The 461,373-nt window shown below is 40.9% G+C and carries 407 protein-coding genes, 10 tRNA genes and 1 other RNA gene (1 of these 418 only partly in view); 265 read left to right on the forward strand and 153 right to left on the reverse strand.

The genetic code is table 11. The features are described from left to right. Nucleotides 1-14 precede the first annotated feature (14 nt). From NY014_RS13535 to era, 3 genes are all read right to left on the reverse strand, one after another. A complete protein-coding gene (locus tag NY014_RS13535) occupies nucleotides 15-230 on the reverse strand; it encodes a hypothetical protein (RefSeq protein WP_135075736.1) in 216 nt (71 codons plus the stop codon). 76 nt (nucleotides 231-306) lie between these two features. Further along, nucleotides 307-1,620 carry a ribosome biogenesis GTPase Der gene (gene der, locus NY014_RS13540; protein WP_259415118.1) on the reverse strand — a complete coding sequence of 438 codons (1,314 nt, stop codon included), beginning with the start codon at nucleotides 1,618-1,620 and terminating at the stop codon, nucleotides 307-309. A 1-nt stretch (nucleotide 1,621) separates the two neighbouring features. After that, a complete protein-coding gene (gene era / locus NY014_RS13545; RefSeq protein ID WP_259415119.1) occupies nucleotides 1,622-2,515 on the reverse strand; it encodes a GTPase Era in 894 nt (297 codons plus the stop codon). A 120-nt stretch (nucleotides 2,516-2,635) separates the two neighbouring features. Here era and NY014_RS13550 point away from each other — a divergent pair. After that, a tRNA-Met gene (locus NY014_RS13550) sits at nucleotides 2,636-2,708 on the forward strand. A 136-nt stretch (nucleotides 2,709-2,844) separates the two neighbouring features. Further along, nucleotides 2,845-3,096, forward strand: a complete 252-nt coding sequence (locus NY014_RS13555; RefSeq protein WP_259415120.1) for a hypothetical protein — start codon at nucleotides 2,845-2,847, stop codon at nucleotides 3,094-3,096. A gap of 20 nt (nucleotides 3,097-3,116) precedes the next feature. On the opposite strand, the gene NY014_RS13560 is transcribed toward NY014_RS13555, so the two are convergent. Then, entirely contained in the window at nucleotides 3,117-3,752 is a 636-nt protein-coding gene (locus NY014_RS13560; RefSeq protein ID WP_259415121.1) for a GDSL-type esterase/lipase family protein, read from the reverse strand. Between the two features lie 91 nt (nucleotides 3,753-3,843). On the opposite strand from NY014_RS13560, the gene NY014_RS13565 reads away from it, so the two are divergent. Beyond that, nucleotides 3,844-4,677, forward strand: a complete 834-nt coding sequence (locus tag NY014_RS13565) for a hypothetical protein (protein ID WP_259415122.1) — start codon at nucleotides 3,844-3,846, stop codon at nucleotides 4,675-4,677. A gap of 8 nt (nucleotides 4,678-4,685) precedes the next feature. Continuing rightward, nucleotides 4,686-5,297 carry a class I SAM-dependent methyltransferase gene (locus NY014_RS13570; protein WP_259415123.1) on the forward strand — a complete coding sequence of 204 codons (612 nt, stop codon included), beginning with the start codon at nucleotides 4,686-4,688 and terminating at the stop codon, nucleotides 5,295-5,297. Here NY014_RS13570 and NY014_RS13575 read toward each other — a convergent pair. The 4 genes from NY014_RS13575 to NY014_RS13590 form a co-directional block, all read right to left on the reverse strand. Next, nucleotides 5,275-6,624 carry a neutral/alkaline non-lysosomal ceramidase N-terminal domain-containing protein gene (locus tag NY014_RS13575; protein ID WP_259415124.1) on the reverse strand — a complete coding sequence of 450 codons (1,350 nt, stop codon included), beginning with the start codon at nucleotides 6,622-6,624 and terminating at the stop codon, nucleotides 5,275-5,277. The two genes, NY014_RS13570 and NY014_RS13575, sit on opposite strands and share 23 nt — an antisense overlap. A gap of 3 nt (nucleotides 6,625-6,627) precedes the next feature. After that, entirely contained in the window at nucleotides 6,628-7,791 is a 1,164-nt protein-coding gene (locus NY014_RS13580) for an AIR synthase related protein (protein ID WP_259415125.1), read from the reverse strand. A 369-nt stretch (nucleotides 7,792-8,160) separates the two neighbouring features. Beyond that, nucleotides 8,161-9,150, reverse strand: a complete 990-nt coding sequence (locus NY014_RS13585) for a D-alanine--D-alanine ligase (RefSeq protein WP_259415126.1) — start codon at nucleotides 9,148-9,150, stop codon at nucleotides 8,161-8,163. A 100-nt stretch (nucleotides 9,151-9,250) separates the two neighbouring features. After that, nucleotides 9,251-9,814: a hypothetical protein gene (locus NY014_RS13590; RefSeq protein ID WP_259415127.1), complete on the reverse strand. Its 564-nt coding sequence runs from the start codon at nucleotides 9,812-9,814 to the stop codon at nucleotides 9,251-9,253. A gap of 147 nt (nucleotides 9,815-9,961) precedes the next feature. On the opposite strand from NY014_RS13590, the gene NY014_RS13595 reads away from it, so the two are divergent. Further along, nucleotides 9,962-12,148: a S9 family peptidase gene (locus NY014_RS13595; protein ID WP_259415128.1), complete on the forward strand. Its 2,187-nt coding sequence runs from the start codon at nucleotides 9,962-9,964 to the stop codon at nucleotides 12,146-12,148. An 85-nt stretch (nucleotides 12,149-12,233) separates the two neighbouring features. Here NY014_RS13595 and NY014_RS13600 read toward each other — a convergent pair whose 3' ends face one another. Together NY014_RS13600 and NY014_RS13605 are read right to left on the reverse strand one after the other, a co-directional pair. After that, nucleotides 12,234-12,473: a hypothetical protein gene (locus NY014_RS13600; protein WP_259415129.1), complete on the reverse strand. Its 240-nt coding sequence runs from the start codon at nucleotides 12,471-12,473 to the stop codon at nucleotides 12,234-12,236. A gap of 136 nt (nucleotides 12,474-12,609) precedes the next feature. Beyond that, nucleotides 12,610-13,956, reverse strand: coding sequence for an MBL fold metallo-hydrolase (locus NY014_RS13605; RefSeq protein ID WP_259415130.1), 1,347 nt, complete (start codon nucleotides 13,954-13,956; stop codon nucleotides 12,610-12,612). Nucleotides 13,957-14,125: 169 nt separating this feature from the next. Between NY014_RS13605 and NY014_RS13610 the strand changes: the two genes are divergently transcribed. The 7 genes from NY014_RS13610 (at nucleotide 14,126) to NY014_RS13640 (ending at nucleotide 20,028) form a co-directional block, all read left to right on the forward strand. Continuing rightward, nucleotides 14,126-14,629 carry a C40 family peptidase gene (locus tag NY014_RS13610; RefSeq protein WP_259415131.1) on the forward strand — a complete coding sequence of 168 codons (504 nt, stop codon included), beginning with the start codon at nucleotides 14,126-14,128 and terminating at the stop codon, nucleotides 14,627-14,629. Between the two features lie 221 nt (nucleotides 14,630-14,850). Next, nucleotides 14,851-16,353: a F0F1 ATP synthase subunit beta gene (gene atpD, locus NY014_RS13615; protein WP_135075692.1), complete on the forward strand. Its 1,503-nt coding sequence runs from the start codon at nucleotides 14,851-14,853 to the stop codon at nucleotides 16,351-16,353. A 77-nt stretch (nucleotides 16,354-16,430) separates the two neighbouring features. Further along, a complete protein-coding gene (atpC, locus tag NY014_RS13620; protein WP_259415132.1) occupies nucleotides 16,431-16,676 on the forward strand; it encodes an ATP synthase F1 subunit epsilon in 246 nt (81 codons plus the stop codon). Between the two features lie 208 nt (nucleotides 16,677-16,884). Continuing rightward, a complete protein-coding gene (rpsU, locus tag NY014_RS13625; protein WP_259415133.1) occupies nucleotides 16,885-17,079 on the forward strand; it encodes a 30S ribosomal protein S21 in 195 nt (64 codons plus the stop codon). Nucleotides 17,080-17,232: 153 nt separating this feature from the next. Next, nucleotides 17,233-18,117: a tyrosine-type recombinase/integrase gene (locus NY014_RS13630; RefSeq protein ID WP_259415134.1), complete on the forward strand. Its 885-nt coding sequence runs from the start codon at nucleotides 17,233-17,235 to the stop codon at nucleotides 18,115-18,117. A 36-nt stretch (nucleotides 18,118-18,153) separates the two neighbouring features. Then, nucleotides 18,154-18,459, forward strand: coding sequence for a ribosome hibernation-promoting factor, HPF/YfiA family (hpf, locus tag NY014_RS13635; protein ID WP_135075680.1), 306 nt, complete (start codon nucleotides 18,154-18,156; stop codon nucleotides 18,457-18,459). Between the two features lie 63 nt (nucleotides 18,460-18,522). Beyond that, nucleotides 18,523-20,028, forward strand: a complete 1,506-nt coding sequence (locus tag NY014_RS13640; RefSeq protein ID WP_259415135.1) for an ArnT family glycosyltransferase — start codon at nucleotides 18,523-18,525, stop codon at nucleotides 20,026-20,028. On the opposite strand, the gene NY014_RS13645 is transcribed toward NY014_RS13640, so the two are convergent. Then, nucleotides 20,025-21,683 (reverse strand): ArnT family glycosyltransferase, encoded by a 1,659-nt coding sequence (locus NY014_RS13645; protein ID WP_259415136.1) that lies wholly within the window; start codon nucleotides 21,681-21,683, stop codon nucleotides 20,025-20,027. The two genes, NY014_RS13640 and NY014_RS13645, sit on opposite strands and share 4 nt — an antisense overlap. Before the next feature lie 119 nt (nucleotides 21,684-21,802). On the opposite strand from NY014_RS13645, the gene NY014_RS13650 reads away from it, so the two are divergent. The 8 genes from NY014_RS13650 (at nucleotide 21,803) to NY014_RS13685 (ending at nucleotide 29,422) form a co-directional block, all read left to right on the forward strand. Further along, nucleotides 21,803-22,747 (forward strand): glycosyltransferase family 2 protein, encoded by a 945-nt coding sequence (locus NY014_RS13650; RefSeq protein WP_259415137.1) that lies wholly within the window; start codon nucleotides 21,803-21,805, stop codon nucleotides 22,745-22,747. Nucleotides 22,748-22,893: 146 nt separating this feature from the next. After that, nucleotides 22,894-23,727, forward strand: a complete 834-nt coding sequence (locus NY014_RS13655) for a lysylphosphatidylglycerol synthase transmembrane domain-containing protein (RefSeq protein WP_259415138.1) — start codon at nucleotides 22,894-22,896, stop codon at nucleotides 23,725-23,727. A 52-nt stretch (nucleotides 23,728-23,779) separates the two neighbouring features. Next, entirely contained in the window at nucleotides 23,780-24,595 is an 816-nt protein-coding gene (pyrF, locus tag NY014_RS13660) for an orotidine-5'-phosphate decarboxylase (RefSeq protein ID WP_259415139.1), read from the forward strand. A 74-nt stretch (nucleotides 24,596-24,669) separates the two neighbouring features. Further along, on the forward strand, nucleotides 24,670-25,965 hold the full coding sequence (locus tag NY014_RS13665) for a DUF2851 family protein (protein ID WP_259415140.1): 1,296 nt from the start codon (nucleotides 24,670-24,672) through the stop codon (nucleotides 25,963-25,965). Between the two features lie 56 nt (nucleotides 25,966-26,021). Beyond that, complete coding sequence (locus tag NY014_RS13670; RefSeq protein WP_259415141.1) at nucleotides 26,022-26,654, forward strand: acetyltransferase; 633 nt, start codon at nucleotides 26,022-26,024, stop codon at nucleotides 26,652-26,654. 90 nt (nucleotides 26,655-26,744) lie between these two features. Continuing rightward, the gene (gene trhO, locus NY014_RS13675) at nucleotides 26,745-27,749 is read left to right on the forward strand and encodes an oxygen-dependent tRNA uridine(34) hydroxylase TrhO (RefSeq protein WP_259415142.1); all 1,005 of its coding nucleotides are present in this window, start codon (nucleotides 26,745-26,747) and stop codon (nucleotides 27,747-27,749) included. Further along, the gene (locus NY014_RS13680; protein WP_259415143.1) at nucleotides 27,721-28,587 is read left to right on the forward strand and encodes a nucleoside phosphorylase; all 867 of its coding nucleotides are present in this window, start codon (nucleotides 27,721-27,723) and stop codon (nucleotides 28,585-28,587) included. Before trhO ends, NY014_RS13680 begins: the two co-directional genes overlap by 29 nt. Before the next feature lie 118 nt (nucleotides 28,588-28,705). After that, complete coding sequence (locus NY014_RS13685; RefSeq protein WP_259415144.1) at nucleotides 28,706-29,422, forward strand: DNA alkylation repair protein; 717 nt, start codon at nucleotides 28,706-28,708, stop codon at nucleotides 29,420-29,422. 173 nt (nucleotides 29,423-29,595) lie between these two features. Here the strand turns inward: NY014_RS13685 and NY014_RS13690 are convergent, their stop codons facing one another. Further along, nucleotides 29,596-31,506, reverse strand: coding sequence for an ABC-F family ATP-binding cassette domain-containing protein (locus NY014_RS13690; RefSeq protein ID WP_259415145.1), 1,911 nt, complete (start codon nucleotides 31,504-31,506; stop codon nucleotides 29,596-29,598). Between the two features lie 248 nt (nucleotides 31,507-31,754). Between NY014_RS13690 and NY014_RS13695 the strand changes: the two genes are divergently transcribed. Both NY014_RS13695 and xerD read left to right on the forward strand, forming a co-directional pair. After that, the gene (locus NY014_RS13695; protein WP_259415146.1) at nucleotides 31,755-32,240 is read left to right on the forward strand and encodes a peptide deformylase; all 486 of its coding nucleotides are present in this window, start codon (nucleotides 31,755-31,757) and stop codon (nucleotides 32,238-32,240) included. A 170-nt stretch (nucleotides 32,241-32,410) separates the two neighbouring features. Then, a complete protein-coding gene (xerD, locus tag NY014_RS13700; RefSeq protein WP_259415147.1) occupies nucleotides 32,411-33,328 on the forward strand; it encodes a site-specific tyrosine recombinase XerD in 918 nt (305 codons plus the stop codon). Between the two features lie 85 nt (nucleotides 33,329-33,413). On the opposite strand, the gene NY014_RS13705 is transcribed toward xerD, so the two are convergent. Further along, a complete protein-coding gene (locus NY014_RS13705; protein WP_290427053.1) occupies nucleotides 33,414-34,559 on the reverse strand; it encodes an acyl-CoA dehydrogenase family protein in 1,146 nt (381 codons plus the stop codon). 335 nt (nucleotides 34,560-34,894) lie between these two features. On the opposite strand from NY014_RS13705, the gene NY014_RS13710 reads away from it, so the two are divergent. Next, nucleotides 34,895-35,182: a hypothetical protein gene (locus NY014_RS13710; RefSeq protein ID WP_259415148.1), complete on the forward strand. Its 288-nt coding sequence runs from the start codon at nucleotides 34,895-34,897 to the stop codon at nucleotides 35,180-35,182. On the opposite strand, the gene NY014_RS13715 is transcribed toward NY014_RS13710, so the two are convergent. The 4 genes from NY014_RS13715 to bshA all read right to left on the reverse strand — a co-directional run bounded on the left by NY014_RS13715 (nucleotide 35,172) and on the right by bshA (nucleotide 40,077). Then, nucleotides 35,172-37,298, reverse strand: coding sequence for an outer membrane protein assembly factor BamB family protein (locus NY014_RS13715; protein ID WP_259415149.1), 2,127 nt, complete (start codon nucleotides 37,296-37,298; stop codon nucleotides 35,172-35,174). The two genes, NY014_RS13710 and NY014_RS13715, sit on opposite strands and share 11 nt — an antisense overlap. Before the next feature lie 39 nt (nucleotides 37,299-37,337). Then, complete coding sequence (locus tag NY014_RS13720) at nucleotides 37,338-38,159, reverse strand: NAD(P)-binding domain-containing protein (RefSeq protein ID WP_259415150.1); 822 nt, start codon at nucleotides 38,157-38,159, stop codon at nucleotides 37,338-37,340. Nucleotides 38,160-38,200: 41 nt separating this feature from the next. Further along, entirely contained in the window at nucleotides 38,201-38,827 is a 627-nt protein-coding gene (locus NY014_RS13725; RefSeq protein WP_259415151.1) for a sterol desaturase family protein, read from the reverse strand. A 110-nt stretch (nucleotides 38,828-38,937) separates the two neighbouring features. Continuing rightward, nucleotides 38,938-40,077 (reverse strand): N-acetyl-alpha-D-glucosaminyl L-malate synthase BshA, encoded by a 1,140-nt coding sequence (gene bshA, locus NY014_RS13730; protein ID WP_259415152.1) that lies wholly within the window; start codon nucleotides 40,075-40,077, stop codon nucleotides 38,938-38,940. A 219-nt stretch (nucleotides 40,078-40,296) separates the two neighbouring features. On the opposite strand from bshA, the gene NY014_RS13735 reads away from it, so the two are divergent. From NY014_RS13735 to NY014_RS13745, 3 genes are all read left to right on the forward strand, one after another. Then, nucleotides 40,297-41,619 carry a M24 family metallopeptidase gene (locus NY014_RS13735; RefSeq protein ID WP_259415153.1) on the forward strand — a complete coding sequence of 441 codons (1,323 nt, stop codon included), beginning with the start codon at nucleotides 40,297-40,299 and terminating at the stop codon, nucleotides 41,617-41,619. Nucleotides 41,620-41,866: 247 nt separating this feature from the next. Continuing rightward, nucleotides 41,867-42,523, forward strand: a complete 657-nt coding sequence (locus tag NY014_RS13740) for a hypothetical protein (RefSeq protein WP_259415154.1) — start codon at nucleotides 41,867-41,869, stop codon at nucleotides 42,521-42,523. A 130-nt stretch (nucleotides 42,524-42,653) separates the two neighbouring features. After that, nucleotides 42,654-43,385, forward strand: a complete 732-nt coding sequence (locus NY014_RS13745) for a CPBP family glutamic-type intramembrane protease (RefSeq protein ID WP_259415155.1) — start codon at nucleotides 42,654-42,656, stop codon at nucleotides 43,383-43,385. 181 nt (nucleotides 43,386-43,566) lie between these two features. Here NY014_RS13745 and NY014_RS13750 read toward each other — a convergent pair whose 3' ends face one another. Further along, entirely contained in the window at nucleotides 43,567-46,521 is a 2,955-nt protein-coding gene (locus NY014_RS13750) for a serine hydrolase domain-containing protein (protein WP_259415156.1), read from the reverse strand. A 246-nt stretch (nucleotides 46,522-46,767) separates the two neighbouring features. On the opposite strand from NY014_RS13750, the gene NY014_RS13755 reads away from it, so the two are divergent. Genes NY014_RS13755 through NY014_RS13770 form a run of 4 tightly spaced genes read left to right on the forward strand, consistent with a single transcriptional unit; the run spans nucleotide 46,768 to nucleotide 50,757 of the window. Then, nucleotides 46,768-47,175, forward strand: coding sequence for a hypothetical protein (locus NY014_RS13755; protein ID WP_135075591.1), 408 nt, complete (start codon nucleotides 46,768-46,770; stop codon nucleotides 47,173-47,175). Next, nucleotides 47,172-49,019, forward strand: coding sequence for a DNA mismatch repair endonuclease MutL (gene mutL, locus NY014_RS13760; protein ID WP_259415157.1), 1,848 nt, complete (start codon nucleotides 47,172-47,174; stop codon nucleotides 49,017-49,019). The genes NY014_RS13755 and mutL overlap by 4 nt, the downstream gene beginning before the upstream one ends. A 6-nt stretch (nucleotides 49,020-49,025) precedes the next feature. Beyond that, nucleotides 49,026-49,817, forward strand: coding sequence for a rhomboid family intramembrane serine protease (locus NY014_RS13765; protein ID WP_135075585.1), 792 nt, complete (start codon nucleotides 49,026-49,028; stop codon nucleotides 49,815-49,817). Between the two features lies 1 nt (nucleotide 49,818). Then, nucleotides 49,819-50,757: a rhomboid family intramembrane serine protease gene (locus NY014_RS13770; RefSeq protein WP_259415158.1), complete on the forward strand. Its 939-nt coding sequence runs from the start codon at nucleotides 49,819-49,821 to the stop codon at nucleotides 50,755-50,757. Here the strand turns inward: NY014_RS13770 and NY014_RS13775 are convergent, their stop codons facing one another. The 3 genes from NY014_RS13775 to rlmN form a co-directional block, all read right to left on the reverse strand. Beyond that, nucleotides 50,758-51,237 (reverse strand): hypothetical protein, encoded by a 480-nt coding sequence (locus tag NY014_RS13775; RefSeq protein WP_259415159.1) that lies wholly within the window; start codon nucleotides 51,235-51,237, stop codon nucleotides 50,758-50,760. It abuts the gene before it with no gap. Nucleotides 51,238-51,288: 51 nt separating this feature from the next. Beyond that, complete coding sequence (locus NY014_RS13780; RefSeq protein ID WP_259415160.1) at nucleotides 51,289-53,961, reverse strand: TonB-dependent receptor plug domain-containing protein; 2,673 nt, start codon at nucleotides 53,959-53,961, stop codon at nucleotides 51,289-51,291. Between the two features lie 72 nt (nucleotides 53,962-54,033). After that, entirely contained in the window at nucleotides 54,034-55,101 is a 1,068-nt protein-coding gene (gene rlmN, locus NY014_RS13785; protein ID WP_259415161.1) for a dual-specificity RNA methyltransferase RlmN, read from the reverse strand. A 143-nt stretch (nucleotides 55,102-55,244) separates the two neighbouring features. On the opposite strand from rlmN, the gene aroQ reads away from it, so the two are divergent. The 4 genes from aroQ to rnhA all read left to right on the forward strand — a co-directional run bounded on the left by aroQ (nucleotide 55,245) and on the right by rnhA (nucleotide 57,902). After that, complete coding sequence (aroQ, locus tag NY014_RS13790; protein WP_259415162.1) at nucleotides 55,245-55,658, forward strand: type II 3-dehydroquinate dehydratase; 414 nt, start codon at nucleotides 55,245-55,247, stop codon at nucleotides 55,656-55,658. Between the two features lie 12 nt (nucleotides 55,659-55,670). Then, nucleotides 55,671-56,726: an aminotransferase class V-fold PLP-dependent enzyme gene (locus NY014_RS13795; protein WP_259415163.1), complete on the forward strand. Its 1,056-nt coding sequence runs from the start codon at nucleotides 55,671-55,673 to the stop codon at nucleotides 56,724-56,726. Nucleotides 56,727-56,835: 109 nt separating this feature from the next. Further along, on the forward strand, nucleotides 56,836-57,417 hold the full coding sequence (locus tag NY014_RS13800; RefSeq protein ID WP_259415164.1) for a MarC family protein: 582 nt from the start codon (nucleotides 56,836-56,838) through the stop codon (nucleotides 57,415-57,417). A gap of 26 nt (nucleotides 57,418-57,443) precedes the next feature. Next, complete coding sequence (gene rnhA / locus NY014_RS13805) at nucleotides 57,444-57,902, forward strand: ribonuclease HI (protein WP_259415165.1); 459 nt, start codon at nucleotides 57,444-57,446, stop codon at nucleotides 57,900-57,902. Here rnhA and NY014_RS13810 read toward each other — a convergent pair. The 8 genes from NY014_RS13810 to NY014_RS13845 form a co-directional block, all read right to left on the reverse strand. Further along, nucleotides 57,899-59,023: a sugar phosphate isomerase/epimerase family protein gene (locus NY014_RS13810; RefSeq protein ID WP_259415166.1), complete on the reverse strand. Its 1,125-nt coding sequence runs from the start codon at nucleotides 59,021-59,023 to the stop codon at nucleotides 57,899-57,901. The genes rnhA and NY014_RS13810 overlap by 4 nt on opposite strands. A 54-nt stretch (nucleotides 59,024-59,077) precedes the next feature. After that, nucleotides 59,078-60,418, reverse strand: a complete 1,341-nt coding sequence (locus tag NY014_RS13815) for a vanadium-dependent haloperoxidase (protein WP_259415167.1) — start codon at nucleotides 60,416-60,418, stop codon at nucleotides 59,078-59,080. Between the two features lie 118 nt (nucleotides 60,419-60,536). Next, on the reverse strand, nucleotides 60,537-63,803 hold the full coding sequence (locus NY014_RS13820; RefSeq protein ID WP_259415168.1) for a VCBS repeat-containing protein: 3,267 nt from the start codon (nucleotides 63,801-63,803) through the stop codon (nucleotides 60,537-60,539). After that, nucleotides 63,790-67,089: a VCBS repeat-containing protein gene (locus NY014_RS13825; RefSeq protein ID WP_259415169.1), complete on the reverse strand. Its 3,300-nt coding sequence runs from the start codon at nucleotides 67,087-67,089 to the stop codon at nucleotides 63,790-63,792. Before NY014_RS13825 ends, NY014_RS13820 begins: the two co-directional genes overlap by 14 nt. Continuing rightward, nucleotides 67,086-67,670 (reverse strand): hypothetical protein, encoded by a 585-nt coding sequence (locus NY014_RS13830; protein WP_259415170.1) that lies wholly within the window; start codon nucleotides 67,668-67,670, stop codon nucleotides 67,086-67,088. The genes NY014_RS13825 and NY014_RS13830 overlap by 4 nt, the downstream gene beginning before the upstream one ends. Beyond that, entirely contained in the window at nucleotides 67,633-70,923 is a 3,291-nt protein-coding gene (locus NY014_RS13835) for a VCBS repeat-containing protein (RefSeq protein ID WP_259415171.1), read from the reverse strand. Before NY014_RS13835 ends, NY014_RS13830 begins: the two co-directional genes overlap by 38 nt. A gap of 61 nt (nucleotides 70,924-70,984) precedes the next feature. Then, on the reverse strand, nucleotides 70,985-72,472 hold the full coding sequence (locus tag NY014_RS13840) for a RagB/SusD family nutrient uptake outer membrane protein (protein WP_259415172.1): 1,488 nt from the start codon (nucleotides 72,470-72,472) through the stop codon (nucleotides 70,985-70,987). Nucleotides 72,473-72,491: 19 nt separating this feature from the next. After that, complete coding sequence (locus NY014_RS13845; protein ID WP_259415173.1) at nucleotides 72,492-75,485, reverse strand: SusC/RagA family TonB-linked outer membrane protein; 2,994 nt, start codon at nucleotides 75,483-75,485, stop codon at nucleotides 72,492-72,494. 479 nt (nucleotides 75,486-75,964) lie between these two features. On the opposite strand from NY014_RS13845, the gene NY014_RS13850 reads away from it, so the two are divergent. Continuing rightward, complete coding sequence (locus NY014_RS13850; protein ID WP_259415174.1) at nucleotides 75,965-78,607, forward strand: DUF5686 family protein; 2,643 nt, start codon at nucleotides 75,965-75,967, stop codon at nucleotides 78,605-78,607. A 45-nt stretch (nucleotides 78,608-78,652) separates the two neighbouring features. Here the strand turns inward: NY014_RS13850 and frr are convergent, their stop codons facing one another. From frr to NY014_RS13865, 3 genes are all read right to left on the reverse strand, one after another. After that, nucleotides 78,653-79,213, reverse strand: a complete 561-nt coding sequence (gene frr / locus NY014_RS13855) for a ribosome recycling factor (RefSeq protein ID WP_259415175.1) — start codon at nucleotides 79,211-79,213, stop codon at nucleotides 78,653-78,655. A gap of 8 nt (nucleotides 79,214-79,221) precedes the next feature. After that, on the reverse strand, nucleotides 79,222-79,932 hold the full coding sequence (gene pyrH / locus NY014_RS13860; RefSeq protein ID WP_259415176.1) for a UMP kinase: 711 nt from the start codon (nucleotides 79,930-79,932) through the stop codon (nucleotides 79,222-79,224). Nucleotides 79,933-80,044: 112 nt separating this feature from the next. Further along, on the reverse strand, nucleotides 80,045-80,539 hold the full coding sequence (locus tag NY014_RS13865) for an acyl-CoA carboxylase biotin carboxyl carrier protein subunit (protein WP_259415177.1): 495 nt from the start codon (nucleotides 80,537-80,539) through the stop codon (nucleotides 80,045-80,047). 78 nt (nucleotides 80,540-80,617) lie between these two features. On the opposite strand from NY014_RS13865, the gene NY014_RS13870 reads away from it, so the two are divergent. From NY014_RS13870 to cysM, 54 genes are all read left to right on the forward strand, one after another. Then, nucleotides 80,618-83,242 carry a M1 family metallopeptidase gene (locus tag NY014_RS13870; protein ID WP_259415178.1) on the forward strand — a complete coding sequence of 875 codons (2,625 nt, stop codon included), beginning with the start codon at nucleotides 80,618-80,620 and terminating at the stop codon, nucleotides 83,240-83,242. Nucleotides 83,243-83,386: 144 nt separating this feature from the next. Next, nucleotides 83,387-83,469, forward strand: a tRNA-Tyr gene (locus tag NY014_RS13875). A 78-nt stretch (nucleotides 83,470-83,547) separates the two neighbouring features. Further along, nucleotides 83,548-83,620 (forward strand) — tRNA-Gly (locus NY014_RS13880). 27 nt (nucleotides 83,621-83,647) lie between these two features. After that, nucleotides 83,648-83,719, forward strand: a tRNA-Thr gene (locus NY014_RS13885). A gap of 59 nt (nucleotides 83,720-83,778) precedes the next feature. Then, nucleotides 83,779-84,966 carry an elongation factor Tu gene (gene tuf, locus NY014_RS13890; RefSeq protein ID WP_259415179.1) on the forward strand — a complete coding sequence of 396 codons (1,188 nt, stop codon included), beginning with the start codon at nucleotides 83,779-83,781 and terminating at the stop codon, nucleotides 84,964-84,966. A 111-nt stretch (nucleotides 84,967-85,077) separates the two neighbouring features. Next, nucleotides 85,078-85,148: transfer RNA gene (locus tag NY014_RS13895), tRNA-Trp, on the forward strand. Between the two features lie 17 nt (nucleotides 85,149-85,165). Next, nucleotides 85,166-85,354: a preprotein translocase subunit SecE gene (secE, locus tag NY014_RS13900; RefSeq protein ID WP_087938047.1), complete on the forward strand. Its 189-nt coding sequence runs from the start codon at nucleotides 85,166-85,168 to the stop codon at nucleotides 85,352-85,354. Between the two features lie 18 nt (nucleotides 85,355-85,372). Further along, nucleotides 85,373-85,930: a transcription termination/antitermination protein NusG gene (gene nusG / locus NY014_RS13905; protein WP_135075518.1), complete on the forward strand. Its 558-nt coding sequence runs from the start codon at nucleotides 85,373-85,375 to the stop codon at nucleotides 85,928-85,930. A gap of 3 nt (nucleotides 85,931-85,933) precedes the next feature. Further along, on the forward strand, nucleotides 85,934-86,377 hold the full coding sequence (gene rplK / locus NY014_RS13910) for a 50S ribosomal protein L11 (RefSeq protein ID WP_024284757.1): 444 nt from the start codon (nucleotides 85,934-85,936) through the stop codon (nucleotides 86,375-86,377). Between the two features lie 10 nt (nucleotides 86,378-86,387). Further along, nucleotides 86,388-87,086: a 50S ribosomal protein L1 gene (rplA, locus tag NY014_RS13915; protein ID WP_259415180.1), complete on the forward strand. Its 699-nt coding sequence runs from the start codon at nucleotides 86,388-86,390 to the stop codon at nucleotides 87,084-87,086. A 2-nt stretch (nucleotides 87,087-87,088) separates the two neighbouring features. Then, entirely contained in the window at nucleotides 87,089-87,628 is a 540-nt protein-coding gene (rplJ, locus tag NY014_RS13920; RefSeq protein WP_259415181.1) for a 50S ribosomal protein L10, read from the forward strand. Nucleotides 87,629-87,676: 48 nt separating this feature from the next. Next, nucleotides 87,677-88,060 (forward strand): 50S ribosomal protein L7/L12, encoded by a 384-nt coding sequence (gene rplL, locus NY014_RS13925; protein ID WP_259415182.1) that lies wholly within the window; start codon nucleotides 87,677-87,679, stop codon nucleotides 88,058-88,060. 154 nt (nucleotides 88,061-88,214) lie between these two features. Then, nucleotides 88,215-92,090, forward strand: coding sequence for a DNA-directed RNA polymerase subunit beta (rpoB, locus tag NY014_RS13930; RefSeq protein WP_259415183.1), 3,876 nt, complete (start codon nucleotides 88,215-88,217; stop codon nucleotides 92,088-92,090). Nucleotides 92,091-92,139: 49 nt separating this feature from the next. Further along, nucleotides 92,140-96,450 (forward strand): DNA-directed RNA polymerase subunit beta', encoded by a 4,311-nt coding sequence (gene rpoC, locus NY014_RS13935; RefSeq protein ID WP_259415184.1) that lies wholly within the window; start codon nucleotides 92,140-92,142, stop codon nucleotides 96,448-96,450. Between the two features lie 65 nt (nucleotides 96,451-96,515). Next, nucleotides 96,516-96,839 carry a DUF3467 domain-containing protein gene (locus tag NY014_RS13940; protein ID WP_259415185.1) on the forward strand — a complete coding sequence of 108 codons (324 nt, stop codon included), beginning with the start codon at nucleotides 96,516-96,518 and terminating at the stop codon, nucleotides 96,837-96,839. A gap of 97 nt (nucleotides 96,840-96,936) precedes the next feature. Beyond that, nucleotides 96,937-97,326, forward strand: a complete 390-nt coding sequence (gene rpsL, locus NY014_RS13945; RefSeq protein ID WP_106134406.1) for a 30S ribosomal protein S12 — start codon at nucleotides 96,937-96,939, stop codon at nucleotides 97,324-97,326. A gap of 19 nt (nucleotides 97,327-97,345) precedes the next feature. After that, entirely contained in the window at nucleotides 97,346-97,813 is a 468-nt protein-coding gene (gene rpsG / locus NY014_RS13950; RefSeq protein WP_135075499.1) for a 30S ribosomal protein S7, read from the forward strand. Nucleotides 97,814-97,819: 6 nt separating this feature from the next. Beyond that, the gene (gene fusA / locus NY014_RS13955; RefSeq protein ID WP_259415186.1) at nucleotides 97,820-99,940 is read left to right on the forward strand and encodes an elongation factor G; all 2,121 of its coding nucleotides are present in this window, start codon (nucleotides 97,820-97,822) and stop codon (nucleotides 99,938-99,940) included. A 12-nt stretch (nucleotides 99,941-99,952) separates the two neighbouring features. Continuing rightward, nucleotides 99,953-100,258: a 30S ribosomal protein S10 gene (gene rpsJ, locus NY014_RS13960; RefSeq protein WP_135075493.1), complete on the forward strand. Its 306-nt coding sequence runs from the start codon at nucleotides 99,953-99,955 to the stop codon at nucleotides 100,256-100,258. 247 nt (nucleotides 100,259-100,505) lie between these two features. Beyond that, nucleotides 100,506-101,138 carry a 50S ribosomal protein L3 gene (gene rplC / locus NY014_RS13965; RefSeq protein ID WP_259415187.1) on the forward strand — a complete coding sequence of 211 codons (633 nt, stop codon included), beginning with the start codon at nucleotides 100,506-100,508 and terminating at the stop codon, nucleotides 101,136-101,138. Between the two features lie 3 nt (nucleotides 101,139-101,141). Next, nucleotides 101,142-101,771, forward strand: coding sequence for a 50S ribosomal protein L4 (gene rplD / locus NY014_RS13970; protein ID WP_259415188.1), 630 nt, complete (start codon nucleotides 101,142-101,144; stop codon nucleotides 101,769-101,771). 4 nt (nucleotides 101,772-101,775) lie between these two features. Further along, nucleotides 101,776-102,063 carry a 50S ribosomal protein L23 gene (gene rplW / locus NY014_RS13975; RefSeq protein ID WP_135075485.1) on the forward strand — a complete coding sequence of 96 codons (288 nt, stop codon included), beginning with the start codon at nucleotides 101,776-101,778 and terminating at the stop codon, nucleotides 102,061-102,063. A 13-nt stretch (nucleotides 102,064-102,076) separates the two neighbouring features. Next, nucleotides 102,077-102,901 (forward strand): 50S ribosomal protein L2, encoded by an 825-nt coding sequence (rplB, locus tag NY014_RS13980; protein WP_135075482.1) that lies wholly within the window; start codon nucleotides 102,077-102,079, stop codon nucleotides 102,899-102,901. 2 nt (nucleotides 102,902-102,903) lie between these two features. Next, the gene (gene rpsS, locus NY014_RS13985; protein ID WP_024284771.1) at nucleotides 102,904-103,182 is read left to right on the forward strand and encodes a 30S ribosomal protein S19; all 279 of its coding nucleotides are present in this window, start codon (nucleotides 102,904-102,906) and stop codon (nucleotides 103,180-103,182) included. A 2-nt stretch (nucleotides 103,183-103,184) separates the two neighbouring features. Next, a complete protein-coding gene (gene rplV, locus NY014_RS13990; protein ID WP_135075479.1) occupies nucleotides 103,185-103,577 on the forward strand; it encodes a 50S ribosomal protein L22 in 393 nt (130 codons plus the stop codon). Nucleotides 103,578-103,586: 9 nt separating this feature from the next. Further along, entirely contained in the window at nucleotides 103,587-104,312 is a 726-nt protein-coding gene (gene rpsC, locus NY014_RS13995; protein ID WP_135075476.1) for a 30S ribosomal protein S3, read from the forward strand. Between the two features lie 23 nt (nucleotides 104,313-104,335). Then, nucleotides 104,336-104,755: a 50S ribosomal protein L16 gene (rplP, locus tag NY014_RS14000; protein WP_135075473.1), complete on the forward strand. Its 420-nt coding sequence runs from the start codon at nucleotides 104,336-104,338 to the stop codon at nucleotides 104,753-104,755. An 8-nt stretch (nucleotides 104,756-104,763) separates the two neighbouring features. Next, nucleotides 104,764-104,946, forward strand: a complete 183-nt coding sequence (gene rpmC / locus NY014_RS14005) for a 50S ribosomal protein L29 (protein ID WP_135075470.1) — start codon at nucleotides 104,764-104,766, stop codon at nucleotides 104,944-104,946. An 18-nt stretch (nucleotides 104,947-104,964) separates the two neighbouring features. Next, nucleotides 104,965-105,228 carry a 30S ribosomal protein S17 gene (gene rpsQ, locus NY014_RS14010; protein WP_259415189.1) on the forward strand — a complete coding sequence of 88 codons (264 nt, stop codon included), beginning with the start codon at nucleotides 104,965-104,967 and terminating at the stop codon, nucleotides 105,226-105,228. A gap of 2 nt (nucleotides 105,229-105,230) precedes the next feature. Beyond that, the gene (rplN, locus tag NY014_RS14015; protein WP_135075464.1) at nucleotides 105,231-105,599 is read left to right on the forward strand and encodes a 50S ribosomal protein L14; all 369 of its coding nucleotides are present in this window, start codon (nucleotides 105,231-105,233) and stop codon (nucleotides 105,597-105,599) included. 2 nt (nucleotides 105,600-105,601) lie between these two features. Then, nucleotides 105,602-105,946, forward strand: coding sequence for a 50S ribosomal protein L24 (gene rplX, locus NY014_RS14020; RefSeq protein ID WP_135075461.1), 345 nt, complete (start codon nucleotides 105,602-105,604; stop codon nucleotides 105,944-105,946). Further along, nucleotides 105,939-106,499: a 50S ribosomal protein L5 gene (rplE, locus tag NY014_RS14025; protein WP_259415190.1), complete on the forward strand. Its 561-nt coding sequence runs from the start codon at nucleotides 105,939-105,941 to the stop codon at nucleotides 106,497-106,499. The genes rplX and rplE overlap by 8 nt, the downstream gene beginning before the upstream one ends. 1 nt (nucleotide 106,500) lies before the next feature. Beyond that, the gene (gene rpsN, locus NY014_RS14030; RefSeq protein WP_135075456.1) at nucleotides 106,501-106,770 is read left to right on the forward strand and encodes a 30S ribosomal protein S14; all 270 of its coding nucleotides are present in this window, start codon (nucleotides 106,501-106,503) and stop codon (nucleotides 106,768-106,770) included. A gap of 81 nt (nucleotides 106,771-106,851) precedes the next feature. Beyond that, nucleotides 106,852-107,247 carry a 30S ribosomal protein S8 gene (gene rpsH, locus NY014_RS14035; RefSeq protein WP_259415191.1) on the forward strand — a complete coding sequence of 132 codons (396 nt, stop codon included), beginning with the start codon at nucleotides 106,852-106,854 and terminating at the stop codon, nucleotides 107,245-107,247. Between the two features lie 9 nt (nucleotides 107,248-107,256). Then, nucleotides 107,257-107,814: a 50S ribosomal protein L6 gene (gene rplF / locus NY014_RS14040; protein ID WP_259415192.1), complete on the forward strand. Its 558-nt coding sequence runs from the start codon at nucleotides 107,257-107,259 to the stop codon at nucleotides 107,812-107,814. Nucleotides 107,815-107,820: 6 nt separating this feature from the next. After that, nucleotides 107,821-108,171 (forward strand): 50S ribosomal protein L18, encoded by a 351-nt coding sequence (rplR, locus tag NY014_RS14045; RefSeq protein WP_259415193.1) that lies wholly within the window; start codon nucleotides 107,821-107,823, stop codon nucleotides 108,169-108,171. 6 nt (nucleotides 108,172-108,177) lie between these two features. After that, complete coding sequence (rpsE, locus tag NY014_RS14050) at nucleotides 108,178-108,696, forward strand: 30S ribosomal protein S5 (protein ID WP_259415194.1); 519 nt, start codon at nucleotides 108,178-108,180, stop codon at nucleotides 108,694-108,696. A 5-nt stretch (nucleotides 108,697-108,701) separates the two neighbouring features. Next, nucleotides 108,702-108,881, forward strand: coding sequence for a 50S ribosomal protein L30 (rpmD, locus tag NY014_RS14055; protein ID WP_135075442.1), 180 nt, complete (start codon nucleotides 108,702-108,704; stop codon nucleotides 108,879-108,881). 2 nt (nucleotides 108,882-108,883) lie between these two features. Continuing rightward, complete coding sequence (rplO, locus tag NY014_RS14060; protein WP_259415195.1) at nucleotides 108,884-109,330, forward strand: 50S ribosomal protein L15; 447 nt, start codon at nucleotides 108,884-108,886, stop codon at nucleotides 109,328-109,330. A gap of 4 nt (nucleotides 109,331-109,334) precedes the next feature. Next, nucleotides 109,335-110,654: a preprotein translocase subunit SecY gene (gene secY / locus NY014_RS14065; RefSeq protein WP_259415196.1), complete on the forward strand. Its 1,320-nt coding sequence runs from the start codon at nucleotides 109,335-109,337 to the stop codon at nucleotides 110,652-110,654. Between the two features lies 1 nt (nucleotide 110,655). Further along, on the forward strand, nucleotides 110,656-111,429 hold the full coding sequence (map, locus tag NY014_RS14070) for a type I methionyl aminopeptidase (RefSeq protein ID WP_259415197.1): 774 nt from the start codon (nucleotides 110,656-110,658) through the stop codon (nucleotides 111,427-111,429). A 1-nt stretch (nucleotide 111,430) separates the two neighbouring features. Then, on the forward strand, nucleotides 111,431-111,649 hold the full coding sequence (gene infA, locus NY014_RS14075; protein ID WP_008202999.1) for a translation initiation factor IF-1: 219 nt from the start codon (nucleotides 111,431-111,433) through the stop codon (nucleotides 111,647-111,649). A 6-nt stretch (nucleotides 111,650-111,655) separates the two neighbouring features. After that, nucleotides 111,656-111,772 (forward strand): type B 50S ribosomal protein L36, encoded by a 117-nt coding sequence (ykgO, locus tag NY014_RS14080; RefSeq protein WP_081701372.1) that lies wholly within the window; start codon nucleotides 111,656-111,658, stop codon nucleotides 111,770-111,772. A 4-nt stretch (nucleotides 111,773-111,776) separates the two neighbouring features. After that, nucleotides 111,777-112,154, forward strand: a complete 378-nt coding sequence (rpsM, locus tag NY014_RS14085; RefSeq protein ID WP_135075430.1) for a 30S ribosomal protein S13 — start codon at nucleotides 111,777-111,779, stop codon at nucleotides 112,152-112,154. Nucleotides 112,155-112,169: 15 nt separating this feature from the next. Beyond that, entirely contained in the window at nucleotides 112,170-112,568 is a 399-nt protein-coding gene (rpsK, locus tag NY014_RS14090; protein ID WP_067544612.1) for a 30S ribosomal protein S11, read from the forward strand. Nucleotides 112,569-112,586: 18 nt separating this feature from the next. Then, a complete protein-coding gene (gene rpsD, locus NY014_RS14095) occupies nucleotides 112,587-113,195 on the forward strand; it encodes a 30S ribosomal protein S4 (protein ID WP_259415199.1) in 609 nt (202 codons plus the stop codon). A gap of 36 nt (nucleotides 113,196-113,231) precedes the next feature. After that, nucleotides 113,232-114,221 carry a DNA-directed RNA polymerase subunit alpha gene (locus tag NY014_RS14100; RefSeq protein ID WP_259415200.1) on the forward strand — a complete coding sequence of 330 codons (990 nt, stop codon included), beginning with the start codon at nucleotides 113,232-113,234 and terminating at the stop codon, nucleotides 114,219-114,221. A gap of 5 nt (nucleotides 114,222-114,226) precedes the next feature. Next, the gene (gene rplQ / locus NY014_RS14105; protein WP_259415201.1) at nucleotides 114,227-114,784 is read left to right on the forward strand and encodes a 50S ribosomal protein L17; all 558 of its coding nucleotides are present in this window, start codon (nucleotides 114,227-114,229) and stop codon (nucleotides 114,782-114,784) included. A 141-nt stretch (nucleotides 114,785-114,925) separates the two neighbouring features. Beyond that, the gene (carA, locus tag NY014_RS14110) at nucleotides 114,926-116,023 is read left to right on the forward strand and encodes a glutamine-hydrolyzing carbamoyl-phosphate synthase small subunit (RefSeq protein ID WP_259415202.1); all 1,098 of its coding nucleotides are present in this window, start codon (nucleotides 114,926-114,928) and stop codon (nucleotides 116,021-116,023) included. A 19-nt stretch (nucleotides 116,024-116,042) separates the two neighbouring features. Further along, the gene (gene eno / locus NY014_RS14115) at nucleotides 116,043-117,326 is read left to right on the forward strand and encodes a phosphopyruvate hydratase (protein WP_135075416.1); all 1,284 of its coding nucleotides are present in this window, start codon (nucleotides 116,043-116,045) and stop codon (nucleotides 117,324-117,326) included. A gap of 170 nt (nucleotides 117,327-117,496) precedes the next feature. Next, the gene (locus tag NY014_RS14120) at nucleotides 117,497-117,784 is read left to right on the forward strand and encodes an FtsB family cell division protein (protein ID WP_135075413.1); all 288 of its coding nucleotides are present in this window, start codon (nucleotides 117,497-117,499) and stop codon (nucleotides 117,782-117,784) included. Continuing rightward, nucleotides 117,765-118,313 (forward strand): hypothetical protein, encoded by a 549-nt coding sequence (locus tag NY014_RS14125; protein ID WP_259415203.1) that lies wholly within the window; start codon nucleotides 117,765-117,767, stop codon nucleotides 118,311-118,313. Before NY014_RS14120 ends, NY014_RS14125 begins: the two co-directional genes overlap by 20 nt. A 20-nt stretch (nucleotides 118,314-118,333) precedes the next feature. Next, on the forward strand, nucleotides 118,334-119,179 hold the full coding sequence (locus NY014_RS14130) for a serine O-acetyltransferase (protein WP_259415204.1): 846 nt from the start codon (nucleotides 118,334-118,336) through the stop codon (nucleotides 119,177-119,179). Continuing rightward, entirely contained in the window at nucleotides 119,166-120,044 is an 879-nt protein-coding gene (gene cysM / locus NY014_RS14135; RefSeq protein ID WP_259415205.1) for a cysteine synthase CysM, read from the forward strand. The genes NY014_RS14130 and cysM overlap by 14 nt, the downstream gene beginning before the upstream one ends. 691 nt (nucleotides 120,045-120,735) lie before the next feature. On the opposite strand, the gene NY014_RS14140 is transcribed toward cysM, so the two are convergent. Continuing rightward, nucleotides 120,736-121,647, reverse strand: coding sequence for a sugar phosphate isomerase/epimerase family protein (locus tag NY014_RS14140; RefSeq protein ID WP_259415206.1), 912 nt, complete (start codon nucleotides 121,645-121,647; stop codon nucleotides 120,736-120,738). A gap of 112 nt (nucleotides 121,648-121,759) precedes the next feature. Between NY014_RS14140 and NY014_RS14145 the strand changes: the two genes are divergently transcribed. The 4 genes from NY014_RS14145 to NY014_RS14160 are packed head-to-tail and all read left to right on the forward strand — an operon-like array spanning nucleotide 121,760 to nucleotide 128,008. Then, nucleotides 121,760-122,476 carry a hypothetical protein gene (locus NY014_RS14145; RefSeq protein ID WP_259415207.1) on the forward strand — a complete coding sequence of 239 codons (717 nt, stop codon included), beginning with the start codon at nucleotides 121,760-121,762 and terminating at the stop codon, nucleotides 122,474-122,476. After that, nucleotides 122,473-125,223, forward strand: a complete 2,751-nt coding sequence (locus tag NY014_RS14150) for a TonB-dependent receptor (protein ID WP_259415208.1) — start codon at nucleotides 122,473-122,475, stop codon at nucleotides 125,221-125,223. Before NY014_RS14145 ends, NY014_RS14150 begins: the two co-directional genes overlap by 4 nt. Next, entirely contained in the window at nucleotides 125,223-126,377 is a 1,155-nt protein-coding gene (locus tag NY014_RS14155; protein ID WP_259415209.1) for a DUF4249 domain-containing protein, read from the forward strand. The genes NY014_RS14150 and NY014_RS14155 overlap by 1 nt, the downstream gene beginning before the upstream one ends. Before the next feature lie 2 nt (nucleotides 126,378-126,379). Further along, a complete protein-coding gene (locus NY014_RS14160) occupies nucleotides 126,380-128,008 on the forward strand; it encodes a hypothetical protein (protein ID WP_259415210.1) in 1,629 nt (542 codons plus the stop codon). Nucleotides 128,009-128,022: 14 nt separating this feature from the next. On the opposite strand, the gene NY014_RS14165 is transcribed toward NY014_RS14160, so the two are convergent. From NY014_RS14165 to tilS, 5 genes are all read right to left on the reverse strand, one after another. After that, on the reverse strand, nucleotides 128,023-129,687 hold the full coding sequence (locus tag NY014_RS14165; protein ID WP_259415211.1) for a mechanosensitive ion channel family protein: 1,665 nt from the start codon (nucleotides 129,685-129,687) through the stop codon (nucleotides 128,023-128,025). 41 nt (nucleotides 129,688-129,728) lie between these two features. Further along, nucleotides 129,729-132,431, reverse strand: a complete 2,703-nt coding sequence (locus NY014_RS14170) for a hypothetical protein (RefSeq protein ID WP_259415212.1) — start codon at nucleotides 132,429-132,431, stop codon at nucleotides 129,729-129,731. A 92-nt stretch (nucleotides 132,432-132,523) separates the two neighbouring features. Then, entirely contained in the window at nucleotides 132,524-133,459 is a 936-nt protein-coding gene (gene mdh / locus NY014_RS14175; RefSeq protein WP_135075378.1) for a malate dehydrogenase, read from the reverse strand. A gap of 133 nt (nucleotides 133,460-133,592) precedes the next feature. After that, entirely contained in the window at nucleotides 133,593-134,108 is a 516-nt protein-coding gene (locus tag NY014_RS14180) for a Crp/Fnr family transcriptional regulator (RefSeq protein ID WP_135075375.1), read from the reverse strand. After that, on the reverse strand, nucleotides 134,108-135,430 hold the full coding sequence (gene tilS, locus NY014_RS14185) for a tRNA lysidine(34) synthetase TilS (RefSeq protein WP_259415213.1): 1,323 nt from the start codon (nucleotides 135,428-135,430) through the stop codon (nucleotides 134,108-134,110). Before tilS ends, NY014_RS14180 begins: the two co-directional genes overlap by 1 nt. 48 nt (nucleotides 135,431-135,478) lie before the next feature. On the opposite strand from tilS, the gene NY014_RS14190 reads away from it, so the two are divergent. From NY014_RS14190 to NY014_RS14235, 10 genes are all read left to right on the forward strand, one after another. Continuing rightward, complete coding sequence (locus NY014_RS14190) at nucleotides 135,479-137,170, forward strand: OstA-like protein (protein ID WP_259415214.1); 1,692 nt, start codon at nucleotides 135,479-135,481, stop codon at nucleotides 137,168-137,170. Nucleotides 137,171-137,305: 135 nt separating this feature from the next. After that, the gene (locus NY014_RS14195; protein WP_259415215.1) at nucleotides 137,306-138,025 is read left to right on the forward strand and encodes a T9SS type A sorting domain-containing protein; all 720 of its coding nucleotides are present in this window, start codon (nucleotides 137,306-137,308) and stop codon (nucleotides 138,023-138,025) included. A 67-nt stretch (nucleotides 138,026-138,092) separates the two neighbouring features. Continuing rightward, nucleotides 138,093-138,998 carry an outer membrane protein assembly factor BamD gene (locus NY014_RS14200; RefSeq protein ID WP_259415216.1) on the forward strand — a complete coding sequence of 302 codons (906 nt, stop codon included), beginning with the start codon at nucleotides 138,093-138,095 and terminating at the stop codon, nucleotides 138,996-138,998. Between the two features lie 5 nt (nucleotides 138,999-139,003). Then, the gene (locus NY014_RS14205; protein ID WP_259415217.1) at nucleotides 139,004-139,315 is read left to right on the forward strand and encodes a DNA-directed RNA polymerase subunit omega; all 312 of its coding nucleotides are present in this window, start codon (nucleotides 139,004-139,006) and stop codon (nucleotides 139,313-139,315) included. Beyond that, complete coding sequence (coaBC, locus tag NY014_RS14210; RefSeq protein ID WP_259415218.1) at nucleotides 139,315-140,529, forward strand: bifunctional phosphopantothenoylcysteine decarboxylase/phosphopantothenate--cysteine ligase CoaBC; 1,215 nt, start codon at nucleotides 139,315-139,317, stop codon at nucleotides 140,527-140,529. Before NY014_RS14205 ends, coaBC begins: the two co-directional genes overlap by 1 nt. A gap of 21 nt (nucleotides 140,530-140,550) precedes the next feature. Next, nucleotides 140,551-141,456 (forward strand): type IX secretion system protein PorD, encoded by a 906-nt coding sequence (gene porD / locus NY014_RS14215; protein WP_259415219.1) that lies wholly within the window; start codon nucleotides 140,551-140,553, stop codon nucleotides 141,454-141,456. A 35-nt stretch (nucleotides 141,457-141,491) separates the two neighbouring features. Next, on the forward strand, nucleotides 141,492-143,144 hold the full coding sequence (gene recN, locus NY014_RS14220; protein WP_259415220.1) for a DNA repair protein RecN: 1,653 nt from the start codon (nucleotides 141,492-141,494) through the stop codon (nucleotides 143,142-143,144). A gap of 62 nt (nucleotides 143,145-143,206) precedes the next feature. Then, nucleotides 143,207-144,022, forward strand: a complete 816-nt coding sequence (locus tag NY014_RS14225) for an enoyl-ACP reductase FabI (RefSeq protein WP_259415221.1) — start codon at nucleotides 143,207-143,209, stop codon at nucleotides 144,020-144,022. 127 nt (nucleotides 144,023-144,149) lie between these two features. Next, nucleotides 144,150-145,739, forward strand: coding sequence for an amidohydrolase family protein (locus NY014_RS14230; RefSeq protein WP_435520640.1), 1,590 nt, complete (start codon nucleotides 144,150-144,152; stop codon nucleotides 145,737-145,739). Nucleotides 145,740-145,762: 23 nt separating this feature from the next. Continuing rightward, nucleotides 145,763-146,560 (forward strand): alpha/beta fold hydrolase, encoded by a 798-nt coding sequence (locus NY014_RS14235; RefSeq protein ID WP_259415222.1) that lies wholly within the window; start codon nucleotides 145,763-145,765, stop codon nucleotides 146,558-146,560. Between the two features lie 30 nt (nucleotides 146,561-146,590). Here the strand turns inward: NY014_RS14235 and NY014_RS14240 are convergent, their stop codons facing one another. Then, nucleotides 146,591-147,475 (reverse strand): glycoside hydrolase family 16 protein, encoded by an 885-nt coding sequence (locus tag NY014_RS14240; protein WP_259415223.1) that lies wholly within the window; start codon nucleotides 147,473-147,475, stop codon nucleotides 146,591-146,593. A gap of 59 nt (nucleotides 147,476-147,534) precedes the next feature. Next, nucleotides 147,535-148,944, reverse strand: a complete 1,410-nt coding sequence (locus NY014_RS14245; RefSeq protein ID WP_259415224.1) for a hypothetical protein — start codon at nucleotides 148,942-148,944, stop codon at nucleotides 147,535-147,537. 395 nt (nucleotides 148,945-149,339) lie between these two features. Between NY014_RS14245 and NY014_RS14250 the strand changes: the two genes are divergently transcribed. The 10 genes from NY014_RS14250 (at nucleotide 149,340) to NY014_RS14295 (ending at nucleotide 159,014) form a co-directional block, all read left to right on the forward strand. Beyond that, on the forward strand, nucleotides 149,340-149,792 hold the full coding sequence (locus tag NY014_RS14250) for a MarR family winged helix-turn-helix transcriptional regulator (protein ID WP_259415225.1): 453 nt from the start codon (nucleotides 149,340-149,342) through the stop codon (nucleotides 149,790-149,792). A gap of 77 nt (nucleotides 149,793-149,869) precedes the next feature. Continuing rightward, nucleotides 149,870-150,397, forward strand: a complete 528-nt coding sequence (locus NY014_RS14255; protein ID WP_259415226.1) for a YceI family protein — start codon at nucleotides 149,870-149,872, stop codon at nucleotides 150,395-150,397. Between the two features lie 64 nt (nucleotides 150,398-150,461). Next, complete coding sequence (locus tag NY014_RS14260; RefSeq protein WP_259415227.1) at nucleotides 150,462-151,412, forward strand: VOC family protein; 951 nt, start codon at nucleotides 150,462-150,464, stop codon at nucleotides 151,410-151,412. Further along, nucleotides 151,405-152,016, forward strand: a complete 612-nt coding sequence (locus NY014_RS14265; RefSeq protein ID WP_259415228.1) for an alpha/beta hydrolase — start codon at nucleotides 151,405-151,407, stop codon at nucleotides 152,014-152,016. The genes NY014_RS14260 and NY014_RS14265 overlap by 8 nt, the downstream gene beginning before the upstream one ends. A 49-nt stretch (nucleotides 152,017-152,065) precedes the next feature. Next, nucleotides 152,066-152,872, forward strand: coding sequence for a pseudouridine synthase family protein (locus NY014_RS16415; protein ID WP_259415229.1), 807 nt, complete (start codon nucleotides 152,066-152,068; stop codon nucleotides 152,870-152,872). 115 nt (nucleotides 152,873-152,987) lie between these two features. Next, complete coding sequence (gene rimO, locus NY014_RS14275; RefSeq protein ID WP_259415230.1) at nucleotides 152,988-154,301, forward strand: 30S ribosomal protein S12 methylthiotransferase RimO; 1,314 nt, start codon at nucleotides 152,988-152,990, stop codon at nucleotides 154,299-154,301. A gap of 76 nt (nucleotides 154,302-154,377) precedes the next feature. Then, nucleotides 154,378-155,748 (forward strand): toxin-antitoxin system YwqK family antitoxin, encoded by a 1,371-nt coding sequence (locus NY014_RS14280; RefSeq protein WP_259415231.1) that lies wholly within the window; start codon nucleotides 154,378-154,380, stop codon nucleotides 155,746-155,748. Between the two features lie 6 nt (nucleotides 155,749-155,754). Further along, a complete protein-coding gene (locus NY014_RS14285) occupies nucleotides 155,755-156,645 on the forward strand; it encodes a glycerophosphodiester phosphodiesterase (protein ID WP_259415232.1) in 891 nt (296 codons plus the stop codon). 53 nt (nucleotides 156,646-156,698) lie between these two features. Beyond that, nucleotides 156,699-157,862 (forward strand): hypothetical protein, encoded by a 1,164-nt coding sequence (locus NY014_RS14290; protein ID WP_259415233.1) that lies wholly within the window; start codon nucleotides 156,699-156,701, stop codon nucleotides 157,860-157,862. Nucleotides 157,863-158,018: 156 nt separating this feature from the next. Continuing rightward, complete coding sequence (locus tag NY014_RS14295; RefSeq protein WP_259415234.1) at nucleotides 158,019-159,014, forward strand: adenosine kinase; 996 nt, start codon at nucleotides 158,019-158,021, stop codon at nucleotides 159,012-159,014. Nucleotides 159,015-159,105: 91 nt separating this feature from the next. Here NY014_RS14295 and NY014_RS14300 read toward each other — a convergent pair whose 3' ends face one another. After that, a complete protein-coding gene (locus NY014_RS14300) occupies nucleotides 159,106-159,837 on the reverse strand; it encodes a nitroreductase family protein (protein ID WP_259415235.1) in 732 nt (243 codons plus the stop codon). A gap of 91 nt (nucleotides 159,838-159,928) precedes the next feature. Between NY014_RS14300 and NY014_RS14305 the strand changes: the two genes are divergently transcribed. Further along, complete coding sequence (locus NY014_RS14305) at nucleotides 159,929-161,416, forward strand: DUF5687 family protein (RefSeq protein ID WP_259415236.1); 1,488 nt, start codon at nucleotides 159,929-159,931, stop codon at nucleotides 161,414-161,416. Then, nucleotides 161,413-162,108: an ABC transporter ATP-binding protein gene (locus NY014_RS14310; protein ID WP_259415237.1), complete on the forward strand. Its 696-nt coding sequence runs from the start codon at nucleotides 161,413-161,415 to the stop codon at nucleotides 162,106-162,108. Before NY014_RS14305 ends, NY014_RS14310 begins: the two co-directional genes overlap by 4 nt. A 288-nt stretch (nucleotides 162,109-162,396) precedes the next feature. On the opposite strand, the gene NY014_RS14315 is transcribed toward NY014_RS14310, so the two are convergent. The 4 genes from NY014_RS14315 to NY014_RS14330 form a co-directional block, all read right to left on the reverse strand. Beyond that, the gene (locus NY014_RS14315) at nucleotides 162,397-162,651 is read right to left on the reverse strand and encodes a GIY-YIG nuclease family protein (RefSeq protein ID WP_259415238.1); all 255 of its coding nucleotides are present in this window, start codon (nucleotides 162,649-162,651) and stop codon (nucleotides 162,397-162,399) included. 53 nt (nucleotides 162,652-162,704) lie between these two features. Then, a tRNA-Leu gene (locus NY014_RS14320) sits at nucleotides 162,705-162,788 on the reverse strand. Between the two features lie 169 nt (nucleotides 162,789-162,957). Further along, nucleotides 162,958-163,257 (reverse strand): putative quinol monooxygenase, encoded by a 300-nt coding sequence (locus tag NY014_RS14325; protein ID WP_259415239.1) that lies wholly within the window; start codon nucleotides 163,255-163,257, stop codon nucleotides 162,958-162,960. 3 nt (nucleotides 163,258-163,260) lie between these two features. Then, the gene (locus NY014_RS14330) at nucleotides 163,261-164,031 is read right to left on the reverse strand and encodes an SAM hydrolase/SAM-dependent halogenase family protein (protein WP_259415240.1); all 771 of its coding nucleotides are present in this window, start codon (nucleotides 164,029-164,031) and stop codon (nucleotides 163,261-163,263) included. A 103-nt stretch (nucleotides 164,032-164,134) separates the two neighbouring features. Here NY014_RS14330 and NY014_RS14335 point away from each other — a divergent pair, with 103 nt between their 5' ends. From NY014_RS14335 to NY014_RS14390, 12 genes are all read left to right on the forward strand, one after another. Then, on the forward strand, nucleotides 164,135-165,124 hold the full coding sequence (locus NY014_RS14335) for a PhoH family protein (RefSeq protein ID WP_259415241.1): 990 nt from the start codon (nucleotides 164,135-164,137) through the stop codon (nucleotides 165,122-165,124). Further along, complete coding sequence (locus NY014_RS14340; RefSeq protein ID WP_259415242.1) at nucleotides 165,093-165,530, forward strand: GNAT family N-acetyltransferase; 438 nt, start codon at nucleotides 165,093-165,095, stop codon at nucleotides 165,528-165,530. Before NY014_RS14335 ends, NY014_RS14340 begins: the two co-directional genes overlap by 32 nt. A gap of 26 nt (nucleotides 165,531-165,556) precedes the next feature. After that, nucleotides 165,557-166,120 (forward strand): DUF3575 domain-containing protein, encoded by a 564-nt coding sequence (locus NY014_RS14345; protein WP_259415243.1) that lies wholly within the window; start codon nucleotides 165,557-165,559, stop codon nucleotides 166,118-166,120. 83 nt (nucleotides 166,121-166,203) lie between these two features. After that, nucleotides 166,204-168,117, forward strand: coding sequence for a ComEC/Rec2 family competence protein (locus NY014_RS14350; protein WP_259415244.1), 1,914 nt, complete (start codon nucleotides 166,204-166,206; stop codon nucleotides 168,115-168,117). A gap of 43 nt (nucleotides 168,118-168,160) precedes the next feature. Next, nucleotides 168,161-168,937, forward strand: coding sequence for an enoyl-CoA hydratase/isomerase family protein (locus tag NY014_RS14355; protein WP_259415245.1), 777 nt, complete (start codon nucleotides 168,161-168,163; stop codon nucleotides 168,935-168,937). Continuing rightward, a complete protein-coding gene (locus NY014_RS14360; RefSeq protein WP_259415246.1) occupies nucleotides 168,938-170,854 on the forward strand; it encodes a RecQ family ATP-dependent DNA helicase in 1,917 nt (638 codons plus the stop codon). It abuts the gene before it with no gap. Beyond that, the gene (locus NY014_RS14365) at nucleotides 170,847-171,446 is read left to right on the forward strand and encodes a hypothetical protein (RefSeq protein ID WP_259415247.1); all 600 of its coding nucleotides are present in this window, start codon (nucleotides 170,847-170,849) and stop codon (nucleotides 171,444-171,446) included. Before NY014_RS14360 ends, NY014_RS14365 begins: the two co-directional genes overlap by 8 nt. After that, nucleotides 171,439-171,990, forward strand: a complete 552-nt coding sequence (locus NY014_RS14370; protein WP_259415248.1) for an NUDIX hydrolase — start codon at nucleotides 171,439-171,441, stop codon at nucleotides 171,988-171,990. The genes NY014_RS14365 and NY014_RS14370 overlap by 8 nt, the downstream gene beginning before the upstream one ends. Before the next feature lie 15 nt (nucleotides 171,991-172,005). Beyond that, nucleotides 172,006-172,428 carry an acyl-CoA thioesterase gene (locus NY014_RS14375; protein ID WP_259415249.1) on the forward strand — a complete coding sequence of 141 codons (423 nt, stop codon included), beginning with the start codon at nucleotides 172,006-172,008 and terminating at the stop codon, nucleotides 172,426-172,428. A 31-nt stretch (nucleotides 172,429-172,459) separates the two neighbouring features. Further along, nucleotides 172,460-173,167 (forward strand): tetratricopeptide repeat protein, encoded by a 708-nt coding sequence (locus NY014_RS14380; RefSeq protein WP_259415250.1) that lies wholly within the window; start codon nucleotides 172,460-172,462, stop codon nucleotides 173,165-173,167. 1 nt (nucleotide 173,168) lies between these two features. Further along, complete coding sequence (locus NY014_RS14385) at nucleotides 173,169-174,134, forward strand: L-threonylcarbamoyladenylate synthase (RefSeq protein WP_259415251.1); 966 nt, start codon at nucleotides 173,169-173,171, stop codon at nucleotides 174,132-174,134. Between the two features lie 106 nt (nucleotides 174,135-174,240). Then, complete coding sequence (locus NY014_RS14390) at nucleotides 174,241-175,440, forward strand: phosphoglycerate kinase (RefSeq protein WP_259415252.1); 1,200 nt, start codon at nucleotides 174,241-174,243, stop codon at nucleotides 175,438-175,440. A 74-nt stretch (nucleotides 175,441-175,514) separates the two neighbouring features. On the opposite strand, the gene tsf is transcribed toward NY014_RS14390, so the two are convergent. From tsf to NY014_RS14430, 8 genes are all read right to left on the reverse strand, one after another. Further along, entirely contained in the window at nucleotides 175,515-176,345 is an 831-nt protein-coding gene (gene tsf / locus NY014_RS14395; protein ID WP_259415253.1) for a translation elongation factor Ts, read from the reverse strand. A gap of 172 nt (nucleotides 176,346-176,517) precedes the next feature. Then, the gene (gene rpsB, locus NY014_RS14400) at nucleotides 176,518-177,279 is read right to left on the reverse strand and encodes a 30S ribosomal protein S2 (protein WP_259415254.1); all 762 of its coding nucleotides are present in this window, start codon (nucleotides 177,277-177,279) and stop codon (nucleotides 176,518-176,520) included. Between the two features lie 39 nt (nucleotides 177,280-177,318). Further along, nucleotides 177,319-177,705 carry a 30S ribosomal protein S9 gene (gene rpsI, locus NY014_RS14405; RefSeq protein ID WP_135075245.1) on the reverse strand — a complete coding sequence of 129 codons (387 nt, stop codon included), beginning with the start codon at nucleotides 177,703-177,705 and terminating at the stop codon, nucleotides 177,319-177,321. Nucleotides 177,706-177,717: 12 nt separating this feature from the next. Beyond that, a complete protein-coding gene (gene rplM / locus NY014_RS14410) occupies nucleotides 177,718-178,161 on the reverse strand; it encodes a 50S ribosomal protein L13 (protein ID WP_135075242.1) in 444 nt (147 codons plus the stop codon). 257 nt (nucleotides 178,162-178,418) lie between these two features. Further along, on the reverse strand, nucleotides 178,419-179,129 hold the full coding sequence (locus tag NY014_RS14415; RefSeq protein ID WP_259415255.1) for an RluA family pseudouridine synthase: 711 nt from the start codon (nucleotides 179,127-179,129) through the stop codon (nucleotides 178,419-178,421). Nucleotides 179,130-179,198: 69 nt separating this feature from the next. After that, a complete protein-coding gene (locus tag NY014_RS14420; RefSeq protein WP_259415256.1) occupies nucleotides 179,199-180,284 on the reverse strand; it encodes a sensor histidine kinase in 1,086 nt (361 codons plus the stop codon). 3 nt (nucleotides 180,285-180,287) lie between these two features. Beyond that, nucleotides 180,288-180,977, reverse strand: a complete 690-nt coding sequence (locus NY014_RS14425; RefSeq protein ID WP_135075234.1) for a response regulator transcription factor — start codon at nucleotides 180,975-180,977, stop codon at nucleotides 180,288-180,290. Nucleotides 180,978-181,130: 153 nt separating this feature from the next. Further along, nucleotides 181,131-181,913, reverse strand: a complete 783-nt coding sequence (locus NY014_RS14430) for a DUF3108 domain-containing protein (RefSeq protein ID WP_259415257.1) — start codon at nucleotides 181,911-181,913, stop codon at nucleotides 181,131-181,133. Between the two features lie 173 nt (nucleotides 181,914-182,086). On the opposite strand from NY014_RS14430, the gene recA reads away from it, so the two are divergent. Further along, complete coding sequence (recA, locus tag NY014_RS14435) at nucleotides 182,087-183,112, forward strand: recombinase RecA (protein ID WP_259415258.1); 1,026 nt, start codon at nucleotides 182,087-182,089, stop codon at nucleotides 183,110-183,112. Nucleotides 183,113-183,192: 80 nt separating this feature from the next. Here the strand turns inward: recA and NY014_RS14440 are convergent, their stop codons facing one another. Next, complete coding sequence (locus NY014_RS14440) at nucleotides 183,193-184,443, reverse strand: ABC transporter permease (RefSeq protein ID WP_259415259.1); 1,251 nt, start codon at nucleotides 184,441-184,443, stop codon at nucleotides 183,193-183,195. Between the two features lie 124 nt (nucleotides 184,444-184,567). On the opposite strand from NY014_RS14440, the gene queA reads away from it, so the two are divergent. The 5 genes from queA to NY014_RS14465 all read left to right on the forward strand — a co-directional run bounded on the left by queA (nucleotide 184,568) and on the right by NY014_RS14465 (nucleotide 189,149). Beyond that, nucleotides 184,568-185,617 carry a tRNA preQ1(34) S-adenosylmethionine ribosyltransferase-isomerase QueA gene (queA, locus tag NY014_RS14445; protein WP_259415260.1) on the forward strand — a complete coding sequence of 350 codons (1,050 nt, stop codon included), beginning with the start codon at nucleotides 184,568-184,570 and terminating at the stop codon, nucleotides 185,615-185,617. Between the two features lie 91 nt (nucleotides 185,618-185,708). Beyond that, entirely contained in the window at nucleotides 185,709-186,392 is a 684-nt protein-coding gene (locus NY014_RS14450) for a 2-C-methyl-D-erythritol 4-phosphate cytidylyltransferase (protein ID WP_259415261.1), read from the forward strand. 127 nt (nucleotides 186,393-186,519) lie between these two features. After that, nucleotides 186,520-187,353 carry a cell wall-active antibiotics response protein gene (locus tag NY014_RS14455; RefSeq protein ID WP_259415262.1) on the forward strand — a complete coding sequence of 278 codons (834 nt, stop codon included), beginning with the start codon at nucleotides 186,520-186,522 and terminating at the stop codon, nucleotides 187,351-187,353. A gap of 30 nt (nucleotides 187,354-187,383) precedes the next feature. Next, the gene (locus tag NY014_RS14460; RefSeq protein ID WP_259415263.1) at nucleotides 187,384-188,424 is read left to right on the forward strand and encodes a sensor histidine kinase; all 1,041 of its coding nucleotides are present in this window, start codon (nucleotides 187,384-187,386) and stop codon (nucleotides 188,422-188,424) included. Next, nucleotides 188,421-189,149 (forward strand): LytR/AlgR family response regulator transcription factor, encoded by a 729-nt coding sequence (locus NY014_RS14465; protein ID WP_259415264.1) that lies wholly within the window; start codon nucleotides 188,421-188,423, stop codon nucleotides 189,147-189,149. The genes NY014_RS14460 and NY014_RS14465 overlap by 4 nt, the downstream gene beginning before the upstream one ends. A gap of 36 nt (nucleotides 189,150-189,185) precedes the next feature. On the opposite strand, the gene NY014_RS14470 is transcribed toward NY014_RS14465, so the two are convergent. After that, on the reverse strand, nucleotides 189,186-189,407 hold the full coding sequence (locus NY014_RS14470) for a DUF2795 domain-containing protein (protein ID WP_026952747.1): 222 nt from the start codon (nucleotides 189,405-189,407) through the stop codon (nucleotides 189,186-189,188). A gap of 77 nt (nucleotides 189,408-189,484) precedes the next feature. Then, nucleotides 189,485-190,732: a DUF349 domain-containing protein gene (locus NY014_RS14475; RefSeq protein ID WP_259415265.1), complete on the reverse strand. Its 1,248-nt coding sequence runs from the start codon at nucleotides 190,730-190,732 to the stop codon at nucleotides 189,485-189,487. Between the two features lie 132 nt (nucleotides 190,733-190,864). Here NY014_RS14475 and ettA point away from each other — a divergent pair, with 132 nt between their 5' ends. Then, on the forward strand, nucleotides 190,865-192,544 hold the full coding sequence (gene ettA / locus NY014_RS14480; protein ID WP_259415266.1) for an energy-dependent translational throttle protein EttA: 1,680 nt from the start codon (nucleotides 190,865-190,867) through the stop codon (nucleotides 192,542-192,544). Nucleotides 192,545-192,705: 161 nt separating this feature from the next. On the opposite strand, the gene NY014_RS14485 is transcribed toward ettA, so the two are convergent. The 3 genes from NY014_RS14485 to NY014_RS14495 all read right to left on the reverse strand — a co-directional run bounded on the left by NY014_RS14485 (nucleotide 192,706) and on the right by NY014_RS14495 (nucleotide 197,679). Further along, nucleotides 192,706-193,164, reverse strand: coding sequence for a Cif family virulence factor (locus NY014_RS14485; protein WP_259415267.1), 459 nt, complete (start codon nucleotides 193,162-193,164; stop codon nucleotides 192,706-192,708). Between the two features lie 94 nt (nucleotides 193,165-193,258). Next, on the reverse strand, nucleotides 193,259-194,479 hold the full coding sequence (locus tag NY014_RS14490; protein ID WP_259415268.1) for a metallophosphoesterase: 1,221 nt from the start codon (nucleotides 194,477-194,479) through the stop codon (nucleotides 193,259-193,261). Between the two features lie 56 nt (nucleotides 194,480-194,535). Then, a complete protein-coding gene (locus NY014_RS14495; RefSeq protein ID WP_435520644.1) occupies nucleotides 194,536-197,679 on the reverse strand; it encodes a PVC-type heme-binding CxxCH protein in 3,144 nt (1,047 codons plus the stop codon). A 192-nt stretch (nucleotides 197,680-197,871) separates the two neighbouring features. On the opposite strand from NY014_RS14495, the gene NY014_RS14500 reads away from it, so the two are divergent. Together NY014_RS14500 and NY014_RS14505 are read left to right on the forward strand one after the other, a co-directional pair. Then, nucleotides 197,872-200,553 carry a c-type cytochrome gene (locus NY014_RS14500; RefSeq protein ID WP_259415270.1) on the forward strand — a complete coding sequence of 894 codons (2,682 nt, stop codon included), beginning with the start codon at nucleotides 197,872-197,874 and terminating at the stop codon, nucleotides 200,551-200,553. 104 nt (nucleotides 200,554-200,657) lie between these two features. Continuing rightward, nucleotides 200,658-201,113 carry a GreA/GreB family elongation factor gene (locus tag NY014_RS14505; RefSeq protein WP_259415271.1) on the forward strand — a complete coding sequence of 152 codons (456 nt, stop codon included), beginning with the start codon at nucleotides 200,658-200,660 and terminating at the stop codon, nucleotides 201,111-201,113. Nucleotides 201,114-201,120: 7 nt separating this feature from the next. On the opposite strand, the gene NY014_RS14510 is transcribed toward NY014_RS14505, so the two are convergent. Together NY014_RS14510 and NY014_RS14515 are read right to left on the reverse strand one after the other, a co-directional pair. Then, nucleotides 201,121-201,534 (reverse strand): rhodanese-like domain-containing protein, encoded by a 414-nt coding sequence (locus NY014_RS14510; RefSeq protein WP_259415272.1) that lies wholly within the window; start codon nucleotides 201,532-201,534, stop codon nucleotides 201,121-201,123. 74 nt (nucleotides 201,535-201,608) lie between these two features. After that, on the reverse strand, nucleotides 201,609-201,980 hold the full coding sequence (locus NY014_RS14515; RefSeq protein WP_259415273.1) for a VOC family protein: 372 nt from the start codon (nucleotides 201,978-201,980) through the stop codon (nucleotides 201,609-201,611). 152 nt (nucleotides 201,981-202,132) lie between these two features. Between NY014_RS14515 and NY014_RS14520 the strand changes: the two genes are divergently transcribed. Then, nucleotides 202,133-203,494 carry a M20/M25/M40 family metallo-hydrolase gene (locus NY014_RS14520; protein WP_259415274.1) on the forward strand — a complete coding sequence of 454 codons (1,362 nt, stop codon included), beginning with the start codon at nucleotides 202,133-202,135 and terminating at the stop codon, nucleotides 203,492-203,494. Beyond that, nucleotides 203,494-204,471, forward strand: a complete 978-nt coding sequence (locus NY014_RS14525) for a glycosyltransferase family 2 protein (protein ID WP_259415275.1) — start codon at nucleotides 203,494-203,496, stop codon at nucleotides 204,469-204,471. The genes NY014_RS14520 and NY014_RS14525 overlap by 1 nt, the downstream gene beginning before the upstream one ends. Here the strand turns inward: NY014_RS14525 and NY014_RS14530 are convergent. From NY014_RS14530 to NY014_RS14540, 3 genes are all read right to left on the reverse strand, one after another. Next, the gene (locus tag NY014_RS14530) at nucleotides 204,468-206,885 is read right to left on the reverse strand and encodes a penicillin acylase family protein (protein ID WP_259415276.1); all 2,418 of its coding nucleotides are present in this window, start codon (nucleotides 206,883-206,885) and stop codon (nucleotides 204,468-204,470) included. The genes NY014_RS14525 and NY014_RS14530 overlap by 4 nt on opposite strands. Nucleotides 206,886-207,036: 151 nt before the next feature. After that, nucleotides 207,037-207,483: an Hsp20/alpha crystallin family protein gene (locus tag NY014_RS14535; RefSeq protein WP_259415277.1), complete on the reverse strand. Its 447-nt coding sequence runs from the start codon at nucleotides 207,481-207,483 to the stop codon at nucleotides 207,037-207,039. Nucleotides 207,484-207,592: 109 nt separating this feature from the next. Continuing rightward, nucleotides 207,593-208,666, reverse strand: a complete 1,074-nt coding sequence (locus NY014_RS14540) for a DUF6544 family protein (protein ID WP_259415278.1) — start codon at nucleotides 208,664-208,666, stop codon at nucleotides 207,593-207,595. A gap of 99 nt (nucleotides 208,667-208,765) precedes the next feature. Here NY014_RS14540 and NY014_RS14545 point away from each other — a divergent pair, with 99 nt between their 5' ends. Further along, nucleotides 208,766-210,400, forward strand: a complete 1,635-nt coding sequence (locus NY014_RS14545) for a M28 family metallopeptidase (protein WP_259415279.1) — start codon at nucleotides 208,766-208,768, stop codon at nucleotides 210,398-210,400. 58 nt (nucleotides 210,401-210,458) lie between these two features. Here the strand turns inward: NY014_RS14545 and NY014_RS14550 are convergent, their stop codons facing one another. Then, nucleotides 210,459-210,686: a hypothetical protein gene (locus tag NY014_RS14550; protein ID WP_259415280.1), complete on the reverse strand. Its 228-nt coding sequence runs from the start codon at nucleotides 210,684-210,686 to the stop codon at nucleotides 210,459-210,461. A gap of 246 nt (nucleotides 210,687-210,932) precedes the next feature. Between NY014_RS14550 and NY014_RS14555 the strand changes: the two genes are divergently transcribed. From NY014_RS14555 to hisIE, 13 genes are all read left to right on the forward strand, one after another. Continuing rightward, nucleotides 210,933-212,345, forward strand: a complete 1,413-nt coding sequence (locus NY014_RS14555; RefSeq protein ID WP_259415281.1) for an anthranilate synthase component I family protein — start codon at nucleotides 210,933-210,935, stop codon at nucleotides 212,343-212,345. Beyond that, complete coding sequence (locus NY014_RS14560; protein ID WP_259415282.1) at nucleotides 212,342-212,908, forward strand: anthranilate synthase component II; 567 nt, start codon at nucleotides 212,342-212,344, stop codon at nucleotides 212,906-212,908. Before NY014_RS14555 ends, NY014_RS14560 begins: the two co-directional genes overlap by 4 nt. Before the next feature lie 21 nt (nucleotides 212,909-212,929). After that, complete coding sequence (gene trpD, locus NY014_RS14565) at nucleotides 212,930-213,940, forward strand: anthranilate phosphoribosyltransferase (RefSeq protein ID WP_259415283.1); 1,011 nt, start codon at nucleotides 212,930-212,932, stop codon at nucleotides 213,938-213,940. A gap of 9 nt (nucleotides 213,941-213,949) precedes the next feature. Next, nucleotides 213,950-214,768 carry an indole-3-glycerol phosphate synthase TrpC gene (gene trpC, locus NY014_RS14570; protein WP_259415284.1) on the forward strand — a complete coding sequence of 273 codons (819 nt, stop codon included), beginning with the start codon at nucleotides 213,950-213,952 and terminating at the stop codon, nucleotides 214,766-214,768. After that, a complete protein-coding gene (locus NY014_RS14575) occupies nucleotides 214,768-215,400 on the forward strand; it encodes a phosphoribosylanthranilate isomerase (protein WP_259415285.1) in 633 nt (210 codons plus the stop codon). Before trpC ends, NY014_RS14575 begins: the two co-directional genes overlap by 1 nt. A gap of 41 nt (nucleotides 215,401-215,441) precedes the next feature. After that, on the forward strand, nucleotides 215,442-216,620 hold the full coding sequence (gene trpB, locus NY014_RS14580) for a tryptophan synthase subunit beta (RefSeq protein ID WP_259415286.1): 1,179 nt from the start codon (nucleotides 215,442-215,444) through the stop codon (nucleotides 216,618-216,620). 91 nt (nucleotides 216,621-216,711) lie between these two features. Then, on the forward strand, nucleotides 216,712-217,485 hold the full coding sequence (gene trpA / locus NY014_RS14585; RefSeq protein WP_259415287.1) for a tryptophan synthase subunit alpha: 774 nt from the start codon (nucleotides 216,712-216,714) through the stop codon (nucleotides 217,483-217,485). Nucleotides 217,486-217,536: 51 nt separating this feature from the next. Further along, on the forward strand, nucleotides 217,537-218,556 hold the full coding sequence (locus NY014_RS14590) for a bifunctional 3-deoxy-7-phosphoheptulonate synthase/chorismate mutase (RefSeq protein ID WP_259415288.1): 1,020 nt from the start codon (nucleotides 217,537-217,539) through the stop codon (nucleotides 218,554-218,556). Nucleotides 218,557-218,829: 273 nt separating this feature from the next. After that, the gene (locus NY014_RS14595; RefSeq protein ID WP_259415524.1) at nucleotides 218,830-219,612 is read left to right on the forward strand and encodes a phenylalanine 4-monooxygenase; all 783 of its coding nucleotides are present in this window, start codon (nucleotides 218,830-218,832) and stop codon (nucleotides 219,610-219,612) included. A gap of 135 nt (nucleotides 219,613-219,747) precedes the next feature. After that, the gene (gene hisH, locus NY014_RS14600; protein ID WP_259415289.1) at nucleotides 219,748-220,344 is read left to right on the forward strand and encodes an imidazole glycerol phosphate synthase subunit HisH; all 597 of its coding nucleotides are present in this window, start codon (nucleotides 219,748-219,750) and stop codon (nucleotides 220,342-220,344) included. A gap of 99 nt (nucleotides 220,345-220,443) precedes the next feature. Then, complete coding sequence (gene hisA / locus NY014_RS14605) at nucleotides 220,444-221,157, forward strand: 1-(5-phosphoribosyl)-5-[(5-phosphoribosylamino)methylideneamino]imidazole-4-carboxamide isomerase (RefSeq protein ID WP_259415290.1); 714 nt, start codon at nucleotides 220,444-220,446, stop codon at nucleotides 221,155-221,157. 179 nt (nucleotides 221,158-221,336) lie between these two features. After that, nucleotides 221,337-222,092: an imidazole glycerol phosphate synthase subunit HisF gene (gene hisF / locus NY014_RS14610; protein ID WP_259415291.1), complete on the forward strand. Its 756-nt coding sequence runs from the start codon at nucleotides 221,337-221,339 to the stop codon at nucleotides 222,090-222,092. A 160-nt stretch (nucleotides 222,093-222,252) separates the two neighbouring features. Beyond that, complete coding sequence (gene hisIE / locus NY014_RS14615) at nucleotides 222,253-222,855, forward strand: bifunctional phosphoribosyl-AMP cyclohydrolase/phosphoribosyl-ATP diphosphatase HisIE (protein ID WP_290427055.1); 603 nt, start codon at nucleotides 222,253-222,255, stop codon at nucleotides 222,853-222,855. Here hisIE and NY014_RS14620 read toward each other — a convergent pair. The 3 genes from NY014_RS14620 to NY014_RS14630 all read right to left on the reverse strand — a co-directional run bounded on the left by NY014_RS14620 (nucleotide 222,852) and on the right by NY014_RS14630 (nucleotide 226,127). Beyond that, complete coding sequence (locus NY014_RS14620; RefSeq protein WP_259415292.1) at nucleotides 222,852-224,093, reverse strand: glutamate-5-semialdehyde dehydrogenase; 1,242 nt, start codon at nucleotides 224,091-224,093, stop codon at nucleotides 222,852-222,854. The genes hisIE and NY014_RS14620 overlap by 4 nt on opposite strands. Beyond that, a complete protein-coding gene (proB, locus tag NY014_RS14625) occupies nucleotides 224,086-225,171 on the reverse strand; it encodes a glutamate 5-kinase (protein ID WP_259415293.1) in 1,086 nt (361 codons plus the stop codon). Before proB ends, NY014_RS14620 begins: the two co-directional genes overlap by 8 nt. An 80-nt stretch (nucleotides 225,172-225,251) precedes the next feature. Then, the gene (locus tag NY014_RS14630; RefSeq protein WP_259415294.1) at nucleotides 225,252-226,127 is read right to left on the reverse strand and encodes a geranylgeranylglycerol-phosphate geranylgeranyltransferase; all 876 of its coding nucleotides are present in this window, start codon (nucleotides 226,125-226,127) and stop codon (nucleotides 225,252-225,254) included. A gap of 135 nt (nucleotides 226,128-226,262) precedes the next feature. Here NY014_RS14630 and NY014_RS14635 point away from each other — a divergent pair, with 135 nt between their 5' ends. The 5 genes from NY014_RS14635 (at nucleotide 226,263) to NY014_RS14655 (ending at nucleotide 231,814) form a co-directional block, all read left to right on the forward strand. After that, nucleotides 226,263-227,633, forward strand: a complete 1,371-nt coding sequence (locus NY014_RS14635; RefSeq protein WP_259415295.1) for a Gfo/Idh/MocA family protein — start codon at nucleotides 226,263-226,265, stop codon at nucleotides 227,631-227,633. A 127-nt stretch (nucleotides 227,634-227,760) separates the two neighbouring features. After that, nucleotides 227,761-228,438 carry an N-acetylmuramoyl-L-alanine amidase gene (locus tag NY014_RS14640; RefSeq protein WP_259415296.1) on the forward strand — a complete coding sequence of 226 codons (678 nt, stop codon included), beginning with the start codon at nucleotides 227,761-227,763 and terminating at the stop codon, nucleotides 228,436-228,438. Between the two features lie 3 nt (nucleotides 228,439-228,441). Next, nucleotides 228,442-230,073, forward strand: a complete 1,632-nt coding sequence (locus tag NY014_RS14645) for a glycoside hydrolase family 10-like protein (RefSeq protein ID WP_259415297.1) — start codon at nucleotides 228,442-228,444, stop codon at nucleotides 230,071-230,073. After that, on the forward strand, nucleotides 230,070-230,549 hold the full coding sequence (locus NY014_RS14650) for a GNAT family N-acetyltransferase (RefSeq protein WP_259415298.1): 480 nt from the start codon (nucleotides 230,070-230,072) through the stop codon (nucleotides 230,547-230,549). The genes NY014_RS14645 and NY014_RS14650 overlap by 4 nt, the downstream gene beginning before the upstream one ends. Beyond that, entirely contained in the window at nucleotides 230,546-231,814 is a 1,269-nt protein-coding gene (locus NY014_RS14655; protein ID WP_259415299.1) for an MFS transporter, read from the forward strand. The genes NY014_RS14650 and NY014_RS14655 overlap by 4 nt, the downstream gene beginning before the upstream one ends. Nucleotides 231,815-231,900: 86 nt before the next feature. Here the strand turns inward: NY014_RS14655 and ssrA are convergent. After that, nucleotides 231,901-232,303: a transfer-messenger RNA gene (ssrA, locus tag NY014_RS14660) on the reverse strand. A gap of 256 nt (nucleotides 232,304-232,559) precedes the next feature. Here ssrA and NY014_RS14665 point away from each other — a divergent pair. Together NY014_RS14665 and NY014_RS14670 are read left to right on the forward strand one after the other, a co-directional pair. After that, nucleotides 232,560-233,705, forward strand: coding sequence for a DNA polymerase III subunit gamma/tau (locus NY014_RS14665; RefSeq protein ID WP_259415300.1), 1,146 nt, complete (start codon nucleotides 232,560-232,562; stop codon nucleotides 233,703-233,705). 185 nt (nucleotides 233,706-233,890) lie between these two features. Beyond that, nucleotides 233,891-234,280 (forward strand): hypothetical protein, encoded by a 390-nt coding sequence (locus NY014_RS14670; protein ID WP_259415301.1) that lies wholly within the window; start codon nucleotides 233,891-233,893, stop codon nucleotides 234,278-234,280. Here the strand turns inward: NY014_RS14670 and NY014_RS14675 are convergent. Genes NY014_RS14675 through NY014_RS14690 form a run of 4 tightly spaced genes read right to left on the reverse strand, consistent with a single transcriptional unit; the run spans nucleotide 234,277 to nucleotide 238,793 of the window. Further along, nucleotides 234,277-235,269, reverse strand: coding sequence for a DUF3078 domain-containing protein (locus NY014_RS14675; RefSeq protein WP_259415302.1), 993 nt, complete (start codon nucleotides 235,267-235,269; stop codon nucleotides 234,277-234,279). The two genes, NY014_RS14670 and NY014_RS14675, sit on opposite strands and share 4 nt — an antisense overlap. Before the next feature lie 20 nt (nucleotides 235,270-235,289). Next, nucleotides 235,290-236,861 (reverse strand): LysM peptidoglycan-binding domain-containing protein, encoded by a 1,572-nt coding sequence (locus NY014_RS14680; protein ID WP_259415303.1) that lies wholly within the window; start codon nucleotides 236,859-236,861, stop codon nucleotides 235,290-235,292. A gap of 58 nt (nucleotides 236,862-236,919) precedes the next feature. Continuing rightward, nucleotides 236,920-237,564 (reverse strand): O-methyltransferase, encoded by a 645-nt coding sequence (locus NY014_RS14685; RefSeq protein ID WP_259415304.1) that lies wholly within the window; start codon nucleotides 237,562-237,564, stop codon nucleotides 236,920-236,922. Nucleotides 237,565-237,566: 2 nt separating this feature from the next. After that, the gene (locus NY014_RS14690) at nucleotides 237,567-238,793 is read right to left on the reverse strand and encodes a M16 family metallopeptidase (protein ID WP_259415305.1); all 1,227 of its coding nucleotides are present in this window, start codon (nucleotides 238,791-238,793) and stop codon (nucleotides 237,567-237,569) included. 139 nt (nucleotides 238,794-238,932) lie between these two features. Here NY014_RS14690 and NY014_RS14695 point away from each other — a divergent pair, with 139 nt between their 5' ends. Further along, complete coding sequence (locus NY014_RS14695) at nucleotides 238,933-240,222, forward strand: aminopeptidase P family protein (protein WP_259415306.1); 1,290 nt, start codon at nucleotides 238,933-238,935, stop codon at nucleotides 240,220-240,222. Nucleotides 240,223-240,261: 39 nt separating this feature from the next. Here the strand turns inward: NY014_RS14695 and NY014_RS14700 are convergent, their stop codons facing one another. Beyond that, nucleotides 240,262-241,113, reverse strand: a complete 852-nt coding sequence (locus NY014_RS14700) for an endonuclease/exonuclease/phosphatase family protein (RefSeq protein WP_259415307.1) — start codon at nucleotides 241,111-241,113, stop codon at nucleotides 240,262-240,264. A gap of 67 nt (nucleotides 241,114-241,180) precedes the next feature. On the opposite strand from NY014_RS14700, the gene NY014_RS14705 reads away from it, so the two are divergent. After that, nucleotides 241,181-242,074 (forward strand): flavin reductase family protein, encoded by an 894-nt coding sequence (locus NY014_RS14705; RefSeq protein WP_259415308.1) that lies wholly within the window; start codon nucleotides 241,181-241,183, stop codon nucleotides 242,072-242,074. A gap of 116 nt (nucleotides 242,075-242,190) precedes the next feature. On the opposite strand, the gene sppA is transcribed toward NY014_RS14705, so the two are convergent. Next, nucleotides 242,191-243,957 carry a signal peptide peptidase SppA gene (sppA, locus tag NY014_RS14710; RefSeq protein WP_259415309.1) on the reverse strand — a complete coding sequence of 589 codons (1,767 nt, stop codon included), beginning with the start codon at nucleotides 243,955-243,957 and terminating at the stop codon, nucleotides 242,191-242,193. Nucleotides 243,958-244,002: 45 nt separating this feature from the next. Here sppA and folK point away from each other — a divergent pair, with 45 nt between their 5' ends. Next, entirely contained in the window at nucleotides 244,003-244,518 is a 516-nt protein-coding gene (gene folK / locus NY014_RS14715; protein WP_259415310.1) for a 2-amino-4-hydroxy-6-hydroxymethyldihydropteridine diphosphokinase, read from the forward strand. A 33-nt stretch (nucleotides 244,519-244,551) separates the two neighbouring features. Here folK and asnS read toward each other — a convergent pair whose 3' ends face one another. After that, nucleotides 244,552-246,003 carry an asparagine--tRNA ligase gene (asnS, locus tag NY014_RS14720; protein WP_259415311.1) on the reverse strand — a complete coding sequence of 484 codons (1,452 nt, stop codon included), beginning with the start codon at nucleotides 246,001-246,003 and terminating at the stop codon, nucleotides 244,552-244,554. Nucleotides 246,004-246,178: 175 nt separating this feature from the next. On the opposite strand from asnS, the gene rpoN reads away from it, so the two are divergent. Both rpoN and NY014_RS14730 read left to right on the forward strand, forming a co-directional pair. Next, complete coding sequence (gene rpoN / locus NY014_RS14725) at nucleotides 246,179-247,636, forward strand: RNA polymerase factor sigma-54 (RefSeq protein ID WP_259415312.1); 1,458 nt, start codon at nucleotides 246,179-246,181, stop codon at nucleotides 247,634-247,636. Between the two features lie 146 nt (nucleotides 247,637-247,782). Next, entirely contained in the window at nucleotides 247,783-248,256 is a 474-nt protein-coding gene (locus NY014_RS14730; protein ID WP_259415313.1) for a phosphatase PAP2 family protein, read from the forward strand. Nucleotides 248,257-248,285: 29 nt separating this feature from the next. Here the strand turns inward: NY014_RS14730 and NY014_RS14735 are convergent, their stop codons facing one another. Further along, the gene (locus tag NY014_RS14735; RefSeq protein WP_135075045.1) at nucleotides 248,286-249,029 is read right to left on the reverse strand and encodes a porin family protein; all 744 of its coding nucleotides are present in this window, start codon (nucleotides 249,027-249,029) and stop codon (nucleotides 248,286-248,288) included. A 255-nt stretch (nucleotides 249,030-249,284) separates the two neighbouring features. Between NY014_RS14735 and NY014_RS14740 the strand changes: the two genes are divergently transcribed. Both NY014_RS14740 and NY014_RS14745 read left to right on the forward strand, forming a co-directional pair. Next, a tRNA-Arg gene (locus NY014_RS14740) sits at nucleotides 249,285-249,358 on the forward strand. Nucleotides 249,359-249,523: 165 nt separating this feature from the next. Next, nucleotides 249,524-249,784 (forward strand): YgdI/YgdR family lipoprotein, encoded by a 261-nt coding sequence (locus NY014_RS14745; protein WP_259415314.1) that lies wholly within the window; start codon nucleotides 249,524-249,526, stop codon nucleotides 249,782-249,784. 37 nt (nucleotides 249,785-249,821) lie between these two features. Here the strand turns inward: NY014_RS14745 and NY014_RS14750 are convergent, their stop codons facing one another. The 5 genes from NY014_RS14750 to NY014_RS14770 all read right to left on the reverse strand — a co-directional run bounded on the left by NY014_RS14750 (nucleotide 249,822) and on the right by NY014_RS14770 (nucleotide 263,837). Then, nucleotides 249,822-251,051 (reverse strand): MFS transporter, encoded by a 1,230-nt coding sequence (locus NY014_RS14750; protein WP_259415315.1) that lies wholly within the window; start codon nucleotides 251,049-251,051, stop codon nucleotides 249,822-249,824. A 106-nt stretch (nucleotides 251,052-251,157) separates the two neighbouring features. Continuing rightward, on the reverse strand, nucleotides 251,158-253,899 hold the full coding sequence (locus NY014_RS14755) for a hypothetical protein (protein WP_259415316.1): 2,742 nt from the start codon (nucleotides 253,897-253,899) through the stop codon (nucleotides 251,158-251,160). Nucleotides 253,900-253,998: 99 nt separating this feature from the next. Then, nucleotides 253,999-257,466, reverse strand: a complete 3,468-nt coding sequence (locus NY014_RS14760; protein ID WP_259415317.1) for a gliding motility-associated C-terminal domain-containing protein — start codon at nucleotides 257,464-257,466, stop codon at nucleotides 253,999-254,001. Nucleotides 257,467-257,569: 103 nt separating this feature from the next. Next, nucleotides 257,570-258,322, reverse strand: a complete 753-nt coding sequence (gene yaaA / locus NY014_RS14765) for a peroxide stress protein YaaA (RefSeq protein ID WP_259415318.1) — start codon at nucleotides 258,320-258,322, stop codon at nucleotides 257,570-257,572. Between the two features lies 1 nt (nucleotide 258,323). Continuing rightward, nucleotides 258,324-263,837 (reverse strand): gliding motility-associated C-terminal domain-containing protein, encoded by a 5,514-nt coding sequence (locus tag NY014_RS14770; protein WP_259415319.1) that lies wholly within the window; start codon nucleotides 263,835-263,837, stop codon nucleotides 258,324-258,326. Nucleotides 263,838-263,920: 83 nt separating this feature from the next. Here NY014_RS14770 and NY014_RS14775 point away from each other — a divergent pair, with 83 nt between their 5' ends. The 6 genes from NY014_RS14775 to ppsA all read left to right on the forward strand — a co-directional run bounded on the left by NY014_RS14775 (nucleotide 263,921) and on the right by ppsA (nucleotide 271,743). Further along, the gene (locus NY014_RS14775) at nucleotides 263,921-264,967 is read left to right on the forward strand and encodes a PorP/SprF family type IX secretion system membrane protein (RefSeq protein ID WP_259415320.1); all 1,047 of its coding nucleotides are present in this window, start codon (nucleotides 263,921-263,923) and stop codon (nucleotides 264,965-264,967) included. A gap of 9 nt (nucleotides 264,968-264,976) precedes the next feature. After that, a complete protein-coding gene (locus NY014_RS14780) occupies nucleotides 264,977-266,209 on the forward strand; it encodes a M48 family metallopeptidase (protein WP_259415321.1) in 1,233 nt (410 codons plus the stop codon). Between the two features lie 73 nt (nucleotides 266,210-266,282). After that, a complete protein-coding gene (locus tag NY014_RS14785) occupies nucleotides 266,283-267,161 on the forward strand; it encodes a phytanoyl-CoA dioxygenase family protein (protein ID WP_259415322.1) in 879 nt (292 codons plus the stop codon). Nucleotides 267,162-267,343: 182 nt separating this feature from the next. Then, entirely contained in the window at nucleotides 267,344-268,213 is an 870-nt protein-coding gene (locus NY014_RS14790; protein WP_259415323.1) for a DUF808 domain-containing protein, read from the forward strand. Nucleotides 268,214-268,219: 6 nt separating this feature from the next. After that, nucleotides 268,220-269,224, forward strand: coding sequence for a ThuA domain-containing protein (locus NY014_RS14795; RefSeq protein WP_354003188.1), 1,005 nt, complete (start codon nucleotides 268,220-268,222; stop codon nucleotides 269,222-269,224). A gap of 152 nt (nucleotides 269,225-269,376) precedes the next feature. Continuing rightward, a complete protein-coding gene (ppsA, locus tag NY014_RS14800) occupies nucleotides 269,377-271,743 on the forward strand; it encodes a phosphoenolpyruvate synthase (RefSeq protein WP_259415324.1) in 2,367 nt (788 codons plus the stop codon). A 25-nt stretch (nucleotides 271,744-271,768) separates the two neighbouring features. On the opposite strand, the gene NY014_RS14805 is transcribed toward ppsA, so the two are convergent. After that, nucleotides 271,769-272,398: a YdeI/OmpD-associated family protein gene (locus tag NY014_RS14805; RefSeq protein WP_259415325.1), complete on the reverse strand. Its 630-nt coding sequence runs from the start codon at nucleotides 272,396-272,398 to the stop codon at nucleotides 271,769-271,771. A gap of 128 nt (nucleotides 272,399-272,526) precedes the next feature. Between NY014_RS14805 and NY014_RS14810 the strand changes: the two genes are divergently transcribed. Further along, nucleotides 272,527-273,831, forward strand: a complete 1,305-nt coding sequence (locus NY014_RS14810) for a pyridoxal phosphate-dependent aminotransferase (RefSeq protein ID WP_259415326.1) — start codon at nucleotides 272,527-272,529, stop codon at nucleotides 273,829-273,831. A gap of 16 nt (nucleotides 273,832-273,847) precedes the next feature. On the opposite strand, the gene NY014_RS14815 is transcribed toward NY014_RS14810, so the two are convergent. Next, complete coding sequence (locus NY014_RS14815) at nucleotides 273,848-274,792, reverse strand: zinc dependent phospholipase C family protein (RefSeq protein WP_259415327.1); 945 nt, start codon at nucleotides 274,790-274,792, stop codon at nucleotides 273,848-273,850. A 210-nt stretch (nucleotides 274,793-275,002) separates the two neighbouring features. Between NY014_RS14815 and rpsT the strand changes: the two genes are divergently transcribed. The 8 genes from rpsT (at nucleotide 275,003) to NY014_RS14855 (ending at nucleotide 282,216) form a co-directional block, all read left to right on the forward strand. After that, complete coding sequence (rpsT, locus tag NY014_RS14820; protein ID WP_259415328.1) at nucleotides 275,003-275,257, forward strand: 30S ribosomal protein S20; 255 nt, start codon at nucleotides 275,003-275,005, stop codon at nucleotides 275,255-275,257. A gap of 91 nt (nucleotides 275,258-275,348) precedes the next feature. Beyond that, a complete protein-coding gene (gene radC / locus NY014_RS14825; protein WP_259415329.1) occupies nucleotides 275,349-276,044 on the forward strand; it encodes a RadC family protein in 696 nt (231 codons plus the stop codon). A gap of 3 nt (nucleotides 276,045-276,047) precedes the next feature. Then, nucleotides 276,048-276,662: a DUF1684 domain-containing protein gene (locus tag NY014_RS14830; RefSeq protein WP_259415330.1), complete on the forward strand. Its 615-nt coding sequence runs from the start codon at nucleotides 276,048-276,050 to the stop codon at nucleotides 276,660-276,662. Between the two features lie 118 nt (nucleotides 276,663-276,780). Next, nucleotides 276,781-279,195 carry a phenylalanine--tRNA ligase subunit beta gene (gene pheT, locus NY014_RS14835; RefSeq protein ID WP_259415331.1) on the forward strand — a complete coding sequence of 805 codons (2,415 nt, stop codon included), beginning with the start codon at nucleotides 276,781-276,783 and terminating at the stop codon, nucleotides 279,193-279,195. A 3-nt stretch (nucleotides 279,196-279,198) separates the two neighbouring features. Then, nucleotides 279,199-279,483, forward strand: a complete 285-nt coding sequence (locus NY014_RS14840; RefSeq protein ID WP_259415332.1) for a hypothetical protein — start codon at nucleotides 279,199-279,201, stop codon at nucleotides 279,481-279,483. Beyond that, the gene (locus NY014_RS14845) at nucleotides 279,484-279,768 is read left to right on the forward strand and encodes a cell division protein ZapA (RefSeq protein ID WP_135074989.1); all 285 of its coding nucleotides are present in this window, start codon (nucleotides 279,484-279,486) and stop codon (nucleotides 279,766-279,768) included. A 69-nt stretch (nucleotides 279,769-279,837) separates the two neighbouring features. Continuing rightward, a complete protein-coding gene (rny, locus tag NY014_RS14850; protein WP_135074986.1) occupies nucleotides 279,838-281,403 on the forward strand; it encodes a ribonuclease Y in 1,566 nt (521 codons plus the stop codon). Nucleotides 281,404-281,454: 51 nt separating this feature from the next. Then, a complete protein-coding gene (locus tag NY014_RS14855; RefSeq protein ID WP_259415333.1) occupies nucleotides 281,455-282,216 on the forward strand; it encodes a zinc-dependent peptidase in 762 nt (253 codons plus the stop codon). Here the strand turns inward: NY014_RS14855 and NY014_RS14860 are convergent. After that, on the reverse strand, nucleotides 282,202-283,590 hold the full coding sequence (locus NY014_RS14860) for a tagaturonate reductase (protein WP_259415334.1): 1,389 nt from the start codon (nucleotides 283,588-283,590) through the stop codon (nucleotides 282,202-282,204). The two genes, NY014_RS14855 and NY014_RS14860, sit on opposite strands and share 15 nt — an antisense overlap. Nucleotides 283,591-283,594: 4 nt before the next feature. Further along, entirely contained in the window at nucleotides 283,595-285,235 is a 1,641-nt protein-coding gene (locus NY014_RS14865) for a UxaA family hydrolase (RefSeq protein ID WP_259415335.1), read from the reverse strand. 188 nt (nucleotides 285,236-285,423) lie between these two features. Here NY014_RS14865 and NY014_RS14870 point away from each other — a divergent pair, with 188 nt between their 5' ends. The 3 genes from NY014_RS14870 to NY014_RS14880 are packed head-to-tail and all read left to right on the forward strand — an operon-like array spanning nucleotide 285,424 to nucleotide 288,198. Further along, nucleotides 285,424-286,407 (forward strand): TRAP transporter substrate-binding protein, encoded by a 984-nt coding sequence (locus tag NY014_RS14870; protein WP_435520645.1) that lies wholly within the window; start codon nucleotides 285,424-285,426, stop codon nucleotides 286,405-286,407. Then, nucleotides 286,404-286,901, forward strand: a complete 498-nt coding sequence (locus tag NY014_RS14875) for a TRAP transporter small permease (protein WP_259415337.1) — start codon at nucleotides 286,404-286,406, stop codon at nucleotides 286,899-286,901. The genes NY014_RS14870 and NY014_RS14875 overlap by 4 nt, the downstream gene beginning before the upstream one ends. A 1-nt stretch (nucleotide 286,902) precedes the next feature. Beyond that, on the forward strand, nucleotides 286,903-288,198 hold the full coding sequence (locus NY014_RS14880) for a TRAP transporter large permease (protein WP_135074971.1): 1,296 nt from the start codon (nucleotides 286,903-286,905) through the stop codon (nucleotides 288,196-288,198). Nucleotides 288,199-288,240: 42 nt separating this feature from the next. Here NY014_RS14880 and NY014_RS14885 read toward each other — a convergent pair whose 3' ends face one another. Together NY014_RS14885 and NY014_RS14890 are read right to left on the reverse strand one after the other, a co-directional pair. Then, entirely contained in the window at nucleotides 288,241-288,393 is a 153-nt protein-coding gene (locus tag NY014_RS14885) for a hypothetical protein (protein WP_259415338.1), read from the reverse strand. Between the two features lie 21 nt (nucleotides 288,394-288,414). Next, nucleotides 288,415-289,074: a sugar phosphate isomerase/epimerase family protein gene (locus tag NY014_RS14890; protein WP_259415339.1), complete on the reverse strand. Its 660-nt coding sequence runs from the start codon at nucleotides 289,072-289,074 to the stop codon at nucleotides 288,415-288,417. A 187-nt stretch (nucleotides 289,075-289,261) separates the two neighbouring features. Between NY014_RS14890 and NY014_RS14895 the strand changes: the two genes are divergently transcribed. After that, nucleotides 289,262-290,302 carry an NHL repeat-containing protein gene (locus tag NY014_RS14895; RefSeq protein ID WP_259415340.1) on the forward strand — a complete coding sequence of 347 codons (1,041 nt, stop codon included), beginning with the start codon at nucleotides 289,262-289,264 and terminating at the stop codon, nucleotides 290,300-290,302. 30 nt (nucleotides 290,303-290,332) lie between these two features. Next, nucleotides 290,333-290,713 carry a VOC family protein gene (locus tag NY014_RS14900; protein ID WP_259415341.1) on the forward strand — a complete coding sequence of 127 codons (381 nt, stop codon included), beginning with the start codon at nucleotides 290,333-290,335 and terminating at the stop codon, nucleotides 290,711-290,713. Nucleotides 290,714-291,349: 636 nt separating this feature from the next. Here NY014_RS14900 and NY014_RS14905 read toward each other — a convergent pair. Next, entirely contained in the window at nucleotides 291,350-291,652 is a 303-nt protein-coding gene (locus NY014_RS14905) for a hypothetical protein (protein ID WP_259415342.1), read from the reverse strand. A 102-nt stretch (nucleotides 291,653-291,754) separates the two neighbouring features. Here NY014_RS14905 and NY014_RS14910 point away from each other — a divergent pair, with 102 nt between their 5' ends. From NY014_RS14910 to NY014_RS14955, 10 genes are all read left to right on the forward strand, one after another. Further along, the gene (locus tag NY014_RS14910; protein WP_259415343.1) at nucleotides 291,755-293,458 is read left to right on the forward strand and encodes a GMC oxidoreductase; all 1,704 of its coding nucleotides are present in this window, start codon (nucleotides 291,755-291,757) and stop codon (nucleotides 293,456-293,458) included. 30 nt (nucleotides 293,459-293,488) lie between these two features. Continuing rightward, complete coding sequence (locus NY014_RS14915; protein WP_259415344.1) at nucleotides 293,489-294,355, forward strand: sugar phosphate isomerase/epimerase family protein; 867 nt, start codon at nucleotides 293,489-293,491, stop codon at nucleotides 294,353-294,355. 340 nt (nucleotides 294,356-294,695) lie between these two features. Beyond that, entirely contained in the window at nucleotides 294,696-295,505 is an 810-nt protein-coding gene (locus tag NY014_RS14920; protein ID WP_259415345.1) for a MotA/TolQ/ExbB proton channel family protein, read from the forward strand. A 60-nt stretch (nucleotides 295,506-295,565) separates the two neighbouring features. Next, nucleotides 295,566-295,895, forward strand: a complete 330-nt coding sequence (locus tag NY014_RS14925; RefSeq protein WP_259415346.1) for a hypothetical protein — start codon at nucleotides 295,566-295,568, stop codon at nucleotides 295,893-295,895. Nucleotides 295,896-295,897: 2 nt separating this feature from the next. Next, nucleotides 295,898-296,530: an ExbD/TolR family protein gene (locus NY014_RS14930; protein ID WP_259415347.1), complete on the forward strand. Its 633-nt coding sequence runs from the start codon at nucleotides 295,898-295,900 to the stop codon at nucleotides 296,528-296,530. Nucleotide 296,531: 1 nt separating this feature from the next. Continuing rightward, the gene (locus tag NY014_RS14935; RefSeq protein ID WP_135074944.1) at nucleotides 296,532-296,996 is read left to right on the forward strand and encodes an ExbD/TolR family protein; all 465 of its coding nucleotides are present in this window, start codon (nucleotides 296,532-296,534) and stop codon (nucleotides 296,994-296,996) included. Nucleotides 296,997-297,055: 59 nt separating this feature from the next. Then, on the forward strand, nucleotides 297,056-298,369 hold the full coding sequence (locus tag NY014_RS14940) for an MFS transporter (RefSeq protein ID WP_259415348.1): 1,314 nt from the start codon (nucleotides 297,056-297,058) through the stop codon (nucleotides 298,367-298,369). Nucleotides 298,370-298,373: 4 nt separating this feature from the next. After that, nucleotides 298,374-299,843 carry an NAD(P)H-hydrate dehydratase gene (locus NY014_RS14945; RefSeq protein ID WP_259415349.1) on the forward strand — a complete coding sequence of 490 codons (1,470 nt, stop codon included), beginning with the start codon at nucleotides 298,374-298,376 and terminating at the stop codon, nucleotides 299,841-299,843. Between the two features lie 81 nt (nucleotides 299,844-299,924). After that, nucleotides 299,925-301,112: an MFS transporter gene (locus NY014_RS14950; protein ID WP_259415350.1), complete on the forward strand. Its 1,188-nt coding sequence runs from the start codon at nucleotides 299,925-299,927 to the stop codon at nucleotides 301,110-301,112. A gap of 63 nt (nucleotides 301,113-301,175) precedes the next feature. Next, on the forward strand, nucleotides 301,176-302,015 hold the full coding sequence (locus tag NY014_RS14955) for a DUF3667 domain-containing protein (protein WP_259415351.1): 840 nt from the start codon (nucleotides 301,176-301,178) through the stop codon (nucleotides 302,013-302,015). A 32-nt stretch (nucleotides 302,016-302,047) separates the two neighbouring features. Here NY014_RS14955 and fabD read toward each other — a convergent pair whose 3' ends face one another. Together fabD and NY014_RS14965 are read right to left on the reverse strand one after the other, a co-directional pair. Further along, nucleotides 302,048-302,923 (reverse strand): ACP S-malonyltransferase, encoded by an 876-nt coding sequence (gene fabD, locus NY014_RS14960; protein ID WP_259415352.1) that lies wholly within the window; start codon nucleotides 302,921-302,923, stop codon nucleotides 302,048-302,050. Nucleotides 302,924-302,980: 57 nt separating this feature from the next. Beyond that, nucleotides 302,981-303,892, reverse strand: coding sequence for a LysR family transcriptional regulator (locus tag NY014_RS14965; protein ID WP_259415353.1), 912 nt, complete (start codon nucleotides 303,890-303,892; stop codon nucleotides 302,981-302,983). Between the two features lie 85 nt (nucleotides 303,893-303,977). Between NY014_RS14965 and NY014_RS14970 the strand changes: the two genes are divergently transcribed. Continuing rightward, nucleotides 303,978-304,937: a sodium-dependent bicarbonate transport family permease gene (locus tag NY014_RS14970; RefSeq protein WP_259415354.1), complete on the forward strand. Its 960-nt coding sequence runs from the start codon at nucleotides 303,978-303,980 to the stop codon at nucleotides 304,935-304,937. On the opposite strand, the gene NY014_RS14975 is transcribed toward NY014_RS14970, so the two are convergent. Beyond that, on the reverse strand, nucleotides 304,921-305,352 hold the full coding sequence (locus NY014_RS14975) for a thiol-disulfide oxidoreductase DCC family protein (RefSeq protein ID WP_259415355.1): 432 nt from the start codon (nucleotides 305,350-305,352) through the stop codon (nucleotides 304,921-304,923). The genes NY014_RS14970 and NY014_RS14975 overlap by 17 nt on opposite strands. Continuing rightward, a complete protein-coding gene (locus NY014_RS14980) occupies nucleotides 305,349-308,123 on the reverse strand; it encodes a T9SS type B sorting domain-containing protein (RefSeq protein WP_259415356.1) in 2,775 nt (924 codons plus the stop codon). The genes NY014_RS14975 and NY014_RS14980 overlap by 4 nt, the downstream gene beginning before the upstream one ends. A 315-nt stretch (nucleotides 308,124-308,438) precedes the next feature. Between NY014_RS14980 and NY014_RS14985 the strand changes: the two genes are divergently transcribed. From NY014_RS14985 to NY014_RS15010, 6 genes are all read left to right on the forward strand, one after another. Next, a complete protein-coding gene (locus NY014_RS14985; protein WP_259415357.1) occupies nucleotides 308,439-309,119 on the forward strand; it encodes a succinate dehydrogenase cytochrome b subunit in 681 nt (226 codons plus the stop codon). Between the two features lie 13 nt (nucleotides 309,120-309,132). Next, complete coding sequence (locus NY014_RS14990) at nucleotides 309,133-311,067, forward strand: fumarate reductase/succinate dehydrogenase flavoprotein subunit (RefSeq protein ID WP_259415358.1); 1,935 nt, start codon at nucleotides 309,133-309,135, stop codon at nucleotides 311,065-311,067. 115 nt (nucleotides 311,068-311,182) lie between these two features. After that, nucleotides 311,183-311,932, forward strand: a complete 750-nt coding sequence (locus tag NY014_RS14995; RefSeq protein ID WP_259415359.1) for a succinate dehydrogenase/fumarate reductase iron-sulfur subunit — start codon at nucleotides 311,183-311,185, stop codon at nucleotides 311,930-311,932. 188 nt (nucleotides 311,933-312,120) lie between these two features. Beyond that, complete coding sequence (locus NY014_RS15000) at nucleotides 312,121-313,566, forward strand: sodium:solute symporter family protein (RefSeq protein ID WP_259415360.1); 1,446 nt, start codon at nucleotides 312,121-312,123, stop codon at nucleotides 313,564-313,566. Beyond that, nucleotides 313,553-313,993 carry a GNAT family N-acetyltransferase gene (locus NY014_RS15005; RefSeq protein ID WP_259415361.1) on the forward strand — a complete coding sequence of 147 codons (441 nt, stop codon included), beginning with the start codon at nucleotides 313,553-313,555 and terminating at the stop codon, nucleotides 313,991-313,993. The genes NY014_RS15000 and NY014_RS15005 overlap by 14 nt, the downstream gene beginning before the upstream one ends. A 1-nt stretch (nucleotide 313,994) precedes the next feature. Continuing rightward, complete coding sequence (locus tag NY014_RS15010) at nucleotides 313,995-315,068, forward strand: alanine/ornithine racemase family PLP-dependent enzyme (RefSeq protein ID WP_259415362.1); 1,074 nt, start codon at nucleotides 313,995-313,997, stop codon at nucleotides 315,066-315,068. On the opposite strand, the gene NY014_RS15015 is transcribed toward NY014_RS15010, so the two are convergent. The 3 genes from NY014_RS15015 to NY014_RS15025 form a co-directional block, all read right to left on the reverse strand. Then, complete coding sequence (locus tag NY014_RS15015; RefSeq protein WP_259415363.1) at nucleotides 315,061-316,170, reverse strand: SO2930 family diheme c-type cytochrome; 1,110 nt, start codon at nucleotides 316,168-316,170, stop codon at nucleotides 315,061-315,063. The genes NY014_RS15010 and NY014_RS15015 overlap by 8 nt on opposite strands. Next, entirely contained in the window at nucleotides 316,167-317,462 is a 1,296-nt protein-coding gene (locus NY014_RS15020) for a parallel beta-helix domain-containing protein (RefSeq protein WP_259415364.1), read from the reverse strand. The genes NY014_RS15015 and NY014_RS15020 overlap by 4 nt, the downstream gene beginning before the upstream one ends. A 78-nt stretch (nucleotides 317,463-317,540) precedes the next feature. Beyond that, the gene (locus NY014_RS15025) at nucleotides 317,541-318,101 is read right to left on the reverse strand and encodes a Crp/Fnr family transcriptional regulator (protein WP_259415365.1); all 561 of its coding nucleotides are present in this window, start codon (nucleotides 318,099-318,101) and stop codon (nucleotides 317,541-317,543) included. An 86-nt stretch (nucleotides 318,102-318,187) separates the two neighbouring features. On the opposite strand from NY014_RS15025, the gene NY014_RS15030 reads away from it, so the two are divergent. Beyond that, nucleotides 318,188-318,748 (forward strand): porin family protein, encoded by a 561-nt coding sequence (locus NY014_RS15030; RefSeq protein ID WP_259415366.1) that lies wholly within the window; start codon nucleotides 318,188-318,190, stop codon nucleotides 318,746-318,748. Nucleotides 318,749-318,789: 41 nt separating this feature from the next. On the opposite strand, the gene ruvC is transcribed toward NY014_RS15030, so the two are convergent. Beyond that, the gene (gene ruvC, locus NY014_RS15035; protein WP_135074886.1) at nucleotides 318,790-319,365 is read right to left on the reverse strand and encodes a crossover junction endodeoxyribonuclease RuvC; all 576 of its coding nucleotides are present in this window, start codon (nucleotides 319,363-319,365) and stop codon (nucleotides 318,790-318,792) included. 81 nt (nucleotides 319,366-319,446) lie between these two features. On the opposite strand from ruvC, the gene NY014_RS15040 reads away from it, so the two are divergent. The 8 genes from NY014_RS15040 to NY014_RS15075 all read left to right on the forward strand — a co-directional run bounded on the left by NY014_RS15040 (nucleotide 319,447) and on the right by NY014_RS15075 (nucleotide 325,730). Next, nucleotides 319,447-320,532, forward strand: coding sequence for a glycosyltransferase (locus NY014_RS15040; RefSeq protein WP_259415367.1), 1,086 nt, complete (start codon nucleotides 319,447-319,449; stop codon nucleotides 320,530-320,532). After that, a complete protein-coding gene (locus NY014_RS15045; protein WP_354003190.1) occupies nucleotides 320,513-320,770 on the forward strand; it encodes a hypothetical protein in 258 nt (85 codons plus the stop codon). Before NY014_RS15040 ends, NY014_RS15045 begins: the two co-directional genes overlap by 20 nt. A 2-nt stretch (nucleotides 320,771-320,772) precedes the next feature. Further along, nucleotides 320,773-321,999, forward strand: coding sequence for a PP2C family protein-serine/threonine phosphatase (locus tag NY014_RS15050; RefSeq protein WP_259415368.1), 1,227 nt, complete (start codon nucleotides 320,773-320,775; stop codon nucleotides 321,997-321,999). Next, the gene (locus NY014_RS15055; protein WP_259415369.1) at nucleotides 321,983-322,612 is read left to right on the forward strand and encodes a polysaccharide deacetylase family protein; all 630 of its coding nucleotides are present in this window, start codon (nucleotides 321,983-321,985) and stop codon (nucleotides 322,610-322,612) included. The genes NY014_RS15050 and NY014_RS15055 overlap by 17 nt, the downstream gene beginning before the upstream one ends. After that, entirely contained in the window at nucleotides 322,613-323,713 is a 1,101-nt protein-coding gene (locus NY014_RS15060; protein WP_259415370.1) for a glycosyltransferase, read from the forward strand. It abuts the gene before it with no gap. After that, the gene (locus NY014_RS15065; RefSeq protein WP_259415371.1) at nucleotides 323,710-324,492 is read left to right on the forward strand and encodes a TatD family hydrolase; all 783 of its coding nucleotides are present in this window, start codon (nucleotides 323,710-323,712) and stop codon (nucleotides 324,490-324,492) included. The genes NY014_RS15060 and NY014_RS15065 overlap by 4 nt, the downstream gene beginning before the upstream one ends. Next, nucleotides 324,482-325,549 carry an asparaginase gene (locus NY014_RS15070; protein WP_259415372.1) on the forward strand — a complete coding sequence of 356 codons (1,068 nt, stop codon included), beginning with the start codon at nucleotides 324,482-324,484 and terminating at the stop codon, nucleotides 325,547-325,549. Before NY014_RS15065 ends, NY014_RS15070 begins: the two co-directional genes overlap by 11 nt. 93 nt (nucleotides 325,550-325,642) lie before the next feature. Next, nucleotides 325,643-325,730, forward strand: a tRNA-Ser gene (locus tag NY014_RS15075). Between the two features lie 164 nt (nucleotides 325,731-325,894). Here the strand turns inward: NY014_RS15075 and NY014_RS15080 are convergent. From NY014_RS15080 to NY014_RS15120, 9 genes are all read right to left on the reverse strand, one after another. Next, entirely contained in the window at nucleotides 325,895-326,287 is a 393-nt protein-coding gene (locus NY014_RS15080; RefSeq protein WP_259415373.1) for a hypothetical protein, read from the reverse strand. Nucleotides 326,288-326,611: 324 nt separating this feature from the next. Next, nucleotides 326,612-327,334: a hypothetical protein gene (locus NY014_RS15085; RefSeq protein WP_259415374.1), complete on the reverse strand. Its 723-nt coding sequence runs from the start codon at nucleotides 327,332-327,334 to the stop codon at nucleotides 326,612-326,614. 677 nt (nucleotides 327,335-328,011) lie between these two features. After that, nucleotides 328,012-328,287: a helix-turn-helix domain-containing protein gene (locus tag NY014_RS15090; protein WP_259415375.1), complete on the reverse strand. Its 276-nt coding sequence runs from the start codon at nucleotides 328,285-328,287 to the stop codon at nucleotides 328,012-328,014. A gap of 76 nt (nucleotides 328,288-328,363) precedes the next feature. After that, the gene (locus tag NY014_RS15095) at nucleotides 328,364-328,837 is read right to left on the reverse strand and encodes a hypothetical protein (RefSeq protein WP_259415376.1); all 474 of its coding nucleotides are present in this window, start codon (nucleotides 328,835-328,837) and stop codon (nucleotides 328,364-328,366) included. A 760-nt stretch (nucleotides 328,838-329,597) separates the two neighbouring features. Next, nucleotides 329,598-330,557, reverse strand: coding sequence for a PorP/SprF family type IX secretion system membrane protein (locus tag NY014_RS15100; protein ID WP_259415377.1), 960 nt, complete (start codon nucleotides 330,555-330,557; stop codon nucleotides 329,598-329,600). 72 nt (nucleotides 330,558-330,629) lie between these two features. Continuing rightward, nucleotides 330,630-337,922, reverse strand: coding sequence for an MBG domain-containing protein (locus NY014_RS15105; protein WP_259415378.1), 7,293 nt, complete (start codon nucleotides 337,920-337,922; stop codon nucleotides 330,630-330,632). Between the two features lie 347 nt (nucleotides 337,923-338,269). Continuing rightward, entirely contained in the window at nucleotides 338,270-339,601 is a 1,332-nt protein-coding gene (locus NY014_RS15110; protein ID WP_259415379.1) for a site-specific integrase, read from the reverse strand. A 404-nt stretch (nucleotides 339,602-340,005) separates the two neighbouring features. Continuing rightward, the gene (locus NY014_RS15115) at nucleotides 340,006-342,186 is read right to left on the reverse strand and encodes a carbohydrate binding family 9 domain-containing protein (RefSeq protein WP_259415380.1); all 2,181 of its coding nucleotides are present in this window, start codon (nucleotides 342,184-342,186) and stop codon (nucleotides 340,006-340,008) included. A 202-nt stretch (nucleotides 342,187-342,388) separates the two neighbouring features. After that, nucleotides 342,389-343,306, reverse strand: coding sequence for a DMT family transporter (locus NY014_RS15120; protein ID WP_259415381.1), 918 nt, complete (start codon nucleotides 343,304-343,306; stop codon nucleotides 342,389-342,391). A 123-nt stretch (nucleotides 343,307-343,429) separates the two neighbouring features. On the opposite strand from NY014_RS15120, the gene NY014_RS15125 reads away from it, so the two are divergent. Beyond that, nucleotides 343,430-344,461, forward strand: a complete 1,032-nt coding sequence (locus NY014_RS15125) for a proline iminopeptidase-family hydrolase (protein ID WP_259415382.1) — start codon at nucleotides 343,430-343,432, stop codon at nucleotides 344,459-344,461. Nucleotides 344,462-344,490: 29 nt separating this feature from the next. On the opposite strand, the gene NY014_RS15130 is transcribed toward NY014_RS15125, so the two are convergent. The 6 genes from NY014_RS15130 to NY014_RS15155 form a co-directional block, all read right to left on the reverse strand. Beyond that, a complete protein-coding gene (locus NY014_RS15130) occupies nucleotides 344,491-345,150 on the reverse strand; it encodes a hypothetical protein (protein WP_259415383.1) in 660 nt (219 codons plus the stop codon). Nucleotides 345,151-345,314: 164 nt separating this feature from the next. Then, a complete protein-coding gene (locus NY014_RS15135; RefSeq protein ID WP_259415384.1) occupies nucleotides 345,315-346,421 on the reverse strand; it encodes an acyltransferase family protein in 1,107 nt (368 codons plus the stop codon). 91 nt (nucleotides 346,422-346,512) lie between these two features. Beyond that, nucleotides 346,513-347,145, reverse strand: a complete 633-nt coding sequence (gene trhA, locus NY014_RS15140; RefSeq protein WP_259415385.1) for a PAQR family membrane homeostasis protein TrhA — start codon at nucleotides 347,143-347,145, stop codon at nucleotides 346,513-346,515. Between the two features lie 23 nt (nucleotides 347,146-347,168). Continuing rightward, nucleotides 347,169-348,005 (reverse strand): sulfurtransferase, encoded by an 837-nt coding sequence (locus NY014_RS15145; protein ID WP_259415386.1) that lies wholly within the window; start codon nucleotides 348,003-348,005, stop codon nucleotides 347,169-347,171. 103 nt (nucleotides 348,006-348,108) lie between these two features. Then, a complete protein-coding gene (locus tag NY014_RS15150) occupies nucleotides 348,109-348,708 on the reverse strand; it encodes a DUF2911 domain-containing protein (RefSeq protein ID WP_259415387.1) in 600 nt (199 codons plus the stop codon). 291 nt (nucleotides 348,709-348,999) lie between these two features. Further along, nucleotides 349,000-352,446, reverse strand: coding sequence for a ThuA domain-containing protein (locus tag NY014_RS15155; RefSeq protein WP_259415388.1), 3,447 nt, complete (start codon nucleotides 352,444-352,446; stop codon nucleotides 349,000-349,002). Nucleotides 352,447-352,606: 160 nt separating this feature from the next. On the opposite strand from NY014_RS15155, the gene NY014_RS15160 reads away from it, so the two are divergent. Next, complete coding sequence (locus tag NY014_RS15160; protein ID WP_259415389.1) at nucleotides 352,607-354,928, forward strand: glycoside hydrolase family 3 protein; 2,322 nt, start codon at nucleotides 352,607-352,609, stop codon at nucleotides 354,926-354,928. Nucleotides 354,929-354,977: 49 nt separating this feature from the next. Here the strand turns inward: NY014_RS15160 and galK are convergent, their stop codons facing one another. From galK to NY014_RS15220, 12 genes are all read right to left on the reverse strand, one after another. Then, nucleotides 354,978-356,243 (reverse strand): galactokinase, encoded by a 1,266-nt coding sequence (galK, locus tag NY014_RS15165; RefSeq protein ID WP_259415390.1) that lies wholly within the window; start codon nucleotides 356,241-356,243, stop codon nucleotides 354,978-354,980. Beyond that, nucleotides 356,161-357,186, reverse strand: a complete 1,026-nt coding sequence (locus tag NY014_RS15170) for a LacI family DNA-binding transcriptional regulator (RefSeq protein WP_259415391.1) — start codon at nucleotides 357,184-357,186, stop codon at nucleotides 356,161-356,163. Before NY014_RS15170 ends, galK begins: the two co-directional genes overlap by 83 nt. Nucleotides 357,187-357,321: 135 nt before the next feature. Further along, nucleotides 357,322-358,299, reverse strand: a complete 978-nt coding sequence (locus tag NY014_RS15175; RefSeq protein ID WP_259415392.1) for a M28 family peptidase — start codon at nucleotides 358,297-358,299, stop codon at nucleotides 357,322-357,324. Beyond that, the gene (gene cysS / locus NY014_RS15180; RefSeq protein ID WP_259415393.1) at nucleotides 358,289-359,782 is read right to left on the reverse strand and encodes a cysteine--tRNA ligase; all 1,494 of its coding nucleotides are present in this window, start codon (nucleotides 359,780-359,782) and stop codon (nucleotides 358,289-358,291) included. The genes NY014_RS15175 and cysS overlap by 11 nt, the downstream gene beginning before the upstream one ends. A gap of 238 nt (nucleotides 359,783-360,020) precedes the next feature. After that, nucleotides 360,021-360,239: a type II toxin-antitoxin system HicB family antitoxin gene (locus NY014_RS15185; protein ID WP_259415394.1), complete on the reverse strand. Its 219-nt coding sequence runs from the start codon at nucleotides 360,237-360,239 to the stop codon at nucleotides 360,021-360,023. Then, on the reverse strand, nucleotides 360,229-360,492 hold the full coding sequence (locus tag NY014_RS15190) for a type II toxin-antitoxin system HicA family toxin (RefSeq protein WP_259415395.1): 264 nt from the start codon (nucleotides 360,490-360,492) through the stop codon (nucleotides 360,229-360,231). The genes NY014_RS15185 and NY014_RS15190 overlap by 11 nt, the downstream gene beginning before the upstream one ends. Before the next feature lie 148 nt (nucleotides 360,493-360,640). Then, a complete protein-coding gene (gene purH / locus NY014_RS15195; protein WP_259415396.1) occupies nucleotides 360,641-362,167 on the reverse strand; it encodes a bifunctional phosphoribosylaminoimidazolecarboxamide formyltransferase/IMP cyclohydrolase in 1,527 nt (508 codons plus the stop codon). A 94-nt stretch (nucleotides 362,168-362,261) separates the two neighbouring features. Next, entirely contained in the window at nucleotides 362,262-363,467 is a 1,206-nt protein-coding gene (locus tag NY014_RS15200) for a succinylglutamate desuccinylase/aspartoacylase family protein (protein WP_259415397.1), read from the reverse strand. Then, nucleotides 363,460-365,331 (reverse strand): CBS domain-containing protein, encoded by a 1,872-nt coding sequence (locus tag NY014_RS15205; protein ID WP_259415398.1) that lies wholly within the window; start codon nucleotides 365,329-365,331, stop codon nucleotides 363,460-363,462. Before NY014_RS15205 ends, NY014_RS15200 begins: the two co-directional genes overlap by 8 nt. Nucleotides 365,332-365,512: 181 nt before the next feature. After that, complete coding sequence (gene purN / locus NY014_RS15210; protein ID WP_259415399.1) at nucleotides 365,513-366,070, reverse strand: phosphoribosylglycinamide formyltransferase; 558 nt, start codon at nucleotides 366,068-366,070, stop codon at nucleotides 365,513-365,515. Between the two features lie 79 nt (nucleotides 366,071-366,149). Then, a complete protein-coding gene (locus tag NY014_RS15215) occupies nucleotides 366,150-367,466 on the reverse strand; it encodes a S41 family peptidase (RefSeq protein WP_259415400.1) in 1,317 nt (438 codons plus the stop codon). 43 nt (nucleotides 367,467-367,509) lie between these two features. Continuing rightward, complete coding sequence (locus tag NY014_RS15220; protein ID WP_259415401.1) at nucleotides 367,510-367,902, reverse strand: Dabb family protein; 393 nt, start codon at nucleotides 367,900-367,902, stop codon at nucleotides 367,510-367,512. A gap of 143 nt (nucleotides 367,903-368,045) precedes the next feature. On the opposite strand from NY014_RS15220, the gene NY014_RS15225 reads away from it, so the two are divergent. Then, nucleotides 368,046-369,026, forward strand: a complete 981-nt coding sequence (locus NY014_RS15225) for an aldo/keto reductase (protein ID WP_259415528.1) — start codon at nucleotides 368,046-368,048, stop codon at nucleotides 369,024-369,026. A gap of 146 nt (nucleotides 369,027-369,172) precedes the next feature. Continuing rightward, nucleotides 369,173-369,706: a hypothetical protein gene (locus tag NY014_RS15230; RefSeq protein WP_259415402.1), complete on the forward strand. Its 534-nt coding sequence runs from the start codon at nucleotides 369,173-369,175 to the stop codon at nucleotides 369,704-369,706. A gap of 225 nt (nucleotides 369,707-369,931) precedes the next feature. Here NY014_RS15230 and NY014_RS15235 read toward each other — a convergent pair whose 3' ends face one another. The 12 genes from NY014_RS15235 to NY014_RS15290 all read right to left on the reverse strand — a co-directional run bounded on the left by NY014_RS15235 (nucleotide 369,932) and on the right by NY014_RS15290 (nucleotide 385,503). After that, the gene (locus NY014_RS15235) at nucleotides 369,932-370,552 is read right to left on the reverse strand and encodes a hypothetical protein (RefSeq protein WP_259415403.1); all 621 of its coding nucleotides are present in this window, start codon (nucleotides 370,550-370,552) and stop codon (nucleotides 369,932-369,934) included. Between the two features lie 2 nt (nucleotides 370,553-370,554). Then, entirely contained in the window at nucleotides 370,555-371,613 is a 1,059-nt protein-coding gene (locus NY014_RS15240) for a DUF262 domain-containing protein (protein ID WP_259415404.1), read from the reverse strand. Between the two features lie 626 nt (nucleotides 371,614-372,239). Then, nucleotides 372,240-373,151 (reverse strand): hypothetical protein, encoded by a 912-nt coding sequence (locus tag NY014_RS15245; protein ID WP_259415405.1) that lies wholly within the window; start codon nucleotides 373,149-373,151, stop codon nucleotides 372,240-372,242. A 39-nt stretch (nucleotides 373,152-373,190) separates the two neighbouring features. After that, complete coding sequence (locus NY014_RS15250; RefSeq protein WP_259415406.1) at nucleotides 373,191-374,183, reverse strand: hypothetical protein; 993 nt, start codon at nucleotides 374,181-374,183, stop codon at nucleotides 373,191-373,193. A gap of 20 nt (nucleotides 374,184-374,203) precedes the next feature. Next, nucleotides 374,204-375,922, reverse strand: coding sequence for an alpha/beta hydrolase-fold protein (locus NY014_RS15255; protein ID WP_259415407.1), 1,719 nt, complete (start codon nucleotides 375,920-375,922; stop codon nucleotides 374,204-374,206). A 72-nt stretch (nucleotides 375,923-375,994) separates the two neighbouring features. Beyond that, entirely contained in the window at nucleotides 375,995-377,050 is a 1,056-nt protein-coding gene (locus NY014_RS15260; protein ID WP_290427056.1) for a LuxR C-terminal-related transcriptional regulator, read from the reverse strand. Nucleotides 377,051-377,612: 562 nt separating this feature from the next. Beyond that, nucleotides 377,613-379,265 carry an SH3 domain-containing protein gene (locus NY014_RS15265; protein ID WP_259415408.1) on the reverse strand — a complete coding sequence of 551 codons (1,653 nt, stop codon included), beginning with the start codon at nucleotides 379,263-379,265 and terminating at the stop codon, nucleotides 377,613-377,615. Between the two features lie 1,251 nt (nucleotides 379,266-380,516). Further along, complete coding sequence (gene typA, locus NY014_RS15270; protein ID WP_259415409.1) at nucleotides 380,517-382,322, reverse strand: translational GTPase TypA; 1,806 nt, start codon at nucleotides 382,320-382,322, stop codon at nucleotides 380,517-380,519. Nucleotides 382,323-382,532: 210 nt separating this feature from the next. Next, on the reverse strand, nucleotides 382,533-383,219 hold the full coding sequence (locus tag NY014_RS15275; RefSeq protein ID WP_259415410.1) for a hypothetical protein: 687 nt from the start codon (nucleotides 383,217-383,219) through the stop codon (nucleotides 382,533-382,535). A 13-nt stretch (nucleotides 383,220-383,232) separates the two neighbouring features. After that, nucleotides 383,233-383,580: a PadR family transcriptional regulator gene (locus NY014_RS15280; RefSeq protein WP_135074739.1), complete on the reverse strand. Its 348-nt coding sequence runs from the start codon at nucleotides 383,578-383,580 to the stop codon at nucleotides 383,233-383,235. Nucleotides 383,581-383,660: 80 nt separating this feature from the next. Beyond that, a complete protein-coding gene (locus tag NY014_RS15285; RefSeq protein ID WP_259415411.1) occupies nucleotides 383,661-384,116 on the reverse strand; it encodes a YciI family protein in 456 nt (151 codons plus the stop codon). Nucleotides 384,117-384,123: 7 nt separating this feature from the next. Next, a complete protein-coding gene (locus tag NY014_RS15290; protein WP_354003192.1) occupies nucleotides 384,124-385,503 on the reverse strand; it encodes a TIGR00341 family protein in 1,380 nt (459 codons plus the stop codon). Nucleotides 385,504-385,869: 366 nt separating this feature from the next. On the opposite strand from NY014_RS15290, the gene NY014_RS15295 reads away from it, so the two are divergent. From NY014_RS15295 to pgi, 5 genes are all read left to right on the forward strand, one after another. Further along, nucleotides 385,870-386,232 carry a response regulator gene (locus NY014_RS15295; RefSeq protein ID WP_259415412.1) on the forward strand — a complete coding sequence of 121 codons (363 nt, stop codon included), beginning with the start codon at nucleotides 385,870-385,872 and terminating at the stop codon, nucleotides 386,230-386,232. Between the two features lie 617 nt (nucleotides 386,233-386,849). Further along, on the forward strand, nucleotides 386,850-387,647 hold the full coding sequence (locus NY014_RS15300; protein ID WP_135074728.1) for an MlaE family ABC transporter permease: 798 nt from the start codon (nucleotides 386,850-386,852) through the stop codon (nucleotides 387,645-387,647). 2 nt (nucleotides 387,648-387,649) lie between these two features. Beyond that, nucleotides 387,650-388,402 carry an ABC transporter ATP-binding protein gene (locus NY014_RS15305; protein ID WP_259415413.1) on the forward strand — a complete coding sequence of 251 codons (753 nt, stop codon included), beginning with the start codon at nucleotides 387,650-387,652 and terminating at the stop codon, nucleotides 388,400-388,402. Next, nucleotides 388,399-389,379, forward strand: coding sequence for an MlaD family protein (locus NY014_RS15310; RefSeq protein WP_259415414.1), 981 nt, complete (start codon nucleotides 388,399-388,401; stop codon nucleotides 389,377-389,379). Before NY014_RS15305 ends, NY014_RS15310 begins: the two co-directional genes overlap by 4 nt. Nucleotides 389,380-389,540: 161 nt before the next feature. Next, nucleotides 389,541-391,193, forward strand: coding sequence for a glucose-6-phosphate isomerase (pgi, locus tag NY014_RS15315; protein ID WP_259415415.1), 1,653 nt, complete (start codon nucleotides 389,541-389,543; stop codon nucleotides 391,191-391,193). Nucleotides 391,194-391,437: 244 nt separating this feature from the next. Here the strand turns inward: pgi and NY014_RS15320 are convergent, their stop codons facing one another. From NY014_RS15320 to recQ, 4 genes are all read right to left on the reverse strand, one after another. Continuing rightward, nucleotides 391,438-391,890 (reverse strand): gliding motility lipoprotein GldH, encoded by a 453-nt coding sequence (locus NY014_RS15320; RefSeq protein ID WP_259415416.1) that lies wholly within the window; start codon nucleotides 391,888-391,890, stop codon nucleotides 391,438-391,440. Further along, complete coding sequence (locus NY014_RS15325; RefSeq protein WP_259415417.1) at nucleotides 391,883-393,196, reverse strand: PSP1 domain-containing protein; 1,314 nt, start codon at nucleotides 393,194-393,196, stop codon at nucleotides 391,883-391,885. The genes NY014_RS15320 and NY014_RS15325 overlap by 8 nt, the downstream gene beginning before the upstream one ends. Before the next feature lie 127 nt (nucleotides 393,197-393,323). Beyond that, nucleotides 393,324-394,613: a phosphoribosylamine--glycine ligase gene (gene purD, locus NY014_RS15330; RefSeq protein ID WP_259415418.1), complete on the reverse strand. Its 1,290-nt coding sequence runs from the start codon at nucleotides 394,611-394,613 to the stop codon at nucleotides 393,324-393,326. 14 nt (nucleotides 394,614-394,627) lie between these two features. Next, nucleotides 394,628-396,808: a DNA helicase RecQ gene (gene recQ, locus NY014_RS15335; RefSeq protein WP_259415419.1), complete on the reverse strand. Its 2,181-nt coding sequence runs from the start codon at nucleotides 396,806-396,808 to the stop codon at nucleotides 394,628-394,630. 88 nt (nucleotides 396,809-396,896) lie between these two features. Here recQ and NY014_RS15340 point away from each other — a divergent pair, with 88 nt between their 5' ends. Together NY014_RS15340 and NY014_RS15345 are read left to right on the forward strand one after the other, a co-directional pair. Beyond that, the gene (locus NY014_RS15340; RefSeq protein ID WP_259415420.1) at nucleotides 396,897-397,865 is read left to right on the forward strand and encodes a KpsF/GutQ family sugar-phosphate isomerase; all 969 of its coding nucleotides are present in this window, start codon (nucleotides 396,897-396,899) and stop codon (nucleotides 397,863-397,865) included. Between the two features lie 9 nt (nucleotides 397,866-397,874). Continuing rightward, nucleotides 397,875-398,948, forward strand: a complete 1,074-nt coding sequence (locus tag NY014_RS15345) for a mannose-1-phosphate guanylyltransferase (RefSeq protein WP_259415421.1) — start codon at nucleotides 397,875-397,877, stop codon at nucleotides 398,946-398,948. Here the strand turns inward: NY014_RS15345 and rlmB are convergent, their stop codons facing one another. Together rlmB and NY014_RS15355 are read right to left on the reverse strand one after the other, a co-directional pair. Then, on the reverse strand, nucleotides 398,949-399,725 hold the full coding sequence (gene rlmB / locus NY014_RS15350) for a 23S rRNA (guanosine(2251)-2'-O)-methyltransferase RlmB (RefSeq protein WP_259415422.1): 777 nt from the start codon (nucleotides 399,723-399,725) through the stop codon (nucleotides 398,949-398,951). Further along, entirely contained in the window at nucleotides 399,698-400,933 is a 1,236-nt protein-coding gene (locus NY014_RS15355) for a GWxTD domain-containing protein (protein WP_259415423.1), read from the reverse strand. Before NY014_RS15355 ends, rlmB begins: the two co-directional genes overlap by 28 nt. Nucleotides 400,934-400,994: 61 nt before the next feature. Between NY014_RS15355 and NY014_RS15360 the strand changes: the two genes are divergently transcribed. Beyond that, nucleotides 400,995-401,771: a class I SAM-dependent methyltransferase gene (locus tag NY014_RS15360; protein ID WP_259415424.1), complete on the forward strand. Its 777-nt coding sequence runs from the start codon at nucleotides 400,995-400,997 to the stop codon at nucleotides 401,769-401,771. Nucleotides 401,772-401,820: 49 nt separating this feature from the next. Here the strand turns inward: NY014_RS15360 and NY014_RS15365 are convergent, their stop codons facing one another. Continuing rightward, the gene (locus tag NY014_RS15365) at nucleotides 401,821-404,802 is read right to left on the reverse strand and encodes a glycosyltransferase family 117 protein (RefSeq protein ID WP_259415425.1); all 2,982 of its coding nucleotides are present in this window, start codon (nucleotides 404,800-404,802) and stop codon (nucleotides 401,821-401,823) included. Nucleotides 404,803-404,963: 161 nt separating this feature from the next. On the opposite strand from NY014_RS15365, the gene trxA reads away from it, so the two are divergent. From trxA to NY014_RS15395, 6 genes are all read left to right on the forward strand, one after another. Then, nucleotides 404,964-405,284, forward strand: coding sequence for a thioredoxin (gene trxA / locus NY014_RS15370; RefSeq protein ID WP_259415426.1), 321 nt, complete (start codon nucleotides 404,964-404,966; stop codon nucleotides 405,282-405,284). An 87-nt stretch (nucleotides 405,285-405,371) separates the two neighbouring features. Next, nucleotides 405,372-406,793, forward strand: coding sequence for an MBL fold metallo-hydrolase (locus NY014_RS15375; RefSeq protein ID WP_259415427.1), 1,422 nt, complete (start codon nucleotides 405,372-405,374; stop codon nucleotides 406,791-406,793). A 105-nt stretch (nucleotides 406,794-406,898) separates the two neighbouring features. Then, on the forward strand, nucleotides 406,899-408,302 hold the full coding sequence (locus NY014_RS15380; protein WP_259415428.1) for a hypothetical protein: 1,404 nt from the start codon (nucleotides 406,899-406,901) through the stop codon (nucleotides 408,300-408,302). A 28-nt stretch (nucleotides 408,303-408,330) separates the two neighbouring features. Next, nucleotides 408,331-408,912 (forward strand): YeeE/YedE family protein, encoded by a 582-nt coding sequence (locus NY014_RS15385; protein WP_259415429.1) that lies wholly within the window; start codon nucleotides 408,331-408,333, stop codon nucleotides 408,910-408,912. 12 nt (nucleotides 408,913-408,924) lie between these two features. Further along, the gene (locus NY014_RS15390) at nucleotides 408,925-409,416 is read left to right on the forward strand and encodes a DUF6691 family protein (protein WP_259415430.1); all 492 of its coding nucleotides are present in this window, start codon (nucleotides 408,925-408,927) and stop codon (nucleotides 409,414-409,416) included. 205 nt (nucleotides 409,417-409,621) lie between these two features. Then, nucleotides 409,622-409,706, forward strand: a tRNA-Ser gene (locus NY014_RS15395). A gap of 74 nt (nucleotides 409,707-409,780) precedes the next feature. Here the strand turns inward: NY014_RS15395 and NY014_RS15400 are convergent. From NY014_RS15400 to mltG, 3 genes are read right to left on the reverse strand one after another with little or no spacing between them, the layout of a single operon-like run. Continuing rightward, complete coding sequence (locus NY014_RS15400) at nucleotides 409,781-410,752, reverse strand: YihY/virulence factor BrkB family protein (protein WP_259415431.1); 972 nt, start codon at nucleotides 410,750-410,752, stop codon at nucleotides 409,781-409,783. Between the two features lie 9 nt (nucleotides 410,753-410,761). Further along, nucleotides 410,762-411,169 (reverse strand): acyl-CoA thioesterase, encoded by a 408-nt coding sequence (locus NY014_RS15405; RefSeq protein WP_259415432.1) that lies wholly within the window; start codon nucleotides 411,167-411,169, stop codon nucleotides 410,762-410,764. Beyond that, nucleotides 411,169-412,221, reverse strand: a complete 1,053-nt coding sequence (gene mltG, locus NY014_RS15410) for an endolytic transglycosylase MltG (RefSeq protein WP_259415433.1) — start codon at nucleotides 412,219-412,221, stop codon at nucleotides 411,169-411,171. The genes NY014_RS15405 and mltG overlap by 1 nt, the downstream gene beginning before the upstream one ends. Nucleotides 412,222-412,286: 65 nt before the next feature. Here mltG and NY014_RS15415 point away from each other — a divergent pair, with 65 nt between their 5' ends. From NY014_RS15415 to NY014_RS15430, 4 genes are all read left to right on the forward strand, one after another. Continuing rightward, the gene (locus tag NY014_RS15415) at nucleotides 412,287-412,793 is read left to right on the forward strand and encodes a (deoxy)nucleoside triphosphate pyrophosphohydrolase (protein ID WP_259415434.1); all 507 of its coding nucleotides are present in this window, start codon (nucleotides 412,287-412,289) and stop codon (nucleotides 412,791-412,793) included. 8 nt (nucleotides 412,794-412,801) lie between these two features. After that, a complete protein-coding gene (locus tag NY014_RS15420; protein ID WP_259415435.1) occupies nucleotides 412,802-413,431 on the forward strand; it encodes an L-threonylcarbamoyladenylate synthase in 630 nt (209 codons plus the stop codon). Between the two features lie 12 nt (nucleotides 413,432-413,443). Next, nucleotides 413,444-414,067 (forward strand): WbqC family protein, encoded by a 624-nt coding sequence (locus NY014_RS15425; RefSeq protein ID WP_259415436.1) that lies wholly within the window; start codon nucleotides 413,444-413,446, stop codon nucleotides 414,065-414,067. Nucleotides 414,068-414,148: 81 nt separating this feature from the next. Beyond that, nucleotides 414,149-416,686 carry an ATP-dependent Clp protease ATP-binding subunit gene (locus tag NY014_RS15430; RefSeq protein WP_259415437.1) on the forward strand — a complete coding sequence of 846 codons (2,538 nt, stop codon included), beginning with the start codon at nucleotides 414,149-414,151 and terminating at the stop codon, nucleotides 416,684-416,686. Nucleotides 416,687-416,754: 68 nt separating this feature from the next. On the opposite strand, the gene NY014_RS15435 is transcribed toward NY014_RS15430, so the two are convergent. Then, entirely contained in the window at nucleotides 416,755-417,042 is a 288-nt protein-coding gene (locus tag NY014_RS15435) for a hypothetical protein (protein WP_259415438.1), read from the reverse strand. A 54-nt stretch (nucleotides 417,043-417,096) separates the two neighbouring features. Next, on the reverse strand, nucleotides 417,097-418,806 hold the full coding sequence (locus NY014_RS15440; protein ID WP_259415439.1) for a DNA polymerase/3'-5' exonuclease PolX: 1,710 nt from the start codon (nucleotides 418,804-418,806) through the stop codon (nucleotides 417,097-417,099). 202 nt (nucleotides 418,807-419,008) lie between these two features. Here NY014_RS15440 and NY014_RS15445 point away from each other — a divergent pair, with 202 nt between their 5' ends. From NY014_RS15445 to NY014_RS15460, 4 genes are read left to right on the forward strand one after another with little or no spacing between them, the layout of a single operon-like run. After that, nucleotides 419,009-419,407, forward strand: a complete 399-nt coding sequence (locus tag NY014_RS15445) for an EVE domain-containing protein (protein ID WP_259415440.1) — start codon at nucleotides 419,009-419,011, stop codon at nucleotides 419,405-419,407. Beyond that, a complete protein-coding gene (locus NY014_RS15450) occupies nucleotides 419,404-421,026 on the forward strand; it encodes a hypothetical protein (protein ID WP_259415441.1) in 1,623 nt (540 codons plus the stop codon). Before NY014_RS15445 ends, NY014_RS15450 begins: the two co-directional genes overlap by 4 nt. A 34-nt stretch (nucleotides 421,027-421,060) precedes the next feature. After that, entirely contained in the window at nucleotides 421,061-421,609 is a 549-nt protein-coding gene (pyrR, locus tag NY014_RS15455) for a bifunctional pyr operon transcriptional regulator/uracil phosphoribosyltransferase PyrR (protein ID WP_259415442.1), read from the forward strand. 2 nt (nucleotides 421,610-421,611) lie between these two features. Then, nucleotides 421,612-422,538 (forward strand): aspartate carbamoyltransferase catalytic subunit, encoded by a 927-nt coding sequence (locus NY014_RS15460; RefSeq protein WP_259415443.1) that lies wholly within the window; start codon nucleotides 421,612-421,614, stop codon nucleotides 422,536-422,538. A 3-nt stretch (nucleotides 422,539-422,541) separates the two neighbouring features. On the opposite strand, the gene NY014_RS15465 is transcribed toward NY014_RS15460, so the two are convergent. Beyond that, nucleotides 422,542-423,150, reverse strand: coding sequence for an outer membrane beta-barrel protein (locus NY014_RS15465; RefSeq protein ID WP_259415444.1), 609 nt, complete (start codon nucleotides 423,148-423,150; stop codon nucleotides 422,542-422,544). Nucleotides 423,151-423,246: 96 nt separating this feature from the next. On the opposite strand from NY014_RS15465, the gene NY014_RS15470 reads away from it, so the two are divergent. The 4 genes from NY014_RS15470 (at nucleotide 423,247) to NY014_RS15485 (ending at nucleotide 427,734) form a co-directional block, all read left to right on the forward strand. After that, entirely contained in the window at nucleotides 423,247-423,963 is a 717-nt protein-coding gene (locus NY014_RS15470; RefSeq protein WP_259415445.1) for an ABC transporter ATP-binding protein, read from the forward strand. Beyond that, entirely contained in the window at nucleotides 423,956-425,596 is a 1,641-nt protein-coding gene (locus tag NY014_RS15475; RefSeq protein ID WP_259415446.1) for a putative ABC exporter domain-containing protein, read from the forward strand. Before NY014_RS15470 ends, NY014_RS15475 begins: the two co-directional genes overlap by 8 nt. Before the next feature lie 93 nt (nucleotides 425,597-425,689). Further along, nucleotides 425,690-427,057, forward strand: a complete 1,368-nt coding sequence (locus tag NY014_RS15480) for a cystathionine beta-synthase (RefSeq protein WP_259415447.1) — start codon at nucleotides 425,690-425,692, stop codon at nucleotides 427,055-427,057. Nucleotides 427,058-427,062: 5 nt separating this feature from the next. Beyond that, the gene (locus NY014_RS15485) at nucleotides 427,063-427,734 is read left to right on the forward strand and encodes a DUF2189 domain-containing protein (protein ID WP_259415448.1); all 672 of its coding nucleotides are present in this window, start codon (nucleotides 427,063-427,065) and stop codon (nucleotides 427,732-427,734) included. On the opposite strand, the gene NY014_RS15490 is transcribed toward NY014_RS15485, so the two are convergent. After that, entirely contained in the window at nucleotides 427,706-428,440 is a 735-nt protein-coding gene (locus NY014_RS15490; protein WP_290427057.1) for a lysophospholipid acyltransferase family protein, read from the reverse strand. The genes NY014_RS15485 and NY014_RS15490 overlap by 29 nt on opposite strands. A 314-nt stretch (nucleotides 428,441-428,754) precedes the next feature. Between NY014_RS15490 and rpsA the strand changes: the two genes are divergently transcribed. Then, nucleotides 428,755-430,509 carry a 30S ribosomal protein S1 gene (gene rpsA, locus NY014_RS15495; RefSeq protein WP_259415449.1) on the forward strand — a complete coding sequence of 585 codons (1,755 nt, stop codon included), beginning with the start codon at nucleotides 428,755-428,757 and terminating at the stop codon, nucleotides 430,507-430,509. A gap of 122 nt (nucleotides 430,510-430,631) precedes the next feature. Here rpsA and NY014_RS15500 read toward each other — a convergent pair. Continuing rightward, a tRNA-Cys gene (locus tag NY014_RS15500) sits at nucleotides 430,632-430,702 on the reverse strand. 412 nt (nucleotides 430,703-431,114) lie between these two features. On the opposite strand from NY014_RS15500, the gene NY014_RS15505 reads away from it, so the two are divergent. From NY014_RS15505 to NY014_RS15610, 22 genes are all read left to right on the forward strand, one after another. Continuing rightward, complete coding sequence (locus NY014_RS15505; protein WP_259415450.1) at nucleotides 431,115-432,377, forward strand: c-type cytochrome; 1,263 nt, start codon at nucleotides 431,115-431,117, stop codon at nucleotides 432,375-432,377. A gap of 33 nt (nucleotides 432,378-432,410) precedes the next feature. Beyond that, nucleotides 432,411-435,491, forward strand: a complete 3,081-nt coding sequence (locus NY014_RS15510) for a TAT-variant-translocated molybdopterin oxidoreductase (protein WP_259415451.1) — start codon at nucleotides 432,411-432,413, stop codon at nucleotides 435,489-435,491. A 17-nt stretch (nucleotides 435,492-435,508) separates the two neighbouring features. Beyond that, on the forward strand, nucleotides 435,509-436,873 hold the full coding sequence (nrfD, locus tag NY014_RS15515; RefSeq protein ID WP_259415452.1) for an NrfD/PsrC family molybdoenzyme membrane anchor subunit: 1,365 nt from the start codon (nucleotides 435,509-435,511) through the stop codon (nucleotides 436,871-436,873). A 1-nt stretch (nucleotide 436,874) separates the two neighbouring features. Next, nucleotides 436,875-437,408 (forward strand): DUF3341 domain-containing protein, encoded by a 534-nt coding sequence (locus NY014_RS15520; protein ID WP_259415453.1) that lies wholly within the window; start codon nucleotides 436,875-436,877, stop codon nucleotides 437,406-437,408. 17 nt (nucleotides 437,409-437,425) lie between these two features. Next, nucleotides 437,426-438,046, forward strand: a complete 621-nt coding sequence (locus NY014_RS15525) for a c-type cytochrome (protein ID WP_435520643.1) — start codon at nucleotides 437,426-437,428, stop codon at nucleotides 438,044-438,046. Between the two features lie 2 nt (nucleotides 438,047-438,048). Next, the gene (locus tag NY014_RS15530) at nucleotides 438,049-439,344 is read left to right on the forward strand and encodes a quinol:cytochrome C oxidoreductase (RefSeq protein WP_259415455.1); all 1,296 of its coding nucleotides are present in this window, start codon (nucleotides 438,049-438,051) and stop codon (nucleotides 439,342-439,344) included. 23 nt (nucleotides 439,345-439,367) lie between these two features. Continuing rightward, complete coding sequence (locus tag NY014_RS15535) at nucleotides 439,368-440,405, forward strand: cytochrome c oxidase subunit II (protein WP_259415456.1); 1,038 nt, start codon at nucleotides 439,368-439,370, stop codon at nucleotides 440,403-440,405. A 6-nt stretch (nucleotides 440,406-440,411) separates the two neighbouring features. Beyond that, nucleotides 440,412-442,298, forward strand: coding sequence for a cytochrome c oxidase subunit I (locus NY014_RS15540; protein ID WP_259415457.1), 1,887 nt, complete (start codon nucleotides 440,412-440,414; stop codon nucleotides 442,296-442,298). Beyond that, nucleotides 442,279-443,361 carry a COX15/CtaA family protein gene (locus NY014_RS15545; protein ID WP_259415458.1) on the forward strand — a complete coding sequence of 361 codons (1,083 nt, stop codon included), beginning with the start codon at nucleotides 442,279-442,281 and terminating at the stop codon, nucleotides 443,359-443,361. Before NY014_RS15540 ends, NY014_RS15545 begins: the two co-directional genes overlap by 20 nt. Continuing rightward, on the forward strand, nucleotides 443,358-444,263 hold the full coding sequence (gene cyoE / locus NY014_RS15550) for a heme o synthase (protein WP_259415459.1): 906 nt from the start codon (nucleotides 443,358-443,360) through the stop codon (nucleotides 444,261-444,263). The genes NY014_RS15545 and cyoE overlap by 4 nt, the downstream gene beginning before the upstream one ends. A 1-nt stretch (nucleotide 444,264) precedes the next feature. Further along, the gene (locus tag NY014_RS15555; RefSeq protein ID WP_259415460.1) at nucleotides 444,265-444,846 is read left to right on the forward strand and encodes a cytochrome c oxidase subunit 3; all 582 of its coding nucleotides are present in this window, start codon (nucleotides 444,265-444,267) and stop codon (nucleotides 444,844-444,846) included. A 25-nt stretch (nucleotides 444,847-444,871) separates the two neighbouring features. Beyond that, entirely contained in the window at nucleotides 444,872-445,648 is a 777-nt protein-coding gene (locus NY014_RS15560) for a cytochrome c oxidase subunit 3 (protein ID WP_259415461.1), read from the forward strand. 20 nt (nucleotides 445,649-445,668) lie between these two features. Beyond that, entirely contained in the window at nucleotides 445,669-445,998 is a 330-nt protein-coding gene (locus NY014_RS15565; protein ID WP_259415462.1) for a cytochrome C oxidase subunit IV family protein, read from the forward strand. A 76-nt stretch (nucleotides 445,999-446,074) separates the two neighbouring features. Next, nucleotides 446,075-446,743 (forward strand): SCO family protein, encoded by a 669-nt coding sequence (locus tag NY014_RS15570; protein WP_259415463.1) that lies wholly within the window; start codon nucleotides 446,075-446,077, stop codon nucleotides 446,741-446,743. Next, nucleotides 446,730-447,281 (forward strand): DUF420 domain-containing protein, encoded by a 552-nt coding sequence (locus NY014_RS15575; RefSeq protein WP_259415464.1) that lies wholly within the window; start codon nucleotides 446,730-446,732, stop codon nucleotides 447,279-447,281. The genes NY014_RS15570 and NY014_RS15575 overlap by 14 nt, the downstream gene beginning before the upstream one ends. Before the next feature lie 28 nt (nucleotides 447,282-447,309). After that, on the forward strand, nucleotides 447,310-447,555 hold the full coding sequence (locus tag NY014_RS15580) for a hypothetical protein (protein ID WP_259415465.1): 246 nt from the start codon (nucleotides 447,310-447,312) through the stop codon (nucleotides 447,553-447,555). Between the two features lie 55 nt (nucleotides 447,556-447,610). Further along, complete coding sequence (locus NY014_RS15585; RefSeq protein ID WP_259415466.1) at nucleotides 447,611-451,315, forward strand: ATP-binding protein; 3,705 nt, start codon at nucleotides 447,611-447,613, stop codon at nucleotides 451,313-451,315. A gap of 37 nt (nucleotides 451,316-451,352) precedes the next feature. Further along, entirely contained in the window at nucleotides 451,353-454,811 is a 3,459-nt protein-coding gene (locus NY014_RS15590) for a DUF8818 domain-containing protein (protein WP_259415467.1), read from the forward strand. Between the two features lie 66 nt (nucleotides 454,812-454,877). Further along, nucleotides 454,878-455,582 (forward strand): SDR family oxidoreductase, encoded by a 705-nt coding sequence (locus NY014_RS15595; RefSeq protein WP_259415468.1) that lies wholly within the window; start codon nucleotides 454,878-454,880, stop codon nucleotides 455,580-455,582. Nucleotides 455,583-455,586: 4 nt separating this feature from the next. Continuing rightward, nucleotides 455,587-457,569 carry a (E)-4-hydroxy-3-methylbut-2-enyl-diphosphate synthase gene (gene ispG, locus NY014_RS15600; RefSeq protein ID WP_259415469.1) on the forward strand — a complete coding sequence of 661 codons (1,983 nt, stop codon included), beginning with the start codon at nucleotides 455,587-455,589 and terminating at the stop codon, nucleotides 457,567-457,569. Between the two features lie 66 nt (nucleotides 457,570-457,635). Then, a complete protein-coding gene (locus NY014_RS15605) occupies nucleotides 457,636-457,830 on the forward strand; it encodes a DUF6728 family protein (protein WP_259415470.1) in 195 nt (64 codons plus the stop codon). Between the two features lie 99 nt (nucleotides 457,831-457,929). Beyond that, a complete protein-coding gene (locus NY014_RS15610) occupies nucleotides 457,930-458,679 on the forward strand; it encodes an NIPSNAP family protein (protein WP_259415471.1) in 750 nt (249 codons plus the stop codon). Nucleotides 458,680-458,753: 74 nt separating this feature from the next. Here the strand turns inward: NY014_RS15610 and NY014_RS15615 are convergent, their stop codons facing one another. Both NY014_RS15615 and sucD read right to left on the reverse strand, forming a co-directional pair. Then, the gene (locus tag NY014_RS15615; RefSeq protein ID WP_259415472.1) at nucleotides 458,754-460,385 is read right to left on the reverse strand and encodes an ABC-F family ATP-binding cassette domain-containing protein; all 1,632 of its coding nucleotides are present in this window, start codon (nucleotides 460,383-460,385) and stop codon (nucleotides 458,754-458,756) included. 123 nt (nucleotides 460,386-460,508) lie between these two features. Further along, nucleotides 460,509-461,373: the 3' portion of a succinate--CoA ligase subunit alpha gene (gene sucD / locus NY014_RS15620; protein WP_259415532.1), read on the reverse strand. Its footprint extends 17 nt past the window's final position; only the last 865 of its 882 coding nucleotides appear in the window; its start codon lies off the right edge, out of view — the gene reads right to left on this strand; its stop codon occupies nucleotides 460,509-460,511.

Here is a 461,373-nt window from a genome sequence, read left to right on the forward strand (position 1 = left end):
TTGTTTGGAAGAAATTACTTTACTTCTTCAGTAGCAGTTTCAACAGTTTCTTCAACTGTCTCTTCAACCTGCTCCATAGTCTCTTCAGTAGCTTCAACAGTCTCTTCAGTAGTTTCCTCAACAGTTTCTACTACTTCAGTTTCAACAGTTTCTTCTTTAACTTCTTTGTTGCCGCAAGATGCAGTAGCCATCAAGCCAGCGATTGCGAAAATTGCAAATACCTTTTTCATTTTTTGTGTTTTTCTTAATTCGGCGCAAAGGTATCAGAACTTTTCGCAATAATGCAATAGTCCGCTTAAATAAATTTTATTTGTTTTTATAGACGATTTTTACCGGTACTCCTTCAAAATCAAAGTTCTCCCGAAGCCTGTTTTCAAGGAATCTAGTGTAAGGGTTTTTGATGTATTGGGGAAGATTGCAAAAGAACGCAAAAACCGGGTTTTTGGTCGGTAATTGAGTCACGTATTTGATCTTGATGTACTTTCCTTTCCAAGCAGGAGGAGGATAGTTTTCAATTTCCGGCAACATGACATCATTCAATTTTGATGTTGGAATTCGACGGTTTTTATTTTCATAAACTTTCACCGCCAATTCAATTGCCTGGAAGATTCGTTGTTTTTCTGTTACGGAAGTAAAAATGATTGGGATCCACTTATGTTCTCCCAACTTTTCCAGCATCTGATCCTTGAATTTATTCATGGTCTTGTGGTCCTTTTCAATCAAGTCCCACTTATTCACCATGATCATAACGCCTTTATTGTTTTTGATTGCTAAGCCGATCAAATTGATGTCCTGAGATTCCAAACCTCTGGAGGCATCAACCATGATGATGACTACATCAGACTCTTCCAATGTTCGAAGAGAGCGCATTACCGAATAAAACTCGATGTCTTCTTTGACCTTGGCTTTCTTTCGAATGCCAGCTGTATCTGTGATGATAAAATCCTGTCCAAAAAGTTTATAACGCGTGTGGATTGCATCTCGGGTAGTTCCGGCCTCATCTGTTACGATGGATCGCTCTCTTCCTAAAAGCGCATTTAGGAAAGAGGATTTTCCAACATTGGGTCTTCCGAGGATGGAGATTTTAGGGATGCCTGCATCCGGGTCCTCTTCTCCTGATTCTTCAAAATGGGTAACAACCTGATCCAATAATTCGCCTGTACCGCTTCCACTCGTAGCAGCAATAGGATAAATTTCAAAATCGCTAATTCCCAAAGCATAAAATTCGCTTGCCATCAAAGCTTTGTCAGCACTGTCAGCCTTGTTGGCCACGATGTAAATAGGCTTTTGGGTTGATCGAAGCTCATTGGCAAATTCCTTGTCCAAATCCGTCAATCCATCGTGGCAATCGGTGACAAATAAAATGACATCAGCTTCTTCCACTGCCAGTTTCACTTGCTTTCGGATTTCGGCTTCGAATACATCATCAGAACCGGTCACATATCCCCCTGTATCGATCACAGAGAAAAATTTACCATTCCACTGTGCGTGTCCATAGTGACGATCACGGGTAACGCCACTCAAGTTATCCTCGATGGCTTTCCGTTCTTCAACCAGCCGGTTGAAAAGAGTGGATTTTCCTACGTTAGGTCTTCCTACAATTGCTACAATATTTGCCATATCAAGAGGGGTCGTATCCGAATTTTCTAAGTTTGTTTTTGTTTTTACGCCAGTCCGGTTCCACCTTCACGAAGGTTTCCAGATGGACTTTTTTGCCGAAAAAGGTTTCCAAATCCTGTCGGGCTTCTATCCCGACTTTCTTGAGCATTTTTCCTTTTTCGCCGATAATGATGCCTTTTTGACTGTTTCTCTCTACGAAAATATTGGCTCGCATGCGAATGATGTCAGGGCTTTCATGGAAATCCTCAATGACCACTTCGGTGCTGTAAGGAATTTCTTTTTTATAGTTTTTGAAGATCTTCTCCCGGATAATCTCGGACGCAAAGAACCGTTCAGGTCGGTCTGTAAGTTCCTCCTTATCGTAAAAAGGGGGATGCTCAGGGAGTCGATCCAAAATCTCCTGAAGGATGCGTTCCGTATTGAAATTCTCCAAAGCGGAAATTGGAATCACTGCATCAGCTTTCAGTCGTGAAGTCCAATAATCAGTAACCTTGTCCAAATGCCCTTCTTTCGCCAAATCGATTTTGTTGATCACCAGCAGAACCGGTACCCCGGAATTATTGATCCGCTCGATGATCGCTTCGATTTCAGCATCTGTTTCAAATAAGTCCGTCACAAAAAGGATGATATCTGCATCTTCCAAAGAAAGATTCACAAAAGACATCATGCTTTTATGTAGTTCATACTGAGGCTTGAGCATCCCCGGCGTATCAGAGAAGACAATCTGATAATTGTCTGCATTTGTCAAACCTAGAATCCGATGACGGGTGGTTTGGGACTTAGGAGAAATGATAGATATAGGTTCTCCCACCAAAATATTCATCAGAGTGGACTTGCCCACGTTGGGTTTCCCAATGATGTTCACAAATCCAGCCTGATGAGATTTTGGAGTCATTTTTCTTAAATTTTTGACAAAGGTACTTGATTTTTGAGAGTTTGTCTTTACCTTTGTACCACAATTCACCGGAAGGGCGTTTGGAACTAAAAATAAGACGATAAAGTTTTAAAAATATATCGCGGGATGGAGCAGTTGGTAGCTCGTCGGGCTCATAACCCGAAGGTCACAGGTTCGAGTCCTGTTCCCGCTACTACGAAGCCGATCAGAAATGATCGGCTTTTTTGTTTTAACATTCTTTCAAAGTTTCAAATTCATAGAACTTTAAAGTCTTTCAAACTTTTTAATTTCTTCCCGACCATCTAATTTCCCAATATAAATAGATACACATGTTCGACAGTCCCGAATACCCTCAATCCCTTTCTGAAGACCTTTTTGAAGAATGGCTGGAAAAAGGCCGTGAAAGCCGGATCCCCTATGCTTATTTGCTGGTGATTTGGGATGAGATAGAAGGAAAATATAGACCTGTTTATGTCGAACAAAGGAATCAAATCCAAAGCTATCCCCGATTCGGCCAATCTCCGGAAAACCAAATGCTAGTAGCAGCCTATGACTTGTATTCAGAGTCTAGAGTTGTTTAGTCTGATTTTTTTAAACCGATTTACAATCTGATAGCCCGGGCCACGGCAGCAGCCATAATACCAAGACCTTCTTTATTGGGATGCACTCCATCTGGGAGTAAATCGGCACGATCCATCAGTGGCGTATATAGATCAATCATTTCTGAACCGCTGGAATGTACGATGTCCATAATCATCATTCGCTGTTCGTTGTTCATGACATTGGCTGTAATTCCAAAATTATCCTGTGTCACTGGAACAGGCATTACCACATAGACCTTTCCATCGGCGGGCATGTGAGCCTTTAATTCAGCGATCATATCCAAGTAATCTTGGCGAAAATCTGCTTTATGAGCCCAGTTTTGAGGTTTGGAATCATTTGTTCCCAGCATAATCACCAAGATATCAGGAGCAAAATCCTTCACTTCCTGAAATTGCGGTTCATTCCAATACGGAAAGTCACCTTTTCGAAGAAGCGTTCGGCCACCCACTCCGAAGTTTTTGACCAAATAGGTTTCGCCGAGTATGGCTTGCAATTGAAGGGGATAACTATCTGGGTTTTCCCTGCCTGGACCTTGAGTAATGCTATTTCCTACACAGGCTATTTTGATAGGTTCCTGTGAAAAAGCAAAAAAGCAAAGGAAAAAGGCAAATAGGCTGAGAGAAAAGGTTTTCATGGCGTTTTTGGGTTTGTTGTTTTCCGAAATTAGGAATTTTTGTTCAGGAAAAAACCCTTGTTTCTCGCTCTGAGGCATCTAATTTTACCAGATGCAATTTTTGGGGAAAATCGTTCGCTTGATTTCCTGGCTTTCAATCGATGTGGTTTTGGGGGCTGTTGCCGGCATGCTTTTTTTCTCCAAATTATTTCATGTAGCCTTACCCTGGCAACCTTATGTACTTCTTGGTATGGCAGTGTGGTGCATTTACAATTTGGATCATCTTTTAGATGCACAGAAGGTAAGTGAAAAACTTTCGGGAAGAAGGCAATTTCATCATCTAGCTCGGGTTCCGGTTTTGGTCGGAATTGGACTTTTAAGTCTTTTGGGTTTGATAGGAGGGTTTTGGTGGTTTGGTTGGGGGCTCGAACTGCAATTGACCTTTCTGTTGGGTGGATTGATAGGAGGGATTCGCTTTTTGGTGCTAAAGTTTGGTAAAGGTTGGATGAAGGAATTTTCCATTGCCCTTTTTTATGTGATCGGGATTTCATGGCTCCCCTTTTTAAGATCAAATTCTCTTGATTGGTCTGTTTGGCATGGATTGTTTTTCTTGTTGTATTTGCTTCTAGCTAATCTGAACTTGTTAATTCTCTCATTTTTAGATCAAGAAGAAGATCAATTGGCTGGTTTTTTTTCGGTTTCGCAGGAGCTGAATAAAGCAAGTCTAATTCTATGGATTAAGTATTTGATGTATGGGTTATTGATCCTGTTAATTTTGGTTTTAGTTATAATTCCTTCCTTTTATAAACTTTTCGTAGCGATTCTTTTTTTGATGACTTTATGCCATTGGTATGTATTTAATAAGGATGGGGTAGATTCAGAAAAGAAACGAATTGGGATGGAATGGGCCTTTTTCCTACCGGTATTGTTGATCTTTTTGAAATAGAGAAGGTAATGAAAGACCAATTTCGATGGGTAGCATCATGGTATAGACCGCTTTCACGATTGATTTTTGGAAATCAACTTTTTAATGCAAATCGACAGTTCCTCTCAGCGGACTTGAAGGGAAATATTCTCATAATAGGAGGAGGAGATGGATTGGATTATGTGGATTTTGCCAAGACCTGGAGGGGAGAATATTGGGAGCTTTCCAATGCAATGTTAGAAAAAGCAAAGATGAACCTTCAGGATAGTCCTTTGAGTTTTCATCTGGGTTCATTTTCCTCCACGACTACTTTCGATTGGGTATTGCTGCCTTTTGTCTTGGATACCATGAGCGATTCTGACATAAATGAGCTGCTTGGGAAAATAAAGAAGCAACTTAAACCCGAGGGGAAATTGATTTTATCAGAATTTTTTCAAACCAAAAATTTCTGTCAAAAAATCATTACTAAGCTCATGATATGGTTTTTCAAGTTCACAGCAAGCCATCCTCGTAGTAACCTGCCTAATTATGAGCAATGGTTCAGAGATTTTGGCTTTGAACTAGTTGAAGAAAAAAAATGGAGAAATGGCTGGATTCGAAGTCAGATTTGGGAAGTCTCTAAAGAGCGGCCTTCTCAATAATTCGACTGATCAAATCATCAAAATATTGTCCATTTCCGGGTCCATACCAATTCATTTCCCGCACTTCGTGAAAATGCTCGTCATATAAACTGTCGGGCGTAATGTAACCGATATAGCCTCCATTGAAGGTGGTGATGATAAGATTGAGCCCGGCAGCATTGGCCTGCTTTTCCCACTTTTCATAAAAAACTCCTGAGATTTCCCCGCTGGAAGCAATGAAAAGAGTGTTGCCTAATTGCAAAATATCCAAATGGGGATTTGTGTCTCCAACTAGTTCATCAAACAGCCAAGGCCGGATTCGCCAATTATCTGCAATTCGTAAGTGGGGCTCTCTCAATTTTAAATCCAAACGCCACCATTCCAAACCTGCATTTTTGATCGTCGCATAGCGACTCATTTTTAGCTGATTGATGGAATCCAATTCCTGTGCGTATCGCAAAATATCTTCTGGTTGATTCCCGTTAGGAATCGGTTTGTGGGAACCGACCGTGCCGGAAGCAAAAAGAGCAAAATCAAAACCTTTGTTTTCCATAGTCTGCATCAGGTAAAAAGGGTAATCACCCGAAAGCCCCATAAATTTTGAACTTAGACAGGTAGCATGGGCTGAGTAGGTAAGTAGTGTGGCTTTTTGGCCAGACTTTTTAGTAAAAATCAATTGGCGGACAAAGGGATCGGTGGGTCCGTCTTTTACAAAGCGATTGGCAATCAATTCTCCGGCATCGGCTTTTCGGAAATTGATAGCCACCGTATCCATACTTGATCTCGCCAATTCCAAAGCTTGGATACTTTGATCGGCAATGAGTTGGACGATTTCATCCTGAAACCCTCCAAAAGCCAAATTCCCTAATGGACCTGGCATGTAACCTCCCATGGCGGAATGGGTGTGAGTGGCCGTGAAAATAACTTTGTTGATTTCTGGAAAAGTGGAATTAATGGCTTCTTCTACTTTTTCTGCTAAAAATGGATGGACAATCAGCAACTCATAGCTTAGCCATGCGATTTGGTTTTTACCATTGCTCAGGAGTATCGTTTTGACGAAACTGCTGTCTTGCACAAATTCATAAGGACCCCGAGGAGCATAGCCTACCAAATCTACTGGTTGGGAAGGAGTCATATTTGCTTTTCCCCAGCCTGCCAACCAATGTTCTCCTTGGCTTTTTTGGGAAGGTAAGTTTTCTAGATTTTGGAATGTTTCCTGATAAAAATCCTGCTCTTCTATTGGGCTTCGGTCTACCCGAGTGATGGTCACAACTGCCAAAAACACAAAAAAAAGAAAGATCCCTAGTAGGACCTTTCCAAATTTTTTCAATGCAGTTTTTCCAGCCATGAATTAATACTCGAATGTTCCGTAAGGACTTTGAATAGTCACCTTTTTTCCTTCCATAGGTTCTACCCGACCAACGATTTTTCCCTCAACGCCATAGGATTCGGCAATATCGATGATTTCCTCAGCATAGCGCTCATCGAGGTAAATTTCCATTCGGTGACCCATATTGAATACCTTGTACATTTCTTTCCAATCCGTACCACTTTCTTCCTGAATGATTCGGAAAAGTGGCGGCGTTTCAAACAAATCATCCTTGATGATATGGAGATTGTCTACGAAATGCAAAACCTTGGTTTGTGCACCTCCTGAGCAGTGAACCAACCCATGAATATGAGGACGAAGGTAATTTAATACATCTACCATGATAGGGGCGTAGGTCCGAGTAGGAGACAGTACCAATTTACCCATATCCACCGGAGCTCCTGGAGCAGGATCAGTCAAGTTGTATTTTCCGGTATAAACCAAGTCATCAGGTACTGCCGGATCAAAGGATTCCGGATATTTTGTCTTTAGGATTTTGTGGAAAACATCATGTCTGGCTGAAGTTAGTCCATTGCTTCCCATTCCTCCATTATATTCGGTTTCATAATTTGCCTTTCCGAAAGAGGATAAGCCTACAATTACATCACCTGCTTGGATTTTGTCATTGGAGATTACTTCCGCTCGAGGCATTCGGCAAGTTACCGTGCTATCTACAATCACCGTGCGCACCAAATCTCCCACATCGGCAGTTTCTCCTCCGGTAAGGATAGCATTCACTCCATTATCCCGAAGCATTTGCAACACTTCTTCTGTGCCTTGAATAATGGCTGAAATTACTTCGCCTGGTATGAGGTTTTTATTTCTTCCGATAGTGGAGGAAACCAATATATTATTGATGGCTCCAACGCAAAGAAGATCATCAATATTCATGATGATGGCGTCTTGAGCAATCCCTTTCCAAACGCTTAAATCCCCAGTCTCTTTCCAATAAAGATAAGCGAGTGAGGATTTGGTACCCGCTCCATCCGCATGCATGATGTTGCAGAAGTCAGGGTCATTTCCGAGTGTGTCTTCAACGATTTTACAAAATGCTTTTGGGAAAAGGCCTTTGTCAAGATTTGCGATGGCCTGATGCACGTCTTCTTTGGAGGCGGAGACACCGCGCTTCATATAGCGCTCGTTCATGTGGTTTTTGGGATTGGTTACCAAAGGACAAAGTTACAGATTCCAATTCATTGGGGAAGGAAATATTAGGGAAATATGCTCTCCTTCGTCGAGCGAATATGCCTTCGGCGAAATGCGATTGAAATAGCATTCGCAATGCTCGTGAAATATCCAGTAACTTATGTTCGGTCGTGCCTCACAAGATAGCACTCGCTTTGCTCGTGGAGATATGCCTCCGGCAAGATAGCTCCGGCTTAACTTCACAAAATGGGCTTTCATTTTTTTGGAGATAAATGGCTAGATGGCCAAATAAAACTTACTTCTAGGAATTCTATTTTTAGAATTCTTTGCGCCGCTGCGTCTTTGCGAGAAGATATTCTAAGAGAATACTTATCCTTCAAACATCTCCTCAATCAATTGGGTATAGAAGTCTTTTACATCCATTCCTATTGCCCGAACTTGCTGGGAAATAAGGCTGGTTTCGGTTTGACCTGGAACGGTATTGATTTCGATAAAGAAAAACTTGCCTGTTTCATGCTCTAAGAAATAATCAATCCGAACGGCACCCTTACAGTTTAACTTTTCATATACCTTTTCGACAATTCTTGCTACACGAGCCACTTCTTCCTCATTCATTCGACCCGGAGTGATTTCTTCAGTCACTCCTGCCGTGTATTTTGCCTCGAAGTCAAAAAAATCCTTACTGCTTACGATTTCAGTGGCGGGTAGAACCGTGATTTCACCCTTCCCTCGGAAAACACCGATGGAAAATTCCCTTCCTGAAACAAATTCCTCTACCAAAACCTGTTTGTCCTCAGCAAATGCCTTATCTAGCGCTTCTGGTAATTCCTCCCAAGTTTTGACTTTGCTCATCCCGATGGAGCTTCCACCATTGTTGGGTTTGATGAAGATTGGGAGTTTTAATTCGGATTCAATCCGCTTTCTATTTTGCCCAGAGTTTTCAAAAAGCTGGATGGATTTCGCGATATTCAATTCAGGGACATCAGCCACGATTGCCTTGGTGTAGCCTTTGTTCATGGTGATAGCTGAAGTCAATTGATCGCAAGTGGTGTAAGGGATGCCAAGCATGTCGAAGTATCCAGCAAGTTTTCCGTCTTCCCCCGGTGAACCATGAAGAATATTAAAAACTCCATCAAAAGTGATTTTTTTCTCAGCGATTTGGATACTGAAATCATTTAGGTCAACCGGGATTTTTTCCCCTGAAACTGATTCAAAATACCAATTGCCTGGATAAATCAGGATTTTATAGACGTCATAAAGATCTCGGTCTATGGTTTTTTCTACGACTGCGGCACTTTTCAGGGAAATGACAGATTCACCTGTGAATCCTCCAGTAACCAAGGCAATTTTTTTCTTCATTGTGGGGAAAAATTTCTTCAACAAAGTATGTTAAAATCTATCGATGCTCCAAGCTTTTATTACTCTCCGAGGGTTTCAAAATCCCTCGGAGAGTTGAAGTTTATATTCCGAATAATAATTCCTCCTCAGAACCAAAGAATTTCTGATGGTCCTTTTGAAATCCAGTTAGACCTCCAAACCATTCCAAGACTGCATTTTTTTCAATTTTTGTCGGTTTTGAAGACATAAATGCATTCCAAGAGCTGAATTCCCATTTTTCAAAATCTTTGATAAATCCATGATGAGTAGGGTTTTGATGGATATAGGTAATGCACCTACTGAAATAGGCGTCTTCTTTGATTTCTCTCCGTTTTATGTTTGAGTTGAATAAATTACCCTTTCTGTTATACATTTTATTAAATGCTTGGGCATATGAGTTTAATAAGTTTGAAAATGACTTGCTAGGTTCTCTCAAAAAGTTCTCGCGAATTTGAATCATAAAATGAAAATGATTCGGCATTAAGCAGTAAGCAAAAGTCTTAGCAATTGGAGAAATATGTATTTCGTATTTTTTTAAGAAGAAATAATAATTCTCCTTTTCTCTAAATAGATTCTCTTTATCAATTGCATGAGTCCAAACATGGTAATACTTACCGGACTCAAACTTTGTCAATGGACGAGGCATTCTCTCAGATTTTATTCATTAAAATAATCAACTTCACTCAACTAAAAAACCCTCCAAGGGGCTCAGAGCCCTTGGAGGGTGATACAGTCTGAATTTATTATATTCGCCGACTACTACCGATCTATACACCCAAAAAATACTTTGAATATGATTGAAAGCTTGAAAAAAGGCAGTTTGCTTCTTTTGATCTTTGTCTTGGCTACAGCAGGACTTCAGGCTCAAGCCTTAAAAAAAGTGACGCTTGAAGATGTCTTCAAAAAAGGTACATTTTCCCAAAAGTCTGTCTATGGAATCAATTGGATGAAAGACGGACAATACTACAGTTCCCTCGTGAATCGAGCTGGTTTTCCCGCCGTAGTTAAAATTAATTTGGCGACAGGAGAAGAAGAGGAAGTGTTGCTTGACGGAAGAACCTTGGGTGTCAATTTCACTTCTTATTCCTTCAATGCAGATGAATCCAAGGCACTGATTGCAACCGATGTGGAGTCCATTTATCGCCGATCTAGTAAGGGTGTTTTTTATGTGGTTGATTTAGCTACTGGAGAAAAACAACAGCTGATGAATGGTGAGAAAATCTCCTATGCTACCCTTTCTCCAGATAATGATAAGGTCGCATTCGTAAAGGATAACAACCTTTATATGATCGAATTGGCTACGAATAAGCTGACTCAAATCACTACTGATGGAGAATGGAATAAAATCATCAATGGATCGGCTGATTGGGTGTACGAGGAGGAATTTTCCATGGCTCAAGCATTTAAATGGTCTCCTGACGGAAAGAAAATCGCCTTTATTCGATTCGATGAAACCGAAGTCCCTGAATTCAATATGCAGCTTTGGGGTAAACTATATCCCGAAGATTACCGCTTTAAATACCCAAAAGCGGGAGAGAAAAATTCTGAAGTAAGTATTCATGTATACGATTTGACATCTGGCCAAACCGCAAAAATGGATTCGGGCTCAGAAACAGATATTTACTTGCCAAGAATTTACTGGACTCAAGACCCTAATCAATTAGCATTCATTCGTCTCAATCGGCTTCAAAATCAGTTGGACCTGTTTCATGCTAATGCTACAACCGGTGAAAGCAAGTTGATTTTATCTGAAAAGTCAGATACCTATGTGGACCTCAACTTCAATGATAATCTTCAGTATTTAAGTGATGGAAAGAGCTTTATCCGAACTTCTGAGCAGGATGGGTTCAAGCATATTTATCATCATGCGATGGATGGAAGCTTGATTCGACAGGTGACTTCCGGTCCTTGGGAAGTATCTGAATTGGTGGGAGTAGATGAAAAGGCAAAGAAGGTTTACTTCGTGTCTGCAGAAGCATCTCCTCTGGAGCGGAATTTTTATGTGATTGACCTTTCAGGCAAAAACAAAAAGGCATTGACTCCGATGAAAGGTTCTCATACTATTAATATGAGTCCTGATCATCGCTTTTTCATCGATTATTATTCGACAGCTGATTCTCCCGTTGTAGTGACTTTGAAGGATGCTTCGGGCAAGGATATCAAAGTGTTGGAAGATAATGCAGAATTGCAGGAGCGTTTGAAAAGTTTTGCTTTAGGGAAAAAGGAGTTTTTCTCTTTCCCAACAGTTGATGGAACAGAATTGAACGGCTATGTGATCAAGCCTGCTGATTTTGATCCAAACAAGAAATATCCGGTTTTGATGTATGTCTACGGAGGACCAGGTTCTCAAAATGTACGGAATTCCTGGGGAGGAACCCGAGATTTCTGGCATCAAGCTTTGGTAGCAGAAGGGTATATCGTTGCCTGTGTGGACAATAGAGGGACAGGAGCACGTGGACGTGATTTCAAGCATGCTACTTATGCCAATCTTGGAAAACTGGAAACCATTGACCAAATCGAAGGCGCTAAATACTTTGCGAAGCAACCTTATGTAGATGCCAACCGAATCGGAATCTGGGGTTGGTCCTATGGAGGATATATGTCTTCTCTGGCGCTGATGATTGGTAATGATGTATTCAAAACAGCCATTGCTGTGGCACCGGTGACTACCTGGAGATATTATGATACGATCTATACAGAGCGATATCTACAAACTCCTCAGTTGAATCCTGCGGGTTATGACAATAACAGTCCAATTACACATGTCAATAAACTGAAAGGAAATTTCTTGTTGATTCATGGAACAGGAGACGATAATGTGCACTTTCAAAATACAGTCGACCTGGTAAATGCATTAATTGCGGCGGATAAACAGTTTGAGACCTTCTATTATCCTAATCGAAATCATGGGATATATGGAGGAAATACCACTTGGCATTTATACACGCAAATGACTGATTTCTTAAAGCGAAAGCTGTAAAGAATAAATTTTAAAAAAACCGCAGGACGTAGATTCTGCGGTTTTTTTTGGAAAACACTTTGCGGCGTTGCGACTTTGCGAGCAATTATGCCAATTTGATTTGATCCAAGTAGAACTTCATCCGGCTATGATCTCGAGGCAAAAAATCTATTTTATCAATTTTGTCTTCCTTATGATTGTAGAAGACTTCCACGTATTCATTTTCCAATAAGTAAAGATTGATCTTATGCCGATAGTAGCGAATAGCCACCACAAAAGTCCCCTCTAGGTAAAGGGTTTTAATCTTTTGGTGTAAAGGCATGTTCCTAAATTCCTCCCTACTCATTTTTTTCGATTCCGTCTAAGACTCCAAATTACTGAAAATGCTTCGGCCTATTCCAATTTTTTTAACTAATGAGCAATAAAAAAGTCCCTGAAATTCTTCAGGGACTTTAGGTGATTAATCAACTTTCGCCATTCGCTTAGTGAACAACTTCTTGGAAATCTTTAATTGCTTCGCTGAAATCAAGCACCTCGGCTCCTTTCAAAGCACCAGAAACGATGCTGGAACCTGCAGCTGATCTGTACCCTCCTGCACAATGAACTACCACTGGCTTGTCAGCAGGAATTTCTCCAGCTCTTTCGCGCAATTCATGCAAAGGAATATTGATGCTTTCTTCGAAGATCGGAGTGTTTTTGTGCTCATCTGCGCTTCGGATATCCACGATTGTGAAGGCATCTGGATTAGCTTTGAATGCTTCAACATCAAAAGTGCTTTCTGTTTCAGTCATTCCAGCTGGATTCACCACAGCACCTTTAATCAATTGCTCGTATCCAATTTTCGCAGCTTTGAAGATTAGGATTTCAAGTTCGGCAGCAGAATCTGCAACTAGGAAGAAATGCTCTTCAGGACCTACGATAGATCCCAACCAAGTTTCAAATTTTCCGCCATTCATAATGTTGATGGCGCCCGGGATATGACCTGCGCGGAATTTGTCCTGCTCACGGGTATCGATTACCAAAGCACCAGCAGGAATGTTAGATCCTTCCGGCCAAATGCTCACTCGAGAAATGGAACGCTGATAAGCCGGAGCACCTTTTTTGTTCATATCCACATCATATCCGAAGTATTTTGGAATGTATGGCTGTCCTTCCAATAGGGAACTTACAAATGTTTGTTCATCTAAATCTCCAAAAGCCCAGTTAGTAGCACGCTGCTCACCGATAGTAGATTGACGGGCATCGCTTAGGTTTTTGCCACAAAGTGAACCTGCGCCGTGAGCCGGGTAAACGATCACATCGTCTGCCAACGGCTTCAATTTATCCTGTACAGTGTGATACATCATTTTCGCCAATTCTTCACGTTGAGCCTTCATGTTTCCAGCTTTTTCACGCAAATCAGGACGACCCACATCACCAATAAATAAGGTGTCACCGGAGAATAGCGCATAGTCTTTTCCATTTTCATCTTTCAACAAAATGCTGATAGAATCAGGGGAGTGACCTGGTGTATGCAATGAATGGAAAGATACTTTTCCCATTTGAAAAGAATCTCCCTCGTCAAACCCAGTGTGTGGATATTCTGCACCTACTAGTTTGGAAACATAAATACTTGCTCCTTCATTTTGATGGAATTCCAAGTGAGAACTCACGAAATCCGCGTGTGGGTGAGTTTCAATGACTGCAACGATTTGTGCATTGTTTGCTTCTGCAAAATCATAATACTGTCGAGGATTTCTCCCTGGGTCAACCAAGGCTACTTTTCCTTCACTTAAGATTGCATAGCTGGCATGTGCCAAGCCTTCGTCATAAAATTGTTGGATATTCATTTTCTATATGGTTTTTCGAATTTGATAGCACAAAGTTAAAACCTGACAAAAGTCAGTTTCGGTGACGCATGTCACGTAACCAAAAGACAGTCAGACGACTGATGGATTATAAATGTTTTTTGGAGCAATTTAGTTGCATCAGAAACGGTTAGTTATTAAAATTGATTGTATGAGCAAGCAAAATACCTACTTATCTCAAAAGTATTCTAAAAAGCTTTTTGCTTGGTTTTTGCTCATTTCAGGATTAGTTTTTTTCTCCTGCAAGTCATCTAAACTATCAAAGGAGGATCCCGTTTTTACGGTCATTCAAACTGCCAAGTCCTATTATGGGACACCGTATAAGTATGGAGGTACTGGTCGGGCAGGAATTGATTGCTCTGCTTTAATCTTTCATTCTTATTATGCGGTTGGGATAAATCTTCCTCGTATGTCAGCCGATCAGGCAAAGGAGGGGAAGAAAGTTTCAGTTCGGGATTTGAAACCTGGCGACATGCTATTTTTTGCTACAAGTAAACGGCGGAATCGGGTGACCCATGCGGGAATAGTCACTGAGGTAAAGAAAGGTGATATTCGTTTTATCCATGCATCAACATCCCTGGGCGTGACAGAAGATTACCTGAGTAATCGCTATTGGGACAAGGCCTTTTTGTTTGCAAGAAGGGTTTTGGAGTGACGAATTTTTGAATACATGATATAAAAACCTCCCCAAAATCTTTTCTGGAAAAGGAATTTGAAAAGAAAGGAAATTTTAAAGCGAGGAACAAAGTGCGAAAGCCAACAGGTCTTTGAAATTGAATGGATTAATTTTCCAAATATCCTTTGGTATTAGGCTTTATTGATTAATTTTGCGCACAAATTCAAAAAGCACATCCTTTTTACATTTCATTCAATCAAATGGCAAATATTGGAAAGATAACGCAGGTAATCGGACCCGTAGTGGACGTTTCCTTCGAAGGCGGTAAGCTGCCAAACATCCTTGACGCATTGGAAGTGACCAAAGAAAACGGCCAAACAGTCGTTTTGGAGGTTCAGCAACACCTTGGTGAAGACCGGGTAAGAACAATTGCGATGGACTCATCTGAAGGGATGGTTCGTGGCATGGACGTAAAAGATATGGGTCAACCTATCTCTGTTCCTACCGGTGATGCGATCAAAGGTCGTCTTTTCAATGTGGTAGGTGAAGCAATTGACGGTCTTCCTCAGGTTCCTGCAGGAAAGCGTCTTCCAATCCACAGATCTGCTCCTAAGTTTGAAGATCTTTCAACCTCTACTGAGGTATTATATACAGGTATCAAAGTAATTGACTTGATCGAGCCTTATGCAAAAGGTGGTAAGATTGGTCTTTTCGGTGGTGCCGGTGTAGGTAAAACCGTATTGATCCAGGAATTGATCAACAACATCGCGAAGGCTTACTCTGGTTTGTCAGTATTTGCCGGTGTAGGCGAAAGAACCCGTGAAGGAAATGACTTGCTTCGTGAAATGATCGAGTCTGGTATCGTGACTTACGGTGAAGACTTCGTTCATACCTTGGAAGAGCAAGGTGGATGGGATCTTTCCAAAGTTGATATGAAGAAATTGGAGGATTCTAAAGCAACCTTCGTATTTGGTCAGATGAACGAACCTCCAGGTGCTCGTGCGCGAGTGGCTTTGACTGGTTTGACTTTGGCAGAATATTACCGAGATGGTGATGGAGAAGGTGCTGGTAAGGATATCCTATTCTTTATCGATAACATCTTCCGATTCACGCAGGCAGGTTCTGAGGTGTCCGCACTTTTGGGACGTATGCCATCAGCGGTAGGTTATCAGCCTACTTTGGCAACTGAAATGGGTGCCATGCAAGAGCGAATCACTTCTACCAAGAACGGATCCATCACTTCCGTACAGGCGGTTTACGTACCTGCGGACGACTTGACTGACCCGGCTCCAGCGACTACTTTCGCCCACTTGGATGCTACTACCGTATTGTCTCGAAAGATTGCCGAATTGGGTATTTATCCAGCGGTGGATCCTTTGGATTCTACTTCTCGAATTCTTTCTCCAGATATTTTGGGAGAAGAGCATTACGGATGTGCACAGCGTGTGAAGGAGATTCTTCAGCGATACAAAGAATTGCAGGATATCATCGCGATCTTGGGTATGGAAGAACTTTCTGAAGAAGATAAGCAAGTCGTTCACAGAGCTCGTCGTGTTCAGCGATTCTTGTCTCAGCCATTCCACGTAGCAGAGCAATTTACAGGTCTTAAAGGAGTGTTGGTAGACATTAAAGATACTATCAAAGGCTTCAACATGATCATGGATGGTGAATTGGATCACCTACCTGAAGCAGCTTTCAACCTGGTAGGTAGCATCGAAGATGCGATCGCTAAGGGTGAGAAGATGCTTGCTGAAGTGAAGTAAGAAAATTAGTTACTGGGTATTAAGTGTGGCAATCTCACTTTTAACTCAATAACTATTTACTCAATAACTAGAAAAACATGAAATTAGAAATCGTTACACCGGATAAAAAAGTATTTCAGGGGGAAGTGTCAGAAGCTTCTTTTCCAGGTGCTTCTGGTGCATTTCAGGTGTTGAATAATCACGCTCCGATTGTTTCTGCTTTGGCAAAAGGGACGGTTTCCTTTACCACAAAAGAAGGAAAGCAATCTATGATAGTAGATGGCGGAGTGGTAGAAGTAAAGAACAACATGATTGTTGTGTTGGCTGAAAAAGTAGTAGGCTAATTCAATTACCAATATTTAATAAATGAAAGTCCAACTCGAACGAGTTGGACTTTTTTTGTGTGATTTTCGCTTGAAATAGGGCTAAAAAATCAGCTTATATGAATCCGGTCATTTTTAGTTTTGCTTGATTCAAATTTTATAATCTTCCAATCTTTCAGATTTCCAATTATTTATTCTACCTTTGCCCCACGAAAGGGGGTGTACACATATGATCATAGTAAACGTAAAAGAAAACGAATCCATCGAGAAAGCGCTAAAGCGTTTTAAAAAGAAGTTTGACAAAACCGGTGCGGTTCGCGAGCTTAGAGCCCGTCAGGCTTTCACCAAACCTTCCGTTAAGAGAAGAGATCAAGTTATCAAAGCGGCTTACAAGCAACGCCTTCAGTCTGATGCTGAAAAGTAATCAAGTCGTTTTCGAATAGAATCAAAACAGCGGGTCCCAAGCTCGCTGTTTTTTTATTGCCCTTTTTCAAATAGGATCTTAGATTTTTTTTGTGACTTATGTTATGTAGGGATTTCTGATTTTTCGTCTAACTTAAGGTAAGAATTAAGTCCCATGATTGAGTCCTTTATCAATTACCTCCAATTTGAAAAACGTAGCAGTCCCCATACGGTAGAAGCCTATGAACGGGATTTGAGACAGTTTGAGGAGTTTTTGGACTTGTCATTTGAGCAGAATGAGCTTTCATTCGCAGGGCATGCTGAAATCCGTGCATGGATTATTGACTTGGTGGAGCAGGGACTTAGCACCACCTCAGTCAACCGAAAATTGGCTACGCTGAGGTCTTATTATAAATTCCTTTTACGGCAGGGAACTATCCAAAAAGACCCTACCTATAAGTTAAAATCTCTAAAAAATCCGAAAAGACTCCCTGAGTTTGTACAGGAAAAGAGCATTCAGGACGTTTTAGAAGAAGATGTCTATGAAAAGGGATTTGAAGGACAAAGGGACCGGATGTTAATGGAGTTTTTGTACTTGACAGGAGTTCGTCTTTCGGAGCTAACTGGGCTTAGATGGTCCGATGTGGATTTTCATTCTGAGCAGGTCAGAGTGCTCGGAAAACGAAAGAAAGAACGGGTAATTCCCCTTTCAAAAGGACTGATTCAAAATATAATTTCATACAAAAAAGTATTTGAGGAAAGGTTTCCGAATTCAGGTCAAAATCCGTACTTTATCGTAACGAATTCAGGGAAGCAAAGCTATCCAATGATGGTATATCGTACAGTCAGGAAATATTTGGATCTTTTTGCTCAGACTAGCAAGCGTAGTCCCCATGTGCTTAGACATACCTTTGCTACCCATCTGCTCAATAAGGGTGCTGACCTAAATGCCGTGAAAGACTTGTTGGGGCACGCCAATCTGGCAGCAACACAAATTTACACTCACAATTCTATGGAAAAACTGAAGGCTGTGTTTGAACAGGCACATCCTAAAGCGTAAATAAATAAATTGTTCAACCACTAAACGCTAAAAGCTATGAAACTGCAAATGCACTCTATCCACTTCGACGCAGATCAGAAGTTGATTGATTTTATCCAGAAAAAAGCCGACAAATTAGACACCTATTTTGACCGAATTATTGACGGCGAAGTTTTTATGAGATTGGACAAGCATGAGAAGAATGAAAATAAAATTGTTGAAATCAAGTTGAATGTTCCTGGAAAGCAGTTTTTTGCAAAAAATCAAAGTGACTCTTTTGAAGCTGCTGCCGATGAGGCGGTAGAAGGACTTCGTAGACAAATCAAGAAGTACAAGGAGAAAGTCCTCTTGGCTAAGCAATAAAACCTAAATACATTTTTAAGCCTTTGGATTACCAAGGGCTTATTTTTTGCTTAAGATCCAATTATGAGAATTTTTAAAAATTATATTTTCCTTTTTTGGCTGGTTCAGGGACTTCTAATAGCCCTTAAAATAGCGTTCACTCTTCGACCCGAAATCAATTTATTTACTGAGGAAGCACAATATTGGCTTTGGTCCCAAAATCTAGCCTGGCATTATTATTCCAAACCTCCATTAATCGCGGTTTTTAATTTTCTGAGTACTTCCGTTTTTGGAATAAACGAACTGGCAATACGAATCAACGCGGTATTGCTTGGACTTGGGACAGCTTGGTTGGTTTTTTACCTCACCGATTTTCTTTTTCAATCCAAAAGGATGGCATTTTGGGCAAGTTTGATTCTCAGTTCCATGCCCTTTTTTATCCTTTTTTCCACATTTCACATGACGGACTCTGAAGTCATGTTTTTCTGGATGCTGACCTGGGTTTTATTGGCAAAAGCTTTAAAAGAAGCTAAATGGAAATGGTGGGTTTTTGCGGGTGTTTCAGCTCTATTAGGAATGGCATCCAAGCCAATTATGGTGTTAGTACTCCCATCTTTGGGGTTGTTTCTTTTTTTGGCAGGAAGAATAAAAAGCTATGGTAATAAATTCCTCCTATTCGTAGTTATTTCACTTATCGGTTTAATCCCAAGTGTGGTTTGGAATTCAGGAAATGGCTTTCAAACATTCAGGCATTTGGCCACTTTGGGAGGCATTCATGGGGGTGGATCAGGTAGAAGTTTGGTAGAAATGCTTTTAGGTTTTTTGGAATTTTTAGGTGGTCAATTGTTAATAACTTCCGTTTTTTTGTTCCCCTTATGGATTCTATATACTCGTAAGGTTCGGATATTTGATTCAAAACAGTTATTTCTAATTCTTCCTGCTTTTATTTCATTTTTGACCTTCGCCTTTATCAGTCTTTTTTCTGTCGTTCAGGTGAATTGGCCGGCCTTTGGCTATTCAACTTTGGCAATTGCATCGGCTTACGCTATAGAAAAGCAGGAAGGAATTTGGTACAAAATCGGATATTGGGGGATAGGTATAGGAGTTTTACTGCCTGTTCTTTTGCTTTTTCCTGAAGTAAATGGATTGAAAAGACAAATTGGGTTAGAGAAACTTGAAATCGCTGTTTTTAATCGATTAGCTGGCTATGACCAACTAGCAAGTAGAATTTCCTTTTTGGAAGATAGTTTGGGAATTCAAGATGTGTTTTATTTCTCCGAGAGTTACCATGTTTCCTCTGAGCTTGCATTTTATCTTCCTTCTCATCCGCAAACTTTTCAAATAGCTAAGGGAGGAAGAAGAAATCAATTTGACCTTTGGGAAAGTATCGATTCCCATTTAGAATTTGAAGAAACGGGTGTTTTTGTAAGTTTTCATGAGGATTCTCCAAATCCGGTCACTACTTTTCAGCAACTGATTTATGAGGAAGAATTCCCAATTTATTTTCGAGATGAGTACCTACGTTCTGCTAAAATCCAATTCTGGAAGAATCTCCAAAAATACGAGCCCATACAATCGGATTCTTATTAATCCTTATTAGGACGAAGTAAGTAGAATTTTTTACCACTTGCATTCAAGATGCTGTCGTATTGAGGCTTGCCAAAAGCTTTAATAAGATCTGGGATAGCTTTCGAACTCCAGTTGACAGTTTGCTTCTGAACAATAAAATTTTCCCTATCAAGAGAATCATAAAACTCATCCTCCAAAATCAAGTAGTCATATTCGGATAATTGATTTCGCCAGTTGATTTTATCCAAATTGGTCAATCGAGTTTTAGGATAGATGGATATTCGAATTTTGGAGGCTACATGATTGTTTCCCCGAAAACCGATTTCTGAAGGAGCTAGATCATACATTTCTTGAAGTTCCAATTGGATTTGCTTTCCGGGATGTGGAAAAGAAATCAAGGAAGTGAAGAGCGTATAGCTCAGGAATATCAATATATAGGAATAGGTAATCGCTTTGGGAAGCTTTTGGTTACTCCAAATCAATTTTCCCACATAAACCAAAACAGCTACAATCAATGCCATTCGGATCCAAATGAAATGCCCTTTTAGTGCCAAATAAAAACCAGCTGCTAAGAGAATGATATTTAAAAGGTAGAAGAAAATAGCAGCTGCTTTCAGTCCTAATTTTCGAATTTCAAATTCTCCCTTGACTAAAATCCATCCCAAATAAACCGCCAAAACAGGTGCTACTGGCAACAAATAGCGTTCATAGAATTTGATCGTTAAGGAACCCATCCCCAGAATAGCCAAAGCCCAAAGCAGGGCAAATCCCGAAAATTGAGTATTCTCTTTCCAAGCCTTGAGGATGTTTGTTTTCAATTTGGGGAATGTAAAGAAAACCCATGGGACAAACATGGCAAGCATGAGTCCAAGTGCCTGTAGGCCATGTTTCACTATCAAAATCCCTCGAGAGGCTACCCGTTCGCCTACCTGATCTTCCAAAAAGCTTTCTAGGTAAGTAGGTCCATGAATAATCCACATGGCTACAAACCAAAACAGCGCTACAACCAAGCTCACCAAAATCGAAGGAAGATGAAAAAGGGATTTTAGAGGGATTTTTTTCCAAGGATTAACTATCAGGTAAATGATTCCGATTCCTCCCAAAGCAGCCGCAGGCAGCCCTTTTACTTCAAAAGCTAAAGCCAAACCACCAAATAAAGCCCAAGGCGTCCATCTCGGAACACCGTCCTCATTTTTCAAATAAGAAGCAAAACCCAGTGCACTGAGGGTCATACTGCAAACAAGCAAAATGTCAGGGATAGACCTTCCGGAAGAGAGGATCAAAACTGGATTCGCAGCCATGATCAAAGCCGAAATGAAGGCTATTTTTTCTTCCTTGAATAGGATTTTGGCAAGCTTAAAGGTAAGACCAATTGTGGCTGCTCCGGCTAATAGGAAAAAAATACGGGAGGCAAAAGCGTTCACGCCAAAGAGTTTGAATCCAGCCAAAACTGCCCAATAGGTTACAATTGGTTTTTTAAATCGAAGTTCTCCGCTACCAAGATAAGTGGTCAGATAGTCTCCATTTCGGAGCATTTCTACCGCGGCATCCCTGTAGTACATTTCATCGGGATAATTCATGTGGAAATTCAGCGCAAAGGGACCAACTAATACGCAGAATACCCCCATGAGAATCCAAGGGTTGATTTTAAGCTCGGTGGACTTGGAAAAAATCATGCACAAAGATAATCTGATTTGGGAACTGCCTGCCAAATTTTATGTTGTAGGACTTGTGTATAAGGACGGTTTTTTGTCCTTAGAATTTATTTGGAGTAATTTTGACCAAATTTTATCCTATGAGCCAGCCACTTTTATCGGTAGTCATTACCGTTTACAATGAAGAAAAAAACATCCTGCCCCTTCTTGACCAAACCTATGAAGCTTTGGCTGATTTGGATTATGAGGTGATTTTAGTAGAGGATGGATCGACAGATGGGACGGTTGCAGAGGTGAAGAAGTACGCCAATGAGCGAACCAAGCTGATTATTTTCAATCGGAATTATGGGCAAACCACGGCCTTGGCAGCGGGAATTGATTTGGCGAAGGGGAAATACATCGTGACCATGGATGGAGATCTGCAAAATGATCCTTCAGATATACCCGGAATGCTTCAGAAAGCCATCGATGAAGATTGGGATGTGGTAGCAGGTGTGCGCGCCAAGCGAAAGGATGGCTTTGTTCTTCGGAAAATCCCTTCCAAAATTGCCAATTGGATTATTCGAAATTCCACGAAAGTATACCTAAGTGATTACGGTTGTACGCTTCGGGTGTATCGAGCTGAAATCGCTCAAAATATGGGTTTATATGGAGAATTGCATCGATTTATTCCTGTATTAGCAAAGGAGCAAGGAGCTCGAATGACCGAGGTGGATGTGAAGCATCATCCAAGGATTCACGGAACTTCGAAGTATGGCTTGAGTCGAACGTTCAAGGTTATGTCAGATTTAATTCTGATGCTATTTTTCCAAAAGTACCTTCAACGCCCGATTCACCTTTTTGGGGGGATAGGTCTTTTGTCATTTTTGGCCGGATCCGTGATCAGTTTTTATCTCTTGGTGTTGAAACTATTGGGAGAAGATATCTGGGGAAGACCCATTATGATTCTGGGTTTTATTCTGATTTTGGGTGGAATTCAGCTTATTACTACTGGTATTATTGCCGAGATGATTGTAAGAACCTATTTCGAATCCCAGCATAAAAAGACCTACACCGTGAGGTCCGTTTTTGAAGGAAATAAATAGGGATTATTTTTAATTCATCATTCATCATTCAATTTCTTTGTCTGGATAATTCAAATTACTGTTTACAATTCAGTAACCAATAACTTCAAAATCCTCATAAACCATTGACCCGATACAAGAATCAGTTAAAAACTTTTTTCAAGCTTGTGTTAACAGGCCTGGCCTTGTATCTGGTTTTTCGAAAAATTGATACCACGCAGCTTTTAGATTTGGTAAAAACCATCCATTGGTTTTGGCTCATTCCTGCTGTTCTACTTTTTATCTTAAGCAAAGTGGCTACGGCAGTTCGTCTCAATCAATATTTCAAAAATATCGGCCTAATCCTTTCCGAAAAACTCAACTTCCGTCTATATCTGGTAGGCATGTTTTACAATCTTTTCCTTCCCGGAGGAATAGGAGGGGATGGTTATAAGGTCTATTTGCTCAATAAAGAATTCAAGACTCCGGTTAAAAAATTGCTTCAGGCCGCGCTCTTGGATCGCTTGGGGGGATTGGTAGCGATAGTTTTTTTATTGTTTGGTTTGTTTTTGCTGGTGGATCTTGATTTGGAATTTTTTGAAAGCAGCCTTTGGAATGGCTTGATGATCGCAGGATTGATTTTGACGATTCCAGGATTTTGGTTGGTACAAAAGCTAGTATTTAAGGATTTTCTTCCCTCTTTTTGGTCAGCAAATCTATGGTCTTTTGCTGGACAAATCGCGCAGTTGATTTGTGCTTGGTTTATTTTAATGGCTTTGGGGATCGATGAAAAGATTCTTGCTTATCAATTGGTCTTTTTGCTTTCATCCATTGTGGCAGTGCTTCCGCTGACAATCGGAGGAGTAGGAGCCCGTGAATTGGTCTTTGTCTATGCCCATCAGTATGCTGGGATAGAGGAAACGGCTGCAGTGGCGTTCAGTTTGATCTTTTTTCTGATTACAGCTGGGGTTTCTTTGGTGGGGGCTTTTGTGAAGGTTAGATTCAATACTTCTATTGGTTGATTTTCGAACTCGCTCGGATTCCTTACTTTTGTCAAAATCCTAAAAAATCCCCATGACCCGATCCGAATTGTTCGCCCAAATCCAGCAAAAATCCTCTTTCCTCTGCGTAGGACTTGACCCGGATTTGGAAAAGATTCCTCGTCATTTACTTGCTGAGCCGGATCCGATTTTTAGTTTTTGCAAAGCAATTATCGAGGAGACAGCTGATTTTGCAGTGGCTTATAAACCGAACATAGCTTTCTTTGAAGCTATGGGATCAAAGGGTTGGGATACGCTAGCTAAGGTAGAAGAGCTTATTCCAGCTGATATATTTACAATCGCCGATGCTAAGCGGGGAGATATTGGAAATACCTCAAAACTTTATGCAAAAGCGTTTTTCGAATCGATGGATTTTGATTCCATAACCGTGGCGCCTTACATGGGGGAAGATTCGGTAACTCCCTTTCTGGAATTTGAAAATAAATGGGTAATTCTTTTGGCTCTCACTTCCAATAAGGGCTCTTTGGATTTTCAACTAATCCAAGATCAAAATGGCAAAGCGCTCTATCAGTCTGTTTTGGAAAAAAGTCAGGCTTGGGGAACACCCGATAATCTAATGTATGTGGTAGGCGCTACCCGTGGTGAGCTGATTGGAGAGGTGCGAAAGGCGGCTCCTGAGCATTTTTTCTTGGTTCCCGGGGTGGGAGCCCAAGGTGGAAGCCTATCTGAAGTTGCCAAATACGGAATGAATTCTTCCTGTGGACTTTTGGTGAATTCCAGCCGGGGAATTATCTATGCTTCTAATGAAAAGGACTTTGGGAAAGCTGCCCGCAAAGAAGCCGAAAAGCTCCAACTGGAAATGAAGGAATTGTTGGATAAGTACCTTTAATTTTCAAATCCAGTAAGATTAGTTGAAAATCAGAAATTAATCTCTTAAATTCCATAAGCTTTTAGTAATTGCTTATGAATTTTAGGGAAGACTTTTTACAGCTTGTCTGGAAGTACCAATATTTTGATCGAAAGGGTTTACAAACTTCCAATGGACAATCACTCCAAATCCTAAATGCTGGGATTCACAATCATAGGGAAGGTCCGGATTTTAGAGAGGCTTCGATTATTCTGGATGGAGTCAATTTCCATGGCCATGTGGAGGTTCATCGGTTTGCTTCTGAATGGAAACAGCATGCACATGAAGGAGATCCTGCTTATAATTCCGTGATTCTTCATGTGGTTTGGAAAGAGGATAAGGAGGTATTTAGAAAAGACGGAACTCCCATCCCAACTTTGGAGCTAGAGGGGAAAATTTTTCTTGATATCTGGCGAAATTATGAGCGTTTGTTAGATTACAATCAGGATTTACCCTGTGCTCATGCATTGGCTAAGGTTCCGGAAATCATTCGGTTTTCAGCTTTGGAAAAAGCACTTGTCGAGCGCCTTCAGGAAAAGTCAGGTCAGCTTCTTCAAATTCTCGAAGAAACAAAAGGAGATTGGGAAGAAACCGCTTATCGATGGTTATTTCATTGTTTTGGATTTAAAACCAACAGCCAGCCTATGCAGGATTTGTCAAGTTTGATTCCATACAAAATTCTCCAAAAGCACCGAAGCCAAATTTCCGCATTGGAGGCTATGCTTTTTGGTCAGTCCGGCTTATTACCTCCCGAGACTGATGAGCCCTATATTCGACACTTGATTCGAGAGCATGATTTTTATCAGAAAAAATTCGCATGGGATCAGGGTTTGAAGCGTCAACATTGGAATTTCAAGGGAGTTCGTCCCAGTAATTTTCCTACGCTTCGCATCGCCCAACTGGCAGCAATTTTAGCTCAGGCTCCAAACCTTTTTCAGGCAGTGATGCAGGATTCAAGAGACTTTTCTTCCTTTAAAAAATTACTACAAGTAAAGCCTTCAGATTATTGGCAATTCCATTATTCCTTTGGTAAGCCTTCAGAAAAATCGGCTTCCAGAGGAATTTCGGGCACAGTTTTACAATTATTGACCATCAATTTTGTGATGCCGCTGTGGTTTGCTTACGGGCGATATTTTGAAAATCCCGAGTGGAAAGAACGTTGTTTTGATCTCTTACAAGGAATCCCCTCAGAGAGTAATTTCATCATTCGAAAATTCGGTGAGGCCGGTTGGAAGGCCGAAAATGCCTTCGATTCTCAGGGAATGATTGGCTTGTATCGGAGCTATTGTACTCCTAAAAAATGCCTTCAATGTAAGGTCGCCCAAAGCCTGCTTAAGTCCGAAGGCAAATGATTTTTGGGGATGCTCTTGATTTGCTGTACTTTTGCAATCCGAATTTGAAATAACCTATGGACAATCCAGTCATAATTTTCGGAGCGAAAGGAATTGCTCATCCAGCTTTGGAAATATTCAATAGTAATGGGATCGTGGTGTACGGATTCCTTGATGAAGATGAGAGTCTTCACGGAACTGAAATCAACACGGTGCCAATACTGGGGCATCCGGAGGATGATGGATTCCTAAAGCTGATCGGAAAAAAAGCGGAAGCTTTTGTTGCTGTTGATGACAATAAGTACCGCAAGTTTCTGGTGGAATTGCTTAATGAGCGAAGAAAAGTCCAGCCTATTAATGCCATTCATAGCACCGCTTTTATTTCCAGTGATGCGGTTTTGGGTCATGGAAATTTCATTAATGCAAAAGTGGTTTTAGGAAGTGGAGCTACTATCGGTCAGCACTGTATTCTTCATACAGGTGCCATTGTGGATCACAAAGCCAAGATTGGAGATTTTGTGCAGATCGGTGCCGGATCAATAATTAATTCCGAAGTGACCATCGAAGAGGGAGCATTTATCGGTTCTGGGGTAACCATCGTTTCGGGAGTGACCATTGGGAAAAATGCCCGTGTAGGAGCCGGATCGGTCGTTATTTCATCCGTTGGAGCGAATGAAACGGTTTTTGGGAATCCAGCGGCAAAAGTTTAAAAATGAAACAACTAGGCATACAAGTTTCGTATTCCTTTAAATCGTAAATCAAAAAATCCTTTAACACCCTGCTGAAACAGGGCTAGCGTTATGGAACAAAAGAAAGATTACCAAATCCTCCTGTACTATTGCTATGCAAAAATCGAAAACCCTGAAGAGTACAGAGAGCAGCACCACTTGTTTTGCGTGGAAAACAACATCCGGGGTAGAATCATCATTTCTGATGAAGGTCTGAATGGTACCGTTTCAGGTCTCAAAGAAGATTGTGAAAAGTACATGGCATATATTCATGCCGATCCACGTTTCGCTAAAACAGAATTTAAAATTGATGAGCATGACGGACATGCCTTCACCAAAATCCATGTGCGATACAAGCCGGAGATTGTCCATTCTTCATTGAGACATTTAGATCCAAATGTGCGTACAGGTAAGCATCTGGAGCCTGAAGAATTCAAAAAAATGAAGGATCAGGAAGATGTGGTGATTTTGGATGTTCGCTCCAACTATGAGCACGAGTTGGGCCGCTTTAAAAATGCCATCACCTTAGATATTGATAATTTCCGTGACTTCCCTGAAAAAGTGAAGGAATTGGAGCACCTCAAAGGCAAAAAGGTTTTGACCTATTGTACCGGGGGAATCAAGTGTGAAAAAGCTTCCGCCTATTTGTTGGAGCAAGGATTCCAAGATGTATATCAGCTTCACGGAGGTATCATCAAATATGGAATGGAAGCTGGAGGAGAGGATTTCGAAGGCAAATGCTACGTATTCGATAATCGAATTGCCGTTGATGTGAACAAGGTTAATCCAACCATTATTTCCAAGTGCCACGTTTGCGGAACTCCCTCTGATCGCATGGTCAACTGTGCCAATCCATCTTGCAATATACACGTACCGATTTGTGAAAACTGCGGTTGGGAAATGGAAGGAGCCTGCTCTACAGAATGTAAGGAGCATCCGGAGAAAAGACCTTATGATGGGACAGGGTATTATCAAAAAAACACGAATGGATATAATCCTTACAAGGGGCTTTTTCGGAAACCGAATAAAGATCAAATACTAAAATTGCATGGAGAAGCACAGGATTCCTGCATCTGAACTGATCATCAATTCTGATGGAAGTATTTACCATTTGCATTTGAAGCCAGAGGACTTGGCTTCACTTGTTTTTACGGTTGGGGATCCTGATCGGGTAGAGCAAGTTTCCCGCTATTTTGACAAGATTGATGTCAAAATCCACAAGCGGGAATTTATCACACATACAGGCTGGCTCAATGGTAGGAGGTTGACCGTGATGAGTACCGGTATGGGTACAGATAATATCGAAATACTCATGACCGAGTTGGATGCTTTGGTGAATGTGGACTTGCAAACTCGTGAGGAAAAAGATGAAAAAACGTCCCTCCAAATCATCCGATTGGGTACCTCTGGAAGTATGCAGGCAGATATTCCTGTAGGGATTTTGCTTGCTTCAGAGATTGGAGTTGGCCTGGATACCTTGATGCAGTATTATCCAGAACTCCCAGAAAGTCAGTATATCGGAGCTGCGATCCAAAAGGAGTTGGGTTTAGGTTTTCAACCGTATCAAGCTTCCGCTTCCTCCAAGTTGTTGGATAAAGTAGATCAGCGATTTATGAAAGGAATTACCCTAACCTGTCCCGGGTTCTATGCCCCGCAGGGAAGAGAGGTGAGACTTCGTCCTAGGTTTAATCAAATGGTGGAGCGAATCGCTGCCATCAATCTTGAAGGGAGGAAGCGAATCACCAATTTTGAGATGGAAACAGCCGGATATTATGGCCTCGGGAAACTTCTTGGCCATGAGATGCTGAGCTTGAATGCCATCATTGCCAATAGGCCCAAGAAAGAATTTGACGACAATGCTGCTAAAACTGTGGATCAACTTATTCAAACAGCTTTGGAGCTTTTTGTTTCCTGATTAGTTAAAATTTCAATTATAATCCTTTGAAATGCGCTTGAGAAATTAGGCGCATTTTTCTTTGTTTTTCATTTAGGCAAAAGGCTGGTTGATTGGCCAGCCTTTTTTACTTTTAGTCATGAGTGAACTGACCGAGCAAATCATTGAGGCGCTAAAGGATAAATCCATCCCCGAAAAGGCGGCCTTCTTCCCTAAGTTTTTTAAAGCGTTTCCCGGAGGATATGGGGAAGGAGATCAGTTTTTGGGTGTAAAAGTTCCCGATCAGCGGAAGATTGCCAAGCAGTTTTTTAAGGAAATCAGTTTGGAAGAATTAGCTGAATTGGTTCAAAATCCCTTCCATGAAGTTCGGCTGACGGGTCTTTTGGCTTTGGTGTATCGCTATGAAAAGACTAAAACAGAAGCTGGGAAAAAGGAGCTGGTTGACTTTTATTTGGAGCATCTGGACTTCATCAATAATTGGGATTTAACAGATACTTCCTGTCATCAGATTTTGGGTGAATTTTATTTCAAAAAAGAGAAAAATTTGTTTTATGAATTAGCCGATTCGGGACATTTATGGAGACAGCGGATTGCAATGATCAGTAGTTACCATTGGATAAAAAAGGGTGAATTTTCGGATGCTTTGGCTTTGGCTGAAAAACTCAAAGGTCATCCCCATGATCTGATGCATAAAGCAGTAGGATGGATGCTACGGGAGATTGGGAATCAGGATTTTGAAACAGAACAGGAGTTTCTGAAAAAGCATTATCAAACCCTGCCACGAACAGCTTTACGCTATGCGATTGAGAAGTTCCCGGAAAATTTGAGGCAGGATTTTTTGAAAGGGAATTTATGAAATACAATGGAAATACAGTTGAAATACACCTCCCGCTGGTCGGTGAAATATAGTTGATTCAAGCCGAGCCTTTTGTTGAAGTGATTGCCTATTTCGACTCCTGAAGGGAGTCATATTTCATGAAATGTATTTCGCCCGATTTTTCGGGCATATTTCTAACGTCTTTCAAGGCTTTAGCCTTCTATTCCTTCTAATTCACTCAACTCCAACCAAGCCATTTCAAGCTCTTCCAATTCTCCATCGATTTCTGCGATTCGGTTGGACAATTCCAGTAATTCCTGATGATCATCTATCCCCGATGAAATCTTTTCGGTTAGTTGAGCTTTTTCTTCTTCCAGATTCCCGATAGTTTCTGTGATTTTTTTGAACTCCTGCTTTTGCTTGTAACTCGCTTTATTCTTTGCTACAGCACCAGGATTTTCTACGCTTTCTTTGTTCGCCGTTTTTTCCTCTACTTTCTTGATACTAGGGACTTGATTCTTAGTACTGTTTTCTTTTTCCCATTCACGAAGATCCGTATAGTTTCCAGGGAAATCTCGGATTTCTCCTTCTCCTTCAAATACAAACAAATGATCAACCAATCGATCCATAAAGTATCTATCGTGGGATACGATGACCAAGCAGCCAGGGAAATCATCCAAAAACTCCTCCAATACATTCAAAGTCATCAAATCCAAATCATTGGTTGGCTCGTCCAAAATCAGAAAGTTGGGATTCTTGATCAAGACCATGAGGAGTTGGAGTCTGCGTCGCTCCCCACCACTCAATTTCCCGATAGGGGTAAATTGCTGCTTGGGTGGAAATCCAAATCGGTTCAAAAATTGACTTACGGTGATCGTTTGTCCTTTGTCCAGCACAACCACTTCTGCCACCTCCTTGACTACGTCAATAAGTCGCTTTTCCTCATCAAATCGATCTTCCTCCTGCCTATAATAGCCAAAAGCCGTGGTCTGACCCACTGTGATTTTTCCTGAATCTGGATTGATCAAACCAGTAATCATTTGAAGAAAGGTGGTTTTTCCAGCCCCATTTGGCCCAACAATCCCGATTCTGTCTTTCTTTTTAAACACATAGGAAAAATCCTTGATTAAAGTCTTCTCTCCATAGGACTTATGAAGATGTTCCAATTCAAGAATTTTGTTCCCTAGTCGCTGAGTGGATAAGGAAAGTTCGATGTCCCGTTCTTCCCGCTGCGTGAAGGCTTTTTCCTTGGTTTCTTCAAAAGCATCGATCCGATACTTGGCTTTGGTTCCTCGGGCCTTGGGTTGGCGTCGAATCCATTCCAATTCCTTTTTGTAAAGGCTTTTGGCTTTTTCAATTTCTAAATCCTCGATTTCACGTCGCTCCGCCTTTTTTTCGAGGAAATAGCTGTAATTACCTTGGTATCGATAGATTTTACCATTGTCGAGTTCCAAAATTTCATTGGTGACCTTATCCAAAAAATACCGATCATGTGTGACCATGAATAAGGAGAGATTGGCCTTTGAGAGGTAATCTTCCAGCCATTCGATCGTTTCCAGATCAAGGTGGTTGGTAGGTTCGTCAAGTAAAAGCAAATCCGGTTTTTCCAAAATCGCCTTGGCTAACGCCACTCTTTTTCGTTGGCCTCCGGAAAGGTTCCCAACCGGCAAATCGGTATCGTGGAGACCTAGTTTCCCTAGTACTTCTTTGACCTGATATTCAAAATCCCAAGCCTGAAGAGCGTCCATTTTTTCGTAGAGCTTACTAAGTTTTTCCGGGGAGGCATTCCCTCTTTCGGATTCTAAAAGTGCCCGATGATAAGCTTCGATCACCTGAAGGATTTCCGAATTGCTTTGGTCGAAAATTGCTTGGTAAATGGTGAGTTGAGCTTCGAAAACAGGATTTTGATGCACATATGCAATTTTTACTGACTGGTTGATAGCGACTTCTCCTGAATCCGGGATTTCCAAACCCATGATGATTTTCATCAAGGTGGACTTGCCGGCACCATTGATACCAACCAAGGCGATTTTTTGGCCTTGAGAGATGCCAAAGGAAATATTTGAAAAAAGCTTACGCTCCCCGAAAGCCTTGCTGAGATTCTCAACAGATAGGTAATTCATGGGGCAAAAGTAAGGGAAAATAGGATAGAAATACGGTTGAAATATCTCCTAATCAATGAGGGTAAAATATAGTTGAGGTTCAAAAGAAATTCGCCGGGGAATTGTTAAGTGAAATGAATAAAAAACCTGAATTTTGAAACTTGATTCATTAATAATTCATTGAGCGAAGCGAGACGTATTTCTACGATATTTCTATCGTATTTCTTTTTAACCTTTTACATTTTTTTGGCAAAGCCTATCTTTCTTCCATGAAAACCATTCATGACATTCTCAAACTCGGCGATCCCAAATTGTATCAGGTATGCGAGCCGGTATTTCAGTCTGAATTGTCGCAAGTCCCCAAATGGACTCAGCAGCTTCATGAGGCCATGGAGGATATTCGTCGAGTGTATGGCTTTGGAAGGGGAATTGCCGCCCCTCAATTGGGGATTATGAAGCGGATGTTCTACCTCAATCTGGACCGACCTTACATCATTATCAATCCCGAACTGAAAAATTTGAGTGAGGAGAAGTTTGAATTGTGGGACGATTGTATGTCTTTTCCCAACCTATTCGTAAAAGTGGAGCGACACCAAAGCTTGACCCTGGAATATGTAGATGAAAACTGGGAAAAGCAGAGTTGGAATGTGGAGGGAGCCAATTCTGAATTAATCCAACACGAATATGATCATCTTGATGGAGTGCTCTGCACGATGCGGGCGATCGATAAGAAGAGTTTTCGTTGGAGAGTTTAGGTTAGAAATACAGTTGAAATACACCTCGCTTCGCTCGGTGAAATAGTATGATCAGCCGCTTAACCAGATATTTCGCTCCGATTTATCGGAGCCTATTTCCACCGTATTTCAATGTTTTTCATTCATTAATTCATGGCTCCATTTTTGATCTTCTCTCATAAATTTTAATCATGTCCAAATCCTGGGAAAATTTCATCAAACAGTTTCGCCATTACCTGAAAATTGAGCGTTCGCTAAGTGAAAATTCCATTCAGGCTTATTGTTCGGATGTCGAAAAACTCTCCCATTTTTTAGAGAATGAATATCCCTCATTGGGACCTACTGAGGTAGAGACTAAGCAACTTCGGGAATTTGTAGGGATGCTGGGAAAATTGGAAATATCTGAATTTACACAAGCACGCATAATCTCCGGAATCAAAGCCTTTTATAAGTTTTTGGTTTATGAAGAGCTAATATCCAATGACCCGGCCCAGCTTTTGGAAGCACCTCGTCTTGGGCGAAAACTCCCCGATACTTTGAGTTTTCATGAAATCAATCAAATCTTGGAAGGTATTCCTTTAGGTGATGCACAGGGACATCGCAATCGGGCCATGCTTGAACTGCTTTACAGCAGTGGTTTGCGGGTTTCGGAACTGATCAATTTGAAGAAGAGCCAGATTTTTGAAGATGTTGGATTCCTTCGCATTGTAGGGAAAGGAAATAAGGAACGATTGGTTCCTGTCGGAAAAGATGCCCTGAAGTATTTGAATATCTACCTAAAGGAAGTTCGGAATCATCAAGACATCGCCCGGGGTCATGAGGAGTATGTTTTCTTAAATCGCCGTGGGAAAAAATTGAGCCGGGTGATGGTTTTTATGATCATCAAAGATTCGGTAGCAAGGGTTGGAATTGAAAAAAATGTAAGCCCTCACACTTTTCGGCATTCCTTTGCCACCCATCTAATTGAAGGAGGTGCTGATCTTCGTGCAGTACAGGAAATGCTGGGACACGAAAGCATCACTACTACCGAGATTTACACCCATTTGGATCGGGATTACCTTCGTCAGGTATTGACGGATTTTCATCCTAGGAACCGGAAAGAAATTTAGCAATTGCGATTGTCAGTCCGAGTGGAGTCGAGAACCCTTCGACTCCACTCGGACTGTCATAAATTTAAAGGTGGTTTTTGAAGTTTCACTTCCTCAAAACCTCTCTCGAAATCACCAGTTTTTGGATCTCAGAAGTGCCCTCACCGATAGTGCAGAGTTTGGCGTCTCGGTAATATTTTTCAACGGGATAGTCCTTGGTAAAGCCGTACCCTCCAAAAATCTGTACGGCTTCATTCGAAACAGAAACAGCTACTTCGGAAGCATAATATTTTGCCTGAGCTCCTTCCAGGGTTACTTTTTCTCCTCGGTTTTTGAGGTCAGCTGCTTTAAAAGTCAATAAGCTTGCTGCTTCAACTTGAGTAGCCATATCGGCGAGTTTGAATGAAATCCCCTGAAACTTGCTGATGGGCTGATTGAATTGCTGTCGCTCCTTAGAGTATTGAATAGAGGCTTCCAATGCCCCCTCGGCAATTCCCAAAGAAAGTGCTGCAATGGAAATTCTACCTCCATCCAAAACTTTCATGGATTGGATAAATCCTTCGCCTACTTCTCCCAAAACCTGGCTTTCATGGACTTTGCAGTCCTCAAAAATCATCTCAGCTGTCTCTGATGCGCGCATTCCCAATTTGTCTTCTTTTCTACCTCCTCGGAAACCGGGAGTTCCCTTTTCTATCACAAAAGCAGTCATACCATGTGAATCCCCGATTTCTCCTGTACGGGCAATGACGACAGCCACATCTCCCGAGTAACCATGGGTAATGAAGTTCTTGGCTCCGTTGATGATGTAATAATCGCCTTCTTTTTTTGCTACAGTACGCATATTGCCAGCATCCGAACCGGTATTGGGCTCTGTCAATCCCCAAGCCCCGAGCCATTCGCAGGTAGCGAGTTTAGGAAGGTATTTTTGTTTTTGTTCTGTAGAGCCAAACATCATAATATGGTTGGTGCAAAGGGAATTGTGAGCTGCCATGGACAATCCGATTGCAGGATCCAATTTGGCTAATTCGGCGATGGCGGTAACATACTCAAAGTATCCAAATCCAGCTCCTCCGTATTCATGGGGAACCAATACTCCCATTAGTCCCAGTTGCCCCAGTTTTTTAAAAAGTTCTATTGGGAAATGCTGTCTATCATCCCAATCTTTTCGAAAAGGGGTGATTTCCTTCGCTCCAAAATCGCGGATCATATCAGCGATCATGCGCTGATTTTCATTCATGGTAAAATTCAACATGGATTATTTGGGTTTATTTTCTCTATATCAAACCCCAAGATTAAAATTTGGTTTGGGATCAGCAAACGCTTCATTTCCATAGAAGATTGGGGGAATCACGCAAAAAAGTTAATCATTTTTTACACGCTTTCCATTTCCCAAATTTTTCAATTTTGGTCTGAGTAGATGAGTTAATAATATTCGTTTTAAAAGGTTTTCAATATTTAGTTACAAACAGAATGAAATTCAGAATTTTGCCCTGTTTGCTAAACCTGATCAAATAGGTACTTTGTCGTATTTCAGGGATGGATATTCAGGCTTAGATTTGAGAAGCCTGAAATAGCCATTAACAAACCATGTACTTTTCCAGTGTTCAAGATGTAATTTTATTTTCCCTGACTTTCTTAGTGTTGGTGGGTTTTGGCTTTTTGCATTTCTTCCTTTTTCGGGAATATGCGCAACAGAAGAAAAGGCAGGAGAGGCGATTAAAAGAATTGGAGCAGTTGGTTCAGGTAGAAATCATCCGTTCCGATAAAATAAATACTACCAGTCATCTCTTGGACCATGTCAAGTCCAGAGCAAATGAACAATTGGAGTTAATCCGCCTTCAAATAAAATCTATGGGAAAAAATTCTAGTTTTTGATCAGCTGATCGGGAAGGGCAAAAGCCACATAGTTATCCCCACTTTTGGTTCCTTTTCCGCCACCACAAGCAATTACCAAAAACTGTTTCCCATTTCGCTCATAGACAGCCGGGGTGGCATGTCCTGCAGCAGGAAGTTTTGCTTCCCAAAGAATTTCTCCAGTTTCCTTATCGAAAGCTCTGATTTTTTCATCCTTGGTAGCCGCAATAAACAACAAACCACCTGCCGTGACAGCTGGGCCACCGTAGTTTTCGGTACCTGTTTTAGGGAAGCCCATCTGTGTCAATGAATCGATTTCTCCTAAAGGAACCTGCCATTTTTTGAGACCTGTTCGCAAATCGAGGGCAGTCAAGACTCCCCAAGGTGGATTGGAACCATAAAGTCCTTCCTTAGTCAGGAGTTTCTGATAGCCGGTCATGTAATATCGAGGGGCTAAAGGAGCGTTCTGGGATTCAGGCTCTTTTTTATCTCCTTTTTCGGTCTTTCCGAGTAAAAATTCCACCAAAACTTCCCGTTGTTCATCACTCAAATAATCAAAAGCAGGCATGGCTCCACGTCCTTTTTTCAAAAGAAAATGCAAAGAGTCAGGGCTGTATTTTTCTTCGAGTCCAATCAATGCAGGGATGGCTGGCGGGTTTCCCTTTTGCTCCAAACCATGGCAGTTTCCACAGTAATTCGTGTAAACTGTTTGCCCTAAATTTTCAAATTCTGCATTGGCAGTCATCTCAATTAGCCAAGGAATTTGATTGGCATTTACAAAGAGGGTTTGGCTTTCGGGATCAAAGGCTGAACCTCCCCATTCGGCACCACCGTCCATTCCTGGAAACAAAACGATGGGATAATCAGGATGTGGAGGGAGCCACATATCGCCATATTGGGCATTTTGTAATTGAGTTCGAATATCAGCTTCCCATTCGGGTTTGAGATTCAAAATATCCTTTTCTTCAAAAACCATCCTCATGAACGGTTCAGGTAGGGAAGGGATAGGTTGGGTAGGGCTTGTATTTTCACCTGGCATGATGCTTTGTGGTACTTGTTGCTCCACGATTGGCCAAAGCGGCTCCCCTGTCTCTCGGTTGAAAACATAGGTGTAGCCTTGCTTGGAGGTTTGAGCCACCGCATCAATCCATTCTCCATCTTTTTCTACACGGATAAGGCTTGGCGGAGATGGAAAATCCCGATCCCAAATATCATGGTGAACACCCTGAAAGTGCCATATTTTTTTGCCTGTTTTTGCATCTAGCGCAAGAAGAGAATTTGCATAAAGATTGTCCCCCTGTCTGTAGCCTCCCCAAAAGTCATAAGTAGCCGAGCCAGTCGGGACAAATACAATCCCTCTTTCATAGTCAACGGCCATTCCAGCCCAGTTATTTGCTCCTCCAATTTGCTGAATGTACAGTGGGTCCCAAGTGTCATACCCTTCCTCACCCTCATGAGGGATGGTATGGAAAATCCATTCAAGCTTTCCAGTTGGAATATGGTAAGCACGAATATGTCCGGGGGCTGCATCCAATCCTTCAGAAAGGCGCATTCCCATGATAATCAAATCTTCGAATACCATTCCTGGTGCATTAGCTACGATTAAAAAATCTTCCCGATCGGTATCCAAACCTTTGCGGAGATCTATTTTTCCATTGTCACCAAAATCGCGAATAGGTTCACCTGTTAATGCATTTACTGCCATGAGCCAATTTCCAGCTCCAAAAAGGATGCGTTTATCTTCCCCTTTTTCCCAATAGCTTACGCCTCGATTTGTCCCTGCCCAGGAATTTTCACCTCCCAAAATCTCAAATGGATCCAAACGCCAGATTTCTTCTCCTGTCTCTGCATCCAATGCAAAAACATGAAGTCGCGGAGTGGTTCCATATAAAATCCCATTTTTAACTATGGGCTGACATTGAATTTGTGAGCGCTCAGTGGCATCGCCAGTTCGATAAGTCCAAGCTACTTCCAGGTTGGCAACATTGTCCCGATTGATTTGTTGGAGGGAGGAATAGCGAGTTCCATCAGCCGGTCCTCCGTAGTAGGACCAGTCGGTGTAGTCTGTTCTTTGGTTTTTGGATTTACAACTCCAGAAGAAGAGAATGAAGATAAATAGCCATTGGAATTTTCTCATAGTTAGTAATTATACAAAAAAATGACCTCATCTTTTTACTCAATTGTAGGGGAAGTCCAAGGGGTCAGGGAAAGAAAATTCAAATCCTGTTTGGAGAATTTTCTTTGAAGAGATGATTCGCTGACCTTCGTCTTCAGGTTGGGCAAAGCTCGCCGGCAGGCCAATACCTAATTCAGCAGCATTTTTTTCATAAACCGCTTTTCTTGTGGGATGAAGGGGGGCTACTCCATTGAAGGTTTCACCCCAAAGTTCATGCTCCAGTATATGAGTCATCATGCCAACGGCATCTTCTCGATGAATGTAATTAACTCGTGTATGGCCTACGACCTGATTTTTTCCTGCAAAATATTTCCCTGGAATCCGATCATCACCCAAGAGTCCACCAAAGCGTAAAATGGTCAATTCTTCAGGAAGATTCTCTTTAAGATATTGTTCTGCTTTCCATAAGGCTACATTCCCCGCAGATTCTGCGGTAAGGATCTCATCTTCTTGATATTCCTCCGCCCGGTTTTGGTTTGGATATACGCCAGTCGAACTCACATAAAGGACTTTTTGAATGGAAGAATTGGAAATAAGGTCTTTTAAAAACTTCAATTGCTCCAAATAATTTTCTCCACCATCAGTCCGACTTTTTGGTGGAATATTTAGAACCAAAATATCTGCTTGAAAAAGCTTTTGAAATGCAGTTCCAGTAGGATAAGGGTTGAGGGAAAAATGAACTGCCAGAACTCCTTCTTTTTGCAGTTTCTCAGCTTTTTCTGAAGAAGTGGTGCTTCCCAAGACAGAATAGCCCTTTTCGATTAGTTTTTTTGCCAAGGGTAATCCTATCCAGCCCAGACCTATTATGGAGATTTTTTTCATTGAGTCAAAAATAAAAAACCTCCCATTTGGGAGGTCTAATTTTAGTCTTTTTTAGGCATGGTACCGAGTATGTAATCCCAAAGCGGAGTACTTACTCCAAAGGCTACATCGGGATCCTTGTAGTGGTGGATCGCATGATTTACCCATAAAATCTTCAGGAAGTTTTTAGGAGGGTTAAATGCATGTACGATGTAATGCACTCCCAAATAACTTGCATAGCCAACCAAGAAGCCAGGTAGGAAATAGAATGCGAAATTTCCCATGATCAACTTGAATACCAAGTAGAAAATCGCGGCATAGGCAGCGCTCACAAATGGAGGCATTGCCAAGCGATCCTTATCTTTTGGATAATCGTGATGAACTCCGTGAACAGTATATTGAAGCTTATCTTTGATCGGAGTGTCAGGTTCCATATGGAAAAAATGCTTGTGCATCATGTACTCCACGAAAGTAAACGAGATGTATCCAATCAAAAACAAAGCAATAGCCATTGGCCAGGAGATCATAGTAGTGGTGATGCCGTAGTAGAGCGATACGCCGGCAAACACAAAAAACATCGTGATCGGCACCAGAATATGAGTTCTGGAAATACGCTCCAAAATCGGGTTTTCAAACATTTTGGCAGAACCAAAATTATCCGGGCGGTCCAATCTTCCTATTTTTTTCATTTTTCCTTTCAGATTGTGAACTACAAGTAGATTTTAAAATCGAACGCGAAATTACAGATTCCAAGTTCTTATTGCCATTGATTTTTGTCACATTTTAAGTGAAAATCAATTTATTGAACTTTTTCTAAGGATTTTTCTATCGTTTCCTGATAATATTTCTCATAAAGAGGCAAAATATTGGAGATATCAAATTCCTTGGCTCTCGCCAAAGCATTGGCTTTGAAAGTCGGAAGGTTTTCATCAGCCAAGATGGTTAAAGCCTTTTCTTTCATATCCTCAATATCTCCTACTTCACAGACAAAACCGGTTTTTCCATTGACATTCAATTCAGGAATACCTCCCGCATTGGAAGTCAAAATTGGAACTTCACAAGCCATTGCTTCCAAAGCGGCTAGTCCGAAACTTTCCTTTTCAGATGGCATAATAAACAAATCTGATACCGAAAGTACCTCTTCAACAGCGTCTAACTTTCCTAAGAACCGAACATCATCACAGGTGCCCAATTCACGGCAAAGTCGCTCCATTCTGTCCCTTTCAGGTCCATCACCTACTAAAAGAAGTTTGGCAGGCATTTGTTTTCGAACTTCATAAAAAACACGAACCACATCTTCCACTCGTTTCACTTTTCGGAAGTTGGAAGTGTGGACCAAAAGCTTTTCTCCATGAGGACAAATTGCCAATTTGAAGTGCTCCTTCTTTTGTTTTTTGAAGCGATCTAAGTCGATAAAGTTTGGAATGACCTCAATGTCCCGCTTCACTCCAAAATACTTGTAAGTCTCATTTTTCAAATCTTGAGAAACTGCAGTCACTCCATCAGAATGATTGATACTGAAGGTGACCACAGGCTCGTAGCTTGGATCCTTTCCCACCAAAGTAATATCCGTTCCGTGAAGTGTAGTCACGATTGGAATATGGATGTTTTCCTCGGCAAGGATTTTTTTGGCCATGTAAGCCGCAGAAGCATGAGGAATTGCATAATGGACATGAAGCAGGTCCAAATGCTCGTATTTCACTACCGAAACCATCTTACTCGCCAAAGCCAGTTCATAAGGAGCATGCTCAAAAAGCGGATAGCTCTTGATGTCTACTTCGTGGTAGTAGAGATTTTCACTGAAAAAATCCAAACGGGTAGGTTGCCGATAGGTGATAAAGTGGATTTCATGTCCCACTTTGGCCAAGCCCTTACCTAATTCGGTGGCAACTACCCCGCTACCTCCAAAGGTGGGGTAACAAACGATTCCAATTCTCATAGTTTTTTGAGTACCTGTAGACTTTCCGCGAATTAAACACGCATAAGGTCAAGTTTTGTTCAAAATAAGAGGAATTAATCGATTTTTCGAGGATTATTAGAAATTCTAGTTCTTTCTATTTGCTTGAATTACAGCTTGAAAAAGAAGAAGGCTGTCTTTCAAGAAAGTTTTTTGCAGTTGAAAGTAGTTTGGTATTTTAAGCGTCTAAATCGAAAATTTATGAAAATCAGCTTCAAATTATTTCAACTTCTAAGCATCCTTATTTTAGCGGCCTGTACCGGGACTCCTACTCAAGAAGTCGTTTCGGAAAAGCCGGATTGGTCCGAAAATTCCTGGCCGGAAATTCGAAAACAACGTATTTCCCAACTTCTTCCAAAAGCAATGGAAGCTGCTCAAGTGGATTGTTGGATTACAATTTGTAGGGAAAATAATAATGACCCGATCGCAGTGCATGTAGGAGGAGAAAATGCCGGCGGTACGGCAGCATTTTTATTTTACACTGATGAGTCTGGATTTCATTCCCTGGTTTTTTCACCCGAAGGCGAAGCGACAGCCTTAGACGAATTGGACATTCATGATGAAGTAGTGAAAGTTCCTCGCGGAAATTCAGCTTTGGCTGAAGCGGCTGATTTTATCAAAAGCAAAAACTTCAAGCAAATCGCTGCCAATTCATCCAATTCAAACTCTATGGCGGATGGACTTTCCTTTTCTCAGAGAGAGGAATTGGAGAGCCTGTTAGGAGAGGATGCAACAAAGTTGGTTTCTTCTACCGAATTGGTCTATGAATGGCTTTCGATCAAGTTGCCTGCCGAAGTGGAAATCATGCGTCAGGCAGCTAAAATGGCCTCTGATTTTCAATATGAGGCCTATGCCATGATAGAGCCCGGGAAAACCACAGATGCTGATGTGGCTAAATTTTTAAAGGCGAAAATGGCAGAATACGGAGTAACTGATGCTTGGCATCCTGACCAAAATCCCAATGTGAATTCAGGTCCTGATCGAGGTCATTCCCATGCGACAGACAAAGTCATTATGCCAGGGGATGTTATTCAGATTGATTTTGGAGTCAAGCTATATGATATCTGGGTAAGCGATATTCAGCGCTTTGCCTATGTCTTAAAAGAAGGAGAAACTAAAGCTCCGGATGATATTCAGCAATATTGGGAGCATGGAAAAGCAGGTTCTAGAGCAGCTTTAGCAGCGATGAAACCTGGAGTGAAAGGAGTGGATGTGGACCGAGCTCAGCGAGTATTGATGGAAGCTGCTGGTTCGGAATATGTCATGTGGAGCACGGGACATCCTGTGGGTTACGTGGCGCATGATGTGGGACCCAACCTCGGTGGTTCACAGGCTCCAAGCATCCGGCCTGCAGCTCAAAAGGAACTGAAACAGGGGATGGTTTTTGCCTTCGATGGATTTCATGCTTGGAAGCGTCCGGATGGAACGACGAAGACTATTTCAGTTGAAGAGATGGCGGTAGTTATCGAAAATGGCGCTGAATATCTTATTGAACCTCAGGAAGAATTGATTTTGGTGAAGTAGAGTTTGGCTGGTTCCATTAACATTAAGGATTGAATTTCAGTGGGATTGAAATGAAAAATCCGAATTGAATTATATTCTTAGATCGCTTTTGAAGATGATTTTAACTAGTGATTATAGTTATTTAGAATTAAATGATAAAAAAATATAGTTAACACTTGGTTTTGTCTTTTTAAGACAATATCTTTAGTTAAGATTTTCAGCGCTGAAGACTTTTTAATCAAATTGTTTTACTAAAAATTTTATCAAAATGAAAAAGGCGTTCCTTTATTTCTGCGGGCTACTTATGCTTGCCTGCGTTCCTGAAAATCAACCAAGTGTCTTAGAAGATACATTGGAAGAAGCTTTAAAAATTCCGAATAACGGAGTGGTAACTGTTGGAGAGAAAACTTACATATTTAATCAAGATCCAAATCAAGGTATAAGTAAGTTTGTGCAGTCTTCCAAAGTTTATGATTTCTCCTTTTCGCCGGAATCTATGCCAATTGATGTAAAATCAACCTTGGAAAACTATAGAACCTCTGGAGATTCTTTTATCATCGAAAACGAAGAAACGGGAGAATTTATTCGATTAGTTAATGTCCAAGAAATTTCAGCTGATAAGATTTCTTTTGATGTAGAGACGAGTAATGGGCTAAGTTTGGAAGGATTCAATTTGAAATTGAATGATATTCCATCAGAAAATTCTAACTCACGAATTACTACTTGCTGGTGGTGTTTTGCGCTTCCAGTGCTTAAACTCGCAGAAGCTATCATTGATTCTCTAGGACCTAATATTGATAGTAACTGTGAACTTGCTATTACTACCTGTGCCAATGCTGGTGGTTTTCCAGACGTTGATTTAAAAGAGGAGGATGGTTGGTTTGGAAAATCATCATGTTCAGTAGAATGTAAGATGCCTTCCTAAAATGAAGAAAAAATGGTTAATTGTCAGTGGAAGTATACTCCTTTCACTGACAATACTTTATCTGATTTCATTTAATGTAATGCCACCGCCGGATCGAAGACAACCGGGCAGTTTTACAAATTTTTATTTTGTGACTTTTACTCTTCCTGTTTTAATTGCTCCAATTTTGGAAGAGATCCGGTTTAGGGGTTTTTTGACAAATAATAAGGTGCTTCAATCGCTCTTCCTTTTGCTCACACCCCTAGGTTTGATTATAACTGGTTGGAATACACTCGTTTTTTTTCTTATGGTGATGCTCTATTGTCTTTTTTTTATTTATAAACGCTATGGCCAAGATTGGATTTTGGACTTACTTCTGATTGTTTCTTCTCTTTATTTTAGCATTCATCATTTACCTTCACAAGCAAACTTAACTAGATATTGGCTTCCCTTTTTAGCAATTTCTTTTTCTTTAGGCCTCATACTCAGTTGGATAATCATCAATAAATCCATTTGGTGGGCCATGTTATTTCATGGGGCATGGAACCTACTAGGAGGTATTATTTTTCTGCTGGGTCTTCAATTTGTTTCTGAGGAATTACATATCGTGGATGGTGATGGTTACAAGATTGAATGGAAGAGGGTTCCTTTCTTAAAATCGAATGAAGGCTCCTTCAGTCCAGAAGGGAATGAGTTGCAGATCACCAATATGAACATTCAGGATATTCTTGGTATCGTGAACCCAAGTTTATTGGATTCTTTTGCTATTTCAGAGCCATTTATGAAGTATGAAATAAAACTGGAATCAGAAGGTGGGTACGATGTATTGAAAGCGAATTTAATTGAGGCACTTGAATCTGATTCCCTTTTATTGAGGAAATAGGAGTTGAAATTTCAATCAAAAGGCTTGTTTTGAGAATGAGCTTCCTTCTTTTCTCAAATACTCTGACTGGTACTACTATGGCTCTAATCAATTTCAAACAAAATGGTTGGTTTGAGCTGAATTTTATAATGGGTAGGGATCTTAAAAAAATTAAACTCCAAAAAGGCTTTTGGGGACTTATTTATTTTTTAGCCAATGCTTCGTAAATAATATCGTGAACTTGCGTTCGAATTTCTTCACTAAGCAACTTTCGGTTTTCAGCTTCGGGATAGACCCGGTTGGAAAGGAAGATATAGATCAAATTGTTCTCTGGATCAGCCCACACACAAGTTCCTGTGAAGCCAGTATGGCCAAAGGTAGATTTCGGTGCTAATTTTCCAGCCGAGCCACCTTTATCGGGTTCGGGTTCAGGTTTGTCCCATCCCCAGCCTCTTCGGCTTTGAGTGGATTGACGCTTGGTAAATTCTCGGACTGTTCCGGGTTTCAGAAGGCTTACATCTCCATAATAACCCATGTTGAGCATCATTTGCATCATAACTGCCAAGTCATTTGCCTTGCCAAAAAGTCCGGCATGTCCTGCCACTCCTCCATACATGGCTGCACCCGGATCGTGGACATAGCCTCTTACCTGTCTTTTACGAAAAGCCACATCATTTTCAGTTGGAGCAATGTTGTCCAAAGGCATCTTTTCAAAAGGCTTGAAGGTCATCGTGTAAAGCCCAAGAGGTTGATAGAAATTTTGATCCAAGAACTCATCCAAGGGTTGATTTACAATTCGCTCCACCACAGCCTGCATAAAATACATGGTCAAATCGGAGTAAACATACCGGTTCCTGCCCCCTCGCTTAGGTAAAAGTTCAGATTCCACAGTCCATTGCCAAATGCTGTCGCGGAGGGCATTATTAGCATACATGTCATTGGAAACAGGTCTGCTGAATCCCAGGGCAGAAGAAGGTTGATAAAATTCCGATTTCCATTGGCCTCCTTCCACCGTTTTTGCATAGTGAGGAATAAAGGCCTTAAGTCCAGCTTCATGAGCCATCACATCCTTCAAAACCAAATTGGCTTTATTGGTGCCGCGCAACTCAGGTAGGTAATCCACCAATGTCTTATTCATATCCAGTTCCCCTCGGCTATGTAAAAACATTACGGCTTGTGTCGTGGCCAAAACTTTGGTAATGGAGGCTAAATCATAGACCGTTTCGGAATTTACCTTTGGGCTATTTCTATATTCCAATTGTCCATAGGATCGCTCAAAAACTACTTTTCCGTCTTTTACCACCAACACATTGGCACCTGGAGTCGCTTGGATTTTGATAGCCTTGTCGACCACCTCATCTATTTTATCCAGTGTTTTACTGTCAAGTCCTACGCTCTCGGGTGTTCCATAGGAAAGTCTATTCAATCCACTCAAAAAACCACCCACTCCAAAGGTGAATTGGGTTCCTGTGGAAACAGGCAAAATTCCCATAGCAGGACGACCTCCAAAAAGAATTTGGGGAGTAAGGTTTTGGGTCAAATCATTGTCTTCATAGGCTATTACAACATGATCTAAACCTTCGAAAAATCGAGTGGCATAGGCATTTCCAAAAAGAACTGTGACGAAGTCCTGTCGTTCTTGAAGTTTACGAAGCAGGGCGACATCCCCGGGAGCTACACCAAATGCCCGCTTGGGATTATTGGTGATTCCCATCATTCCCACTACCACCACATCAAAGTCCTCCAGTTTTTTCATCAGATTGTAATGCTCTGACTCACTGGCAGCTTTGGAGATAGTGAAATGTTCAAAAGGAGCGTATTTTGAAAGGGTTTTTTGAAATTCATCTCCTTTGCCTCCTATACTTACACTCGCAAAACGCTTAGTATCTAATTGTCTGAAAGGCAGAAGCTCATTTCTATTGGAAGCCACTGTCAAAGCCGCTGCAAAAAGTTTTTCTCGAACTTCTTCTGTTTTTGGAGTGACTATTCGCTCATAAAGCCCTTCCAATTCGATTGGCCGGTAATTGTTGAGTCCAACTTCATATTTGGCCTTAAGGATTTTTTTGACACGTCTATCGATTTCCCCCTGCTCGATTTTTCCATTCGCTACAGCATCTTTAATGAGTGCTTTTGCTTTTGATACATTTTGAGAGTAGAGCAGTACATCGTTTCCTGCAAGCAATGCCTGAAGATCCACTTCTCCCGGTCCATAAAATTTGGTAACGCCCTGCATATTCAAAGCATCTGTGAAAATCAGCCCTTTGAAATTCATCTGCTTCTGGAGCAAATCTGTTACTACTTTTTTGCTGAGGCTGGTTGGCTTATTTCCGGTTTCTTCTAAACTCGGAATATTCAAATGAGCTACCATGACTGACTTCAGGTTTTCCTTAAAAAGCTCCTGGTAGGGATAGAGATCGACCTCCCAAATCCGCTGCTCCGGATGCCGAATCAATGGTAGAGAATAATGACTATCGGACTCGGTGTCTCCATGCCCCGGGAAATGCTTGGCATTTGCAATGACTCCATGGTCCTGAAGACCTTTCATATAAGCGACCGATCGGGCAGCTACTGCTTGTGGATTTTCTCCGAAGGAACGATAGCCGATGACCGGATTATCAGGGTTGGAGTTGACGTCCACCACAGGAGCAAAATTGATATGCATTCCCAGTTCTTTGAACTGTCGGGCCATTTCTTTACCCATTTCATAGATCAAATCGGTATCGGGAATGGCTCCCAGAGTCATGGCTTTTGGGAAATCCGGGATGGAGTCAAAGCGCATCCCTATTCCCCATTCTGCATCCATTGCGAGAAGTAATGGGGTTTTGGCTTTGGATTGATAAAAATTCGTAAGCTTAGCCTGTCGAACAGGCCCTCCCTGGAAAAATATCAAGCCTCCCAGATTTTCCTCTTCGATCAGATTGGTGATTTCATTGACATGATTTTGGTCTTTGTTAGAATAGGCAGCGACCATAAAAAGCTGCCCCAAGCGCTCGTCTTCATTTAAGTTATTGAAAACTGAGTCGACCCAATTGAGCATGTCCATGTTCTCTGGTTCTGTCTCCACATCCATAGGATAGGAGTTGAGTCCATCCGATGGAGTGGTGAAACATAAGGCTAAGACACTTAGACTAGCTATTTTCCAGAGCCAATTCCGCATGCTGAATTGATTTTTTAAACTTGATTTTAACTTTAAATTTGTATGGCCTACCCTTGCATGTAGCAGTTGAAGTGTTAAACTTCTTCAAAAAAGACCCAATTGGAACTCCTTCAGGGAATCTTGACATTGAAGATAGTAAAGACCCTCCAACATTCGCCAACTTTGGAAGTTTAAAATCTTATAAATTTGATTTTCGGTTAAAACCAATTTTCAAATTCTAAATTCAGGCCAATTAGTCTTAAAATAATGAAGTTTCCCTCCATATTTCGTACAGCTAGCCCCAGCCGATTTGATATCAAGCCCCGCTATTATGACCCTGTCAAAGAGGAACTAGAGCAGCGGACTGCCCGAATCAAAAAGGAATTGGAAGCAGAAGGGAAATTGGGTGGCGAAATCAGTGAAGAGGATCGATTGAAGCGATATGAAACCGGTATCCGCGGATCTTTTTCTCAACATCAGGGAATTCGCCCAAGGGGAACAAGTGTTTTGGCTTCTACGGCCATGCTGCGTACCATAATTTTTTTGGTTTTGGTGGGTGGATTGGCTGGATATATTTATATCGGTCCGGTAATTTTCGAATACCTTCTGTACATCATGGTTTTGATTGCAGGTGGGTATTTTTTCACCAGACTCAAATCCAAAGCTAGCCGATGAGTGATTTGATTCAGCTTTTGCCTGACTCCATCGCAAATCAAATTGCGGCTGGGGAAGTGGTTCAGCGTCCTGCCTCTGCATTGAAGGAATTATTGGAAAATGCAGTGGATGCTGGAGCTACTCGTATTCAGGTAGTGGTGAAAGAAGCCGGAAAGCAACTCATCCAAGTCATTGACAATGGAAAGGGAATGACTCCGACCGATGCCCGAATGGCATTTGAGAGGCATGCTACTAGCAAAATCCGTAGTAGTGAAGATCTCTTTTCTATTAGAACTTTTGGCTTTAGAGGAGAGGCATTGGCATCCATTGCGGCTGTTGCTCAAGTCGAATTAAAGACTCGTCGCACGGATGATGAGTTGGGTACTTTGATCCAAATTGAAGGTTCTGAGGTGAGAAATCAGGAGCCTGTAGCCACCGGACCAGGGACTTCTGTTTCCATGAAAAATCTTTTTTACAATGTGCCTGCCCGCAGGAATTTTCTGAAATCCAATCCTGTGGAAATGCGACACATTGTGGAGGAATTCCAGCGGGTGGCTTTGGCTTACTCGGAGATTTCCTTTACGCTCATGCAGAACGATATGGAGATTTTTCAGCTCCATGGAGGGAAATTGAGTCAGCGAATTGTGGGGCTTTTTGGTAAAAATTATCAATCCCAACTAGTGCCCTGTGAGGAACTTACCCCTCATGTTAATGTCAAGGGCTATATCGGAAAACCTGAATCAGCTAAGAAAACCCGTGGAGAACAGTTTTTCTTTGTAAACAATCGCTTTATCAAAAGCAGTTATTTGAATCATGCTGTTTCCAATGCCTTTGAAGGACTTATTCAGCCAGATCAGCATCCCTTTTATGTGTTATTTCTGGAAATAGATCCCTCTCATATCGATATCAATGTCCATCCCACCAAAACCGAGATCAAGTTTGATGATGAGCGAACGGTCTATGCGGTCGTACGGGCGGCAGTGAAGCAAGCTTTGGGAGCCCATCATGTAGTTCCTGCTCTGGATTTTAGTATTGATGTCAATTTCAAAGATAAATGGGATCAAGATCCCAATACCAAAATTGCGGTAGATCGGGAATACAGCTATAAAACATTCAATACTCCTGAACTGAAAAAGGCCAACCCAAGTGGTTGGGAAAAACTCTTTGAAGGAGTACAACGAACGGTGGAAATTGACAAGAGTTCGAATGATGAGGAGGAAACTGAAATTCTTACTTTTCCATCCCGGGCAAATACTGAGAGTGAGAGCAAGCTTTTGGGCTCTTCAGAAAGTCTTGAAAATACAGGGACGACCTTTCAGGTTGAAAACAATTACATCGTCGCTCAAATGTCTACCGGTTTGTTGATCGTAGACCAGCAAGCAGCCCATGAACGAATTCTATATGAACGCTATCTACGGCAGTTGAAATTGGCACAGGGCCCTTCTCAGCAAAGCCTTTTTCCTCCTGTGGTGGAATTGAGTCCCGGAGATTTTGAATTGGTTTCTGGATTGATGCCTGAATTGCACAGTTTGGGATTTATGATTTCTGTATTTGGGAATCAAGCCGTGGTGATTCAGGGTGTGCCGGCAGATATTCAAGTTAGAAATGAAAAGGAGCTTTTTGAAGGTTTGATAGAGCAATTTAAAAACTTCAAAAATGAGCTTTCTTTGGAAACCCGGGAAAATCTTGCCCGATCTTTGGCACGAAGGTCCTCTCTCAAAAGAGGTCAAAAACTGAAAGATCAAGAGATGGAAACCCTCGTAGGCCAGCTTTTTGCCTGTCAAAACCCTAATTATGGGCTTTCCGGGAACAAAACCTTTGTAAAATTGGATTTAAGCAGCATCCACTCCTTCTTTGGGAAATAGAAAATTATGTTTAGAAATCTTACTCCCGTCGTACAAAATTTATTGTTGATCAACGTCATCTTGTTTTTGGTGAGTGGATTTATTTTGCCTCAACTCGATCAGTGGTTTGCGCTCTACTATATCGGTAGCCCTTATTTCAAGCCATTTCAATTCCTAACATACATGTTTATGCATGCTGATTTCTGGCATTTGTTCAGCAACATGTTTGGTCTTTTGATATTTGGCCCTTTGTTAGAACAGTTTCTGGGGCCTAAGAAATTATTGACTCTTTGGATGGTTTGTGGAGTTGGTTCGGGGGTGTTGTATTCAGGGTATAATATTTATCGAGTCAATCAACTGGAAAGTCGGGTGGAGGCCTTTGATGCGAATCCTGATCCGGAGGTGTTTAACAGAATTGTGTTGGATAATCGGGGTTTCTTCGAGCGAAGTGTATTTGATTTCGTGGATGATTTCAGCCGAAATCCTGAGGATGCCGGAAAGGTGAGTCAAGCAAAACAGACCCTTCATGCCATTTTAGAAATTCAATCTAATATTCCAATGGTTGGGGCTTCAGGAGCATTGTTTGGAGTTTTGATAGCATTTGCCATGCTTTTCCCAAACACTCAACTTTTCCTGCTTTTCCCGCCTATGCCGGTCAAGGCAAAATATTTAGTTTTATTTTACGGCCTTTATACGCTGTACAACGTATTGGTGAATAACCCACTGGATAATGTGGCTCATTTTGCCCATTTGAGCGGTTTGGTGATCGGAGCGGCTTTGGTTTATAAATGGAAAAAAGATAGAAATAGCTTCTACTAGGATGTACAATAGCTTTTGGGATAATCTTAAAAACGCATTCAGGCAGCAAGGAAATAGCCTTTACAAGCTGATAGCCATCAATTTAATCGTATGGCTAAGCTTTATGGTGATTCGGGTTTTGATGACTATCGGAGGTTTTGGAGATGTCTATGCTAGCCTGATTTCCTGGTTTATGATGCCTGCCTCCTTGGATCGTTTGTTGATTCAACCCTGGAGTATTTTTACCTACATGTTCTTGCATGAGGGATTTTTTCATATCCTTTTCAATATGCTCTTTCTGTATTGGTTTGGGCTATTGATCCACCAATATTTGGGAAGCCGAAAACTGGTAAATCTCTACATTCTAGGGGGACTAGCAGGGGCTTTGTTCTATGTATTGATCTATAATTTGGCTCCTTATTTCAGCAATTCCGTCAATTCATCTCTGATGCTGGGAGCTAGTGCAGGTGTATTTGCCATCGTAGTCGGAGCGGCAACCTTGACTCCCAATACCACCTTTTTTCTTTTATTGATTGGACCGGTTCGGATAAAGTATATCGCCATTTTTTATGTGATTTTATCCTTTGCTAATTCTGCTGGAGCGAATGCAGGAGGGGAACTTGCACACTTGGGAGGAGCTTTGATGGGATTCCTTTATATCACGCAATTGCGTCGAGGCATTGACTGGGGAGTTCCTATACAAAAAGTCGGTATCTTCTTTGAAAATCTTTTCAAACCTTCCCGATCCAAAGTAAAGGTGAGTTACCGAAAAGCAAAAAGCAAAAGTGGAGGCTTTGGTTCTTTTGGTCGATCTGAAAGTGTTTCTTCTTCACCTTCTAAAGCTTCGAATGAAACGACTCAAGAGGAAATCGACCGTATCTTAGACAAAATTGCAGATAAGGGTTATGATGCCCTGAGCAAGGAAGAGAAGCGAAAACTTTTTGAATTCAGCAAAAAATAATCAAAGCGGAAAAGCCAATCCTACCCGAAATCCGGCTTCTTGGGGAGAAGTGCTTTGGAATCGGAATTCGGTACTGAGTCCCACCCATTCTACAACGCGGATATAGGCGCCCACGCCGACGTTTGCCCCCTTATTGGTGCGCCTGATCCCAGGATTTCCAGGCTGAGTATTTTCCCAGTTTTGACTATATCCTATTAGGAAATAGAGTTGTGATGGACCTTCGGAAATGTAATACCGGAAGTCTGCACTGAAATTCGTTCGATTACCCACATTGGGGAAATAGCTGGTCACGCTTGGCATGATGGCGAAATGGTCGACAAAGAAAAATTCAATTCCACCTCCTACTCCAAACTCCTTCCACCTCAGGCCATAAGTGCCGAAACCATGAAATCGTGCATCTCCTTGTTCCTGTGTCTGTGCGAAGGAAGGAAGGGAAAGGGAGACCAAGAAAAAAGAAATCACCAAAGCCTTTTTCATCATCTGTCAATTGTTTGCAGAAATTAGAAGGCTTTGGTGAGTAAAGCAAATGACTTATTCGAAAATCCGTGAAAAACGAAGGAAATGCCCTTCCTGATCCATCCCTTCCACGATAATTAAATGCCGCTTTGACTGGTCTGTATTAAAGTATTCAAATTGAATTTTTCCTGATTCATCAATCTCCACCAAAGGATTCCAGTAAATGGTTGCCCGTTTGTCGGTGATGGCATTTTCAGTAGTTTTCTCTGAGTAATCGGGTTGGTAAAATTCCCTTGCGATAGAGTAACCTCCATAAGTGGTTACCAAGGTTCCTCCCACACTTTGATAGCTTCCTCCTCCGGTTTTGGTGTACACTGCAATAACTCCATTGGCCCCCTGAGAACCAAAAATAGCGGCTCTGGCAGGGTCTTTAAAGACATCTACACTAGCCACATCCCGAGGATTGACTTGTAAAAGGGTAGCGGCATCTACTGGAAAATTATCCAGCAAATAAAGCGGTTCCGTTCCGGATGAAAGGGACCCCACACCGCGAATCTGTACGCTTACATCCAGGCCATTTACAAAAACCTGAACCCCGGAGACTCTTCCTTGAATTAATTGGAAAACATTGGTGTAACCTACAGATGCAGGGATCTTTTCAGGATCGATAGTGACATCTCCGCTTCCAAATATTCTACGAACGTCTTCTTCTCCTTCTACAATTGTTTGACCTTCTACCGTTACTCCCTCGAGGTCAACTAAGTCTGGATCCTCATTCAGTTGCTTCATCAGGATTCGAGCTTCATAACTCTCGATCAAAGATTTTGGCCAGTCCAATTGATTAGGGTATTTACCTTTGATTTCAGTAAATACCGGTTCTGGTCGAATCACTTCCACATCGATGAAATTCTTCAAGCGATTGTCTTCAGCGGTAATGGTGACTTTAGCCGAGTCCTGATATTCCAAATCTCTGAAGATAAAACGGCCATTGGGGCCAAATTCAGAAGTTACGATTTCGATTCCTTCACCAACCAAAGCAGTGATTTTTCCACCGGACAATCCTCTTCGGGTATCTTCTTGATCAGTCACCTGTCCTTCGATATTGATTCCGCGTTCGATGAAAAAGTTTACTTCAGGAATCTTATTTTCCAAGACTTCATTCCAGGTAATCCTTCTCCAACCGTGGGTTAGCATAACTATATCCAGCGCAGCGAGCGTTTCAGGCTCTTGATTTCTAAAGTAATAACCTGGATTATGGATTCTTCCGGGAAGGTCTGAGCTTAATAGAAGATTGGATGCGATGGTGCCATAAAATTCACTTTCATCTTGAACCTGTCCAGCATCTAATACAGCCAAAGAGAAAGTGCCAGAAGTTGGATTCTCTTGGATTTTGCTTTCTAGTTCCAGGCGAAGTTTTTCGCGTGCTTGTAAATTCCCTACAAGATTTGCATTCAGGCTTAAATTAGCCGAAGGCTGAACAAAAATCAATCGCTCTAAAACAGGGATACCTGATTCATTTAAAACGGAAATTTGATTTACACCCGCAATCAGATTTTCTTTTGGAATTCGGACTCCCCATACGCCATTTGTCAAAGTTCCTTGAATCATATAGTTGATGATTCCCCGAGTTTGACTTACCAGTAAAAGTGGGGAAGGAGCAGTGTTTCCTTGAATGAATACAGTCAAATAACTTGCTTTTGGATTATCAATTACCTGCATGGCAAGTCCCATTTCCTGAGGTTCAGGAAGATTGATAGTCCTGCTTTCCCCCGTGCTAGGATCAACTATCTGAGCTAAATAATCTTTTTTGGAAGGAGTGATTTCAAATTTTCCTAATCCTGCAAAATTACTTTCAAAAGAAATCTCTTCTCCTTGAATCTGACCCTTAATTTGCAGAGGCTCTCCATCAGGAGCTACAGCACGAAATGCCAGATTGGCTTTTTTACCCAAAACCCAATTTCCTCCTTCAGGCAAAAACTGAATATCCGCAAAGGAAAGGCTGTAAGGAAGTCGTATTTTTTTGCTTACAGGATAGTTGCCATTTTCCAGATAGGTCAGTTCGGCATGAAGACCTTCGAAAGCCTTTTCTGGGATAGAAAATGAAAAAGAAGCCTGTCCGTCGGCATTGAGAAGAAGATTCTGCTTATGAATCTCCTCACCCGATCCTTTGATAATCAGTTCAATAGTTTCGCCCGCAATAGGGTTTCCGGATTGGTTGATCGCTGAAATTTGAGTCTGATAAGTGACTTTCCCGCCTTGGGTAGAGATTTCAGAGACAGTTAGTTGAGGAAGGAAACTTCCAGCTGCACCATCGATAACCATGAATTCATTGGTGAAAAAATATTCTTCACCAAAGTTCCGCATCCAAGCTGTGTAGGCTTTCACGCGGTACATCCCGGGCTTGCCGAAAAGCGGAATTGAAAAATCCCCTTTTCCTCTTCCATTTTCCAAGCGGACGATTCGTTGCTCCAAAAGTAGCCCATCTCCATCGAAGAGATCGACATAAAGGGTTTTACTTAGAGGGGAAGGTATTTGGGAACTACCCGCCACTAAATAAGCACTAAACCAGAGATCTTCGCCTAAAGTGAAGGTGTGCTTGTCAAAGTGTAAATGGACTTTTTCAGGAGGGCTCTCTTTTTGGTAAGTGTCAAAATATTCCTGGATTTGTTTTGGTAAGTCCTGACTAAAAAGAGGCTGCGAAAGGCAAAATAATGCTAAAAAGCCGAATAAAAATTTTCGAGTAAGCATAATGAATAGTTGGTTTTATTCTAAAGTTTCGTAAATAAACTAACTTGACCCATATAAAAAACTAAAAAAGTCTTAAATTTTAGTTAGCTCGGCAACTTCGTTTTTGTTTGCCAACTGACCACAAGCCGCGTCGATGTCCTGACCTCTTGATTTTCTGACTTTTGCGATGATGCCCTGCTGTTCTAGAATTCGGACGTACATATCCACTGCCTCTTGCTTTGCCTGTCGGAATTCACCTTCATCAATGGGGTTGTATTGAATAATGTTGACTTTAGATGGAATGATTTTGCAGAATTTGGCTAAAGCCTTTGCGTGGCGTTCGTCATCATTTACGCCCTCCCAAATCACATACTCATAGGTGACTTTTCGCTTGATCTTTTGATACCAATATTTCAAAGCATCCGCCAATTCTTCCAAAGGACTAGAATCATTGATGGGCATCAGTCTGGATCTGGTCTCATTGATAGCTGAGTGGAGGGAAATTGCCAAATTAAACTTCACTTCATCATCCGCTAGCTTTCGAATCATTTTGGGGATTCCCACAGTTGAAAGAGTGATTCTCCTTGGAGCCATTCCCAATCCTTCAGGAGAGGTGATTTTATCAATGGCATCCAAAACATTGTTGTAATTGAGAAGGGGTTCACCCATTCCCATGAAGACAATATTGGTGAGAGGCCGTTGAAAATAGGTTTCTGCTTCCTCTTTAATTGCCACCACCTGATCATAAATTTCGTCTGGATTGAGATTGCGCATGCGCTTCAACCTAGCCGTAGCACAAAAATTACAATCCAGGCTACAGCCTACCTGAGAAGAGACACAGGCAGTAATTCTTTTGTTGGTAGGGATTAGGACTGATTCGACGATTTTATCATCAAAGAGCTTCACAGCATTTTTGATGGTGCCATCCTGGGAATGCTGCATTAAGTCAACCTGAATGTGGTTGATTTCAAAATGCTGCTTAAGTAAATCCCGAGTGGCTAGTGAGATGTTGGTCATCTCGTCAAAGTTTTTCAAGGATTTGTTCCAAAGCCATTCATAGACCTGTTTGGCTCGGAATTTTTTTTCTCCCTGAGCCACAAAAAACTCTTCCAAGTCACTGAGACTAAGTTTTCTGATATCCCTTTTTTGGCTTTCTCCCATACTGCAAAGCTACGAATTTGAGTTGATGCATTTCATAAACCCGGATAGGCAAAAATAAAATCCCTAAAACCATGAATTGGAAACAAATTTTTCATTCTTGTTTATAACTTTGATTCAAGATTTCCGCTCAACCGAATAATATTTTGAAAATTCAGATTATCAACGGCCCCAATCTCAATCTTTTGGGAAAGCGAGAGCCAGAAGTGTATGGAAGTAGGTCTTTTGAAGAATATTTAGAAGAGCTCAAAAGTCAATTTCCCTCCGTAGAAATCCATTATTTTCAAAGCAATGTGGAGGGAGAACTGATCAATAAAATTCAAGAAGTAGGCTTTGACTTTGATGGGATACTCTTTAATGCAGGTGGTTATACGCATACTTCTGTCGCGATTTCGGATGCTATTGCTGCTGTAACTACCCCCGTGCTCGAGATTCATATTTCCAATATTTACAAACGGGAAGAGTTTCGTCATAAAAGCATTATTTCCAAATCTTGTGTTGGGATGATTTCGGGTTTGGGCCTCAAGGGCTATGAGCTCGGAATTCGCTATTTTCTTTAAACCTCCATATCTATGCTTACCTTTTCCGCAGGACCTTCTAAGGTCTATGATATGATGACTCAGTACCTTCAGGATGCCTATCAGGAGGGAATTCTCAGCGCCAATCATCGAAGTGCAGCCTTTATGAATATGTATCAGGAGGTGCAGCGATTGTTTCATGAAAAGCTTCACATGCCAGAGGATTACCAATTACTATTCACCTCTTCGGCTACTGAGAATTGGGAAATCATTTCGCAGTCCATTGTAGAAAAAGCCAGTTTTCATATTTACTCAGGCTCATTTGGGAAAAAATGGATCAACTTTGCCCAATACATCATCCCAAAAACTTCAGGAATCAAAATCGAGACAAGTGAGGAGATAAATGTTCCTCATTTAGAAATCGGAGAGGAGTTTGATTTGATTGCAATCACCCAAAATGAAACTTCCAATGCGACGCAAGTTCCTATGAAAGTGCTTGAGCAGATTCGTAAGAAATATCCCGAAAAACTGATTGCGGTGGACACAACCTCGAGTATGGCTGGGATTGACCTTAAGTTTGAACTGGCGGATATTTGGTATGCATCGGTTCAAAAGTGTTTTGGATTGCCAGCTGGATTGGGGATTTTGATTTTGTCTCCGCGTGCCATCGAACAAACCGAGCGAAAAGGGGAAAAGGGACGCTACAATAGTCTGAATTTTATGCTCGAAAATGCCCGCTCTTTTCAGACTCATTATACACCCAATGTGTTGGGAATTTATCTTTTGAAGCGGGTTTTGCATGATATTCCAGAGATACAGCATATTGATGAGAGCCTTCGCGCTCGTATTCAAAAGATCGAACAGTGCATTATTCAAAGTAAAAGTCTTCGGCTTTTGGTCGAGAATCCGGCGACTAGAAGTACAACCGTGCTTGGTGTAACTGGAACAGAATCTTTGATATCGGAAGTGAAGAAGGCAGCTGAAGCAGAAGGTATGCAATTGGGAAGCGGTTATGGACCACTAAAACCCACCTCTTTTCGAGTAGCTAATTTTCCTGCGATCACGGATACTGAAATAGACAGATTGATTGGGTTTTTGAGTAAATACTAAAGTCAGGATTTTAAATCGATAAATAAATAACCTCATTTAACTTGGTCCGGTAAAAAATCATCTTGTCGAATTATTGCAAAGCAAATTTTATTTGGCGTAGCTTTGCATCATGATTGACTTCAAGCAAATTCTTTCGGTTTCATTGATCCTCTTTTCAGTCATTGATATACTCGGATCCATTCCGATCATCATCAATCTTCGAAAAAAGGCCGGCCATATTCAGTCAGGAAAAGCAACCCTGGCGGCAGGGGTATTGATGATTTTATTTTTGATTGGAGGAAAATCAATTCTAGGTCTTTTCGGGATTGGGGTAGATGATTTTGCGATTGCTGGGGCACTTATCATTTTTGCTCTAGGAGCTGAAATGATTTTAGGGATTGAACTCTTCAAGCCAGACCCTGAAGCTTCTACGAGTGCTTCCATTGTTCCGATTGCTTTTCCACTTATTGCTGGTGCGGGTACCCTTACCACTATTTTGACTCTAAAAGCTGAATATTCTCAATTGAATATTGCTATTGGAATCGTATTGAACCTGCTTTTGGTCTATGTCGTTCTAAAAAGCACCTCATGGCTAGAGCGGAAATTGGGTAAAACTGGCCTAGATGTCTTGAGACGAATTTTTGGAATTATTCTGCTTTCCATTGCAGTGAAAATTTTCAAGACCAATGCATTTCCTATGGAAATTGTCTAAGAGCCCAAATTCCTTTTCTTTGTCAAATGATTACAATTTTTACGGATGGTGCAGCCAAGGGAAATCCAGGTCCGGGAGGATATGGGATTGTCTTGAAGTTTAAGCATCATCGCAAGGAACTTTCTGAAGGCTTCCGATTGACGACCAACAACCGCATGGAGCTTTTAGCGGTAATTCGTGCTTTGAAAGAGATAAAGCTTCCGGACATTCCAGTTACCATTTATTCTGACAGCAAATATGTGGTGGATGCTATTGAAAAAGGTTGGTTATGGGGATGGCAGAAAAAAGGGTTTAAGGGAAAGAAAAACCCGGACCTTTGGCAGCAATACATTCCATTGCATATGAAGTATAAGCCCAAATTCGTTTGGCTGAAAGGGCATGCAGGGCACCCGGAAAATGAGCGCTGTGATCAGTTGGCTGTAGCAGCTGCAGAGGGTCCGGATCTCAAAATTGATAAAGCCTACGAAGCAGGAGAAAACTCTTAAAGGAGTTCATCCATCGTTCTCAAGGGAACATCCTTTCGATTGACTTGAGAAAGTGCTTGGTATTCTTGCATAGGATAGGTCCAGCCATCATCACCCAAATCATAAAGTAAAGGAGCAAGGTTTTGAACGGCAGCCTTGCAACCTTGCACGATAGCTCCCATTTTACCGGTTTGCTTGGATAGGACTGCCTCGTTTTCAATTTCAAAAGGTCCCTTGAAGCCTCTTTCTTTTAGAATATTCACAAAAGCCCTCCAGTCCAATGAATCACCCAAGCCAAATCCTGGAAGGGTAGCCTCATAGTGATGTCGGTCCCAAGGATTTGTGCTGTACGGGATTCCAGCCTTTTTTGCCCATTCCTCCGGGATTTGATGCATAGGGTACATATTTCCCCAAAATGGATCAGGATTGTTTCGGGTAGACTTGACGTGAATTCGCTTCAAACGATTCATGTCTGTGTGTCGAATTACCTCAACTGCATCTGTATGCTGCCAAATATCATGAGAAGGGTCATAAATTTCTCCGTGATTTGGAGATGGGATTAGCTCGTACATTAATTTTCTAGCTGCCAATACTCCGGGTAGGTTATTATAGGTGCCAAAGTGCCCTGAACTTCTCCATCCCTCCATAGGGCAATTTTCATATAGAATTGTTACTCCTAAATCCTCGGCATAGTTGATTATAGGACCGAAAATCCGTTTGTATTCCAGCAGGTTTTTCTCAAAACCTCCTTCTTCATTTCCCAATTCGTGATTATAACCTACAAAGGTTCCAACTTTCACGTCGTTTTCATCTCCACCAAGCAAGTAGGCCATTCGAATCAGACGTAAAAGATGATTTTGGTTTTTTATCCGTTGTTTTGGGTCTCCTCCAATTAAATTGTCGAAAGCACCTATGGATAGTCTCAGAGAGGCCCCATTAAATTGATCAATAAGACGGGAGGCCTCTTCAGGTCCAAAATTCTCATAATCCAAATGAGTGGCTACAAAATCATCCCGTGTGCCATCCTTGCGGAATACACAGAGATCCAAGCCTTGCACTCCAATTTCGGTTGCTTTTTCGATGGTTTGTTCGAGGTTCAGCTGGTCAAAAGCTGAAGTCATGATCCAGATCGGATTGGCCATAAATCATTTTGGGTTTTGGGTGAAACAAAAAACAGCCCTTTCGGGCTGCTTAAATTAATTGTTTTCTGCAATATTTTGAGGTTTGGTGCTAATTCGTGACCAAATCAGCTCTCCCACCTTTTTGCCTTGCCAAACACCTTCTTCGATGGCCGGCATGTAGTGGATACCCCCATAAAATCTCGAAATGGCCGCTTCTGCTGAAGCTTCCATGAAAGAGTCATATTCTCGAATTGGCAATCCATAATTCACTTCTGAACTATCCACAAAATGGAAGTCTTCCCCGAAAAGCTGGGTTAAGGTATAAGCCGCAGCTGTAGAAGCTACACTGTGTCCACTAGTGTGCTCTGGGAAAGGAGGAGTTTGCAAAACTGGAACCCATTCTTCGTCGATGTATTGATTAATGTAAGTTTCCGGACGAATAAGAATGCTGCGGTATTTTTCATCCCAACAGGCTACAAAAGCATCATGGAGTGAAATGCCTGTGAGAGCAAAAGCTTCTGCTGTCTTTTTCCAGTCTGCATTCGCAGTTTTTGAAGCAATGGCTGCAATACTCATCCAGTGTCCACCGGGAGTGATTTTTTTCTCCGCAAACATCACATGTCCTTTCACATTCATTTTGTACGGATTGCAATCCCAGAACATGGCGATATCTAATTCCTCCTTATTTGCTTTGTTTACTGCTTCATAAACTCCATAAGCAAGTTTGTAGAACTCGGAATTTGGATCAGTTGAGAAAGTTGGTGGAGGAGAAACTTTGAATTGAGCAGCTGAGTCAATCACGTAAGTTCGGATTGTTCTCCAATGAGGTTCGATACCTTCCATATAGGCTGGTGGGGTAGGTTCCCAAGTGCCCGGAAGGTTCGTTACAGTATACTTTGGGAAAGACCGGCTTTCATGGTAATTATCCTTTTTGGAATAAGCCAAAATGGCATCACCTACCTGCTTCCCAAATTCTACTGAGGCTTCAAACACATCATCAGGAATCCCTTTATTGCGAAGCTCTTCAAAAGCAGCATCCCGATGCGCATGGACCATGTCTTCGGAAAAAATCAAGGAAGTACCCGTATGATAATATGCGGCTAAAGATGCCAAAGGTGGATACACATCCTGAGGAACCTGAAAACTGGTTTTTTCCGAACCTTTGAGTTGTCCCAAAAGAGACTCGTAGCTAGGATCGGTAGCTGCTGCTACTTCATATGCTGCCAAAGAAGCATAGGAGTAAATTCTTGCCGCAACCGGTGGAGAAAATATGTCGTGAATAATCACTTCCGTGATACGATCCTGAGCCTTACTGAGATAATGACCATCGGTAATTGCCTGACTGTAATCTACAGGTTTCTGGCAGGCAGCTACCCCGAGAATCAATAGGATATAAATGAATCGCTGAATGCGCATAATAAATCTAATTTTTGTAACTGGTAATTTATTGAATTTAGGTGCTGGGGTCAAACCCAATTGCTATACGCTGTGAGCAAATGTAGGTTGAATTTCCTTCAGAGGACAATGATTTTTATCATTCCTTAGAAACCTTAACAGAAAAAACCGGCCCATCATTCATTGCAGCAAGAATTTGTTCTTCTATTGCTACAATTTGCCGAATTTCTGCTTGCAAAGGAACGCTAGGTTCTAGCTTAACTGACTCCCAGTGTCCATTTGACCATTTCAATGCTGAAACGGATTGTCCGTTATTTTTTCCAAGGTCAACGCGATATCCAGAGAAATTTCCGCCGAGATATAGAATTTTGGTTTCTTGATCCCAAAGCATAGAAAATATCGGGCTTAACTGCTGTTCCCAAGGGAATGGCACAAATTCAAATGATCCATCTTGCTTCTGCAAATAGGCACCGGATCTGAATTCAAAAGCTTTTTTCAGCTCAGCTTTGTCTAGAACCTCTTTTGAAAAAAGATCTTCCGGTTTTTGAATTTTGGCATATTCCTGATAGGAGGGGTGTAGTTTTTTGATCCCTGGGATTTGCTTGATTAGGTCATCTCGCGTCACAAAAGGAACCAGCTTTTCACCCATATAATGAAAAATCAAAGGTTCGGCTTTTTCATTTTGATCAAAGTCTGCGTGGTAAAGGATGACAGGCTTTTCTTTACTAGCCTTAAATTTTGAGTTTAGACCAAGATTTCCTGTCAGAATATCCAAAAGGCCATCTCCATTAATGTCCTGTACCAAAATGGATTGAATCCAACCGGAGGAGCTTTCTAGCCCAGCGCCTATTTTTTCCTCGTATTTGTCACCATTTTTTTCAAAAACTCGGACTCCTTGCCATTCACCAGAAAGAATCAATTCTTCAATTCCATCCCCATTTAGGTCCACCCATGTGGCATCATTCACCATTCCAAAGTGAGTGTTTTCACCAAACCAAATTTCGGTTTGTTCTTGGAACTGACCCTTTCCATTATTTACCAAGAGATAGCTTTTAGGTTCAGCCCCATAGTCTTCCGTGACATTGGAAGCACCAATAAACAGGTCAATTGCTCCATCCTGATTAATATCTGTGGGAGCTATGACAGAGGTATTTTCTCCTAGGGGAGGAAGGGAATTTGGAGAGAAGCGAAAAGCCCCAGTTCCGTCTCCAAAAAATACTCGATCAAAGAGGAATAGATTGCCTTGTTGCTCTTCATTTCCGCCACTACCCACATAAAGGTCCAAGTTACCATCTCCATTTAAATCTGCAAAAAGAGCACTTACATCCTCCGCTTTAGCCAATTGGTCAAAGATGGGATTATCTGACTTTTTGAAACTCCCGTCTTCTTGTTGAAGTTGAATTTCACCAGCTTGTCCTTTCGCACCACCCAGGTATAAATCCTTCAGTCCATCTCCATTTACATCCCCAACAGCTAAGGCAGGACCTTCGGCAGCATAGCTTCTTGGAAGCAAATATTCCCGATCTGATTCACGGATTTCAGTTTTTTCGACATGCTTCCATTCTATCGGAGAGGAAAAGTCCACTTTATGATTTTCTAAATTTTCTTCAATGTATTTTCCCCTTCCTTTTTCAAGGGTTAGGGAAGTATTTGCCTCACTTGGACCGAATATTTCACGTTCACCTTCCGGCCAAAAAACCTGAATGGAATCAATTTTTTCAATTTCACCTAAACCAAAAACAAGAGTGGTGGAAGTTCCGGATTGAAAGCCGCGGGAAGTATTAAGTCGCTGACGAAATACTTTTTCATTAGAAAAAAGAGTGACTTCTGCTCCAATTCCAAAGGGGTTAAATCCCGAGGAAGAAAGGTTTACTCGAAGAAAGTGATTACCGGAAAATTCACTTTGATTTTGGTAAATGAAAGTAACTTGATCGAGGTTATTGATGATCAATTCCAAATCCCCATCATTATCTAAATCCGCATAAGTGCTTCCATTAGAATAGGAAGGCTGATCGAGGCCCCAGGCATCTGATACGGGCTTGAATCGGAGTTCTCCTACATTCTGAAATGTATAATTGGCAAGCTTGACGCTTGGAAGCATTTCGATTTGTCTTTTGCGTAGCTCGCTTAAAGTCATTTGGGGATCGGCTTCTTGGGAATATTGGATAAAATCCAAGTCATTGGGTCTTTTGACTATCCCATTCGTGATATGGATATCTACTAAGCCGTTATTGTCCATGTCCAAAAGCAGGGGAGACCAACTCCAATCAGATGCAAATACTCCCGAGTAAAGAGCTATTTCGCTAAATCCAATTTCCTCTCGATTCAATTGGAGGTTATTTCGGACATATTGATCTGCGTAATTAAACTGTTTTTTGATTTGATAAACCTCAACCTTGTCTTCTCCCACAGATTTCATCCAGATTTCCGGATCCTCAGGAAGCATATCCGTTGTAAAGATTTCAGGTAAGCCATCTCCATTCAAATCTGCTGCATCATTTCCCATGGAATAGCGGGAGGTGTTCGCTATCCAGTCTTCCAGAGATTCCTTGAAGGTACCGTCCTGTTGATTTAAATAGAGGTAATCGTTCTCAGTGAAATCATTGGATACATAGATGTCAGGCCAACCGTCATGGTTGAAATCTTCTACAGCCACACCCAAGCCAAAACCTAAAATGCTGGAATAGATTCCAGATTCTTGAGTGGCATCCTCAAATCGGTTTTCCCCTTGAGCTGAAAGATTTTTTAGAAGTTTATCTCCTTCTTCATAAGGGATGAAGCGGTTTTCTGATTTAGTGAAAACTTCGGGAGATTTGACCCCATGATTGAGTAGGTAAAGATCTAAATCGCCGTCACGGTCGTAATCTAAAAATGCGGCATGGGTTCCAAAGCCCCTAAAATCAACTCCATATTCTTCACCTTTTTCTTTGAAGGTTAGATCACCTTGATTGATCCAAAGCCGGTTTTTTCCTTCGATTCCTTTATATCCAGAAACTTGACTTACGTATAGATCAAGAAATCCATCTCCATTTACATCTGCAAAGGTGACGCCATTGGACCATCCGCCCATTTCGGAGATTCCAGAACTTTCGCTGATGTCCTCGAATTGAAGGTTTCCTTTATTTAAATAGAGCTTGCTTGGAACTTGATTTCCCGAAAAAAACAGGTCCACGAAGCCGTCGTTATTGATATCACCTGCTGCAACACCTCCTCCATTGTAGAAATACAAATACTCCAGAATATTCATGGAGTCGGTGGACTCCAAACGATTTTCAAAAGTAACCCCGGTTTGCTCAGGTGATAGCAGTTCAAATAATTTAGGATTGCTTTCCTCTTTTTTACAAGAGAATAAAAGCAGTAAACCCAGGCTTAAGCATATGATTTCCGAAATTCTATTTCCAGTCATAATTCCAGATTTCGGAGGCAGCATTATTTTTTACAACTAAGAGACGACCCGGTTGAAGAATGTCAAAATGTCGAATATCACCTTCTAATTGGAGTCCTATGGATCTGTTCGGGATATACTCAAAATTTCCATCTCCCTTTCCAAGCAATAGTTCTCCAAAACTCGCATCAGATTTTCCGATTTGAGGCTTTACGCCTGATAAGTTTCCACCCAAAAGAATATCCAATATCCCATCTTGATTGAAATCAGAAACTTGGGTGGCGAATACCCAGGATTTCTGAGCTTCTCTAGGGAAAGGTTTCCATTCAAAATTCCCCTGACCGAGGTTGACCAAAACACCGGATTCTAAATGATTTGCTTCCAGAATGATGGATTTGGAAAGCACATCGGTATTAAAAATCTGATTTAGGGTTTGGTTGTTGTAATTCGAATATTTGATGTATTTCTTTTTGATACTTGGGATCTGCATCTCCAACTCATGCTTGAGTGTATATGGAATTGCTACACCGTCTTTTTCGATAGTGAAAATCTGTTCAATGGATCCATTTTGATCAAAATCATTGAGATAAAGCTGAATAGGCTGTTCCAGGCTAGCCTTGAATCGGGTGTTCAATCCTTGATTTCCCAAAATCAAATCCGGCAAATTGTCCTGATTTAGATTAGCAACATCCAGGCTTCTATACCAGCCTTTCAGATTGTACATTTCAGGCATTTCTATTTTTTCAAGTTGCCCTCCAATGTTGCGGAAAAAAGTAGGAGCCATCCAGTCACCTACAAGCACAAGGTCTAATTTGCCGTCGCTGTCCCAGTCAATCCAACTAGCATCAGTGATCATTCCCAATTCCTGAAGTTGGGGCGCAAATTCAGCTGTCTTTTCCTCAAAATTTCCGGTTCCATCATTGATCCAAATATGACTGCTAGGAGGGGCGCCGTAGACAAAAGGAACCAATCGCTCACCGACGAAAAGATCAGGATTTCCATCTTCATTTATATCGGCAACTTCTACGACAGAACTGCTTCCTTTTACTGCAAGAAATCCGTTTTCAGCATATTTGGTGAAATTTCCTTTTCCGTCATTCAGATATAAGCGATCTGCTAGGTCAGGCGAATACAATGGGAACTCATTACCTCCTGAGGCTACAAAAAGATCCAATGCTCCATCTCCATTTGCATCAAAAAACACTGCATCTGAATCTTCCGAGGCAGCATCCAGTTCAAAAGCTTCTTGATTTGAGAGGCTAAATTCTCCGTTAGTTTTTCCCAAGAAAAGCTGCCCTGAAAATCCTTTTGCTCCTCCGAAATACAAATCATCCAACCCGTCGCCGTTTACATCGCCTTTGGCGAAAGCCGGGCCTTCTGTTGAAAACATGTGGTAGGTCAGCCGATCCCGGTCAAAGTCCACAAAAGGATTTTCCTGATGAGTGAAATTCAGCTTGTTGAGAGTTTCTTTGGTGAAAATATTTGTTTTTGGACTTTCGCTAAGTAACTCTGAATTCGAGGAATCCTCCCATCGAAGTTCCAGCAATTGATCTGAGGGAACATTCTTCAAAACGGTTTGAGAATTATCCGGCCAGGTTACTGTCAGTTCATCCAATTGGGTGATTTTTCCTAAGCCGATTGTGATTTTAGGATCAACTGAAGATTGAAAACCTCGATTCGGCATTTGCTCCAGGTAGAAAGTCTGACCTTGGGCTTTTGCCAAGATTTGAGTCCCAATAGCTTCTGTGTTTTTTCCTTTTCCAATCAAGTTCAATTGGATATAGTGGTTTTCAGGAAGTAGTGTGTGGGTTTGATTGATGAATAGTTGAGCTTCGCGATTTACGTTATTGACCACTAAATCCGGGTAACCATCATTATTCAAATCTCCATAAGCTGCTCCATTGGAGTGAATTGCTTCTCCCAAACCCCATTCTTTAGCCTTGTTTACAAATCGAAGATCTCCTTGATTTTGGAAGGCATAATTAGGGACAGGGTTAACAGGGATAGGGTCAATCAAAGCATGGTAATCCACACCTGCTCCAGTGATGATTTTGACTTTGGTTTCTTCATCATCGATGAAGTTCAGATAATCCAAATCAGTGATATCCTGGTAGATGCCATTGGCGACGAATAGGTCTCGCTGACCATCGCTATCCATATCAAAAATCAAGGCTCCCCAGCTCCAGTCAGTTGCTTCCACATTGGCGAGTCTTCCCATTTCACTGAAAGTCCCATCTCCATTGTTGATGTGAAGCATGTTTCGGGAGTATTGATAGTGATAGCCGTGATTTTTGTTGAATTGAAATTTATCCCAGTTTTCAAAAGTGGTTACCTGCTTGAGTCGTTCCAAAGGCTCAGGTAGCATATCAGTTACGAAAATATCCAAAAGCCCATCTCCATTGATATCGGCAATGTCTGCACCCATGGAAGCCGCAGAAATAGACCGCATGGCAGATTCCAAAGACTCAGTGAAAGTACCATCCTGATTATTGATATACAGATAGTCCCGCTCAAAGAAGTCATTAGAGATAAAAATATCCGGCCAGGTATCCTGATTGACATCCCCAATGGTAATTCCTAATCCGAACCCTATTATGGAACCATAAATACCAGCTTCTTCACTCACATCGGTGAATTTCTCCCCGTCATTTCTAAAAAGCTTATCCCCCCCGACAGGGTCACGGTTGGGGCGTTCATTTTGCATTTTATTGAAGCTCCCAATTGCTTGGTAGCTATTGTTCAAAAGGTAGACATCCAAATCCCCATCTTTGTCATAATCAAAAAATACAGCATGGGTGGAAAAGCCTTGATCAGCCAGTCCATATTTTTCTGCCTCTTCTGAAAAAGTTCCGTCGCCTTGATTGATAAAAAGCTCATTTTGCTTGTTGTCCCCGGCAATATCTCCTGAGTTGCAGACATAAATATCCAGCAAACCATCTCCGTTGACATCTGCCATTGCGACACCGGTGGACCAAGCTCGATTTCCTGCTACACCGGCTTTTTCAGTAACATCTTCAAACTGAAGGTTTCCTTTGTTTAGGTAAAGTTTATTGGAGGATAGGTTGGCGGTAAAATAGATATCCAAAAGCCCATCTTGATTGACATCTCCAAGTGCTACGCCACCTCCGTTGTAATAATTTCGGTAGGTGAAAATATTGAAATCTTCATCGAAAGAAAGATCATTCCGGAAATCTATTCCTGATTGGGAAGGATCCAATTCCTGAAAAAGAGTAGGCTCATTTCTCTCGACCTTCGTACAGGAAAAGATCAATAAGATCCATAAGCCTATGGGCCATTTATTACTCATGATGGCGATTTTTCAAGGTTTTTCAAAATGTTCAGGTCCACAATTTCAGCCCGAACAACAGATAGGGATTTTTTGAATATCCTAACTCTTCGGTTTCCATCAATTTTTACAAAAGCGATCAAACTTTTATCTTCATTGGATACCTCAAAAAAGCCCGGACCATACCATTTTTCAAAATGGGCTATGACATCCTCCCGAAGTTTTTCCACACTCAGTTCCTCATTCCATGGAGCCCATCCATCATATACAAATTCCACGGGCATGAGGTAGATTTTATCATTTTCAAAATCCGGGTAGAAACGCATTTTGGCAGGCTTTCCAGATGGAAGTTCCAAAGAATATTCTACTGAAAGTTCTGTCGGGCCATTCGTTAGAATTCCCTCTTTATTTAGCTGCCAGCAGGTCTCGAAAAAATCCCGCTTTTCCATACCTAACTCAAGGCTTAGAAACAGCTCATTGTTAATTTCTCCTGAGGCCAGTTCCTCTCGCTCAATTTTTTGATATTGGCTTTCGCATCCCAATAAGCCGAATACCATTATAAAGCTAAGGACGGATCTCAAATAGAACCGGTGTATCATCATTTCTAAAGGCAATTAAATAGTGGTTATTGGCTTGTTTTAATGTTTTTAAATCTCTGATTTCTCCTTTCACTACGAAGCCACTTTCTTCTGGTTCCAGTAGCTCCCAAGATTGCAATGAATTCAACCTAAGAATCCAACCATAGGAAGCGAGTTGAGTTCCTAATTCAGGTTTGACCTTACTTTGATTTCCACCAAGAGCAATGTATCGATTGCCTTGAGTGTCCTCGAAATTGGTGGCTGCATAAACAGGTGCTTGTTGAACGGTAACAGGTAAGTTGACTTTCGAAAACTCAGTTCCTCGTTGATTGATCCAAAGGCTGGTCTCCAGATTTTTAGCCTCCAAAATTACGGAATTCGCAATGGAGTTGGCAGAAAATAACTCCTCCAATTTTCTATTCTCATAATCTGCATAGCGAAGCAGTGATTTTTGTAAGGCAGGGATTTGTCTGACAAGACTATTTTTCATAACCCAAGGAATAGACTGAGTTCCATCGTATTCACAAAGGATATGGTCAGCGCTGCCATTTTGATCAAAGTCATTTACATACATGCGTAGCGTAGAGCCATTTTTGAAATTCAGTCGGGTATTGGTTCCCATATTTCCTGCAAGGATATCAGGATACCCGTCTCCATTTACATCATCTACCAACAGACTATACCAAAGTCCAGAAGTGTTTTGCATTCCAAAGGACTCTGTTTGATCAATCCAATTCTTATTTAGGAAAGAAAAGATTCGAATTCCCATCCATTCTCCGGCTAGAATTAACTCGGTATTTCCATCTTCATTCAAGTCAGCCAAGGCTCCTGCTGTCAGCATCCCTAATTTTTGCATTTCAGGGTCAAATGACTGGGAACTATCTTTGAAATTTCCCTGACCATCGTTTTCCCAAAAAGTAAGACCTACTGGGACTCCATATCCGTAAGGGTGTGCACGCTGTCCGATGATAAGATCCAAATCCCCATCTTCATCCCAATCAAATGGAAGCGCAAAAGCCGATGGCATCTTCGAGAAGACTTGCTCAGATTTTTTGAAATCGCCGTTCCCTTGCTGGAAATACAATCGATCAGAATAAATCGAACTATTTTCAGGATACTCGATTCCACCACTCAAAACCAATAAATCATCAAAGCCATCCCCATTTGCATCAAAAAATACCCCGCCGATATCCTCTGCTTGGCTGTCAGCTTGGAAAATATCTGTTTTGAATTCTTCCCATTCGGAGCTTGCTGAAAGCTGGTATAAGCTAGAAGGAAACTCTTTCCCATTAGGGATGAACAAGATTGGATCTCCGGAGGCAGTTTTAGAATTGAAAGCTACTTTGGGTCCTTCATTATTAATCGACCAAAATCGAAGCCTGTCCCGATCAAAATCTACAAAATCACTCTCCTGATGATTTATGCTTGACGGCAACTCCACTTGATTTAACATGGAGTGAGTATCAGGCTTTGTCCTGGAAGAATAAGATGGGTTTTCAGCTTGGATTTTGAGGATTTGATTGGTTGCTAGTTGGCGATATTCATTTACGCTACCGTCAGGCCATTCAATATTCAAGATGTAAATACTATCTGATTTACCCAATCCAAAAAAGAGCCTTTGGTCAACAGATGACATGTATCCTTTGACAGGCTGAAATTCCTGAATTTGGTTTGTTTCTTTGGTTAGAATCCGGACTTTGGCCCCAAAAGCATTTCCTAGATCAATTCCGATGAAATTCCCTTTTCCCAGTTCAATTGCTTTGTTCTTATAGAGAGAGACTTCTCCATTGAGATTATTGATGACTAAATCCAAATCCCCGTCATTGTCCAAGTCCCCATAAGCTGCTCCTGTGCTGAAGGTTTTTTCATTTAAACCAGACTCGGATGCCAGATTGGTAAAGTTCCAATCCTTTTCATTTTTGAACCAATAATTCTGGAGAGGCGTAGACGGAAATGCATCAATCATTTTTGTGATCAATACGGAATCCGAGCGGTATTCATTGACCTTATCTGGGTTGAATGCATAGTAATTAACAAAGTCAAAATCAGTCAGATCTTTGACAATTCCGTTGGCTACAAAAATATCCTTCCAGCCATCCAAATCTGCATCAAAAATCAATGCTCCCCAGCTCCAATCGGTAGCTTGAACACCTGCCATTCGAGAGATTTCAGTGAACAGAGGTAATCCAGTGTATGGGTCTTTTCCTAGGTTTCTTTGGAGTGTGTTTCTCGTAAACTGACGATGATAACCTGCTTTGAAATTGGATTGAAACTTATCCCATTCCTCAAAAGGTGTCTTGGTTTTTACACGCCCCATATCCTCTGGAAGCATTTCTGTTACGAAGATGTCAGGGCGATTATCATTGTCGAGATCAGCTATATCAGCTCCCATGGAACCCATGCTGATTTCTGGAATTAAATCTGGCAAGACTTCTGAAAAACTTCCATCCTGATTATTCAAATACAGATAGTCTCTCTCAAAAAAGTCATTCGAAACGTAGAGGTCCGGCCAATTATCTTCATTCAAATCAGCTACAGTTACACCTAGTCCATAGCCGATTGCACTACCATAAATCCCGGCTTCTTCGCTGACATCTTTGAAGGAGTTCCCATCATTTCTAAACAACTTATTTCCACCATTAGGATCTCGGATCTCTCGTTGGCCTTCTCGAAGGTCAAATACTCCAACAGATCGGGGAGAATTGCTGAGAAGGTATAGGTCCAAATCTCCGTCCTTATCATAATCAAAAAATACAGCATGCTGAGAAAGGGCTTTTTCATCCAATCCATATTCAGATGCTTTTTCGACAAACGTCAAGTTGCCTTGATTGATGAAAAGCTCATTATTCCTTTTGGGAGTATCTATTGGGCCTGATTTGCAAACATAAATATCTAGCAGTCCATCTCCATTGATATCTGCCATGCTGACTCCGGTAGTCCAGCTTCCTTCGGAGTTTAATCCTGCTTCCTCAGTAATGTCTTTGAATTTGAGATTCCCTTGGTTTAAAAAGAGTTTATTGGAAGTTTGATTGCCGGCAAGGAAAACATCTAGTAAGCCATCATTATTAATATCTCCAAGAGCCACTCCGGCTCCATTGTAAAAATTCCGAAAGGTATAGGGGTTGATTTTTTCGGTATAATTCAGATCATTCCGGAAGGTCAATCCGGATTCTTTTGATTCAATTTTTTCAAAAAGTTCTTCTGAGCTAGGCTCTTGTTTTTGACAAGCACCTAAAATCAGGAGGGTAAAGATTGCTATTTGAAGGGGCCTTCGCATGTTCTAAAAAAAAGGAAGTGCACAAAAGTACACTTCCTTTTACTATCAGGGTATTATGTGATTAATAACCTGGGTTTTGAGTCAAATTAGGGTTAGCGTTGATTTGCTGCAATGGAATTGGGAACAATGCTCTGAATGGTTCAGACTGTCCTTTTTCCCACCATGGCTGATTCCACTTTCCAAATCGGATTTGGTCAGTTCTTCTGGAAGCTTCAGCAAACATCTCTCTACCTCTTTCTTCGAAGATATCATCCAAAGTCAAGGCAGTGAATGCAGGCATACCAGCTCTTTCTCTTACCATGTTGATTGCTGCCAAAGCAACGTCGGTTTTTCCTTGACGGAATGCAGCTTCAGCTTTTGTCAAGTACATTTCAGCTAATCTGAACAATGGATAGTCATTGCTCAAGCTTGATGCAGCACCAGAAGCAAATTCAAACTTACCTACTCGAGCACCTGCCTGACGGTAGGCGTTAGGAGCAAGCATGTTGATTTCTGGAGTGAAAGTTAATGGCTCACCATCAGGATCGTCAGCTTCAGCAGAAATATCTCTCAAACGAGTACCATCAGCAGCAAACTGAGGTCCCACGATGAATGCACTTTTTCTCACGTCATTGTCATCGAAAGTGTTGTAAAACTCTTCCAAAGAAGCGTAACCATTCCAAGGCTGCTCTTGCAAGTTGTAAGTGTTTTGGCTTAGGTAGTGAAGAGTCATCTGAGCCAAGTTGAAACCACCTGCATTGTTTTCGTCATAAGGAAGGGTCAAGATATTCTCAGTAGACCCTCCGTTTCTTGTAGCAAAGTTGCTAAAGAAGTTAGAAGACAAAGAATAAGGACCGTTGATTACTACGTCAGCTGCAGCTTCTGCATCAGCCCATCTTGGAGTACCGGTGTATACCTCAGCATTCAAGTACAATTTAGCCAAGATCGCATGAGCAGAGTAGTAGTTCATAGTAGACTTAGTGTCTTCTTTAGGAAGCAAGTCTACATTTTCCAATACAGAGCTTTCGATGAAGTCGAATACTTCTTGACGAGAGTTATTGGTTGGGTTACCTCCGGAAGACGTTTCAGTAATGATTGGAACATTTCCGAAGTTGTCAATCAACCAAAGGTAAACTAGCGCTCTCAACACTCTCAATTCTGCATTCAAAGCAGCTACATCAGGGAAGGAAATCATCAAGTTGTTGATTTCACCTACTGCAGTATAGCAATAGTTCCAAGAGTTGTTGAATGCTTCGTCGGAAGCAGTCCAAGTGTGTCTGTGAGCTCTTAACCAAAGGCCACCATCTTCCCAGTCAGCACCTTTTTGAGGAATTGCCATCTCGTCAGAAGAGACCTCATTAATAGACCAAATACTGTTGTGTCCACCCCAGCTACCTACGATTCGAGAATAAGCTGAAGCCTTCAACACATCAATCAACTGTGGGTTATTACTATTCGCCACATCCTCAGGAGTCACTCCATCGAGTACCTCCTGCTCCAACTCCCAACAGGATCCCATTAAAAAGACCACTGGGATCAACAGAAAGGTTTTTCTAAATGATTTTAACATATCTCTGTTATTTGATTGATTACTTAAAGTTTACGGTTAGACCCAAAGTGAAGGATCTGGTTTGGAAATACGTATTTCTACGCTCAATACCTGGAGAAAGTGAAGTGGTGAAACCGTCACCATTCTCAGAGTCATTGATTCTAACTTCAGGATCGATACCTGTATAGTTTGTGATGGTGAAGAGGTTTTGCGCAGCAAAGTACACTCTTAAAGAACCCAAATTCGGAGAATTGGTTTGGAAGTTGTATCCCAATTCCATGTTGTCCAATCTGATGAAAGATGCATCCTCAACATACGAACTGTTGAAAGTAGGAGTTGAGGTGATCAATGGATTAGTAGGAGTCTTTTCAGTGATTACGGAGTTCCAAGTATTGGAAGCACCATCAGCATTTTCGTAGAAACCTCTGTAAGAGTTGTACAAGTCATGACCCCAAGCTCCTCTGAAGAAGAAGCTTAAGTTCCACTGACCCCACTCCAAGTTGTTAGCGAAACCGAATTCACCTTTTGGAAGACCGTTACCCAATCTTTCAAACTCATTAGGGTCGGTTGTAGATAGGATGTATTCACCACCTTCAGAGATACCCAACAATCTTGGACCGTAGAAGTCACCCAAAGTCTGACCTACTCGGTTGTAAATAATTGGGTTGTTGTTCTGACCTGGAGAACCTGGAGTTGCAAATCTCAATTCGTCAAATCCTAGCTCACCAGCTGACAAGCTTTCGATAGTTGTTTTCTGATAAATAGTAAAGTTGAATGAAGGAGTCCACTTCAAAGAACCTTTACCCAATCTGTTTGCGGAAATTGCAAATTCGAAACCTGCATTTCTCAAATCAGCCAAGTTAACCCAAGTAGAAGATGCAGTGTTAAATCTTCCTGGATCGAATGGGTTTGGAGCACCAGTCGCTACTGGTACGTTGAACAATAGGTCAGAAATATTTCTGGTGTAGTAGTCAACACTACCTGAAAGTACTCCATCCAACAATCCGAAGTCGATACCAACGTTGAATTCTTTCTTAGTTTCCCACTTCAAATCCTTGTTAGGGTTTGAATTTTGAACGATACCAACAAAGATGTCATTGGTAGTCAATGGATCACCATCCAAATCAATTCTGTTTCCGTTTCCAAATACACCCAAAGCAAGGGTTGGAGATGGAGGAAGGTTACCAGTTACACCATAAGAAACTCTCGGCTTGAACTGATCGAAGATTCCCATATCGAAGATCTGAGTGAAGTCAGAACCTACAGAGAATGCAGGGAAAATACCGGTTTGATTGTTTTCACCGAATCCAGAATAAGTTTCCGCTCTTACGGAAGCAGAAAGGAACAACCAGTTGTTGTAGTTGAAGTTTGCTCTACCGAAAGCAGAGTTCAATTGATCTTCATTTGCAAAAGAGTACAAGTTGGTGTTAGCACCCAAACGGATTGCGCCAGCACCCAAGTTATCCCATCCTAGGTCGAAAAGATATTGACGAACTCTAGCACCAAATCCTTCATTCTTGGTCTTTTGGAAACCAAGACCACCAAGCAAGGTCATGTTTAGACCATCAGAAAGGTCTGTTTCATAACGAAGGGTAGTTTCGAAGATTTTCTGATCTCTGTCGAAAGCATTTCTTTCTGCAGATCCGCTAGCACCAAAACCAACTTGGAAATCTTGTCTAGACCAGAATCCACCAGAAATAGTATTTCTTCTATCCTGAGAATATTGAGCTGACCAAGTCAAGTTAGGAAGGAAGTCGTATTCAACTCTGTAAGAAGTCAAAGCAGTTTTGGTTTCACCAATGAATTGTTGCTGCTTAGCTAATGCTACAGGGTTATAGAAGTCAAACAAGTCTCTTTGGAAATATCCACCAAATCGCTCTTGTGCACTTTCGGTGTTTTCAAAAACAGGAGCGGTTGGGTTGTAGATGGTAGCATATCTAAATGCTGCATCGTTGATAGACTCAGAATCAACATTCGTGAAAGACAAGTTAACATTGAATCTCAATTTGTTGTCCAATGCACCTTGAGATAGGTTGATACGAGTATTCAATCTTTGGTTGTTAGTCCCATCTACAATGCCTTGATTGTTTCGGTAGTTAACGGAAGCCATGTAGCTGGTATTTTGGAATCCACCAGAAATACTAGCGTTGGTAGTGTAAGAGAATGCATCACTGATCAATTCTTCTCTCCAGTCAGTATTGCTTCCGAAGTCTGTACCGCCTCTTGCCACGAATTCTTCTGCTGAAAGCACAGGAATCAAGTTAGTAGCTTGATCCATAGTTCCGAAGGAATTGATAGTCACGTTTACATTGCCATCTTTCTTTCCAGAACGGGTTGTAGTGATCAAGATTACACCAGAAGATCCTCTAGCACCATAGATAGCTGCAGCAGAACCGTCTTTCAATACGTCGATTGATTGAATGTCATTCGGGTCTACGTTTTCAAGAGACGCACCAATTACTCCATCCAATACAATCAATGGAGAAGAGTTGGCACCGAAAGTAGAAAGACCTCTCAATCGGATATTAAATCCATTGTTAGGGTTACCACCTGGGCGGGTGATAGAAAGACCTGCTACTTTACCTTGAAGCAACTGAGCCGGGTTGGACACGTTACCACGGTTGAAGTCTTCAGGTTTTACCCCTACAACAGCAGAAGTAATTTCTTTCTTGTCTTGAGAACCATAACCGATAACCACAGCTTCTTCTAAGCTTTGGATATCTTCCTCAAGGTTAATAGTAAAAGTGCTTTGATTTCCGATCTCAACCTCCTGAGTAAGATAGCCGACAAAGGAAACTACTAAAACTTGATCGCCAGACTGAATTTCAAGAGTGAACTTTCCATCCAGATCTGTCGCTACACCCCGAGTGGTACCTTTAATTAATACGGTGGCACCGGGAACAGGGTCTCCCAAAGAAGCATCCAGGACTGTACCTGTGATGGTTCTGTTTTGCGCATTGGCCATGATTGATACTCCCAAGAGGAGCGTCAAGGCAAGAGCCAATGTTTTGAACTGTTGTAAATAATTTCTCATAGGGTTTTTTGTTAGTAAAAAGCGAAATAGGTATGAGTACTTAATTTCGAAACTAATGTGTTGTTAATTTTTTGATTTTGCAATATTTAAGAAATGCCAACATTCCGTCGCGCATGAAGGGGATTTAAAAGAATAAAGTATATTTTAGTAAAAAATCACTAAATGAATAGATTTACTGTTTAATATTCAATGGAAAACGTTTTCCTTTTATTAAAAATTAAAAAATCGAATTTTTATTAAAAATTTGAAAATTTAATGAATGCATTCTGTGTTCCATTTTACGGTTGAATTACATTCTTAAAAAATTTTAATAAGTAAGACTTTTTCTTAAAAAAAATTAAAGCGAATTATCCTGCTATTATAGTATTTGTATATGCTAATTATTACTTATTCTTTTGGATGTATAGGTTATTCCAACAAATGCGATGGGCTAACGTAAACATTCAACAAAAATTAATTTCTCTTTTTTTCATTTGGTTATGCGATTCCTTTTCCCGGCGCTTTTATCTCTTTTTATTTTCCCTTCTTTTCTCAATGGACAAGGAATCAGAGGAAAATTGACTTCCAATGAGGGAGAAGTTTTGCCCTTTGCTTCAGTCTTTGTTAGGAATATCGGTGATGGTGTTCCTGCAAATGAGGAGGGGTATTATGAGATGAGATTAGATGAGGGGCTCTATGATGTTTATTTTCAGTTTTTAGGCTACAAATCCCGAATAGAAACGATAGCGGTAAAGGCAGGAGAATGGACCACTTTTGATGTAGTTTTAGAACCTCAGATATATACGCTTGAGCAGGTGGAGGTAAAGGCAGGAGCAGAAGATCCTGCACTCACCATCATGCGGAAAGCCATTGCAAAAGCAAAGTATCATCGCCTTCAGCTTCAGCAATATGAAATGATGGTGTATCTAAAAGGAACCGGTCAGTTGACAGATGCTCCTTTTTTTATGAAAAAGACCTTGGAAAAGGAGGGACTGAACTTGAATGAGGCTTATACTTCAGAGTCGGTTTCTAGGATCAAATTTAGCCTTCCGGACAAGATAGAAGAAGAGGTTATCTCTATTCGAACCAATGGTGAAAATCAGAATACCTCCCCAGCACCATATATTCAAACCAGTTTTTATCAGGAGAAAATCAATGAGATAATCTCACCTCTTTCAAGGGCAGCCTTCCAATATTATCGTTTTAGATATGAGGGAAGTTTTTTTGATAATGAGGTTATGGTCAATAAAATCCGTGTAATTCCACGATCAAAAGGAGAGCGGGTTTTTGATGGTTACATTTACATTATTGAGGATCTGTGGGCGATTCATAGCTTGGATCTAAAAACTTCATTATTAGGTTTTCAAATCGAGGCGAAGCAACAATACGCTCCAGTTGCCGAAAATGTTTGGATGCCTTTAACTCATACCTATCGCTTTTCAGGAAAGTTTTTTGGCTTTGCCGGGGAATTCAAATACCTGGCTTCCACCCGGGATTATCAAGTGACGCTCAATCCTGATTTGGCTCATACTCCTACGTTAATTGATGAAAAAATTGAAGAAGTTCCTACTCAGGAGACTACTCAAGCGGTGATTTCAGGGATGAGCACCTTGGAAAAATTGAATTCCGAAGAACCAAAAACCAGAAAGGAATATCGGAAGCTTCTCAATGAATACGAAAAAGAGATGCTAAAGGAGCAAAAGGAACCGGAAGTGGTTACTGAACGGAATTATAGCATAGATAGCTTGGCCAAAAAACGGGATTTGAGTTATTGGGATAGTATTCGGCCGGTACCTCTTACCTTAAAGGAAATAGAGGGATATCGACGTGATGATAGCCTTGCGGTCATCGAAGCGGCCAAAATGAGTGATGTCGATTCAGTAGCTAAAAAGGCAAGGGAAAAGTATAAACCACTCGATTTTCTGTTTGGTGATAATTATTATTTCGGGAATGGTGTTTCGGTCGGGTTTAGACAAAATTTGACTAAGGTTTCCTTCAATACGGTAGAGGGGTGGAAAGTTGGCTTGGGAATGTTTTACCGAAAGCAAAAAGATATCAAGCTAGCGGATAGTATAAATACCATCCGAAAGAGTTTCAACATTGATCCAGAATTGCGTTATGGTTTTTCTAGTAAGCGGTTTTATGGAAAAACGAACATCCGTTGGTCTGTAACCAAGCCTATTTCTGGTTATTCATATGGAGTGGAAGGAGGTAGGTACATCTATCAATTTAATGGAGAGGAGCCGATCAATGAGCAGGTCAATGCGCTTTATTCACTGCTTTTCAGGCAAAACTACATGAAGTTATATGAGCAAAGTTTTGCTAGACTCTACTGGGCTCACCGAGTTGATTATTCCTTCACCTATCGGGTGAATGTTACTATTGCAGACCGCCGTCAACTGTTTAATCAGTCGGATTACAGTTGGTATAATAAACCTGAAAGGCTTTATTCTCCCAATCAACCTGAAAATGTGGAGGCAGGAAATGATTCATTTCATGATCATCAAATCGCCAAATTCCAAATTGGAATTGAATGGAGACCGGGGATTAAATATGGAATTAGAAATGGGAGGAAATATCCAATTTCTGAAAGAGCTCCACTAATCAGAGCAGATTATATCAAAGCGGTTCCAAGCTTGAGAACCCAACAGGATTTTGCTGCGGACTTTGATCATATAAGATTAGGTATCGAGCATGATTATACCTTCGGAATTAGCGGGAAATTGGACTTCAATATCACGGGAGGGATTTTCCTAAATGCTAATCAGGTTTACTTTCCCGATTTCCAGCATTTTGGAGGTAATCGAACCATCTTTTCCAATTTTGGTCCCGCTTCGAATTATCGATTCATGGACTATTACAAATACAGTACGAGCAGCTCGTATGTTTCTGGGATTTTCCATTATCAATTTAGAAAGTTCCTTTTCACTCAATTGCCCATGTTGAGATTCTCTGGGGTTCAGGAAAACATATTTCTCAATTATCTAAAAACAGAAAACTCCCCGCATTATGTAGAGGTAGGTTATTCTCTGGATAATTTGTTCAGGCTCTTCCGGGTAGAAATCGGTGCTGGATTTGAAAATGGAAATTATTTACGCGGAGGGGTACGTTTTGGTATCGCTACCTTTATCACTGTACAATAAAAAAAGGCCACAGTTTTGTGGCCTTTAGAAATGGGGTAAGTCCAATCAGACTTTCATAATTTCTGCTTCTTTTTTAGCAAGAAGCTCTTCGATTTTAGCAATGTACTGATCTGTTAATTTTTGAACATTCTCCTCAGCTCGTTTCACTTCGTCCTCGGATGCACCTTCTTTTTGAAGTTTCTTTAGAGAGTCATTCGTGTCTTTTCGAACTGTGCGAACAGAAATTTTTCCATTCTCACATTCATGCTTGGCTTGTTTTACAAGAGTAATCCGCCGCTCCTCTGTCAATGCAGGAATGGTCAAGATGATGATCTCGCCATTATTTTGAGGAGCTAATCCCAAATCTGAATTGATGATAGCCTTTTCAATCTCTGAAATCAGAGTTCGCTCATAAGGCTTGATGGCTAGGGTTCTGGCGTCAGGCGTAGTAATGGAAGATACCTGATTGAGTGGGGTAGGAGCGCCATAGTAAGGAACCATGATTCCATCCATCAAGTTAGGCATAGCTTTTCCAGCCCGGATTTTTACAAGTTCGGCAGCGGTATGATCCACTGCTTTTTGCATCTGTTCTTTTGCGTCGTCTAAGTAAAGTTCTATTTCTTCCATGAGATTGCTTAGATTGATGTTATTAGCGTACCGATTTCTTCGCCTTCTACGAGTTTGCTCAGGTTACCGGCTTTATTCATGTCAAATACAATGATAGGCAAATTGTTTTCCTGACAAAGTGTAAATGCCGTCATATCCATGACATTCAGGTTCTTTTCATACACCTCATTGAAGGAGATAGTATGGTATTTCGTGGCAGTTTTGTCTTTTTCTGGGTCGGCAGTGTAGACGCCATCCACACGGGTTCCCTTTAATACAACATCCGCTTCGATTTCAATAGCTCGAAGACTGGCGGTGGAATCCGTAGTGAAATATGGGTTTCCAATTCCTGCTCCGAAAATTACGATTCTTCCTTTTTCCAAGTGACGAATTGCTCTTCTTCGAATGAAAGGTTCACAGACACTTTCTACTTTGATACCCGACATAAGGCGAGTATACAAACCTGCCTGCTCCAGAGCACTTTGAAGAGCCATGGCATTAATTAGGGTGGCTAACATCCCCATATAGTCGCCCTGAACCCGGTCAATTCCGGATTTTTCGGCTTGAACGCCTCTGAAAATATTTCCTCCTCCGATAACGATCGCTATTTCAACACCCATTTCTTTTACCTTCTTGATTTCTTGGGTGTACTGTTGCAGACGATTGGGATCAATACCGTAGTTTTTTTCACCCATCAACGCCTCTCCGCTTAGTTTTAGGAGGATTCTTTTGTATTTCATTTGTTAGATATTTTCAAGCCTAGAATCGACTAGATGTCGAAAAAAATTTCGACAAATATAATTTCTATCCCGGATAATGTTAATCATTTTTTGCTTTTCAGTATCCGCCTAGTTAAAAGGTGATGAGAACTTGATTTTTCTCAACACTTTGTTTGAGGCTGACTTTTACATCTGATACAATACCATCTCCAGGCGATTTGATAATGTTTTCCATTTTCATGGCCTCCAGGATGAGTACTACATCGCCTTTTTTAACCTCATCACCCGGCTTGACTTTCAAATCCAAAATCAAGCCTGGCATAGGTGCTTTGATGTCCTGTACGCTTGCCGCACCTTGGTCTTCCATTCCCATTTCCTCCAGCAAAAGATCAAATCGATCTTTTAGTGAAACAGAGACTACCTTTTTATTAAGCCGTATCTGAAGGGTTTTGGAGTCGCGATCCAAGCTGACCAATTCTGCTTCCATGGATTGGTTGCCATTGATCAAGTGGAATCTTTGGGAGTCAATGGGCTGAAGATCCCAATTCAAGGTTTTTCCCTCGACTTGGGTGCCTTTGTCGGTTTTTTCTACCGAAAAGCTTTTATCCTTAATGATAACTGAAAACATTCCTGCTATTTTGAGCTTTCAATGCCGAAATTTGATGATTTCGGATAAGATTTGCCAAATATCCAATAATTGAACACGATGCCAAAGAATATTTTGGGAAAGAATGCACTTTTAAGTGTTTTCGGTCTTTTGATCTTCCTCATTTCTTGCAAAAGCTCTCAGGAATTAATAGATGATGAATCTGAGGATGCAGAAATTGTTTTTTCAGAAATACCTGAAGAGGATTCTTCAAGCGACTCGCTAAGGTTGGCATTGCTTGCTGCTCAAAAAGAGTATGAATTAAGAGCGTATCGCGCCTCTTCTACTCGAGATTTTGATATTCTGGATACTGAGCTGGATTTATCTTTTGATTATCAAAGGCAAGCGGTTTTGGGTGAGGCTACCTTGCAAATAAAACCATACTCGAAGAAACAGCGAGAGCTAATTTTAGATGCAAAGGATTTCGAGGTTGGAAGAATTTATTTTCTGGACGGCGAAGAAGAGACTGTACTGAACTACCGATATGATTTCAAGCAACTGTTGATCTATTTGCCTGAGGAGCTTAGCCCGGAAGATACCTTTAAGATCAGGATGAAATACACGGCCTTTCCAGAGCAAAATTCCGGCTCGAATAACTTGGCAATCACGGATACAAAGGGTTTGTATTTTATAGATCCATTGGATACGATACCTGGAAAGCCTACCATGATTTGGACGCAAGGAGAGACAGAATACAATAGTAAATGGTTTCCTACCATCGATAAGCCAAACGAGCGTTTTACCCAATCCATCCATTTGACCGTGGCTGATAGCCTCAAAGCAATCAGTAATGGCGTTTTGGTAAAACAGACGCCTTTGGAAAATGGTCTGCGAAGGGATACTTGGAGATTGGATATTCCACATGCTCCCTATTTAGCAGCAATAGCTATCGGAGATTTTGACCGAGTGGAGGATGAGTATAATGGGCTGCCAGTCAACTATTATGTAGAAAAAGGCTTTGGAGCAGGGGCTGCAAAAGTTTTTCAGCACACTCCAGAGATGATCGAATATTTTGAAAAGCTCCTTCAGGTCAAATTTCCTTGGCCAAAATATGATCAGATAGTTGTTCGGGATTTTGTTTCTGGTGCAATGGAGAATACCACGGCTTCTATTTTTATGGAGGAATTGAGATTAACAGAACGAGAGGCTATCGATTCAGAGTGGGATTACATCATTGCCCATGAATTGTTTCATCAATGGTTTGGGGATTATGTCACAGCTGAATCCTGGTCTAATTTGACTTTAAATGAAGCTTTTGCGAATTACAGCGAATTTCTCTGGAACGAATATAAATATGGAGCAGATGAAGCTAAGCTGAAATTGATGGTAGAAAAAGAAACCTACTTCCAAGAAGCAGAATCTAAGCAAGTTGATTTAATCCGTTTTTACTATCAGGATGCAGATGGAGATATGTTTGATGCGCATTCATATTCAAAAGGAGGGGTAATCCTTCATATGTTGCGCGACTATCTTGGAGATGAGTTGTTTTTTAAAGGGCTTAAATATTATCTCCAAGAGAATGCATTGAAAAGTGTGGAGGTTCACAATTTGCGAATAGCATTTGAAAAAGTAAGTGGGGAGGATTTGAATTGGTTTTTTAACCAGTGGTTTTTGGATAAGGGCCATCCTGAATTGCTTGTGGAAGTGGATTATTCCCAACCAGAAAACCTATTGATAACTGTTCAGCAAGTACAGGATTTGGAAAACACCCCGCTTTATAAATTGCCGTTTGAGGTGAGTTGGTATGAAGAAGGGGAGCGAAAGCAAAGGGATTTTATACTGGAAGGAGCTTTTCAGCAATTTGCCTTAGGAAATGGATCTTCAATAGATCAACTGTATTTCGATGAAGGAAAAAATCTATTAGCAAGAGTTAGAGCGGATAATCCTGCAGAATATTTTGTTCAGCAATTTCAGGAATCACAATTAGGAGTAGCTCGATATGAGGCATTGGATTCTCTGATGACTAGAGAAGAGAGCTTGCTAATCAAGCCGTTATTGAAGGATGCCTTAGAGGATTCATTTTGGAGCATCCGGGAACTTTCACTTCAGATTTTGCTGAGTAATCCGGAATGGATAATGGATTTGGGTATTGAAGAAAAAGTCTTTGAGATAGCTGAGGAAGACTCTGAAAATTCGGTCAGGGCGGGAGCTATTGATCTGTTAGGTGCGTTAGATCCGGATAAATATTTCACCGCTTTTGTTCGAATGGCAAATGATTCTTCTTACCTAGTGGCTAGCTCAGCGCTGATGGCTATGAATTTTGCCTCCGAAACGGAGGTTGATCCAGAATTGATGGAGCGATTTGCGGGTGAAACCAATTACCGAATATTAGTTCCTTTGGCAGAATACTATTTAAATAATGAGGTGAGAGGAAAAGGTGCATGGTTTCGGTCCAAACTTCCCCATCTGAGTGGTGAAGGTTTGTATTACTTTTTGGGGTATTTCAGTGAATATTTCATCAATTTCCCTGAGGAAGGAGAAGATGAAGCCAAAAAGTATCTATTGGCTCAGATGGAGAACAGTCCACAAGTCTTTGTTCGCTTAGGTGCTTTTCAGGGATTGCTGGGATTTGCTGATGATCCTAAGATTTTGGACGAAATGATTCGAATTGCTGGTCAAGAAAGCAATGAGCAGATCAAAAATTACTTTGAATACTTTCTTCAGATGCTAAAAGATGAAAATTAATGCGCTGATTTTGAGAAGATTGAAGGATATTTTCAGAAAATCTTTTTAAAAATATTTTTGATGCTTTGAAACTTTGTGAAAAGCCCATAATTTTGCCATCCGTTAACACAGAGATGAGTAGAAAATAGCTGTGTTAATCGAGTTGGGGGAATACCAAAGCGGCCAACTGGGACGGACTGTAAATCCGTTGACTTATGTCTTCACAGGTTCGAATCCTGTTTCCCCCACATAATTGCCTGATTGTAAAATTTTTTTCTAGTTTTGCAGGGCGAAAACATAAGGGAGTAATCCCAAAGATATTAAAAGCGGGAGTAGCTCAGTTGGTAGAGCGGCAGCCTTCCAAGCTGCAGGTCGCGGGTTCGAGCCTCGTCTCCCGCTCAATGCTTTTCTAAGCATCGGGTAAAAGCCGACGTAGCTCAGAGGTAGAGTACTTCCTTGGTAAGGAAGGGGTCACGGGTTCAAATCCCGTCGTTGGCTCTTAACGGCTTCAAATTAAATTAAACATATCTTTAAACTTAAACTGAGGATTTTCACGCATGGCAAAAGCAACATTCGACCGTTCCAAGCCGCACGTAAACATCGGTACGATTGGACACGTAGACCATGGAAAAACTACATTGACTGCGGCCATCACTACTGTGTTGGCTAAACAAGGTCTTTCCGAACTAAGAGATTCCTCTTCTATTGACAACGCTCCAGAAGAAAAAGAAAGAGGTATCACCATCAACACTTCTCACGTAGAGTATCAAACTGCTGCAAGACACTACGCACACGTAGACTGTCCTGGACACGCTGACTACGTTAAGAACATGGTAACTGGTGCTGCTCAGATGGACGGAGCTATCCTAGTGGTAGCCGCTACTGACGGACCAATGCCTCAAACTCGTGAGCACATTCTTCTTGCTCGTCAGGTAGGTGTACCTGCTCTTGTTGTATTCTTGAACAAGGTGGACATGGTTGACGACGAAGAACTTCTTGAACTAGTAGAAATGGAAGTTAGAGAACTTCTTTCTTTCTATGAATTCGACGGCGACAACATTCCTGTAATCAAAGGTTCTGCACTTGGTGCATTGAACGGTGAAGAGAAGTGGGAGAAAACTGTAATCGAATTGATGGATGCAGTTGATAACTACATTCCGCTTCCTGAGCGATTGATCGACAAAGACTTCTTGATGCCAGTTGAAGACGTATTCTCTATCACTGGTCGTGGTACTGTAGCTACCGGACGTATTGAAAGAGGTGTTGTTAACACTGGTGATCCTGTTGATATCATCGGTATGGGAGCTGAGGGATTGAAGTCTACCGTTACTGGTGTAGAGATGTTCCGTAAGATCCTAGACAGAGGTGAAGCAGGTGACAACGTAGGTTTGTTGTTGAGAGGTATTGAAAAGTCTCAGATCAAGCGTGGTATGATTATCTGTAAGCCAGGATCTGTTACTCCTCACGCTCACTTCAAAGCTGAAGTTTACGTTCTTTCCAAAGAAGAAGGTGGACGTCACACTCCATTCTTCAACAAATATCGTCCTCAGTTCTACTTGAGAACTACTGACGTAACTGGTGAGATCAAACTTCCAGAAAACGTAGAAATGGTTATGCCAGGTGATAACGTGACTATCGAAGTTAACTTGTTGAACGCAGTTGCTTTGGAAAAAGGTCTACGATTTGCGATCCGTGAAGGTGGTCGTACAGTAGGTGCTGGTCAGGTTACTGAAATCTTGGACTAATATCCTGAATAATTGATACACAATGCGATCCTGAAGTTTTTTGGGATCGCATTTGTTTCTTTAGGCTCTTATATCTAATTTTGCGTTCCCGTTTGGAGAGCGATCAAACACACGGGCATAGTTCAATGGCAGAATAGCGGTCTCCAAAACCGTTGATGGGAGTTCGAATCTCTCTGCCCGTGCTAGTAAGCTAATACATATGAATCTGAAAAACTTTGTCCTCGAATCCTACGACGAAATGAAAAACAAGGTCACTTGGCCTAAGTATTCATTTCTTCAAAACTCAGCGGTGCTGGTGTTAGTAGCTTCTTTGATCTTTGCTTTGTTTATCGGAGCAGTGGATTTAGGATTCGAAAACATCATGACATGGTTTTATGATTTGTTTTAATTGAATTGACATTACAGCATGGCCGATCATAAGTGGTACGTACTCAGAGTCGTAGCAGGACAGGAAAAAAAGACTAAGACTTATCTGGAAAATGAAATTTTCAGACAAAAGTTAGAGGAATATATTCCTGAAGTGCTAATCCCGTCTGAGAAAGTATATGAAATGCGAAATGGCAAAAAGCGTGTCAGAGAAAGAAACTTCTTTCCTGGGTACGTTTTGGTCAACGCAGATCTTTCACATGGTGAGGCCAATCACGTAATAACGAGCATTCCGGGAGTAATCGGATTTCTTGGATCAAACCAGGGTGGCGCTTCCAAAACCCCTGAACCATTACGCCAATCGGAAGTCAACCGTATCTTAGGAAAGGTTGAGGAGATTGATGAGTTTGCCGAGAAGCTGGATACACCATTTATAGTCGGAGAGTCCGTGAAAGTAATGGACGGGCCCTTTAGTGGATTTACCGGGACAATTGAGGAGATATTTGATGACAAGAAGAAATTGAACGTTATGGTCAAGATCTTTGGTCGAAATACTCCTGTTGAATTAAACTTTATACAAGTAGAAAAACAAGACTAAGCAATGGCTAAGGAAATCACTGGTTATTTAAAACTGCAAGTGAAAGGTGGCCAGGCAAATCCGTCACCTCCAGTTGGTCCTGCTCTTGGTTCCAAGGGTTTGAACATCATGGAGTTTTGTAAGCAATTCAATGCACGTACCCAAGATAAAATGGGTCAAACGTGCCCTGTTTTGATTACAATCTACTCGGATAAGTCTTTTGATTTCGTCGTAAAAACTCCTCCAGCAGCAAACCTGCTTTTGGAAGCGGCAAAAATCAAAGGCGGATCTGCAGAGCCTAACCGTAAGAAGGTAGGATCTGTTACCTGGGATCAGGTAAAGGAAATAGCGGAGGTAAAGATGCCTGACTTGAATGCCTTTAAAGTGGAGTCTGCCATGCGAATGGTAGCTGGTACTGCACGTAGTATGGGTATCACGGTATCTGGTAAAGCCCCTTGGGAAGAATAATAAAACAACTATGGCTAAGTTAACAAAAAAGCAAAAAGAAGCTCTTTCTAAATACGACCCAAGCCAAGTGTACTCCCTTGAGGCGGCTTCTAATCTCGTGAAAGAAATCACAAACGTAAAGTTTGATGCTTCAGTTGATGTGGACGTACGTCTTGGCGTAGATCCTCGTAAGGCTGATCAAATGGTACGTGGCGTGGTTGCTCTTCCACATGGTACAGGTAAAGACATCAAAGTATTGGTGCTTTGTACACCTGACAAAGAAGAAGAAGCCAAAGAAGCGGGTGCAGACTACGTTGGATTGGACGACTACATCGCCAAAATCGAAGGTGGATGGACTGACATCGATGTCATCATCACTATGCCTAACGTAATGGCTAAAGTAGGTAGACTAGGTAGAGTATTGGGTCCAAGAGGCCTAATGCCAAACCCTAAAGCAGGTACGGTTACTTTGGAAGTAGGCAAAGCTGTAAAAGAGGTAAAAGCTGGTAAAATCGATTTCAAAGTTGATAAGTTTGGAATTATCCATGCTAGCGTTGGTAAGGTGTCATTCAGCCCTGAGAAAATCCAGGAAAACGTGAATGAGCTAATCCAAACTATCTCTAAGTTGAAGCCTTCTTCATCTAAAGGAACTTATTTCAAGAGTATTCATCTATCCAGCACGATGTCTCCTGGCATTAAGGTAGACAAGGGTAGTTTTCAAGGTATATAATCATGACTAGAGAAGAGAAAAAAGAAGTAATCGACAGTCTTACCGAGAAGTTCAGAGAAAACCCTTTCTTCTACATTACAAATGCTGCGGGATTTTCTGTAGCTGAAGTAAATGCTTTCCGACGAACTTGCTTTGAAAAAGGCGTTGAGTACAAAGTGTACAAGAACACCTTGATCAAAAAAGCTTTGGAAAATCTAGACGCAGATTTTTCTCAGTTGGATGATTCATTGAAAGGATTCTCTGGAATAATTTTCTCCAAAGAGACTAGTAATCTGCCAGCAAAAGTATTGCTGGATTTCAGAAAGAAGATGGGTAAAAAAGAAACCCGTCCAGTATTTAAAGGTGCTTCCATTGACTCCGACATCTTTGTAGGAGAGGAGAACCTTGAAATGCTATCCAAGCTTAAATCTAAGCAAGAGTTGCTTGGAGACCTATTGGGTCTACTTCAGTCTCCTGCTATGAACCTGATCTCTGCACTTCAAAGTGGTCAAAACAACATTGGTGGAGTTTTGAAAGCTTTGGAAGAAAGAGGCGAACAATAATTTATTAAATCATCATTTATCAACGTAAAAAATTAAACTTTAAATAAAATGGCAGATCTTACACAACTTGCAGATCAGTTGGTAAACTTGACTGTAAAAGAGGTTAAAGAATTGACAGACATCCTTAAGGATCAGTATGGTATCGAGCCTGCTGCAGCTGCAGTAGCTGTTGCTGGACCTGCTGCTGGTGGAGCTGAAGGTGGAGCTGCAGAAGAAGAGAAAACTTCTTTTGACGTAATCCTAAAGGCTGCTGGTGGTCAGAAGCTTGCAGTTGTTAAGCTTGTAAAAGAATTGACTGGTCTTGGATTGAAAGATGCGAAGGAATTGGTTGACGCCGCTCCTAAGCCATTGAAAGAAGGTATCGCTAAAGACGAAGCTGAGGCTTTGAAGAAGTCTCTTGAAGAAGCTGGTGCTGAAGTAGAGATCAAATAATTTGGTGAACCAAAAACCATTGGTTTAGGTTTCACCCTAAGACCTGACTATCCAAGTCAGGTCTTTTCCTGTTTATGCACAGGGTAAAAATTGCATTATTCTAAGCGACATTTGTCGTATTCCGTTATTTAATTTCACCAAAACACACACTACCTTGGCTATCAAGAATCAAACCGAAAGGAAAAGTTTCTCCTCCATAAAGGTGGTCAAAGACTATCCGGATTTTCTCGATATCCAGCTACAGTCCTTCAAGGACTTTTTCCAGCTGGACACGCCCGCAGAAAAGAGAAGAGCCGACGGATTATTCAAGGTTTTCTCAGAAAATTTCCCAATCTCTGATTCCCGGGAAAATTTCACCTTGGAATTCATCGACTATGCGGTGGATCCACCCAAATACAGCGTCGGGGAATGTATTGAAAGAGGTCTTACCTACTCAGTTCCTTTGAAAGCAAAGCTTCGATTGCTTTGCCATGACGAAGACAATGAGGATTTTGAAACCATCGAGCAGGAAGTTTTCTTAGGAAACCTGCCATACATGACCGAGAAAGGATCATTTGTGATCAATGGAGCCGAGCGTGTTATCGTGTCTCAATTGCACAGATCTCCTGGAGTGTTCTTTGCGCAAAGTAAACATACCAACGGTACAAAGCTTTACTCCGCTAGAATTATTCCTTTCAAAGGTTCTTGGATTGAATTTGCTACTGACATCAACAATGTCATGTATGCTTATATCGATCGAAAGAAGAAATTCCCTGTAACCACTTTGCTTCGAGCTATCGGATACGGTTCCGATAAGGATATTTTGGATTTGTTTGGACTTTCTGAGGAAGTTCCTGCTACCAAAACAGCCCTTAAAAAAGCTGCAGGCAGAAAGCTTGCTGCCCGTGTTTTGAGAACTTGGGTAGAAGATTTTGTAGATGAAGATACAGGTGAGGTAGTATCTATCGACCGAAATGAAGTTTTGTTGGAGCGGGATACCGTTTTGACCGATGAGGATATTGAAATGATCCTTGATTCCGGTTCAAAAAGCATTATTCTTCACAGAGAAGATGTGAATATTGCAGATTATTCCATCATTTATAATACTCTACAGAAGGATAATTCCAACTCTGAAAAAGAAGCAGTTGAGGTAATTTACCGTCAACTTAGAAATACAGAAGCACCTGATGAGGCTACTGCCCGTGAGGTGATTCATTCTCTATTCTTCTCTGACAAGCGCTATGACTTGGGAGAAGTTGGACGATACAGAATCAACAAAAAATTGGGTCTCGATATCGAGTCCGATAAAATTGTATTGACGAAGGAAGATATTATTTCCATCGTTAAATACTTGATCGGATTGATCAACTCGAAAGCTGTTGTCGATGATATTGACCACCTTTCCAACCGACGAGTTCGTACAGTAGGAGAGCAGCTTTACAGTCAGTTCGGCGTGGGTCTTGCTCGTATGGCAAGAACTATCCGTGAGCGGATGAACGTACGTGACAATGAAGATTTCAAGCCTGTTGACTTGATCAATGCTCGTACGCTTTCTTCTGTGATCAACTCCTTCTTTGGAACGAACCAGCTTTCTCAGTTCATGGATCAAACCAATCCATTGGCTGAGTTGACCCACAAGCGAAGACTTTCTGCTTTGGGTCCAGGTGGTCTTTCAAGAGAGCGTGCAGGTTTCGAAGTTCGAGACGTACATTATACACACTATGGTCGACTTTGTACCATCGAAACTCCAGAAGGTCCAAACATTGGTTTGATTTCTTCACTTTGCGTGCATGCCAAAGTGAACTCCATGGGCTTCTTGGAGACACCTTATAGAAAGGTGAAAGAAGGCAAGGTTGGTATGAAGCCAGAAGATATTGTGTTCTTGACCGCTGAGGAAGAGGATAATCACAATATTGCTCAGGCAAATGCTCCATTGGATGACAAAGGATCTTTTGTAAATGATCGAGTAAAAGCTAGATATGAAGGTGATTTCCCAGTATTGGAACCATCTGAAATCAGCTACATGGACGTTGCTCCTAACCAGATTGTATCGGTTGCGGCTTCATTGATTCCATTCTTGGAGCATGATGATGCGAACCGAGCATTGATGGGCTCTAACATGCAACGTCAAGCAGTTCCTTTGATCAAAGCAGAAGCACCTATCGTAGGTACTGGTTTGGAAGGTAAAGCTGCGCGTGATTCTAGATCTTTGATTATTGCAGAAGCAGATGGTGTCGTTGATTATGTGGATGCTACAAGAATCCGAATCAAGTACGACCTTTCTGACGACGAGCTACTCGTTAATTTCACTGACGAGTATAAAACATATGATCTGATTAAATTCAGAAGAACAAACCAAGACACTACCATCAACTTGACTCCGCTTGTATTGAAAGGCGAGCGAGTAGAGAAAGGTCAGGTATTAGTGGAAGGATATTCTACTAATAATGGTGAATTGGCTTTGGGTAAAAACCTTCGGGTGGCTTACATGCCATGGCAAGGATATAACTTCGAGGATGCGATTGTAATTTCTGAGCGAGTTGTTCGTGAGGACGTATTTACTTCCATCCACGTTGAAGAATTCCAGCTCGAGGTAAGGGATACCAAGCGTGGAGAAGAGGAATTGACTTCCGAAATTCCAAACGTTTCAGAGGAAGCTGTTAAGCATCTTGACGAAAATGGTATCATTACCGTAGGTGCTGAGGTAAAAGAAGGAGATATCATCATCGGTAAGATCACTCCAAAAGGAGAAACTGATCCTACTCCTGAAGAAAAACTTCTTCGTGCAATCTTCGGTGACAAAGCCGGTGATGTAAAGGATGCTTCCTTGAAAGCTTCTCCATCCTTGAATGGGGTAGTAATCGAGACCAAGCTATTCTCCAGACCTAAGAAAGATAAAGACAACCGTGCTAAAGCGAAAGCTGAAGTTGAAAAGCTGAAGGCAAAATACTCCAAAGATCTATTGGCTATCAGAGCCAGAATGATCGATAAGTTGGTGACATTGCTTGATGGCAAGACTTCTCTAGGCGTGAAGCACAAGTTTGGTGATGAGATCATCAGCAAGGGAATGAAGTTCAATCAGAAGAATATTGAGAACAACTTATTCCCTGCGAAGAACCCTTATCGTGATGAATCCAACTACAATGTTCCTGAAGAGGCAAACCTTATTTCAGACATTATTTTGGATGATTGGACTGATGATGCACACACGAATGAAATGATCGTAAAATTGGTGAAAAACTACACCAATGCACGTAATGAAATCAGTGGTCAGTTCAAGCGTGAGCGATTTACCCTAGAAGTAGGAGATGAATTGCCTGCAGGAATTGTAAAACTTGCAAAAGTATACATCGCTAAGAAGCGTAAGCTGAAAGTCGGTGATAAAATGGCGGGTCGTCACGGTAACAAAGGTATCGTTGCTAGAATCGTTCGAGACGAAGACATGCCGTTCTTGGAAGATGGTACCCCAATGGATATCGTATTGAACCCACTAGGTGTACCATCCCGAATGAACATTGGACAGATTTTCGAAACTGTCTTGGCTTGGGCTGGTCAGAAAATGGGTAAAAAATATGCTACTCCAATCTTTGACGGTGCTTCTATGGAAGACGTAGCTAAAGAATTGGAAGCAGCAGGATTGCCTCCATATGGACGTACGTACCTATACGATGGTTTGACAGGTGCTAAGTTTGATCAGCCAGTAACTGTAGGTATTACTTACATGTTGAAGCTAGGTCACTTGGTAGACGATAAAATGCACGCTCGTTCAATTGGTCCTTACTCTTTGATTACACAGCAGCCATTGGGTGGTAAAGCTCAATTCGGTGGTCAGCGTTTCGGAGAAATGGAAGTTTGGGCGCTAGAAGCATTTGGTGCATCCCACGTGTTGCAAGAGATTTTGACGGTGAAATCCGATGATGTGATTGGCCGTGCAAAAGCTTACGAAGCGATTGTCAAGGGTGAAAACTTGCCAAAGCCAAACATTCCTGAATCATTCAATGTATTGGTTCACGAATTGAGAGGCTTGGCTCTTGAAATCACCTTAGACTAATTAGGCTCATTTGGGCGGGAAACCGCCCTTCACATATCTTTCAAAAATTATGGCGTTCAGAAAAAACAAAAAACTCAACAATGACTTTTCGAGAGTCACCATCAGTTTGGCTAGCCCGGAATCTATCCTGGATAGTTCAAATGGTGAAGTGACCCAGCCAGAAACCATTAACTACAGAACCTACAAGCCTGAAATGGGGGGCTTGTTCTGTGAGCGGATTTTTGGTCCGGTTAAAGACTGGGAATGTCATTGTGGTAAATACAAGCGCATCAGATACAAAGGCATTATCTGCGACCGTTGTGGCGTAGAAGTGACTGAGAAGAAAGTACGTCGTGAGCGAATGGGACACATCGAATTGGTGGTTCCTGTTGCCCATATTTGGTATTTCAAATCCCTTCCAAATAAAATCGGATACTTATTAGGTCTTCCAACCAAGAAGCTTGATCAAATCGTTTATTACGAACGATATGTTGTTATCCAAGCTGGGGTAAAAGAGGAAGATGGTATTCAGTACCTAGACTTCTTGACTGAAGATGAGTATTTGGATATCATGGACAAGCTTCCAAAAGAAAATCACCTATTGGATGACGATGATCCAAACAAGTTCATCGCTAAAATGGGTGCAGAGGCATTGGAAATGCTTCTTGCAAGATTGGATTTGGATGATCTTTCTTATTCTTTGCGTCACCAAGCAGCAACTGATACCTCTCAGCAGCGAAAAGCAGAAGCTTTGAAGCGATTGAAGGTTGTTGAAGCTTTCCGTGATGCTCGTACTCGTATCGAAAACCGTCCAGAGTGGATGATCGTCCGAATGGTTCCAGTTATTCCACCGGAATTAAGACCATTGGTTCCATTGGATGGAGGTCGATTTGCGACATCTGATTTGAATGATCTTTATCGAAGAGTAATTATCCGAAACAACCGTTTGAAGCGATTGATCGATATCAAAGCACCTGAGGTGATTTTGAGAAACGAAAAGCGAATGCTTCAGGAGGCGGTAGATTCTCTATTCGATAACTCAAGAAAAGTAAATGCAGTAAGATCAGATGGTAACCGTGCCTTGAAATCCCTTTCCGATATGTTGAAAGGAAAGCAGGGTCGTTTCCGTCAAAACTTGCTCGGTAAGCGTGTGGATTACTCTGGTCGTTCAGTGATCGTGGTAGGTCCAGAATTGAAGCTTCACGAGTGTGGTCTTCCTAAAAATATGGCAGCTGAGCTTTTCAAGCCATTTATCATCAGAAAGCTGATCGAAAGAGGCATTGTTAAGACTGTTAAGTCTGCTAAGAAAATTGTGGATCGTAAAGATCCTGTGGTTTGGGATATTTTGGAAAATGTGTTGAAAGGACATCCGGTTCTTCTTAACCGTGCCCCAACTCTTCACAGATTGGGTATCCAGGCATTCCAGCCAAAATTGATCGAAGGAAAAGCGATCCAGCTTCACCCATTGGTATGTACAGCGTTTAACGCCGACTTCGATGGTGACCAAATGGCGGTTCACGTACCTCTAGGTCATGAGGCGATTTTGGAAGCTTCGACTTTGATGCTTTCATCTCACAATATCCTTAACCCTGCGAACGGAGCTCCTATCACGGTACCTTCTCAGGACATGGTATTGGGACTTTACTATGTAACAAAAGGCAAAAAGTCTACTCCAGAAGAACCAGTTCTAGGTGAAGGAATGACCTTCTACGGACAGGAGGAAGTAATTATCGCTCTTAACGAGGGACAGATTTCCCAACATGCGCATATCAAGTGTAAAGTGACTGTTCGTACTCCGGAAGGTGAATTGAAGGAAGAATTGGTTGATACCGTAGCGGGTCGATTGATTTTCAATCAATTCGTTCCTGAAGAGGTAGGATATGTGAATGAGCTTCTAACCAAGAAAAAACTACAGCAAATCATCGCTAAGGTGGTGAAAGTTTGTGGAGTTGCTCGTACTGCTCAATTCTTGGATGATATCAAGCACCTTGGATTCCAGATGGCTTATCGAGGCGGTCTTTCCATGGGTCTTAATGATGTAATCATTCCGGATGATAAAGATCCAATGATTGCTAAAGCCAAGGAGGAAGTTGATGCTGTATGGAACAACTACCTAATGGGTCTTATCACTGATAACGAGCGATATAATCAGGTAATTGATATTTGGACTCGAACCAACTCCCACTTGACCAACATCCTTATGAAGCAAATGGAGGATGATAAGCAAGGATTCAATGCAATCTACATGATGATGCACTCAGGTGCTCGAGGATCTAGAGAGCAAATCCGTCAGTTGGGAGGTATGCGAGGTCTGATGGCTAAGCCTCAGAAAAACTTGCAAGGTTCTGTCGGTGAAATCATCGAAAACCCAATCCTTTCCAACTTTAAGGAAGGTTTGGACGTACTTGAGTATTTTATCTCCACTCACGGTGCACGTAAAGGTCTTGCCGATACTGCATTGAAAACTGCCGATGCGGGTTACTTGACTCGTCGATTGGTAGACGTGGCGCAAGACATGATCGTAACTGAAGATGACTGTGGTACTTTGAGAGGTCTGGTAGTTCAGGCTCTGAAGGACAACGAAGATATCGTTGAGCCACTTTCTGAAAGAATCTTGGGCCGTGTGTCTGTACACGATGTATATGATCCTGTTTCTGATGAATTGATAATTCCTGCTGGAGTTGAAATCGACGATGAGATTGCAGCAAGAGTAGATGAGTCTGCTGTCGAAGAAGTTGAAATTCGTTCCGTATTGACTTGTGAAACTCGTCGAGGCGTATGTTCTAAGTGTTATGGCCGAAATCTGGCCACTGGCAAAATGGTTCATGCTGGTGAGGCAGTTGGTGTTATCGCCGCACAATCTATCGGTGAGCCAGGTACTCAGTTGACACTTCGTACATTCCACGTAGGTGGTACCGCTTCTAACATGGCAGTTGATGCAAGTATCAATGCCAAGTTTGAAGGTGTGGTTGAATTCGATGAAGAATTGAGATTCTTGGAAACAACCAACAAAGATGGTGAGCCAGTTACTGTAGTAATGGGTCGATCTGGAGAAATCCGAATCAATGACGCTAAGAATGGTAAAACATTAGTGTCTAACCACGTGCCTTATGGAGCAATCTTGAATGTTAAAGATGGTCAGAAGGTAGCGAAAGGTGATTCGCTTTGTACTTGGGATCCATATAACGCGGTAATTCTTTCTGAGTTTGATGGTACAATAGATTTCGAATCTATCGTAGAAGGTATCACATACAAGGAAGTAGCCGATGATCAAACTGGTTTCCGTGAGAAAGTTATCATCGAAACTAAGGATAGAACAAAGAACCCTGCCATCGTAGTTAACTATGGTGAGGACAGCAAAGCATACAATATTCCAGTAGGTGCACACTTGGCAGTTGACTTGGGTGATAAAGTTAAAGCTGGACAGATTTTGGTAAAAATCCCTCGATCTGTAGGTAAAACCCGTGATATTACCGGTGGTCTTCCACGAGTTACCGAATTGTTCGAAGCTCGAAATCCATCTAACCCTGCAGTCGTTTCTGAAATCGACGGTGTAGTAACTTACGGTGGTATCAAGCGTGGTAACCGTGAAATCATTATTGAGTCTAAAGACGGAGTAGTGAAGAAGTACATGGTTTCTCTATCCAAGCACATCTTGGTACAGGAAAATGACTTCATCCGTGCTGGTGAGCCTCTATCTGATGGAGCGATTACACCAAATGATATCTTGGCAATCAAAGGTCCTACTGCAGTGCAGGAGTATTTGGTTAATGAGATTCAGGAAGTTTACCGACTTCAGGGTGTGAAAATCAACGATAAGCATATTGAGGTAATCGTATCTCAAATGATGCAGAAAGTTGAAATCCTAGATGCAGGTGACACAAGCTTCTTGCAAGGTCAAACCGTTGATAAGTGGGCATTCCGCGAAGAAAATGATATGATCCTTGACAAGAAAGTAGTAATGGATGCTGGAGACTCCACGACTTTGAAGCCAGGTATGATTATTTCTGCTAGAAGACTACGGGATGAAAATTCCAGTTTGAAGCGGAAGGATCTTAAACTAGTTCAGGTTCGTGATGCTGAGCCAGCTGTATCCAAGCCAACGCTACAAGGTATTACCGCTGCGTCCTTGGGTACTGAGAGCTTTATCTCTGCAGCTTCCTTCCAGGAAACTACCAAGGTGCTTTCTGAAGCTTCCATTAGAGGTAAGCGTGATGAATTGCTAGGTTTGAAAGAAAACGTTATTGTTGGGCACTTGATTCCTGCTGGTACAGGACAGCGAAGATTCCAAAAGATGATCGTTGGTTCTAAGGAGGAATACGAGAAGCTTTCCGAAAATATGGAAGTGACTTCTCAAAAGTCTAGCGAGGCAATTCTATAATATATTTGAATTAAACTTAAAATAGGCCTGTATATACGTACAGGCCTTTTTTAATCCCAAAAACCATGAATGACGATAAAGGACAAAAAAGACCGGATCAACAAATTAATGTGGAATTATCGGAAGAGGTAGCCGAAGGGACATACTGTAATTTAGCGATGATTGCTCACTCTAATTCTGAGTTTGTGATTGATTTTATTCGCCTAATGCCGGGAGTTCCAAAAGCGAAAGTAAAGTCACGGATAATTGTGACCCCTGATCATGCAAGACGTCTATTGGCTGCTTTGAAAGACAATATTGAAAAATATGAGTCTGCTTTTGGTAAAATCAACCCAAGTGATGAGTCTCCTAGGTTCCCAATTAGCTTCGGAACACCGGGTGAAGCCTAACAAAAATATAACTGCTTAATTTTGTTAGTCTTATTACTTTCTTTACCTTTGCAGTCCAAAATTCAACAGTTTACAGAAAACTAAATATTATCAGTTAATGCCTACTATACAACAGTTAGTAAGAAAAGGTAGAACAACGCTGGAAACCAAATCAAAATCAAGAGCTTTGGATGCATGTCCACAGCGAAGAGGGGTTTGTACCAGGGTGTACACTACTACCCCTAAGAAACCTAACTCGGCGATGAGAAAGGTGGCAAGGGTGAGATTGACAAACGGAAAAGAAGTGAACGCTTACATTCCGGGTGAAGGACACAATTTGCAAGAGCACTCAATCGTATTGATTCGAGGTGGTCGTGTGAAGGATCTTCCAGGTGTAAGATATCACATCATCCGAGGTGCACTAGATACTGCAGGAGTGAAAGACAGAAAGCAAGGTCGTTCTAAGTACGGTGCAAAAAGACCAAAGGCTGGAGCAGCCAAAAAGTAATTTGTAACTAGAAAGAAAAATGAGAAAAGCGAAACCAAAGAAGAGATATATTCTTCCCGATCCAAAGTTCAATGATACTTTGGTGACCAAGTTTGTAAACTGTCTGATGATCGACGGGAAGAAGAGTATTGCTTACAACATTTTCTACGATGCAATCGAGAAAGTGGAGGCAAAAGTAGGTGAGAATGGTCTTGAAGTTTGGAAAAAAGCGCTAAACAATATTTCTCCATCCGTTGAGGTGAAGAGTCGTAGAGTTGGTGGTGCTACATTCCAGGTTCCTATGGAAGTCAGACCTGAAAGAAAAATCTCCCTAGGAATCAAATGGATGATCACCTATGCACGCAAAAGAGGTGAGAAAACTATGATGGACCGATTGGCGGGTGAAATCATCGCAGCTTCCAAAGGCGAAGGAGCCGCAGTGAAGAAAAAGGATGATACGCACAGAATGGCAGAAGCCAACAAAGCATTCTCTCACTTTAGATTTTAATTTAGGATGGCAAGAGATTTAAGATACACCCGAAACATCGGTATCGCCGCTCACATTGATGCCGGTAAAACGACTACTACTGAGCGAATCCTTTTTTACTCTGGAGTTTCTCACAAAATAGGTGAGGTACACGACGGTGCTGCTACCATGGACTGGATGGCACAAGAGCAGGAAAGAGGTATTACTATTACTTCTGCAGCTACTACCGTTTTTTGGAACTACAGAGATCATAAATATCAAATCAACATCATTGATACTCCGGGACACGTTGACTTTACCGTAGAGGTAAACCGTTCTCTTCGAGTATTAGATGGATTGGTTTTCCTTTTCAGTGCAGTGGATGGAGTAGAACCTCAGTCTGAGACTAACTGGAGACTTGCAGATAACTATAAAGTGCCTCGTATCGGTTTCGTTAACAAAATGGACCGTGCCGGTGCTAACTTCCTTGATGTATGTCGTCAAGTGAAGGAAATGTTGGGTAGCTACGCTGTTCCTTTGCAAATTCCTATTGGTTCTGAAGATAAATTCCGTGGTGTAGTTGATTTGATTAACAACCGTGGAATCGTTTGGAACGAAGAAGATATGGGGATGACTTATGAAGTTGTTGATATCCCTGCAGATTTGGAAGATGAAGTTGCTCAATGGAGAGAGCATTTGTTGGAAGCTGTTGCTGAATACGATGAGTCTCTAATGGAGAAATTCTTCGACGATCCAGACTCCATTACTGAAGAAGAGATCTTGACCGCGTTGCGTAAAGCAACTATCGATATGAAGATCGTTCCTATGGTTTGTGGATCTTCCTTCAAAAATAAAGGTGTTCAAACCATGCTTGACTTGGTGATGGAATTGTTGCCTTCTCCTTTGGATAAGGACGACATCATAGGTCATGCTTTGGACAACGAAGAGCAAGAAATTCGAATTGCACCAGACGAAAACGAACCATTTGCAGGTTTGGCTTTCAAAATTGCTACTGACCCATTTGTGGGTAGACTTTGCTTCGTAAGAGCTTACTCCGGTAAATTAGAGTCCGGTTCTTATGTATTCAATAGCCGATCTGGAAACAAGGAGCGTATCTCCCGAGTATTCCAGATGCACGCTAATAAGCAAAATCAGATCGAGCGATTGATGGCTGGTGATATCGGTGCGGTAGTAGGATTTAAGGATATCAAGACTGGAGATACTCTTTGCGACGAAAAGCGCAAAGTGGTATTGGAGTCTATGGTGTTCCCTGAGCCAGTAATCGGTTATGCAATCGAGCCTAAAACTCAAGCTGACGTAGACAAGTTGGGTATGGCTATCGCTAAATTGGTTGAAGAAGATCCAACTCTTCAAGTTAATACTGATCATGAAACTGGTCAGACTATCTTGAGAGGTATGGGTGAACTTCACCTAGACATTATCATCGATCGATTGAAGCGTGAATTTAAAGTTGAAATCAACCAAGGTGCTCCTCAGGTTGCTTACAAAGAAGCTTTGTTTGGTTCTGTTGAACACAAAGAGGTTTACAAGAAGCAGACTGGTGGTAAAGGTAAATTCGCTGATATCGTATTCGAATTAGGTCCAAGAGAAGCTGATCCTGAGACTGGTGAAGTGAAGCCTGGATTGGAGTTTGTGAACGCAATCGTGGGTGGTGTGATTCCAAAAGAATTCATTCCATCTATCCAGAAAGGTTTTGCTGAAGCAATGAAAAATGGTCCTTTGGCTGGCTATCCAGTAGAATCTATGAAGGTTCGTCTATTCCACGGATCTTTCCACGATGTCGATTCTGATGCGCTTTCATTTGAATTAGCTGCAAGACTTGGTTTCAAAGAAGCTGCTAAGAAGTGTAAGCCACAATTGCTTGAGCCAATTATGTCTGTAGACGTAGTGACTCCTGATGAATACACTGGTCCTATTACCGGTGACTTGAACAGAAGAAGAGGTTTGATGAAAGGTATGGATACCAAAGGTACTTCTACTGTAGTTAAAGCTTCTGTTCCATTGTCTGAGTTGTTCGGTTATATCACCGATTTGAGAACCATCTCTTCCGGTAGAGCTACTGCTACTTTGACATTCTCTCACTATGAGCCAGTGCCTAACAACATTGCTGAGAGTGTAATTGCTAACGTAAAAGGTCAGAACGCCTAATCAAAATTTGCGATGAACCAGAAAATTAGAATAAAACTTAAGTCATACGATCACACACTGGTGGACAAGTCATCAGAAAAGATCGTGAAAGCGGTAAAAGCTACCGGAGCTGTCGTAGTAGGTCCAATTCCATTGCCTACTAAAAAGGAGAAATTCACTGTATTGAAATCTCCACACGTAAATAAGAAAGCGAGAGATCAATACCAGCTTTGTACTTATAAGCGCTTGGTGGACATTTATTCCAACTCATCCAAGACGGTTGATGCTTTGATGAAAATCGAGCTTCCTTCTGGTGTGGATGTGGAGATCAAAGTCTGACAGACTAAACCAAATTATATAGAAAAAAGACCTGCAAATTTTTGCAGGTCTTTTGTTTTGCCCTGATTCTGCAAAGATCCTGTTGGATAGCGGTAGATTTTTACCTTAATCCAATTGAAATATTTCGTAAATGTTTGAAAATATAAGAGTTGGGGTTTGTTGCAGAATTTTATTTCAGTAACTTTGCAGTCCTTAAAAAGGCCCCAAGCGCGTAAACGCTTGTGGATTATCAAATTATCTTCAAAAGATGTCTGGTATAATAGGTAAAAAAGTAGGAATGACTAGCATTTTTAGTGCCGATGGACGTAACGTCGCATGCACGCTAATAGAAGCTGGTCCTTGCGTAGTGACGCAAGTAAAAAACGTTGAAACAGACGGGTACAACGCAGTGCAGTTGGCGTATGGAGAGCGAAAGGAGAAAAATACTCCTAAGCCATTGATCGGTCACTTCAAGAAGGCCGGTACTACGCCAAAGCAGAAGGTTGTTGAGTTCCGTGATTTCCGGGTCGAATTTGAAGGCCAGGTAGATCTAGGAGCTACGGTTAAGGCTTCCGAGGTATTCGTAGAAGGTGACTTCATCGATGCAATCGGAACCTCAAAAGGTAAAGGCTTCCAGGGGGTTGTGAAGCGTCATGGTTTTGGTGGTGTGGGTGGTCAAACTCACGGTCAGCACAACAGACAGCGACACCCAGGTTCGATCGGTGCTTGTTCTTGGCCTTCCCGAGTATTTAAGGGAATGCGAATGGCTGGAAGAACTGGCGGAAACCGTGTGAAGGTGTTGAACCTCAGAATATTGAAAGTATATCCTGAGAAAAATCTTCTATTGGTATCCGGTTCAGTACCAGGTCACAAAAATTCTTATGTAATTCTAGAGAAGTAAGCCATGGAATTAGCAGTATTAAATCAAAAAGGCGAAGATACCGGAAGAAAGGTACAGTTGTCCGATGAGATTTTTGGCATCGAGCCAAATGACAACGCCATTTATCTGGATGTGAAGCAGTACCTGGCTAATCAAAGACAGGGAACGCATAAGTCTAAAGAAAGAAATGAAATTGCTGGATCTACTAAGAAGATCAAAAAGCAAAAAGGTACCGGTACTGCCCGTGCAGGGTCTTTGAAATCTCCGGTATTTAGAGGTGGAGGTAGAGTTTTTGGTCCTAAGCCAAGAAACTACTCTTTCAAACTCAATAAAAAAGTAAAACAACTAGCCAGAAAGTCTGCCCTTGCTTATAAGGTGAAAGATAATAGCTTGTCTATTTTGGAAAACATCTCTTTCGATGTTCCAAAGACAAAAACATATCTGGCTTTGCTTAATGGATTGGCGCTATCCGATAAGAAGACGCTTTTGGTTCTCCCTGAAGACAACAAGAACGTTTACCTGTCCAGCAGAAATATCCCTAAGGCAAAAGTTGTGACTGTGAATGATGTGAATACTTACTCCCTTCTTAATGCTGACCACTTGGTGCTTTGCGAAGGTTCTGTAAGTAAGTTGGAAACCATTTTATCGAAATAAGACAATGGATATTCTAAAGCAGCCTTTGATTACAGAAAAGATTTCTGCTATGAACGAGCGAGGAGTTTACGGATTTATCGTGGACAAGACCGCTAAAAAGCCAGAAATCAAGAATGCTGTAGAAAAAACCTACGGTGTAAAAGTGGTGTCTGTAAGAACCATGCGTTACGCTGCCAAGCGTAAGACTCGTTACACCAAAACAGGTATCGTGTCAGGATTTACCAATGCTTTCAAAAAAGCAATCGTACAGGTAGCTGACGGAGAGGTAATTGACTTTTACGGAGAAATTTAATTGAATCGAAATCATGGCAATTAAAAAATTAAAGCCTGTAACTCCAGGGACAAGATTCAGAGTAGCTCCAGCTTTTGATGAGATCACCAAATCAAAGCCAGAGAAATCTTTGCTTGCTCCTCTGAAGAAATCAGGTGGTAGAAATAATGATGGCAAGATGACCGCTCGCTATATCGGTGGTGGTCATAAGAGAAGACTCAGAGTCGTGGACTTCAAGCGTAATAAGTTTGGTGTTCCAGCTACCGTAAAGGCGATTGAGTACGATCCTAATAGAACAGCCCGTTTGGCCCTTCTTTACTATGCTGACGGTGCTAAAGCCTACATTATCGCTCCGGAAGGTTTGCAAGTAGGGCAAACAGTGATTTCCGGTGAGCAAGTTGCTCCAGAAGTTGGTAACGCAATGCCTTTGGCAAATATCCCTATGGGTACTATCGTACACTGTGTGGAATTGAAGCCAGGTAAAGGTGCTGCCATGGTACGAAGTGCTGGTGGATACGCACAGATCGTTGCTCGTGAGGGTAAGTATGTTACCATCAAGCTTCCATCTGGAGAGATGAGACTTGTATTGGGTGCATGTATGGCCACTGTGGGTACAGTATCCAATGGTGACCACATGAACGTGGTTCTTGGTAAAGCCGGTAGAAAGAGATGGTTAGGAAGAAGACCTCGAGTAAGAGGTGTGGCTATGAACCCAGTAGATCACCCAATGGGTGGTGGTGAAGGCCGATCTTCCGGTGGTCATCCTAGATCCCGTACAGGACTTCTTGCGAAAGGTAAGAAAACCCGTAGCCCTAAGAAGTATTCAAACAAGTTCATCATTAGTAAAAGATCTAAATAAACATGGCACGTTCATTAAAAAAAGGTCCTTATATCGAGCATCACCTTCTGAAGAAAGTGGACGCGATGAACGAATCAGGAAAGAAATCTGTCATCAAGACTTGGTCTCGACGATCTATGATTTCTCCGGATTTCGTTGGTCATACCTTTGCTGTGCATAATGGAAATAAATTCATTCCAGTATTTGTAACAGACAATATGGTAGGTCACAAGCTAGGTGAATTTGCTCCAACCAGAAATTTCAGAGGCCACATTGCCAAAAAAGATAAAGGAAAGAGATAATCATGGAAGCAGTAGCAAGATTAAATAACGTTCCTACCTCTCCGCGCAAAATGCGTCTAGTCGCTGACTTGGTCAGAGGCAAAAGAGTGGGATTGGCCTTGAGCATTCTGAAGTACACTCCAAATCACGGAGCAATCCGTCTGGAAAAGCTTCTCCTATCTGCTGTGGCCAACTGGCAAGCGAAAAATCCTGACGCTAAACTTGAAGAAGCAGATCTATATGTAAAGACCATCATGGTCAATGAAGGTAGATCTCTCAAAAGATTGAGACCAGCTCCTCAAGGTCGCGGTCACCGCATTCGCAAAAGATCAAATCATGTGACTCTTGTAGTTGATTCTTTCAACGACATGGACGTTACCGCTGATATAGTAGAAACTAACGAACAGGCAAATTAAGAACAGACTATGGGACAAAAGATTAACCCAATAGGATTGCGACTTGGTATAATCAAAGGCTGGGATTCCAACTGGTATGGTGGGAAAGACTTCGCTGAGAAACTATACGAAGATCAAAAAATCCGAAAGTACGTCCTTGCCAGAATCCCTAAGGGTGGTATTTCTAAAGTAATCATTGAGCGTACGCTTAAGAGAATTACTTTGACTATTCATACCGCTCGTCCGGGAGTAGTGATTGGTAAAGGTGGTGCCGAAGTTGACAAGTTGAAAGAAGAGCTGAAGAAGCTTACTAACAAGGACATCCAGATCAATATTTTTGAGATCAAAAGACCTGAATTGGATGCAAAATTGGTAGGTGAGTCTATCGCTCAGCAGCTTCAGGCAAGAATCTCCTTCCGTCGTGCGATGAAGCAAGCTATTGCTGCTTCTATGCGAGTAGGAGCTGAAGGAATCAAGGTTAAACTTTCCGGTCGTTTGGGTGGTGCTGAAATGGCACGATCTGAAATGTACAAGGAAGGAAGAATTCCTCTTCATACCCTGCGTGCAGACATTGATTATGCTGTTTCTGAAGCGCAGACCGTTTATGGTATCATCGGTATCAAAGTATGGATCTTTAAAGGTGAAGTATATGGTAAGCGAGATCTTTCTCCTAACCAAGGAGCTGCTAACGAGCCTAAGGGTAGAGGTGGAGCCAAGAACGACCGAGGTCCAAGACGTAGAAAAAGAAATAGCTAATTTTCACCGTTAAGTGAGAAATCATGTTACAGCCAAAAAGAACTAAGTATAGAAAAATGCAGAAGGGCCGTGTCAAAGGCATCGCTCAAAGAGGGCATACGCTCGCTTTTGGCAACTTTGGCATCAAGTCTCTAGAAGCTGGATGGATTACCTCCCGGCAGATTGAGGCAGCCCGTATCGCGATGACCCGTGCAATGAAGCGTGAAGGTCAGGTTTGGATCAGAATTTTCCCTGACAAACCTATCACCAAGAAGCCTGCTGAAGTGCGTATGGGTAAAGGTAAGGGTGCTCCTGAATACTGGGTAGCAGTGATCAAGCCTGGTACCATCTTGTTTGAAGCAACTGGAGTTTCTATCGAAACAGCGAAGGAAGCTCTTCGACTTGCTCAGCAAAAATTGCCAGTTAGCACGAAGTTTATTGTCCGTAGAGATTACGCAGAATAATCATCACTATGAAATACTCAGAAATTACTTCACTTTCCGCAAGTGAAATCGCTGAAAAAATCAGCGCCGAGAAAACGAATCTGAGCAAGTTGCAATTTGCTCACTCAATTTCTCCTATCGAAAATCCTAACAGAATCCGGGAGACCAAGCGTTTGATCGCAAGATTGAAGACTGCATTGGCCGCCAAATAATAGCTAACAGATAAGAAAATGGCTACGATCGAAAGAAATCTTCGTAAAGAAAGAGTTGGTAAGGTCATTAGCAACAAAATGGACAAGTCCATTACTGTAGCTGTAGAAAGACGTGTGAAGCACGGTATCTACGGTAAGTTCGTTGCAAAGACTACCAAATTTATGGCTCATGACGAGAAGAACGAATGTAACCCAGGTGACATCGTGAAAATCAGTGAAACTCGTCCGCTGAGTAAGAACAAGCGTTGGAGATTAGTTGAAATTATTGAAAGGGCTAAATAATCATGATACAGCAAGAATCCAGACTAAGCGTTGCGGACAATTCCGGTGCTAAAGAAGTATTGGTGATCCGTGTATTGGGTGGAACGAAGAAGCGCTATGCTTCTATCGGCGACAAAGTAGTCGTTACTGTAAAATCAGCCCTATCTTCCAGCAACATGAAAAAAGGTACCGTTTCTAAAGCGGTAATCGTACGTACCAAAAAAGAGGTAAGACGTAAGGACGGATCCTATATCCGTTTTGAAGATAATGCTGCGGTGTTGTTGAACAACAACGACGAACCAAGAGGTACCCGTATCTTCGGCCCTGTGGCTAGAGAGCTTCGGGAGAAGCAGTATATGAAAATCGTTTCTTTGGCCCCTGAAGTATTGTAATCATGAAAAAAGTGATCAAAAAGCAGGCTAAACTGCATGTGAAGACCGGAGATACCGTAAAGGTGATCGCTGGTGATGATAAAGGTAAAACAGGGAAAATCCTTGCTGTCGATACCCAAAAGCAAAGAGCTTTTGTAGAAGGAATCAACATCGTGACTAAGCACGTGAAGCCTACTGCAGCTAAGCCTCAAGGCGGTATCGAAAAGAAAGAAGCTTCTGTACATATCAGTAATTTGATGTTGATCGACCCTAAGACTGGGGAGGCAACTCGTACAGGACGCAAGCAAGGAGAAAACGGGAAACTAGTTAGATATTCTAAGAAAACAGGGGAGGTGATCAATGGCTAATCCCAGAATGAAAGAAAAATACCTGAACGATATCGTTCCGGCATTAAAGGAGAAATTCCAGTATAAATCTGTAATGCAGGTTCCTAAGTTGAGCAAGATTGTGATTAACAAAGGAATCGGTGCTGCCGTAGCTGACAAGAAATTGGTAGACCAGGGAGTAGAAGAACTTTCTTTGATCAGTGGTCAGCGTGCAGTAGCTACTATCGCTAAGAAATCTGTGTCCAACTTTAAGCTTCGTGAAGGCATGCCTATTGGAGCAAAGGTTACCTTGAGAGGTGAGAGAATGTATGAATTCTTGGACAGATTGATGACTGTAGCTTTGCCTCGTGTACGAGACTTCAAAGGAATCTCCGATAAAGGTTTCGATGGAAGAGGAAACTATACTTTAGGTGTGACTGAGCAGATTATCTTCCCAGAGATCTCCATCGAAAAAGTGAATAGAATCTCCGGTATGGACATCACTTTTGTGACTTCCGCTAATACCGATGAAGAAAGTTTTGCATTGCTCAAAGCTTTCGGAATGCCTTTCGTCAATAAAAATAATCCACAATAATATGGCTAGAGAGTCCATCAAAGCTCGTGAGAGAAAAAGAGAGCGCTTGGTAGCCAAGTATGCTAAGAAAAGAGCTGAGCTGAAAGCAGCTGGTGATTACGAAGCACTTGATAAATTACCAAGAAATGCCTCTCCGGTAAGACTTCATAACCGATGCAAACTTACCGGCCGTCCAAAAGGCTACATGAGAAAGTTTGGTATCAATCGTGTTACTTTCCGGGAAATGGCCGCTGCAGGTAAGATTCCGGGAATCACTAAGTCCAGCTGGTAAAATCACGACAGTAGTTTTTATTTAAAAAATCAATTCGTAACTTTGCACGCCCAAAACGGGCGGAGCTAGACTTAAAATATCATGACTGATCCAATAGCCGATTATCTAACCCGATTGAGAAATGCCATCAAGGCTTCTCATCGAATCGTAGAAATTCCTGCTTCAAACATCAAGAAGGAAATCACGAAAGTATTGCATGATAAAGGTTACATCCAAAACTATAAGTTTGAGGATAATGGACCTCAGGGCACTATCAAAATTGCCTTGAAGTATAATCCTGTAACCAAGCAAAATGCAATCATCAACTTAAGTCGTGTTTCCAAGCCAGGGCTTCGTAAATACGCAAAACATGATGAGCTTCCTCGTGTCATTAATGGACTAGGTGTAGCTATCATTTCTACCTCTAAAGGGGTAATGACTGATAAAGAAGCCCGCAATGAAGGCATTGGGGGTGAAGTACTTTGCTACGTATATTAATTTACTATCATGTCAAGAATAGGTAAAAAACCAATAGATCTACCCAGCGGTGTTACTGTAGACGTGACTGCTCACGGAGTGGTTACTGTTAAAGGTCCAAAGGGTACACTGGTACAGCAGGTAAATCCTGATATCCAGGTGAAAGTTGAAGGAAATGAGGTTGTCGTTTCCCGACCTACTGACTCTAAGCGTCATAAATCCATGCACGGATTGTACCGTTCATTGATCAATAATATGGTCATCGGTGTTTCCGAAGGATACAAGAAAGAGCTTGAATTGGTTGGTGTGGGTTACAAAGCTTCTAACCAGGGACAGGTGCTAGAACTCAACTTGGGTTATTCGCACAGTATCTTCTTTGCATTGCCAGCTGATGTAGCTGTTAAAACTGAAACAGCTAAGGGTAAAAACCCAATCATCACGCTAGAAGCAATTGACAAGGAATTGATCGGACAAGTAGCTGCTAAAATCAGATCCCTTCGTAAGATCGAACCTTACAAAGGAAAAGGTGTCCGTTTTGTTGGTGAACAAATTAGACGTAAGGCTGGTAAAACTGCCGCTAAAAAATAATAGGTTATGGCATTTAATAAGAATTCCAGAAGACTTAGAATCAAGCAGGGTATTCGGAAAAAAATTTCCGGTACTGATTCCAGACCTCGTTTATCCGTATTCAAGAGTAATACGGGGATTTATGCACAATTGGTGGATGACCTTAAAGGGCATACCCTTGCATCTGCTTCTTCAAAGGAGCTAGGAGCCAAGAAAAACGTCAATGTGGAGATCTCTAAGGAAGTAGGTAAAAAGCTTGCTGAAAGAGCTACTGCAAATGGTGTTGAAGTAGTGGTATTTGATCGAAACGGTTATTTGTACCATGGAAATGTAAAAGCTTTGGCAGAAGGTGCTAGAGAGGGAGGCCTTAAATTTTAATCAGCTATGTCTCAACTAAGAAAAAAGCCTATCAGGGCTACAGATACAGAACTTAAAGAAAAGGTAGTAGCGATCAATCGTGTTGCCAAAGTAGTTAAAGGTGGTCGTCGATTCTCGTTTTCCGCTATCGTAGTTGTTGGTGACGGAAATGGTGTAGTGGGTTACGGATTAGGTAAAGCTAATGAGGTAACTGACGCTATCACTAAAGGAATTGAGGATGCTAAGAAAAACTTGGTAAAGGTTCCAGTTTTGAAAGGAACTATTCCTCACGAGCAGATTGGTAAATTCGGTGGTGGTCTAGTATTGATTAAGCCTGCAGCTGCTGGTACCGGTGTGATTGCCGGTGGTGCGATGCGTGCTGTACTTGAATCAGCTGGTGTAACTGACGTTTTGGCAAAGTCAAAAGGTTCTTCTAACCCTCACAACGTGGTTAAAGCAACTATTGATGCCTTAATGCATTTGCGTGACGCAATCGCCGTTTCTCAGCAGCGTGGTGTTAAAATGTCTAAAGTTTTTAACGGATAATCATCATGGCGAAGATCAAAATCACACAAATCAAGTCGACCATCAAAAGACCAAAAGATCAAAAAGCTACAATCGTTGCTCTTGGACTTGGTAAGATCAACAGAACTGTGGAAGTGGAAAACACTCCTCAGATCGCCGGGATGGTCAGAAAAGTAAATCATCTTGTAAAAGTAGAGGAAGCTTAATCATGAAACTGCATACATTAAAACCAGCGGATGGTTCTACCAAGAACCGAAAGCGAATTGGTCGAGGTCCAGGCTCCGGTAGAGGAGGGACTTCCACCAGAGGACATAAAGGTGCCAAATCTCGTTCCGGCTACAAGCGTAAACTAGGCTTTGAAGGTGGTCAGATGCCTCTTCAAAGAAGAGTTCCTAAGTTTGGCTTTAAAAGTCTAAACCGAGTTGAGTTCAAACCGGTAAATTTGGATACCTTGCAGCAGCTTGCTACGGATTACAAATTGGAGACTATCGATTTCGATACCATGGTAGCTCATGGAATTGCTTCCAAGAATGACAAAGTAAAAGTCCTTGGTGGTGGCGAATTGTCTTCTAAGGTTTCCGTAACGGCTCATAGCTTCTCTGCAAGCGCTGTTGAGTCCATTGAAAAAGCGGGTGGTTCCGTTAACAGAATTTAATTAAATGAAAAAGTTTATTTCGACAGTTAAGAATATTTTCTCTATTGAAGACCTTCGAGTAAGGATTCTCAATACGGTAGGATTCCTAATCATTTTCCGATTGGGATCTTTCGTTGTTCTTCCCGGTGTAGATCCTTCTAGATTGGGTGGTCCTCAGGAGGGAATTTTTGGCTTGATTGATACTTTCCTAGGTGGAGCATTTAGTAATGCCTCCATTTTTGGATTGGGAATCATGCCATATATCTCTGCTTCCATCGTGTTGCAGTTGTTGACTGTCGGGGTTCCTTATTTCCAAAAAATGCAAAAGGAAGGGGAGTCTGGTCGTAAAAGAATCAATCAGATTACCCGTGTCTTGACCATTTTAATTACTATAGCACAAGGTATTGGATATGTCACTGCTACCATTCTTCCAACAGGAGCAGTAATGGTAAGTACTGGTTTGTTCATGTTCAGTTCTTTGGTGTTGCTTTCTGCTGGAACCATGTTCTGTATGTGGTTAGGAGAAAAGATTACTGAAAAAGGAATCGGCAATGGTATTTCCATGTTGATCATGATCGGTATCATCTCCAGATTCCCAGGGGCAATTATTGCTGAGGTTTTGGAAAAAGGATCTTCAGGTTTACTCCTGTTATTGATAGAAGCTGGCGTTCTTTTCTTCGTAGTAGTTGGAGTTGTTGCTTTGACTGAAGCTACAAGAAGAATACCTGTTCAGTATGCCAAGCAAGTGGTAGGTGGAAAAGTATATGGCGGTCAGCGTCAATACATTCCTATCAAAGTAAATGCTTCTGGGGTAATGCCTATCATTTTTGCTCAGTCTTTGATGTTTGTGCCTGCTTTGATTGCACAGATTTGGGCTGGTGAAAGTGATATTGCAAACTACATTGGAACCACCTTCTCTGACTTTACTTCTTGGCAATACAATTTGTTGTTTGCTGTTTTGATTATTGTCTTCACATTCTTCTATACTGCGATTACTGTTAATCCGGAGCAGATTGCTGAAGATATGAAGCGAAACGGCGGCTTCGTTCCTGGAATTAAGCCGGGAGCACCGACTGCTGAATTTATTGATGGTATCATCTCTAAGATTACGCTTCCTGGTTCAGTCTTATTGGCTGTAGTTGCGATTCTTCCTGCCTTGGCAATTATTGCAGGTGTAGGTGGAGAGTTTGCTCAATTCTATGGAGGTACTTCTCTTCTAATTATGGTTGGTGTGATTATGGATACCCTTCGTCAAATCGAAAGTTATCTATTGATGCGTCACTATGAAGGAATGATGAAGAGTGGTAATATGAAGAATAACGCTTCAAATTACCAAGTAGCTTAAGATGATTCATTATAAGACCTCAGAAGAGGTTCAAAAGATTAAAGAAAGTGCCGATATTCTAGCGAAAGCCCATGGGGAAATAGCTAAGAATATTAAGATAGGGGTAAAGACCTCTTATCTAGATAAAATTGCTGAAGAGTTTATCAGGGATCATGGAGCTGTTCCATCCTTTAAAGGATATAATGGCTTTCCTGCTTCACTCTGTATTTCCGTGAATGAAGTTGTTGTTCACGGATTTCCCAGCGAGTATGAATTGAAAGATGGCGATATAATCTCAGTAGATTGTGGAGTCTTTCACCAAGGTTTTCATAGCGATTCCGCTTATACGTATCCCGTAGGTGAAGTTTCATCCCCAGTCTTAGATTTATTACGTGCCACTAAGGATTCACTCTATTTGGGAATAGAAAAAGCAGTTTTTGGAAATAGGATTGGGGATATAGGTCATGCGATTCAAAAATTCGTTGAAGCCAAAGGTTATACCGTTGTTCGCGAATTAGTAGGTCACGGACTGGGACGAAATCTTCACGAATCTCCCGAAGTTCCCAATTACGGCAAAAAAGGCAGCGGTCCCTTGTTAAAGGAAGGGATGGTAATTGCGATTGAGCCCATGATTAATCTTGGAACGCGAAATATCGTCCAAGAGCGAGATGGCTGGACTATCCGAACTGCGGATCGAAAACCATCAGCTCATTATGAGCATACAGTTGCAATTTTCGAAGATCGAACTGAAGTATTGACTTCACATAAATACATAGAAGAGAATTATAAATTCTAATATGGCCAAACAAACTTCTATCGAGCAGGATGGGACAATCATCGAAGCCCTATCCAATGCGATGTTTAAAGTAGAACTAGAAAATGGGCATCAGTTGATTGCGCACATTTCCGGGAAAATGAGGATGAATTATATCAAAATCCTCCCCGGTGATCGGGTCAAGTTGGAGCTTTCTCCCTATGACCTTTCCAAAGGAAGAATAGTATATAGATATAAATAAAAGAAAATGAAAGTAAGGGCATCTATCAAAAAGAGAAGCGCTGACTGTAAGGTGATCAGAAGAAAAGGAAAGCTTTACGTCATCAACAAAAAGAATCCTAAGTTTAAACAAAGACAAGGTTAAGATTATGGCTAGAATTGCAGGTGTAGATATACCAGACCATAAGCGTGGCGAAATCGGGCTAACCTATATCTTCGGAATTGGCCGAAGCTCCGCCAGAGCGATCCTGAACAAAGCCGGAATTTCCTTTGACAAAAAGGCCGGTGAATGGGATGATGACGAGTCTACTAAGATTCGTAACATCATCGCTGAAGAATACCGGACTGAAGGTGTTCTTAAGTCTGAAGTACAATTGAACATCAAGCGATTGATGGATATCGGTTGTTATCGAGGATTGAGACACAGAAAAGGACTTCCTGTGCGTGGTCAAAAGACCAAAAACAACGCCAGAACAAGAAAGGGTAAGCGTAAAACTGTTGCTAACAAGAAGAAGGCAACTAAATAAAACCTGAATTAGATTATGGCTCAGAAAAGAAACGATAAATCAAAAGGTAAAAAGCGAGTTGTAAAAGTTGAAGCAGTAGGCCAAGCTCACATCAAAGCCTCTTTCAACAACATCATCATCTCTATTACCAACAATGCAGGACAAGTGATCTCTTGGGCATCTGCCGGTAAAATGGGCTTCAGAGGCTCCAAGAAAAACACTCCCTATGCCGCTCAAATGGCTGCACAAAACTGTGGTCAGGTAGCCTACGATTTGGGATTGAGAAAAATCGAGGTTTTTGTAAAAGGACCTGGTGCAGGTCGTGAATCTGCAATCAGAACTTTGCAAAACGTAGGATTGGACGTTACAACTATCATTGATGTGACTCCACTTCCTCACAACGGTTGTAGACCTCCTAAGCGTAGAAGAGTTTAATTTTAAAACAGAAAGAGAATGGCTAGATATACAGGTCCTAAATCCAAGATCGCCAGAAAATTTGGCGAGCCTATTGAAGGGCATAGCAAAGCACTTCAAAAGAAAAACTACCCTCCAGGACAGCACGGAAGAGGTCGTAGAAAGAAGCAATCTGAATATGCTATTCAGCTTGCCGAAAAGCAAAAAGCTAAATACATCTACGGAGTATTGGAAAGACAATTCGCGAAATTGTTTGACATTGCTTCCCGTAAGACTGGAATTACCGGTGAAAACCTTCTTCAGCTTTTAGAAGCAAGATTGGACAACACCGTCTATAGATTGGGAATTGCTCCTACTCGTCGTGCAGCAAGACAGCTTGTTTCTCACAAGCACATCTTAGTTAACGGAGAAGTAGTGAATATTCCTTCTTTCACCTTGAGACCAGGTGATGTTGTTTCTGTACGTGAGCGTTCCAAGTCTTTGGAAGCTGTTACAGACAGCTTGGCTGGTACCGGAGGTGCACACAAGTACTCTTGGTTGGAGTGGGACAAGCCTACCCTAACCGGAAAGTTCGTCAGCATTCCTTCTCGTGATGATATTCCTGAGAATATCAAAGAGCAGTTGATCGTCGAACTCTACTCTAAGTAATATTTTCTATTTTCAGCAAAAAACAACGAACAATATATGTCCATACTAGCATTTCAAATGCCTGAGAAAGTGGTGATGGAAAAGGCTGATGACTTTCACGGCTTATTCACCTTTAAACCACTAGAAAAAGGCTATGGAGTTACTATCGGTAACGCTCTGAGAAGGATATTGCTTTCTTCGCTGGAGGGTTATGCCATCACTTCCATCAAAATTCCTGGAGTGGTGCATGAGTTTTCTACCATCGAAGGTGTAGTGGAGGATGTGACCGACATTATTTTGAACTTGAAGCAGGTGCGTTTCAAAAAAGTCCACGAGGCTTTTGATGGAAAAATTACTGTCGAAGTTAAAAATCAGTCTGTCTTCACTGCAGGGGACATCGCTAAGTTCACCTCTTCTTTCGAAATCTTGAATCCGGAATTGGTGATTTGCCATATCGATGAGTCCAAGACTTTTGAAATCGAATTGACTGTCGAAAAAGGAAGAGGTTATCTACCTGCTGAAGAATCCAAACCAAAGGAACAAATATTTGGTCAGATCGCGATCGATGCCATCTTCACACCAATCAAAAACGTGAAGTACAGCGTTGAGAACACTCGAGTTGAGCAAAAGACTGACTTCGAAAAATTGATCTTGGAAGTAACTACTGATGGATCTATCCACCCGGAGAAAGCACTTCAGGAATCAGCTAAGATCTTGATCCAACACTTCATGTTGTTCTCTGACCAGACCATGGTTCTTGATTCTACCGGTGTGGCTGAGCCAGAACCAATCGATGAGGAGTTCCTTCACATGAGAAAACTACTCAAGACTTCCTTGAGTGATCTTGACCTTTCCGTTCGGGCATTCAACTGCCTTAAAGCGGCTGATGTCAAGACCTTAGGTGACTTGGCTAAGCTTGAAATCTCTGACATGATGAAATTCCGAAACTTCGGAAAGAAATCCCTTGCAGAGCTTGAGCAGTTGATTCAAGACAAAGGCCTCACCTTTGGAATGGATATTTCAAAGTATAAACTTGATGAAGAATAAATAAAATGAGACACGGCAAGAAATTCAACCACCTTGGAAGAAAGGCAGCCCACCGGAAAGCAATGCTATCCAATATGGCCACGTCCTTGATTCTTCACAAGCGTATCTCCACCACGCTTGCAAAGGCTAAGGAACTTAAGAAATTTGTAGAGCCTCTGATTACCAGAGCTAAAGAAGATACAACCCACAACCGTCGGGTAGCATTCTCCTACTTGAAGAACAAAGAAGCGATCAAATCATTGTTTGGTGAAGTGATTGCTAAAGTTGGAACTCGTCCAGGAGGATACACTAGAATTATTAAGACTGGTTTCCGATTGGGTGACAACGCAGAAATGTGTATCATCGAATTGGTTGACTTCAACGAATTGATGTTGAAGGAAAGCAAGCCAGCTAAGAAGACTACTAGAAGATCTAGAAGAGGTTCTGGTAAATCTGCTGAAGCTGCTCCAGCTGCTAAGGAAGAAGTTGTGGAAACTCCACAAGCTGAAGCTGCCGCTGAAGAGCCTGCTAACGAAGCTCCTGAAGCTTCTGGTGAAAGTTCAGAAGAAACTGAGAAAAACTAAATTGTGGAATCATTCATTTCAAAAGGATTGGACATTCGTTCAATCCTTTTTTTTTGAATATTCCAATCGATCACAAGGTTTTCTTGCCTTGAATTCCATCTCATTATGAGAAATATTTAACTTTGGACAATCCTTCCAAAAATGATAAAAAAGAAAGCAACTCTACTACTCGCCGATGGAACAGTTTTCCACGGTTCTTTGATTGGAAACCCCGGTACCAATGGTGGGGAAATTTGTTTCAACACTGGTATGACTGGGTATCAGGAAATATACACTGATCCATCTTACACCGGTCAAGTGATTGTAACCACTACTTCCCATATCGGGAATTATGGTGTTCATCATGAAGAGGTGGAATCTGATCATCCTACTATCGGAGGAATTGTGGTCAATAGTTTTTCTGAGACCTATTCCCGATTAGATGGAGATGGTTCCCTTCAAGATTACCTCGTGAAATACAAAATCACTGGTATAGCAGATATCGATACTCGGAAACTCGTTCGTCATATCCGTTCCCAAGGAGCAATGAATGCAATTATCAGTTCCGAATATGAAGGTGATTTAGAAGGATTGAAAGCAGAACTTGACAAGTTGCCTGATATGAATGGTTTGGAGCTTTCTTCCAAGGTTTGTACCCAAGAGCCTTACTTCTTTGGAGATGAGGATTCACCTATTCGCATAGCTTGCCTAGATTTTGGGATCAAAAAGAACATCCTTCGAAATTTAGCCGCTCGAGGAGTTTATTGTAAGGTTTTCCCTGCGAAAACTTCTCTTGAAGAGATGGAATCCTGGGCTCCAAATGCCTATTTCCTTTCCAATGGACCTGGTGATCCAGCAGCAATGGATTATGCAGTAGATACTGTCAAGGAAATTCTTGAAACGGACAAACCAGTCTTTGGAATTTGCTTAGGGCATCAATTGCTTGCGGAGGCTGTGGGAATTTCCACCTTTAAAATGCACCATGGACATAGAGGGATCAATCATCCTATCAAAAACTTGGTGACTGGAAAGAGTGAAATAACTTCTCAAAACCATGGCTTCAACATCGTACGAGAGGATACCGAAAAGCATCCTGATGTAGAGATCACGCATGTCCATTTGAATGATAATACTGTAGCAGGAATCAAGTTGACCAATAAACCAGCATTCTCGGTGCAATACCACCCGGAGTCTTCTCCTGGACCACACGATTCTCGATATTTATTCGATGATTTTATCGACTTAATCAATAAAAACTAATCTCAAAACCTTTTAAACTATGACGTTGATTCAATCAATTCACGCCAGACAAATCCTCGACTCTAGAGGTAATCCTACCATTGAGGTGGATGTAGTAACCGAAAATGGAGCTTTTGGCCGTGCGGCAGTTCCTAGTGGTGCATCTACCGGAGCTAATGAAGCTGTAGAACTTCGAGACGGAGATAAGAATGTATACTTGGGCAAAGGAGTATTAAAAGCCGTTGCCAATGTAAATGATATCATCGCTTCAGAGCTTGTTGGCTTTGATGTATTCGAGCAAAATCTGATCGATCAAATCATGATCGATTTGGATGGAACTCCAAATAAAGGAAGATTGGGCGCAAATGCGATTTTGGGAGTTTCCTTGGCTGTAGCAAAAGCAGCAGCGATGGAAGCTGGCCAACCGCTTTATCGATACATCGGTGGAGTAAATGCAAATACGCTTCCTGTTCCTATGATGAATATCATTAACGGAGGATCCCATTCTGACGCGCCTATTGCTTTCCAAGAATTCATGATTCGTCCTGTTGGAGCGGATAGCTTCTCTCAGGCGATTCGAATGGGAACTGAAATTTTCCATCATTTAAAGAAAATCCTTCATGATAAAAATCTAAGTACAGCAGTAGGAGATGAGGGTGGTTTCGCTCCAAACTTCTCCGGAGGTACTGAAGAGGCTTTAGGTTGCATTTTGGATGCGATCGCAAAAGCTGGATACAAAGCCGGGGATGATGTAACTATCGCCTTGGATTGTGCTTCTTCCGAGTTTTATAAAGATGGAAAATACGATTACTCCAAGTTTGAAGGACCTACTGGGAAAGTAAGATCTAGAGAAGAACAGGTTGCTTACTTGGCAGAACTTACTGAAAAATATCCAATCGATTCCATTGAAGATGGTTGTGCAGAAGATGATTGGATGGGCTGGAATATGTTGACCGCAAAAATTGGAGATAGAGTTCAATTGGTTGGTGACGACTTGTTTGTGACCAATGTGAAATTCTTGAAGCGCGGAATCGAAGAGAAGTCTGCTAATTCCATCTTGGTGAAGGTAAACCAAATCGGAACCTTGACTGAGACCATCAATGCGGTGAATTTGGCTCACAAGGCAGGATTTACAGCTGTAATGTCCCACCGTTCTGGAGAAACTGAAGATGCGACAATCGCAGATTTAGCTGTGGCTTTGAACACTGGACAAATCAAAACTGGTTCTGCTTCTCGTTCCGATCGAATGGCTAAATACAATCAATTGCTTCGTATTGAAGAGCAGTTGGGTGAGTCAGCTGTATTTAAAGGTCGATTGAAGTAAATCCCACAACTTGCGGGTGAAATTCACCTCAGTAAATACATATTCAAAAAGGCAGTCAGAAATGGCTGCCTTTTTTTGCATTATTTTTGTTTAATAGACTAAATCGAAAAAATTACAGTCCAATTAGGGCGATTTATTTCTATTTTAGCAAATACTGCATTCGGAGAATCATGAGAAAGCTTTTCAAAATCACCACCAATTTCTATGTGCTAGCAGGTTCTTTTTTCCTGTTATGGATGATTTTTATTGATTCGAATAATTTGGTAAATCAATTCAAGCTAAGTCGAAAGCTGAATGAACTCGAAGATAGGAAGGAATATTTTTTAGAGCGAAAAGCCAAAATCAAGGAGGAACGGGAAGAATTAATGAACAATCCGGAACTCATGGAGAAGTTTGCTCGTGAAAAGTACTTTATGAAGAAAGAAACGGAGGATCTCTATGTTATCGTCAAGAAATAAATTCAAAGCCCTGTTTTTCGGGCTTTTTTTGTTCAGTTCAATCGCTTTTGCGCAGCGTCCCATCTACAGTGATAGCACTTCTTTTAAAGATAGATTGTATTTCGGCGGGAATTTCGGGATGCAGTTTGGGACAATTACCCTGATTGATGTATCTCCTTTGGCAGGGGTAATGATCACTGATCGCTATTCTGCTGGATTAGGAATTACCTACCAATATTTCGATGATAGACGATATATCGGAGGCTCTTCTTCGACCTATGGTTGGAGAGTTTTCAATCGCTACAATGTACTTCCCAATATTTTCCTCCATACAGAGTTTGAATCCATCAATTTTGACAATTACAATTTACTAACAGATCGATTTGAGCGGATTTGGGCAAATGGACTTTTTCTGGGAGGCGGTTACTTTGCGCCATTCGGTGGCGGTAGGGGTGGCGCCAATTTCACCTTCCTTTACAATGTCCTTCATGACAATCTTCGATCGCCCTACGGTGAACCTTATGTCATTCGTGTGGGTTTTGTCATGTAAAGACAGACCTAACCTATTCGATGAACTCATTACTAAAAAAAATATACCAAGCGCATCAGGAATGCTCTGATTGCCCATCCCCACAGGTTGTTCAGCATTTTTTCGAAAATCTCTTAGGTTTATTATTTCCTGAGCATTCAGTTCAAAAAATAAAAGAAGAAAGTGAAGTGAAATCCAAGCTGGAAGAACTTCAGGAGCGACTCTCCAAGATTTTGGAAAGGAATACCCATCTGCATGGACAGGATGGGAAAAAGTTGGCGGGACAGTTTTTTGCCAATTTGGAGCGGGTTTATGATTGGGTCAATCAAGATGTGGATGCTATGTATGCTGGAGATCCTGCCGCAAAATCCCGAACAGAAATTCTCCGATCCTATCCTGGTTTTTACGCCATTGCAGCCTACCGTATTGCCAACGAACTTCATCTATTAGGGATCAAATTGATTCCGAGGATGATTACCGAATTGGCGCACAGCCGAACCGGAATTGATATTCACCCTGGAGCGCGTATCGGTCAGCATTTTTGTATTGATCACGGAACTGGTGTGGTGATTGGTGAGACGACTGTAATCGGTAATCATGTGAAAATCTATCAAGGCGTTACCTTAGGAGCCTTGAGCGTGGAAAAAGCCGATGCAGACGTGAAGCGACATCCAACTATCGAAGATGACGTAGTGATTTATGCGGGGGCTACCATTTTGGGAGGAAAGACGGTTATTGGAAAGGGAAGTACCATTGGAGGTAATGTGTGGTTGACTAAATCTATCCCTGCCGGTTCCAAGGTTTACTATCAAGCGAAAATGTACCACGCGGATTCGGATGTGACAGATTTGTACGTTTTTAAAAATGATCCAGATGCAACTAGTTGATTTGATTGGAAATACTCCTTTGGTGGAGTTAGCACATATTCCTACTAACCCTAAGGTCAAAATCCTCTGTAAAATGGAAGGACAAAATCCCGGAGGAAGTGTGAAAGACCGAGCAGCCTACAATATGCTGAAGTCGGCTTTGGACAGAGGAGAAATAAAAAAAAGGGATAAGTTGGTGGAGGCTACCAGCGGAAACACAGGAATTGCCCTAGCCATGGTTTCAAAAGTTCTGGGATTGGATATGACTTTGATTATGCCTGATAACTCTACCCGGGAGCGAGTATTGTCCATGGAAGCTTATGGCGCCAAAGTCATTTTAACTCCTGCCGCAAAAACTATTGAATATTCACGGGTTTTAGCAGAAAAAATGCGAGATGAAGAAGGGTATTTTATGCTAAATCAGTTTGGGAATAACGATAATTACCTGGCTCATTATAAAAGTACCGGTCCTGAAATTTGGAAAGATACAGGAGGCAAAGTGACACATTTTGTATCCGCCATGGGGACTACAGGTACTATCATGGGTGTTTCCATGTTCTTGAAAGAGATGAATCCTGCTATCCAGATTGTCGGAACGCAACCAACTGAAGGATCCAGTATTCCTGGAATCAGACGTTGGTCTCCTGAATTTTTACCAGCCATTTTTGATCCTTCCCGAGTAGATCGGGTCATTGATGTCAGTCAGGACCAAGCGACTCAAATGACGCGTAGATTGGCGAAAGAAGAAGGGATTTTGGCGGGAATGAGTAGTGGAGGAGCTTTGCATGCCGCTATCGAGCTTTCCAAAGAATTAGAAGAAGGTTTGATTGTTTGTATCACCTGTGATCGAGGCGATCGCTATTTGAGTTCGGATTTGTTTGGGTGATGGGGTTTGAAAGTGGAAAAGTTGGAAGGTTGGAAAGTGGTAGGAGTATCAGGATAGAACCGTTAGGTATGGATTTTTTAAGTAAGAGGTGATCGGTAAATGGTATGAATTTCGGGATTGAAGAAGAAAATGTCCCTAAGCATGAAAAAACTCTGTAGGAGTTTAATTTTTTGTAGCCCTGCCTACCGGCAGGCAGGCCCGGGTTTTAACCCGGGGTATTTGGTTTACCATTGTTTCCCCAGCGCTGGCGCAGTATTTTATGTTTGGAAATGTTGGATTAGTGCCAGCAAGATGGAAATGATTTTTTCATTCTTTTTTCTTGACAAAAAAGAATCAAAAAGTCAAGACGCAGCTAAGCTTCCACGCTCTAGGCCTACCCACACCTCGCGGCTGCGTCATCCCACCGCACACGTTGGCAAATCATTATTTTCTGGTGGATCTTTTTCTAAAAAGCTCCGTAGGAGCGAAATTATCAATAGCCCTGCCTACCGGCAGGCAGGCCCGGGTTTTACCCGGGGTTAAATGGTAACCACGATCCCTAGCGCTGGCGCAGGGTTTTTTGTTTGGAGACGTTGAATCAGTGCCAGCAAGATGGAAATGAAGCCTTGAGATGGATTCGTGATTGCAAATCCCGAATAGCAGGGAAAAAAAGAAAACCCTCGAGGTTTTGAAAACCTCAAGGGTTGAGTCGTTAAAAAAACCGCTTCATCTTCTCCAAACCTGTTTTCACCACATAATCCGCATCCATGGCATAATAGGTGGGGTTAAAGAGTTCTAAGGATAAGATTATCTCTCCACCCTTGGATTTGAGGGTATTGGCTAGCTCCTGCATGGGTGCTGCTCCATCTCCTGGGAATACTCTATCCTTGTCTTGTTGCTCCAATCGAGGAATATCACCCGGCACATCATTCAAATGAAAAATATCAATTGCCTGTCCATCGAGTAGTTTCATCCCCTCAAAACCCGATCCCCCTCTGAATAAATGATAGACATCGGCGAGGATTTTGGCATCGGGGTCATTTGCTACGGCAGCCACCATCATAGCTTGTCCCAAATGATGGAAAGAAGGATAAGCTCCCCAAAATTCCAATTGAGGCATGACTCCGGTTTTCCGTCCTAAATCCAAAAGATTTTTATACTTTTCACCTGCCTGCATCAGGTCCAAGGGTGCTTCAGTTCCTATAGCGGGAGCAGCTACTCGGGGGCAACCCAATTCGGCTAATATCCCCATTTCCTTTTCCATCTGGGCAAAACCTGCCTTGCTCTTTTCTTCATCCTGAGCCATCCAAGTGGGGAAGCCTATGCAATCAAAAAACTCCAAACCTGCATCAGATGCTAGTTTTTTCAGGGAAGCCAAGCTCTTCCCGCTTTCTAGATAGGCTTGGATTTCCATCATCCATGGTTCAAACCCATCGTAACCTGCCCGAGCGGTCAATTCGATGATTTCAGGAAGGCTAAGTTTTTGTCCCCGAATGGTGGAGGTGTTCAGGGAAAATTTAAAGGTGCTTTCTCTTTTGACAGCGGGCTTTGCTTCAGCATTTACGGCCACTCCAGCCAAAGGAGCCAAAACAAGGGATTTGAGCAGGTTTCTACGGTTGATCATAGGAAGTCTGAGATTTTTGTAGCATTTTTTTCCCTTCCATCGTAAAGGGAAACCATTTAAAGATATTTTTAAAAATAAACATCTTCGATTGGAATCTATCGTAATTTCATCCATGCGGAAAATTATTTTTGCTTGGGGTTTGTGCGCCCTACTAGCGGTTTCGGCTTGGTCCCAGACCGTCAATAAGAACCTAGCGAATCTTGAAAAATACCAAGAGGAGCTGCCTTTTTTTCAGGAATTGATTACTGGAGCCCAGTATCCGGAGCCACCTCGGAATTATGATGGCTTTCCCTATTTGGAGACCCGTTCTTTTGAAAAAGGAGGCCTGACCATCAATCGGGTGTTTTATCCCGAAGTGCCATTACTGTATGATATCCGTTTTGATCAGGTGATCACGTTTCACCCACTGTTTTCACAAAAATTACTCATTAATCCTGCTAAGGTTGATGGTTTTGTATTGTCAAATGGAAGTGAATTCAAGAGGTTAAATGGAAATGAAGATTATCTCTACGATAAAAATGGGTTTTATGAAATTATTGCTGAGGGATCTTATTGGTTGGTTTCCAAGCATTACAAAGTAGATAAACCCGCCCGTGAATTGGGCGAATATGTGGGTTATTATTTAGAGTATGAGGATTTTTTTCTGGTGAAGAATGATCAGTTTTTTCCGATTAAGAAAAAGAAAGATGCGATCAAGCAACTTCAAATTGAAAAGAAGGCGGTCAGGGAAAATCTCACTCGAAAGGGCATCTATTATAATCAAAACCGCCGGAAATTCTTAATTGCTTTATTGGAACTTGCTCCGAATTCCCCCTCTGATTCCTTATGAAGTACATCCGATTTTTAATTTTTCTTTTGCTGCTTTTGGGATGGGGAGTACCTGACCTTTTAGCTCAGACCTCTCAGAAATTCTCCGGGTTTTTTGCCGGAATATCCTTTGAGCGATTTGTAGAAAGAATCGAGTCTGAAAGTGATTACCGATTCATTTATTCCAAGCAGGATCTGTCAGGTTTTTCGGTGAATATCCAGGCAAATGACAGCGAATTAAAAGACTTGTTGGAAACCCTCTTTTCCGATACCGAATTCAAATTTTCCATTGCTGCAGATCATCGCGTATTTATTACCAGAGGAGAAAAGCTGACGGTGAATTTTACCAGAGATTACTTTGAGCCAAAAGCTCTTTCAGATGGAAACGCTGCTGCAAGCAGAGGAACTGAATTGGGAGCATTTGCCAAAAATATGCGCTTCGAAATCGGAAGGGATAAGGAAGATCCATCGAGAAAAACTGCCATTCTCAGTGGAAAAGTAACCAATATCGATAATGGGGAGCCCATGCTGGGAACGGTCATTTTCGAAAAGGTGGATTACAATAAAACCATCACTGATACGGATGGGAATTATAAGCTGGAATTACCAATAGGACGACATACAATTTTTATTCAGAACCCGGGAGGCTATCAGGAGCAACGTCAAATCGAACTATTTGGCGATGGCGTGCTAGATATGGAAGTGCAGGAAAGCTTCCTTTCTCTGGATGAAATCGTGGTGAGTTCCGGGGCACTCAATAATATTAATAAACTGGACTTGGGTGTGCAGTCCATTAGCATTGCCGATGTGCGAAAACTGCCTGCTGTTTTGGGAGAAGTTGATATTTTGAAAGGGGTGTTGACGATGCCGGGAGTGAATACGGTAGGGGAAGCTAGTGTGGGATTTAATGTGCGTGGAGGAGCTGCAGACCAGAATTTGATACTCTATAATCAATCCACCATTTTCAACCCATCCCATGTTTTTGGGTTCTTTTCTGCTTTCAATCCGGATATGGTATCGGGAGTGGAATTGTACAAAGGCTCCGTCCCAGTGAATTATGGAGGAAGGCTATCTTCCGTTCTTCAGGTTGAGCCGAAATTTGGCAGGTCAGATAAAATCGGTGGAAGCGGAGGAATAGGAATCATGACAGGACGATTAAGTTTGGAAGGACCGATTGGGGAGAAGACGACCTTTATCATTGGTGGTCGCACCACCTATTCCAATTGGGCTTTGGATTTACTTGATGATGAAGCTGCTTTGGAAGGTTCCAGTGCTTCTTTTTATGATCTGAATGCCAATATCCGCCATGAATTCAATGAAAAGAATCAATTGGAAATCACTTCATACCTATCCAAGGACGATTTTGCTTTTGACCTAGACACGACTTATTCCTATGAAAATTTGAACTTGGCGGCTACTTGGAGACACTTTTTTAATGAGCAATTAGAGGGGAAGTTTACAGTTGGTTCGGATAATTACCAATTCGGCATCATAGGAGCAGACAATCCGCTCAATGCCTATCAATTTCAATTTGATGTCAGCCAATTGCACTTAAGAGGGGATTTCGAATACCGAAAAGGAGAGAATCATATTTATAAGTTCGGAATCCATGGAATTCAGTATGAGTTAAATCCAGGAACTAATAGTCCATATGGGCCAGAATCCATTGTGATTCCTGAGGACTTGGAGGATGAAAAGGCTAGGGAAATTTCTGTCTATTTCGGCGATGAATGGACGATCAGCGAGCAGCTTTCAGTAAGTTTTGGCGGGCGATATATGTTTTATCAGCTTTTGGGTCCTTTGACGGTCAATCAATACGTACCAGATGCCCCTATCACAGATAGCAATGTAATTGGTGAAGAGACCTTTGGGCCGGGAGAGTCAGTCCAAACATATCATGGGCCTGAATTCAGAGTTTCTGCTCGCTTTACCCTAGATAATCAATCCTCGGTAAAGATGGGCTTCAATACTATGCGCCAAAACATCCATCTTTTGTCGAATACCTCCGCGATTGCCCCAACTGACTCCTGGAAGCTGAGTGATCGCTACATTAGGCCACAGAATGGAGGGCAGGCATCGGTTGGCTATTATCGAAATATGGCCTTGAATACCCTGGAGTTTTCAGCAGAGGTGTACTATCGTTACATGAATAACCTTCTGGATTACCGTTCAGGAGCGAGCATTATTCTGAATGAAAACATCGAGCAGGATGTCCTGAATACTGAGGGCAAGGCTTATGGATTGGAATTGTTGCTGAAGAAATCCACCGGAGCATTAACAGGCTCTTTGGCCTATACCTATTCTCGCTCTTTGTTGCGAACCTCCGATGAGCCAAGTATTGAAAAAATCAACGATGGGGAATTTTATCCTAGCAATTTTGATCAACCTCATCATGCTACCTTGGTTGCAAATTATGAATTGAGCAAGCGAGTCAATGTTTCTCTTAATGGAAATTACAGTACGGGTCGGCCTGTGACTCTGCCTATCGCCAAATTTGAGTATGCGGGATCAGAACGGGTATATTTCTCTGATAGAAATGCATATCGGATTCTGGACTATTTCCGATTGGACCTTTCCGTGAATTTGGAAGGAAATCATAAAGTTCGAAAGCTGGCACACTCCTCTTGGTCCGTGGGTGTATATAATGTGTTGGGAAGAAGTAACCCTTACTCGGTTTATTATGCTCCAGTAGATGGACAATTACGTGGCTATCAGTTATCCATTTTTGCAAGACCAATTCCATTCATTACCTATAATTTCAAATTCTGATGAGACAGATATTATTTTTCGGTTTAGGAATTATCGGCTTATTGGTTTCCTGTAGGGAGCCCTTTGAGCCTGAGATCGATCCGGTAGATTTGAATGTGTTGGTTGTGGAAGGTTATTTAGATTCAGAAGGGACTCCAAGCCAGCTTACTTTGAGCTACACTCAACCTATCCAAGGTCAAAGCCTACCAAATTCATTGGTCTTGGGTGCAGATATTTATTTGGAAAGTGTGGGTGGAGAACGTTTTCCTTTTACCGATTTGGGAGAAGGAGTTTATCAATTCCAGCATGATATTTCAGAATCAGATACCTATCGCTTGCATATTTTCCTTTGGGATGGAACGAGCTATACTTCCGAGGAACTTCAGCCTTTGATTACGCCGGATATTATTGATGTAGGCTATGAGGAAAATGAAAATGGGGTAGAAATATTTTTGACTACTCAGGGAGATGAAAATGCGGATGATTTCCTTTGGACCTATGAGGAGACTTGGGCTTTTCGGCCTCCATTTACCTCCTTGGTGAAATATGTTCCTGAGACCGAACAAATTATTCCCCGAGCAGCTGATGAGCGAATAGATATCTGTTATATGAGTCGAAGAAATTCGGATTTGTTGCTAGAAACTTCTTCCCGCTTTCAGGATCAATTTGTGTTTCGTCAGGCAATTCGTCAAATAAATGAAGGAGATGAGCGCCTTTCAGTCCGATATAGCATTTTGATTTCGCAAAAAGCGATTAGCAAGGAAGATTCCGAGTTTTGGGAGATTTTGAAGAAAAATACGGATGATTTAGGGTCCATTTTTAGTCCACTTCCATCCTTGATCGGAGGAAATATCCGGCAAGATCAAAATCCCGATGCACCGGTTATTGGTCAGGTAAGTTTAGGAGTGGTTCGCCAAAAACGAATGTTTATTGATAATCAGGAGGTAGCTCCATGGCGACCTGTTGTGGAGGATTATTTCGGTTGTGTGACTGAGCCGGATACGGTTTTAGTGGCGAATTATGATCAATATTTCCGTGCAGGAGGAAATCTTCCGACCACGCCTGTATTTCTGGAAAATGGATTTGAGCCGATTGGCTATCGCTATGCCCGGGCTTCCTGTGTGGATTGTACCCGAAGAGGAACCAATGTCAAACCTGATTTTTGGGAGGATTAAGCATGTCAAAGTTTAAATTTATTTGGCTCGTTTGTGGAATCTTGTCTGTTTTGATACTCTTTCCAAAACATTCATTTGGACAAGATGTGGTTGCTGAATCTGTTTCCTATTCCATTCCTAAGACTATATTCTTTACGGGTGAAAAGATTTGGATTCAAGCCCAGGTACTTCAGAAAAACTCTCCGACGTCTTCCCATGTACTGTATGCAGAGCTCTTAAATCGGGAAAACCAATCGGTACATTTGGCTAAGTTGCTTTTGGAAAAAGGAAATGTTTTTCATTTTCTTGAAATACCCACTGATATTCCTTCTGATAATTATTTGCTTCGGGTTTATACTCGGATTAGCCCTATTTTGGATATGGAAAATGGTCTTCAACAGCAGTTTGTGACCATCTTTAATCCTAATAAACCACCACAGGTAAAAGCTGAATTACCAAGTGCTTTCGAAAGTCCGATAGAGACAAATTCAAGCGTTAGTCTTTCCAAGCAAAGCCTCCTTGACGGAGAAGAGCTATCAGTTTCTTGGGGATCACTTTCTAATGTTTCTGAAGTCAAGATTCGAGTAAAGAATCCTTATTTGGAAGATCAAGGCTTGATTTCATCCTCTAAAATCTATGAAGGTGAGGTTGGGGGAAAATTACTTCCTGAGCTTTTTGGACATATAGTCGCAGCGCAGGTAGATCCAAGGACGGTTGATACCACGAAGGTATATTTTCTATCGGTCCATGGTAGGGAGTCTGCTCTTTACACCGACCGTCCTGATTCCGAGGGGAATTTATATTTTGATATTGGGGGATTGAAACATTGGGATTTTATGATTGCCCAAGCAGATCAGAATGGAAGTCTTTTGGATTTTGAGTTTCGCTCTCCTGCAGTTCAGACAAGTTTTAAACCTGGGTTTAAATTTCCTGAATTAGTGATTAGCCCAAAAGATCAACCTTATCTTCAGGAGTTGCTGATCAGTAGTGGGGTGCAGACATTTTTCATTGAAAATTACGCTCAAGAGCCTGTGCCAGTGGTAACTGGATTTGTGGCTGATCGCACTTTCATGTTGGATGATTATACGCGTTTCGAATCTGTGGAAACTGTCATCAAGGAATATGTCCCCATGATATCATTACGTACCCGAAAAGGCCTGAAGGAATTTCGATCAGTCAATGAAAACGGGGGTGTCTTTTCAGGCAATCCTTTGATGTTGGTAGATGGAATGCCGGTTTTCGATTCGGATCAGCTTGCATCATTCAATCCTAAGAGTTTTGAAAAGCTGGAGGTATTGTCAAGGTTATTTTACCTAAATGATCGGGAGTTTGAAGGGGTGATGAGCTTTTCTTCCTATCAAAGTAATGTGGGCGGTTTCCCTTTGCCTACTAATGCATTCTTCACACAAACTCCAGGAATTCAAGTTCCGGTGGAATTACTTCAGCCAATTTCAGCAAGTCCGGAAGATTCAGAGGATTTTCGATCTATTCTATTTTGGTCGGCAGATGAAAAGTCCGAAATGCCTGATTCGAATAGTCTTAATGTGAAAATTCCAAACCTTCCTGTCCCCTTTGAGGTGGAGGTCATCTCCAAATCTCCTCAAGGTGAAGTAGTGAGAAATAAAGCAAGTTTTTGGGTGAAAAAGGACTGATTCTGTTTAAGAAATCAGTCCTTTTTTCCGAGCTCTTTGGATAAGAAATCGCTCAGCTTTCTTTGGTAATCTGCGTTATCGCTAGGATATACTGGCACCAATCCTTTTTTCTCAGGGAAGCTTTCCATGTGTAAGGTTTGTGTAGGGAAAGCAAAGCGAACTCCCAATGAATTAGCCAATTTCACTATCTGAATGAGTATTTCATGCCTAGCTCGCAATTCTTCCGGCCAGGTTGGAACCTCAAAGAAAATGTAAAACATCACATCCTGACTGTAAGCCGAAAGATTATTGAAATAGATGTTGAAGTAGTCTTTTCGGGTATCGGGATGCGCAAGTACAATTTCTTTTAATCCTTTCACGAACTCATCAATTAGCTGTGGAGGAGTGTCGTAAGTAACAGTCAAGGTAGAGTAAAAGCGACGATACTTTCTGAGGCCGTGATTGTCCAGAATCGCATCTGCAATTTTTCCATTTGGTACATACATGACAGAATTTCGGAAGGTTCGAATTCGCGTTGACCGGAATCCTACCTCTTCCACTGTTCCGTCAATCTCTCCAGAAGTAATCCAATCTCCAACTTGAAAAGGCTTATCGATGAAGATCATAATGGACCCAAAGAAATTCTTGATGGTATCCTGAGCTGCCAAGGCTATTGCCACACCACCAATAGAAAGTCCTGTCAGGAATGGAATAATATCCAGATTTAAGCCATCTCTCAGGATAAACAGGGTACCAATGATGATCACAAATGCCTTCAGGGTTTTCCGAAGGAGGGGGACTAATTGATCATCTAAGGTTGATTCTGTTTTGGTTGCCAGTCTTGCGAAATACACGGCCAGCACATTGACCAACTTGTAGAAGATCAAGGTTAGTAAAAGTGGCTTCAAGGTTCTCAAAATCACCACCATCCAAGACCAAATTTCTACAGGTAGCTGTAGAACCGGAAGAAGGATGGACAAGATTTGAGCAATAATAAAGTAGCTGACTACTTTGGCAACGGGAAGAAGGTAGTTTTCTCCTATTTGCTGATAATTGAATTTTCGGAAGAAATAGACCAATACCCGATCTACCAAAAAGGTCAGTAAAAAGTGGCTGACAAACACTAAGAGAATAATAAAAAACAAACCGAAAAGCTGCCAGGAATGGAGCCCTAAGTATCTATCATTTCCAATTTTTGGAAGCAAGTTTAGCAGTCTATCTGTGCCATAAGGATAGGTTTTCTTATGTAGTTCATCAATTTGGCTTACTGTGAAAGCAGAGAATTTCCACTCTGAACCTCTTTTTTCAAGGAAAACTCCGGGTAATTTATCCTTGTCGAAATAGTAGATGTCCTCATTTATAAGGCCTGTCGTATCCTGATAATTGGCGAGTCTTGGAATTTGACTGGCTCGAATGATGATTCCCTGACCTTCAAACACCTGCTTGAGTTTGATACTTAATCTAGTTCCGTCTGCCTCATCAATACCGTTTAAGTTTAATGTGGAGGCAGCTTTTTCAGGAAAGAAATTATTATCCTCCAAATTGTGAAAGAAAGTCAGCGTAGTATGATAGGGGGTGCTGAGATTAGCTCGATTGGAATCAGAAATGGAGGCTGCGTTATCTCGAATCAGTTGGGCATGTAACTGAAGAGAAATCAGGAATAAAAAAGATAGGCTGAGTATGAATTTTCGAAGCTTCATTTTCGAAATAGTTTTCTTTTTAACAGGAGTTCTGAAATTGCTTAAGCGGATAGCAAGTAAGAAACCAAACGGTTTCCGGTAATCGTTCTAATCAGGTATTGATTATTTCGCTGGTCATAGCTAATCTGAATCGAGCCAGAACTATCCAATGGTAAATTAGTAAGCAGATTTCCACTTAGATCATAAAGGAAAGCAAAGTTTTGCTCTGGATCTACCACTACAAAAATCTGACGATCTCCACCAAAATCAAAATATTGGTAAATCAAGTTCCCCTCGGATACCCGTAGATTGAACAATTCCTCTTCTTTGGAATTGAATGCTTTCAATTGGTTGTAGGTTTTGGAAACGATCAGGAAGGATTGATTTCGTTGATCTGGGATCAAGAAGAACTCACTGTCCCGATCATCTTTGATGAGTTGATTTCGATTGATCACTTCTCCATCAAAATTCACCTGAATTACTTGTCCATCTTGAGTTACCCCGGTCAATCCATATTGATTGGAAGCGTTCATTCTACCAAAGAATAAACCTGAATTGAACTCTCCACTCAAATCAAAAGGTGAACCTTCTTGGGCTTCGCCTCTTCGATTGAATAAATGTAATTTCCCACTCTTTGAAAGAGTGCCCATGTAATCTCCTTTTCCAGGAACGCGGAAATGGTTAGGATTTTGGAAACTTGGATATCCGATTGAATTGGGGTTCCATCCGTCCAGTCTAGTCCCAGTTTTATCCAGCAAGAATAAATCCCCTTCAGCAGTAGCCAAGAAATAGCGATACTCTCGGTTATTGTCATAATCTACTAACTGTAGATGGGTTAGTTTTTGATCAAAATTGAAAGGGTAACCCGTTAGTGGATTTCCTAAACGATCGATTCCATAGACTTTGTCAGCAGTCGCAAGTAAGACTTGGAGTTTGTCGTTTTTATAATAATCTACCTGAAAAGCATCTCCTAGAATTTTTCCGGAAAGTGGCACGCTGTAAACCAAAGTACCATCAGAATTTAGGAGGTGGAAGGTATGATTTTCATCCTGAACGATGATATCTTCAGTGCCGTCTTGATAATTGATAATGGATTGTGGACCCCAAATCAATGGGCTTTCAAATTCAATTTGCTTTTGGGAAGCAAGGCTTACCGATGCTTGAGCCTCTACTGGGGCCGGGGCGGAATCATCGAAAGGAACTAGGATGCTGCTCTTTTTTTGATTACCAACCTGATTGATTCGCAAAGTCAGGTAATCAAAAGATGTAAAAGACGGCCGATACCGCTGAAAGAAAGAGCTCCAAGATGAATTAGCCTGGTCGGTCCAGCTGTTCCAAATTTCTTTCAATCGATAAGTTTGAGAAAAACCAGCACTTGGACTAATGACAGTTTTTAGATTTTCAGGAAATCTTGAATAGCCCCAAGTGAACCCACCTTCCAAATCATCAATCAACATTTTCATTGCCGATTGAGAATTGGCGAAGAATAAGAGGTTGCCCCGTTTTGTAATGAAGGTTTGGGGGAATCCCTGAAATTTGCCAGAGAATAAATATGCCGGTAACTCCTCGGTTCCTACAAAAAATATTTCCGCATCCCGGTAAAAATCAGAGTAGGTAGGATTCTCCTGTTCCAAGTAGCTTCTCAGAATACTAATTGGAGCGTTATCATTGACAATTCTGGAGACAAGGATGAGGTTTTTGCTTCCATCGGAATTGGGCTCTAACTCTTGGAAATATAATTCGCCGCTTAAGCCATCCAAAAATCCTTGGTCAATAAGATTTCGCTGGACTTCCCCTTGAATCGTTGATTTTGGAGTGAAGCCACGATTTGTCAATTCTTGAATCTCAAAAATCCCAGGTAGGTTGTATTGGGTAATTGATAATGCTCTCGCGGAAATGCCTTCCTGAATTTCACTCCAATTGGCTTGCAAAGAAGGAGTGAAAGTAACCTGATCGAAGAGTGAAATTTCTCCTTCTAGTCGAATTTGGTTCGAGTCTAAAATTAAATCGTAAGCAGCCTGGGCATCCAGATTTTCGAGTGATTTGATCTGAATGCTTTCTCGGTCTTTGGAAGTACCTTTTATCAAATGTGCTATGCTTTTTCCGCTAAGCCAAAGCCTTCCCAGGCTACCTTTTTCTTGGGTGATTGTAAAATCTTCCCAAGAGCTTGAAATGCTTTGTGGAGCCTCATACATTCGGATTGCTTCCTCCACCAAAAAAGAAGACTCTGAAAATACTAGTAGCCCCCCTAAGTGGGCAAAACTGTAGAGTCGTTCATCAGTACCTTTGACAACTTCTAATATTTCAATGTCTGTATAGTTTCGGTCTGTAATTTTTATATCAGCAGGAATTTGGTTGCGTAGAGAGGCTAGAAGATTCTCAAATTCAGATTTTTCTTGTTGCAAAATGTAAAGCAATTCGAAGTTCTCAGTTCCGATGGGATGGTAAGAAATGCTTAAAAGATTTCCATTAAGAAGCCTAGAAATTTGCCCTTGATATCCTGTGAGGCTGTCTAATTGTGAGAGATTTTCTGCGATTTCTTCAAAAGCAGGGAAAATGCTGATTTTTTCCCACAAAGAATGATTGACTAAGGTGTTCCAGCTTTGGTCAGCTTGTTCGGTTTCAAAAATAAAAACCGCATTGTCACTGATTAATTGGCGGTTTTGGAGTCGGGGTTCGGAAGAATACTTAGAATATAACCAGTATCCTGTAGCGGCAGTAACCAAGATGATGGCGAGGATGAGTGCGCTTTTTCCGATGTTCACCGTGCTGGATTTTTTTATGGTTAAATACAAAAATCAGACCCGGAATTTGACTTGGTCAAGCCATATCCCGGGTCTGTATGAAAAGGAGGTGATTAATTGGACAATTTATCCAATACGCTCATTACCTCTTTTACGTGTCCTCTAGAGACCTCGAGAAGAGCTTTTTCTTCCTCATTCAAATCGAGTTCGATTACTTTCTCGATACCGTTTTTACCCAAGATAACTGGTACGCCTAGGTAGCAATCATCGATTCCATATTCTCCATCCAATTTGATACAAACCGGGAATACGCGACGCTGATTTTTCAAGATAGCTTCCACCATTTGAGCTGCTGCAGAACCTGGTGCATACCAAGCAGATGTTCCCATCAACTTCACAAGTTCGCCACCGCCAAACTTGGTTCTTTCGATGATAGCATCCAACTTATCTTTTTCGATCAATTCAGTTACAGGAATGCCAGCCACAGTAGTGTATCTAGGAAGCGGAACCATGGTGTCTCCATGTCCACCCATTAGGATGGCTTGAATTTCTTTTCCAGAAACGTTCAATTCTTCCGCCAAAAATGCTCTGTATCTAGCAGTATCCAAAATACCCGCCATACCCATTACTTTGGTACGAGGAAGCTTGGAAGTCAAATGTGCCTGATAAGTCATCACGTCAAGTGGGTTGGAAACGACGATGATGATAGCATTTGGAGAATATTTGATCACATTTTCAGTTACGGACTTAACGATTCCCGCATTGGTTTCGATCAAGTCATCCCGGGTCATTCCAGGTTTTCTTGGCAAGCCAGAAGTGATCACCACTACATCAGAATTGGCAGTCTTTGAATAATCGTTTGTGCTTCCCACAGTTCGGGAATCATATTGATTGATGGGAGCCTTTTGCCAGATATCTAGTGCCTTTCCTTCGGCTACACCTTCTTTGATATCTACCAAAACAATCTCTTCCGCGATTTCGCGATAGGCCAAAACGTCAGCACAGGTTGCCCCGACGTTTCCAGCCCCAACTACGGTTACTTTGCTCATGATTTTATGGATTTTATAAATGATAATTGCGTAAAAAGCGACGCTAAGTTAATTAACAATGACAGGATTAGAAACCCGAAAGGGAATACTTTGTTAAGCGGAAAAATAAAGGGGCTAAGAATCGTGTAAATTTTTACTCAAACATCTGTCGAAGGCTGAAAAACCCGAATGATTCCCGATAGGAGCGGAACAGTCGCTGGTTGTTTTCATTGTAAAATTCAGCCAAAGCAGTCATGATTTTCGCCTTGATTTTGGGGTTGCTATCGAAGATTTCCTGAATTGCGAAATGAGGAATGACAATCAAGTCCGCTTCATCTGAGGTGATGATGGCGGTGTAGATTCTTTTACTGTTTTGTAGAAAAGCGTTTTCTCCAAAGGCTTGACCCTTATTGACTTCTAGAATAGTTTCAAAATTGTCCTTAACATCTATGGTCAGGTGAACTTGTCCTTTTTTGATTAGATAAAGCGCTTGACTGGGATCTTTGCTGAAAAACACCACTTCATCTTTGGTATACTTTCGAAAATGCATAGCGGGTAAAAACCGCTCCATTTCTTTGTTTTTAAGCTTTTCAAAAAATTTGATCAATCTTAAAAAATCAAATGTCTGCAGTTCAGCTTCGGTATAAGTCTTGGTAAAAGGGTTTCTCATCAGTTTTTCATTTTGAAATGGAGAATTGTTCGGGTAGATCCATCACACTTGGCCCATTCGGCAATACGGTGCCCAATTACCCAAGCAATTTGCCCATCGGAAATCAGTACTTTAACCCGCTCTTTGTGAATGCGAGGTAATTTCAAATCTATCAAAAAGTCCGAAACTTTTTTTGGATGATTCATGCCAAGGGGAATAAATCGGTCTCCTAATTGCCATGTTCGTATTTCAAATGGAAAATTCAATTTTTCCAGATCGAGCATGGCATTTTCACGGGATGAATCCAGCTTGTCTCCGATTGGTTTTTTGATCAATTCGTAAGTTCCCTCAGGTAAAGTAATTTCGATGTCCTGCTCTTGGATAAAAATAGATTGGAAGTTTTCAACCTGAGGAGCTAGTAATAATTCTTCCCGATCCACATTTAATTGATGGCTTGCACTGAAAAACTGCTTTCCGGACTCGCCGGATTTCGCAGATGATACGATGGCTTCACATTGATCAGAATTAAAACCAAAGCCTCGAAGCCAATAGAATATGAGCGTATTTGCTCCCGAATGGTGGTTAAACGCATGAAATGGGAGAGTTTGAGTGTCCTTGTCGGTTTTCAGGTATTTCCCCAACCAATCTTGGACTAAGCCATGTAAAGCTTTTCCTGCATCATGCATTCTGGCAAAGCTTCCAAGCAGATTTTGCCTGGCATCATCTGATACTGCATACAATCCAGGCAAGGCTTCTAATCGGAGTTTATTTCGCTTGTAATCAGTCTTTTGATTGGATTTGTCTTCTCTCCAGGCAATCCCGTTTTCTTTTGCAAAAGCCTCGATTTCAGCTTTCGAAAAAGGTAAAAGGGGTCTGATTAATCCGGATTTTTTGTCTGCCATTCCTTGAATACCATCCAGACCGGTTCCTCGTAGAAGATTCAAAAAGATGGTTTCCAATTGATCATCCTGATGATGTGCGAGGACAATTCCTTCCAAATTTCTTTCCTGTTTCAGGGATTCAAACCAAGAATATCTGATTTCCCTTGCCGCCATTTGGATAGAGAGCTTTTTTTCCTCTGCATGTTCCTGAGTTTTTGGGTGGTGAAGATGAAGAGTGATACCGTATTGTTCTGCCCATTGGATGACAAAAAGTTCGTCTTGATTGCTATCCTCTCCCCGAAGTCCAAAATTGACATGTGCTAGTTCAATGGGTATTTCAGACTTCATTAAGAGAAAGCCTAAAACCATGCTGTCCACTCCACCACTGCAAGCCAATAAATAGGTCTTCGATGGATCCAAAAGTGCCTTTTGGCGTATATGCTCCTGAAAAGCTGTTAACATTAACCAAAAATAGCTTTTTCTACTAATTTTGCCCACTTGAGTCTCTTTATGAAATCCACGCTTCGGTTTTTTCTATTCTTCCTTCTGAGCATTTGGTCTGTTCATACGCTTTATGGACAAACGAGAGGAGCTAATTCTCAGGGAAATACCTTGGATATTCTCCAGGCTGATTCTTTGAAGGGTGCTGAGGGTTTTGAGCGACTGATTGGATCGGTCCGAATGAAAAATCAAAGCACGTTGATTTCTTGTGACTCTGCGCATTTTTTTAGAATGGAAAATCGGGCTGAGTTGTTCGGTCGGGTATTCATTCAGGATGAGCAAGATTCGGTTACTACCCGCAGTGCTTTTGCCGAATATGATGGAAATACCAAACTGGCCAAGCTTCGATCGAATGTGGTCTTTTCCAATATGGAAACCACGGTCTACACAGACTATCTTAATTATGATCGAGCGGGAAATATTGCTACCTATTTCAACGGTGGGAGAGTAGTTGATTCTACCAACGTATTGACCAGTGAGCGAGGTCGTTATGAGGTGAATTTGGAGCGAATAACTTTTACTGATAATGTCGTTTTGGTCAACCCGGATTATACCATGAAGACCAATTACTTGGTGTACCTAACCATTCCCAAAACTGCTGAGACCAAAGGCTTAACAAATTTGGTATCGAAGGATGGAAACACACTCGATGCGGAAAAAGGAAGTTTCTATGATACCCAAGCAAAAAGTTTTCGATTCTTTGATGGGGTGGTTGAGACGGAAACTAGCCGGGTGAAGGCAGGTGAACTAATCTACCGAGAAAATGAAGCCTATTATGAAGGGAAAGATGATGTCCGGGTTTTGAACAAGGAGCGTGAAGTTGAAATCTTTGGTGATCAAGGTCAGTATTGGGAAGAAAGAGGGTATAGCTTGGTTCACGGAAATGCATTGGTGAGAAGATACTTCGAGATGGACACCTTGTATCTGACGGCTGATACCTTGATTTCCCAAGATAATGAAACGGATTCCCTCAAATACCTATTAGCTTTTTCTTCGATTCAACTAGTCAAATCAGACTTGTCGGGAATAGCGGATTCCCTGAGCTATAACTATGCTGATTCGACAATACGGCTTTTTAAAGACCCTGTAATATGGAATCAAAAAAGCCAAATCACGGCAGATTCGATGACCTTTTTCATTCAGAATGAGCAGATACGGGAGCTATATGTGAAAAACAATGCCTTTGCCGTGATGTCTGATACCTTGTTGAATTTCAACCAAATGAAGGGTCGCTCTATGACGGGGTATTTTAGAGAAGGGCAATTGGATCGTTTGAATATCGATGGAAATGGGGAGTCTCTTTATTATGCTCTAGAAGGGGATACTTTGGTTCAGGGAGTCAATAAAACCTTGTCGGCAACTATTCAAATGGGCTTTGAAGATGGGCAATTGGTCAAAGTCAATTATGGGGTGAAGCCAGAGGGGAAATTTATACCCGTTCAAGACATTGGAGAAGATGGGGGCAAACTGGAAGGTTTTACTTGGAGAGAAGAAGAAAAACCCGATATGGAGAAGATTTTTGCTTGGCGATCCATTGTAGAGATCGACCCGGATGCAAAAAATTTATTTGATGTTCCAAATGTGGAAATCCGCATGCCGACCGAGGAGGAAATGCAGAAGTCGCTCGAAAAATGGAAGGTAAATGCAAAAAAAAGGACTTTGGTCCCGCTCCAGAAAAACCAAAATTCCCCCAACGAATAAAATCTCAAAAAATTTTAAAGAGGTTAACAACAATTAACCCGAATTTTTCGTCCCGACATTACCTACCGCGTAGATTTGTTGTGTATATTTCTATTCAGAAACATCTATACGTAGGCTTATTGACAGAACTTCTACATGAATAATTTCCTCAAATTTTTTACATGGGCATTCATTGTGCTTCTTCCTGTGATGGTTGAAGCACAGGAGGTTCGTGTGTTGAGTGAAAGTCTAGAATTTGACGGAGCAATCGGAGCATCTCAGCGGAAAACCATCATTCTTCAAAATGAAGGTGATTCTCCAAAAACCTACTTTTTGAAAAACATTAATGGAAATATCGGTTCTTCCCAGGATATGAAAATCTGTATCGGGGAAAACTGCTTTGATGCAAAGCGTGATTTGGCGAAAATCAAAGTTAGTCTAGAGCCAGGTGAAATAGTGACAGATTTGTATTTGGAATTCTCGTTAGGTATCACTGAAACTAGAGGAGGATTTGATTTGGTTTTTGTCAATGAAAAAAATATCCGGGAATCTTTTGTGGTCGAAGCACAATACAACGTGATCAACCCTGAAGCAAAAGCTGATGAATCCGATTACGACGCGATACGAATTAGCGATGTTTATCCTAACCCAAGTAATCGAATTGCGCAATTGGATTATGTCCTAAAACAGCCTCAAGCTAATGCGAAAATTACAATCAATAGTTTCATTGGTAATCCCGTGGCTGAGTTTGAATTAGATCCTGATCAAAATACCTTGGTGATCAATGTTTCTGACTTTCATCCAGGGGTTTATTTTTACACCCTTTTTGTTGACAATAAGAATATTGTGACAAAAAAACTCGTTGTAAAGAAGTAATCTCCCAGTTTCCTATTCGTTTGAATACCAACAATTATCCCGTATATTTGCGGTCTTGAAAATGAGCATGCGTCGAATTTCCCTTTTCATACTTACATTCGCTTCCCTTCTTTATTCCTGTGGTCCTTTTGCCAAGTTGGAAAAGAGTACCAATTGGGAAGAGCTATATGAGGGTGCAAACAAGTATTACCAAGAAGGAGAATACAATAAGGCCATCATTCTTTATGATAAGGTCCTTCCGATTATCCGAGGTAGTGAAAAGGCTGAACTAGCAGATTACAATTATGCGTATTGTCATTTTAAGACAAAGCGATACATCGAGTCTGCAGGGTATTTCAATAATTTTTACCGTACTTACAATAGAAGTCCTTTGGCAGAAGAAGCATTGTTCATGCATGCCTATTCTTTGTATTTGGACTCTCCAGATTTCAATCTGGATCAGCAAAGTAGTCAAGAAGCGGTTGCAGCTATTCAGCAATTTGTGACACGATATCCAGGTTCAGATTCTTATGAGCGAGCTTTGGAGATGTTGGAAGACCTTGAAACTCGTTTTGAGCGTAAAGCTTACGAGGAGTCTCAAATGTATTACAGACTGAAAGATGGTTTGTTCCCGGGAGATTTCTACAGAGCATGTATCGTCAACTTTCAGAATTTCGCTAAGGATTTTCCAGAAAGTGAATACAATGAAGAGTTAGCGTATAAGTTGGTAGAAGTGAGTACAGGCTATGCGGTAAACAGTGTTTTTTCTAAAAAGGAAGAACGTCTAAATGATGTGTTTACTTATGCTCTGAATTTCTATAGAAGATATCCGGATAGCAAGTTTACAGCAGAGGTGAAAAACTATGAAGCCGAAGCGCGAGAAGAGCTTGAGGAGCATTTGAAACTTAAGAAAGATATTGCTGAGCGAGAGGAAGCTGAAAAAAATAAACTTTCTACTCCAGCTACTAGTCAAACAAACGAAAACAAACAATAATCTATATGGCAGTTAATCCATCCATCATCACACGCGATTTGGACAAGGTTTCTGAACCTACCGAAAACATCTACGAGTCAATTCATATCGTAGGTCAGCGTGCCAAGCAAATCTCAAATAATTTGAAAGAAGAGCTGAACAACAAGCTTTCCGAGTTTGCTTCTACCGTAGATAATTTGGAAGAGGTATTTGAGAATAAAGAGCAAATCGAAATTTCCAAGTTTTACGAAAGAATGCCAAAACCAACTTCTTTGGCTATGGAGGAGTTTATGGAAGGTAAAGTATATTACCGATATCCAGAAGAGGAAGCAGAATAATGAAGCTTTCAGGTAAGCGGATTATTTTAGGAGTCACAGGTAGCATTGCTGCCTATAAGTCCGCTTTCCTAACAAGATTATTAATTAAAGAAGGAGCAGAGGTACAGGTCATCCTAAGTGCCTCTGCTCTTGATTTTATAAGTCCTTTGACTTTGGCTACTCTTTCCAAGCGACCCGCTTTACATCAATTTCAAAAAGATGAAACCGGCGTTTGGAACAATCATGTCGAATTGGGTCTTTGGGCTGATCTGATGATTTTTGCGCCTTTATCTGCCAATACTTTGGCGAAGATGGCAAATGGCCATTGTGATAACCTTTTACTCGCTACCTATCTTTCCGCACGTTGTCCAGTCTGGTTTGCTCCAGCCATGGATTTGGATATGTATCAGCACCCTGCCGTCCGAAAAAATATTGAAACGCTACAATCCTTTGGAAATCGACTTCTGGATGCCGAAAGCGGAGAACTCGCTTCTGGACTTTCCGGTCAGGGAAGAATGATGGAGCCAGAAAATATCGTTGAAGAGATCAAACGTTTTTTCGAATCAGGTCAGGACTTTAAGGGAAAAAAAGTTGGGTTGACTATTGGGCCTACTCAGGAAGCTATCGACCCGGTTCGCTTTATTTCCAATCATTCCAGTGGAAAAATGGGCTATGCACTTGCGGAAGCTTTTTTAGAAAGGGGAGCAGAGGTTTGGGTGGTTTCTGGGCCTATTTCCATTCCGGTAGCTAAGGAAAATTTTCATTGGGTAGATGTACACAGCGCTCAGGAAATGTACCTTGCCGCAAACGACATTCATTCAAAAATGGATGTAATGGTTTTTGCAGCTGCTGTTGCTGATTATGCGCCTGCAGAAGTGGCGCCAGAAAAAATCAAAAAGCAGGGGAATTCTCTTGAAATTCACCTCAAAAAGAATGTAGACATTGCCCAGGAATTGGGTAAGCAGAAAAAGCCAAACCAAATTCATGTTGGATTTGCTCTTGAAACCGAGAATGAAAAAGAGCATGCGGTTGATAAGTTGAATCGTAAAAATTTTGATTTGATCGTTCTGAATTCCATGAAAGAAAAAGGGGCTGGTTTTCGTTTAGATACCAATCGCGTGAGTATTTTTTCTAAGTCTGGAGAAGTAGTAGAATCGGATGTTGCTCCGAAAAAAGAAATTGCGGGAATGATTTTGGATCAAATCAAAAAGGAATCAAGTTGGACTCTCGTTTGATTTTTTCTTTACTTGTATTTCATGAAGAAAATCGCAGCTATTCTTTTTCTCTTTTTAAGCTCTAGCATCAGCTCCTTCGCTCAGGAGTTGAATTTTACTGTCATTATCAATAGCGAGCGTTCTAATCTACAGAACACCGATATTTTCAACCAGATGAAAACTTCTTTCGAGCAGTTTTTAAATGGGCGTTCCTGGACTTCTAATGAATTTCGGCCTGAAGAGCGAATCAAAGGCAACTTGCTGATTACCATAAATGAAGCGACGACCGTTGGGTCTTTTTCCGCTACGGTTCAGGTGCAAACGGTCCGTCCTGTTTATGGCACCAATTATGAAACCTTGCTTTTGAATTTTGCAGACCGAAACTGGAATTTTGAATTCATTGAATCCCAGCCTATTGAATTCAACCGTTTTACTTTTTTAAATAATATTTCCTCTTTGCTGGCATTTTATGCCAATATCGCTATAGGCTTAGACTATGATAGTTTTGAGAGCCGTGGAGGTAACTCATTTTTTGCGGTTGCGAACGATATCGTGAATAATGCTCAGCAATCGGGGAGAGCAGGATGGGGGCAGAGTAATTCCGACCGGAGAAATCGTTTTTGGTTGATTAATGACATTTATTCTTCCTCGGTTTATTCTTCTATTCGGGATGCTTATTATCTCTATCATCGTCAAGGTTTGGATATTCTTCAGATCGATTCCGAAAAAGCCTACCAAAATATGCTGGAAGCAATCCGATTGGTAGCAGAAGCTAATAAGGCTCAACCGAATGGGATTTTTACCATTGCATTTATGGATGCAAAAGGAGATGAAATCAGTAAGATTTTTAAGAATGCTCCTATGGAGATTCGCACCGAAGTCGTAGAATTATTGCTTGAAGTAGATCCCAATAATGCCAGAAAGTACAATGAGCTGCTGAAAAGCTAAAGGGGATTTTTTAGCTTTGTGCAAAACCATAATTCATGCTCAAAACCCTCAGTATTTCCAATTATGCCTTAATCGATGATCTGCATATGCAGCCGGGATCCGGTTTGAATATGGTGACAGGAGAGACTGGAGCTGGAAAGTCCATTATGCTGGGGGCTGTTGGCTTACTTTTAGGAAAAAGGGCAGATACTAAGGTCCTGCTCCACGAAGATCGCAAATGCGTTATTGAAGGCTGGTTTGAAATCGGGGAATATGGATTGAAGGATTTTTTTGAAGAGCATGAGTTGGATTATGAAGAGCCTTGCATCATTCGCCGAGAAATAAGTCCTTCCGGAAAATCCAGATCCTTTGTCAATGATTCACCTGTGTTACTGGAGGTTTTGAAGGAATTGGGTTCCAAGCTTATGGATGTGCATTCTCAACATGACACCTTATTGCTAGGGGAAGGATCATATCAACTAAGTTTAGTAGATGCTTTTTCTGGAGCATATTCCGAACTCTCCGAATACAAAGAAAAATTCAAGGCCTATCGACAGGCCAAGGAGCGATGGGAAGACTTGAAGAAAAAAGCAATTGAACTCCAAAAGGAAGCTGATTTCAATCAATTTCAACTGGAAGAACTTAGCTCACTCTCTTTAATGGAAGGGGAGCAAGAGGAATTGGAATCCAATCAAGAGATTCTCGAAAATGCCGAAGAGATCAAGTCCAAGATCCATGAAGTTGTAGGTCTTTTTCAGGATGATCAATTCGGGGTTTTGCAAGGATTGGGGCAGATTCAGCAGCAATTACAAAACTTAGAACGACTGGCTCATAAGTTTTGGGAAATCAAAGAGCGTTTTCATTCCGCTTTGATCGAATTGAAAGATTTGGTTGCCACCTTGGAAGAAGAAGATCTCAATGTGGAGGTAGATTTTGAGAAATTGGAAGAGACGCGGGAGCGGTTAAGTAAGATTTACCAACTCCAAAAGAAGCATGGAGTTCTGACGGTGGAAGAACTTATCGCAATTGAAAAAGACTTGGCCGACCGGGTTTTTGAGTTTCAAAACCTCGATGAATCACTCGAGAAAGCTGAAAAAGAATTCCATCAGGCAGAAAAGTTGATGATTAAATCAGGAGAAGCTTTGACTGCCAAGCGAAAATCCTGTTTTTCCTCCTTCGAAAAATCGATGGAATCTTTGCTTCATCGGTTGGGAATGGAAAATGCCAAGATCAAGTTTGAGCATCAATCCATCAATTCGAGTATTTCAGGCTTGGATCAAATCGAAATGCTATTTTCCGCAAATAAAGGTTCTCAGCTACAGCCTTTGAAGAAAGTAGCTTCAGGAGGAGAATTTTCACGTTTGCTTTTTGCAATTAAGCATTTGATGGCGGACAAAATGGCCTTGCCCACCCTCATTTTTGATGAAATTGATACGGGGATTTCTGGAGAAGTTGCCTTGCAGATGGTTCGTATGATGAAGGATATTGCCCAAAATCACCAAATCATTTGCATTACCCATTTGCCCCAAGTTGCCGCTAAAGGCGATTTGCATTACTTCGTTTACAAAGACAATTCAGCTGCAAAAACCGTATCCAAAATCAAATTGCTGGATGAGAATGAACGGGTTCTAGAGTTGGCAAAAATGATTGCTGGAGCCCAGCCTTCCGGTTCGGCAGTGGAAAGTGCTAAGGAGCTTCTCGCCAATTGAGAGAAGAACTCCCGAATTTTGTCTATTTTTGATCAAATTTTTGAAATCAACCCAATAGTCATATGCCAGAAAACTTGCTAAAAGGTAAAGTCGGTATCATTACCGGTGCTTTGGATGAGAACTCCATCGCGTGGAAAACCGCTCTAAAAGTAAAGGAACAAGGAGGGCGTTTTGTCCTAACCAATGCGCCTATCGCCATGAGAATGGGTGCTATCAAAGAACTTGCAGAAGAGTGTAACACGATCGTGATTCCTGCAGACGCTACAGTCGTGGAGGACATTGAAAAGCTATATGCGGAAGCAAAAGAATTCCTAGGTGGGAATTTTGATTTTCTGCTTCACTCCATCGGAATGTCTCCGAATATCCGAAAGGGGCGTTCCTATGGCGATCTCAACTATGATTGGGCTATGAAATCTTATGATGTATCTGCTATTTCTTTCCATAAGATGATGCATGTGGCGGAGAAAATGGATATTATGAACGAATGGGCTTCTATTATTGGTCTTTCCTATATTGCAGCGCAGCGTGTTTATCCTTTCTATACAGATATGGCTGACGCTAAAGCTTTATTGGAAAGTATCGCGAGAGGATATGGATATAGATTCGGAAAACTGAAAAAAGTTCGTGTAAATACTATTTCCCAGTCTCCAACCAAGACTACTGCAGGAACAGGAATTGGAGGTTTTGATTCCTTCTTCAATTTTGCTGAGAAACTTTCACCGCTTGGAAATGCTTCAGCAGAAGCATGCGCAGATTATATCGTGACAATGTTCTCCGATATGACAAGAATGGTGACTATGCAAAACCTTTTCCATGACGGAGGATATTCCTTCACAGGTATTTCCGAAGAGATCATGGATCAATTCAAAGACCTCTAATCAAGAAATCAATTCAATTTTAAAGTCCGGGTAATTATCCGGACTTTTTTGTTTCCGGTTATCCCGAAGGGATTTTTTCCTGTGTCTTTTTCTTCTAACTTATTGACTCATATCATCCACCAACCCTATGCTAAAGAAGAATTTCCTACTCAGCTTGCTTGTGGCAATGTTTGCTTTTCAAGCTTTTGGTCAAATAATGCCAGCTCCAGATCGGGAGGAAGGCGATGGGCCTTATGAAAAATTAATCCTGCGAGGAGTAACCTTGATTGATGGGACTGGAGCACCTCCAATTGGTCCGGTAGATATTGTGGTGGAGAAAAATCGAATTGCTCAAATTCAAGTCGTTGGATATCCAGGATTACCAATTCGAGAAGGAAGAAGACCAGAGGCGGATGAAAATACGAGAGAAATTGACCTAGAAGGGCATTATTTATTGCCTGGATTCATTGATATGCATGCACATATTGGAGGTACAGGTCAGGGAACACCAGCCGAATATGTTTATAAGCTTTGGATGGCGCATGGAGTAACCACCATTCGGGATCCATCTGCTGGGAATGGTTTGGATTGGGTTCTCAATGAAAAGAAAAGATCAGCTGCAAATCAAATCACTGCTCCGCGTATTTTAGCCTACACTGCTTTTGGGCAGGGGTCTGAAGAGCCTATTGTTACGGCAGAACAGGCAAAAGCCTGGGTCAATCAGAATAAGGCAAAAGGTGCGGATGGAATTAAGTTTTTTGGGGCTAACCCAGAGGTAATGCAGGCGGCTATTTCCGAGAATAAGAGAATTGGACTTCGATCTGCGATGCACCATCAGCAATTGGATGTAGCTCGCTGGAATGTGTTAAATTCTGCAAGAGCTGGCCTAACTTCTATGGAGCATTGGTATGGCTTGCCAGAAGCTTTGTTTCAAGATCGTACGATTCAGGATTTTAGATTGGATTACAATTATCAAAATGAACAGCATCGATTTGCTGAAGCTGGTAAACTTTGGAAACAGGCTGCTCCTCCTTATTCTGATCATTGGAATAAGGTGATGAATGAATTGCTAGAGCTTGATTTCACCCTTGATCCGACCTTTAATATTTATGAGGCGAATCGGGACTTGATGCGTGCACGACGTGCAGAATGGCATGAGACCTACACTTTGCCTTCACTTTGGAGATTTTATTCACCAAGTAGACAATCCCACGGTTCCTACTGGTTTGATTGGACTACTGAGGAGGAGCTACAGTGGAAAGAAAACTACCGCTTGTGGATGACCTTTATTAATGAATATAAAAATCGAGGTGGTCGGGTGACTACAGGTTCGGATTCCGGATTTATCTATCAACTGTATGGATTTGCCTATATCCGAGAATTGGAATTGCTCCGAGAGGCAGGTTTTCATCCTCTGGAAGTGATTCGATCCGCGACCATGTATGGGGCGGAGGCTTTGGGAATGGAAAAGGAAATTGGAACGGTTGAAGTTGGGAAATTGGCCGATTTTGTGATCGTAGAAGAAAATCCTTTGCAAAACCTAAAGGTGCTCTATGGTACGGGAGCAATTCGAGTGGATGAAAATAATCAACCCGTTCGAGTAGGTGGCGTTAAATACACCGTGAAGGATGGAGTCGTGTATGATTCTAAAAAGCTTCTTCAGGATGTAAAGGAGATTGTGGATCAGCACAAAGCCCGTGAAAATGCTCGCTTGACCCAGCCGGGACTTGATTGGTAATTCAATATTAAAACAAGTAAGATATGCCGCAAATCGAAGCTAATGGCGTAAAGCTTTTTTATCTAGATAAAGGAGAAGGGGAAGAAACGGTGGTTTTTTCACACGGACTTCTTTGGAGCCATAAAATGTTTGCCGCTCAAATCGAGGAGTTATCTAAAAAGTATCGAGTCATTGCATACGACCATCGTGGCCAAGGCCAAAGTGAGGTAAAAGAGCCTTTTGATATGGAAACTGTTGCTGAAGATGCAGCAGCCTTGATAGAAAATTTAAAACTTGGAAAGGTTCATTTTGTAGGGCTTTCCATGGGTGGTTTTGTTGGTTTGAGATTGGCTTCTAGAAGACCGGATTTGATCAAAAGTTTGATTTTGCTTGAAACTTCCGCCAATGCAGAACCGGTCGAAAATTTACCCAAATACAAGACTCTCAATGGGATTGTAAAATGGTTTGGGATTATACCTCCAGTTGCAAATAAAGTAATGCCGATCATGTTTGCAGAGTCCTGGCTTTCTAATAAATCAAATAGAGAGGAAGTAAAGCATTGGAAGAAAGAATTGATGTCCAACAAAAAATCAATTACTGGTCCTGTGGAAGGGGTGATTTATAGAAATGGAGTGGAGGACGAGTTATCATCAATCACTTGTCCAACTATGATTGTTGTGGGGGATGAAGATGTGGCTACCAAACCGGAAAAGGCAAAATTCATTCAGATGGGTATTGCTGGGTCAATTCTTCATCGAATTCCTGGGGCAGGACATAGTAGCTGTATAGAAAAACCAGATATTGTAAATCAGCTTATTCTAGATTGGCTGAAAGAGAGATAATAAAAAAAAGCCCGAGAGGGCTTTTTTTTATTAGTCAAATTGAAAGACTCGTATGTAATCCACAATCATATGTTGAGGGAATACAGTTGAATTATCCGGAGACCCTGGCCAATTTCCACCCACTGCCACATTCATAATAAAGAAAAAGCTTCTTCTGAATTCATCGAGTTGGGCAGGTGTCGTATCTATTTCATGATACTTGTTATTGTCGATATACCAAGTAATTCGATTAGCAGTCCATTCAATTGAAAAAACATGGAATTGATCTGCAAGTGTCCCAGATTGTAGCTTATAAGAACCTCCAAATTCAGCATGTGAACCATCATTTTGCCAGTGAACGGTACCGTGCACCGTGTTTTCTCTGCCTTGGCCGCCTACCATCTCCATGATATCAATTTCTCCGCAGGCAGGCCAACCCACTTCTGAAAAATTAGATCCAAGCATCCAAAGTGCAGGCCATAGGCCTTGTCCTCTTGGCATCACAGCACGAATATCCACTCTTCCGTATCGGAATTGTTTCTTATTCATGGATACGATACGTGAAGAAGTGTATTGACTACCGCCAAAAGCTTCTTCTTTCGCAGTAATAATTAAGTGACCTCTTTCTACTGAGGTATTTTGAGATCGGTAATATTGAAGTTCATTATTGCCCCACCCATTGTCTCCTCTGCCAGTTTCATGTGACCAATTGGCGATATCCAGGCTATTGCCTTCGAAATCATCTTCCCAAACTAATGTCATACCATCATAGGAAGTGGGAGAAACATATCCTTGTTCCGGTATGGGAATAGTAGCAACTGGGTTGCTGGGATTTGATCCGCTAGGGTTGTCCTTATCTTCAGAATCACAAGAAAGAAAGAAGCCTCCAACGACCCCAAAGAAAAGTAGGTATTGAATTCGAGTTGAAAATTTCATTTGATTTTGGGTTTAGAAAAAAACACCCGATAGCCAAAAGACCATCGGGTGAAAAAAAATTATTCAGAAATCAGCTTAAAGGTCCACCAAACACCGGTACCTGCCTCTATATGAAGAGTCATCTTCTTAATATCGTCTTGCTCAGTCAGACTCACCACCTTGTATGTAATGCTTTCCGGTACGGATACATTAGGCAACTCACCAGCATTACCAACTTTCGGCAAAGCAATATGAGCACCTACTCCACTAAGTGTAAGAGAAGATCCATCAAATGTATATGTGTAGCTTCCGCTACCATCGAATGGTGCTACTGGAGTACCACAAGAAGGAGATCCGCCCTGCCATTCCTCTAGCCAAGTTTGATCTCCCATGTTGTAGGAATAAGCTCCGTCTTCCGCAAAGGTATATACATCGTCAAAGAAGCAAGCACGGGCACTTACGTCATCTGCACTTGAAGAAAACCATTCTGTACTTCCCTCTGTTGGCCCAACACTAAATGCACCAGCAACAGGCTCCATTTTCCAATTTCCAACAATAGAAGTAGTTTCATTTCCTCCAGAGCCGATTTCACCAGAGATCAATTTAAAATCCCACCATACTCCTGAACCAGCTTCGATTCGAAGAGTCATTCGTCTTGTATTTCCATCTACTACTGGATCAATGATGGAATAAGTGATTTGATCAGGGATAGAAGCACCTTGAGAAACTTCACCAGCGTTATTTACTTTAGGAAGCCCTAAGTAAGCACCTTCTCCGATTACGGTTAAGGAGGTACTAGTGTAAGTATATTGATAAGTACCTCCATTATACGGAGCTACTGGAGTTCCACATCTGTCGGTATCTACACCTTGCCAAGGCTCTAGCCAGGTGGCATCCCCTAAATCAATTACGAAAGAGCCGTCTGCTCCAAAAGTATATGTGTCGTCATAGAAACAAGCTCGTGTAATGACATCACTTGCTGAAATAGAAAACCATTCTCCGTTTCCAGGACCTGGACCAACTGCTAAAGATCCAGCAACTGGTTCTACTAGCCAAGTTCCCGTGATGTCAAAAGCAGGTTTTGCTGATGCAACTGTAAATGAAAGGTTCGTGGATTCGGCATTTCCATTGCTGTCTTTGGCAGTAACGTCTAAGTTGTAGTCTCCTGGCTCAAAACCTCCTGCTACAGTAATTGTAACAGTTTGCTTATCTCCAGTGAGAGCTTCCGTTCCTGACGCTGCAGTAGCACCACCACTGGTAATTACATAATCTAAAGTAGAAAGGGAACTGATCGCACCATTGTCTACCCCGTCGTCTAAAGTGACATTGATTTTAAAATCCTCACCTTCTGTCAATCCACCGGTAATTGCACCTAGTGTGATCTTCGGTGGAGTGTCCACCACCGGCACATCTGAAAACCCGTTGTCACAGGCCCAAGTCAAAGCTAAAAGCGATAATACCGCAATGATTTTGGGAAAATTGTTTTTCATAGAATTTAAATTTTTTTCTAATGTCTCAGACTCTTTATAATTTCCCAAAAAATGATGTTCTACAACAATTCATCAGAGTGAGAATTTGTCTACATCAAAAACTCATCAAAAAATCCAATAAATAGCCTTAATGATTCATTTAGGCTTATTCTGACATGAAAATATTTTCACATTTAGAAAAAATCATTTTCACAATCCAGACAGTGCTAGTGTTGGAATTCCTGATTTTACAGAACTAGGTAAATTAGAAAATTCATTCAGGATTTACTTTGGAATCAGTTGCTTAAAAGGATTTAAATCTTCACCAAGATGAAAAATAAATTCAAATTTTTTCAAAAGTCGGAAACTTTCTCATACATTTGTATGTATATACATTAAATTCATTTGTAAATAAAATGGGAAAGATAGAAGATGCTATAAGACAGAAGGAATTTAAAGATCCTTACAATAAGGCTGTGGTCAACTTGCTTTATACGCACAGTTATTTAGTGACTATCCAAAACTCCCTTTTCAAGCCATACGATATTTCTCCTGAGCAATATAACGTGTTACGCATCTTGAGAGGACAAAATGGGCAACCTACTACAGTCTCTTCTATTCAAGATCGGATGTTAAATAAAATGTCAAATGCGTCAAGGCTTGTTGAAAAGCTGAAAACCAAAGGGCTGCTTATTAGAGAAGAATGTCCTACCGATAGAAGACAAGTGGATGTGGTAATTTCCGAAAAAGGTTTGAATCTCCTCAAAGAGTTGGAGGTCAAAGTAGAGGAATCCAATCGTACATTGATTCATTTGAATGAAGAAGAGGTTGCCCAGCTCAATGATCTGCTTGATAAGATGCGGGGGTAAAAAAATTTCAAATAATAAATGTATATACAAATAATGTTAAAACAATTTAATCAATTACTTACTAAACAAACACAACTATGAGTACTACAAAATGGACTATCGACCCAACACACTCTGAAGTATCATTTAAAGTAAAGCACTTGGTGATCTCTACAGTTACAGGTTTCTTCCGCTCATTTGAAGGTTCTGCCGAGAGCACTTCAGACGACTTTGATGGAGCTTCTGTTTCTTTCTCTGCTGCTATCGATAGCATTGACACCAATCAGACTGATCGAGATAATCACTTGAAGTCTGCTGATTTCTTTGATGCTGAAAACCATCCAAAACTTTCTTTCGAAGGTAAGGTTAGCAAGCAGTCTGGAGACTATAAGTTGGTGGGTGAATTGGAAATGAGAGGTACCAAAAAGCAAGTTGAGTTGGACGTGGATTTTGGTGGTGTTGTAGCCGATCCATACGGTCAAACAAAAGCTGGTTTTGAAATCGAAGGTAAAATCAACCGAAAAGAGTTTGGTTTGGCTTGGTCCGCAGTCACTGAAGCAGGTTCTGTAGTCGTAAGTGATCAGGTTCGCTTACACTTGAACATTCAGCTTGTAAAGCAGGCATAATAAATAACTTCAACCTTTGGGGATAATTCCCCAAAGGTTGCCTTAAAAATTAACCCCTAAAACCATGAAAGTACTAATCACAGGTATCCATCATATCACAGCGATCGCTGGTGATCCTCAAAAAAATATCGATTTCTACACTGGCGTATTGGGGTTACGTTTGGTGAAAAAAACCATCAATTTTGATGCGCCGGATGTTTATCATTTTTACTTTGGTGATGAATTGGGTCGTCCTGGTACTGTATTTACCACTTTCCCTTTCAAAGGGGCAAGACGGGGTGTAAAAGGTACTGGTGAGCTGACCTATACCGCTTTTTCCATTGGTAAGAATTCTCTTGAATTCTGGATAGACCGTTTGCGAAAATTTGGTATTCCTGTTTCTGATGTTCAGACTCGCTTTGGAGATCAATTTATTCGATTTGAAGACCATGATGGAATGGGGTTGGAGCTGATTGCAAATGATCAAGATGATAGGGAAGGTTGGCCTCAAGGTCATATCCCGGCGGAGCATTCAATCAAAGGTTTCTATGGAGCTACCTTGAACTTAAGAGCCAAGGATTTGACAGAGATTCTTTTGATGGATCATATGAATTATCATTTCATTGGACAGGAAGGTGACCGGTATCGATATGGAACGGAAGGAAAACCAGGAGATATTGTAGATATTAGAATTGATAAAAGTGGTAACCGAGGAATGCAAAGCGCTGGGACGGTTCATCATATAGCATTCCGAACTGCAAATGAAGACTCACAATTGGAAATGCAGCGGATTTTGATGCAGCATGGTTATGGGGTGACGGAAGTTCGAGACCGAAATTATTTTAAAAGTATATACTTCAGAGAGCCAGGTGGAGTCCTTTTTGAGATTGCTACTGATGAGCCCGGATTTGCTATTGATGAGGAAGAAGAAAGACTTGGTGAATTGTTGAAATTACCGGAATGGGCTGAGTCATCTCGTCCACGCATTGAGCAATTGCTTCCTGAAGTCGAAGTAAACTTAGAAAAGTATGTCTAATATGATTTTTGCTGGGGAGAAACCTAACCAAGGTGGAAAAGCTGCTATTTTGATTCATGGAAGGGGCGCATCTGCTGAAAGCATCCTTTCTTTACAATCTTATTTGAATTTGGATGAGTATGCTTTGGTTGCTCCTCAAGCTTCCAATCATACTTGGTATCCTTTCAGTTTTATGGCTCCAGATGAAAGTAATCAGCCTAAATTGGAAGAATCCCTTTCTAAAATACAGGACGCGTTTGGTTATTTAACCCAGGCTGGCGTTTCTCCTTCTGATATTTTGATTTTGGGATTTTCCCAAGGAGCCTGTTTAAGTTTGGAATTTGCAGCAAAGAATGCTCAGAAATTTGCAGGAGTTGTTGCTTTTACTGGAGGGCTTATTGGTGAAAAGCTCAACCCTTCCAAATATTCAGGCGATTTCCAGGGAACAACAATTTTGATTTCTGGAAGCAAGCAGGACATGCATGTTCCGTTAAGCAGAATGCAGGAGTCAGCGGACTTGTTGACAAGAATGGGGGCAGATGTTACTCTTGCATCATTCCACGACTCCATGCATACCATTCGCCAAGAAGAAGTGGATTGGGTTAACAAGAATTTGTTAGGCTAATATCCATTTCGATTTTGATCTTAGCATGCTTTTTTGAGTAAATTCAAACGTGCAGACCAATTCCTTTATTTACCTTTTTTCAATTTCCTACTACGGTGCCCGCTACAAGGGCTGGGCTATCCAAAAAGGACAGCCAACCATTCAGGGTAAGTTGGAGCGGGTTTTCCGGTACGTTTTAGGTCATGAAGATTTTAAGTTACTAGGAGCAAGCCGTACGGACTCTGGAGTAAGTTGCAGAAAAGCTTATTTCCAACTGTTCCTAAAAGAGCCTTCTGATTTAAAGGGAAAAGTTCCTTTGATCAATTCCTATTTGGGAGGAGAAATACAAATTGCTTTCAAGGGGCTTTGTAGCCCTGAGTTTAATTTGATTCAGGCTTCCAGAATGAAAACCTACCGCTACTTTTTTACGGATGACACTAACCCTCATCCTTTCTCATCGAGTTTCCTTGTTTCCTTATTTTCAGAAATTGATATTGAGAAAATGAGATTGGCAGCAAAAAGCTTTATGGGGACTCATGATTTTTATGCCTTTTGTACTCCTTCAGATACCAAATCCGATTATTCGAGAACCATCCTCCAATGCGATATTCAACCCGCTAAGGATACTCCTTGGGTTGATTTAGGTCAAAGGGTTTATATGATGGAGGTGATTGGAACAGGTTTTCTCTATCATCAAGTTCGCAAAATGATGCAATCAATTTGGAAGATTGGAATGGGTGAATGGGAATTAGATGAATTGAAAAAGCGCTTGGAAAATCCTCGTTATAGCTGGGAAAAAATTCCCACGGCCCCTCCATTTGGTTTGTTTTTATGGGATACCGAATTACAAGAGGATTGGAGGTTGGAAAAGGACTAAATTTCAAAAGGGGTAAGGTTGGAAAGTTGGATTCTTCACCTTTCAACTTTCCAACATTAATAACTTTCCAACTCAATTTTAACTACCTTTGCACTCCCAAATCGAAGCGAATTCTGTGAAAGCGAGAACATTAAAGAAAGACAAAGTCAATATCATCACCATGGGTTGCTCCAAAAACCTGGTGGATTCAGAAGTTTTGTTGACCCAACTCAAGGGGAATGGAATTGACGCCAGTCTTGAGTCCAATGCTGATGATAATAACATCATTATCATCAATACTTGTGGCTTTATTGACAATGCCAAGCAGGAGTCTATCGATACGATTTTGCAATATGTTGATGCTAAGGAGCAAGGCTTGGTAGATAAAGTCTATGTGACAGGTTGTCTTTCTCAGCGCTACAAAGATGATTTGGAAAAAGAAATTCCCCAGGTCGATGCATTTTTTGGGACAAGGGATTTGCCAGCCATTCTGAAAAAATTCAAGGCTGATTACAAGCATGAGTTGGTAGGTGAGCGATTGCTCACTCATAATGCGCATTATGCCTACATGAAGATCTCTGAAGGATGTGACCGTCCTTGTTCTTTCTGTGCTATTCCTTTGATGCGGGGAGGTCATATCTCTCGACCAATTGAGGAATTGGTCAAAGAAGCACAACATAAGGCTGCAAATGGTACGAAGGAATTATTACTGATCGCACAGGATTCAACCTATTATGGTTTGGATTTGTATAAAAAGAGAAATCTGGCAGAGCTGCTTCGACAACTTTCTGATGTAGAGGGAATCGACTGGATTCGATTGCATTATGCTTATCCTACGGGTTTTCCGATGGATGTCATTGAAGTGATGAAGGAGCGTTCCAATATTTGTAATTACTTGGATATTCCTTTGCAGCATGGCTCTACAGATGTTCTAAAGGCCATGCGTCGTGGAACTACCCGAGAAAAGCAGGAGGAATTGATCTATAGAATACGGGAAATGATTCCTGAAATAGCCATCCGAACTACTTTGATCGCCGGACACCCAGGAGAGGGAGAAAAGGAATTCCAGGAAATGGTGGACTTTGTGGAGCGAATGAAATTTGAGCGTTTGGGAGTTTTCACTTATTCCCATGAAGAAAATACCCATGCGTTCTCGATGGAAGACAAACTTTCCCAAGAGGAAAAGCAAGAACGCGCTAATTATTTGATGGAGGTTCAGGAGCAAATCTCCTATGACTTGAATCAGGAGAAAGTTGGGAAGACCTTCAAAGTGCTCATCGATAAGAAAGAAGGGGGTTATTTCGTGGGCCGCACCGAATTTGACTCTGTGGAGGTTGACAATGAGGTATTGATTGATGCTTCGAAATATTATTGTAGGGTTGGAGATTTTGTGCAGGCTAAGGTGACTGATGCGACAGAGTTTGATTTGTATGCTGATGTAATCAGTTAAAAATCAGTTTTAAATATTATTGGAGTTGTTCTTGGCTAGTCTTATTTTTAGCTAGTTCGCTATTTCAAAAACCATTATGTGGTCATTTATTGTATCTATATTTTTTCTTTTTTCCGCTCCTGATACAGTTGAATTGAGCTATCTGTATTTTGGAAATACCAATCTTTTGGGCGTAGGAGAAATCATTAATGGAAAGAAAGAAGGATTGTGGAAGGTTTACTATTCCAACAATCCTCTCGATAATCCTCCGCCTAATTTGCTAAGAGCAAACCGGAAGGTCTTTGAGGAGAAATTCACTCCTGAAAGAGTTGTGTTTCAAATTAATTTCAAAGCGGATCTTCCTGAGGGCCTTTATCAAGAAAATTATCCTTCGGGAGAGATTAAATCCATCACGTTTTATGTGGATGGAAAACAAAATGGTGATTTTCGGGAATTTTATAAAAATGGCGAGTTGAAGGCTCAGGGAGCCTATCTGGATGGGAAAAGAGAAGGGATTTGGGAAGAGTTTTATCAGAACGGAATCACCAAGATAGAAGTCAATTACATGGAAGGCCTAATGCAAGGCAATGCTTTTGGATATTATCCTGACGGAAAGGCTAGGTGGGAAATTCCCTATCAAAATGGAGAATTGGACGGTAACTACCGCTTGTTTTTCGAAAATGGAAATTTGCAGGAAAGGGGAACTTACTCAGATGGAATCCCAAATGGACTTTTGGAAGAATTTGATGAAAAGGGGAAGCTGATTGTCCGAGGGAATTTTTTGAATGGGAAACCTGAGGGTGAATGGATTTCTTATGACAAGAATGGAGAATTAGTTTTCAAAGGATATTTTAAAGAAGGATTACCCTCCGGTGAATGGACGGAGCGCGTCGAAATTGTCTCAGGCTTTTTTAGAAAAGGAAACTATTTAAACGGGCTGAAAGAAGGGGAATGGATTCTTATCGATGAATCCGAAGAAACCTCACAAGTTGAAATTTTTGAAGCGGGTGAATTGGTGTCTGTGGGTCCATTTTTAGTTGGAGAAAATGAATTAAATGGAGGGAAGTTGAGAAAAGGAACCGGGCAGCGAATATTCTATGATGCCGAGGGCCACATTATAGCTAAAGGGAAATATTCCAAAGGAATACCAAAGGGTGACTGGTACTTTTATTTTCCAAAATCAGATCGAGTTACAGCAGCTGGGAGAATGGTAGGCACTGATCGGATCGGTTTGTGGTACTTCTATAGCTATGAAGGGAAAATTATTGACCAACAAGATTACATTCCCGATTATTCAAACTCAAGTAACCCTGCCATCAATTCCGGGGGCTCCACAACTAGCCGAAATATAAGGTCAATGGGATTTAATGCAAATCCTAATGGGTCGGTGGATGCTTTACGGTCAGCGCAAGAAAGTATGTTTAGAACGCAGAATAATATGAATGGGTCTTTTTTATTAAGAAATTAAGTTTACATGACTATTAAACTGAAGCTTTTGAAAAATATACTCTTAGGACTTTTGATGGTCTTCCCTCTTTCCGTGATTGCTCAGTTTTCCTATGATCTCCAGGGTCACCGTGGCAGCAGGGGATTGATGCCAGAAAATACGATCCCAGCTATGATTAAAGCGATGGATTTGGGAGTAATGACTTTGGAAATGGATTTGGCAGTAACGAAGGATGGCCAAGTGATTCTTTCGCATGAACCTTTCATGAATCCAGTCATTTGTTTGACCCCAAATAGAGATGAAATTCCCATGGATGATCATTCACATAACATTTACCAAATGACTTATGCTGAAGTTTTAGCCTATGACTGTGGAAGTAAAGTTCATCCGGGATTCCCGCAGCAGGTTAAATTTTTTGCTACCAAACCTTTGCTGCGGGATGTCTTTGAAGTAGCAGAAAAGTATGCAAAAGACATGGGTTTGCCGGCACCACGCTACAATATTGAGATCAAAAGTAGTCCTGAAGGAGATGGGGTATATCATCCCGGGGTAGCAGAATTTTCGGATCTTGTAGTCAAATTAATCTCTGAATTAATTGGCTGGGAGCGGGTAAATATCCAATCGTTTGACTTACGGGTGTTGAAGTATATTCATGAAAAATATCCAGAAGTTCCCTTGGCTATGTTGGTGGAAAATGCAAGTCGATATCAACAGGATTTGGATGAATTGGGGTTCGTTCCTGAATTCTATTCTCCTTATTTTTTAGCCTTGGATAAGGAGATTGTAGAATCCTTGCACCAAAAAGGGATGAAGGTTGTTCCTTGGACTGTTAACACCAAAGAGCAGATGGAGAGATTATTGGATTTGGGAGTCGATGGAATAATCACGGACTATCCAAATTTAGCCCCGAAGCGATAATTATTGCCATTTCAGAACCTTGGGTTAATTTTGCCCACTAAAATTCTCCCCCAATGAAATTGATTGAAGTTACCACACCTGCCCATCAAAAGGAATTCATTGAGATGGCGGTAAGGTTATACAAAAACGAGAAAAACTGGATCCGACCGCTCGATAAAGATATTGAAGGACTTTTCCACCCAGATACAAATAAGCTTTTTCGTCGGGGAGCAAAAGCTAAGCGATGGTTACTTCAGGAGGATAAGGGTCAAACTATCGGTCGTATTGCTGCCTTTATCAATCCTAAAATGAAGGAAAAGCAACCGACTGGCGGAATAGGTTTTTTTGAATGCATCGACAACGAGGAAGCTGCTTTCATGCTATTTGATGTTGCCAAAGATTGGCTCCAAAGTGAAGGAATGGAGGCTATGGATGGTCCGATTAATTTTGGGGAGCGTGATAAGTGGTGGGGCTTGCTTGTTGATGGGTTTTCTGAACCCAATTATAACATGCCGTGGAACTTCAAGTATTATCAGAAGTTCTTCGAGGATTACGGTTTTAAGCTTTATTTCAAGCAGTTTACCTACATGCGACCCGTTCAGGAATTGCGCTTTGATGAAAAGATGATCAAGCGGGCCAATCAGATAATCGCAAATCCAGATTATTCATTTCGATATATCAAAGGAAAGGAGTTGAAGGAGAAAGCTCCCGAGTACTTTATGAACGTTTACAACAAGGCTTGGGCAAGGCATCTAGGCAAATCCCTCAGCTTGAAGGAAGCTCAAATCATGTTTGGGAAAATGAAGCCCATTATCGATCCAAGGCTGATTTATTTTGGATTTTATAAAGGAGAGCCTGTTTCTTTCTTTATTAATATTCCGGAGATTAATCAAATTTTCAAGCATGTCAATGGGAAAATGGATCTGATCGGAAAGCTGAAGTTCCTTTGGTACAAGACCTTTTCTCCACCTAATAAAATGCTGGGTTTAGTATTTGGAGTAGTTCCAGAACATCAGGGTAAAGGAGTAGAAAGTGCGATGATAATTTCTTATGATAAGATGAGTAATGATCCAAAATTCCCTTACAAAACCATAGAAATGAACTGGATTGGTGATTTCAATCCTAAGATGATGCGTGTTTGCGAACAGCTATTGGCTGATATTTACAAAACCCATCATACCTATCGATATTTGTTTGATAGGGAAAAGCCGTTTGAAAGACATCCGATTTTCGATTGACGATTTACGAAGGACGATTTACGAGGCTTATGAGAACCTCAATCGATATCTTTAGGGCTTGAAGTTTTAATATCGAATATCGAATGCTGAATTTCGAATAATGAAGTGAACCAACTTTATAACCTTTACACATTACAACTTTCCAACTATTAAAAAATGAAAAAATACGACGTAACAGGCATAGGAAATGCCTTAGTAGATATTGAATTCAAAGTCACAGATCAGTTTTTTGCTGATAATGGAGTTGAAAAGGGCTTGATGACTTTGGTGGATGAGGATAGACAAAATCACCTAATGAAGGCGATTAATCATGCCGAAGCGAAGAAACAAGCCGGTGGATCAGCTGCTAATACCGTTGTGGCGGTAAGCCAGTTTGGAGGAAAATCCTTCTACTGTTTCCGAGTTGCCAATGACGAACTTGGCCATTTTTACCTTCAGGATTTGATTGATTCGGGTGTGGATATCGCCTTGGTTCCAGAGCGCTTGGAAAATGGAGTAACTGGAAAATGCCTAGTAATGGTAACCGAAGATTCCGAAAGGACTATGAATACCTTTTTGGGAATTACTCAAAATTTTTCCATTAAAGATATACACGAGTCGGCAATCAAAGATTCTCAGTATCTATTCATCGAAGGATATTTGGTGACTTCCCCAAATGGGAAAGAGGCCATGATGCATGCTAAAAAAATTGCTGAAGAAGGCGGCACTAAGGTTGCCATGACATTTTCTGATCCTGCGATGGTTAAATACTTCAAGGAGAACTTTGATGATGTAATCGGACCAAGTGTGGATTTACTTTTTGCGAATGAAGAAGAAGCGCTTTTGTATACCGGGAAAAGCAATCTTGCAGAAGCTCGGGAAGAGATGAAGAAAGCGGCGAAACATTTTGTGATTACTCAAGGAAAAAACGGAGCGATGATCTTTGATGGAGATACCTTCATTGATATCGAACCATATAAAACCACTGCGATTGATAGTAATGGTGCAGGAGATATGTTCGCAGGAGCATTCTTGTATGGTATCACCAATGGCCACAGTTATGCATCGAGTGGAAAATTAGCTTCTATGGCAAGTTCCCAGATTGTAAGTCAATTCGGCCCGCGTCTACAATGGCATCAAGCTAAAGATATTCTTGCTCGATTGAATCCTTGAAAAAAGGGGGGCAATTGGTAATAGTCAGTCCGAGCGGAGTCGAAGGGTCCTCGATTCAGCTCGGATTGACCCATACTACCGTGCTTTAGTTTTACTTCTTGACTATAAGCTCCGAGCTAGGTACCCGAAACCTAGGGCCATAAATCCCTTCCGGAAGGCCTTTGCCGCATCCTATTATCATGCAGATTTCAGCTTCTGCTGGTAAATCAAGAAGCTTTTTCACCCGCTTGGAATCAAACCCTTCCATCGGGCAGGTATCATAGCCCACCGCTTTCATACCTAGCATAAAAGTCATGGCAGCTAAGGCTGCGCTTTTATGAACAGAAATCCGAACTTCAGTTTCTCCTACTTCACGGACCATCGGGCGACGCAAACCCACCCACCAAGCAATGATTTTCTTGATTAGAGTCCAGCCCGGATATTTTCCGAAAAGTTTTGGGATGAGGTTTTTGTAATAGTTACTGGCCTGTTTTACCTTTTTTTCTGATTGATTTTGAACGGATTCACTGAGGTATTTATAATTCGCCTCAGCCCGAGATTTCCAAAGGTCTCTTCGAGTGATCATGACCACGAGTTCACGAGCGGTGGTGGCTGCCTTTTGCCGCATGCAAAGATCTGCTAATGGCTTTTTGAGTGGTGATGATTCCGGAACACGGATGAATTGGTAGAGTTGAAGATTGGAGCTATTAGGTGAAAGAATGGCTGCCTCCAGACATTTCTGAACTTGATCATGGTCAAAGGGAGATTCTTGATCGAATATTCTCACTGATCTCCGCTCTTTTACAGCATCGAAAAATCCTATTTCATCTCTTAATTCCTGCATTTATCCGATTTTTTGGTGATTAAGTCGATCAAATGTAAGCTTTATCCTTATTTTCAAGCAAAATTATCAGGAAGCATTAAACCAACTGCCTATGTTTTTTGAATTAATCCGGCTTCAGTACCTGAAATCGGTCCGTTCTACGGCTTTCGCAAAAAGCCTAATGACCAATATTTTCCTTGGATTCATCATACTCCTATTATTGAGTTATGTTTTGATGGCTGGCCTATTCTTGGGAAGGATTATTGAAAATTTCGCTGAAGGTCAGAATCCTGTTGACTTATTAAACAGCTTCCTGATTTTCTTCTTTTTGACGGAATTCCTCTACCGATATTTTATTCAAAGTTTGCCGGTAGTTGATCTGGAGAGCTTACTTCACCTTCCTATAGGAAAGCGCAAAATCATGCATTTGTTGCTGGTTCGGACATTTATTTCGCCAATCAATATCATTGCTTTGCTGCTATTCCTGCCATTTAGTATGCAGACTATCGTTCCAGAATATGGAAGCCTTGCAGCTTGGACTTGGATAGGTTCAATAGTGCTGACAAGCTGGATTTTGCACTGGTTTATGCTATGGTTCAAGCAGCGATTTGAGGATTCTACCTTGGGTTTGTTGATTGTTATGGCCGTTTTGGTTCTTGGTGGAGGATCAAGCTACATGGGATGGTTCAATTTGGGTGAATTGACCAAACCTGTTTTTGACATGGCAATATCCTCACCAATTCCATTGGTGGTTTTGTTCCTAGTCTTTTTGGGAAGCTATTGGCTTTGCTACAGATACCACGTTGCCAATGCATACTTAGAAGATCTTTCTTCCGATGACGACGGTCGCGTAAGAGGACAATCCATTGGTTTCTTTTCTCGATTTGGATTGGCAGGAGAGATGGCCAATATCGAATGGAAACTCATTGTACGCCATAAGAAAAGCCGGACTTATCTCATGCTCTCAGCATTCTTTCTTCTTTATGGGATGGTATTTTATACTCAGCCAGCCTATATGGAGAATGAAAGTATGGGCTTCATGTTGATTTTTGTTGGTGTGTTCATCACCGGGATCTTTATGATTCAATACGGACAATTATTTCTCAGTTGGAACTCGGGCAATTTTGATTTTTACCTCCAGAAAAATGATGGGGTAGAGCAATTGGTAAGAGGGAAGTATCTATTGTTTATTTCCATTTCTGTGATTTGCTTCTTGGCCTCCATACCATATGTCTATTTCGGTTGGAAAATTCTTTTGATACATGCAGCTACTTTCCTGTTTAATGTGGGAATTCTGATTCATGTGATTATCTATTTGGCACTTTGGAAGCCCAAACCAATGGACTTGAATAAAGGGGCTATGTTCAACTACGAAGGAGTTGGTGCAGCTCAGTGGTTAATGGTCATTCCTATGATGATTTTGCCTTATGTTTTTTACCTGCCTTTTGCTTTGCTAATTAATGAATATGCAGGTTTGGCTGCCCTTGCGATTTTTGGGCTTTTGGGAATCTTATTTTATAAAAAACTCAGCGCGATCAATGTGAATCGTGTGTATGAAAACAAATACGAAATTTCATCTTCATTTAGACAAGAACTATGATAACGGTAAAAAACCTCAAAAAGCAATACAAGGAAGCGGTTGTATTAGATGTAGATTCTTTGGAAATCCCCAAAGGAGAGTGTTTTGGATTGGTGGGGAATAATGGTGCTGGAAAAACCACCTTGTTTCGAATCATGCTGGATTTGGTTCGTCCTACCCAAGGGGAGGTGACTATTGAAGGTTATCAAGTGAATCAAACCGAAGATTGGAAAAAGTTTACGGGGGCTTATTTGGATGAGCATATGCTTTTGTCCTATCTCACTCCGGATGAATATTTTCAGACTTTGAGAAAGATTTACGGTATGTCTGAGGCGGATTTGGAAGTCCACTTGGAGAAATTTACCGAGCTGTTCAATGATGAGGTTCGAGGGAAGAAAAAATATATCCGTGATCTTTCTAAAGGTAATTTGAAAAAAGTTGGAATTGCCGCTGCACTTTTAGGAAAGCCTGAAGTGGTGTTTTTGGATGAACCTTTTGAAAACCTAGATCCGAGTTCTCAGATTCGCCTGAAGAAGTTAATCCTGAAGGAAAAAGAAGAATCTCGAATCACCTTCTTGATTTCCTCTCATGACCTCAATCATGTGACCGAAATCTGTGATCGAATTGTACTTTTGGAAAAAGGCAAAATCATCAGAGACCTGCATGAAAAGTCTGAAATGATGAGTGAATTGGAGGCTTATTTTACGGGGTGATTTATCTCGATCAATAATGTGAAGCTCCTTTTTAAAAGGAGCTTTTTTGTTTTGAATTTTATAAGTCCAAAAACAAAAAAAGCCCGCATTTCTGCGAGCTTTTTTAATGTACCCAGGCCTGTCTACCGTCAGGTAGGGCCGGATTTGGCTGTCTGATCAGGTTTGGTCGAACGTGCCTTCGGCACGCAAGCCGGCACGAGTGTTACCTCATTGGTGTTTGAGACCATTTAGAATTAATTAGGACAAAAATATATTAGTTGGAATTGGCGCTTTTTTGACTTGGATTCACTAAAAATCCTTACTCTCTAATTTTTTCAAAAATTCTTTTCCACAACCACTTTTGAGATATTTTTCTCTTTTTCTAGCATCCTCTCGGCAGGAAACTTTTTCTGAAAAAATCAATCTAAATGGAGCATAGGGTTTTGTTGATCTACCTTTACCTGAGTTATGTTCTTGAATTCGTCTCTCGAGGTTATTTGTCATCCCAACATATATGTAATTTCTATGAAGGCTCTTGATTGCGTATACAAAAAACTCTTTCATAACTAAAAATAATCAAAACAAAAAAAGCCCGCATTTCTGCGAGCTTTTTCTTGTACCCAGGGCCGGAGTCGAACCGGCACGAGTGTTACCTCATTGGTGTTTGAGACCAACGCGTCTACCAATTCCGCCACCTGGGCAGGTACATTTTCAATTTCCAAGACAAGTTTGAGAACTGTATTTGAGACCATCGCGCCTGCCTGCCGGCAGAGGCAGGTCTACCAATTCCGCCACCTGGGCTTGTCAACGTAATCCCGTTTCTTACCAAACGGGATGCAAATATGAATACAATTTTATTTTTCTCCAACCTTAGATTTCTACTTCCTCAAATTTTTTTGAGCTGAAAGCAATGGGCCTTTCAGAAAAAAGGCTTTTGGTATAGGTCCAGACGGATTTAAATAGTTCAGAATCACGGTATTTATTCAAGGCTTCCTCGTTTTCCCAATGGGAATAAGTCAGAAAAATATTTTTTTGATTTTCATCTTGCCAAAGTTCCAAATGATGGCAACCTGGAAAAGATCGGATCTTTTTCTTATTGGATTCAAAGTTTTTAAGGAAGGCTTGAACCTGATTTTCCTGAAATGTCATCCTCACAATTCGAATCAGCATGGCTTAGGGTTTAAAATGAATCATGACAACCGACTCAAAACGAAGGCCAAGCAAATTGCCGCCATGTCCGTGGTTGATTCCAATTTCCAGATACCCAGAACTATTGAAAAATGCAAAGCAATCACCGGGTTCCACTTGATCATATCCGGAGAAAAGCCGGTCTAGTGTTTCCCTACCAAATTCAATGGTAAATCTCCCCGGGTTTAATTTGTCAAAAAGTTCTTTGGAAATATTCGTGATAAGGTTGCCATAGCGGTCTACCCTCATGACGTGTCCCGTGATTTGCTCTTTAGTAGCCTTTGGGATACGAGGCATGAGCTTTCGGAAATTCTGTAATGGTCCACCAAAGTCATGAATAGCAGCCCCTGAAGCCACTTTAGCAGCAATCGGAGCTAAAATATCCTTGGCTGGGAAAGAACTCTCCTGTACGTGGATGTCTGCAAACTGTACCACAATCCCGGGCTCTTTGTCCGCGAGAAGGCTAAAAATGCCATTGTTTGGACCAATGAAAATATGTTCTTCAAGCTTAACCCCGATATATCCATGAGTCATCGATCCAGTTGTATTAATAGCTACCAAATGAACCGTTCCTTTGGGGAAATCCCGAAAAGTTGAGCGCAGGATAAAGGCCGCATGTGCCAAGTCGTAAGTTTCGATTCGATGAGATAGATCGATGATATTCAACTGGGGATTGATGGCCAGCATTTTGGCCTTCACTGCTGGTACGTAGAAGTCCTGATCTCCAAAATCGGAGAGGAATGTCACCAATGCCATAGAAGCAAGTCAATTAAAATTATGTACTTTTGTTTGTGAGGGGTTTGAACAAAAATAGAACATTATCCATCCCCCTTCAAGAATATTTAATCAAAGAAAAAATTTGGTAGAAAAAGTAATCACACTGGAGAATGTGCCGCTTGCGGAATTTTTGGGCCAGGCAAATGAAAATATCCGTCAGCTTGCGCAAGCATTTCCCCAAAGCAAAATTATTTCTAGAGGAAACGAAATCCGGATTCAGGGTAGTGCCCCTGAAATTTTGCGGATCAACAACCTGATTAATTTGCTCCTTGAGCATGTAGAGCGCTTTGGTCACCTGAGTCCTGATAAAGTAAAAGATTATTTGGACATCGAAGGCGTGCCATTTGAGCAGACCAATCGCGATGCTGTTATTGTTTTTGGCAACAAAGGATTGGTAATTAAACCCAAGTCTCCAAACCAGCGGAAGTTGGTTGAAGCTTCCATGAAAAACGATTTGGTTTTTGCCTTGGGACCAGCTGGAACGGGTAAAACCTACATCGCGGTGGCTTTAGCAGTTAGAGCTTTAAAAAATAGAGAGGTAAAGCGAATCATAATTACCCGACCTGCTGTAGAAGCCGGGGAAAATTTGGGATTTTTACCAGGTGATTTACAGGAAAAATTAGATCCTTATTTGCGGCCAATCTATGATGCACTTCAGGATATGGTTCCGCCTGAAAAGCTAAAGTATTATCAGGAAACCCGGGTAATTGAAATAGCACCTTTGGCATACATGAGAGGAAGAACCCTTCATGACGCCTTTGTATTGCTTGACGAAGCTCAAAATACTACCTCCGAGCAAATCAAAATGTTTTTGACTCGGATGGGGCCAAACTCCAAAGTAATCATTACAGGTGATCAGACCCAGGTGGATCTTCCAATCCGACAGAAATCAGGTCTAAGTGAGGCTTTGAGAATTCTCAATAATGTCAAGGGAATTGGTATTGTGAATTTGAGTGGTAAGGATGTGATTCGCCATAAATTGGTGAAGGCAATCATTGAGGCGTACGAAAAAAATCAGGCTGAAAAAGACATAGCTAAAAATGAGTCTGCTGGTAGAAAAAGTGACCGGTAAAGCCGGAATGGATATCGCTTTTAAAATTCGGACAGAGGTATTTGTCAAAGAGCAAATGGTTGATCCTGAAGCTGAATATGACGAGTTTGAAGAATCCTCAACGCATTTTCTAGCATCGATGAATGGGAAGCCTGTTGGTACTGCAAGATGGAGATTTACACCTTATGGCATAAAATTGGAGCGTTTCGCAGTATTGAAGGATGAAAGAGGTAAAGGAGTTGGACAAGCTTTGGTCTTGGCAGTACTTCGGGATTTGCTTGTTCATCCTGAGGCTCAGGGAAAAACTCGTTACCTTCATGCGCAACTACCTGCAGTTCCTCTTTATTCAAGGTTTGGATTTAAGATAGTAGGAGATCAATTCGAAGAATGTAATATTCTCCACTACAAAATGGAGTTGAAACACTAAACGAATATATTTTTAAACAACATATTATGAAAAAGATCTTAATTACCTTTTTGATGATTGGTCTCGTGGGCTTCTCCTATGGGCAGAATGTCATCTCAAGCAGCAGCGGAAATTCTACAAGTGAATTTACCAATGAAGTGAAAGTTAACTTCTTGAATTTGATTGCATTAGGTTCGATTGAAGCAGGATTCGAAAAGTATTTGTCAGATGATCATTCCTTGGATTTACAGGTACATTTGAATGATCGTTTTGGTTTTAATTCCCAGAAAAACGGAAAGAATTATAAGACAAACTCTGTACAGGCTTCGATGAATTTTTACTTTGGTAACAATCCAAATGGAAGGTTTTATTTATTCCCCTTAGCAAAAATTCGTTTTGGGGAATTTGAAGAGCCTTTGGACGGCGGGATTGCAACTACCAATATGAATTCCTTTTTGCTTGGAGTTGGAGGAGGTTTTAAGTGGGAATTTTCTCCGCATTTTGCATTCGGTCCCTATGGAAGCATAGCTCGTGGATTTAGCGATGAAGTAGCTGAACGTTTTACCCGAATTGAATTTAATGCAGGATTCAGCTTAGGTTACCGTTTCTGATAAATATTCTTTTAGAAAAAATTTAGCCATCCTAATCTTTTAGGATGGCTTTTTTATTTTTAAATTGATAGGTGACTTTTCCTATGCGTTTTTCAGATTATCCATTTTTACGCTTTCTGATCTTTTTTCTGATCGGTATTTTGATTGGATCTTACATTGAACTGGGATCCGTTTGGAGATTGTTTGCGATCTTATTGATCTGCAATTGGCTTCTTTATTTTTACTTGGTTTGGAAAAGAAAGAGCCTCGGTTTGATTTCAATTTTTGGCTACTCTCAATTAATCTTTTTAGGAATTTCAATTTCATTTTTTGAAAAAAACAAAGGAGAAATCCCCGAACCAATTGAGGGTTCTTATTTAGCTGAGGTCCAGAATTTTGATCTAGAAAAACCTAATTCCAAAGAGAATCTTTTATTAGTTAAGGCATATCAGACAGAAGAAGGCTGGAAAGAAATAGAGCAATCTGTTTTGGTTTATCATCAAAGTGGATTGGACCTGATACCGGGTCAATTGGTTTGGGTAGCTGATTCTCCTGAAATACTAGATCCTCCTCGGAATCCTTATGAATTTGACTATCGAAGCTTTTTGGCTAAAAAAGGAATTTATGCAAGACAGTTTATCCCAAAAGGAAAAATTCAGATTCTCCGAAATCCTGCCTCCTCCGGATTTAGGCTGGCAAATATTAGGGAATACTTTGCAAGTTTGATTCGAAATAATATTCCGCAAATCGAGTTTCAACCTATTGCTTTAGCTTTGCTATTGGGACAAAAAGAGCAGCTAGATCGATCCTTAAAGGATGCCTTTTCAGATGCTGGGGTTATGCATGTTTTGGCGGTTTCGGGATTGCATGTTGGGATTTTGGTAGCGGTTTTGTTGTTTTTGACCAAGCCCTTAAAGCTGAAATCCTCGATTCGAAAAGTTTATCTGATTGGGGTTGTTTTTATCATTTGGACTTATGCAGGAATCACCGGTTTTGCACCTTCTGTGGTTCGGGCCTCGGTAATGTTTACCTTGGTTGTTTTAGGAGAAATGCGGGATCGTAAACCCACTATTTTCAATATTTTAGCCTTTTCGGCAATGCTCATGATCGCTCTTAATCCCTTGGTGATTGAAGATGTAGGCTTTCAGCTTTCTTATGTGGCAGTTTCAGGGATTGTATTAATTCAACCTTTAATCCTGCGTTTATGGTATCCACGCAATAGAATTTTGGAATATCTATGGCAATTGGCAGCCGTTTCTATAGCTGCCCAATTAGTCACTTTTCCGATTTCAGTTTGGTATTTCCATAGTTTTCCTGTTTGGTTTTTACCAGCCAACCTTCTCATCATTCCTTTGACTTTTGTGATTATGCAGGTAGGGATTCCTTTCCTTTTTATAGGTTGGGTTCCTGTAGTGGGAAAAGGCTTGGGATGGATAGTGGGAAGCTTGATTCAGGTTGAGATTTGGGTTTTGGAGGGATTCAGAATGCTTCCTTTCCGCCTCAAGGAAATTACAATATATCCGACTACTATGTGGGTGATTTGGGGTTTTTTGTTGATTTGGGTTGCTTGGGAATATTTTCCTAAAAAGAGATTAATGTACTTGGCGATCCTTCTTATCTTGGTTTGGTTTGGAGGAAGGTGGTATAATTCAAAAGGCCTTACTCAAAATCAAGCTACTATTTATCGCGCAAAAGATGGTTGGGCAATAGATTTTTGGGCAAATGGTTTTTTAAAGTCTTGGAATCAAGGAATACAACCTGATGAAATGAAGTTTTTGATTTCGCCCAACCGAGTAAAAAAAGAATACGGAAATCAACCCAAAGCACTTACAACGATGCAAGGGCCGCAAGGAGAACTTTATTTTCCGGAAATGGGAATCATGTTGGCAAATGATACGCTTTATTTTCCTCAAGATAGAAAATTGAGCTTGCAGGTTTGGGATGAATCTTCCTGGAAAAGCACAGATGAGAGGGGAGTTTTACCGCTTTCTAAATCAGCTGTACAAATCACTTTTTGAATTGCCCTGTACACCTGCTAATTTCAAGAGCAAAGAATTACGCATGGAAGCTCCAATTAGACTCGAAAAGTCAAACCGAATCGGAAAAATAACGCTGAACCGTCCAGAGAAGAGAAATGCCATGAGCCCTGAATTAGTTGAGGGAATGCTGGGAGTTTTGGATGATTTAGAATCAGACAAGGATGTAAAAGTTGTAATTATTGCCGCGGAAGGAAAGGCCTTCTGTGCAGGGGCAGATTTGGCCTATTTACAACAGATGCAAAGCTTTACTCCCGAGGAGAATCTCGCTGATAGTCAACGGCTGATGAGTTTATTTGATCGAATTTATAGTTTTCCCAAACCAGTGGTTGCTCAGGTTCAAGGTCATGCTTTGGCAGGAGGGTGTGGCTTGGTGACGGTTTGTGATTTTGCATTTACTGCTCCAGAAGCACTCTTTGGATATACAGAAGTGAAAATTGGTTTCATACCAGCATTAGTTTCGGTTTTTTTACAGGAGCAAATTGGTGCTGCAAAAACTCAAGAATTACTTCTTTCAGGTGAATTGATCTCTGCTCAGAAGGCAGCGGAATTAGGGATCGTTACATCGGTGGTAGAGGCTGAGTTTTTAGAAAAGGAAGTCCAGAGTTTTGCACAAAAACTTATTGAAAATAATTCGGGTCATGCCATGACCACAACCAAGGCACTTCTTCGAAGCTTGCATCAGGAGGAAAGACAAAAGAAACTCGAAGAGGCTGCGGTTTTGAATGCTAAATCCAGATCCCACTCTGATTGTGTGAAAGGAATTTCAGCATTTTTAAATAAAGAAAAACCAAGCTGGTAATTGGAAAATAAAGCCAAGGAAATTCTGCAGCAGGTTTTTGGATTCGGAGATTTTCGGCCAGTCCAAAGGCAAGTCATCCAATCTGTTTTGGATGGAGCGGATAGCCTTGCTCTAATGCCAACAGGTGGCGGAAAATCCCTTTGCTATCAGATTCCAGGCTTGACCCTAGAAGGGCTTTGTTTGGTGGTCAGTCCTTTGATCGCTTTGATGAAGGATCAGGTCGATCAACTTCGAGCTAGAGGAATTTTCGCTCAAGCGATCTATTCTGGAATGAGTTATCGGGAGATTGATCGGGCTTTGGATAATTGCATCTATGGGAATTACAAGTTTCTATATGTCTCTCCCGAACGATTAAAGTCCGATATTTTTATTGAGCGCTTCAAGCAAATGCCCATCAATTTGATAGCTGTCGATGAGGCGCATTGTATTTCCCAATGGGGGTATGATTTCAGGCCTCCTTATCTAGAAATTGCTGCTATTCGATCCTTTCATCCGAATGTCCCCATGCTGGCTTTGACTGCTTCTGCCACCCCACAGGTTCTGGAAGATATTGTGGAGAAGTTGGAGATGAATAAACCTCAGGTTTTCAGGCAAAGTTTTGCCAGGGAAAATCTGAGTTATCATGTTCGCTTGATAGAAAATAAATTAGAGAAAGGAAAAGAAATTCTGGATAGAGTAGGCGGAAGTGCTATTTGGTATGTGAGAAATAGGCAAGGCACTCAGCAAATAGCCAAAGCACTCTATCAATTAGGGATTTCTGCCACTTTTTACCATGCAGGCTTATCGGTGAAGGACAGAACGGAACGACAAGAAGCATGGATGAAAAACCAAGTTCGGGTGATAGTCTCTACCAATGCATTTGGGATGGGAATTGACAAGCCTGATGTGCGGGTGGTGATTCATTCTGATGTACCTGAAAATATCGAAAGTTATTATCAAGAAGCTGGACGTTCGGGAAGAGATGGCAAAAAGTCTTATGCTGTTTTGCTTTGCAATGAGGAAAATCTGGAAAAGTTGATGGATCGGGCTGCCCTAGTTTATCCTCCCATCGATTTTATCAAGAAGGTCTACCAATGCCTGGCCAATTATTTCCAGATAGCCGTTGGAAGCAATATGCTCAGCAGCTTTGATTTTGATTGGGGAGAGTTTGCAAAAACCTACAATTTGGGTGTTTTGGAGACCTTTTATGCACTAAAGGTTTTGGAAGAGGAAGGTTTTATTGGCTTGAGTGAAAGTTACTATAGTCCATCCCGACTTCACTTTTTGGTGAATCCTCAGCAATTGTATGAATTTCAGATCTCCCAAGCTCGATTGGATCCGGTTATTAAAATATTACTTCGGACCTATGGAGGGAATTTGTTTTCGGAATACATCAAAATCCAGGAATCCAAGCTCGCCAAGTTTCTGGAAATAAAGGAATCGGAGTTAGTAAAGCTTTTGGAGCGAATGGCTCAATTGGAAATTGCGGATTATGAAAAGCGAAAAGACAAGCCACAAATCACCTTTTTGACTGCTCGATATGATGCAGCCAAGTTACCCCTGAATGTCAAGCGAATTAGCCAAAGAAGGGATTTGACTTTAGAAAAAGCCAAAAGTATGGTCATGTATGTCCACCAAAATTTGATCTGTCGTACGCAGTTTATACAGGAGTATTTTGGGGAGAAAACAGACGAAGCCTGTGGAATATGCGATTGGTGTATTGCTCATCGAAGGGATCCGGGTGCTTTGGGAGAAAAACTTAGAAAGTGGATAATTGAAACTTTGCGGGTGGCTGGTGAGTTAGAACAAGACTCACTCATCAATCAGGTGAATTATTCTAATGCTGAATTCGCTGTCGAATTGATTCGAGAACTGATCGATGATGGGGCTATCAAATTGACTCCTTCCGGAACCCTAAAATTAAGCCTTGATGAATAGCTTCTTTGACGATCTTTTTGGAAAGATTTTTAAGAATCCAGCCAAAAACCCTGTAAAGGTGAAGGAGAATTATGAGTTTAAAGAAGCGGATTTGCAGGAAATTGAGAGTTGGATGGAAAGTAATGAAGCGACCCGCTTATTTGATCAAGTCTATCGGAGTTATCATTTGAAAAGGACCGGAATCAACCAGAGTCCACAGGTTCATCTTTTCCAATCTCCCTATGCAAATGGTTTCGCGGTTACCTACGAGCACCCGTTTACGCCAGAAACTTTTTCCAAGCTTTTCTTGGCTTTTTCGCGACGCATCCTAGCTTTGGGGTATAAGCAGGTGAGTCTTGATCGAAAAATGGAAGAAATTAACGATCAGGTAAAAACCACAGAAAAGTTTTACCTTAAGCCTCCCTTGCAATCACCCTCCGAAAATCAGCGGATTTCCCAGCTTTTCGGAAATGTAAGTATTGAGAAAATCAGTATTGACAATAAACCCAGTTACCTGAAGCTTCTGGTGACGGTCTATTCGGACCGACTCTATGAAGATGCTCAACCTTTCGACCAAATGATCGATCGCTTATTCGATACCAAAAATGGATAGATACACCTTTCAAAAACAACTGGAATTGTACAGAACCCCTTACGAAGAGGAGGCTGAATTTATTGCTGATTTTGCGACTTTGACAGAGGATCCGCTTGCTTACAAGCGGGAAAGACTGGCTGGACATTTTACAGCTTCATCCTGGATTGTAAATAAGAAGCGAACGCACACTTTGCTGACTTTGCATCGAAAATTGGGGCGTTGGCTTCAATTGGGAGGTCATGCCGATGGAAATGAAAACCTGATGGAGGTGGCTATGAAAGAGGCAAGAGAAGAAAGTGGCTTACAGAATCTTCGATTAGTGGAAGAGCAGATTTTTGATTTGGATAAACATATTATTCCGGAGCGTCCCCATGTTCCCGAGCATTACCACTATGATGTTCGCTTTCTTTTGGAAGCGGATATGAATGAACCCCTTCAGATTAGCGATGAGAGTATTTCTTTGGCTTGGTTTAGTTTTGATTCAGTAGCTGATATGATTGGGTACAATCCTTCCATTCTTCGAATGCTTGAAAAAACCAGTAAATCAGAAATTTTGCTTTAAGACCTAAGGATTCATATGAATACTTTTGAGGGATTTGATTTTTCGGTTCCGATTCAGGTTCGATTTTCGGATATAGATGGCTATATGCATGTAAATAATGGGATTTATTTCAATTATTTTGAGCATGCCAGAGCCCAATATCTATATGAACTTTGTGGCTGGAATATCATGGAAGTTGGTACAGTAGTGGCTCGGATAGAGTTAGATTATGTACGTCCCATCCATATGGAAGATAAGATTAAAGCATATGTCCGTTGCAGCCGATTGGGTAATACATCTTTTGACTTGGAGCAAGTTTTAGTGGATGAATCTAGTCAACGGGTTTTTGCAAAATGTAAAACCATCATGGTATCCGTTTCTATGGAAAACATGAAACCTGTCTCTATTCCAAACAATTACCGAGAGATTATGGAAGCAGATCTCAACAAAAGCGCTTGATTCCCTATCTTTGCGCAAAATCAATAAGGAAGTGAAGAAAATTTGGATTTTGGGGCTGCTTGTATTCAGCCTTGGAGCTTGTGCACCCAGCGAGGAAGAGCTGATAAAAGCAGGAATGGAAAAAATGGATACCCAACAATGGGATGATGCCATTTCTATTTTTGATAGGGTTTTGGAGAAAAATGCAAGCCAAGGACAGGCACTCAATGCAAAGGGAGTTGCCCTATTTCAGCAAGAAAAATACAAGGAGGCAATTTCCGTTTTCTCTGAAGCCATCGAAGTAGACTCAGCCAGTTATAAGCCTTGGTTTAATCGAGGGAATTCACACTTCGAATTGGGGAACTTGAAAGAAGCGGTGTCAGATTACAATATGGCCAATCGCTTGGATCCTCAACAGACTGATATTTACTACAACCGAGGTTTAGCGCTTTTAGGAATTGAATATTATGAAGATGCTATTTTGGATTTCGATATGGCGATTCAGGTAAATCCCAATCAAGCCCTGGTGTATTTTAATAAAGGAAAAGCTCAAATGGGAAATAATGACCCAATTGGAGCACTTGAATCTTTGACTAATGCTGTCAATTTGGATCCCAAAAACGGAGCTGCATATTATTTATTGGGAGTGACTAGATTGAGTGCTTTGAATGAAAAATCGGAGGGATGTGCTGATTTACAAATGGCTCTTTCCTTGGGGTACCAAGAAGCTGAAAGCTGGGTGAAAGACTTCTGTCAGTAAAATGGCTATCATCGGTCAGGACATAGAGAAAGCAAAAGAATTTTTGGAAGCTGGCCAATTGGTTGCTATTCCGACTGAGACAGTATATGGTCTAGCTGGGAATGCGCTTGATGTCGGAGCAGTGGCAAAGATTTTTGAAACTAAAAATCGCCCATCTTTTGATCCTTTGATCGTCCATACAGATTCAATCGAAAAAATTGGAGCTTTTGTAGGCGAAATTCCTGATCCTCTACGAAAGTTGGGAGAGAATTTTTGGCCAGGACCTTTGACGCTTTTGCTGGAAAAGAAAGCAATCATTCCTGATTTAGTAACTGCTGGATTGAATCGAGTTGCCGTTCGGCTTCCCCGACATTCTTTGACGAGAAGTTTACTTGAAGCATTAGACTTTCCTTTGGCAGCTCCTAGTGCTAACCCCTTTGGCTATATCAGTCCAACTCGGGCAACTCATGTTGAAAAGCAATTGGGGGATAAAATCCCCTATATTTTGGATGGAGGAAGCTGTGTAGTTGGCTTGGAAAGTACCATTGTGGGGATGGAAGATGGGAAAGTGACTGTTTATCGCTTAGGAGGCTTAGATCTAAATCAAATCACAGAACTAGTGGGAGAAGTTGAAATTAAGTCCCACAGCAGTTCAAATCCAGCGGCTCCAGGTTTGTTGAAGAGTCACTATGCGCCTTCCAAAGAGTTCGTTTTAGGTAATTTGGATGAGTTAGTCCCCGAAATGCTACAAAGAGGAAAACCTTTTGGGGTTTTGAGTTTAAGTAAGCGTTTTACTTTGGATTGTCCTGCACCCCAATTTCAATTGAGTCCTAGCGGGGATTTGGTGGAGGCTGCCCGGAATTTATTTGATTATTTGCGTCAATTGGATCAATCAGGTGTGGAGTTGATTTTGGCTGAGTTGATGCCTGAAAAAGGATTGGGCCGTGCTATTAATGATCGCTTAAGAAGAGCTGCTGCTAAGGGATAATTTTTAACCCTTGATTTCCCACTTCAAGAAAATCGCTTTTTGTTGTAATCTTTGATAAATTCGACCGTGTTTTTCGAATTTTCTAAAATCTATTAAATCCTATTTTATGAATCCTAGAATCAAAAACGTAGATAATCTGAGTTTCGAGGGGAAGAAGGCCCTTGTACGGGTGGATTTCAACGTCCCTTTGGATGAAAATCTGAAAGTAACGGATGATACCCGGATACAAGCTGCTTTGCCTACCATCAAGAAAATACTAAAGGATGGAGGAGCGGCTATTTTGATGTCTCATTTGGGAAGACCTAAAAATGGTCCGGAAGACAAATTTTCTCTGAGGCACATTGTTATGGACTTGGAAAAAGCCTTGGGGCAACCTGTTAAATTTGCTTCTGATTGCATTGGAGAAGAAGCAAAAATGTTGGCGGCTGGCTTGAAGCCTGGAGAGGTCTTGCTTTTGGAAAACCTTCGCTTCTACAAAGAAGAAGAAAAGGGAGATCCGGAATTCGCAAAGAAATTGGCCTCCATGGGCGATATCTATGTAAATGATGCCTTTGGTACTGCGCATCGTGCTCATGCCTCTACAGCGGTCATAGCACGGTTTTTTACAGAGAAAGTTTGCGGCTACCTCATGCTTTCCGAGCTAGAGAATGCTGACAAGGTTTTAGGCAATCCTGAAAGACCTTACACAGCAATCATGGGAGGTGCTAAGATCTCAGATAAGATTTTGATCATAGAGCGTCTGTTGGATAAAGTGGACAATTTGATCATTGGTGGAGGGATGTCCTATACGTTTGCCAAGGCTCAAGGCGGAACAATCGGAGATTCTTTGCTGGAAGCTGATAAGTTGGACTTTGTGTTGGAGTTGATGGAAAAAGCCAAATCAAAAGGCGTGAATTTGATTCTTCCAGTTGATACTGTGATTTCAAAGGCTTTTGCCAACGATGCAGAACAAGGCTTGGCTAATAAAGGGGAAATTCCTGACGGTTGGATGGGCTTAGATATCGGTCCCAAAACCCGTGAATTGTTTGCTGAAACGATTTTGAAGTCCAAAACTATTCTTTGGAATGGCCCAATGGGTGTGTTTGAAATGGAGTCATTCGACAAAGGAACAAAAGCAGTGGCTGAAGCCGTTGTGGAGGCTACTAAAAATGGAGCTTTCTCCTTGATCGGTGGAGGTGATTCAGCTGCTGCAGTCAATAAATTTGGCTTTGGAGATCAGGTTTCCTTTGTATCTACCGGTGGTGGAGCTTTATTGGAATATATGGAAGGAAAAGAGTTGCCTGGCGTGGCTGCTTTGAGACCTTGATAAAAAAATAAAAGCAATAAAAAACCCTTTCTGAATCAACAGAAAGGGTTTTTTTATGATTAGTCGGAAGTTAATTATCCGATAGAGATTCTCTTGAAAGCTGCAACGGTCAAACCTTTGCTTACTCCATCCAAGTATTGAGCGATGGTTTTGCTGCTGTCTTTTACGAACTGCTGGCTCAACAAAGTATTTTCTTTGTAGAATTTGTTCAATTTGCCCATTGCAATTTTTTCCAACATTTCTTCAGGCTTACCTTCAGCTCTAGCTTGCTCTTTACCTACTTCGATTTCACGCTCGATAGTAGAAGCATCTACTCCGTCTTTGTCAACAGCTACTGGGTTCATAGCTGCAATTTGCATTGCAACGTCTTTTCCAGCTTCTTCAACGTCAGCTCCGTTAGTGTTGGTCAAACCTACCAATACACCCAATTTACCATTGGAGTGGATATAAGGAACAACAGCCTCAGCAGAAACGGTCTCGAAGTGAGAAACGTCGATTTTCTCACCGATTTTACCGGTCATCTCAACAATTTTTTCTGCTACAGTGATTCCTTCGATAGGTAAAGCCATGATAGCTTCTTTAGAAGTAGCACCGTTTTCTACAGCTAGGTTCAAAAGGGTGTTTGCGAAAGCACCGAACTCTTCGTTTTTAGCTACGAAGTCAGTTTCGCAAGTCAAGGAAAGAATAGTTCCTTTTGTTCCGTCTTCGCTAACGTGAGTTACCACTACACCTTCTTTGGTTTCGCGATCAGCTCTGGAAGCAGATACTTTTTGACCTTTTTTACGTAGGATGTCGATTGCTTTTTCGAAATCGCCTTCAGCTTCAGTCAAAGCTTTTTTGCAATCCATCATACCGGCACCGGTCATTTGTCTCAATTTGTTTACTTCTTGTGCAGTAATTGCCATTTTCGGGTCTGTTTATGGAATTAAACGATATTTATTTCATTTGAAAGCCTGCTAGGCAAGTTTTGGATCTGATTCATTTTGGAATCCGACCCCATCAGATAAAACAAAAAATTGAACATCGGCCGGAACCAGATGTTCAATTTTTTTAATTATTTCAAAATCAGCAGTGGGATTATTCTTTGGTTTCAGCGTCAACGGCTCTTTTAGCCTCTTCCTCTTCAGAAAGTTTCGCTTCTTCCTTCTCTTTTTTGCGCTCAGCTAGGCCTTCTTCAATAGCCGCACCGAATGCTTTGACGAGTAGATTAACTGATTTGAATGCATCATCATTGGCAGGGATAGGGAAATCCACCTCATTTGGGTTGGAGTTTGTATCTACCAATGCGAAAACAGGGATACCAAGCTTTTGTGCTTCGGCAATCGCAATGTGCTCACGCTTGATGTCTACGATGAAAAGAGCAGCAGGAAGTCTGGTCAAGTCAGCGATACCGCCAAGAACAGTTTCCATTTTGTCTTTTTGACGAGAGATCATCAATCGCTCTTTTTTCGCCATGTTCTTGAAAGAATCTTCTTTCATCATCTTATCCAAAGAAGACATCTTCTTCAAGGATTTTCTGATAGTAGCGAAGTTGGTCAACATACCACCCAACCATCTTTCGGTTACGTAAGGCATGTTTAGACGGCGAGCTTCGTCAGCTACTAGGTCTTTAGCCTGTTTTTTAGTAGCCACGAACATTACTTTTTTGCCTGATCTTACGATCTGCTTGACTGCGGCGGATGCTTCTTCGAGGCAGGCAAGCGTTTTATTAAGGTCGATAATGTGGATTCCGTTCTTCTCCATGAAGATGTATGGAGCCATACGGGGATCCCACTTTCTCGTCAAGTGTCCGAAGTGAACACCAGCATCCAATAAGTCTTTGTATTCGATTTTTGACATGAATTAAATTGGTTTCTATTAATTGGGAGGAAGTTCCGATTAACGCTTGGAGAACTGGAATCTTCTTCGTGCTTTTCTTCTTCCTGGCTTCTTACGCTCGACCATACGAGGGTCACGAGTCAAGAATCCTTCTTTCTTCAATGGACCTCTGTGCTCTTCATTTACTTCGCACAAAGCTCTGGCGATTGCCATTCTAGCAGCTTCTGCTTGTCCTTTGATTCCACCGCCATCTACATTGATCTTGATGTCGAAGTTTCCGTCTTCACCTACCAAAGTCAAAGGCTGCTTAACCACGATTTGGTGTAGGTCAAATGGGAAATATTTCTCCAAAGACTGCTTGTTTACGGTGATTTCTCCTTTACCCGGCTGCAAATAGATTCGGGCTACTGAGGTTTTTCTTCTACCGATTGTATTGATTACATCCATGAGTTATTACGATTAGAGCGTGATGGTTTTAGGTTGCTGCGCTTCATGTGGGTGCTCAGCTCCTTCATACACGTACAAGTTTCCGTACATTTTTCTTCCTAGTCTGTTTTTAGGCAACATGCCTCTTACAGCTTTCTCAACCAAGATGGCAGAAGACTTTTGCTTCAACAATCTAGGAGTAGAAATTCGCTGTCCTCCTGGATATCCGGTGTGGCGAACGTAAACTTTCTCGTCCCACTTTTTACCGGTCAATCGAACTTTGTCTGCGTTGATTACAATGACATTGTCACCACAATCCACGTGTGGGGTGAAATTCGGCTTGTTTTTCCCCCTTAAGATTTTCGCTACCTCACTGGCTAATCGACCCAAAACTGCAGCCTGAGCGTCCACTACCACCCATTGCTTGTCTACAGTTGCGTCATTAGCCGATACGGTCTTATAGCTTAAAGTATCCACTGTGTAACTGTTTAATTTTTAGCTTGTTAAATGTTTTCGACCCCCAAAAAGGGACACAAAGATAGAAGTATTTTATTTTCCATGCAAAATATTTCAAATGCTACCTCCTAATTTTCATGTGGTTATACTTGTTTTCAATCGTCACATGGAATCTCAAAGGCCCAATAAACTGTAAAATTTAAAGGTTTAAGCCTTTTTGTAATTCAAAGGTTTAGCATCCGAATACCAAATTTTCGATGGATTTCCTGGTTTGATAATCAGGTGTTTTTCTCCAATTGATGGATTAAAACTTGAAAATCCTTCGGATATGGGGCTTCTACGAAAATTTCTTTTCCGTCCAGTCCCTCAAATCCAATCGAAAAAGCATGCAAGGAAACCCGCTGCATAATCGGCAGCTCTTCGGTGTCCTTCTTGAGATTGAAGCGGCGCTTCAATGAAGAAAGGTATAAGGCCCTTCCACCGTACAGCTCATCCCCACAAATTGGGGATTTGAGGTAAGCCAGATGAACCCGGATTTGATGCAATCGACCTGTGATCGGTTTACATTCAATCAAGGAATGAGCCCGATATGTTTTAAGTGTGTTAAAAACAGTTTGGGCTGGCTTGCCTTCCTTACTGACTTTAGCGACTCCTTTGGCTGATGCAACGAGGTTTCTGTCTACGAGCAAGTGCTCATATTCCTTGATTCCCTCTACTACAGCGTGGTAGATTTTGCTAACTTTCCGGTTTTCAAACTGGATGGCCAAGTGCCTGTAGGCCTCTGGATTTTTAGCAATCACCAGACATCCGGATGTCTCCTTGTCCAATCGATGACACAGCTGGGCATCTGCTGAGTAATCCTTGGCAAGGTCCAGGATGTTCTGCGCCTCATGCCTATCGTCTAAGCTCGATAGGTAAGGCGGCTTGTTGATTACCAGGTAATCCGCGTTTTCAAACAGAATAAGTTTCTGAAAATCTACTTTCTTCATGGATTCTCCTGCCTCTTCAAAGAGGGTGCAAAGTTAGAGGGAAAATGACAGTTAAAAAATTAACTCACATTATTTCAAGCTCCCCTCACTTGTTTTCTGTGAATCCTCAGGTGCATTGACTTTCACCAAAGGCAGTGAAAAACTAAAAATCGATCCTTTGCCTACTGTGGAGCTGACGGAAATTTTGCTTTTATGGCCTTCCAAAATATGCTTAACAATGGCAAGCCCGAGTCCCGTTCCCCCTTCTTTTTTATTCCGGCTTTTCTCTACGCGATAGAATCGCTCAAAAATTCGTTTCAAATCTTCCGGCGGAATGCCTTGTCCATCGTCTTTAATATCAACTTGGATATGATTTTTTTGGGTCTTTAATAAAATCTTTACCTCACCGGCTTCATGGTTGTATTTGACGGCATTGAAGATCAGGTTTTGGCAGACTCGGTAGATTTTTTGACGATCTGCATGCGTGATGTAGCTCTTTTCAGGATCGTATTTGAAGTTGATCTTTACATTTCTCTTGGAAGCTTTGTGTTCTAATTCCTCGATCACTTCCTCGATCACTTCCTTCAAATCAAAGTCTGTGAATACAAACTTGATTACCCCACTTTCCATTTGATTCAGCGTAAGCAAGTCCTGAACCAAGTTGTCTAAAGAGTCTAGGCTTTTTGCAGCCCGCTTCAGAAACTTCATCCGTACATGCTTATCATCAATTGCACCGTCTAAAAGTGTGTGGATATACCCCTGAGTCGCAAAAATGGGAGTTTTCAATTCATGGGAAATATCGGCGATAAATTCCCTTCTAAACTCCGCATTTTTCTGAAGGGCCTCAATCTCCTTCTGGCGGGCAAGCGCATAGGAATTGATGACTGCATTGATTTTCCGTAAAGGAGAAATAGAAGATTTGGTTTTCTTCTCCTGAATTTCGGATAGGTCTTTCTTTTGAATCTTCTCAAGCAGTTGGTAGATATTGCTAATCTCTCGGAAGACTAAAAATTCAAGGGTAATGGAAATTAAAAGGTAGGAAGTGGAAAAAGCAACTCCCCCTGCTACGAGGATAACCAAGGTTGAAGCCTCATCCACTAAGGATAAAAAAGCTACCACCAAGACCGAAATGGCCAAGGCCAATACAACAGCAATCCCTCGGGAAGTAGTGAGCATGAATTAACCCAAATCGAACTTATAACCTACACCTTTTACCGTAGTGATGTAGTCATCTCCGATTTTTTCGCGGACTTTTCGGATGTGTACATCTACCGTTCGAGCAAGTACAAATACATCCGCTCCCCAAATATTCTGAAGAAGCTCATCTCTACTGTAGACGATATTAGGGTTTTTGGCAAGGAAATACAAAAGTTCAAATTCTTTCTTCGGAAGAGTGATGGTTTTCCCAGCTTTTTCAATGGTGTAGCTTCCGCGGTCGATTACTAAATCTCTAATTTTGATCTGCGCCTGCTCTTGTTCTTTTTTAGCCTCTCTTCTGAAAAGCGCTGCAATTCGGCTCATCAAAGCTCTTGGCTTGATAGGTTTGGTAATGTAGTCATCCGCTCCCACGTCAAAAGCAGCTACTTCCGAGTACTCCTCCATTCGGGCTGTCAGGAAGATTACGAAGGTGTTTTTCAATTCAGGGATTTCCCGAATTTGCCGGCAGGTTTCGACTCCGTCCTGATTGGGCATCATGATGTCCAGGAGAATCACATCTGGTAAAAATTTGGAGGCCTTTTTAACCGCTTTCACACCATCTTCAGCAGTTTCTACTTCATAGCCTTCTTTCTGGAGGTTGTATTTTAGTATCTCAACAATGTCCGGTTCGTCATCTACAACAAGGACCTTGATTTTCTGCTTATCGCCCATTGGGTTTCGTGCTTATTGATTTGCTTAAAATTAAGTAATATTTGAGGATAGGACGCAATTTTTTTGGCATTTCGAATGAGTTGAAGTCTAAAAAAGGAAGGGAGAAGCTGATTTTTGAAGCTAAGGTTACCGTAAGGTTACAGGACTGTGAAATCAATAGCGAAGCCCGCTTGCTGATTTTAATTCCAAATTCAGAGAACCCAGAAACAAATTCGCTTTGATCTTCACAGGGATCTTGTTTTGATCTTGTGTTACCCATACAGTAACCGGGAAGTCGCCTCTGAAGAGTCTGTTCTTGGGGATTTGAGGTGAAAAAATGAATGTGTCTTTCTCTCCAATCTCGGTATCTATGCGCTCTTGCCCCTCGTAGATTAATTTTATGTTATATATTTCTTTGTCAAAAAATCCTAGGATTTCTACTGTGTCTCCAACTTGCAAATTGCTCAGATCAAGTGTTCGCAGATAGTAGAATCCGCTGACAATATCTTGGACTTTTCCTGGCAGTGAATATTCCTTTTCCTCTTTCAGAAATTTATTCTCTTTGTCAAAAAGCTGCATTTTGGCTTTTTTCTTTTGCTGATCGAAAAATACCTTCTCGTGCTTTCTGTATTTTCCTTCTTCGATATGTCGATAGGAAACGGAAGGCAGTTTGGACTCCAATTCCCAAATGCTTCCCCAATTATCATTTACTCTTCCGAAAATCGTCGCAGCACCCTTTGTTTTCCCATATACATCAATTTTGAAATGGGTTTTCTCATTGATGGTTTCAGGTTTTTTACCGATTTTCATGGTCGCATCGGCTAGGTTAAACCAACCATAGCTAACCTCAAATTCTAACTCTTCTCCGTAGGTAAATGGATAGTTATGCTGTCCCAGGACGACCTGAGAAAAAAGCAGGATTAGAGTAAAGAGAGAGAATTTGATACTTTGTTTCATATTAATTGACAATACCTGACAAAAAGCTGGTATTTTTAACATGATTACGAAAAAGCATGCCGATTAGTGGCGAAAAATACGAATTTGCCTCTCGAAATCAAGATGAATGGCACTTTTGACCATATCCTTTACAAGATTTAACTTTAACGTAAGAATTCTTTAAACATAGACTCATGAGTACGAATGCAGAAAAATTAAAGGCTCTCCAACTCACCATTGACAAGTTGGAAAAGGCCTATGGAAAAGGGACCGTCATGAAACTGAGCGATAATACGGTGCAGGATATTCCTGCTATTTCCACCGGTTCGCTTGGTTTGGATATGGCCTTAGGTGTAGGAGGAATCCCTAGAGGAAGAGTAATTGAGATTTATGGTCCAGAGTCTTCCGGTAAAACAACCTTAACCATGCACTGTATTGCGGAAGCTCAGAAAGCAGGAGGCTTAGCCGCTTTTATTGATGCGGAGCATGCTTTTGATAAAGTATATGCAGAAAAACTAGGCATTGATACTGAAAACCTATTGATCTCGCAGCCGGATAATGGTGAACAGGCTTTGGAAATTGCAGAGCATTTGATCCGATCCGGAGCCATTGATATCATTGTCATCGACTCCGTAGCAGCCTTGGTTCCTAAAGGTGAATTGGAAGGAGAAATGGGAGAAAGCAAAATGGGTCTTCAGGCTCGTTTGATGTCTCAAGCCCTTAGAAAATTAACAGGGGCAATTAACAAAACTGGATGCGCTTGTATCTTCATCAACCAGCTTCGTGAGAAAATTGGGGTGATGTTTGGTAACCCAGAAACTACTACAGGGGGTAATGCCTTGAAATTCTATGCTTCTGTCCGATTGGATATTCGTCGCATTGGACAAATCAAGGAGAGTGCTGATAATGTAACCGGAAACCGCACCCGAGTGAAAGTGGTTAAAAACAAAGTGGCACCACCGTTTAAAGTAGTGGAATTTGATATTATGTATGGTCAGGGGATCTCTAAAGTTGGAGAGGTGATTGACTTAGGAGTAGAATTTGACATAATTAAAAAGGCTGGTTCTTGGTTCTCTTACAATGGAGAGAAACTTGGACAAGGTCGTGATGCTGTCAAAAATCTTCTTCTAGATAATCCTGAGTTGATGGAAGAATTGGAAGGTAAAATCAAGGCAGCTGCCGGATTACTTCCAGTCGATCCAACGGCCGATATGGACTGATTTGTTTTTGAGTTTGATTGATCAAAAAAGGGAAGCCGAATTAATCGGCCTCCCTTTTTTAATTTGTATAATCAGCTTTTTTAAGCTGTTCGAATCGCTTCTACCGGGTCCATTCTTGCTGCGAGTGTAGCAGGAACAATTCCTGAAACCACCCCGATAATGGAAGAGACTCCCAAGCCGAGAATGATATTTCCAGGAGATAAAATTAAATCCAAGCTCCCCAGTTGAACGAAACTTAGGAAGTAAACAAGAATAATTCCCGTACCTCCTCCAATCAAACTCAGACAAACTGCCTCAAAAAGAAACTGGAAAAGGATAAAGTAATTTTTAGCTCCTAGGGATTTTTGGATGCCAATGATATTGGTTCGCTCCCGAACGGAAACAAACATGATATTAGCAATTCCGAATCCTCCTACCAAAATAGAGAATCCACCTATTACCCAACCTGCAGTAGAGATTACATCAAATACGGATCCAATGGCATTTTGAAGAAATTCGGTTTTGTTAAGTGAAAACGAATCGTCTTCTGTTGGCTTGAGTGCTCTTTTTGCACGAAGCAAGCCGATCATTTCATTTTCTATTCCTACCAAACCCACATCTTCTTCCATTCCTTTGGCAGCAATAGTTGGATTTATTCCATTTTTCCCAGTATTGAAAAGCTTGGTAAAGGCTGGATAGGGTATAAGACATGCTTCATCTTTGGAAGGAAGGTCCAAAACTCCACTTCCTTCTTCCTCAAATACCCCAACAACCACAAATTTTAAACCTTTGATTTTAAATTCTTTCCCAATAGGAGATTGGTTTGGAAAAAGGGTGTCGGCAATCTTTTTACCAATTACAGCTAGATTTCGAGCAGCCTTGATCTCATTTCCATTGAAAAGCCGGCCTTCTTCGATAGGTGCATCATATACATCCCCATAATCTTCAAAAGCCCCGGTAAGCTGCACGCCTTGATAGGCATTACTTCCGGCTGTTACTGTCGTACTAGCAGATGCCGAGATGGTAATTCCTTCCGCAGAGGTCAGTCTACTCTTCAGAAATTCATATTCCTCTACGGTGTTATTGGGTCTTCGGAAGTATTTCCACCAAGGGAAATTTCCCGGAGGGCCAGACTGGAAAGGAAATTTATCAACACGAATCACATTGGTTCCAAGAAAAGCGAAGGAAGATTTGATGTTGTTTTCTAGGGAATCCACAAGTGTGAAAACTGCAATGATGGCAAATATACCGACTGTAACCCCCAATAATGATAAAACTGTGCGGGTTAGATTGGATTTCAGGGCATTGAGAGCGAAGCGAAGGCTCTCCCAAGAAAGTCTCAAAAAAAGCATAGTGGGGAATAGTTGGTTAAATCAATCTTTAAAGTTAGGGGATTTTGGATATTATATTCTTATCTTTGCACTTTTTAGAGTAAATCTAAACAAAAAATTATAGCCATACATCTAAAGCTTCTCTATGAAATTATCAGATTTCAAATTTGACGTACCTAAGAAACTTGTCGCGCTTTATCCAACTGAAAACAGGGACGAATCCAGGCTCATGGTCGTTCATCGTAAAACAGGGGAATTCGAGCACCGAACTTTCAAAGATATCCTAGAATATTTCGATGAAGGTGATGTTTTCGTAATGAATGATACGAAAGTGTTTCCTGCCCGATTGTACGGAAATAAGGAAAAAACAGGTGCAGAGATTGAAGTTTTCTTGCTTCGAGAATTGAACCCGGAATTGAGACTTTGGGATGTGTTGGTAGATCCAGCCCGAAAAATCCGTGTAGGAAATAAATTGTATTTCGGGGATTCTGATTTGGTTGCTGAGGTAATTGACAATACCACTTCCAGAGGTAGAACCATCCGATTCTTATTTGATGGTACGCAGGAAGAATTCTACAAAGCGATAGATACGCTTGGAGAAACTCCGCTTTTGAAGGAAATCATCGACCGCAAAGTTGAGCCTGAGGATCGTGAGCGTTACCAAACCGTTTTCGCAAAAAATGTTGGGGCAGTTGCCGCTCCTACAGCAGGTTTACACTTTACGCCTCATTTGTTGAAGCGCTTAGAATTGAAAGGAATTGAAGTGACTCCGATTACCCTTCATGTTGGATTGGGAACTTTCAGACAGGTAGATGTGGAGGATTTGACCAAGCATAAAATGGACTCTGAGAATTATGATATTCCTGAGAAAACCGTTGAATTGGTCAATGAAGCTTTGGATAGCAAGAAAAGAGTTGTCGCTGTAGGAACGACTGTTCTAAAAACTGTTGAATCTTCTGTCACAGCTAGCAATCATTTAAAAGCCTCCAGCGGATGGACTGATAAATTCATCATTCCTCCTTACGAATTCAAAATCGCCAATGCTTTGATTACTAATTTCCACTTGCCAGAATCAACCCTGTTAATGACAGCTGCAGCATTCGGTGGCTATGATCTAATCATGAAAGCTTATAAAGAGGCAATCAAAGAAAAATACCGCTTCTTCTCTTACGGAGATGCGATGTTGATACTTTAATAAAAGGCTCCTTTCGAGGAGCTTTTTTATTTTTACCCAGTATTGAAAAAATCTTGAGTAGGAAAACACTACTTTTTCCAAAAACTAAATAATGCAAAAAGCAGCAGTCTTGGTAGCAGGCGGAAGAGGAACCCGGATGGGTGGTCCTATGTCCAAGCAATACCTTCCTATAGGAGGGATGCCTATTTTGATGCATACCCTTTCAGTTTTTCATCGGGTAGATTCAGATATGGAATTGATTTTGGTAATTCCGAAGGATGATTTTGAGCTTTGGGGTAACTTATGTCAGCAGCATGATTTTTCCATCCCTCACCAAGTCGTAGCCGGAGGGAATTCGAGATTTCAATCTGTGAAAAATGGAATTGCTGCTGTTTCTTTTTCAGAAGGAGTGGTGGCGATTCACGATGGAGTCCGGCCTTTTGTACATGAAAGTGTGATCAAAGAAAGCTTTGAAAAGGCAGCAGAAACCGGAAGTGCCGTTGCAGTAGTAGCATTAAAAGACTCTATTCGAAAATTGACCGATGATGATCGGAGTTTTTATCAGGAGCGTCAATATTTCCGATTAGTACAAACTCCACAGACTTTTGATATCCAAAAAATCCGGAAAGCTTTTGAAGTGACAGAATTACCCCAATTTACGGATGATGCAACCGTCTATGAACATCAAGGTTGGCAGGTTACTTTGATTCCTGGAAATCCAGAGAATATCAAAATTACCACACCTGAAGACATGGATTACGCGGAGTTTTTGATTCAGAAAATGAAGAGTCGGTAAAAATTACCTGCAATTTCACCGACTTTTTCTCCGCATTCACCGACTTTTTAGATAAGCTATCGATAGTGACTATTTGCCTAGAAGATGTTATGCCACATTTGAGCATCATTCAAAACTCAAAAAAGCGATGGCAAATTATTCTAAACCCAGTTCAAGTAGCGACGGAGGATTAATCTTCGGATTTATCATCTTAGGCTTAGGCGTTTTATTACTTCTTCGAAAATTGGGAATTTTCTTTCCCGCATGGTTACTAAGTTGGCCCATGATTTTGATTGCAATTGGGCTTGTAGTATCGATTAAGCATCAATTCCGCTCCTTATTTGGTGGAATCATGTTGTTTCTTGGCGTTTACTTTCTTTTGGATCGAGAATTCGCTTTTGACTTCGGAATGGAGCGATACATTTTACCGATCGGCTTGATCATTTTGGGTATTTATCTCATTACCCAAAAGCAAAAAGAAAAGCGGATTATGGATAATGTTCAGGATCAAATCCGAAATAAGACCTTTAAATCCCCTGATTCCGAATCTGGAGGTGAAGGCTCATCCAGCAATTTTGCCGGTTCAGGCACTACCGATTCTTCTCAAAAGCCACCAATTTCTGGTGTTTCGGGAACAAGCTTTTCAGACCGAATCAATATCGACGCAGTCTTCAGTGGGGTAAATAAGCGGGTTTTATCCAAAAATTTCCAGGGAGGAAAACTAACTGCCGCCTTTGGTGGAGTAGACTTGGATTTGACACAGGCGGATTTTTCCGGCTTAATTAATCTTCAGGTTGACGTAATATTCGGGGGGATGAAAATCATCGTACCACCGCATTGGGATGTACGAGTGGAAGTGACCAATGTCGCTGCAGGAGTGGAGGACAAGCGAATCTACAGACAGTCTGAAGTAGATGCTGATAAAGTACTTGTACTTCGAGGCACGGTCTTCTTTGGCGGTTTGGAAATCAAATCATTTTAACGAATTTCCATCAATCAAATCGCAAGAACTGTGTTTTCAAGGGCCTTTCGATCCACCAAAAAGTACTATTGGATTATCCAAGGAGCCAGCCTAGCCTGGTTCCTTGGTACTTTTTTGATCTTAAGGCATTATGAAATCGAAACGTTTAAAGCCCTAATTGATGCTGGAATTTTCACTCTTCTTTTTGTTGGCTTGGTGACTGTTCTAGATCGAATTTTCACTTTTTACAATCCCAAAAGCGGGAATATGATTCTCCTTTTGATTTTACCTTTGATTCTGTCTTTTTTGGTGGTATTGCTGCATCGATTTTCCGCTGGATTGGCTTTCTCAGAAGAGGCGGAGTATCTCGATTTTTTAAAACAGCACTTTTACCTTCGCTGGGCAATTTTGGCATTGGCTGCTTTGATGATCACATTATTGGCCATGGTGGTTTCGAGATTAGAACAGCAGGAAGAAACCAAAAATCGGGAATTGCACATGATGGAGTTGAGCAAGGAAGCTGAACTTTCCCAATTGAGACAGCAGCTTCAGCCTCACTTTTTGTTTAACAGCTTGAATTCAATTAGTGCTTTGGTCATAAGTCAGCCGGATCGAGCCAGAGAAATGGTGATAATGCTTTCGGATTTTCTGAGAGGGACCATTCGAAAAGACCTAAAGACTTGGACTACTTTAAAAGAAGAGCTCGATTATTTGCAGATGTATCTTGAAATTGAGCGGGTGCGATTTGGGCATAGGCTTGAGGTTTTATTTGAAATTTCGCCTGATTCCGAAGAACTCAAAATTCCTCAATTATTGATTCAGCCGCTTTTGGAAAATGCCATCAAACATGGGCTGTATGGAGTAACAGGAGAAGTAAAAATCCATTTGAGTTCAAGGAAAGAGCAACATTATCTGGTTGTTCAAATTGAAAATCCCTATGACCCGGAAAACCCTCCTCAAAAAGGAACAGGTTTTGGGCTAAGTTCTCTTCGAAGAAGGCTTTACTTACTTTTTGGAAGAAATGACCTACTCAGCACCTCTGAAGAAGGAACAAGTTTTTCAGTAAATTTGAAGATACCCCAACCAAAATGATCAAAACCATCATTATTGACGATGAACCTTTGGCTGCCAGCGTGGTTCAAGAATTTTTGAAAGATGATGAGCGCTTTGAAATCGCAGCTATCTGCCATGACGGCTTTGAAGGCTACAAAGCTATTCAGCAACATGAGCCGGATTTGATTTTTTTGGATGTGCAAATGCCCAAAATCACTGGGTTTGAGATGTTGGAGTTATTGGATAATCCTCCAGAGGTGATTTTTACGACCGCTTTTGATCAGTTTGCCTTGGCAGCTTTTGATGCGAAAGCCATTGATTATTTACTTAAGCCTTTTTCCAAGCAGCGATTTCAACAGGCAATAGATCGGTTTTTAGAAAAACATTCTGCAGGAGAGGCAAAGCAAAACGCCTCTATTTCCGAATTGGCAGATAAAGGACAGCGTTTGGTGGTTCGGGTGAAGAATGAAATTAAAATTATTCCCACTGAACAGGTAAGCTATTTTGAAGCAGCAGATGATTACATTCGGATCGTAACAGAGTCAGGTACTTATCTCAAAAAGATGACCATGAAAGCTTTGGAAGATGCGGTGTCACCTGAAAAGTTTGCTCGAATCCATCGATCCTACATGCTGAATCTAAATGAAATCACTCGGATCGAACCCTATGAGCGGGATAGCTATTTGGTATTTTTGAAAAGTGGGCAAAAACTTCCGGTCAGTAAAACTGGATATAGCCGTTTACGACAAGTACTTGGGCTTTAGTCTAAAAGACAAAAAGCCCCAAAAAGGGGCTTTCAATTAATATTCGTCTTCGTTAAAGAAGAAATCGTCCTTGGTCGGATAATCCGGCCAAATTTCTTCGATGGTTTCATAAGGTTCTCCATCGTCTTCCAATTCTTGGAGGTTTTCTACCACTTCAAGTGGTGCTCCTGAGCGGATAGCGTAGTCGATCAACTCGTCTTTGGTTGCTGGCCAAGGAGCGTCTTCCAAGTAGGATGCTAATTCTAGTGTCCAGTACATAGTATTCGTTTTAGAGTGTTCCGGATTATAAAGGGTGCAAAATTATCTTTTTTTTCAAATATGTATGCTTGTACTCATTATTTCTGAGAAAGTTGCTTTAAGATGTGATTTTTTACATCCACTTTCCGCTTAAGACCAAATAATTTTTTCTTCATCATAATTTCAAAGTCTCCAGTCTGAACTCGGAAATTGCCTGAATTGTCCTGTGCGGTTTCATATTCAGTCTGATCTCGGTGAAGCAAATCTTTCAAAAGCGCTGTTTGGATTTGAAGTTGCTCCTGAGGGGACTTACCATCGAAATTCGAGTATTTGTTGTGGATCAACTTGTCCAAAAAAGCTTTCTCAAAAACCACGTCAGAGAAAAACTGAAAAGAACGTGCCAAAAGATTGGCGTCTTTAGGCTTGCGAGGAGGGAGTTTTCGCCATTCTTGCTGAATTTCCTTTGCCCGCTGGATTAGCTCAGGGCTGGTGTCTTTGGAAGCCAATTTTTTGATTTCCTCAGTTAGCGTTTCCACTTTCTTCATCACCTCCCGAGGGTGCATTTGCGGCCCAGGGTTTAGAGTACGCTTATACCGAGAAAATATTCGATTGTTCAAGCGAGAAAACTCATCCCAAAGTGGCTGTCTTTTTTCAGCAGGAACTTTTCCAGCGGCTTTCCATTCTTTTTGAATTCGCTTGCTGATTTCAAAAGCCATCTTGGCATCAGGAAGATCGTGTGCTTCTCGGGCTTGAACCACCAAAGCCTCATAAACCTTGATGTTTTCTTCTGCCTGAAGGGCCATGCCTTCATAATAATGTCTTCTGTTTTCGAAGAAGTGTTGCACGGCATCATTAAACTGTGCTTCTATTTCTTCTTGGATTTCTTTTTCGACAGGACCGGTTTTGATCCATCGCATCTTCAAATCCTTGAAAGCTTCTGTAGTTTGTTTCCAGTCTGTGTCATCCTTCAGGGCTTCAGCTTCCTGGATCAAAGCCTTTTTGATTTCCAGATTTTTAGCTCGATTGCTTTGGATGATTTCGTTTAGGTAGTTTTCCTGCTGATTAAGCTCTTCTATCAAAGGAACAAAATCGCCAAGTGCATCAGAGGCATACAAAGAATCCCGAAGGTGGATCAATTTCATCAAGAAAGAACCCTTGTTTTGGTTCTCTTGAATATCCGTTTTCAGTTTTTCTACCTTTTCCTTGATCTGCTCAAAACGATCCTCAAAATAAGCGATGGTTGATGCCTCATCTTCCTTCACTTCGCCGATTTCTCGATCAGGTTTTCCCAAAAATCCCTTCAGAAAAACTTTATTGTCTTTAATGTATCCATATGGATGCTCCATCGCACTACAGTAGGTTATAGGTGGTCGTTTTCAATTTTCCGCAAATTAATTAATTCAAAAGCACTTATCCTAAGAAAGGGCTTTTTTTGCATCTTTGCTGTTTAACGCAAATTCTCAGGAAAAATTCAACGCATGAGTGCAGAAAAAATCATCTTTTCCATGGCCGGGGTATCAAAAATCTACCCGCCTCAGAAAAAAGTATTAAAAGATATCTATCTCTCATTTTTCTATGGTGCCAAAATCGGTGTCTTAGGTCTAAATGGTTCAGGTAAATCCTCCTTGCTCCGGATTATCGCTGGAGTAGATAAAGACTATCAAGGTGAGGTCGTTTTCTCGCCGGGATATACCGTGGGAATGTTGGAGCAGGAACCTAAGCTCGATCCAAATAAGACGGTGAAAGAAGTCGTGGAGGAGGCAGTAGCTGATACCGTGAATTTGTTGAAAGAGTTTGAAGAGATCAATGAGAAATTCATGGATCCTGCCTTGATGGATGATCCTGATGCGGTGAACAAATTGATTGAGCGTCAAGGGGAGGTTCAGGAAAAACTGGATGCTGCCAACGCTTGGGAATTGGATGTGATGCTCGATAAGGCGATGGATGCTTTGAGACTCCCTCCAAGTGATGCTAATGTTGGTAATCTTTCCGGAGGAGAAAAAAGACGAGTAGCACTTTGTCGATTGTTGCTTCAGGAGCCGGATGTATTGCTTTTAGATGAACCTACCAACCACTTGGACGCGGAATCTGTTCTTTGGCTTGAGCAACATTTGCAGCAATATAAAGGAACAGTTATCGCTGTGACTCACGACCGTTATTTCTTGGATAATGTGGCCGGATGGATTTTAGAGTTGGATAGGGGAGAGGGTATTCCTTGGAAAGGAAATTACTCTTCGTGGTTGGATCAAAAACAACAGCGCTTAAAGCAAGAAGAAAAGACAGAATCCAAGCGTCAAAAGACTTTGGAGCGGGAATTGGAATGGATCCGAATGTCTCCAAAAGCCCGACAGTCAAAAGGGAAAGCCCGACTGAATGCTTATGATAAGCTGGTAGGAGAAGAAGCAAAAGAGAAAGAAGCAAAATTGGAGCTCTTTATTCCACCTGGGCCTCGATTGGGTGCTAAGGTGATTGAAGCTAATCATGTTTCGAAAGCTTATGGTGATAAGTTGCTATTTGAAGATTTGAGTTTTTCTCTGCCTCAAGGTGGTATTGTAGGAGTAATCGGTCCAAATGGTGCGGGTAAAACCACGCTTTTCAAATTAATTACAGGACAAGAGAAACCGGATTCCGGAAACTTTGAAGTTGGTGAGACAGTGAAGCTTGCCTATGTGGATCAAGAGCATGATCATTTGGATCCAAATAAAACAGTGTACCAAACGATCTCTGAAGGCAATGAATTGATGAAGTTGGGAAATAAGGAGGTGAATTCGAGAGCCTATGTTTCCAAGTTCAACTTTGCCGGATCTGATCAGGAGAAAAAAGTCGGAGTGCTTTCAGGGGGTGAGCGTAACCGCGTGCATTTGGCTTTGACCCTGAAAGAAGGAGGAAACCTCTTGCTTTTGGACGAACCGACCAACGACTTGGATGTAAATACACTTCGTGCCTTGGAGGAAGCCTTGGAAAACTTCGGAGGCTGTGCGGTGATTATCTCCCACGACCGTTGGTTCTTGGATAGAATTTGTACACATATTCTGGCTTTTGAGGGAGATTCTCAGGTTTATTGGTTTGAGGGTAACTTCACCGATTACGAAGAGAACAAGAAAAAGCGTTTGGGTGATGTCACTCCGAAAAGAATTCGGTATAAGAATTTGAAATAATATTGAATGTGATCACTCCCCGGTTTAAAACACTTCGGGGGGTAATTCCTTTTCTTTGGAGAATTTTAATTTAAATAAGAATTATAAGTTTGCACGGGGTTTAGGTGAAATCCTAGGGAAAAATTATATAAAAAACTGATACTTATTTTAAGAAATTTTTTCTAATCCAACCCTGAATGCCAAGTATCCATGCAAATTTTCCAATCCCCGTTGTCTTGCTTCCTCCAAGTAGCAACATAAACTCCTCGGTTGTAAATACTGTCATTTGTGTCCCTGTCAATAAAATATTCAACGTAGCCCCCTATGGTGATTACTTGGTTTTGACTGATTATCATTTCAGGTTCATCAAAACTTTCCAAGGCTAATTTTTTGGCTTTTAAGTATTCATTCCAACTATCTTTTTGATCCTTGACACCTCTTTGATAAATTCCAGATGGTGTAAGTCTTAGAAAATCATTTTCAAAATAACTGAAAAATTCGTCAGTTCCTTGACCATATAAGGTGTACATTTCATTATAAGTAGCCAGTACCTGGTTCTTAATTTCATTTTCATTTGTTTTCTTTTCTGAACAACCAAAAATGAGTAAGGCTATAAGGATAATAGGAGCTATATTTTTCATAGTAATTTTTATGTAGAGGATACTATCTGAATAATTTACATTCTTCTTCAGGTGAATCACCTTAAATTTAGGATAGAAGTTACAAGTTTTTTAACTATTTCCTCCTCAACTCCAACACCGTAATTTCCGGCCAAATCCCAACCCGTCCCGGAAAAGCCAAGAATCCAAAGCCTCTATTCACATGAAGGTATCTGCCCAATTCTTCATATAAACCAGCCCATTTGGGGTATCGAAGTGAAGCAGGACTCCACTTGATAAAGCCGGGGATTTCTATCCCAAACTGCATTCCATGGGTATGTCCACTCAGTGTGAGGTGAATATGGTGGGCAAAAGATTTTACTTCCTCATCAAAATGAGAAGGATCGTGACTCATCAGAATTTTGAAGCTTTCCTTGGTCAGATTAGCCGCTGCTTTTGCCAAGTCTCCATATTGAGCAAATCCTTTTCCCCAATTCTCTACGCCAATAAGATCTATACTTGAATTGCCCTTTTGGATTTGGATGTTTTCATTCCGAAGAAGCTTGAATCCCAATTCTTCCTGAATTTGAAACAGGCGCTGCATATTGGATGCTTTGGCTTCCTGACTCGGCCAAGACATGTAATCCCCATAATCATGATTTCCCAAAATGGAGTATTTGCCCATCGGAGCATGGAGTTTTTTGAAGGTCTCTATCCAAGGCTCCATCTCCTCAGATCGGTTGTTCACCAAGTCTCCGGTAAAAAGAATGACATCCGAGCCTTGTCGATTGATTAAGTCTACTCCATATTCCAATTTCTTTTTATCATTAAAACTTCCGGAGTGAATGTCCGAAATCTGAGTGATGGTGAAGCCATCGAATTCTTCAGGAAGGTCATCAAATTCCAAGGTATGCCTGATCACTCGATAGCGGTATTTTCCTATCAGCACACCATGCAGGATTCCTACAAAGGGGATAGCAGCTAGTGCCAAGGCTGTCTGATTTAAAAATTTTCTTCGATCTGGTAAAAAGTCTCCTTCACGGCTTCCAGTAAGGGAGTGAAAGACTCCAGTGGAAACCCGCAAAATATCTTCCCCAAATAAGAAAATCAGGATAATCAGTTTAGGAATTATTGAAAGAATAAGCAGAGAGGCCATTCTCCCAAAGTTTGGACTAGAAACCCCTCTATTGTTAAAGGTTAAAAATGTGTAAGCAACAAAAAGGTAAACGATAATGGAAAAGGCCCAAAATGCAATTTTGATCCATAAGTTACCAGGAAATGAAGTCTTGAAAGCCTGAATAGCATACCAATCAATCAAGAAGAGGAAAGCCAAATAGAAAAGAATACGGATGAGCATGATGCCTACTAATTAAAGATTTGAATGGGTTTGAAATTAAAAGGGGAAAGTTTGGGCTATTTCTCCATCGGATGCATCTGAAGCAATTCATCAGCATTCCAAAATCCTTTCTTATCCATTACTTCTTCCCTAACCTGTTTAACCAAATCCGAAGAAATAGGAGAGGCTTGATTTCCAAAGGAATTGCGTACATAGGTAAGTACTGCAGCAATTTCGGTGTCATTCAGCATGCCTTCATAAGGGGTCATCGGAACCTGTCCCGGATATACGCGACCGTTGACTTCGATTTCCCCCATGATGCCTTTTAATACAATTTTGATTAATCGTTCTTGATTACCAGTTACCCAAGAGGTGCCACGGAGTGGAGGGAATTGGGAAGCGGTCAATCCGCCTCCATCCAATTGATGGCAAGTTCCACAAAATCCTTCCCTAGCGTAGATTTCTTTTCCAAGAACAAAAAGCTCTCGATCAGAACCTGTCAAACTGGATTTGATATCTTCTTCTTTTTTCTCCTCGACTGAAAGTCCATTAATATGTGCAATGGCTGTTTCTAAAGTTCGAGGAATCCAAGTCCCATCTTTTGGCTGTTTTTCAACCTCTGCCAAAACTCGCACTCCCTCTTCCTGAGGTAGCCAAGAGGCGGCGGCTATGACTTCCATGCGAACCCTCCCATGTGGGTCAGAAGCCGCTTTCAGAAGTAAGTCTGCTTGGTCTTTGACTTGATGACCAGTATATCGGAGTACTCGAACTGCAGCGGCTCGTACACGATGGTCTTTTGACTCCAAGAGTGATTCCAAAAGGTCCTGATTAAGCTGATTGATTCCCCATGTCACCCAAAGTGCCTCTAAACGGTTGTGTTCGTAATTTGGATCGGATGGATCCAAGTCAGCTATCCATTTTTCAACAGCTTGATAAACTTCCGAAGCGTCTCGTCCTCTCAATTCTCTTCGAGTTCGATAGCGGGCTCGATATTCAGGAAGCTTCAGATTTTCCAAAAGTTCTGGAATACTGGCACCATCAATTTTAGCTGGCGTAACCAAAGGCCGTGATGGATAGGTAATCCGATAAATTCTGCCATGCACATGATCACGAAGCGGATCCCGGGCATTGTGCTGCATGTGACCGATTAGAATGTTATGCCAGTCAACGATGTATAATGAACCATCAGGAGCAAATTCAAGATCAACTGGACGGAAGTTTCGATCGGTAGAACTAACCAAGTCCTGACGAAATTCTGTTTTGAAACCGACAGAATCTTCAATCATTCGATGTTGCTTAGTACCTAAGAAACCAATGGTGTTATTCAATAAAATATCTCCCTGAACTTCATCCGGGAAGTGACGACTGGAAACGAATTCTAAGCCCGAAGTGGGTCGGACCATTTGGTCTTTTTCTACCAAGTTTGGCCCCTTGAAATTGGAGTTGCCATATCGAGGGAGAACAGATCCCGGTAGCATCCAATTGAGGTTTGGACCGGAAGTCTCGAGGTAAAAATTTTGACCCCAGTCATCGAAAGCAATTCCCCAAGGGTTTGGAATAGCGACTTGGTTGACACGCTCCAATTTGTGTCGCTTCGGTTCATACCGATAAAATCCCCCATTCGTTGCTCGTACCGGACCATATGATGTCTCAACATTGGTATGTAAAAAGACTCCTTCAGCCATGTAAATCGCTCCCGATTCATCGGTGGTATAAGCAGAAATCGCATGATGGGTATCATGATCATCAAAACCTGAAAGCAGGATTATTTTTTTGTCCGCTTTATCATCTCCATCCGTGTCTTGAAGAAGGACTAGGTTGGGTAATTGAGATACGTAAACTCCTTCTGCGGCAATTTCAAAGCCCACTGGTAGATGCAAGTTCTCTGCAAAAATGGTTTGCTTATCTGCTTTGCCATCATTGTCCGTGTCCTCCAGAATGATGAGTTTGTCAGATGGTTTTGGATCTCCGGGTTTGAAATGAGGGTAGCTTGGCATGGTTGCAACCCACAACCTTCCTTTATTATCGAAAGAAAGTTGAACTGGATTAGCCAAATCCGGGAATTCTTCTTCAGATGCGAAGAGTTCGATTTTATATCCTTCAGGAACTTTTAGACTTGCTAAAGCATCTTCTCCATATTTGTATTCCAAGCTGCCATTTGCCTGTGGATTGTAGTTGGTTTCTACCTCGGGTAAATCTCTGGTTTTTGCATCAGCTGCTATCAAATCGTATTTTTTTCCCTGAGCTGCAGCCCAAATGGCAGAATCTCGATTGGCGGTGAGTTGACGGATTTTTTCCAACTCATAGGGGTAATTATCCGGGCCAAATGGATCATACCTTCTTCCAAAAACATGGACGCCATTTGGGATTTTGTAATCATTGTGCCACATCCAGTTTTTTTCCATTACAGCCTGATGTACGGATTCTAGTTTTCCGTTTTCCTTTTGATCAGCTTCTCCAAAAAGTTCATCTGCCAATAATTGAGCTAATTTTTTATATCCTTCTTCAGTAAGTTGTGAGCCATCAATTGTCAAAGGTTCAGCAGTAGATTCATACCATTTCTGACTCGCTGTGAATGCATCTACAAAAACCAATTCATGTTTTTTGGCTACTTCCTCAATCGCTTGGGTATAAGCGCGAATGATTTCATTTTGCTCGATTCCATCCGGAACATCTACGATATCGGTAATATCTTCCATCGCGATAGGAGAAACCAGTGCCAATTGAGGTGCAGTTTTCCCATTATACTTTTGAGCTTTGGAATGAATTACCCAAGCTTCCAGCTCATCTTTAAAGTTTTGAAGTTTTTCTATTCCCTGAAAAGACTCACTGAAACCAAAAAAGCCAATCACCATATCCATTTGAAGGCGTGTTAGCCATTGGTCTGGTTTTTCAAAAAATCCCTGTGAGTCGGAGTAAGTTGCGTATTCATCTTGAAACAGCTCAGCTCCTGGGAAAGCCCATGGATCATTGGTTGCAGAGCGAGGGCGAAATCCCGGCGTGTCTCCTGGGTCAGCCATATTCCGAATGAATAAAGTACTATCAGGATATCGGATCTGCATTTCAGTTTCAAACCAGCCAAATTCCATCATTCTGGAAGCCAGGTTTCCTCCAACTAAAGCAATACGGCTGCCTTTATTTAAGGCGAGCTTTTTTTCTTTTTGGCAGGAGGAAAGAAGGACAATAAAAAGAATTAGGATGGCAAGAGAAGCACGTTTCATCATGAGGATTGGATTCTATAGATCGGGCAAATGAATAGGAAATATCGCTTTTATTTCCCTAAGGTTCAACTGAAGTGAAATCAAGGTCTTTTAAAACAAAATTTCCTCCTCTTTTTTGTGAATGGTAGATCATTTGGGTGCTTATCTCTTTTGCTTTTTTTAAATTTCAAATTGAAAACCAATTAGTAGCCCATGATAACCCAAAATCAAATCCTATATTCTTTCTTTTTTGTGGCCTTTTCATTCTTGGTTTTTTCCTGTGAAAAACCCAGCCCTGAGCGACAATTAACAGGAAATCCAAAAATCGATAAACTCAAAATCCCAGATGGATTTAAAGTCGAACACCTCTACAGTCCGGGAGAAAATGATCAGGGATCCTGGGTGGCAATGACTTTTGATGACAAGGGCAGAATGATTACTGCCGATCAATATGGTTTCCTTTATCGACTGACTATTCCTTCAATTGGTTCAGAAGATTTGACTCCACAGGTAGAAAGATTGATAGTTGGAAATGTGGCTGAGCCTCAGGTTGGGATGGGATATGCCCAAGGATTATTGTATGCTTTCAATAGCCTTTATGTCATGGTTAATCATAATCCGGACGATAAATTTTCAAAAAGCACAGGCTTGTACCGGATTCAGGATTTAGATGGAGATGATCAATATGAAACGGTTACCGAAATTCGGACTTTTTCCGGGGAGCCAGGAGAACATGGGCCTCATTCCTTGAAATTATCTCCGGATGGAAAGCATATTGTGCTTTCTGCTGGAAATCATGTGGATGTTCCCGAGATGGATCAATATCGACTTCCTAGAGTTTGGGATGAGGATAATCTTTTTCCATTGATTAAGGATCCTCGTGGTCATGCGAATAATCGAAAAGCTCCCGGTGGATGGATTGCTCAAATTGATCCCGAAGGAAAAAATTGGGAATTGATCGCTGCAGGTTTTCGAAATGAGTTTGATATCGCTTTCAATGAGGTAGGGGATCTTTTTACCTATGACTCGGATATGGAGTGGGACTTCGGAATGCCTTGGTATCGCCCCACTCGGATTAATCATGTGACAAGTGGAGCTGAATTTGGCTGGCGTACAGGGAATGCCAAATGGTCTCCCAATTATCCGGACAATCTCCCAGCAGTTTTGAATATCGGGCAAGGTTCTCCGACTAATGTCATGTTTGGCACAGATGCGAAATTCCCAGCCCACTATAGAAAGGCGCTTTACGCTTTTGACTGGAGTTTTGGGATAATTTATGCGATTCATTTAGACCCTTCAGGAGCTAGTTATCAAGCTACTGCTGAGGAATTCATTTCAGGGTCCCCACTTCCTTTGACGGATGGTACGATCGGTCCAGATGGAGCGATGTATTTTGCCTCAGGAGGTAGAAGATTGGAGTCGGATTTATATCGGGTGTATTTCGATGGTGATTTGGATATATATACTCCTTTGAGCATGGAGAATCTTCCTTCCGAAGCCAAACTCCGTCGTGATTTGGAGAAATTCCATGTAGATCCTGCTGATCCCGCAGGTTTGGAATTGGCTTGGGGAAATCTTGATCATGCTGACCGATTTGTTCAGTATGCAGCCCGGATAGCCTTAGAACATCAACCAGTGAATTCTTGGAGAGAAAAAGCCTTAGCTGAAACAAATCCTGTAAAGAAAACCCAGGCTATTTTGGCATTGGCTCGGCACAGCCAAAATGCAGATGCTATTCCCATGCTTCAGGCTTTGATGAGCATTGATTATTCTGAGCTTTCTGAAAAAGAAAAGCAGGATTTACTTCGGACGATTGAGGTGATTTTATATCGATTTGATGATGCTTCAAATCCCGTTAAATCTGAATTGATAGCTTATCTTTCACCGAATTTCCCTGCTGATGACAACATGCTGAATCGCTCACTTTCAGTGCTTTTGACTCATCTTAATGCACCGGATGCGGTGGAAAAGACCTTGGCATTGCTGAAGACTGCTAAAGATGATGCTGATTACCAAAAGACATTTACATCCTCGGCGGAGCTGGTTTTTCGAAATCCTCAATACGGTTTGGATATAGCGAATATGCTCGCAAATGTTCCACCAGCCCAAGCGACCTATTTTGCTACCGTCTTGGGAGGAGCTGAGACAGGCTGGACTCCTGAAATGCGGGAAGAATATTTTGCTTGGATCAAGAATGCTCTGACCAATTACAAAGGGGGTAGAAGCTATGTTGGTTTTTTGGATCGAACCCGAAAAATGGCTCTGGCACATGTAGTCCCTGAGGATTTTGAAAAATATGATGAGCTTTCAGGTGGGAAACTATTGACTTCGAGTGGAAATGATATAGCCGATACAGGGATCCAACCAGAAGGTCCAGGAAGAAGTTGGAAAGTGGAAGATGCACTTGCAATTGTAGAAAATCTCCAGGGAAGGGACTATCTCAAAGGGAAGGCCATGTATCAGGCCACGCTTTGCCAGTCTTGTCATACCATGCAGGGTGAGGGTGGAATTATTGGACCGGATTTAACCCAATTAGGCACACGCTTTTCCAAGAAGGATATTTTGGAAGCTACCATCAATCCAAGTGCTGTGATTTCTGAACAATATCACGCGACGGTTTTTGAATTGAAAGAGGGAGGTTCTATCGTTGGTCGCTTGACCAATGAGGATGACGCTAATTATTACGTGTCTCAAAACCCTTTTGCTCCGGATGATTTACGTACTATTCCAAAAAATACCGTGGCTTTTACCAAAAATTCAGATGTATCCATCATGCTTCCCGGTCTTATTAATCGCCTTAATGAAGAAGAATTGAAGGATTTAATGGCCTACTTGATATCTGGAGGGAATGAAAATCACGAGGTGTTTCAAGATCAAAGTATTGAAGGAAATTGATTTGCTAAGCTTGATCAGTTTGGCTTATTTCATTCCTTCAGGTGACAATTATCATTTTTAAGTTGGTATTTGGAAGGTAATATTGATTACCAATTCCAGAAGCCATGAAATCTAACCGTCTTTCCAAAAAAAGCATTTTGCAAGCCTGTAAAGTCAAGCAGGAATTAACCATTTCTGATTTTGAGCAAGAGCTAAAAAATATTCGTGAAAACCTGACCAATCATGATGAAAGTGCCAGCCAATCTCAGAAAGGAAGCGGGGATCAAAATGAAATGATCGTTAGGCTGGAGCATGAGCTTACCTTCTTGAAAAAAGAGCTTCAAATTCTGGAATCCATAGACCCAGAAAAGGAATTTCAAACAGTGGATGAAGGAGCAGTAGTTGAAACAGATCAGCGAATCTTTTTTGTGTCAACTTCCATTGAACAGGTGGATGTGAATGGAAAATGCGTCTTTGGAATCTCTACCAAAGCACCCATTTTTCAAGCCATGAAAGGAAAGAAAAAAGGGGATTCCTTTGAAGGTGGAGGTATCCACTATTTTATTGTGGATGTATATTAAGATCTTTTTACTCCCTAACGATCGGTAAACCTTGCTGATACCAAGCCTGTATACCTCCCTGTAAATGGTACACATTCGTAAAGCCCATTTCGACTAATTGCTCAGCTGCTTCCCTACTTCTAGCACCAACAGCACAATACAGAAGAACTGGCTTGTCTTTTGGGAGTTCTTGGACTTTTTTCTGAAAATCAGGCTGGTAGTAATCGATTTCGATAGCTCCTTCGATTTTCCCCTGAGCGATTTCTCCCGGAGTTCTTACATCCAGGATATTTCCGGTACTTCCTAATTTGCTGAATTCCTGTGGGTTCAGGTTCACTACAGAAGCTCCGGAATTAGTTACGGTTTGATTAGTTCCCTTGTCAGATTGGCAGGAAACAGCAATCAAAAGAAGGAAAAGGAAAAAGGGCGTCAGGTATTTCATTTGAACGGTTTTTTGACAAATGTAATAGGAATCAGTAATGCCTTTCTGTGAGAAAAATTACTAAAAGAAACGGATCAAACGTGCTGATCGATTAAAATACCGTTTCCATCAGGATCAAATAATAGGATGCTTCCAGGCCCTTTTCCATTAGGATCAGTTTCTTGCGCAAGAGGAATCCCACCGTTTTTAAGTGATTGCTGAATTGATCTTACATCATCGAAATTTTCAAGAACTTGGGCATCCTGATTCCAACCTGGATTAAAGGTCAAAATATTTTTTTCGAACATTTCGTGAAAAAGTCCGATTAGCGTTTGTTCATTTTTCATGATCAGGTAATTCATTTCTTCACTTCCTGCGAAGACAGAAAAACCCAATTGCTTATAAAATTTCCGCGAGGCTTGTAAGTCCTTGACTGAAAGACTGATTGAAAAAGCTCCAAGTTTCATAATGTAGGGGTTTGATGAGTTATTAAGATAAGTAATTCTATCCGGTCTTTCAGGGTACAAATTCTTGATCGAGTGGTATTTTTCTCCTTTATCCCTTTTTGGGTTTGAAAATTCCCAACTTTTTATTCATTTCATACCAAACCCAATCAAGCATGAAAAAATTACTCTTCGTCCTCTTTCTCCTTCCTGGTATTTCATTAGCGCAAAATCATGAAGAAAATATTCAAAGCATTTTCAATCTGGAGTTGACCAAAGGCCATACCTATGAAAATCTACGCTACCTCTGCAAAGACATTGGTCACAGGCTATCGGGCTCTCCCCAAGCAGCTGCTGCGGTGGAATATACCCGTCAACTTATGGAAAGCTATGGATTTGACACAGTTTATTTACAGCCGGTAATGGTTCCGCATTGGGTGCGTGGTGGAAAAGATGAGGTTAAGATTGTCAATTCCGAAAAATTGGGCACAGTAGACCTTCAGGCCTTGGCCTTAGGAAATACTCAAGGGACAGGACCAAGTGGATTGGTGGGAGAAGTAGTGGAGGTTCAAGGATTGGAGGGGTTGCGAGCCTTGGCAGAGGGTGCAAAAGGAAAGATTGTCTTTTACAATCAGCCCATGGACCCTACCAAAGTCAATACTTTTCAAGCTTACAGCGGAGCAGTTGGTCAACGAGGTTCAGGTGCCGCTGAAGCATCGAAGTATGGAGCGATTGGAGTTATTGTACGCTCCATGAGCAATCGGATCGATCATATCCCACATACTGGAAATCAGCGCTATAATCCTGATTTCCCTGAGATTCCTTCTTTGGCAATCAGTACCCAAGATGCGGAGCTTTTAAGTGATTTGCTGAAAGAACAATCTGATTTGAAGGTCTTTTTAAAATCTCAGGGAGAAATGAGAGGTCAGGTTCTTTCTTACAATGTGATTGGTGAAATCCGAGGTACTGAGAGACCAGATGAAATCATCGCTGTAGGTGGGCATTTGGACTCTTGGGATGTGGGTGAAGGAGCGCATGATGATGGAGCAGGGTGTATGCAGGCAATTGAGGTTTTGCGGATTTACAAGGAATTGGGTTGGAAGCCGAAACGAACCATCCGAGCTGTAATGTGGATGAATGAAGAAAACGGCTTGATGGGAGGAAGAGAATATGCTCGTGTAGCCAAAGAAAAAGGTGAAAAACACATTGCTGCTATCGAGTCGGATTCTGGAGGTTTTTTACCAATCGGGTTTTCTTCAACAGGAACCGAATCCCAACGTTCCAAATTAGCCTCTTGGAGAGATTATTTTACCCCCTATAATATTTGGAAATTGGACGTGCCAGGTGGAGGCGCTGATATTGGTCCGCTTCGGGATCAGGGGCCTATCTTGATTGGTCTACATCCAGATTCACAGCGATACTTTATCTATCACCATACAGCAGCTGATGTTTTTGAAGCAGTAGATCAACGGGAATTGGAGTTAGGTGCTGCAGCGATGACTGCCTTGGTTTACCTAATCGAACAAGAGGGGATTTAATGTTAGAAAAAGAGGAAAAAGTTCCTGAAATCAGTATTCTCATCCCCTTCAAAAATGCTGAGAAGTGGATAGAGGAATGTCTTGAATCAATCATTACTCAAAGCTTCCCCGATTTTGAGGTGATTGGCGTGAATGATTTTTCACAGGATAAGAGTGCTTTGATTTTTGAGGAATATGTCAAAAAAGATCCCCGATTTAAACTTCTTTCAAATACAGGACATGGAGTTATTCCCGCATTGGATTTAGCTTTTTCAGCTTCCAAAGGGAAAATGATTACCCGGATGGATCCGGATGATCGCATGCCGGAAAAACGGTTGGAAATTATGCGGAACCGACTGCTCCGCTGCGATAGGCATACCGTTGTGACAGGAAAGGTGCTTTATTTTTCAGAGCATGAAGTAAGTCCTGGTAACCTAGATTACCAAAGTTGGCTCAATGATATCAACATGCATGGGAATCAATATGCCCAAATTTACAGGGAATGTGTTATCGCCTCTCCCAATTGGCTGACTTATCGGGAAAATATTGATTTAATTGGTGGATTTGGAAATCTACACTATCCGGAGGATTATGATTTGGCTATCAAATGGTATGAAAGGAAAATAAATTTTGAAGCTGTACAGGAATTAACCTTATACTGGAGGGAACATCCCGATCGGAGTACCCACAACTCTAATTATTTCACCCAAAAGCTTTTTTTAGAATTAAAAATCAATGCCTTTTTAAAATTGGATTTTAGAGGCGGTCCTTTGTTGATTTGGGGGAAAAACAAAAAATCAGAGCTGATCTCCAAGATTTTGAAGGAGCATCAAGTTCATTTTAAGATTCACGATACCAAGGACTTCAAACTCATTGAAAAAATCTCCAACCCACAATTACTGGTAGCCATATATCCTGAAGAAAAGGAGCGAATTGAAATCCAAAAGTACCTGACGTTGATAGGTCTCAAGGAAGGGACCGATTGGTGGTGGGTTTAGTTTTTTGGATAAAATTGCTCGGTATAGGCTTTTTTTGATTGAATCTTTTCCTTTGAAAAAGGAATCCCCACAAACTCATCATTTGCCCAAATCGGGAATAAATTCTTGTAAAATGGGCTTTCGGGATTTCCGGATTGTCCTGGCGTGTTGATTCCAATTGTATTTTCCCAATCACCAGTGTCTACTACAATTCGGAATGAGGCTCCCGAAGTATTATTATCTCCGTAGGCATTGGCACCTGGCGTAAAACTATAGCCACCTCGAGGTAGGATATCGGTATTCAATTTGGCTTGCCATGCTTTATTGACCACTAGACCCAAAGGATGAATAATTTGGGCATGTTTGTAATCCGCTTGACCATATTGCCATTTGGAGGGGTTTTCGCCAAGTTTTTCTTCTAATGTTTTAATGGCCTGCTCAAAACTTTCCGCCAATAATCGATCTCTATTACCAATAGGGTTGTTGTTGTACATTTTTTCAGGATTATCCATCCATTCCAAAACCCGCGTTAACTGAATACTGCCCATCCAAGGCTTCACTTCATCAGGGATCATCAATTCAGAGATGTTCCTTCTCAGAATTCGTTCCCACATCACATAGACTCCAGCTTCAATAGAATTAGGACTTAGAACAAAATCCCAAGCCTGTAATACTTGACTTAGGGAATCAACGCGCTCATTTTCCCAAGTCAAACTTTTAAGAAAAGGAATCAATCGTCTTGCTGGCAAGGCGAGGTAGTCGTTTTGCAAGGCTCCCATTTCTGAAACGGTGAATTTTTTATTTTGACTCAGAACCTCTTTGATTCGCTCTCCCCGAAAATCATCAGACCATTCATAGCCCAAAGCCTCTGGATAAGGGTAATTTTCCTCGGCTACATTTTGATTAGCTGTCGCAATAAAGCCTGATTCCGGATTGACTGAATGGGGTCTGTCTTCAATAGGGAGATAGCCATCCCATTCATAATCTCCATTCCCAGCTGTCGTAATCAAACCTGAGAAACCTCTTCGAATTGGGGTAATTCCGGTTGCCTGCCACCCGATTGTTCCATCTTTTCCAGCCCAAACCATATTTTCAGCTGGTATATTATTGTAGGTACATGCCTTCCGAAATTCTTCCCAAGTTTGAGATTGGTCCATTCGCAAGCTAGCTAAATAGGGTGCAGAACCCGGTTCCAGCCAAGCGCATTCTACCGCCACCGCTTTATTCAAATCCTCATCGATAAAAGTCACTGGACCGTGAATGGTGTAGTGATGTGTGACGATTTCTTCTTTTCCGCCTTTGACCCGGATGGTATCCTGGATTTTCTCCATTTCTTTCCATTCTCCCTGAAAGAAATATAACTCTGGGTTTTCAGGTGAAATGTCATAAACACGTAGGTCTTCATTGTCCGTAGAGAAAATCGTAAGTCCCCAAGCTCCGTAATCGTTATGACCGATTGACACTCCCGGAATCTCAGGTTCTCCTGCTCCGATGACGTTCCACCCTGGTGCATTCAAGTGAACCCAATATCGAAGGGAAGGAACAGCCTGAAGTCTATGTGGATCGTTTGCCATGAATGGATAGCCGCTTGCTGTTTTCTCTCCTGAAACCACCCAATTGTTGCTTCCTTGAGCGAAGGCATCGGACTCCAAGGTGTACCGAATGGATTCTTCAAGTAATGCAGTTGATTTTTCAAACTCATCCTCACTTATTCGAAATGATTCCACAATATCCTCTTTGCGAAATTCTACTCTCTTTCTAAATGCTTGGTAGGGAGCTAGAATATCCTTCATTAGCAATTCCTCTGGTATGCTTGGGTCCAAATCCAAAACTGGTTCATTGGGATGGAAATAATAAAATTCTTTGGCTTTCTCAGGACCAATTTGACTTACCACCCGACTGATATCGAGTTCATCTACCACATTTTCCAGAAGCCCCTGATGTCTGGAAATGACCACTTCCCAAGTCCAATATTCAGGAAGGATTTCAAGCATTTTAAACTCTATTGGAAGCAATTCTGGATTGTCCCGTACTTCAGCGATGTAGGTGTTAATTCCTTCGACAAAAGCATCGACGATTTCAACCCCACGAGGATGATAATGCCTCAGTTCCGTTTCCTTATCACCTCGAAATTTAAATAGTCTTACCCCTCGGTCTCGTTCCAACTCACGTTCCCCTAGAATTTCCGCGAGAGTTCCTGTAGCCTGTCTACGCCACAATTCAAATTGAAAAAGCCGATCTCTTGCAGCCAAATATCCTTGGGTGAAAAAGAGATCTTGCTCATTTTGAGCAAAAATATGGTTGATTCCATTTTCATCCCGAATCACTTCCACTTCCTCCTGTAAACCGGGGATTTGAAGTTGATTTTTTTGGCAGGCTGCCAAAATCAACAACAGGAAAAAAGCTAGGAGTCGGAAGTTTAATCTTGATTTCATGGTTCTGGGGTTTGAAGAAATTTCTACAATAAATCGGGGATTTCCAATGAATTGTCACGGTAGGAAAGGAAAACTGAAAAAATGAAAGCCCCGATTTCTTTAATCGGGGCTCCCACCTTACTAACAAAAAAGTATTTCCCTAGGGAAGCTACTAACCTACTTCAATGGCTTTCTTATGTTCGCCCTTGATCATTTTACTTTTTGGAAGGACTAATCTGAGCAATCCATTTTTGTAGTTGGCATCAATGGATTCTTCAGATACATTTTCGGGAAGCACAAAAGATCTTCGGATACTGGTGTAAGAAAATTCTTTCTTACGGTATTGATCTCTTTCCTCTTCTTCATGATGTTCTTTTTCAGCGCAAATATTCAATACGCCTTCTTCAACATCTATTTTGAAGTCCTTCTTATCAAATCCCGGAGCTGATAATTCGATCTTAAATTCTTTGTCATTTTCGATCACATTAGCTGAGGGAACCTCCACGGTTTTATCCATGAACCAAAACTTGTCATCCCATTCGAAGGGATTTTCTGCTCCAAAGAAGTCTTGGGCCATTTTGGGCCAAAAACCTCTACTTCTTTTAGTTATAGCGCCCATGATTCTTTGTGTTTAAGTGAATTAATGACCTTAATTTCCTTTTCTTTTAAAGGGAATTGAATGATATCCATCACATCTAGAGGTGATTCCGATCAAAGAAAAAGTATAATCAAAAATCGTATTGAATATTCTCTATTTTCAACTTCAACCATGTCCAATCATTTTCCTCAAACCGCCAAGTTGCTCGCATTGTACTTGGAATTTTTATGCCCTGAAAAGTTGAATATTCTTGTACGGTTAGGATCCAAGGAAAGCGTTTTGATTCGGGTTTGTTTTCATAAAACCTCAAAGCTTCAAATCGAATGAAATCTCCATTTTCGTCAAAAAAGAAGGTGCCGGTTCCAATAGTCTCTCCGATTGTTAAGGAGGCTTTTGCGGAATTTCCATCTAATTCCTGCCAGGAGATAGCAGGATGGAGCGCTAGACTTGGAATCCAGACAAGTTCACCCAAAAGTCGCTGAATACTTCCTTCGTCAATTTTCTCTCCCTTCTCTTCAACGATGGGGAAAATACCGCCGAGCAGAATCAGCATTTCTCCTTTTCCATTCAAACACTGATCTCTTCCAAAAATTTTTATCCCAGGTAGCATTTGCATTTCAACTTCCCAATGGAAAGCCGGATAATTCACACGAGTAAGTTGAAAAGCTGTCGCAAGCTTCCAATCATCTTGACTCGGCTTCATTTTCAACTCTGCGCTTTGGTGTATCTCTGCCATTGTCATAGGATTGGTTTCATCAAAACCTATCCGGTTTAGCCACTTGATAAGGGGTTTAGGTAATTCCCTTATTTTTCGAAGTTCTACAGATTCAGTTTTCTCTCGGAAAGCTGCTTTTTCATCTTCAAGCTTTTGGTTCCAATTGGATATGAAAAGCATTTGAATCGCTGTAATGAGAATGATTATGTTTGGGATGGTTCCAAACTTGGCGTCCTGCCAAACAGAAAAAATTAATACCTGAGAGATCAGGACTGCTAGTATTCCAAAATATCCTGCTGACGGATTTTCCAAGAATCCGAGAATTGCAAAAACCAAAAAAAGGATAGTTCCCAAAAGCCAAACCCAACCCAAAGCAGGAGAAATAGGAGCTGTCAACTGCTCGATTTGTGCAAACTTGAAAGCTTTTAAAAATCCAAGCAAATGAATAAGACCATGAAGAATAGCAATTAAAATGATAGCAGTTTTCATAGTAAAAAATGGTTTAGTTGACCTGGCTCTAATTTTAAAAAATTACAAATCAATTCAAATTTTACGTAGCTTTCTAATTGCTAATCATTCGCTAAAGCCATGAAAAAAATCAACCTTCTAATTCTTGCTTCCCTAGTTGCTTGGGCAGCATGTAGCCCTGAAAAGCCTTATCAATTTCAAGTCTCTGACCTAGAACCACTCATTGATACCTTATCCTCTGATTATTTTGAAGGACGGATGCCTTTTTCGGAAGGCGAGAATAAGACGATAGGTTATCTAGTTCATGAATTTGAGTCTTATGGTTTGGAGCCTGGAAATGGTGACTCCTACATTCAGGATGTTCCCTTGGTTTCAATTTTCACAGAAGCTTCTCCAACCATGGAAATCAAATCGTCTAACGAGTCCATGACATTGGAAGGATTGAAGGATTATGTTTTATGGACGCAGCGAACGGATTCTGAAGTACAATTTGAAGATGCAGAATTAGTCTTTGCAGGATTTGGAATCGTGGCTCCGGAATATGGCTGGGATGATTACAAAAACATCGATGTGAAAGACAAGATCGTCGTAGTCTTGGTCAATGATCCTGGCTTTGGAACTGAAGATGCCTCATTTTTCAAAGGAAATACCATGACTTACTATGGCCGATGGACCTATAAATATGAGGAAGCAATTCGTCAGGGAGCTTTGGGGTGCTTGATTGTCCATAATACTATTCCGGCTGGTTATGGATTCAATGTGATTCAAAATTCTTGGAATGCTTCCAAGCTTTACTTGGACGATCGGGGAAAGGAGGGTTATAAATTGGCCTTTGAAGGTTGGGTGACCTTGCCTACTGCCAACAAGCTTTTTGAAATGGCTGGGCTGAATGAAAGAGAATTATTGGCAAAGGCTCGAAAGCCAGATTTTGAAGCTATTCCTATGGGTTTGACGGCAAGTTCATCGATGGCAGTAAACGCCACCTACAATACCTCCAAAAATGTGGTTGCAAAAATCACTGGTATCGAGCAGCCTAAAGAATATGTGATTTATACTGCGCATTGGGATCATTTTGGAATAGGAAAACCAGATGAAACAGGAGATAGTATCTACAATGGAGCCTTGGATAATGCTTCTGGTACGGCTGCTTTATTAGCTTTGGCTAAAGCTTTTCAGGAGTCAAAAGCCCCAAATCGAACGGTTGTCTTTTTAGCAGTTACTGCAGAAGAGCAAGGGTTATTGGGCTCTGCTTATTACGCTCAAAACCCAATCTATCCATTGGGTAAAACCGTTGCGAATATCAATATAGATGGGGTCAATCCTTATGGGAAAATGCGGGATGTTTCTGTGATTGGTAGAGGACAATCAGAAATGGAAGATCTTTTGGATGTGGAATTGCAAAAGCAGGGGAGATATGCGGCTCCAGATCCAAATCCAGTGGCTGGTTACTATTTTCGTTCAGATCATTTCAATTTTGCCAAGGTAGGGGTTCCTGCTCTTTACTTCCAAAATGGAATTGACCATGTGGAAAAGGGAAAGGAATACGGAAAAGAACTCGAGGAAAATTACACGATTGAGTATTATCATAAGCCTTCCGATGAGTACGATCCAGAACGTTGGAATTTGGAGGGAGCTGCAGAAGATGTACAATTACTTTACAACATTGGCCAGAATATCTCGAATTCTACCCAATGGCCAAATTGGAAAGAAGGATCCGAATTCAAGGCTATTCGGGATGGGTATATGAAGAAGTAGTGAAATTGAAAAAATGATTATAAAAATGCTCGAGATAAAATTTCTCGAGCATTTTTATTTATGATTTCGCCAATAGGAGTTGAAATTCCAAAGGACTGCAAGACTGGAATTCATCTTCTGCTAAGTCCTCGAAAATCTCTTCATCAAATTCCATCTCGGTCTTTTCGATTTTTCCGTCAGGATGAACAATAAGTTCTACTCCTGTCAAATCATCTGGATTCACCTGAACCAAAACCTGATAATCGTCAAAGATTCGCTTGAAATACTGTGCTATTGATTTGGCCATGGTGCTTTTTTTAAATTTTTTTCAAAAATAGGACATAATTTTCATGATTGGATTTTGACAATTCCAAACCCTTTCTAAATTTGTCACAAGCTTATGAAAACAACAACAAACAAATATTGGTGGTGGCATCTAAATTCTTTCCCGGGGAAAGTACAGCAAGCCCTTGCCTAAATTTGAGTTGCATGAATATAAAATGGCTTACTGGAATCCCCGGTAAGCCTTTTTTTATGTCTTAAAAATTTCAAAATGAATCACGTAAAATTTCCCATCCTGACCACCTTTCGAAAGCGTTTGGCAGATACGATTACTCCTGTGAGCATATACTTGCAGATTCGAGATCGATTTGCGAATCCGATTCTTTTGGAAAGTTCCGATTATCACGGTCAGGAAAACAGCTATTCCTACATTTGCTTCAATCCCCTGGCAACTTTTTCCTTCAATGCCGGGAAGGTTACAGAAAAGCTTCCCGATGGAAAAGAGATTCAATACGAAGTTGGGGGAGAAAAATCTTTGATGGATTCTCTTCGGGCTTTTGGAAACAAATTCGATCCGACTCCAGATAAATTTAAATTCAGCACCAATGGGCTTTTTGGGTACATACAATACGACACGGTTGGTTGGTTTGAAGATATCAAACTAAGCAAAACGAATCCTAATGAGATTCCCATGATGTACTATGCGATGTATCAGAACATCATCGTAGTGGATCATTACAAAAATGAGCTCTATTTATTCGAGCATCGGGTGGCAGGGGCGAACAATACAGAGTATATCTCCGAAATTGAAACGCTTCTTAACAATAAGAATATTCCAGCCTATTCCTTCAAAACAGTGGGAGAGGAGGTTTCCAATTATACTGATGAGGAATTTTTGAAGGTTCTGAATCAAGGTAGAGAACATTGTTTTCGAGGAGATGTCTTTCAGATTGTTCTATCCAGAAGATTCTCTACAGAATTCAAGGGGGATGAATTCAATGTTTATCGTGCTCTCCGCTCCGTAAATCCATCTCCGTACCTATTCTATTTTGATTATGGTTCTTTTAAAGTTTTTGGAAGTTCTCCAGAAGCCCAAATCGTAGTGAAAAACCGAAAGGCTACTATTTATCCAATTGCAGGTACGTTTCGCCGAACTGGAAATGACGCGGAAGATGCGGTATTGGCACGAAAGCTTTACGATGATCCAAAGGAGAATTCAGAACATGTGATGTTGGTGGATTTGGCTCGAAATGATTTGTCCCGCTCCTCTGATGTGGTTGAAGTGGAAGTTTTCAAGGAAATCCAATATTACTCTCATGTCATTCACTTGGTTTCCAAAGTAACAGGACAGTTGGCAGAAGGTGCCAATCCCCTTCAATTGGTGGCAGATACTTTTCCGGCAGGGACACTATCTGGAGCTCCTAAATACAGGGCTATGAAATTGATAGACGAATTGGAAAATACAAGTAGACAATTCTATGGAGGAGCAATTGGTTACCTGGGTTTCAATGGAGATTTTAATCATGCAATTCTTATCAGATCCTTTGTTTCCGAAAACAATCAGTTACGCTTCCAAGCAGGAGCGGGAGTTGTAGCCAAAAGCTCAATTCCATCCGAGCTTCAGGAGGTAGCAAATAAGTTAGAGGCGTTGAGAGTGGCACTTAGAGCGGCGGAAGAGATATGAAAATTCTAGTCCTCGATAATTACGATTCCTTTACTTATAACCTGGTTTATATCATCAGGCAGTTGGGGTATGGGAAACAAATGGATGTTTTTCGGAATGATAAAATCAGTTTTGAAGATGTGGCGGGCTATAGTAAAATATTACTTTCACCTGGTCCGGGTATACCTGCTGAAGCTGGAATTATGCCTGAATTACTCAAGAGATATTCTTCTGAAAAATCTATTTTGGGAGTTTGCCTTGGGCACCAAGCTATAGGAGAAGCTTTTGGAGGAAGCTTGATTAACCTTTCAGAAGTCCTGCATGGAGTTGCTTCGCAAGTAAAAGTGGAAAGGGATTTGCTCTTTGAAGGAATACCTGATTCATTTCAAATTGGTAGATATCATTCCTGGGTGATAAATGAAGCAACCTTATCACCGGATTTGGAAGTAATTGCCCGAACACCAGATAATCAAATTATGGGGGTAAGGCATAAACAATTTGCTGTTCGAGGAGTACAATTTCACCCTGAAAGTATTCTGACTGAACATGGAGTTCAAATCATAAAAAACTGGTTGGAATCCTGATTTCAATAAAAATCGCTGACAATGAAAGAAATTTTAAATCAACTGATTGAGCATAAAACACTTTCTCAAGCTCAGGCTCGGGAGGTTCTCAAAAATATTGCAACAGGAAGTTACAATTCCAGTCAAATTGCAGCTTTTTTGACCGTTTACTTGATGCGGAGTATTACGGTCGAGGAGTTGCGTGGCTTTAGAGAGGCGATGTTGGAGTTGTGTATTCCTGTAGAAATTGCCGAATACGACGCCATGGACCTTTGTGGTACCGGAGGGGATGGGAAGGATACATTTAATATCTCAACACTTTCTTCTTTTATCGTTGCTGGAGCAGGCCAGAATGTTGCAAAACACGGAAATACAGGGGTTTCTTCTATCTGTGGCTCTTCAAATTTATTGGCATATTTTGGCTACGAGTTCACCAATAATATTGATGAAATTCGCCGGTCTTTGGATGAAGCGGGAATCTGCTTTTTGCATGCGCCGCTTTTCCACCCTGCAATGAAAAATGTAGCTCCTGTTCGAAAGGAATTGGGAGTGAAAACCTTCTTCAATATGCTGGGTCCGATGGTAAATCCAAGTTTCCCGGGCAAGCAATTAGTTGGAGTCTTTAGCCTTGAATTGGCTAGACTGTATGCTTATCTGTATCAGGAATCAAATGCGCAGTTTTCCATTTTGCATTCTATTGATGGCTATGATGAGATTTCCTTGACGGGTGATTTTAAGATGATTTCTAATTCTGGAGAGAAGCTGTATAAGCCGGAGCAAATTGGTCTCGCTACGCTGAAAGCTTCGGAAATAAAGGGAGGTGAGACGATTGAAGAATCAGCAAAAATTTTCGAGTCCATTTTGAAAGGAAAAGGAACCAAAGCTCAAAATCAAGTGGTGTTAGCAAATTCTGCAGCAGCCTTGGTGACAGCCGATCCTTCTCTTTCTTTTCAGGAAGCAGTGGCGAAGGTAGAAGAGGTCCTGCTTGGTGGAAAAGCACTGGATGTCTTCAATAGATTGGTCAATCCCAAAACATCAGTTTCGTTTAATTAAGAGTGAGTTATGAATATTTTAGAAAAAATAATTGCAGATAAATACAAAGAGGTTGAGGAGCGAAAAAGCCTGATTCCAGTTAAACTGTTGGAAAAAAGCATATTCTTTGATGGCCAGGTGGTGTCAATGAAAAAATATATTCAGCATCCCGAGAAATCAGGAATTATTGCTGAATTCAAACGAAAATCTCCTTCCAAGGGCCTAATTAATGGAAATGCTCAGGTCGAAACAGTTAGTATAGGCTACATGCAGGCTGGAGCCTCCGCACTTTCAATTTTAACCGACAAGGAATATTTCGGTGGCTCAAATGAAGATTTGAAAGCTGCTCGGAAATTCAATTTTTGCCCAATCCTTCGAAAGGATTTTGTGGTAGATGAATATCAACTGATCGAAGCTAAATCCATTGGTGCGGACTGTGTGCTTTTGATTGCTGCAGCATTAGAGCCTGAGAAGCTAAAATCTCTGACTTACTTCGCAAAAAGCCTTGGACTTGAGGTGTTGTTGGAAGTTCATGACAGAGAGGAATTGGAGAAAAGTCTGAATGATGGAGTGGATTTGGTTGGGGTGAATAACCGAAACTTGAAAACCTTTGACGTGTCTATCGAAACCTCTTTGGAGTTGGTAGATAAGATTCCATCTTCCTTTGTTAAAATTTCTGAGAGCGGGATTTCTGATCCTAATACTCTTGTGAAACTTAAGAGGGCTGGATTTGATGGGTTTTTGATTGGAGAAAACTTCATGAAGTCTAGTCGGCCTGAACAAGCAGCTTATAATTTCATCAAGGAGTACAAAAGATTATTAGCAGCTGAAGCTTTATCTAAAGCCTGATGGAAATCAAAGTCTGTGGCATGCGGGAACCGGAGAATATCCGGAGTCTGATTTCGGATGTAAATCCAGACTGGATGGGGTTGATTTTTTATCCCAAATCTCCCCGTTATGTTTCAGATGAATATTCGGAAAGTTTGAAGGGTTTTCCAGTCAGGAAAGTTGGAGTATTTGTGAATGAATCAGTGGATGAAATTCTTAAAAAGGTAAAACTCTTTGATCTTTTTGCAATTCAACTTCACGGAAAAGAACCGATAGAAATGCTAGCGGAATTAAAGAGAAAAACAGATACTGAGCTTTGGAAGGTGATATCGGTAGCAAATGAAATCAATTGGGAAAGCATAGCGGGTTATTTGCCTTATGTGAACAAATTCCTGTTTGATACAGCTAGTCCAAATCACGGGGGAACAGGAAGAAAGTTTGACTGGGAAGTTTTGAAAACCTATCCCTTCGACAAAGGATTTCTATTGAGTGGAGGTTTAGATGAGGATAGTGTTGGTGAAATTAGGGCTTTGCAAAAAGAAATATCTCAACTTGAGGGAGTAGACCTCAACTCGAAGTTTGAAAATGCTCCTGGACTGAAAAATATTGAAAGAATAGTGCGGTTTAAAGAAAAATTAGACCATAGCTTATAGTCCATGGTCCATGGACTTAAACCTATAAACTTGAATACAGAATGATACGAGTGGATGAAAAGGGGTTCTATGGAAGGTTTGGGGGAGCATACATCCCCGAAATGCTCCATCCCAATGTAGAAGAACTAAAGGAGAATTATGAAGCCATAATTGCTACTCCTGAATTTCAGCAAGAGTTTCGAATGCTTCTCAGGGATTATGTGGGAAGACCTACTCCTTTGTATTTGGCACAAAGGCTATCTGAGAAATATGGTGCAAAAATCTATCTAAAAAGGGAAGACCTTTGTCATACAGGGGCTCATAAAGTCAATAATACCATCGGTCAGATCATTTTGGCTAAAAAGCTGGGTAAAAAAAGGGTCATTGCTGAAACAGGTGCCGGTCAGCATGGTGTGGCGACAGCAACTGTCTGCGCACTGATGGGTATGGACTGCACAGTATATATGGGTGAGTTGGATATTGAGCGTCAACGTCCCAACGTAGAGCGAATGAAAATCCTCGGTGCGAAAGTGGTGGCTGCCACCTCGGGGTCAAAAACCCTCAAAGATGCAACCAATGAAGCCATGCGCCAATGGATCAATAATCCAGTTGATACGCACTACATAATTGGATCAGTGGTAGGTCCGCATCCATATCCTGAAATGGTTGCCCGATTCCAATCGGTGATCTCAGAGGAGATGAAATGGCAGCTCAAGGAAAAAGAAGGACGTGAAAATCCAGATTTGGTTATCGCTTGTGTAGGTGGAGGTTCCAATGCAGCAGGAGCATTTTATCACTATTACAATACCCCTGAAGTTCGACTAGTAGCGGCTGAAGCTGCGGGATTGGGAATAAGTTCAGGGAAATCTGCAGCCACAACTGTCTTAGGAACTCCGGGTATTTTGCATGGATCCAAAACCATCCTGATGCAAACGGAAGATGGTCAGGTAGTCGAACCGCATTCCATTTCTGCTGGATTGGATTATCCAGGAATTGGGCCAGTTCATGCGCATTTGTTTGATATTGGCCGTGCTGAATTTGTGGCTGTGGAGGATGAAGATGCGATGAAAGCCGGAATTGAACTCAGCCGTCTAGAAGGAATTATCCCTGCTATTGAGTCAGCTCATGCGATCCATGCGCTCAACATGATTGAATACCAAAAAGATGACGTGATCGTCATTAACCTTTCCGGAAGAGGCGACAAGGATCTGGAGACTTATATCAAATGGGGAGGATATTAAAAATGATGAATGATGAATTGAGAATGCTGAATATCGAATTACCCATATTCTAAATTTTTCAATTTTCAAATATTTCAATTTTGAAATCGCAATGAATCGCATACACTATTTATTCAACAACAAGCAAGAGCGGGTGCTCTCAATCTACTTTACGGCTGGGTTTCCCCATTTGGAGGATACAATCCCGGTAATGGAAGCCATTCAGGCAGGTGGTGCTGATATTATCGAAATCGGGGTGCCATATTCCGATCCGATTGCCGATGGCCCGACCATTCAGGATAGTAATAAAATTGCCCTTGAGAATGGAATGAGCATGAAAAAGCTCTTTGAACAATTGCGGGGTTTTCGAGCGAAAATCAATCTTCCGGTAGTGTTAATGGGATACCTGAATCCAATCATTCAATTCGGAATGGAGGAATTTTGTAAGAAATGTAAAGAAGTTGGAATTGATGGGTTGATTGTTCCGGATTTGCCGATGCAGCAGTATTTGGATGAATACAAGTCCTTATTTGAGGAATATGGATTGGTTAATACCTTTTTGATTTCCCCTCAAACCTCAGAGAAGCGGATTCGGGAAATCGATGAAAATACGGATGGATTTATTTACATGGTTTCATCACATTCGATCACAGGAGCAAAAAGTGGAATTAGTGCCGAGCAAATCGCCTATTTCAAAAGGGTGCAAGAGATGAATCTTAAAAATCCCCGGCTGATAGGATTTGGGATATCCGATTCAGAGACATTCACCACCGCTTCCAAGTACAGCAATGGGGCTATTATTGGTTCGGCTTTTATCAAAAAAATCAAAGACTCAAAAAATCAATCTCAAGATATTAAAGATTACATACAGGCTGTGATTAACTAGATTTCTATTGAAAAAGCCTCGTAAATCGTATTTCGTAAATCGTACTTCAAAATGATTATTCAATTACAACCCGATATTTCTTCCAAGCAAAAGGAAAACTTGATCGAAAAGGTCAATGGAATCGGTTATAAAACCACCGAAGTAAAAACCCAATTGGGGGATTACATCATCGGTATCGGTAAGAAAGAATTTGATATCCGGAAGATAGGTCAACTCGACGGCATCCGCGACATTCATATTGTCTCCGATGAATACAAACTGGTTTCCAAAAAATGGAAAGCAAAACCAACCTCTATTGACTTAGGTGACGGGGTATTTATCAAAGACGGAGAAATGGCCATCATTACAGGGCCTTGCTCCATCGAGTCTGAGGAGCAGATTCGAAAAGTGGTAGACCACTGTGTAGAAAATGGTATTCGGATGATGCGGGGCGGAGTTTTTAAACCAAGAACTTCTCCTTATGCTTTTCGAGGCATGGGCATTGAAGGACTCAAGCTTTGGCATTCTATCGCTTCAGAAGCAGGGATCAAGATTGTGACTGAAGTGATGCAAACTTCCCAAATTGAGGAAATGTATCCTTATGTAGATATTTACCAAGTTGGGGCTAGAAATTCTCAGAATTTTAATTTGCTGGATGAACTTGGAAAAGTAGATAAAGCTGTGATGATTAAGCGGGGAATCTCCGGAACGATAGAAGAATTGCTGCAGTCTGCTGAATATGTTTTTTCGGGAGGAAATGAAAAGCTGATTCTCTGTGAAAGAGGAATTAGAACTTATGAAAAGGCTTCCCGAAATACCTTGGATCTCAATGCTATTCCGATTCTTAAAGCCAAATCCCATCTTCCTGTGATCGTGGACCCTTCACATGGGATCGGAATTCGAGCCTATGTTCCTCAGATGGCTTTGGCAGGAGTGATGGCAGGAGCGGATGGGGTCATTTATGAATCTCATGAAATTCCTGAGAAAGCCTATTCCGATGGGCAGCAGACTTTGGATTTCGCTCAAAGTGCCAGACTAGCCGCTTGGATCAGAGAAATCTTCGATAAAAGAAAAACTTTCGACCTGCTGTAAAATAATTTTGCAATCAGCTACTTAGCTCATTAAATTCGTAACATGAATCCAACCCCAAGAACATTTATTCATCACTCTCACTACTATCTTCAATGATGGAATAGGATGAGTATGTTTTTTGGTAAACAATATGAAAGCCTATTCCAATTCAGGGATAGGCTTTTTTGGTTACTTCACAGTAATTGTGAAAAGGCTAAAGGATAAAAGAAAAAGGATTCAAAACCCAAAAAGAGAATAAGAGTTAGATAAAAAGTAAACCCAAATATGAAAACGATGACAGATAAACCAAAAGACTGGGTGTATAGCGACCCGAGATTGAAAGATCTAAAGCAGGATTATGAAGCCTACACTCCGGAGGATTTTAAAGTTTGGAAAATCCTCTTTGAGCGACAAATGCCCAATTTGCCAGAGGCGGCTTCCCAAGCATATTTGGATGGTGTAAAAACTGTCAAATTTACAGCTGACCGAATTGCCAATTTTGAAGAGCTGAATCAAATTTTGAAGGCGACTACTGGTTGGGCTGTGCAGGTGGTTCCGGGTTTGATTGACGATGATTTGTTTTTCGGTTTGCTGAATAATAAGCGTTTTCCTTCTTCCACATGGCTTCGAAAAATGGAGCAATTGGATTATCTCGAAGAGCCGGACATGTTTCATGATGCCTTTGCCCATATGCCTATGCTAACCAATCAGCCATATGTGGACTTTTTGGAACAGCTTTCTGGTATTGCGTTGAAGCATATTGATGATCCTTGGGCTATTCAATTGCTTAGCCGTATTTATTGGTTTACCATTGAGTTTGGCTTGATCCGAGAAAATGGGCAATTACGAATTTACGGAGCTGGAATTTTGAGCTCTAAAGGAGAAACCCAATTCAGTTTATCTGATGAGCCAGCTCATTACCCATATAATGTACGCCGAATTATGAATCAAGAGTACTGGAAAAATAAGTTCCAGGATAAATATTTCGTGATCGAAAGTTATGAGCAGCTGTACAATTCCATTCCTGAAATCGAATCGGTTTTGGAGGAAATGTTGGCCGAAAATAAGGTAAAATAAAAGCTAAATAGTAGCGCTTAGAAATACGATTGAAATACATCCTGACAAGTCAGGATGAAATAATGTAGAAACATTTCTATTTATTTCAGCCCGGGGAACCGGGCATATTTCTACAGTATTTCAGATTAAGATAAAATGAAAGTAGCTGTAATAAAATACAACGCGGGTAATGTGCAGTCAGTCCTTTACGCCTTGGAGCGTTTGGGAGCTGATGCTGAATTGACGGATGATCCTGAGAAAATCCGTTCAGCAGATAAAGTTATCTTTCCCGGACAAGGTGAGGCAAGTTCTGCTATGGCTTATCTGAAAGCCCGTCAGTTGGATCAATTGATCCGTGATATCAAGCAGCCCTTTTTAGGGGTTTGTTTGGGTTTACAGTTGCTTTGTGAGCATTCGGAGGAAAATGATACCGACTGCTTGGGGATTTTTCCAGTAAAAGTAAAGCGCTTTATTCCAGAAAACTCTCAAGAATTCAAGGTTCCTCATATAGGTTGGAATGAATTGGAGAATCTAACTGATAATGCTTTGCTGAAGGATCTTCCCGACCCGAAATTCTTGTATTATGTGCATAGCTATTACGCCGAACTGAGTGATGTGACAATTGCAACCACCCACTACATTCATGATTTCACAGCCATTCTCCATCGGGATAATTACTGGGCCATTCAAGCTCACCCTGAGAAAAGCAGTACGGTAGGGGAGAAGTTGCTGAGTAATTTCCTTTCGATTTAGAAATACGACTCAAATCAAAATCAACTTTAAAACCTTACCACCTTTAACTTTCCTACTCAATTTTCCAATCTTTCCATTTTCGAATCCTTCAATTCTCCTATGTTCATCATTCCCGCCATAGACCTTATAGATGGTAAGTGCGTTCGACTCAGTCAGGGCGATTACAGCAGCAAAAAAGAATACCATGATGATCCCCTTGAAATGGCCAAGCGTTTTGAGGATGCTGGTATTCAGCGGCTTCATCTAGTGGATTTGGATGGTGCAAAAGCCAAAAAGATTGTCAATGAAGATGTGTTGGAGCGGATTTGTAATGGCACAAATTTGAAGGTGGATTTTGGTGGAGGAATTCAATCGGATCCGGAAATCGAAAAAGCATTTACCCTTGGGGCAAAACAGGTGACAGGTGGAAGTATTGCTGTTAAAAATCCGCAATTATTTGAATCTTGGATTGCAAGTTATGGCTCCGAGAAAATCATTTTGGGTGCGGATGCTAAAAACCAGAAAATTGCTGTTGGAGGTTGGGAAGAGACAACATCGGTAGATTTAATCCCCTTTATCAAAAGCTATTATGAAAAAGGGATTCGCTATGTGATTTGTACTGATGTAGCAAAAGATGGGCTATTGCAAGGGCCTTCAGTGGAATTGTATAGAGAGATTTTACAGGAAATTCCTGATTTGAAGTTAATCGCAAGTGGTGGCGTTTCTTCTGTAAAAGATTTAGAAGAATTGGAAAAAACAGGGGTTTATGGGGCAATTGTAGGGAAGGCCTATTATGAAGGAAGGGTGAGTTTGGAGGAACTTGCAGCCTTTTAATGTACGATTTACGATTTTGGATTTACGACTTCAATTGGACTTAAATCAGTAATCTCAACCTTGGGTTTCTAGGTTTGAGGTTCCCTAAAATCTCGTAAATCGTCATTCGTAAATCGTAAAAAAAAAGTATCGAACACCGAACTTCGAATGAAGAATAATGAAGTTTTGAATACTATAAAATGCTAACAAAGAGAATTATCCCCTGCCTGGATATCAAAGATGGACGTACCGTCAAAGGAGTGAACTTTGTCCAATTGCGGGATGCAGGTGACCCGGTAGAGTTGGCAAAAATCTACTCTGATGAAGGTGCGGATGAACTCGTGTTTTTGGATATCACGGCTACCGTGGATAAACGAAAGACTTTAGCAGAGTTGGTTACCAAGGTGGCTAAAGCGATCAATATTCCTTTTACAGTAGGAGGGGGTATTTCCACGGTGGAGGATGTGAAAGTTCTCTTAGGAGCTGGTGCAGATAAAATTTCTATTAATTCTGCAGCAGTAAAAAATCCTAGCGTCATCGATGAGATGGCCAAGGAATTCGGTTCCCAATGTGTAGTGGTGGCTATTGATACGCGAAATATGGACGGAATTGACTTTGTGCATACGCACGGAGGCCGAAAACCAACCTTGCTAAAAACCCAGGCCTGGGCTCAAGAAGTTGCTGATCGGGGAGCAGGTGAGATTTTATTGACCTCCATGGATCATGATGGCACCAAATCAGGTTTTGCGAATGAATTAACAGCTGAAATTTCTTCAGCTTTATCCATCCCAGTAATTGCTTCAGGAGGAGCGGGAAGTATGTCGCATTTCAAGGATGTCTTTACCTTTGGAAAAGCAGATGCGGCTTTGGCTGCCAGTATTTTCCATTTTAAAGAAATTCCTATTCCTGAATTGAAAAGTTATTTGATAGGGGAGGGAATTAGTATTAGAAAATAAGATACGCTTCGCAACATACTTTCTAAGATATGCTTCGCAAGATATTTTAAAATTCTCGAGTGGATAATCGAATAAATATCTTGGTAGCCTAAGCGGATATATCTTTTTAATATCTGCGCAGCTATCTTCTATTTAAAAGATTGAAAAACGTATAATTGACATGAACATCGACTTTAATAAAATGAACGGCCTCGTACCAGCCATCGTCCAAGATGCGGTGAGCGGAAAGGTGCTGATGCAAGGTTATATGAATGAGGAAGCATTAACCAAAACTCAGGAAACTAGGATGGTTACTTTTTTTAGCAGAAGCAAAAATAGGCTTTGGACCAAAGGGGAGACTTCCGGGAATTTTTTAGAGTTGGTTTCACTAGCTGTTGATTGTGATGGTGATTCTATTTTGGTAAAGGCAAATCCCAAAGGGCCTGTTTGCCATACTGGAGCAGATACCTGCTTTTTTGAAGTAAATTCTTCCAAAACAGGGTTTATCGATCAGCTTCGGGCAATCATCAAAGACCGCAAAAATAATCCATCTGATAAATCCTACACTGCATCTCTTTTTGCAAAAGGCATCAATAAAATTGCCCAGAAAGTAGGGGAAGAGGCAGTGGAAATTGTCATAGAAGCAAAAGATGATAATAAAGACCTATTCTTAGGAGAAGCAGCGGATTTACTGTTTCATTATTTGGTTTTGTTGGAAGCGAAAGGAATCGAATTGGATGAGGTGATGGAGGTTTTAATCAAGCGACATTCTCAAAAATCCTAAGTTCGTATTTGCCCGTTTCCACGAACAACCCACTTGTAACTTGTCAGTTCCTTCAGGGCCATAGGACCTCGAGCGTGTAGTTTTTGCGTGGAAATTCCGATTTCTGCTCCTAATCCAAATTGAGCTCCATCTGTGAATGCTGTTGAGGAATTGGCATAAACTGCTGCTGCGTCAACTTCTAGTAAGAAACGGGATAGATTTTCCTGATTTTCCGATACAATTGCTTCCGAGTGACGAGAAGAATAAGTCGCAATATGCTCTAAGGCCTCGTCTAAATTTCTAACCGTTTTGATGGCGAGTTGAAGGCTTAGAAATTCTGTTCCAAAATGTTCTTCTGATGCCTCTTGGATGAGCTCATTTTTTGGTAAAGAGGCAAAAGCTTTTTCATCTGCATAGATTTTCACCTTGCTTTCCAGAAGAGGTCTAATCAACTCCCCTAAGTTTGGGAGGAGTTTTTCATGAATTAGTAAGCAGTCTAAAGAATTGCAGACACTTGGTCTTCGAGTTTTGGAATTGTGAATAATAGCCTTCGCTTTTTCCAAATCAGCCTCCTCATCAACAAAGGTATGGACGATACCCGCACCTGTCTCAATCACGGGAACTTTTGCATGCTGGCGCACATAATTGATAAGTCCTTGAGAACCTCGAGGGATTATCACATCGACTTCATCCACGGCCTCTAAAAGGGCTTTTGTCGCGGTGCGATCTGCAGGTAAAAGCAAATAAGCATCAGTTGGAATTTCAAATTTTTGCAGGATCTGATAAATCAAAGATATGATTGCTCGATTGGAAAAATCAGCATCCGAACCTCCTTTGAGTATCAGTCCATTTCCTGATTTTAAGGCTAGGGAAAATACATCAAATGTGACATTGGGGCGAGCCTCATAAATAATCCCAATAACCCCAAGTGGAACAGTAATTTTTTCTAAAAAAAGTCCGTTAGGAAGTACCTTTTCCTCTAATGGCAAAAAGAGTGGGCTGGGTAACTTGGCGACCTGTCGCATTTCTTGAGCTATTCCTTCGATTCGCTCCTGAGTCAGTAATAAGCGATCATACATAGGATTGGCTTTGTCCATTCGTTCCAAATCACGTTTGTTTTCACGAATTAGGAAGTCGCCTTGACTGATCATTAAATCTGCCAATTCAAACAAGATTTTCTGAACTTGTTCGTCTCCAATAAAAGCAAGTTTTCTGCTGGATTTTTTTGCTGCTTGAAATAGCGAAGTAAAATCAATCATGATCAAATAGGTAGAGGTAATCGTAATGAATGATAGGTTTTTGGTTTTTGAGACCGATTTTTTCCTGTGCCGCTTTTGAAGAATAAGCGGCTTTTCCCAACCCTAATTGGTTTCCTTTTTCATCCCTTACTAAGAGGATGTCTCCTTTCAAAAATTCTCCTTCAATTTTGGTAATTCCAACAGGCAATAGGCTCCGGATGACTGTTGAAGTCAGGGATTTTTTTGCTCCCTCATTGATAAAAACTTCTCCCTTGTAGTAGTGCGAACCATGAGCTAGCCATTTTTTTGCTGCTTGTCTCTTTCGTTTAGGTTCGAATCGTGTGCAGCGCAAATTTTGATTGAGATAATCAATCAGAATCCCCTCTCTTTTACCATTTGCTATGAGTACCTCAATCCCCAAATCTGCTGATTTTTTTGCCATGCCAAATTTGGTAAGCATCCCACCACGGCCGAATGATGACTTGGAGGCAGAAATGTAAGAGGATATCTCAGCCACAGAGGCTTCGATATTTTCAATTAATTCCGAATTCGCGTCTTCTGGATTACCGTTGAAAATACCGTCCACATTAGTCAGAAGCAGTAAAGTGTCCGCATTTATCATCGCTGCTGTAAGGCTAGCTAATTCGTCATTATCCGTAAACATCAACTCAGTGATAGTTACGGTATCATTTTCATTTACAATGGGGATAATATCCTGCTGAAGCAATGCTTCTACGCAGCTTTTCATATTCAAAAAGTGCTTTCGGTCTCGGAAATCCTCTTTTGTTACAAGAATTTGAGCAATCGCTTGCTTATGCTTTTTCTGAAAAAGCCTTTGATATTCCTGAATCAGTCGAATCTGTCCCGTTGCTGCCCAAATTTGCTTCTTCAGAACAGGGTTTAATTTTTCTGAAACTGCTGTGTTTTGTCTCCCAAACGCTACTGCACCAGAACTTACTAGGACAATTTTATTTCCCGCCTTCTTCAGAGTTATTAATTGATCCACCAAATGCTCCATTCTATCCAAATCCGGAAGTCCATTGGACTGGGTCAGGACATTTGAGCCAATTTTGATAACTATGGTTTGATGGCGAGACATTTTTATAAAATTTTCATAAAAATACCTGAATTATTGATGAATTGCTAAAAATAAATCCCTTCTGTTGAAAGAAATAAGTCTCAAATAAGTCCCATACTGAGGGTTCCTAGTAGCATAAGGATTTTAGCGAAGGTGCTTAATTGGGAAAAGTGAGACTTACGATCTGAGAGATAGACTTTTCTCATAAACCATAGGAAAAAAAGTCCTAGAATACCAAAATAATAAAAGAGGCGAGGTTCGTTTAATTCTAGGGTCACAATCATAATGGCGGTTACGAAACTGGCTGCAATCAAAAAAATGATCTGTTTTGTTTTCCGAAATCCCAAAACAATTGGGAGAGTCCGGCACCCGTGCTTTCGGTCCCCGTTTCGGTCTTCAATGTCTTTGATGATTTCTCTGATGAGATTCAGAAAAAAGGCGAAAATGGCATAAGTCATTACCAGCAGTTCATTTTTCTGGTAATAAAACGCGACCAAATAAACAGATAGCCCAGTCAAAAAAGCTACTGTTAAATTCCCAATAAAGGGCTCCCGTTTTAATCTATTGCTGTAAAGCCAAAGAAGAAAAGCCGCAAAGAAATTGACAATTGCGATCCGAGGAGCAACTATACCTCCGATTCCTATACCAACAAAATTGAAAAGCGTGTGAAGGAAAATAACCACTCGCCTTTTAATTCCTTTGCCAACAATAACTTCATGAGGCCGGTTGATGTAGTCGATTTTGACATCGTAATAATCATTGATCATGTAGCCGGCTGCAGTGATCAATAAGGTAGAAAAAATCAAAAGATAAAGCCTAAAATCTTCCAAAACCGGGCTCCCTTGACGACTTGTTTCGATTAAAAAATAAGCAGTCATCAGTTGAGTGAATGCCACTAAAAGCAAATTGATAGGCCTACTTATTTGAAAGAGACCTTTTACAGAGATATTTTGCTCTAAAGTGGCAGTTTGGTTCATAATCAAAAATACTAATTCTGGGTGTTTTATGTTTCAGCAAGTATAATTTCTGCAAATAGAAATCCTTTCTAATCTCTGGGAGTAGCAAATTTTGATTTTTATATTAGATGCAATTCTTTTTTAAACCCAATAACCATGAATGCCAACAACGCCCAATCCAGAAGGGATTTTATTGCTCTTTCTGGAAGTCTTCTTGCAGGAACTTTGTTTGTCCACCCAGTAGCTGAAGCCTTGTCAATTTTTAATAAACCGGGAGAAAAAATGCGGGTTGCCTTGATTGGAACAGGGATTCGAGGAACAACCATGTTTGGTAGAGACGTAGTTCGAGCCTATGGAGATCAAGTGGAATTTGTGGGGCTGAGCGATACTAATGAGGGCCGTCTCAATTATGCCAAAGATTTTATTGGCGTGGATTGTCCTGTATTCACAGACGGAGAAAAAATGATTAGAGAGACTCAGCCGGATGTGTTAATCGTGACTACTATGGATAGCACGCACCATGAATACATCATTATGGGTTTGGAGGCTGGTATTCATGTAATTTCCGAAAAGCCAATGACCACGGACGAACACAAATGTCAGGCAATCTTGGATGCGGAGCGAAAGTCTGGAAAAAAGCTGATAGTAACCTTTAATTATCGCTATTCTCCTCATCGTCAAAAGCTGTATGAGATTCTAAGGGCAGGAGAAATTGGAGAATTGACTTCTGTGGATTTTCATTGGTATTTGGATATTTATCATGGCGCGGATTATTTCCGGAGGTGGCACCGGAGAAAGGAGTTTGGAGGCTCTTTATTGGTGCATAAGTCCACCCACCATTTTGATTTGTTGAATTGGTGGATTGATTCAGATCCTGAAGAAGTTTTTGCCTACGGCGAGTTGGAGTTTTATGGTAAAAAGGGTCCTTTCCGAGGTAAAAATTGTAGAACATGCCCCCACAAAGGGGAATGTGATTTTTTCTGGGACATTACGAAAAATGAACACCTGAAGAAACTCTATGTAGATAATTACGAGTATGATGGCTATGATCGGGATGGTTGTGTTTTTCGAGAGGATGTGGACATTTATGATAAGATGGCTGTCCAAATCAAATACAAAAACAAGGTTCAGGTCAGCTATTCCTTGACGACTTATTCCCCATACGAGGGGTACAGAATTGCTTTCAACGGAACAAAAGGTCGCTTGGAAGCTTGGATCAAAGAGAGACAACCTTGGGATGAAAAAAGCGAAGATGTGCTCTATTTGACCAAGAATTTTGGGAAGCGGGAGGAAATTGTCATTCCTCACGGCGGCGGAGGACATGGAGGAGGAGATACCCGCTTAAAGGATAAGCTGTTCAAAGATCCAAATATGCCTGATCCTTGGAGACAATCAGCAGGAAGTAGGGATGGTGCAATGTCTATATTGGTTGGGATTGCTGCTAGAAATAGCATAGAGAGTAATCGTCCAATTCGAATTGAGGATTTGACAGATATAGAATTAAAAGAAAGTGGAAGAGGGAGTTAAATTTTAAGCCTCAAATGCAATTTCTAAATCACCTGTATTTAAGCCTTTAGATGCTTCAAACTAATCTATTTTCTACTTATAAATGGGAATTTCTGGGTAGTTTAGCTTATCCAAAAAACACACAACTATGAAGGAAAGCCGGTCTAAAATTATTCTCTTCTTGGGGATGCTACCCTTGCTGATTTTTTCTTGTGCCCCAAAATCCACTTTTCGAATTTTTGAAAAACCGATTACTTGGAATGCCGAACGCGAAGCTTTGTCAATCCAATACTTGAGGGATAGGCATGGTTTGGATCAGGAGACAGCTACTATCGAACCTCAAATGGTTGTGGTTCATTGGACAGCGATTGATAATATTGAAGTGACCTTCGATGTATTTGATAGCCCCACATTGGGAGGGCGGGAAGACCTGACAGGAGCAAGTAACCTGAATGTATCGAGTCAGTTTCTGATTGATCGGGATGGTACTATTTTTCGCTTGTTGCCTGACACGACTTTTGCGAGGCATACCATTGGTTTGAATTATTGTGCGATTGGAATTGAAAATGTGGGTGGGCCAGATGCTCCTTTGACAGATGAGCAACTAATTGCCAATGAGCAGCTTATTCGCTATTTGAGTAAAAAATACCCGGCTATCGATTATGTCATCGGCCACCATGAGTATCAGCTTTTTCAAGATACTCCACTTTGGAAAGAGGCAGATCCTGATTACAGAACAGTTAAAACAGATCCAGGGGATGCTTTTATGAATAAACTCCGAAAAAATCTGGCTGATCTAGAACTGAAACCTCTTCCTAAGTTCTGATTTATGAACCGATATTTTTCCCAGTTTTTTCTTGTCATTGGGTTCCTTTTTTTATTGCTCGCTTGTAAAAGCCAACAGGTGATCCCTGAAGAAAAAGAGAATAAAACAGAGGTGCCTTCTATTGAAAATCCTCAAAATGTTCCTGTAGAACCAATTGAGAAAAAGAGCTTTGTTGTTTTGGATTATGAACTGCCTGAGCCCGTTCGGGAATTTCGTGGCGTATGGATCGCGACAGTTGTAAATATCGATTGGCCTGAGTCGGGTACAGATTCATGGGAAAAGCAAAAGCAAGATTTCCTGAAGCTTCTGGATCATTACCAGAGCTTGAATTTCAATGCGGCCATCGTTCAAGTTCGCGCTGCGGGAGATGCTTTTTATCCAAGTAATTATGCCCCGTGGTCAAAATACTTGACAGGTCAGGAGGGAGTAGCTCCAAAGACTTTGGAAAATCCACTTTCGTGGATGATCCGCGAAACTCACCTTCGGGGGATGGAATTTCATGCCTGGTTGAATCCTTATCGAGCAACTTTTGATGATAAAACCGAGTTGTTGAGCCCTGATCATGATTTTTTCCTTCACCCAGATTGGATGCTCAAGTATGGATCCAAATATTATTACAATCCCGGGCTACCCGAAGTCAAGGAGCATTTGGAAAAGATTATTCAGGAAGTAGTCTCCAATTATGATGTAGACGCCATTCATTTTGACGATTATTTCTATCCTTACAAAGTGCCGAATTTGGAATTTCCGGATCAGGCTGCCTTTCAAAAATTCAAAAAGCCAGGACAATCCATTGGCGATTGGAGAAGGGAAAATGTCAATACTCTGGTAAAAGAGGTTTATGAAACCGTAAAGACGACTAAACCTTGGGTTCAATTTGGAATATCACCTTTTGGCGTTTGGAGAAATCAAGACAAGGACCCTAATGGCTCTGCAACCCAAGCAGGTCAAACCAATTATGACGATTTATATGCTGATCCGTTGACATGGATGAAAAATGGCTGGATCGATTACCTAATTCCCCAACTTTATTGGAGTATGGATTATTCCCTCGCGAGTTATCGGGTACTTAGTGATTGGTGGGATCAACGGTCTTTTGGAACTGCTATTTACATTGGGAATGGACCCTACAAAATTCGTGATAATGCAGATAAGGCATGGAATGATCCACAAGAGCTGATTCGTCAGGTTGGCTATACACGCACACTTCCTGCTCTTGGAGGTAATTCCTATTTTTCTGCTAAATCTCTTTTCTCAAAAAACAGAGATGTAGCAGAAATACTTGGATCTGAATTGTATGAAAAACCAGTCCTTCCTCCTGCATTTGAACCGAAAGAACAAGTGGAAATTACCAAGCCAAAAGTAGAGCAGTTTTTGTTTAAAGATGGACAGGTGAATTTAGAATTAGAAAATCCACTTGATCCAGCTATCCGGTATTTGGTCCTTCAAGAATCTGATGATTTGGTGAAATTGAAGGATGTTCCAATTCAGAAAATTTGGGTAGGAGGCTCTAGAGCTAATAGCTTGGAAATTTCATCTTCCAACTCAAAATATTTCGCTATCCAATGGCTTGATCATTTTGGACGCATAGTGGAAACTCAATTAATTCAAAACCTCAATTCCTCTCAGCCATGAAAGATATGCTCGTCCGATTAATGGAGTTGCCATCCATTTCTGAATTTGAAAAGAGGCTTTTTGAAAAAGAAAAGATTGTTTTTCGAAGAGCCATATCTCCTGAAAAACATTTGGTTAGCGAGTGGGTTTTCCAGCATTTTGGAGAGTATTGGAAGTCTGAGGTGGAGGTGGCATTTTCCAGACAGCCTGTTTCCTGCTGGATTGCTCAGCGGGGAAATCAAATTCTGGGATTTGCCTGCTATGAAAGTACTGCTCGCAATTTTTTTGGGCCGACAGGAACTATGGAATCAGAGCGAGGAAAGGGAATAGGAAGAATCCTACTTATCAAATCTCTGGAATCATTAAGGGAAATGGGTTATGCCTATGCGATCATTGGAGGAGTAGGGCCTGCGGAGTTTTATGAAAAAGTAGTCGGAGCCAAAGTAATAGAAGGTTCTGAAATCAGTGTTTACAAGCATTTATTAAGAAAATCATGACCCAAAATCAATCGAAAAACCCTTGGATTTGGGTTCCAACCCTTTACCTGACTGAATCGCTACCCTATGTTATTATCATCACTGTTTCAGTGATCATGTACAAAAGTCTGGGTGTCTCCAATTCGGATATTGGTCTGTACACTTCCTTCTTGTATTTGCCATGGGTAATCAAACCTATTTGGAGCCCTATTTTGGAACTTTTTGGTAATAAGAAACAATGGTTCTTGACCATGCAATTGATCCTTTCCTTGGTCTTTTTGGGAGTTGGTCTGACCACAGGTTTGGATGAATTTTTCTTGATTACACTTGCGTTTTTTTGGATGGGTGCATTTGCTTCCGCTACCAATGATATTGCATCTGATGGGCTCTATTTGATCGCTCTTAAACCCGATCAGCAAAGCTTTTTTGTGGGGATGCGCAGTACATTTTATAGAGTGGGTATGATAACCGGGCAAGGGTTAATAGTTATTGGAGCGGGATTTTTAGAAGAAAAATTTGGAGACCCAACTTCAGCTTGGTCCTGGACAATGATTGGGGTTGCCGGATTGATGCTACTATTAACCGGGATTAATTTTCTTGCCACTCCAAAAGTAATTGAAGAGCGTGTTGCTAAAGAAGATCAACCAAGTTTTGGGAAGGTGTTTGCGACATTTTTCACCAAGAAGAATATTGGACTTTCCCTGGCTTTTGTTCTGCTTTACAGGCTTGGAGAATCTCAGTTGGTAAAAATGGCTTCTCCGTTTTTCTTAGATGAAAGAGCAAAAGGGGGACTAGGTCTGACGGTAACTGAGGTTGGTTATTTGTACGGAACCTTAGGAGTGATTGCCCTATTGATTGGAGGAATTGTCGGTGGAATTGTGATATCTAGAAATGGATTGGGAAAGTGGATGCTTCCGATGGCCTTCGCGATCAATGCTCCTAATTTGGGGTATGTGATACTTTCCTGGTATCAGCCTGAAAGCATTCTTTTCCCAGCGACCGTTGTTTTGATTGAGCAATTGGGCTACGGATTTGGATTTGCAGCCTACATGGTTTTTTTGATTTTCTTGGCTGAAGGATTATACAAGACGGCTCATTATGCTTTGGCTACAGGCTTTATGGCCTTGGGAATGATGGTGCCGGGAATGATTTCGGGGTATTTGCAAGAATGGTTAGGATATCCCGGGTTTTTCGTTTGGGTAGTGATTGCTACCATTCCGAGTTTTATCATGGCCTACTCCGCCAAGTATCCTAAAGAATTTGGGAAGAAGAAGGAAGATATTTAACTAGGTTTTGCCTCTGGATCTCCACTGAAAAATGCCATAAAAAACAAAACCCTGTAAGTTGAATCTTACAGGGTGTTTATTTTTCCAAGTGGAGCTGGCGAGATTCGAACTCGCGTCCAGATAAGGAAACACCGTACCGTCTACATGCTTAGTCACCGATTGGGTTTTCGACCAGACTATGCTGGGTGACACACCTGAGTCTGGCTTAGCGACTAAAACTTAAGCTTGCTTAATCGCATCACAAGCCGCAGCCCGATCAAATCGACACCTCGAATCCGCCCAGATCAGACAACAGACGGTGAGATGTGGCCGGGGAATTACTCTTGTAACTCAACCCTTTAAGCGATCTATCCTCTTGAGGTTAGATTAGGCAGCCATGGCGTAAGAAGTTTCGCCATTTATGGTTCGTATGAATCTTTCAAGGCCGTACATACTCCAGCCTGCATGCGAGCCCGATCTTTACACTTACTGTCAAAACCGGTCAGCCCCATTTCAATGGGAAGACAAAAGTAAATCAAATTTGGTTCCTGACAACATGAAAGAATCAAGTATCTAGCATCAAGCAAAAAGAAAAAAGAATGGGACAAAATCTATAGGAATTCTTATTGCAAGGACATTTTCCTTTCTACATTATTACCTTCCAACTTTGCAACTTTACCACCCCCCAACCTAATTCTTCCAATTTTCTAATTTTTCAATCTTTCAATTTTCACCCCAATCAAAGAGATTTTTATATCTTGCAGCGATGGAAAATTTTGTCGTTTCGGCACGTAAATACAGACCTGATAATTTCAAAAGTGTAGTAGGGCAACAGCATATCACCACTACACTTCAGAATGCAATCAAAAACAACCATTTAGCTCAAGCTTTCTTGTTTTGTGGCCCTCGAGGTGTGGGGAAAACCACCTGTGCCCGTATTTTGGCAAAAACCATTAATTGTGAAAATCGGGGAGAAGATCAGGAGGCCTGCGGTACTTGCGAGTCATGCGTTTCCTTCCAAAATAACGCTTCCTTTAATATTTACGAGCTCGATGCTGCTTCGAATAACTCCGTGGATGATATTCGGAATTTGGTAGAGCAAGTACGATATGCCCCTCAAAAAGGCCAATACAAAGTCTATATCATTGATGAGGTTCACATGCTTTCAGCAAGTGCCTTCAATGCCTTTTTGAAGACGCTGGAAGAACCGCCGAAGTATGCAATATTTATTTTGGCCACTACCGAGAAGCACAAAATTCTTCCTACCATTCTTTCTCGTTGTCAAATCTTTGATTTCAACCGGATCCAGGTAAAGCATATTACGGAGCACCTCCAATACATCGCAAGTCAAGAAAACGTCGATTATGAGGAAGAAGCGCTTCGACTGATTGCTGCAAAAGCAGATGGAGCTCTTCGGGATGCCCTTTCTATTTTTGACTTGATTGTTACCTATTCAGCTGGGAAAAAGGTTACTTATCAAGAGACAATTTCCAATCTGCATATTCTTGATTACGACTATTATTTCAAGGTAGTAGACGCCTTATTGGCTGGAGATATCTCACAAAGCTTGTTGATTTTTGATGAAATCCTCAGAAACGGGTTCGATGGACATAATTTCATTGTTGGGCTTTCTGAGCATTTTAGGGACTTGCTAGTATCTCAGGATGAAAGTACCATAGACTTGATGGAAGTATCCGATGAGGTAAAAGCCCGATATTTGGAGCAGTCCAAACAGGCAAGTCAATCCTTTTTACTTTCTGCACTTAATCTGGCTAATCAATGTGATATTCATTATAAAGCCAGCAAAAATCAGCGCTTGCATGTGGAATTGGCTTTGATGAAAATGGCCAAGATTCCATCTGCTCTCCAATTAGCTGCGCTTGCTGTGGAGGAGTCAAAAAAAAAAATCTAAAATCTGAGTCAACATCTCAGCAAACGGAAAAGACTCCAGCTTCCACCGAAATCCACACCAAAACTACTCCTGTTCAAAGGACTATTTCCGTCCCAACCAATTTAGGGCAGGCAAAGAAGTTTCTCAAGAAGGAGGAAATTTTAGCCAAGCCTGAAGCCAAGAAAACGGAGGAAGCTCCGGTAGAATTGATTCCTACTACTTCTGTCCAAGTTCTTACTCAAGATTTACTGGAAAGGAATCTGCCAGAAATTTTATCTCATTTCAAAAATCTTGGCAAGAATCTCGAATTAGCAATTCTTCAACAACCGATTAAAGTCAAGGATGGGGACCTGGTGATTGAAGTGATAGGTTCGGTACAGGAGGAAATAGCTGAAAAAATGAAGCCTGAGTTGGTTGGTTTAATTCGGAAATTAACTGGAGCGAATTCTTTCACTGTTCATTTGGAAGTGAAAGAGGAAATTCAAGAAACTCATCAAAAATTATATACCGATCGGGATAAGATGAATTTCCTGATCAAAAAGCATCCTGCTTTGATGGAATTGGCAAAGAAGTTTGAGCTAGATACAGACTTCTAAAAGTCGAGCGATATCCCGAAGTTGACCAGATTTTGGAGTTGGACAGCCTGTTTTGAAGTACCGTTATCCTGTTTTATAAATACCTCCTCGTCATAAATAATTGCCGTCTCAATTCGGGTGGAAATGTATTTATTCACTTTCATTCGAATGACTGAATTGAAATTGACCACAAGATTTCCAAATCGCTCATAATTCGAGAAAAGGTTCAAATCAGCCTTCCAGGTTATATTTTCCATCAGTTGGAATCCATTGATCGAAGTGGCAAGTGACATCCCTGCCTCAGCCCGGACATTCTCTCCAGGAGTCACACCAAATGCTCCAGCATTGCTCAGGGAATCATTCATGACAATGGTGAATCGCCCTGTGAATGGAGAAAGAATCAATGAGATTTTACTGCCATCCTCGTAGGATTTCCGATAATTCAAACCGGTAGAGGATTGAACATAGCCAGGAGAAAGTAAATCAGAAATCTTTGTACGTATATCGTTTTCACTTCCTGAAGGTCTTGAATATTTAAAACCTTCTAATAACTGAGTTCTTGCATCTATCTGGGTCGATAAGTAATAGACCTCCGAAAGCTCCCGTCCATAATTACTCACAAAGACAAAGTTGTCATTGGTCTTTCGGGTCTGATAATCACGGTCAGACTGTCTGTTAAAACCAAGGTTAATGGTCAGCTGCGTATCCCAGACTTTTTTGTCTTTTTTGTAATTCGCAAAAAGTGAAATTCCTGAATTCAAGGCAAAAGAGGAAGCACCCCCTGCCGCCCAATTACTAAGGGTAACTTGTTGGATATTCAGGTTGTAATTTCCTCCTGTTTTCCAAAATATTTCCTTTACCGGCTCTTCAATCAATAAGGAGTCACCAATCATGAGTAAGGTATCCCCATTGATCAACACCGTATCGGGAATAATCTGCCTGTCTTGGGCGAGTAGCTTTCCCCCAAGCCCCATAAAAATAAGGCCTAAAAAAAATAGAAATCTGCTCATAGTTTTGAAACAGGCTGGAATCAGGGCTTGAAGATAGTTAATTTCTGCCCTACGCTAATGATGTTTTGGTTGCCGATACGGTTCCAGGTTTTTATTTGTTCTACGGAAACCCCATATTTTTTGCTGATCGCATAAAGGGTGTCTCCTGGAGAAACAACATGTGTAAGACTTGACCCAGATTGGGAGCTTGCTTGTGATGAGTTTGAAGCTTGAACTGTCCTTGAAGGAGTTGGGGCCGTATTGTTTTTCGCCACAACGTCCCTTGACCCAGATTGGATAGGAACAATTGGAATATCTTCTCCTCTTTTTCGGTGTTCTTGAAGATTAAGTACCATCCCCGCTTTCAAATCCTGATCTCTTCGAATTCGGTTTTTAGCCTTTAGAGAGGAAAGCTTAATTCCATACTTCTGGGAAATACTCCAAAGCGTTTCACCTGGTTGGACAATGTGAGTGGCAACTTCAGCTTTAGCTTTTTTCTTTTCTGTATAATAGTATTCTCCAGCTTCAATTCGCTCTCCTGCTTCCAAGTCATTTAGGCGACGGAATTTTTTCTCCTTGATTCCTATTTGATCAGCAAAATTCGCTTGCGTAGTTGTTTTGTTAGCTTGTACCCCATCCAGCTCATTGACTGTGATTTGATCAGGTTGTGATGCCTTGCTAGTATTTCCAGCTATTCGAGGGTAGGAGTTGGCAGTACTATATTTTGGAGTAGATCCTGTATTTGTATTGTTTGGTTTGTTCTTCTCGACGATAGCTGTTTTGAAGTCAATCTCATCGTTGCTGACAAACACTACCGAGTAGGCTCTTCCCGCTGGAATTTTTCCATTGGAAGTCCACTTATTCATCTCTTGCAAGTGGTCCTCGGAAACCTTGTATTTTTGAGCCAGGGCTGAAAGACTAGTCGGCCCCTGGACTTTTACCTCAACTAATCTTGGACTGCCAGAGCTGGTAAAAACTGTCAATTGATTCTCAAAAGCTACTTTGTGAGCGAGAAATTTTTTGAAGTACCAATGGGAATTTCGATCTATATCTACGATTCTTTTTCCATTGTATTTATTGCCAAAATAGGCCTTTGCACCCCCCAATCCCATCTGATAGGAGACAAGTGCACACATCCAATTGTCGAAGCTAGCATTATGTTTTTTAAGGTAAAGAGCCGCACCTCGGGAAGAATTGACAATATTTTTTCTGTCGTCAATTTGGCGGTCTACTTGAAGAAATACTTCTTCTGCGGTTCCTTGTTTAAACTGCCAAAAACCAACAGCATTGGATGTCGAAACGGCATCAGCAATCAATCCACTCTCCTGAATGACTAAATATTTCAAATCCAAAGGAACCCCTACAGCCTGAAACTCACGCTCTACAAAAGGCATGTAAAGTCTGACCCGATCGAGCTTTATTTGAAAATGTTTGGGGCTTCGATACAAGGCATCCACATCAAGTTGGATTTCTCGTCGAGCCTGAGGATTAATACGGATGATCATATCCGCAAATTCCATCTCGGCGGGTACCTGAGGGATTTGGGCTAATACCTCCCCAAAAAGGCTAATTAAGAGAAAAATCGAAAAAGCGAGTCTGGAAATAATCTTCATTTTCAGGGTAAGAATTTTACTGCCTCACCCTGTTGCAAAAATGATTCCTAAAATCCGATTAGAGCTTTCTAGCCATCATAATTCCATCCCGAATTGGGATCAAGGAGTTTTCTACGCGCGGATCATCTTGGACAAACTGGTTGAATTCTAAAATTGCAGCCGTGTCTTTGTCCAGTTTTTTACGGCCTTTTGGTAAGACTTTTCCCGACCAAAGAACATTATCAGCTAAAATTACTCCTCCTGTCGGTACGCGATCAATTACCAATTCGTAATAGGCTAGGTAATTCTCTTTGTCTGCATCGATAAATACAAAATCAAACTCTCCTTCCAGTTGAGGAATCAAGTCAAGTGCATTTCCTAATCGGTAGTCGATTTTTTCACTCAGTCCACTTTCTTCAAAAAATCCCCGAACCCGATCTTCCAATTCATCATTGATATCTAGCGTGATGAGTTTCCCGGTTTCTCCTAATCCCTTGGCTAAGCAAATTGCCGAATAGCCGGTATAGGTACCTATTTCAAGAATGATTTTAGGTCGGTGCATTTTGACCAATAATTCCAAAATTTTTCCTTGAAGAGGACCTGAAAGCATGCGAGGCATCAATACCTTGGCTTGGGTTTCCCTTGTTATTTTCTGAAGAATGGGGTCTTCCGAGCTAGTATGGGCTTCGCAATAGGCCAATAATTCAGGATCGATGAATTCCATGATTAATTGGGTAAATAAGTCAAATCCGTGATCTGGTTGGGATCAAAAATTTCATTTGCAATTTCTTGAAGTTCTTCTGCAGTGGTCATGCGGATTTGTTCAAAAATCCGCTCCAATGGATCTATCTTTCCATGATCGATAAGGCTTTTGCCAAACACTAGCATTAGCGCAGCATAGTTTTCCTCTGCCATAGCCATTTGTCCCATGGCTTGTTCCTTTGCCATATGAAGCTGAAGAGTGCCTAATTTTTTTTCTCTCAATCTATTGAGCTCTTTTCGAACGATTTTTTTAGCCTTCTCGAGGGTTTTCTCCTCAGTTCCAAAAAATATCCCAAAGAAACCTATATCCGAAAAAGGCTGGTAACTGGATTCAATGCTATAAACGAGGCCATGCTTTTCCCGAAGTGCCATATTAAGACGGCTATTCATGCTGGGACCTCCCAGAATATTGTTGAGGAGAAAAAGCTTGTATCGCTTCGGGTCGTGAAGGGAAAAAGCCGGTCTTCCCATTCCGCAAAGTGATTGGGTTATGTCTCGCTTGACCTGTTCCGTTTTTGCTTGGTAATCCTTAAAACCACTTCGGATGTAAAGCGTCCGCTTAGATGGAATTTCTGAAAGCATCCCTTCAATTGCCCGTAATGCTTTTGAGAATGAAATATTCCCTACTATGGAAAAAACAATTTGAGAAGTGTCGAGTCGGCTTGCGATAAAATCAAAAAAATCCTGCTGAGTGAATCTCCCGACAGTTTCTTCATTTCCCAAAATATTCCTGCCTAGGGCATGATTTTCAAAGACTAAGGCATCCAACTCATCCTGAATGGAGTCATCCGGAGAATCCCGATACATAGCCATTTCTTCCAGGATCACTTGGCGTTCTTTTTCGATTTCTCTAGCGGGAAAAGTTGAGTTGAACGTAATGTCATAGAGTAACTCTGCAGCCTTGGTATAATGATCTTTTAAGACAGACGCATAAAAGCAGATTTTTTCTTTGGTAGTGTATGCATTGAGCTCTCCGCCAAGAGATTCCAGTCTATTTAAAATGTGAAACGTCTTCCGCTTTTTGGTGCCTTTGAATGCCATATGCTCCCAAAAATGAGCTAAGCCTTCCTGTTCTTTTGTCTCGTCTCGACTACCAATATTTAAGATAAATCCACAGTGAACCAATCGGGTGTGACTGACTTCCTGATGGACGATCCGAATGCCATTGGCAAGTTCTTTTACTTGATGCATAGCTTTTTTTACCTACCAAAAATCAACTTTCCAAAGTCTTTTGGAATACTGAGAAGATTATCTCAATTTCAATCTCCGGTTCTACAAAGAAAACAATTTTCTAACCGAGACTTGATTCAATTTAAAATAAAATTAGAACATGAAATATACGCCACTTCCTGCTGAACTCTACATTCGAAACCGAGCCAAATTGGTGCAAAAACTTGCGAAAAACTCAGTTGCAGTTCTTAATTCCAATGACATTATGCCAACCAATGCTGATGGCACAATGAAGTTTCGTCAAAACAATGACTTGTTTTATCTCTGTGGGATCGATCAGGAGGAAACTATTTTGCTGATTGCTCCTGACTGTCCTAATCCAGCTTGGAGGGAAGTTTTATTTCTTCGCGAGACTAATGAGCATATTGCGATTTGGGAAGGACATAAATACACCAAAGAGGAAGCTGAGGTAGCATCTGGAATCAAAAACATCCATTGGCTTTCTGATTTCGAGTTGATTTTTAATTCGGTGATGGTTCTTTCTGAGCGAGTTTATCTCAATACAAATGAGCACCTCCGTGCCGGAGTTGTTGTCGAAACACGAGATGCACGATTTATCAAATCTTGTAAGGAAAGATTCCCGCTTCATGAATACGAGCGCTTAGCTCCAGTAATGCATGAACTTCGAGGAGTGAAGGAGCAAGAGGAGATTGATCAATTACAAATTGCATGTGATATCACGGAGAAGGGGTTTAGAAGAATTTTGAATTTCGTAAAACCGGGTGTAACTGAGTATGATATAGAGGCTGAATATCTGCATGAATTTGTGCGATCTAGAAGTAAGGGATTTGCTTATGAACCGATAATCGCTTCGGGTGCTGCAGCATGTGTTTTACACTATATCGAAAACAATAAAGTATGTCAGGCTGGTGATTTATTGTTGATGGATGTGGGAGCGGAATATGGAAATTACAATGCCGATATGACCCGGACCATTCCGGTAAGTGGTCGTTTTACAGAAAGACAAAAGGCAGTTTACAATGCCGTTTTACGTGTTCAACGAGAAGCTATGAATATCCTAAGACCTGGAGTGACTATTCAGGATTATCATAAAGAAGTTGGTCTGATTATGCAGTCAGAGCTTTTAGGTTTGGGCTTGATTGATCAAACCGACATCAAAAATCAAGATTCGAATTGGCCAGCTTATAAGAAATATTTTATGCATGGGACGTCCCATCATTTGGGGCTTGATGTGCATGATGTGGGAACAATGCATTACCCAATTACCACGGGAATGGTTTTTACGGTGGAACCGGGTATTTATATCCAAGAAGAGGGCTTGGGGGTTCGATTAGAAAATAACATTGTTATTCAGGAGGATGGCTATTTTGACCTTATGCGGAATATCCCAATTGAAGTGGAGGAAATCGAAGAGTTGATGAATTCATAAAAAAAGCCCCATTTGGGGCTTTTTTGCTTTTATGTATTTTTAAAATTCAATCTCTACCATAACTGGAAAGTGATCCGAAGGATATTTTTTTCCATAATTATCGCTCAAAATCCCATGACGATTCACTTGGATAGCTCCATTGATAAATATGTGGTCGATAATTCCATCCGGGAGTATTTCCCAATCGAATCCCGTAAAAGTTCCTCTTGGACCATAGGATGGAATTTTGGAAATCAAGCGAGCATCTTTCCAATCTGGGGATTGGGTGATGGTAGTGTAGGCAGGATTGTCTGGGGTTACATTAAAATCTCCCATTAAAATTACGGGCAGATTTTCAGAATTGATTTCGGCGATCTTTTGGATAACCAATTTGCTGCTTTCTTCTCTGGCTTGCTGTCCAATGTGATCATAGTGGATATTGAACGCATAGAATTGATTTCCTTCCAAATCTTCAAATTTTCCCCAAGAACAGATTCGATTTAGTGCTGCATTCCAACCTTTGCTTGGTTTCTCAGGAGTAGGAGACAGCCAAAAAGTTCCTTGCTCATGAAGCTTGTATAGTTCAGGATCAAAAAATATCGCCGTGTATTCACCTTTTTCTGCTCCGTCGTCTCGTCCTACTCCCAAGTAATCATAGCCCAATGCATCTTTCAGCTGATTGACTTGATGGTTTAGTCCCTCCTGTGTTCCAAAAAGGCTGATTTGATGGAATTGAATCAATGCGGCTACATGTGGGAGTCGGTCTTTCCACAGGTTTCCTTCGTCATTTGGATTATCCCATCGAATATTGAAAGTAGCTATTTGATGAGTCTGGGCAAATACATAAGAGGAAATGGAAGTGAAGGCAAGTACCAAAAAAGCGATTTTGAGACTATTTGTGAGATTCTTCATGGAACTATTGCGGTTCTTTTTGTTTATCATTTAAAAATGACCTTTAATTTGAAGAAAAGAAAAGCTAATGAAGACAATATACCCAAAAGATCTACCCATTCCTGAGTTTCATGCTTTGTTGCAGGGCAGTATTGCGCCGAGGCCTATTGCCTTTGCTAGTACGATTGATGGGGATGGAAATGTGAATTTGAGCCCCTTTAGTTTTTTTAATTTATTTAGCACTAATCCGCCTATTTTGATTTTTTCCCCATCTCGTCGGGTTAGGGATAATACCACCAAGCATACTTTGGAGAATGTTTATGAAGTTCCGGAGGTGGTTATTCATGTGGTTCATTATGGTATGGTGGAGCAGATGTCTTTGGCAAGTACTGAATATCCAAAAGGAGTAGATGAGTTTGTGAAGGCAGGATTTACACCAATTCCTTCAACTCATGTAAAACCTCCTCGAATCAAAGAAGCACGTGTTTCTTTTGAATGTAAAGTGAATGAAGTAAAGCCTTTAGGGGAAAGTGGAGGATCAGGAAACTTGGTGATCTGTGAAGTGCTTTGTGTTCATGTGGATGAACAAATCCTCAATGAAAAAGGAGTGATTGATCCGCACAAGCTGGATCTTGTGGCAAGATTGGGAGGGAATTGGTATTCCCGTACAAATGGGCCATGCCTTTTTGAAATTCCCAAGCCTTTGAGTACGATGGGGATTGGTGTTGATCAGATCCCGGATGAAATTCGAAATAGCCCTGTTTTGACCGGAAATAACTTGGGAAGATTAGGGAATGTAGAAAGCCTGCCAACTGACGAAGAAGTTTCAGCTTTTGGAAAAAGCCCAGTAATTGAAGAAATGCGAGTCCGATTCCAAAATGATCGAGCAAGTTGGATCGATCATTTGCATCGCTATGCTCAGGAGGTTTTAGAAGCAGGAGACGTGAAAAAAGCTTGGCTTGTCCTGTTGCAAAAAGTTTAAAAAAGAAGCGTTTCTAGTCATTTTATTTTGTCAGACTGAGCGAAGTCGAAGCCTTTTCCATAATTGAAAGGAATTTCGACTTCACTCAATGTGACATGAAATTTTGAATGCTCTTTTTATTTAATTCTTATTTCCTGAGGCATTCGGGCTTGGATGCCTTCGAAGTTTTTGACCTTTTCTAAATTTTGATAAGCTGGATAAAGTTCGCCAAGCCGTGCTTGGAGGATTTTGGTTTGAACATTATCTGACAAATCCTCCATCAATTTTTCAAACCAAGGTTTTGGCTGTGGATAGTAAATCACACGAAAGTCATCTCCTGCATCAATTTTTGCGGCAGCAATTTCAATTGCTGTATCCAAACCACCCAAAACATCAACTAACCCTCTTTCCTTCGCCTGATTTCCTGTCCAAACTCTTCCAGATGCTACCTCTTTTACAGCTTCTGGGCTCATATTTCTTCCTTCTGCTACACGGGAGATAAAAGTTTCATACCCTTCCTCTACTGAGTTTTGCATGATGGTTCTTTCTACTTCCGTAATTGGCCGGGCTACATTCATGAAATCTGATAGTTCTCCAGTAGAGACCACATCAGTTGTTATTCCCAACTTATCATTGATGAGTTCTTGCACATTAAACCAGAGTCCAAAAATCCCGATGGATCCGGTGATGGTATTAGGTTGTGCGACAATGGTATCAGCCGGGGCGGAAATGTAATAACCACCTGAGGCGGCAACTTCTCCCATGGAAACGATGACTGGTTTTACTTTTTTAGCCTCATTCATTTCTCTCCAAATTACTTCGGAAGCTAAAATGGATCCGCCCGGAGAATTTACCCGAAGAACGATGGCTTTGATATTATCATCTTTTCTAGCATTTCGGATTTCTTTGGCAAATTTATCTGAGCTGATTACCCCATCCGAACTACCACTTACAATTTCACCTTCTGCCAAAATCACCGCAATCCGGTTTCTTGAAGTTAGATTTTGACTTTTAGCAACTGAACCCAAGTTTGTTGCATTAATTGTTCGGATTTCATCATCCTCTTCCAAGCCTAACTTTTCTCGAAGAATGGCATGAACTTCATCTTCATAAGTCAGTTTGTCTACCAAGTGAAAATCTACAGCATCCTGAGCTCTTCGAACTAACATTTGATCATTTATCAATTGCATGCTGTCTAAGGAAACTTGTCTGGATTCAGCAACCGCTTGAATCATATTTTGATTGATGTCTTCTAAAAAGTACTCAGTCTGAAGGCGGTTTTCAGGGCTCATTTTGTCTAATATGAATGGCTCTACCGCACTTTTAAATTCACCTACCCGAAATACAACTGGTTCGATTCCTACTTTTTCGAAAAAGCCTTTTAGGAAAATTACCTCTGAAGCCAAGCCATTAAAATCAACTGCGCCCATGGGATTCAGATAAACCTCATCTGCAACCGATGCCAGGTAATATCCACCTTCTGAATAGGCTTCATCATATGCAATAATGAATTTTCCTGATTCTTTGAAACTTTCGAGTTCTTCACGAAGCTCCAACAAATTAGCTTGTCCAGCCATCACCAAACCTGAATTCAGGTAAATCCCTTGAATGTTTTCATTGGTTTTTGCTTCTCGGATGGCCTTTTTCAAATTAACCATGCCAGCTTGGAGTACGCCTCCAAAGGGATTTCCCAACGGCCCAAGATCGAGGTCGTCTTCGGATGTTCGCTCTACTATAATCCGACCATTGAGATTTAGGTGAAGAATAGAGTTTTCTTGAACCTTTACCTCTTTTTCTCCTGATGCTGCTATGATGCCAATTAGTCCAAAAAACAGCAGAAAACTGAGGATGCTGAAAATAACCAAACCTACAATTACTGCTAAAACGTTTCCTAAGAATTTCATAATGAATTTATTTATGGGGCTAAAATAGCTTAATTTGATCTAGTATTGAAAATCAATTTAAAAGCAAAAATGGTTCATGAAGTTGTTTTGATTTTGGGAGGTAATCAGGGAGATCGAAAGAAACTACTGGACAATGCAAAAGCTGCCATAGGTCGTTTAGGTAAATTGGTTAAAGAATCCCGAATTTTCACGACAGAGGCATGGGGTGGAGTAGCAAAAGAAGCATTTTTAAATCAAGCATTAATTCTTGAAACAGAGTTGGGGCCATTGAGATTTTTAAAACATCTCCAGCAGATTGAAAAAAATATGGGAAGAAAGCGTCAGATCAGATGGGGCGATCGGACAATGGATATCGATATTTTGTTTTGGGATGATGTGGTTATTGATTTACCGGAATTAAAAATTCCACATCCAGAAATGGCAAACCGACGGTTTGTATTGGAACCTTTGATGGATATTGTTCCTGAGCTTGTTCATCCTGTTTTTGGGAAAACCATTCACCAACTTTTAGAGGAATGTCCAGATACTTCCAAAGTATCCATATTTCCGGAATCAGCATAAAAAAATCCCCGACCGATTGGCCGGGGATTCGATTTAAAACTCTGCGTTTCCAGGAGTCCTTGGGAAGGCAATTACGTCCCGAATATTGCCCATACCGGTTACGAATTGAACCATTCGCTCGAAACCTAGTCCAAAACCTGCATGTGGGGTAGAACCAAATCGTCGAGTATCCAAGAACCACCACATTTCCTCGGTAGGAATGTCCATTTCTTCCATTCGTTGAACCAATTTGTCCATTCGCTCCTCTCGCTGTGATCCACCGATGATTTCACCGATTCCAGGGAAAAGGATATCCATAGCTGCTACCGTTTTTCCGTCTTCATTTTGACGCATGTAGAAAGCTTTGATTTCTTTTGGATAATCAGTTAAGATCACTGGTTTTTTGAAATGCTTTTCTACCAAATAACGCTCATGCTCAGATTGCAAATCAGCTCCCCAAGACTCGATCAGGTATTGGAATTTCTTCTTTTTATTTGGTTTTGAATTTCTCAAAATATCGATCGCCTCTGTATAGGTGATTCTAACAAAATCATTGTCAGCAACAAACTTCAACTTTTCAATCAGTCCCATTTCTGAGCGTTGATCTGCTGGCTTGGACTTTTCCTCATCTAGTAACCGAGCTTCCAAAAACTTGAGGTCATCCTCACAGTTTTCAAGTGCATATCTGATCAAATACTTCAAGAAATCTTCGGCTAGATCCGCATTATCCTCAGCGTCATAAAACGCCATCTCAGGCTCAATCATCCAGAATTCAGCCAAGTGACGAGTGGTATTTGAATTTTCGGCACGGAATGTAGGACCGAAAGTGTAAATCTCAGACAAAGCCAAAGCCGCTAATTCACCTTCAAGTTGGCCGGATACCGTCAAATTGGCTTCCCGCTCAAAGAAATCCTGCTTGAAGTCCACAGCTCCATCTTCAGTTCGTGGAGGATTACCAATTTCAAGAGTGGTTACTTTGAAAGTTTCTCCTGCCCCTTCCGCATCGGAAGCGGTAATGATTGGGGTATGGATGTAGAAAAAACCTTTGTCATTGAAATACTTATGTACCGCATAGGCTAAGGCATGGCGGACTCTGAAAACCGCACTGAAAGTATTGGTACGTATCCTCAAATGGGCGATTTCACGAAGAAATTCCAAAGAGTGCTTTTTAGGCTGCAGTGGATATTTTTCAGGATCTGCTTCACCAAGCACTTCGATAGAACTGGCATGCAATTCTGCAGCTTGTCCAGCACCCTGGGATTCCACGATGGTGCCATTTACTTTCAAACAAGCTCCTGTGCTGCATTTTTTAAGGATTTCTTCCGAAATCACATTCGGGTCAGCCACTACTTGATAATTGGTGATGATGGAGCCATCATTCAAAGCGATAAAGGACACATTTTTATTTGAACGCTTGGTTCGCACCCAGCCCATGATAGTGACTTCAGCTCCGATTAGGGGCTGTTCCAGTAAAGATTTGATTTTGACCCGGTTGTTAAATGCCATGATTGCGTTGATTAAAATTCATTTGAGCATTCCTGCTCGCTAAAAGGGTTTGCAAAAAAACGATTAAATAAGCTTTTTATCAAAAATTTGCGCGTTTTTCCTAACTTTGAATTCAAGGCTTTTTCCATTGAAAAAGCTTTTTTTAAACCCATAGGATCGGTTCTAAATTTCCAAAATGCAGAAGTTAAATCTTAGTCAGACGCTTTCTCAGAAGCTTTCTCCTCAGCAAATCCAGTTTATCAAATTGCTGCAGGTACCTACTGCAGAATTGGATGCTAGAATAGAGGAAGAGTTGGAAATTAATCCCGCCTTAGAAGAGGGAAGGGAAGAAAAAGAGGAATCCTCTCAAGAAGATACCTTTGAGGATAACTATGAGGAAGATGTGCCTATGGAGGATCGGGATATCAATTTGGATGATTATCTCGATGAGGAATACAGTGGGTACAAAATGCAAGGTGATGGGAATTACAATCCGGATGAAGAAGATCGGGAAATTCCAATTTCCTCTCAAGCCTCTCTGCATGAGCAATTGATCCAGCAATTGAACTTTTTGAAACTGGATGATCGGCAGAAATTGATCGGTCAGCAATTGATTGGAAGTATCGAAAACGATGGCTATATCCGCCGGGATTTAGAAGCGATTATCAACGATTTAGCGTTCAGCCAAAATATAGAAACCGATATTGATGAATTGGAGGAGATTCTGGTGAAAATCCAAAATTTCGATCCAGCAGGAATTGCAGCTCGAAACCTCCAAGAATGTCTTTTGATCCAGTTAGAGCGGAAGGAACATCCTGATGATCCAGATGTGCAGAATGCGCTTAGGATTGTTCATGATTGTTTTGATGAGTTTACGAAAAAGCACTATTCCAAAATTCAGCGTAAATGTGACCTGACAGAAGAGGAGACAAAAGAAGCGGTAAATCTAATTACCCGACTTAATCCTAAACCAGGAGGAACTTCAGACGGTTTGGTCCGAACGCAGTATATTATTCCGGACTTTATTTTGACCAATAATTCCGGGAAATTAGAGGTTTCCTTGAATTCAAAAAATGCTCCTGAACTTCGGATTTCCCGTTCTTACGCGGAAATGTTTGATGCGTATGATAAGTCTGATAAGAAGGATAAAAAACTGAAGGAAACGGTAACCTTTGTCAAGCAAAAATTGGATGCAGCAAAATGGTTTATCGATGCTATCAAGCAGCGTCAGAATACCTTGCTAAAGACTATGGAAGCTATCGTGCAATATCAGCGCGAATTTTTCTTGGATGGGGATGAGACGAATTTGCGTCCGATGATTTTGAAGGATATTGCAGAGAAAATCGATATGGATATCTCCACTGTTTCTCGTGTGGCCAACAGTAAAGCGGTCCAAACAGAATTTGGCGTTTATCCTTTAAAATATTTCTTCTCTGAAGGAATATCTACTGACAGTGGGGAAGATGTAAGTAACCGAGAGGTCAAATCTGTTTTGCAGAGTATGGTTGACCAAGAAGATAAAAAGCGGCCACTATCAGATGATAAATTGGTGAAATTACTTAATCAAAAAGGATACAATATCGCAAGACGAACCGTCGCCAAATACCGAGAGCAGTTACAGATTCCGGTGGCGAGATTAAGAAAAGAGTTGTAGTGGGGAAAATCAGTTCATTAGTAATTTCTGTTGTTTTCCAGCCCCTGATCATTCCAATGATGGTATTTGGTTTGATTCTTTTTGGCGTACCGGAATCCACTAGCGTCCCTTTTGAATTTAAGACTCGAATTTTTTACCTGATTCTGATGTCTACATTGGTTATTCCTATGTTGACTATTTTCGGTCTTCGGTTGAGTGGGACTGTCAAAAGTCTTCACATGCACACCACCAAAGATCGAATGATTCCTTTTTCGGTTACCAGCATTTATTTTTTATTGACGACCTTTTTTATGCATCGGATTTCGGAACTCGATCCGATAATTTGGGAAACCATGGCTTTGATTTCGGGAGTTGTGGTGATTTTGACTATAGTGACTATTTTCTGGAAAATGTCAGCTCATATGACCGGGGTAGGAGGTTTAGTCGCCTTAGTTTTGGTATTAGGATTCCGATTTTCCAATTTTCAATCCCTGTACCCACTATTACTTTCTATCTTTTTATCGGGAGGGGTCGCATCTTCACGATTGTTTTTAAATGCGCATAAGCCGTTGGAGGTTTATGTAGGATTTATTTTTGGATTCTTGAGTTGCTATTTTGGATTCCAATGGATTTGGTCATAAAAAAACCGGGCTTTTGACCCGGTGAATAATTAGAATAAGTTAACCGCGACACCAAAACTGATTTGAGCAGCCCTGTTGTCGAAGGGACCTTGATTTTCTTGGAAAAGTCGATTTAGACCAAAGTAGCTCCAAACATAAAAACCAGGTGAACCCGCTTTCAATGATAAGCCGTATCGGATTTTTTCGAATCCATAATTTTGGGAGTCTTTGATTTTTCGACTTACCCCATCTTCATCTTCAAATTTGATTTTGCTGTGGGCATTGTAAAGAAAGCCAACTCTACCACCAAAAGTCAATTTGAATCCTTTGTAATAATTGGTTTTGTTGAAGTGATATGTGAAATCCAATGGTACTTCAAAGTAGCTAAGCGCAAAGGTGTTTTTATTCACTTGAATATCATCTCCAAAAACTTCTGTAAGCTCTAAAAGTTGACTGGATTCGGGTCCTTTTTCAGGGTCATTGAAAAGGTTTTTTTCGTCATTAAAAGCAAGCTTATCTGTTCCAATTCCAAAACCCGGATTAAATGTCACTCCAGATGTTTCTCCGAAAATTGAGATTGGGTGCTGGTAATAAATATTGAGTGTTCTTGATCCGAAAAATCCAGTACTAAGATCTGCAGGTCTATTATTCAATACATTAAAACCGAACTCTACCTTAAGGTCAGAAGGGATATTGGGACGACCTCCGATTGGTACTTTTGGAGTTTTGGTTTCTTGGGCCTGTACAAAGTGGATCAGGAATAGAAGTGGTAATAATCCGAATAGTTTTTTCATTTGATAGTATTCTTTTTTAGCGATCAAAGGAAACTTTGTTGTCACCGCACCAATTATTTTGATTGGCCTTTAATCATTGAAAAGCAACAAATCTCCATGCTAATGCGGGCAAAAATAGAAAATCCCAAAGGATTTAACCTGCTTTTGCTCTTAATAATTCTTAAGTCTCCTTGGAGGAAATTTTTTGTATTAAAAAAAAGCTTGAAGGTGATATTTGAAAACAAAACGATATTCAATACCTTTGCATTCGCTTTCGGCCTCGTAGCTCAACTGAATAGAGCACCTGATTACGGCTCAGGAGGTTTCAGGTTTGAATCCTGACGAGGTCACAAAGACAAAAGCCCAACTTATACGGTTGGGCTTTTTTTGTTGCTTTGTCTCGTCCTCAAATATGTCCTTAAGAGGCTTCAAGGTCAGTTTTTAAATTCTTCTCCAATTTAATTTGGCTTTTTTTTTGTAACCAATGTGGTTACTTTGGTATCAAATTAAGCTTTATGAGAGGCATTAGACTTTTTTGTTTTGGGTCACTTTTATTTATCCTTGCCGGGTGTGAAAGTTGGCTACAGGATATTGGCCTGGTAGATGTCAAAAAAATCAAAGGGCCTTGTACCATCACCTTGGTTGATGGAACACTCATAGAAACTCCCCATACGATTGAAATTAGTATCCGAACCGAGGTGCTTACTTATCGCGATGAGGATGGGAAAATTTGGTCGCTTTTTAAAGACGAATACGAAAGTTATTCCTGTCAATAATTAAAAAAAAATGCAGCCCGAAGGCTGCATCTTATTTTTAGTGACCTGCTGAAGATAATGCAGGTTTACTTCCTTTTTGCCAGATAAACAGGATTATAAATAGGACAATTAGAATGGAAGGGAACATGGTGAGCTTTAGAAGCGTCTCTTGTCCAGTTGCTAATTCCAATTGTGCTCCAGAAAGCCCTTCTGCCACATTGGTCGCTCTTGCTGAGTCAATCCAGCTACCAATGATTGGCTGCCAAATTGCAGTAGAGAACATTCCCACGCCACCAATAATCGACATTCCCAAAGCACCGCTTAGAGGAACTCGTTGAGCAACTGCACCTACCATTACTGGCCAGAAATAAGCCACACCCAAAGCAAATACAACGGCAGCAACATAGGCAACTGGACCAGTTACAACGCTAAACATGTATGTTCCAATAGCCGCTAAAACCGCACCGCTGAGAAGAACACCGGTTTGTCCCAATTTGCCAACAACTGGTCCTGCGAAAAACCGTGCTACTGCCATTACACCAGTAGTCAAAGCCAAAATTAACATACCACTTGCTCCTGAGCTATCCAATACCACATTTGCCCACTGTTGAGTACCGAATTCGGTGATCGCAGTGATAGACATACAGATAAACAAGAAGATGTAAAGCGGGCTAATCATTGCCTTGATGTTACTTGAAATAGAAGTAGCTGCTTCTACATGTGGTTTAGGGAATGCTTTTCCAAAGAACAATACCGCGTAGGCAATAGTAGGGATCATCATTACCCAAATTTGTGGCTGCCATCCCATTCCGGCATCAGTCATAAACTTGGAGATCAAGGATCCTAAAACGATACCTCCAGGGAACCACATGTGGAAGCGGTTCAACATTTTATTCATTTTTACTCCAGTGTACATGTCTGCAATCATAGGATTACAAGCTGCTTCTGTACATCCATTTCCAAAACCAATAAATAGAGTGGAGATCAATAGAGTAGTATAACCACCTGCATAAATTGTCATCAAAATACCGATAGTGTGGGTGACAAAGGCGATGTTCATGATGACTTTTGGGCCAAGTTTGTGGTAAAAAAGACCACCCAAAATCATGGATATCGGAAAGCCTAGGAACCACATGGAGTTTATAAAGCCCAACTGCTCAGCAGTTAGTCCGAAGTCTTCACCAAGCTGGGGAAGGATACCCGCACGAATGGCAAAGGTGAATGCGGTGGTAATCAAGGCCAGACAGCTGGCATTGAAAAGCGCGGTTCGGTTGATGTTTTGCGTCATAGATTTAGGTTTTTTTGGATTAGGATTGATAATGCATTCGATTGAAAGCTGTCAAAATAGGAAAAATATTGCATTCTGACTTTTCCAGTTATAAAAATTTCACTGGCTAATCAATCACCAGAAGAGAACCAGTGATTTTTTCTTCAAAGCCATAGATTGAATTTCTGACAATTAGCAAAACAGCAAGGGTCCCAATCGGTGCTTTTCTTCCGTTGATTGAAGTTCCGTCCCAATTAAAAAAAGGATATTCGATTGGGATTTCTTGAGTGATATCGTGATGGACCAATTCTCCAAACCTATTGAAAATAAAAAGTTCTGCTTCGGTGATTCCTTCATTGACTATTACCCTGAAATCCCGATTTGGATCACCAATGACCATAGCATCAGGAAATATCACCTGGAAGTTACAGGCATCGTAAGTCTCGAAATTATCTGAGAAGACACAATTGTCTGCGGTGGTAACTATGAGGGTATATTCTCCAACCTGGTCAGGTTTGAAAATAGGCGTAGTAGAAATTAATTGTCCTTCAAAATACCATTCATACAAAGCATAAGAGCCCGGATCGATTCCCGGATAGGAATTTGGTTTTGAGCAGATGGCATATCGATCTTCCAGATTTGGCTCAGTTAATAAGGTGCTATTTTCTACGGGAATAAAATTTCGGCCTATTTCACAACCAATCTTATTATATACAACCGCTTCATAATTTCCAGGTCGATCTATTTCAATCTCAAAAAGGTTTTCAAATTGGATGAGATCTTCCCTATTATTATTCTCATCATAAAAAATCCATTCCACTCGATCCACTTCTTCTTCTTGAGTGTCTAGCGTTACAATGGCAGTGCCAGGATCAGGACAAATTTTGGTGGCAATTAAGTCCACTGGAACTGATAGGACCGGAGGTAGAATTGAAAAAGGAATAGGAGTTACTTCACAGAAGCCGCTTGCTAATGGTTGGGCCGTTACCGTATAATCACCCAATGCGGTAGGGTAGAAATACTCTCCTCTTCCGACAATTTCTCCCTGATCATTGATCCATCGGATTGAAGTTTTGGAGATGTCAAAATTTTCAACGATTACACGATATACCTGATTACCGAAACAATCCTCTTCGAATAATTCCAGGTCAAATTGAATTTTATCAGAAAGGGTAGCTTCAAAGTTAATTTCTCGAGGGCAATTGCCATTGGCCTCATTACTTTCTCCAATTAATCTATAAGTCCCTTCTTTTGTTAGTACAAATGATTCTCCTTTTTGCCGAGACTCTTCAAGCCCATCAGGATCAATTAATGTGAAGGTTAGGTTTTCATTTGTTTCGGGAATCAGCTCAAATTGCTCACAAATGTTGATTTTCCCCGGGTTACTGAAATTGACTTGGGGTAGAGATGGAATTGTAATTTCCCGAACTGGATAGGTGCACCCGTCAATTTTCAATTCAATCAAATATGTGCCCCCTGAAAGCGTAAATTGAACTTGGTCCTGAGCTGTAATATTATCGGCTTGAACTTCTCCAAACCCAGGAGATAAAGCACGAATAGTTCCATTTACTTGGCCTTGTTGAAATTGGAGTGTAAGGACTCCGGGTTTAACACCATTTTCGGTACAGCTTTCTGCTGTGATTTCATAATTCGGCTCAAAAAAATCTTGTGTGCTTGAATTTGTGATTGGGGGATTTTTGGTATCTAGATCAAGTAATGTGGTAACCTTACAAAGGTTACTATAGGCTTGAATGGTATAGACTTGAGGATTTAGGTTAGACAAGGAAATGCTATTTCCAGTACCTAAATTGGTCTCTAAATAATCAAGTTCGACTATTCTTACAGAATCAAGGTCAGATAGAGCTGATATCAAAAAAGAGCCGTTTGGTTCAGAACAATTGTCTGGTTTCTCCAAAATCTGGATATTAATTTCAGGCTTTTCACGGACTTCGAAAGTTGTTTTTCGTTCTGACCTACAATCAGGATAATTTTCATCTATTGCTGAAAAAATCACTGTGTAAGTTCCTGTCTCCTGTATTTCTTCACTCTCAAGATTAACTTCAAATGCAGATCCAAGGGATTCTGGAGTGTTATTTCCTGGTCTTATCAATAGCCAATCTCCTGAAATTGGTGTGTCCAAACCAAGTTTTTGAGATTCACCTTGACAAAGTGTAGGCTGGGACAGAGTTATTTTAAAATCCAGGGATGGGCCCACATAAGTAGATCCATTAACAACACATTCAGCTGACCCAGAACTACTAGTCTGAAAAAACTCAACTTTATAATAGCCTTCTTTATTTACGGAAATACTATTTCCGTTTCCAACCACATTGTCTCCTAAATCTCTCCAAATGATGGTATATTGATTGAGGTTTGGAGTCGATGGATCTATTGCTGTGAGTTCTACAGGATTGCTTCCACATAGAAGATAATCTGGTTTTAGTTCTAATTCGGGCCCTTTTTGAACTTGAACAGTCTGTGATTCTTGATAAATTATTTGAGTTCCTCTTCTTACACTCAATCTGACTTGGTATAACCCAATTTCATTGAATGATATTTTAACATTTTCAAAAGGGGCTCCACCGCCAGTTCTATTAAAAAATTCATTGCCATTTGGGTCAATAGCCTTCCAAGTATATACGTCTCCTTGATCTCCACCTCCACTAAAAGTCCCGATTACACCCCCAAAAACAATACAGAGATTTTCAGGTCCTATAAGTTGAGGATCTACAAAGGTATGAGACTCAAAGAGGGGAAAGGAATCGATATTCTTGTTTTGCCCAGATGGAATAAAAGCCAAAATCAAGAAAATTGTCCAAACTAGTTTGATCTCAATCTCCTTAAATGAAAACTGAGCAAAGGCTTGCAAGTAATTGTTTTTTTAGGGTGATGAGTAAGTTTGGAGTACTTACTAATTACATTGACAATTCGGCTATTGCAAAAAATGTTCCATTAACTGAATTAATTATCAGTCAATAACCATTAAAGATCCAAACTGAGTTTTGTGAATATTTTTCTCGTAGTTTACTAGATCAATTCGGATAGAATAAGCACCGTTTGGTACTTTTTTCCTTCTATAATACCCATCCCAAATACAGGTGGATTCTTCAGTTATTAGTTCGGTATTTTGACAGTGAAAAATCAATTCACCCCATTGATTAAAAATCCATAACTCCAGTTCATCAACCAAGTAGTTGGTATAAATCAAAAATGGTTTTTCTGGATCCTCGGGTGTAATGGCAGTTGGGAATTGAACACGCAACTCGCATTCTTCTTCTGTTACAAAACTTGTGGCATAGGCACAGCCTTCAGCGCTTGTAACCACCAAGTCATATTGTCCAATTTGGGAAGGTTTAAAGGTACTTGCCGTAGAAACTACTTGTCCATCAAAATACCATTCATAGGACGCGAAGTTTCCGGGATTTATTTGAGGTCCTAAATCTAATCGAGGACATATTTTATAAGAATCCTTAACCTCGGGTCTAAATTGGTCAGTACTTCTTATGACAAAATTTTCATCTCTTCCAATGACACAACCAAACCGGTTGTATAACCTAACTTCATAATTCCCTTCCTCAATTGCTAAGATTTCGGTTTTGTTGTTTTGGTTGAGTTGGGAAGTATTATTGCTGAGATCGGTAAACCACCATTCAATAGTTTGTACTTGTTCCAAATCTGCCTCAAGTCTAAGAGCAGCGTCAGGTTGATCTGGGCAGAGTGTTTCTGCTATTATTTCAGTAGGGATAGATAATACCGGTTGTGGTAGATTAAATTCCTTTGGATTGATGTTACAAGCGATCGAGCCCGAAGGTTGAACTTCAAGGGTAAAATCTCCGTATTGGTCCGACAGAAATGTCTGTTCAGTTGATAAAAGATCTCCATTTGCATTTCTCCAGAAATAGTCGACTTGGTCAGCCAGATAATTGCTAACGTCAGCCTGATATTCATAGACTCCATTGCAGTCCAAGTTGATCAAAATAGGTTCAAACTCTACTGGAGGGTTTATTCTTACATTGAATATTTTCTGCTCTGGGCAGAGTGGGCCTGAAATATCTGTATCATATCCCAAAAGGATATATTCACCTTCCTGATCCAAAGTAAATGCCTCACCCGTAGATTTGATTTCTTCTTTCCCATCAGGAAAGGTAAGGAGGAATTCAAGGTTTCCATTGTTATCAGGGATAAGCTCATAGGGATCACAAATAGAAAGATCGCCCGGAATATCAAAAGGTACTTTATCCGGGATTAGGTCAACTCGAAGGGTTGATCTTCCTAACTCACAGTCTTTATTTATTGATGGAATTCGGCTGAATACTGCAGCTTCATAAACGCCTTCTGCATCGACTATGATTTGGGTTTGGTTGGTGAATTGAGGCAAATCCTCAATATTTCCATCAAAATCATACCGTCTCCACTCGATATCCGTTATTTCTTCAGGAAAGGTGGATGATAAATCAAGGATTGCCCTTGGCCCATATTCACATAGCTTGGTTGATTCAAGTGAAACTTCGACCTCTAGAATTGGTTCCTTAATTTCAAATTCTACAGGAGGAATTGGACATGCCTGACTATTTGCTGGCTGTACATCGAGTTTGAAATTCCCAAAGCTAGTGGGGTTTAAAAATTGACCTGTTCCAACTAGTTGATCGTTTTCGTCAAACCAGCGGAATTTAACAGTACTAGGGTCTCTTCCATTAATGTCTGCCTCATAGGTCATGTTCCCAAAACAATCCTGATCAATCAATTTGGGTTCGAAATCTACAGGATCAACCAATGTTACATTGAAAGTTTTCAACAAGGGGCAAAGATCTCCTTGACCAGCTAGTCGGCCAACCATGCTATACTCACCCGCTTCGGTTAAAGTGAAAGGTTCATTCGCTGCTTTTGTGACTTCCGAACCATCAGGTAAGATAAGAGTGTATTCTAGGTTTTGAGAACTCGAAGGAATTAAGTCATAAGACTGGCATATATTTAAATTCGCCGGTATATTAAAATTCACCTGGTTTAAGCCAGGGACCTCGAACTCTTCTCGTTTTGGGAGTTTACAACTATCCTCGTTAAAAACTTCAAAGAAATATTTTCCTCCTCCGATTTCAATTTTTTCAGACTCTAGCCCTGAGGCGGAGCGAGTGAATATTTCTTCACCTCTAAAATTTAATAATCTGTAAGAACCTTCTAGTGGTCCATTGATCATCCGAAAAATAAAAGACCCTAAGGTTTTCCCGGTTTCTGTACATATCTCTGGTTCGATATTCTCAATTTCAAATTCAAGTCCAGGAGGAGGGTCTGATAAGGGTACAACAGTTCCAAATAATGAAACACAGCCATTCAATTGTGAAACAAGACTATACGCCCCAGACTCAAGCCCTGTAAAATCAATGATATCTCCTGAGTTAAATGGCCCTTGACCTTGGCCTAATCCTTCAATGGAAATAAAGTCCAAATCTGTTAAAGCTCTAACCTGTAATGCACCGTCAGGAATAAAACAACCTGAAGAACCAAAGGCTTCAACTAGTTCAATGCTTGGAAGAAAATTGAATGTAATTGTCTCTGTATCCTCAGGCGAACAACTAGGATTATTTGGGTTTTCTACCCTAAAAATAATTTCATAATCTCCAGGTTCATTAATTGCCCCTCCACCAGAAACTGTAATTGAATTCCCCGTTCCAATTTTTGTAGGAGTCGATGTGCCTGATTTTTGGATATACCAATCTCCAGAAATAAGAGGGTCAGTTGTGAAATTAATGCTTTCTCCGGGGCACAAGTTGGTTTTTGAGGCTTGTATAGAAACTGAGGGTAATTCTTTAACCTCCGTCTCAACCGTTGTAGTACATTCTGGATTTCCAGATGAGTTTGGAAAGAAAAAAGTTACTTCGTATTTGCCTATAGAGGAAATATCAAGTGAATTTTCGTTTCCTATGATGGTTCCAGATTCATCTCTCCATTCGAATTCATATTCGGAGAAGTTTTCAGATGATGGACTTATAGCCTCAACTGTAAGCACCTGTCCATTACAAATTTGATAGCTCGGATTAAGCGTGATATCCGGTCCTTTTAATACTTCAATTACCTTTTCTTCCTCATAAATTTGAATCCCACCACGATTTACAATCAATTGTATTTTATGAGACCCTAATAATCCAAAAGTGTAACTGATTTCTTCAAAACCACCAGTTCGGTTAAAAAGGATTTGGTCACTTGGACCTAAGATAGTCCACTGATAAACATCTGTTTCTGGATCTCCTCCTCCTGAAAAAGTACCCAATACGCTACCGAAAACATTACAAAGCTGATCCGGCCCTTGTATCATTGGGTCATTGAAGGTTCTCATCAAAAAACCAGACTCCTCCTCATGAAATCCTTGATTTGGCTCAAAACCAACTTGGATATTGAGTAAAAACAAAGAGAACCAAGTCAGTGAAATGATAGCCTTCAAAATTCAGGGAGATAAAAATGTCTGATAATCAATCTATAAAGATACAAAAATGAATTTGGCCTAAAAAAAGCCCGAGTTATTTTAACAACTCGGACTATTTAATTTATCGAACAAAAACCCAATCCGAACCAGAGCTCAATGGCTCTGAAAATTCATAACCTTCCTCATTGAAGGTTTTTAAATTTTCTGGATCAGTAATTCGGTTTTTGATAGCAAAATTGGTCATCATGCCTCTTGCCTGCTTTGCAAATAGGCCGATCACTTTGTAATTTCCATCTCGATGTTCTTTGAAATGTATATTGATTACAGGAGATTTTAAGGTGTTTAAATCTACCGCCTTAAAATATTCTTGAGAAGCCAAGTTGACTATTGGAGAACCTTCTGCAGCAGCATTGATTGCCTTCGCAATTTTCTTATCCCAATATTCATAAAGGTTTTTACCTTTTTTGGTTTCTAATTTTGTCCCCATTTCCAATCGGTAAGGCTGTATCAAATCCAACGGCTTCAAAAGTCCATATAATCCAGAAAGTATCCGGAGATGTTCTTGTGCAAACTCAAAATCTTCTTCGGAATAATTATCTACATCAATTTTGGTGTACACATCTCCTTTGAAAGCCAAAAGAGCTTGTTTTGAGTTGTCAGGGGTAAATTCCTTTTGAAAGGTTTTGTATCGCTCTTCGTTGAGTTGAGCTAGATTTTCACTAACTGACATCAACTTTGCAATGTCTCGAGCTGACTTTTTTTTCATGACTCCCACAAGAGATTTGATATCAGTGGTAAAGTCTGGATGACTGTATTTATCAATGTTGGGAGTACTGTAATCTAGGGTTTTTGCAGGTGAAATTAGAATTAACATACTATTGAATAATCGTAATTGCTTTGACTTGTTGTTCAGTTAAATTTTGATCTCTACTGGTAAACTTCACTACTACTGCATATGTTCCATTGGGCACCAATTTTCCATTAACCTGACCATCCCAAGGGCAGAAAGGCTGAGCTGGTTCTAAGTTTTCATGAGAACAGTGGAAAATCAATTCCCCCCATCGGTTGAAGACAAAAACCTCTGCTTCGTCGATGTATTCATTGGCATAAATAACAAAATTTCGATTCTCGTCCCCAAGAACCACCCCGGTAGGGAAAATGACTTTCAGATCGCAGTCTTCAAAAACCTCAAAGGTTTCTACATATTCACATCCTAAATTATCGGAGACGATCACTTCATAAACCCCAGGTAGGGAAGGTGTAAATATGGCCTCATTAGACACAACTTCTCCATTTAAGATCCAGGCATAATTATCATAATCCCCCGGATCGATACTCGTAGTTACTCCTTCGACGGCACAAATCGTAAAACCTGTTGGAACTACCGGAGGAATAATGGTGGATCTAACCACCAAGCCACTGGCTCTTCCGATATCGCAACCAGCTGCGCTTCTTAAAATCACTTCATAGGTTCCTTCCTGATTCACCTCCACAATAGGAAGATCATCGAATTGCGGAATTCGAGTTCGCGTTCCACCTTGGACAGAGTACCATTCGATATTTGCCACATTTGTCAAATCAGCAGAAACCAAAATAGTGGTACTAGTCACTTCCCCACAAAATGGAGTCACATCTAACTCAACCTCAACATCTTCATCTAAAACAATTGCTGTGAATGGGATAGAATTCCCTTGGCATTGAGCGCCTGAAGCTGGCTGAACTTCTAGGCTATAATCTCCTTCCCGAGGTGGAACAAAACGTTGTTGTCTTCCAACAATGACACCCAAATCGTCTTTCCACAAAAACAATACATCTGCTGGATCTGCATTGGTTAAAACTGCTTCATAAGCGACCCCAGCTTGACAATCTACGATCGGTCCATCAAGTTGGAATTGAATTGGCTGAGTTATAGTAGCGTTTATCGGTATTTCTAATGGGCAGTTTTCCCCTGTAGGATCTTCACCTCGCATGGTATAAAGACCAGATTGAGTTATGGTGAAATTGCCATCTCCATCTGGATTAATTGGATTTCCAGCATTATCCAATAAGGTGAATGAAATATTCTCAGAAGGTTCTGGTTGGAAGGTAAAACTTTCACAAGCTGTAAAATCCGTAGGAACAGAAAAGTTCACTGTGAATTTTTGAGCGATAGTATAAATGTCCGGATCCGGAATACTGCAATTTGTTGGGGCAAGGATTTCTACAGCATAATCGCCGTAGGGAACTTGGACATCAAAGCTTGCCTGATTAGGTAAGGAGCCGGTGAATTCTTGACCATCACCTTGTCTGGTTATCACATAGCTTCCTCCTGATGGAATTACATTGTCAAAAGAAATAGTTATTGATCCCGGTTCTACACCAGATGGGCCGCAAGTTTCGTCTGTTGATGTAACTGTGAAAGTATATTCCACAGGCGGATTATTGTTTTCAACCGTGACAGTTCCTACATAGGTACATCCAAAATTATTCTCTGTCTCTATGGTGTAGATTCCAGGAAGTAAATTCTGAATAGGGATGACATCTCCGGCATTGACATTATTGAAAATATCTCCGGTTTCTTGGATGGTCACGGTGCTGGCATTCCCTTGCATGGATATTTCAAATTTCCCGTCTGCTGTTGCACAACCCGTTGCCGGATTACTTTGTGTTGCAGTGAAAAGAGGGAGTTCATTTACGATCAAATCCACCCGCTTTTCAACAGTACAACCTTCTAAGATTGGGTCTTCGGTAATGAAAATAATCTCATAATCTCCTGGTCCAGGAAGTGAACTAATATTCAAAGCAAGCTCGAAAAATTCACCTATTAATACAGGGTTTCCATCCTGATTTTGTTCATAATACCATTCACCCGAAATAGGTGTGTCAGGAGCAAAGTTGATAATAAGATCTTCATAACAAACCTCCTGCGCATCTTGATTGATATCGAATTCAAAAGCTGGACCTACAAAAACTTCTGCAGTCGCTGGACAGGTTTCAAATAGTGCAGCTTCCTCGTCAGAAAGTCCATCAGGTAATCGATAGGTTACTTCAACAGTATATATACTTTCCTCATCGACAGTAATCGTATTGGAATTTTCATCTCCAAAAACTTGTCCTGCCGAATTGGTCCATAAGAAGTCATAGAGCCCTTCAGATGGGTCATACCCTTCGATTGCAGTAAGTTCAACCGGATTTCCTGAGCAAAGCGTGATATCCGATTCCAAAGTTAAAGTAGGAGGAGCGTCAATTTGGATTTCCAAACTGGCATCATAATAATCCGGAGTAGCACAACGGGTTACATTCAAATTTACCGTGTAAAGCCCTGGTGTGTCAAAAATCTGCTCCAAAGTCTGAAACTGATCTCCAGGTCCTCCAAAATCTTGCAAGATCACCGTTCCGTCTTCATGGGTGATTGTCCAGAAATAACTATCAATGTCAGGTTCGCCTCCTCCTTCGAAAAGAGCGGTTGCACCTTCATCCGGATCCAAACAAAGTCTTGGTGGGCCTGCAAGGGCTGGTTCCGGAATCGAGCTTCCACCTAATTGTGCAAAAGATGGGAGACCAAGATTTGTGGTTCCAGGCATTGGCTCCACGGAATCCTGATTGAAAGAGCTGGTGGAATTACAACCTGCTCCGACAAGTATTTGACCAATTTGGTTGGAGCCGACTACAGCCACATACACATTGCCATCAGGTCCAATTTGCAAGGCTCCCAAATCCAATCCGCCTGTTCCACTTACCGTATTTCGATTTGATAAAATACAGGATTCGATTTGTGGTCGGGTAGAAGCATTTCCAAAACAGCTTGGACAGGTGGCAGCATCAGGATCATCCTCATCATTAACAGCGCGAATAGTAAATTCTTCAATTCCCGGCCCTCCGTTTCGGTAGGACACGAAAACTTTGTCCCCACTATCTGAAAATTCCAAACCATAGACTTCCCCATCACAGCCCAAATCTAACAGGGCATATTCGGTGAGTTCTCCTGTGTCAGCATTAAAATCAAAGATTTCTAAGCGATTACAACCTCCCTCAGAAATGGTTACAGCCACTTTTTCTCCATCAGGACTGAATTTCATAGCTCCCACGCCAGCATTGAATCCATGATTGCTTCCTACAGAACTAAATACAGGTTGCCCAATTCCTTCTGTGGATACAGGATAGGCCCGGAAGGTATTATTTCCTAATTCATGAAAAAGAACCCAAGTGGTATCTCCATTGACCAAGGCAGCTGATTGCTCAGTGGATGGACTGAACAGAAAATTGTCTTTCGTTACAACATTACCAACTCCTGAGGGATTTTCAGCTTTGATGTCGATGAGGGAGAATTTCACCTCATTGGTGCCATTGGCAGTGGCTTGTGTTGTAAATAAATAATATAAGGTTGGTTCTTCGGGAACAGCTACGGCGATCACGGATTGGGATGAAGTATTATCACCTCCTATATTATCTCCGTTTTCCATCAAATCACCATTTAGGTCCCAGACAGATTCACCGTCAGTAAAGAATAAAACTTCACCACTGGAATCTGTAATAGTCGTTGTACCTGCTGGGATATTTTGAGGGTGAGGTGAATCAATAGGTCTTGGAACAGGGACAGTCTCATCATCCGGGTCCGGATTAAAGTTCAAGCCGGCTCCATTTCCGAAATACCAGATCCCATTACTCTGATCCTGTAAATCCCAAACTTTTACATCAATTTCAGCATAGGCATAGCAGCTGGAATTTGGTTCACGAACAAGTACCCAATAAGTCCCAGGTAAACATACTTCGTTTTCCTGTCGACTAGTCCAGCCTTCATCTTTATAATTGGACCAGAAGTACTCGTACTGATCCATATTTCCTCCTGGAGCCTCTCCATCCTGCTGACCAGCAGCGTTTTGAGCTTGAAGAAGAGCCCCGATATCCACGCATTGTCCCTCACAAATCGTGGTGTCCGCAGGAGTGAAATCCGCTTCAAGATTATTTTCGGTAAGGGTAATGTCACGTGTTACAGGGACGGATTGTCCATCCGCAAACGTGACGGTCAAAGTCACCGAGATAGATTGCTCTTGAGTTGCATCAGCTGGAACCAAGAAGTGCTCTTGGGTGTAATCTGCTGGAACAGGGTTTCCCTCAGAATCTGTCAAAGGAGGGTTGAATTCCCAATTGAAAGAAACCGGCTGATAATTTTCCGGAAGAATTTCACTTATAAGTTGGACAGGATTATTTGCACAAGGTTCATCTGGAGTCCATGTAAAATCAACTGTAGGGCTGATATCCGCATTCGGACCAAAAACAGGGAAGATGGTTCCGCAAAAATCCGTGCCTGTAAATGGATCTATATCGACGGTAATCGCTGCTAAATCCTCTTCATTTGGATTTTCAACCTTCCCCATCAATTGAGGTCCCCCATCTACTTCCTCATATAGAAAATACAATTCTCCATCGGGTCCCACTTTCATGTCATAAATGTTGGATGGGGCCGGGTCTAAAGGAATTACTTCAGGAGTAGCCGAAAGATCCGAAGTAGGAACTCGGAGTAATTCATTTCCTCTGGAGAAGTAAATAAAATTCCCATCCGGTGAAAATACTGCTCCCTCTATTGGAGCAGCTCCTCCGCTATTTGATATAGTGCGAGGGTTTCCAAAGTTCCCGGTAGAGGTATTGAAATCTAAAACTAGGATATCATCTCCCGGATCTTCAGGAATTAAAATCAATTCACCTCGATCAGGATCAAAAACAATGGCTTTTGGGGTAAAAGGGATAGCTTCGGTATCTGTTTGAGTGAAATCACCAGCAGTTGCCTCCAATCTCCTCGCTATAAGATTTCCTCCATCGAAACTTATTAAATAAGAAGGAGAAGCTGGGGTTTTAACGACTAGAATGGCCCCCTGAGCGTTTCCTACTACTTGGTCTTGTTCGGTGATTTCACCTAGGGGACGTTCATTTCCAGTAGCCTGTCCCGGGGCGTTCATGTCGATTAAGGAATAGAGAAGTTGACCCGCTGGAGAAACATAAAAAAGGTAAAATAACTTATCCCCATCAGGCTCGTAACTCAGAAAACCGGTAGCCACTTGCTGACGGGTGTCAATTGGACCATTGAGATTACCGACTTGTCCTTGAATAGGTGAGGCACTGTAATCATAGACGATGGAGCCATTCGAATAGAAGAGAGGTTGACCTGTAATAGGGTCAATGGCAAGAGCATTGCTAAACTTATCGATGATAACAGTTCCGGGAAGTGTCTGAACCGAAGGATTTTCTCCCTTACCAAAAGACAAATAATTGTTTTCTGCACTTCCTTCACAATAACCAAAAATCCATTCGTTATCATTAAAGCCTTGACCAAATCCAGTTTGGACAAGCCCAAATCCAAAAAAGAGGATGAAAAAAAGCGTGATATGTATGGAATGCGGTCTGCTTTTCATATTTTTCCAACTGCTTTCTAAAACAAGCTTATCACTAAAACGTTTTAGAAGCTGACTGAGTACTCAAATAAACGAACAATTCCTTGTTACTGTCTTCTCTGAAACTTGTTTTTTTTGTGGGAATGCTTTTGGCATTATCGGGACGGGCTTTTGCTCAGGATCCGCAATATAGCCAATATTATGCTGCCCCATTGTATCTCAACCCTGCGATGGCAGGAGGAGAACTCACAGGTAGAGTAGGCTTCAACTACCGGAATCAATGGCCGAGCATCGATGCCCAGTTCACTACCTTTTCTGCATTTTATGATACTTATCTTCCTAATAATAACATTGGACTAGGAGTCCATGTGATGCAGGATACTGAAGGAGCTTCAAAACTTCGATCTACAAGTATTTCTGGAATGGCTTCTTATGAATTGAAATTGGGACAGAATTCCTATTTCCGTCCGGGATTTCAAGCGACATATATTCGAAGAGAGATTGGTTTTTATGAGAATTTGGTTTTTGCCAATGAAATCAATCCCAATGATCCTTTCGGTCCTTTGCTTCCAGGTACAGATATCCCCGGATTGGGAGATCCAGTAAGCATGCTTTCTCTTTCGGTAGGCGGATTGTTCTTTACAGAAAATTTCTGGCTGGGATTATCTGCTCATCATGTGAATCAGCCTAATCAGTCCTTTGTGGATGGATTAAGCCCACTTCCTGCTAAGTTTTCACTTCATGGAGGTTACAGAATTCCATTGGGAGAGGGAAGTTATCGTGGAGATTTTACCCATGCACGTAAACAAAGATCTTTGACTCCGACATTCAATTACAAGCGTCAAGGACCATTCGAACAATTGGACGTGGGAGCCTATTTTTATGTAGAGCCTATTGTATTTGGTTTATGGTATAGAGGCCTTCCTTACAAGCCAGTAAATAATCAAAGTAATCGGGACGCAATCGTAATGATGGTGGGAGTTAACCTGCTAAATGGTTTGAATATTGGCTATAGTTTCGATTATACTGTTTCCCAATTGGGAATTCAATCCGGTGGAGCACACGAACTCAGTGTATCCTGGACCCTTCCAAACAGCTATCAAGGCAAGCCTTTGCGAAGGGATACTGTTTTACCTTGTCCAAAATTTTAAAATCTGTACATGAGTCCGGAGAATTTAAAATACCTACTCGTAGGTGTGTTGATCTTTGGTTTTTTGGTAGAGAAAATCCTCAGTTTTCTAAATGTCAAGCAGCCAATACCTGCTATTCCAAAGACCCTCTTAGAATATTTGAGTCAGGATAAACTGAAAGAATCCAAAGCTTATCAACTCGAAAATTTCCGCTTTGGCCTTATTTCAGGAGTATTTTCTTTCGTGTTGACGCTTTTGTTTATTTGGAATGGCTGGTTTGGAGCGATCGATACCTGGGTAGGTACTTATTTCGAAAATCCGCTAATTCATTCGGTAGCCTTTTTCGCTTTGATTTTCATTGGCTCAGATATTATAAGCTTGCCTTTTGACTATTACAGTACCTTCGTGATCGAAGAAAAATATGGTTTTAACAAAACCACTTTTCAGACTTTCTTCAGTGATAAACTCAAAGGATATGTTCTTAGTCTTTTGATAGGAGGAGGGCTATTGCTTGTTTTTTTGGGGTTAATTCATAAAATGGGCCCCCACTTTTGGTGGATATTTTGGTTGGTGGCTGCTGCTTTTATGATTCTGATTAACCTATTTTACACTGCTTGGATTTTGCCCTTATTCAATAAACTCACACCCCTTGAGGATGGAGAACTTAAGCAAAAGATTATTCATTATGCCAAATCCGTGTCCTTCCCCTTGGATAATATTTTCGTGATGGATGGGAGCAAGCGTTCTGCAAAAGCAAATGCCTTTTTTTCCGGTTTTGGTAAAAGAAAGAAAGTGGTCCTTTATGATACTTTATTGGATCAGCATCCACCGGATGAGTTGGTTGCAGTATTGGCGCATGAAATTGGACACTACAAAAAGAAGCATATCATTTTGGGAATGATTACTTCGATTTTACAAGTTGGATTGCTTCTTTTTCTGCTTTCCCAATTTATTTTCAGTGAAACTATGAGTCTGGCTCTTGGTGGGCAGGAATGGTCAGCCCAGCTGAATATTATTGGCTTTACAATGCTTTTTTCTCCGATTTCTATGGTTATCGGTATAGGGATGAATTGGCTGAGCCGAAAAAATGAATTTGAAGCAGATGCTTTTGCTAGGGAAACTTTTGCGGGAAAGCCTTTGGCGGAAGCCCTAAAAACCCTTTCCGTAAAAACATTGAGCAATATTAATCCTCATCCTTTCTATGTTTTCGTGAATTATTCTCATCCGCCATTGCTTCAAAGGTTACAGAGGCTAGAAAGCTAAATGAATGAGAAAAGAAGAAAGGAAATCATAACAAGATTTTTTATCTTCAAATCTTTTCAATAGCTCAGAACCTATGCAAGACCTTGCCGATTTTCATTACCCTATTACTAATCTGTTTCCTCAGCCTAAAACTGCCTCCGATTGGGATCAATATCGCCTCAGTACGGAGCAGATTGAATTTTTTGAAGAGAATGGATATATAGCAGGAATCAAGCTTTTGGATGAAAAGCAGATCGAAGCTCTAAAAATAGCATTGGATGAGGTCATGGATCCCAAGCATCCGCTTCATCATCTGTTTCATGAATTTCACAGTAATGAATCCGGTGACCCAAACAAAGTGCTTTTTCATTCCTTGGGACACTGGCGGATTGTTGAGGCATTTCATGATGTGATTTGGAATCCGGCTTTTCGCATGGTTGCCTCACAGTTGCTTGGTGGAAGGGCTGTTCGCTTTTGGCATGATCAGCTTTTTTGCAAACCTGCCCATCATGGAGGGAATGTCGCCTGGCATCAGGATTATAGTTATTGGACCAGGACGATCGAGATGCAGCATCTGACTTGCTGGTGCGGTTTGGATGATGCCACAGAAGAAAACGGTTGTCTCCAATACGTGCCAGGTTCACATCGCTGGGGACTTTTAGAAAAACCGGCCCTTGCTGGAGAAATGGATGGTTTGATGGCCATGATGACAGAAGCCCAAAAAGCCAACTTCAAGCCGGTACCCATTCCCTTGAAAGCCGGTTATGCAGCTTTTCATCATCCACTTTTAGTGCATGGGAGCTTTGCCAATTATTCAGACAGGTCCCGAAAAGCCTTTGTCCTGAATGTATTTGCTGATGGTACCGTATCCAATACTGATGAACCACTTTTGGAAGGAGTTCCTGTGATTCCAAAAGGACATAAAATGGAAGGGAAGTTTTTTCCGCTGATTTTTGATCCTAAGAAGTTGTAAGGTTGTAAGGTTTTAAGGTTCAAAAGTAGCGTTAACTGTAGCTTCTGAATTTTTATAGATCTTATAGGAATTTAAAATTTCATTGATTCAATCAGGAATAGTTAAAATTAAGGCTGGATTCTATTTTAAACCTTCACTTCTCCTTAGTTTCGTAATTCGTATTTCGTAAATCCTAATTCGACATGGCTTCTGGATTATTTGCATTATTTGATGATATCGCAACCTTGATGGATGATGTGGCTACAATGACCAAGGTGGCGGCAAAGAAAACCTCCGGGATTTTAGGAGATGATTTGGCGGTAAATGCTGAAAAAGCCTCAGGTTTTGTACCGGATCGGGAATTGCCGGTTTTGTGGGCTATAACAAAAGGCTCCCTGCTCAATAAACTGATCATACTTCCTGTTGCTTTTCTTTTGAGTGCATTTCTTCCTGTAGCGGTCACCATTATTTTGCTTTTGGGAGGTTTGTATTTGGCCTATGAAGGGGCGGAAAAAATATTGGAGTTTTTTATTCCTCACCAGCAACATCAACAGGTCAATTTGCAAGAAGAGGTAACTCAGGATCAGGTTTTGGCACATGAAAAAACAAAAATAAAATCTGCGATTACCACGGATTTTATACTCTCTGTAGAAATTGTAATCATCGCATTAGGAACTGTGGTCGATCAGTCGCTGAGCACTCAAATAGTGGTGGTTTCCATCATTGCTTTGCTTGCTACAGTAGGAGTTTATGGTTTGGTGGCTTTGATCGTTCGAATGGATGAGTTTGGTTACAAATTGATCGCACTCAATCCTGAAGATGATACCATTTCAGATAAGATTGGTCGCTTTTTAGTAAGGGCTCTTCCAGTGGTAATTCGAGTGATCGGGTACATTGGTACCATCGCTTTGCTCTTGGTTTCGGGAGGGATTTTTACACACAATATTGATTTTCTGCATCATTTATTCCCTTCATGGCCTGGAATCATTAAGGATTTTATCTTAGGGTTAGGAGTAGGATTTATCACACTTTTAGTAATTTCTGCTTTCAAAAAAATCTTTTCCAAAAAATAATCTCCCATGACCCGGATAAGCCTGCTTTGCTCGATTTTGCTTCTTTTCTTTATTTCTAATCTCTCGATGGGACAGCAGTTCCTCCAGTTTGAAGGGGATAAAGGTCCGGGAAAAGGAAAGCATATCGTGCTAGTAGCTGGAGATGATGAATATCGGTCAGAGGAATCCATGCCTATGTTGGGTAAGATTCTGGCCCATCGATATGGATTTAAGACTACTGTCCTATTTCCAATCGATCCTGCAACGGGAGATGTAGTACCGAATTATCAAAACAATATTCCCGGTTTGGAACATTTGGAATCAGCGGATTTAATGATCATGCTGATTCGTTTTCGGGAATTGCCGGATGAACAAACCCAATACATCGAAAACTTTTTAAAAGCAGGTAAACCTATTATCGGCTTGCGAACGTCTACCCACGCCTTTGCCTATCAAAAGAATAAGGAGTCCAAGTTTGCAAAGTGGGATTGGATGAGTAAAGCCGAAGGATGGGAAAGAGGTTTCGGACAGCGGATTTTTGGAGAAACTTGGGTTAATCATCATGGTATTCATGGAAAAGAAGGGACCCGGGCTTTGGTAGATGGAGTTGGGCTACAAAATGATCATCCGGTGCTTCGGGGAGTTCAGGATATTTGGGGAGCTTCAGATGTGTATGGAATCAAACACCTTCCAGAAGAGGCTAAAGTGCTTTTATATGGTCAAAGTACAGCCGGAATGGCTTCGGATGCTCCCGTGATTTGGAAAAAAGCCATCATGCCTATTGCTTGGACAAAACCCTATCAAATCGAAGGAGGTTCACCGGGAATAGCTTTTGCGTCTACTTTAGGTGCTTCGTTGGATTTTCAAAGTGAGGATCTCAGAAGATTAATTGTCAATGCATCTTTTTGGCTATTGGGAATGTCTGATGAAATTACCCCAGATTTGAATGTGGATTACGTTGGAGCATATAATCCCACCATGTTTGGTTTCGATACCTTCCGAAAGGGAATGCGCGTAGCGGATTTTAAGTAGAAGAACTTTTATGACATTTTTGGGTTGATCTTTGGGTTTATTCAAATCCGCAGAATTACTGATATATATCAGAAAATGCTCCTAAAAAGGTCATAGGAGCTTATTCATGAGATGGTTAGGTTAAGGTTTGTTTGAATAAAACCCAGTCTGCCATGGATGCGCTCATTTTACCATTTGACCAAATCGGAATCGAGGATGTTCCCAAAGTAGGAGGAAAGAATGCCTCTTTGGGTGAGATGTTTCAAAAACTCAATCCTTTGGGGATTCATATTCCCGATGGATTTGCAATTACTGCTTCAGCATACCGACTTTTTATTGAGGAAAATCATTTGAAGGGAAAAATCCAGGACCAATTAGCAAGGCTGGATAAAGATAATTTTTCAAATCTCAAGCAAGTTTCCGATGCCATCAAATCCTTGATTTTGAAAGGGGAAATTCCAGACTCATTGGTTAAAGAAATTGAAAAGCACTATGAGAATTTGTGCAAGGCAGAGAAACGGACCGTGGATGTGGCAGTCAGAAGTAGTGCGACTGCGGAAGACCTTCCCGGCGCAAGTTTTGCAGGACTCCATGAATCCTTTTTGAATATCAGCGGTAATGAAGCATTGGTTAAGACTGTACGCTCTTGTTTTGCTTCGCTTTACAATGCACGAGCAATCAAATACCGACACGACAAAGGCTTCGATAAATTTGAAATTGCACTATCGGTTGGGGTTCAATTGATGGTTCGAGCTGATTTGGCGAGTAGCGGAGTTACTTTTTCCATAGATCCAGAATCCGGTTTTACCAATGCGGTCTTAATTACTGCTTGTTGGGGTTTGGGTGAAAATATCGTTCAGGGAGCAGTCATTCCAGATGAATTTGTGGTTTTCAAACCTTCACTTGGAAAGGGTAAAAAAGCCATTATTTCCAAAAAGGCAGGCTCCAAGACGAAGACCATGGTCTATTCAAAATCCGGAGGTACAGTGAACTTGAATACACCAAAAGACAAGCAAAAGCAATTGGTGCTTTCTGATGAGGAAGTGGAATTATTGGCGAAATGGGCGGTACAAATTGAAAAGCATTATGGCATGCCTATGGATATAGAATGGGCCAAGGACGGACATTCCGGTAAACTTTTCATTGTTCAGGCAAGACCCGAAACGGTTCATGCGGAGAAGGAGCAATTTAAATTGAAGGAATATGCCTTGCAAGAAAAAGGTGATTTGATCACCTCGGGATATGCAGTTGGAAATGGAATTACTTCAGGAAAAGTCAAGATTCTTCATTCTGCGGAAGAAGCAGATTTGCTGAAAGAAGGAGATATCTTATTGACTGAAATTACCAATCCCGATTGGGATCCCATTATGAAAAAAGCAGCCGCGATTATTACCTCAAAAGGTGGGAGAACCAGTCACGCAGCTATCGTGGCCCGAGAAATGGGAGCCTTGGCAATCGTAGGTGCGGAAGATGCTTTGGAAGTTTTAAAAAATGGGGATGAAATCACTATTGATAATGCCTCAGGCAAAATAGGAAAGGTATATTCAGGCCAACTTAAATGGAAAGTTACCGAGCATGATTTCAAAGGAATGAAGTTGCCAAAAACGGAGCCTATGTTTATCCTAGCTGATCCTGAGAAAGCTTTTGATCTTTCCTTCTTCCCAAGTCAGGGAGTTGGTTTGATGCGGATGGAGTTTGTTGTTTCGAAAAACATTAAAGTTCATCCCATGGCTTTGGTCCATTTTGATCAGATAGAGGATAGACAAGAGAAAAAGCAAATTGAAAAGCTCTGCGAGGGTTATGCTGACAAAAAGGAATATTTCGTAGACAAGCTTTCACAAGCTGTCGGCACGATTGCGGCAGCCTTTTATCCCAAAGACGTGATTTTGCGAATGAGTGATTTCAAGTCCAATGAATACGCCAATCTTTTGGGAGGAAAGCAATTTGAACTGTCAGAGGAAAACCCCATGATAGGCTTCCGAGGGGCATCTCGGTATGATCATGAGAACTACCGCGAAGGCTTTCAATTGGAATGTGAAGCGGTAAAAAGAGTTCGGAATGATATGGGATTGGAAAATCTTAAAGTCATGATTCCATTTTGTCGAACCCCTGAGGAAGGTAAAAAAGTGGTGAAATTGATGGAAAGCTATGGACTCAAGCGAGGTAAAAAAGGGTTGGAAATCTATGTGATGGCAGAGATTCCTTCCAATGTTATTCTTGCGAAGGAATTTACAAAAGTCTTCGATGGATTTTCAATTGGGTCCAATGATTTGACCCAGCTTACTCTTGGGGTGGATCGGGATTCGGAAATTTTGAGTGAATTGTTTGATGAAAATAATCCAGCAGTAAAATGGATGATTTCTGAAGTGATTAAAGTGGCTCGAAAAAATGGTAAGAAGATTGGTCTTTGCGGTCAGGCTCCTAGTGATAAACCAGAATTCGCTAAGTTTTTGATTGATGCGGGAATTGATAGTATTTCCTTTAATCCGGATGCTTTGCTGAGGGGCATCAAAAACATGGTAAAGGCTGAAAAGAATTAGTGATTCATTAAAAGAAAAGTCTATTCTAATCCATTATTCCCTTTCCCTCCATGATTTTTGGGATAAATTTCTCAATCCGGTTTATTCTGGTTTGACTTTTTTTTGTGCCTAAAAAATGGATTAAATATCCTCTCTGTCTACCAGGAGTGAGGGAATAAAAGGCTTTCTTCAATCCCTCAATTTCCTCAAACTTTTGATTCAATTCTTCAGGAATTTCAAGTTGATGTGCCAAAGTTCTTGCTGGCTTTTTTCCCGATTTTTCTATTTCAATTGCTTCTTTGATAAATGCCCGAATTTCGCCTTCTAATTCGACTAGCTGCTCCTCTTTAGTAAATCGAATTAATCTCCCGTCTCTTGAATTTGGGCCGGGTAGTTCCAAAATTCCCTCTGGATCTTTCATCAAACTACCTTTTAGGAAACTGATCACACAGGATTCTTTGAAAACCCCGAGCATTATCACGTTTTTTCCATTCAGGGTATAGGTTGGGACACCCCATTTTCTTTCTTCAATCAGTTCGCTCTCGAGAAGCATTTGTCTCAGCTTTTCTAGGAAAGCTTTCCATTGGTGAACCTTACAGGCTGGAGTGGCGCCTTTCGAACAGCGCATACAGCCTTCTACTAAAAATAAGTCTACTTGAGGATTGGGGGTATTCATAGAAAGGGGGTAACTGAACCTTGAATATCGGAATTCTATGGGGTTTATTTGTTTTTGGATAATCAATCCTTTTCCTCTGAATTTCGCTTTCTTTGTATTGGATCCTTTTCCAACCAGCCTATTAAACTATGAGACAGCTACTTTTACGACCGGGAGCTGAAGAATTATCCTACGAAATCCGTGGCATCGTTAAAAAAGCCAGACAGATTGAAGCTCTGGGTTATCCCATGACTTGGGAAAACATCGGAGATCCCATTCAGAAGCACAATCAGGTTCCCGATTGGATGAAAGCCATCATTGCGGATTTGGTGAAGGAGGATAAAACCTATGGTTATGCAGATTCCAAAGGGGTATTGGAGACTCGCCAATTTTTGGCTGACCTTACTAATGAAAAAGGAGGCACCCAGATTAGTCCCGAGGATATTTTATTTTTCAATGGGCTAGGAGATGCGATCGCAAAGCTTTATCAATTTTTGATTCCCACAGCACGGATTATTGGCCCCTCGCCTGCGTATTCTACTCATAGTTCGGCTGAGGCGGCGCACGCCAATACCGCTCCGATTACCTACAAGCTGGACCCAGATAATCAATGGTTACCGGATTTGGATGACCTCTATCTAAAAGTCAAATACAATCCTTCCATTGTCGGGATTTTGATCATTAATCCGGATAATCCTACGGGGATGGTCTATCCGAAGGAAGTTTTGGAGGGATTTGTAAGAATAGCAGAGGAATTCAATTTGCTTCTGATAGCTGATGAAATCTACCAGAATATCACTTACAATGGAATCAAAGCGGTTGCTTTGGCTGAAGTAATTGGAGATCGGCCGGCAATCTCATTAAAAGGGATTTCCAAAGAATTTCCATGGCCTGGAGCTCGCTGTGGTTGGATGGAATTTTACAATCGGGGTAATTCAAAAGAGTTTTCCAAACTTTGTCAAACCCTGGAAAATGCCAAAATGATTGAGGTATGTTCGACTATTCTTCCTCAATTAGCTATTCCAAAAATCATGAGCCACCCGGAATATTTGAAATACAGGGAAAATGCCAACTTGGAAATTGGGAAGCGGAGCCAATGGATGGAAGATATTTTGGGGCAAATTCCAGGAATTAAATTCAATCCTACTCAAGGAGCATTTTATAATACCATTGTTTTTGAGGAGGGAGTTTTGAGCCCAAATCAGCGATTATCCATTTCTGATCCTCGCCTGCAAACCTTGGTTGAAGGTTGGGTTTCTGACCCAAGTATGCCACTCGACAAACGCTTCGTTTATTACTTACTGGCATCCGAACAGATTTGTGTAGTTCCGATTTCGTCTTTTTGCTCAGATTTGAGAGGTTTTCGGGTGACTTTATTGGAAGAAGAAGAGGATGTTTTCAGAGATACTTTTGAGCGATTGGGAAAAGCCATATCGGAGTATCTGAATTCTTAATTTGAGGTAATTCGAATTAATTATCGTGAGTTCTAACTCGCAAGGCAGGGTTTGTTGGAAGCTCTTCTTCCTCAGGTTCTGTTTTAGTTTCAAATTGGGATAAGTCGGGCTGACCTGCATTCACCCAAGCGGTATACCAAAAATCTGCGATCATTTTGATGGATTTTTGCATTTGGCGTTCTACCATTCCATCCAAGGCATTAGCATAAGCCTCGGTAAATTCCTGGGAATAAACTCGTGTGGTCAAACCATTTCGTTCTTCAAAGCTATATTTCTGATCCTCGGGAAATTGACGGCTCAACTCGAGTTCAAATCTCAGGACGCTATCCACTTTGCTGTGAGCTTCTTCCACTGCTTTCCAGATTTCCTGCTGAGGCTTTTCAATGTATTCAGCTTTCCCTACCCAAAGTGAGAAGTTTTGCGAAAGCAATTCAGGTACTCGGCTTTCCCAAAAACCATGTATTCCTTCCTGCCCTGTAAGCTGTCCATTATAATTCATCGTTGTATGAAGCGGGACATTCAAATCCCCCAAATAATGACCCAAATCGGCTGAAAGTCGAAGAATAGCGGTGCTGTTCTTTTTCTCAAAAGCCTGAACCAAGTTTAGAAAGGTCAAATAAGCAGACCAAGGACCAATTCCATGAGCTCGGAGGCTATCTTCTCCAAATTTTTCTACGGCTTCCTTCCAATATATTGGAAGGATACTAAGTGCAGAATCTCCATACTGATCCAAGTCGATGTAGTGTTTTTCGGCTTCGCCCTCAACAGCATAGCGTCTTCTATCCGGATTGACTGCTTTTTCTGTAATAAACTGAATTTGAGGTTTATAGAAAGTAATCAACTCAGGCGGGAGAGAGTAAACTGCCAGCCGATTGATCAGTTGATGAGCAAAAAATCCCCAAGGAGCAACTGATGATGCTGTTAAAAAGAGGGAAAAAATGTAGATCATAAAAAATTTCATATTTCAAAATAAACAGAATTAACGAGCAGAAAAACTTCAAAAAGCCTTTATATTTGTCGGAAATTAATCTAGCACGTAAAATTTTCGATTTCTTCAGTTTGAATTTTAGTGAGGTAATTAATAAAATCCTTTGGCGGAAATAATTATTTACCGTAAATTTGCACTCCAATTCGGTTAGGGGATCGTAAAGAAATTTATTAAAATCAAGATATGGCAAATCACAAATCCGCTCTAAAGAGAATTCGTGCCAACGAAGCGAAGCGTTTGAGAAACAGATATCAAGCCAAAACTACTAGAACTTTCATCAAAAGATTGAAAGCTGCTACTGATAAGGCTGAAGCACAGGAGCTTTACAAAAAAGTATCATCTATGCTTGATAAGCTGGCAAAGAAGAACATTATTCACAAGAATAACGCTAGCAATAAGAAATCTAAGCTTGCGAAATTTGTCAATGCCCTTGGCTAATTAGCATTCAACTTATTTTCAAAACCCCGCTTGTCGGGGTTTTTTTATTTTCAGTTTATCAGTATTTTTAGTTTCAATAAACTTTTTAAATATGGATTTTTCTACATCAATCAAAATCTCGCAGCTATCCGAGGAAGATAGACCTCGAGAAAAGCTTTTGCTAAAAGGAAAAACTGCTTTGACCGATGCCGAACTGATCGCCATACTTATCGGTTCTGGAACTCCCTCGCTTAGTGCTGTGGATCTTTCCCGGCATATTTTGGCCTCCGTTAATCATGATTTGGCCGCCCTGGCGCGGCTGAGTGTTCAGGATCTCAAGAAATTTAAAGGAATCGGCGAAGCAAAGGCAATCAGCATTGTCAGCGCATTGGAGCTAGGTCGAAGGAGAAAAAAACTTGAGCCTCGAAAACGAGTGAAAATCACAAGTTCTCGAGATGTGTATGAACTTATGAAACCCGAATTGTTTGATGAATTGGTGGAGCATTTTTATTTGGTATTGCTCACCCGCTCCAATCAGGTCATCAAAAAGGAACGGATTTCCCAAGGCGGGACATCAGGAACTGTGGTTGACGCAAAAGTGGTTTTTAAGACTGCACTGGATCATCATGCTCAGTCTGTGATTTTGGTTCATAATCATCCGAGTGGTACACTCAGTCCCTCTGAACAAGATAAGCGCTTGACCAAACGGCTCACCGAAATAGGCCGCGCAATGGATTTGCCGGTCTTAGATCATGTGATTTTTACAGATATGGGCTATTTTAGCTTCGCCGATGAAGGTATTCTGTAAAAAATGAAAACTAATCATATCCTACTCATCTTCGTGTCCGTGGTGGTACTCGCCGCAGTCATCTATACGCTCACGAGTGCCGAAGACCCCGAAACCTATATTGAAAAAATCGAATCCGAGCGCGAACGGCAATACAAATTTATCCGCTTCAACATAGAGTCTCCACTAACGGAGGAACAGAAGCTAGACTTTAAAGAGTTGACCTTTTATCCCATTGATCCCACCTATAAAGTCAAAGCTCGCTTGATTCCCAACGAAGAAAAGAAGGTACGGGAAGTTCCTCTGACGGATGGAAGTAAGGAGCGTTACATTGAGCATTCATTTGCTGAATTTGAATTGGGAGGTCAGACCAATCGGCTGTTGCTTTTGCAGGCAATTGATGAGACCGATATGCGGAATTTCTTTTTAGCTTTTGCGGATGAGACAAGTGGTCGAGAGACCTATGGAGGCGGACGCTATATCAATGCCCGTCAAGATGGTAAAAACAGTATCACGTTAGATTTTAACTTGGCTTATAATCCCTACTGTGCCTACAATCCTGATTATGCCTGCCCGATTCCCCCCCGGGAAAATATTTTAAAAATTCCTATTGAGGCAGGGGAGAAAAATTACAAGTAATCAGTTTCGACCTAGTTTAAATCCCTTAAATTTGTGGTCATTTACTTTAAAAATCGGGGTTTACGAACCCTTTTTCTTTATTGAATAGCGTGCAAGCAAGCACTGAATTTCAGATTTTATGAAAATTTCAATCAATCGATTAAAAAAATACATTGCTTTAACTGAATCACCGGAAGAAATCGCCGACTTACTCACCCAATCAGGATTGGAAGTGGAAGGGATTGAGGAGTTTATTTCCATTCCTGGAGGATTGGAAGGGATCGTAATTGGGGAGGTTTTGACTTGTGAAAAGCATCCGGATGCTGATAAACTAAGTATTACTACAGTAGATATCGGTTTAGATACCCCTTCTCACATCGTTTGTGGTGCTCCTAATGTGGCTGCAGGGCAAAAAGTTTTGTTAGCTACCGTAGGTGCCACCCTTTATCCAACGGAGGGGGAGCCCTTTGCCATTAAGAAAGCCAAAATTAGAGGTCAAGTATCCGAAGGAATGATCTGTGCAGAGGATGAATTAGGGCTGGGAAGCAGTCATGCTGGGATTATGGTTTTAGATACCGATTTACCCAATGGAACTCCAGCTTCAGAACTATTCCCGGTGACAAAAGATCATGTGCTGGAAATTGGACTTACTCCCAACCGAGCAGACGCAGCTTCTCATTTAGGTGTAGCCCGGGATTTGAAAGCCTTGTTGGGTAGGGAATTGTGCATCAATCAGGAACCTGAAATTCAAGTCGAGACAACCGGTCCGGCAATTTCTGTGACGGTGGAGGATTCTATGGATTGTCCTCGTTACGCTGGCATTACAATTACCGATTTGAAAGTTGGTCCATCTCCTAAATGGCTTCAGGACTTCTTGAAGTCTTTGGATATGGAGCCCATCAATAACGTAGTGGACATCACGAATTTCATTTTGCATGATTTGGGTCAGCCGCTACATGCTTTTGATGCAGCTAAAATTTCCGAAGGAAAGGTAGTCGTCAAAAAACTCCCGAAAGACAGTCCATTTGTGACTTTGGATGAAAAAGAGCGAAAGCTGTCCGGAGAAGAGTTGATGATTTGCGATCCAAATGGGGGGATGTGTATTGCTGGTATTTTCGGAGGAATTGGTTCTGGTGTTACGGAGCAAACAACCTCTATTTTCTTGGAATCAGCCTACTTCTCTCCGGATGTGATTCGTAAAGGTGCTCAATTTCATGGATTGAAGACGGATGCTTCCTTCCGATTTGAGCGAGGTACAGATCCAAATATGCCGGTTTATGCTTTGAAGCAGGCAGTGAAATTATTGCAGGAAATTGCCGGCGGAAAAGTTTGCTCTGAAATCATCGACATCTACCCAGAGCCTGTTGCTGATTTTGAAGTGCTAGTGGAGTATGGCCATATCAATAGGTTGATTGGAAAGAATATCGGTCCTGCTCAGGTAAGATCAATTTTGGAAGGGCTTGATATTCAGGTAAAAAATGAAACTGATAAGGGGTTCACAGCAATCGTAAAACCTTATCGAGTGGATGTGACTCGAGAGGCGGATATCATTGAGGAGATTTTGCGGATTTATGGTTTTCAGCAAGTGGAACTTTCCGAAAACCTGAAAACCGATTACCTCGCAGAGCATCCAGTTAAGGATATCAATAAACTTCAATACCGACTTTCAGAAATCTTGGGTTCCCAAGGTTATCATGAGATCATCACCAATAGCTTGACGAAGCCACTTTATTCTGAAAAATCCGGTTTCCTGGATCCATCCCTAAATGTTGAAATTTACAACAAGTTGAGTGAGGATTTGGGTGTGATGCGACAGAGCTTGCTTTTCAGCGGATTGGAAGTTTTGGCTCATAACATCAATCGTCGTCAGACGGATTTGAAATTGTTTGAGTTTGGAACGGTTTACCAAAAAACCGAAGAAGGTTACCAAGAGGGAAGGCGATTGGCAATTTTTCACTCCGGAAATCGTTCTGCTGAAAGTTGGATTGAATCCTCCAAGCCTTTCGGTTTTGCAGATTTGTATTCCACGGTAGAGAAGGTATTGGAAAAGCTAAACCTTGAAGTTAGCGAAGTGCAAATGGTGGAAAGCGCACCTTTTACTTATGGTCTTCGACTAATGCTGGGCCAAAAGGAATTGGGTACGCTAGGTCTTGTTGATGATTCCTTGCTGAAACTTGCCGAAGTAAGACAGGAAGTTTGGTTTGCCGATTTGAATTGGGATTTGCTTTGCAAGAAGGCTTTAGGCCTGAAGAAGTACCAGGAAATCTCCAAGTTTCCTGAGGTACGACGAGACTTGTCTTTGGTCTTGGACAAATCTATTAGCTATGATCAAGTGAAGCAAGTGGCCTTGAAGGCAGGAGGTAAACTTCTTCAGCGTATTGGTGTGTTTGATGTTTATCAAGGAGATAAAATCGAAGCTGGAAAGAAGGCTTATGCTTTGAGTTTCCACTTGCAGGATCAGGAAAAAACCCTGACCGACAAGGTAATTGATAAAACAATGCATAAATTAATGGAGGCTTTCCAAAATGAAGTTGGGGCCGTCATTAGAAGTTAAAAAATGATTCACGAAGAACTGCAAAAACTGGAAAAACTGGCGAGACAGGCAAGTCTAAAGCTTGCTGAAATGTCTGATGAAAACCGTCAGTTGAAAGAAAAATTGGCACAAATGGAAGCTGATTTGGACCAGAAAGAGCAGGCGATTGAGGATTTTAAAAATAAAATTAAAATTAGTAACATTGTTGATAACCGTACGGTGAATCCGGAGGATTCGGCCGAAATGAGTGAATTAATCAATAATTATATACAACAGATTGATCAACTGATCACCTATTTATCTGAATAAATGGAGACTCTTGCAATACGCATTAAAATCGGTGACCGGGAATATCCCATGCGGGTAAAAGCGGAAGACGAAGCCAAAATTCGGCATGCGGGCAAGTTGATAAATGAGAAGCTGAGGAAATATAAATCGGAGTTTGGACTTGATGATAATCAGGATTTACTGGCAATGGTAGCCTTTGACTGCATGGTGGAGTCGCTGGAAACCAATGAGGTAAATACAGAAGATAGTGAGCATATCAGAGCCAGTTTAGCCCAAATCAACTCCTTGCTTTCCCAAGCGTTATAATTGTTGAATTCCCACTGATTTTCCGAATTTTTAGGATTCCCGACAGGTCAAATAAATACCAAAATACCTATGGGAGAAGTGTTATATATCATCCTGGCCGGCCTGGTAGGTCTTGGCGCAGGTGCAGCGCTAGCGAGCGTTTTGATAAAAAATAAGCATCAAAAATTAGAGGAGGAGACCAAAGAAAAGGTCAAGTCCATGTTGCGGGAGGCAGAGATTTCTGCAGAGTCTATCAAGAAGGATAAAATCCTAGAAGCCAAAGAGAAGTACTTGAAGCTCAAAGCTGAGTTTGATGAGGAAGTATCGCACAAGAAAAACATCATCATCACCAATGAAAACAAACTGAAGCAGCGTGAGCAACAGCTATCCAAGGAACTGGAGCAAGTGAAGCGAAAAGAAGCTGAGTTGGATAGTAAGAAGGAAAACCTGGATGCTCAACTTCATGCTGTAAAAGTGAAAAAAGATGAGCTCGATCGGGTGACTAATCAGCGAATCGCAGATCTTGAAAAAATTGCAGGATTGACTCGAGAAGAAGCCCGAGATCAATTGGTGCAGATGCTTACTGATGAGGCGCAAAGTAAAGCCTCTTCCCGCATCAAAGATATCTTAGATGAGGCAAAACTATCTGCTACCAAGCAAGCCAAAAAGATTGTTTTAGACACCATTCAGCGTACAGCTACTGAGCATGCGATTGAAAACTGTGTCTCTGTTTTTAATATCGAAAGTGACGATATCAAAGGAAAAATTATCGGCCGGGAAGGTAGAAATATCCGGGCTTTGGAAGCTGCTACAGGTGTTGAAATTATCGTTGACGATACGCCTGAAGCGATCATTATTTCAGGCTTCGACCCAGTAAGAAGAGAGATTGCTCGGCTTTCACTTCACAGATTGGTTCAGGATGGTCGAATTCACCCTGCCCGAATTGAAGAGGTGGTTGCAAAAACCGAAAAGAACATTGAAGAAGAAATCGTTGAAATCGGTGAGCGAACCTGTATCGATTTGGGAGTTCATGGATTACACCCTGAATTGATCAAGATGGTGGGCCGAATGAGATTCCGATCTTCTTATGGTCAGAACTTACTTCAGCACTCTAAAGAAACAGCGAAGTTGGCGGCTATTATGGCTGCAGAAATGGGGCTTAATGCCAAGCTTGCCAAGCGTGCTGGATTGCTGCATGATATCGGAAAAGTATGGCATGAAGAGCAGGAACTTCCGCATGCTATTCTAGGAATGGAATTGGCAAAGCGATACAAAGAGCATCCTGAAGTTTGCAATGCAATCGGCGCGCACCATGATGAAATCGAGATGACCTCTATGATTTCACCGATTGTACAAGCCTCCGATGCTATCTCCGGTTCAAGACCAGGAGCTCGTCGAGAAATCATGGACAGCTATATTAAGCGTCTCAAAGAACTTGAAGAATTGGCGCTTGGATTTGATGGAGTGAATAAATGTTTTGCAATGCAGGCCGGTCGTGAATTACGTGTCTTGGTAGATGCTGAAAATGTAGACGATCAAACTGCCAGCAAGCTTTCCTTCGACATTTCACAGAAGATTGAGAAGGAAATGCAGTATCCGGGGCAAATAAAAATCACAGTAATTCGTGAAATGCGAGCCGTGAATTATGCACGATAAATAATAGATTAGAAAGGTAGTTGGGGTCTCAGCTACCTTTTTTATTTGTTTATGTTTCTTGTCGAAGTACTAAGTTTTGTCTCCGAAAGCATTTGGAGGATTTGGAGAGCAGTTTTTCATCACCGCCTGAACAAGGAAGAACTAGATGCTCTCGATAAATATTTCCCTTATTTTTCTCAGCTCTGTCCTACACATCAGAAAGAATTCAAGCAAAGGCTCGAATATTTATTGACGGATAAGAAATTCATCGCTCGAGGGAATCTTCTGGGAATTACTCCCGAAATGAAAGTGCTGATTGGGGCAACCATAGTTCAGGTCACCTTTGGTTATTCTAATGTTCAGCTTCGGCATTTCAAGAAAATTCTGGTTTATCCCGATACTTATTTCTCCAATATTTCAAAAGCTTTTCATCGTGGAGAAGTAAATCCCCGTTTGGGATTAATTGTACTATCCTGGTCTTGTTTTGCAAAAGGGTTGGCAGATTATGAAGACGGTGTGAATTTGGGAATTCATGAGGTAGCACACGCTCTAAAGCTGGAGAACCAGATTCGTTACAATGGCGAAAGTGATTTTTTCCATCCAGTCATTTGGGAGGAATATCAAGAGTTGGCGTTTGGAGAGCAGAAGCTAATTAGAACTGGGGTCGATGATTTTTTTCGAGAAAGAGGAGGAGAGGATTCCCATGAATTCTTCGCAGTCGCATTGGAAAATTTTTTCGAACGGCCTGAACTGTTCAAAGCTAGAAAGCCCGAGTTATATAGTGTCTTGGTGCGTTTACTTCAGCAGGATCCAATCACCTTAAAATCTGTCTAGTTTCTGCCTTAATTTTTCCAAAGATTGGGTCAGATGAGTTTTCAAACTTGGATAGGAGTTTAAATCTTCACCCCACAGTTCTGTATTTCCCAAAACTTCTTCAATGACTTTATTTTCGTCCGGATTTTTCCAAGCCTGTTTAAAATAATCTGTGACTGATGGGAGATCATTTAGGGGAAGAGAAGTCCCTTTGAATTCACCTTTGTAGAAAAGGAAGGTGGCTGCAAAAGCCTCACAAAGCTTTTTCTGCCAGTTTCCGGTTTTTTGATGAAAAGCTAGAATAGAGGGAAGGACCCGAACCTTGAATTTTGATATGCTATTCAGAGCTATAGATTGAAGTTCATGTCGGATGAATGGATTGGCAAAGCGTTCCAAGATTTCATTAGAATAAGTCTCTAATTCATCTTTATCCCCATCGAGAGTTGGTATGACTTCTTCGAATAAGACAGCCTTTAGCCAATTTTCTATTTCGGGGTTATCCAAACATTCCCTAACCGTTCTGAAACCTTGAAGAAAGGCAAAAGGGACTAAAGCCGTATGCGCTCCGTTTAGAATTCGGACTTTTCGAGTTCGGTAGGGAGTCAGGTCCTTTACGAATTTGACAATCAAGCCTGCTTTATCCAATGGAAAAACTTCCGGTAACCAATCTGGCCCTTGGATTGCCCAAAAATGGAAGGGTTCCACCATGACTAGTAGCTCATCTGGAAAATGAAGTTGAGGCTGAATTTCAGAATAATTTTCTTTTGGGAAACCAGGGACAATTCGATCAACTAAGGTATCGCAGAAAGTACAAGCCTGTTTGAGCCAAATTGAAAATCTTTCTTCCAATTTCCAGGTTTTCGCATACCAAAGAATACATTTTTTTAATTCCTGCCCATTCCTTTCGATGAGTTCACAGGGTAAAAAAATCAATCCCGCTTCATCATTTCCCTTAAAATGCAAATAGCGATACCAAAGCAATTGGGTCAGTTTTCCCGGAAATGTTGTTGGGATATTTTCAAAATTCTCATCCTCAGGATTAGTTTCAATCCCTGCTTCTGTGGTATTGGAAATGACAAATTTCAGGTCAGGATTTTCACCGATTTTTAAAAATTCCTGAAAATCCTCTTGTGCGCAAGAATACGCAGCAATGCTGTTTATTTCCTTGAGTCGACTAACTTTTCTACCTTTTTCAATCCCCGCTTCCCAAACATGAAAACGGTTATTTTGTCGCCTCATTCGAGGATCAGCTTGTTTGGAGTGGATTTGGACGCTGTGAATTTTTCCGCTGAAAATACCCTTTTCATTAGCCACCTGAATCATCCAATCCACAAAGCCACGGAGGAAATTTCCGTTTCCAATCTGAAGTATTTCTATGGGGCTGCTTGAATTCATTTGATTAGAGAGAAACACCCCGCTTCCAAGGAATGAAGTCATCTTGTCCTAAATCCATTGCCTTCGTAGATTTTTTACCACTTGCAATCAGGATAATTTCTTCCAGTAATTCTTCTCCAATTTCCTCAATTGTCTTTTCTCCTGAAATAATTGCTCCTGCATCAAAATCAATAATATCCGGCATTCGCCTAGCTAAGGAATTATTGCTGGAAACTTTGATTAAAGGAGTGATTGGGTTTCCTGTCGGCGTGCCTAATCCTGTGGTAAAAAGAATGATGTTGCATCCGGAACCGGCCATTGCGGTTGTACTTTCCACATCATTTCCTGGGGTACAGAGGAGTGTAAGTCCAGACTTTTTTACATACTCCCCATAATCAAGTACATCAGCGACGGGAGAGGTCCCCCCTTTTTTTGCGGCTCCACAGGATTTGATAGCGTCCGTGATTAAGCCGTCTTTAATGTTTCCCGGGGAAGGATTCATATCAAATCCCGAACCTACTTTTTCAGCCGCTGAGGAATAGGCTCGCATCAATTCTGTAAATCGATTGGCGGTTTGGTCATCCACGCAGCGATCGATTAAATTTTGTTCGACGCCGCAAAGTTCAGGGAATTCGGAGAGTACAGCTTTCCCTCCCAAACTCACAACCAAATCCGAAACATGGCCTAGAACTGGATTTGCAGAAATACCGGAAAAGCCATCCGATCCCCCACATTCCAAACCAATACATAGTTTGCTAAGAGGAGCAGGTTTTCGTTTATTTTTATTAGCGGCAGCTAGGCCCCAAAAGGTCTTTTCTATTGCCTTCGCTAAAAGCTCGGATTCCGTTCCCTCTTTTTGCTGCTCAAAAACAAATAGAGGTTTATCAAAATTAGGGTTGAATTGGTACAGTTTTTCTTTCAAAATATCTGCTTGTGAATGTTGACATCCAAGACTTAAAACAGTCGCCCCCGCCACATTTGGATTGTGAACATATCCCGCCAACAAAGCACACAAAGCCTCCGCATCCTGTCGAGTCCCACCGCATCCTCCTTGATGAGTTAAAAATTTGATTCCATCAACATTTGGAAATAATCGCTGACTAGTTGAGTTTGAAAAAGTCTCCAATTTGATTTCGGACTCTTTTTTCCCGCTTTGATATTCATGGACAAGTCCTTTCACCAAACTTTTGAAGGGGTTGGGTTTAGCGTATCCCAATTCTTCCAAAAATGCATTTCGGATCACTTCCACATTTCTATTTTCACAAAAGACCAATGGAATAACCAGCCAATAATTTGCCGTCCCAACTTGCCCGTCAGATCGATGAAACCCATCAAATGTTCTGTTTTCAAAACGATCGGTTTGTGGAGGATTCCAGGTATACTTTATATTTCTTCTTCCGTATTGGGCACTATCATGTTTGATGTTTTCAGTTGTTAGGAGCCCCCCTTTTGGAATGGATGCCGTTACTTTTCCCACCAAAACCCCATACATGATTACCGATTCCCCTGGTTTCAGGTCCTGCAAAGCAAATTTGTGTTTTGCCGGAATATCATCTTGGAGCACAACCTTTTCCTTTTCAGTTTGAATTGAATCTCCTTTATATAAATCTTGGAGAGCAACTTGTACATTGTCTAAAGGATCAATCTGCAAACTTCTGATTTTCATTTTGGGCTTTGTTGGGGTAAAATGACAAAGCAAGATAGAAGGCTTTTGAGAAAAATAAAGTATGGTGGAATTAGACAATCCTTTGGAGGATTATTTGAGATGGGAGCCAATCGCAATACGATCATATAATTCTACTGCCAATAGTCTTTTAAAAAGTGTATTATTGTTTGATGAGTAAAATTCGATTAATGCAGGCTAGAAAGGCATTTTGGATTCTTTTGTTTTCAATTGCGATTGCAGTTTCCTGCAGCGGTCCTTCTGATGTGCGAGTCATCAAAATGGGACATGCTTTGGTTACTTCCCATCCTGTGCATGAGGCAATGCTTTTCTTGGCAAAGCGGGTGGAGGAAAAGTCCGGAGGAAAATTGAAAATCAAGGTTTACCCAAATCAACAATTGGGTACAGAAAGGGAATTGGTTGAGCTCCTTCAAATCGGCAGCTTGGGAATGACCAAGGTTTCTTCAGCAGCTTTGGAAGGTTTTGCGCCTATGATGCAGGTGTTGGGAGTTCCTTTTCTATTTAGAGATGATGAGCATTTAACCAAAGTCCTTCGAGGTGAGATTGGTAAAAAACTCCTTTTGGACGGTGAAAAATATTGGTTACGTGGACTTTGTTATTATGATGCTGGAAAGAGGAGTTTTTATTCTAAGGAAAAGCCAATTGAAAGCCCAGAAGATCTCAAAGGTTTGAAGGTCCGAGTAATGGAATCCAATATGGCTACCAATATGGTTCGAGCTATGGGAGGTTCGCCTACGCCTGTCGCCTATGGAGAATTGTACACAGCCCTTCAGCAAGGCATTGTGGATGGTGCCGAAAACAATCCACCAAGCCTTTACACATCCAAGCATTATGAAGTTTGCGGCTATTATTCTTTGGATGAGCATACAGCGCTACCAGATGTGGTGATCGTTAGTACCAAAGTTTGGAATAGTTTGAGTCCTCAGGAGCAGGAATGGCTTCAGGAGGCGGCAGATGAGTCTGCAGATTACCAATATGAACTTTGGGCTGCTTCTACAAAAAAATCCCTGGAAGAATTGGAAAAGGCGGGTGTGGTTATTTCCTATCCTGACAAAGAGCCTTTCAGGAAGGCAGTAAGCGCTGTTTATGAATCCCTAAAAACTGAGCAGCCGGAAATCTATGAAATCATCCAAGAAATTCAGGAATACCAATGAGTCAACTGTTTTCATTAAAAAGGAAAAGTCAAATTGATCGAGTTATTGCTACGGCTTTAGTTGGGTTGATGGCTTTGATGGTTATCAATGTGACTTGGCAGGTAGTTTCTCGTTATGTCTTTCAAAATCCAAGTTCGTTTACTGATGAACTTGCCCGATATATGTTGATATGGGTTGGAATGCTTGGAGCAGCTTACGTTGCCGGAAAGGATCAGCATTTAGCGATTGATATTGTTTTGAGTAAAATGAACGGTTCACAAATTCGAGGAACAAGAATTCTGATTCATCTTTTCGTATTGCTATTCGCTTTGGTAGCCATGTTTATTGGTGGAAGTAACTTGGTTTACATCACCTTTACCTTAGGGCAAACCTCCGCTGCATTGAAAATTCCGCTAGCCTATGTGTATGCCATTATTCCTATTAGTGGGCTTTTGGTGATTTACTATCAAGCAATGGCTATTTTCTTTTTGAAATCATCCCAACCAAGCACTTGATATGGAGACTTTAAGCATTTTGGTTTTGGTTATTTCATTCTTGTTCTTTTTGGGAATAGGAGTGCCTGTGGCTTGGAGCTTGGGACTTTCAAGTTTGTTGACACTATTAGTAACAGTTTCAGCACTACCTGCAGCTACTACTATAGCCCAGCGAATGGGGACAGGATTGGACAGTTTTTCACTACTTGCTATTCCCTTTTTCATTTTAGCTGGGGAACTTATGAATAGGGGAGGAATAGCAAATCGGTTGATCGAATTTGCAAAGGCCCTTACAGGAAGATTACCAGGAGGCTTGCTTCATGTGAATGTAATCGCGGCCATGTTGATGGGAGCAATCGCAGGTTCGGCAGTAGCAGCAGCTTCTTCCATGGGAGGGATTTTGGGAAAAAGAATGGAGAAGGAAGGATATCCAAAGGAATTAGGGGCGGCTGTGAATATTACTTCTTCTACTACTGGTCTGATTATCCCACCTTCCAATGTACTGATTGTCTATTCTTTAGCCTCAGGAGGAGTTTCAGTAGCAGCTTTATTTGTGGCAGGTTATGTGCCCGGACTTTTGGTGGGATTGATGTTGATGATCACAGCCGCGGTTTTGGTGAAGATCAAGAAATTACCTTCGGGTGAGTCTTCTTCCTTTAGACATTTGCTTTCAACTTTTTGGAAGGCAATTCCAAGCTTGTTCTTGTTGATTGTGGTTATAGGAGGAATTGTTGCTGGAGTTTTTACAGCCACAGAAGCATCAGCAATTGCGGTATTGTATGCTTTGGGGCTTTCTTTGATTTATAGAGAATTGAAAGTTTCTCAGCTTCCATCAGTTTTGTTGAAGTCAGCAGAAACAACGGCCGTTGTTATGTTGCTGATTGCTACTTCTATGGCGATGTCTTGGGTGATGTCCGCAGAAGAAATCCCTCAACAAATAGCAAATTCCCTTCTATCACTGAGTGATAACATCGTGGTCATCTTAATCATGATCAATCTGATTCTATTGTTTGTTGGGGTTTTTATGGATATGACTCCTGCTGTATTGATCTTCACTCCGATTTTTCTCCCAGTAGTGACTAAGCTCGGAGTAGATCCTGTTCATTTTGGAATCATGATGGTGTTGAATCTTTGTATAGGTCTTTGTACACCTCCTGTAGGTTCTATCTTATTTATAGGAGTGGGTGTAGCACAAACCAGTATTCAAAAAGTTCTCAAGCCATTACTTCCTTTCTTTTTTGCGATGATATTGGCTTTGATTTTAATTATGCTTTTTCCGCAAATAAGTCTTTGGCTACCCGAATTATTTGGGGTATAAAATGAAAGGAGGGTTTTCGAAAAACCCTCCTTTTTTTTGTTTTTAGTCTTGCCCCATGACTTTTTTAATAAATGCCACCGAAAGTGGGATTTGCTCAACCGATCGACTGCTTTCATCTTCAATCACTAAGTAAGCCGTACCCTGCTTTTGGGCTTCTTTGATGATTTTCTCAATTCCCACATCGCCTGTTCCCAAGACGACATTTGTTTCTACATCTCAATGTCCATCATTGGAGTTTGGTGTTCCTATTTTTCTGTCCTTTAAGTGAAGCATGGGAAATTTTCCTTTGTGCTTTTTCATGATTTTCAAAGGGTCACCTCCTCCCATTTTCACCCAATACACGTCCATATTGAATGCGAAATTTTCAGCATTTTCAAGCATCCAATCCATCACCACTCCTTTTCCTGCAGGTGAAAATTCAAAGCCATGCGGATGATACAAGAGTGTGATTCCTTCTTTTTGAAAATCTTTTCCCACTTCATTGAAAAGTGCTGTGGCGACTTTGATCTCATCTAGAGAAATGGGACCTTCCTGATGAGGTATCCAATAGCAAGTAGCATATTTTACGCCTTGCTTTTTCGCCTCCTGAATGATTGGGGTAGGATCTCTTAGTAATTGATTATAGTCTGCACCAACTCCAACGATCCGTAGTCTGTTTTCTGCAAATAGTTGCTCATATTCAACTTCCGACAAATCGTATAGCCCGCCTCCTTCTATGGCATGGATTCCCCAATCGGCGATCATTTCATAATACTTGACAGGATCTTGTGGCAATTGATTTCGAAGGGAATAAGTTTGAATGGCGATTTCCTGAGCAAATGTTATTTGCATTAGGAAGAAAAGAAATGAGGATAGAGTCAGGCTTTTGAGTTTCATGGCTAATTTTTTTATAAGTTATTGATTCTTGCCTATTCTTAAAAACCTTGCCTTTTGGACTACTATTAAATTATCTATGGTTTTTATAGCCCTATAAAAAATGAAATTTGGGTTTTTGAGATTGATTATTCTTTCTTCCTCAATTTTCATTTGAATTCCATTTCGCTAACTTGAAAGAAACTACACTATGAATTCGCGAAGGAATTTTATTCAAAAGACTTCCCTTTTTGGATTTGCTATGAGCCTAAAACCTGATTTTTCATTATTTGCTGCCCAAGACAAGATCTTAGGTCATGGAGATTTTCGTTACAAGTTGGATATGAATTGGGGGAATCTGGATCCCGATAAGTATCCGGTGGTGAATTGTCATGAGATGGTTATGGATCGAAAAGGTAGAATGATTTTATTGACAGATGAGCCCCGCAATAATTTGATCATCTACGACCAAAGTGGGAAACTATTGGGGACTTGGACCTTGGGGATGAAAGCGGCTCATGGTTTGACTTTGGTGGATGAAGGTGATGCAGAATACCTGTGGATAGTAGATAATGGTGGGCGAGTGGTGAAAACTACTTTGGATGGAACCATAGTAACTGAAATCGAGAATCCAATTCAAGAAGGCATTTATCAAGAAGGGATGCGGTGGACTCCTACCGAGACAGCTGTCGCTCCAAATGGTGATTTATATATAGCGGATGGTTATGGTTCCCAATTTTTCCTACACTATGATTCAAAAGGAAATTTTATAAGAAAATTTGGGGGTGATGGACATGGGGATGCTCAATTTAAAACTGCACATGGGATTGCAGTGGATCAAAGGGGAGGAGCCAAACCTACTTTGATTTGCACCTCGAGAGGGCATAATTCCTTTAAACGGTTTAGCATGGAGGGGGAATATTTGGAAACGATTTTTCTTCCTGGAGCTTTTGTTTGCCGACCTGTTATTCATGGTGAAAATCTTTATGCTGGAGTATGCTGGTCCCGATTGAAGTATTTGGAGCAAATGGATAATTCAGGTTTTGTCACAATTCTGGATAAAGAGAATAAGGTCGTGTCAAATCCAGGAGGAACAGCACCGGAATACCGAAATGGCGAACTTCAATTAATGGTGCAGTCCGAACCCATCTTTAAGCATTGCCATGATGTTTGTATAGATCAGGATGAGAATATCTATGTCTGTCAGTGGAATGCTGGGAAAACTTATCCGATTAAATTAACTAGAGTTTAGAATCAAGTTTTTCACCAAACCCACGGATTCATGAAATCAGTAAAAATTGCTTGGTTTGAAATTCCTGTAGAAGATATGAGTAGGGCGATTAAATTCTATGAGAAAGTTTTTGATTGCCAGCTGGATTTTCAGGATCTTGGAGATTTTAAAGTGGCTTTGTTTCCAGTTGAAAGTGGGAGTGAAGGAGCTTCCGGCAGCCTTGTTTATCACAAAGAGTTCTATACACCCAGTGCTAATAAAGGAAACTTGATTTATTTCCAGACTGAAGATTGTGGGGAGGAATTAAGTAGAGTAGAGGAAGCTGGAGGAAAGGTTATGATTTCCAAGCGTCAAATAAATCCCGAGCTGGGTTTTATGGGAGTATTTATAGATTCAGAAGGGAATCGTATTGGTATTAGATCCAAATCTTAAGCTCCGGGATATTTTTAAAAGCGAGTTGGATTTTCCCGGTAACTCTTTCAATCAAAGAAATAGCAGTCTACAGATAAATTATTTTTGGGATTGAATAGATCTGTTCGATCCTTAGGCAACCAAAACACTCATAATTTTAATGGGATAATGCGTTTTTGCTGATGGAAATCAGCTATTATTTTTCAATTGTGGATAAGTAACAGAATTTTGTTTATAAGCTGTTGAAATCATATATATTTTGTTGTGATAAATTGTGGGAAAATAAAATTTTAAATAGTTGGAAAGTAAGGAAATCTTGCTCAACTTTGATATTACCAAGTGAGAGATAAATGGTCGGAAAACGTTCCGGATCTTGGTTTGACAGTTTGGGATCAGGCACAAAGGGGAATTATCGAAAGATAAATTTCTGAAACGGACTACCGCAGAAGTGCTATCAGGATGAGTTGAGTTTGAGAAAAATCTTCGGATTTACTCAAATTTCTGTCGCTGCTACTGGCTGATGATTCAGTCGAGCTTCTTGTCGGTCTTAGATCGATAACGTTGCGAGCATGGCAGATTAATCAGCGTACAGAGAAGCTTCGGCTTCAATGTCATCTGGCACAAAGGAGATATTTCGAAAGAAATACTTGAAACGGGTTACCGCAGAAGTGTCATTAGATCCACCCATTCGAAAATCGAAAGATTTTCCTGGGCTTCAGGTGTGAAGGGCAGCGTTTTTCGAAACAAAGCTGAGACGGGCAACCGCAGAAACACGACATGATGTTCGGTTGGGAATACTCTTCGGAGTAGCTTCAAATTGAAGGTTTCCTGCTGCTTGACAGATGGAGCCACGAACTGTAGCTTGGCGCAGTTTAACAATTTCGGTTGTTGGATTGTGGAACGGGAAGTAATCGAAAGGTTGCTTCCCGTTTTTGTTTTAAAGGCTATTGAATGATTCATTTTTTGCTTCAAAGTATTTTTCTACCTTTTATATCCATTTAACTGGAATATTTATCTGGTTTTATTTTGCTTTTGCCATATTTCATTTCAATCAAACAGAAAATGTCTAATCTCAACCTGAAAGCCCAAGCCCAAAATACCTATGATGCCATTGTAATCGGATCGGGAGCAAGTGGAGGCTGGGCAGCAAAAGAACTTTGTGAAAACGGTTTGAAAACCTTGGTGTTGGAAAGAGGGCGCATGGTTCGGCATATTGAGGATTATCCTACAGCTTCTAAAGCACCTTGGGAATTTGAATTTCGGGGTACTGTCCCAATTGAGAAACGTTCGGGAATAGGTGCTGCCAGATGGGGAAGGGAAGAGACTATGCATTGGGCTTTGGCTGAAGATGAGCAACCTTACATAGAGGAAAAGCCTTTCCGATGGTTTAGAGGGTACCATGTCGGAGGAAAATCCCTGCTTTGGGCTCGAGGAACACAGCGTTGGTCTGATTTTGATTTAGAAGGCCCGGCTCGTGATGGCTATGCAGTGGATTGGCCTATTCGATATAAAGATTTGGAACCTTGGTATAAGCATGTTGAGACCTTTGTTGGGTTCTGTGGCTCGAAGGATGGCTTAGATGTCCTTCCCGATCAGATTGTTCAGCCAGGCTTTGAATTAAGCTGCGTCGAAAAGTACTACAGTGAGCAACTCAAGAAGATTTATGGAGACCGTTATCTGATTCAGGGTAGATGTGCTCATTTGACCGATCCGCAGGAAATCCACAAGCAGCAAGGTAGAAATAAGTGTCAGCATCAAAATATGTGTAATCGAGGCTGTATTTATGGAGGATACTTTTCAGCAAATGCAGCTACTTTACCTTGGGCTGAGAAAACCGGAAATTTGACAGTTCGTCCAGATTCTGTCGTAGAATCCATTATATATGAAGAGGAAAAAGGCAAGGCAATCGGTGTTCGAATTATCGATCGCCTTACCAAAGAAGCCATGGAGTTTTACTCTAAGATCATTTTTGTCAATGCTTCCACGATTAATACGAATGCCATTTTATTGAACTCAAAATCTTCGAGGTTTCCTAATGGATTGGGAAATGACAATGGCTTGATGGGAAAATTTATGGCTTGTCATAATTACCGTGGCAAAGGCTATGCTACTTTCGAAGGCTTTTTAGACCAAGCTACCGAAGGAAGACATCCAGGTCATGCCTATGTGCCGAGATTTAGAAATGTCTATAAACAAGAGACTGATTTTTTGAGAGGATATGCTATAGGAATGTCTGGAAGTAGAAGAATCGATTCCGACACCTCTGGGATTGGTCACCAATTGAGAGATAATCTTCTGAATAGAAAATATGGAGTTTGGGGAATGGCAGCTTGGATGCAAGGGGAGGTTGTCCCGATCGAATCCAATCATATGCGACTCAGCGAATCTGAAACCGACAAATATGGAATTCCTAAAATCGTTATGTCTGTGGAATGGACTGAGAATGATGATAAGATGACAGAAGATTTCCTCCAGCAGCAATATGAAATGTATGAGCGCATGGGATTCACTAATATTGATGTGAGCGATTCGGGAGCACCTCCGGGATCGGATATTCATGAAATGGGAGGTGTCCGAATGGGAAAAGATCCTAAAACATCCTTATTAAATAAACACAATCAATTGCATGCTTGCCCAAATGTGTTTGTGACTGACGGAGCTTGTATGACAAGTACTAGTACACAAAATCCTACCTTGATGTTTATGACTTTGACAGCAAGAGCAGCAAATTATGCCGTGGAGGAATTAAAAAAGATGAACTTATAAATAGTTGTATCATACTAAAATACCCGAACTATGAAGAATTATTGGATACTTATTCCAATCCTATTTGTCTATTCATTAATGCCTAATTCTTCGAAAGCCCAACAGAAAGGAGACCCCATGTTTCAGGTGCCATTGGGTATTGCCTCCTACACCTTTCGAAATCATTGGGAAAATGGAGTGGAGGAGACGCTTGATATTATTCAAAGCTTAGGATTTACTGAATTTGAAGGCGGTGCTCCAGGGGGTGTAAATGCAGAAGATTTTAAGCAAATGTGTGCGGAAAGAGGAATCACGATTCCTTCAACCGGAACTGGATTTGAGCAATTGGAAAAAGATCCTCAGGCAGTAGCTGATCGGGCAAAAGCCCTGGGAGCTAGTTATGTCATGTGCGCATGGATTCCACATAAGGTTGGGCAGTTTTCAAAGGTAGATGCGGATCGAGCAATACAGGTTTTCAATCAAGCCGGGAAAGTCCTGAAAGAAAATGGGATTACTTTCAAATATCACGTCCATGGATATGAATTCCAGCCTTACGAGGATGCGACTTTATTGGAATATTTAATTGAAAATACCGATTCGAATTTTGTCAAGTTGCAAATGGATGTGATGTGGACGCATTTTGGAGGAGGAGATCCGGCAGGCTTGCTTCGAAAGTACGGTGATCGATGGGTGTCCTTGCATTTGAAAGATTTTAAAAAGGGTGCTCCTAAAAATTTAACTGGATTGACTGGGCCTGAAAATGATGTTCCATTAGGGGAAGGTGAATTGGATTTTCCAGCTATTTTAAGAGAAGCAAATCGAATTGGTATCAAACATATGTTTATTGAAGATGAGAGTGAGCATGAATTAGAGGCTCTTCCAAAAAGTATCGCTTACTTAAAAAGCCTGAGGTATTGATTGCTTTTAATTTTCCTTCTTATTGGATGATTTTAAGAGTGTTTATCAGAAAAGAAAGAAATGAAATACTGTTGCAAAGAATCTTGAAAGAAATTCTTTTTGATTTCGAAAAAAAATCCGAACCTTAGGGGCGAGTTAAGAAAGTTTAATGTTCGATTAGATATACTGAAATCCTTCCGTTCATGTAAAAATTGCCTAATTCAGTGCTTAAATGCTGAATTTTTCAAAAAAATCTAAAAGAACTCATTGTTTTTTGAAGCCAAAAAATGATAACTTTAAAACTCGATTTTAATTTAGAAACCATTTAACCTTTATCAAAAGTCTATTTAAAATTCACATTATGAGAAAGTTAATCGCTTTGTTCATGCTGGCAGGTATCTTGTTTGCACCTGTTTTCGCTAACGCACAAGAAGCAGAAGCCGATAGTGCGGCTCAAGAAGAAACAACACCAGTAGCAGAGGAGCCTGCTGCATCTCCTATGATCGTCGATGACGAAATTGTAGCAGAGGAGCAAAGCTTCCACCAGGTGGTAAAAGAGAAGTTCATCGAAGGTGACCCTGTCTTCATGACTCCGGTATTGATCTGTTTGATCCTAGGTCTTGCCGTAGCTTTGGAAAGAATCATCACCTTGAACCTTTCAACCACCAATACAAAGAAGCTTCTTGCTAAAGTTGAGGACGCATTGTCTTCCGGAGGTGTAGAAGCTGCTAAAGAAGTAACCAAAAGCACTAAAGGACCTGTTGCTTCCATCTTTACGCAAGGTTTGATGAGATACTCTGAGGGTATCGAAATGGTAGAGAAGTCTATCATTGCTTATGGATCCGTTGAAATGGGCCGTTTGGAAAAAGGTCTTGTATGGATTTCCCTATTCATCTCACTTGCTCCAATGCTTGGTTTCATGGGTACGGTAATTGGTATGATCGGTGCATTCGACTCTATCGAAGCAGCTGGTGATATCTCTCCATCCCTTGTAGCTGGTGGTATTAAGATCGCCCTTTTGACTACCGTAGCAGGTTTGATTGTTGCGATCATCCTTCAGTTGTTCTACAACTACTGTGTGGCTAAAATCGATTCTTTGGTAAATGACATGGAAGATGCTTCTATCTCTTTGGTAGACATCCTTGTGAAGCACAAGTTGACTGGTAAGTAATTTCCAGTTATTCCGAGTACCAATTAATTTAATTAGTCAAACTCCAAAGAAGAAACAATTATGGATACTTATGACATTTTCCTATACGTTGGATATGGCCTAGTCATCTTCGGTGCTTTCTTCGCGATTGTTATGCCTTTAATCAAGTCATTGGACAATCCGAAATCTTTGCTGAAGACTGTCGTGGGGATCATTGCCATCGCAGTGTTGTTCTTCATTGCTTATTCAGTATCAAGCAATGAGGTACTTCCAAAATTCGAAGCAGAACCCTTTAACTTGACTCCTACAGGTTCACAATTTGTGGGAGGTATGTTGATCACCACCTACGTATTGGCTATCATTGCTCTTGTAGGTATTGTATTTACTGAATTGAATAAAGCTATTAAGTAATTATGGCTAAAGGTAAAAGCAGAATGAGTCAGGAAGTTAACGCAGGATCCATGGCGGATATCGCCTTCCTGTTGTTGATTTTCTTTCTCGTGACGACAACGATCGCTTCGGACAAGGGTATTTTGAACGTCCTTCCACCGAAGTTAGATCCGAATAATCCCCCACCAGAAATCGACAAAAACGAGCGAAACATCTTTACCATCCTGGTAAACGCTAATGACGATTTGCTAGTTGAGGGTGAGTATCGCGAGAGTGCTGATGGTTTGGACGAAGAGATCAAGATGTTTGTCTTGAATTTTGCTGCACCCGATGAGGATGCACAAGCTTTGTTCAACTCACTTCCGGCATCTCTACGTGCTCAGGCTAAAAGAGATCCTGAATCATCCGATCACCCTGGTGAAGCGGTAGTTTCCATCAAAACAAACCGTGGTACTTCTTATGAGAAATTCTTAGAAGTATTCGATTTGGCTAAAAAGGCATACTTCGACATTTATGCGGAGCGTGTTAATTTAGATACCGATGAGTACCGAACTTTGACAGGTAAAGATGAGGCCGAAGAGGCATTGATCGATAAAGGAAAAGAAGGAATCCCAATGGCGATTTCTATTGCAGAACCTGATAAAATCGGTAGTTGATATGGCAAAGTTTAAGAAAAAGACGAAAACCTCGGAAAGTATCCCTACCTCAGCACTTCCTGATATTATTTTCATGCTGTTGTTCTTCTTCATGGTTACAACAGTATTGAGAGAGCAGGAAATCCTGGTAGAGCAGAAAATTCCGCAAGCTACCCAGCTTCAGAAGTTGCAAAAGAAAACTCTTATTTCTTACATCTATATTGGTAAGCCAAAAAACACAGCGCTTTATGGTTCTGAGCCTCGAGTTCAGGCTAATGATGCGTTGATGAATACAACTGACATCGTCCAGTGGGTTAACCGTGAGCGTGATGCTTTACCTGAAGCTGATCGTGGAATGATCACCATCTCTATGAAGGTGGATAAGGATGTGAAAATGGGACCTATCTCTGACGTGCAAACTGAGTTAAGAGAAGCTGACGCCCGACGTGTGCTTTATGCATCTGTTGGTAAGGTAGTTCGCAATTAATTCTCAATAATCTTTATATTGAAAGCTACTTCTTAGGAGGTAGCTTTTTTTGTTTCGCTATGTCTGTAATCACCACCAATAGAAAAAAGGTCCAAAATGCCTGGGCTATGTACGATTGGGCCAATTCGGTCTATAGTCTCGTAATCACCTCCACCATCTTTCCAGTCTACTATAACTCAGTTACCAAAGGTATAGACGGCTCTGAGATTGTTTCTTTTTTTGGGTTTGAGATTATCAACACGGTTTTATATTCTTACTCAATCTCTTTCTCCTTTTTGGTTATAGCTTTGCTCTCCCCATTGTTGTCGGGGATTGCTGATAGTAGTGGGAAAAAGCTAGAGTTTATGAAATTCTTTGCTTACCTAGGCTCTATAGCCTGTATTGGGCTTTTCTTTTTTGAAGGTGAAAATCTAGAGTGGGGGATATTGTGTAGCGTTACTGCAAGTGTTGGGTATGCTGGAAGTATAGTTTTTTATAATGCTTTCTTACCCGAGATATCTAAAGAGGAAGAATATGATTTGCTGAGTGCTAAAGGTTTTGCCTTAGGGTATGTTGGAAGCGTGATTTTGTTGGTTTTGAATCTAGCTATGATTCAGATGCCCGGTGTCTTTGGTATTCCTGAAGGAGGAATTGCAGCAAGGCTTTCCTTTTTGATTACTGGCATTTGGTGGGCAGGATTTTCCCAGATTCCCTTCCGTGTTTTACCCAAAAACCCTTACAATAAAAAACTCAATAGAGAATTGCTTTTTCATGGCTATCAAGAGATAAGAAAGGTTTTTGGACAGCTGAGAACCATGCCCGTGATGAATAAATTCCTGGCTTCCTTTTTCTTTTATTCTATGGGGGTACAGACTGTGATGTACTTAGCCGCGACATTTGGGGATAAGGAATTGGGTTTACCGGGAGCGCAATTGATCATGACTATTTTGATTATCCAATTTGTAGCCATCATTGGGAGTTACCTCTTTGCATTCATTTCCAAAAGATATGGCAACAAAACCAGTTTGGTCATCATGGTTTTGATATGGACTTTAATCTGTGGAGCTGCTTATTATGTCTACAATGTGTATGAATTTTTTGCCTTGGCTTTCGTAGTTGGGCTAGTCATGGGAGGTATTCAGTCCCTTTCTAGATCTACGTTTTCAAAATTGATTCCTGAGACAACCACAGACCATGCAAGTTACTTTAGCTTCTACGATGTGACTGAGAAAATTGCCATTGTACTTGGTACTTTTTCCTATGGAATAATTGAGCAATTAACTGGAAGTATGCGGAATTCTGCGCTTTCCTTGGGGATTTTCTTCTTGGTAGGCCTTGGTTTCCTCCTTTTAGTTAGTATTCCGAAAAAGGATTTATCCATCAAAGCAACCTGATAAGATGATTCGCATTTTACATGGGGAATCCGTCAAAAAATTGGATCAGCTTCACATAGAGAGAAGTGGTGAATCCGGTTATGAATTAATGGAGCGAGCTGCTCAAGGGTTTTGTGATTGGTTTTTGGGAAAAGACTTTGATAGGACCAAAGACATCTTTGTATTTGCGGGAGCGGGTAACAATGGAGGAGACGGATTTGCGATTGCTAGACTTTTGTCTGAAAGAGGTTGGAAGGTAAATGTTGTTGCCTGCTTTGGTGAAAATTGCATTCTTAGTCCAGATGCTGAAACCAATCTTGAAAAACTTCCTAAAGAGGATAGTTTGATTAATTGGAAAGTCTTTTCAACTTCTAAAGATGCGATTTTTATTGATGCCTATTTGGGTGTGGGTTTGAAGGGAGAGCTTCGGCCAGAGGCACGTGAAATTATTCAAAAGTTCAATTCCTTTTCAGGAATCAAAATAGCAGTCGATATTCCAAGTGGGTTACAGTCTGAGGGATTGGGAGGTTCAGATGTTGCAAAAGCTGATTATACCATCACTTTTGCCTTTCCAAAGCTTGCGCTTTTGCTTCCTGAGAATGCAAATCTAGTAGGCGAACTGGAGGTCGTGGATATTGGAATTAATGAATCTCTTTATCAGGAGTTCGATTCTGATTATTTCTTTGTTCAGCGAAAAGATTTGCTCCCTTTACATCGAAAGTTTAATCGCTTTTCCCACAAAGGAGATTTTGGTAAGATTTTGTTGGTAGGAGGGAGTCCCGGAAAAATGGGAGCAATGGTAATTGCCTCAAGAAGTGCTCTGCGAACAGGTGCTGGATTGGTGACTATTCATATCGAAGAGACCGAAAGAGAGATAATTCAGACGGCTGTTCCAGAAGCTATGGCATCTTGGGGACTGATCGCAAATCCAGAATACTATGATGCAATTGGAGTAGGTCCGGGCTGGGGAATAGAACAGCGGAAATTATTACTCGAATCCATATTCAAGAATTTTCCAAAACCCATGGTTTTGGATGCGGATGCTTTGAATGTACTTTCCCGAAATCCAGAATTGTTGGAAAAGATCCCAGTTAATTCAATTTTAACTCCCCATATCGGTGAGTTTGAGCGATTAGTAGGAAAGGCTGAAAATCATCTCGAACGGATAATTCAATCAAAAGACTTTGCTGAAAAGTATCAAATCGTCCTAGTGCTCAAAGGTGCCAATACCCTGATTTCTTTACCCGATGGAAGACAATTATTTAATAGTTCAGGGTCTCAATTTATGGCGACTGGAGGTTCAGGTGATGCCTTGACTGGGATGTTGACAGCTTATCTGGGGATGGGATATTCACCAGAAAATGCGGCTATCTGTGGGGTATATCATCATGGTTTGGCTGGGGAATTAGCTGGTGAATTGAAAAAAAGGGGAACAATGGCCTCAGATATTATTGAAAAGATTCCTGAAACATATCGCATGCTAGGAATTGAATAATTTATTCTATCGGTCGAAAAATAAAAGAGAAACACAGTAAACTATACTCATGAAAATGAGGTTTTGGGCTAAAGTATTTTTATGAATAAAGAAAAATTACTGCTTTGGACATTGGCAGCGATCAATTTTATCCACATCGTGGATTTTATGATTCTGATGCCGCTTGGCCCACAGTTGATGCGGATTTTTGAAATTTCTCCCAGTGAGTTTGGTCTTTTGGTTTCTTCCTACACCTTTAGCGCAGGAGTTTCGAGTTTCTTTGGAGCCTTCTTTTTGGATCGGTTTGATCGGAAACAAATTCTCCTTTGGGTTTATGTGGGATTTACCATTGCGACCTTAGGCTGTGCGCTTTCACCCAGCTATTTCATATTATTAATGGCACGAATCCTATCGGGACTTTTTGGGGGATTGACCTCTGCTTTGATTTTAGCAATTATTGGAGATGTAATTCCCGATGTCAGAAGGGGAAGAGCAATGGGTTTGGTAATGGCCGCATTTTCTGTTGCCTCGGTTTTAGGCGTTCCTTTGGGTTTGTTTTTGGCGGGTTTATCCGATTGGCATACCCCATTCTTCATATTGACAGCACTTTCCTTTATTAGTCTGGGAATGATTTTCAAATTTATTCCAAGCATCTCAGGTCATTTGGAGCAAGAACTTCAGCGCCCACATCCTATGGTAGTGGTACGTCGAGTGACTAGTAATCCCAATCAAATGCGTGCAATCACCCTTTCAGTGATGATGATGTTTGGTCAGTTTATGATCATTCCTTTTTTGAGTCCTTACACGGTAGCTAATGTGGGATTTACGGAGTTACAGCTGACATACATTTACATGGCAGGAGGCGCTTTTACCATCTTCACTTCTCCTTGGGTGGGTAAAATGTCGGATAAATATGGGAAGCTTCGAATATTCACCATTTTCATGACTTTGAATGTAATCCCGATCGCGATTATCACGCATTTGGGAGTCACTCCAATTCCTTTTGTGTTGATGGTTTCGACCATGTTCTTTGTGACTTCAAATGGGCGCTATGTCCCAGCTGCGGCCATCATCACAGGTACTGCAAAGCCCGAAAATCGGGGTAGTTTTTTGAGTTTTAATTCAGCGATTCAACAATTAGCAACTGGTCTCGCTTCCTTAATTGCAGGGATGATAATCGGGGAAAATGCAGCAGGAGAATTAACCAATTATAATATTGTCGGCTATTTAGCGATCGGATTTAGCCTTCTTTGTATTCCATTGGCAAGGCGAGTGAAGGTGGTTAGCTAACCCTTTTTTCCTTTTGATTTATGGAAATTTTCAACATATTAATCAGTTCGTAATCATTCATTAATGGAGGTTCAAACTGAAAATTGTCCTGCTTGTGGCACAATTCTAAAAGGCCAGTTTTGCCATGAGTGCGGTGAGAAAAAGCTCAGCTCTCGAGATAAAAGCCTCAGTCATTTTTTTGAAGAATTGATTGCTTCAATTTTTGTGGCGGATGGGAAATTTTTCAAAACAATTAAACTTCTTGTAACGCAACCAGGTGAATTGACTCAATCATTTATAAAGGGGGTGAGAAAAAAATACCTCTCTCCGGTTCAGCTATTCTTTTTTGCAAACCTTGTCTATTTCATTTTTCCATTTATTTCTACTTTCAATACTTCCTTATCTATTCAAATGACTGGCTTACCTTACAGTTCTTTGATTCGACCCATTGTGGAGCAAAGAGTTGAGAAAATGGACATTAGCATGGAGGAGTTTAGGCTTAGTTTTGAAAAGAAATCTGAATCCAATGCCAAACTCTTATTAATTGTACTGGTGATTATGCAGGGGGCTGTTTTGAGATTGTTGTATTGGAAGAGAAAGGAGCTGTATTTTTTAGATTTCTTGGCCGAATCAGCTTACTTCTATAGTTTTTATATCCTGATTTTCTTGGTCTTGGTACCAGGGCTTTTTCTCTTTCTGCAAAACTATTTCAGTTCTGGTTTTGGGTGGTTTTTCAATGAGTTTTCTCTCAGTATAATCTTTTTTATTGCCATTTGGGTCTATGGGTTTTTCCAGATGAAGCGAGCCTTCCAAATAACAAATCAGGAGTCTGTTTGGAAAAGTCTAGTTTTATCCATGTGGGTGATTCCAAGCTTTATTATTTATAGATTTATATTGTTTTGGGTCTCCTATTGGATGGTATAAAAAAAGACCTGCACTGAGGCAGGTCTTAAATTTTAAACACCAGAAACGATGGCTTCCGGGTGGATTTTTTTGACTAATCCCTGAAGGACTTTTCCAGGTCCACATTCCACAAATTCAGAGGCACCGTCTTTAACCATGTTTCTTACCGATTGGGTCCATTTTACTGGAGCGGTAAGCTGAGCAATCAAATTGGCTTTGATCTCATTTACATCGGTAACAGCTGTGGTACTTACATTTTGGTAAATTGGGCAAGTGCCTTGATTGAAGGAAGTATTCTCAATTGCCTTTTGAAGCTTTTCTCGCGCAGGTTCCATCAAAGGAGAGTGGAAAGCTCCTCCAACAGGAAGTGGAAGTGCTCTTTTTGCACCCGCTTCTTTCATTTTTTCGCAGGCAATTTCGATTCCCTTATTGGTTCCGGAGATTACCAATTGACCTGGGCAGTTGTAATTTGCTGGAACGACGATTTCTCCCTCAATGCTCGCGCAGATTTCTTCTACTTTTTCGTCATCCAAACCTAGAATTGCAGCCATGGCGGACGGGTTGATTTCACAAGCCTCCTGCATCGCCATTGCTCGCTGGTAAACGAGTTTTAATCCGTCTTCAAAAGCCAATACTCCATTGGCTACCAAGGCGGAAAACTCCCCCAAGGAATGACCTGCAACCATGTCTGGTTTGAAATCAGGGGTGGTCTTAGCTAAGATTACTGAATGTAGAAAAATAGCAGGTTGCGTCACTTGTGTTTGCTTCAGCTCTTCGGCTGTTCCATCAAACATTACATCAGTGATTCGAAATCCCAGAATGTCATTGGCTTGTTCGAATAATTCCTTTGCCTTTGGATTGTTTTCGTACAAGTCCTTTCCCATTCCTGGGAATTGGGCTCCCTGCCCTGGAAAAACAAATGCTTTCATGTGTTTTAGTTTGGTTGGCACAAATATAGGGCTTTTCCTTCAGGCGGGACTGAATGCTTAGCTAAGTAGCCGCTTAAAAACCTCCTCGTGATTTTCTGAAATCCACCGAATAAATGCCAAGACTGCAGGGGAATGTTTTTTCTGCCGAAGCCAAACTAATTTCCAATCTGCTTCAAGTGGTAGGCCGTCCACTTCGAGAATTTTTATTCTTCCCTCCGGAATTTCTTTTCGCATAGAATATTGGGATAAAATCGTAGCTCCCAACCCCGCCATTACCGCTTGTTTTACGGCCTCATTTGTGGCCAATTCCATTTTACTTTGAATGGTGATATCCCGGTCTTCAAAAAATTTCTCCATCATCACTCGGGTACCCGATCCTTTTTCTCTTAGAATGAATGGGATTTTTTGCCAATTATTTTCCTCGATAAATTTCTGATACTTTTCAGCATTTTCTGGTGAAGCCACCAGGTACCACTTATTGTCTGCCAAGGTTAAGGTTTCCAAGTCCATGTCCTGTGGCGAAATGGATACCAAAGCTAGATCGGTGCTGTTTTCTTCCAGATGAGCAAGAACTTTGTATCGATTGGAAACCTCAAGGCTGATTTCCACATGAGGGTGAAGTTTCATGAATTCAGCCATCAAGTAGGGGATGATGTACTTTCCTGTTGAAACGGAGGAGATTCTAATTTTTCCGGCCAATAAGCCTTTTAACTCCAGCATTCGCTGTTCAATCTGTCCGAGTTCCTCAAAAATCCGATCTGTAATTTCTACCAATTCATTTCCGAATTCGGTAATGTGTACCTTTTTACCGATCATTTCGGTAAGCGGAACATCGAATTGATCCTGAAGATTCTTAAGTTGCATAGACACAGCAGGCTGGGTCATGTCCAATGATTTAGCTGCCTTGGTAATACTCTCGTATTGGGCTACAGCATGAAGCGCTCGAAGTTGATTGAAAGATATATTCATAACTAAAACTGATACAAAAGTATAATACGATCAAAAAAAATTATGTTTCTATTTTATTTAAATTTTTTCTGTAAATCTTTGTGATATGAATTTTGAAATTCTGATAAATAACCTAACTAATCCCAGCTTGCTGTTTTTTGTGTTGGGTATTTTGGCGGTCAAGTTTAAGAGTGATTTAGAAATACCACCTACCTCAGCCAAATTCATTGCCCTTTATTTGATGCTTTCTATTGGGTTTAAAGGAGGTCAGGAACTTTCTCACAGCCATTTTGAAATGTATATTGTTTGGGCCTTGATCTTTGGATTGGTCCTTTCTGCGGCTGTGCCGTTTTATACATTTTTTATCCTCAGGCCTCGTTTAGGCACACCAAATGCTGCTGCAATTTCAGCAGCCTATGGTTCAATTTCAGCAGTGACTTTTGTGGCAGCAGCTTCCTTTTTGGATACGCAAGGGGTGACTTTCGGAGGTCATATGGTAGCAGTAATGGCTTTGATGGAAGCACCGGCAATTATTTCGGGAGTGATTCTGCTGCGGAAATATTCCGACAATAAAACTCCTGGAGGAATTAGGGGAATTATCAAACATGCTTTTACTAATGGTTCGGTGCTTTTGATTTTGGGGAGTTTGGTCATTGGTTTGATTGCAGATGAAAAACAAGCAGAAGGGATAAAGCCTTTCGTTACCGATATTTTCAAAGGCTTTTTGGCGGTATTCCTGTTGGATATGGGAATTAGTAGCGGTAAAAAACTGAAGGCCTTTTTCAAAAACGGTTACTTCTCCACCTTCTTCGCCATCCTAGTTCCTTTGGTTAACGGAAGTATTGTTTCCATCTTGAGTTATTGGATTGTACCGGATGTGGGGGATCGTTTTATTTTCGCAATTCTTGGAGCAAGTGCTTCTTACATTGCTGTACCAGCAGCTATGAAACTAGCGAATCCGGAAGCTGATGAAGGACTTTATATTCCTATGGCATTAGCAATCACATTTCCTTTCAATATTACTTTGGGAATGCCGATTTACTGGATGATTATTCAGGCTTTTTGAGGAAAGTTTTTGGAGAGAGAAATTTCGCTTGTTCTTCTGGAGTTGGAATTCTGCAGGTGTTTTTCTTTCCAAACCAACGATAGCGATTTTTTCCTATCCAATCATAAATAGGGTCTCTTAGCCAGCTTGGAAAAATAATAAAGCCATAAAATAAAGGCCAAAGTCCACTTAAATGCCTTGCGATTTTTAATACGGCTGTGCTTCGATAAAAAATTTGATCGTTCTCCAAGAGAATAAGAGAATCTAAATAATCGGGCTTTACCGAATGCTTTGACAATATTTTTCTCGAAAAATCATCTTGTAAAGCACCTACAAGAAAGCGATTGTTTTTATCCCTTTGAATAATAAAATCGATGGAGCTATTGCAGAGATTGCATACTCCATCGAAGAAAATTATAGATTTGGATTCATTCATCGAAGAATCTGAATGGTTCCCTTCAGTTCTTGTTCTTTTTGGCTTGGATCCAACACATCAAAGGTGACTTTTCCGGAGTAGAAGTAGGTACCGGCTGGTAGATCATTTCCATTTTGGTCTTTTCCATCCCAGCGGATAAATACGTCATTTTCGGAAGACTCAAGACTGTTGTATCTGAATACCTCAGCGCCCCAACGATTGACAATAAAAATTTCCACACCAAGAACGAAACGAGGGCATTGGGAGAATGGATTGTCAAAGGCGATGAAGGTGTCGTTCAGACCATCTCCATTCGGCGTGAAGGCATTCGGAAGTTCATAGAAAGGACAATTGTCTACGCAGACTATATTGCTTGGTTCACTTTCATTGCCTGAGCGATCAATAGCAGTGATGTAGTAACAACCTCGGAACGTAGTTAGATTGGAAATACGGGTTGATAATTCCAAAGAACTGAGTTCGGCAATGAGATTAAACTGTCCTTCTTCACCATCTGGTGTGTAATACAATCTGTATCCAGAAAGCTCATCATCACATTCTCCAGAGAAGTCAGGCTCCCAGCTTAAATCATGATAGAAGGTATTGGTGTTACATGGTTGTTCTGCTAAGTACTCCGAGCAAACTGGCCCATCAAAGGTCAATACTGGCGGACAAGGAAGGCGATTGTCATCTGGTTTTGCACAGACAATTTGGGATTTGTTTTCCAGAGGATATACCAATCCTGCCACATTGTAAGCGCCCTTTGTCACTACATAATAGCAGTATTCGATTTCCCGTTCGAGTGGAACACCATTGAAACTTCCGTCATCTAGGAATGTGAATCCATTTTGGGTGACATCCACCTCAGCAATCAATTCAAAAGTGTCTGCATCTTGAGCATTGGCATCGGTTCTGTTTCGATAGACTTCGTGCTTGTATTCACCGATTGAATTGTTCCATGGAACTTCAAAAGTCCAATTGAGTTCAATTGCTTGATTGATGATCGTTGGCTCAAGTCTGACAGTGGAAGCGGTCGACGAAGTGTCTATTTTGGTGCCGTTATCTAGAAGAACGACCTTGTAATTATATACCAAGTCTTCCGTGTTCAAGCCAGTATCTGTAAATAGTGTATCGCTTGTTATTCCCAAACTGGTTCTATTATTTGATCCAGAGAACCCATCTTGTCGAATAAGTTCATAGCTATATGGTCCGGGGAACTGTATAGTATCGATGTCATAGGGCGGGGTCCATTTTACAAAAATCTCCCCATTCTGCTCATCTGTCTCCTCGATGCTGACATTGGTGATGATTGGAACGTCTACATCGATTGTGATACAGATTTCTTCAGATACAATACTTTCTCCTAGTCTAGGCTCTGGGAAAGCTGCTACCAATCGGTAGCAATAGGTGTTGCCTGGAGCTAGGCCTTCTCCTCCATTCAAATCGGTGAAACTGAAGGTTTCCATGTCAGTAATTCCAATCAACTCGTAGCCTGGACGAATTCCCGTCTCACAACTATCTGGCACATAAGGGTCAGAATTGATTCTTCTCCAGATTTGCATTTCGCTGGCGGAATTTCCACAGACATATGGATCCCAGTTGAGTTCAACTGTTCTTCCGGTTTGTTGCTCTAGGTCATCCCATACTGGAGGTGGGCCAATTACTTTGATTCTCCAAGTTCGAATATCCACCAAGGAAGGGCCGGATTGAGGTTGATCTGTGATTCGTACTCGTACATCGTATTCTCGAGCGCGAACGTGGTTGCAGACAGTTTGCCAAGAAAAATCTACGATTCCCGGTGAACTTTGGAATGTTGGTTCAGGGCTATAGGAAGCAGGAGAGGTGGTTATTTCCATCGGCTCACCAAAAACCTCAATTATGATAGGATCACCATCAGGATCTTGACCCTGAATAATTTCTTCGATAAGCGTACCTGCTTCTACACAAAGATCGGGCGGAAGGATTAATTCAGGTCTTCTGTTATTGGAGTTTTCGATAATGATTTGCATGTCTCGGACCACATATCCGATTTGAGTCCAAACTCCATCAAGTTTTCTAAATTCTTTAATTCTGAAGGCCACGTTAAACTGTCCCGCCGTGCCTGGGGCATCCCAAATCAAATCTCCGAAAAGCTCATCTATAGAAAATAGAGCTGGTGTGGCTCCTGATTCCTGATTGGTAGAGAACTCAGCGACATTGGGGTCACGATAATTATTTACTGGCCGCTGAAAAGCCTGCTTAGGGATATCCAATTCATAAGCCAAGCTATCTCCATCAGGATCATAGGCTCCTGGATTGTGGATGAATCGAACATTAACAGCTCCATTATCCACCGGAGGAATCGTAAGAACAGGGGAATTATTTACACCAATAAAAGGATCAATGGTGATTTGAGTCTCTACATAAAAAGGCGTATCGACCGAATTGTCCATGTTCAGAGTCAAGTCATTTCGATTGAATTCCTGAAAACGGATGGTGTAAGTTCCAGGTCCTTGGAAAGTATGCGTAATGACAAAAGTGTTTTTTTCTACTTGAGGCGCTACAAGTTCCACCAATGAAAAATCGCTCTCTGTGTTGAGCTGTTCCTCTCTTCCATCACCAAAGTTTATCACCCCTGGTCCGAAAACTACATTGGATCGGGTATCCGTATATCCGACTACGGTGATTCGGTATGTTAATGTTTGGACGGAAATCCGTTCGGCAATGATCTCACCAGCTCGAATATGGGTTGCCCATGCCTCATTGATGGCAAGTAGTAAGAAGAAAAAAAATGCTAAGGAATATTTCAGCTTCATAATTTTTCAGTTTCCTATGATAATCAAAACTCCTTATCGACACGAAAGGTTGGAGTTAATCAAACGTAGGTTTTTTTAGCTCTATACGAAATAAATGGAAGTAAGTAGAAATTCTGCTTAAAATCAAACAATAAAATTGAACAGGCTGTTGATCCAGCAACAATTTAGCGTAAAATGAGTAGAATTTTCAAAAATTATTTAGAACGTTTTAAAATAACTTAGGGCTTTACGAATGGATTGTTTGCTAGCTGTCGGAGGCGTAAATTTGGTCCCGGTATAGAAATAAGACATTCGTTTTAACAAAAGAAAAATTCTATGAGCTGGGTTACAAAAACCTTAAGTAGCACCTTGGGAAGAAAGCTGTTCATGGCTTTGACAGGTCTCTTCCTCATCCTGTTTTTGACAGGCCACGTATCTGGTAACATGTTATTGTTCAAAGGAGATGGTGGTGAGGCATTTAATAAATATGCCCAATTTATGACCACTAATCCGGCGGTGAAGATTTTGTCTTACCTGACATACATCTCCGTAATCGCCCACGTGATTTATTCGATTCTCCTTACTCGCAAGAACAAGTCAGCCAGACCAGTGGGCTATGCTGAGTCAAAAGCATCTACCAATTCTGCCTGGTCTTCCAGAAATATGGGAGTCTTGGGCACCATCATTCTAATTTTCTTAGTTGTGCACATGCAGGGATTTTGGGCTAAGATGCACTGGGGAGATATGCCGATGGTGACCTATGAGGGAGAAACTTACAAGGATCTTTATCAGATTGTTCAGTTTGCATTCCAAAATGAAATTTTGGTAGCGGGCTATGTGATTGCGATGGGCTTCCTAAGTTTTCACTTGTCCCATGGTTTTGCCAGTGCTTTTCAAACACTAGGCTTGAACCATGTGAAGTATTCTCCAGCTATCGAATTGATCGGAAGAATATACTGCATCGTGGTGCCGGTTTTATTTGCCAGCATGCCACTTTATATTTATTTCACTAGCTAATCCATCGTCTTTTATGATACTAGATTCCAAAATACCAGCCGGTCCTTTGGCGGAAAAATGGACCAAGCATAAGTTTAACATGAAGCTGGTCAATCCGGCGAATAAAAGAAAGTACGAGGTAATCGTGGTGGGTACTGGCTTGGCAGGTGCTTCCGCTGCAGCTTCTTTGGCTGAGTTGGGGTACAATGTAAAAGCCTTCTGTTTCCAAGACAGCCCAAGAAGAGCGCACTCTATTGCTGCTCAGGGAGGTATCAACGCCGCGAAAAACTATCAAAATGACGGAGACTCAATCTTCCGTTTATTTTATGATACAATTAAAGGAGGAGACTACCGTGCAAGAGAAGGTAACGTTTACCGTCTTGCTGAAGTCTCTGTAAATATCATCGATCAATGTGTTGCTCAGGGTGTTCCTTTTGCACGCGAATATGGAGGTCTTTTGGCTAACCGATCCTTCGGGGGTGCGCAGGTTTCCAGAACTTTCTACGCTCGTGGTCAAACCGGACAGCAATTGCTTTTGGGTGCTTACTCTGCATTGAGCCGTCAGGTAGCCAATGGAAAAGTGAAGCTTTATCCACGTACCGAAATGATGGACGTAGTTGTCATCGATGGACATGCGAGAGGTATCGTTACACGAAATTTGATTACCGGTGCAATTGAAACCCATGCAGCCCATGCAGTTCTTCTTTGTACTGGTGGTTATGGAAACGTATTCTTCCTTTCCACGAATGCGATGGGATCGAACGTAACTGCTGCTTGGAGAGCGCACAAGCGTGGAGCGTATTTCGCCAACCCATGCTACACCCAGATTCACCCAACATGTATTCCAGTTTCAGGTGATCATCAGTCCAAATTGACTTTGATGTCTGAGTCTCTTCGAAATGACGGACGTGTTTGGGTTCCTGCAACAGTGGAAATGGCCGAGAAGCTTCGCAAGGGACAAATCAAGGCTAATGATATTCCAGAAAACGAGCGGGATTATTATTTAGAAAGAAAATATCCATCATTTGGTAACCTTGTTCCTCGAGACGTAGCGTCCAGAAATGCTAAATACGTTTGTGACGAAGGTCGAGGAGTGAATGAAACCGGTGAAGCAGTATTCCTGGATTTCCGAGATGCGATCAAAAGAGACGGAGAAGATGTGATTCGGGCGAAGTATGGAAACCTCTTCGATATGTATCAGCAAATCACCGGAGAAAATCCATACCAAGTACCAATGAAGATTTATCCTGCTGTTCACTACACCATGGGTGGGCTTTGGGTAGATTATAATTTGATGACAACTATCCCGGGCTTGTACGCATTAGGTGAAGCTAACTTCTCTGATCACGGTGCAAACCGATTGGGAGCTTCCGCTTTGATGCAAGGTCTAGCAGATGGATATTTCGTGATTCCTTACACTGTTGGGGATTACCTAGCACAAATTGGTACCAAGCCAGTGGATGCAAATCATCCTGAATTCGAAAAAACTGCTCAAGAGGTAAAAGATAGAATTCAAAAACTATTGAGCATCAATGGTTCCAAGTCGGTGGACTATTTCCACAAAAAGCTTGGAAAGATCATGTGGAATGAATGCGGCATGGCTCGTACTGCTGAAGGTCTGAAAAAGGCGAAGCAGGAAATTCGCGAGTTAAGAGCTGAATTCTGGAAGGATGTAAAAGTTTTGGGAGAGAACGAAGAACTCAACCAAACACTTGAAAAAGCACATCGAGTAGCAGATTTCCTTGAATTGGGAGAATTGATGATTGATGATGCTTATCACAGAAATGAATCCTGTGGAGGTCACTTCCGAGAAGAATATCAGACCGCTGATGGGGAAGCACTACGTGACGATGAAAACTTCGCATACGTAGCTGCTTGGAAGTATACAGGAGATGGACAAGATGAGGAGCTTAATAAAGAGCCTCTCGAGTTTGAAAATGTGAAGTTGACCCAGCGTTCTTATAAATAATCAAGACAAAAATTCATGGTAATATGAAATCGAGCATGATGGAAATATCAATAGAACACGATAATACAATCCATGCGAGATTCCATGTGACCTTTGAAATTTAAAAGACACACACATGAAACTGACATTAAAAGTTTGGAGACAAAAAAATAAAGCCGATCAAGGTGGTTTTGTCACCTATCCAATAGATGGAATTTCCAAAGACATGTCCTTTTTGGAGATGATGGACGTGCTCAACGAAGAATTGACCGAAAAAGGTGAGGATCCTATCCATTTTGATCATGACTGTCGAGAAGGTATCTGCGGGATGTGTTCGCTTTACATCAATGGAAAGCCACATGGCCCTCAGCAGACTACTACTTGCCAGCTTCATATGCGCTCTTTCAGTGATGGAGATACAATCACCATTGAGCCTTGGAGAGCGAAAGCCTTCCCTGTAGTTAAGGACTTGGTGGTAGATCGTTCAGCCTTTGACAGAATCATCCAGGCAGGTGGATATGTATCCGTTAATACAGGTGGGGTACCTGATGCCAATGAGATTCCAATCCCTAAAAAGATTGCGGATGAGGCTTTTGACGCAGCAACTTGTATTGGATGTGGAGCTTGTGTAGCAGCTTGTAAAAATGCTTCTGCTATGCTCTTTACTTCAGCTAAAATTTCCCAATTGGCTATGTTGCCTCAAGGGCAGGTAGAGCGTAAGGAGCGAGCAGAAAAGATGATTGCACAAATGGATGCAGAAGGATTTGGTGCTTGTACCAACACAGGTGCTTGTGCTGCCGAATGTCCAAAGGGTATTTCTCTATCCAACATCGCTCGAATGAACAGAGAATATTTCTCTGCTGTTGTGAGCAGCGAAAACATGTAAGATTTTTTCTAATTCATATGAAAAGCCGGAGTAATCCGGCTTTTTTTATTTTTTCACTATTCTAATCTAAAATTGGATTATTGTATCAAATTTTCCCAAAAAACCCAATTTTATTTCATTTTTGGCCTTAGTTTATTAACTTTAAAAAATTATATTCTAAATCAAATTGATACAAATCCCCTTAAATAATGCATTGGATAGATCTGGTGATCTTCGTTTTTTATATGCTAATAATGCTCGGTGTAGGCTTCTATTTTATGAGAAAGAACACCGGACAGGAAGACTATTATGTAGGGGGTAGGAGTATTGGGGCTTGGCACATTGGGCTATCTGTGGTAGCCACGGATGTAGGTGGAGGATTTTCGATTGGACTAGGAGGATTAGGTTTTGCCTTGGGGCTTTCCGGATCTTGGATGCTTTTTACAGGTCTTTTGGGTGCATGGATTGCTGCAGTTTTATTGATACCTAGAGTTAAATCAGATGCAGCATTTTCTAAGTTTTTCACTTTCCCCCAAATTATGGGGCACTTGTATAATTCCACCACAGCAAAAGTAGCTGCAATCATCTGTTTTTTGGGCTATTTAGGATTTACGGCTTCTCAGCTTTTGGCAGGAGCCAAATTAGCCTCAGGTACATTTGAAGCTTTAGATATTTCCACAGCCCTTCTGATAATGGGAGTAATTGCTGTAGTATATACTGTTATGGGCGGTTTGAAAGCTGTGATTTATACCGACACTGTGCAATGGATCATTTTGATGCTGGGATTGATGCTAATCGGAATTCCTATGGCTTATAGTTACGTAGGGGGTTGGAAAGAAATCGAGGCTACGCTTCCTCCTGAGTTTTTTTCATTTTCCAATCTGACCTGGCAAGATTTGGTGAATTGGGGGATTACCATTATCCCGATCTGGTTTGTAGGTATGACACTCTATCAGCGCATTTTTGCTGCGAGAGATACTAAGTCGGCAAAAAAGGCATGGTTTATCGCCGGTTTATTTGAGTGGCCCATTATGGCCTTTATGGGAGTTTCTTTGGGTTTGCTTGCTCGTGTAGCCGTAGAGCAGGGAATTTTGGAAGGAGCTTCAGCTAGCATGGATCCTGAAATGGGATTGCCGATTTTGTTAAGTCAAATCCTTCCCGCAGGAATACTCGGACTAATGATGTCTGCCTATTTTTCTGCAGTTTTATCTACTGCTGATTCTTGCCTGATGGCAGCTTCTGGTAACCTGACAACGGACTTGATGGGAAAGGTAATCGGCAAATGGTCTCACCGAGCTGAAGTTCGGATTTCTCAGTGGATCACCCTCGCTATTGGGGCTGTGGCACTTTTATTGGCTTGGCAAATGAACGAAGTTCTGAGTTTGATGTTGTATTCATATGCCTTTATGGTTTCCGGCTTGCTGGTCCCCGTCATCTTTGGTCTCTTTTTCAACAAAAGCAACCCAAAGGCTGCCATTAGTTCTATGGTTATGGGAGGAGGGCTTACGGCTGGACTGACCTTTGTAAACATAGAAATGCCATTAGGTCTAGATCCGAATATTTTCGGTCTTTTGCTTTCCTTGATGACCTTTCTCTTGATTGATAAACTTGAACCTCAAACAAAAACTAAAAAACATAGATATGCTAAAATTTGAAACCCTCTCCGCAATTGATAATGCCACCTTTCTTCAGAAAAATGAGATTGCAGATTTTCTGGTAAAGCACTTGGGGAAGTACGGGGATCCTAAGGAACATATCATGAAATGCTTGGATTATGCGCTGGACCACAGCTTACACGCGGGTGGTTTTGTGATCATTGCGAGGGAAAATGGGAAAATCGTCGGAGCCTTGGTGATGAATCATACCGGAATGTCTGGGTATATTCCTGAAAATATTTTGGTATATATCGCAGTAGATGCTGCTCAGCGGGGAAAAGGTATCGGTGCGAAAATCATGGAAAAAGCCTTGAAACTTGCAAAAGGCGATGTTGCTCTCCATGTGGAGCCTGATAATCCTGCCAAGCGACTTTACGAGCGACTTGGATTTACAAATAAGTATCTGGAAATGAGATTGCAGAAGTAAAATGGCCTACCTAACACTCAATAAAACCAAACTCAAAGAAAACTATGAATTCCTGAAAAAAATCTTTCAGGAAAATGAAGTCGCTTGGGGGGTGGTTTCTAAATTATTGTGTGGAAACCGCCTTTACTTACAAGAACTAATAAACCTTGGTGTTACTGAAATTCACGATAGTCGAATTAGTAATTTGGCTATGGTAAAGCGGCTGAATCCCGATGTGCAGACTGTATACATCAAACCTGTGTCCAAACGGAATGTTGGTAAAATGGTGGAGTTTGCTGATGTCAGCTTAAATAGTGAATTGGAAACCATTCACTGGATTAGTGAAGAGGCTGTTCTCCAGAATAAAAACCATAAAATCATCATTATGGTGGAGACCGGAGATCTTCGCGAGGGGGTAATGGGAGAGCAATTGATTGATTTTTACTCTCAAGTTTTCAATTTGCCAAATATTGAAGTGATTGGCTTAGGTACCAATTTGAATTGCCTTAATGGCGTGATGCCTTCTACCGACAAACTCATTCAACTGTCTTTGTATAAGCAGATCATTGAACTGAAATTCAATAAGAAAATCCCATGGGTTTCAGCAGGTACTTCTGTGACCATTCCCTTGATGTTGACCCATCAATTACCGAAAGGCGTCAATCACTTTCGGGTAGGAGAGACCTTGTTTTTTGGAGTAGACTTGTTTGAGGAAAAGGTTATAGAAGGGATGCATGGGGATGTGTTTGAACTTCATGCTGAGATTATTGAAATGCAGGAAAAACCGATGGTTCCTGTTGGTAATCTTGCTGCAAATCCTCAAGGCGAGGTGGCTGAGATTGATGAAGACCTTTACGGAAGAACCTCCTTTAGAGCGATTGTGGATATTGGGCTTCTTGATGTAGATCCCAAATATCTAATCCCAGTGGATAATTCTATTGAAATTTTGGGCGCAAGCTCGGATATGCTGATTATGAATTTGGGAGATAACCCCAATAAGTACAAGGTAGGCGATATCCTGACTTTTGACTTAAAATACATGGGGGCTTTGGGAATCCTAAACTCCAACTACGTCGACAAGAAAGTCATCAGTTAGGGCTGGATTCCATGGAATTGATCCAAGCTCGGATCAACTCAACTCCTTCCTGATGGATCGTAGTTCTACCAATCTCTGGCATAGCAACTCCGACTTCAGTGCTTTTCATTCGGTGAATCAAGATAGATTCGTCTGCTTTTCCCGGTACGATGTCAAACTGAAAACTTCCCGCTCCATTTCCCGCAGCAACCGGCGTTTTGTTTATCCCTAATTTGAGCGGATCATTTTGATCATAACCTAAGAAAAGCCCGGAGGTGGAAGCAGGACCTTCTTCCCGATGGCAATGGGCACAATTAATATCCAAATAGGCTTTTGCTCGTTCTGCTAAGGGAAGACTTTCATTGGAATAATCAACCATTTTAGGATGTCGATTTTCGCCTAAAAACCCTTCGAGTTTTCCCTCATTAGCCCAAAAAGCCAGTTGATTAACGGACTCTCCTTTTATCTTCTTTTCTGAGTTAAGATGCTTGACTTCGACTCCAAGAGGATCGAGTTTTTCATTCTTATTATGACAAGTTTTGCACTGGTTTTTATTGGGAATCAGGTAATTGATGACCTGGTTCTTGCCATTTTCATCTTGATATTTTACTTGCGTTTCGCCTCCAACTACTTTTAGTACGGCATCGGTTTGGCTATCATTCCAAATGTAAGGAAAGGCTTCCCAGCCATTTGCTTGATGAATCATCAAGCGGGTTTCAATAATTCGTCTATCTCCAGTTGGTTTGGAAAAATCCTCTGGGTAGTAAAAGTTCTTTATTAAAATAGACCCGACAGGTAAATCCAATTCATCCCCTGAAATTTTTGCTTTTTCTCCTTCTGGCATCCAGACGAACCTGGATTTGTGGGCGTAATCGGTGAATAGGGAAGAGGCTGGTTCGTAGGGGATTAGTTCTTCAATGGGTGAAAGATTTTTCAGATCTCCTTCAAAAAACCCATAGGTTGATAGCCATCGATATGGTAAATCCCCATCTGCTTCTTCTGACTCTTTTTGAGGATCAAATGCAGTTTTGGATTCCTCACTTGATTCTGTTTTACAGGCAGAAAAAGCAAGCAAGAAAAGAATTCCTATGATGCAGAAGATAGAATTGATTTTCCTTTTCATCGGCTTGCAATTTCAGTTACATCCGTCTGAACAGACACGTTGCATTTAGTAAAAGGAGCTGCTTCTGCAAAACTTTGAATGTCATCCTCTCCCCGGCTCAGGTCAAAACGAGTGAACAAAAGATCTTGAATTCCCGGTTCGGAAATACAGATATTCATTGGATTTTCTTCAATATCATTTCCTCTGCCTTCATCAAAAATCCCATCATATACAATATCCTGTGTTTTCGCTTTTCCATGAGCATTATACAAACTGATCAACTGCCCCAATTCACGGGTCAAATCAGGCATGCCTTTGCTTCGATCGTAAGCATTGTCATGAATGTAAATATCCGAGGTGTAAGGTGACCAATTGGGGGCATCGGTTGGGAATCCTGTGATCTGATAACTGGCAACTGCGACACCCACTGTTTTATTTCGTAATATCTCATTATCAAAAACCTCTACCTCTTTGGCCGCCAAAAGGACAACTCCAGAGCCTGGAGGAATCATCGTGACGGTATTGCCGTTTGGTCCTTCACCAATAGGAGTCGCGAAGTTTTTATGGTTGTTTTCGATGATCCGGTTGTTGTAAATTTTCGTTCCTTTTCCATCGGATTTTGGAAGACCAGGAAGATTGAAAACCAAAATCCCTCCGGAATTATTTCTTGCTGTATTTCCGAAAACTTCAGCATTATCACAGTTTTCGATTTCTATCCCTGCCACATTACCATAGGCCAAAGAATTTTTGACAATGATATTTTCAGATTGCCCTACATAGATGCCTGCATCACGTGAATGGGCTGCAATACATTCATCAATCATCACATTTTTGCACTGCACGGGGTAGAGTGCATAGGTTCCGTTTTTGGATTTATTTCCATGAGTCCAAGTGACATGGACTTTGCGAAGGGTCAGGCCATCTGTATGCTGAGCTTTGATTCCATCCCCTGGTGCATCTTCTATGGTTAAGTCTTCAACGGTGATGTTTTTACCCACAATCTTCATCCCCTCGCCGCCGGTTTTCAAATTCCGAAAGGAAAGCACCGTTTTTGTCATCCCTGCGCCTTTGATGGTGATATTTTCCTTGCTATCCAGGATTAATTGCGTCTTCAAATCAAAAAAGCCTTCACCAATCTCAATGGTTTGATTGTTTTCGGCCATGATAAAATCTTCAACCACCCCTTCCACTTCTTCTGCAGTTCGCCTAGGAAGTAAACTCGAGTCAAAAAGCTGTTCATGGCTTGTTTCTCTACATGCCTGAATGAGTAGAATAAAAAGAAGTAAAAAGGGAAGAGCAAAGGACTTTTTCATAGTGGGCGGGTTTATTGGGAAGGTTAATTTCAAATCTAAGTTTTTCCCCTGAACCCTGCCTTGACAAAAGTCAAAATATCAAATCTTGGATCGTACCCGACTTAGGGTTTCGATGGTCATATCCAAAAAAGAAGCAATATGGCCTACCGAAGCACGCTGAATGATTTTTGGTTTTTTCTCCATCAATTCCAGATATCGCTCTTTGGCAGATTTGAATTTGGAGAAGATCATTTGCTCCTCTAAAGCGATGTAGTACTTCTCAAGGATGATTCGATAGACTCGCTCCAAATCCTGGAACTCCTGAAAACAGCGCTGTAAATTTTCGTAGGAAATTCGATAAAGAAGGGATTTTTCAAGGGTCTCGATAGTTTCGTAGCTCGGGCTTCGTGTGATAAACGAGTGCATAGCTGTCACAAATTCTCCTTCCAGCGAAAAAGATACCGTGATATCCCGATTGTCTCGAATGTAAAAGCTCCTTGCTGATCCCTGAGCAATATAAAAAAGGTAATTGCTGACCTCACCGGCCTTCTCTAATTTATAGCCTTTTTCAGCTTGGATTTCTTCCAAATACCCAATGAAAGCATTCCTTGCTTCATCACTTACTTCTGCAATATTTTCAAAAAGGCCTGTTTTTATCATGCTAAACAATAAAAAATCAAATGGATTTTACTTTAAAATTCTCTTGATCCACTAGTTTTATTGGAAATTTAAAACATCTAGAACATATGAGAAAGATTTTGGCTCTTTTCTTCCTTTTTGGAATTGTTTTTTCCGCTCAAGCCCAATTTGGAATTCGCGCAGGTTTGTCTTCCGCTAACTTCTCTGAAACCAATTACAAGGCGAATGTAGGCTTTCATGGGGGAGTTTATTACAGATTAGGAACGCCTATGCTGGAGGTAGAGCCTGGGATTCAGTTTGCTCAAAAAGGATTTGAAACCAACAACCCTGTGAATGGAGATGTAATCACCGAGTCTTTGAATTATGTTGATTTTCCACTTTTGGTTCGTTTGAATTTTCTTCCTGCATTAAATGTCTTTGCAGGACCTCAAGTGAGTGTCTTGGTTTCAAGAAAGCGGGAGGAATCAGGAGATATCCAAACAGCAACTGACCCGATCAAAGGCTATGATTTTGGTGGGGTAGTGGGTATATCAGCTTACGTAACAGAAAAAATCAACTTCCAATTGAGTTATGATATCGGTTTGTCAAGCTTGAATTACTACGATACGGATGTGAAAAACCGAGTATTGAAATTATCGCTTGGTTACGATATTTATCGCAAATACTAATTAAAGAGGCTGGCATTAGTATGATTAATGTGACAGCCTCTTTATTTTTTGATTCGATTAGGGTTTTCCTCAATAAAGGATTTCCAACCGGCAGACCTTCCTCTACTTTGGACTCTTCCCTCATGAAAGTGATGGCAGAGAGCCACGGCCAATGCATCTGTTGCATCGAGAAGTTTTGGAATTTCTTCCAGTTTGAATAGAGTTTGAAGCATGGCGGCCACCTGTTCTTTAGAAGCATTTCCGTTTCCTGTGACAGATTGTTTTACCTTCTTTGGAGAATATTCCGTGATTGGGATTTCTCTAGCAAGTGCAGCAGCCATCGCTACACCTTGTGCTCTTCCAAGCTTAAGCATGGATTGAACGTTGGCACCATAGAAAGGAGCTTCCAAAGCGACCGAATCTGGCATAAATTCCTCCAAAATCCCGGTAATCCGCTCAAATATCTTTTTGAGCTTCAGCTCGTGACTTCCGTATTTCTTCAGGTGAATGACTCCATACTGAAGGAGTTTGTATTGCTTGCCTTCGGTCAGAATCAATCCATAGCCCATCACGTTTGTTCCGGGGTCAATACCTAAAATGATTTTTTCCTTTGAGGGTTTTTTAGCTTCTTTACTCACCTTCGCAAGATAGCCGAAAAGATGCTAAGTTTTTATTTGCTCTGGTCCCTAATCTATTTGCTTTTCTTAGGCTATCTAAAAATGGTATGGTCTAAAATCCCTGATCAGAAATACTCAGGACTCACTATTTTTCCAAATGTTAGCCTTTTGGTTCCGATTCGAAATGAGGTGTCTCGACTTTCGACTTTAATCCAAAACCTCCAAAAAATTCATTATCCAAACCTTGAAATTATACTTATTGACGACCAAAGTGAGGATGATTCCTTAGAGCTTCTGGAACAGTTAGTAGGCGAAAACCCACTTTTTAAAATTTATTCCAGTGATGGGGTGGGGAAGAAGGCAGCTTTGAAAAAAGGGATAAATCAGGCAAAAGGTGAAATAATAGTAACTACAGATGCCGATTGTGATTTTCATCCTAGCTGGCTGGAAACCCTCCTTTTACCTTTTCAAGATTCCCGAATTCAATTAGTCGCTGGACCTGTTCTGCTTCGGTCTTCAAACACATTTTTAGCCTACTTCCAAACCTTAGATTGGGCAAGTATTCAATTGCTAACTGGGGTATCGTTTGAAATGAAATCTCCTTTAATGTGTAGCGGTGCAAATTTGGCCTTTCGCAAAAATGCTTTTGAGAAAGTGGAAGGCTATATTGGAAATGAACATTGGCTTTCAGGGGATGATGAGTTTCTTCTAAAAAAGATTGTCCGGAAATTCGGCCCTGAAAGTACCTGCTATATGCCTTCCCAGAAGTCGCTCGTAACGACAGAGGCAGAAAAAAACTGGCAAGCTTTATTTAATCAGCGAATCCGATGGGCTGGAAAATGGAAGGCACATGAATCATTTTTTCATGCAGCCTCAGCTTTCTTGATTGTCATCTTTCAGTTGATATGGCTGGGGGCTTTCAGTTTGATTTTTTTGAAAAACTGGGGGTTTTTGTGGGTATTTCTGATTTGGGTGATCAAGATTTTAGCTGAATTCATTTTTTTGGGATCCATTACAAAATTCTTCAAAAGTCCTGTCCCTTTTTGGTCTTTTGTTCTGACTAGTCTATGGCATCCCTTTTATTCTGTTTTTATAGGATTAAAAGCAATTCGGGGAAATTACCAATGGAAAGGCAGAAGGATTCAGGGAAATGTTAATTTTGGGAATCATGGAAATGACGGAAGATGAATTTGATCTGCTGGACGAGCTCTATTTTGTCCAGCCTTATGATTACCTTCAAGAGACAATGGGTTGGTCGGAAGATCGACTTTTAAATACCTTGAAATCATTGCACGACAAGGCTTTCATCAAATGTCTTTCTGCTCCGGATGATGAATTATTTGGAGCGATCAATATTTTGGAGAATGGGAAAGAGATGTTATTCTTAGCCACCAAAAAGGGTCTGATGGCCCATAATGCCCTTTGATTTTGTCACCTGAAAACCAAAAATATCAGCGCAAAGAACTGGAGTTGAAATCTCTGCTGGAGATTACTCAGGCAATCAACGAAAATCAGCCTGAGAATGTCTTAGCGGATATTTTCAAATTTACCTGTTTGGTGCATTTGAATATCCGCTCCTTACTCTTGTATGTGCGATCAGATAAGGGATTCGAAAAGAAAATTTCTCATGGAATCAAGGGGTCGGTTCCAAGTCTGATTTCCTTTGATCAGATTAAGGAACATAAGGATAGACATCGCTTGGAACTTCATTTGTCTGAAGGCTTTTCCTTTGATGAATTGGAGACTTATTTGCCGGTTTATCACAAGGACAAGATGCTGGCGATTCTATTTTTTAAGCGAAAAAATCAAGAGGCTGAAATTGATCTGGATTTCACACAAGCCCTAACCAATATTTTGGTAGTGGCATTGGAAAATAAGCGATTTGCCAGAAAGCAACTTCAGCAGGAAGTGCTCAACCGGGAAATTGAAATTGCCTCCCAGGTTCAGCAGATGCTTTTGCCAAGTGAATTGCCACATGATGGGGAGTTACAGGCCAAGGTCACTTACATTCCACATAGCATGGTTGGGGGAGATTATTACGATCTGATTCAGCATGGGGATGATGTGGTTTATTTCTGTGTGGCAGATGTCTCTGGAAAGGGCATGGCAGCTGCTATGCTTATGTCCAATTTTCAGGCAGCTCTTCGCACACTTCTCCGAAGCAATGCCTCCTTGGAAACTGTAGTTCGGCAATTGAATTATACCTTGTTTGAGAATACAAAAGGGGAGCGTTTTATCACTTTTTTCCTTGGGAAATTCGATTTCCGAAACGGAAAGCTTGATTTCGTCAATGCCGGCCATAATCCACCCATTCTTTGTCGGGAAGACAAAATGAAAACCGAGTTGTTGGAAGCTGGGACGACCATACTGGGGGCATTTGATGAGTTGCCTTTTTTGGAATTAGGTAGCCGTCAATTGACTGGGGATTTTACCATTCATCTGTACACGGATGGCCTGACTGAAGTGATGGATTCAGCAGATGAGGAATTCGGAGAAGTGCGTTTTCAGGATTTTGTTTCCGGTCATATTTGTGTGGATCCGCGAACTTTCCATGATGAATTTCTGAAAAAACTAAAAGAGTTCAGAGGCGAAGAACCGCTTCGGGATGATTTGACCTTGTTTAGCCTTCGTTTCTTTTATGGTTCCCGCTCATAAAACACCGAGCTGGGTACAGCTAATATTCCCACATCGAATCTGGCAGAAAAAGACGGACGATCAATCTATTTTTTTGACTTTTGATGATGGACCAGTTCCGGGAGTGACAGACTATGTCCTTGATCAATTGGAGAAAAGAGGGCAGAAAGCGACTTTTTTTATGGTTGGGGACAATGTTCGAAAACACTCTAATCTTGCTCGGGAAGTTCTGAAAGCAGGCCATTCTATCGGAAATCACACCTTTCACCACCTGCATGGATTACGGTATTCTAAGGAAACGTATTTGGAAGATGTGCAAAAATGTGATCAGATTTTTCAGGAGGTTTTAGGGTTTGAAACATCACTTTTCCGACCTCCTTATGGTTGGATGAAACCAAGCCAAGCGAAGGCCCTCGCTCAAGAAAAGCAAATAGTCATGTGGGATATTTTGACTGGTGATTACGATCCAAAGCTCAGTCCAAAGAAGATTCTACAGGCTAGTTTGAAAAAACTGGTGCCGGGATCTATAGTCGTTTTTCATGATCAGGAAAAGACCCGGGAAGTGCTACCGAAGGTGTTGCCTGACTTTTTGGATCAATTAAAAGAGAGAGGACTGCAAACAGGGGTCTTATAAATGGAACTGATCATATACTTTATCATTTCATTTATCCTGGTGCAGTTTGTATTAGGTATCTGTCATATTCTATTCGTTTGGAAATCATTTCCCTGTAAAAAAAAGTCAGATTCCCTTCCCCTCGTTTCAGTTTTGGTGGCTGCTCGAAATGAAGAATTCTTTCTTCCCAAGCTTTTGGAATCCTTTGAGAATTTGAATTATCCTTCGGATAAAATCGAGTTTTTATTTGCTGATGATCAAAGTGAGGATGCTACCTTTTCGATTTTGAATGAATGGTGCCAAAAGCAGCCTAATGCGATGGTTTATAGAGTTGAGGAATTTGATCCTACAAAAAATCCAAAAGCCCAAGCCATAGCATTGATTGAAAAGAAAAGCCAAGGGGAGTATCTCTTTTTTACGGACGCAGATTGCGAAGTCCCACCAAGTTGGATTGAGGCTTTGTTAGGCGCCTTCTCTGAAAAAACTGGAATGGTAATCGGAGTAACGCAAGTGAAAGGGGGTAATCTTTTAGGGAAATTCCAGGAATTGGATTGGTGGCTGACCCTTAGCTTGGTTAAAGTGGCCACGGATTGGAAGGTCCCCACCACAGGATTAGGAAATAATATGTGTATTTCCCGAGAGGCCTATAAAGCTAGTGGAGGATTCGAAAATTTAACTTTCAGCTTGACTGAGGACTTGGAGATTTCTAAAGCTGTACTTCGGAAGGGTTTTTTAATTCAAAATCAGGTATGTCCAGAAGCTTTGACCAAAACCAAAGCAGAATGCTCTTGGAGGGATTTACTGATTCAACGAAAGCGGTGGATGTATGGAGTCATGACCTTACCGATTTACATGAAAGCATTATTGGCTTTGCAGTTTTTTTACTTTCCAGCTATCGTCTACTTACTTTTCCTCAACCTTCCCATGGGGTTAGGAATTTGGTTTTCAAAATCAACTCTTCAGGCATTTTTTCTCCTCATGTTTGCCAGAAAAGCTGGTAAATCACCGTCATTTTCTACTACCCTTCTCTTTGATTTTTACTTATTACCTGTTACCCTGCTGACGATTCTTTATTACTTTTGGCCTTCCGCTACCAAGTGGAAATCAAGAAGCTACTCATGAATTTAATCGATACACACGCTCATATTTATTCACGCAAGTTCGAGTCCGATAAGGATGCGGTAATGCAGGAGATTCGAGAAGCAGGGGTAGAACGAATCTACATGCCTAATATCGATGTGGAGTCCATCGACGAAATGCTGGAAATGGAAAAATCCTATCCGGGTTTTTGTATTCCTATGATGGGTCTACATCCTTGTGATGTCAAAGAAGATTTCGAAGCGCAATTGGAAGTAATGAAAGATTGGCTTTGGAAGCGACCTTTTGCAGCAGTAGGTGAAATAGGATTGGATTTGTATTGGGATAAAACCTTTTTCGAAGAGCAAAAACAGGCACTTCGTGAGCAAATTACTTGGGCAAAATCCCTGAATTTACCCATCGTCCTACATTGTCGGGAGTCCATGGATGAGACTATAGCCATTATTCGGGAAATGCAGGACGGGAACTTAAAAGGAATTTTCCATTGCTTTACGGGAAATCTCGATCAGGCTCAGCAGATTATTGAATTAGGCTTTCTCTTAGGAATTGGAGGAGTGGTTACTTATAAAAATGGAGGCTTGGATCAGGTACTTCCTCATCTGAAACTTGAAAATTTGGTCCTGGAGACTGATGCCCCATACTTAGCGCCGGTTCCTTTTCGTGGGAAACGAAACACACCTGCTTATTTGCCTTATATTGCAGAGCGGGTAGGAGATTTGATGGAGACCAATGCAGCCGAAGTTGCTCAAATAACGAAGGAAAACGCACTCGCATTATTTAAGGAATTTGACTATGAATTATAAAATAGTCCGACTCAATACACAGGCAAAAACGAGTAAGACCTCCTCTGTTCTGATTATTTACACGGGAGGTACTTTGGGGATGGCTTATGATGAAAGCGGTTCCTTAGTCCCCTTTAATTTTGGCCAGATTTTGGAAAAAATCCCCATTCTTTCCAATCTGAATGTGGCTATAACGGTGATTTCTTTTCCTTCACCGATTGATTCGTCCAATGTGTCCATGTTGCACTGGAAGGATATGGCTTATATCATCCATGAAAATTATGACAGCTACGATGGATTTGTCGTGTTGCATGGTACGGATACTATGGCCTATTCAGCTTCCATGCTCAGCTACATGCTTCATGGATTGAATAAACCTGTGATTTTTACAGGAGCGCAACTTCCCATCTCGGCTTTACGCTCAGATGCGCGGGAAAATTTGATGACGAGCTTGGAAATCGCCACTGCCAAAATCGACGATAAACCTCTCGTTCCGGAAGTTTGTATTTTCTTCAATCACATGCTACTGAGGGGCAACCGTTCGAAAAAAGTGCAGAGTGTACATTTTGATGCCTTTGAATCGGAAAATTATCCTCCTTTAGCTGAATCCGGGATTGTGATCGATTATCATACGGCAGCCATTCGGCCTTATGAACCGAATCGCAAACTCCAATTGATGAATGAGCTCGATAATCGGGTGATGATTCTTAAGCTTTTTCCCGGAATCACAGATCAGATTATGGACGCCTGTTTTGCAACGCCAGGTTTGCGAGGAGTGGTACTTGAAACCTATGGTTCAGGAAATAGTCCCAGTGAAGCCTGGTTTATGCGATCCTTGGAGCGCGCCATCAAAAAGGGTTTGATCATTCTAAATGTATCCCAGTGTAACGGTGGCCGGGTGATTCAAGGAAGATATGAGACTTCCCGGGAATTGCTGAATGTGGGAGTGGTTAGTGGGGCTGATATGACGACCGAAGCGGCTATCACGAAGTTGATGTTTTTACTGGGGCAATACACCGATAGAGAAGAAATCCGAAAGCGTTTAACGATTCCTTTGGCTGGGGAGATGACTACCTAGAAAAGGGGTGCGATTTTCTCACGAAATTTGGAAAGGGAAAGAATAATTTTTTTCTTTGCACTCCGATTCAGCAAATGAATCAACAGACCATACAGAGAGGTGTCCGAGTGGTTGAAGGAGCACGCCTGGAAAGTGTGTATACCCCTAAAGGGTATCGAGGGTTCGAATCCCTTCCTCTCTGCATAATAAAAACCTAACTATTTGATTTAATGATGGTTAGGTTTTTTATTTTTCGTAGGGGTGTGATTTGGGGTGTGGATTATTGAAGCTTATCAAGAAAATCTTCCATGATTTACTTTATTATGGTATACCAGTACAGAGCTTATTTTGTGAGTTAAGGCCCTTCTATTTGTCTGATGTTTCATTGTCGAAAAAAAACTCCGTATTTGAAAAGACTTCCTTAAGTCCGTTACAGGACCTGTTAAGTTGAAATTGGACACACTCTCTTTTCCCTTTCAGAACATCATCGATCATTACTAATATTTTTCGCTGTTGGTCTGTAGTCAGTCTCCCAATTGGCTCTATATCGGAATAAGCAAGCATGGTTTTTTCATAGGCCTTGAGATAATCTTGTGAATTCTGATAGCGTTCCTTGCTCATTCTCATAGCCTTGCTTGTATAAATCATGCTAGTGATTTCTTTTAATTCCTCCAGCAACCTTTTAAAAGTACCGACAATATACCCTGGATTGAACCCTTCTTCGGAGGTGTGATATTTCATTTTTTCTCGATCGTACATTGGTTTTCTATTTTAACCTCATTTGGTAGAGCTAAACTCAAATGGTAGAAAAATTTTAATTTTTAGATCTAAACTATTTAACCTAATTAATTTAATCAATACCATAAACTGGGGGTTTTTCTAATAAACCTTGTTTCATGGCTTTTAATATTCTAGAAAAGTTTAATTGATACTTTCACACACACATGCGGAATTTTTTTTCCGCTTTCTTACAAAGTATTTATTTAGAAGGGTTCTATTAGAAAGATTTAATTGTAGGGTATTATTTAATAAGTACTATTTATAGGTTCGTACTTAGATTCATGAACATGTTTATCGTTTGTTCTAGGGTGGGTTCTTTCGAAGTTGATCGAAGTGGCCTTTTACCTTTTGCAAGATTCTTTCCTTTTCTTTCACCCGGAGTCTTGCTTTAATATCCTTGAGAGCTTTCTTTTCTTCTACTCTGTAAGCAAGGTTTTCAAAAGACAAGGTTAATGAAAAGGTAATTCCCCTTGATTTTGGGAGGTAAACGAAACGGTTATACTTCTCCAAGTATTCGAATATTTTTTTTCTTCTTGAGCTTTTTGGTTTCATCCAATATTGAATCTTTTCAGGTATGGGGTTCTTTATGCCATTTGATTCTTGACTGGGATATCCAGCCATTCTTGCTAAAAGAAGATCATTACTCACCTTAGCCCAAGACCTTTTCTGGATTATTGATTTAAAAGCGGTAAAGGCAAGAAAACATACAAATCTAAATTCATCCTCTTCTTCCTTTAAACTAAAGTAGGTTGATATATGAATACCTGTCCATGGGCTACTGGTCATTTCGGAAATTCTCTCAAATAGGTATTTGCCATTGGATTTGATTTCTTGAATTCGGATCGTTGGGATTTTAACCTCCCAGCTTTCCATAAAATCATCAATGTTCTCAAAAATGGCATCTTCCGAATAAACCATCTGGTAAACAGCATAGTCAATTATATTCCTAAGGCATCTTTTAGGTTGATTTAGAAATCCTTGGAGAAGTTGAATTGGAAAATTCAGGAATTTATTTCTAATCTCCATATCTGAGACCCTCCTTGTCCTTGGTCCAAAATCTAGTGACATTCCTTATGTGACTTGAAATGCAGGTATTAGCAAGGATAGAAGATATTCTATCCTTGCATACATTGAATAAATAAAATGAAATCATCAGGATTTTTTATTTGGATAGTTTTTAGATCCCGATTTACATGCATCATTTAATATGCTTCTTAAAACAAATTCAGAGGCCTTTCCAGCTATTAGAATTTCTTGAATTAGTTTATTGATGACCTTGACTCGGTCTTTGCATTCAGGGTAAAAGCCTTCAAGCAGATAAAGGTTGAATGAAGACCTATCAGGCGAGAAACTTACCAATACAAGGTGGAGGTCTTTTTCATCCTTTTGGTAGGTCCTAAGCCTGCCGTAATACCAATCTGAGAAAAGTGTCTTGTCTAGGGAAGACAGGAACTTAAGGCATCCCTGTGAATTTTTAAATGTCAATAACTCACCCAAGATTTGGCCCCTTGTGAATTTCTCAATTAGAATTTTTCGAGGAATACGTGAGTCATCTGGAGCTGAATCAGAATGTTCTAATTTCTGCTTATACCAGGACTTTCCATCAACCACTCTAAAATGGCAGGGCTGGAAAATTTTTGTATCTTCAAGCATCCTACTGTCTAAAGACACATTTGCGGAGGTTTGGTGATTCCTTTTCATCTTTACCTCCGCTTTTTGTTTTCCAATGCTTCTAGAACTTTTTCTAGATCATACCGAATCACAGATCCTACCTGAATGAATGGGATTCTGTTTTCTTTTCTCCACCTTGATATTGTGGGCCGTGTTACACCAAGCTTAGCACCAAGCTCATCTGTGTCGAGAATGGTTTTCGTTGGGGTTTCTGTCTTTGAAGTCTCAGGGTGTTTGAGCTCAATTAGTAATCCTTCAATGTTGGCAAGTCTTTCATCAAGGATTTCGAAAGGGTTTTTTATCCTCATTTCTGCAATTGTTTAGTGTTGCAGAAATGTTATTCACTTTTTATATATAGAACCGGTTCGAACCGGTTTCAAAAAATTATTCTTCCATAGTAAGCCTTGATTCAAGTATTTTCATTTCATCAGTTGCCTTTTGTTTTTTGTCCTCCGGAAGCCTTTCAATCGCCCAATTGTATTCTTCAATTCTGTTTAATTTTTTAGTATTTGATTCCAATTCAATGCATTTTCCAAATCGTCTAATTGCATTTGTGAAAACGGAAAAAGTTTTTTTCAATTTCTCTCCGTTTTTGTATCCATAATCCCTGGCAACTTCATCAAAATTATGGTTATAAACTTTATCGTTGGTGAAGTATAAATAAAGAGCTAACCTGTCAATAGTAACTCCGTCTTTATACTTTACCTTAGGGCTTTCGGTTTCAGTTTTAATTTTTTTTTCGGTTTCATTTAATTCTTCAATTGCCTTGTTTGTTTCGATTTTCTCTTCGGTTGACCTTTGGTTTGAATTTGATTTCTTTTCTTTAGTGGATTCAATTGATTTAGCAAGTTGATTCAACTCAAAAATCACCTTATCTGTCGAACCATCTGGAAAAGCCTTGTTTTGTCTCGTTAGTTCTGCTTCCTCAGCCCAATAAGCTTTGAAATGGTGGAATCTTGATGAATTTCCGCTAATCTTTCCAAATTCTTTTGCATCGAGGTATTTATGGCGAATTAATTCGATTCGCTGTTTTGCTGTTTCAAATCGTTTTTCCTTGATAAGATTTAAAATGTGTCTTTTGAAACCAAATACTCCTTCAATTTTGAAGTTGAATGGATCCCATTGATCCAAGGTTGTTCTTTCATCCATTCTTTCTCTGTTTTGATAAAAGTTACCCAAAAATGATAGACAGTCTTTTTTGGTTTAATAATTTCCCTTGTTTTAAATGTAGAGTTTTGTGAAGTTCAAGGTTAAGTTTTGATAAGTCTTAGTATAAATCTTGCTATTGTTACTAGGCTAACTTTTACTAAAGCGCAAAATGAAGTTTTGTCAAGTTTTGATGGATCGTTCTATTCTAAAAAGCTGCCTTGAAAAGTGAGTCCAGTTCATTATATACTAGCCTTTGTTATTCTTTCAATATTAACTCTTCTTACACCGTAAAAATTAATTATACAAAATTATTTTGTTTGTAAAAAAGGGGATACCATTGCCAAGAATTTATCCTGATCTTGGATTTACAATAATCTAGGAATCTAAATTGATACTGCCTTTCTTGTCTATTTTCCAACCATTCTTCAGAAAGAGATATAGAGGATATTCGGGACTTTAGAACATAGAACTACCAAATACTGATGTCATTGCTCGGGTCCCGCTCATCCTTACCGAACAGGTTGAATACGGCAGTGAACTCATGAATCCTTCCGGGGATTTGGTAGGAATTGGCCACGGGAAATTCAAAAATATAGCCGATCCGAAGCCGGTCCGTCAATATTCCGAACTGGAAGTTGCTCGCATAATCAAACCGGTGTCCACCTCCAACCCATACCCGGTCCATCAGAAGAACCTTCAGGTTGACATCAAACTGGTCCGGCAGATTCTTCTGCGAGCGGAAGAATGCGTTGGTAATAACCGCAAGGTTGGGACTCAAGCGCTCCCGGAATCCCGCCTGAAGCATTTTACTGGCAGGATACCCATCCATAAATTCATCCCCTGATTTTATTCTGCCTCCATTTACCCGGTGCATACCATAACTCACATAGTATTTACGGTGAGTAAGGGCCATGCCAATATTAAAATCCAAAATCTGCATATCGGAGAACTGTCCGAAATACTGGCCCAGGGTAGGGTCATTCTGCTCTTCGGTAGTTAGGGAATTCCCATCCAGCCTGATCTGCTGGTAGCTAAATCCCGCACCCAGTCTCAGGTTATGTTTTTCACTGATCCGTATTCTGGATGCATAGGCAACAATCAACTCGGTCTCACGAAATGCACCATAACTGTCATGCAATAAATTAACGGATGCAGCATTTTTTCCCATCAGATCAGGATCCTGCTCGCCTGACAACTGGCCAAAATCCATTTCCGCACTGAAAAAATAGGTTTTCGGTGCCCCTTCTATCCCGGACCACTGGTTTCGAACAAAACCCCTCAGGGTACTTCCCTCATAACCAGTCAGTCCCGGATTGAAATAGCTCTGAAAATGCGAAAACTGGCTGATATATTTTCGGGACTGGCTATAGCCATTCAGGGCAGCGAGGATGCCAACCAATGCCACGAGTAGGAACTTTCTAAATCTCATCTTTTTTCAACTAAAAATTATAAAATAATACTCCGGAAACAATCCTGCGGGAAATGAATCCCGCCGGTTCTTTTATCTCCTCAAAAGGTTCAAGACTCCTCGTCTCACCTCACCGGTTTCCACTACTTCGATCACCCAGAAATAGGCCCCCACTGAAAGCTCTATACCGTTGAACGTGCCGTCCCATCGAACATCAGCATCCTCTGTATAGAACAGTCTTCTATAGTCTTTGTCATACACCATGATCCTTACCCCTTTGTAGTACCTCAACTGAGGAAGTCCCCAGGTGTCATTGATACCGTCACCATTCGGCGTGAATGTATTGGTCACCTCTAATTGGGATAATGGAATTCGCTGTCTGGTGATCAGGAAGGTCTTTTGGATGATGTTTCCGGCTCTATCTTCTACCTGAAGCAATACCTCAAACTGGGTTTCGCCCGGTCTTTGTTCAGAGGAACTCCAGAACAGAATACCGTCTATCACTTCAAACAGGTCATTGTCTTCAAATCCTTCCGGCAGACTCAGTATATGCTGATCATCCGAAGGATCGATAACCGTGAACACGCCTATTTCCTGGAAGAATTGTCCCTGTACAGGTAGGAATTCAGCGGAGCTCAAAGTCACATCCTGAGGCGCAGGTTTAGGCAATATCTCGATACTGAGCTGGGCCTTGAGCCCATAGGTGTTGAACAATCCTTCCGGTAAAGTGAATTCTCCGAAGAAGATATAGACTCCGTTTACCAATGGGTTATAGTTTGTCAAATCCCATACGACAGGAAGGTCCATCATATCTCCCGTACCGGTAATCACCATCACTTCCGTACTCAGCTCGAGTTCATCCACCAAGGTTCCCCATTCAACTGTCAGGGCCTGAGGGATAACATCTATCACTGACCTAAGCTGTATATGGTCTGGTACTCCATCCCCGTCGGAGTCTAAGAAATCCTCTGGATCGGTTGGACTGGTTCCCTGTACCTCTTCCACATAATCAGGAACGCCGTCTCCGTCACTGTCTTTGAAGTCTTCTCCGTCTGTTGGATCGGTACCCTGTTCATTCTCCACGAAGTCTGGCACACCGTCTCCGTCTGAATCACGATAGTCATTAGGATCTTTTGGATCGGTTCCCTGCTCCAACTCGACATCATCCGGAACCCCATCCCCGTCCGAATCGGTAGTGATAATTTCAAATTCGGCTCCGGTATAGCTGATCGTATAATTATCTCCTGCACTTAGGGATCCCAAATTAATCGCATAGAAGCCGACAGCTTCTCCTGCTTCCCTTTCAAGGGAACCGGTCAAAATAGACACATCCTCTCCCGGGGCAAAACCGCTTGCCGAATAGGTTAATACAGGATCAGATTGACCAAAGAGCTTGCTCTGACCCGGATTTGCTGTGATCGCCAGTGTTGCTGGAGTTATTTCAAGAGTAGCTTCCAATTCAAGGCTCGTGTAATTCGAACCGCCAATGGTAGCTGTCACTTCCTGGCTTCCTGTGTTTGTCCTTCCGTTATTCTCATAAGAAACGGTGGCTCCCTGAGGAATATCCCCAGTCACTGCAAGGTTTTTCTCCTGCCCGTCGTAGACAAAACTTTGATCCAAGAAAGACAATCCCGTAATCTCAGCAGGTGTAATGGTCAATTCAGCAGTCAGCTCTAAGGTCACATAGTTTGAACCGCTGATAATTGCAGTCACCTCCTGAGTCCCTACATCCGTTCTGCCATTATCCGTGTAATCCACCGAGGTCCCTTCCGGAAGGTCTCCTTCTATCTGCAAGGATTTTTCTTCTCCATCATAGACGAAGCTTCCGTCTGCAAAGGTGATACCTTCAATCTCTGCCGGACTGATCGTCAGGTCAGCAGTCAACACCAAAGTGGTATAGTTAGAGCCAGAAATCGTCGCTGTCACCTCCTGCATGCCCACATCGGTTCTGCTGTTATTAGTGTAGGCTACCGTAGTTCCTTCCGGAAGTGTTCCCGAAATAGCCAGCGATTTAGCTGTTCCGTCATAGACAAAGCTTCCGTCTCCAAAGGTGATTCCCGTGATTGGGGCTGGAGTGATGGTCAGGTCCGCTTTTAGTTCAAGTGTTGTAAAGTTCGAACCAGAAATCGTGGCTGTTACTTCCTGCGTGCCCACATCGGTTCGGCTGTTGTTCGTGTAGGTTACACTAGTTCCTGCTGGAAGTGTTCCCGAAATCGCCAGCGATTTAGCCGTGCCGTCATAGACAAAGCTTCCGTCTCCAAAGGTGATTCCGGTAATCGTAGCTGGAGTAATTTCAAAGTCTGCTCCTGTAAAGTTGATTGCGTAATTAGGGCCAGCATTTAAAGTCCCCAGATTTATTGCATAGATACCTACATCTTCTCCAGCAGCTCTGCCTAATGAACCAGTCAGAATATCTTTAGAATCGCCAAACTCAAAACCTTCTATTGTATATGGAAAGCTAGGATCAGCCTCACCGAATACTTTTGACTGGTTAGGAACCGCCTTGATTTCGAGTACTTTAGATGCAATCGTGAAATTTGCTGAAATAAATGTTATCGAATAGTTAGGCCCTGCATCAAGTGTCCCAAGATTAATCGGGTAGCTTCCAATATTTTCACCTGCTGATCTATTTAATGTGCCTGTCAGGATCGCATTTGTATCTGCACCTTGAAAACCAGAAGAAGTAAATGTAAGGACTGGATCGATGTCTCCAAATACCTTACTTTGATTTGGATTGGCAGTAATAAATAGCTCTGCTTTTTTTATGGACGCTTGTAATCCAGATGGGTATATAATCTCATAATTATCTCTGTCTGCACCATCCAAAGTAAGTCCTGTCACAGTGACTGAAATTGCTGTCCCTACTTCTGCTTGCGTAAAATTCCCGAGGGCAGACCCTGAAACATATACATCATCAGCTCCAATACCAGTCACAACTGCTGTTCCTGATAAATTGGCTAATTTTGTTCCATCATAGACTTTATCCAAAGCAGACAATCCACTTACTACAAGCGATCTTGGAGATATTGTAGCACTTGCGGTTGGTGAACTATCCAGGTCAAGACTATAACGTTCTGCATCAGTTCCTGAAAGTGTTACATCTATAATTTTAACCAACTTATTTGGCCCGGCATTTTTATCTTCAAACTCAACTTGAATATTACTAATAATAACATCGGTAGCACCTGATTTTAATCCTTCAAGAGCTAAAGAATTAGATGTTAATACAGCACTTTTGCTACCATCATATATCTTGTCTGATACTTCAAAATACCCTGATATCGCAAGCAAAGGTTTTTTTATTTCAAAGTTCTCTGTCAAAGAAAACTCTCCTCCCATATAACTATTGTCAATCGCTTGAACCTTCCATTCAAAGGTCTTGCCCAATGCTTCCTCAGGATAATTCCAGACATATTCCGTTCCAAGCTGAGCATTACCCATTGCAGACAACAGCCTCCAACCATTTGATTCCAAGGCATGTGGACTGACAATATAATTATTCTGGTCCTTCTCACGTATGTAAACATTGTAGCTCAGTGAGGCCGTTGGTGTTGTATTATCTGTTGAAGGATCCCAAGTCAAAGTCACGGCTTTTGCTTCTGCATCCACACTAGAAGATAAATTATTTGGTGCAGAAGGAGCCGAATAGCTTACACTGTTCTCAACAGAGTTATTTTTATATATCGAAAAGTAACCTTGACTATTTAAATAATCTAGAGTTATATCCCCTATAACAATATCCAAATCCCCATCGCTGTCAAAATCACCCCAGCTTAAGGGTTCAGGTTCATACCCCTCAAAGTTTATAATTGAAAAGGATCCCGAATCATTTCGATAAATTCTGCTGATATTAAGGCTTGAATTAAATCCCTTCAGCAAAATATCTAGATCTCCGTCTCCGTCATAATCCCCCCATGCTACTAAAGGAAAGCTTGCGCCTATTAAGCCTGCATGGATATCAATAAAATTGCCCCCATCATTTCGATAAATACTCGTCGTTTCGACATTATTTGAATTAAAACCAGACAGTAAAACATCCAGATCCCCATCTCCATCGAAATCACCCCAAGCTACAGACGATCTTCCTCCAACCCCTTCCAAACCAGCATTTATATCTACAAAATTACCCGAATCATTTCGGTAAATTCTACTATACTTAATTAATCCTAAACCAACACCAGATATTAATAAGTCTAAATCTCCATCTCCATCATAATCCCCCCAAGCTGCAGAACCAAGATGATTTCCTTCTATTTCTGCGTTTATATCATTGTAATTTCCAGCATCATTGCGGTATATTTTAGCAATAGGGATGTTGTCAGAATTCCATCCAGATAGAAACAAATCTAGATCGCCGTCTCCATCGTAATCACCCCAAATAGCGGTAGCTCGCCAAATTCCCTCAAGACCAGCATCTATATCTATAAAACTGCCTTCATCATTGCGATATATCTTGCTGATTGGGATTGAATTTGAATTGAATCCTGTCAGCAAAATATCCAGATCTCCATCTCCATCATGATCTCCCCAAGCTAAAGATGAAGATCTAACTCCTTCTAGACCGGCATTGATATTCACAAAATTACCCGCATCATTTCGGTAAACCTCGCTAAAAAATTCTATTCCACTTTGAGTTGTAATATTTCCAGTTACCAACATATCCAAGTCTCCATCCATATCGTAATCACCCCAAGTTGAAGAATTTAAATTTCCTTCAAATGATATTTTTTCGAAATCAGAAGGGGTAACTGCATCAACTAATACTTGACTTGTATTCCCTACATTATTTAAGGTTAGGTTTGCATCAAAATTTGTGGAAATACTTCTTATATATGATCCATTTAGTTTTATTTCTACAATCTCAATACCATCTAGATCTAAGTCGGCAGGCCCAATGATATAGCGGAAACTAGCACTATTTCTTCCTAGACCTTGATAAAGATACTGGGCTTCAACTAGAGATCCTCCAATATTTAAAACCATGGTAGGGCTTGTTCCAGAGCTATTAAAAATATATATATCCTCTGAAAAAATTACTTCAAACCCTAAACCTCTACCAAGAACATAAAGATTAGGGTTTGGTACATCTACCCTTACAATAGTTGGTGTTTCCTCATCATTCAAAATGGTTACCGTTGCACCGTCCGTAATATCTATATCACCACTCGCAACAATTGTCGGCACAAGGTTGCTCATCGAGACAATAACCGATTCATCTGGTTCAGGAGTCGCATCAGCAGTAGGGGTAATGGTAAATGTGTTCATTTCGCCAGCAGCACCTGCAAATGTTAGAGTTTGACTATTTAGGGCTACATAGTCATTGTCTGCTGTAGTAGCTGTACCATCAGCTGTACTTACATCAACTGTAAAACCACCATCCACAGCATTATCCAAGGTTGCCGTTACAGTAATTGCTCCATCATCTTCATTTCCAGACACGTTAGCAATGGTTACTATAGCTTGATCATCATTGGTAATTGTGCCTGTACCTGATGCATCTCCTATAACAACCCCTGTGCCTGTTGGATTTGAAAGCTGAAAAATCAGTGTCTCACCAGTCTCTACTGTCTGATCACCACTTATGGTAACATCTATTGTTTTGCTTGTTTCACCTGCAGAAAAACTTAATGTTCCACTTGCTGCTGTATAATCAGATCCTGCTATTGCAGTTCCATCTGATGTAGTATAATCAACAGTTGCCCCTCCTGCAGGAGCTGGACTGCTTAGAGAAACAGTAAACGTGAGTGTAGTAGCACCTGAATTTCCTTCAGATACTGACGGATCATTTATGGAAAATTCTGGAGTGATAAAATCTTCATCCGTAATTGTTAAAGTTACTTGCTGGGTACCCACTTCCACCGCATTGGTGGGGGGCGCCATATCAATTATGACTGTTTCATCTCCTTCGATCAACCCATCAAATTGGGATGTTATGCGGATACTATCCATTAGTTGTCCTGGAGAAAGAGTTATAGTTGATCCTGTTATGGAATAATCAGTTCCACCACCAGTTGCAGTTCCTGTAAAACTCAATGGAATGGATATCGTTACTCCCGCTACCGCATTAATTTTCCCTCTTACATAAGCTTGGCCTCCGCTTTCATCTGTAATTGGGTTATAAATATTAAGAATTTCCAATGTAGCATTTGGAAGTGGGTCATCATCAGTAATGGTATATGTCTGTTGTTGTGTTCCACTTTCAATACCATTTGTTACTGTAGAAATATCAATAACAACCGTTTCATTTCCCTCATAGAGTGCATCGGGCACATTTGTTAAATTAACAGAACCTGTTGTATTGCCGGGGGTAATTGTGATTGATGTACCACTTAAAAAATAATCCACACCACTGCCTGTTGCGGTGCCTGAGAACACAAGGTTTACTACAGTATTTGTTCCATAAACATTAGATAGGGTAGCAGAAACTGAAGTAGGAGCTACTGTGCTTTCTGTCCTTGAACTAGGACTCAAGGACAAAATAACTGTAGGGATAGGCAATACATTCAAAGTCGCTAGGTAGTTTCCTGTGCTGTAAATAGTACCATCACTGACTTCAAACTGAAAAGATGTACTCGTGCTACCATTCTGGATGTACTGGAAGTTTCCGGCATCCAAATCCGCTCTGCTAACCTGATAGTTTACCAACATTTCTTCACCTGCGTCATAGGTGTCGTCATTATCTGCATCCACATACAAAGTTCCTGCAGATGGAACGGATTCAACTCTAATATTATCTAAAGGGTCTCCATCGGAATCAGAATATCCAAAATCTGAAGTTGAAAATGTATAGGTCAAATTTTCAAACGGTCCATTAGACACAGTAAAACTAGAAGCTGTTGGAGGGGTATTAGGTATAGAAGCTGCGCTAATAGTGATTTCATCTACATTTAGGGTTACATTACTCCCCCCAAAACCACTTAATCTAATTTCATCAATATTGTTAAAATTTGAATTAGCCGAAAGATTTATTTCCGTGTAGGTGGAACTTGCTGTTGCTGTTACGGAGCCTTGAGATGCGCCATCTTTGTAAGCCGTAATAGTAAATGATCCAGCAAACGAAAAAAACTGTACTCTAAAATTGTCAAAATCAAATTCGGATCCATCACTACTTCCAATATTAATTGTTGAAGCAGCTTGAACAAATACATTTACATTACTAGGACTATTTGCCCCATTGTGGTTGATTGCTCCACTTCCTGAACCATTGACAAAGAATGACCAACCCGCTACAACCCCACTCCTTGGTAAAGCACCGAAAGGCGCAATGTTTTGATTTATACCATCAAATGTTGTAGTTCCAATTGTAGGTTGGGCTATTAATTTTTGAAAATGAATTGTTATTAAGCAGATAAAAATTATCAGGCTTTTCATAAAAACTTCCTTCATGAGTGTGGAGTTTATTCCTTTATTAAATTCTAGAATAGTTTAAAAATTGAGGTAGTAATTCTACAATATAATAGTAATACAATAGGAAATTAAGTAAATGCAATTTTTTTCAAAAAAAATTTTATCCCTGAATTCAAAAAATGCAGTTTTTCAAAACAAAGAAAACCCTATAAAAAAAGCCGATCATTTCTGATCGGCTTCTAAGAAGGTGGAACAGGACTCGAGCATTTATCTATGTCTAAAGAAACTTCTATTCAAATTGAAATAAACGGAATTGAAATTAGGCGTCTATGTTGGCTTTCGATAGATAGCTTCAAATGTTAACTTTTGTAAACATGAAATTTGGTTCAAACAACCTTCATTAACTCGGTTTTGCCCCAAATCCGCTCCATTTCACTAATACTATGGGATCTGCTTAGGTTGACATAGCGTTTGAAACTGGCGTATGACTCATGACCTGACCATTTCATAACTGTTTCAACTGATGCGCCACGTTCAAGGGACAGGGTGCAGAATGTTTTGCGCCCGGTATGGGATGAAATAAGCTGATGTTTTGGGTAAATATTAACTATTGGTTCAGATCCTCGATACCTTATAATCTCGATAGGTTCATTGATTTTGGCTACTTCACAAACCTCCCGGATATACTTTGAAAGTTTTTGGTTTGAAATTTTTGGAAGGGGTTCAGCCATATCTTGGTATTTCTCAAGGATAGCGATTGATTCTGGGTTCAATGGGATCTCCCATGGTTTATTTCCTTTCTTCATGGTTAACCGTATGGTATTTCCTTTGATGTGTTCTCGTTTAAACTGGGCATAGTCGGAGTACCGCATACTAGTTGCACAGAGGAAAATAAAAATATCTCTAGCCTTAATATGTCTTCTCACACCCTTTAAATCTGCTTCTTTCAAAAGCTTGAATTCTCGCTCAGTCAATGTGATAACTTCCAGCTTTTGCCGCTTTATAGTGAAGTCTCGGTATGATTGATTCATTTCAATCCCATGTTTCCTAGCATAGTTCAAAAGCGTCTTTAGGGTGCTTAGCTGCTTTGCAATAGTGTTGTTATTGATGGTTGTTCGTTCTTCTATCAAGAAGCTTTGAAACTCTTCAAAAAAACTTAAGCCTATTGATTCAAATTCTACTTTTGATCTAGACCATTCTTCGTAAGCTACCAAGTGGTTTTTTAACTGAGAATAAACACAAAGACTCCTTTTTGCTCTACTTGCTCGGTTCCGTTCGATATATGTATCAATAAATTCAGGAACAGTTGGTGGTTTTTGAATTTGATTTTCAGTGGATTTTATCCCGGTAGAAGGACACTCAGCCAAGTATGTGTTATAAATGTCATCTACGGTGTATAGTTGGTCATTTAATCGAAATCTTGTTTCAATGAAGTTTAGCCTTGACTGCATTTTGTCTAGCAGACTGTTTATTTGATCCACATCCGATCCCATTAGAAGGTCGGTATGTTTCAGTCCAAGTTTTAATTTGGAATGTTGCGTTTTGCTAATGTGTATCGCTCTCTGAGTAGAATTATCCCAATTGACTGGGTGGAGGCTTTTTTCCACAGAAATTCTTTTTCTCTTCTGAGAAACCGAAATCATACAGGAAATAGGTGCTTTGCCCTCTTGATTCAATTTATCCTTTCGTATTTCAAAACGCATTGAAAGTTTTGCCATTTACCCCTGATTTTGTTGTTGATTACACAAGGTAATCTAATAAAATGGGGTGTGCAATGGGGTGTTAAAAATTGATATTTAGGTTTATTCTGCTTTACCCAAGTTTCAAAAAATATTTCAAAATAGGCTAAAAACAATCATTTTGGAGCAATTTCAGTAAATTTAAATAAAATAGGTTTGAATCCCTTCCTCTCTGCGAAAACCGACTTTAGAGATAGAGTCGGTTTTTTTGTTTAATACTCAAAATTAAAAATATGGGATGAGAAACCTCGGGTTCGAAATCGACCAAAGGGAGATTCGCGAGGGGCTGTGCGGCATGCCTGCGCCTACGAGCAATCCCTTCCTCTCTGCATAAAAAAGCCAATCTTTGTATAAGATTGGCTTTTTGCTTTTGCAAGTTTCTATTAAAGATTCAACCAATAAGTCATCTTAAAGACAATGGCCCTGGATTTGGAAGGTCCAAACTCGATAAACCCATCGGGGTTCATTTCCGCGAGGTAATTATCCGTGTAAACGAGGAAAATATCCGATACTGGTGCAAATCGCCACTGTAATCTTGAATTGATGTTTACATTGTCGATTTGACTATTGTATTGGACAAAGGTGGTCCAAAACAATTTTTTACTGAAAGTAAAGTCGAATCTAGGACCGATAAGAAACAGGTTGGAATCATTGTAGGGCCTTGGAAGCCGGATTCGATTGAAGGCAAAATCTATGCTGGTGAAGCCTAGAGGCTGGTATCTCCACTGCACGCTGCCTTCAAGATTGATTCTTGTTCCGTTGAAATATTCCCCAGATCGAGTACTTAGATTAAAGGAGAGTTTCTTCCGTTCATCTGATTCGTAGCGAGCGATGATCACATCATTCGTGTATTCTGTATTGGCGGGCAAAGGAAGTCCATCCGTTCCACTTGGATCAAACCCATTGAACAAATACGTGTATTGCCTTCTCAGACGAAATGAAAATCGAGCTGATGACTTCCAAAAAATATCGTAAAGCAGGTTCACATCCCAATCCAGGAATCCGTAGGTGTCATTTCCCACCATGTCAAAATCAAACCCAGGTCCATGACGCTGAATGCCACCTTGGGAAGGAAAAAAGCTTCGTCGGTAGGTCATAGCCAATTGTCGGATGTCCGTTCTACGGACAAAACCCACCTCAGGGGCATAATTCGCGCCAACCGCTTGAGATCGCATTTCTAAGGACCATTGCGGAACACTGTATTGCAGCTCGATCCCTGCCGCAAAAGCACTATCTACAGCTACCTGATTGATATTGCGGTGATAAAAGAACTTCCCGGTAATTCGGTTGTCAGCAGATGCCAAATTATAATCCACCCCAAAGGTTCTATCCCAGGCATTGTACAAACTGTCAGAATATTCTTCTGGGCTTTGGAATGTTTGTTTGTTGACAAAAAAGGCAGAAATATTGGAGCGTGCGAAAACCTTTTGCTGAAGAGAAACCATGGAATAGTTGTAGGATGGTAAACTCGCAGCTTGATCATCCGCTACTTGCATACTCAAAATTCCGACTCGCAAATTATCATTGGCTTTTCCACTCACTCTCGCACCAAAGGGGATAGCGGATTCAATATTTTGACCGGTGCTTTCATCCCGAGAAACACCTATTCTTCTACTGAAAAAAGGTCGTGTACCTCTATTTCCATAATTTGAAAAGAGGTCGGCATTTTCAAGGAAAAACTGTCGTCTTTCCGGAAAGAAGATTTCAAAACGATCTAGATTGGTGACCTGTTGGTCAACTTCTACTTGGGAAAAATCAGGGTTGACAGTTAAGTCTAAGTTCAGACCGGGAGTAATCCCATATTTGATATCAAACCCTGCGTTAAAGCCATGGTTGGGTTCCGTATTTGTTTCAAAGTTTCTACCGGAGTTTGCAGAAATGTATGGGATGAAGGATAGGTTTTTTCCACTTCTTTTGGTGGGTTCCTCCCAGCTTGCTTCCTTCAAAGCTGCAAGATTAAAGAGAGTGAAATTTCTTGAAATTGGTGCCCAGGTAGATCTTTCGGCACTTTCACTATCGATTCGGTAAAAATTAATATTCCAGGAAGTTTGTCCCTCATTGAATCGAAGAGTGTTTAAAGGAATTGCCATTTCGGCTACCCAATATCCTTTATATTGTTTGGCTTCACCTCTCCACACATTATCCCAATCCAGACTGAAAGAACTTTCACCGGTTCCTCCATTTGCAACCAAACCCTCTCTTCGAACTCCGAAAGGATTGATTCCGAATGTGAAAGCATTTGTTCTGTCCTGAAATGTGTCGAAAATAACGGTGAAATTATCATTGGCAGCTCCCCGAAAATCTCTTCGTAAAGAGGGAGTCACATATTCTCTATCTACATTTTCACTATATAAAATACCTAGTACGTATATGTTTTTATCATCAAAAAGAACTTTTGCCACCGATTGGTTGACCGCCAGGGAGGAGTCAAATGGGAAATATTGCATCCAATTGTAGGCTGAATCTGCCATGCTCCAAGCATCATCAATTACCCCATCAATTTCGATTGGGGTATCCACCCTTTTGAAAAGAATGTCCTGGGCATAAAGGCTGCTGATGAGCAAAGTGAACCCAATTAGAAGTAGACTTTTCCTTAGCATAGTGCAAAATTAGGCTTACTCTCCGGGAGTAGAATGGGATTTATATTAGCGGTCTGAAATTGACCAACAGGGAATTAAACCTGGGTTTCCAAAAAGGGTTTTCTGAATAAGAGTTTTTTATGTAAGCGGGGTTGGTACTATGTTTTGTCCAAAAAAATAAGCTACTCTAGATTGCCTGCTTTTCCTTTTTACTCCAAGTCAATAAGCCTACGGTGATTAGGATAAGAATAGTCCCGATCCAATCCATTCCCAAGAAGCTGACCTCCAACCAAAAAACTGCCGTCAGAGCTGCCGATAGTGGCTCCACGCTACAAAGTAAACTTGCCGTATTAGCCCCAATAATCGAGACAGATCGCAAAAAGAAATAAAAGGCTAGGACGGTTCCAAACAGGATGATATAACCAAAAGCCAGAAATGTTCCTGAATCCCAAGAGCCAGAAATAGCCCAAGGCTGTGTTATCAGAGAAAATGAAACACCTCCAATCAACATTCCCCAACCTGTGATGGCTGCTGGAGAGAAAGTTCGTAATAGACCTACCGGTTGAATGGTATAAAATGCCAAGGCAATTGCTGAAAGAATTCCCCAGAACAAAGCTTCTTTGGAAATTACCAAGACTTCTAGGGAACCATGGGTGACTAGCAAAAATGTTCCCGATAATGCTAAAATCAAGGCTCCATATTCAGCAAGAATAGGCCATTTTCTATTTTTGATTGCATAAAATCCTACGACAAAGACAGGACCTATGTATTGGAGAATGGTCGCTGTGGCTGCGTTGGAAAGCGAAATGCTATAGAAGTAAGTAAACTGCACGGCCACCATTCCTACTATTCCGAATAGCAAAATTTGAAGGATGTCCTTGGGCTTTCTCCAAACTGATAGAGCGGCTTTCTTTTCCTGTGTGAAGGAAAATAAAATCAAAATTATTCCGCCTAAAATCATTCTCCATGTGACCAGCCAAGCAGGATCAAGATTTTTTTGTTCGAAAAGATATTGGGCACAAGTGCCTGAAATTCCCCAAAAAATCGCAGAAGAAAGCGCCATGAGAATCCCGGGAACTTTCTGATAGGAGGTGGCTTGAATCATGCTGGATTAAATTCAAGCGAAGATATTCATGGTTTTGGATTTTTGGATAGGGCAACTCAAAAATCAAGGACTCATTTGTAAAAAAGTCACTTTCAGCTAATTTCAGGTGAAATTCTTAAGCTTATGAGAAATTATTTCTTCCTCTATTTGATCCTAGCGGTCATCATTGCATCCTGTGGACCATCGAACAAATCCGATGATTTGGAAGCTAATGATCAAAGCTCTTCATCGGTTATGGAGGAGCAGGTTCAGATGATTCCTATTCAAACTCCTTCTGGAGAATTTAAGGTTTGGACTCAGCGAATTGGAGAGAACCCAAGCATGAAAGTACTCCTGCTTCATGGAGGACCTGGAATGTCTCATTTGCAGTATGGTAATTTTAAAGATTACTTTCCTGAAGAAGGCATTGAGTTCATTTGGTATGATCAATTGGGTTCTGCACTTTCAGATCAGCCCGATGATTCTACACTTTGGACGATTGAACGATTTGTGGATGAAGTGGAGCAGGTTCGTCAAGCTTTGGGCTTGAATAAGGACAACTTTTACCTTTTAGGACAATCTTGGGGTGGAATGCTTGGGATGGAATATGCCTTTAAGCATCAGGAAAACCTCAAAGGCCTTATTATTTGTAACATGATGTCCAGCTTGGATGAGTATGAAAATTATGCAAAGGAGGTATTAGGCCCTCAAATGCCGGAGGAGGTTTTTTCCGAACTGATGGAAATCGAAAAAAATGGTGATTTTGAAAATCCCAGATATATGGAACTCCTTTCAGAGCACCATTATCCCTATCACTTTTTGAGGATGAACCCTTCGGAATGGCCAGAGGAAATTAACCGCATGATGGAGCTGGTAAACCCTAATGTATATGTGTATATGCAAGGTCACAGCGAATTTGGAATCACGCCAGGAGCTAGCTTAAAAGGCTGGGATGTTCGAGATCAATTAAAAGATATCACTGTTCCGACTTTGGTAGTGGGAGCTACGCATGATACCATGGACCCTACACACATGGAATGGATGTCAAAGGAAGCGGCAAATGGACGATTTTTGCTATGTCCTAATGGTAGCCATTTGAGCCAATACGATGATCCCGAACACTTTTTCCCGGGCGTGATTCAGTTTATCAAAGATGTGGATTCTGCTGAGTTTTAAAGGCAGTTAATCTTTAATAACAATCAGGGTTAAGAGTTCATATAAGCTCTGATTAAGTCATCAAAGGCTGGTAGTGTCGCATCGTCGTGGGTTTGGATAAACTGGTGAAACTGCATGAATCCGTAGATATAGGGATTGTTTGAAACGGTGTTGTAGTTTTTGTCAAAATATTCTTCCACTGTCATTCCTTTTGGAACAGGATTCGGTAAAATGGAGATAATATGCTGTGCAAATTGGTAGCATGCAGAGAGTTCAGAATCGGCACCATGCTTTCTCCACCATTGCATTCCCACTTGATTGGCAAACAATTCATTTTTATAGGATCCTTTTTCATCTCCTTTGACAAAAAACTGAACCCCATGACCCAATTCGTGAGCTAAATAAAACCCATTGAAAAATAGTCCAAAAAGCCGCTTCCCTTCTGCTTCTGAACCTCCCATTTGTTGAAAGAAACCGACTGAATCCTTGCTTAGCTGATCATAAAAAGGAAGATTGACGGTTTTGGTAGCAGGATCAAAGAAAACCAAAGCGGGAGTTGTGTTGATAATGACCTTTACATCAAATGTTAATTTGGGATTGAGCTCATGGATATCTTGGACAAATGATTGGGTGATGGATGTGCCATCTTGAAGAAGTAGCTGAGTTTCTGAATAAGTCTTAAACCAGCCACTAGGAATTACATTGGACATTTTTAGAAAGTTGAAGTGAAAATTTTTTAATGAAAAAACTTAATGAGGATGAATTAGATTGATTTCCTCATACATAAGATTGATCAAGATTTAAAATATTGACTTTTTCGCTCGATACCTAGACTTATTTTTCAAATCGCTAGTTGGTGACTTTGGAGCCAAGGTTAAATCCTGAAGAAAATTCCTTTTCGGTAAAGGAAGTAGCACAACCCCCACATAGCTGCCAATGCACCTAGGGCAGCAATTAGACCTAGACTATGCTCTCCAACTCTCATCCAAGAAAAAACACCGGTAGTAAAAATCCCAACCGTTTTATTCATCCATCTTCCGAGCATTTCTGCAAAGAGATAGATGAAAATGGAATTCATCCCTACGATTAGAAAGGGGAAGATTCCTTTTCGGCGGTTTTTGACATCAATCCACCAGTAGAAGAAAGCCAAAGCGAGCAAAGCCCATCCACCCGATGCAAAGACAAAGGCAGTCGTACTGATTCGCTTAATGATTGGGGTGATGCCAGTCCAATCCAGTCCATATCCAATGATCAGCCCAGTTAGTCCTGCAATTACAAATGATTTGATTTTAGAGTTGGAGGGTTTGTTGGAAAGTAAAATGTTACCACAGATAGCTCCCCAAATGGTATGAGCTGCTGTCGGGATACAATTAATAGCAACCCATCCACCCTTATTGATTTTGCCCATCAATAGCATATCCGTGTAGTTGCCGAAATTGCTTCCATGCTCAAAAGGAACTTCAGGATTATAGCTTCGATATAAAATTTCCGTTAAGGCCAAAAGACCTAATGAGACACCTAATTGGACTTTCCAGCCTTTATCCAAAAGGAAGTAAGTGACCAAAATGGTAAATGAGAGTTGGGTCAATACATTCCAAAGTTCAAACACCATTTTTCCGGCATAGACGCAGTGCAATCCCGTTCCAAACAAAAATAAAATGAGACTTCGCTTGAGAATGTGGAGCGTGATATGGCTATGGTTTTCTGCTAAGGCCATTCGCTTATTGAGAGAAAAAGGCATAGCCACACCGACTATAAACATGAAAAATGGCTGGATCAAATCCCAAAAGCGCAAACCATTCCACTCGTGATGAGTGAATTGAAGGAAAAAGGAATGAAGGGAATTTCCCTCAGGGAAAAGTTCTAGAAAAGCTTCATAAACCCAAGCTGCTTCGGCAACTAACAGGAACATGGTTAAACCACGATAAACGTCTAAGGAAACAAGTCGTTGGGTGGGAGAAGGTGAGATACTTGTTGTCATTATTTTGGGTGTATTCTTCCAATTTAAAAAAATGTCTTGAAAAGGGAGAATACAGAATTAAGAGGAAAAGGAGCCTGTAGAAATTCCTGAATCAAAGGAGTTCCAAAATCGCTATGTAATGCGAAATAGTGCCTCCCAGAACAAAAAGATGCCAAATGGCATGGTAAAAGGGTTTCTGGCTTTTTACATAAAAATAGACGCCAATGGTGTAGGATAAACCTCCAGCTGCAATCCAGAAAAGACTTTGAATACTCAGTTGTTCGATTACATCTTGGATGAAAAAGACGGCTAACCAACCCATAGTCAAGTAGATGACGACAGAAAGAGTTTTGAATTTTCCTGTAAAAAAGATCTTAAAGAAGGTTCCGATTAGCACAGAGCCCCAAATAATGGAAAGGATTATAAGTGCTGGTTTTGGTTTTAGGATAGTTAAAACCATCGGTGAATAGGTCCCAGCTATTAAGAAGTAAATGGAAATATGGTCCCAAACTTGAAGCTTGGATTTCAGGCTTGGATTGACTGCGGCGTGGTAAGCGGTTGAGAAGCTATAAACCATTAGCACACCCAAGCAAAAAGCTAATACACCAAGGAAAATTCCTAAGGAATCAAGCATCCAGGATTTTTGAATTAACAATGGAATTCCTACCAAAGCCAGGACTAATCCAAATCCATGGGAAAGGGTATTTGCTCGTTCTTCCTGAGGTGTTTGGGGTCTTTTTTTCATTCCTTAAAGTCAAAAAACTAAGCTTAACCTTTTCCAATCGGAAGGTTATTCCGGCTCCATTCGCTCCAGGAACCTACATAGAGTTTGGGAATTTCCAAACCTGCCAAGTCCATGGCTAATAAGGTGTGACAAGCAGAAACACCGGAACCGCAATGAACAATGATATTTTCTTGAGGAGTATTGCCTAAAACCTCCTGATACATCTGTCGAAGTTTTTCAGGCTTTAAAAAATTACCAGATTCATCCATGTTTTCAGTTAGAGGAATATTTATCGCTCCCGGGATATGGCCCGCTATCAAATCAATGGGCTCTTGCACTCCTCGATATCGTTCAGCAGATCGCACGTCAATTACGATATGGTCAGGTTTTCCCGTATTTCCTTTCACTTCTTCCATAGAAGCTATAGGTAATCCCCATTTTTCGGCAGGATAGGATGGTTTCGGTTTTGTTTCGGTCAAGCCTTTTTCAAATGGGTAACCAACTTTCTCTGCGGCTTGAATTCCACCCTCTAGTACTTGTATTTTTTCATGTCCCAATGCTCGAAGCATCCACCAAAATCGGGCTGCTGAATTGGCTCCATTCTGATCATCATAAACAACCACATGCGAATGTGGGTCTATCCCCAATTTTCCCAAGACATTACAAAAATCATGAATAGTAGGAAGGGGATGACGGCCTCCATCTGCCAAGTTTTCCTTGATGTCAGCCAATTCCAAATTGGGATCAACGAATACAGCCCCTTTCAAATGCCCATTTTCAAAAACCTCTTTTGGATTTTGGCTGTTTCTAGCATCTACTAATACAAAATTCTCTTCCTGAGAAAGTTGAAGCAGTTCATTTGGGCTGATAATCGGTGACATGAGTAAATCAATAGGTGTCTTGTAAAGCTAAAGATTTGAAGTTTTAAAAAACAAAAAATCCCACTTGTTATCAAGTGGGATTTTAGAATTTAGGGTAATTGAATTAGTTCAATTGACTTTTAAACTGCTCCATTTTTTGATCTACTTGTGTATCGATAGGGAAAGTCACTTTGATAGATTCCCAAGCCATTGTTACTAGCGCGGTTTTGTTGTCATTGGCTGAAATGGTGTAAACCAAACGCTCGGTATTTCCACCTCTTTCAGTTGTCGCCTTGAAAGACACCAAGTCATCTTTTGCTAGGGCTTCCTCATCGATTTTTCCATCTTTCATATAGTTATAGATCCAAACTCCCTTACTATTGATATGAACTGTCCAGTCACCACTCTCAGTAGGGGTCATGAAAATAGAATACTTTCCGGCCCGTACGTTTTTTCCAGCAATTGAAACGTCAGTACTAAGCTCAATGGTAGTCTGAAGATTGGCTCCTGCTCTCCAAGTCACATCCCATTTTTCAATATCTCCAAAAATCTGTCTCCCTCGGACAGCAGGGGATGAAAAGTCGATGCTGATTTTGGTGAATCCCACTACTTGTGAGACAGAAGCGGCAGGGCTCAAAGCTGGAGTTTGTAATTGAGCAAAAGCTGAAAGGCTACATGCGAAGATTAACAAAGCGGTTAATGCGAATAGTTTTGTGTGTTTCATTTGTTAAAGGATTTGGGTTATAAGTTTCAAAACAAACTAGTCTTCTTGAAAGAAGTTTGGTTAAACCCGAAATATACATTAGACTTCTTATTACGAGTCCAAATCGCTTCAAAATCAATCGCTTTGCTGCATTTAGCTCAATCACCGTAGCGGTGCTATGCTTCATTCGCTAAATGCTTGATTTTATTGCGATTTGATCTCTCATTACAGATTCTAATGCATAATCCGGGTTAAAGCCAAAAAAAGAAACCGAGTCAATCAACTCGGTTTCTAATTGAAATCTATTTCGAATTATTTAGCATTAAAGGTAATGCCAGCAATAATAAACGTGCCTAATTCTGCACTTTGAGGTTTGCTCAAAATGTAAATCTTTTGATTTCCATTTCCTGCCTCAGCAGTCATCGGGATGGTAGCCTGCCCATACATAATAGGCATGTTTGGATCTCTTTCTACTGGACCTTGAGTGTAAGTTCCAGAACCTACCAATTCACCGGTTGGGCTACCCAATCGGATTTCGAAATCCACTGGAGTTTCGATTGGTTCTTGAGAAGCCACTGTGAAGGTTACAGATCCAATTCCTGTCAAGTCAAAGGCTGGAAGTGAGAAGTGAGCAGCATCTCCAGGAACCATCAATAGGTTTCTTCCCCCGAAGCTCATGCTTGTAAAGCCATTGAAATCGGATGCCATTCCAGGATCGACGCTGTTAGCCATCAATACCAAAGAAGCACTTCCTGTCAATGGTTTAATGTTGGTTCCTCCATCATCGGAATAGGAAGCATTAATCATCAAGGCTCCATTTGGAGAAGGAGTTTTACCCATTGTTGGGTCCAAAGTTCCTTTCGCTGGAAGACTTGGTTTCTGCTCACCTTTCAAAGAGAAGATGTAAGCGATCAAAGCATTCAAATCAGAATCTTTGATGTCTGGGTTAGCTGGCATGGCAGTTTCTCCCCAAACGCCGCCACCACCATTTTTGATTTTGTCCATCAAGTAGGCACGGTCACGGGTTCTATATTTTTTGGCTACTTCGGTGTAAGCAGGACCAATTGAAGCTTCACTTTCTTTGTGACAAGTCTTACAGGTTAATGCTTGTACCAAAGCTTTTCCTGTCATTGCTTCGCTCATCACTTTGTGGCCCATGTCAGCCTCAGCTTGATCATATCCTTCGATGTAATCCGCTGCTACATAGAGCTTGCTCATATCATCCGTGGAGTGATCTTCGTCAGTGACAGTTACCTCATAAGAAACACGCTTTCCAGGGAAATAGAAGGATTGATTGCCCTCTACCTTAATGTTGACATCTGGTGCACTGTTACCAGCATAAACCAATGCCTTTGGACTTTCGCTTGTTAATCCAGCAGGATCGGAAGGAGTCACAGTGATTTCGTACTCTCCAATCTGATCAAAGGTAGTGGTCAAGGTAGGTCCATCCGTTTTTTCGGTTTTTCCATTTCCTAGGTTCCAAGTGTAGCTGATAGGGTCGCCTTCAGGATCGGAAGCTTCAGCTGTAAGCGTTACAGTCAATGGAAGAACACCAGAAGATTTATCTACATTAATTGCGGTAACCACAGGAGGTCGGTTTCCACCATTGAAATCAATTCGGGAAAGACCGGAATCGATGTTTTTGCTGAACCAGCCATTTCCATATTCCAGAACGTAGATTTTTCCATCTGGTCCCATCTCCATATCGATCAGGGCATTAAACTTAGTTCCAGGCATGAATGGCTCCATTTTGGAGAAGTCTCCATTCTCTTCCATGGTTACTACTTTAACCCAACCTCTTACCCAGTCATAGATAAAGAGTTTTCCATCGAAATAATCCGGGAATCGAGTATCAGCAGGATACAAATCTGAATAATAAACCGGTCCAGCCATGGCATTTCTACCACCTGTACCCACTTGAGGGAAGTCAGGAGAATTGTCATAAGGATACCAAATAAATGCTGGCTGCGCAGGTGGCAAGGTCTTAATGCCAGTGTTGTTTGGTGAATTGTTTACTGGTCCAGCAGGGTCAAATGCAGGTCCAGTTTCTCCTGTTTCGTAGTTGAATTCTCTGTAGGCATAATTGTTTCCTACAAAATACGGCCATCCGAAATTACCTGCCTGACGAGCCTGATTGACTTCGTCATAGCCTTTTGGTCCTTTTACATCCAGAGAGTCCGCACGCGCATCTGGACCAACTTCACCCCAATACAAGAATCCTGTTTTCTGGTCAATTGAGATACGATAAGGGTTTCTGTTTCCTTGTACGTAGATCTCAGGGCGGGTAGCTTCTGTTCCTTCCGGATACAAGTTTCCTTTTGGAATGGTATAGCTGCCATCCTCATTTACTTTGATTCGAAGGATTTTTCCCCGAAGGTCATTGGAGTTTCCTGAGCTTCGAAGAGCATCCCACTGACTTCTTCCTTCACGTCCATCCAATGGAGCATAGCCATTTAACGTATATCGAGACTCATATTGGTTAAATGGAGTGGAGTTATCACCAGTGGAAAGGAATAGGTTTCCGTCTTTGTCAAATGCAATGGAACCACCGGTGTGACAACAGATATATCGGTCAGAAGCTACGTCCAAAATCACTGTTTCTGAACTCATATCCCAAACTCCGTCTTTGAAAACGAAACGGGAAAGTCTGTTAATTTCTTCATCTCCAGCTGGAGCATAGTAAACGAATACATAGTTGTTTTGAGCGTAATTAGGATCTTTTTGGAGTCCCATCACACCTTCTTCTGCATTCACTCCACGAATACCACTTTGCCAATAAACGTCAAGCTTGGCTACTTCGCGTAATTCATTTTTTTCATTGTCCCACAAGATGATCTCACCTCTTCTTTGTGCGATCAAAATGTCCAAGTTTGGTAAAACTGTCATCTCTGTTGGCTCGGTAAATTCCCCAACAGAAAGCATGGTTTTGGTAAATCTATTTTCCTCTGGAGTACGCTTTTGCTTGGCTTTACTGTAGTCAAGCACTCTATTGTCTCCAATTGCATATTGGATTCCAGCTAACAAGTGCTTCAGGAAGTTTTCCTCTTGGAAAGATTCCTTAGTATGGCCTCCGCCAGTGTAAAATGCACGACCTCCATCATAATCATGGTACCAAGCGATTGGATGCTCACCCATATCCATTCCTCCTTTATAGGAGTCCTCATCTAGCATGAGCAATTTGGTAGTCTGTGGATTTACCTCCTTGTAAGAATACCATTCATCGGTACGCTCCCAAGGGTCTGGTAAAAAGTCAACAGATGGATGCTTTTCTCCAGTTTTATGGATTACACCCGGCTGAACATTTGGGTTTGGATCGTTGATTCCAGGATGGTCAGCGAAGTAACCGCCTACCAATTTCCCGTACCAACCCCATTCATATTCGGTATCAGCTGCAGCATGAATACCAACATACCCACCTCCTGATTGGATGTAGCGCTCAAAATCCGCCTCTTGGTAGTGGTCTAGAACATCTCCTGTAGTACTCAACCAGATTACAGCAGCGTATTTTTCTAGGTTTTCTTCATTGATGTCAGCGGCATCCTCGGTAGCATCCACTTCAAATCCATTTTCAGCTCCCAGCTTCTCGATAGCTGCGATTCCGTCAGGAATGGATTCGTGATGGAATCCCGCCGTTTTGTGGAATACTAGGACTTTTGGATTTCCTTTTCGTTTGTTCGAACAGGATGAAAAAAACAAAGCTCCCACCACAAAAAGAAGCAGTAAGGCTCGAAGGTTTTTTAGGTTAATGATAGTATTCATGAATCAGAATTTTTTTCAAATTAGGTAATTCTCAAAATTGCGCAGCTAAATAACTGAAATTCGGTGATTATTGATGATAAAAAGCTCTATTTTTTCATTTTGAAACAATAAATATGGATATTTCCTATCGATTCTTAATCACCACTTAGACCCAATTGCCATGAAGGTTTCCAAAACAAAAATTCTAACCCTAGCCACTGCCGTTATTTTCTTTGCCTGTGAGAAAAATGAAACACAGGAAAAAAGTATTGGTAGTGATGTAATCATTTTGACTCAGTCTCAAGGTTCAACCCTAGGTTATTCCAAGTCTTCTGGTGTTCAATTAATCCAGGAAAACGGCCTTTATTTCAAAGACTTAAATAAAAATGGAGCATTGGATGCCTACGAGGATTGGAGATTGACGACAGAAGATCGGGCAAAGGACCTCGCTTCAAAAATGTCCAAAGAACAAATAGCCGGTTTGATGCTTTACAGTTCGCATCAGGCAATTCCTGCAAACCCGCAGGGTTTTGGGGCAGGTACTTATGGAGGAAAGCCAATCACAGAAAGTGGAGTGCCTACTTCCAGTATTTCTGATCAGCAAAAGCAGTTTTTGGAGGAGGATAATCTTCGACATGTATTAATCACTCAAGTGGAGAGTCCGAAGATTGCCGCTGAATGGAATAATAATGTGCAGGCCTTCGTGGAAGGCTTGGGTTTAGGAATTCCTGCAAATAACAGTTCAGATCCTCGTCATGGTCCTGTAGCGAATACGGAGTACAATGCAGGTTCGGGAGGACAAATCTCCATGTGGCCGGAATCTTTGGGTTTGGCAGCTACGTTTGATCCCCAATTGGTGGAGCGTTTTGGAGAAGTGGCTTCTATGGAGTACCGGGCTTTAGGAATCTCAACAGCCCTTTCTCCTCAAATTGATTTGGGGACAGAACCGCGCTGGAATCGAATCAAGGGTACTTTTGGTGAGGATTCAAGACTTTCCGCTGATATGGCAAGAGCTTATGTAGATGGATTTCAAACTTCTAAAGGTGAAGCTGAAATCGCTGGAGGCTGGGGCTATCATAGTGTCAACGCCATGGTGAAGCACTGGCCTAGTGGAGGTCCTGAAGAAGGTGGACGAGATGGGCATTTTGCCTACGGAAAATTTGCGGTTTATCCGGGAAATAACTTCGAAGAGCATTTAGTACCATTTACCGAGGGAGCTTTCAAACTTTCAGGTCCGACCAAATCTGCCACCGCAGTAATGCCGTATTATACCATTTCTTTTGGTCAGGATTCTGTGGCGAATGGCTACTCCAAATATTTGATCACGGATTTACTTCGAAATACCTATGGCTATGATGGAGTGGTTTGTACGGATTGGTTGGTTACTGGGGATGAAGGTCCGCAACCAGAAATTTTTGCAGGAAAACCTTGGGGAATGGAAGCTAGCACAATTGCAGAACGTCATTATCAAGTGTTGATGGCTGGAGGAGATCAGTTTGGTGGGAATAATGATAAGATTCCAGTGTTGGCGGCTTTTGAAATGATGGAGGGAGAAATGGGAGCTGAAGCTGCTCGGGCTAGAATTGAACAATCGGCGGTCCGTTTGCTTCGGAATATTTTCAATGCAGGGTTATTTGAAAATCCATATTTGGAACCTGAAAAAAGCCAAGAGTTTGTTGGAAATCCTGATTTGATGAAGGAAGGCTATGAAGCTCAAATGAAATCTGTGGTCCTTTTGAAGAATAAAGAGCAGGTACTTCCAATCCGTGAAAAGAAGAAAGTGTTTATTCCTCAAAAATATATTCCTTCCACTACGAATTGGTGGGGAATAAAAAGTGAGGCTAAATGGGTGGATGCTGTTAATTTGGGAATCGCTTCCAAGTACGTGGAATTGGTAGGAACCCCTGAGGAGGCTGATATGGCTTTTGTTTTTGTTAATAGTCCTGAATCCGGTACTGGATATGATCCGGCTGATCGAGCTAAAGGAGGGAATGGTTATGTTCCTATTTCTCTTCAATACGAGCCTTACACCGCAACATTAGCTCGTGAGCAAAGTATGGCAGCAGGCGATCCCGTAATTGCTCCTGAAATCACCAATCGAAGCTATAAAGGAAAGCAGGTAGAAACTGCCAACAATCAGGATTTGAAGACCATTCTGGAGACCAAATCCCAAATGAATGGTAAGCCGGTAATCGTGATTGTCAATGCGGCGAACCCTATGGTCATGGCTGAATTTGAAAAAGAAGTTGATGGGATTCTCTTCCATTTCGGAGTGCAGGATCAGGTTGTTTTTGATTTGTTGACCGGAAATGCAGAGCCTTCAGCCTTACTTCCTGTCCAATTGCCTGCTTCCATGGAGACTGTGGAGACACAATTTGAAGATGTGCCTCATGATATGGAAGTTCACGTAGACGAATTTGGGAATGCCTATGATTTTGCCTTTGGACTAAATTGGTCTGGGAAAATTCAGGATGAGCGTGTAGAAAAGTATTCGAAGAATTAAATAGATGATTCAGCCCCTTCATTCAGATTTAAAAATGAAGGGGTTGATTTTAAATCACTCTTGCTCCCTCGCTGATTTCGACTTGGATAAAGGAAGGAGCTTTTCCAAATTTCTTTTCATAAGAAGGAGCTATTGCATATTTAAATGCCTCAATGCTCCCTTTTTTAATCAAATTGATGGTACAGCCTCCAAAGCCTCCTCCCATCATTCTTGCTCCTAAAACACCTGAAAATTCAAAAGCTTTTTGCGCTAAGAAATCCAACTCGGGGCAACTCACTTCAAAATCTTGACTGAGACTTTGATGTGATTTTTTGAGTAACTCACCAAATAGCTCTAAGCGATTTTCTCTCAAAGCAGATGAAGCTTCTAAAACCCGCCCGCATTCAGAAATGACATGCTTGGCTTTAGGGAAAAGGGGTTCTGGAAGAATTTGTTGGACTTCTTCAAGTTGGGAAACCTTCAAATCCCGTAATGTTATGATTTCTGGAAAATAGGGTGTCAAAAGCATTACACTTTCTTCACAAGCTGCTCTCCGCTGATTGTAGGCAGAATCCGCTAAGGAATGCTTGACATTGGAGTTTACCAGCAAGAAGCAATATTCTCCCAAATCCAGAGAGACTTCTTCATGTTGATTGACTCGGCAATCCAATAGTAAGGCTGTATTTTCTTTCCCAAAAGCAGAGGCATAGGGGTCCATGATTCCACAGTTGACTCCAGCATATTGGTGCTCTGATTTTTGAGCGTAGCGGGCTATGGATAATTTGCTCAAATTAAATTCAAATAAAGCCGAAAGTGCTGTCCCAATTGAAACCGAAAGAGCCGCTGAAGAAGATAAGCCAGCGCCCACTGGGATATTACCTCCGATCACCATATCAAAGCCTTCAAACTTGTATCCGGCTTGATGTAATTGCGCTAAAAAGCCCATCACATAGGTGCTCCAATGTCCTTTTTTGGGAGAAAATGCCTTCCAATCAAAAGTTGCTGATTCCTCAAAATCGAGGGAAAATAAACGACAATAGGGGAGTTGATTTTTTTGAACTCCAACCCAAATTCCAAACTGAACTGCCGCTGGAAAAACAAATCCTTCCTGATAGTCGGTATGTTCCCCGATGAGGTTGATTCGTCCTGGAGCAAAAGCAATGAGAGGCTCCGTTTCAAAATGATTTTTAAAACTGGATCGAATTTGGGCTTCCATCAGATAGGGATAGCGTTGAACTCCTAGGAATTCTAATTTAAATGGATCGTTGGGAGGACTTTCTAGGAACCAAAGTCGTATCCAAGACAATGGAAATTGGATCGTCAGAAACCAATCCATCCAGTTGGTCCAGAAGGTGGCTAACTGCCAATTTACCCATTTCGTATCCAGGCTGGGATACGGTAGTTAAAGGTGGCTCAACTACACCGGATGTCGGATTATTGGTAAAGCCAGCCAAAGCAATCTGCTCAGGAACTTTTATTCCTACGCTTTTCCAATAGGTCAACACATCTACTGCCAATGGATCAATCATACAGAAAACACCGTCTGGTAGCGGATTCATAGCAGCGATTTCTTTGGCTATTCGGATATTGTCAGCTTCAGTAAGATCGGTGACTTTGATGAAATCCGGATTTTCCTCAATTCCATATTCACGAAGTGCTTTCAAATAACCCTCTTTCCGCTTTTTGGAAATATAAAGGTCCTCTGGACCGGAAACATAAACAATGGATCTGCAGCCGGTTTCCAATAAGTGATTGGTAACCTGATAAGCTCCACCGGCATCGTTGAAAGTTACTTTGGAAACAGGAATATCTTCATGAACACGGTCAAAAAGTACAAAAGGAATTTCGCGATTGTATAGCTCAAAAAGGTGCTCATAGTGATTGGTTTCCCTACTGAGGGAAATCATCAAGGCGTCTACTTGAGAAGCAACCAAGGTTTTAATGTTGGCGATTTCCTGATCGATGGATTCATTGGATTGGCAAATCATGACATTGTAGCCACGCTTATTGGCAAAGTCCTGAATACCACTGATACAGGATGCGAAAAAGTGAGAGGTAATCTCAGGAACAATCACACCGAGTGTTTTGGTGCGACTGATTCGAAGGCTTTGAGCAAGTAAATTGGGCTGATAGTTCATCTCCTTCGCCGTTTCCACGATTTTCCTTTTGGTTTCTTCGTGGAGCTCTGGAGAATCCTTTAATGCTCTGGAAACAGTCGAGACGGAAACCCCCAATTTTTTGGCAATTTCCTTCATGGTGACCTGATGTCCTTTTTTCATGCGTACTTAGTTTTGGCCCGAAATGGGATAAATCCAACGATGATAGAATTACCAATTTTCAGCGTAAAAGGTTTGAATTTCAGTAAATTCTATGCGCTGTTGTTGGCAATATTGCAAAGTTTTTTCGAAATCCTATTATTCCTGGTAAACTGTAAACAAAACCGTTTCTCCAACGGCCTGTAAAGGACGCTTATCAATCAGGCCCATATTGTCCTGATGTGTATGATGATAATGTCCAAATCCATATTGAGGACTAAACTCAATAATGTCGATCATGGGGATTTGGGCATATTCATTGACAAAAAGGTGGTCGTCAAGAATTTCAGGAGAATCCTGTGGGATGAAGAAGGAAGAATGTCCCAATTGGGCGGCATGATCCCAGACTTTTTTCAATATCCCGGAAGCATAGCGTCTCGAGTAACCTTCCCGATAGAAGCGAGCTCCTTTTGCTCCGACCAAGTCAACTAGGATTCCGTAATAGGCAGAGTAATTTGGAACATGTTTGTTTTTGGACCAGTGTTGGGACCCCAGACACCACCAAATTTGAGAATTATCCCGAACCGTAGCTCTTTCAGGCTCTCCATCATCTTCTCCATCAAACAAAATAATGTCAATTCCTACCTCAGGCTTCAGTTCCTGACTTCCAATCACTCGGGCAATTTCCATCAATACCCCAACGCCAGAACCTCCATCGTTAGCTCCATCAATCGCCTCCTCCAATCGTTCGGTGTCCTTATCGGCAATTCGCCGTGTGTCCCAATGAGCAGCAAGAAGGATACGTTTTTTCGCATCAGGATTATATGAAGCGATGATATTGGTCAAATCCCAAGTTTGTTTGTCATAGGTAGTAGCTTGAAATTCCTGAGTTTGAACATTCCAGTTCCAGGATTCAAGTTTGGAAATGATCCAATCCTTCGTAGCGGCATGTCCACTTGTTCCCGGTACACGAGGTCCAAAATCCACTTGCTTCTGAATAAAAGCATAGGCCGAATCCGAGCTAAAAGCTGGATAGGGTTTGATCTCAACCTGAGGGCTCGTGCTGTCCGTCTTTTTCTCGGAAGAACAAGCACCTACGAAAAGAAGAATTACTAGAATCCAGATACTATTCTTCATAAGCCCAGTCAATTCGGTCTTTCATATCTTTCACCACAAATCCCATATCCTTCAATCCGGCGCGGATTTCATCCACTTTGACATAATCGCGGGCAGTTTTTGCTTCGCTGTAAAGTTTCAGCAATAACTCTATCATGGATCCTTGATTGTCGCTTTTCTCTTCGATCAAGCCCAAGATGTCCGTCACGAAGGTGATATATGTATTTTTCAGCTTTTCAAAAACTTCTTCACCTAATGCAGCACTGTTCAATTGTCCGGTGAAAATGGAATTGATCTTTTTGAGCAAGTTGAAGAGATGACCAATTGCTTGCGCGGTGTTGAAATCATCGTCCATCGCTCGGTAGGCATTGGTAATACTGGACTCTATCTGCTGAATTTGCTTTTCATCCAATGCAATGGAATCATCAGCCTGATATTCTAATAGCTGAGCTGTGCGCAACCCATTGATCATTTTTTTGTAGCCCTTCTGCGCTGCCTTCAAGGCCTCGTTTGAAAAGTCCAAAGTAGACCGATAATGTGCAGTAAGCATAAAATAACGAATGGTCATGGGACTGTAGGCTTGTTCCAGAAGCTTATGGTTTCCAGTGAACAGTTCCTGAAGGGTAATGAAGTTGCCCAGAGATTTACCCATCTTCTGTCCGTTGATGGTGATCATGTTATTATGCATCCAGTATCGGGCAGGGTCCTGATGATTGCATGCATTTCCTTGTGCAATTTCACATTCGTGATGAGGGAACATTAAGTCCATCCCGCCCCCATGAATATCAAATTGAGTTCCCAGATATTTGGAGCTCATGGCTGTACACTCTAAATGCCATCCTGGAAATCCCAAGCCCCAAGGAGAATCCCATTTCATCAAATGCTCAGGGGCAGCTTTTTTCCAAAGTGCAAAATCAACGGAATTCCGCTTTTCACCTTGTCCATCCAAATCACGGGTTCCACTGATTAACTCATCCAAAACCCTTCCTGAAAGCTTTCCATACTGGTAGCTTTGATTGTATTTGAGTACATCAAAATACACTGAGCCGTTAACCTCGTAGGCCAAACCTTCTTTAAGGATTGCTTCCACCAATGCAATTTGCTCTGGAATATGACCTGTTGCCCGCGGTTCAATACTAGGTTTCCAGGTATTGAGAAGGGCCATGTCTCGATGATAAGTATCCGTGTATTGTTGGGCTACTTCCATAGGCTCGAGTTGCTCGAGTTTGGCTTTTTTGGCGATTTTATCCTCACCTTCATCCGCATCTCCTGTGAGGTGACCTACGTCGGTAATGTTCCGAACATAGCGAACCCGATAGCCCAAATGGGTCAAATATCGATTAACAGTATCGAAAGTGACAGCAGGTCGGGCATGGCCTAAATGTGCATCCCCATAAACTGTCGGACCGCAGACATACATTCCCACAAAGGGAGGATTGATGGCTTGAAATACTTCTTTTTCCCTGGAAAGGGTATTGTAGAGTTTGAGGTTATGCGACTTCATAAGTCTTCAAAAGTACGAATTACGAATTATGAAACACGATGTAGGTATGATCTGGTTTCAATCACCGCGCAAAATAGCGGAAAAATGGGGGAGATTGAAGTTAAAAATGGTGAGTCCTTGACGAAAAACACATGAGCTTCTAAGGAGGAAATAGAATTCATCTTAATCAAGACATTCTAAAAAAGAAAAACCTCTGGCTTTTATCACCAGAGGTCTTGCTTCTAAAATCTTACTGCTTTTAGGCAAACATCAATTTACCTTTAGGTTTTGGGATTTCCCTCCCCATTTTTTTAGCAGTTTCAATCCATTCTTGAATTACAAGCTCAACATTTTGAAGGGCTTCTAAATAACTAGCTCCATCGGCAGCACAGCCAGCAAGTTCTGGAACTTCTGCAATGAATGCTTCATCAGTATCGCTCCAGTAAATAATAATTTCGTATCGCGGATCAGTCTTCACTTTTTTTTAGGCTTAATTGATATTTCAATATAAGTAATCTTACTTGTTTTACTTGATAAGGTTTTGCCTTACCATTCTTTTCTTGAAGATTAAGGATTTCTTCCACATCTTCTTTGCTAAATATGTGGTGACTACCTTTTATTCTTTCCGAAAAACCAAAAATCAAAATCAACTTCCTTAATTCTCTAAAGGTAATGTTACTATCTGAGCTTCCTGAGAGGATTTTGGCTATTAGTTTTTCATACTTGCCCATAGCCTAATTTAATCTATTTTTTGAATTTGTTATTTAATATCGTAGTCGATTTTTGCCATAAAAAAACCTCCGATTCCATTGGAACCGGAGGTCTTTGAAATGCTAAGACAAGACCTTCGAGGTTTTCAAAACCTCAAAGGTCAGTCCATTAATGTTTGAAGTGTCTCACTCCGGTCATCACCATACTCATGCCATTTGCATCGCAGTAATCAATGCTATCCTGATCTTTGATAGATCCGCCTGGCTGAACTACTGCAGTGATTCCTGCTTCGTCTGCAATTTCCACGCAATCTGGGAATGGGAAGAAGGCATCAGATGCCATAACTGCTCCATCCAAATCAAATCCAAATTCCTTAGCCTTTAGAATGGCTTGCTTTAGAGCGTCTACTCGGGAAGTTTGACCAACTCCGGAAGCAAATAGCTGCGAATCGTTACTTAGGACAATGGTATTGGATTTGGTGTGCTTGCAGACTTTTGCTGCAAATACCAAAGCATCCATTTCTTTTTCTGTAGGAGCCACTTTGGTCACTACTTTAAAATCTTCCTTGCTTTCAGTAGCCAAATCCTTGTCTTGCTCAATCACTCCGTTGAGAAGGGTTTTGATCATTTTGGTACCTGGCAAAGCCATTTTTTGGCGGAGCAAGATTCTGTTCTTCTTGCCTTTCAAAATCTGAAGTGCTTCCTCAGTAAAATCTGGAGCAATCAAAACTTCGAAGAATAGGCTGTGCATTTCTTTTGCGGCTTCTTCATCGACTGTTCGGTTGGTTACCAAAACCCCTCCAAATGCAGAAATGGTGTCGGCAGCAAAGGCTTTTTGGTAAGCATGTTTCACACTGTCTGCTGTAGCACAACCACAGGCATTGGTGTGCTTCAAAATTGCGAATGCAGTTTGATCAGGGAATTCAGCGATCAAATTCACTGCTGCATCTATATCCACCAAGTTGTTGTAGGAAAGCTCTTTTCCGTTCAATTGATCAAAAAGCTCGTCCAAATCTCCATAGAAATGAGCTGATTGGTGAGGGTTCTCTCCATAGCGAAGTGCCTTGGCTTTGTTTTCGGAAACCTTCAAAGCAGGGATATTTTCGCTTTGATTGAAATAATTGAAAATATGCGTGTCGTAATGGGAAGAAACCTGGAATGCCTGAGCTGCAAAATAGCGCCGGTCCTCAAGGGTTGTTCCTCCGTCTTGAGACTCTAGTTTTGCTTCCAAATCTCCATATTGATCTTTGGATGCTACAATGACAACGTCCTTGAAGTTTTTAGCTGCAGCTCGGATTAAGGATATTCCGCCAATGTCGATTTTCTCAATAATATCGGCTTCAGATGCTCCTGATGCTACTGTTTCCTCGAATGGATACAAGTCTACAATTACCAAATCAATAGCAGGAATATCAAATTCAGCCGCTTGGGACACATCCCCTTCATTTTCTCTTCTGTACAAAATACCGCCGAATACCTTTGGGTGGAGGGTCTTTACTCTACCTCCAAAAATGGAAGGATAGCTTGTAAGTTCCTCAACAGGAATGACTTCAGCTCCTTGTTCTTCGATGAATTTCTGAGTTCCACCGGTAGAGTAGATTTTTACTCCATGCTTTTTGAGGAGGGCAATGATAGGTTCGAGATTGTCTTTGTAAAAGACGGAAATGAGTGCAGATTGAATTTTTTTGACAGCCATTTTTTAGATGGATAGGTGAAAATTGCAAGAAGTTGCAAAGGTAGAAAAAAAGGGGAGAAGGCAGAGGAAAAATTAGGCTTAATCAGCTCTTTCTTTAGGTTTTAAACCAAGATTCATTTTCGTAATCTCGATACTTTGACTTACGCTCCCGATTCCAAATAATCAAGTGTGTTTGATCCCGCTGTACAAATCGATAGCCGAATAGATGGAGGATGGGTTTTGCTAAAAATCTTGCTATCCGAAGATCCACAATCATGGAGTCTTTTTCCTCAGATGTCCATCGCACTCCAGGAAGCCAGGTGATGATTTGATCTAGTTTGTTTTTTCTAAGAAATGCAGAAATCTTTAAAAATATCTCAGGAGTTTTTCGGATTAGAAAAAAACCATCTTCTCCTTTTGATTGATAAAGCGGCATGAAGATTTGGGTGTTTTTGTGAGCAAAAATGTCTTCATTACCGTATACGGCAAGCTTTTCTCCTTTTTTGACTCCCCGGAAACTTTCAAAACCCGGCATCATTTGGAAGGGGATTTTTTGGTTGACATGAAATCTGAATATGATTTCATAGAAGTGCTCATAGGGCCCGTATTTCTTTCCCCAAAATTCTAAATGTTGGTTCACATTCATGTCTGCTTCAGAACAGGCACCTGAAAAAGCCAAGGCAAGCTGAATAAAAATCTCATGATTATAGACCGAAATCGGATCTTTATGCTGCCCAGCTTCAAATCCAAAGGAAACATAGCCGAGATCATTGATATAGGAAAGAACAGGCCCCTCGATATACTCCTCTATTCCCAAAATGAGCGGCACGGGAAATAAATTGGCAAAATTTCGATTGATTAGGCTGTCATTGACAGGAATAAAAGGAATGGACTGGCTGGAGGTGGTATGCAGATCAAAAAAATATAGTGGGCCGGATTGGTGAGCAATGATTTCCTGAATCAGGTCGTGCAATTCCACAAATTGTTCCTCGTCCTCATTGCTAGGAGTGAAATGACCATGATCCAAGGCCTCGACATTTTTCTTGGTCCAAAGTCGATTGAGGTCTTTTTTTTGAAATCGTTCCTTCCGTTTTAAAGCCCAAAGATTCCCGGCAATGGCTGTGATTTTGCCTTTTAGGGGGATTTTTTCATCCCGGATTTTCTGGATGATATTTTTCAATGCATAAACCCCAGATGGTTCATTTCCATGAATTCCACCAAAAAAAATCAGTTGAGGTCCCGGCATTTCACCCTCCAATTGATCAATGATTCGATCAATTGCAATTTCTTCTAGTTCGACTTGGGGATGGTCTTTATGCACTTTTAAAATTTTCCAGATCTTTTAATGTAATGATCCCTACCAAATGGGTATTATGAACCACGGGTAAGCATCCTATATTGTGTTGCTTCAATTGCTCAATGGCATGGTGAATGGTGTTGGATGGGTGTGTGTAAATCACCTCCTTCACCATGATGTCTTTGGCTTGTAATTGCGAAGCCGGGTCCTGAATTTCCTCCCAGTATTTTTGAAGATGGCGATAGGTAATTAGCCCAACCAGTCGCTCCCGATTATCTACCACCGGAAGATGATGGATATTATTCCATTTCATGAATTCCAAGGTGAGTCTAGCGGAATCCTCCGAATCGGCCGTGATCAAAGTGGTGGTCATGATATGTCCCACTTTATTTGCCTTGGTTTCGAATTCATGAAAATCATTCACATCCAGCCAATCAGGAATAGGCTTATCATCCTGCTGATTGCTATAGATTAATTGGGTCAAGGCCACCAAGGCATCATCTACCTTATGTTCCTTTTTTAGAATTCGGTAATTTTTCACCATCCATTGAGAGCCAGTTTGTTTTTGAACTCTGTTTTGGATGATCCCGAGGTATTTGGAAATGCTTTCTGATGGGACACCCATTTTTTTCAGACCTTCTTCTGCCATTGGGATGAATACCTCCAAAATAAGCTGATTAGCTGGCACTCTTTTGCCCATCCAGCTCATGCAGGTTTCATTTCCATACCGTGCTGCCCGAATGAAATTGGATTTGACTTCCTCAAATTCCATCAGCTTAGGCAAATCATCATAAACCTTAGGTCTTCCCTGCATCAAACCAGCCCAAAAGGCAAAATTTGCGATTTCATCTAATGTCGTCGGGCCAGCTGGAATGTATCGATTTTCTATACGAAGGTGGGGTTTACCATTAAATACACCATAGCAAGGCCTATTCCATCGATAGATTGTCCCGTTTTGAAGATTGAGTGCCTTGAGTTTCGGGATATTCCCTTTTTTGATTTCCTCCATGGCATTTTGCTCAATCTCCTTGGTGAGTAAAATCCGGAAACTGGAAATTTCTTTTTTGAAAAAGTCCACGATATTCCCTTTTACCCAGCCATTTCCAAATGATACTCGCGCTTGTTTGGTTGTTTGGGCTTTGGACATCTTCCGGGTATCAATGCTTTGTTGGAAAAGCGCAATTCGGGTTTCATTCCAAAGCTCTTTTCCCATCAACATAGGAGAGTTTCCTGCTACGGCTAAAACCGGTCCCGAGATAGCCTGAGCCCAATTGTAAGCGGATTCAAAATCATCCGGCTCAATTTGCAAGTGCATTTGAAAGCTGGTATTGCAGGCTTCAAACATGACTGAATCATGTACAATAGACAATTCATCCACGCCTGTAAAAATCATCCGAAAATTCCCGCCCCGAGCTTTTTTCATCAATTCATTGAGCGCATAATAGCGGGGATTCTCGGTCATGTAGCTCAGGGATAGCTCATCGATAGAAATCGTGGGTAGAATTCCCGTAAGCAAAACCCGATCACCAAACTTTGAACTTACATCCTTTGCCCTTTGGATCAACTGCTTCAATTGGTTTTCCATTTTCTCGAAACAGTCCCCCTCAAAAAGTATGGGGTCTAAATTGATCTCGAGGTTATACTTGGCTAATTCGGTGGTGAAGTGAGCATCCTGGATTTGCTCCAAGATTTCAGAAGCTTGATTGGAGGGGCGTCCGTGATCGTTGATTAAGCAGAACTCCTGTTCTGCACCTATTCGAGTGATACCTTTTTCTAGAAGCTTGTTTTGTACTAAATAATCGAGTGCCTGAAGATCTTCTAAAAGATGGCTGATAAAAAGATTTCTTGCCTGTACATTGGCGTCTAAGCTGACTATGTGATCGCCCATTGATTTTAATAATTGAATTTCAGGGCTCAGCTTTTCTCCTGTAGATCAACTAACTAGCCCTTACCTTCAAATCTCAAAATCATTTTAAACTTTTTTAATGATGATTGTCATATTTTAAAAATTAGCCAAAAAATTAGATTTCAGAGTTGTTAAAGTTTTTTGAAGTCACAATTGGTCTGGATTACAATAAGCTAGCTATCACTTCGGGATAATACCGGTGCTCCAAAGCATGAACTTTTTGGGCGATCATTTCTGGTGTATCCTCCGGGCTTATGGGAGTTGCAGCTTGGAAAATAATCTTGCCCTCATCATAATGCTCATTAACCAAATGAATGGTGATGCCTGTTTGCCTATCTCCAGCAGCTTTGACAGCTTCATGAACATGCATTCCATACATCCCTTTTCCACCATAATTAGGAAGAAGAGCAGGGTGTATGTTGATCATCTTATTGGAGTAAACATGGATGAGTGCATCAGGGATTTTGAGTAAAAATCCTGCTAAGATCACCCAGTCAACCTTTTCAGCCTGAAGCTTTTCCAAAAGAATCCCAGCATCCATTTCTTTTCTGGTGAAAGTGAAAGTGGGAACATTGAATTTTTCTGCTCGCTTGAGGACAAAAGCATCGGGTTTGTTGGAGGCAACCAAGACCACTTCGGCTTTTGGGGAGTTTTGAAAATACTCCATGATTTTTTCGGCATTGGAGCCGCTTCCGGAAGCGAGTATAGCGAGGCGTTTCACGTTGGTTCTTTTTTTCGGAGTAAAATTAGAAAAGGCCCCTTGATTTTCACAAGGAGCCTTTGCTTTCTTTTTTAAAGGATCAAAATGCAGGAAATTCCTGCTGAAGACCGGTAAATGCGTCGATCATTTCCCAATTGGGTCGGTAAAATCCCTGTCTAAATCGACTGTTGACCGTTCCTTCTTGTATGAATTGAAGTGCTGCGGACAATCGCAAATCTCGGGTGTCACCCCAGGCAAATTGAGGACTGTCACTTACGCTGAAATCTGCCGGGAATCCGTCGAAATACTCCGCCTTCCCTTGGGAGTTGGCAATGGCAAAGGTGATAGGAACTAACTCGACATCATTGTTCTGTAATACCTGATTAAAGCGTGCCAAAGGAAAGGATCCTACCGGTTTCCCAAAGGTATTGTCTCCGATCAAAACCAAATCCATGTAGGGATCAAGCGCATTGATCACCAATTCTGAGGCAGAGGCAGTGCCCCGGCTTGTGATGAAAATGATACGATCCAGATTAAGCGTCCCTAATTTTTTGAATATCTCGGAGGTGTTGAAATTGCTTTTCGCATTATTCAACTTGTTGGTGTACATCAGCCGATCCGAACTCGCTGGTTTGATCAGGTAATTATTGATTTGCTCTGCCACATCCACGGAACCTCCGCCATTGTATCTCAAGTCAATAATCATCTCAGAAACTCCCTGTTCCATAAAATACTTCATGGAATTTTCCACTTCGCGACTTTGAATCGGAGTGACATCCGGAGTTGCTTTGAAGCTTTGATACACCCAATAGCCAACCTTTTTATTGCCTAGCTCAAACACTTGCTGATGCAAAACGGAATTCGATTGGTACTCTGCTTTGGTATTGGTTCGCGTCGTGATACTGCCATCAGGCAAGCGGAAGGTGAATGTGTTTGTGATTCCTGGATCAGAAGGACCCAGTTGAAAATCATAAACATTCCCCGATTTGTAATCGGCGAGAGGTTTGCCATTGATTTCAATGATCTCCCAACCTCTCTTCCAACCGTCTTTTCCAGCTGGAGCCTCATCAAATACAAAGGTCAGATAGAGTCTTTCCTCCGCATCAAACCCAAAACCAAATCCATGCCCCGCATTTCTGCCTACGAAAGCATTTTGAAAGGCTTCTTGCGTAGTCAGGTAAGAAAATCGATCAAGCGGTTTGAAAATAATGGCATCCAAGAATTCTTCATTCGAGGAATAATCTCCTGTATTCACATTGGTAGGAAGCTCCATATTCCAATAATACCATTCCTTCATGGTCGCGAAAATGGCATCCCGAACTTCATTGGATTGAGGTTGTGCTGAGGGCTCTTCAGGCGGATCGCAGGCCCAAAAACCCAAAATCAACAATCCGAATACCCATCTGATATTTTTCATAGGCAGTTTTTTTTATCAAAACGGAAAAGTCACCATTTTGATTTTAAATCGCGATATCATAGACCTTTACTGTCTTCCACATGGAAGAGTACTTTTCGATAAACTCCAGGTGAAGCGGGTCAACTTGGTAGGCAGCCTGATCTTCCAAACTGTCAAAAAACAGGGTGCAGGACACGTGCCAGGAATGGTCAACTACATCCCTTGCTTCGGTAGGAGCTGGGGTTCCGGGAATGAAATTTCCTACAGTTTTACACTGACCAAGCATAGGAACTGCCTTGGATAAAAATTCATCCGTATCATTTTTATCATGTAGCCAGAAGAATACTTGGTGGATCATTTTTTGGTTTTTCATGTCTTTTGAAATTGAGGTGATAGGTAAGAAAGCAGCCGCAGAAGCAGCGGTTACTGTTTTGATAAAGTTCCTTCGCTTGTTCATGTCCCTATGGGCTAAGGTTAAGATTCTTAAATATAGAGAATCTAATTCAGGAGAATTAAAAAGGCAATCCATTTTTAAAATGGATTCATTCTAATAGCTCGAAATAGTAATTTAGTGCTTCTGAAAACTCAATGAATAAAGCAATGAACTATAGAAGATTGGGGAAAACTGGATGGAATGTATCCGAAGTGAGTTTGGGAACATGGCAAGTAGGAGGGGGCTGGGGAAAGCCTTTCGATCCTCAAACTGCCTCCGAAATTTTGCATGGAGCCTTTGACCGAGGAGTGAATTTCGTTGATACAGCAGACGTCTATGACGCTGGATTGAGTGAGGCGGCTGTGGGAAAGGCCGTTCGCGAACGGTCCGAAAAAATCTACGTGGCTACCAAATGCGGAAGGAGAATTCAGCCACATACCAATGAGGGATACACACCTGAGATTCTGAGAAAATTTGTGGAGGATAGTTTGAAAAATACAGGTTTGGAGCGTTTGGATTTGATACAGTTACACTGTCCTCTGACACCGGTTTATCTTCGGGAGGAAATTTTTGGGCTTTTTGAGGATTTGAAGAAAGAAGGAAAAATTGCTGCTATGGGTGTCAGCGTAGAAAAGATCAATGAAGCGATGACTGCCATGAAATATGATATTGTTTCGACAGTTCAGATTATTTTCAACATGTTCCGTCAGCGTCCCGCGGAAGTCTTCTTCAAGCATGCACAGGTCAATGATGTAGGGGTGATTGTTCGAGTGCCATTGGCTTCAGGCTTATTGACTGGAAGAATCACTCCGGAAACAACCTTTGGCCAGGAGGACCATCGAAATTTCAATCGGGAAGGAGCCGCTTTTGATAAAGGAGAAACCTTTTCCGGGGTGCCTCTGGAAAAAGCTTTTCCGGTCATTGAAAAATTAAAAGAGGTTTTTGGAAATAATTTGGCGGCCTATGCCCTAAGATGGGTGTTGATGTTCAAAGAAGTTAGCACGGTGATTCCAGGTGCCTCTCGATTGGATCAGGTAATTCAGAATCTGGCAGCCGCAGAACTTCCAGAACTTAGTACTAAGCAAATGGAATTGGTGGAGGAAATTTATGATTCCTATATCCGAACAGAAGTTCATCATTTGTGGTAAAAATTGCCTTCCATGAAGAGAATCTAAAAATCAAGAAAATTAAAAAAGACCAAGGGAATTGCTCCTGAATAGAATTGACTCAATTGGATAATTCAAGTGAAAAAAAACCATTTTTAGGCGAAAAGGGTAGATTCCTAATTAAAAATATGCTCAGAGGATTCTTGTATCTGGGCCTATTGGTTATTCTTTTCTTTTTGATTCGGGAAGCCTTTTCAGAGCAGGAAAGACTGGAATGGTTTGGGAGCATTTATACCGATCCTTATCTGGTAATGACTGTTTTTATAGGTTCTGAAATTCTTTTTGGAATAATCCCACCCGAGATTTTTATGCTTTGGTCATTGGAGACAGGTTTGATAGGACCCTATTTTTGGAGTATTGGGCTTTTGTCGGTAATATCCTATGCTGCCGGATATTTAAATTTCAATATCGGACTTACGATCAACCATAGAAGCAATATTCTCAAGTCCAAGACTAAGTTTGTTCAGAAATACCTGGATTTGTTTAAGCGATTTGGGGCCTTTATGGTAATTGTAGCCTCCATTAGCCCCCTTCCTTTTTCATTGATTGCATTGCTTGGCGGTACTGCTGGCCTGGAAAAACGAAAATATTACCTCTACAGCCTATTCCGTATTCTGAGATATTTTGCCTATGCCTATGTATTGTGGTTGATTCAGGCTTAAGGGTGAGTCTATTCCTCACTCTGCTTTGTGAATGCCTTTGATACAATTAAAAGTTAAACTGAGTGTGGAGATACGCACGGGGGCAAAAGTTTTTTTTGTATTAGTATTGTCTGTTGTTATTTATCTGCTTTTTAGGTAGATCACCCCGAAACTTATCACTAACGGTCTGTGTATGGTGCGTATCCCGCAGGGTATTACGTATAGGTTTTGTTTTGTAGCGTTCTTTTATCCATTTGCGATTTTTTCAGCAGTTATATCCAATACTGTTATGTATTTATTTAGAATAGTTTGACCTGCATTTAAGGGGTCAAGAGAAAACAATAAATCATATGCAGTATAGCCATGGCATGGAGTTCTTAGCAGTCTTGTACTTAGTGCATCCAATTGTGAACTAGTAGTGCTGGATAAATGTGCTGCAGAATTTCTAATTGTTTTTAAATCGAACAAGTCAGTCTGTATTGCTCCTAATTCAGAGTTAAAAACATAGCCTTGATGAAAGTAAATTATACTAAGACGTCTTGTAATCTCTGGGTTTGACCAATCAACATATTTCTGTGTGCCAATAAGTAATTTCTGGGCATGTTCTCGATCAATTGGATTTGCAAATTTTGCAGGCCTGTTACCTAGAATTGATTGCTCATTCATAAGGTAATCAATGAATGATTCTTCAAGAAACTTTTCCCATGCTATGAATAACTTTAAAAATGAAGACTCACTTATAAACTTTCTCAATGAGGCTTGAACTTTGTAGCCACCACTAGTATACCTATTATGAGCATAAGTAATGAATTGTTGACATTCGGCAACGGAGTTTCTAAAGTTGTCCAAATTCTGCTGAAGTCCCACGATTATATTGAGTTTAGCAAGTCAATGACATACTCTGCTCTTCTTATTCTTACTTTGGTATCTGTAGTGGCTCTTCTGCTATCTGTAAGAAATTGTATCTGTTCTACATCAAGTTGTGTTACGTCATCCACTTGAAATAATAGTTCAACCTTTTCAAGTATATTCCTTGCTTTAGGATAATCACCTGGTGATATACGTTTTTGATCTCGCTCAAAATTTTTAAGACCAAAAATTGTGTGGAATATTGAAGTGAAGAGAGTGTAAAAAACGTGTATTCTTCTGAACTCAGTTGATTTTAATCCACTAGGGAATATTTGCTGTATAACTTCAATAGTCTCGTCAAATTGCTTTTCTAAAAGCTTTTCATCATACGGGAACTCATTCTCATATTTATTGTAGTATGACTTGATCTGTTTCTTTGATTGAATACCTTCACACATCGCAATTATTAAATCAGAAACTAGCGTAACATCATTCATTCTCAGAATATTCTGAGAGTTGATTATTCCATTTTCTAACCAAAATTCGTTGTACTTATGTGAAATCCTATCTGCAAGGACTTTAAATGGTCCAAAGTGATTAGCGTTGATTTTTTCTTGCTCATTCAGTGTCACAGAATATGAGTTTAATCGACTAAAAATGTCGAGTATTTCACTGTCAGACATATTTACTAGAAGGTCGGCAGATATCTCATAATTCAATATAAATGACTGGATATCAGGATCAACACTGTCCAATTGACTAAAGTAATAACCGCCATACTTTTCATTATGCCTTTTGGAAATCTGAAAACCGTCATTCAGGTAAGAAAGTATTGTTCTCAAGCGTTGCTGTCCATCGACAACTTCACGAATTGACTGTCTTGTTTGAACATTGATCGATTGTCTTATGAACACTTTAGGTATTGGCTTACCTCTTACAATAGTATCCATCAAGTACGACCTTGCATTATCCGTCCATACAGACCTTCTTTGGAATTTTGGAGAGAGCACAAGTTGTTTCTTATCATGCCATTCTAGAAAATCATTTATGCTATAAGTTCGGCTGTCAAAATTTTTCATTCCTTATATTTTAATGCTACACAACATAATTATTTATGCACTTTTGATACGATTATACATTGATTTTTGATGCATAAATGCACCTTTTTTAATTTTATCTATAAATCATCTAATGGACTTTTTACTTTCTCCAATCTCTTTTGGGACATATGCAGGAAGGTCTCTTTCGTTTTACTGCCGTATTCCCGAAAAGGATTCTGAATGTATCGTAGATTCACATCTTTCCCTAAGAGGTGGTTGGCTTAACTGCCTTTTGCTTATCAGTGTCTTGACTAAGGATATTGGTTCTTGTATTCATGGTCTAAAAAGGCGAAAACCCCTATTGATTTAAAAGTCCATTGAAAATAGTGAAATTTTTTAATGCACTAAAAAATTGTGTGATGAATCTTTTACTGCTTTCAGGATATTGCTCTCGCAGTCCTTCTAAGTAGCTGGATTTCAAATTCGAGTCTTTCGATCTTTTTGCCTTGCTTTGGTTATTAAAATCTTAATGGCTGTGAGTGAAGAAACTCACAGCGGCTAGCCACCCAAAAAAAAGACCCCAAAGGTTGCAAAAACCTTCGGGGGATAAGTATAAACGCTCTTATCAAATTCCTCATAGTATTATTCCACTTTTGATAAGTGGACTATATCGGTTTGACTGAAAAATCATATACTTCTTCCAGTTTTTTTAATTCATTAATTAAATAGTATCGATGCGTGTAGCCTGTCAATATGACAATTCTCTCATTTGTATTATTCTTGATTTGATTGACAATATTATCAACCATAGCCATATTTCTGGTGTCCCAATAACTCATATGTACCGGTAGAAATTCTTTTAAATCATCCGATAATTCTTTACTCTTTAAAATTTTTGGGATTTTATGGTAGGCATATTCTTGTCTAACTCTGATAATACTATCAGCTATTGGATTATTAAAGTCATATGGCGTTTTAGAATTACCAAGGTTAAGGTATTTCTTGGTTACTTCTTGGTATTCATTCATGACCTTGGACTCTTCATTGGATAGTACCTTTTCTCGATTTAGCTTATGAGCCATGCCAAGAAGTTTATCCATGTTTTTTCGGTAATTATGTTTAAAGTGAAATCGATCCCTATCTTCCCATTCATACCCTACAACCTTCGCCTCCGGGTTATGCTCTAAATATCTGAGTGCTACAAAACTTTCTACTTTATTCCCTTTTTGAAAAGAGCTCATAAGTTGATTTAAAAAATCAGTTCTATTGACCATTCTATTTACAGTCTGTTTGTCGCTTTCATATAAAATAATGGATGGAGATACTTTATTGATGTAGCTATAGAGATCATCTCTTTTAAAGTTATTGGTTTCAAAATGCATTGATCCAACTACATATACTTCCGTACCGTTATTTTCAATACTATTTTTTTGAGTCTGTCTTATTGATACTTCTTGACTGATATAGGTGTTTAGGTCTAAATTATACTTAATTATTCCACCTAAACAAAAGATAATGGTAATTGATATCCAGGCTATAAAGGTGTATTTCAAATATTTGAAAAACTTTTTTTTCATGATTATCTTTTAGAATTGGTGACGAACAACTAATAAATCCTATTCTTTTACTGTGTATCGTAGATTTGGCGCATCCAAAATCAAGGTTTTTTCAAGGAATAACTTATTGCCTGTCATTCCTCCTAAATCGCCGCCAATATTAGCGGCTTTTAATACAAAAGCTTGCATTTTATTAGGCCATTCCATGTAGGTTACTGTTTTCAGAGGTATCTTAACAGCGCCAAATTGAAACTCGCCATTACTTTCAATATTGTGTGCAGGAACTTTTCTGCCCCATGACGGGATTTCGAATGATTCCTTTTTTGCATTTGGAACGGCTAATTTCCAAAAGGTGCTTTCTTCAACTATCAATTCAAACATGCTGGAGCCGGAGTCGTACCATAAACTGGCAGGTTTTTTATTGAGTGTTGCCGAAAGAAATATTTTTCGTCCATCAAAAGTAATTGGGAGATAGTCTGTTTCAACATCTGACTTCTGAGGCAATGAATCAAGAAGTGTGATTTTGTTAGATTTAAAATCTATAATTAAAGGATTTTTCTCCATAAAATCATTTCCAATAGAACCTATGATATCAACCGCAGTGCTGTCAGACCAATCTATTTTTTTACCCATACTAACAAAACCGAGAGAGCTAGCCGCTACATCTACTGTACCCACTTTTATAGAGGCTTCAATAGCTCTCAGCTTTCCTTCAATGGTATCAATTTTTATGAGGTTATTATACTTTTCATTGATAGATAGGAAAGGGTTATACTTTAACACGGTAGAAGGTGTCCCGGTATCAAACTGCATATAGAATGTACGATCAACACCTGGAATACTAACAGGAATTAACATGGCCCCATAAGGATTATGTTTGCCATTATAAGTATAACCCTCCCATTTAAAGTCGAAAGGTTGTCCAAGGTTGGTAACGCTTAGTTCATTTGGTGGTGCACTCAAGAATTTATTCTTAAAGTAAAAGAAGCTCATGGTTCCTCCTAAAACTATTAGGATTACTAACCCTAGTAGAATTCTTTTGAATAGTTTCATGATTTATAATTTTTTAATATTTAAATACTCAATTGCTTCATTTCCTCAAGCTTAAAAAGCTTGTTTTGGTAGTAGTTGTCAATACAATATTGCTTTGCTTTTTCCCCTTCTTCTTTGGAAATGTTATGCTCTGCAGATAACGTAGCAATCAAATAATGTAGTTTTAATAAGATTTCTTTGTTACCATCATCATACACCTTATTTGAAGCGGCAAAGTCTCGACTTTGGATTAAAATTTCCATTAATGTTTTATGGTCATTTATATTTTTGAAGCAATCGACTACAAAATCAAAGTTTCCAAAATACACCATAGGCTCAACAGTTATGTTAATTTGATTAAGGGCCTCTTCAAACTTTAAAGCGCTCGTTTCATATGCTCCAATATGGTAGTAAATATTACCCTGATTCATTGCGTCCACACCTCCTTTTTCTTGAGTTACCCCATTTGGAAATATCTTGTGTTTTTCTATAAAAGCATATAATGCATCTAGCTGTTTCTTGTCTTTAGTTTCGAAGATTTGACTAAAAAGACTTTCTACATCACTAAGTGTGTATTCTATATCTAAACCATATAAATCCTTCATATCTTTTGCATAATTGTCTCTTAAGTCATAGAACGTTTTGTACTTTTCTAGTTGTTTGTAGTCTTTATAGACAAAAGATATAGCATCAAATAGGGCAGGTGGCACAACAGAGTTGTGACCCTTTTCATAAAATTTCTTTTGAAATTGAAGTTTCGGATTCGGATCCTTATTGTACATGTTTTCATAATCATCACCTGCTTGTATTCTGTCTGGTGAATCATATTTTGCATTGGCTACAAAATAGTAGAAGGTATCTCCAGCATAGTTTTTCATAGTATTACCCATTCTGGTATCTACATCTTTGTTTTTTCGCTTTCCATAGAAATTGGTAGATATGGATATAAAGCCTCGAAACGGATTGTCTTCTTCTAAAAATAAGTAGTGATTGTATTCAGCTCCATTAGAGTGACCAATCATGACATTAAATCCAGAGGTGCTATATTCCTCATTGATATGTGGTATCAATTCTTGAAACAAGAAGTTTTTGAACTGTTGTCCAGTTTCTTCATATAAAACATCCAGATCTTTATTTCTATTGGATTCTCCATTATTACTTCCGTGAACTATTCCCACCAAAATGGTTTCTGGAATAATTCCATAAGGATCACCAGACATGCTTTCTAAATAGTTTTTGGCTACTTCAAAGTTTCTCCATTCACTATCGGTGATATAAAAAACCGGGTATTTTTTATTTGGGTCGTAGTTGATGGGGAGTACAATTTTAATTTGTCTACCACCACCGATGACATATTTGGAAGGTAAAAATTCAACCTGATAATCTAAACCTAAAGCTGTTCCATCAATAGCATTTGACCAACCTTTGATAATAAAAATATTTTTAGATTCTGATGATTCTAGCTTTTGGTTTGGATTGTTATTTAGAGTCCTTATGATACCTTCAGAATTCCAATCTCCTTGGGTGAATTTAAATTCAGCTGGATAGGTAAGATCTACTGTTATGCTTCTTTCATAATCAGAGATTTTTTCCATTTTTAAGGATTTAGGATTCCAGTTTCCTAATACCTCCTGATTACCAGTTATGTAAACTTCGTCAGTTTTGTTCGGTACAATAACTTTGATTGTTTGTTTTTCCTGACCAAAAACCATTATTGATACCAATAACATGATTTTTAGCACAATTATTCTTTTGTTCATATTGATTGTGTTTTTGAACAAAAGTATGCGGGGGCTCAAGAAAATTCAGGAAAAACCGAGGTGATTTAAGGGCTAATCCCTAGGGTGATTTTTGAATTTTTCTATAAATTCTGTACGATTACTCACTTCTAATTTCGCGTATAGATTGCGAATATGAGTTTTTACGGTATTTAAGGAAATAAAGAGTTCTGTTGCGATTTCTTTGTTGGTCTTGTTGCCAACCAATAGTTCGGCTACCGTTTCTTCCTGAGAGGTTAGACTAAAATCTATAGGAGCCTGTTGTATAGTTTTAGCTTGTTTTAATTTTAGTGTCAGGAACAAAATACCGGCAAAAAACAAAAAAGATAAAACGGCCAAACCATAAGTTAACCTTTTAAAGAAAACCAATTCTTCTCTGGTTTCGGACTTGTAAAGATCATCCAAAAAGTCTTTATACTGCAAAGCATAAAACGAATTATCATAATAGTCGTTTAGTTGGCCTAGTAGTTGAATTAAGAATTCCGGGTCATCGTTCAAGTCTTTTTTAAAAGCACTTTTAGGTAGACTTCCTAGTAAAATTAAGGTGGTTAGGGGATGTGGTTTTTTTTCAATGACAAAAGACTTTAATTCCCTAAGATATTGCTCGGCAGTTTGATTGTTTATATTCTGATAGTTAAAATCTGAGAATTCTTGGCGTAGTTTGTCAGTATAGGACCCATAGGTTTTCCATTCGTTGTCAATGGGATTGGTATTGCGATTACTGGAAAACCAGAATTTACTATTCCTTTCAAAGACGATAGTATCGTTATTGGAAAATATAAAATTATGAAAGTTTTTAAAGTCCTCCATATCGTATTTTTGCACACCTTCAACATCCTCATCTAAATTGGCATAAATACGGTATAATGCGTGCTTTTCTGAAAGCAAACTTCCTTCAAAAGAAAAGTATCCTAAACTATCTGTTACGGTAGAAGTTAGTATTTGATCTGGACCTATAGAATTCAATTCATTGAACTTTAATAGGCATAGATATACTCTTTTGTTTTTTTCCGGAGTGTCTAAATAACCAGATATGGAATATTGCCCAAAACAATAATTACCTATCAAAACTAAAATGAAAGGTAAAATACGCTTAATATAAATGCTCATAAAGAAATGTATCTGGATTTTCAGATGATGGTAAAATAATCAAATCATTTGACAATAAAACCGATTGAGAGCAAGGTTTTTTTGTCAAAATTCCCAATCCAATACTTGGAATAATATCCCTTCCATTCTTCTAACGGTTCAATTTTCATTTTTACCTAATCTGTGTTTTTGCTTCTTTTGACAATTCTGAATATTTAACCTAATGATTGCAGTTTTCATTTTTCCTGCTTTAAAATAGATTTATGTCTGTCGTCCCTTGCATCAAAAGCGGGGTTGCTCTTGATTGATCATTAAGTCCTTTCCAATACATTCCACGCTTTTCTTACCGTCGAACCTTTCTCACCTTGTAATGCAATATGAAATATCCTTGAAAGTAGTGCAGCCTTATCAAGTCCTCACCGGCTTCCAGACCAAGCTGCGCTGTGAAGATATCTGTTGAGAAATCAGGCATGTCTAAAAGGCGAGTAAGTTTCAGAAGGTGCCCTGAAATGGGCGCCTTTGGTTATTGTTTGCTGAAGTCTAGTGCTTACCTAAGTCTCAGCGGTTGCACACCTGATCGAACTCAATCAAATTCCATCCGCTTGTACCGATACCTACGGCCATTTTGGTAAATTTCAAGTTTCTGACCGTCAATGTGATTAATTTCAAACAAGGGGTTTCTGTCTCCTTTTAAATTTTTGTCGAGTAAGAAAAACAAAATCATTCTTGAAGAATCATTGAAATCCAGGCGATAGTTGATGTAATCATAAACATCAGACATTAAAGAGGTCGCATGGTCTGCTGCGTCCTTTCCGAAGATTAGTTTTGGTTCGTTCTCATAGTCATAATTCTCATAAAGCTTATCTTCAACAGCTTCCCATATGCCTGGTAAATATTTATTGGTTCTGTAGATAAGATCTGCAGAGGGCTCATTAGATTTTGAAAAGACAGGGCCTGTAGTTCTACGAGGTTTAAATGACGAACATAAGCTTGAAATACCTGTGACCCATTTGGTATTAGCACAAATATATTCACCCGACATATAGCCCGTTTGTCCATCAGAGGTTCGAATTTTAAAGTAGGGAAATCCATTATTGAATGCGCTTGTAACGGCCATGAGCTCAATGGGATCACCTACAGCTAATTGCCCCATCTCATTCAATTGTACCGATTCTGATAATAATGTTCCTCCAATTGTTTCTGCTTTAATGGGTGGGCTTAATTTCTTTGTGTACGGTTCTTCAAACACATTAATGCGTCTGTAAAGGATCACTTTGTGCTCATCACTGTATTCCCCGGAAGGCTTATGCCTTCCACTCATTGGTTTGTGAACTTCCAGCTCTAATGAATCAATACGCCTGATATGAAAGCGCACGAACGAATTTATAAATTCATCATTATACCAATCTTGATGATTCCTATCAAAGTCGATAAACATCATCGTTTTACTTAATGTATCAAGATGCAATCGATAATCAGCAAACACGGGTTGTCGACCAAAAACTTTGTTAAAAATGTCCATGCTGGCAGCCTCCTGACTAATGATTAGAATCTCTGGCTCTTCCTCATCGCCATCTACAATTTCCCAGAAACCCGGCAAATGTGCTTGTACTCGAGCGACTAGCTCAATGGCTTCTGCATTAAATTCTGAATCGTAAGGTTCAAGTCTTGTTTGTTGTTCGAAGGATGAACAGGGAGCGTTGGTACCGTTAACCCAAGTGGTATTTGAGCAGATATGCTCACCAGACAGATATCCTGTTTTGCCGTTTCCATATTTAATTTTAAAGTATGGGTGTCCATATCTTTCCTGGGTAGTGACTGCCAGTATTTCAATGGTTTCGCCAGCAGGTATTTCGTCAATTGCGGCCCAGCGCGCAAGGGATTTAGGGAGGACCGGGCCAGCAAGAGACTTAGCCACTACTGTTGGGCTGATGTTGACTTCAAAGGGCTCTGATGTCAAATATTTCACTATGAATATTCCAGAGAAGATAATCACAATGGTCATTAAGGCACCAAATTTTTTATAAAGACTGCCGAACAACCAAATGCTTAGCGTGACCAGAAAGATGCCAGCCCCGGATAGCATAAATACGATTGACAAAATAAATGTGCCAAAATCCTCGGTTCCTTTCCCGCTCATCGTTGTGATAAGACTGAATCCAATGGCAAATAGCGCAATTCCGATAGCTATTAAAATCAGAGCAGTCGCACTTTTAATTGTTCGATTTTTTGTCATCTTGTTGCCCAAATTAAAATTGAGAAAGATTTTATACTTCTGCCCCTTTGTTTCGTGCAGTTATGAAGCCTAACGATTTTGTATATGAGCCGTTTTAATGGCTTATATACATTGTTTTAAATAGTAATTATTTCGAAAACAAAACATTTTTTTTCATGATAAGATTAATAACAATTCTAATTATGAAATAGCCAATTAGTATAATAAAAAAAGGACCAAAATTGAAGCTAAAATATAAATCATCAAATGGCCAAAATAACTTGTTAATAATTGGGCCCAAAATCGAAATGTAAAGGGCTAGCCAAATTCCAATAGCTGTGACTTCAATAACTAAATTTTTATGTTTAAAAATCCTCTGGATAATGTTTTTGACAAGGAGCACAATTACAATCAATGATAATACCGCGGATATACTAAATAAAAGCCAATACCAAGGATGTTCTTCAAAAGTCGAATCGCTTCTACCTATATGTTCAAAGTAATCATAAACGGAATATATGACTACTATAGACATTAAATAGGCTAAAGGATGTTTAATTAATTTTTTAATCATACCTATTATTTACAACTTATTTATTTATGCACTTTTGGTGCTTTTATTCACTGATTTTGGGTGCATAAATGCACCTTTTTTTACGTTTATTCATAAATCATCAAATGGACTTTTAACATTCTCTAAGCTCTTCTGGGATACATGCGTGTAGGTTGCTGTCGTTTTACGGCTTTTTTGCTCCATAAGATCCTGAATGAAGAATAGGTTTACATCTTTCTCTAAGAAGTGGGTAGTCTAACTGTCTCTTGCTTATCAGTGACTTGGCTAAGAATAATCGTTTTTGTATTCATGGTCTAAAAAGGTGAAAACCCCTATTGATTTAAAAGTCCATTGAAAATAGTGAAATATTTTAATGCACTAAAAAATTGTGTGATGAATCTATTGTTGATTCGGTATTTTTCTATTGCTGTACTTTCAAGTAGCTGGATTTCAAATTCGAGCCTTTCGATCTTTTTGCCGCAGGTTTATCACTTAAATAGAAAATATGGATGGCTGGGATGGAAACAATGACTAGTTAATCCGTGCGTGAGGACAGGCACGGAGTATTCATAGCCGTGAGTGATGACACTCACGTGGGCTGAGTGATATGAAAGACCTTCGAGGTTGTGGGAATCCCCAAAGGTCAAAAAAAGACCCCAAAGGTTCCAAAAACCTTAGGGGTCCATCTTGGTACTTGATACTAGATTCTAGCTACTAACTTACGCTTCTTTCTTAGCCATTCTGTTTCGCTCATTTTCATCCAAATAGATCTTTCTCATTCGGATGTTTTTGGGAGTGATTTCCAAGTATTCGTCTTTTTGAATGTATTCCATGGCTTCTTCCAAAGAGAATCGCTTTGGCGGAGCAATGCGGGTATTATCATCAGAACCCGATGCACGCATGTTGGTTAGTTTCTTTCCTTTTTGAACATTCACCACCAAATCATTGTCTCGTGAATGCTCCCCGATTACCTGACCTGTATACAATTCATCTCCTGGTTCGATAAAGAAAATACCTCTATCCTGAAGTTTGTCAATCGCATAGGCAGTACACTGTCCGCCTTCCATAGAGATCAAGGAACCGTTGATTCGGCCTGGGATAGGGCCTTTGAAAGGCTCATAAGCTGAGAATCGGTGGTTCATGATGGCTTCTCCTTGAGTAGCAGTCAAGACGTTGTTTCTCAAACCGATCAAACCTCTGGAAGGAATTTTGAACTCCAAGTGCTGTAAATCCCCTTTAGGCTCCATCACCAAAAGTTCACCTTTTCGCTGAGTAGCTAATTCGATTACTTTTCCAGCTGTTTCCTGAGGTACGTCTACTACCAAGGTCTCAATAGGCTCACACTGTACCCCATCAATTTCCTTGAAGATTACCTGAGGCTGACCCACTTGTAATTCATAACCTTCCCGACGCATGGTTTCGATCAAAACAGACAAGTGAAGAATTCCTCGTCCATATACGATAAACTTATCTTCCGAATCGGTAGGCTCTACGCGAAGTGCCAGGTTTTTTTCCATCTCCTTCATCAAGCGATCCCGCAGGTGACGGGAAGTCACAAACTTGCCTTCTTTACCAAAGAAAGGAGAGTTGTTGATCGTGAAGAGCATGTTCATGGTTGGCTCATCGATCGCGATGCGTGGAAGCGGTTCTGGCTTTTCCACATCAGCAACTGTATCGCCGATTTCGAAATCCTCCAATCCAGTGATCGCACAGATATCACCTGCCTGAACAGTCTGAACTTTGTTTTTGCCTAATCCTTCGAAGGTATGCAGTTCTTTTACTCGCATCTTTTTGATGCTTCCGTCTGCTTTGCAAAGCGCAATTTGCTGACCTTCGGAAACAGTTCCTCTTTTTACTCTACCGATAGCGATTCGACCGACAAAGTTGGAGTAATCCAAGGAAGTGATCTGCATCTGTAAAGTACCTTCTTCAATTTTTGGAGCAGGGATGTATTCCAAGATAGCGTCCAGCAAAGGAAGAATAGAGTCTGTTGGGTTTTTCCAATCCGGTCCCATCCAGTTTTGCTTGGCAGAACCATAAAGGGTATGGAATTCCAATTGCTCTTCAGTAGCGTCCAAATTGAACATCAAGTCGAATACGGCTTCGTGAACCTCATCTGGACGGCAATTTTCTTTGTCTACTTTATTGACTACCACGATTGGAGTCAAGCCAAGTGAAAGTGCTTTTCCCAATACAAATCGGGTTTGAGGCATTGGGCCTTCAAAAGCATCAACTAGGAGAATTACTCCATCGGCCATTTTCAATACGCGCTCTACTTCTCCTCCGAAGTCGGCGTGACCTGGGGTGTCAATGATATTGATTTTGGTGTCCTTGTATCGGACAGATACGTTTTTCGAAAGGATGGTAATTCCTCTTTCCCGCTCCAAGTCATTGTTGTCCAGGATCAAATCATCGAATTGCTGATTTTCCCGGAAGATTTTGGAAGCGTGGATGATTTTGTCGACTAGGGTAGTTTTTCCGTGGTCAACGTGTGCGATAATCGCGATATTTCTGATATTCTGCATGCTATGCGTTTTTCAAGCCGCAAAGGTAGGTAAAAAAGATGGGAAGAAGGTTATGCCATTGTGAAGTATTCTTCGATTCTACTAAGAACTAAAATAGCACATGTTTTTGGTCAATTTTTCGGAAAAGTAAGCAAGGGAAAAACAAAAGAGTATTCTAGTCTTTTGATGAAAGATGCTTTATAGCTTGCAGTATTTTCTCTTTGATCAATTTCATACAAAGGCTGATTTTGATTTCATTTTCCAAGCTTCATAGCTACTTAAGGAATGGATCACCACAATAAAGCAACAAGTGACCGAAAGATAGTTAACCAAATAATCAGGGACTAACTTATCCAATCCAAAAACCCGGGGAAGGTTAAGGAATAAATTGTAGAAATGAAGAGGAAGAGTCAAATAGGAAATAAAGTGATTGCTAAAAACGGACCTTACCCTGATTCCAGAATTTCCAAAAAGTGTTCGAATGGCTTTCGTTTTTTTACGTGACCTGTAGGTGATATAAAACATAAAACCCACCAAATAAACCAAAGGGAGCAAAAAGAGCAGGATTACTTGCATCTTCCAAGTCAGCATATTTACCAATAGGGTCAAAATCCCCACTAAAGCCAGGGTGAAAGCCATTTTGGGCCAAGAAAAGTAGCTTTTAATAATAGACCATTGCGTAGAGCGGATGGATTTTTGAATATTCTTGTTGAGCTCACTCTGAATTTTATGGCAGTACGCGTAGGTCCATTTTTGATCTAGCGCCTCTAATTCCTTGTCGAATTTTTCTTCCGGCAGATTTTCCAGATGGCTGAGGTAGTGGTCATAAATCTCTCCAAGCAATTCTACTGCATAAATCTCCTTTTTGATTATGGATTTTTGGACAGCCTGAAGTTCGGATGTACTTAGCTTTCTCATTTAGATTGAAAAATTAGAATTTCAAGTCAGGGTTTAAACCCGGATTAATGATGCGCTGCATGTTTTCAACAAAAGCCTGCAATTCGGCCAGTTTGGAGCTAACTTCCTTTTTACCTGATTTGGTTAGGCTGTAGTACTTGCGGACACGATTATCGACTTGTTGGATTTCAGTAGTCAAAAGTCCTTCCGCTTCCAGCTTATGAAGGGCAGGGTAGAGGGCTCCTTCCGTGATTTTGATTTCACCAGCAGTCAATTCCTTGACTTTTTGGGTGATTTCATAGCCATACATTTTATCATTTTCCTCTAGAAGCTTGAGGATAATGGTTTGAAGGCTTCCCTTGATCAGATTATTGTTGGACATGGCAAAATAGCATCGAAGTCCAAATATATAAAAAGATTATATACCTAAGAATATTAGGTAATAAAAATGGCCAATTGGGCCTAAATATCCTCTTTTTGAATTTTTGAATGAAGTTCAAGTAGTAAGGGTAGGGCAGCGGAGCCATACCATTCTTTGAGTTCCATTTTTAAAACTCCTGCTTGAATAGAAGGGTCGCTTTCTGTAAGTTTTTGCGCTTCTTCCAAGGATTCTACATTGAAAAAGAACAGGCCTCGTAAATCCTCATTCCCAAAGAAAGGGCCTGCCAAGACCATTTTTCCCTCCTCCGCTAATTTGTTGATATTGGCTAGGTGGCCTTGCTGAAGTTTCGCTCTTTCCTCTGCGCTGTATTCATTGACGCGCTCGCCTCGGTACAGGAATGCAATCACATATTTTTTCATCCCGTAATCATCAGCACCGAGTTTGGTGGCTAATTCCTGATCAAAGTCGGGGTTTTGAGCCAATGCTCCTCCAATACCTGCCAAGAATAAAATTAAGCTTAGATAAATAGTCTTCATAGGGTTTTTATTTTAGGATTAGGGCAACGGTATCGGATTTTGTGCGGACTTTCAGCCAACTGAGTAATTTCTTTGTTTCGCTTGAGGTAGGCTTTCTGGTAAATTCTGCAAAAGCCATCAAAAGCGTGTCGGTTTCGGCTTTTTCCAAATCACTTAATACCGTCCGGTTAAGGGTGAATTTACGCAAATTGGGATGGTTAATCTTTGCTTCCTGGGCAATTTCAGGTCCTAAAGCTCGAATCTGACCATAATTGGCTACTTCTGCTTCCAATAAAGCAATTCGTTCATCCTTATTTCGGATGACTTCCTCGTTTCGTTCATATAGATCTTTTAGAATGTCTGACCGAAGTACGTTCAGATCGGTAGAAGAATTACCACTTTGCTGAATAATGATTTCCGTTCCTGCCAGATTGTATTCTGCGGCTTTGGATTTGGTGATATCCAAAATTTCCTGATCCAATTCTTCTCCAATCAACATCACTTCGATTTGAGGAGGGTTGCTGGAGTAATTGAAATTCGAATTCAAAACCTGGGTTCGTGGGAATTTCATTTCTACTTGGATATATCTTCTAGCCTGCTCTTGCCAGAGTGTTCGAACTACTATCCCATAGGCTAGGTAGACACTAGGAATGATCGTCAGTAGCGTGAAAAGCGTGATGTAGGTTTGGACCCGTTTTTCCTTTTTTTCATCCATAAATTCCTTCTTTGGAAACTTCATAAATCGGACGATCAGATAGGTCGAAAGAGAGATGAAAACCGAGTTGATAAAGAAGAGATAAAAGGCTCCAAAAAAGTAATAAAAATTCATCGTAGCTAGGCCGTATCCGGCAGTACAAAGAGGAGGCATCAAAGCGGTTGCAATGGCCACTCCGGGGATGGCATTACTCTTCTCTTTTCGGGAGCCGGCAACGATCCCGGCAAGGCCTCCAAAGAGGGCGATCAGCACGTCCCAGATGGTAGGCTCTGTTCGTGCCAAAAGCTCAGATTGAGCATCATCCAAAGGAGTAAAAAAGAAGTAAATCGAAGAGGTCAAAATGGCTATGAAAACAGCCACTCCTAAGTTGCGTAGAGAGCGCTTGAGTAACTCGAAATCATTGATCCCCGCAGCTAGTCCGACGCCCATGATTGGACCCATCAAAGGGGAGATCAACATGGCACCAATAATGACCGCTGTGGAGTTTACATTGAGACCTATGGAAGCCACAAAAATGGCGAAGATTAGGATCCATAAATTGGCACCTTTGAACTCCACATTTTTCCGGATGTACTCAATGGTATCAAGTTCATCTTCCTTTCCTTCATGTAAATCAAAACGGTCTCGGAGGTAAATCAAAAAACGGATTAGCTGACTTCCTTGTCTTTTTTTCGGGGCTGTAGGCTCCATCATAATAATTCTCAATTTGTAGGCAAAATACTTAGATATAGGGAAAATCTATCGTAGGGGAGGGTGCTTTTTTCTGGCCCGAAACTTGAAATAAGAAGATGGAACATTCTTGTGAGGAGAATTTTTTAGATAGGAATTTCTATTAAAAATTAGTTAGAATAAGGTTTATATAAAAAATGCTAACTATCTGATTTAAAATTTGATATCATTGTTTTAGAATCATCAAAATTTTACGAGTCTAAAAAAATTAGATAAGACTAAAAATAAAACTTTCATTCAAAATCTTCCCTTCTCAGTATTTCGGGATATTTTTAGGCCTTGAAAATTTTATCGGAGATTTCCATTTTAATTAATCAAGATTTAGAACTTATGCCTCGATTGATTTTTTTAGATGATGATCGAATCCAACACTTGTTGATGCGGAAGTTGTTTCAATTTCATCTCCCCGATTGGGACTTTGAGTTTTTTGAAAATGCACGAGATGCCAAGGTTTGGTTGAGTCAAAATCCTGTTGATTTAATTATCTCTGATCTGAATTTAGATACTGAAAGCGGGTGGGATTTTGTAAAGGAAATCGGCGAATATTCGGAAACACCAGTAGTCTTTTTGACTAGCAATATTTCACCTGAAGACAGTCAAAAAAAGGAGCAGTTTTCTCAGGTGAAACTCCTCCTCGAAAAGCCCTTGGAGGAGTCAGGTTTTGCTCAGATTTTGGAGGTGCTTCAGTCATGAATTTTGATCCGATAAAGGACTAGAAAGGGGCTTGATTTTTGCCTGAAAATTCCTTTCAATTTTAATCCTTTCTTCCCACAATTTTTCCTTAAAAATTGAGATCAAAATCTCACTGGAGTATTCTTGATTATTTGGTTTTTAAACTTGGGTCAATTTTGAGTTTTTGATAATTATCTGGCTCTATTTTTTCGATAAAAATGGCACTGATTTGTACTCGTTTTCTACTTTAAATTTTGATGGTATTTATATGAGATTTTAGGATGTTTTTCCGCTTCAAAATTCTTAAAAATCCCTTTCCAAAATTCATTTAAAACAAGCTGGATGTTAGGGATTTTTTGGTGCTTACTTTTCCAATTGAAGTTGATCCCTTGAAGACTAAGTCAAAAAATAAAAATCAAAATTTTAGAATCTGATATTATAGAGAGTATTCTTTCAAGAGTAATTGTCGCTTGCAAATCATATTTTAAACCAAAGCTCGTTTTAGAATAAAGTTTTGTTTTAGGTAGCTAAAGTTTCGTTAAATTTAAAGCAGATATTGAACTCGTTGATTTTTATTTTATTTTCTTTGCAATGCTTCCTGCGGGTAATTAGACCAAACTCTTTAGATTTAGCATCCTATGGCTGAAGAAGCAGACGATCGTAAACCTTTCCTTTCGAAAAAAATTGACAAATTTTTCACAGGCCTCGCTGACGCTTGGAATTTTGTCAGACGTTTTTGGCAGGAGGTATTTCTTCCACCTTATGAGTTTAAGGAGGTAATTCATCAATGTTACCGGATTGGAGTTGAATCTCTTCCGCTTATTTCTTTGACTGGATTTATTGTCGGAATTGTATTTACTAACCAATCCAGGCCTTCTCTTTCGGAATTTGGAGCTACATCTTGGTTGCCTTCATTGATTTCCATTGCTGTGGTAAGAGCCATGGGACCTTTGGTGACAGCTTTGATTGCTGCGGGTAAGGTAGGCTCGAGTATTGGTGCTGAAATCGGTTCCATGAAGGTGACGGAGCAAATTGATGCAATGGAGGTATCAGCTACCAATCCCTTCAAATTCTTGGTAGTTACCCGAGTATTGGCTACCACCTTGATGATTCCGATTTTGGTCATGTATACAGATTTTGTAGCCCTCATAGGCTCTTTTCTGAATGTCAATGCCAATGAATTAGTCAGTCTTTCCACATTCTTTGTCCAGATTTTCGAATCTATATCTTTCTTGGATATCTGGTCTTCGGTTTTAAAATCCCTGCTTTTTGGTTTTACCATTGGAATTGTGGGGTGTTATAAAGGATATCATTCTTCGAAAGGAACCGAAGGTGTGGGACGGGCCGCGAATTCTGCGGTAGTAATTTCTATGTTCTTGATCTTTATTGAAGAATTGCTTGTTCTTCAGGTAGTAAATGCAATTCGGGGGATGTAAGCATGTCAGATAAGGTTGTTGAAATAAGGGATTTATATAAAAGCTTCGGAGACTTGGATGTCTTGAAGGGAGTCGATTTGGATCTTCATCGGGAAGAAAACTTGGTAGTCCTCGGTCGATCTGGAACAGGAAAATCCGTATTGATCAAAATCATGGTTGGCCTTTTGAAGCAGGATAGAGGTCAAATGGAAGTGTTGGGACAGGAAGTATCTAATCTTACCCCGAAAGAATTGAATGCCCTTCGACTGAAAATTGGGTTTTCTTTCCAGAACTCAGCCTTATACGATTCTATGACTGTTCGGGAGAATATGGAGTTTCCCTTAGTCCGAAACATTAAAAATCTGACAAAAAAGGAGATTACCTATAAAATTGAAGAGTTGCTGGATGCGGTGGGATTGCCACAGACCATCAACCAAATGCCATCTGAGCTTTCCGGAGGTCAGAAAAAGCGAATCGGTGTAGCTCGTACCTTAATTCTCAATCCTGAGATTATGCTATATGACGAGCCTACTGCCGGATTGGATCCAATTACCTGTGTGGAGATCAATAATCTGATCAATGAGGTAAGGGAGCGATACAAAACCACTTCAATTGTAATTACCCACGATTTGGCCTGTGCGAAAATGACAGGAGACCGGATGGCAGTTTTACTTGACGGTCAATTTAGAGCAATGGGTACCTTTGAAGAAGTATTTCCTCATGCTGAGGACAGGCGTATAAAATCATTCTACGATTATAATTTTATTGAATCATGAGAGGCGAAAATAAACGGTCCGTTATCGTCGGAATCTTTGTTTTTCTGGGAATTGCCATTCTTGTAGCAGGAGTTCTGACTTTGGGAGGGCAACAGAAAAAGTTTGTCAAATCCATAGCACTCAAAGCTGTTTTTGATGATATCGGCGGTTTGCAGACAGGTAATAATATTTGGTTTTCTGGTGTAAAAATCGGAACCGTTCGAAAAATCAATTTCTATGGAGATTCCCAAGTAGAGGTTGAAATGAACGTGGAAGAATCTGTATCAGAATTTATTCGAAAGGATTCCAAAGCGACAATCAGTTCTGATGGATTGATTGGTAACAAGATCATCGTGATTTATGGTGGTTCCACTCAAGCTCCTCCGGTTCAGGATGGAGATAGATTGGAGGCAGTAATGCCTTTGGATACGGATCAGATGATGGAAACTTTGCAGGTGAATAATGAAAACCTGGTTGAAATTACCAATGACCTCAAATTATTGACAAGTAAGCTGGCGCAAGGAGAAGGTATCGTAGGAGCTGTAATGACAGACTCCTTATTAGCTGAGAACTTTAAATCCATTTTGGCCAACCTAAACCGAGCTAGTATCAACAGTAATCGCATGTTGGACGAATTGAATAGATTCTCCGGTAAGTTAAACGAAGAGGGTAACCTATTCCATGATTTGGTTACTGACCGGGAAATTGCTCAAGATATTCGAGCTACTATGGAGAGCTTTAAATCGGCAGCAGCAAATACGGAGGAACTGACACAAAAATTGACTGAAATTTCAGATAAACTCAATGATCCAAACAACACCGTTGGACTGTTGCTCAACGATCCGGAATTTGCGGAATCTCTGAAAAGTACTTTGGTTAATACTGACTCGGCAACTTATAATCTGAATCGCGGAATGGAAGCCTTAGAATACACCTGGCCTTTCCGAAAAGGATTTAAGCGAAAAGCCAAAGCAGAGGCGAAAGAGCAAAACCAGTAAATAGATCTCAAGCCCGTTGGAAAAACCATCGGGCTTTTTTTATGACTAAAAAAGTCTATTCAGGTTAATTTTAACAATTATAAAATTTTCATTCCATCGGGATCAGATTCTTTATTCCCCAAGCATAAATCTTATTTTTGTGCGCAATCCTATTGAAACCTATGTTATCGAATATTAATCCTACACATACAGACGCTTGGGCTAGATTACAAAGCCTGTCTGAGAAATATAAAGACCTCACCATTTCCAGTTTATTTTCTGAGCAAGATCGCTTTGAACGCTATAGCTTGACCCTCGAGGAAATTTTGGTTGACTACTCCAAAAACAGAGTCAATGATGAGATTTTTAAGGCTTTGTTGGATTTGGCTAGAGAAACCAAATTACATGAAGCTATTGAGGCGATGTTTACCGGCGAACCAATCAACGGAACAGAAGGCCGTGCTGTGTTGCATACTGCGCTACGAAACAGAGCTAATACTCCCGTTTATGTTGATGGGGAAGATGTCATGCCAGAGGTAAACCGAGTTTTGGAGAAAATGAAGGTTTTCTCCACCAAAGTCCAAAAAGGGCAATGGTTGGGATATACTGGAAAGCCAATCAAAAGCTTGGTAAATATAGGAATTGGCGGGTCTGATTTGGGGCCAGTGATGGTGACGGAGGCCTTAAAACCTTTCCAATCAAAAGATGTAGAAATCTTTTTTGTTTCCAATGTGGATGGAACTCATATCGCTGAGACCTTAAAGAAAGTCGATCCCGAAACCACCCTCTTTTTTATCGCTTCCAAAACGTTTACCACGCAGGAGACCATGACCAATGCCCATACGGCTAGAAATTGGTTTTTGGAACATACTAAAGATGAAAAGGCAATAGCTAAGCATTTTGTGGCTTTGTCCACCAATCAAAAAGGCGTAGAAGCATTTGGAATTGACCCTGACAACATGTTTGAGTTTTGGGATTGGGTTGGTGGTCGTTATTCCCTTTGGTCTGCGATTGGACTTCCTATAGCCTGTGCCATTGGGTTTGACAATTTCGAGCAATTATTGGCTGGAGGTCATGCTATGGACTTACATTTCAGAAAATCCATGTTTGACCGAAATATCCCTGTGATATTGGCTTTGATTGGAATTTGGAACAACAATTTCTTGGGTGCTTGTTCTGAGGCTATTCTTCCTTACAATCAATATATGCATCGCTTTGCTGCCTATTTTCAGCAAGGAAATATGGAAAGTAATGGCAAGTATGTCTCCAGAGCAGGAGAAAAAGTCAACTATACCACAGGGCCTATTATTTGGGGAGAACCTGGAACCAATGGGCAGCATGCATTCTATCAATTGATACATCAGGGAACCCATTTAATCCCTTGTGATTTTATTGCTCCTGCGATTTCGCATAATCCAATTGGAGATCATCATCAGAAATTACTTTCCAACTTCTTCGCACAAACAGAGGCTTTGATGAATGGAAAGACTTTGGAGCAGGTTCGAAAGGAAATGAATCAGGCAGGAAAGTCTGTTGAAGAAATTGATCGGGTGGCACCTCACCGAGTATTTGAAGGAAACCGACCTACTAATTCGATTTTGGTGAAAAAAATTACGCCTTACACGCTAGGGATGTTGATTGCCATGTATGAGCACAAAATCTTTGTACAAGGGGTGATCTGGAATATTTTCAGCTTTGACCAATGGGGAGTGGAACTTGGGAAGGTTTTAGCGAGCAGTATCCTCCCAGAACTTCAAAATGAGGATGAAATCACCTCTCATGACAGTTCAACTAATGGACTGATCAATGCCTACAAGAAGATGAGAAGTGTATAATATAAAAGTATGATTACCCTATCTGTCAGATTGAGCGGAGTGGGCTTCGACTCCGCTCAGCCTGAAGATGGACTCCGCTCAGTTTGATATTCGACTTCGCTCAACATGACAATTGAATTCTTTCAGCTTGAAATTTGATTCCGCTCGGCCGGCATTCGAATTTCCTCAACTTGATTTCAACTTGGCTTAGCTTGACAATTGACTTTGTGAGCATACCAGAAGAAGTGCTGTCGGATCAATCTTTTTATTCTTTCAATAGCTTTATTCCTACAGCTTCAAGCCCTTTTAATTGTTGCTCTCGCATATATTGGAGTAAGACAATAGATTTTGTTTGATCACTGATTGATAAAGAGACTGTGTCAAATTTAGTGTAGGTGCTTCCAAAGCCCTCTCCAAGTGGTTCTCCTTTAGCATCAAAGAAGGTGATATCAATCAATTCATCCTGAAGAATATTTTTCAGTGAATCCCTCACTAATACTCGGATATAGCAATTAGAAAAGGGATACTCGTCTTTAAAGCGAATTCCAATCAAGGATTGATCGGGTTTTTCCGAGATAGATGAAATATCGTAAATAAGGCTGTCTTGCATTCCCCAACCATTCGGAGCGATCGTCTCATACGTTTCATATATCCTGTCATCAGAGCAGGATACCAAGACGAATGAAAATGCAACTAGTAGTCCTATCCACTTATTCATCACCTTTTCCATTGTTTGGTTTTTGGTTCTTTCTAGGTGGGAATCTACGTTTCTGACGTGAATTATTTGAATCCCCGGAGTTCGAAGGAGATCCCTGATTTGGGTTTTTATTTTCATTGGAACCCATATCCGGCCTTTGCCTAGGCTTTCTTCTAGGATTTCTACGCTTTTGGGATTGATTGTTAGTTGCTCTTGCTTCCTCCCGTGGAGTGTTTTGATTGCCTTGCTTAGCTGGTGAACTTTGTTGATTGGTATTGGGAGCCTGAGCTTCTTGGTTTCTTGGAGGTCTGTTTCGGTTCTTTTTCTTCTTCTTTTTCTTTTTGGAGAATTTCTTATCCAAAAGTTCCAATTCCAAAGTAGACTGGGCAGCCATGTCTTCCAATTCAGTGGATTCATTCACCTGAAGGTTGAATACTTTACCACCGTTGGAGTTGATTTCCAAGATTTCTACCACCCGATCACAGCTGATGCTATGCCAGTCATTATCATTATTGTAGCTAAACCACATCAATCGACGGAAGATATCAGTCTTCTGAAGCTTGGCAGGACCTTGCTCCGTTAGAAGTGGCTTTTCTACAGTTGGAATATTCTTGATAGCCTCGATGTAGGTGTCCAATTCGTAATTCAGACAACATTTCAGTCGGCCACATTGTCCACTAAGCTTGGATGGGTTTAAGCTGAGGTTTTGGTATCGAGCTGCTGAAGTACTGACATTTTTAAAATCTACAAGCCAAGTTGAACAGCATAATTCCCGTCCACAAACACCGATACCGCCCAATCTACCGGCCTCCTGACGAAGGCTGATTTGGCGCATTTCTACGCGGATTCGGAATTCACCTGCCAGGATTTTGATCAACTCCCGAAAATCTACCCGCTCATCTGCAGAATAGTAAAAAGTTGCCTTACTGTTGTCTGCTTGGTATTCCACATCAGACAACTTCATTTTAAGTCCTAATTCCTGAATAATTTGACGGCAACGATAGAGAGAAGGGATTTCACGGTTTTTAGCTTCTTCCCATTTTTCAAGGTCTTTTTGGTTGGCAATGCGATAGATCCGAGTGATGTTGTCATCATCCCGGATTTTGCGTTTTTGCATTTGTAGTCGAACCAATTCCCCCTGAAGGGAGACATAGCCAATATGGTGTCCGCTAGGGACATCAACCACCACGGGATCTCCTGTGTGAAGATCCAAATAATCTAAATTTCTAAAATATTCCTTTCTGCCCCCTTTGAATTTGACCTCTACAATGTCAAAGTTGTCCACTTCGGGAATCCCCATGTGAGACAACCAGTCAAAGGAATTCATTTTATTACAATCGCTCGTGCCGCAGGTTCCGTTATTCTGGCATCCTCCGGTACCTCCTGAGGAGGTGGAGCAGCTACTACATCCTGACATATATTGCTACAGGACCAAGTCCTGATTTGATTTGGGTTTATTTAATCAATTTTAGAATATCCTGTCCGATATCCTTACGATAATAGTGGTCTTTCCAGCTGATTTTTTTGACCGTGGAAAAGGTGCGCCGTAATGACTCCTTCAGGTCTTTTCCTCGACCTGTGATGGCTAATACCCGTCCTCCCTGATTGGTCAGATCTCCGGTTTCATTTCTTCCGGTACCAGCATGGAAAATAGTTGTATTTTCCTCATCCGAAGGAATGGAAATGACAAAACCTTTTTGATAGCTACCTGGATAGCCCCCGCTAACCATTACCACAGTGGTGGCATAATCTGGGGAAATTTTTAATTCGTAATCTTTAAGGTTTTGGGTAGCGATAGCCCAAAGTAAATCCACAAAATCGCTTTCAATTCGTGGTAAAACCGCTTCTGTCTCCGGGTCACCCATTCGTACATTGTATTCGATTACATAAGGATCTCCATTTTTATTCATCAAGCCGATAAACAAAAACCCTTTGTAAGGAATATCTTCTTCTGCCAGTCCGGCTACTGTAGGTCTCACAATTCGCTCCTCAACTTTGTCCATGAAATCCTTATCTGCGAAAATCACCGGACTCACGGCACCCATGCCTCCAGTATTCAGCCCCGTATCACCTTCTCCGATACGCTTGTAATCCTTGGCTTCGGGAAGAATTTTATAGCTTTTTCCATCCGTTGCGACGAAGACAGAAAGTTCGATTCCGGTTAGGAATTCTTCGACAACCACCTTTGCAGAGGCTTCTCCGAACTTTTGATCCAAGAGCATTTCTTTGAGAGATTCTTTTGCTTCTTCCAAAGTTTGGCAGATCAAAACTCCCTTACCTGCGGCTAAACCATCTGCTTTCAGGACGATTGGGAGACTTTGTTTTTCCAAATAGGCTAATCCTTGCTCAAGTTGATTGGCATCGAAAGTTTCATAAGCAGCAGTAGGAATTTGATGACGCTGCATAAATCGCTTTGAAAAATCTTTGCTTCCTTCTAAGGTGGCTCCAAGTTTTGATGGGCCCACCACTGGGATTGATCGAGTTGATTCCTCGCTAGCTAAATAATCAACAAGACCTTTGACGAGGGGTTCTTCTGGCCCAACAACTACAAGGTCGATTTGGTGATTTAGGATAGCAGATTTGATTTTATCAAAGTCAGAAACTCCAATGGATAAATTGGTTGCAATTGCTGCCGTTCCCGCATTTCCAGGGGCAACAAAAAGTTGGTTGCATTTTGGACTTTGTACAATCTTCCAAGCGAAGGCATGTTCACGGCCTCCGCTTCCAAGCAATAGTATATTCATTTAATTACTTCGATTTAATTAGCATGATCGGAAATAAACTTGATTCGATAGACTCGCAGCTCATCTTCTGCGAAATCCTCGTCTTCAAGTTCATCCAATGCAGCTTGAATGTTGTCGCTTTCTGCATTCATAAAATAATCATGAACGATCTCTTCACGTTCCTCATCCATGATGTGATGAATGTAGTAATCGATATTTAGTTTTGTTCCTGAGTAGATGATCTGCTCAATTTCTTGAAGCAATTCGTCCATACTCAGGTTGAGATTGTCGGCGATTTCATCCAGATCAATTTTTCGATCAATCTGCTGAATGATGGAAATTTTGACTTTGGATCGAGAACCGGCAGTTTTTACAACTACTTCTGAGGCCGTTTCAATCTCATTTTCCTCCACATAATTTGCAATGAGTTTGAGGAAAGGTGCACCAAATTTAGCGACTTTTCCCATTCCAACTCCATTGATTTGAGCTAGTTCTTCCCGTGTGGTAGGGTAGAGGGTAGCCATTTCTTCCAAGGAAGGATCTTGGAAAATTACGTAAGGAGGTAGGCCTTTGGCTTTTGCTACTTTCTTACGTTCAGCTTTGAGCAATTCAAACAGTTTCTCGTCGTAGGCTACTCCACCGGCAGACACATCCAATTCTGTTTGTTCGTTTTGAATCTCATGTTCATAGTCATGATCCTTGTAAAGATCCACTTCGAATGGATTTTCAAGAAAGTCAAATCCTTTTGGAGTGATTTTTAATACGCCATAGTTTTCAATATCCTTTTCCAGGAAATTCATCACTAAGGCCTGACGGATGACTGAGGTCCAAGTTTTGGATGTCTCGTCTTTACCTTTTCCGTAAACAGGAAGCTCATCGTGTTTGTAGCTCTCGATATAATCATTGGTTTCACCCTTGATGACATTCACTAGGTGATCCAATCCAAAGCGTTCATGAGTTTGTTTTACAGCTTCAAGAACTGTTTGCAGAAGCTCCAACCCTTCGAAAGTTTCGCGCTCCCGCTTACAATTGTCGCAATAGCCGCAATCTTCTTCTAGAGTCTCTCCAAAATAATTGAGGATGAATTTTCTTCGACAAACCCCCGTTTCGGCATAGGCAGCCATTTCCTGAAGAAGGATTTTGGCGTTTTCCCGCTCAGTTACGGCTTTGTCCTTGTTGAATTTGTCCAACTTGACGATGTCTTCATAGCGATAGAACATCAAGCAGTGGCCTTCCAAACCATCACGTCCCGCACGTCCTGTTTCTTGGTAATAACCCTCGAGCGACTTAGGGACATCATAGTGAATGACATAGCGTACATCGGGCTTGTCTATTCCCATCCCAAAGGCAATGGTGGCCACAATCACATCTACTTCTTCATTCAGGAAGTCATCCTGATTTTTCATTCGGACGGAGGATTCCAGTCCAGCATGATAGGGAGCAGCGTTGATTTGATTGACTCTAAGTAAATCTGCGATTTCTTCTACCTTCTTTCGGCTTAGGCAATAAATGATACCTGATTTGCCTTTATGAGATTTGATGAATTTAATCAGTTGCTTTTTGGTCTCATTTTTTACCTTGGCCCGAACCTCATAGAAAAGGTTGGTTCGGTTGAATGAAGACTTAAACAAATCAGCACTTTCCATCTGAAGATTGCGCTGAATGTCCTGCTGTACTTTTGGAGTTGCAGTAGCTGTGAGTGCAATGATGGGAAGTTCGGGTGCTATTTGAGCGACAATGGATTTGATTTTTCGATATTCCGGACGGAAATCATGTCCCCATTCTGAAATACAATGTGCTTCATCAATGGCCACAAAGCTAATTTTTGCCGACTTTAGAAACTCGATGTTGTCTTCCTTGGTCAGGGATTCCGGAGCTACATAGAGCAGCTTGGTTCTTCCAGCCAACACTTCCGATTTCACTCGATTAGATTCCGATTTAGTGAGAGTAGAGTTTAAGAAGTGAGCATTGACTCCAATTGCGTTGAGCTGGTCAACCTGGTTTTTCATCAAAGCAATCAAAGGGGAGATTACAATCGCCGTCCCTTCACTGACCACTGCAGGCAATTGATAACAAAGCGACTTTCCTGCACCAGTGGGCATGATCACGAAGGTATTTCGATCTTTGAGGAGATTGTCAACAATAGGTTCTTGATTGCCCCTGAATTGACTAAAACCAAAGATTTTCTTTAATTCCGATTTTACTTTCTCTTCCACTGTAATGGGTGATTAACAGGTGTTAAAATCTCAATAGATGGATTACTTTTATACCTTTGTACAATATTAATGAATAACGCAGGTAAAGTTGAATTTAACGAAAAATATTAGAAAAACTGCCACGCGGGTTTTGCAAAATGAAGCAAATGCAATTAAAAACCTGATTGAATTTTTAAACGGTGATTTTGAGGCTTGTGTAGAGTCAATTTTAACTTCAAAAGGTAGAGTAGTGATCACCGGCGTAGGAAAGAGCGCTATCATTGCCAATAAAATTGTGGCTACTTTAAATTCCACAGGAACTCCAGCACTATTCATGCATGCAGCCGATGCTATCCATGGAGATTTAGGAATGGTGCAGCAGGAGGATGTGGTGATTTGTATTTCTAAAAGCGGAAATACTCCAGAAATCAAAGTTCTCGTTCCATTATTGAAAAAAAGAGGTTCTTTGCTAGTTGCCATGGTCAGCAATACCAATAGCTATCTAGCCGAGCAAGCTACCTACGTTCTCAATGCCACTATAGACGAAGAGGCTTGCCCCTTAAATTTAGCACCGACAACAAGTACCACTGCCCATTTGGCATTAGGTGATGCCTTGGCAGTTTGTCTTTTGGAAGCGAAAGGATTTACTTCAGAAGATTTTGCAGAGTATCATCCGGGAGGATCTTTGGGTAAGCAATTGTATCTCAAAGTGGAAGATATCATCCGAAAAGATGAAATTCCTTTGGTTCGGGATGACGCTGGAATTGCAGATGTAATCGTAGAGATTTCCAGCAAGCGATTGGGTGCAACTGGGGTAGTCAATTCGGATGGAAAATTAGTAGGAATCGTAACGGATGGAGACCTTCGAAGAATGCTCCAAAAAACTTTAGATATCCAATCTCTCGTAGCTAGAGATATCATGACTCAAAATCCTAAAACCATCGCCAAGGATGAATATGCGATCCGTGCTTTGAATAGCATGAAGAGGCATAATATTACACAGCTGGTAGTCCTGGATGGCGAAAATATTGCTGGATTTATCCATATTCATGAACTTATGCGGGAAGGAATCGTCTAAATCGAATCAATGCAGGAAAAACCTTTTATTGTCATTATGGCGGGCGGAATTGGATCCCGCTTTTGGCCTTACAGTCGTAGAAAAAGGCCGAAACAGTTTTTAGATATTCTTGGTACAGGACGGACCTTGCTCCAAATGACCTACGATCGGTTTCGGGAAATAGCTGAGCCGGAACAGTTTTTTGTTATTACCTATCGAAAATATGTGCATTTGGTGAAGGAGCAGCTTCCTGAATTGGAAGATCATCAAATTCTTAGCGAACCCAACCATAAAAACACAGCTCCTTGCATTGCCTATGCCGGCTATAAAATTCATTCCATTCAGCCGGGAGCAACCATGATAATTACGCCTTCCGATCACTTGATTCAGCAGGAGGTGAAGTTTTTCAAAGCCATAGAAAATGCCGTTCAAGCAGCCCAGACAGAAGGGAGGTTAATTACAATTGGGATTAAACCAAATCGACCTGAAACCGGATACGGCTACATTCAATATGTAGAAGGAAGTGGAAAAGAAGCATTAAAGGTGAAGACTTTTACAGAGAAGCCAAACCTGAAACTCGCGACAACATTCCTTGAAAGTGGGGACTTCGTCTGGAATTCAGGGATGTTTGTTTGGAAAAGTACCAGCTTGGTTCATGCTTTGGAAAATCATATGCCTGACCTTGCGGAGGTTTTTCATGAGGGGATGGAGAATTTCGGAACCGATAAAGAAGCAGAGTTTATTTCCAAAGCCTACACCCAATTCAAAAACATTTCCGTGGACTATGGGCTCATGGAAAAATCCCCTGATGTCTATGTCATCTTAGGAGATTTTACCTGGTCAGATTTAGGGTCTTGGAGGAGTTTGCATGAAATCCGGGAAAAGGACGAAGAAGGAAATGTGGTGGAAGGAAACGCTCTCCTTTTTGATACCAAAAACAGTTTCGTCAGGTCCGATTCAGAAAAACTACTTGTCGTGGAAGGGCTTGAAAATTACCTAGTCAGCGAATCGGAAAACGTTTTATTAATCTGTCCTTTAGACGGTGAAAAACGATTCAGACAATTCGTGACAGATGCCCGTAAAAAAGGCGAGGATTTTATTTAATCAGGCCTTTCGCTGTCGGATAGCCTCATAAATAGCTACTCCTGCAGAAACGGATACATTCAAACTGTCGATATTTCCCGACATTGGAATTTTCACCTTGTCATCTGCGATTTGAAGGATTTCAGGTGAGATGCCGCTTTCCTCAGAACCTAAAATCAAAGCAGCCGGCGCAGAAAAGTCAGCTTCATACATTTCCTTTTCGGACTTTTCAGTAATTGCCACCAGAGAAAGTCCCATCTTTTGTAAATCCCGGCAAGCAAAAAACAGATTTTTGACTCTGGCAACGGGAATGAAATTAAGGGCACCGGCTGAGGTTTTTACCGCTTCAGCATTGATTTGAGCACTTCCTTTTTCAGGAATGACAATAGCATCCACTCCGGCGCATTCTGCTGTACGGGCAATCGCACCAAAATTTCGTACATCGGTTACCTGATCCAATACAAGAAGCAAAGGAGATTTTCCTACCGCATAGCAATTGTCAATGACATTGTCCAAGGAAGCGTAGGAAATCGAAGAAAGATGGGCAATTACCCCTTGGTGATTTTTTCGGGTAATTCGATTCAATTTTCCCTCCGGAACTCTCACAACGGGGATTCCTGCTTGTTTGCTTTCCTTGAGAAGTTCTTTGATCAAATCATTGTTGGCATCCTTTTGAACAAGGATTTTATCAATTTCTCTAGCTGCGTGAATTGCTTCTAAAACTGCACGAGTACCAAAAATAAAGTCCTTGTCATGTTCGCCTTTTTCGATCAAAAAGCCATCTTTCCGCTTCTCCATTGGGATATGTTTTTGAACCAGACCGGCTGATAAGCGCGGGATCGGTTGAGAGTGTAATAGTGAGGAGTAAGAATATTCTTAACGCGCGCAAAGGTAAATCGAATTTTTGAACTTTCGCCCATTCCCTGATAGCTCCATACTTCTCGGTCTAGATAGAAATTGACTTCCTGAGGTGGTCCCATAACGATGTAAACCATCCCTTTGTCGGTTTTCCAGCCTTCTTTGAAATCCGTAAATAAAATATTTGCGAATTCTACTTGTCGGAAGTATTCCCGGATCAAATCTTTCGCTATTTCCGGATTACGGGTAAGTTTCAACCAATACTCATCCAATGCTCTCTTTTTATCCTGAGCCGAAAGTAAGGTTTCATGTTCTTTTCGAGTGGAAATGTAGGTTACCATTTGGACCATTTCGTCCCAATCTCTCACTTTTGGAAAAGCCTCATGTGTGGTCTTAATTAAGAGTCCGGTCAATTGGCTTGTATCCTGCTGAAAGAAATAATATCCCTGGGAATCCAGCGCTTTGGGAATATTTTCTAGAAAATCCCCTTGGTCAATTACCTCCAATTCTTTTGGAACGGGAGCTGGTTTGGTTTCCATGGGTGGATAGGGGACTTCAAAGTCCATAGGGTAAAAGAAAGAATGAATGCTTGGACCTTGGGTGGTTTTGAACAGTAAGGCTTCTTCAGCATTCAAATAGTTCTGGTCAAAAGGAACCTCATTTGCATAATAGGCTCCAAAAGTAGGATGATCTTCTACAAAAGGACTTTTCAAATCAATGTGGTAATAATATTCATCTCCCTGTCGAGTATCCAAGGCAGTAAATAAAACAATCGCTTGAGTTTGGTCAGCAGGTAGTATGATAGTTCTTTCGTAGACCCAGTGCCGGTCTGTATCATATCTCAGATCCTCAGAAGCAAAGAGTTGCCTGTCTTCCGACTCAATGCTTTGTTCATAGCTATTCAATACTGCATATGAGAAACTGTAGGCATTCAAGTCAGGATTTTCCTCAATCTTTTCCGCTACAAACTGTACACGATATTGATTGTCATCTACCTTGATGGGGATAATTTTTAATCCCAAACGTGAATATCTGGAATAGCGTAAAGCCTGATTTAGATTGCTCAGATTTTGCTGGGCAAGCAAGGAAAAAGGTAAGCTGAGAACAAGGAGAAAAAATATCCGAATAAGGAGGTTTTTCTGCTTCATTGAGTTGGTTTCAGAGGTTTTAAAAATTAAACTTACTTTTGCCAAAATAGTAAAATTTTACATGGCTACCTACACTACGGAAATTGCCTCAGATAAGTTGGTCAGTGACAATCCTATCCACCAACGATTGCTCAAAGCCTATATTGCTGCCAAACCTTGGATCAGTGGAAAATTGCTGGAAATAGGTTGTGGAGAAGGAAGGGGAGTGGATACTTTACTTCCATTGGCTGAGTCTTACATCGGGATAGATAAGATTGGAGAAGTAATCCAAGATTTAAAAAACAGGTTTCCTGGAGTGGATTTTCGTCAGGCTGTTATTCCGCCTTTCAAGGATTTTGCCGATGAAAGCTTTGATACGATTGTGAGCTTTCAGGTAATCGAGCATATTCAGGATGATAGACTTTTTTTGGAAGAAATTTATAGAATGCTCCGTCCCGGAGGAAAAGCCATTATTTCTACTCCAAACAATACCCATACCCTGTCTAGAAACCCTTGGCATGTTCGTGAATATGTGCCTCAGGAATTAATTGATCTATCTGCGGGGATTTTTGATAAAGTGGAGGCTAAAGGAATTGGTGGAAATGAAAAAGTGTGGGATTATCATGAAGCCAACCGTAAATCCGTGCAAAAGATTATGCGATTTGATGTGTTGGATTTGCAACATCGCTTACCGGCCTGGATTCTTCGAATGCCTTATGAAATTTTAAATCGGATGAATCGCAACAAACTTCATCAACAGCAAGGAGAATCGGTGGTTCAGATTAGCCATGAAGATTATCCTTTGGTCGATGATCCTTCAGAGGGTTTGGATTTGTTTTACATTCTTTGGAAGAAATAAAAATCAAATAAAAAAGGCTGGAAATTTTCACTTCCAGCCTTTTCAGTTTTTATCGTCTCGGTAGTAAAGTTCCGGATTCCTCCGGTCCTAATAAGGATTCCATTCTTGTGCGAAGTTCCTCAGCTTTTTCCTCATAGCCCCGCTCTTCCAAAAGAGGAATAAAATAGCGGATCATTTCGATCGAAATCATCATATCCCGATCATAATCCCGGTTTTCGGCTAGATAAAACTCAATCATATCCAACGATCGCTTGGATACTTTGTCTACGATGTCCAAAGCGGTTTCATCTTCGCCTACCTCGAAAAACAAAGGAACGGATTGGCCATTTGACAGGTCGTATGGAATCGCCTCATCCGGCATGACCTGGAGGTTCTTATTTAAGATTTCAGAGGCTTTATCCAACTCATCCCGGTCCAAAAGCGCCATGGCAATGCTATTTGCGGTACTTCTATGGTTGGAAGCAAATCGTCGATATTCCTCATCCAAATAGGCATTTGGATCATCCATTCCCCGGAAAGCAAATTTCTCCATATAATTCACATAGGCCAACTCAGCATTTACCAATTCCTCGCGAATGAAGGAAGGTTTGCGGATCGGAAGAAGTCGATAAGTTAAGCCTTCCATGACTACATGATCCTCTAAGTTCAAACCAATGGTAGCCAATGAGGTATTATTGAAATAGATCGGTCGCTCCCAATTATTAGAAGCAATGAGATCGATCAACATCATGGTACCTTTGCTTACATATTGCCCTTTGATTTGAAGATTAATTTGTGGAGCAAAGAGCGGTTCGAATTCGTAAGGGATGATCCCTTTTTGGAATACTGAAGCACTATCCACCTCTAAGATTAAGTTTCTGGAAGGAACCATATTGATTTCGCTTTTTCCTCCAGTTTGCATCTTCAATAGATTAGAGCCAGAATTCAAAAGCTTCAAATATTCCCTAGCCGAAATCGCATCCAATCCATCTCTTTCCATCACGAATAAAACATCATTCGTTCCCTTCTGATAACGCTCAGGAGCCAAAGAGAATGGAAGCGGTGCAGATTCATTGGCTGGTCGGGTCATTTGATCTACATACCAGTCGGTGTCAAAATAGCTAAGTACGATTACCCGAACATCGGTGCGGAAACCTTCCACTTCTTGTACGTACCAAAGAGGGAATGTGTCATTATCCCCTCCGGTGAAAAGGATTGCATTTTGAGCGCAGGATGCTAGGAAATTTCGGGCTGCGTCTACAGAGAAATAACGTCCATGACGATTGTGGTCATTCCAGTTTTCGGATGCCATCAATCCTGCCACTGGTAATGTTAAAAGCGTGGCAATTACTCCAGCAGTAGTGAGGTTCTTGGTGAACTTTTGAAGCCCTTGAGCAATAGCCATTACACCCAAACCTGCCCAAATAGCAAAGGCATAGAAACTACCTACATAAATGTAATCCCGCTCTCGAGGTTCGACAGGAGGAGAGTTCAGGTACAGCACCAAAACCACACCCATCATTAAGAATAGCATCAGGTTTACATAGAATGACTTAGGATCGACCTTAGCTTGAAAGAATAGACCGATTATTCCCAGCAAAAGCGGAAGCATTAAATAATTGTTATGCCCCTTGTTTTCCTTGATGTAATCAGGGTACTTATCTGAGAGCGCATCTGTTAAGCCAATCCAAGGTGCATCGGTAAAATCACTTTCCCTTCCCGAGAAATTCCACATGAAATATCGCCAATACATATGTCCTAGCTGATGGCTGAACATAAAGTAAAGGTTGTCTCCGAAAGTAGGATCTTGTCCTTCTCGGAGTCCTAGTTTTTGACGGTAAATTCGCTTGTGATTTTCCTGAGTGGAATAGATACGAGGAAGAATGGTAGTCTTTTCTTTTTCGTAAGTATTGACTAGTTGATAGTCTGCGATTTCGTATTTGTCTTTTCCTTTTCTATAAATCGGATCACCCTCTTCCTGATCCACTAGTTTGGCAGTGAAATACTGTCCATGAAGCAAAGGACGATATCCATATTGTTCCCGCTTCAGGTAGGAAACAAAGCTGATAATGTCTTTTGGGCCGTTTTCGTTGATGACAGGATCCTGATTTGCCCGAATTAAAATAAGCGTATAAGAGCTGTATCCAATCAAAATAAAAATGAGGGAAAGAAGAATGGTATTTAGTCCTGCCAACTCCTTTCTATAGGAGTATCGGTAAGCTGCATACAATGCTCCCAAGAAGGCAATGATGAAAAAGATAATCCCTGATCCAAAAGGTAGTCCCAAACTATTGACAAAGAAAATTTCAGTGGAACCTGCCAAACTTGGCAGTCCCGGAATGATAATATTATTGATAATAACCAATGCAACTCCTCCTAAAAGGAAAGCTGCAACAGCTCCTTTGAGGTTTGGATTGGGGTATTTTTTGAAATAATAAATCAAAGCCAAGGCCGGAAGTGTCACCAAGTTAAGAAGGTGGACTCCAATCGATAGACCTACTAAATAGGCAATGAAAATCATCCATTTGTTGGCTTCTTTAGGGTCTTCTATGACATCCCATTTCAAAAATGCCCAAATCACAATTGCAGTAAAGAAGGAGGACATGGCATATACTTCCGCTTCAACTGCCGAAAACCAAAAGCTATCGGAGAAAGTGTAGATTAATGATCCTACAATTCCCGCTCCCAACAAACTGATGGTTTGAGCTTTGGTTTCTTGACCTGGGAGGATACCGAGAAGCTTTCTTCCAAAAAGGGTGATAGACCAAAACAAGAATAAGATGGTCAGACCTGAGAAAACCGCTGAACCCACATTCATCCAATAGGCTATTTCCAGTTCATTGCCAAAGGCCAAAAAACTGAGCATTCGGTAAACCAATAAAAAGAATGGAGCACCGGGAGGGTGAGGTACCTGTAATTTGTAGGAAACGGCTATAAATTCTCCTGGATCCCAAAAACTGGCTGTTTCTTCAACAGTAAGGATGTATACCAGAGTTGCTATCACAAACATCACCCAGCCGGTGATGTTATTGAGTTGCTTAAAATTAGGCATCAATACGATAATTTTTGACGGACGAAAATAGGAAATTTATTCCCAAGTGATGGGTTTTTAGCACTTTTTAAAATTTGGAAAAATGCGTTCTTGTGATAAATATTACTGATTGAGCTAATAGACGCCCTCTATATTTGTTCCATCATTAAAATTTGCAGATTATGAGCGCACAACCAAAAACCTTTCAGGAATTGATCAATGGGGAAACCCTAGTGCTGGTAGATTTCTTTGCTACTTGGTGTGGCCCTTGCAAAATGATGCAGCCGATTCTGGAAGATACGGCAAGACAAGTGGGGGATCGACTGAAAATAGTTAAAGTAGATGTCGATCGTAATCCGCTAGCCGCTTCAACTTTCCAAGTGCGGGGAGTGCCAACTTTGGTTCTTTTCCAAAAGGGGAAAATCCTTTGGAGAGAGTCAGGGGTTGTGCCTGCTCATCACCTTGTGAAAGTCATTGAATCTCATTTGGGGGTAAATGCTTGATCCCGAAGTGACAAAAGTCATTTAAGACCCTAAATTCCATGTCTAAATTTGAAACATTATTTGATAGAAACTAAATAAACATAACCTATGAAGATCGAACAAATCTATACCGGATGTTTGGCTCAGGGAGCCTACTACATCGAGTCTGATGGCGAGGCCGCAGTCATTGATCCTTTGCGAGAAGTTCAGCCATATATCGAAAAAGCTGAGCGTAGAGGTGATAAAATCAAATATGTATTGGAGACTCACTTCCATGCAGACTTTGTATCCGGACATAAGGATTTGGCTGCTAAAACTGGAGCAAAAATCGTTTATGGTCCTACCGGTATGAAAATGGGATTTGACGCCATTATCGCTGAAGATGGTCAAGTTTTCGAATTGGGTAAGGCAAAAATCAAAGTGATTCACACCCCAGGTCATACAATGGAGTCTGTGTGCTACTTGTTGATCAACGAGGAAGGGAAAGAAGAGGCTTTGTTTACTGGTGACACCCTGTTCATCGGTGACGTAGGTCGACCTGATCTGGCTCAAAAGGTTGTTAAAGACTTGACTCAGGAGAAACTGGCAGCTCATCTTTACGATTCTCTTCGAAACAAGATCATGCCTCTTCCAGATGATTTGATCGTATATCCAGCTCACGGAGCAGGTTCTGCTTGTGGTAAAAACATGAGTAAGGAAACTTCCGATACCCTAGGTAATCAGAAGAAAACCAACTATGCGCTTCAGGATATGACCAAGGAAGAGTTTATCAAAGAAGTATTGACTGGTTTGACTCCTCCTCCTGCTTATTTCCCTCAAAACGTAATGATGAATATCCAAGGATATGACAGCATTGATGAGGTATTGGAAAGAGGTATTAGACCTTTGTCTCCAGCAGAATTTGAAGCTGCAGCCAATGAAACTGGAGCGATGATTTTGGATACAAGAGACGCTCAGGTATTCGCAAAAGGTTTTATCCCTAATTCAATCAACATCGGAATCGACGGAAGCTTTGCAGTATGGGTAGGAGCGATGATTCCAGACCTAAAGCAAGAGATCTTGATTGTAGCTGAAGAAGGCCGTGAGGAAGAAGTTGTGACTCGTTTGGCACGTGTGGGATATGACTATGCGATTGGGTACATCAAAGGTGGATTTAAAGCTTGGAAAGAAAGCGGACATGAAGTTGATTCCATCACTTCCATTACTGTTGATGAATTGGCGAAAATTCAAGAAGGAGATCCAGATATTCACATTCTTGACGTGAGAAAAAATTCTGAATTCTTATCAGAGCATGTAATTGGAGCTGAAAATGCACCGTTGGATTACATCAATGATTCCATGTTGAAAGTGAAAAAGGATGAGACTTACTACGTGCATTGTGCAGGTGGTTACAGATCCATGATCTTCAACTCTATTTTGAGAGCTAGAGGTTATGATAATCTCATCGACGTTGCTGGTGGATTCACAGCAATTAAAGAATCGGGCAAATTCAAAGTTTCTGATTACGTATGCCCGACCACCCTACTATAATGAATCCTGTAGAAAAGTTGCTTTAAGAAAATGGCAGGCCGCAAGGCTTGCCATTTTTAGTATAAACCCATCAGATGTGATCAAAGTCACAATTCTAACATAAAAATGAAACGCAATTTTGTTTTTCTTTTGGTGGTCTTGGGTTTGATGGTTGGAAATGCTCAGAATTTATTTGCGCAGCACGGCCATGAAACTGAAGAAGAGCCTACACAAGAACGTCTCTTTGGGAAAGTTCTGGAAAGTGGTTCTTTCGAGTTCCATCTTCGTTCTTTCTTTATGGCGACAGTGAATCAGGGAGACCTGATGGATTATAGTACCTGGGGAACAGGTGCAGGGCTTGGATATTTCAGTCCTCGGTGGAAAGGATTTGGAGTTGGGTTCAGTGGATTTTTCGTTTTCAGACATTATGAAAATAATATCCAAGAGAAAGACCCGATAACCGGGGTTAGTAACAGATATGAAATTACTCTTTATGATGTTCATCACCCGGCAAATCATAAGGATATGGATCGATTAGAGGAGCTTTACCTTTCTTATCAAAAAGAGGATATATCTATTTGGGCAGGAAGGCATCATTTCGAAAGCCCTCTTTTGAATGCTTCTGATAATCGGATGCGTCCAAACCTTTTCAGTGGAATTTCCATTGATTATACCCCAAGTAATTTCCATTTCAATGGTGCTTGGTTTTCACATGTGATTTCACGTGGATCTTTGGAATGGCTTCCTGTAGAGGAATCATTTGGGTTTTACAGTACTGGAAGAAATCCTCTTGGGGAAGATGAGAGTTATAGGCGCCATGTTGAATCGAAGGGGATTGGGATTGTAGGGGTGGAATACTTGAAAGATGATCTTCACATCCAATCCTGGAATTACCTCGCGGAGGGTGTCTTTGGAATTTCTTTTCTTCAGGCTAATGGCACTGCCAAGTGGGGCGGAAAAGTAGATGGAGTATGGGGAGTTCAAGGGTTTGCTCAGACTGCGCTTGGGGATGGAGGGAATCCCGATCCAGCAAAAGCTTATATTCTTCCTGGGGAGAAATCCTATGGAATAGGCTTTCGAGCAGGGATCAAATGGCCTCATGCCTTATTGACTGCCAATTATTTGGGAGTTTCTAATCATGGTAGGTTTTTGTTCCCAAGAGAGTGGGGAAGAGAGCAGTTTTTCGTCAGCCTTCAGCGCGAGCGATTTGAAGGACTAGGTGGAGGAAGCTCATTTATGATCCAATATGACCACACCTTTATCCATGATAAATTAAAGGTCAGTTTTGGAGCTTCTCATACTGATACTGCGGATTTCGAAGATGTCAGATTAAATAAGTACGGTATTCCAAACTATTACCACTTTAGTGGGTTGGTGGATTACCGCTTTGATGGGTTCTTTAAAGGATTAGATTTGCAATTGTTGGTAGTTGGGAAGAAACAATATGCCAACCAAGTGACTCCGATAGAGTATGTGATCAATCGGGTGAATATGGTCAACACATCAATTATCTTGGATTATAGATTTTAAAAATAGAATAAACAATAAGTAAAAACAGATGAATCAATTTATGGAATGGATTACACAACCTTGGCCTTGGTATGTAGCAGGTCCGCTTATCGGATTGACAGTGCCAGCGCTATTGATTTTGGGGAATAAAACCTTCGGGATTTCTTCCTCTTTGCGACATGTTTGTGCAATATGTGTGCCTTCAGGTATTCCTTTCTTTACCTATAACTGGAAGAAGGAAATTTGGAATCTTTTGTTTGTCCTAGGGATTTTAATCGGTGGTTTTGTGGCTACTAATTTCCTGGCAAACCCGGATTCTATCATTGTATCAGAGGCAACTCAGGCAGATTTGAAAGCTTTGGGTGTAACAGATTTTGGCAACCTTCTTCCTGCTGATATTTTCTCTTGGGAAAATCTCTTTACTGCAAAAGGCTTGTTGTTCTTTGTAGTTGGAGGATTTTTGGTTGGTTTCGGTACTCGCTATGCTGGCGGTTGTACTTCTGGCCATGCAATTATGGGAATCAGTTCCCTTCAGTGGCAGTCCGTATTGGCAACTACATTCTTTATGATTGGTGGTTTCCTAATGACCCACGTTTTCCTTGAGCCATTAATGAAATTAGTAGGATTTTAAAATTTAGAAGAAATGAAAGTAGCAGAAAAAGAAAACCCTTCAAAGAACATATCCTACACCACCCTTGACAAAAAGCCATACGAAGAAAAAGGCTTAGAATTACTTAAATACCTCATTTTGGGGGTGTTGTTTGGGATTGTTTTTGTTAAAGCTGAGATTATTTCCTGGTTTAGAATTCAGGAGATGTTTAGACTACAATCTTTCCATATGTATGGTGTGATTGGTTCAGCTGTGGTAGTGGGAATTATTTCCGTTCAAATTATCAAGCGATTCAATATCAAAACCATTCACGGAGAGCCAATCAATATTCCAAATAAGGAATTCCGAAAAGGTCAAATCATTGGTGGATTTATCTTTGGTTTGGGTTGGGCGTTGACTGGAGCTTGTCCAGGACCTTTGTTTGCTCAGATCGGTAGTGGTTATACTGTAATTTTGGTGACCTTGATTTCTGCCCTTGCAGGAACTTGGGTTTATGGTCGATTTGCAAATAAATTGCCGAATTAACACACAAATCTTGAGGAAAGCCGCTGTTTGAAAAATCAGCGGCTTTTTTTGTTAGAGTCGGATAATCAACGAGATAGGTTTCCAAAAGGAGTTTATCAAAATTTTTTTGGAAAAATTCGAATTGAAAAATGTCCAAAAGCCTTTTGCAAAATTCAGAATCGTCTTACTTTTGCAAACCGAAACGGAGAAAGTCCGGATCGGAAATAGAGGAGTGGCAGAGTGGTCGATTGCGGCGGTCTTGAAAACCGTTGTACCGAGAGGTACCGGGGGTTCGAATCCCTCCTCCTCTGCAAAACAAAAGAGCCTGATGAAAAACATCAGTCTCTTTTGTTTATCTATCATTAATGTTTTTCAAGGTTTACGATCATTCCTCATCGTAATCAATCTCCGTATACTTTTCTTCGGCGATTCGTTTTTTCTTTTCATCCATTAAGTCCAAAGTCACATTAATCTCAAAGGAGATCAATACAATCAGAGAGGTGATGTAAAGCCATAGCATCAAACCGATAAGGGTACCGATAGATCCATATAGTTTGTTGTAGCTAGCAAAATTGGTTAAGTAGTAAGTAAACACATAAAAGGTAAGTGTAATCAACAGGCCGGCTACATTGGAACCCACAGAGAAAAAATGCCACTTATCGTGCACGGCAGGAGCATTTCTAAAAATGAAAGCTGAGGTGAAGTAAAATACCATCAGTAAAACCAAGAATTTCAGGGCATTAAAGAGAAAAATCAAAAAACTGGAATTGAAAAGATGGGTGTTTTCAACGCGCTGAATAGCAATAGTTCCAAAGATCATAATTGTACTGGCCGCACAAATAGTCAAAACCAGAATAAAAACAATGGATACAGCTATCAAACGGCTCTTGAAAAAACCTCTACTTTCTTTTGTCTGATAAACGGAATTGAAAGAACTCATCATGGAAACAACTCCTTGGGTGGATGCAAAAAGGGCGAAGAAGAAACCAAAAGACAAAAGGCTTTGCCGAGGTTTGGAAACAATATCCATGATTGTTCCCTCCATTTCCAAATAAATTTCCATTGGAAGAATTTCCCGAACGAAATTCAAAATATTCTCCGTGGTGACTACTGGAAAGAAGTCCTGGATATAAGGAATCAGATTTAGCAAAAAGAGAAGAAGAGGAAATAAGGCAATAATAAAACTGAATGCCATCGACCCAGCTCGCTCGTTGATATCATCTTTCTGAAGTTGTTGGATGAAAAGCTTGGATGTGTCGTAGAGGTTTTTGTCTGGATTGCCAAAGTGGAATTTGCGCAATCGCAAAAGCTGCTCGTGAATTCTATCCTCTATTTTTCGAATATGCTTTTTGACCACAGATTCTTACTATTGAAAAAAAGGTTTCATTAAAGCTAACAAATTCTGAGGGGGTCTGGTAGGTTGGTGGTTTTCTTTTTTCAAAAATGCTAAAACTGTCCATCCTTCTGTGATTAATTCTCCGGACTCATTGAAGACTTCATATTCAAACCTGATCTTGACTCCAGGTAGGGTAGGGATTTTGGTTCGGATGGTTAGTAATTCATCATATTTCCCAGATTTCAAATACCGGTAATGACTTTCCAAGACCGGCATCATCACGCCTTCCTCTTCCATTTTTGCATAAGAAAATCCAATCTGTCGCATCGCTTCGACCCGCCCCACTTCGAAATACATGGCGTAATTGCCATAATAGACATAGCTCATTTGGTCGGTTTCCGCATAGCGAACGCGAATTTGAGTGTCTGCTTGGTACATTATTGGAAAATTTTAGCTCTATTCAATGCCGCTTGATAGCGTCTCGCATTAGCATTGTGTTGTGCCAAATTGGTAGCAAAAACATGGTAACCTGAAAAATCCTCTTTGGCACAGAAGTATAAGTAATTGTGCTTTTCAGCATTCAATACGGCCTCCAATGCCGTAATATCCGGTAAATTAATTGGTCCGGGAGGAAGTCCAGGATACATATAGGTATTGTAAGGGCTATCTGTCTCCTTATGGACATTCAACACTCGTTTAATGCTGAAATCACCTAAGGCGAATATTAAAGTTGGATCGGCCTGTAATGGCATGTTCAAACGAAGTCGATTTAAATAAACTCCCGCAATCCGGTCACGCTCATCATTTTTTTGACTTTCGGCCTGCACAATGCTTGCTAGCGTGGTGACTTCTTTTTGATTCAATCCCAAAGCCTTTGCTTTTTCCTTTCGCTCATCTGTCCAAAAGGCTTGATATTCTCGATACATGCGGTCAAAAAGTGCGTCAGGGCTGGTATTCCACCAAACTTCATAGGTATTTGGAATAAACATTCCCATGATACTTTCTTCCTCAAAATCAAACTTGCGGATATATACAGAATCCTGAATCAGGGTTAAAAATTGCTCTGGTTCCATTTCCAGATTAGCAGTGATTTTCTCTGCCAAATCCTCTTTGGTACGGACATTATTGAAAGTGATCCGTACAGGTGTTTGATCTCCTGATCGAAGCAACCTTACTAATTCGAGGTTAGTCATTCCTGGTTGAATGCTGTACAAACCCGGTTTGACCAGTTCCTGATAGTCCAAAACCTTGGCGACAAAACCAAAACTGATAGGATCATTGACTATTTTTTCTTCGAAAAGCTTATTAGCGACGTATTTATAATTTGCATTGCTAGGAATCCGAAAAGCAATGGGATCTCGATTATCACTTTCTACCAATACATTCGGACTGAAAAAAACCTGATAGAAATAAAAGGTCATGGAAATCCCCAAAACCGAGAAAGTGATAATCAGGATTAGTAAAAGTTTTTTCTTCTTGTCAGTGAGCATGGCCGTAAAATTAGAAAAAGGAAATAAATAAAGCGGTGTTTTGAAAAAACTGAAATTAGAAAGGAATGGTTGCTACTGATTTTACTCAAATCACTACTTTTAACCTTGGCTTTACCTTCAAAGATTCTGAGGAAGACTTTTATATATTATCTCATCATTTAATGATTCCCGTTACCTGCGCATTAATTTTTCAAGATCAAAAAGTTCTAGCAGTCAGACGCTCTCAATCTATGCCTTTGGGTGGTTTCTGGGAATTTCCAGGTGGGAAAATAGAAAAAGGGGAGAGTCCTGAATCCTGCATCATCAGAGAAATAAAAGAGGAATTGGGGATCGAAATTAAACTTGGCGAATTATTGCCGGCATCTGACCATGCCTATTCCACAGAGAAAGTGATTCGCTTGATTCCATTTTCAGCAATAATTCATTCAGGAGAAATCAAACTTCATGAGCATGATCAGCTATCTTGGCTAGGTGCAAACGAACTTTTTGAAGTAACTTGGGCACCTGCTGATATCCCCATTGTTTCCTATTTGAAGGAGCATTGGATATCCATTATCAATGGAATCAAATGAATTGAGAAATGTCTGCCGAGTTTATCAAATTATATGAGGAAAATCCCGATCCAAAAAGAATCAGGCATATAGCCGAGGTGTTGCGAAACGGTGGGGTGGTCATTTATCCAACCGATACGGTTTATGGGATAGGATGTGATATTACCAATCAGCGGGCAGTAGAGCGAATCGCCAAGATTAAAGGCGTTAACCCTAAAAAGCATAATTTTTCATTTATCTGCGCAGACCTGAGTGATATCGCTCAGTACACGCGCGTGATTGACAAGCCAGTCTTCAAAATGATGAAAAAGGCCTTTCCTGGACCCTTTACCTTCATTTTGGAAGCAAGTTCGCAGGTCCCGAAAATCATGCAAATGAACAAAAAAACGGTTGGAATTCGTGTGCCTGATCATAATGTGCCTCGGATGTTGGTGGAGGAACTAGGTCTGCCCATTTTGACTACTTCCATCCATGATGAGGATGATGTGATTGAGTATAGTACGGATCCTGAGTTGATTTTTGAGAAGTATCAAAACTTGGTGGATGTGGTCATTGATGGTGGTTATGGACAAAATGTTGCTTCCACTATTTTGGATTGTACCGGTCCGGAGGTTGAAGTTTTGAGACAGGGATTGGGAGATTTGGAAGATATTATTTGATGTTGGTACCGGATGAAATCGATCGTATCTGACCTATTTTATTTCCCCAATCTCGAATATTTCTGCTCCCTAATTGGAGTTGATACGCTTTATTTAAATCCGCGGGAGCATTATAAAAGAAAGTCTTATTTCAATCGAACTCAGATTCGATTGGCAAATAAGGTGGAGACGCTTTCTGTTCCCATTGTGGGTAGGCGGCCGAATATCCCATTAGGAAAGATAGAGATTGATTATAATCAGAAATGGCAAAAAGTTCACCTCCGTGGAATCCAAAGTGCCTATGGGAAAACTCCATTTTTTGAATATTTCTTTCCCTACATCGAAGATATATTTGAGCGAAAACCACAATTTCTTTGGGATTTAAATAAGCAAGCTCTGACAATCTGTCTCAAGTTGTTACAGCTTCCTGTCAAATTGGAAACTGTGTCTGAAGAGTCAATATTTTCTAATCTGGAGGACCAAAGAGGGCTAATTACACCCTCAGGGCATTTTTCGGAACGGGGGATATATCAAGCAGTACCTTATACCCAGAATTTTGGCTTAGACTTTGAGCCCAACCTCTCAGTTCTGGATTTGTTATTTGCTGAAGGCCCGAGTGCAAAACGCATATTGATAGAGTCTTTAAAAAAACATTGAACATTCGTTAAAATGATTGTGTTTTTAAAACAAATTCGGTAACATACGTACAGTATTTATAATTATTCAGAAAGGAATTAAATGGAAGCAAAATTTTCGAACAGAGTCAAAGAGGTGATCTCTCTCAGTCGTGAAGAAGCGCTTCGCTTGGGTCACGACTATATTGGCACAGAGCACCTCCTGCTGGGGATGATTCGTGAAGGTGAAGGGGTAGCTGTTTCCATTCTTAAGAAACTGGGAGTTCCATTGGATGAACTTCGAGCTTCGATTGAGCGGGCAGTTCGTGGTACTGCCAACCACAATGTGAAAAATATGGCTAATATTCCGCTGACTCGTCAGTCGGAAAAAGTATTGAAAATCACTTATTTGGAAGCAAAAATTTTCAAAAGCCAATTAATCGGCACTGAGCACTTATTGCTTTCCATCTTGAGAGATGAGGAAAATATCGCTACTCAGATACTTAATAAGTTCGATATCAATTACGATACAATTAAAGATATGCTTGAAATGCAGTCTGATCCGGGTGTGGCTCCTCGCTCTAGGGCAGAAGCTGATGATGCGGATGATGAAGGTTCCAAGCTTTTTGGACCTTCAGGTGGAGGTTCCAGTTCTTCGAAGTCAGGAAGTGAGAAATCACGAACTCCTGTATTGGATAATTTTGGTCGGGATTTGACCAAAATGGCCGAGGAAGACAAGTTGGATCCAATTATCGGACGTGAGAAAGAAATCGAACGAGTAGCGCAGATCCTTTCTCGAAGAAAGAAAAACAATCCAATTCTCATCGGTGAACCTGGTGTTGGTAAAACTGCCATCGCTGAGGGTTTGGCACTTCGTATCGTTCAGAAGAAAGTATCGCGAGTACTCTTCAATAAGCGGGTTGTTACTTTGGATTTGGCTTCTTTGGTTGCAGGAACAAAATACCGTGGACAATTCGAAGAGCGAATGAAGGCGGTCATGAATGAATTGGAAAAATCACCAAATGTGATCCTTTTCATTGATGAGCTGCATACCATTGTAGGTGCCGGAGGAGCTTCAGGGTCTTTGGATGCATCCAATATGTTTAAGCCAGCTTTGGCTCGAGGAGAAATCCAATGTATCGGTGCGACCACTTTAGATGAATACCGTCAGTACATCGAGAAAGATGGAGCTTTGGCTCGTCGTTTCCAAATGGTAATGGTTGACGCAACTACTCCTGAGGAAACAATCCAAATCCTTAACAACATCAAGGATAAATACGAGGATCATCATAATGTAAATTATACAGATGAAGCAATCGAGGCTTGTGTAAAGCTTTCGGACCGATATATTTCCGATCGATTCTTGCCAGACAAGGCGATTGATATTCTTGACGAAGCTGGTGCACGCGTGCATATCAACAACATTCATGTTCCAGAAGAAATTTTGAAACTGGAAGCTGAAGTTGAGGAGATCAAAGCAGAGAAAAATCGAGTAGTTAAATCTCAGAAATACGAAGAAGCGGCTCAGCTTCGGGATAAGGAGAAGAAATTGCTTGAGCAATTGGATTTAGCAAAAGCTCGATGGGAAGAAGAGTCCAAGACTAAGCGATTTACAGTTGACGAGGATAATGTCGCTGAGGTAATCGCGATGATGACTGGAATACCTGCTAAGCGTATCGCTCAAAATGAAGGCAATAAATTGCTCAATATGGGTGAGGAGCTCAAGGGTAAAGTTATTGGTCAGGATGAGGCTATCAAGAAATTGACTAAAGCTATTCAGCGTACCCGAGTGGGTTTGAAAGATCCTAAAAAGCCAATCGGTTCCTTTATTTTCTTGGGACCTACTGGTGTCGGAAAGACTGAATTAGCAAAAACCTTGGCCACCTATCTCTTTGACAAGGAAGATTCCTTGATTCGAATTGACATGTCAGAGTACATGGAGAAATTCTCCGTTTCCCGATTGGTGGGAGCGCCTCCAGGATATGTTGGCTATGAAGAAGGTGGTCAATTGACCGAAAAGGTGAGAAGAAAGCCTTATTCCGTGGTCTTGCTTGATGAGATTGAAAAGGCTCATCCGGATGTATTCAATATTCTGTTGCAAGTATTGGATGATGGAATTCTTACCGATGGATTAGGTCGTCGAGTTGATTTTCGAAATACCATCATCATCATGACTTCCAATATTGGGGTTCGTGATTTGAAGGATTTTGGTGCAGGGATTGGTTTTGCTAACAAAGCAAAACAGGATAACATGGATGAAATCATGAAGTCTACGATTCAGTCTGCATTGAAAAAGGCATTCAGTCCAGAATTCTTGAATCGTTTGGATGATGTGGTTGTATTCAATTCTTTGTCAAAAGAAGATATCTTCAAGATCATCGATATTTCATTGGCGAAGTTATTCCACAGAATCACTGATTTGGGATACAAGATCGAGTTGACCGAGAAGGCAAAAGAATTCTTGTCCGAAAAAGGATATGATCAGCAATATGGAGCTCGTCCGCTAAACCGTGCAATACAGAAGTATCTGGAAGATGCGGTTGCCGAAGAAATCCTGAAGGGGGATCTGTCCGAAGGTGATATAATCACAGCAGATTACGATGGAAAATCTCCGGAATTGACCATCACAGTGAAAAAGAAGAAACAAAAGGCGGAAGAATAATCTGTTCTGCCACAAAATATAAATCCCAAGGCTCAGCCTTGGGATTTTTTGCTTTTGCCTGATTGTATTTAAAGGGAGAATATGAAAAACACTAATGCTACTCCCAATACTAAGGTCATGACCTTGGCTTTTTCCATGTCTTCCTTTTTTACTTTTCGTTTTCGGAGAACCATTACAGAAAGTCCCAATCCAAACATTTGAAGCAATAATGAGATTCCGTTCAATGGTCCCATTGGTGCCTGAACTAGTTGGAATTGACTGTTGAATATCGACAGGGTTCCGAGTAGGATCCCGGTAATTCCGAAAAGAAAAGATCGTTGTAAAAGTACGCCTTCAGGCAAATCGGTCCATTTCATAAGGTAAAATTGGGGTTTGGCGAAGATAGGAATTCCTTTCGATTCAGGAGGATCCTATTTTTTAATCATTTTCTTTTTTCGATCGGCAAAATATTTCTCAATTTCTTCACAGGACAGTGCATTGAGGGTCATTTCTCTGGTTAGCCCACCTTTTCTTCCCACTAAAACACCATATTTCATATCTCCATATCCGGCTACTTCATGAGCATCCGGATTGATGGATAGCATGACTCCTTGATCCATCGCATAGCGGACCCATCTCCAGTCCAAATCAAGACGCCAAGGATTGGCATTGATCTCAATTACGACTTGATGTTTGGCGCAAGCATCAATAATAGTCTTGTGGTCGATAGGATAGCCTTCTCTTCTAAGCAGAAGCCTTCCGGTTGGATGGCCCAGGATAGTGGTGTATGGATTTTCAATCGCAGTTAGTAATCTTCGAGTCGCCCGCTTGATATCCATGTTTAGAATGGAATGGACTGAAGAAACCACAAAATCGAATGTCTGTAAAATATCTTCAGGATAATCCAGATTGCCATCCCCTAAAATATCGGATTCGATTCCTTTGAATATTTTAAATGGTGCGAGCTCTTTGTTGAGTTGATCAATTTCTTCTTGTTGTTTGATCACTTTTTCGATTTCCAAGCCACCTGCATAACTGGCAGTTCGGGAATGATCAGAAATTCCTAAGTATTCATAGCCCATCTCCTTACATTGTTCAGCCATCTGACGAAGGCTGTTTTTCCCATCACTATAGGTGGAGTGATTGTGGAGTATTCCTTTAAGGTCTTTTTCTTCCAGTAGGGTTGGGATCTTATGCTCTTTTGCTAATTCCACTTCTCCATATCCTTCCCGCATTTCTACTGGAATGTATTGAAGATGATGCTTCGAGAAGAATTCTTTATCGTTTTGAAATCCATTTACCCGAAGTGCATCTGCCACGGTATTTTTAGAATCGATTTTACTTTGAAGATGCTGAGGACTTGCAGAGAGTGCGTAGGACTTTATTGGGAATTCCTCAGGACTAGTTAAATAAATTGTGAATTGAAGATCCAAGTCCTTGATTTTTCCTCTCAAAGAAAAAGGTCCTGAAATGGATTTATCTATTTCAAAGTCCTTGATTTTTGAAAGCTTGTGCTGGATCTTCGGGATATCTTTAGTGCCAATTAGCCATTCCGCTTGGGAAATGATTTCCATTTTCCGGGCAAATTCACCGACAGGAACAATGATAGAACTGGAAAATTCATCTTTCAATTTTTCAGTCAGTTCATTTATGGAATCCTCGATGTCAGCATAAAGCCATTTTCCGGCGTTGGAGGCTTTAAATTCCAGGTTTTGGATGATGGTTTCTTGTGTTTTCTCACCAAAGCCCTTGATTTTGGCGACTTTCCCGCTTTGGCAAGCCTCCATCAATTCATGAGTAGAAGTAATGCCTAATTCCTCCCAAAGTGTTTTTACTTTCTTTGGACCCAAGCCTTTGATTTGGAGAACTTCTAGAATTCCCTGTGGGGTTTTTTCAATCAAATTATCCAATAGGGGAAAGGACTCTGTGGATTTTAAGGATTGAATTGCTTCAAAAATACTCTTTCCAACTCCAGGGATTTTACCCAACTCTTCATCGCTAAGCTCCATGATATCAGCGTCACCTCGCTCCAAGGAGTTGAGCGCTGATTGATAACTTCTGATTTTAAAGGAATTTTCATCATGTAGCTCCATCAATTGGATGCAGAGCTTTAGTTTTTTGAGAATAGTTTTATGGTCCAAAACAAGGAAGGTTTAATTACGTCTACATAGACAAATGTCCAAAAATATTGTTTCAAATTAAAGTTGAACCGGGTATCTTCAAGAAGATGGCATAGTCTCTTAAAGGATTTTAATTTCAACTGAGTGAAAAGGATAAATGGAATTAGAATCCTTTATTTTATGCTTCAGCATTGTATCCAAAACTAGAAAACCAAAATAGGCTATGAATTATTGGATGGTAAAAAGCGAACCAAATTCTTACTCCTGGGATGATTTCGAAAAGGCCAAGGAAGATATTTGGGATGGAGTCAGAAATTATCAAGCCCGGAATTATTTAAATGAAATGCAGGTAGGGGATCAAGTCCTTTTTTACCACAGCGGAAAAGAAAAAGCTGTGGTAGGAATTGCTGAGGTTTCCTCAGCTCCGCTACCTGATCCCAAAGATGAAGCTTGGACCGCAGTAATGCTGAAAGTTGGTCGACCTTTAGCTCATCCAGTTACCTTATCTCAGATCAAGGCCGAGGATAGGCTTTCCGAATTACCTATGTTAAAACAATCCCGGCTTTCTGTGCTTCCTGTAAATAAGGATGAGTTTGAATTGATAGTGAAAATGTCTCTATGAGAAAAGCGATTGTTATTTGCTTATTGGTACTTTTTGGCATACCTGCATTTTCGCAGGTAGAATTCGAATCCCGTTTTGAAATCGAGTCGGATTATTTTGATCCCCATTTTGAAATGGTTCGATACGGAGAAGATATTGTAGCCTTTCGAACGCTTGCGAAGCGGGCTTTTTCTGTAGATCGGATTTTTCAATATATCGTTCTTGATCAAGATCTGAATACAGAAAAAGGATTGATAGAATTGCCCGTTCAACCGGGTTATGATTTGATAGGATATGATCTCGATGGAGATTTTTTGTATGCGCTATTTCAGCGAGGAAGTGGTATAGGAGGAGAAAAATATGTTCTCAAAATTGATTTGGTTGGCTTGGATGCATTTGAATTCTCAGTTGAGAATTTACTTGATTTGGAGCTTGCAGAATTTTTGGTTCAGAATGATCGTGTGATTTTTATGGGCTCTGCCAATATGCGCCCCGTAGTACAGGTTTATGGTTTGGCTGATAAAACAATTCACACTGTTCAGGGGGTCTATGGAAATGATACTCAGATCCTTCAAATCCGAAAAATGCCCGAAATCGAGGCTTTTGAAGTGGTATTAAGTCGAAAAGGCCAATACCGTGATAGGGAAGTGATTCTTAATACCTATGATTTGCTTGGTAATTTGCTGCGTGAGATTCGAATTGATCAGTTTGGGGAAGAGGATCAAGAAATTATTGAAGCCTTGGTGGTTCAGGAAGACTTTTACCGTAGATCCATGATTGGTTCCTATGGCTTGGCTAGGAGGGATTCTTATTTGGGAATGTACCGAACAGAGATCAATGAATTTGGAGAGTATGATACACGATTGTATACGCTCGAGGACTTCCCTAATTTTTTTAATTACCTAGATGAAAAAGGAAAAGCAAAAAAGGATGCGGAAGTACTCAAACAAGTAGATCGGGATAAAGTACCTAGTATCCGAAATGTCTATTCTATCCGTGAAGTTCGCCAGGAACCAGATGGCATGTATGTCTTTTTCGACCATTACAATATTATTAATTCCAGAGGAGTCAACAGAGGTTGGCCTTTTTCTCCAACAGGGATGTATCGCTATGATCAATGGAGTCGAATGAGCTCTTCACAAGATTATTGGGATCCAATTTCTGTTAGACGCTTTAATCAGGGGCCACTTCAGATAAATACCGAGTTCAGTTACATCTCTGCTCATTTTGTCAAGTTGGGGGAAGATGGACGGGTAGTTTGGGATAATTCGGCGACATATGATGATCTATTGACAGAATTTCCCGAACCCTTTGGGGAAATAGCGATAGTCGGGGATGAGTTTTACCATGGCTATGTTAGAAATGATAAAATTCGACTTGCCTATATCAAGAATGGAGAAAAGAAATTCGATAACCTCGACTTTGAGCTAAAGTTGATCAATGAAAGTGAACGAATTGCAGATACAGATATGCCAAGTCTGAGATTGGTGTATTGGTATGATCGGTATTTCCTTCTCACAGGAAATCAGCGAATTCGTTATCAAAAGGAAAATGGGCAAGCAGCGACTCGGGAGGTGTTTTTCTTCACAAAAGTGATGGTTTCAGGAGACCTCTATCAACCTGAGGAAACCGAAGACTAGAATTTCTTTTTATATTTACCCGCAAATCCAACCCATGCAAAAACGGCTTGTTTTAAATCAGCAGCAAATCCAAATCATCCTGAAAAGGTTTTGTCATCAGCTGATCGAAAATCACGATAATTTTGAGAATACAGTTCTGCTAGGCTTGCAGCCAAGAGGAATTATTTTGCTTGACCGAATCGTTGAAGAGTTGGAAAATATATCCGGTAAAAAAGTCCCAGCAGGGTATTTGGATGCGACATTTCACCGGGATGATTTTCGTCGTCGGGATTTCCCTCTCAAAGCGAATGAGACAAAGATTGATTTTTTGGTAGAAGGAAAAAAAGTAATTCTTGTCGATGATGTCCTGTATAAAGGTAGATCTGTGCGGGCAGCAATGGATGCGATGATCGCATTTGGAAGACCCCAAAAGGTCGAGTTGATGGTTCTAGTAGACCGAAAACTCACAAGGGATTATCCTATTATGCCGGACTATTTCGGAATTCGAGTAAATACAATTGACACTCAATATGTGGTCGTCGAATGGGCTTCCCAAGGGCAGCCTGAAGATGCAGTTTGGATTACAGAAAAAGAACAAAAATAACCATGTCGCAACTCAGCAGCCGCCACCTCCTCGGAATCAAAGATCTGACCCCAGCGGATATTCAGTTGATATTGGAAACCGCAGAAAATTTCAAAGAGGTCATCAATCGTCCGATTAAAAAGGTGCCTTCCCTTCGCGACATTACCATTGCCAATATATTTTTCGAAAACTCAACCCGAACTAGGCTTTCGTTTGAGCTAGCGGAGAAGCGACTTTCTGCCGATGTGGTGAATTTCTCTTCGAGCAATAGTTCGGTGAAGAAAGGAGAAACTCTAGTAGATACAGTCAATAATATCCTATCGATGAAAGTCGATATGGTCGTGATGAGACATAGCAGTCCTGGAGCTCCACATTTCTTGGCAAGAAATGTAAAAGCCAATATCGTCAATGCTGGAGATGGAACGCATGAACATCCTACCCAAGCCTTGCTCGATGCCTTTTCCATGCGAGAAAAATTGGGAGATCTTCAAGGAAAGAAAATTGCCATCATTGGAGATATTCTTCACTCTAGGGTGGCTTTATCCAATATATTTTGCCTTCAAAAGCTAGGGGCCGAAGTCATGGTTTGCGGACCAATTACTTTGCTTCCTAAGCATATCCAAAGCTTGGGAGTAAAGGTGGAGTTGGATGTAAGAAAGGCACTTGCTTGGTGTGACGTGGCAAATGTCCTTCGAATTCAGCTTGAAAGACAACAAATCAAATATTTCCCAAGTCTGCGAGAGTATTCATTGTATTACGGGGTCAATAAAAAAATGCTAGAGGAGCTGGATAGGGAAATCGTAGTGATGCATCCTGGCCCGATAAATCGTGGGGTGGAATTAGCCTCAGATGTTGCCGATTCGGACCACGCCATCATTCTTCAGCAAGTAGAGAATGGGGTCGCAGTCCGAATGGCTGTATTGTATTTGTTGGCAGCGGTGAAAGCCTAATATTTAGTTTTTCCGCCAACGGCCTCCTCCTACATAAAATCCAAGAGTGAATCCAAAGTATTGGTTGATTGCTTCACCGATGACAGTTCCGCTGGTATTTTGAAGGTCTGAGTTTGGAATAAAATTATATTCTGCTCCCATTCTGAATTTTCCCAATTCAATTCCAGCTCTAACCATAGGCGCCCATTTGAAGTTTGCCTCCAAATCTCCAACATCCACATTATCGATATTGGAAGCATCTATTTCAACTGAACTCAAACCATAATATCCATAACCTACACCGATATATGGTGCGAAGTTGCTTCCTCCATTATTGAAGTAATAATCGAAGGTTCCAGTGATGGATACATTCCCTGAAACTTCTCCCTCGTAATCTTTGGTGATATCATAATAGGTAACATCCTTTGCCAATCCGGCTACACCAAAACGGATACCTACATTCATATTGTCTCCAACATTGATTTTTGGTTCGATATTTACTAAAGCTCCAATTCCTCCATCTTTTGGGATAGCTGGCCCTAATTCTAGACCCATCCGGAATTTTCCTGCTTGCTGTGCATAAGATGCTGCTCCTATACCAAGCAAAATGATTAGTGTGAGAAGTTTTTTCATCGTTTGTTTGATTTTTTCGATAGGCTGTCAAAAAAGGTTCCAAAAGGTCCAAACTTCCCTTAAAGAATTCTAGTTTTAATCCAAAATTCAATTTTTATGCTGCTTGTTCAGAATTTGATCAAACGATATGGGAAGCAAAATGCTGTCAATGATATTTCTTTTGAGCTTCAAGGGGGCGAGGTAGTAGGGCTTCTTGGACCTAATGGGGCTGGGAAAAGTACCACCATGAAATGCATTGTGGGATTGCTTCGAAAAACATCGGGTGAAATAACTATTGGGGGATATGACCATCTTTCCGTCGAGGCCAAGCGGCTTTTTAGCTACATCCCAGAGACTCCCTATGTCTATGATTTGCTCACTGTGGAGGAACATCTACAATTCATAGCTCAGGCTTATGGAATTCGGGACTGGAAGGAAAAGGGTAATGAATTGCTGGAGACCTATGATTTAACGGATAAGGCAAAAAAGTTAGGAAAAGATCTTTCCAAGGGAATGAGGCAGAAAGTTTCAATATGTTGTGCCTTGCTTCCTGACCCTCAGGTTTTGTTTTTTGATGAACCGATGATTGGCTTGGATCCGAAAGCTATCCGAAACACTAAACGTATTTTCAGAGAACTTAAAGAAGCTGGGAAAACCATTTTGGTCAGTACGCATTTGATTGACTCGGTAGAGACTATTGCGGATCGAATTATGATTTTGAAGGAAGGGAACATCATTGGGAATGACAGTCTTGAAAATCTCAAAAAGCAATTTGAACAGAAAGAAGGTGGAAGCTTGGAGGATATATTTTTAGAATTGACCAAAGATGAATGAGGTAAAACTGCTTTTTAGAAAAGACCTCTGGGTTCTGAAAAACAATATTTTGTTGATCCTGAGGAATCCTGCCAGACTGATTCCTTATGCGGGTCTGATCGGCTATTTTTTCTTTATCTACACCATGCGGATGAAGGATAGAGCTAAAAAGCTTGACAATTCAATTCCCGAAATGGATGTAAATGGATTGCCTGAAGTAGACTTTGCAACTCAGAATATCGTAGGTGGAATTACTGTGCTTGCTTTGGGATTTTTACTTTATCAGCTATTCCGTGCGACAAAACGCAACGTCAGCTTTTTTACTATGGCTGATGTGAATTTATTGTTTACCGGTCCTGTCAAACCTCAAAATATTTTACTCTATTATATGGGGAGGTCTATTTTGCCTTCCTTGGGCGGTAGTATAATTTTCCTGATCTATGGGGGAAGTCAAATGGCAGGCTCTTTTGAGCTTTCATTGGGAAATATTTTGTTCATTTTATTGGGCTTTGCCTTGTTCTTTTTTATTCTATCGCCTATTCGTTTTTTGATTTATACCCTTCATACCAAGTATGATATTTTAGAAAAAATCAAGACCCTAATCACTGTTTTGGCAGTGCTTTTGGCGATAATGATTTTGATTCCGGGATTAACGGCAGAGAAGTTTTGGCAGGGGATGTTTTCCTGGGTTGCTTCTCCTTGGTTTGATTTATTTCCCTTTGTCGGTTGGAGTAGGGGAATGATGGGCTATCTCGTCCATCAAAATCTGATTCTGGCCTTCGCTTTTTTGGGGCTATATATTTTGAGCTATTACCTCATCGTGCGGTTGGTTATCCAATTTGCCGGATACTACTACGAGGATGTGTTGGAGGCCACCAAGTCCAATGAAGTGCAACGGGACAAGGTGAAAGGAAAGCGGGAAAATTCGGAAGCTACCTATAGTCTCAACACTAAGAAACAACTTGCTTTACCGGATTTTGGAGTAGGGGCAAAGGCTTTTTACTGGCGAAATTATGTACACGCCAGCAGGCAAGATTTTCACCCACTTTTTGGAGTATATAGTTTGATAATAGCTGGATTGGGGATTGTATTTGCGATTTTGTCCAATTTCGATTGGTTTTCGCACAAAGTCCTGAATGGATATGTTCTTGTGATTTTGGGCTTTTATTTTTTGGCTGGAATTGGTCGAGCATCGGTAGGTGATTTAAAAAAGCCATATTTCTTTTTGATTCCTGCAACTTGGACATCTAAATTCTGGAACGTAATCAAACTGGATATTGTCCAGATTTTGCTCTTTGCGGTGGTGATGATTGTACCATCTGTTTTGATTGCAGGACTTCATATCCTTGTTATTCCCGTATTTATTCTTGGGATTTTAGTGTCTTACATGATAGGGCTTTGCATCAATTTGATTCCACAGATTTCACTAGAAGAAAGCTGGGATCGAAAGCTCATCAAACCTGCCATGATGATCGGAATCTTTCTTTTTGGAATTATCCCGGCATTGGTGTTGGGGATTTTGGTTTTTGTGTTTACCAGGCAGTTTGTTTGGATGCTTCTGACGGTTACGATTGGGATGAGTTTTGTGGCAGGGATTTTAATTCATGTTGCCTTGGATGTTTTATCCCGGTTGGAGTTTAAGGAGGAAAATTGATCCAATTCACGAAGCTGGGTAATCTTTTGGCTTCCATTCGGCTGAGGCCAAAAAATCTTTTAATTTTGCCCCGACCCAAATAAAACTACTACCATGATTTATAACTCCATCATAGAAACCATCGGGAATACTCCGATGATCCGCCTCAACAAATTAGCCAAAGGAATCAAAGGGGATGTTCTCGTAAAAGTGGAATACTTTAACCCTGGAAATTCCATGAAAGATCGTATGGCTATCAAAATGGTGGAGGATGCTGAGAAGGCTGGTATTTTGAAGCCTGGAGGAACTATTATTGAAGGAACTTCTGGGAACACCGGGATGGGTTTGGCTTTGGCTGCTGTGGCAAAGGGCTACAAGTGTATTTTCACCATGGCTGATAAGCAGTCCAAGGAAAAGATTGATATTCTAAAAGCTGTTGGCGCAGAAGTGATCGTTTGTCCGACAAACGTTGCCCCTGAAGATCCGAGATCTTATTATTCTGTAGCAAGAAAGCTGAATGCTGATATTCCAAACTCTTTTTACCCAAATCAATACGACAATTTGTCCAATACAGCGGCTCATTATGAGACGACAGGGCCTGAAATCTGGAATGATACAGAAGGGAAAATTACCCATTATGCAGCTGGAGTTGGAACAGGAGGCTCCATGTGCGGAACAGCAAAGTATTTAAAAGAACAAAATCCGAATATCGTTACTGTTGGGATCGATACCTATGGTTCCGTTTTCAAGAAATATAAAGAGACTGGAATCTTTGATGAAAAGGAGGTTTATCCTTACCTGACTGAAGGGATTGGAGAAGATATCCTTCCGAAAAACGTCAATTTTGATGTTATCGATCATTTTGTAAAGGTGACTGATAAGGATGCCGCGGTCATGACTCGTAGATTGGCTCGAGAAGAAGGGCTTTTTGTGGGTTGGTCTTGTGGTTCAGCAGTTCATGGAGCATTGGAATGGGCTAAAGAAAATCTCAAAGAGGGAGATGTGATGGTAATTATTCTTCCTGACCATGGTACTCGCTATTTGGGAAAAGTCTACAATGATGACTGGATGCGAAACCATGGTTTCTTGGAAGATAAGAGCTATGCTACTGCCAAAGATATCATTGCGAAGAGACCTCTTGATTATTCCTTGATTTCTGTCAAACCATCTGATTCAGTAAAGGATGCCATTGCCTTGATGAATAAGACCAGTGTCTCTCAAATCCCTGTTTTGGATAGAGATGAAGTAGTGGGAAGCGTTACCGACACAAAACTACTTTCCAAAATCATTGAGAATCCAGTTTTGAAAGATGCGCATGTATCTGATGTAATGGAAAGCTCTATGACCTTTGTGGCAGGTGATAGTACCTTAGATGTGCTTTCATCCATGATAGAAAAAGAAAAAGCAGTTTTGGTCAGAGATGATCTAGGGAAAATTCATATCATTACAAAACATGATATTTTAGAAGCCTTTACCAATTAACATCCATGGTCAATCCCCGAAAAATGGAGCAAATGCTCCATGATCCAATCAATTTTAGCATTGACAAAGCATTGACAAGGGGCTGGGAAATTTTCAAAACAAACCCTGCCCTCTTCATTGCATTTTTCTTGATTATGATCGCTGTCGCTGCTGGAGCTACCTATTTTCTAGGAGACTTTGCAAGTTTTGTGACCATTTTTATCTCTCCAGCCTTGGCTGCAGGGTTTTATCTAGCTGCGAATCGGGTCAGTAGGGAGGAGCCGCTTGAGTTCCATCATTTCTTTGATGGATTTAAGTTTTGGTTTCCCGTAGTGGTGGTTTCTTTGGTGTCTGGGATCTTGACTGTCTTTGGAGTAATTGCACTTATTATCCCTGGGATTTATTTGGGTGTGGCCTATTCCTTTTCTATGCTGTTTGTCATTTTTGCCGGTACGGAGTTTTGGACATCCATGGAATTTAGCCGGAAGTTAATCACGCGAATCTGGTGGCGCTTTTTTGCCTTCCTTATTTTACTCCTTGTGATTAATATCGTAGGGGTTTTATGTTTGGGAGTAGGCTTTTTGATTAGTGGGCCAGTATCCTATTTAGCAGTTTATGCCGCATTTGAGGATTTGACGGGTCCATATTTGGAGGAAGAGGAGCATAAAATCAATCTTCCTCATGAGCCAGAACCATAGCCTCCAATCGATTTCTGCATTGATCGGTGAATTCTAACACAGCACTGTCTGAGGCTATTGGCGGGTGGATGGCTTGTGAAAAATAAATACGAACTTTTCCTGGCCTTAATAGTAAGGAGCCTCTTCTCATAATTCGATCTGCTCCGATTACCGCCATTGGCAAAATTGGAATTTTTGTTTCAATAGCTAATCTAAATGCTCCTTTGTGAAATGGGAGTAAAGTTTCTGAAGTATCGTTTCGTGTACCTTCCGGAGCCACGACTACTGATTTTCCTTTAGATAAAGTGGTGATCAATTTCCCTAGACTTTCTTTTCGAGACTCAGAAGAAGTACGGTCAACCCAAATGGCAAATTTTCCCACGACCCAACCGAAAAAAGGGATTTTTGACAATTCTTTTTTTCCCAATGCCCGGAGTTCTTGAGGAATCGCCATAGGGATTACAGGTGCATCAATAAATGAACGATGATTGAAAATATAGATGTAGGGTTGCTTTCGATCAATGAATTCCAAGCCTTGAATTTCATATCGGATTCCTGTCAAAAAGGACCAAGTTCCAGCCCAAGCCCGGATAATGAAGAAGGATATGCGATCTCCTTTTTCTGTTATCATCATGGGAATCACGATGAAAAGACCAAGTACAAGCATCAAGGAAATAAATAGCAAGGCCGAGTAGATGGTATAAATTGCCTGAAAGAACTTAATCATTCGGAATTTTGGTTAAATTTGGGTTCGAAAATAATCCTTTAACTCTTTGCTTGCATAGGCCCCGAAGCGTTTCGGGGTCTGTTTTTTTCAAGTCTACTCTGAATTCAGAAAAAAACCAATGTCTTTGGTGTTCTATTCTTGAATTTCCCCATTCATTTTTTGAGATACTTTCCACAAATAAAAGAAAATCAGTACCTTTGCAGTCCGTTCGGGTGAATGGGGTGTTTTAATAGGTTCTAAAGCACTGATTGTCAAACAAAAAACCGCAGCTTCAAGACCCGGTTGCTGTTGGATTTTCAGGGTCAATAATTATTATGTCTAACAATTCAGATTTTAACTGGGAAAACTTCGAAACCAAAGGGTTTGGAGAAGGCTATTCCAAAGAGCAGCGTGAACAAATGGCTGCTATGTACGAAGGTACATTGAATGAGATCACTGAGAAAGAAGTGATCAAAGGAACCGTAGTAGGTGTGAACGACAAGGACGTGATCATCAACATTGGATTCAAATCTGACGGTTTGGTGCCTTTGAACGAATTCCGTGATATGGAAGCAATCAAGCCTGGTGACGAGGTGGAAGTATTCATCGAAGAGCAGGAGAATGCTTTGGGTCAGTTGATCCTTTCCCGCAAAAAAGCCAAAATCGTTAAGGCTTGGCAGGACATCGAAAGTGCATTTGAAAATGACAGCGTAATCGAAGGTCTTGTGAAGAGAAGAACTAAAGGTGGTTTGATCGTAGATATCTACGGTGTTGAAGCCTTCTTGCCAGGTTCTCAAATTGACGTGAAGCCTATCAGAGATTTCGATATCTATGTAGGTAAGAAAATGGAAGTGAAAGTGGTTAAAATCAACCACGCTAACGATAACGTAGTCGTTTCTCACAAAGTCTTGATCGAGAAAGATCTTGAGAAGCAAAAAGCAGAAATCCTAAACAACCTAGAAAAAGGTCAGGTATTGGAAGGTGTGATCAAGAACATGACCAACTTCGGTGTATTCATCGACTTGGGTGGTGTAGATGGTTTGCTTCACATTACCGATATCTCTTGGGGACGAATCAATCATCCGGAAGAAGTATTGCAGCTTGATCAGAAAGTACAAGTTGTTGTTCTTGACTTCGATGATGACAAGAAGCGAATTTCTTTGGGTATGAAGCAATTGACTGCTCATCCTTGGGATTCTCTTGCTGCTAACCTAGAGGTTGGGTCTAGAGTAAAAGGTAAGATCGTTAATGTAGCTGACTACGGAGCATTCTTGGAATTGGCTCCTGGAGTAGAAGGCTTGATTCACGTATCTGAAATGAGTTGGTCTCAGCACTTGAGAAACCCTGCAGACTTCGTGAAAGTAGGAGACGAAATCGAAGCTGTAGTATTGACTTTGGACAAGGAAGAAAGAAAAATGTCTTTGGGCATCAAGCAATTGACCGAAGATCCTTGGACTAAGGAAGATATGGCTACCAAGTATGCTGTAGGCACTAAGCACAAAGGAGTGGTAAGAAACTTGACCAACTTCGGTTTGTTCTTGGAATTGGAAGAAGGAATCGACGGATTGGTTCACGTATCTGACCTTTCTTGGACTAAGAAGATCAAGCATCCATCTGAATTCGTTAAAGTTGGAGATGAGCTAGAAGTAGCTGTATTGGAACTTGACGTAGAAAACAGAAGATTGGCTTTGGGTCACAAGCAGTTGGAAGAGAATCCTTGGGATACTTTTGAAACTGTATTCCCTGTAGGTTCTGTTCACAAGTGTACTGTAGTATCCAAAAACGATAAAGGTGCTGTTCTTGAGCTTCCTTACGGATTGGAAGGTTTTGCTACTTCCAAAAACTTGGAGAAAGAAGACGGATCTCAAGTTGAGGTAGGAGAGTCTTTGGACTTTAAAGTGATGGAATTCTCTAAGGATGACAAGCGTATCGTTTTGTCCCACACTGCAACATTCAAAGAGGATGTGAAGCCAGTTGCTAAGAAGGCTACTAAGAAGAAAGAAACAACTCAGGAGCCAGTTGAAAAATCTACCTTGGGTGATTTGGATGCTTTAGCAGAATTGAAAGAGAAAATGGAAGGAAAGAAGTAATTCTTCCCGCTCTATTTATAAATAAAACGCCGGCTGAAAAGTCGGCGTTTTTTGTTTGCTTGTAAGTGTTGGATCCAGAAAGTAAAAAAGCATCCCGATGTTCAGGATGCTTTCGATTTTTGAGGTCGCGAGCGGATTCGAACCGCTGTACAAGGTTTTGCAGACCTCTGCCTAGCCACTCGGCCACGCGACCTTTTAATTTTTCAACTCAAGTACCCGAAAAAATAATTTGAATACATCTTCCGGTCCTGAATCGGTTGGCAAAGGTAGGCATTATCCGATTTTGAGCAAAAGGTACATCTAGATTTTTTTCAAAGTCTGAAAAACCAAAATTTCTAAAGCATAGCAGGAAGATTCCAGTCAAAAAATCTAGGTTTTTAGCGCCATTCTTTTTCAGGATTGAAACAATATTATTTATAATAATTCTAAATAAATAAAGGTGTTGGTTTTTAATTGTAACCTATTGTAAATCAATGGACTATAATTGTAAATGGAAATTCACTTCCTAAAACATCTTAAAAAATTCCATATTTGAAAAATAAACCCTTGATACTACCTTTGCAGGGGTTAAAGAGGACCGAATAAACTATTTAATTAGCAATAATATGTTATCCAAACGCTCGTTAGTAGGAGTTCCATTGAAATTCCACACGCTGGCATTGCTGTTTTTCTTGTTCTTGGGTGGGCAGGCTTTTGCTGCTGATCCGGCGGTAAGTGACAGTGAGGAAGCCATTGCGGCGGGAAAGACAGTTTTCAACGCAAACTGTAAACAGTGTCATAAACTAGATCAGAAAGCAGTAGGTCCTGCACTTCGCGGAATTACTGACAGAAGATCTCCGGATTGGGCAAAGAGCTTCATCAAAAACTCACAGGCTGTTATCGCTTCTGGTGATGACTACGCTAACGCATTGTATGCGGAGTACAACAACTTGATGATGCCTTCTCATGAATTTTTGTCTGACGCTGATTTGGACAATCTCTTGTCCTACATCGAATACGGTGACAAGGTAGATCCAGCTGCAGCAGCTGCAGCTACTGCTGGTGCCGCAGGAGGTGAAAGTGCAGGTGGAGGAATTCCGACTGAGTACCTAACCATCATCGTGGTTGTCCTTGTTATTGTTCTTTTGTTGATTTTGATTGTCTTGGGATTGATTATTTCTATCCTTACGAAATATGTCAACAAGCAGGATTTAGACGATGAAGACAAGGAATTCATTTCCCAAAAATTTCAATTAGGAAAAGTTCTTAAAAGTGATGCTTTTGTAATCATTGTAACCGCTTTGGTGGTGGCCTTGGTTGCAAAAACAGCGATTGATGGCTTATACTCTGTGGGTGTTCAGCAAGGATATGCGCCTACGCAGCCAATTGCTTATTCACACGCACTTCATGCAGGAACATTGGAAATCGAATGTCAGTATTGCCATACTGGAGTAGAAATCGGTAAATCAGCTAACATTCCTTCTGCTAACATCTGTATGAACTGCCACATGCATGTGCAAAACGTACAGGGCCAAGAGGGCGTTTCTCCTGAAATTCAAAAAATTTATAACGCGATTGATAACAACCAGCCAATTGAGTGGGTTCGCGTTCACAACCTTCCTGACCTAGCTTATTTCAACCACTCTCAGCACGTGAAAGTCGGTGGTATCGAGTGCCAGACTTGCCACGGACCTATTGAAGAGATGGAAGTGGTTTATCAATATTCTTCCCTGACAATGGGATGGTGTATTGATTGTCACCGTCAGACAGAAATTGCTGCTGGTGGAAATGAGTATTATGACAAATTGGTACAACTTCATTCTGACTCTAAAGATGCCTTGAAAGTGAAGGATATCGGCGGTCTTGAGTGTGCAAAGTGTCATTACTAAAATCATTCTGAAATTCTATTCCTAGATCATAAAATGAAGGAAACTAAAAAAACATACTGGAAAGGGCTTGAGCAACTCAGCAACGATCCAGAGTTTGTTAAAAATGCAGACAGGGAATTTCCAGAACTTCCCTCAACGCTTTCCGAGGATGGAAATGCTTCTCGAAGAGACTTTCTTAAACTAATGGGCTTTAGCTTGGCAGCAGCTTCTTTGGCTGCTTGTGAAGCTCCTGTTAGAAAAGCAATTCCTTATGTCAACAAGCCTGTTGATATCAATCCTTCCATTCCAAACTATTACGCATCAACCTTTGCTTCTGGTGGTGACTATGCTTCCATCGTTGTAAAAACACGGGAAGGTAGACCAATTAAAATCGATGGAAATGAGCTTTCTCCTATTAATAAAGGAAAAGTAAATGCCATCGTAGAAGCTTCTGTTCTTTCACTATATGATAAAGAGCGATTGACTGGACCTTATTTGGCAGGTCAAAAGACCGATTGGTCTAGCTTGGATGCAGAAGTGAAATCAAAGCTTGCTAGCGCAGGTTCTGTGAAAGTTGTTGCAAATACCATGCTTTCTCCAACTACCGAGAAAGCTTTGCAGCAGTTCTCTGATGCTTTTGGAGCAGAAGTGATCATGTACGATCCGCTTTCAAATTATGGTATTGCGAAAGCATCTGAAACCTACTATGGTCAGGCAGTAGTTCCTTCTTACTTTTTCGATAAGGCCAAAACCATCGTATCCTTTGGCGCAGACTTCCTAGGATCTTGGATTTCTCCAATTGAATTTGCTGGTCAATATGCAAAGACTCGTAAAATCAGCAAGGAAAATCCTGTGATGTCTCGTCACTTCCAGTTTGAGTCTAATTTGTCTTTGACTGGTGCTAACGCTGACTATCGAACTCCAATCAAAGCTTCTCAAAGTGGATTGGCTGTATTGGCACTATATAATATGATTGCTTCCAAAGCTGGTGCATCAACCGTTTCTGCTCCTGCAGTTGAGGTTGCTCACTTGGAAAAAGCAGCAAATGAACTTTGGGCTAATAGAGGAGCATCTTTAGTAGTTTCTGGTTCTAACGATCCAAACGTTCAAACTGTAGTTCATGCAATTAACGAATTGCTTGGAAATAATGGTTCTACAGTAGATTTTGGTTCACCTGTGAATTTCCGAAAAGGAAATGATGCTGTAATGAATCAATTCATAACCGACTTGAATGCTGGTAGAATCGGAGCAGTTGTATTCTATAACTGTAACCCAGTTTATGATCATCCAAGAGGTGCTGAAATCGCTGAAGGAATCGGTAAAGCTCGATTCAGTGTAGCGACTAACATGACCATGGATGAGACGGCTTCTCTGGTACAGGCTGTTGCTCCAGATCACCATTACTTAGAGTCTTGGAATGACTTCGAACCGAAGCCAGGACATTTCTCTCTTTCTCAGCCAACCATTTCTCCGTTGTTTGACACTCGCCAAGCTCAAGATTCATTCTTGACATGGGCTGGTGACACTGTTTCTTACTATGATTTCTTGCAACAAAGCTGGGAATCTGGTTTGTTTACTCAACTTGAGACTGGCGGTGAGTTCCAAGAGTTCTGGGATCAATCTCTTTACAATGGTGTATTGGCAATTGAAAGAGAAAGCGCTGCGGTTTCTCCTGTAGGAGATGTAGCTGCTGCAGCTTCTGCTGTTGCCAGAACTTACAGTGCTGATAATTCAGGTGCTGAATTGGTTGTTTATACCAAGGTAGCTATCGGTAATGGTACATTTGCTAATAATCCATGGCTACAAGAAACTCCAGATCCAATTTCCAAAGCTACTTGGGACAACTATTTGACTGTTTCTCAGAAATGGGCGACAGAAAATGGTGTTTCCATGGTAGAGGAAAATACCAGAAAGGCAACGATCAATGTAAATGGTAAGCAATTGACTGTGCCTGTTTTGATTCAGCCTGGACAAGCTGAAGGCACATTCGGTTTGGCATTAGGTTACGGTAGAACCAAAGCAGGTCGAGTAGGAAACGGAATAGGGGTGAATGCTTATGAGCTTCTAGACGCTTCTGCTGGCTTTGTTAATTTTGATATTACATCAGGTGTAACTGTTGAAGTTACTGCTGATACTTATAAAATTGCTAGAACACAGACCCATCAGACTTTCATGGGTCGTGAAAACGTAATTCAGGAAGCTACTTTGGCTGAGTACAAGCAAGATGCTTCAGCTGGCAGATACAAGCCTGAAATCTACAAAGAGGGTGAATTTGTTAAGCCTTCGAAAATTTCCCTTTGGAAAGGTCATCAATATTCTCAGCACCACTGGGGATTGGCGATTGACATGAACTCCTGTATCGGATGTTCTGCTTGTTCTGTAGCTTGTCAGGTTGAAAACAACGTGGCAGTTGTAGGTAAGCAGGAAGTCTTGAATCGTCGTGAAATGGCTTGGATCCGTATCGATAGATATTATTCTTCTGATGCGGCAGCTGATGATTTGGATGGATTGGAAAAAGCTTCAGAAAATCCTGAGGTTACCTTCCAGCCAATGATGTGTCAGCAGTGTAACAACGCACCATGTGAGACAGTTTGTCCGGTTGCTGCTACGACCCATTCTTCTGAAGGTCTAAATCAAATGACTTACAACCGTTGTATCGGTACTCGTTACTGTGCTAACAACTGTCCTTACAAAGTTCGTCGATTCAACTGGTTCAAGTACCATGACAACTCTCAGTTTGCTGGAGTTAACGTTGCTCAAAACGATGATTTGGGTAAAATGGTATTGAATCCAGACGTTACCGTTCGAGCTCGAGGTGTAATGGAGAAATGCTCCATGTGTGTTCAGCGAATTCAAGCTGGAAAATTGGAAGCTAAGCGTGAAAAGCGTAAGGTGAAAGATGGAGATATCAATGTAGCCTGTGCGGTTGCTTGTCCTACTGACGCCTTAGTATTTGGTGATATGAACGATCCAGAAAGCCGAATTTCTAAGCTTTTGAAGATCGAGGAAAACACTACTTCTGCTTTGAAAGAAGTGAATGAAGAGCGTGCATACCACGTGTTGGAGGAAATCAACGTGAGTCCAAACGTGTGGTATTTCACCAAAATCAGAAATAAAGACAAAAACGAAGCGTAATCATAATTTTACAAACTATGCAGGTTACTTCATCCGTACGTCAGCCATTAGTCACCGGCGGTAAAACCTATCACGATGTCACGCACGATGTTTCGCGTCAAGTGGAGGGCAAACCATCCTTGGCTTGGTTTCTGGCCTTTTTGACTGCCGCTGGCGTGTTGGCACTTGGAGCCATCGCCTTGGTTGCTACCCTTTGGGAAGGAATCGGGATGTGGGGTCTAAACAAAACCATCGGTTGGGCTTGGGACATCACCAACTTCGTGTGGTGGGTCGGTATTGGTCACGCCGGAACACTGATTTCAGCGGTATTGTTGCTTTTCCGCCAAAAGTGGAGAACATCCATTAACCGAGCTGCAGAAGCGATGACCATTTTTGCGGTTATCTGTGCAGCGATGTTCCCAGTGATTCACATGGGACGTCCTTGGATCGGTGCTTACTGGGCACTTCCACTACCAAATACTTTCGGATCTCTTTGGGTAAACTTCAACTCGCCTCTTTTGTGGGACGTGTTTGCGATTTCTACCTATTTCTCTGTTTCCTTGGTATTCTGGTATATCGGATTGATCCCTGATTTCGCAACTATCCGAGATCGAGCTACTGGTTTAAGAAAGACTATCTATGGTGCGCTTTCGTTTGGTTGGGATGGTGCAGCTAAAACTTGGATGAGATATGAGTCCGTATCCTTGATTTTGGCTGGTCTTGCTACTCCTTTGGTACTTTCAGTTCACACCATCGTATCCTTTGACTTTGCAACTTCAGTAATTCCAGGATGGCATACCACGATCTTCCCTCCATACTTTGTGGCAGGTGCGATCTTCTCTGGTTTTGCCATGGTATTGACCTTGATGATCATTACTCGTAAGGTCTTCAAATTGGAAGATTACATTACTATGGGCCATATCGAATTGATGAATATTGTAATCATCATCACTGGTTCCATTGTAGGTATTGCTTATATCACTGAATTTTTCATCGCATGGTATTCCGGCGTTGAAGCAGAACAATACGCATTCATTAACCGTGCTACTGGACCTTACTGGTGGGCATACTGGTCTATGATGACTTGTAATGTGATTTCTCCACAGTTGTTCTGGATCAAGAAAATCAGAACTTCCATTGTTGCAACTTTCATCCTTTCTTTGGTTGTAAACATCGGAATGTGGTTTGAACGATTTGTAATTATCGTTACCTCTCTACACAGAGACTTCTTGCCATCTTCTTGGGCAATGTTCTACCCAACTTGGGCAGATGTCGGAGTATATCTGTTCACGTTTGGTCTATTCTTCACCTTGTTCTTCTTGTTCGCTAAGTTTTTCCCTGTGATCAACATGGCAGAGGTGAAGTCAGTGTTGAAATCTTCATCTGAAAAAGCTGCTAATTAATATGGAAAGAGATACTCATTTTGTCTTAGGCGTATATGAGGACGAAGATGTCCTAATGAATGCCGTCAAGGAGGTAAGATCTAGTGGAGTTAAAATTCACGAAGTATATTCTCCATATCCTGTTCATGGATTAGAGCATGCTTTAGGATATAAGCGAAGCAGACTTCCAATTGCAGCTTTCTTGTTTGGAATGCTGGGTACTTCATTGGCATTGACCATGCAGTTCTACATGATGAAGTTTGACTGGCCGATGATTATCGGAGGTAAAGATTTCGCAGCTTTCCCGGATTTCATTCCGGTTTCTTTTGAAATGACTGTATTGCTTGCTGCTTTCGGCATGGTAGGTGTATTTATGGTTAGCTCAAATTTGAAGCCTTGGGCGCAACCTCGAATTTTCGATGTCCGAATCACAGATGACAAACATGTGATGGCAATTGATTTGGCTGTGAATTCCGGTATGGGAGAGGAGAAAATCAAAGAAATCCTTGCATCCTCCGGTGCTACAGAAGTGAACAATAAAAGTTTTGACGAGTAATTCCCGATAGTATGAAAATGATGAATAAACTTGGGATTTTGGGAATAGCATTAGCTGGGACAATCTTCGTAGGCTGTAGAGCTGGAGAGGATAATCCTGGTTTGGAATATGCCCCTCAAATGTACCATTCTGTTCCTTACGAGCCCTTGTCTCAAATTAAAGATGAATCACAAGGTTCTTGGCTTTCCAATCGGGAGGACGAAAAGGGTGAGTTCTTTAACAGTAATGTGAACAATCCATATCAGATGAATATGCGTGAACCTGTTGAAGGAACTGTGCCTAGAAACAAGCATGGTATGCTTCCATATCGATTGAAAGCTTTCGAATTGGAGCAGGCTGCTTTGGTAGAGAATCCTTTGACTGTCGACGATGCGATCATCAAAGAAGGGGAGACTCTTTACACACAATATTGCTCAGCTTGCCACGGAAAAGGTGGTGAGGGAGATGGTAAAGTAGGTGAGATTATCGGTGGTGTTGCCAACCTAAAAGGTGGTGCTTACATCAATCTTCCAGAAGGACATATCTTCCATGTCATTACTAAGGGTAAAGGAAGAATGGGAGCTCATGGTTCTCAAATCACTCCTGAAAATCGTTGGAAGATCGTTTCCTATGTTAAACAAGTAATTCAGAAGCAATAATCATGGCTCACGAAGTTCAGAATTTTAACCTAGATCAGAAATTTGATTTCAATGCTGGAATCAAAAAGTCTATCATGACCGTCCTCCTAATTGGAACAGCGCTGCTAGTGGTAGGTGTTGTATTGGCTATGATGGGTGGAGGACATGCTGAAGAAGGAGCCGAGGCTGGTGGGCATGCTTTCCACTGGTATCAGAGATTATTCGCAAACGTTTGGATCAATAACGTCTACTTCACAGGTATTGCGATTGTAGGTGTTTTCTTCTTCGCTATTCAATATGCTGCTCAAGCAGGTTGGTCTGCTCCAATTACCAGAGTAATGCTTGCTTTTGGTAACTGGCTACCGATTGCAGCTATCCTAATGATTGCTAGCTTCTTTGTAATGGGACATGATTTGTTCCACTGGTGGCATGCAGAGCTTTTTGATAAAGCCTCATCTGAATACGACGCAATTATTGATGGTAAAGGAGCTTTCTTTTACTGGCCAATGGAAAAGGGTACTTTTCCAGTATTCTACATTGCAAGAATGATTATCTTCTTCGGTTTCTGGGTATTCTTCTTTACTAAGTTTAAGAAAATTGCAGCTGCGGAAGATCAATTAGGAGGAACCTCTCACTGGTTCAAAATGAGAAGCTGGTCTGCATACTTCTTGGTATTCTTTGCAGTTTCTTCATCTGTATCTGCTTGGGATTGGGTTATGTCAATCGATACACACTGGTTCTCCACCCTATTTGGATGGTATGTATTCTCTTCTTGGTTTGTAGCAGGTCTTTCTGCTATTACCTTGTTAGTGATCTTTTTGAAAGGGAAAGGATACCTTGAAATGGTCAATGAAAACCACGTTCATGATCTAGGTAAATTCGTTTTTGGATTCTCCATTTTCTGGACTTACCTATGGTTCTCACAATTTCTTTTGATCTACTACGCCAATATTCCTGAAGAATCAGTTTACTTCATCGAAAGATTATCTAGTGACGTGTATGGAGGGTTCATTTTTGTAAATATTGCGATGAACTTTGTCCTGCCTTTCCTAGTTCTAATGACTAGAGATGCCAAGCGACATGGAATTTTCCTTAAGTTAGTATGTACATTGTTGATTGTAGGGCACTGGGTAGACTTCTTCTTGATGGTTCAGCCAGGTACTTTGGGTCACAATGGAGGTATTGGATTTATGGAAATTGGAATGTTCTTGGTTTATGGTTCAGCGGTGGCGTTGGTTGTGCTTGGAGGTCTGGCCAAAGGGAATCTGATCCCGAAAAATCACCCAATGCTTGAAGAAAGCTATCATCATCACATTTAATACAAACTCGAAATAGTTAAAACATGTACGGATTTCTAATTGCAGTTGGGGTTGTTCTCCTCCTTTCCATTGTTTGGATGGTTTACCGTATCCAAACCTTGGTATCTGTAGTCAAAGGCTCTGACAAGAAAATTGCTACCGGAAGTAATAAGGTGAATGCCTTCTTATTTCTAGTATTCTTGGTGGCGATTGGTGGTTTGATGTTTTGGTATTCCATCAAAGAATTCCATAACTATCAGCTTCCTATTGCTTCCGAACACGGAGTAGTTACAGATAATTTGTTCTGGGTTACGATGGCCGTGACAGGTATCGTATTCATTATCACTCATATTTTGCTTTTCATCTTCCCTTACAAGTATCAGTACAAAGAAGATCGCAAAGCGACTTTTTATCCAGAAAATAACAAATTGGAGGTTATTTGGACAGCCGTACCTGCAGTAGTACTTGCTATCCTAGTTATCACAGGATGGATGGCTTGGTCTGATATTACTGCTCCAGCTCCAGAGAAGGCACATGTGGTTGAAATTATGGGATACCAATTCGCTTGGGATATCCGATATCCTGGCCAGGACAATGTGTTGGGAGACTATGACTACAGACTTACTTCAGCTATCAACCCAATGGGGATTGACTTTACAGATCAAAATTCTGTAGATGATTTTCCTTCTCCAGTTGTAGTAATTCCTAAAGGAGAGCCCGTATTATTTAAAATTCGAGCTAGAGATGTATTGCACTCTGTTTTTGCTCCTCACATGAGATTGAAAATGGATGCTGTACCTGGAATGCCTACTCGTTTTTGGTTTGTACCTACCAAGACTACTGCCGAAATGAGAGCTGAGCTAAATGATCCGGAATTCGTATATGAAATTGCTTGTACTGAGATCTGTGGCCGAGGTCACAACTCCATGAGAAGAGTGATTGAGGTTGTAGAGCCTGAGGAATATCAAAAATGGCTTACTGAGCAAAAGACCTTCCTTCAAATGAATCCTGCCTTGGCTGAGGGGTTAGAAGTAGAGGTGAAAGAAGTGGCAGAAATTCAAAAAAGAAAAAACACAAAATAAATAATTATGGCTACAGCATCTGTTGCAACACATGATACAGCGCACGATCATCACGATCATGAGCATCATGATAATTTTGTGACCAAATATATCTTCACTACCGATCACAAAATGATCGGAAAGCAATTCTTAATTACAGGTATATTTTGGGCTTTGATTGGTGGACTTTTGTCTATCCTATTCCGTCTTCAATTAGGTTTCCCTGATATGAATTTGGAATGGTTGCGTCCATTGTTAGGAGGTTGGATTACTGAGACTGGTCAATTGGATCAGACTTTCTATCTAGCTCTAGTTACTATGCACGGTACCATCATGGTATTCTTTGTATTGACAGCTGGTTTGAGTGGTACTTTCTCCAACTTCTTGATTCCACTTCAAATCGGTGCCCGTGATATGGCTTCCGGCTTTATGAACATGCTTTCTTACTGGTTCTTCTTTATTTCCAGTGTAATCATGTTTATTTCCCTTTTCATCAAAACCGGTCCAGCTGGCGGTGGTTGGGTTGTTTATCCACCTCTTTCCGCATTGGAGCAAGCTATCCCTGGATCAGGTCTTGGAATGACCTTGTGGTTGATCGCGATGACCTTCTTTATCGCTTCTTCTTTACTGGGTGGTATTAACTACATTACAACAGTAATTAACCTTCGAACAAAAGGGATGTCCTTCTCAAGACTTCCATTGACTATTTGGGCGTTTTTCCTAACTGCAGTCATTGGTTTGTTGTCATTCCCTGTGTTGTTTGCTGCAGCTTTGTTGTTGGTATTCGATAGAAGCTTTGGTACATCCTTCTACCTATCCGATATCTACATCGGAGGTGAGGCTTTACCAAATACCGGAGGTAGCCCAGTCTTGTATCAGCATTTGTTCTGGTTCCTTGGTCACCCTGAAGTATACATTGTATTGTTGCCTGCATTGGGAATTACCTCCGAAGTAATTGCAACAAACTCCAGAAAGCCAATCTTTGGATATAAAGCGATGATTATTTCCATGTTGGGAATTACAATCCTTTCATTCATCGTTTGGGCTCACCACATGTTCGTGTCTGGAATGAATCCTTTCTTAGGATCCATCTTTATGTTCTTGACATTGATTATTGCGATTCCTTCAGCAGTTAAGGTGTTTAACTACTTGACTACTCTTTGGAGAGGAAACTTGATTTTCACTCCAGCGATGTTGTTCTCTATTGGCTTGGTTTCTTTCTTTATTTCTGGAGGTCTTACCGGTATTTTCTTAGGAAACTCTGCTATTGATATTCAGCTTCACGATACCTACTTCGTTGTTGCACACTTCCACTTGGTAATGGGCTCTGCTTCCTTCTTTGGAATGGTAGCAGGTATTTACCACTGGTTCCCTAAAATGTTTGGCAGAATGATGGACGCACGTTTGGGATACGTTCACTTCTGGTTAACCTTCGTTGGGGTTTATATGGTATTCTTCCCAATGCACTACATCGGTATCGCTGGTTTCCCTAGAAGATATTACTCTTGGACAGGATTTGAGTTCTCTAACATGTATACTGATTTGAACATGTTTGTTTCTGTTGCGGCTATCATCACTTTTGCTGCTCAGTTTATCTTCTTGTTCAACTTCTTCTATTCTATGTACAGAGGAAGAAAAGCATCTCAAAATCCTTGGAGATCCAATACCTTGGAGTGGACTACTCCAATTCACCCTGGTCACGGAAACTGGCCTGGAGAAATCCCAACTGTTTACCGTTGGCCTTATGACTACTCCAAGCCTGGTGCTAAGGAAGATTTCATTCCTCAAACCGTACCTCTTTCTGCTACTCCAGAATCCAATCTTCCTCATGAGCAGGAGCTTGTGAAATTGGAGTTGGAAATCATGAAAGAAGAATCCGAGGCTTTGGTTGCTAATGAAGCAAAAGAATCATAAAGAGATTAACAGCTTCCGCCGAATCAGTTTGATGACGGTGGTAGCTGTTTATTTTCTCATCTTGGTCGGAGGGATTGTCAGAAGTACCGGTTCTGGTATGGGATGTCCCGATTGGCCTAAATGTTTTGGGAGCGTGATTCCACCAACTAGTGTGGATCAGCTCCCTAAAAATTATCAGGAGATTTACCTTGAAAAAAGGTTGGCTAAAAACGAAAGGTTTGTAGCTACACTTGAAAAATTGGGTTTTGAAAAAGCTGCCTATCGGATAGCAACTGATAAATCCATTTTGGTTGAGCAAGAGTTTAATGCCACCAAAACTTGGATTGAATATGTGAACCGATTGATAGGAGTGGTCATTGGCTTATTTATCATTCTCACAGTTTGGAGATCTTTCAAACTATGGGATCGGGATAAATGGATTCCAATCCTATCTGTTCTTTCACTGATCTTAGTTCTCTTTCAAGGTTGGATAGGCTCTCTGGTAGTGTCTACAAATTTGTTGGAGTGGATGATTACGCTACACATGATCTTGGCCTTGCTTCTTGTTGCTCTACTGCTTTATATCAATCATAGAGCGCTTCATCTGGACAAGGAAGGGATTGCAATAAATCAGGTTCCCTTAAAGCTTAAGGTGCTTTTAGTTGCAGGAACTATTCTGATGCTTTTGCAAGTAGTCTTGGGAACGCAAGTCCGAGAGCATATTGATCAAATTGCTTTCCAATTGGGAGGACTGATGCGTGATACTTGGGTAGAAAGTGCAGGAACGACCTTTATTATTCATAGGTCATTTTCGCTACTTCTCCTAGCAGTTCATGTGCTGTATTTCTTTTGGGTGTTTAAATATACTCATCGGAAATCTTCTGCTAATCTATGGTCGCAAGTGCTAGTCCTTTTAATTCTATTTGAAATAGCTACAGGAATTGGAATGGCCTACTTTGCTATACCGGCGTTTCTACAACCCGTTCATTTATTAATTGGGTCTTTGATTATTGGAGTTCAGTTCATATTGATCCTCCAGCTTAAAACCCAAAAAGGTTTGACAATAATTTCAACTCCATCATGAGGACAGTTGGTGTAACTGACCATAATATTTCACAGGGATTGATGATCCGAATTAAGGCATATGCTGAACTTGTTAAAGTTCGCTTGTCTGGTTTGGTTACATTCTCAGCCGTATTTGGCTATATCCTTGGGGATTCTAATCCAAGTTTTGGTTGGGCTGGTTTCTTGGGATTAGCATTAGGAGGTTTTCTTATTTCAGGAGCCTCAGGTGCTGCTAATGAAATCATGGAGCGGGATTTGGATAAGCTCATGAAGCGTACCCAAAATCGTCCCCTACCTCTTCAAATTATCAGTGTTAAAGAAGCTACCTGGTTTACCATTTTGGTAGCCATTATTGGTATTACATTACTTTGGATATTCACCAATCCACTGACGACTTGGTTGGGAATATTGAGTATGATCCTCTATGTATTTGCCTATACTCCTTTAAAAAGAGTTGGGCCTATTGCTGTATTTGTTGGAGCTATTCCAGGAGCAATGCCTCCTCTGCTTGGCTGGACAGCTGCTACAGGAGCGATCAGCTATGAGGCTCTTATCATTTTTGGAATCCAATTCATTTGGCAATTTCCTCACTTTTGGGCTATTGCTTGGGTAAGTGACGAAGACTATAAGCGGGCTGGCTTCAAGCTATTACCTAGTGGGGGAGGCAAGGATTTGAATACTGCTATTCAAATTATGATTTATACCCTGTTCTTATTACCGCTTGGATTACTTCCAACATACTTTGGTTTGACAGGTTTAAACTCCGGTATCGTTGCAACAATTTGTGGAGTTCTTTTTCTAGCTCAGACATTCACTTTGATGCGTGACTGTTCAAGAAAATCGGCTTTGAAGATTATGTTTGGTTCTTTTCTCTATTTACCAATTGTGCAAATAGCTTACCTATTAGACAAACTACCATAACATGGAAAAGGAACTGAAATATGTGGATTTGGTTGAACAACCAATCTCCATGCACCCCAAGAAATTTGCCTTATGGCTATTCATGGTTACTGTAGTAATGATTTTTGCCGCATTGACCAGTGCCTATATCGTACGACAAGCTGAAGGAAATTGGCTGGAGTATGACTTGCCTGAAATATTCTGGGTTACATCTGGGATTGTCCTTTTGAGCTCAGTCTTTTTGCACTGGGCATATATTTCTGCAAAGAAGGATAATTTGCTGCAGTTGAGGATTGGAATGAGTATAGCTGTGCTGCTTGGAATTGCATTTTTGGTAGGGCAGTGGTATAGCTGGGTTGCATTGGTAGACCGTCAGGTTTTCTTTGTAGGCAATCCTTCAGGGTCATTCCTGTATGTTTTCACCGGATTGCACGGGCTTCACTTAATAAGCGGTGTGATATTTCTGATTATTGTATTAATTTCGTCCTTCAGATATAAAGTTCATTCCCAATCTATGGATACAATGGAAATGGCCACGACTTATTGGCATTTTCTTGGAGGATTGTGGATCTATCTCTTTATGTTTTTGCTTTTGAATCATTAATTTACCTGGTACAAATAAATAACATATGTCTGCGCATTCTACTGCAATAGGAGTTAGCTCGAAAAGGGGCACTTGGGGAGGGGGTAACGAACCTCTCAAGGCTAGTTATGGAAAACTGATGATGTGGTTTTTCCTATTATCGGATATTTTCACATTCGCCGCTTTTCTGATTAGTTACCTTTCGATTCGACTGGGCTATCCAGCCTACAATGGTCCTGCTGATTCATTCGTGGGATCAAACGAATACTGGCCTGTTCCTGAATTGGTTTTCGAAGCGGTACCTTTCCTTCATGGTTTCCATGCTCCCTTGGTATTCGTAGGAATTATGACCTTTATCCTGATCTCTAGTTCCGTGACCATGGTATTGGCAGTTGAAGCTGGACATCGAAATGATAGAAATGATGTAGTAAAATGGATGCTTTGGACCATGGTAGGTGGAATCACTTTCCTTAGCTGTCAGGCTTGGGAGTGGAATCACTTCATTCATGGAACAGACGCAGGTTCTATTATGACTTATGTCAACTCTCTCAGCCGAGAAGTAACGGAAACAGTTTTTGGGGCTAACCTAGTGGTTAACGAATATGGACCGCCAGCATTTGCTCAGCTATTCTTCTTCATTACTGGTTTCCACGGTTTCCACGTAACTATCGGAGTGGTCCTATTATTCTTAGCATTCTATCAGGCTGCAGTAGGAGTATACGATCGAAGAGGTCATTATGAAATGATTGAAAAAATCGGTCTGTACTGGCACTTCGTTGACTTGGTATGGGTCTTCGTGTTTACCTTGTTCTATCTGATCTAACGCATTAAAGAAATAAAGAAATGGAAATCCAAGATTCTAAATCTACTCTTCAGGTTATTCCTCGGAATAACGAAAAAATAAAGAAAATCTGGAAGACTGCTGGAATTCTTTTGGCTATCACTGTAGCTGAATTCGTCATGGCATTTACCATGGATAGAGGAATTCTGCTTTACGCCTTGTTCATAATTTTGACTATTTGGAAAGCAAAATACATTATGATGGAATTCATGCACCTAGGAGATGAAGTGAAACCTTTGTTTTATTCCATCATTGTTCCTTTGATTTTCTTGGTGTGGTTGCTGATTGCACTGGCAAAAGAAGGTTCAGACATCTTTATGATGCGCTGGTAGAAATAAATCAAAAAAGTGATAAAAAAAGTAGGTTGAGGTGTGACACTTCAACCTACTTTTTTGTTGTAAGGACATCATGAAAGGATTGAGAATTTTACAAGGATTAGTACTGGTGTGTATCTTGTTGATACCTGTTCTAATCATTCTATTTCTAAAAAATTTTGGGGAAAATAAATACGATTTACCCGTATTTTATGAAAATGGAGTGAGCAACCCATTTATGGAATGCCCTCCAAATGATAGCACTCAACATTACATTCCGGAATTCACCTTTACGAACCAAAGTGGTGAAGCTATAGGTAGAAAAGAGATGGAAGGGAAAATCACCATCGTTGATTTTTTCTTTACTTCTTGTCCTAGTATTTGTCCAATCATGTCCAAAGAAATGGAGCGGGTGAATGACATGTTCCGTGACGAACCTATGGTTCAAATCATGTCAATCAGTATTGACCCTACCTATGATACTCCTGAGGTTTTAATGGAATATGCGGAACGGCACAATGCTATTCCCGGAAAATGGCATTTTTTGACAGGGCCACCGGAAGAAACCTACGAATTGGCCAAATGTGGATTTGTTCTTCCTACAGTTGATGGCATGGGAAATCCAGATGATTTTATACATAGTGATAAGTTTGTCCTGATTGATGAGTTGGGTAGAATCCGTGGTTATTACAGCGGAACAAACAGAGAGGACGTAGATTTGTTAATGTTAGAAACAAAAGTGTTACTTCATGGAAAAAAGTAATTCCATTCTAAAGGATGAGTCCAAGGTTAAGAATTGGATCGTATTCGTTTCGGTATTAGTCCCGATTTTAGTTGCTGTTCTACTATTTATGCCTCAAAAAGTAAATGTTGGGGCTGAGTGGGTTTATTTCCTTCCTCATCTCAATGCGGTCATCAATTCGGCAGCTAGTATTGCCTTGATCTTAGGCTTGGTGTTTGTCAAGCGTAAAATGTACAATTACCATGGTGCAACCATGAGCGTAGCTTTTGTGCTTGGAGCTATTTTCCTAGTCTCCTATGTTGTGTACCATGGCGCTGCAGAAAGTACTCCTTTCGGAGGAGAGGGTTGGATTCGACCGGTATATTATTTTCTATTGATTACCCATATTGTTTTTGCAGCGGTGGCACTATTTCCAATTCTTTTCGCTTATTACTATGGATACACTGATCAGCGTGCAAAGCATAGAAAAGTAGTTAAATTTGCTTATCCGATTTGGTTGTATGTATCTGTAACCGGTGTAATCGTTTATTTGATGATTTCACCATATTACATTCATTAAGAAAATCCATTTGGGTAACTCAAAAAGTATGAAGTTAAAATTAGGCTTATTCATTATTTTCTTTTTTGGCTATCAGGTAGCCACTTGGGCTCAATGTGCAATGTGCCGAGCCTCTGTGGAAAATAATGTCAGCAATGGCGATGCCACTATCGGCGCAGGTTTGAATACCGGAATCCTTTATTTATTTGCCATGCCTTATCTAATTGCCTTAGTAATTGGCTTATTGTGGTATCGAGCTGCCAAAAAAAGAAAGTCTAAAATTGCAATCCGATAATTCTCTCAAGAGCAAAGTTTGAATCAAGACTTTGCTTTTTTTATTTTTAGAGTAAATGAGCTCAAATATCAAAAGGCTGATCATTCTGATCAGTGCCCTTTCCTTGCTTATCGTTTTGATTGCGAATTTCTTTTTCTTTCAAAAGAGCGAGGAAGAGGGATTTTATCAGGCAGTACAGGAGGAAATAATTCAGATCGATCGGGAATTTGATGAAGACTTTGTTCAAATTCTCATGGATGTTCGTCCTGATGAGCAATTGAGTTTTGAGCAAGTCGCTACACCGGATAAAAATCACCCGTTTTTTATTTTAAACGAACAAGGTCAACTCCTTTATTGGACGGATTTTTCCCTAAGCTTTGATGTTGATCAGGTTGATGTAAACAAAGAATATCAGGTATTGAAAGATCCCTATGGGACTTTCCTTTTGAAAACAAGAAAATTTACCCGAAATGGGGATTCTTATTTTGTAGTTCATGCCTTCCGATTATACTGGCCCGGTTCCATTTCCAATGATTATTTGCTGACAGGGGCAAATCGCCGTTTGTTTGGAAATGATCAAATCCGGATTTCTGAGCCTTCGGAAAATACCGCTTTCTTGGTCACCAACTCCGCAGGAATTCCTCTATTTGGATTGGATTTTGAATATGGATATCAACCTGCCGGAAGAATTGCTAATCCTGCCATTTTAATTTTCTTCATTTCTGTTTTCCTTTTGTACTTCATTTTGAGTTCAGATTTTGTTCTCAGAAAATGGCGAAGAGGTAGACGATGGCAAGCGATCGGCTATGGGGCTTTGGTCTTTTTTGCTTTCCGTTTGGTGATGCTTCTCTTGAGTTTTCCCGGATCTTATTTTAATCAAGAACTTTTCGACCCAACCAATTATGCCTCGTCCTGGCTTAATCCAAGTTTGGGAGACTTACTGATCAATACCTTGTTCGGCGTCTTGGTTGGCGGAATGCTTGCCTACCAATTTTCAACCCCGGTAGTTCAGAAAAAAATCAAGGTATTGGATACCAATCGAGATCACCAGGTTTTCTTTGGGATTTTTATGTTGATTTCATCTCTTGGTTTTTTTATTGTCTGGTACCTTCCTCAAGATCTAATTGAAAATTCCCAATGGTCCATGGATATTTCAGCTATTCCGACTTTTGGATGGTTTGAAGGAATTAGCTTTTTGATTGTCTTCCTTTGGGCTGGGGTCTATGTGTTGTTTAATCTGACCTTGGTCAGTCTTCTTTTTGAGCTTCGTTCTGATCGACGCTTTTTTCTAAAATATTTATTAATAATCGGAGCTCCTGTAGCCCTGATTCTTTTCCTTTTTTCGACATGGCTAGGTTTATCCTGGTTAGTTCATTTGGCATTCATTTATGCTATTATCCGACTAAAGCTTTATGATCATGTTTTCCGTTTAGGATTGAACACCTTTTTGACTTTCTTCTTTGCCAGCTTGATATGTGCCATCATCGCCGGACTGTCTACTTTTCAAACCGAGCGGGAACAATTGAACCAATCCAAAACCCGTTTCGCCAATCAGAATTTGATTGAGAGTGATGTGATGACAGAATTTTTCCTCGGTGAAGTTTTCGGCAGGGTACAAGCTGACCTTTTTATTCAAAACAGATTATCTGACCCCTTACTTTCCAAAGAACCGATTGAAACCAAAATCAGAAGAATTTATCTCGATAATTATTTTGATCAGTTTGAGGTAAATATTCGGGTTTTTTCAGCCAATGGACAGGATTTGATAAATACCCAGGATTCTAGAAGTTTTAATGAACTCCGAGACCAGTATATTAAGTCTGATTATTTGACCAGTCAGCGTGGCCTTTATTTCATTAGAGGAAATCAAGCGGATCAGGGAAATCAGTTTGTTGCCTTTATTCCGGTGATTCGTGATGGGAGTACCTTAGGGACTGTATACCTTGAGCTGAAGCAACTTCGGGTACAGCCGGGATCAGTTTATCCTCGCTTACTTTTGGATCGGGAGTTTAGTGATCGGCTTGATCCAGTCAGTTATGACTATGCTGTTTTTAGGGATGGAGAGCTCGTAAGAAATGTTGGGAATTTCAATTATTTAGGGTCAAGTCTTTTAAACCGGCTTGATGAGAGCAAACTCTTTCGATCTGGAATTCATGCAGACGGATATCACCACCTGGGAATACAAAATGAAGATGAATTGGTAGTAATTTCTTCTCCCAATAGGCCTTTCTCGTATTTTCTGGGTAATATTTCTCTCTACTTTGTAGTCTTTATTATTCTGACATTTTCGGCCATTCTCTTCAATGCTTTGTTGAAAGGGTATAAAAAGTGGGAGTTTAATTATTCTACAAAACTTCAGCTTTATCTCAATTTCGCTTTCTTCTTTCCGATTATCATTATTTCCATTATCACCATAGGTTTATTGGCGAATAGCTATCGGGAAGATCTGGACCGCCAATATTTTCAGAAGGCATATTTGATTCGTGGGAATTTGATCAATTTCCTGGGAAATAGAACCCCATCAGAAGTCAATTCAGAATCCTTGGATGAAGAGGTCGTAAACTTGGCAAATACAGTAGCGGCAGATCTTCATTTGTATGATTCTGCAGGGAATTTAATGGCTACAAACCGGCCGAATATTTTTGATAAAAAAATCCTTTCTACTCGGATTAATCCTTTGGCTATCTCGGCAATTGAGGAAAAGAATCAGGCTCAGTTTTTAGCGGAAGAACAAGTCGGGAGGCTTTCCTATAAGTCGGTTTATTTGGCGATCCCAGACCCAATAGGATCTGGTATTTCAGGGATTTTATCGGTTCCTTTCTTTGAATCTGAGTCTGAGTTGAATGCCCTCATTGCCGATGTATTGAGCAATATTTTCAATGCATTTGTGGTGATTTTTATACTCTTTTTGATCGTTTCTTATTTTGTTTCCAAGAATCTTACTTTTCCTTTTCGCCTACTTACCCAAAAGCTGAAAACCACCAATTTGGAGAATAATGAGCCCATGCAATGGGAGGCAAAGGATGAGATTGGTTTGCTGGTAAATGAATACAATAACATGCTTTCCAAGCTGGAAGCAAGTAAAAATGTATTGGCCTCTACTGAAAAAGAATCTGCTTGGAGGGAAATGGCAAAGCAGGTTGCTCATGAGATTAAAAATCCGCTTACTCCAATGAAGCTAACCTTGCAGCATCTGCTTCGACTGGAACAGGAAGGAAGATTGGATAATAATACCAAACTTCGAGAATCATTCGAGACATTGATTCATCAAGTAGATGCTTTAAGCGGGATTGCATCTTCCTTTAGCACCTTTGCAAAAATGCCGCTTCCGAAAAATGAACGGATGAATTTCAAAGCGGTACTTCTGAAGGTGATCAAATTGTTTATGAATGATGAGCGGGTGGAGATGACCTTTAAGGACGACTCCTACTCCGATGAAATTCCCATTAAAGGGGATGACAAACTGTTTGGTCGCGTAATTTCAAATTTGATTATTAATGGCATTCAGGCGGTGGAATCCGGTAAAGTTCCCAAAATCAATGTGTGGCTTTGGATGACAGATCAAGATGTCTTTTTAGAAATTACGGATAATGGAAAGGGAATTCCACCTGAATTGAGGGATAAAATTTTCATTCCAAACTTCAGTACCAAATCTACTGGATCGGGTTTGGGATTGGCTATTGCTAGAAGTGGAGTAGAGACTGCAGGAGGTAAAATTTGGTTTGAAACCGAAATGGGAGTGGGGACGACTTTTTATCTAACCTTTCCACTGACGGAATAAGGAGCTTTTGCTACCTTGAAGGAGAGGCTAAAAAGCTATGAGAACCTGGGTAATCATCTTGTCGCTACTATTTGGCTCAATTTTTCAATTGAGTGCCCAGGAAAAGTGCCGACAATTTTCTGTAGAATCCCTTCGCGCTGGAGTGGTTTTAGACTCACTTTCTATAATCGAGGAAAGTATTCGATTGCCCTCGGCTTTTGAAAAAGCTTTTTCTTTTGATCTCAGCAAAAATCAGCTTCAAGTAAGTATACCTGAAGATTATCAGGGAGATAGTTTGCTGGTATGTTTCCGAACTTTTTCTGTTCGATTTGATCAGCCTGTTTCGAGACGAACACTGCTGGTTGATTATGATTCTACCGCTCGATTTTATGATAATACAGCCCTTAGGCAAGAGGCTTTTGATTTTCGGGAAGAGCTTTTTCCGAGCACCAATTTGTATAAATCTGGAAGTTTGACACGAGGTATTTCAGTTGGAAATACTCAGAACGTTTTTGTCAATTCAGCCCTAAATCTACAATTGGAGGGAGAAATTGCTGAGGATCTTCGCATTCGGGCAAGTATAACCGATCAAAACGTCCCATTCCAGCCGGAAGGAAATACTCAGCAATTACAGGATTTCGACAATGTTCTAATTGAATTGTATAATGATGATTTCAATTTGGCGGCAGGGGATGTGGTTTTGCAGCAGCGACGATCGGAATTTCTTCGATACTATAAAAACGTTCAAGGACTGCAGCTCACTACCAACTATAAAAAAGGAAATTGGGAGGCAAGTACGCAGGGATTTGCTTCAGTGGCAAAAGGGAAATTTGCATCAATTCTTGTTCCTGCCATAGAAGGTGTATTGGGGCCTTATCGATTGACTGGGCCTAATAATGAGCGATTCATTATCGTAATGGCAAATTCTGAACGAGTCTTTGTGGATGGAAAACAACTTCAGCGGGGATTCAATGCTGATTATGTGATTGATTATAACCAAGCCGAAATCACCTTTACTCCTTCGGTACTGATTACCCAATATTCCCGGATTCGTGTGGATTTTGAATATGCAGAGCGGAATTTTTCCCGTTCGATTTTAGGGGCAAATCATTATCAGACTAATGGGAAGGCAGATTTTTACCTGAATTATTATCAGGAAAAAGATAATCGAAACAGGCCCTTGTTTCGGGAATTTTCTCAGGAGGAATTAAGCCTATTGGCAAGAGTGGGCGATCAAGTGGAGGAGGCTGTAATTCCTCGGATCGATAGCGTGGCTTTTGACCCGAATAAGGTTTTGTACGAAAGTGTGGTGGAATTGGATGGGGCAGGAAATGCTTTGGAATATTACCGCTACAGTACCAATCCTGAGTTGGCTCATTTCGAATTGGCCTTCTCTCTTGTCGGGAATGGAAAAGGAGACTATCGACGTGTAAATCAATTAGCAAATGGGACTGTCTTTGAGTATGTACCTCGGATAAATGGACTGCCGCAAGGTGATTATTCCATCTTGACCCAACTGCCAGCCCCAGATAGTAGGAGAATGTTGACAGCGGGAGGAAGCATAAAATTGAGCGAAAAGGAAAAAGTATACTCCGAACTGGCCTGGTCTGCAAGGGATAAAAACTTGTTTTCGGAATTGGATGATTCGGATAATCAGGGTTTGGGATGGAAAATTGGTCTCAATTCTGAAGATCGAAAATTGAAATTCATTCCCGAATATACTTTGCAAAGTCAGGTTGAGTTCGAGTACAATTCCAGGAATTTTTCATTTATTGATCGATTTAGATATATCGAGTTTGATCGGGACTGGGGAATTGATCCTTCCTTGGTAGCTCAGACTTCTGCAGCTGAGAGATTCCTTAAAGCCAATTTGGCTTTCGAGAAAAATGCTCAAAATAGATTTGATTATCAGCTTTATTTAAGGAATAGAGAGGGTGTGCTAAATGGGCATCAGCATACTGCAAATTGGAATGTAGAACTGGCTCAAAGGTGGAGGTTAAGGAATGAGTTTTTCTTATTGGAAAGCAATCAGGATTCTGTACGCTCTGACTGGGTTCGATATCTCGGTGAGCTTTCTTACCAATCAAAGATTTTTGTCCCTGGCTATCGTTTTTCCTTAGATCGGAATTCGGTACGAGCAATAGAGACGGACTCTGTTTTACGGACTGCGATGAATTTTCAGGAGCATCTACTTTTCATTCAAAACCAAGATAGCCTTAGACTGAAATTTCGGGCAGATGCAGCTTGGAGAGCAGATAAAGCCCCTTTTGAGGGTGATCTTTTGACGGATACCAAAGCCTTTACTGGAAATGTGAGGCTTCAAAAACAATGGTCCAAGCATAGCCTTCAATCGACATTTACTTATCGGAATCTTCGCTATGTGCTTCGAGATTTACCGGAGGAATTGACAGTGATGGGGAAGGTGGATTATTTTGGGAGCATAGGAAAAAATCTAATTCGGAATGAATTGAGTTATGCTTTAGGAAATGGAAGGGAGCTTCAGCGGGAGTATGTCTTTCTGCCCGCTCCAAATGGTGATGGTACCCATACCTGGCGGGATGATAATGAAGACGGGATACAGCAGTTGAATGAATTTTATCTAGCAATAAATCCAGAGGAAAAACTTTACATCAAGGTTTTTGTACCTACTGACACCTATGTTCAGGCCTACACCACGATTTTGAATTACCGTATTCAAGCGGGCTTTCCGAGAGAATGGCAAGAGTCAGGAGGCTTTAGAGGATTCATCTCAAAGTTTTCCAATACCTCCAGTTTAAGCGTTGAGAGAAAAGTCAGTTCCAATGAATTTTTGGATCGGATCAATCCATTCATTGGTTCTTTGGATAGGGAGGATATTCTTTCACTTCGCCAGGTCATTAGGTCAAGCTTTTTCTTCAATCGAGCTTCGGCAAAATACGGTTTGGATCTTTCCTTTTTTGATTCCCAATCAAAGCAACTTTTATCAGGAGGTTTTGAAGATCAGATCAATCGGGATTGGCGACTCAATTCACGCTATAATGTGGGAGGAGATTTGACCATTCGCGTGATGGGAAATAAAGGAGAAAAGCAATCCAGTTCAGATTTTTTAGATAATCGTAACTATACAGTGGATCAATTTGGGATAGGCCCGGAGTTGGCTTGGCAACCTAATCCCTCCTTCCGGTTTACGGCGAATTATAATTACACGCAGAAAAAGAATCTTGAAAACCTGGAATTGAATGAACGGGCTTTTCTTCATCAATCGGGTATGGATATTCGCTTTTCTAAAGCTATAAAAACCACCGTGACTGGATCCTTAAAATGGATTGAGATTGACTACAATGGAGTCGTAAACTCACCGGTTGGATATGAAATGTTGCAGGCTTTAACTCCCGGAACCAACGTGACTTGGTCCATCAATTGGCTTCAGAAAATAGGAAATGGGCTACAGTTAAACTTAGTCTATGAAGGAAGAAACTCTCAGGGCTTGGATCAAGTCGTCCATGTGGGGAGAATGCAGGTTTCTGCACTGTTTTGATAAAAAAAATATAACTTTGTTTCTTATAGATAGTTGTCATACTAACTATTAAATCACGAACAAAATATGCGAAAAAGCATCTTGGTTACAGGTGGAACAAAAGGAATCGGTCGGGCAATTTGTCTTCGTTTTGCCCAAGAAGGTTTTGATATTGCCACCTGTTCTCGAAATGAGTCCGATTTATCTGATTTAAAGGAGGAGTTAGAGAAAAATTTTCCTGAAGTTCGAGTGCTTGCTGAGGTTGCTGATTTATCAAAAAAGGAAGAAGTTCTTGCTTTTGCTGAGAAGGTAAAAAACTTTGCAACAATCGATGTGCTGGTAAATAATACAGGCGTATTTCTTCCAGGTGCTATTCATGATGAACCTGAAGGGAACTTCGAATTGATGATGCACACCAATCTTTTTTCTGCCTATTACCTTGTTCGTGCAATTCTTCCTGAAATGATTAAGCGAAAATCCGGTCATGTGTTTAGCATGGGTTCTATTGCAGGTACTACAGCCTATCCTAATGGAGGAAGTTATGCTATCTCGAAATGGGCTATGCTAGGTATGACTAAATGCCTTCGGGAGGAAATGAAACCTTTTGGAATTAAGGTTACATCCATCTTGCCCGGAGCTACTTACACAGCAAGCTGGGAAGGTGTGGATTTACCCTTAGAGCGATTTATGAAAGCTGAGGATGTAGCAGATTCAGTGTGGGCAGCCTACAACCTTTCCCCGTCCTCAGTTGTTGAAGAAATTACGATAAGACCCCAACTCGGAGATATTTGATATCATGGAGCCATTTATTCAATCCTCAGAAATTCAATATTGCGACAGCTTGACGAAATATAGCCGTCGAAAAACTATTCCTGTCCGTGTCGGTGATGTCCTAATCGGAGGAGATAATCCTATCGTGGTACAATCCATGACTACAGTTGATACCATGGACACTCAAGGTTCGGTAGAGCAATGTATCCGAATGATAGACAGCGGATGCCAACTAATTCGTATTACTGCGCCGAGTATTAAAGAAGCTGAGAATCTTCGAAATATCCGAAATGAGCTCCGTAAAAGAGGTTACCAAACTCCTTTGGTAGCAGATATTCACTTTACTCCAAATGCTGCAGAAATTGCAGCCCGGATCGTTGAAAAGGTTCGTATCAATCCCGGTAACTACGCTGACAAAAAGAAATTTGAGGTAATAGAATATACAGACGCGAGTTATCAAGAGGAATTGGAGCGAATTCGTGAGCGCTTCCTTCCTTTGGTGAAAATCTGTAAAGAGCATGGAACAGCCATGCGGATCGGTACCAATCATGGTTCACTTTCAGACCGAATCATGAGCCGTTATGGAGATACACCACTTGGTATGGTGGAATCGGCCTTGGAATTTTTAAGAATCTGCGAGGAAGAGAATTACCATGATATCGTGATCTCTATGAAATCTTCCAACACGCAGGTCATGGTGCAAGCTTATCGATTGCTTGTGCAGAAGTTAAATGAGGGTGGCTTCAAGCCTTATCCTTTGCACCTTGGAGTAACAGAAGCGGGGGAGGCTGAAGATGGACGAATCAAATCAGCAGTTGGAATTGGTACTTTATTGGAAGATGGTCTTGGAGATACGGTTCGTGTTTCTTTGACAGAAGATCCGGAGTTTGAAGCACCAGTTGCCAAAGCTTTGATTGATCGATATACGAATCGAAAAAATCATTCCCAGATTCAAGCTATCAACGAATATCCTATCAATCCTTTCGAACATACGAAGCGGGAAAGCAAGGAGATCTATAATTTTGGAGGACAAAATGTTCCTCGTGTGATCACGGATATTTCTCGTGTAGAGAATATTTCCGAAAAGGAAATGAAAGCTGTTGGTCATTTTTATCTTCCTGAATTAGACAAATGGAAGATGAATGATTTAGGCTGCGATTTTGTCTATTCAGGAGATAACCCCATTCCTTTCATGCTTCCTAATGGAATGCGGGAAATCCAGAATTTTGAGGTTTGGAAAAACACTCAGGATCAGACCAATAAGTATCCCTTGTTTTCATTGCAGGAGTTCCAATCGTCAGATGCCTTCCATGCTGAGTTGAATTTCTTGGAAGTTTTGGACACAGAAATTGAATCAGCGTCTGATTTGGTTGAAAACAGAAAAGATGTAGTCCTGATTCTGAAGACTTCCAATGCACATGGAATGCCAGCCATAAGAAGGGCTTTTGTCCATTTGATTCAGAAAAACAATTCTATCCCAGTCGTAGTCAAGGTAAGTTATCCAGATCAAACAGCAGATCAGACAATGCTTTATGCAGCTACAGATGTGGGTGGCTTGCTGGTAGATGGTTTGGGAGATGGAATTTTAATTTCCCTTGAAAAAGAAGGAGAGCATACCCGTGAGGAGGTTTTGGAGCAGATCAAATTGCACAATAATGTCTCTTTCGGAGTGTTGCAGGCAGCGAGAACCCGCATGTCCAAAACGGAATACATATCCTGCCCATCTTGCGGAAGGACTCTGTTTGATTTGCAGGAAACTACTGCGATGATTCGAAAGCGAACTGATCATCTGAAAGGTGTCAAAATTGGAATCATGGGCTGTATTGTAAATGGTCCAGGTGAAATGGCTGACGCTGATTATGGATATGTGGGATCCGGAAAAGGAAAAATCACCCTCTACAAAGGGAAAGAAGTGATTAAGCGATCTGTACCTTCTGAGAACGCAGTGGATGAATTGATTGAAATTATCCGTGCCGATGGAATGTGGACTGAGCCAGAAACTATTTAAGGTAGATTTTCTAGAAAAATAAACTTATCCACCCGCTTAGCTGTTGGCCAATTAAAGTGAGAAAAAATGGCAGAGAAAAATAAAGTCAAGGAGTTTTTCAAATTGGGAGAAGTAGGGAACTATTTTATCCGAGTATTCCAAAAGCCCGACCCCAATAAAAAAACAAACTTCAATCTTAGAATGATGCATGGAATCAATAAAATTTCCATCATCCTGTTTCTGTTCGCTATCATTGTTTGGACAATCAAGCGCTTGATGTAAGTTGAACATGAAAAATATCAAAAGGCTATCGCTAAAAACGGTAGCCTTTTTTGTTGAAAAGAAGTATTTTGAAGATTCAACTTAACGATTCACCCAATCATGAGAACCTTACTAGGAAGTTTATTTCTGTTGCTTTTCACCTTTTCCTCTTGGGCGCAGCAGCAGCCCTTAAAGAACTCCAATTATTACGAACTCCGAATTTACACGGCCCACCCGGGCAAATTGCAAGATTTAGTCAGCCGGTTTGAAAATCATACAAGGTTTCTTTTTGAGAAAGCAGGGATGGAAAACATCGCCTATTTTCTGCCGAATGATCCCGATGAAAACAAGTTATACTACATCCTAGGCTATCCTGATGTGGAATCTCGGGATCAAATGTGGCAGAAGTTTTTGAATGATCCAGATTGGAAAAAAGTATATGAAGAATCCAGAAAAAATGGTCCTTTGGTTCAATCCATTCAGGAAACATTTATGGTTCCGGCCCCGGGATTAAATGAAAAGTCTATTTCAGGTAATTCTGGAATTTTTCAGCTTCGAATCTATACCTGCTTCGATAATAAACTACCTAATCTCGAAAAGCGGTTTAAAGATCATACCCAAGATTTGTTTGCAAAGCAAGGCCTGATAAATTACCCTTATTTCGAAACAGTCGAAAAGGACGGAAGCCAACCCAAACTGGTTTATCTCCTAGGGCATCAGGATTTGGAAAGCTTTGAGCAGGCATTTTCCAATTTCATCAAAGATCCAGACTGGATCAAAGCAAGAGATGAGTCAGAAAAGAATGGAAAAATTGTAGAGAAGGTGGATGCTGTGTTTTTGAAGACCTTGCCTTTCTCGTCAATAAAATAACTTATTAAAAATCATAAACGGTAAATAGTAAGGAGTATTCAATATTGCTTACTATTTACCGCTTACAAATCATCCTACCGCTCTACCTCTTTCAAATTCTCGATTTTCTTGTTTCTCAAGAATCCATTGATGTCTTCGAAGTGCTCTTTTATGCGTTTGTTTCCAAATTCAAAAACCTTGGTAACCAAACCATCCAAGAAGTCTCTATCATGAGAAACTACGATTAATGTACCATCGAAAGCCTTTAAGGCATCTTTGATGATGTCTTTTGTTTTCATGTCCAGATGGTTGGTAGGTTCATCAAGGATCAATAGATTCACTGGTTCCAGTAATAATTTGATCATCGCTAATCGGGTCTTTTCACCACCAGAAAGGACTTTTACTTTTTTGTTGATGTCGTCACCTTTAAACATAAAGGCTCCTAGGATATCCTTGATTTTAGTTCGGATTTCACCTACCGCGATATGATCGATAGTTTCAAAAATAGTCAGGCTTTCATCCAAAAGTGAAGCTTGGTTTTGGGCGAAATAGCCTACCATGGCATTGTGTCCCAATTCACATTTTCCTTCGAAATCAATCTCGCCCATGATGGCTTTGATCATGGTGGATTTACCTTCTCCGTTTTTCCCGACGAAGGCTACCTTTTGTCCCTGCTCAATAGTCATGGAAGCATCTTTGAAAACCACATGGTCTCCATAGGATTTGCTCATTTCGTCCACGATCACTGGATATTTTCCGGATCTTGGAGAAGGAGGGAATCGCAACTTTAAGGCTGAAGTATCCACTTCATCCACTTCAACTATTTCCAGTTTCTCGAGCATTTTTACCCGGGATTGCACCTGAAGCGTTTTGGAATAGGTACCCTTAAATCGCTCGATAAATTCGGTAGTCTCAGCGATAAATTTTTGCTGTTCTTCGTAATGCTTCTGCTGCTGTTCTCGACGTTCTTTACGGAGTTCCAGATAGTGACTGTATTTCGCCTTGTAGTCATAAATCCGTCCCATAGTCACCTCTATAGTTCGGGTGGTGATATTATCCACAAAAGCCCTGTCGTGAGAAATGACTACCACAGCTTTAGCCTTATTCATCAGAAACTCCTCCAACCATTGTATAGACTCTATATCTAGGTGATTGGTAGGCTCATCTAATAGAATCAGATCGGGCTCTTTCAAGAGAATTTTAGCCAGTTCTATCCGCATTCTCCAACCACCGGAAAATTCCGAAGTAGATCGATTTAGGTCCTCCCTTTTGAAACCAAGCCCCAACAATACCTTTTCCACTTCTGCCTCATAGTTCACTTCTTCGATTGCATAGAACTTTTCGCTCAGTTCAGAAACCTTTTCAATGAGTTTGAAATAGTCCTCCGATTCGTAATCCGTTCGCCTAGTCAACTCCTCATTGATTTGATCTATTTCAGACTTCATATTCAGGTAGTCAGCAAAAGCTTTTGCTGTTTCTTCAGCAACTGTGCAATCATCTGAGGTAAGGAGATGCTGAGGCAGATAGGCGACTACAAAATCCTTTGGATAAGAGACTGAGCCAGAACTTGGTTTATTTACTCCGGCAATGATTTTAAGCAAAGTTGATTTGCCTGCTCCGTTTTTGCCCATAAGGGCTATTTTATCAGTAGGATTGATGGCAAAAGAAACATTGCTGAAAAGGGTGTTGCCGCTGTGAATGACAGCGATATTATCGACAGAAAGCATAATTTAATTTTTCGAAGCACAAAGGTAGATGGATCTCTTTGATTAAGCGCAAAGGCAAATAAAAAACCGCTTCGAATTCAATCGAAGCGGTCTAAATATATTTTCAGGATCTGAGCAGATTATTTATGCTCCAACTCCCAAAGCTTTTGCCATAGTTTCTCCGATTTCAGCTGGGGATTCTGCTACATGAATACCATTTTCTCTCATGATGCGCATTTTTGCCGCAGCGGTATCATCCGCTCCACCGATGATAGCACCGGCATGGCCCATTCTTCTTCCTGGAGGTGCTGTTTGTCCAGCGATGAATCCTACAACAGGCTTTTTGTTCCCTGTTTCACGAATCCATCGAGCAGCTTCCGCTTCGTAGTTTCCACCGATTTCACCAATCATTACGATTGCATCAGTTTCTGGATCGTTCATCAGCATTTCTACAGCTTGCTTGGTAGAGGTTCCGATAATTGGATCCCCACCGATACCAATTGCGGTAGATACACCAAGACCTGCTTTTGCTACTTGATCAGCAGCTTCATAAGTTAAAGTACCTGATTTAGATACGATGCCGATTCTCCCTTTTTTGAAAACAAAGCCAGGCATGATTCCTACCTTTGCTTCTCCCGGAGTGATTACACCCGGGCAGTTTGGTCCGATAAGAATAGCACCTCGCTCTTTGATGTAAGGCTTAGCACGCATCATGTCAGCTACTGGAATTCCTTCTGTGATTGCGATAATCACTTTAATTCCTGCATCAGCAGCTTCCATAATCGCGTCCGCAGCAAATGCTGGCGGAACAAAGATGATAGAAGTATCTGCACCAGTCTTTTCCACAGCTTCTTCTACAGAATTAAAGACAGGCTTGCCCAAATGCATCGTTCCTCCTTTACCAGGAGTAACACCACCCACAACCTGGGTACCGTATTCGATCATTTGCTGCGCGTGAAAAGAGCCTTCAGAGCCGGTGAATCCTTGTACGATCACCTTGGAATTTTTA

It is taken from the genome of Algoriphagus limi (assembly GCF_024919275.1).
Taxonomy (GTDB): domain Bacteria; phylum Bacteroidota; class Bacteroidia; order Cytophagales; family Cyclobacteriaceae; genus Algoriphagus; species Algoriphagus limi.

Excerpts from the sequence above, each read along its gene's own strand:
- NY014_RS13535 (WP_135075736.1), bottom strand. The coding sequence starts at position 230 with ATGAAAAAGGTATTTGCAATTTTCGCAATCGCTGGCTTGATGGCTACT.
- der (WP_259415118.1), bottom strand. The coding sequence starts at position 1,620 with ATGGCAAATATTGTAGCAATTGTAGGAAGACCTAACGTAGGAAAATCC.
- era (WP_259415119.1), bottom strand. The coding sequence starts at position 2,515 with ATGACTCCAAAATCTCATCAGGCTGGATTTGTGAACATCATTGGGAAA.
- NY014_RS13555 (WP_259415120.1), top strand. The coding sequence starts at position 2,845 with ATGTTCGACAGTCCCGAATACCCTCAATCCCTTTCTGAAGACCTTTTT.
- NY014_RS13560 (WP_259415121.1), bottom strand. The coding sequence starts at position 3,752 with ATGAAAACCTTTTCTCTCAGCCTATTTGCCTTTTTCCTTTGCTTTTTT.
- NY014_RS13565 (WP_259415122.1), top strand. The coding sequence starts at position 3,844 with ATGCAATTTTTGGGGAAAATCGTTCGCTTGATTTCCTGGCTTTCAATC.
- NY014_RS13570 (WP_259415123.1), top strand. The coding sequence starts at position 4,686 with ATGAAAGACCAATTTCGATGGGTAGCATCATGGTATAGACCGCTTTCA.
- NY014_RS13575 (WP_259415124.1), bottom strand. The coding sequence starts at position 6,624 with ATGGCTGGAAAAACTGCATTGAAAAAATTTGGAAAGGTCCTACTAGGG.
- NY014_RS13580 (WP_259415125.1), bottom strand. The coding sequence starts at position 7,791 with ATGAACGAGCGCTATATGAAGCGCGGTGTCTCCGCCTCCAAAGAAGAC.
- NY014_RS13585 (WP_259415126.1), bottom strand. The coding sequence starts at position 9,150 with ATGAAGAAAAAAATTGCCTTGGTTACTGGAGGATTCACAGGTGAATCT.
- NY014_RS13590 (WP_259415127.1), bottom strand. The coding sequence starts at position 9,814 with ATGCCTCGTCCATTGACAAAGTTTGAGTCCGGTAAGTATTACCATGTT.
- NY014_RS13595 (WP_259415128.1), top strand. The coding sequence starts at position 9,962 with ATGATTGAAAGCTTGAAAAAAGGCAGTTTGCTTCTTTTGATCTTTGTC.
- NY014_RS13600 (WP_259415129.1), bottom strand. The coding sequence starts at position 12,473 with ATGAGTAGGGAGGAATTTAGGAACATGCCTTTACACCAAAAGATTAAA.
- NY014_RS13605 (WP_259415130.1), bottom strand. The coding sequence starts at position 13,956 with ATGAATATCCAACAATTTTATGACGAAGGCTTGGCACATGCCAGCTAT.
- NY014_RS13610 (WP_259415131.1), top strand. The coding sequence starts at position 14,126 with ATGAGCAAGCAAAATACCTACTTATCTCAAAAGTATTCTAAAAAGCTT.
- atpD (WP_135075692.1), top strand. The coding sequence starts at position 14,851 with ATGGCAAATATTGGAAAGATAACGCAGGTAATCGGACCCGTAGTGGAC.
- atpC (WP_259415132.1), top strand. The coding sequence starts at position 16,431 with ATGAAATTAGAAATCGTTACACCGGATAAAAAAGTATTTCAGGGGGAA.
- rpsU (WP_259415133.1), top strand. The coding sequence starts at position 16,885 with ATGATCATAGTAAACGTAAAAGAAAACGAATCCATCGAGAAAGCGCTA.
- NY014_RS13630 (WP_259415134.1), top strand. The coding sequence starts at position 17,233 with ATGATTGAGTCCTTTATCAATTACCTCCAATTTGAAAAACGTAGCAGT.
- hpf (WP_135075680.1), top strand. The coding sequence starts at position 18,154 with ATGAAACTGCAAATGCACTCTATCCACTTCGACGCAGATCAGAAGTTG.
- NY014_RS13640 (WP_259415135.1), top strand. The coding sequence starts at position 18,523 with ATGAGAATTTTTAAAAATTATATTTTCCTTTTTTGGCTGGTTCAGGGA.
- NY014_RS13645 (WP_259415136.1), bottom strand. The coding sequence starts at position 21,683 with ATGATTTTTTCCAAGTCCACCGAGCTTAAAATCAACCCTTGGATTCTC.
- NY014_RS13650 (WP_259415137.1), top strand. The coding sequence starts at position 21,803 with ATGAGCCAGCCACTTTTATCGGTAGTCATTACCGTTTACAATGAAGAA.
- pyrF (WP_259415139.1), top strand. The coding sequence starts at position 23,780 with ATGACCCGATCCGAATTGTTCGCCCAAATCCAGCAAAAATCCTCTTTC.
- NY014_RS13665 (WP_259415140.1), top strand. The coding sequence starts at position 24,670 with ATGAATTTTAGGGAAGACTTTTTACAGCTTGTCTGGAAGTACCAATAT.
- NY014_RS13670 (WP_259415141.1), top strand. The coding sequence starts at position 26,022 with ATGGACAATCCAGTCATAATTTTCGGAGCGAAAGGAATTGCTCATCCA.
- trhO (WP_259415142.1), top strand. The coding sequence starts at position 26,745 with ATGGAACAAAAGAAAGATTACCAAATCCTCCTGTACTATTGCTATGCA.
- NY014_RS13680 (WP_259415143.1), top strand. The coding sequence starts at position 27,721 with ATGGAGAAGCACAGGATTCCTGCATCTGAACTGATCATCAATTCTGAT.
- NY014_RS13685 (WP_259415144.1), top strand. The coding sequence starts at position 28,706 with ATGAGTGAACTGACCGAGCAAATCATTGAGGCGCTAAAGGATAAATCC.
- NY014_RS13690 (WP_259415145.1), bottom strand. The coding sequence starts at position 31,506 with ATGAATTACCTATCTGTTGAGAATCTCAGCAAGGCTTTCGGGGAGCGT.
- NY014_RS13695 (WP_259415146.1), top strand. The coding sequence starts at position 31,755 with ATGAAAACCATTCATGACATTCTCAAACTCGGCGATCCCAAATTGTAT.
- xerD (WP_259415147.1), top strand. The coding sequence starts at position 32,411 with ATGTCCAAATCCTGGGAAAATTTCATCAAACAGTTTCGCCATTACCTG.
- NY014_RS13705 (WP_290427053.1), bottom strand. The coding sequence starts at position 34,559 with ATGTTGAATTTTACCATGAATGAAAATCAGCGCATGATCGCTGATATG.
- NY014_RS13710 (WP_259415148.1), top strand. The coding sequence starts at position 34,895 with ATGTACTTTTCCAGTGTTCAAGATGTAATTTTATTTTCCCTGACTTTC.
- NY014_RS13715 (WP_259415149.1), bottom strand. The coding sequence starts at position 37,298 with ATGAGAAAATTCCAATGGCTATTTATCTTCATTCTCTTCTTCTGGAGT.
- NY014_RS13720 (WP_259415150.1), bottom strand. The coding sequence starts at position 38,159 with ATGAAAAAAATCTCCATAATAGGTCTGGGCTGGATAGGATTACCCTTG.
- NY014_RS13725 (WP_259415151.1), bottom strand. The coding sequence starts at position 38,827 with ATGAAAAAAATAGGAAGATTGGACCGCCCGGATAATTTTGGTTCTGCC.
- bshA (WP_259415152.1), bottom strand. The coding sequence starts at position 40,077 with ATGAGAATTGGAATCGTTTGTTACCCCACCTTTGGAGGTAGCGGGGTA.
- NY014_RS13735 (WP_259415153.1), top strand. The coding sequence starts at position 40,297 with ATGAAAATCAGCTTCAAATTATTTCAACTTCTAAGCATCCTTATTTTA.
- NY014_RS13740 (WP_259415154.1), top strand. The coding sequence starts at position 41,867 with ATGAAAAAGGCGTTCCTTTATTTCTGCGGGCTACTTATGCTTGCCTGC.
- NY014_RS13750 (WP_259415156.1), bottom strand. The coding sequence starts at position 46,521 with ATGCGGAATTGGCTCTGGAAAATAGCTAGTCTAAGTGTCTTAGCCTTA.
- NY014_RS13755 (WP_135075591.1), top strand. The coding sequence starts at position 46,768 with ATGAAGTTTCCCTCCATATTTCGTACAGCTAGCCCCAGCCGATTTGAT.
- mutL (WP_259415157.1), top strand. The coding sequence starts at position 47,172 with ATGAGTGATTTGATTCAGCTTTTGCCTGACTCCATCGCAAATCAAATT.
- NY014_RS13765 (WP_135075585.1), top strand. The coding sequence starts at position 49,026 with ATGTTTAGAAATCTTACTCCCGTCGTACAAAATTTATTGTTGATCAAC.
- NY014_RS13770 (WP_259415158.1), top strand. The coding sequence starts at position 49,819 with ATGTACAATAGCTTTTGGGATAATCTTAAAAACGCATTCAGGCAGCAA.
- NY014_RS13775 (WP_259415159.1), bottom strand. The coding sequence starts at position 51,237 with ATGATGAAAAAGGCTTTGGTGATTTCTTTTTTCTTGGTCTCCCTTTCC.
- NY014_RS13780 (WP_259415160.1), bottom strand. The coding sequence starts at position 53,961 with ATGCTTACTCGAAAATTTTTATTCGGCTTTTTAGCATTATTTTGCCTT.
- rlmN (WP_259415161.1), bottom strand. The coding sequence starts at position 55,101 with ATGGGAGAAAGCCAAAAAAGGGATATCAGAAAACTTAGTCTCAGTGAC.
- NY014_RS13795 (WP_259415163.1), top strand. The coding sequence starts at position 55,671 with ATGCTTACCTTTTCCGCAGGACCTTCTAAGGTCTATGATATGATGACT.
- NY014_RS13800 (WP_259415164.1), top strand. The coding sequence starts at position 56,836 with ATGATTGACTTCAAGCAAATTCTTTCGGTTTCATTGATCCTCTTTTCA.
- rnhA (WP_259415165.1), top strand. The coding sequence starts at position 57,444 with ATGATTACAATTTTTACGGATGGTGCAGCCAAGGGAAATCCAGGTCCG.
- NY014_RS13810 (WP_259415166.1), bottom strand. The coding sequence starts at position 59,023 with ATGGCCAATCCGATCTGGATCATGACTTCAGCTTTTGACCAGCTGAAC.
- NY014_RS13815 (WP_259415167.1), bottom strand. The coding sequence starts at position 60,418 with ATGCGCATTCAGCGATTCATTTATATCCTATTGATTCTCGGGGTAGCT.
- NY014_RS13820 (WP_259415168.1), bottom strand. The coding sequence starts at position 63,803 with ATGACTGGAAATAGAATTTCGGAAATCATATGCTTAAGCCTGGGTTTA.
- NY014_RS13825 (WP_259415169.1), bottom strand. The coding sequence starts at position 67,089 with ATGAGTAATAAATGGCCCATAGGCTTATGGATCTTATTGATCTTTTCC.
- NY014_RS13830 (WP_259415170.1), bottom strand. The coding sequence starts at position 67,670 with ATGATGATACACCGGTTCTATTTGAGATCCGTCCTTAGCTTTATAATG.
- NY014_RS13835 (WP_259415171.1), bottom strand. The coding sequence starts at position 70,923 with ATGCGAAGGCCCCTTCAAATAGCAATCTTTACCCTCCTGATTTTAGGT.
- NY014_RS13840 (WP_259415172.1), bottom strand. The coding sequence starts at position 72,472 with ATGTTAAAATCATTTAGAAAAACCTTTCTGTTGATCCCAGTGGTCTTT.
- NY014_RS13845 (WP_259415173.1), bottom strand. The coding sequence starts at position 75,485 with ATGAGAAATTATTTACAACAGTTCAAAACATTGGCTCTTGCCTTGACG.
- NY014_RS13850 (WP_259415174.1), top strand. The coding sequence starts at position 75,965 with ATGCGATTCCTTTTCCCGGCGCTTTTATCTCTTTTTATTTTCCCTTCT.
- frr (WP_259415175.1), bottom strand. The coding sequence starts at position 79,213 with ATGGAAGAAATAGAACTTTACTTAGACGACGCAAAAGAACAGATGCAA.
- pyrH (WP_259415176.1), bottom strand. The coding sequence starts at position 79,932 with ATGAAATACAAAAGAATCCTCCTAAAACTAAGCGGAGAGGCGTTGATG.
- NY014_RS13865 (WP_259415177.1), bottom strand. The coding sequence starts at position 80,539 with ATGTTTTCAGTTATCATTAAGGATAAAAGCTTTTCGGTAGAAAAAACC.
- NY014_RS13870 (WP_259415178.1), top strand. The coding sequence starts at position 80,618 with ATGCCAAAGAATATTTTGGGAAAGAATGCACTTTTAAGTGTTTTCGGT.
- tuf (WP_259415179.1), top strand. The coding sequence starts at position 83,779 with ATGGCAAAAGCAACATTCGACCGTTCCAAGCCGCACGTAAACATCGGT.
- secE (WP_087938047.1), top strand. The coding sequence starts at position 85,166 with ATGAATCTGAAAAACTTTGTCCTCGAATCCTACGACGAAATGAAAAAC.
- nusG (WP_135075518.1), top strand. The coding sequence starts at position 85,373 with ATGGCCGATCATAAGTGGTACGTACTCAGAGTCGTAGCAGGACAGGAA.
- rplK (WP_024284757.1), top strand. The coding sequence starts at position 85,934 with ATGGCTAAGGAAATCACTGGTTATTTAAAACTGCAAGTGAAAGGTGGC.
- rplA (WP_259415180.1), top strand. The coding sequence starts at position 86,388 with ATGGCTAAGTTAACAAAAAAGCAAAAAGAAGCTCTTTCTAAATACGAC.
- rplJ (WP_259415181.1), top strand. The coding sequence starts at position 87,089 with ATGACTAGAGAAGAGAAAAAAGAAGTAATCGACAGTCTTACCGAGAAG.
- rplL (WP_259415182.1), top strand. The coding sequence starts at position 87,677 with ATGGCAGATCTTACACAACTTGCAGATCAGTTGGTAAACTTGACTGTA.
- rpoC (WP_259415184.1), top strand. The coding sequence starts at position 92,140 with ATGGCGTTCAGAAAAAACAAAAAACTCAACAATGACTTTTCGAGAGTC.
- NY014_RS13940 (WP_259415185.1), top strand. The coding sequence starts at position 96,516 with ATGAATGACGATAAAGGACAAAAAAGACCGGATCAACAAATTAATGTG.
- rpsL (WP_106134406.1), top strand. The coding sequence starts at position 96,937 with ATGCCTACTATACAACAGTTAGTAAGAAAAGGTAGAACAACGCTGGAA.
- rpsG (WP_135075499.1), top strand. The coding sequence starts at position 97,346 with ATGAGAAAAGCGAAACCAAAGAAGAGATATATTCTTCCCGATCCAAAG.
- fusA (WP_259415186.1), top strand. The coding sequence starts at position 97,820 with ATGGCAAGAGATTTAAGATACACCCGAAACATCGGTATCGCCGCTCAC.
- rpsJ (WP_135075493.1), top strand. The coding sequence starts at position 99,953 with ATGAACCAGAAAATTAGAATAAAACTTAAGTCATACGATCACACACTG.
- rplC (WP_259415187.1), top strand. The coding sequence starts at position 100,506 with ATGTCTGGTATAATAGGTAAAAAAGTAGGAATGACTAGCATTTTTAGT.
- rplD (WP_259415188.1), top strand. The coding sequence starts at position 101,142 with ATGGAATTAGCAGTATTAAATCAAAAAGGCGAAGATACCGGAAGAAAG.
- rplW (WP_135075485.1), top strand. The coding sequence starts at position 101,776 with ATGGATATTCTAAAGCAGCCTTTGATTACAGAAAAGATTTCTGCTATG.
- rplB (WP_135075482.1), top strand. The coding sequence starts at position 102,077 with ATGGCAATTAAAAAATTAAAGCCTGTAACTCCAGGGACAAGATTCAGA.
- rpsS (WP_024284771.1), top strand. The coding sequence starts at position 102,904 with ATGGCACGTTCATTAAAAAAAGGTCCTTATATCGAGCATCACCTTCTG.
- rplV (WP_135075479.1), top strand. The coding sequence starts at position 103,185 with ATGGAAGCAGTAGCAAGATTAAATAACGTTCCTACCTCTCCGCGCAAA.
- rpsC (WP_135075476.1), top strand. The coding sequence starts at position 103,587 with ATGGGACAAAAGATTAACCCAATAGGATTGCGACTTGGTATAATCAAA.
- rplP (WP_135075473.1), top strand. The coding sequence starts at position 104,336 with ATGTTACAGCCAAAAAGAACTAAGTATAGAAAAATGCAGAAGGGCCGT.
- rpmC (WP_135075470.1), top strand. The coding sequence starts at position 104,764 with ATGAAATACTCAGAAATTACTTCACTTTCCGCAAGTGAAATCGCTGAA.
- rpsQ (WP_259415189.1), top strand. The coding sequence starts at position 104,965 with ATGGCTACGATCGAAAGAAATCTTCGTAAAGAAAGAGTTGGTAAGGTC.
- rplN (WP_135075464.1), top strand. The coding sequence starts at position 105,231 with ATGATACAGCAAGAATCCAGACTAAGCGTTGCGGACAATTCCGGTGCT.
- rplX (WP_135075461.1), top strand. The coding sequence starts at position 105,602 with ATGAAAAAAGTGATCAAAAAGCAGGCTAAACTGCATGTGAAGACCGGA.
- rplE (WP_259415190.1), top strand. The coding sequence starts at position 105,939 with ATGGCTAATCCCAGAATGAAAGAAAAATACCTGAACGATATCGTTCCG.
- rpsN (WP_135075456.1), top strand. The coding sequence starts at position 106,501 with ATGGCTAGAGAGTCCATCAAAGCTCGTGAGAGAAAAAGAGAGCGCTTG.
- rpsH (WP_259415191.1), top strand. The coding sequence starts at position 106,852 with ATGACTGATCCAATAGCCGATTATCTAACCCGATTGAGAAATGCCATC.
- rplF (WP_259415192.1), top strand. The coding sequence starts at position 107,257 with ATGTCAAGAATAGGTAAAAAACCAATAGATCTACCCAGCGGTGTTACT.
- rplR (WP_259415193.1), top strand. The coding sequence starts at position 107,821 with ATGGCATTTAATAAGAATTCCAGAAGACTTAGAATCAAGCAGGGTATT.
- rpsE (WP_259415194.1), top strand. The coding sequence starts at position 108,178 with ATGTCTCAACTAAGAAAAAAGCCTATCAGGGCTACAGATACAGAACTT.
- rpmD (WP_135075442.1), top strand. The coding sequence starts at position 108,702 with ATGGCGAAGATCAAAATCACACAAATCAAGTCGACCATCAAAAGACCA.
- rplO (WP_259415195.1), top strand. The coding sequence starts at position 108,884 with ATGAAACTGCATACATTAAAACCAGCGGATGGTTCTACCAAGAACCGA.
- secY (WP_259415196.1), top strand. The coding sequence starts at position 109,335 with ATGAAAAAGTTTATTTCGACAGTTAAGAATATTTTCTCTATTGAAGAC.
- map (WP_259415197.1), top strand. The coding sequence starts at position 110,656 with ATGATTCATTATAAGACCTCAGAAGAGGTTCAAAAGATTAAAGAAAGT.
- infA (WP_008202999.1), top strand. The coding sequence starts at position 111,431 with ATGGCCAAACAAACTTCTATCGAGCAGGATGGGACAATCATCGAAGCC.
- ykgO (WP_081701372.1), top strand. The coding sequence starts at position 111,656 with ATGAAAGTAAGGGCATCTATCAAAAAGAGAAGCGCTGACTGTAAGGTG.
- rpsM (WP_135075430.1), top strand. The coding sequence starts at position 111,777 with ATGGCTAGAATTGCAGGTGTAGATATACCAGACCATAAGCGTGGCGAA.
- rpsK (WP_067544612.1), top strand. The coding sequence starts at position 112,170 with ATGGCTCAGAAAAGAAACGATAAATCAAAAGGTAAAAAGCGAGTTGTA.
- rpsD (WP_259415199.1), top strand. The coding sequence starts at position 112,587 with ATGGCTAGATATACAGGTCCTAAATCCAAGATCGCCAGAAAATTTGGC.
- NY014_RS14100 (WP_259415200.1), top strand. The coding sequence starts at position 113,232 with ATGTCCATACTAGCATTTCAAATGCCTGAGAAAGTGGTGATGGAAAAG.
- rplQ (WP_259415201.1), top strand. The coding sequence starts at position 114,227 with ATGAGACACGGCAAGAAATTCAACCACCTTGGAAGAAAGGCAGCCCAC.
- carA (WP_259415202.1), top strand. The coding sequence starts at position 114,926 with ATGATAAAAAAGAAAGCAACTCTACTACTCGCCGATGGAACAGTTTTC.
- eno (WP_135075416.1), top strand. The coding sequence starts at position 116,043 with ATGACGTTGATTCAATCAATTCACGCCAGACAAATCCTCGACTCTAGA.
- NY014_RS14120 (WP_135075413.1), top strand. The coding sequence starts at position 117,497 with ATGAGAAAGCTTTTCAAAATCACCACCAATTTCTATGTGCTAGCAGGT.
- NY014_RS14125 (WP_259415203.1), top strand. The coding sequence starts at position 117,765 with ATGTTATCGTCAAGAAATAAATTCAAAGCCCTGTTTTTCGGGCTTTTT.
- NY014_RS14130 (WP_259415204.1), top strand. The coding sequence starts at position 118,334 with ATGAACTCATTACTAAAAAAAATATACCAAGCGCATCAGGAATGCTCT.
- cysM (WP_259415205.1), top strand. The coding sequence starts at position 119,166 with ATGCAACTAGTTGATTTGATTGGAAATACTCCTTTGGTGGAGTTAGCA.
- NY014_RS14140 (WP_259415206.1), bottom strand. The coding sequence starts at position 121,647 with ATGATCAACCGTAGAAACCTGCTCAAATCCCTTGTTTTGGCTCCTTTG.
- NY014_RS14145 (WP_259415207.1), top strand. The coding sequence starts at position 121,760 with ATGCGGAAAATTATTTTTGCTTGGGGTTTGTGCGCCCTACTAGCGGTT.
- NY014_RS14150 (WP_259415208.1), top strand. The coding sequence starts at position 122,473 with ATGAAGTACATCCGATTTTTAATTTTTCTTTTGCTGCTTTTGGGATGG.
- NY014_RS14155 (WP_259415209.1), top strand. The coding sequence starts at position 125,223 with ATGAGACAGATATTATTTTTCGGTTTAGGAATTATCGGCTTATTGGTT.
- NY014_RS14160 (WP_259415210.1), top strand. The coding sequence starts at position 126,380 with ATGTCAAAGTTTAAATTTATTTGGCTCGTTTGTGGAATCTTGTCTGTT.
- NY014_RS14165 (WP_259415211.1), bottom strand. The coding sequence starts at position 129,687 with ATGAAGCTTCGAAAATTCATACTCAGCCTATCTTTTTTATTCCTGATT.
- mdh (WP_135075378.1), bottom strand. The coding sequence starts at position 133,459 with ATGAGCAAAGTAACCGTAGTTGGGGCTGGAAACGTCGGGGCAACCTGT.
- NY014_RS14180 (WP_135075375.1), bottom strand. The coding sequence starts at position 134,108 with ATGAGAAACCCTTTTACCAAGACTTATACCGAAGCTGAACTGCAGACA.
- tilS (WP_259415213.1), bottom strand. The coding sequence starts at position 135,430 with ATGTTAACAGCTTTTCAGGAGCATATACGCCAAAAGGCACTTTTGGAT.
- NY014_RS14190 (WP_259415214.1), top strand. The coding sequence starts at position 135,479 with ATGAAATCCACGCTTCGGTTTTTTCTATTCTTCCTTCTGAGCATTTGG.
- NY014_RS14195 (WP_259415215.1), top strand. The coding sequence starts at position 137,306 with ATGAATAATTTCCTCAAATTTTTTACATGGGCATTCATTGTGCTTCTT.
- NY014_RS14200 (WP_259415216.1), top strand. The coding sequence starts at position 138,093 with ATGCGTCGAATTTCCCTTTTCATACTTACATTCGCTTCCCTTCTTTAT.
- NY014_RS14205 (WP_259415217.1), top strand. The coding sequence starts at position 139,004 with ATGGCAGTTAATCCATCCATCATCACACGCGATTTGGACAAGGTTTCT.
- coaBC (WP_259415218.1), top strand. The coding sequence starts at position 139,315 with ATGAAGCTTTCAGGTAAGCGGATTATTTTAGGAGTCACAGGTAGCATT.
- porD (WP_259415219.1), top strand. The coding sequence starts at position 140,551 with ATGAAGAAAATCGCAGCTATTCTTTTTCTCTTTTTAAGCTCTAGCATC.
- recN (WP_259415220.1), top strand. The coding sequence starts at position 141,492 with ATGCTCAAAACCCTCAGTATTTCCAATTATGCCTTAATCGATGATCTG.
- NY014_RS14225 (WP_259415221.1), top strand. The coding sequence starts at position 143,207 with ATGCCAGAAAACTTGCTAAAAGGTAAAGTCGGTATCATTACCGGTGCT.
- NY014_RS14230 (WP_435520640.1), top strand. The coding sequence starts at position 144,150 with ATGCTAAAGAAGAATTTCCTACTCAGCTTGCTTGTGGCAATGTTTGCT.
- NY014_RS14235 (WP_259415222.1), top strand. The coding sequence starts at position 145,763 with ATGCCGCAAATCGAAGCTAATGGCGTAAAGCTTTTTTATCTAGATAAA.
- NY014_RS14240 (WP_259415223.1), bottom strand. The coding sequence starts at position 147,475 with ATGAAATTTTCAACTCGAATTCAATACCTACTTTTCTTTGGGGTCGTT.
- NY014_RS14245 (WP_259415224.1), bottom strand. The coding sequence starts at position 148,944 with ATGAAAAACAATTTTCCCAAAATCATTGCGGTATTATCGCTTTTAGCT.
- NY014_RS14250 (WP_259415225.1), top strand. The coding sequence starts at position 149,340 with ATGGGAAAGATAGAAGATGCTATAAGACAGAAGGAATTTAAAGATCCT.
- NY014_RS14255 (WP_259415226.1), top strand. The coding sequence starts at position 149,870 with ATGAGTACTACAAAATGGACTATCGACCCAACACACTCTGAAGTATCA.
- NY014_RS14260 (WP_259415227.1), top strand. The coding sequence starts at position 150,462 with ATGAAAGTACTAATCACAGGTATCCATCATATCACAGCGATCGCTGGT.
- NY014_RS14265 (WP_259415228.1), top strand. The coding sequence starts at position 151,405 with ATGTCTAATATGATTTTTGCTGGGGAGAAACCTAACCAAGGTGGAAAA.
- NY014_RS14280 (WP_259415231.1), top strand. The coding sequence starts at position 154,378 with ATGTGGTCATTTATTGTATCTATATTTTTTCTTTTTTCCGCTCCTGAT.
- NY014_RS14285 (WP_259415232.1), top strand. The coding sequence starts at position 155,755 with ATGACTATTAAACTGAAGCTTTTGAAAAATATACTCTTAGGACTTTTG.
- NY014_RS14290 (WP_259415233.1), top strand. The coding sequence starts at position 156,699 with ATGAAATTGATTGAAGTTACCACACCTGCCCATCAAAAGGAATTCATT.
- NY014_RS14295 (WP_259415234.1), top strand. The coding sequence starts at position 158,019 with ATGAAAAAATACGACGTAACAGGCATAGGAAATGCCTTAGTAGATATT.
- NY014_RS14300 (WP_259415235.1), bottom strand. The coding sequence starts at position 159,837 with ATGCAGGAATTAAGAGATGAAATAGGATTTTTCGATGCTGTAAAAGAG.
- NY014_RS14305 (WP_259415236.1), top strand. The coding sequence starts at position 159,929 with ATGTTTTTTGAATTAATCCGGCTTCAGTACCTGAAATCGGTCCGTTCT.
- NY014_RS14310 (WP_259415237.1), top strand. The coding sequence starts at position 161,413 with ATGATAACGGTAAAAAACCTCAAAAAGCAATACAAGGAAGCGGTTGTA.
- NY014_RS14315 (WP_259415238.1), bottom strand. The coding sequence starts at position 162,651 with ATGAAAGAGTTTTTTGTATACGCAATCAAGAGCCTTCATAGAAATTAC.
- NY014_RS14325 (WP_259415239.1), bottom strand. The coding sequence starts at position 163,257 with ATGCTGATTCGAATTGTGAGGATGACATTTCAGGAAAATCAGGTTCAA.
- NY014_RS14330 (WP_259415240.1), bottom strand. The coding sequence starts at position 164,031 with ATGGCATTGGTGACATTCCTCTCCGATTTTGGAGATCAGGACTTCTAC.
- NY014_RS14340 (WP_259415242.1), top strand. The coding sequence starts at position 165,093 with ATGAGTCTGCTGGTAGAAAAAGTGACCGGTAAAGCCGGAATGGATATC.
- NY014_RS14345 (WP_259415243.1), top strand. The coding sequence starts at position 165,557 with ATGAAAAAGATCTTAATTACCTTTTTGATGATTGGTCTCGTGGGCTTC.
- NY014_RS14350 (WP_259415244.1), top strand. The coding sequence starts at position 166,204 with ATGCGTTTTTCAGATTATCCATTTTTACGCTTTCTGATCTTTTTTCTG.
- NY014_RS14355 (WP_259415245.1), top strand. The coding sequence starts at position 168,161 with ATGGAAGCTCCAATTAGACTCGAAAAGTCAAACCGAATCGGAAAAATA.
- NY014_RS14365 (WP_259415247.1), top strand. The coding sequence starts at position 170,847 with ATGAATAGCTTCTTTGACGATCTTTTTGGAAAGATTTTTAAGAATCCA.
- NY014_RS14370 (WP_259415248.1), top strand. The coding sequence starts at position 171,439 with ATGGATAGATACACCTTTCAAAAACAACTGGAATTGTACAGAACCCCT.
- NY014_RS14375 (WP_259415249.1), top strand. The coding sequence starts at position 172,006 with ATGAATACTTTTGAGGGATTTGATTTTTCGGTTCCGATTCAGGTTCGA.
- NY014_RS14385 (WP_259415251.1), top strand. The coding sequence starts at position 173,169 with ATGGCTATCATCGGTCAGGACATAGAGAAAGCAAAAGAATTTTTGGAA.
- NY014_RS14390 (WP_259415252.1), top strand. The coding sequence starts at position 174,241 with ATGAATCCTAGAATCAAAAACGTAGATAATCTGAGTTTCGAGGGGAAG.
- tsf (WP_259415253.1), bottom strand. The coding sequence starts at position 176,345 with ATGGCAATTACTGCACAAGAAGTAAACAAATTGAGACAAATGACCGGT.
- rpsB (WP_259415254.1), bottom strand. The coding sequence starts at position 177,279 with ATGTCAAAAATCGAATACAAAGACTTATTGGATGCTGGTGTTCACTTC.
- rpsI (WP_135075245.1), bottom strand. The coding sequence starts at position 177,705 with ATGGATGTAATCAATACAATCGGTAGAAGAAAAACCTCAGTAGCCCGA.
- NY014_RS14415 (WP_259415255.1), bottom strand. The coding sequence starts at position 179,129 with ATGAAGAAAGTAGATTTTCAGAAACTTATTCTGTTTGAAAACGCGGAT.
- NY014_RS14420 (WP_259415256.1), bottom strand. The coding sequence starts at position 180,284 with ATGCTCACTACTTCCCGAGGGATTGCTGTTGTATTGGCCTTGGCCATT.
- NY014_RS14425 (WP_135075234.1), bottom strand. The coding sequence starts at position 180,977 with ATGGGCGATAAGCAGAAAATCAAGGTCCTTGTTGTAGATGACGAACCG.
- NY014_RS14430 (WP_259415257.1), bottom strand. The coding sequence starts at position 181,913 with ATGAAACAAAGTATCAAATTCTCTCTCTTTACTCTAATCCTGCTTTTT.
- recA (WP_259415258.1), top strand. The coding sequence starts at position 182,087 with ATGAGTACGAATGCAGAAAAATTAAAGGCTCTCCAACTCACCATTGAC.
- NY014_RS14440 (WP_259415259.1), bottom strand. The coding sequence starts at position 184,443 with ATGCTTTTTTTGAGACTTTCTTGGGAGAGCCTTCGCTTCGCTCTCAAT.
- queA (WP_259415260.1), top strand. The coding sequence starts at position 184,568 with ATGAAATTATCAGATTTCAAATTTGACGTACCTAAGAAACTTGTCGCG.
- NY014_RS14450 (WP_259415261.1), top strand. The coding sequence starts at position 185,709 with ATGCAAAAAGCAGCAGTCTTGGTAGCAGGCGGAAGAGGAACCCGGATG.
- NY014_RS14455 (WP_259415262.1), top strand. The coding sequence starts at position 186,520 with ATGGCAAATTATTCTAAACCCAGTTCAAGTAGCGACGGAGGATTAATC.
- NY014_RS14465 (WP_259415264.1), top strand. The coding sequence starts at position 188,421 with ATGATCAAAACCATCATTATTGACGATGAACCTTTGGCTGCCAGCGTG.
- NY014_RS14470 (WP_026952747.1), bottom strand. The coding sequence starts at position 189,407 with ATGTACTGGACACTAGAATTAGCATCCTACTTGGAAGACGCTCCTTGG.
- NY014_RS14475 (WP_259415265.1), bottom strand. The coding sequence starts at position 190,732 with ATGGAGCATCCATATGGATACATTAAAGACAATAAAGTTTTTCTGAAG.
- ettA (WP_259415266.1), top strand. The coding sequence starts at position 190,865 with ATGAGTGCAGAAAAAATCATCTTTTCCATGGCCGGGGTATCAAAAATC.
- NY014_RS14485 (WP_259415267.1), bottom strand. The coding sequence starts at position 193,164 with ATGAAAAATATAGCTCCTATTATCCTTATAGCCTTACTCATTTTTGGT.
- NY014_RS14490 (WP_259415268.1), bottom strand. The coding sequence starts at position 194,479 with ATGCTCATCCGTATTCTTTTCTATTTGGCTTTCCTCTTCTTGATTGAT.
- NY014_RS14495 (WP_435520644.1), bottom strand. The coding sequence starts at position 197,679 with ATGAAACGTGCTTCTCTTGCCATCCTAATTCTTTTTATTGTCCTTCTT.
- NY014_RS14500 (WP_259415270.1), top strand. The coding sequence starts at position 197,872 with ATGATAACCCAAAATCAAATCCTATATTCTTTCTTTTTTGTGGCCTTT.
- NY014_RS14505 (WP_259415271.1), top strand. The coding sequence starts at position 200,658 with ATGAAATCTAACCGTCTTTCCAAAAAAAGCATTTTGCAAGCCTGTAAA.
- NY014_RS14510 (WP_259415272.1), bottom strand. The coding sequence starts at position 201,534 with ATGAAATACCTGACGCCCTTTTTCCTTTTCCTTCTTTTGATTGCTGTT.
- NY014_RS14515 (WP_259415273.1), bottom strand. The coding sequence starts at position 201,980 with ATGAAACTTGGAGCTTTTTCAATCAGTCTTTCAGTCAAGGACTTACAA.
- NY014_RS14520 (WP_259415274.1), top strand. The coding sequence starts at position 202,133 with ATGAAAAAATTACTCTTCGTCCTCTTTCTCCTTCCTGGTATTTCATTA.
- NY014_RS14525 (WP_259415275.1), top strand. The coding sequence starts at position 203,494 with ATGTTAGAAAAAGAGGAAAAAGTTCCTGAAATCAGTATTCTCATCCCC.
- NY014_RS14530 (WP_259415276.1), bottom strand. The coding sequence starts at position 206,885 with ATGAAATCAAGATTAAACTTCCGACTCCTAGCTTTTTTCCTGTTGTTG.
- NY014_RS14535 (WP_259415277.1), bottom strand. The coding sequence starts at position 207,483 with ATGGGCGCTATAACTAAAAGAAGTAGAGGTTTTTGGCCCAAAATGGCC.
- NY014_RS14540 (WP_259415278.1), bottom strand. The coding sequence starts at position 208,666 with ATGAAAACTGCTATCATTTTAATTGCTATTCTTCATGGTCTTATTCAT.
- NY014_RS14545 (WP_259415279.1), top strand. The coding sequence starts at position 208,766 with ATGAAAAAAATCAACCTTCTAATTCTTGCTTCCCTAGTTGCTTGGGCA.
- NY014_RS14550 (WP_259415280.1), bottom strand. The coding sequence starts at position 210,686 with ATGGCCAAATCAATAGCACAGTATTTCAAGCGAATCTTTGACGATTAT.
- NY014_RS14555 (WP_259415281.1), top strand. The coding sequence starts at position 210,933 with ATGAATCACGTAAAATTTCCCATCCTGACCACCTTTCGAAAGCGTTTG.
- NY014_RS14560 (WP_259415282.1), top strand. The coding sequence starts at position 212,342 with ATGAAAATTCTAGTCCTCGATAATTACGATTCCTTTACTTATAACCTG.
- trpD (WP_259415283.1), top strand. The coding sequence starts at position 212,930 with ATGAAAGAAATTTTAAATCAACTGATTGAGCATAAAACACTTTCTCAA.
- trpC (WP_259415284.1), top strand. The coding sequence starts at position 213,950 with ATGAATATTTTAGAAAAAATAATTGCAGATAAATACAAAGAGGTTGAG.
- NY014_RS14575 (WP_259415285.1), top strand. The coding sequence starts at position 214,768 with ATGGAAATCAAAGTCTGTGGCATGCGGGAACCGGAGAATATCCGGAGT.
- trpB (WP_259415286.1), top strand. The coding sequence starts at position 215,442 with ATGATACGAGTGGATGAAAAGGGGTTCTATGGAAGGTTTGGGGGAGCA.
- trpA (WP_259415287.1), top strand. The coding sequence starts at position 216,712 with ATGAATCGCATACACTATTTATTCAACAACAAGCAAGAGCGGGTGCTC.
- NY014_RS14590 (WP_259415288.1), top strand. The coding sequence starts at position 217,537 with ATGATTATTCAATTACAACCCGATATTTCTTCCAAGCAAAAGGAAAAC.
- NY014_RS14595 (WP_259415524.1), top strand. The coding sequence starts at position 218,830 with ATGACAGATAAACCAAAAGACTGGGTGTATAGCGACCCGAGATTGAAA.
- hisH (WP_259415289.1), top strand. The coding sequence starts at position 219,748 with ATGAAAGTAGCTGTAATAAAATACAACGCGGGTAATGTGCAGTCAGTC.
- hisA (WP_259415290.1), top strand. The coding sequence starts at position 220,444 with ATGTTCATCATTCCCGCCATAGACCTTATAGATGGTAAGTGCGTTCGA.
- hisF (WP_259415291.1), top strand. The coding sequence starts at position 221,337 with ATGCTAACAAAGAGAATTATCCCCTGCCTGGATATCAAAGATGGACGT.
- hisIE (WP_290427055.1), top strand. The coding sequence starts at position 222,253 with ATGAACATCGACTTTAATAAAATGAACGGCCTCGTACCAGCCATCGTC.
- NY014_RS14620 (WP_259415292.1), bottom strand. The coding sequence starts at position 224,093 with ATGATTGATTTTACTTCGCTATTTCAAGCAGCAAAAAAATCCAGCAGA.
- proB (WP_259415293.1), bottom strand. The coding sequence starts at position 225,171 with ATGTCTCGCCATCAAACCATAGTTATCAAAATTGGCTCAAATGTCCTG.
- NY014_RS14630 (WP_259415294.1), bottom strand. The coding sequence starts at position 226,127 with ATGAACCAAACTGCCACTTTAGAGCAAAATATCTCTGTAAAAGGTCTC.
- NY014_RS14635 (WP_259415295.1), top strand. The coding sequence starts at position 226,263 with ATGAATGCCAACAACGCCCAATCCAGAAGGGATTTTATTGCTCTTTCT.
- NY014_RS14640 (WP_259415296.1), top strand. The coding sequence starts at position 227,761 with ATGAAGGAAAGCCGGTCTAAAATTATTCTCTTCTTGGGGATGCTACCC.
- NY014_RS14645 (WP_259415297.1), top strand. The coding sequence starts at position 228,442 with ATGAACCGATATTTTTCCCAGTTTTTTCTTGTCATTGGGTTCCTTTTT.
- NY014_RS14650 (WP_259415298.1), top strand. The coding sequence starts at position 230,070 with ATGAAAGATATGCTCGTCCGATTAATGGAGTTGCCATCCATTTCTGAA.
- NY014_RS14655 (WP_259415299.1), top strand. The coding sequence starts at position 230,546 with ATGACCCAAAATCAATCGAAAAACCCTTGGATTTGGGTTCCAACCCTT.
- NY014_RS14665 (WP_259415300.1), top strand. The coding sequence starts at position 232,560 with ATGGAAAATTTTGTCGTTTCGGCACGTAAATACAGACCTGATAATTTC.
- NY014_RS14675 (WP_259415302.1), bottom strand. The coding sequence starts at position 235,269 with ATGAGCAGATTTCTATTTTTTTTAGGCCTTATTTTTATGGGGCTTGGG.
- NY014_RS14680 (WP_259415303.1), bottom strand. The coding sequence starts at position 236,861 with ATGAAGATTATTTCCAGACTCGCTTTTTCGATTTTTCTCTTAATTAGC.
- NY014_RS14685 (WP_259415304.1), bottom strand. The coding sequence starts at position 237,564 with ATGGAATTCATCGATCCTGAATTATTGGCCTATTGCGAAGCCCATACT.
- NY014_RS14690 (WP_259415305.1), bottom strand. The coding sequence starts at position 238,793 with ATGCATCAAGTAAAAGAACTTGCCAATGGCATTCGGATCGTCCATCAG.
- NY014_RS14695 (WP_259415306.1), top strand. The coding sequence starts at position 238,933 with ATGAAATATACGCCACTTCCTGCTGAACTCTACATTCGAAACCGAGCC.
- NY014_RS14700 (WP_259415307.1), bottom strand. The coding sequence starts at position 241,113 with ATGAAGAATCTCACAAATAGTCTCAAAATCGCTTTTTTGGTACTTGCC.
- NY014_RS14705 (WP_259415308.1), top strand. The coding sequence starts at position 241,181 with ATGAAGACAATATACCCAAAAGATCTACCCATTCCTGAGTTTCATGCT.
- sppA (WP_259415309.1), bottom strand. The coding sequence starts at position 243,957 with ATGAAATTCTTAGGAAACGTTTTAGCAGTAATTGTAGGTTTGGTTATT.
- asnS (WP_259415311.1), bottom strand. The coding sequence starts at position 246,003 with ATGGCATTTAACAACCGGGTCAAAATCAAATCTTTACTGGAACAGCCC.
- rpoN (WP_259415312.1), top strand. The coding sequence starts at position 246,179 with ATGCAGAAGTTAAATCTTAGTCAGACGCTTTCTCAGAAGCTTTCTCCT.
- NY014_RS14730 (WP_259415313.1), top strand. The coding sequence starts at position 247,783 with ATGTCTACATTGGTTATTCCTATGTTGACTATTTTCGGTCTTCGGTTG.
- NY014_RS14735 (WP_135075045.1), bottom strand. The coding sequence starts at position 249,029 with ATGAAAAAACTATTCGGATTATTACCACTTCTATTCCTGATCCACTTT.
- NY014_RS14745 (WP_259415314.1), top strand. The coding sequence starts at position 249,524 with ATGAGAGGCATTAGACTTTTTTGTTTTGGGTCACTTTTATTTATCCTT.
- NY014_RS14750 (WP_259415315.1), bottom strand. The coding sequence starts at position 251,051 with ATGACGCAAAACATCAACCGAACCGCGCTTTTCAATGCCAGCTGTCTG.
- yaaA (WP_259415318.1), bottom strand. The coding sequence starts at position 258,322 with ATGTTAATTCTAATTTCACCTGCAAAAACCCTAGATTACAGTACTCCC.
- NY014_RS14770 (WP_259415319.1), bottom strand. The coding sequence starts at position 263,837 with ATGAAAAGCAGACCGCATTCCATACATATCACGCTTTTTTTCATCCTC.
- NY014_RS14780 (WP_259415321.1), top strand. The coding sequence starts at position 264,977 with ATGAGTCCGGAGAATTTAAAATACCTACTCGTAGGTGTGTTGATCTTT.
- NY014_RS14785 (WP_259415322.1), top strand. The coding sequence starts at position 266,283 with ATGCAAGACCTTGCCGATTTTCATTACCCTATTACTAATCTGTTTCCT.
- NY014_RS14790 (WP_259415323.1), top strand. The coding sequence starts at position 267,344 with ATGGCTTCTGGATTATTTGCATTATTTGATGATATCGCAACCTTGATG.
- NY014_RS14795 (WP_354003188.1), top strand. The coding sequence starts at position 268,220 with ATGACCCGGATAAGCCTGCTTTGCTCGATTTTGCTTCTTTTCTTTATT.
- ppsA (WP_259415324.1), top strand. The coding sequence starts at position 269,377 with ATGGATGCGCTCATTTTACCATTTGACCAAATCGGAATCGAGGATGTT.
- NY014_RS14805 (WP_259415325.1), bottom strand. The coding sequence starts at position 272,398 with ATGAATACCCCCAATCCTCAAGTAGACTTATTTTTAGTAGAAGGCTGT.
- NY014_RS14810 (WP_259415326.1), top strand. The coding sequence starts at position 272,527 with ATGAGACAGCTACTTTTACGACCGGGAGCTGAAGAATTATCCTACGAA.
- NY014_RS14815 (WP_259415327.1), bottom strand. The coding sequence starts at position 274,792 with ATGAAATTTTTTATGATCTACATTTTTTCCCTCTTTTTAACAGCATCA.
- rpsT (WP_259415328.1), top strand. The coding sequence starts at position 275,003 with ATGGCAAATCACAAATCCGCTCTAAAGAGAATTCGTGCCAACGAAGCG.
- radC (WP_259415329.1), top strand. The coding sequence starts at position 275,349 with ATGGATTTTTCTACATCAATCAAAATCTCGCAGCTATCCGAGGAAGAT.
- NY014_RS14830 (WP_259415330.1), top strand. The coding sequence starts at position 276,048 with ATGAAAACTAATCATATCCTACTCATCTTCGTGTCCGTGGTGGTACTC.
- pheT (WP_259415331.1), top strand. The coding sequence starts at position 276,781 with ATGAAAATTTCAATCAATCGATTAAAAAAATACATTGCTTTAACTGAA.
- NY014_RS14840 (WP_259415332.1), top strand. The coding sequence starts at position 279,199 with ATGATTCACGAAGAACTGCAAAAACTGGAAAAACTGGCGAGACAGGCA.
- NY014_RS14845 (WP_135074989.1), top strand. The coding sequence starts at position 279,484 with ATGGAGACTCTTGCAATACGCATTAAAATCGGTGACCGGGAATATCCC.
- rny (WP_135074986.1), top strand. The coding sequence starts at position 279,838 with ATGGGAGAAGTGTTATATATCATCCTGGCCGGCCTGGTAGGTCTTGGC.
- NY014_RS14855 (WP_259415333.1), top strand. The coding sequence starts at position 281,455 with ATGTTTCTTGTCGAAGTACTAAGTTTTGTCTCCGAAAGCATTTGGAGG.
- NY014_RS14860 (WP_259415334.1), bottom strand. The coding sequence starts at position 283,590 with ATGAATTCAAGCAGCCCCATAGAAATACTTCAGATTGGAAACGGAAAT.
- NY014_RS14865 (WP_259415335.1), bottom strand. The coding sequence starts at position 285,235 with ATGAAAATCAGAAGTTTGCAGATTGATCCTTTAGACAATGTACAAGTT.
- NY014_RS14870 (WP_435520645.1), top strand. The coding sequence starts at position 285,424 with ATGCAGGCTAGAAAGGCATTTTGGATTCTTTTGTTTTCAATTGCGATT.
- NY014_RS14875 (WP_259415337.1), top strand. The coding sequence starts at position 286,404 with ATGAGTCAACTGTTTTCATTAAAAAGGAAAAGTCAAATTGATCGAGTT.
- NY014_RS14880 (WP_135074971.1), top strand. The coding sequence starts at position 286,903 with ATGGAGACTTTAAGCATTTTGGTTTTGGTTATTTCATTCTTGTTCTTT.
- NY014_RS14890 (WP_259415339.1), bottom strand. The coding sequence starts at position 289,074 with ATGAAACTCAAAAGCCTGACTCTATCCTCATTTCTTTTCTTCCTAATG.
- NY014_RS14895 (WP_259415340.1), top strand. The coding sequence starts at position 289,262 with ATGAATTCGCGAAGGAATTTTATTCAAAAGACTTCCCTTTTTGGATTT.
- NY014_RS14900 (WP_259415341.1), top strand. The coding sequence starts at position 290,333 with ATGAAATCAGTAAAAATTGCTTGGTTTGAAATTCCTGTAGAAGATATG.
- NY014_RS14905 (WP_259415342.1), bottom strand. The coding sequence starts at position 291,652 with ATGAATCATTCAATAGCCTTTAAAACAAAAACGGGAAGCAACCTTTCG.
- NY014_RS14910 (WP_259415343.1), top strand. The coding sequence starts at position 291,755 with ATGTCTAATCTCAACCTGAAAGCCCAAGCCCAAAATACCTATGATGCC.
- NY014_RS14915 (WP_259415344.1), top strand. The coding sequence starts at position 293,489 with ATGAAGAATTATTGGATACTTATTCCAATCCTATTTGTCTATTCATTA.
- NY014_RS14920 (WP_259415345.1), top strand. The coding sequence starts at position 294,696 with ATGAGAAAGTTAATCGCTTTGTTCATGCTGGCAGGTATCTTGTTTGCA.
- NY014_RS14925 (WP_259415346.1), top strand. The coding sequence starts at position 295,566 with ATGGATACTTATGACATTTTCCTATACGTTGGATATGGCCTAGTCATC.
- NY014_RS14930 (WP_259415347.1), top strand. The coding sequence starts at position 295,898 with ATGGCTAAAGGTAAAAGCAGAATGAGTCAGGAAGTTAACGCAGGATCC.
- NY014_RS14935 (WP_135074944.1), top strand. The coding sequence starts at position 296,532 with ATGGCAAAGTTTAAGAAAAAGACGAAAACCTCGGAAAGTATCCCTACC.
- NY014_RS14940 (WP_259415348.1), top strand. The coding sequence starts at position 297,056 with ATGTCTGTAATCACCACCAATAGAAAAAAGGTCCAAAATGCCTGGGCT.
- NY014_RS14945 (WP_259415349.1), top strand. The coding sequence starts at position 298,374 with ATGATTCGCATTTTACATGGGGAATCCGTCAAAAAATTGGATCAGCTT.
- NY014_RS14950 (WP_259415350.1), top strand. The coding sequence starts at position 299,925 with ATGAATAAAGAAAAATTACTGCTTTGGACATTGGCAGCGATCAATTTT.
- NY014_RS14955 (WP_259415351.1), top strand. The coding sequence starts at position 301,176 with ATGGAGGTTCAAACTGAAAATTGTCCTGCTTGTGGCACAATTCTAAAA.
- fabD (WP_259415352.1), bottom strand. The coding sequence starts at position 302,923 with ATGAAAGCATTTGTTTTTCCAGGGCAGGGAGCCCAATTCCCAGGAATG.
- NY014_RS14965 (WP_259415353.1), bottom strand. The coding sequence starts at position 303,892 with ATGAATATATCTTTCAATCAACTTCGAGCGCTTCATGCTGTAGCCCAA.
- NY014_RS14970 (WP_259415354.1), top strand. The coding sequence starts at position 303,978 with ATGAATTTTGAAATTCTGATAAATAACCTAACTAATCCCAGCTTGCTG.
- NY014_RS14975 (WP_259415355.1), bottom strand. The coding sequence starts at position 305,352 with ATGAATGAATCCAAATCTATAATTTTCTTCGATGGAGTATGCAATCTC.
- NY014_RS14980 (WP_259415356.1), bottom strand. The coding sequence starts at position 308,123 with ATGAAGCTGAAATATTCCTTAGCATTTTTTTTCTTCTTACTACTTGCC.
- NY014_RS14985 (WP_259415357.1), top strand. The coding sequence starts at position 308,439 with ATGAGCTGGGTTACAAAAACCTTAAGTAGCACCTTGGGAAGAAAGCTG.
- NY014_RS14990 (WP_259415358.1), top strand. The coding sequence starts at position 309,133 with ATGATACTAGATTCCAAAATACCAGCCGGTCCTTTGGCGGAAAAATGG.
- NY014_RS14995 (WP_259415359.1), top strand. The coding sequence starts at position 311,183 with ATGAAACTGACATTAAAAGTTTGGAGACAAAAAAATAAAGCCGATCAA.
- NY014_RS15000 (WP_259415360.1), top strand. The coding sequence starts at position 312,121 with ATGCATTGGATAGATCTGGTGATCTTCGTTTTTTATATGCTAATAATG.
- NY014_RS15005 (WP_259415361.1), top strand. The coding sequence starts at position 313,553 with ATGCTAAAATTTGAAACCCTCTCCGCAATTGATAATGCCACCTTTCTT.
- NY014_RS15010 (WP_259415362.1), top strand. The coding sequence starts at position 313,995 with ATGGCCTACCTAACACTCAATAAAACCAAACTCAAAGAAAACTATGAA.
- NY014_RS15015 (WP_259415363.1), bottom strand. The coding sequence starts at position 316,170 with ATGAAAAGGAAAATCAATTCTATCTTCTGCATCATAGGAATTCTTTTC.
- NY014_RS15020 (WP_259415364.1), bottom strand. The coding sequence starts at position 317,462 with ATGAAAAAGTCCTTTGCTCTTCCCTTTTTACTTCTTTTTATTCTACTC.
- NY014_RS15025 (WP_259415365.1), bottom strand. The coding sequence starts at position 318,101 with ATGATAAAAACAGGCCTTTTTGAAAATATTGCAGAAGTAAGTGATGAA.
- NY014_RS15030 (WP_259415366.1), top strand. The coding sequence starts at position 318,188 with ATGAGAAAGATTTTGGCTCTTTTCTTCCTTTTTGGAATTGTTTTTTCC.
- NY014_RS15040 (WP_259415367.1), top strand. The coding sequence starts at position 319,447 with ATGGTATGGTCTAAAATCCCTGATCAGAAATACTCAGGACTCACTATT.
- NY014_RS15045 (WP_354003190.1), top strand. The coding sequence starts at position 320,513 with ATGGAAATGACGGAAGATGAATTTGATCTGCTGGACGAGCTCTATTTT.
- NY014_RS15055 (WP_259415369.1), top strand. The coding sequence starts at position 321,983 with ATGGTTCCCGCTCATAAAACACCGAGCTGGGTACAGCTAATATTCCCA.
- NY014_RS15060 (WP_259415370.1), top strand. The coding sequence starts at position 322,613 with ATGGAACTGATCATATACTTTATCATTTCATTTATCCTGGTGCAGTTT.
- NY014_RS15065 (WP_259415371.1), top strand. The coding sequence starts at position 323,710 with ATGAATTTAATCGATACACACGCTCATATTTATTCACGCAAGTTCGAG.
- NY014_RS15070 (WP_259415372.1), top strand. The coding sequence starts at position 324,482 with ATGAATTATAAAATAGTCCGACTCAATACACAGGCAAAAACGAGTAAG.
- NY014_RS15080 (WP_259415373.1), bottom strand. The coding sequence starts at position 326,287 with ATGTACGATCGAGAAAAAATGAAATATCACACCTCCGAAGAAGGGTTC.
- NY014_RS15085 (WP_259415374.1), bottom strand. The coding sequence starts at position 327,334 with ATGGAGATTAGAAATAAATTCCTGAATTTTCCAATTCAACTTCTCCAA.
- NY014_RS15090 (WP_259415375.1), bottom strand. The coding sequence starts at position 328,287 with ATGAGGATAAAAAACCCTTTCGAAATCCTTGATGAAAGACTTGCCAAC.
- NY014_RS15100 (WP_259415377.1), bottom strand. The coding sequence starts at position 330,557 with ATGAGATTTAGAAAGTTCCTACTCGTGGCATTGGTTGGCATCCTCGCT.
- NY014_RS15105 (WP_259415378.1), bottom strand. The coding sequence starts at position 337,922 with ATGAAGGAAGTTTTTATGAAAAGCCTGATAATTTTTATCTGCTTAATA.
- NY014_RS15110 (WP_259415379.1), bottom strand. The coding sequence starts at position 339,601 with ATGGCAAAACTTTCAATGCGTTTTGAAATACGAAAGGATAAATTGAAT.
- NY014_RS15120 (WP_259415381.1), bottom strand. The coding sequence starts at position 343,306 with ATGATTCAAGCCACCTCCTATCAGAAAGTTCCCGGGATTCTCATGGCG.
- NY014_RS15125 (WP_259415382.1), top strand. The coding sequence starts at position 343,430 with ATGAGAAATTATTTCTTCCTCTATTTGATCCTAGCGGTCATCATTGCA.
- NY014_RS15130 (WP_259415383.1), bottom strand. The coding sequence starts at position 345,150 with ATGTCCAATGTAATTCCTAGTGGCTGGTTTAAGACTTATTCAGAAACT.
- NY014_RS15135 (WP_259415384.1), bottom strand. The coding sequence starts at position 346,421 with ATGACAACAAGTATCTCACCTTCTCCCACCCAACGACTTGTTTCCTTA.
- trhA (WP_259415385.1), bottom strand. The coding sequence starts at position 347,145 with ATGAAAAAAAGACCCCAAACACCTCAGGAAGAACGAGCAAATACCCTT.
- NY014_RS15145 (WP_259415386.1), bottom strand. The coding sequence starts at position 348,005 with ATGTCACCGATTATCAGCCCAAATGAACTGCTTCAACTTTCTCAGGAA.
- NY014_RS15150 (WP_259415387.1), bottom strand. The coding sequence starts at position 348,708 with ATGAAACACACAAAACTATTCGCATTAACCGCTTTGTTAATCTTCGCA.
- NY014_RS15155 (WP_259415388.1), bottom strand. The coding sequence starts at position 352,446 with ATGAATACTATCATTAACCTAAAAAACCTTCGAGCCTTACTGCTTCTT.
- NY014_RS15160 (WP_259415389.1), top strand. The coding sequence starts at position 352,607 with ATGAAGGTTTCCAAAACAAAAATTCTAACCCTAGCCACTGCCGTTATT.
- galK (WP_259415390.1), bottom strand. The coding sequence starts at position 356,243 with ATGGATTGGTTTCTGACGATCCAATTTCCATTGTCTTGGATACGACTT.
- NY014_RS15170 (WP_259415391.1), bottom strand. The coding sequence starts at position 357,186 with ATGAAAAAAGGACATCAGGTCACCATGAAGGAAATTGCCAAAAAATTG.
- NY014_RS15175 (WP_259415392.1), bottom strand. The coding sequence starts at position 358,299 with ATGAAGAATAGTATCTGGATTCTAGTAATTCTTCTTTTCGTAGGTGCT.
- cysS (WP_259415393.1), bottom strand. The coding sequence starts at position 359,782 with ATGAAGTCGCATAACCTCAAACTCTACAATACCCTTTCCAGGGAAAAA.
- NY014_RS15190 (WP_259415395.1), bottom strand. The coding sequence starts at position 360,492 with ATGGGCAAGTATGAAAAACTAATAGCCAAAATCCTCTCAGGAAGCTCA.
- purH (WP_259415396.1), bottom strand. The coding sequence starts at position 362,167 with ATGGCTGTCAAAAAAATTCAATCTGCACTCATTTCCGTCTTTTACAAA.
- NY014_RS15205 (WP_259415398.1), bottom strand. The coding sequence starts at position 365,331 with ATGGGCGATCACATAGTCAGCTTAGACGCCAATGTACAGGCAAGAAAT.
- NY014_RS15215 (WP_259415400.1), bottom strand. The coding sequence starts at position 367,466 with ATGAAAAATATCAGATGGGTATTCGGATTGTTGATTTTGGGTTTTTGG.
- NY014_RS15220 (WP_259415401.1), bottom strand. The coding sequence starts at position 367,902 with ATGAACAAGCGAAGGAACTTTATCAAAACAGTAACCGCTGCTTCTGCG.
- NY014_RS15225 (WP_259415528.1), top strand. The coding sequence starts at position 368,046 with ATGAACTATAGAAGATTGGGGAAAACTGGATGGAATGTATCCGAAGTG.
- NY014_RS15230 (WP_259415402.1), top strand. The coding sequence starts at position 369,173 with ATGCTCAGAGGATTCTTGTATCTGGGCCTATTGGTTATTCTTTTCTTT.
- NY014_RS15240 (WP_259415404.1), bottom strand. The coding sequence starts at position 371,613 with ATGAAAAATTTTGACAGCCGAACTTATAGCATAAATGATTTTCTAGAA.
- NY014_RS15245 (WP_259415405.1), bottom strand. The coding sequence starts at position 373,151 with ATGAAAAAAAAGTTTTTCAAATATTTGAAATACACCTTTATAGCCTGG.
- NY014_RS15250 (WP_259415406.1), bottom strand. The coding sequence starts at position 374,183 with ATGAAACTATTCAAAAGAATTCTACTAGGGTTAGTAATCCTAATAGTT.
- NY014_RS15255 (WP_259415407.1), bottom strand. The coding sequence starts at position 375,922 with ATGAACAAAAGAATAATTGTGCTAAAAATCATGTTATTGGTATCAATA.
- NY014_RS15260 (WP_290427056.1), bottom strand. The coding sequence starts at position 377,050 with ATGAGCATTTATATTAAGCGTATTTTACCTTTCATTTTAGTTTTGATA.
- NY014_RS15265 (WP_259415408.1), bottom strand. The coding sequence starts at position 379,265 with ATGACAAAAAATCGAACAATTAAAAGTGCGACTGCTCTGATTTTAATA.
- typA (WP_259415409.1), bottom strand. The coding sequence starts at position 382,322 with ATGCAGAATATCAGAAATATCGCGATTATCGCACACGTTGACCACGGA.
- NY014_RS15275 (WP_259415410.1), bottom strand. The coding sequence starts at position 383,219 with ATGAGAAAGCTAAGTACATCCGAACTTCAGGCTGTCCAAAAATCCATA.
- NY014_RS15280 (WP_135074739.1), bottom strand. The coding sequence starts at position 383,580 with ATGTCCAACAATAATCTGATCAAGGGAAGCCTTCAAACCATTATCCTC.
- NY014_RS15285 (WP_259415411.1), bottom strand. The coding sequence starts at position 384,116 with ATGAAGACTATTTATCTAAGCTTAATTTTATTCTTGGCAGGTATTGGA.
- NY014_RS15290 (WP_354003192.1), bottom strand. The coding sequence starts at position 385,503 with ATGATGGAGCCTACAGCCCCGAAAAAAAGACAAGGAAGTCAGCTAATC.
- NY014_RS15295 (WP_259415412.1), top strand. The coding sequence starts at position 385,870 with ATGCCTCGATTGATTTTTTTAGATGATGATCGAATCCAACACTTGTTG.
- NY014_RS15300 (WP_135074728.1), top strand. The coding sequence starts at position 386,850 with ATGGCTGAAGAAGCAGACGATCGTAAACCTTTCCTTTCGAAAAAAATT.
- NY014_RS15305 (WP_259415413.1), top strand. The coding sequence starts at position 387,650 with ATGTCAGATAAGGTTGTTGAAATAAGGGATTTATATAAAAGCTTCGGA.
- NY014_RS15310 (WP_259415414.1), top strand. The coding sequence starts at position 388,399 with ATGAGAGGCGAAAATAAACGGTCCGTTATCGTCGGAATCTTTGTTTTT.
- pgi (WP_259415415.1), top strand. The coding sequence starts at position 389,541 with ATGTTATCGAATATTAATCCTACACATACAGACGCTTGGGCTAGATTA.
- NY014_RS15320 (WP_259415416.1), bottom strand. The coding sequence starts at position 391,890 with ATGAATAAGTGGATAGGACTACTAGTTGCATTTTCATTCGTCTTGGTA.
- NY014_RS15325 (WP_259415417.1), bottom strand. The coding sequence starts at position 393,196 with ATGAATTCCTTTGACTGGTTGTCTCACATGGGGATTCCCGAAGTGGAC.
- purD (WP_259415418.1), bottom strand. The coding sequence starts at position 394,613 with ATGAATATACTATTGCTTGGAAGCGGAGGCCGTGAACATGCCTTCGCT.
- NY014_RS15345 (WP_259415421.1), top strand. The coding sequence starts at position 397,875 with ATGCAGGAAAAACCTTTTATTGTCATTATGGCGGGCGGAATTGGATCC.
- rlmB (WP_259415422.1), bottom strand. The coding sequence starts at position 399,725 with ATGGAGAAGCGGAAAGATGGCTTTTTGATCGAAAAAGGCGAACATGAC.
- NY014_RS15355 (WP_259415423.1), bottom strand. The coding sequence starts at position 400,933 with ATGAAGCAGAAAAACCTCCTTATTCGGATATTTTTTCTCCTTGTTCTC.
- NY014_RS15360 (WP_259415424.1), top strand. The coding sequence starts at position 400,995 with ATGGCTACCTACACTACGGAAATTGCCTCAGATAAGTTGGTCAGTGAC.
- NY014_RS15365 (WP_259415425.1), bottom strand. The coding sequence starts at position 404,802 with ATGCCTAATTTTAAGCAACTCAATAACATCACCGGCTGGGTGATGTTT.
- trxA (WP_259415426.1), top strand. The coding sequence starts at position 404,964 with ATGAGCGCACAACCAAAAACCTTTCAGGAATTGATCAATGGGGAAACC.
- NY014_RS15375 (WP_259415427.1), top strand. The coding sequence starts at position 405,372 with ATGAAGATCGAACAAATCTATACCGGATGTTTGGCTCAGGGAGCCTAC.
- NY014_RS15380 (WP_259415428.1), top strand. The coding sequence starts at position 406,899 with ATGAAACGCAATTTTGTTTTTCTTTTGGTGGTCTTGGGTTTGATGGTT.
- NY014_RS15385 (WP_259415429.1), top strand. The coding sequence starts at position 408,331 with ATGAATCAATTTATGGAATGGATTACACAACCTTGGCCTTGGTATGTA.
- NY014_RS15390 (WP_259415430.1), top strand. The coding sequence starts at position 408,925 with ATGAAAGTAGCAGAAAAAGAAAACCCTTCAAAGAACATATCCTACACC.
- NY014_RS15405 (WP_259415432.1), bottom strand. The coding sequence starts at position 411,169 with ATGTACCAAGCAGACACTCAAATTCGCGTTCGCTATGCGGAAACCGAC.
- mltG (WP_259415433.1), bottom strand. The coding sequence starts at position 412,221 with ATGCTCACTGACAAGAAGAAAAAACTTTTACTAATCCTGATTATCACT.
- NY014_RS15415 (WP_259415434.1), top strand. The coding sequence starts at position 412,287 with ATGGTTGCTACTGATTTTACTCAAATCACTACTTTTAACCTTGGCTTT.
- NY014_RS15420 (WP_259415435.1), top strand. The coding sequence starts at position 412,802 with ATGTCTGCCGAGTTTATCAAATTATATGAGGAAAATCCCGATCCAAAA.
- NY014_RS15425 (WP_259415436.1), top strand. The coding sequence starts at position 413,444 with ATGAAATCGATCGTATCTGACCTATTTTATTTCCCCAATCTCGAATAT.
- NY014_RS15430 (WP_259415437.1), top strand. The coding sequence starts at position 414,149 with ATGGAAGCAAAATTTTCGAACAGAGTCAAAGAGGTGATCTCTCTCAGT.
- NY014_RS15435 (WP_259415438.1), bottom strand. The coding sequence starts at position 417,042 with ATGAAATGGACCGATTTGCCTGAAGGCGTACTTTTACAACGATCTTTT.
- NY014_RS15445 (WP_259415440.1), top strand. The coding sequence starts at position 419,009 with ATGAATTATTGGATGGTAAAAAGCGAACCAAATTCTTACTCCTGGGAT.
- NY014_RS15450 (WP_259415441.1), top strand. The coding sequence starts at position 419,404 with ATGAGAAAAGCGATTGTTATTTGCTTATTGGTACTTTTTGGCATACCT.
- pyrR (WP_259415442.1), top strand. The coding sequence starts at position 421,061 with ATGCAAAAACGGCTTGTTTTAAATCAGCAGCAAATCCAAATCATCCTG.
- NY014_RS15460 (WP_259415443.1), top strand. The coding sequence starts at position 421,612 with ATGTCGCAACTCAGCAGCCGCCACCTCCTCGGAATCAAAGATCTGACC.
- NY014_RS15465 (WP_259415444.1), bottom strand. The coding sequence starts at position 423,150 with ATGAAAAAACTTCTCACACTAATCATTTTGCTTGGTATAGGAGCAGCA.
- NY014_RS15470 (WP_259415445.1), top strand. The coding sequence starts at position 423,247 with ATGCTGCTTGTTCAGAATTTGATCAAACGATATGGGAAGCAAAATGCT.
- NY014_RS15475 (WP_259415446.1), top strand. The coding sequence starts at position 423,956 with ATGAATGAGGTAAAACTGCTTTTTAGAAAAGACCTCTGGGTTCTGAAA.
- NY014_RS15480 (WP_259415447.1), top strand. The coding sequence starts at position 425,690 with ATGATTTATAACTCCATCATAGAAACCATCGGGAATACTCCGATGATC.
- NY014_RS15485 (WP_259415448.1), top strand. The coding sequence starts at position 427,063 with ATGGTCAATCCCCGAAAAATGGAGCAAATGCTCCATGATCCAATCAAT.
- NY014_RS15490 (WP_290427057.1), bottom strand. The coding sequence starts at position 428,440 with ATGATTAAGTTCTTTCAGGCAATTTATACCATCTACTCGGCCTTGCTA.
- rpsA (WP_259415449.1), top strand. The coding sequence starts at position 428,755 with ATGTCTAACAATTCAGATTTTAACTGGGAAAACTTCGAAACCAAAGGG.
- NY014_RS15505 (WP_259415450.1), top strand. The coding sequence starts at position 431,115 with ATGTTATCCAAACGCTCGTTAGTAGGAGTTCCATTGAAATTCCACACG.
- NY014_RS15510 (WP_259415451.1), top strand. The coding sequence starts at position 432,411 with ATGAAGGAAACTAAAAAAACATACTGGAAAGGGCTTGAGCAACTCAGC.
- nrfD (WP_259415452.1), top strand. The coding sequence starts at position 435,509 with ATGCAGGTTACTTCATCCGTACGTCAGCCATTAGTCACCGGCGGTAAA.
- NY014_RS15520 (WP_259415453.1), top strand. The coding sequence starts at position 436,875 with ATGGAAAGAGATACTCATTTTGTCTTAGGCGTATATGAGGACGAAGAT.
- NY014_RS15525 (WP_435520643.1), top strand. The coding sequence starts at position 437,426 with ATGATGAATAAACTTGGGATTTTGGGAATAGCATTAGCTGGGACAATC.
- NY014_RS15530 (WP_259415455.1), top strand. The coding sequence starts at position 438,049 with ATGGCTCACGAAGTTCAGAATTTTAACCTAGATCAGAAATTTGATTTC.
- NY014_RS15535 (WP_259415456.1), top strand. The coding sequence starts at position 439,368 with ATGTACGGATTTCTAATTGCAGTTGGGGTTGTTCTCCTCCTTTCCATT.
- NY014_RS15540 (WP_259415457.1), top strand. The coding sequence starts at position 440,412 with ATGGCTACAGCATCTGTTGCAACACATGATACAGCGCACGATCATCAC.
- NY014_RS15545 (WP_259415458.1), top strand. The coding sequence starts at position 442,279 with ATGAAGCAAAAGAATCATAAAGAGATTAACAGCTTCCGCCGAATCAGT.
- cyoE (WP_259415459.1), top strand. The coding sequence starts at position 443,358 with ATGAGGACAGTTGGTGTAACTGACCATAATATTTCACAGGGATTGATG.
- NY014_RS15555 (WP_259415460.1), top strand. The coding sequence starts at position 444,265 with ATGGAAAAGGAACTGAAATATGTGGATTTGGTTGAACAACCAATCTCC.
- NY014_RS15560 (WP_259415461.1), top strand. The coding sequence starts at position 444,872 with ATGTCTGCGCATTCTACTGCAATAGGAGTTAGCTCGAAAAGGGGCACT.
- NY014_RS15565 (WP_259415462.1), top strand. The coding sequence starts at position 445,669 with ATGGAAATCCAAGATTCTAAATCTACTCTTCAGGTTATTCCTCGGAAT.
- NY014_RS15570 (WP_259415463.1), top strand. The coding sequence starts at position 446,075 with ATGAAAGGATTGAGAATTTTACAAGGATTAGTACTGGTGTGTATCTTG.
- NY014_RS15575 (WP_259415464.1), top strand. The coding sequence starts at position 446,730 with ATGGAAAAAAGTAATTCCATTCTAAAGGATGAGTCCAAGGTTAAGAAT.
- NY014_RS15580 (WP_259415465.1), top strand. The coding sequence starts at position 447,310 with ATGAAGTTAAAATTAGGCTTATTCATTATTTTCTTTTTTGGCTATCAG.
- NY014_RS15585 (WP_259415466.1), top strand. The coding sequence starts at position 447,611 with ATGAGCTCAAATATCAAAAGGCTGATCATTCTGATCAGTGCCCTTTCC.
- NY014_RS15590 (WP_259415467.1), top strand. The coding sequence starts at position 451,353 with ATGAGAACCTGGGTAATCATCTTGTCGCTACTATTTGGCTCAATTTTT.
- NY014_RS15595 (WP_259415468.1), top strand. The coding sequence starts at position 454,878 with ATGCGAAAAAGCATCTTGGTTACAGGTGGAACAAAAGGAATCGGTCGG.
- ispG (WP_259415469.1), top strand. The coding sequence starts at position 455,587 with ATGGAGCCATTTATTCAATCCTCAGAAATTCAATATTGCGACAGCTTG.
- NY014_RS15605 (WP_259415470.1), top strand. The coding sequence starts at position 457,636 with ATGGCAGAGAAAAATAAAGTCAAGGAGTTTTTCAAATTGGGAGAAGTA.
- NY014_RS15610 (WP_259415471.1), top strand. The coding sequence starts at position 457,930 with ATGAGAACCTTACTAGGAAGTTTATTTCTGTTGCTTTTCACCTTTTCC.
- NY014_RS15615 (WP_259415472.1), bottom strand. The coding sequence starts at position 460,385 with ATGCTTTCTGTCGATAATATCGCTGTCATTCACAGCGGCAACACCCTT.